This window comes from Kibdelosporangium aridum (genome assembly GCF_900176515.1).
Classification (GTDB): Bacteria; Actinomycetota; Actinomycetes; order Mycobacteriales; family Pseudonocardiaceae; genus Kibdelosporangium; species Kibdelosporangium aridum.
This window is the reverse complement of record NZ_FWXV01000002.1, coordinates 1-461,373: the sequence shown is the minus strand read 5'-3', so window position 1 is coordinate 461,373 and position 461,373 is coordinate 1. Positions and strand designations below refer to the sequence as shown.

Genomic DNA, 461,373 nt, shown 5'->3' with positions numbered 1-461,373 from the left:
TGGCGTACGGCGAACGCGGTGATGGGCGTCGGTAGAGGACCATCAAGCTGGCAGACCTGGAAACCGGCGGCCGTCAGAACCGCGACCACGTCACGGAAGAAAGCCGCCGACCCGTTACGCGCGTCCCGGCCGACGACGACAAGGCCGCCTGCATGTCCCTTGTGGACAAGCCATGATGCGACCCCATAGGTCGTACGGACGACCACGGACCGGTTCATCCCGTTGATGCCCGCACGGACCGGACCGCGTAGGCCGGCTGTGCCGAACGTCAACGGGCCGGCCATCCGGTCTTCCAGTTCCACCAATGCTTCCGGCGCCCCGCCCATTGCCCGAGCAAGCACTTGCTGAAGCTCGGTGCGCGCGTCTGGGTCGACGTCGTCGGCGATCCAGCGGAAGGTCTTGTCCCGCAGCGTCGACGACAGGCTCACGCCCGGACCACCAGTTCGCGCAACAACTTGCCCATCTCGGTCGCCGCCTGGCGGCCCGCTTCGAGCACCTCGAGGTGGTTCAGCGGCTGCCCGGTCAGCCCGGCCGCCAGGTTGGTCACCATCGACAGGCCGAACACCTCCATCCCGGCCGCGCGCGCCGCGATCGCCTCGAGCACGGTCGACATGCCGACCAGGTCCGCCCCGATCGTCCGCAGCATCCGGATCTCCGCCGGCGTCTCGAAGTGCGGCCCCGGCAGCCCCGCGTAGACGCCTTCCTGCAGTGACGCGTCGATCCCGCGGGCCACGTCCCGCAGCCGCGACGAGTACAGGTCCGTCAGGTCGACGAACTCCGCGCCGACCAGCGGTGACGTGGCCGTCAGGTTCAGGTGGTCGCTGATCAGCACCGGCTGACCGACCCAGTAGCCCTCACGGATCCCGCCAGCCGCGTTGGTCAGCACGATCGTCCGGCACCCGGCCGCCGCCGCGGTGCGCACGCCGTGCACGACCTGGTGGACGGGGTGACCCTCGTAGCGGTGTGTGCGGCCGAGCATGAGCAGTACACGCTTGTCGCCGACCTCGACCGACCGGATGCTCCCGCCGTGCCCGGCCACCACCGGGGCGAGGAAACCGGGCAGTTCGGCCACCGGCACCTCGATCCCGTCCTGGCCGATCTCGTCGGCCGCGGGCTTCCAGCCGGAGCCGAGCACCACGGCGATGTCGTGCGTTTCCGAGCCGGTGCGCTCGGCCAACGCCGCGGCAGCCGACTGGGCGAGGATCTGTGGTTCTTGCTGTGTACCGGTCACGGGCCGGAGCCTACGTCAACTGGCAAACGCTCCTTTGTCGACTGGCGGACCACGAGGAACACCAGGAACCCGATGGGCGCGAACAGGATCGTCACCACGAGTATCGGCGCCATCACCAGTGGGTGGAGCCGCGAGCGGGCTTCGAGGTACATCCATCGCCCGACGAACAGGTCGAACGCGATGATGTGCGCCCACACCAACGTCGCGGCGCCACCGTCGGCCATCGCGTCCTGCAGCCCGGTCAGCGTCGGCCCGGTCACCAACGGCAGCACATCGCCCAGCCGCGGGATCGCGATCACCAGGTAGAGCACGGCAATCGGTGCGATGATCAGCGGCGAGCCGACGATCCGGCGGGTCCACGTCCACCCCGGCGCCAGGATCATCAACGCCCAGAACGGTGCGGCCAGGTAGAAGCTGAGCTGGAACAAGAACGACATCAGACCAGTGCCTTTCCCTTGGAGCGGACCGCCGAGGCCCAGGCGCCCGCGGAGCCGACCACCAGAACACCCAGCACACCCAGGGTGAGGCTGTCCGGGGCGATCAAAGACTGCCCACGCAACGCCTGCCAGAGCACCAGACCCAGCAGGCCGGCGTAGAAGATCCCGCCGATCAGCACCAGTCGCGTGCGGATCTGCTCGGCTTCGAACCGCCTGCGCAGGAACAACACCAGCAACGGAAGGACCTGCATGGCATGGATTCCGACGAAGTGCGGGATCCGCAGGTCGCCGCCGACCGTGCTCCAGCCGGTGATCGGCATGCCCGGTCCGCCGTCGGCGACGCCGACCGAGTGGCCGCCGATCATCGCCGGGTCGATGTCGTTGCGCAGCAGTTCCAGCTGCTCAGGGGTGGGCGGCGGCATGAAGAACGCCACGGCCATCCCGGCGAGCGCGATCACCATGCCGAGCCGGATCGCCCACATCATCGGCGCGTCGACCACTCGCTGGCGCAGCAACACGATCGCGACGACCACGTTGGACACCCACAGCACGATGATCGCGTAGGCCATCACGTCGAACAGCAGCGAGTCCAGACCAGGGGTGTTGTTGAAGTGGCTTGGCACGCCACGGATGGTCTGGCCGACGATGACCACCATCTCGACGGCCAGCATCACCGATGTGACAAGGCCCATCCACCAGGCGACCCGCTTTCCCTTCTGCAGCAGGGAAATCATCCAGGCCAGGGTGACCGCGTAGATCGCGATCGACACGGAGAACTTGAACGGCTTCTGCCAGATCGGGTCACCGATCAGGATGCGGTCGTCGAACACGAGCCCGCCGATCGACAGCACGAGCGTCGCCACGTTCAGCGCCGCAAGCAGGAGTAATGGCCGGTGCCACGTCCGGATTTCTTCTCTCAGCAACATCTCTGGTCCCCTCAGACGGATGTGGATAGTGAAACTATCCGCTATCGATAAGTACACTATCCATCCTGAAGGTGTTCTAAGCAAGCCCTTGGAGTCACGGATGCGGATGGCCGAGCTGAGCAGGCGGACCGGGGTACCGGTACCGACGATCAAGTACTACCTGCGTGAGGGCCTGCTGCTGCCCGGCGAACGGACCAGCCCCAACCAGGCCATCTACGACGAGACGCACATCCGCAGGCTGCGCATGATCAGGGCGTTGACCGAGGTCGGCGGCCTGTCGATCGCCAAGGTCAGGGACGTGCTGGACGCGGTCGACTCACCGGAGATCCCGTTCGAGGTGCTCGGCGCGGTGCAGCACAGCATCGAACCACCCAGCGGCGGCACGGGCAGCGAGTACTGGGAGACCGCCCGCGAGCGCGTCGCGAAACTGCTGCTCGACCGGGGCTGGCGGGCAAACGTCGACAGCCCGCCGGCGAAGACGCTGATCGCCGCACTGGCCTCGCTCTACGAACTCGGCCGCGAAGACCTCGCCGGCCTGCTCGAGCGGTACGCCCCGGTGGCCGAGAAGATCGCCGAGGTCGACGTGGCCGCTGTCACCAGGGACCGGGGCATTGAGGACACCATCGAAGGCGTGGTGATCGGGACGGTCCTCGGCGACGCGATGCTCGGCGCACTGCGCAGGCTCGCCCACCAGCACGCCACCGCCAGGGCGTTAGGCGTGCCGGAAAGCTACGACTACGAAAAAGGGTTACGGGGTGAGCACGAATGACGGCGCGATCTGGTCGAACAGCGCGCCCTTGCCGGTGTCTTCCTCCACCGTCGGCACCGTCAGGCTGACCACCCAGAGATCCGTGTCGGTCATCGGCAGCAGGTTGCTGTAGGTCGTGCGCCGCAGCGACCCGGCGTCCACGGTGTTGTACTTCCAGTACTGGCCGCTCTCCAGCTTGTTGCCGGACGACAGGATCAGCGGGTCGCTGGCCACGAAGGCGTCTTTCGGCCAGGTGCCCTGCACGGCGTCCTTGAACTGGTTGATCTTACGGGTGGGGTAGAAATCCGGGAACCGTTCGACGGTCAGCTCGTACTTCCCGTCCGGCGAGACGTAGTGCACGCGCGTGCTGACCGGCAGGTTCTTCGGCTGCCGTTCCTCGACGAACATCTCCCAGCCCGGCGGGACCTTGATGGAGAACGTGCCGCCCGTGGCGCCCCGCAGTGTCGCCGCGTCGCCGGTGCGGACCACGAAGGCGCCGGCGGGCGTTGACGGCGGCGGTTGCACGACAGGCTGCTCGATCAGCGTCGGTTTGGTTGGCAGCAAAGGCTTTCCACCCGCGTACCTGGCAGCGGCGAATCCGCCGCCCGCCGCGGCGAAGAACAGCACGACGGCGGCGGCGTAGACGAGCGGGCGCGGCACGCCCCGCCGGACCCGGACCGGCGGCGGCTCTTCGTCCAGCAACGGGTACGACGAAGAAGAAGGCGTGAACGGCAGCGGACCGGGGTCGTCGGCCAGCGACGGCCCGGTGGAGCCGGCCTCCGGTTCCGGTTGGGCCACGGCGTCCGTGACCGGCTCGGGTTCCGGTTGTTTCGGCGACGGGATGAAGCTCTTCTCGGCCTCGGTGATGTCCTCGAGCGTGAACGGCGACGTGCCCGGCTCGGGCAGCAGGCCGTACATCCGCCTGCGCACCTCCGCCAACGTCATCCGGCTGGTCGGGTCCTTGACCATCAGGCCGCTGACGATCTTGGCCATCGGGCCGGTCTCGGTGGGCTGTGGCACGTCACCGTTGACGACCTCGAGCAACGTGGCGATGACGTCACCTTCGGGGTCGTACGGCGCGTGGCCCTCGATGGTCGCGAACAGTGTCGCGCCGAGGCTCCACAGGTCGGCGTTGTTGGTCACCTCGCCGCCGGACGCCACTTCAGGGGCGATGTACGCGGGCGAGCCGAGCGTGATCCCCGTCTTGGTCAGCGTGTTCTCGGAGATGTTGCGGGCGATGCCGAAGTCGGCGAGTTTGATCCGGCCGTCCGTGGCGATCAGGACGTTCGCCGGTTTGACGTCACGGTGTGTGATCCCCGCCTGGTGGGCAGCCTGCAACGCGGCAGCGACGGCGTCAGCAATCGCCGCGGCCTGGGTTGTGTCCAGTGGACCGTGCGTGCGAAGCAGATGCGCGAGACTGCTGCCCGGCACAAGCTCCATCACCACATAGGGGTCGCCGTTCTCATGCGCGATGTCATGCAGCGTGACAACGTTCGGATGCGACAGCACGCCGATCGCGCGCGCCTCTCGTAACGTCCGTTCGCGCACTTCATCGGCCTGCCCCTGCGGCATACCCGGCGGTAGCCTGACCTCTTTGACCGCCACCGGCCGGTGCAGGAACTCGTCATAGGCACGCCAAACCGTGCCCATCGAGCCATGTCCGATCACGCTGACCAGGCGGTAGCGGCCCGCGATGACTCGCGTCGCCGTCTCTGCCTCGGTCTCGGACACCACGTCCCCCATTGTGCCCAAACCGTTCCTATCGACTGAGTGGGAGTAGGTACTGGTGCTCAGCCGGACGCCCCGAACGGTCTTGGGAGTCCTGGTCGCCCGCTTTCGGTCCACCTCCGGGCTGCACGGATCGGGTCCGTGGTCCGTGTTGGTGGGGTCGGGCTTCCTCATGTCCTCGGATGCCCGATGGGGCCTGGGCGGTCCGATGCCCGCGGCGATCGCTCTGGTCGTCGCGGGGCGGTGCCGTCCGTCGCCTGATCGGGTGCCCAAGGGCGCGTCTGCCGATCGCCACTGCAGCGGCCTCATGGCGAGTCGTTGTGCGGCGGGCCGTGCACAGTGGCTTCTGCCAGTGCTGCGCGCCCCATGTGCTGGTGTAAGCCGGGTCGACCGCGATCACGGTCAAACCGTATCGTGCCGCCATCCCAACAAGGCGGTTCCGCAGCCTGCGGGTCGGAAACTGCGAAATCAGGCGGCGAAACCGAGTGTTGCGGCCGTGCTTCTCCCGGGTTTTCTCCCGGTCGAAGTTCAAGTCCTCGATTGCGACAGCCGGTTCACCGGTACTGGTGGCCCAGTGCAGCAGACGGGTCAGTGCATGCCGGATCTGTGCGTCGCGGTGATCCGCCGTACCGGACAACTCATAGTCGAACCGGCGGGGTTGACCCACTGGGTTGCCGTGCCGATCCAGCCGCCACGCGGCCAAATGATCTTCGTTGGCGTCAACACCGACCGCGCCATCTGCGATTGCCACTCGCAGCGGCGTGCTTACGGTCGGCGGGCGGTGCCACGCGGCGGTGATGTACCAGCGCCCCCGAACCACGTCCTCGTGGATGCGGTAGGCGACAGCTTGGTTCGTTTCGACCCGGTTGTGCCACTCAAGTTCGCGATACGAGAACGTCACCGGGGCACCGAGCACGTACCGGCCATGCCGTGCGTTGGCCAGACCGACCAAGGGCGTCGGCAGCTTGAGGCTGACCTCGCCGTCTGGAGTGATGCGGATGGTCTCGTTACCGAACCGTTTGCCGGACTCGCCATCGGCTTGCAGAAACCGGCGCGCGGACTTCCACCGACGCCGCCACTCCGGTTCGGTGAGCCCGGCAGCATCGAGATTGTGCCGAGTGGTCAGCAGGCTTCTGCCCCCGCGCACCACATCCACAATGCCCGCGTCACGCTTCGGGTAAAGAGCGGCCACACGGTCCTGAAGCACGTGCAGGCGCCGTGTCTTGGCAAACCACTCCCGTCTCGACCGATAACCACCAGGCGTGTTCTTTGTGCCCTGCTGGCCCACTGGAAGCGACAAGCGACGGGTGATCATCCTGATCCCCGCTTCCAGCCTCTGGATGTGTGCGAACTGCGCGCGGTGTGCTGACGCCCATTGATCATGTGTGGACTTGGTGATGCTGCCCGCCCATCGCGACGACGAGTGTTCGGTCAAACCGCGCTTCCGCGTGGCCCATTGGTCGCTGTCGTGTTCCAAGCCCGCTGCGCAACGAACCTTCAAATCGCTGGCTGCGAGTGATCCCAGGTGATCACCTACCAGCCGAAGCACTGCCTCGTCCTGCGCGGTGAGCTGCTTCAACCGAGTGCGGACAGCGACGGCAGCCGGTCCAGGAGCCACCCATGGAGGCGTGATCACGCGCTTCGCTCCACTCGCTGCCACAGTGTGTGATCGTATCGAACACATGAACGACAAGCTGTTAGTGGCGCGCCACCCCTATCCATGCCCCTGAGATGGTCCGAGTCACAGTTCGGCCTCAGATCGCTTTACTAGCATCGCAAGGTATGAGCAAGGCGCACGAGCAGGAGCTCGTCCTCGCCGCGCAGTTCCCCACGCCCCAGCGCGAGCAGTGGCAGGAGCTGATCGCGGGTGTGCTGCGCAAGTCCGGACGGGTGCCTGCGGACTTCGACGGCGACGCTGCCGAGAAGATCGCGACGAAGACCTATGACGACATCCTTGTCCAACCGCTGTATACACGCACAGACGTCGCACCTGCAGCAGGCATGCCGGGATTGCCGCCGTTCGTCCGCGGCAGCCGCCCGGAGGGAGCCGTCGCGACCGGGTGGGACGTGCGGCAACGGCACGTCTTCGCCGATCCCGCGGCGGCCAGGAAGGCGGTTCTGGCCGACCTTGAGCACGGCGTGACGTCGTTGTGGCTGGTTGTCGGGGACGCGGGCCTGCCCATCGCGGCTCTGCCGGATGTGCTCGACGAGATCTACCTCGACTTGGCGCCGGTCGTCCTCGACGCGGGCGCAGACTTCCTGGCGGCGGCGGATGCCCTGCTCGAAGTGCATTCCGACAAGGCGATCCCGGCCAGCGAGGTGCGTGGCAACCTCGGTGCCGACCCGCTCGGTCTGCGCGCCAGGACCGGCTCCGCACAGGACTTCGACGGCGCGATCCAGTTGGCAGTACGGGTGTCCGGTGATTTCCCAGAGCTGCGCACTTTGGTGGCCGACGCGCTGCCGTATCACCAGGCGGGTGGGTCGGACGCGCAGGAACTCGGGCTGTCCATCGCGACCGGAGTGGCGTACCTGCGTGCGTTGACCGACGCGGGCCTGACCGTCGAGCAGGCGGCCAATCAGGTGGAGTTCCGGTACTCGGCGACTGCCGACCAGTTCAGCACCATCGCGAAGTTCCGGGCCGCGCGGCGCCTGTGGGCGCGCGTGCTCGAGGTTTCCGGCGCGCCGGCCGTTCCGCAGCGCCAGCATGCGGTCACCTCGCCGGTGATGATGACCCGTCGCGACCCCTGGGTGAACATGCTCCGGACCACCTTGGCGTGCTTCGGCGCCGGTGTCGGTGGTGCGGACGCCGTGACGGTTCTTCCCTTTGACGCGGCGATCGGTTTGCCCGACGACTTCGCCCGGCGGATCGCTCGCAACACCCACGCCGTCCTGCTCGAAGAGTCCAAAGTGGCCGGTGTGATCGACCCGGCCGGTGGCTCGTACTACGTCGAGCGGCTGACCGACGACCTGGCGAACGCCGGATGGGCGTTCTTCCAGTCGATCGAGGCCGCGGGCGGGCTGGTGGCCGCGCTGGAGTCCGGGCTGGTCGAACAACGGCTCGGCGAGACGTGGGCGAAGCGCTCGAAGAACCTGGCGCGCCGCAAGGATCCGCTCACCGGCATCAGCGAATTCCCGAACCTCACCGAGAAACTCCCGGTGCGCGAGCCGGCTCCGGCAGGCCCGTCGGGCGGGTTGCCGCAGGTCCGGTTGGCGGAGGCGTACGAAGAACTGCGCGACCTCTCCGACGCGCAGCCACGACGCCCGAAGGTCTTCCTCGCCACGCTCGGCCCGGTTGCCGCGCACACCGTACGCGGCAGCTTCGCGGCCAACCTGTTCCAAGCGGGCGGGATCGAAACGCCGAACGCGGGCGCGACGACCACCGCTACCGAGGTCGCGGACGCTTTCGCCGCGAGCGGCGCGCAGATCGCGTGCATCTGCGGCTCGGACAAGCTCTACGAGGAGCGCGCGGCGGACGTGGTGCAGGCGTTGCGTGCCGCGGGAGCGGTCAAGATCCTCCTCGCGGGCAAGGGCGACTACGACGGCGTCGACGGCTACGTCCACATTGGCTGTGACGTGCTCGCCGTGCTGCGGGATACCCTGAAGACGTTGGGAGTGGGAGCATGACGATCCCCGATTTCACGAACGTCTCGCTGGGCGAGCCGTCCGGCGCCGGTGTCGCCGAGTGGCAGGCCGCGCTGGCCGAAGCCACTGGCAAGGGCGCGGACGCGCTGGTGTGGGAGACCCCGGAAGGCATCGGGATCAAGCCCGTCTACACCGGCGAGGACCTCGAAGGTCTCGACTTCCTGGACACCTATCCGGGGATCGCGCCGTTCCTGCGTGGCCCGTATCCGGCGATGTACGTGACCCAGCCGTGGACCATCCGCCAGTACGCGGGGTTCTCGACCGCCGAGGAGTCCAACGCCTTCTACCGCCGCAATCTCGCTGCAGGTCAGAAGGGCCTTTCGGTCGCGTTCGACCTGGCGACGCACCGCGGTTACGACTCCGACCACCCGCGCGTGACCGGTGACGTCGGCATGGCCGGTGTCGCAATCGACTCGATCTACGACATGCGGCAGCTGTTCGAGGGCATCCCGCTCGACCAGATGAGCGTGTCGATGACCATGAACGGCGCCGTGCTGCCGGTGCTGGCGTTGTACGTCGTCGCAGCGGAAGAACAAGGTGTGGCGCCAGAACAGCTGGCGGGGACCATCCAGAACGACATCCTCAAGGAGTTCATGGTCCGCAACACCTACATCTACCCGCCCGCGAACTCGATGCGGATCATCTCCGACATCTTCGCGTACACCTCGCAGCACATGCCGAAGTACAACTCGATCTCGATCTCCGGCTACCACATGCAGGAGGCGGGCGCGACGGCCGATCTGGAGCTGGCGTACACGCTGGCCGACGGCACCGAGTACATCCGCGCGGGGCTGGCGGCCGGCCTGGACATCGACAAGTTCGCGCCGCGGCTGTCGTTCTTCTGGGCGATCGGGATGAACTTCTTCATGGAGGTCGCCAAGCTGCGCGCGGCCCGGCTGCTGTGGTCCAAACTGGTCGCCCAGTTCGAGCCGAAGTCGCCGAAGTCGTTGTCCCTGCGGACACACAGCCAGACTTCCGGCTGGTCACTGACTGCTCAGGACGTCTACAACAACGTCGTGCGCACGTGCGTCGAGGCGATGGCCGCGACCCAAGGCCATACGCAGTCCTTGCACACCAACGCTTTGGACGAGGCGCTCGCGCTGCCGACCGACTTCTCCGCCCGGATCGCCCGCAACACACAGCTTGTGCTGCAACAGGAATCCGGGACCACGCGGGTCATCGACCCCTGGGGAGGCAGTGCGTTCGTCGAACGCCTGACCTACGAGCTGGCCCGCAAGGCTTGGGGGCACATCGCCGAGGTCGAAGCCGCGGGCGGGATGGCCAAGGCGATCGACGCCGGCATCCCGAAGCTGCGCATCGAGGAGGCCGCGGCCCGCACGCAGGCCCGGATCGACTCCGGCCGTCAGCCGGTGATCGGCGTGAACAAGTACCGGCTGGACACCGAAGAGCAGATCGACGTGCTCAAAGTGGACAATGCCGGTGTGCGGGCGCAGCAGCTGGCCAAACTGGAGCGGCTGCGCGCCGAACGTGACTCCGGCGCCGTCGAGGATGCGTTGCGGCGCTTGGAATCCGCGGCTGCGGGCAACGGCAACCTGCTGGAAGTCGCGATCGACGCGGCCCGTGCGAAGGCGACGGTCGGTGAGATCTCCGGTGCGCTGGAGAAGGTCTGGGGCCGTCACTCGGGCCAGATCCGTACGATTTCCGGGGTCTACCGCGAGGAGGTCGGAACCGGCGTGTCCAACGTAGACTCCGCGCGCCAGGTCGTCGACGAGTTCGCTGAGGCCGAAGGGCGCAGGCCGCGAATCCTGGTCGCCAAGATGGGCCAGGACGGCCACGACCGCGGCCAGAAGGTGATCGCGACCGCCTTCGCCGACCTTGGCTTCGACGTCGACGTCGGCCCGCTGTTCCAGACCCCGGCCGAGGTCGCCCGCCAGGCGATCGAGGCGGACGTGCACGTCGTCGGCGTGTCGTCGCTGGCCGCCGGGCACCTCACCCTGGTGCCCGCGTTGCGCAAGGAACTGGCCGAACACGGCAGGCCGGACATCATGGTCGTGGTCGGTGGCGTGATCCCGCCGCAGGACTTCGACGCCCTCTACGAGGCGGGTGCCGCGGCGATCTTCCCGCCGGGGACCGTGATCGCTGACGCCGTTGTCGATCTGCTCGGCAAGCTGCGGGTACAACTCGGGCATGACTGACTTCGTCCGCGGCGTGCTGGCCGGCGAGCGGGCCGTCCTGTCCAGGGCGATCACGCTCGTCGAGTCGACGCGCGCCGACCACCGGCAGCAGGCACAGGAGATGCTGGTCGAGTTGCTGCCGCACGCGGGCGGCGCGCACCGGGTCGGCATCACCGGCGTGCCGGGAGTCGGCAAGTCGACGTTCATCGACATGCTCGGCACCCGGTTGACCGAGGCAGGGCATCGGGTCGCGGTGCTGGCGGTCGACCCGTCGTCCAGCCGGACCGGCGGCAGCATCCTCGGTGACAAGACACGGATGGCCCGGCTCGCGGTCGACCCGAACGCGTTCATCCGGCCGTCGCCGACGTCCGGCACGCTCGGCGGTGTCGCGCGGGCAACCCGCGAGACGATCGTGCTGATGGAAGCGGCGGGCTACGACATCGTGCTCGTCGAGACCGTCGGCGTCGGGCAGTCCGAGATCACCGTGGCCGGGATGGTCGACTGCTTCCTGTTCCTGACGTTGGCCAGGACCGGTGACCAGCTGCAGGGCATCAAGAAGGGCGTGCTGGAGCTCGCTGACGTCGTAGCTGTCAACAAGGCCGACGGGGACCACGAGAAGGAAGCGCGCCGAGCGGCTCGTGAACTGTCCGGCGCCATGCGGCTGTTGCGCAGCGGTGACGAGCTGTGGACGCCGCCCGTGCTGACCTGCAGCGGCCTGACCGGTGCCGGGCTCGACGAGCTGTGGAACGAGGTCAACCGGCACCACCAGACCCTGGACCAGGCCGGTGAACTGGCCGCCAAACGCCGTCAGCAGCAGGTCGACTGGACCTGGGCGATGGTCCGCGACACGCTGATGACCCGATTGCGTGACCACGCCGAAGTCCGCTCGATCGCTCTTGAGCTGGAACGGGACGTCCGCGACGGGCGGCTGACCCCGACGCTGGCCGCCGAGCGGATCCTCAAAGCGTTCGGCGTGCGATAACCTCGAAACATGATGCGAGCTGTGGTCGCGTGTGTGCTCGTTGTGCTGTTTTCCCTGCCCGTAGGGGTAGCAACGGCTGCACCCGCGCAACTGGCTCCGTATGCCCAGCAGACCGCTACCGCGCCGCCTGGGCCGTCCATCGCTCCGCAGCCGACCGCGGAAGAGGCGGCCAGTTCGCGGCAGCGCCTGGTGATCGGCATCGCCGCTGTTCTGCTGCTGGGCATCGTGATCGTCGGCCACCGGGCCAGGCGCAAGCGCGCCAAGAAGAAAGCCTGATGATCTCGCTTCGGTCTGACTGAAATCCGGTCAACCGTTTGGCGCAGCGGCGCTACCGGCGACCGGTTTGATCATCTGGTTCCCCACTCGCGCTCGAGCACGATGGTGCAGGATGGTGGCCGAGTGACACTTATGTTGCGCCGACCGTGCACGATGTTCACTCAAGAACCTGAAGCTCGACCCCGGTACCACTGGTTCATTGGTTTGTTCCGTGGTGCTGCCGCGGAGGTGCGGCATGACTGTTCTGGACTCGCACGCCCAGGAGGGCGATCCTGACGTGCTACTGACCGACTCCGGCGTCAGTATGCCCACTGTGGAGGACATGGGCGCCGGTCGCGGCCCGTCCTGGTTGGACGGTTGGCTGGCAGGCAGCATCGGCGACATCGTCGCCTGGTACCGCCACATCCACGCGCACCCGGAGTTGTCCAGGCAGGAGTTCCAGACCACACAACTGCTCGCCACCATGCTGGCGTCAGCGGGACTGCAGCCGATCATCGGTCCAACTGGAACGGGGTTGATCTGCGACGTCGGCACCGGCGACCGGTGTGTCGCGCTGCGCGCCGACATCGACGCTTTGCCGCTGCAGGAGGCAACTGGACTGCCGTTCTCGTCCAGGGTGGACGGCGTAGCGCATTCGTGCGGACACGATGCGCACACGACCATCCTGTTGGCCGCGGGCCTCGCGCTGGCGTCCGCGCCCGAGTTGCCCGGCCGCGTCCGGCTGATTTTCCAGCCAGCCGAGGAGGTCATGCCCGGCGGTGCGCTCGACATGATCGAAGCGGGTGCGCTGAAGGGCGTCGAGCGGATCTTCGGGCTGCACTGCGACCCGCGTGTCGAGGTCGGCCGGGTCGGTACCCGCGTGGGGGCGATCACCTCCGCGACGGACCTGCTCGAGCTGAGGCTGACCTCCCCGGGCGGCCACACTTCCCGTCCCCACTTGACTGCCGACCTGGTGCACGCCCTGGGCACGGTCATCACAGGCCTGCCCGCGCTGCTGTCCCGGCGTGTCGACCCCCGTTCCGGCACCGTCCTGGTGTGGGGCGCCGTGCACGCCGGCGAGGCGCCCAACGCCGTGCCTGAGGAAGGCCTGCTGCGGGGCACTTTGCGTACCGGCGACCACGAGGTCTGGGAGGATTTGGAGCCGCTGGTCGCAGGGCTCGTGCAGTCCCTGGTGACGCCGCTGGGCGTCGGTTACGAGCTGCACCACCGCCGTGGCGTGCCGCCGGTCGTCAACGACAGCGAAAGCACGGCCATCCTGCGCGCGGGCATCGAGTCGGCCCTGGGCGGCGACGCCCTCGCGGGCACCAAGCAGTCGTCCGGCGGCGAGGACTTCGGCTGGTACCTCGAGCACGTGCCAGGCTCCTTCGCGCGCCTTGGAGTGTGGCCTGGGGATGGTGTGATGAGAGACCTCCACCAGCCGACATTCCAGCTGGATGAGCGGGCTTTGTTGACCGGCGTCCGAGTGATGGTGCACACGGCGTTGACGTCACTGGCGGCCTAGTTATCCACAGGCGGTTTTCGTCGGTCTAGCGAATCGGTCATGCCTCCCGAGAAAGTGGAAGCATGACCGATTTGCTCATCCGGGCCACAGCAGCCCTGCACAACGCCGGACCTGACGCAGTCCTCACCCACCACACCGCGCTGGCTCTCTATGGCTGCCAGGCGGCCGATCAGCACGTCGTGCACATCCTTGTCCCCAACCGACGCCGAGTCCGCTCCCGTCCTGGAGTCGACGTGCACCACGGCAGGTTCGCCCGCGGTGACGTGGAGAACCTCTACGGGCTTCGAGTTCTCGCGCTCGATCACGCGCTCGCGCAAGTGCTGTGCCGGGAGTCGTCCGCGGTCGCGCTCGCGTGCTTCGAGCAGGCCGTCGAGAGATACCCGCCGGACCACCGCGGGCTCTTCGCCGAACGCATCGGCAGATGTATCCGGGCCCGCCCCGATCCCCGGGGCCAGCGAAAGGCCCTGTTGCTGCTCAGATCGTGCTACCGCCTTGTCGGCTAGGGACCGATCCCTTGGCAGGGCCTGATCCGCAGGTCGGCCACGTAGTCAGCGGGCGCGCCCGCGGCCTCGGCCGCGTCGGCGACCACACCCAGGTATCTCGCGGAAGGGAGACCGCCCTCGTAGGCATCCAGAACGTAGAGCCAGGCGACGACCGAGCCTTCCAACGTCTGCACCCGCAGCCGGATCTTCCGGTACAGGCCCAGCGCGCCCTCCCAGCGGTCCAGCCGGGATTCGTCGCGGGGGCTGACGTCGTAGAGCACGCAGAACACCTGCGACTCGGGGTCCTCGACGATGGTGGCGAGTGCGCCCTCCCAGCCGAGGTCCTCGCCTCCGAAGGTCAAGCGCCAGCCCACGAGCCACCCGGTACCCGCCATCGGCGAGTAGGGCGCTCGCTCGAGCATCTGGCTGGGATCCATGTTGGACCCGTACGCGGCATAGAGCGGCACGACGGACAGCGTAGCGACCCGACACATCCCGCGACGGGATGCGCCTCGGGGAGTCGCCTGATCAAGGTAGGCCGCATGCCCAGCACTGAAGCGAAAGGAGGAACCTCACCCATGCTCAGGTCGACCGCTTTACAACCGACGGCCTGGCACGTTGTGGCTGGCCAAACCTAGCGACGCGCGGTGACGAGCCACGCGCGTGAGTCGAACCACACGCCGTCACTGGTGGTGTGCGCGGCCATGGTGGAATGCAGCCGGTCGAACGCCTGCTTGGTCTCCTCGGAGTCGAGTCGCGTGAGCAGATCGCTCGCCATCTCCAGCACCTGTACGGCCTCGACGGCAGCGTCGGGATCGGCGCCGTAGTAGACAGGTTCGCGCACTTCGGTGACGTTCACCTCGGTGAACCCGGCGGCGGTCAGAACGCCGTCCACAGTGGCTGGGTCTGCGAATGAGAACGCGCCGGTAGCCGGTGGCAGGGCATCGCTTCCGAACGCCCGGTGTATCTCGGCCGCCCACTCCTGTTGGCCGCTGTCCTGCCAGACCAGCTGGACGAGGCGTGCGCCTGGCCGCAACGCGCGGCCGATGTTGGCGAACGCCTCGACCGGGTCACTGAAGAACATCGTGCCGAACCGGCTGACTCCGAGCGTGAAGTGCGCCGGTGGGAATGGATGGACCTGCGCGTCCGCCTGCTCGAAGCGCACGTTGTGGAGGTTCTCGGCTTCGGCGAGCTGCCGGGCACGCGTCACCATCGCTGGGGAGACGTCAACGCCCAGCGCGCTGCCCCGGGTCGCGTGCCTGGCGGCCTCGCGGGTGGTCTGACCGGTGCCGCAACCGATGTCGAGGATGGTGTCGCCGGGGTGCACGTCGGTGGCCTCGACCAGGTGCCGGTAATAGCGGCTGAGCTCGGCGTCGTAGTCGAACATGCTGTTCGAAGGCGTTCCCATGCAGCCATCATCGGCCAGGAATCTCCCGCTGCGAGGCCTGAAGGAGATCAAGCGTACGGTTTAGGCTGCCGGCGGACAGCGGCTCGGGGACACCGTGGTTCCACGTCGCGGCTGGTACGGGCACGTACACGATCAGCGAGTCCACCGGCGATCGGCTTTACTGCCGGTGGGCTTTGGCTCAGCCAGACCACCGATCAAGGAACAGGGAGCAGGAAGTCCGTTGACCAGGATCGTGATCATGGGTGGCGGCGTCGGCGGATACGAGGCTGCGCTGGTCGCGGCCCAGCACGGCGCGGACGTGACGATTGTCGAGCGCGACGGCCTTGGCGGCGCGTGCGTGCTGTACGACTGCGTCCCGTCGAAGACGTTCATCGCGTCGGCCGGAGCCCGGTCGGCCTTCCGCAACGCCGATGAGCTGGGTATTCGCACCAACGGCTCGGACGCGGCGGTCGAGGTGCCTGTCGTGCACGGTCGGGTGCGCGGGTTGGCGCTGGCGCAGTCGGCGGATATCCGTGCGCGGTTGCAGCGCGAGGGTGTGCGGTTGATCGCGGGTTCGGCGCGGTTCGTGGACGAGCAGCCTGGCATGGCGGCGCACCTGATCGGCGTGACGCCGCACAACGGCGAGCCCGAGGTGCTCCCGGCGGACGTGACACTGATCGCAACGGGCGCGACCCCGCGCGTGCTGCCCGGTGCGGTGCCTGACGGTGAGCGGATCCTGGACTGGCGTCAGCTCTACGACTTGACCGAACTGCCCGAGCACTTGGTCGTGGTCGGCTCGGGTGTCACGGGCGCGGAGTTCGCTTCGGCGTACACCGAGATGGGCGTGAAGGTCAGCGTCGTCTCCAGCCGTGACCGCGTGCTGCCGCACGAAGACGCGGACGCCGCGGCTGTGCTTGAGGACGCCTTCGCTGAGCGCGGGACAACGCTGTACAAGCACGCGCGTGCCGAGAAGGTTGAGCGGGTGACCGATGGTGTCGTGGTGCACCTGCAGGACGGTCGCAAGATTGAAGCCAGTCATGCGCTGATGACGGTCGGTTCGACCCCGAACACCTCCGACATCGGCTTGGAAAAGGTCGGCATCGAACCAGGCCCTGGCGGTTTCATCTCCGTCGACCGCGTGTCGCGCACTGGCGTGCCAGGCGTGTACGCCGCAGGTGACTGCACCGGCGTGCTGATGCTGGCGTCGGTCGCGGGCATGCAGGGCCGGATCGCGATGTGGCACGCGCTGGGTGAAGGCGTCGCCCCGATCAGGCTGAAGACCGTCGCGGCGAACGTGTTCACACATCCGGAGATCGCCACGGTCGGCATCAGCCAGCAGTCGATCGACGCGGGCGAAGTGCCCGCCCGCACGATCATGCTGCCGCTCGCCACCAACGCACGAGCCAAGATGGAAGGCCTGCGCCGCGGCTTCGTGAAACTGTTCTGTCGTCCGGCCACCGGTGTGGTCATCGGCGGCGTGGTGGTCGCACCCTCGGCGAGCGAACTCATCCTGCCGATCGCGATCGCAGTGCAGAACCAGCTCACCGTCGAGCACCTCGCGCTGACGTTCTCGGTCTATCCCTCACTGTCCGGTTCGATCACTGAAGCGGGCAGGCGCCTGATGCGCCACGACGACCTGGACTAGAACGAGTAGCGGCAGAACGCCGCGTGCCTCTGATCACCTTCGCCGTGCGGCGCCGCGCCGCACGGCGAAGCTGTATTCGCCCCTCACTGCCCGGCCCCATTACCGAGGTGGGCATGGCCGGGATCGAGCGAACCCTCGCGCTGCGCCGCACTGGAAGGTCCGCGACCGGGTCCACCTTCGAGTTCGTGACTCTGCCGGAGACCCCGGTTGGGTTGCTCGCAGCGACGTCTGTGACGGGCAGCCCACCCACTGCCCCGCGCCATCACCTCTGCACCGAAACCCGCCCTGGACGCCAACCGGCTTCCTTGACTCGATCCGCGCACCGTCAAGCAGCCTCCCAAGGAGGCCCGCGCCGGGACATGGCTCTGGAAGGTGCTTGGCGAATCCCTTGAACTCGAGGATGCCGCACCGCAGGCGACGTAACCGTGTCGAATGTGGGTGCCGCTGTGGCGACGGAGTTCGGCGGCATCGCGTTCTCCAGCCACGCCCGGGTGCCGCTTCACTGCCAGGGAGCCAGTTGTGTTCGCTTGCCGTGGCAGGGCTTCTGCCTGGGCATTTTCGCTGGTTGCCCGGCTTGTGTTGGGGAGCGGGAAAAAAACTTCGAAACTCGGGGCAACCTGGAGATCGACTTGGGCGTGCTTGGTGCGAAGGCATGAACCCGCCTGAACTGATGAAAGGTCTCCGATGCGTATTCGCTCCACTGTGGCCGGTCTGGCTCTCGGCGCAGGTGTCTTGTTCCTCGGCGCGCCGATTGCCATGGCGGACAACGCCCAGCCGGCCCCGCCGACGTCGACTCAGGTCACTGAGCGGCCGTCGCCCGCCCCGCCGACCACCACTCGGACGACCGCCCCGCCGACCAGCCGGCCTGCGACTTTGCCGCCAGCGCCGTCTGAGCGGCCTGCCGTCGTCAAGCCTGTTGGCGCACCGGAAACCGGTGGCGGCATGGACGAGTCGTCGAGCCCGGCCGGTGCGCTGGCCATCGGCGGAATCGCACTGGTCGTCCTCGCGGCCGGTGGGTCGGTGATCTACCGCCGCACGCGCAAGCAGGGCTGATCGCGGATGCGCAAATGGCTTGGTGGCGCGGTTCTCGTCCTTGTCCTCGCCGGGTGTAGCGGTCAGGGGGAGGAGCCGGCGGCAGGCGGCAGTCAAGCTCCACTGTCCACAGTGGAGAACCAGGCTGCCCCGCCGCCGGCCAAGGGCGTGACGTCGCTGCCGGCCTCGACACCGACCGAGATCTCCATTCCGAAGATCGGCGCGCGCTCGTCGCTGGTCCCGCTCGGCCTGAACCCCGACCAGACCATCCAGGTCCCGCCGGTCGATCAGCCGATGCAAGCGGGCTGGTACGGCAAGGCGCCGACACCGGGTGAGGTCGGCCCCGCGATCATCCTCGGTCACGTCGACGGGAACAAGAAACCCGGGATCTTCTTCCGTCTCAAGGAGATGGCCGTCGGTGACGAGGTGTCCGTGTCCAGGCAGGACGGGACGACCGCGCTGTTCAAGGTCACTCACGTCGAGCAGATCGCGAAGAAGGAGTTCCCGACCGACAAGGTCTACGGCGACACCCAAGGCGCGGAACTGCGGCTGATCACCTGCGGTGGCACGTTCGACCACGCAGCCCACAGCTACAAGGACAACATCATCGTCTATGCGACCTTGGTGCCTCCTATGTCCTAAGTAGAGGGTGTGCGGTGATTTGGTGTGGGGCCCCACACCAAATCACGCTTGCTCGGCTACGAAAGCGTGGGCGGGCCCTGGTCGACTCGCCTGCGGATCGCGTCGGCGTTGTCGAGTAACTCGCCGAACGGCATGCGCTCGTCCCACCACGTCACGCCCGCTTCGGCCAACTGCTGAACAACCGGCCAAGCACCGTCCGGGCTCGAACCGCCGACCACGAAGTCGAACGGTTCGTCCTCCAGCCCTGCCTCGGCGCGCGCCGCTTGTAAGAACTTGCCCGCTGCGGTGACTTCGTCCAGTGGTGGCGGCTCCGCCTGCCATGCTCCGCTCATCATCGGAATGGCGCCATCCCACCGTGCCGCGCGTCGCATCGGCGGCAGGTTCGGCCAACGCCCGCCGACCCAGATCGGCACGCGTGGCCGTTGCACGGGTGTCGGCCGGAACGTCACATCCCGCACTGTCAGGTGCTTTCCTTCGTACGTCGTGCGTTCTCCTGACCACAAGCGATCCAGGACGGCTAATCCCTCGTCGAGGCGCTCGGCGAGCACTCGCTGGGACGTTGGTTCGCCGAAGGCGCCGTACTCGTTGTCAACCGGCTCGCCAAGTCCGACTCCCAGGACCATCCGGCCGCCGGTGAGCCGATCCAACGTGGTCACCTCGCGCGCCAGCTTTTGCGGGCGGCGGCGGGCGACCGGTGTGATCATCGTGCCGAGCCTGATCCGGCTGGTGACCATGGCCGCGGCGGTGAGCAGGATCCAGGGATCGGCGATCTCCCGGACCGGGCGTTTCTCATGCACCATGTGGTCCCACACGAACAACGCGTCCCATCCCGCGTGCTCGACCGCCTGGGCGAGGACGGCCACGGCCTCCGGGTCGGCGAAGTCGCCGAAGTTGGGGACGCTCACAGAGAATCGCATGCCTCACACCATGCACCCGACCACCGACAAAAATGTCAGACTGGCCGCATGACTGCCCGTACGCTGCTGATACTCCGCCACGCCAGCGCCGCGAACGAGCCAGGCATGGCCGACGTCGAGCGTCCGCTGACGCCGATCGGCCGCAAGGAGGCCACTCACGCCGGTCGTGAACTCGCGGCTCGGCGACCGGAACACGTGCTGTGCTCGCCGGCGTTGCGGACGCGGCAGACCTGGCAGCAGGTGAGCGCGGAGCTGCCGAGCCAGCCGAAGGTGGACTTCGAGCCGAGCCTCTACCTCGCGACGGTGGACACGTTGCGCGAGGTGATCTGGCAGACCGCCGACGACATCGGCACGTTGCTGCTGATCGGGCACAACCCGGCGGTGCACGAACTGGCCTGGATGCTGCTCGAAGAGCAAGCGCCGCAACACTTTCCGCCGGCCAGCTTGGCCGAGGTGACGTTCGACGGGGCCTGGACCCAGCTGTAGAACGACGCGCGAACCTCGCCGAGGTTGCTGAGAAATTCCCTTCAATTCTTTTGCCCGCTCCACGCAACTGGCCTGCCGTCGGCACGTCTTCATGAGTGCGAAAAGCAAACAGGGGCGAAGAAATTCGAGGGGAATCATCCAATGCGTAAGAACACGATTTTCGGTGCGACCGCACTCGGCATCACGGCCCTTTTCCTGACCGGGGGAATCGCGAACGCGGGTCAAAACCCGAAGATCTCGCTCAGCAAGAGCAAGGTCGTCGCGGGCGAGGAGATCAAGGTGAGCGGCTCCTGCCACATGGACATTTGGCTGAAGACGCCGCTGCACTCGGACGCGCTTGAAGCAGGCAGCGTGGTCAGCCGGGCGAGCCAGGACGTGCCTGACGTCAGCGGTGTCGCCAAGGTCAAGAAGAACGTCAAGCCCGGTACCTACACCGTGAGCTTCAAATGCGGTGACCTCGCGGCCGCTGCCAAGCTGACTGTGGTGTCCGCCGAGACGAAGACGCCGAAGCCGACAACCAGCACGCCGAAGCCCGCTCCGGCCAAGGAGGCTCAGGTCGCGGTGAAGCCGAAGGGTGCCGCGGACACCGGTGAGGGTGGTGTTGTCCAGGCTGCGCCGGTTCAGAATGAGTCGGGTCTGGGTGCGGGTGTGTATGTGTTGGGTGGTGTTGGTCTGTTGGCGGCTGGTGGTGCGGGTGCTTTCTTCTTGCGTCGTCGTTCGCGTGTCTGACATTTGAAGCTTGGGTGGCTTTGCCCTGGGGAGGGGGCAAGGCCACCTTTTTCTATGTCCGGCAAAGGGTTGCTTATGAAGTCCTGAAACTTTTCTGCGAACGTGGTGCAACCACCCGGCACTCGGCACGTCTTTATGGGTGAGAAAACGAAATCGACTCAATAATCTGGGGGAACCCGAAATGCGTAAGAACATTCTTTTCGGCGCGCTTGGTCTCGGTATCGCCGGTCTTTTCATGGCCGGTCCGATCGCGAACGCCGGTCAGCCCAACACCCTCACGCTGGACAAGAGCTCATACGTCGCGGGCGAAGAGGTCACGTTCGGCGGCAAGTGCCACATGAGTCCGTGGGTGAAGGACTACGTGAAGTCGCCGGTGCTCGCCGAGGGGCACATCGGCATCGACGGAACGCGGGAGGCGCCGCTCTTGACCGGCAAGGGCAAGATCAAGAAGGACGCGAAGCCCGGCACCTACACCGTCAGCTACGACTGCGGCCCGGAGAACGTCCGGGCGAAGCTGACCATCGTGTCGTCCGCCAAGCCCAAGCCGACAACCAGCAAGTCCACGCCGACGAAGGCCAAGGATGACGGTCAGGTCGCGGTGAAGCCGAAGGGCGCCGCGGACACTGGTGAGGGTGGTGTTGCCCAGGCTGCGCCGGTTCAGAATGAGTCCGGTCTGGGTGCGGGTGTGTATGCGTTGGGTGGTGGTGGTTTGCTGGCGGCTGGTGGTGCGGGTGCTTTCTTCTTGCGTCGCCGTTCGCGCGCCTGAAGATCGTTGAAGCGTAGGTGGCTTTGCCCTGGGAAGGGGCAAGGCCACCTTTTTGTATGTCCGGCAAAGGTTGCTCCGGAAGTTCTGAAATTTTCGCGAGAAACCGGTGCAACCATCCGGCACTCGGCACGTCTTTATGAGTGAGAAAAGGGAACAGAACTTCACCACTGGGGGAACCCGAAATGCGTAAGAAGACTTTCTTTGGCTCCGTTGCTCTGGGAATCGCGGGCTTGGTGCTGGCGGCGCCGCTGGCCAATGCCTCGGGCATCAAAGGATCGCTCGGTTTTGACAAGAACCCGGTGAAGCCCGGTGACTTCGTCGGCATGATCGGCGACTGCAACGCACCCGGATTCACCACGGAGAAGGTGCAGTCCCCGGTTCTCGAGCCTTTCGAGGTGTACCTCAAGGACGACGGTGTCGGCGGAATGACGCTCAACGGCTACGGCGAGGTCAAGAAGAACGCCAAACCGGGCACCTACCCGGTCTCCTACCAGTGCGGCACGGTCCGTGTGACCGCGAACCTCACTGTCATCGCAGGTGACAAGGCTCCGACGGCCACCGAGAAGCCGAAGCCCAAGCCCGCAACGCCGAAGACCGGTACGCCGAAGCCCGCTCCGGCCAAGGAGGCTCAGGTCGAGGTGAAGCCGAAGGGCGCGGCGGACACCGGCGAAGGCGGCGACGTGGTCGTCAACGCCGCGCCAGACGCGCAGGAATCGAATGTGGGGTGCGTACGCGTTGGGTGGAGCCGGTCTGCTGGCGGCTGGTGGCGCGGGTGCTTTCTTCTTGCGTCGTCGTTCGCGCGCCTGAAGATCCTGAAAGCGTAGGTGGCTTTGCCCTGGGGAGGGGCAAAGCCACCTTTTGTATGTCCGGCTCCGGAAGTCCTGAGATTTTCGCAAGAAATCAGTGCAACCGCTCGGTCTCCGGCACGTCTTACAGGGGGAAGGATCGGGGGACACGAAATGCGGAAATGGCTTGGTAGCGCGGTCGTCGCGTTGGCGTTGGTGCTGGGGGCATGTTCGGGGGAGCATGAAGCAACGCCGCCGCCGGTGAATTCTGTTCCGTCTCAGGGGACGCAGACAGACCAGGCGGTGACCGCGCTGCCGGCCTCGGTGCCGACCCAGATCTCGATTCCGAAGATCGGTGCGCAGTCCTCGTTGATCGCGCTCGGCTTGAACCCGGATCAGACGGTCGAAGTCCCGCCGGTGACGCAGCCGATGCAAGCGGGCTGGTACGACAAGGCGCCGACACCAGGGGAGCTTGGTCCCGCGATCATCCTCGGCCACGTCGACGGCAACCACAAACCGGGAATCTTCTACCGTCTCAAGGAAATGGCGGCAGGCGACGAGATCCTCGTGACCCGAACCGACGGAACGAAAGCGAAATTCCTCGTCGACCGCGTCAAGCAGGTGTCCAAGAGCGAGTTCCCGACCGACGAGGTCTACGGCGACACAACGAAACCGGAACTGCGGCTGATCACCTGCGGCGGAGTGTTCGACAAAGACGCCCGCAGCTACAAGGACAACATCATCGTGTTCGCCAGCCTGGTCCCCAGCACGACCTGAGCTGCCCCGGCGAACGTCCACACCACACAAACAGCCCCAAGACAGCCCCCGCCCATCCCAAGGGGGTGGGGACGCCCCGAGCGTCAATTTTACCGGGGGGATGGGAGCTGGGGTGGGGGATCAAGGGAGATGTCGGTGCGAACGGTCCGTTCGCACCGACATCACCTTTTCGGGCTACTTGCGGCGGGTCAGTCTGTCACCCAGTCGAAGGTCTTGGTGACGGCCTTCTTCCACTCCGCGTACAGGGATTCGCGCTTGGCTTCGTCCAAAGCGGGTTCCCATTGCTTGTCCTGTGCCCAGTTGTTGCGGATGTCGTCTTCTCCGGACCAGAAGCCGACCGCCAGGCCTGCGGCGTACGCGGCGCCCAGTGCGGTTGTCTCGGCGACCACCGGGCGGATCACCGGTACGTTCAGGATGTCCGCCTGGAACTGCATCAACAGTTCGTTGGCGACCATGCCGCCGTCGACCTTCAACGCTGTCAACGGTACGCCGGAGTCGGCGTTCATCGCGTCGATGACTTCGCGGGACTGGAATGCCGTTGCTTCAAGCACCGCGCGGGCCAAGTGTCCTTTGTTGACGAACCGGGTCAGGCCGACGATCGCGCCGCGGGCGTCGGAACGCCAGTACGGCGCGAACAATCCCGAGAACGCGGGCACGAAGTAGCAGCCGCCGTTGTCCTCGACCTGCCGGGCGTGTTCCTCGATCTCCGCCGCAGTGGTGATCATGCCTAGGTTGTCGCGGATCCACTGCACCAGGGAACCCGTTACGGCGATGGAGCCTTCGAGTGCGTAGACCGTGTCGTTTGATCCGATCTTGTAGCAGACCGTTGTCAACAGGCCGTTCTCGCTCATCACCTTTTCGGTTCCGGTGTTGAGCAGGACGAAGTTTCCTGTGCCGTAGGTGTTCTTGGCTTCACCCGGGGACAGGCAGGCCTGACCGAACGTCGCCGCCTGCTGGTCACCGAGGATTCCCGCGATCGGCACGCCCGCCAGCGCGCCCTTCTCCCGGACGTGGCCGTAGACCTCCGAAGAGGACTTGATCTCCGGCAGCATCGACAGCGGAATGCCCATCTCCGAGGCGATTTCCGCGTCCCACTGCAGTGTGTCCAGGTCCATCAGCATTGTGCGGGACGCGTTTGTCGGGTCCGTCACATGCACGCCGCCCTCGGGGCCGCCGGTCATGTTCCACAGCACCCACGTGTCCATGTTGCCGAACAGCAGTTCGCCGTTCTCCGCCCGCGAGCGTGCACCGTCCACATTGTCCAGAATCCAGCGGATCTTCGGGCCGGAGAAGTACGTCGCCAGCGGCAGGCCCGTCTTGGCGCGGTAACGCTCCTGGCCGTCGCCCAGCGCCCCCAGCTCGTTGACGATCTTGTCGGTGCGGGTGTCCTGCCAGACAATCGCGTTGTAGACCGGCTTCCCGGTCTTCTTGTCCCACACCACGGCGGTTTCGCGCTGGTTGGTGATCCCCACCGCCGCTATGTCCGAGACGTGCAGATCCGCCTTGGCGACCGCTCCGGCCGCCACTTCGCGGGTGTTGCGCCAGACCTCCTCCGGGTCGTGTTCGACCCACCCGGCCTTGGGGAAGATCTGCTCGTGTTCCTTCTGGTCGACCGAAACCACCCGGCCGTCATGACTGAAGATCATGCACCGGGTGGACGTTGTGCCCTGGTCGATCGCGGCCACGTACTGGGCCATGGTGAGCGTTCCTTTCCTAGACAGGCAGTACGAGGTACAGCAGACCTGCGAGCAGCGCGCCGATCAGCGGACCGACGACCGGCACCCACGAGTATCCCCAGTCTGCGCTGGCCTTGCCGCGAATCGGCAGCAGCGCGTACGCGATCCGTGGGCCCAGGTCACGCGCCGGGTTGATGGCGTAGCCAGTCGGGCCACCGAGCGACGTACCGATCACCAGCACGACGAACGCGACACCCGCGTATCCCAGCGCGGAGTTGCCGAACTGTGGCACGCCGTCGGCGCCGACCTTGATCGCCGGGCTCAGCAGGATCCAGCCGACGAGCACGAACGTGCCGATCACCTCGGTGATCGTGTTCCACAGTGGATTGCGCACGGTCGGCGCCGTGCAGAAGATCCCCCGGGTGTTCTCCGGCTCGGGATGGCTGTCGAACTGCAGTTTGTACGTCGCCCAGCACAGTGCCGCACCGATGATCGCGCCGACCATCTGCGCGAGGACGTAGATCGGGACGTCCGCCCACGACACCTTGTCGGTGATCGCGAGTCCCAGCGTGACCGCCGGGTTGAGGTGCGCCCCGCTCGGCGCGGCGATGCTCGCGCCGGTGAACACGGCGAACGCCCAGCCGATGTTCACGAAGAGGAATCCGGTGCCGCTACCGAGCGTGTCTCTCAAAACGGTGTTGGCCACCACGCCGTTGCCAAGCAGGATCAGTACGGCGGTACCCAGCATCTCCCAGACGAATATCTCGCCCGCGCCCATCGCCACCTCCAACGTTCGGCCACACGGACCTGGGCAGAGAAGCGAAGCCCCCAATGGCAACGCTGCCATACCCTCAGTGAGCAGCGACGTTAGTGCGCGCTAACACCGATGTCCATGATCCGAACGACGCAATCCTTCTCACGTGTCCGCACGGCGCGATCCTCCGCGGTTGGCGGTAGCGTGAGGGACGAGCAGTGCAATCGAGTCGGGCATGCAGTTGATTCGGCAGGGAGGCGTTACGTGGCCAGCCGGAAGCCAAGGCAGCCAGTCCGCACCATCGACCCGGTGACCGTCCCAGGCCGCCTGGGACCGGCCGAACGCGAGGATTCCTGGCGCAGGCTTGGTGAGGAAACGTTCGACCTGGTCGTGATCGGTGGCGGTGTGGTCGGCGCGGGTACCGCGCTGGACGCCGCGACACGTGGCCTGCGAGTGGCCCTTGTGGAGGCACGCGACCTGGCGTCGGGCACGTCGAGCCGGTCGTCGAAGTTGTTCCACGGCGGCTTGCGCTATCTGGAACAGCTCGAGTTCGGACTGGTCCGCGAGGCGCTGCGGGAACGGGAGCTGATGCTCACCAGGATCGCTCCGCACCTGGTGAAACCCGTCTCGTTCCTGTACCCGTTGACGCGCCGCGTCTGGGAGCGGCCGTACACCGCGGCCGGACTGTTCCTTTACGACACGATGGGTGGCGCGCGATCCGTTCCCGGTCAGAAACACCTGACCAGGGCAGGGGCACTACGCATGGTGCCCGCGTTGAAGCGCGACGCCCTCATCGGCGGCATCCGTTACTTCGACGCGCAGTCCGACGATGCGCGTCACACCATGACCGTGGCGAGGACAGCGGCCCACTATGGCGCCGTTGTGCGGACGTCCACGCAGGTCATCGGCATGGTCCGGGAAGCCGATCGGATTTCCGGCGTCCGCGTCCGTGACGTCGAGGACGGCCGCGAGACCGAGATCAAGGCCAACGCGGTGATCAACGCGACCGGTGTGTGGACCGACGAGCTGCAGCGCCTGTCCGGCAGCCGCGGCCGGTTCCGTGTACGGGCCAGCAAAGGTGTGCACATCGTGGTGCCGCGTGACCGGATCGTGTCGGAGTCCGGGCTGATCCTGCGCACAGAGAAATCAGTGCTGTTCGTGATCCCCTGGGGAAGTCACTGGATCGTGGGAACCACCGACACGGACTGGAACCTCGACCTGGCCCACCCGGCGGCGACCAAAGCCGACATCGACTACATCCTCGAGCACGTCAACACGGTGCTCGCGACGCCGTTGACGCAGGACGACATCGAAGGCGTCTACGCGGGACTGCGGCCGTTGCTGGCCGGGGAAAGCGAAGAGACCTCGAAGCTCTCCCGCGAACACGCCGTTGCCCGGGTCGCCCCGGGTTTCGTGGCGATCGCGGGTGGCAAGTACACGACCTACCGCGTGATGGCCGCGGACGCGGTGGACGCGGCCGCGGTCGATCTGCCTGGCCGGATTCAACCGTCCATTACGGACAAAGTGCCGCTGCTCGGCGCCGACGGCTACCACGCGCTGGTCAACCAGGCCGATCAGCTGGCCGCGAAGGCAGGCGTGCACCCCTATCGTGTGCGGCATCTGCTCAACCGGTACGGCTCGATGATCCACCAGCTGCTGGCGTTGGCGGAGAACCGGCCGGAGTTGCTCAAGCCGCTGACCGCCGCCCCGGACTACCTGCAGGTCGAGGTGGTGTACGCGACCAGCCACGAAGGCGCGCTGCACCTGGAGGACGTGCTGGCCCGGCGGACACGGATCTCCATCGAGTACGCCCACCGAGGCGTGGACGCGGCCGAGCAAGTGGCCGCGTTGATGGCCGAGATCCTCGGCTGGGACGAGGCGGCCATGAAGCGCGAGGTCGAGCTGTACACCGCGCGTGTGCAAGCCGAGCGCGACTCGCAAACCCAGCCGAATGACGAGGCAGCGGACGCGTTGCGGTCCAAGGCGCCCGAGGCCCGTGCGCAGATCACCGAGCCGGTCAGCTGAGGCCTCTGACGCTTTCGTTGTACAGCTCGGTCAGGTGCTGCAGGAGTCGTTTGTGGTCGGCGGGTGAGATGGTGGTCCACGCCTCCCCGCCGCCGGATTCCTTGCGCACCTGGAGGTAGCGCCCGGCTTCGGTGTCGAAGAAGCTGATCACCCGGGAGGTGCGGATCCGGCGGCCCCACTTGTCCCTGGCCGCGGCGCCGAACTGGCCTTGCTGGATCACGTCGCCGATCATCTCACGCAACGTCTCCGCGTCCTGCTGGCGCAAACCGTTGCGGCGCAACGCGGCCTCGAACTCCCTCGGTGCCTTCGCCTCCTGTGCCGCGTTCTCGAAATCCTTGGTGGGCAACGTGACTGAGTATCCCGGTCCGGCCTTTTCCTGCGGCAGCACGGACAACGCGTGCCTGGGCAACCCGTATCCGTCCGCGCGGCGGAAGATCAACCGGTCGCTTTCCTGAATCGCCAGCACACCTGCTTCGCCATCGGCTGCCGCGAGCAGACGGACACTTCGCCCCAGCCACAACCTCCCATCCACCTCGCGTTGTGGCCGGGAGATGAGGCGCAGCAGGCCGGCCAGCTGTGGGTCGAGGCTGATCCGCCTGCCCAGGCCCTTGGCTTCCAGCGACCGCCAGGCGCGGTCGACCAGTTGCGCCCGTTCTGTATTGGTCTGGCCTGGTGAGGGCACTTTCAGGATGAGTGGCATGTCGCCGAGGTCGAGGTGCTCCCACAGCACGTCGAACTCCAGCGGCGTCAGGGTGATCGGCTCGCCAAGGCCGCTCGCGTCAAGTCCGGTGTCGAACATCGTCATGGACGATACGGCCCGTTTCCGATCACGGGTGGGGGAACCTCGGCGTCGGCGCCTTCGACACGCTCAGTTATCTTGCCCACTTCACTCCAGTCACGCCTGCGTTTGGGAGGTTCGACTGCGTCATCGGCCCACCGAGAGGGATTCAACGGCTCACCGAGCCGTCTGGCCGTGGATCGTTCGGTGCCGCTGCCGGTTGTTGCAGCCGCTGGTGCGACTGGCGCGATCGGATGCGCGTCATAGGGAACGGGCGCACGGGCCGGTGTCCGCCGAATGGACGAACCGCGTTGCGGCGGAAGGGCAGCGGCCGTCGAACCACTGCTGTTGCCTAAGGACTCACCGCCGAATGGACGGGCTCGGACCTCAGGTTCATCCGTTACCAGGCCAAGGAATTCAGCAGAAGCAAGGGAAACCGTCTGTGCTGGGGCGGCCGCGACTGGCCCTGCCATGGCTGCGACAGACTCGGGCAACGACCCGATGGCGCCACGCTGACTGTCGTACTTGCCGATCGGAACTCCGGATGTGTCAACGATTTCGTCGAAACGGCTCAGGCCGCCAGTTGTCGCCGTGGTGTCGTTCTGATACGTCTGCATGACTTCGTGTGCCGTCCGTGCGGCTTCTGAAGTCGCTCGTTCGACCGGCTCATGATCGGTCTGCGCCGCCAGCAGCTGCGTGGCCGCCACGGCCGCCGGATCTGGCTGCAGAGAAAGGGTTTCACCAGGCTTCGGCATGGCCGCCCTGGCCTTGCTGATGTGATCGGCTTGCTGTTCCACGCTGGACTTCATGCTGCTGGCGTTCGCGCCGACCCGGCCGGCCCACGCTGCGACATCGCCGAGCTGCGCGAAGGCCGATGTGGCGGACGAACCCTGCCATTCGCCCTGCGCGTCGGCGATGACCTTGGTCAGATCCTGGTGGATCGTCGCGAACATCGAAGCCATGTCCGTCCACCGCTGCGCGGGCACCGCCGACGCGGAAGCCCCGGGACCACTGTGCAGCTGGGCGTACAACTCGGCATGGCTGAACCCACGCCACCGAGTGATGTCCTCGTACGTCATTGCCCGCTCCGCATTGTCGCGTCCTTGTCGTGCTCCGTCTGCTGATACTGCCCGGCGGACACGGAAAGCTTGGCGACGAGCGAGTCCAACGCCGCCCGGTAAACCTGAAGAGCTTGCAGCGCACTGGATTGCTCATCCAGGGCGCGCGCGTTGAACCGTTCGGCCGCGTACGCGCTGACCGAATCGCCCGCCCACGCAGTCACCCGCAGTTCGCCCTTCGCGAGCTCGATCTGCCGGTCCACCTTGGCCAACGCGTCCGCGAAGGCGGTGTGTAATCGGGGCAGGACCTGGGGGTCGAACTGGAATCCGTTCTCGGCCACGCCGTCACCCTCCCTGTCGACTCGCGAAGACCAACGTGCCCGTCTGCCAAGCGGTTCACGACGTTGGCGAAACCGCAACCCAATGGAGTAACCGAGTCCCGTCCAGCATGGTCTCGCCGACCAGCTTGAACCCGCACTTCTCCGCGACACGAAGGGAAGCGGTGTTGTCGGCGTCGTGCTGATACCCGATCTTCGCAAGACCGAGAGCACCGAACCCGAACCGGACAGCGGCGCCCAGAGCAGTGCTGGCCACCCCCCGACCTCGATGATCGGGATGAGTCCAGCACGCGGCCTGCGGATCACCCGAATCGAGCTCCCGCAGATCGACCTCACCCAGTAACGCCCCAGTCGTCGGCTCAGCGACAGCCCAGGAACACCGCACATCCCGCGCCCACTCATCGGCCCGACGCGCGACATAGGCACCGGCGTCCGCCAAATCCCCGATGCGGTAGTCCGACACCCACCGCTTCATCTCGGGATCCTCGAACGCACGAACGATCGCAGGCCGGTCGTCGAGCAGATCATCCGCCCGCAACGCACGCAGGTAGTACCCGCCTGCGTTGATCTCGATGGGCTCCATATCAAGAACGTTAGCGCGCCCCACCGACAATCCTGGTCGGCAGAACTCCCCACGCCGTCGGCCGCGCCTTGGGGCCGGTCTGGCGTAGCGATTGGGCAACAAAAGGCGGGATCGTCGGACCAGGCAGATAGGTTCACCAGGTGCGGCTGCCCTGGAGGAGCGCCCCTCGTGCGGCGTTGAGCAGTCCTGTGACCGTCATTGTGGGGGTGGTGACAGGGCTTGTCCTGGCGTTCGTGGCAGCGGCGACCGTCTTCTACACGTCGGCGTCGGGTTCCGCGGCGACTCAATACGCGGTCGACCACCGTTGCCGGACGGAAAACGGCGTCCAGCTGACGGTGTCCAACGCTGATGTGGTCGCTGACGACGCGAAGATCCGTCAGATCGCCCAGCGATATGGCGGCGAGGCGGCCAGGACCAGGACATACGTCACCCGCGGACCGCTCGACCCGGTGCGGTTGATCAGCCGCGACCGTGCGTTCGACCACGTTGAGGTGCTCAAAGGCGGCTCACGGGACGGGGTATGGCTGCCACACAACGTCGCCGACCAGTTCAAGCTGAACCCTGGCGACACGATCCAGCTCGCCGGCAGGCCTGTGCCAGTCGGTGCCGTGTATCGCAAAGTGGCCGACCCGGCGCCGGAGTTCTGGTGCGGTGACCGGAGCCTGGTGGCGCCGTCACCGCACGCAGGTGCCAACGGTCCGCCTCAGCCGCTGTTGGTGTCGTCGACGTTGTTGGACGAGCTGGTCCAGATGGGCGGACTCGTCCCGGCCGGCACGCGCGTGGACGTGTACACGACCAGGCCGTTGCAGACTCGCACGCAGATGGACGAGTGGGCCGCCGCGACCGCGCGGATGACGCCGGAACTCACCGCCGCGTTGACCGGCAAGCCCGCGATCAAGGATTACGCCGCGTTGAGCGCGAAGACCGCCGAGCGGACGCAGGAAACAGTCGGCCGCGCGGTGTTGCCGTTGACGCTGGTCAGCGTCATCGCCGGATTGCTCGGTGTGGTCGGCCTTGCGGCGCAATGGGTGCAACGCCGGGGCGCCGAAGTTCGTCTGTTGTGGACACGAGGAGTCAGTCCACAAGCGATCGGCGGCAAAGCCGTGCTGGAAATGGGTGGCCCGCTACTGGCAGGCGCGACGCTGGGCTGGGCCACTGCGTGGGTGACGAGTCCGCTGCTCGCGCCGGCCACCCAACTCGACCCCTGGGCGCCTGGCCGCGCGGCGCTGCTAGCCGCTGGAACATGGCTCGTCGCACTCCTGGTGCTCGGGACCGTGACAACGCTCAGAGTCGTTGAGCGCAAACCCGAAGCGGCCTTCCTGAAGAAGGTCCCGTGGGAGGTGCTCGCCGGCGGCGCCGCGGTGGTGATCTGGCTGACCGGCGCCGAACACGCCGTCGAAGTGGATGCCGGCGAGCTGTTGCCTCAGGTCAGCCTCGCCGCGCTGGCGTTCCCGCTGCTGACCATCGTGTTCCTGGTCGGCGTCGTCGCCAGGCTGGCCGGGTTTCTTTCCAGGGAAAGCCATCGGCTACGAGGGTGGCGTAACCCGACCGTCCTCTGGGCACTCAGAAGAACTGCGGCCCAACGGAAAGTAGTGGTCGCGCTGCTTGGTGTCGCCGGGTTGGCGATCGGCGTGATCGCGGCCGGTGTCGGTGTCGCGAGCACCGCCCGAGAGTCCCTTGAGGACAAGAGCTGGATGCGGGTCGGCAGTGACCACGCCATCAGCCTGGTGGGCACTTCGTCGCCGACCTTCGACGTGCCCGCGGAGCTGCACGCCACCAGAATCGCCTTCACCCAGCTGTACATCGAAGGCAACATCGGCGCGCGCATCCTCTTGGTCGATCCCAAGACGTTCGCCGACGGCGGCCGGTGGCGTGACCGGTGGGCGGACACCAGCCTGAGCGATCTGATGGCAGCGCTGGAAAAGCCGCAGCCTGACGGCACGATCCCGGTGATCGTGGCCGGGCAGTACCCGCTGAACGAGTTCATCAGTCCAGCCGAATACTTCAAGAACATGCGCACGGTCGCCACGGTCCCGAGTTTCCCGGCGATGGGGCAGTTCGAGGGAATGCTGATCACGTCATGGCAATGGCTGGCGCAGAGCGAGCGCCGAGGGTTCGTGCAGCAGATCCTCACCACCGAGAACCCTGAACGCGCGGTGCAGGTGCTCAACGCGGCAGGTGAGACGACCGGTCCGGTGCTTGAGGCGAAAACCGCGACCGAGCATTTGCCCTTCCTTGTCGTAGCTTGGATCTTCGCGTTTTTCGTAGTGCTTGGGTTCGCGCTCGCTGCCGTCGCGGTCGTCACCCTGCTTGTATCCGTCGAGACCAGACGAAGGTCCACGGCCGTCGCACACGCGTTGCTCGCGAGAATGGGCCTACGATCAAGAGCTTTGCTGGCAACACATTTGGTCGAGTTGGCCATCCTCGCGGGCACAGCCACCGCGGTCGGTGTCGGTGGCGGTTGGTTTGTCCTCGAAATGGTCACGCAACGGCTCGACCCATATCCCGCGCTCGCGCCGGTTCCGCAACCGGCGAGCCTGCAAGGAGTCGGCCTGATGACGTCGACAGTGGCCATTGTGGGAGTCGTGCTGGTCGCCGGATACGCCGTGCGCGCCGCGAAACGCGCCAAAGTGAGGGAGTTGCTCCGTGCCTGACGTGGTGTACTCCGTGCGCGATGTCGTGCACCGCTACCGCACGCCATCCGGCGAGGTCACAGCGGTCAACCAGGCGACGTTCGACATCCCAGCCGACGGGTTGACCGTACTGGCAGGGCCTTCCGGATCCGGAAAGTCCACATTGCTCAGACTGCTGGGCATGCTCGAACGCCCGACTGTCGGCGAACTGACCTTGCACGGCAACGACACCACGAAGCTGACCGAGCGCTCCCGCCGGGCGCTCAGGCGCAAGGTGCACCTGATCTTCCAGGATCCGGTCGACAACCTGTTCGGCTACCTGACTGTCCGGCAGAACCTGAAAGCCGCGGCGGAGCTGGCCGCGGCGAAGGACCCGGACATCGGCATGCTTGACCGCCTGGGCCTGCCAGGCACGGCGGACTGGGCGATCAGCGCGCTTTCCGGTGGCCAGCAGCAACGCCTCGCGTTCCTGACCGCCTTGGCGGCCAACGCGAAGGTCGTACTGGCTGACGAGCCGACGTCCCAATTGGACGCCAAGTCCGCCCGCCTGGTCATCGAGACCATGCAGGACTTGGTGAATCTCGGGGTGACAGTGGTGGCCGCGTCACACGACGACGCCGTGCTGGACGTGGCCGCACGGGTCTACCGGTTGGGGGACAGATGACCACACTGCTGAGTGTTTCCGGTGTGTCCCGCAGGTTCAGCACCGACGTGCTGACCGACGTCGGCCTGGAACTCAAGGCAGGCGAACTGGTCACGATGGTCGGCCGGTCCGGCTCGGGCAAGAGCGCTTTGCTGGCGCTGCTGGCCGGGTTCGATCAGCCGGATACCGGCTCCATCGACATCACGGGCCTGCCGGCCGCGTCATCGCCGCCGTGGTCCACGATGGCCGTGCTGCCACAGAGTTTCGGCCTGCTCGACGAGCTGACGCTGGAGGAAAACGTCGCCTCGCCGATGCTGTTCAGCGGTGGCGAGGCCGGCGAAGCCATGGCCACCGCCGCCGAACTGCTGACCAGGCTGGGCATCGGCGAGCTCACCCGGCGTTATCCCGCCGAGGTTTCCATCGGCCAGCGGCAACGGGTGGCGCTGGCGCGTGCGGTCGCCGGGAAGCCGAAGGTCCTGCTGGCCGACGAACCCACCGCACACCTCGACCACGCCACGATCGAACTCGCCGTCCAACTCCTCCTGGACTTCGTCCACGACGGCAGCGCCTGCCTCGTCGCGACGCACGACCCGGCGCTCACCGCGCGGGCACACCGCCGGCTGCAGCTGGTCGACGGACGGCTGACTGAAGATCAGTAATGCCCGCGGTGCCGCCGGTGCTGGTTCTTCCAGTGCTCACGCTGACGCCGCTGGGCCCGCCGTTCGTAGTGCCAGTCGGCGCCCCAGATCCGGGCTCCGGCGACCATCGCGAAGAACGGCAGGATGAAGATGAACGGCGTGCGGACGGCGAAGACGAACAACAACGCCGTCGCCACCCAGATCACCGGGATCATCGCGGCGTAGGCCCGTAACGCCGGGCGCGAACTGGCCCACCGCTGCAGCGGAGGCCCCGCTGGTGCGACGACCGGCTCCGGCGACTTGACCACGGGGACGAAGCTCGGTTTCGGCTCGGGCAGGTCCTTGAACAGCTCAAGGAGATCCCCGCGGGTCTTGGAAGCCGCGACACGTGCCGTGCGCTCGCCGTACTCGTCGATGTCGAGGCGCCCGGCACTCATGTGGTCACCCAACGCCTGCAGGGCTTCCTCCCGCTCGGCGTCTCCCACACGGATCTCCGGATCGTTCACACCACAATCGTACGGCCGCGAAGCTGAGAAAACCGATGACATCGGTCCTGTCTTGGCCACCCGCGCGCCTTCCGATCTCGGCAACGAACAACATCGTCACCCAGTTCCAATTCCAACCAGTTCGCGCTCCGGCACTGACAATGCCGGTCATCCATGTTATGGCCCCGACCAGATCGCGCCTGTTCAGGAGGCGATCGCCAGCACCACCACGATCAGGAACGCCGGGATCAGCGCCCACCACTCGCCGAGGATCGCGGTCACCGTGACGATCGCGGCGACTGAGAAGATCACGAACCCGATGATGATCGCCTTGGCGTTGCTGCTTTTGTCCTTCTCGATCAGCGGGCTGGCCTGCGCGGGCACCGGCACCGCGGTGGGCTTGGGCGTGGTCAGCGCCCGCATCGGGTTCGGCTCGGGCAAGTCCTCGAAGATCTCCGCCAGCTCGGCTCTTGTCTTGGCGGCGTTCGCGAGAGCGACGCGCTGGTCGTACTCCGAGACGTCGAGGCGGCCTTGCGTCATGTGCTCGGCCAACGCCCGGACGGCTTCCTCTCGTTCCGAGGTGCCGATCCGGACGTTGCCGTCACTCGGTGCCATGAAGCAATTGTAGAAACGTCAGTCCTTGATTTCACACAGGACGCTACCTTGCGTGACCGTTTCGCCGCTCGCGACAGCGAGGCCTGTGACAGTGCCGGCCTTGTGCGCGTTGACCGGGTTCTCCATCTTCATCGCTTCGAGAACCACGATGAGGTCACCGGCCTGGACCTGCTGGCCGTCCTCGACCGCGATCTTGACGATGGTGCCCTGCATCGGCGCGGCCACAGCGTCGCCGGAGACCGCCGCCGCGCCCTTCGTGCCACCGCGCTTACGGGGCTTGGCCTTGGCAGCAGCGCCTCCGCCGCCGGCGGGGGAAAGTGCCAGGTCACCGGGCAGTGAAACCTCGAGCCTGCGGCCGCCGACCTCGACCACGACGGTCTGCCGCGGTTCCTCTTCACCGATTTCACCCGGTGCGCTGAACGGTTCGATCTTGTTGTCGAACTCCGTCTCGATCCACCGGGTGTGCACCGTGAAGTCCTCGGCGAACGCGGGATCCCGCACGATCGCCTTGTGGAACGGCAGAACCGTGGCCATTCCCTCGACGACCATCTCGTCGAGCGCGCGGCGGGCGCGGCGCAGCGCCTCCTCGCGGGTCTCGCCGGTCACGATCAGCTTGGCCAGCAGCGAGTCGAACTGCCCGCCGATCACGGTCCCGGACTCGACGCCCGCGTCGACCCGGACACCGGGCCCGTCCGGCGCGATGAAGGTCGTGACCGTGCCGGGTGCGGGCAGGAAGTTGCGGCCGGCGTCCTCGCCGTTGATCCGGAACTCGAACGAGTGCCCGCGCGGCTCGGGGTCCTCGGAGAACCGCAGCTCCTGGCCGTCGGCGATGCGGAACTGCTCGCGGACCAGGTCGATGCCGGTGGTCTCCTCGCTGACCGGGTGCTCGACCTGCAGTCGGGTGTTGACCTCGAGGAACGAGATGGTGCCGTCCTGGCCGACCAGGAACTCGACCGTGCCCGCGCCGGAGTACCCGGCCTCCTTGCAGATGTCACGGGCCGCGGTGTGGATGGTCTTGCGCTGGTCCTCGTTGAGGAAAGGCGCGGGAGCCTCCTCCACCAGCTTCTGGTGGCGGCGCTGCAGCGAGCAGTCACGAGTGCCGACCACGATCACGTTGCCGTGCTGGTCGGCGAGCACCTGGGCTTCGACGTGCCGCGGCTTGTCCAGGTAGCGCTCGACGAAGCATTCGCCACGGCCGAACGCGGTGACTGCCTCGCGTACCGCCGAGTCGAACAGCTCGGGGATTTCCTCCATCGTGCGGGCCACTTTCAGGCCACGGCCGCCGCCACCGAACGCTGCCTTGATCGCGACCGGCAGGCCGTGTTCCTCGGCGAACGCGATGACCTCGGCAGGCCCGGCGACCGGGTCCTTGGTACCGGGTACGAGCGGCGCGCCCGCACGCGTGGCGATGTGCCGCGCGGTGACCTTGTCTCCCAGGTCACGGATGGCTTGCGGGGACGGCCCGATCCAGATCAGACCGGCGTCCAGGACGGCCTGCGCGAACTCGGCGTTCTCCGAAAGGAAGCCGTAGCCCGGGTGGACGGAGTCCGCGCCTGCGCGCTTGGCCACGTCCAGCACCTTCTCGAAGGAGAGGTACGACTCGCCCGGCGTGGAGCCACCGAGCGCGAACGCCTCGTCGGCCAGCCGGACGAAAGGTGCGTCTCGATCCGGGTCCGCGTACACGGCCACACTCGCCAGCCCGGCGTCCTTGCACGCCCTGATCACCCGTACGGCGATCTCTCCACGGTTGGCGATCAGTACCTTGTGCAGCGAAGCCAGATCACTCGCCCTGCCGATGCTCGACCCTGCGAGCAGGTCTTCAGAAGCCGACTCTGGCACGCCCCTGCCTCCTTGTGCGGAAATCCTGGTGCTCTTCGTCGCAGTTTAAGGCCAGCGGAGCCCGCCCAACTGCGAGCAAGGCCACGCTTCGACCCCTACTCTTTGAGGGGTGGGGTACGGGCGTTCAGTGACGGTCACCGCGTTGCTGTCCTTACTGGTGGCTGCCGGAGCTGTGGGCACGTCGGCCTATTTGCGCATGAAAAGCGATGAGGCAGCGATCGCGGCGACACCGACGTCCACGCCGTCACCTGCGCCGAGCTCGGAGTGGTGCAGGCACGAGCCGTGTTCGGTGGTCGACACGGCGACGCTGGGCAGCACCAAGATCGAGTTGATCGTCGACTCGGGTGGCCAGGGTGCGCGGTTGAAGGTCGGTGACGACCGGGTGTTCGAGTCGAGGTTGCCTGGTCGCGGCGCGACGCTGGGCCCGGACTCGCTCGACTGCGTGGCGTCGACGCTGTCGGCGTGCCTGGTCAAGGGCGACCTGGACACCGGCATGGTCGGCGAGGTGGTGGTCGGGCGGTCCGGCAAGTGGAACCTGATGACGCCGACGTACTTCTCCAGCGCCGACTACCTCAAGCTGACCCACATCCTCGGCGACCTCGCGCCCGAGGTGGTCACCGTGCAACGCGGCTTCTTCGCGCAGGTGTTCACGCTGGAAGGCGTCGATCTGGGGTGTACCGCGAACACCAGGCAGGACCGGCTGCCGGGCTGGCCGACGGAAGTCAAGCCCAGCCCGGCCCAGCTGCAACGGCCCTGCCCCAACTAGACAGTCCCAACTAGACGGTTCCAACTAGACGGCGACGGGGTCCTTCCGCTCGCCGTCGTCCAGCAGGTTCTCCTGCCGGGCGACCAGGACGGGCACGGTGATCTGACCGGCGACGTTGGTCGCCGTGCGCGCCATGTCCAGGATCGGGTCGATCGCGATCACGATGGCCAGGCCGGTCGCGGTCACCTCGGGCGGCAGGTTGATCGCACTCAGCGTGAGCGTGAGCATGGTAAACCAGCCGGTCGTGCCCGCGGTCGCCAGCGACCCGAACACGGCTACCGCGACGATGCCGATGTACTGCGCCACGCTCAGTTCGATCCCGGCCATGTTGGCGATGAAGACCGACGCCAACGCGGGGTAGAGCGCAGCGCAGCCGTCCATCTTGGTCGTCGTGCCCAGCGGCACCGCGAACCCGGCGTATCCGGGATCCACACCGAGGTCCACCGCGCTCTGCCTGCTCAACGGCAGTGTCGCGCCGGAGGAGCGGGACACGAACGCGAACTGCAGCGCGTTCCACGACCTGGCGAAGAACTGCCGCGGGTCGATCTTGCCGACGAACTTCAGCAGCAGCGGGTAGACCACGAACATGATCAGCGCCGCACCCAGGTAGACGGTCCAGACCAGGGAGAACAGCGGTGCGATGAACTGGTTTCCGTAGGTGGCGAACGCCTTGCCGATCAGGCCGAGCACGCCGATCGGGGCGAGCAGGATGATCCAGCCGAGCACCTTCTGGATCACGTCGAACACGGCCTGGTTGAACGTGGCGAACGGCTTGGCCCGGTCACCCAGCGCGTACGTGGCCGCGGCCACGATCAGCGCGAGGAAGACGACCTGCAGCACCTTGCCTTCGGTGAACGCTTCGAGGAAGTTGGCGGGCACCAGGCCCTGGATGAACGTCCACCAGTTGCCTGTCGCGCGGTCCTCGACCCTGGCGATGTTCGCCTCGGCCGGCGCGACCTGCACGCCGCTGCCCGGCTGGACGATCAGGCCGATCACGATGCCGAGCAGGACCGCGATCAGCGACGTGATCCCGAACCACAGCAGGGTTTTGCCGCCTAAGCGGGTCGCCGTTCGTGGTCCGCCGAGGCTGCGCAGGCTGTTGACACCGACGATGATCGCCGTGAACACCAACGGGATCACGGTGAACTGCAACAGGTTGGTGAAGACGGTCGAGATGGTGGTGAGCGTCTCCGACAGCCACTTGGCGCCGGAATCCTTGGCGATGAAACCGAGTACGGCGCCTGCGACGAGGGCACCGAGCGTGACGAAGCCGAAGACTTTGGGTTTGGTGTACGTACGGACAAAAGACATGGGTCACTCCGCGCGATGGGTCGTGGACAGGGCCTTTCAGAGCTGTCCGGTGCGACACATCGAGCTGGCGAGCCGGCCTTGGTCGAGGTAGCGACGTTGCGTCAGGAGCAGGGCACAACGCACTGTGACGGCCCCTTCCGGGTAGGCAACAGTGGTCTAGAACAGTTGGCTGACCGTCACATCTTCCGCAAAGTCCCAGGTTGTGACCAGGGTTACCAGAATGTGGTCACGCTGACGCCGACCTCGGCGAGCAGGCGGCGGGTCAGCGGCAGGCTGATCCCGATCACACTTCCGTGGTTGCCGTCGATCCCGTCGACGAACCAGGCACCCTTGCCGTCAATGGTGAACCCACCCGCGACGTTAAGCGGTTCACCGCTTGCGATGTACGCGTCGATCTCGGCTTCGGAAGGCTTGGCGAACCGGACCACGGTGCCTTCCCAGTCGCTGGCTTTCTTCGTGACCGCACCGTTTTCGACCAGGATCACCGCGTGCCCGGTCAGCAGCTCGCCGCTGTTGCCCGCCATCGCCGCCCAGCGTTGCTTGGCGCGTTCCGGTGTGCCTGGTTTGCCGAGGATCTCGCCGTTGATCGACAACATCGAGTCGCACGCCACGATCACGGCGTTCGGATCGGCCGTCGTCGCTGTGACGATTTCATTGGCAACGGCTTGTGCCTTGGCGCGAGCGAGCGCCGTCACGAGCTCCTGATGGCTCGCGCCGGGCAGGCTCGCGGTCACGGCGTCCTCGTCCACACCGGACACATGGACGAGCGGGTCGATTCCGGCCTGGCGCAGGACACCGAGCCGGGCGGGCGATGCGGAAGCGAGAATGAAACGCACACCGAAGGGTAACTAGTGTGCCGCGACCAGTTCCTTGCGCATCCGTGCCGCCGTGAACGCGGCGCCGAGCAGGACGAGCGCGGGCAGCAGCATCGTGATCCGGGCGGCTTCGAGCAGTTCTGTGGACGCGATCTGCATCAGCAGGCCCGCGGCCGCGCTGCCGAGTACGTTGCCGACCTGACGGGACATGTTGTAGATGCCCGCGCCCGCCCCGATCAGCGACGGCGCCAGGCCGGAGATGGTGGTACTGCTGAGCGGGCTGAAGATCGTCCCGATGCCGACTCCGCACAGCAACAACCCGGGCACCAGTGCCCAGGAATTCAGGCCAGGCTGGGCGATCACCGCGACACTGCCGATTCCGGCGGCGTAGGCGAGGAGCCCGACGATGATGATGTACTTGCCCTCGATCCGGTCGGACAGGCGGCCCGCGAAGGGTGCGAGGATCGCCGACACCACGGACATCGGGCCCATGAACAGTCCCGTTTCCAACGGGGTCATGCCCAGCACGGACTGCAGGTAGATCATCAGCGGGATGAACATGGCGGCCATCGCGAACCCGATCAGCACACCGGTGAGGCTGCCGAACGAGAAGGTCCGATTTTTGAACAGCCGCAACGGGAGCAACGGCTCGTTGGGGTTCTTGTGCTGCCACCACAGGAAGATCGCGATGAGCACGCCGCCGGTCGCCAGGACTGCGGCGATCGTCGTCCGGTCGTACAGCTCGCCGTTCTGGATCCCGAACACCACAGCGAAGAGCCCCAGCGAACTCAGCACGATCCCCGGGACGTCAAAGCGATGGCTGTGCCTCGGCTGCCAGTTCGGGACCAGCCAGAGCACCAGCGCGATGGCGATGATCCCGACGGGCACGTTGACGATGAAGATCCATTCCCAGCCCAGCGTTTCGGTGATCAACCCGCCGAGCACCGGCCCGGCGATCGTGGCCAGCCCGGCGACCGACCCCCACGCACCCATCGCCGCACCCCGATTGGTGGGAAACAGGTAGCTGATGAACGCCATGGACTGCGGGGTCAACGCCGCGGCACCCAGCCCCTGCACGGCCCTTGCCGCGATCAGATCTGGGGCGTCCTGAGCCAGACCGCACCACAGTGACGCCGCCGTGAAGATCACCAGGCCTGCCAGGTAGAGCCTGCGTGGCCCGAACCGGTCGCCGAGCCGGCCGGTGAGCAGCAGTGGAACCGCGAACGTCAGCAGGTAGACGCTGTTGACCCAGAACACCTCGTTCAAGGTGGCGGGCAAGCCGGTCATCAGGCTCGGCACCGCCACCTGAACGATCGTCGAGTCCAACAGGATCATGAAGAACCCGAAGCACAACGCGAACAACGCAGCCCAGCTCTTCTCCATTGCGTCAACCTAGGCAGGCGGGCGCAAGCTGGGCGCAACTTCAGCCGTCCAACCTCCCCGGCGTGATGTCCTGCTGGACACGGGACGCCGCAGGCGCCTCGGGCGTTTCCACCGTGGAGGAACCAGCGAAGATGCCTGCGATCGGCACCTGAACGGACGTTTCGGCCAGGTGCACGGTCAACCCGGGCAGCTGCGCGGGCGTCAGGACCATGCTGCGGTCCGATCCCGCGATCACGAGTGCCAGACGATGCCCCTTCGGGATCACGTAGTCCGCCGTGGACAGCCGGAAGGTCATCTTGTACTTGTTCCCGGGCGTCAGCGGCTGTTCGGCGCTGATCGACTGGTAGTTGGCCAGATCGGCCCACCCGCGCGCGATGATCGTGGCGTCCACAGTGGACGTGGTTGCCTCGGTCTCGCGGTAGCAGGCGTCGTCGCCCGGCCGGTCCTCGCCCCAACACGTTTCGTTGGTCAGCGTGCGAATTCCTTCGCCGGTGCGGCTACGGATGGTCGCCGGGCCGTAGTCGACCAGGAACGCGGAAAGGTGCGCGGTCGGCGTTGAAGGCGTTGCACTGACTGTGATCCGAGGAATGCCCGCGATCCGCACGTCGTGCGTGAGCTCGCCTGTGCTGTAGAGGACACGTTCGCCGGATGTGGCGTTCGGCGAGCTGATGGCCGACTCCGGCGTGGTCGTCCCGGGATCCGTGAAGGACTCGGCGGCCGACGAGCCGGGGAAGAAGTTCAACTTGCCCACTCCCGCAGTTGAACCAGCGACAGGGTGCAGACGCACCCGTGCGGCCGGCGCGGGCCAGATCGGGTATTCGGTCCACTGGTTCACGCCGCTCTCCACCGAGACCTGTGGCTCGTACTCGATGCCGTTGCGGACGTTGAGCAGCCAGCGGTCGAACCAGCGGTGCAGCGTCCGGACCCATTCCGGCCTGCGGAAGTCGAACGGGTCGACGTGGCCGGTCTGCGACAGCCAGAGCTTGCGGGGAGTGGAACGAGGCAGGGCGTCGAGCCACTGTCCCCAGTTGATCGGCTTGACGTTCAGGTCGGCGCGTCCGTTGATGGAGAACACCGCGGCCTTGACCTTGCTGGCGTTGCGCACGTAATCCCGTTGCTGCCACATGGCGGTGTAGTCGCCGTTGGCTGGCGCGCCGGTTGTCATCTCGGTACGAACGGCCTCGCACCCAGCCTTGGCGTTGGCGTTCTCGAAACCGGAAGCGAGGTTCGTCGGCGTGCCCCAGCCACGGAAGGACACCCCGTCGGACCGGAACCAGTCGTACCACGAGCTGATCGCCTCGATCGGCACGATCGTGCGCAGCCCGTCGACGCCGGTCGAGGCGACGCCTTGGGCGACGCTGCCGTCCCAGGACTTGCCGATCATCGCGGCGGCACCGGTCGACCACGAGGCCTTGACGGTCGAGCCACCCTCGACCGCCGAGTATCCGGTGGCGCGGCCGTTGAGCCAGTCGATCACGGCCTTGCCCGAGGCGACTTCCGAGCGCCCGCCGGTGTCCATGCACCCGGTCGACCGGCTGGAGCCGCTGAAGTCGACCAGGGCGACCGCGTAGCCGCGAGGGACGAAGTAGTTGTCGTAGAACAGCGGGAACTTCACCGGTACACCGGCGGCGTCGTACGACTTGCGCTCGGCTTCGTTGCCGCGTCCGTTGGTCGCGTAGTACGGACTGGCGTCGATGATCACCGGCACTTTGCCACGGGTGGCGGGTCTGATGATGTCGGCCGCCACCCGGTCACCGACACCGTTGTTGTCAAGGTCCAGACCGATGTCCACCCAGACCGTCTCCCGGATCGCGTCCTGGAAGGAGTGAATGGGTTGTGTGACACCGTTCTTCACTGAGTAAGACGGCTGTGCTGCCTGGGCGGGCACGACCACCGCACCAGACAGCAGCCCGACTAAGCCACCGATCAACACCCCACGAATCGACATACCGGTGACGCTAAGCCGTGCACCCTGACCTGCGTCAGCGCCGAAAGTGCCAATTCAGCGCACCTGGTCGAGCCTGCCGGGGACGATGTCCTGCTGGACCACCGAAGCGTCCGGCGCCGTGCTCGCCGAGGTCAGTGGCAGCGTGCCGGCGACGGGCAGCAGGATCGAGGTCTCGGCCAGGTTCACGGTGACGCGTGGCAACTGCGACGGGCTCGTGGTCATGGAACTGTCGGTGCCTGCGATCACAAGGGCCAGCCGGTGACCGCGTGGCACAACGTAGTCGGTCGCGGAAAGCCGGAACGTCATCGTGTACTTGGTGCCCGGCGTCAGCGTCCGCGGCGTGCTCAGCGACTGGTAGTTGGCCAGGTCGGCCCAGCCGCGCGCGATGATCGTGGCGTCCACCGTAGACGTTGTGGCCTGGGTGTCGCGGTAGCAGGCGTCGTCGCCTGGCCGGTCCTCGCCCCAGCACGATTCCGTTGTCAGCGTGCGAATTCCTTCACCGGACGTGCTGCGGATCGTCGCCGGGCCGTAATCGACAAGGAACGCCGACAGGTGCGCGGTCGGCGTGGACGGTGTCACGGCAACGGTCAGCCGGGAGATCCCGGCAAGCCGAACGTCGGAGCCGAACGGGCCCATGCTGTACAGCACGCGACGCGCCGAAGTGGCGTTCGGTGAGGCGATGTAGGACGAAGGCGTACCGGAACCGTTGTCCGTGAAGGAAGAAGTCGACGTGCCCGGTGTCGGCCGCAACGTGCCGACACCGGCAACGGACCCGGCGACGGGGTAGAGCCGCTGGGACTGCAGTCCCGAAGGCGGCCACGTCGGTGAGTCGGACCACTGGTCCACGCCGCGCTCGACCGACACCTGCGGCTCGTTCTCGATGCCGTTCTGGATGTTCAGCAACCAGCGGTCGAACCAGCGATGCAGGGTACGGACCCATTCCGCCCGGCGGAAGTCGAACGGGTCGATGTGCCCGGTCTGCGACAGCCACAGCTTGCGCGGCGTCGAAGCGGGCAGCGCGTCGAGCCACTGTCCCCAGTTGATCGGCTTCACGTTCAGGTCCGCGCGACCGTTGACCGAGAAGACCGCCGCCTTGACCTGACTGGCGTTGCGGACGAAATCGCGTTGCGACCACATCGGCGTGAAATCACCGTTGGCCGGAGCGCCATTGGTCATCTCGGTACGCACAGCGCCGCAACGGGATCGTGCGTTGCTGTTCTCGAAACCGGAAGCGAGACTCGTCGGCGTACCGAAACCACGCAGCGAGACGCCATCCGAGCGGAACCAGTCGTACCACGAGCTGATCGCGGAGATCGGCACGATCGTGCGCAGGCCGTCAACGCCCGTCGCGGCAACCCCATGCGTGATGCTGCCGTCCCAGGACTTGCCGATCATCGCGGCGGCGCCGGTCGACCACGACGCCGTTTTGACCGAACCGCCGGACGCGGCTGAATATCCAGTCGCGCGGCCGTTGAGCCAGTCGATCACGGCTTTGCCGGACGCGATCTCCGAGCGTCCACCGGTGTCCATGCACCCGGTCGACCGGTTGGAACCGCTGAAGTCGACCAAGGCGACGGCGTAACCCCTTGGTACGAAGTAGTTGTCGTAGAACAGCGGGAACTTCACCGGCACACCGGCGGAGTCGTACGACTTGCGCTCGCTTTCGTTGCCGCGCCCGTTGGTCGAGTAGTACGGGCTGGCGTCGATGATCACCGGCACACGCTCGGCCGTGGCTGGCCGGACGATGTCGGCGGCGACCCGGTCACCGACACCGTTGTTGTCCAGGTCCAAGCCGATGTCGACCCAGGTCGTCTCGCGGACGGCGTCGGCGTGGATCGGTTGCGTGACACCGTCTTGCACCACGAACGCCGGTTCCGCCGCCGAAGCGGGAACCACGACCAGCCCGGACAGCAACCCGACCAGTCCACCGGTCAGCCAGCCACGAATCGCCATGCCAGAGACGCTAAAACGCTGGTCGGCGGGATTATCAGGGCCGAAGGTGGCAATGGGTTCCCAGTTAACAGGACCTGCGGCACTGCGTGGGGCTGATCCCGTAGAAGCGTTTGAAGGCTGCGCTGAACCCGAAAGCGTCGGCGTAACCGACCTGATGTGCCACCGCACCAACGGTCGCATTCGACTCGGCGAGCAGTTCGGCAGCCAAGGACATCCGCCAGTCGGTCAGGTACGTCAACGGCGGCTTGCCCATGAGCTTGACGAACCGGTTCGCCAGCGTGGAGCGTGACACACCCGCTTCACCCGCCAACGAGGAGAGCGTCCACGGTTTGCCCGGCGCCGCGTGCATCGCGCGCAGGACGGGTCCGAGCGTCGCGTCGTCCCACCCACGCGGCACCTGTTGCTGGTCGAACCACGCTCGGAGCGTGCACACGAGCAGCCATTCGAAGAGCCGGTTCTGCACGACCTGACTGCCTGGGGCGTAGATGGACGTCAGGTCGTCACACCCGTCCAGCACCAACACCGGCGGGAGAAGATCCAACAATCCGTCCGACACGCAATAGGTCCCGACAAGCAGGACCGCGCTGTTCGACTCCGCCTCGAACGGCCCGCGCACAACGGCGATGTCGCCGAGGTGCACAGGCTTGGTGTTGAGGCGCACGTGGCCTCGGAGGGGCGCGATGAGCGTGAGTTCGCCGGTGAACCGCAGCGTTCCAGTCAATTCCTGACGACCGGTGCTCGTCGACCGGACACCCCTCAGCAGCTCGTCAACCGGATCCATGCTTTCACTTTACGGACGAATGGACATGTCCCGTGTACTCCGCGACATGTCCTGCGCGCGGCGATGGCTGTTTGCTCATCGGCATGACGATTTTGGTTTTGGGGGCGACCGGCAAGACAGGAAGCCGCCTGGTGCAGACGTTGCGGGCCGGGGGCTCGGCGGTTCGGCCGGCGTCCCGGTCGGGCGAGGTGCGTTTCGACTGGTCCGCTCCGGACACATGGGGTCCCGCCGTGGACGGGGTTCGCGCGGTGTATCTCTTGGCGCCACAGGATCCCGCTTCGGCTGAGATTTTTGTCAAGCAGGCGGTACAGGCCGGTGTCAGCCGTTTCGTGGCCTTGTCGGGGCGGGAGATCGACCAGTTCCCCTCGCAATACTTCCAAGGCATGCGGGCTGCCGAGCAGGCGGTGCGGGACTCGGGTGCGGAGTGGACGATCATCCGCCCGAACAACTTCAGCCAGAACTTCTCGGCACCGGAAATCTGGGGCGGACCACTGATGTCCGGCGAGCTGGCGTTGCCGATGGACGCGACACCCGAGCCGTTCATCGACACCCAGGACATCGCAGACGTCGCCGCGGTTGTGCTGACTTCGGACGGGCATCACGGGCAGGTGTACGACTTGTCCGGGCCGCGGGCGATCAGCTTCGCTTCAGCCGTGGCCACGATCGCTGCGGTGACTGGGAGATCTATGCGTTTCGTGGAGTGTTCGCCGTCGGAGTATCGGGCTTCGCTTTTGGAGGTTGGGGCCTCCGAGGGCGACGCCGAGGAGCTGAACGCGTTGTACGCCGGGATGAGGTCCGGGCTTTACACCGTTCCGGCTGATGGGGTTCAGCGAGTGCTGGGACGCGAGCCCATCGACTTCGAGACCTTCGCCGCGCGTGCGGCCGAAGCAGGCGCGTGGAGCGCCTGACCAGCGGGAACACCGGAATTGTCGGACCCCTGCGGTAACGTGAAAACAAGGGATCCCCTTGGGGGAATTGCTGTTGGGGACGAGGCTGCCCGGCGGGTCACCCGGTCTTCGGCAGCGTCGTTCCCGGCGCGGCTGGATTCCGCTAGTACACCGTGCGGATCAGCCGCGCGCTCATCGCGCTGGTGCCGTCGCGGCTGACCAGCGGTGGGCTCGTCGAGCTCCTGCGCGCGGCGGACGAGGACCGAACTGTCGCACGATGTCCTAACAACGGCGGCGCTTGTGCAGCACACCGCGGGGGCAGCGGACCGGGGCGCCGATCACCGCCATCGCCGGTACTGAACGAGGCACAGATCAAGTAAGGGCCAACCTGAACCAGCCACCGGCCGCGACCGTACCCAGGATGTGCTAGCTGGCCCCGGTCCAGAGCCATCCAGAACTGTCGTACCCCTGCGGTAACGTGAAAATCAGGGGTCCCCCTGCGGGAATTGTTGTTGCGATGGCGCGCGGCCTGCCGCTCTGTCGGCAATGCCAGCACCGAACACCAGCGGCAGCAACTTCGCCTTGAGGGGCCGGGAACCCGGAACTGTCGTACCCCCGGAGTAACGTGAAATCCGGGGGTCCCCCTGGGCGAATTGCTGGTGCGGATCAGCGCGGGAAGCCGGAGGCGCGCCAAGCTCCGGGGCCCGGCCGCAAAGGAGCCCGCAGCACGTGCGCCGGATTGCTCCAAGCCGACCGCGGTTCCGACGGCTTCTCGTCAGAGCCGCCCGCGCGCCCTGGCAGCGAAGCGACCACGGCTGTCAGGGCCGCGAGTTCGATGTCATCCGGCGTACCGCGCACGATCCGCAGCAGAGGCCGTTCTCCGTCGCTCATAGTGGAATGTTCCCATGCTTCTTGGCCGGCAAGGTCTCTCGTTTGTCTTGCAACATCCGCAATGACCGCGCCACATACCCACGCGTGTACGAAGGCGGGATCACGGAGTCCACATACCCACGCTCAGCTGCCGCATACGGGTTGAGCAATGTGTCCTCGTACTCCTGCACGAGTTCCGCGCGCAACGCCTCGACGTCCTTACCGTCATCGGCTGCCTTGGCGAGTGTCTTGCGGTGCACGATGTTCGCGGCGCCCTGGGCACCCATGACCGCGATCTGTGCGGTGGGCCAGGCGAGGTTCATGTCCGCGCCGAGGTGCTTGGAGCCCATAACGTCGTACGCGCCACCGAACGCCTTACGCGTGATGACCGTGACCTTGGGGACGGTTGCCTCGGCGTACGCGTAGATCAGTTTGGCGCCGCGGCGGATGATGCCGTTCCATTCCTGGTCGGTGCCGGGCAGGAAGCCGGGTACGTCCACGAAGGTCAGTACCGGCACGTTGAAGGCGTCGCACGTCCGCACGAACCGGGCCGCTTTTTCCGAGGCGTCGATGTCCAGGCAGCCGGCGAACTGGGTCGGCTGGTTGGCCACCACACCCACCGCGCGGCCTTCCACCCGGCCGAAGCCGACCAGGATGTTCGGCGCGAAAAGCTCGTGCACCTCAAGGAATTCGCCGTCGTCGAGCACGCGGGTGATCACTTCGTGCATGTCGTACGGCTGGTTCGGCGAGTCCGGGATCAGCGTGTCCAGCTCACGATCCGTATCCAGCAACGCATCCGCGATCGAACCGTCGCCGGTGTCCTCGCTGGGGAAGACCGGCGGGTCGGACAGGTTGTTCGACGGCAGGTACGACAGCAGTTCCTTCACGTAGGAGATCGCGTCGTCCTCGTCGGACGCCAGGTAGTGCGCGTTGCCGGACTTGGTGTTGTGCGTCCGCGCACCACCGAGCTCCTCGAACGTCACCTCTTCACCGGTCACGGTCTTCACCACGTCCGGGCCGGTGATGAACATCTGCGAGGTCTTGTCGACCATCACGACGAAGTCCGTCAGCGCGGGCGAATACACGTGCCCGCCCGCGTTCGCGCCCATGATCAGCGAGATCTGCGGGATCACGCCGGACGCGCGCGTGTTGCGCATGAAGATCTCGCCGTACAGGCCGAGTGAGACGACGCCTTCCTGGATGCGCGCGCCGCCGCCCTCGTTGATGCCGATGATCGGACGGCCGGTCTTGATCGCCAGGTCCATCACCTTGACGATCTTCTCGCCGTAGACCTCGCCGAGCGCACCGCCGAACACGGTCACGTCCTGGCTGAACACGCACACCGAGCGGCCGTCGATGGTGCCGTAACCGGTCACCACGCCGTCGCCGTACGGGCGATTCTTCTCCAAGCCGAAGTTCGTCGACCGGTGCCGGGCGAGCTCGTCCAGTTCGACGAACGAGCCGGGATCCAGCAGCTGGTCGATCCGCTCACGAGCGGTCTTCTTGCCCTTGGCGTGCTGCTTTTCCACAGCACGGGCCGAGCCGGCGTGCACGGCCTCGTCGTTGCGGCGGTAGAGATCCGCCAGCTTTCCCGCCGTGGTGTGGATGTCGGCGGACGTGTCTGCACCGGGTGGCGGCCCGAGGGGTTGTGACGCACTGCTCATGGCTTGGCAGCCTAGCCACGCGCGCGCCGAAGCGGTTTCACGACGTAGCTCACGTCACCCCCTAATGTTTTAGGGGTGGACGCAGAGCAGCTCGCGCAGCGGTTGACGCAGCCAAACGGCCCATACGCGGGCGTAACGGTTGTCGAAAGCACCAAGTCGACGAACGCCGACCTGGAGCGTGGGCGGCCACCGGACCGCACAGTGCTCATCGCCAGGGAACAAACCGCTGGTGAGGGCCGTCGCACGCGGTCGTGGAGCTCCCCGCCAGGCGGGTTGTACGTCAGCATCTACTACGCACCTGGCGTGCCGGCGCATCGGTGGCCGTGGCTGACGTTGTTGGCAGGCGTCGCGCTGGTCAACGTGGCTCGCTCGACGGGCGTCGAGGCAGTTCTGAAATGGCCGAACGACCTCCTGCTCGGGCCTGGCCGCAAGAAAGGCGCCGGTGTGCTGGCCACGACCACTGACAAAGGCGTCGTGCTCGGCATCGGTTTGAACGTTCAGCCGGTGCAGGCCGAACTCGGGCCCGGCGGGCTGGCGCCGACGTCGCTGGCTGAGGAAGGCGCGAACGAACTCGACCTGACCGAGCTGGCCACCCGGTTGCTGCTGGAACTGGACAAGTGGGAGGCGCCGTGGCGCGCCGCTGACGGCGACCCGTTCGTCAGCGGCCTGCATGAGGAGTACCGCAGCCACTGCGAGACCCTCGGCCAGAAGGTCAGGGTCGAGTTGATCAACGGTTCGTTCGAAGGCACCGCCCGCTATCTGGAAACGGACGGAACGCTCGTCGTCAGGGACGTCGAAGGACACGATCGGTCGGTTCCGGCGGGTGACGTGGTGCACTTGCGTACCGCCACTTAGGGCGACATCCGCCATCCTTGACGATGGATGGTCCCGGCGCGGGTACGGTATGCCCGTCATCGTCGGGTACGGGAGGACACCGTGGCCTATCCAGACGACCTGCTCAGTGCCAACGAGCGTGTCGTGATCCACAAGCACCCGCACTGGAAGATGCTGCTGGTGCCGTACATAGTGCTGCTCGTCACCCTCGGTGCGGGGGTCTGGCTGGCGATCCTCGCGCAGGACCTGTCGTGGAGCACGCTCGCGTTCATCCTGATCGGCGCCGTGGCGTTGATCTTGATCGTGTGGCTGTTCCTCGCTCCGTTCGTCCGGTGGCGGACCACGCACTTCATCGTCACCACCGATCGGGTGATGGCACGGGAAGGCGTGATCAAGCGGACCGGGATCGACATCCCGCTGTCGCGGATCAGCAGTGTGCGGTTCGAGCACGGCCTGATCGACCGGGTCGTCGGCTGCGGAACACTGATCATCGAGTCCTCCAGCGAGGAGCCGCTCGAGTTCGACGACATCCCGCAGGTGGAGAAGGTGCACTCGTTGCTGTACCGGGAGATCAACGACAACCCGGACGACGACTTCGTCCAGCCGACGCAGCAACAGCAGCAGCCACCGGCACAAGGGCGCTGACTTGGCCGCCGCCGGACTGCCGGACAAGGTCGCATCGCGCGCCGATCTCCCAGGCGAGGTGACGATCTGGGAGGTCGGCCCGCGCGACGGGCTGCAGAACGAGAAGTCCGTTGTGGACCTCGACGTCAAGCTGGAGTTCATCGACCGGCTCGCCGACGCGGGTCTGCGCACGATCGAGGCGACGAGTTTCGTGCACCCGAAATGGGTGCCACAACTGGCCGACGCGGCGGACCTGCTGGCCGGACTGTCCAAACGCGACGGTGTGCGCTATCCGGTGCTCGTGCCGAACGAGCGCGGCCTTGATCGCGCGCTGGAGTCCGGCGTCACGAACATCGCGATCTTCGCAAGCGCCACGGAGACCTTCGCGCAGAAGAACCTGAACCGCACGCTGGACAGCCAGTTCGAGATGTTCGACCCGGTGGTCAGCCGGGCTAGGGCGGCGGGCCTCGAGGTCCGCGGCTACGTGTCGATGGTCTTCGGCGACCCGTGGGAAGGCCCGGTACCCGTCGACCAGGTGGTCACGGTCGGCCGTCGCCTGCTCGACATGGGCTGCTCGCAGCTGTCCCTCGGCGACACCATCGGCGTCGCGACACCAGGCCAGGTCGAAGCGATCATCAGCGCCTTCGGTTCGCCGGAGGCACTTGCCGTGCATTTCCATGACACGTACGGACAAGCGCTCGCCAACACCCTCGCGGCGCTCCAGTGTGGAGTGTCCACGGTGGATGCGTCGGCCGGTGGCCTCGGGGGTTGCCCGTACGCCGAATCGGCCACCGGCAACCTCGCGACCGAGGACCTGGTCTGGATGCTCGACGGCCTGGGCCTCTCGCACGGCGTCGACCTGAACAAACTCGCCGACACGAGCGCGTGGATGGCGACCCGGCTGGGCAGGCCAAGCCCGTCCCGGGTTGTCCAGGCGCTGCGGGGCTGACACCCTTCGTCGGCATGCGTGTCGTCGAGCTGAGCGAGAAGACCTGGCCCGCGCAGGAACGGCTCTTCGGTCCACGAGGCGCCGCCGAGGGGTGCTGGTGCATGTACTTCCGGCTGCCGAACGCCGATTTCATGCGGGGCAAAGGCGAGCCCAACCGGCGCGCGGCCCGCAAGCTCGCTCGATCGAGCGAACCTGTCGGGCTGCTCGCGATGGAGGGCGACGACGCGATCGGCTGGGTGGCGGTCGCGCCGCGGTCGGTGTACCGGCGCCTGGACCGTTCCAAAGTCGCCGCGCCACCGGATCCCGACGAGGACCTCACAGGCGTTTGGTCCGTAACGTGCTTTTTCATCCATCGGACCGCACGACGCAAAGGTGTCGGGGCTGAGCTGCTGCAAGCGGCGATCAAGTACGCCACCAAGAAGGGCGCCAAGGTCATCGAGGCCTATCCGGTCGACACCAAAGGAGGCAAGGCCAGTTCCGGCGAGCTGTACCACGGCACCCTCTCGATGTTCCTGGACGCGGGGTTCATGCTGGTAGAGCACCGTGGCGTGCGGCGTGCGCTGGTCCGCAAACCCGTCGGATGACTGACGGAACCAGATCGCGGCGCGGCGCGTCCAACGCGTGACCGGGCATGTAAGCCGAGGCGCAACCGGAGGTGGCCGTGGCTTCCGATCATCGGGCGCAGGTTGAGGAGCTGCTGGCCGACTACCGGCGCAGCCGCGAACAGCTCGCGTCCATGCAGCAGACCCTTGAGGCCATCAACGAGTCCGTCACCAGCTCGGACGGAACGGTCGTGGCGACGGTCGGCGGTCGCGGCACGCTGACCGACCTGACCTTCTCCGACGACGCCTACATCCGGCACCGGCCGTCTGACCTGGCGAAACTCGTGCTCCGGACAGTTGCTGCGGCGGTGACCAAGGCCTCCGAGACCGCCAACCGGACCGTCAGCCCGTTGCTTCCCGTGCAGACCGATCCCGCTGCGTTGCTGGCCGGACGCGCCGATCTCACCGAAGCCGAGCTGACGCCCAAGCCCAAAAAACCGCGGCCGTCCGTTGACGACGACAGCTACGAGAACGTGAGCTGGCTGGACAACCCGAGGAGGACGGTGTGAAGGACGGCTTTCTCACCGACTACGAGCGGCTGAGCCGGCACGCTGGCGAGTTCGGCGGTCTCGCCGACCGGGTCGCGTCCATCGCGGGTGAGCTGAACCGGACGCTCGACTCGCTCGGTCAGCCATGGGGGACAGACGAAGTGGGCCAGAGCTTCTCGAAGATCTACTCCGCGCCGTCCAGCGACACGCGCGCGGGCCTTGGCGCGGCGCCCGGTCAGCTGCGCGACATGGGCGACCGGCTCAAGGCGATGGCGCAGGCCTACCGTGACGTCGAGAAGTCCGCCGCCGACGGCTTTGGCAAGGCCTGACATGGGCATCGAGCTGCCCGCGGAACTCGCCGACGTCGCGGCGCGAACCGGCGTGAAATGGCCGGTCGCCGACGAGGACAAGATGCGCGAAGTCGCGCAGGCGTGGCGGGACACCGGCCAGAAGATCACCACGCTGATCAGCGAAGCCGACACCACCGCACGCGCCGCGCTGAACACGACCGAAGGCGCGAGCGCGGACTCGGCGCGGCGGCACTGGGGTACGTTCGTCCAGCCGGACACCGGTCACCTGACCAGGATCGCCAAGGGGTGTACGGCCAACGCGGACAAACTGGACCACGCCGCCAACCAGATCGGCCAGGCCAAGCTCGCGATCGTCCGTGAACTGACGCCGTTGGCCAAGAACATCAACGTCGCCCAGCACGCCGCGCAAGCCGGTGACCACACCGCCTTGCTGGGCCTGGACACCGCGATCAAAGGCGTCGCGGCCAACATCGCCAACGTCCAGTCCACTTTGGTCACCGCGGTCCAGCCGGCCAGCGGAGTGGTGGTGGACGCGGTCGAGCCGATCGTGCACACCAACCCCGGCGGCCACGGCCAGAACCTGCTCGCGCCGGTGACGAACCTGGTGGACAGCGCCGTTCACGGCGGCAGCCATGGGCCTGGCCTGGTTCCGGCCGTTGCCGATGCGGTGCCTGGTGTGGTGAACCCGGTTGTCGATGCGGTTCCTGGTGTGGGAAGTTCGGGTGGGCAGCACGGGCCGGGCGTGGTTCCGCCGGTCGCGGATGTCGTGCCCGGTGTTGTCAACCCGGTTGTCGATGCGGTTCCTGGTGTTGGGAATTCGGGTGGGCAGCACGGGCCAGGTGTGATTCCGCCCGTCGCGGATGTCGTGCCCGGCGTGGTCAACCCGATCGTCGACGCGGTTCCGGGCGTGGGGAACCCAGGCCACCAACCCGGCGTGCTCCCGCCGTCGGCCGTGATCCCGCCTGGCCATTCCGGCGACTACGGTCCTGGCGGTTCCGCAGGTTCCGCAGGTTCCGGCGCTCCTGGCGGTCCGGCGCACCCGGCTCCGCCCATTCAGCCACCAGGCGGGTACGGACCCGACATCCGGATACCGGACCCCGCGACAGGCCCGATACCGATGATCGGCCGCGACGCACCCACGCCCCCGGCAGGCATTCCGGCAAGGCCTGATCATGGCGTGCACCTTGCTGGCGCGTCCGCTCTTCTCGACGCCCCCGCACCACAACAGGCGCCGGCTCAAGGGTCACCCGCGATCCCCGCACAGCCATTGGCGAACCAGCCGCCAGCCGCTCCCGCATCTCCGTTCGCAGGCGGCACAGCGCCTCCGCCACCTCAAGCCCCACCAGTCGCACCTGTGCCGCCGCCGCAGGCAGGTTCCGGCCAGCCCGCCACGCAGGCACCGCCGCAGCCCCAGCAACAGCAGGCCGCGCGTGGGGCGGTTCCGTTCGCTGTCACGGCCGAGCCCGCTCGGCATGCACCACAGCACGCCGTGATGGCCGCGCCCGTGCCGCAGGGCGCGCAGAACGAAGACCAGGACCAGGAATCCGTGATCGCGCTCTGGCTGGTCCGGATGTTCCCGATTGGACACATGCCGGTCGCGACCGGCCGCCCGGCACGCCAACTCCCGCCGCCACCGGTCGAATTCGACTACGCCGCGGGCATGCGTTTCGAGCCGGACGACCATCCTCAGGCCGAGCTGATCGACGACGCGGAAGCATTAGCGTGGGCTGTCGAGGGCGGTGACGCGGTCACCTCTGGGCCGCCCGCACCGGCCGATGAGATCACGAGCGGCCACGATCCCCTTGCCGGGCAAAACGAACGTGACTGGGCGCGTCGGTTCGTCGTGCGCGCGGGCCACGGACGGGACACTTTGGACACTGAGTACGCCTGGCCGCCCAGTGAACTCTTCCCCGAAGGCGCCACCGCGCCGGGCGAGCCCGAAGTCCTCGAACCGGGCACGGTCATCGACCGGTTCGGCACGCCCGACGGCCGAGTTTTCGCCGCTGCGGACACCTCGTTCGCGCAACGCTCGTTGCCGCCTTCGCACGTCTACGCCGAGTACCGCCGCTACCGCGTACTCAAGCCGCTTCCCGTGTGGCGCGGGATTTCCGCCGCATGGTTCGGCCAGACCGGCGGAGGCGTGCGTTATCGGACCACTCATCCGGCGCTCGACCTGATCGCGCTGGGCTACCTCGCCGAGGAATCAGCACTAGGAGACAGTCAATGAAGGCTGAGTCGATCGTCGGCTGGCTCGGCGCCGTCGGCATCCCCGAAGAGCTCGTGTCGGTCGGCACCGAAGCCGACAACGCCTGGTGCCTGATCCGGTCCGACGAACCCGACGAGCACGGCGCGGTCAGCTGGGAAGTCTTCTGGCGGGAGCAGGGCAACCGCTACGACTGGGCCCGGTTCACCAACGAACAGGTCGCGTGCCACTACCTGTTCGGCAGGCTGACCTGGGCCCAAGTCGCGCGCGGCGCCGTCGGGGTGATCAAAGCCGACTAGAACGGCGGCACGTCCGAGGTCGAAGCGTTGCCGAGCGTCGACTTCTCCAGGCTGATCTGCCAGTCCGACTTCTGGTCGAAGGTCTGGTCGAACTTCTCGTAGCCGCAGTCGCGGGTGAACCCCTTGCGGCCGTCGTCCCAGTCCTCGCCGGTCTTGAAGTACACCTGGTACGTGCCGGAGATGCCGGTCAGCGTCGCCTCGGACGAGGCGTGGACGTAGATCATCGCCTGTGGTTTGGCCGGATCTCCGCTTGTCACAACGGAAATCGCCACATCGCTCGCGGCGGCGTTCTTGATCTTCAATCGGCCACGGCCCCGCGGCCCGACCTTGAGGAGCACTTTTCCGTTGGCAGCACGGCGAGTCTGCTGTGCGGGCGGCGCGGGCGCGGGTGCCGGGATGAAGCTGCCGAACTGGTACCCGGCCGTGGTCAGTGCCTTGAAATCGGCTTCCCTTGACCGGACGGACGCGTTCACATTCTCTTTGGCCGCAGGCAGATGTGGTTGCACGGTCCCGCAACGGTCGGCCTTCGGCGCAGTCGTGACGTCCGCGCTCTGGACGGAAGACAACATGGTGCTCAAGGCGGTGCGCATCGACTGATGCGAGCGCGCGAGTGCGGTCGGTGGAAGGAGTTTGGCCAGTTTGCTGTCTTCAGTCGCGATGGCCACAGCGAACGCGTCGCGCGCTGTGTCCAAGGCTTCGACACTGCCTGCGGCTTGGATCGCGGCCATCGCAGCGGCCAAGGCTTGGTCGGCGGCCGTCAACGCAGCCTGATATTCCTGCTGTGTCAACGGAACCGGCGTTGACGTGGTCGTCGTCGGCGGTGGTGGTGGTGGTGCGGTTACCGAGGAAGGCGCCTCCGCACTGCAGGACACGAGGAGGACACCGGTCGTCAGAACCGTCAGTGCTCGGATCGCGGTGCTCACTACCGGAATGCTCCGCCAAAGCCGTGGGACCAGTCCCGGCCCATTTGCCTTGACGTCCGCGCGGTTGCCCGGTGGCGGCGTGACCGTGGAGTCGGCACGCCGCCAGCCAAGCGTTGTCGCTCAGCGAGCGAGTTTCTCCAGCGCCGCGTCATGCAGGTGGCCGTTGGTGGACAGCGCCGAGCCGCCAAGGAACGTGTCCACGCCCTTGAGGTCGCTGAACCGGCCGCCCGCTTCCTTCACGATGACCCCGATCCCGGCCACGTCCCACGGGTTCACGATCGCCTCGGCGGCGATGTCGATCACGCCCTCGGCGACCAGGCAGTGCTGCCAGAAGTCGCCGAACGCCCGGCTCTCCCAGCACGCGTCGACAAGCCGCAGGTACGCCTCCCGTGAATGGTGCTCCACCCACGAGCCGAGGTCCGTCGTGGACACATACGCGTCCGACAAGGAGTTGACGCCGGAGACTGACAGCTTCCTGCCATCTTCGGCGTAGGCGCCCTCGTTCGCCTCGGCGAACCAGCGCTTGCCCAAAGCGGGTGCGCTGACCACACCGAGGACTGGCTGACCGTCGATCACCAACGAGATCAACGTCGCCCAGGCGGGTACTCCGCGCAGGAAGTTCTTCGTACCGTCGATCGGGTCGATCAGCCAGGTCCGGCCGGTGCCGACCTGACCGCCGCGCTCCTCTCCGGCGATCTCGTCGTCCGGGTAACGCTCCGCGATCAGCGCACGGATGGCGTCCTCCGTGGCCGTGTCGGCGTCGGTCACCGGGGTCCGGTCGGGTTTGCGAGTGACCTTCAGGTCTTGCGCGCGAAAGCGCGCCGAGGTGATCTCGTCCGCCGCGTCGGCGAGACGCAACGCGAAGTCAAGGCTGGATGACACGTTCCTGATGTTGCCAGGCCTACAGTGGTAACCGTGAGTGTGGTGCTGCTGGCCGAGGACGACTCGGCGATCGCAGACCCGTTGTCGCGCGCTCTGCAGCGTGAGGGCTACGCCGTGGAGGTCGTCACCGACGGGCTGAGTGCGTTGGAATTCGCCGACGCGGGTCGTGCGGACCTGCTGGTGCTGGACCTTGGGCTGCCCGGGATGGACGGGCTCGAGGTCTGCAGGCGGCTGCGCTCGTCAGGGCGTGGGCTGCCTGTGCTGATGCTGACCGCGCGGGCCGACGAGGTGGACTTCGTCGTCGGCTTGGACGCGGGCGCGGACGACTACGTCGCCAAGCCGTTCCGGCTCGCCGAACTGCTGGCCCGCATCCGCGCGCTGATGCGTCGCCAGGCACCCGGCGCGGTCGAGGTCAACGGCGTGAAGATGGACCTGGCGGCTCGTGTGGTCACTGTGGACGATCAGGAGATCACGCTGGCCAACAAGGAGTTCGAGCTGCTGCGCGTGCTCATCCAGCGTGCCGGGCAGGTCGTCACCCGTGAGGAGATCCTCGCCGAGGTGTGGGACGACGCGCCCGAGCGCAAGACGAGCAAGACCTTGGACATGCACATGTCCTGGTTGCGTCGCAAGCTCGGCGACATCGGCCCGCGCGGGGCCACCGAGCGCCGGATCGCCACGGTCCGTGGTGTCGGCTTCCGGTTCAACGCCGACTAAGGACACACATGCGCAGGCGGATCCTGCTGGCGATCCTGCTGGCGGTCGCGGTGACCACGCTCGCCCTCGGCGTCCCGCTCGGGCTGACCGCGCTGCGCCTGGTGGAGACCCTGACCAGGGAGGAGCTGAAGACCAGCATCCAGCAGATCGCCCTGCAACTGGACGACGACCTGGCCAACAGCAGGCCGCCGGACCTGACCGACCTGCAGTCGGCGATCCCGCAGAACCGCAGGCTGATCGTCACGCTGCCTGGCCACCCCGACCAGGTGGTCGGCCCGGACCCGGGCGCGGACGTGCTGGCCGAGCAGATCGAGATCCTGCGCAAGGGCACGGTCACCATCCAGCTGCCCGCCGGTCCGACCAGGGCCCGGCAGACCCAGGTCGCCGGGCTGGTCCTGCTGGTCATCGTGATCACCATCGCGATCGCCAGCGGCGTGGCCATCGTGACCGCCAGACGCCTGGCGCAGCCGCTCGGCCACGTCGCCAACCGCGCGGGACGGCTCGGCGCGGGCGACTTCAGACCCGATCCGCGTCGCTACGGCGTCGCGGAACTCGACCGGGTCGCCGAGGCACTGGACACCTCGGCTGGTGCGCTGGCCGAGTTGGTGCAGCGGGAACGTGACTTGGTCGGTGACGTCTCGCACCAGCTGCGCAGCAGGCTGACCGCGCTGCAGCTCCGGCTGGAGGCGCTGCAACTCACCAGCGACTCCGAGAACGCCGCCGACGCGGCTGCTGCGTTGGAACAGGCGGAACGGCTGGGCGACGTCCTCGACGAGTTGCTGGCCGCGGCCCGCGAAGCCCGCGCGACCGACGCGGAACCGCTTGACCTCGCCGGAGCGTTGCCAGAGATCGCCAACGAATGGCGAGAACCGTTGCGCAACAAGGGCCGTGCCCTTCGTGTCCGGGTGGACGGGCGGCCGTTGGCCAAAGCGACGACGGCCAGGCTGCGTGAGGCCATCGGCGTGCTGCTGGACAACGCCCTACGGCACGGCGCGGGACCCGTCTCGGTGTCTGTTCGTGCCAGCGACGCGACCGTGGCCATCGAGGTGTCCGACGGCGGCAGCGGTGTCCCTGACGAACTCGTCGCGCACATCTTCGACCGTGGCGTGTCGGGCGTCGGCTCGACCGGCGTGGGACTCGCGCTCGCCCGTGCGCTCGTCGAGTCCGACGGCGGACGGCTGGAGCTGTCCGTGCCGCGTCCGGCGACGTTCACGATCTTCTTGCCAGTACCCAGAGTGGACGACGTGCGCGGCGTGCGATGGCCAGCCGAACGGTCCCCGCGCTAGGAGTGGCCTAGTTCCTCGTCCACCGGGTCGGCGCGCACGATCCGCGGGCGCGCGTTCGCCTCAGGGAAAACCCAGCGGCGGAACCCCCAGAACCGGAAGAACGTCGCCAGCAGCATGCCGATCACCGACCCGGACATGAAGTCGGCGACCTCCTGCACCCACCGCTCGACGTGCGGCACCTCGAGGTCGAGCACATACCGCGAGACATACGGCGGCACCAGGTTGATCGCCACACCGCCGCCGCTGATCAGGAAGAACAACGCGGCCTCGTGGTGGCGTTCACGACCACCGCGAGTCCGGAACGACCATTCCCGGTTGAGGATGTACGACACGATCGTGGCGATGATGACCGCGATCGCCTTGGCCGTGATCGGCTTGCTCTCCAGGACGGTCAGCTTGAGGAAGAACCAGATGCCGTTGTCGATGACGAAGGTGGTGCCACCGACGATCGCGAACTTGAGCAGTTCGCGGTGCTTGATGAGCACTGAACGCAACGGCTCGGGAACCTGAGCCAGCACGCTCTCGACGATCGACACTTACGCGAGTCTACGGAGCAGCCTAAGCGGCAAGGTCTTCCTGGTCGGACACGGCGTGCAGACGACGGCCGGTGCGCGTGGTCCTGGTGCGCGCGTTCGCCTCCGGGAAGACCCATTTCTTAAAGGCCCACCAGCGGAAAGCCATCGCGATCAGCGTGCCGAGGATCATGCCGCTGAAGAAGTCGGCGACCTCCTGGGTGACGAGGCTCACATTCGGCACCATCAGGTCGAAGACGTACCGGCTGATGAACAGCGGCGTCGAGTTCAACGCCACCCCGATCCCACTGATCAGGAAGAACAACGCAGCCTCATGGTGGCGCTCACGCCCGCCGCGAGTGTGGAACGACCACTCCCGGTTGAGGATGTACGACAGGATCGTCGCGATGATCACCGCAACGGACAGGGCGGTGACCGGGTGCGCGTTCAAGATCGTAAGCTTGAGCGTGTAGTTCACCACGTTGGTGGCGATGAAGCAGATTCCGCCCACAACAGCGAATCTCAGCAGCTCGCGGTGCTTGAGCATGATCTTGCGCACCGGGTCAGGGAGACGCCTGAGGAGGCTCTGCACAAAGGCCATGGCGGCAGAGCCTACTGATCCACAAATGGCCCCTTGACAGCAGTGCCCAAGCAGTGTGCGCCCTGCCACCCCAAGATCAGGAGCATTGCCACATAGCGGACATCGCCGGGACGAAGCGAACGGCCCCGCATGGAGTGGGTGTCCACAATGGTCGCTCAAGCCGCGCGCCACGACGGCGCTGGCAGGGCCGTCCCCGCCGCCCCTCACCTGCGCGAAACCGAAAACTGTCGTACCCCCGGAGTAACGTGAAAATCAGGGGGTCCCCCGGGGGAATTCATGGTGCGGTGGAGGCTGCCGTGAGACCGGGTCAAGGTGGGCAGCGGCCCGTGAGCACGGCCAGCAGCCGCTCGACCGGTCCCAAGCTCGAGCAGTAATCCCGAGACGGTGGCGTCTCCGACCGTGGCTGCGTCGTCGTGGTCGATGGCTTGGTCGTCGTCGGGTCCGTCGTCTTACTCGACGTCTCCTTGGGCGGAGTAGTCGTGACCTTTGGCGGCGTTGTCGTTGTCACCGATGGCTTGGTCGTCGACCGCGGCGGGGTCGTGGTCTTCGGTGGCGTAGTCGTCGTCGTTGGCTTCGGGTCCGGTGGCACCGGCCAGCTCCACCACGGCAACTTCACCGTGGCACTCGCGCTCGCCGTGCCGATCGACGCCGTCACCAGGACCTTGCTGTACTGCCAATACGGCGGGTGTTCTCGATCCTCGCCGCCGCCAGGCCGCTCCTTCAACCGCACGCGCAAGTAGAAGCTGTCGCCCGGCTTCAACGGCTCAGACGTCACACAGCTTGTGGTAGCACCGTTCGACGTGCATGTCGCGGCGGGCCAGGCTGTGAGCATCTCCGCCGGCTGGTCGAATGTGACCGTCGCTTGCTTCGTGCTCTCGCCGGTGTTCTTGGCCACCGCTTGGATGCCTGCCATGCGGTGGCGTCCCGGCAGCGGAATCGACAGCCAGTCCTGGAAGGCGTAGAGCGAAACGCCGTCCTTGCGCACCGGCGGCTGGACTTCGACCCGCACCGAGATCGACACGCTGACCGAACTGCCCGCGCTGATCGTGCCGGTGATCGTGCCGCCTTGGCTGTCTTCCGCGGCGACGATCCGGAACAGCAGCGTCACGGATTCCCCTGGCTGCAGGCCACGCCCGTTCGTGCACGTCACGGTCCCGGTTCCACCCGGGCACGACACCGAGCCGGCTTGCATCGCGCCATTCAGGCGCAGCAGGCCGGATCCGGCCATCCGGGACGTGCCGACGGCGCTTACGCCTGGCGGCAGGTTCAGCGACGCGACAACGGGCTCCGACACCGTGCCGCCGCTGTTGGTCACCGTGAGCGGCAAGTCGGTCGGCCCGCTGCCGGGCACGAGCGTGACCGGAGGCGGTGACGGCGCCGTCAGGTTCGGCGGCGCAGGCTGCGGCGGGGCGGGCGACGGCGGCGATGGCGCAGGCGCTGGCGAAGAAGGCGGCGCCGTGCTGGGCGGTGTCGTCGGCGTGCTCTGCGGCGGCGGAGGTGGTGGCGGAGGGGGAGGTGGCGGCGGCGGTGGTGGGTTCGGCGGGATTTGCTGCGACGTTGGCGGTGGCGGCGGCTGCTGCTGTGCCGCCGGGATCTCCTTCGTCTCAGCGGCCGTCAGCGCGAGCACGACCGCGGCGGCCACGGCCGCGACCGAAGCACCCACGCCCACAAACTGCCGTGGCAACGAAGACGCGGCGCCACCAGCGCCCGCTGCCGTACCTGCTGCGGCGCCCGCGACGACGGCTGCGGTGGCTTTGCTGCCTGTCGCAGCCAGGTATCCGAGCGCTCCGATGCCGAGTACGAGCGGCGCGATGACGACGCGCATGCCGCTGTTGACGTCGGCCAGTTCCATGGCCAGCGCACGACAACGCTCGCATTCGTCCAGGTGTGCCTCGACTTGGGCGGTTTCCCGCCTGGAAAGCCCGCCACGGGTCCACGCGCCCAGCCGCTCGGCGGTCGCCTTGCAGCGGTCGTTCGTCGACTCAGCCAAGTGCACCTGCAGGTACGCCTGCCGTAGGCCTTCTCGTGCACGGTAGGCCAACGCGCTCACACCGTTGGGCGTGAGACCGAGGATCGGCGCGACCTCTGCGGGCGACTGGCCTTCGACCTCGGTGTGCCACAGCACGGCCTGCCATCGCTCGGGCAGCCGTGCGAAAGCGCGCGCCGCGAGGGAACGTTCGAGGCCCGCGACGGCTGTGTCAGAGAACGGGACTGCTGTGTCCGCGCCTGCGACCGTGGTGACGTCGTCGGACAACTCGACGCGCTTGTCCCGGCGGGTCTTGTCGTAGGCGGTGTGCCGCAGGGCGGTCAGCAGATACGCACGAAAGGCTGAATCTGGACCGCGACCGGCCCGCAGGGTGTCGAGGACCTTCGCAAACGCTTCCGACACCAGGTCGTCGGCTTCGGCTTGGGAACGGGTCAGCTGCCGGGCGAGGTTGTACGCGGCTCCGACATGGCGCTCGTAGAGCGATCCGTATGCCGACACTGTGCCTTTGCGTACCGACTCGATCAGTTCGGCGTCGCTCGGGCCGTGCACCTCAGCGGGAACTGTGGACACTGGCCTCCCTCGTCGCTGCCCGTGATGCAGGTAAGTGTGCAGGACCCACATCACGGAGTCATCTCCCCGGTCAGGCCGGTTGTTAGCGCAGCGTGAGCGGGTAACCCATTCGCATGACAATTCGGCTGGAATCGCGTCACACCTGAGGCCCAGCGACGTTTCAGATCAGGATCTTCCATACCGGCGGAGAGGAACTGGTAACTGTGGCGGTTCGCGAAGCGGGTTCACGGTCACCCCATGGCGCGGAGGCCGCCCTGCGGTCCCTGCGCGCCAGGTGGCGGCGGGCCAGCATCGCCGCCGGCTGGCGCTACCCGAGCGACTGGGCGCTGCCCGAGGTCGACGCGGTCTGCGCGTCCGCGCTGGTCAAAGCCGATTTGGCGGACCCGTTGGCGGATCTCGGCCGGGCGCGTGCGGTGTCAGGGGCGGGGCTGGACGAGACCCTGACGGACGTGGCGGCGCTGCACGCGGTGCTCACCGATCCGCGTCTGGTCGCGGCCAATCCGGACGCCATACCGTCCCGTTTGCTCCGCTTGACGGCCCTGGCCTGGGCGGATGTTTCCACGCAGGAGATCGCCCGCAGCGAGATCCGGGAGAGCCTGACCGGCCTGTCCACCGCCGCGTACCTGCGGACCAGGCTCGGCGAGATCTACCGGCGGGCCGGCAGGGATGGCAGGCCGGTCGGCCACGTGTTGCTCACTGTGAGTATCGACCTGTCCGCGGTGGTCGGCTGGTCCCGGCTGATGGCCATGGTGCTGGCCGCGGATGTGCTCCGGCAGGTCTTCGACGGCGGCGAGAGCCTGGCGCTGCTCGGGCCTTCGGTGGCCGTCGTACTCACCGAGCGGGAGCCTGAACTGGCCAAACGCAGTGCGGACGCCCAGCTGATGCTCGCCGAGCGACTCTCGGTGGACCCGCAGTTGCACACCCTCGGCCCGATCGAAGTGCGCCTGCACCGGCTGCCGCCGACCCACGAGGAGGCATGCGACCTCGTCGACGCCCTCGGCCGTATCTGACAAAACCCCAGGTCAGCCATTGTGAGTGGTTCGTCCGGTGAGAACCGGCCAAAACTCTCGCGAAGCAGCAGGCGGGGGCTCCGGCCACGTTCGTGTGGTCTTCGTGATTTGCTGTTTGGGTGAGCGACGTGGACGAGCGCCGTGGGGGTGCGCCCGTGCGGGCGGCAGGTCGGATCACGGCAGCGGTGGAATGGTTCGTCGGGTCATGGCGCGCGATGTGGATCGTGCTGGCCGTACCCGCCGCTTTCCTGATCACCGGCATTGTCGTGTGGCTCGCCCATGGGCGGATGGGTGTCGATTCTGCTGTGTACAGAGCGGGCGGCATCGCTTTGCTCACCGGCGAACCGCTGTACGACAAGATGACGTTGCTGGCCGAGCCGTGGTGGGCGCAGTTGCCGTTCACCTACGCGCCGTCCGCGGCGTTGTTCTTCGTCCCGCTGGCGTTGGTCCCCGTCACGGTCGGGTGGGGTCTGCTCAGCTTCGTCTCCGTGCTGTCGATGAGCCTGGTCATCCGGATCACGCTGGACAAGCTGCCGAAACTGCCGAGCTGGCTGGAGCCGCGTAAGGCGACGGTCTGGTTCTCCATCCTGATGCTGGGTATGGAACCGGTCTGGCGGACGCTGTTCCTCGGTCAGATCAACTTGATCCTGTTGCTCATCGTCGTGCTCGACGTGCTCGTGATCAGCACGTCGGCGAACCCGAAGGTCGCCAGGTGGGGCGGGATCCTGGTGGGCATTGCCTTCGCGATCAAACTGACCCCGTTGATCTTCGTCGCGCACTTGGTGCTGATCGGCCGGTACGCCTCGGCCCTTCGCGCGTTCGCCACGTTCCTCGCCCTGCAGGCGCTGATGTTCGCGATCTCGGCCAGCGACACGGTGAAGTACTGGACCGTCACGATCGTCGGTGACCCCGGCCGGATCGGCCCGGTCTACTGGAACGGCAACCAGTCGCTGACCGGCCTGGTCAACCGGATCACGCTGCTCGACCCGAGCTCGACCAAGATCGCGATTGTGATCGGCGCGGTGCTCGCGATCCCGGCGATGCTGCTTGTCCGCCGTTTCCACCGGCACGGCCGCGCGGTGACCGCCCTGCTGGTCAGCGCGTTCTTCGGGCTGCTGTTCAGCCCGATCACGTGGACGCACCACTACGTATGGGTGGTGCCGCTGTTGATCATGCTGATCGCCCGGATGCCCGACCCGCTGCCGCAAGGGACCTGGCGGATCGCGCGGGCCGCGGTCGCGCCGCTGACAGTCTTCGCGGTCTTCGTCAGCTGCGTGCTGCTGTGGATGCGCGGCGGGCACGGCAAGGAACTGCTGTGGCACTGGTGGGAGTTCATTCCGGGCAGCGCGTACATGATCGTGCCGGTCGGGGCGGGTATCGCGATCGCGATCCGGGTCCTGCGCAGACGGATGCGTGCCAGATCGCAGCCTGCTGATCCGGAGCAGCCGAAGGTCGCGGCCGGTCAGACGACGTGAACGAGCAGCGCTCGCGGCTGATCGACGCCGCGTTCTACCTGGGGTTCGGGCTCGATGCCGCGTACACGGCGGCGTTCTCGGAGTTCTACGGCTTCCGGGTGTGGGGCAACTTCGCGGTCGTCGGCTACGCGTTCGCGTTCCTGCACATCGTGATCCTCTTGCTCACACGCCGCCAGGGTTCCCGCTGGATCCCGGTCGGCTACGTGGTCGTGCTGGGCATGCTCGTGCCGATGCTTGTGCTGGTGTTCAAGCGGATGACCGGCCGGGACTGGGGTTCGCCCGCGCATTCGATGACCGCGCAGCCCGAGGTCTGGGTGATCGAGCGGGCCGGGCGGCTGCTGCTGTCCACCGGCTCACCTTATGTCGATTTGTCGACATTGAACCGGCCGCCGGTGGTCGACGACTACACGCCATACAGCCCGGCCATGGCGTTGCTCGGGCTGCCCAACGCGCTCTTCGGCCGCAACGTGCTGACCGACGCCCGGATCGTCGCGTTCGTGGTCACGCTGGTGATCTTCCTGGTGATCCTGCGGACGTTGGACTGGCCGTCGCTCTCGATCAGGCCCGTGCAGCTCATCACTTTGACGACGTTTACCACCCTGCCCGCCGCGGTTGCGGGCAACGACATGCCTGTCGTCGCGTTGCTCATCCTCGGGGCTGTCCTGGCTATGAGATCGCGCCCGGAGTGGGCAGGGTTGGTGCTGGCCATCGCGGCCAGCATGAAGCTCACCGCGTTGCCCGCGGCCGCTGTTGTGGCTGTCGCACTGGCGTTCTCGTGGCGCTTTCTTGCGGCGTTCATCGGCGGAATGGTCGTGTTCACCGGTCTGTCGGCAGCGGTGAACTGGGACATGTTCGTGGACAACGTGGTCCGTTTCCCGGGGAACATGGCGGCCGTCCGTTCCCCGGCGCAAAGCCCGCTGCCAGGACATTTGCTGGAACAGACCGGTCCGTTCGGGCACACCGCGGTCCTGATCCTGATGGGCATGGCCGCGCTCGGGATGCTGTGGTGGCTGTTGGCGCGTCCGCCGCGCACGATCGCGGAGATCCTGCTGCGCACGGGCGTCGGGCTGGGCATCGCGATGCTGCTGATGCCCGCGACCAGATGGGGATATTTGATCTACCCGATCGCCCTGCTGGGGGCCGCGTTGTACTCCTGGCGACCGGCTCGCAAACTGGCGCAGGTAGGCTGACCTGCTCGTGGACCCAGTTACCGGCTTTCCCGTCGTCGGAATGGTGGGCGGCGGCCAGCTCAGCCGGATGACCCAGCAAGCCGCGATCGCACTCGGCCAGTCGTTGCATGTGCTCGCCGTCTCACCGACGGATCCGGCGGCGCTCGTGACCCCGAACGTCACGATCGGCCACCACACCGACCTGGAAGCGTTGCGCGCCTTCGCTTCCTCGTGCGACGTGATGACGTTCGACCACGAGCACGTGCCGAACGAGCACCTGCGCACGCTGGTCGCCGAAGGCTTCGCGGTCCATCCGGGACCGGAAGCGCTGATTCACGCGCAGGACAAGCTCGTGATGCGCAACCGGCTGGCCGAGATGGACGTGCCGATCCCGGCCTACGCCGAAGTCAAGACGGTCTCCGACGTCACCCAGTTCGGCGAGAAACACGGCTGGCCGGTCGTGCTGAAGGCCGCGCGCGGCGGCTACGACGGCAAGGGCGTCTGGATGGTCCCGTCCTCCGGCGAAGCCCTTGTCACCGAGCTGCTGGAAGCGGGAACACCGCTGCTCGTCGAGGAACGCGTGGACATGACCCGCGAGCTCGCGGCCGTGGTCGCCCGTTCGCCGTTCGGCCAAGGCGCGGCATGGCCGACGGTAGAAACCGTGCAGTCCAACGGAATCTGCGTCGAGGTCCTCGCGCCCGCGCCCTCGCTGTCCGAGGACTTGGCTCAGGAAGCGCAGGAACTCGCGCTGCGGATCGCGTCTACCCTTGGTGTGGTCGGTGTTCTGGCGGTGGAGCTGTTCGAGACGTCGTCGGGCCTGGTCGTGAACGAACTCGCGATGCGCCCGCACAACTCAGGCCACTGGACGATCGAAGGCTCGGGGACATCCCAGTTCGAGCAGCACCTGCGCGCGGTGCTGGACTACCCGCTCGGCTCAACCGATCCCGTGGCACCGGTTGTGGTGATGGCGAATGTCCTAGGTGCACGGTCCACACCGGACATGGGCCCGGACGAGCGCGTGCACCACCTGTTCGCGCGTTACCGCGATGTGCACGTGCACTACTACGGAAAAGCAGAGCGCCCAGGCCGCAAGATCGGCCACGTGACCGTGCTGGGCGAGGACCTGGCCGAGGTCCGGCGCCGCGCCCGGTTCGCCGCGGACTGGCTGGCCACCGGTGCCTGGCCGGACGGCTATGACGTTCATGGAGGGAAGTAGCAGTGGCGGAAGTCGGCGTGATCATGGGCAGCGACTCGGACTGGCCAGTGATGTCAGCGGCCGCCGCAGCCTTGGCCGAGTTCGACGTGCCCTACGAGGTCGGCGTCTACTCCGCGCACCGCACGCCCGGCCGGATGCTTTCGTACGCACAGCAAGCAGCATCCCGCGGCCTCAAGGTGATCATCGCGGGCGCGGGCGGCGCGGCCCACCTGCCCGGCATGGTCGCGTCGGCGACGGTGTTGCCGGTGATCGGCGTGCCCGTGCCGCTGAAGTACTTGGACGGCATGGACTCCCTGCTGTCGATCGTGCAGATGCCCGCAGGTGTGCCCGTCGCGACGGTGTCGATCGGTGGCGCCCGCAACGCGGGACTGCTGGCCGTGCGAATGCTGGCCGCGACCAACCCGGCACTGCGGACGAAGATGGCCGAATTCCAAGCGAGCCTCGAGGCAATGGTCCTCGAAAAAGACGAAAACCTCCGCAAAACCGCCGCGCAGGGTTAATCATGCACATCTCCCGTTGACGGTAACGCCCGCAAGATCCATGGGACATCTCGGGCACACCGTTCAACGGGAGAACGTGATGAACAGGTCGAGCAAACAAGCCGCGCTTGGTACTTAAGTCTTGTGAGTGGTTATCGGATCAGGAACCCGACAACCACTCATGCACTCGATCCAGCGGCTCGAGTCGCGCGACGCGTGATGCCGGAAGCCCGGCATCACGCGACCGGAATGCTCAGCCCTTGAGCAGGGAGCGGGCCATCACCTGGCGCTGGATCTGGTTGGTGCCCTCGTAGATCTGGGTGATCTTGGCGTCACGCATCATTCGCTCGACCGGGAAGTCACGCGTGTAGCCCGCGCCACCGAACAGCTGCACGGCATCCGTCGTCACGGCCATGGCGACGTCGGAGGCGAAGCACTTTGCCGCCGCGGCAACGAATCCGGTGTCGGTGTCGCCGCGTTCTGCTTTCGCTGCGGCCACGTACACCATGTGGCGGGCGGCTTCGATCTTCATCGCCATGTCCGCCAGCATGAACTGGACGCCCTGGAAGTCGGCGATCGCCTTGCCGAACTGCTTGCGTTCCTTGACATACGCGATCGCCGCGTCGAGCGAGCCCTGTGCGATGCCGACGGCCTGCGCGCCGATGGTCGGGCGCGTGTGGTCCAGGGTGCGCAACGCGGTCTTCAGGCCTGTGCCCGGTTCGCCGATGATCCGGTCGCCGGGGATGACGCAGTTCTCGAAGTAGATCTCCCGGGTCGGCGAGCCCTTGATGCCGTGCTTGCGTTCCTTCGGCCCCACCGAGAAACCGGGGTCGTCGACGTGCACGACGAATGCCGAGATGCCCTGGGACGGCTTCGGTGCGTCCGGGTTGGTGACCGCCATCACCGTGTACCAGGCCGACTCGCCGCCGTTGGTGATCCAGCACTTGGTGCCGTTGAGCACCCAGGTGTCACCGTTCTGACGGGCGCGGGTCTTCATCGACGCGGTGTCCGAACCGGCTTCGCGCTCGGACAGCGCGTAGGAGATCATCGCCTGCCCCGACGCGATCGTCGGCAGGACCTGCTTCTTCAGCTCCTCCGAACCGGCCAGGATGATCGGCATCGAGCCCAGCTTGTTCACCGCCGGGATCAGCGACGAGGACGCGCACACCCGGGCGACCTCTTCGATCACGATGCACGTGGCGACCGCGTCGGCGCCTTGGCCGTCGTACTCCTCGCCGATGTGCGGTGCGTTGAAGCCGGAACGGATGAGCGCGTCACGGGCTTCGACCGGGAACCGCTCGTTCTCATCACAGTCGGCCGCGTACGGCGCTATCTCCTTCTCCGAGAGCGCGCGGACAGCCTCGCGCACAGCTTCGTGCTCCTCCGACAGCTGGTATACGCCCGCGTTCACCGTGCTCCGCCTTCCAACCGGTCAGTAACTTCTCGTCTGATGTTAGCCCTCGTTCACTACGTCGAGCTTGTGTCGTGGCCCGCACTTGCAGTTAGCTTCGACGGATGAGCGCTACGTGGCCTCCGCACCTCGGCAAGAAGCTCGACTACCCGGAGGTCGCGGTCGGCGCGATCGTCGCGGGCTCCGCACGCCGCTTCGGCGACCGGGTGGCCTTCCGCCACCACGGCGAAGAACTCACCTACGCGCAGCTCTGGCGTGAGGCGTGCCAGTTCGCGAACGGCCTGGTCAGCCGGGGTGTCAAGCCCGGTGACCGGGTGGCGCTGCGGATGTCCAACTGCTTGCCGTTCCCGGTGGCGTACTACGGCCTGCTGCTGGCCGGGGCCACGTTCGTGCCGGTCAACCCGCTGATGCCGGAGCCCGTGGTGGCCGCTCAGCTCCAGGACGCCGGGGCCGCGCTGACCGTTCAGGCCAGTGACGTGGCCGAGATCCGGGCGGACCAGCCGGACACCCCGCCGGACGTGCAGATCGACATCTACCAGGACCTGGCGCATCTGGCGTACACCGGTGGCACGACCGGGCGATCGAAGGGCGTACGGCTGCCGCATCGCAACGTCGTGGTCAACAGCCTGCAGTTCGCCTGCTGGCAGTCCGGCTCAGTGCCCGCGCTGGACGGCGAAGGCGGCCTGATCATCGACCAGATCAGCGACCCGGCGGAGTACCGCAACCGGGTCGGCACGGGCCAGGCGATCAACCTCACGCCGTGGTTCCACGCGATGGGCACCATCGGCGGCCTGAACGTCCTGATCCTCGGCGGGGTCACGGCGACGTTGCACGACCGGTTCGACCCGGTCGCCTATCTCGCCGACGCCGAGAAGTACAAGATCAACTACATGGGTGGCGCTCCGGCGCTGTTCGCGGGTCTGTTGGCGTGTCCGGACATCAAGACGCGTGATCTGTCCGCGGTCAGCTCCATCGGCTCGGGTGCCGCGCCGATGCCGCATGAGATGACCATCGCCCTGCAGCGGATCATGCCCGACGCCGTGATTGTCGAAGGTTATGGGCTTACCGAAGTCACCATGGGCGCCGCGGCGGCTCCGCCGTGGGTCTCCGGCGTCCGCAAGGTGGGCACGGTTGGTGTGCCGGTGTTCGACACGGAGATCAAACTCGTGCCGGTCGAGGGCGGTTCGGAGGCCGTGCCGGTCGGTGAGCCCGGCGAGGTCTGCATCCGTGGCCCGCAGGTGATGCTCGGGTATCACAACCGGCCAGAGGAGACCGCGGAAGTCCTGGTGGACGGCTGGCTGCACACCGGCGACATCGGCGTGTTCGACGAGGACGGCTACTTGTCCATTGTGGATCGCAAGAAGGACATGCTGATCTACAAGGGCTACAACGTCTATCCCCGCGAACTCGAGGAGCTGCTCATCGCCCACCCCGCGGTGGCCATGGCCGCTGTGGTGGGACGCAAGGACGCCGAAGTCGGGGAGCTCCCGGTGGCCTTCATCGTGCCCGCGAAGCCGGACGTGCAAGCCGAGCAGGTGATGGCCGACATCAACGAGCAAGTCGTGCCGTACAAACGACTTCGCGAGGTCGTCGTCACCGACCAGATCCCGATCTCCCCGGCAGGCAAGATCCTGAAACGGGAGCTGCGCGCACGCCTGACCTGATCAGGCCTTGTCGAGCAGATGCCGGGACGGGAACTCCCTGGTCTTGCGCTCCAGGCAATAGCCGAGGAGTCCGTCCTCGGTACAGCGGGTGGCGAGCACGATGTCCCGGATCTCGTCTTCGTGCAAGGTGAAGCCGAGCGCGGCTTCGAACTGATCGTTGCCGCACGACGAACATTCCAGGATGTACCGGGCTTCGGCTTCGTCAGGATCCGGGTGCCACCAGTCCTCGCTGTCCAGCAGATAGGTCAGCCGTGCGCACGAAGTGCACGTGCGGTGTGCGTTCGTGCCGGACTCGTCGAACTCGATGACGAAGACCCGGCCGCCGCACCCGGCACAGACTGACTCGGTGATGTGGTCGATCGGGTAGCCGTCCGCGGTGGCGTGGAAGTACTCCGTGATGTCGGTGTGTGTTTCGCCGTACCACTGATCGCCTGTTCGGGTGAGCGCCATACGCAGAGCCTAGGCAACCTCACTGCGGAGTTGTTCCGTCTTGGGGATATGAAGACGGTGCTGATTGTGGGAGCGGTGGGGGTGCTGGTTGCCGGCTGCGGTGCGCAGCAGCAGGCTGGGCCGAGCAGCACCACCAGCGGCGATGAGCTCAAGGGACGCGTTTTCGTGTCCCAGACGGTGACCGAGAAGGGCAAGCCGCGGCCTCTCGCCGACGGCACGCACATCCAGTTCGAGATCACCGACCAGGGTGAACTGCAGGTGCGGGCCGGGTGCAACCACATGTTCGGCCGCGTGGACACCAGCAACGCCCGGCTCGCCATCACCGGCCAAGGCCTTGGTCAGACCGAGATGGGCTGCGACAAGGTGCGCCTTGACCAGGACCAATGGCTGGCGGGCATCATCTCCAGCACTCCCGCGTGGGAGCTCACCGGCGAAACGCTGAAGCTGAAGACCGCCGACACCGAGATCGTGTTGGCTGCCAAGCAGGCCACGCCCTTGGAAGGGCCGACGTGGGTGACGACCACGTATGTCGAGAACGACCTGGCGAGGCCGTCGCAGACCCCGGCATGGCTGACTTTCAACAGTGGCAAGGTCCTGATCACCACCGAGTGCAACACCGTGGAAGGCAGCTATCAGGCCACCACCGAGACGATCACGTTCCAGGCCCTGAAGTCCACGGGTGGTTCCTGCCCGCAGGCCGACGCGATCACGCCAGTACTGGACGGACAGCTCAACTACAAGATCAACGACGAGTCGCTGAGCCTGACTCATCCGTCCGGAAAAGGCATGCAACTGCGGGTTGGCCGGGTTGACGGCAGCCTGGCAGGCAAACAGTTCGTGTCCGACGACGGCAAGACGACGCTGAAGTTCGACAACGGCAAGCTGACCGCGACCGCAGGCTGCAACGACATGACTGGTTCGGTGGTCGCGGACAACGGCAAGTTCGTTGTGCAAACCCTTCTCAAGACAAGGAAAGGCTGCGAGCCGGCGGTGATGGAGCAGGAGGATCAGCTGGCCGAGTTCCTCAAGAGCGTTCCGGACTTCGGGTTCTCCAACGCTGGGCTGTTCCTGAAGTCCGGCCAGACCACGATGACGTTCAAGGAGCAGTGAGCAGGGTGGCCCGCTCCGACTCCAAGTGGGCGTCCACTTTGCTCGGATTGGACACCTGGACAAGGGAACCCTTGCCCGCCAACACCGACAGCAGTCCGGAGACGACACCGTCGGGCAACACCCACTCCATTGTGGACAGCACGCGCCCGGTGACGGCCTTGGCGCGGGCGGCTTGCACAACCTCGGCGACGGTCAGCGAACCCAGCGCCGGGGTGGTGTCCGGCACCTCCTGCAACGGAAAGAAGTCGTCGCCGAACATCCGGGATTCCGAGATGTAGTCCAGTGCCCCGTCCGGCGGTGAGCCGCGCAGGCCCATCCCCATGGGGTCCAGCGACACCACGGCCCATGCGCCGGCGGGCTTGGCGGCGTCCACAGTGGTCAGTGCGACCTCGCCGCCGGATGTGACCACGTTGGCGCCGCACCACCAGGCCCCGAGCAGGACGCCCGCGGTCTGCCAGTGCGCAGGCAGGTCGACCGCGACCGGGGTACCGGGTTCGACGTCGAACTCCTCGGTCAGCCAGTTCGCGGTCTTCGCCGCCCAGTTGGCCAGTGTGGCAACGGAAAGCTCGACCCTGGTGCCTGCCGCGTCGTCGTAGTGCGTGATCAACGGATGGGATCGGTCACCGGCGAGCAGTGGCCGGAACAACGCTTCTGTCACTGACATCAGTCGACGCACCTCACGCCGTCTATTGTGGCCGGTTGCTGTACTGCCCCATTCAACATCAGCGGCCGTTGCGCGGCGAACCGCGGGGGCGCCTGCCTGCCGAGCAGCTGGTTGACGTACTCCCGGACCTTCAGCAGGTCCACGGTGATGATGCTCTGCCCACGCTCGTTGCGCGCGCCGACGGCGACGACCGGAATCGTCACGAACTCGACCCCGCCGGACGACATCGACCCGAGGTGCCTGGCCAGCTGCACGATGTCCAGACCAGGGGAGACCACGACCGACTTGGACGCGGCGTCGGTCAACGCCGCCAGCTTGGACTGGTCGGTCAGGGTGCCCGCGCTCAGCAGTTGCTGCATCACGGCACCGAGAAACGCTTGCTGCCGAACGATTCTGTCGAGGTCGCCACGGGGCAGCCCGTCGCGCTGGCGCACGAAGGCCAGCGCCGAACCGCCGGAGATCTTCTGCACGCCCTTGCGGAAACTCGCGCCCGAGTTGGGGTCGCTAGTCGCCTGGTTCAGGCACACGCGTACGCCCCCGATGGCCTCGGTGAGCAGGTAGAAGCCGTACAGGTTCACTTCGGCGTAGTGGTCGACGCGTACCCCGGTCAGGTCCTGGACGACTTGCGTCAGTGCCGAGCGGCCGGCCGTGTCGGAGAGCCGCTCGACCTCCGCCCGGTCGGTTTTCCCTTCGTTGCGCAGCTTCTGCGCGGTCCGGGACTTGATCACACCGTACGCGGAGTTGATCTTGTCGTCCTGGTAGCCGGGGATCGTGACGTACGTGTCGCGCGGGATCGAGATCGCGTAGCCCTTGGAGCCGTCCTTCGGGATGCGCAGCAGGATGATCGTGTCCGTGTTCAGCCCGTCGGCCGCCTCGGTGCGCAGCTGCCGCAACACCCGCTCCGGCAACGGGTTTCCCTTGGTGTCCGTCCGGGTGTCGCTGCCGACGACCAGATAGTCGTCCGCGCCGTCGTCCTGCGGCGGTGCGGTTTTCTCCACCTCGTCGGTGAACACGTCCGACGTGGGCACGTTCTCCCGCACCGTTTGCACCGTGTCACGTGCCAGTCCTGCCGACGCGAGCGCGGCCGCGGAAGCCAACGCCACAAGAACCCGGCCGGTCATCCACGCGACGCGCTTCAGGCGTCCCCCCGATTTCCGATCCGGCTCGTGCGAAATTGTTTCGTCACTCACCGAAGCTTTCTCCTCCCGCCCCTCCAACACCTACGAGGGTAACCTTCGCGCCGCCTAATTGACGCAGGTCACCCCATCGGCGTTGATAGGTGGCGCCGAAGGAGGGAGCGAAGCGGAACTCGACGGCTGCGACGGAGTGGTCGGACTTCCTTGTGCCACAGGGCCTGTCTGGCCGGACAGCGCCCGGCCCATCGCGGTCGGGAAATCGTCACCGAGAACCGCGCGCACCTGGCCGGTCTTCAACGAGGAGTCCGCGGTCAGCTTGAACTGGCCACCCAGTTCGACGTTGACACGTTCCGCGTTCGCTTGCTCACCCGGCCGGTGGAACAGGGTCGACGTGCGTTGCCTGGCCGGCGCGTCACCGACCGCACCGCGCAGGAAACCCTTGCCAGCGAGGATGTTCTGCACGGCCGTGGCGAGACCCGTCTCACTCGATGCGTTGCGTACATCGACCGTGACCTTTGTGTCCGAATTGGGCGGAACGGTCGTCGATGAGGGCGGGGGCTTGGGCTGGGTCGAGGAAGACGGCGGAGCGGTCCGCTCATCTCTGGTCAGGCTCGTGACGAATTCGTTGACCTGCTTGGGGTCGACCCGGATCACGTCGGCGCCGCCGATCTTGGCGCCGCCGAGCGTCGGGATCGTGTGGAAGTCGATCGCCCCGCTGGACAGGCCCTGCATCTGCTGGGCGAACGTGGTGACGTCCCAGCCGGTGCTGAGCACGACGGACTTCTTGATCGCCTCGACCAAGGCGTTCAGCTTGGTCAGGTCGGTCAGCACACCGGTGGACAACACCTTGTGCGCCAGCGCGCCGATGAAGACCTGCTGGCGCACGATCCGGTCCAGATCCCCGTTGGGCAGTTCGTAACGCTGCCGAACAAATGACAGCGCGGCCGCGCCCTCGATGGTCTGCTTGCCCGCGGGCAACCGGGCGCCCGAGCGCCATTCGTCCACCGGGTTGTTCAGGCAGACCTCGACACCGCCGATCGCCTTGGTGATCTCGTAGAAACTGCCCAGGTTGACCTCGGCGTACCGGTCGATGGTGACCGCTTTGCCGATCAGTCCCTCGATCGTGGCGATGAGGTTCTTGCGGCCTTCCTGCTTGGCCTTCTCCTGCGCCTGCTTGCCGGTCAGGGACTTCTCGTTCTTCATCACGTCGTTGTACTTGTAGACGAAGGCCGAGTTGAGCTTGTGCTTGCCGAACCCGCCCGCCACTTCCACCCACGTGTCACGGGGGAACGAGATGGCCACCGCGCGGCGGCCGTCGACCGGGATGTGCACGAGGATCATCGTGTCGGTGTTCTTCTCACCGTCGTTGACGCCGGCGTGCAGCAGGTCCCTGACCTCTTTCGGCAGCGGGTTGCCGTGGGCGTCCTCCCGGCTGTCCAAGCCGACCAGCAGGATGTCCACCGCGCCGTCGAGCGGCTTCACGCCTGCCTGCTTGACCTCGGGCGCGATCACGTCGGTGGTGACGACACCCTCGTTCACGTCGTTGAACTTCGCGTACACGATCCCGGACGCGCTGAGCACAGCGACAGACACCAGTGCCACTGTGCACCGGGACAGATACAGCGCAAGACGCGCGCCGCTCCCCAAGCGTCCCTCCCGTGTTCGAATCCCCGTCTGACCTACATTACTGGTATACGACTCAGTTTGTTGCCGGCTCTGGTCCTACGGGTAATACGCTCAGGGGTGCCCGACGGTTGAGCCGGCGTGACAAACTTGCCGCCGACATCAAGCTCACTGGAGGGCGACGAATGCGGGTTCTGGTCACCGGTGGTGCGGGTTTCATCGGCTCGCACTACGTCCGGCAAGTGCTCACCGGCGCATATGCCGAGCTCGCCGACGCCGAAGTAGTGGTGCTGGACAAGCTGACGTACGCCGGTAACGAGGCCAATCTCGCACCGGTCGCCGATTCACCGCGGCTGCGTTTCGTGCGCGGGGACATCTGTGACGCCGGTCTGGTGAGCGAGCTCATGCAGGGCACGGATTTGGTGGTGCACTTCGCCGCCGAATCACATGTGGACCGGTCCATCGCCGCGGGCGCCGACTTCGTGCTGACCAACGTCCTTGGCACGCAATACGTGCTGCAGGCCGCCCTGGACGCGTCTGTGAGCAAGGTCGTACACGTCTCGACCGACGAGGTGTATGGCTCGATCGATGATGGTTCGTGGCCGGAGGATCACCCTCTGTTGCCGAATTCTCCTTACTCCGCGTCAAAAGCGTCCTCCGACCTGATCGCGCGGTCGTTCCATCGGACGTACGGCTTGCCGGTGTGCATCACGCGGTGTTCGAACAATTACGGGCCGTACCAGTTCCCTGAGAAAGTCATCCCGTTGTTCGTCACCAATCTGCTCGACGGCCAGAAGGTGCCGCTTTACGGCGATGGGATGAATGTCCGTGACTGGCTGCACGTGGACGATCACTGCCATGGCATTCAGCTCGTGGCATCCAAGGGCAGGCCGGGCGAGATCTACAACATCGGCGGCGGCACCGAGTTGACGAACCTCAGGCTGACCGAGTTGCTGCTGGACGCGGTCGGCGCGGACTTCTCGATGGTGCGCCCGGTCGAGGACCGCAAGGGCCACGACCGCCGCTACTCGGTGGACATCACCAAGATCAGCACGGAACTGGGCTACCAACCCCGGGTGTCCTTCGAACAGGGCCTGCGTAGCACGGTCGAGTGGTACCGCGACAACCGTTCGTGGTGGGAACCCCTGAAGAAGCGCGTCGCACTGGCCACGACCCGATGACAGCGATCGCGCTGCTGGTCCCCGGCGGGAACGGGCAGCTGGGGCAAGAGCTCGCGGCCAAGGCGCCGGCTGGCTCGGTGGTGCACAACCCGGGATCGAAAGAACTCGACGTCACCCAAGCGGGTTCGGTGGTGCAGGCGGTCGACGCCCTGCTCGCCGAAGCGGGCGACCGTCCCCCGATCGTGATCAACGCGGCGGCGTACACGGCGGTCGACGCGGCGGAAACCGACCGGAACACAGCGTTTTCGGTCAACGCGGACGGACCCCGGCTGCTGGCGGCGGTCTGCGCGTCCCGTCAGGTCCCGATGATCCAGGTGTCGACGGACTACGTGTTCTCCGGCGACAAGACCGAACCGTACGAAGTGGACGACGAGGTCGGCCCGAAATCCGTCTACGGCCTGACAAAGCTGGCCGGGGAATCCTCAGTACTGCGTTCGGGCGCGGACGCATGGGTGGTCCGCACGGCGTGGGTCTACGGTGCGTTCGGCAGCTCGAACTTCGTGAAGTCGATTGTCCGCCTGGAAGGCGAGCGGGACAACTTGTCCGTTGTGGACGATCAGTACGGCTCGCCGACGTGGGCGTCAGACCTGGCGGAGGGTTTGCTGGAACTCGCCTCGAAGGTGGTTACAGGCAACGGCCCGGCACAGCGCGTCCTGCACTGCGCGGGCGGTGGGAAGACGACGTGGTGCGGTTTCGCCCGCGCGATCTTCGAGGAGCTTGGCGCCGACCCGGATCGCGTGAAACCGTGCACGAGCGAGGAATACCCGCGACCGGCCAAGCGTCCGGCGAATTCGGTGCTGTCGCAGGCATCGTGGGTGAACGCGGGTCTAACGCCCCTCAGGTCCTGGCGGGAAGCCCTCACCGAAGCCTTCCAGACCAACCTCGTCAGCCGGTAGCCCTTCTTCGGAGGACGGGAGCTCGATCTCGTCGAGAGTGCCGACGATCCAGCCACCGACAAGCTCATCGGCGGCGTCCGTGCCGACCACTGCGCGGACCAAATGATCGTCGGTTTGCTCCTCCTCGAGGTCGGACCCGTCGCGAGTGTTGTTCGAGTCTGGCCCAGAATCGAGCGGCGACTCGTCTAGCAGGACATCGACACGGCTCGGCAGGCTGTCGATGATGTCTTGAGCATTCTCGTCCAGCGCAACGCAACCTCTGAGGTCGACATACTCAAGGTGCGGCAAATCGGTGAGCACGCTTATGTCTACTAAGGACACACAGTCCTTGAGGATGATCTTGCGCAGGTCAGTCAGCCCTTGCAGGTCATGAAGAGTGACAACCACAGAGCCGGTGACATCGACGACTTGCAGTGCATTGCATCCGACGATGGGGCTGAAGTCGTCTGCAGGCCAGTCTCGTATCCACAATGTGCGCAAAGCTGGCAGGCTCAGCTGCGAGAGTTGACCCGCTATTGAGCTAATTTGGAGCTGGTCCAAGTGCGGCAGATTGTTCAGAGCTTGCAAGTTGGACAGCTTGCATTCGGACTCCAATCGCAGGACCACCAAGTTTGGGAAGGCGACGAGAGCCTGACAGTCAAACGGGTCCTGCCATGCGTCGGTCAGCAGAATGAGATCGAGTGAAGTCAGCGTGGGGCAGTCAGGAAACTGAACGAACTCTTCAGTGAGCTGGAGCGTGGTACTGATATCAGTGATCCCCTCAACGGACACCATCGAGATGAAACCGGCCACATCGGTCTCGCCGACTTCGATGCTGTGCAGGCGCGCATTGGACAGCTGAGGGATTTGCCCCTCGAACTCGTCGGTGGGCAGATGCAGCGCAAACCGATAGTCGCTCGGCACCTGTCCGGTGAACTGGATCCGGGTGCGATCGGTCAAGTCGACGCTCATCGGTTCGTTCAGCGGGGTCAGCACTCGGCTGGCGTATTCGATGGGCGGGAAGTTGGACCATGTGTCCACCAGGACTTCCGCCATTTCCGTGCGGAGATCGATGCGAAGGTCGGCGAGTACACGCAGGGCTTCGGGGGTGCGGATATGACCGAGAGCGACAATGCACCACTCCAGCTCAGCGAAGTCGTCGACGAGAGAAACATTCGGGTCGTTCAGGTATTGCGCAAGCAGGGCCGTCGATGTGTCGCCGCCCGTGGCGAGCGCCAACGCATCGTTGAAGCTCCTCGGTGGGATCAGCTGGATGTAGTACTGGCTCAGCCGGTCCACAAACTCTGGCTCGACTCGCAAGCAGGCGTCCACGCACCTGGTCACCAGCTCGTACAACTCGGGGTCGGTGCTTTCGGCCCTGTCGAGGAGTTCACCGATCAAGGCGTCCGCGTCCCTCTGCCGAGACAGGCCTGCGACAAGGGTGATCACTTCGCTGAACGCCGGATCGCCTGCTTTCTCAAGCAGTGCACCGACATCACCTTGGTCGTTCATCCAGCGGGCGGCCAGGTACTCCTCGAATGTCCGGTGGACGAAGTCGATCAGATCCACCGCTGGTTCCCGCAGGATGGAACGCTCGACAAGGTCTTGCAACGCTTCTTCCGCGGTGAGGGTGACGTTTCGCAGGGACCGCAGGGCGCGTTCGACGTGCCGGAGCGCCTTGTCCCGGGAGATCTCCGACTGCCCGTTCCGGATCAGCCACTGCGCCAGATCCTCAAGCAAGGCAATGCGTTCGGTCGAACCGAGCGGAGATGTGGCTATGTGGCGCTCGGAATCACGCCGCCCGGTGAGCATCTCCAAAGCCGCCTGATACAGCTCAACCCTGCGGCGAGGCAGGCTGCTGACACCCTTGCGCGCGTAGGCAAGCGCGCACAACACGGCACACAGCAACGGTGTCCGTGCGAGGTCACGCAGTGCCGGGGTGGCGAGGATGTGCTCGGCCAGCAGCTCACCCTTGATCTGGTGGTCGGCTCGATCCGTGTCCGTCGGCAGGTTGCGTCCGGTTGACGCGTGCCAGTGCTTGATGAACGCCGTGATCTGCGCCGGGCCCATCGGGATCAACTCGGCGAGTTCGACGTCTGACAGCCTGAAGCTGTTGTCCCGCAAGGCAGCCGGGCGTCCGCTGAGGATGAAGATGTTGTCGGGGTAGGCCGAGAACAGGTCGTCCAGCCATTCCTGGACGATCCGGCGCCGTCCCGCGGGTAGCTCGTCGAGGCCGTCGATCAGCACGATCCCGTGGCCGTCACGCAGTACGTTCGAGCACCAGTTCGGTGGCTTACGGCTGGCCAGCGTCGCGGCGACCTCGGTGGGGAAGTCCTCGACGTCCGGCATCGGGCCGTTGATGTAGCGGCGGAGCCTGATCAGGAACGGAACGGCTTCCTGGCCCCAGTGCTCCAGTTGCGACGGCAGTTGGCCCCTGGCCGTCGTGACGGCCACCCATTGCAACAGTGTTGTCTTTCCAGAACCTGCTTCACCGATCAGCAGCAGGCGCTTCGAGCTGGCCAGTACATCCGCCACATCGGTGTGGTGCCCGGCCGACAGCGAGACATAGGCCGTGGTCAGCGAGTAGCGCTCGATCGTCCTGGCCAGGTCGATTCCCAGGATCTGCAACGTGTCCAGCCGATGACCGATCGCGCGCAGGTAGTCCGTCCGGTAGGTCGCGTCGGAGATCTGCTCACCAGCGTGGACCTGCCGCTGCGGCATGGTGCTCAGTCCGCGTTCGAGCCGCTCGCGCAGTTCCGTCGCCCGGTCGGTCAACCCAGCCAACGCATCAGGACGCAGCTCGGGAAGTGCCAAATAGGCCTCGACCAGGAAGCCCGCCACATCAGAGGCGAAGTCGTCTCGCTGGGACAGCACGGCTTTGATCGTCCCGATGTCCACAATGGCTGGTGGGGTACGGGTCAACCGCGCCAGCCCTCGCACGGTGGCTGTCGACGGCTGGACGTTCGGCCAGCGCTGCTCCAGGCGATCCACCAGGATGTCCTGGAGGTCGTCCAGCAGGCGTTGCGCCCGTCGGCGGGCGAGCCGATCTGTGATGCCGCTGGTGAAGTCGTCGGTGGGCCAGCCACGCAGGCGTAGCCACGCCGCCATCATGTGCTCGGCGACCATCTCGATCGTCACCGGCTCGGTCGGGGCGACGACATCCAGCAGCCGCAGCGTGAACTGGGCGGCGTTGTGTGCCGCCTTCTCTTGCCAACCGGCGGCGTCCGATGCTGACTTGCCGGACAACAGGTCGCTGATTCCGCGGACGACGCCGACTGCCACGTTCTGCCGGGCGGCGGCTGCCTTGAGAAACCCGAGTCCTTCCTGTTCCGTGGCCACGACTTGGCTGTAGTGCTGCTGGATCAGCTGCGCGCTGGGTGCGGACGCGTCCGCCACCACCTTGCCACCAGCGGCGATCGGCTCGACGACGACCGCGAACTCGACTTCCGGCCGCAGTTCGTGCCGGAGCTGCCTGGCCGCCTGAATGAGTTCGTGTGACGACGAACCGACCTGGCCACGCGGCAGGAACGCGTCCGAAGTCTCTTTGCCGTACTCATATCCGACCACTTCGGTGGCGAAAACGACGTCACCGAGACCGACATCCTTGATCCCGCCCGCGACACCGACGAACAGCGCGACCGACGGTTTGAAGAACTCGAGTGCGCGCTCGGTCGAATGCCCGGCTTCCTCGTTGCCCCGGCCGATTTCGACGAGTGCGACGGTCCAATCATCGTATTCGCCGACGAGATAACGGGTTCCCTGCGGGTGGGCTTGCCAGCCCGTGTTGGCCAGCCGGGCGGCGACCGCGGTGAATTCGACTTCCAGTGCGGTGATGATCACCGCGCGGCGGTTCATTGGTTCGGGACGGTCGGCGTGCGCAGCCGCCCCCAGTCCTCGCTGTCCTTCTTGACTATCTCGCCGAGTCGCTCGAAGAACGTGTCCACCTCCGCTCGTTCCGGCTGGCCGGTACCGAGGCTGCTTTGGTAGTACGCCATGTCACGGGAGAGTTCTTCCAGGTCACGGACGGTTCGTGTGCGCAGGATCCACAACTCGCGGTGCCCGAAGAACGCGTCGGCCGCAGCGAGAACCGTGATCAACGAACCGAGCGCGAGCGCGATGTTGGCCAGCAACGACTCCGCGCCGGCGAAATTGCGCAGGCCAAGCAGGACACTGATCGTCGCCGACAACGTCACGGTGGACATCTGCAGCGCGAAAGCCTTGCGTTTGTCGCGCTTACGGCGTTTCCTGAACCGCCGCAACAGACTGTCTACTTCGGACTTGATGAAGTCGAACCTGCCCGAGTCCCCGCCGGAGTCCATCCGGCGAATTTAGCACCGGCCTACGAGGTCGCGCGGCGATACGCGGCAACCGTTGTCTCCGCGCAACGTCGCCACGTGAACTCGGCGGCGTGGGTGCGGCGGGCGGTCAAGGTGGCGGGAGTCGGCGGTTCCTGCAATGCCGCGCTCAACGCGACCCGCATGGCCTCCAAGTCGCCAAAGGGAACCAGGGTGGCGTGCCCGCCCGCGACCTCACGCAGCGCGGGCACGTCCGAGCAGATCACCGGGACGTCACAGGCCATCGCTTCCAGCACCGGCAACCCGAAGCCCTCGTCACGGGACGGCAAGACCAGGGCTGACGCCCCGGCGACCACGTTGCGGAGATCCACATCGGACAGATAGCCGACCGGGCGTACCCGGTCGGATACCGCTGTGTGCCCGGGACCGGCGAGGACCAGGGGCGGCAGGTCGGGCGCCGACTCGTGCGCCTTCAACAGCCAGTCGAGGCGCTTGCGGGGCCCGGCCGCGCCCACGAAAAGCAGGTACTCCTCCGGCAGCCCAAGGCGTTTGCGGACGTGCTCGCCCGGCGGACGTGCGGCGAACCAGGCTGGGTCCACGCCAAGCGGCGTGACCGCGATCCGCTCGACCGGGAGTCCAAGGCGTTCCGCGACAACGTCGGCAACGGCCTGGCTTGGCGTGCAGACCATCGCCGCGCGTTGGGCCGAACGCCGTACGAGCTCAGGCAATTCACGGTCGCTCGGCGGCAGTTCGTCGGGCGCGTCAAGGAATGCGAGATCATGGATGGTGAGAACGCCCGCGGCCCGCAACGAGGGCGGCAAGACGAAGTTGGTGCCGTGCACGACGTCCGTGAAACCGGCGAAAACCTCGATCGGCGGCAACGGTGCACGCAGCCAGCACTTCCGCAACAGCCGCGCTGACACGGGCATTCCACGTGCGCGGGAACCGTGTGGCAGGACCCGGCGGAGCCGTCGCCAGCCACGCAGTGTGAAGGCGACGGCGCGCATATCGACTTCGGGCATGGACGCGAGTTCTTCCGCCAGGGCAGAGGTGTACCTGCCCACTCCGGTCCGGGTCCCCAGCAGCGGGGTCCCGTCCAACAGCACTCGCAACCTGCCCTTTGCCAACGCGCGCTACCTCCCTTGTCCCAACACGCGGCGCAGCCGGCCCCCGGCTCGCCTGGCGAGCTCACGCGGCCCGCCCGCGTTGAGATACTCCTTCATCAGCGCCACGTCGCGGCGCACTGCGGCGACCGCCCCGAGTGGCTTGGTGCCGACCATCGGTCCCGCACCAGGTAGACGGTCCGCGGCCGGTCGTGGGTTCCGGCAGAATTCCACCAACGGCGCCAACGCAGTCTCCCACGTGAACCGCTCGCGGACGAGTTCGATGCGTTCGCGGCAAGCCTGCGCGAATTCCTTGTCGTACAACACCTTTTCCAACGCCGCGGCCAGCGCGTCCGGATCCTCGGCCGGGACGACCACGCCGAGCCGCTCACGTTCCACCAGGTCCGCGAAGGAGTCGCCCGCGCTGGTCACGATCGGCAGGCCGGACCACAGGTAGTCCAACACCCTGGTGCGGAACGCGAACGTCGTTTCGACGTGCTCGTAGTGCGTCGTCACACCGCAGTCGGCGTCCAGCAGCCAGTTCTGCCGCTCGTCGAACGGCACCCAGGTCTCGTTGAAGACGACGTTGCCGCCCAGGTTCAGCCGCCTGGCCAGTGCACGGGCCCGGTTGGCCATGTCCATCTCGCCGACGTCCGGGTTCGGGTGCTTCATGCCGAGGAACAACAACTTCACGTCCGGGTGCGTGCCCCGCATGCGGTCGATCGCGTGCAGCAGCGTCAGCGGGTCGAACCAGTTGTAGATCCCACCCGCCCAGATGATCACCTTGTCGTCCTGGCCGATCGAGTCGACCAGATCGCGCGGTCCCGGACCGGTGCGCTGCGGCGGCTTCGCCGACAGGCCGAACGGTGCGATCGCGAGCAGCGAGCGCACCGAAGGATCGCTGTCGTACAGCGTCGGCGACAGACGGCCGATCGCACCGAGATGACCGAGCCAGAAGTGCCGCTGGCGTTCCGAGGCGCAGAGGAAGAAGTCCCCCCGCAGCAACTGGTTGCTCAGCACCTCGGTGACCACCTCGACCACGTGCGCGCGGCGCGCGTCGGTCAGGTCCTTGCCTTGCTCGAGCTGTTCCAGGTGCATCGGATCGTAGATATCACACACGACGATCTTGGGGCTGGTCTTCAGCTGAGGAACCTGCTCGAGCACATGTCCTTGCAGGATCACGATGTGTGCCCAGTCGACCTCCGGCCCCATGTCCGCAGGCCGCACGTACCGCACGTCGAACGGCGCCTGCGGCGGGTTCGAGTGCTCGTTCATCGTGATCAGCCGCACGTCGTGCTCCCCGGCAAGCACGTCGGCCATGTTCCACGCACGGATCGCGGGCCCGGCCATCCGCTCGGTGATCGAGTCGGACGTGACCACGAGGATGTTGCGCCGCAGGGCATACAGGTCTTCCAGATCGAGAGTCGCGACCAGTTTCTGGTGCGCCTCCAGGTATGACACCTCCGGACAGGCGGGCTCAAGGGCGTTGCGCATCAGCGGCAACAAATCGCCGTCGGAGCGCACCCGGGCGGCCTGCTCGATCGCGCGGGATTCCTTGAGGGACGGCAACATCTCCACGAACCGGTCGATCGCGAGCATCGCCGCGACCGAGACGCGCGGGATCTCGATCGGGTCGGTCAGATCGGGGCCGGTCGCCGGCCTGTTGGTGATCTCCAGCTGAGTCGGGTCGATCCCGCCGCGTGCGGTCGCCCGCCGGATCGACAGCGCGAGCGCGGCCGGGAGGACCCTGCCGAGCGCCTTGTCCGACACGTTCTTGTACAGCGACGCGAGCGCGTTGCGCTCCAGCAGGTACATCTCCCGCGAGTTGTCCAAAGTGGTCATCGACCGGTGGTGCTTGTGGTACGCGATCGACGTGGGTTCGTAGCGCACGCGCCAGCCGCGCAGGTTCAGCCGCCAGCCGAGGTCGACGTCCTCGTAGAACATGAAGAACCGCTCGTCGAACCCGCCGAGCTGCTTGAACGTCGCCGCGCGCACGAAAAGTGCTGACCCTGTGCCGAACAGGACGTCACGCGCTGTGTCGAACTGGCCTTCGTCAGATTCACCCTGATGGGTTTTGTAGCCCATGCCGAACCAGGTCAGGCCGCCGTCGACGAAGTCGATCCGCTTGCCTTCCCAGTCGAGCACCTTGCTGGCCACGGCGGCGATCGTCGGCTCGGCGAGCAGCACTTTCACCGCGGCGCTGACCCAGTCGCGGTGCGGCCGGGCGTCGTTGTTGAGGAACGCCACAACGCTGCCCTTGGCGTGCTGAACCCCCAGGTTGCAGCCGCCCGCGAAGCCGAGGTTGGTCTTCGACTCGATCACCTCGGCGTCCGGCGCGTGCGTCTTGATGCGCTCGGCGCTGCCGTCACCCGAGGCGTTGTCCACGCAGATGACCTGCAGCCGGTCCGCCGGATACGCCAGGTCATCGCGCAGCGAACGCAGGCACGTGATCGTGTCCTCCGCGCCGCGGTAGTTGACCACGACCACCGACACGACCGGTAGCAGCGAGTCGTCGGGCACGACACCTCCTGGAGATCTGACGTACCCCATAAGACTGCCTCATCGAGCGAAGCGGCCGTTCAGTGGTTAGCCTGCGGCGGTGTTGGCCCGTGTGATCACCGCTGTACTGCTGGTAATCCCGCCCGGTCCGGCCGCTGCCGTGCAGCCGCCGACCTGCGCGGGCGGGTTCGCGCCGAACCCGAGCGTCGAAGAGGTCGCGGCCAATGGCCAGCCGGCCGGCTATACGTTCGAACCGACCTGGTCGGTCCCGCCGGGCACGCCGGCCCCGGAGCAACCGAAGCTCTTCGTGGAGAAAAGTGTCCCTGCGTTCGACCAGTTGAACGCCGCGATCTCGACACCACCCGGTCGAGTGAGCACCGCCTATGAAACGATCCCGACGGTCATCCCGAACGGCAAATATCACCTGGTTGTCCGGGCCGGAACGCACGACATCTCGCAGAACCAGCCGATCGGGCTGCGGTTCTACGACAAGGACGGCAGGCAGGTCGCCGAGCGGTCGGTCCAGGCGGATCACGACATTGACACGGACAACAAGCTCGGCCGGTTCGACCTCGGGCCGACTGCCGCGCCCGCGGACACCGCGATGATCAGGTTCTTCGCCGCCACGAACGCGAACTGGATCAAGTGGGACTGCGTCTACCTGACGGTGGCTCCGCCGGACTCGCGCTGAGGGCGAATGCTGCCGCGTCTACCCGACCGTCGCTCCGCCGGACTCGCGCTGATGCCACATGTCACTGCGCCTGCCCGCCCCTCGCACAGCCAGACTCGCGCTGAGCCCTCTCATCACCTCACCAAGAACTCTCAGCCTCAGCCCCACCTGGAAATTCGCAGCCTCCGGCACGTCACGCTTGACCGGGATCAGCGCCGTGATCACGGCGAACCTGGCCAGCTCACGGGCAGCGATCCACAGCGGCGCGTTTCGTAGCAGCGTCAGCAGCCGGTTGCGTTCGTTCCACCGGTGGAAATCGACAGATCCCGGCTTGGCGGTGGCGCCGTGCAGGTGGACGACCTCAGCCTCGGGTACGGCCACGATCTTCCAACCGTGCCTGCGTAGACGCCAAGAGGTGTCGGTGTCCTCGTAGTAGCAGAAGAACTCGCTTGGCACGCCGCCGACTTGCCTGAGTGCTTCGACGCGGGTCAGAGCGGCGCCGCCGCAGAAGCCGAAGATCGGACCTTCGGTCACGTCGATGCCGTGGCCGTCACGGGTCAGCCCGACTCCGATGGACTGTGTTTCTCCTTTGCCCGTGAGCAGCTTCGCGCTGGCCGCACCGACACGGGGATCTTCGAGGGCGTCTTCCAAAGCGCCGAGCCAGCCGGGTTTGGGCATCGCGTCGTCGTTCAGCCATGCCATGTACGGCGTTTCGCACACATCGAGCGCGGCCTGGATACCGCCCGCATAGCCTGTGTTGACCGGCAGTCTGAGCACTTCCGGGGTGCTGTGGTGGGACCGGGCCAGCTCGCCGGAGCCGTCGTCGGACGCGTTGTCGACCACGAGGATCCGATGTGGACGCTCCTGCTTGGCCACTGCGTCCAAGCAGGACTCGAGGTGTGCGCGCCCCCGCCACGTCACCACGACCACCGTCGTCCGCACAGTTGTCCGCACGGGCTGCAACAGTACCCGCGAGGAAATACCCTGGACCGGTGCCCGAACTGGTAGTGCTCACCGAGCAGTTGTTGGCCCCGGTACCGGGCGGAACCGGGCGGTACACCCGGGAACTGCTGCCCGCCATGGTGAAGCACGCACCTGCGGGCTGGACGGTCGTTGGCGTCACCGCCAAACACCGCAACCCTGCCGCTGCCATGGTTTCCGGCGTCGACGGCCCACGGATGATGCCCCTCCCACGTCGTGCTTTGACGCTCGCGTGGGAGCACGGCGTGAGGTTATGGCCCGGTGGCGACGCCGTGCACGCGCCAACCCCGTTGGCGCCGCCCGTTGCACGCCGTGGCTGCAGTCTCGTTGTGACCGTGCACGACACGGTTCCGTTCACGCATCCCGAGACCTTGACGCGCCGAGGCGCTGCCTGGCATCAGGCGATGATCCGGCGTGCGACGCAACAGGCAACCGCGATCGTCGTGCCAACCGCGGCCGTAGCCGCAGAACTCAGCCAGTACGCGCCCGGGCCCGCTCGGGTGCACGTCATCGGGCACGGCGTGCCGGACGTGATCGCGAACCTGCCCGCACCGGACGAGGTCGAGCGCATTGTGGAACGCCTGCGGCTGCCGGAGGAATACGTCCTCGCGGTCGGCACGATCGAGCCACGCAAAGGCCTGGACGTCCTGGTCGAGGCCATGGCACGGCCGTCGGCACCGGACTTGCCGCTGGTGATCGCCGGTCCGCAGGGCTGGGGCGATGTCGACCTGGCCGTGGTCGCCGCCGACTGTGGACTCCCCCCAGGGCGTTTGCACTTGCTCGGCAAGCTGTCCGACAGCCAGCTCGCGGTCGTCCTGCATCGGGCGACAGTGCTGGCGGCGCCCAGCATGGCCGAAGGGTTCGGGCTTCCGGTGCTTGAGGCGATGGCCGTCGGCGTGCCCGTGGTCCACTCGGACGCTCCGGCGCTGGTCGAAGTGGCTGGCGGCACGGGTGTCCTGGCCAGGCGCAACGACCCGGCGGCACTGGCCAACGCACTGCACAGCGTGGTCGCGTTCCCTGACCACACGGCGACGTTGGTACAGGCAGCGAAGGCCCGAGCAGCCAAGTTCACCTGGGACCGAGCCGCGGAATCCCTGTGGAAACTGCACGTCGAGCTGTCGCACGCAACACATGCGGGGCTCAGGTGAGTTGGTGGGTTTGGGCTATGCGACCTGGCGCGTGGTCGTACTCTGCATGAGTGGCCCGCCCTGAACCCAGCGTGTTGATCGACGCCACCGCCGTCCCCGCGGACCGCGGTGGCGTCGGTCGCTACGTCGACTCGTTGGTGTCCGCTTTGGACGCCGACGGAGCCCGGATCTCGGTGGTCTGCCAGCAGCGGGACGTGGAGCTCTACGCGAAGCTGGCGCCGAACTCGCGGATCGTGCCGACCGGGGAGACGATCGAGACCCGCACAGCGCGCCTGGCATGGGAACAGACAACGTTGCCAGGCTTAGTCCGGCGGTTGCGCGTGGACGTGCTGCACTCGCCGCACTACACGACACCGCTCGCGAACCCTGCGGCCTCCGTGGTCACCCTGCACGACGCGACGTTCTTCACCGACGCGATGCTGCACTCGTCGGTCAAGGCGCGGTTCTTCCGCGGCTGGACGCGCGTGGCCCTCAATCGTGCGTCGTTGTGCGTGGTGCCCAGCGACGCGACCGCGGCCGAGTTGGTCCGTGTCGCCCGGGCGAACCCGCGCTCGCTGGAAGTCGTGCGGCACGGCGTGGACGTGGACCGGTTCCACCAGCCCACACCCGAGGAGATCGAAACCGCACGGGCCACCATCGGCTTGTCGAAAATGCCTTATGTCGCGTTCCTGGGGGCATTGGAGCCGCGTAAGAACGTCCCGGCGCTGATCCGGGGCTTCGCCAAGGCCTGCGAAGGACGCGCTGACCCGCCCGCGCTGGTCCTGGCCGGTCAGCCGGGCTGGGACGGCCAGGTCGAGCGGGCGTTGGACGCCCTGCCGCACCGGCTGCGCGTGATCAGGGCGGGCTACCTGCCGTTCTCCCAGCTCGCCGGGTTCCTCGGCGGCGCTGAGCTGGTCGCGTATCCGAGCCTGGGCGAAGGCTTCGGCCTGCCGGTGCTGGAGGCGATGGCCTGCGGAGCCTGCGTGCTGACGACAAGTCGACTTTCCCTGCCCGAGGTAGGCGGAGACGCGGTGGCGTACTGCGGCGTAGGAGCGGGCGACATAGGTGCCGCGTTGGCCGAGCTACTGGACGACCCAGCACGCCGAGCCATGCTGGCCTCAGCGGCGCAAAGACGCTCGAAGGAATTCTCGTGGTCCCTGTGCGCCGCGCAGCACAGAGCGGTCTACAGCAGGGCGATGGCCATCCACCGCCGAGGTCTGTGACAGAATCCACGGCCGTGACCGAACCGAGACGTTATGGCGACGAGCTGGCTGTGGTCACCGTCACCTACTCACCAGGCGAGACGCTCACGCGGTTCCTCGACACGTTGGCCACCGCCACCGAGCGACCGATCCAGGTCGTCATGGCGGACAACGGATCGACCGACGGTGCCCCGGAGAAAGCGGCTTCGCGCGAAGGCGTACGCCTGCTGTCGACCGGTGAGAACCTCGGTTATGGCGCCGCGGCGAACCGAGGCGTGGCCGAGTTCGGCGACGAATACGGCTGGGTCATCGTGGCCAACCCGGACATCGAGTGGGGCCCGGGCTCCATCGACGAGCTGCTGAAGGCCACGTCACGCTGGCCACGCGGTGGTGCATTCGGACCGTTGATCCGCGAACCCAACGGCGAGGTCTACCCGTCCGCGCGGCTGCTGCCTTCGCTGGGCAAGGGCGTCGGACACGCGGTCGTCGGCCGCGTGTGGAAGGACAACCCGTGGACGAAGGCCTACCGCCAGTCCGACACGTCAGTGCGTGAGCGCACGGCCGGGTGGCTCTCCGGCTCGTGCCTGCTGTTGCGCCGCGAGGCCTTCGACTCGGTGGACGGCTTCGACCCCAGGTATTTCATGTACTTCGAGGACGTCGACCTGGGCGACCGGATCGGCAAGGCCGGATGGCAGAACGTCTACGTGCCCTCGGCCGAAGTCACCCACATCGGCGGCCACGCGACGTCCAAGGCGTCGGCGAAAATGCTTGCCGTGCATCACCAGAGCGCCTACCGGTATTTGGCCGACCGGCACCAGGGCCCCGAGTGGAAGCCGGTGCTCGCCGCGATCAAGGCAGGCCTGAACATCCGCCTGAAGCTGGAAACCCGCGGCACCTCAACCTGACACGCGTGTCCACCGTTCCGGCACAGCGTATCCACCACTCCGGCACCATGAAATTCCCCTAGCAGTGCGGGAAACGTGCAACTCACGGTGCCGGAAAGGGCATTTCACCGTGCTGGAAAGGTGGACACGGCGTTAGAGGGTGCCGTCCAACCTCTGTGACAGTGAAGGCCGCGGGCTCGGCTTCTTCTGCACCGTCGGCACGATGCCCTCGGGCTGGGGATCTTGCTCCTGCTCGGGCGGCGCGGCCTGGCGCGGTGGCGCCGGAGGCTGCTGCTGACCCGACGGGTATGGCTGAGGTTTGCGGGGCGACGGCTGGCTTTGCGTTGGCTGCGGGTCAGACAACGGGTGCCCGACCACCATCGTCGTCTCGCTGTCTGGTCGCTGCTCGTCCAGCGACGACACGACAACCCGAGGGATCTGCAGCGTGTTCGCCGCGTCCATCGGGGAGATCGCGTCTTCCGGTGTCACTACGAAGGCACCGCGCGCGCGGGCGCGGGCCAGAGCGGCATCGGCTCGCTCCCGGGGATCCATGCTCCGGCCTCTCCCGCGTCGCCTCGAGCCGGCACTCCCACCGGCTGTCCCGTCGCCACCAGAGTATCTCTAGAGAGGGTTGGCGTCAGGGAAGAACTGAAATCCGTATGTTGATCTTAGACGTAAGCCGTCCGTCCGGTGTCACGCAGGATCTCGGTGAGCCGTTTGATGTCCTGTGCCCGATCCCGGTGACAAACGAGGACCGCGTCGGGCGTGTCGACCACGATCAAGTCCCGTACGCCGAGCGTCGCGACCAGCCGTCCGCCTGCCGGGACCGCGACGACGTCCGAGCTGTCCACAGCCACGACATCGCCTGCTCCTGGCGTGGTCACGACGCGTGCGCCGTCCTGGTCGGCTGCCAGCAGTTCGCCCAGCGTCTCGAAGTCGCCGATGTCACTCCAGCCGAAATCGCCGGGCACGGTCGAGACAAGTCCCTCCGCCGCGGCGGGCTCCATCACCGCGTACTCCACCGCGACCTTGGGGATCGTGGCCCACAACTCGTCGACCACGACCGCGCGCTCATCGGTGTCCCACGCCTTCGCGATCTTGCTGACCGGCTCGAACACGTCCGGCCTGCGCCGCTCCAGCTCGCCGAGGAACACGTCGGTCCGCCAGACGAACATGCTGGCGTTCCACAAGTACCGGCCGGAGTTCACGTACTCGGTCGCGGTCGCCAGGTCCGGCTTCTCCTTGAACTCCAGCACCTGCTGCTGCACGCCGAGCTCAGCGGTCGCGCTGCACTGCAGGTAGCCGTAGCCGGTCTCCGGGCGGGTCGGGGCGATGCCGATGGTCATCAGCTTGCCCTCGGCGGCACCCCGCGCGGCTTCACGCACGGTCGCGGCGAAGGCTGCCGGTTCCTTGATCAGGTGGTCGGCGGCGAACGACGCCATCACCGCACCGGGGCTGCGCTGCTGGATCACGGCGGCGGCCAGCGCGATCGCCGCACATGAGTCCCGCGCCAGCGGCTCGACCAGGATGTTGCGCTCCGGCAGTTCCGGGAGCTGCCTGGCCACCGCCGCGGCGTGCGCGACGCCGGTCACGACGTGCACGTGATCAGCGGACGACAGCGGCACAAGCCGGTCGTACGTCGCCTGCAGCAATGAACGCTCAGTACCGGTCAACGGGTGCAGGAACTTGGGGTTGGTGGCCCTGGAGAGCGGCCACAACCTGGTCCCACTGCCGCCCGCGGGCACAACCACATGGAGGTCCACGCGGCCACCCTAACGGGGCGCCGATACTCCAAAAGAACCACCGTACGCTCTAGCCCATGTCCGTCCGCGTCTGGCGGCCCGGGTACGCGCTTGACCTGGGTTCCGTCCTTGCTCCGTTGCGTCGGGGCAGCGGTGACCCCACGTACGGGCAGACGTCAGGTGGTGCGGTGTTCCGCGCGTCCAGCACGCCTGACGGACCGGGCACATTGGCCATAAGGCGCGTAGGTGACGAGGTGCATGCGGAAGCCTGGGGAGAGGGTGCCGAGTGGCTTCTGGACGGTCTTCCCGCGCTGTTAGGCGACTTGGACGACGACACGGACTTCCAAGCGCACCATGACCTCGTCGCTGAAGCGCGCCGACGAATGCCTGGTCTACGGCTCGGGAGTACGCGACGCGTATGGGACGTCCTGTTCGCCGCGATCCTGGAGCAGAAGGTCACCGGCAAGGAGGCGTGGCGCACTTGGCGTGAACTATGCCGTCGGTACGGCAGCGTCGCGCCCGGGCCGATGCAGTTGCGCGTGCCGCCGACGCCGCAGGCGCTGATGGCGATCACCGACTGGGAGTGGCACAAGGCCGGTTTGGACGGTGCCCGGCGCCGCACGTTGATCGCGGCCGCGCAAGTCGCTGGGCGCCTTGAGAAAGCGGCCGAGTTGAAGGGTGCCGAAGGACGCGCGCTGCTCAGGAAAGTGCCCGGGATCGGCGTGTGGACCGCCGCCGAGGTCGCCCAACGGGCGTGGGGCGACCCGGACGCGGTGAGTTTCGGCGACTACCACATTGCCGGCAACGTCGGATATGCCTTGACAGGCAAGCCTTTGGACGACGCCGGCATGTACGAGATCCTCGCACCCTATGCGCCGCAACGACAACGAGCCGTGCGCTACATCGAAACGGCCGGAATCACCAAGCCCCGGCGCGGTCCCCGTTTCTCGCCGCGTGACTACCGCGCGATGTAGCGAGGTTGATCATCGGCAGCAGGTCGGCGTTCGGCACCTCACCGATCGGCCACCAGCGCAGGTCGTCGGACTCGGCACTGCGCACCGGCTGCGCGCCCGCCGGGGCGTGCACCGCGAACCGCACGTCGAAATGCCTTGTCGGAACGCCAAGAGAGCACGTGATCGGGTGCACCTCGAGGTGCACGGGCACCGGATCGATGGTCAGCCCGTCGATCCCGGACTCCTCGGTGGCCTCCCGCAGCGCGGCGCCCGCCAGGGTCTGGTCCGACGGCTCGCAGTGGCCGCCGAGCTGCAACCACTTGCCCACCCGGGGATGCAGGGTGAGCAGGACGTTGTCGCCGTCGAGGACCACGGCTGACGCGGTGATGTGCCCGGCCGCGCACGAGCGATCGCAGGAATCCTCCCGTGCGGCAAGGAAACCCAGGTAAGCCTGGCGCAACGACTCCTGGTCGCGGTCATCCGGCGCCCAGTCGGCGAGCACGGTCAAAGCATCAGCGTGTACACCCACAGCCGAGAACCTTAATTCACGTGACGCCGCCCATATCGTGGACGTCGTGACATTGGTGAAGAAAGGCTCCCGATACCTGGACGTCGACGGGGTGACGTACCGCTGGCGGCTGCGCGGCCGCCCGACCTACAGCCAGGCGAATGCCTGGTGGCCGTTGACGTTCGCGGTCGAACTGGCCGACGACCCCGGCACGACGCTGGTCGTGACGACAAACCAGGCGCACCCGAGCAACTGGATGGGCGTGCCGTCCCGGCCGGTCCTGCCCGGTCACGTCGCCCGCGCGGTCAGGACCGCGCTTGCCGAGGGCTGGCAACCCGCCAACCCCGGCAAACCGTTCATGCTCGACCAGTCCGCGGGCTTCACAGCTCCATGAACGCGTCGGCGGGATCGCGCGGCGGGCGGGGAGCGAGTGGGCCGTCGGTCGGATAGCCGACCGCGACCGCCCCTAGCGGCTCCCATTCTGATGGCAGCCCAAGGACTTCACGGACCACGGGCGCGCAGAAGATCGTCGACGAGACCCAGCACGACCCGATGCCCTCGGCCGCCAACGCGACCAAGAGGCCCTGCACGGCGGCGCCACCGGCGATGGTGAACATCGTCCGCTCCGCCTCGGACCGCTGTGGATCCGGATATGTGTGCGCGCCTTCGCGTACCAGGAAAGGAAGAACGATTTCCTTGGCCCCGTAGAGCAGATCGCCGCGCCGGACGCGGCGGTCGATCCGGTCCTCGGACCACCCGTCATTGGCCAGATCAGCGCGCCACTGCGCCCGCATCGCGTCAAGGAGTTCCTTGCGGCGCTCCTTGACGTGCACGAACCGGACGGGGCGTGTGTGGTGCGGCGCGGGCGCGGTCAGCGCGATGCCCACAGCCTTACGGATCGCGTCCTCAGGAATCGGTTCGTCGGTGTAGAAGCGCACCGACCGGCGCATCAGCACCGCCTCGGACCGACCCTGTGCCAAAGACTCTTCCGTACCAAGGCGGAAAAGGTCCTGATCCGTCGGGCGGATCAGATCGGCGGCAGTCGACCCGTCATCGGTGACGGCCAGACCGCGGACAACGGCGACCGGCAGGCCACCGGTCTTGCCTTTGACCAGATCGGCCGCGGCCGCGATCTCGTCGGCCACCGCGATCTCGGTGACCACGAGTTCGTTGCCCTGCCGGTCGATCTGGCCCGCGTACTTGTGCAGAACAGTCACGCCGGACGACCCGATGGCCGTATCGGTCTGGCCGATACGCCACGCACGCCCCATGGTGTCGGTGATCACGACAGCCACATTGACCCCGAGGCGTTCGCGAATACCGTTGCGCAGAGCCAAAGCCGAGTCATCCGGGTTCTCCGGCAGCAACGCGAGCTCGTCACCGGCCACATTGGACGAATCGATGCCGGACGCGGCCTGCACGATGCCGAGCTTGTTCTCGGTGATGACCGTGCGGTTGATCCGCGCGACAACCCGGACGGCCTCGGCTTCCACCAACCGCCGCCGTTCGGCGTCGCGCGCGTCGGGATCGGCCGGAACGGTGACCAGCCGACCCTCGACTTTGGACACGACCTTGCTCGTCACCACGAGCACATCGCCGTCCTGCAACCAAGGCGCGGCATCAGCGATGGCGCCGGCCAAGTCATCCCCGGGCCGGAACTCCGGCAACCCGGTCACGGCCTTGACGGTGACATCGCCGCCGCTCGCGTGATCACTCATGCGTCCAGCCCTGCCATCTCCAGCGCCGCGCGGACCATTTCCGCAGTCGCGTCCACATCGCTCATCAACAGCGGAACAGCACGAACCGCGACTCCGGGAACATCAGCAGCCTCGCCGGTGTGCACGAGCCACGCGTCGAGCACACCGTTGTCGGAGCACTGCCGGGACCCGTAGTACTGGCCGACGGCCTGCGAGCTGGTTTCCACACCGATGGCGGTCAGGCAGGCGTCGGCCATGCCCCGCAGGGGTTTTCCACCGATGATCGGCGACACCCCGACAACCATCGCGTCGGTCTTGCGAACCGCGTCCCGCAACCCGGGCACAGACAGCACGGTTCCCACGCTGACCACAGGGTTCGACGGCGCGAACAGCACGACGTCCGCCTCGCTGATCGCGTCAAGCACGCCAGGGCCGGGCTCGGCCTCCTCGGCGCCAACCGGAACGATCGACTGAGCGGCCAGTTTGGCCTGGTAGCGCACCCACCACTCCTGGAAGTGGATGGCTTTGCGCTCGCCTTCGGGAGTGTCGACGACCACATGCGTCTCCACCCGGTCGTCGGTCATCGGAAGCAAACGAACGCCTGGCTGCCACCGGTCACACAGCGCCTCAGTCACAGCGGAGAGCGGATATCCCGCGCGCAGCATGCGTGTACGCACCAAGTGCGTCGCGATGTCCTTGTCCCCGAGCCCGAACCAGTCCGGGTCGGCGCCGTAGGCCGCCAACTGCTCCTTGACGACCCACGTCTCGCCCTTCTGGCCCCAGCCGCGGTCGGTGTCGATCCCGCCGCCGAGGGTGTACATGCACGTATCCAGGTCGGGACAGATCCGCAGGCCGTGCATCCACACATCGTCACCGGTGTTCACCACCGCGGTGATCTCATGTTCCGACTCGCCCGGCCCCACGGCGGGCAGCCCGAGCAGCGTCTTGACGCCAAGCAGGAATCGAGCTCCGCCGACCCCGCCAACAACCACGACGACCTTCACGGATTCGATCCTTGCACGGACCGCCGGCCCCGCGCCGAACGCCCTGGTCGACAGCCAAAGCAACGTGGTCGACGAGGCAGAAACCGCGGAGGTGCGGGTTCAGTACTGCGTGGTCGGCAGGGCCACGATCTGCCGGAGGTTCACGTGGGCCGGGCGGCTTGTCGCGTACGCCACCACGTCCGCCAGTTCCTCGGCGGCGAGGATGCCCGCCTGGGCGATCCAGTTGTCCAGGAACTCGCCGGCCTCACCGGTGATGCCGGCTCGCAGCTCACTCTCCACCAGCCCGGGCTCTATGTTCGTGACCCGGACGCCCTTGGGCCCGAGTTCGGCCCGCAAGGACTTCGACAGGTACGTCACAGCGGCCTTGGTGGCCCCGTAGACCGCGTAGTCCTTGAAGTACTCGTGCGCGCCAATGGACGAGATGTTCACCAGGTCGGCATGTCCCTCGGCCGCCAGGTCCGGCGTGAACGCACGCGTCACCCGCAGCAGACCGGTCACGTTGGTGTCGATCATTTTCCGCCAGTCGTCGAAAGATGCCGTGACGATGTCTTCGGGAATCATCACGCCGGCGTTGTTCACCAGGATGTCGACCGGCCCGAAAGCCGAGTGCACCGACGACACAGCCGCCTCGACCGAGGAATCCGACGTGATGTCCGTCGTCACGGCAAGCGCTTGCCCGCCGTTGGCCTCGATCTTCGAAGCGACCTCGCCGATCCGGTCGGCACGACGGGCCAGCAGCGCCACCCGGGCGCCGTTGGCGGCCAACGCATGGGCGATCGCGGCGCCGATCCCGCTCGCCGCACCAGTCACAACGGCGGTCCGTCCCGCCAAGTTCTCGTATGTCATGGCAACGACATTGCCGCCGGGCAACGCCGCGTACGAGGCCCGCGTTTAACTGGTTCTGGCAGGGCCACCCTTAGCCGCCGTGAGCGATGCACACTGGATTACGTGAGCAACGAGCTGGGTGAGTTCCTCCGGACCCGACGCGCACGCATCTCGCCCGAAGAGGTCGGCCTGCCGCGCACCGGTCGCAGGCGTGTGCCCGGGTTGAGACGGGACGAACTCGCGCGGCTCGCCGGTGTCAGCGTCGAGTACTACACCCGGCTTGAACAGGGCCGTAGTCCCAATGTGTCCGAGGCCGTGCTGGGAGCCATCGGCAAGGCCTTGTCCCTGAACGAAACCGAGCGGGAACACTTGCGTATCCTGGTGCGCCCCACGCGGCGCGCGCGCCCGTCGCCGCGCGGGGCCCATCCCAAGCCGCGACTCCGCCCGGCCGTCCAGCTTGTGCTCGACCAGATGGACCGGATGCCCGCGTTCGTGTTCGGGCCGGCGCTCGACGTGCTTGCCTGGAACCGGCTCGGCGACGCGTTGTGCGGGTTCTCCGGCGTCGACCGGCCGAACTTGTGCCGGTCGATCTTCCTTGACCCCAAGGCCAGGGATTTCTATCCACAGTGGTCTTGTGCGGCCGAGGACACCGTGGCCGTGCTGCGCTGGATGGCCGGGCGCAATCCCGATGAGCCCGGTCTCGCGCCGCTGATCGGCGAGTTGTCCATCCACAGCCAGGAATTCCGGGAGTTGTGGGCCAAGCACAACGTCAAGGAGAAGACGTTCGGCAGCAAGCTGATGAACCACTCGCTGGTCGGCGAGCTTGAGCTGGCGTACGAGAGCTTCCCGCTGCCCGGTGAACCCGACATGGTCCTCGTCACGTACGTGGCGCAGCCGGGTTCACCGAGCGCGGAGAAGCTCGGGCTGATAGCCAGTTGGTCACAGCCAGAACATGAACGTGTTGCGACCGACCGCGGCGGCATAACTCGATCCGCCGACAGCGTCGAAGATTGACGACACCAGGTCGTAGAACGCCTGGCCCACGCCAGGCAGGCCGATCAGCGCCGCGAACAGGATCAGCGGCGCCCACTGTGCCGCCTTGTGCCCGAAGACCTGTGTCTTGTACGACAGGTACGGCTGGATCGCGCCCCAGCCGTCCAGTCCGGGGATGGGCAGGATGTTCAGCAGGAACGCGAAGATCTGCAGGAAGGCCAAAAAGGACAGTCCGGCGGACAGTGGCGTCAACTCGCCAGGCATGAACAGGGCCACTGAAAGGGTCAGCAAAATACCAAGGAACAGGTTGGTCAGCGGCCCGGCCAGTGAGACCCATGACTCCACGCGCTTGGTGCGCAACGCGTGGTGGTTGATCCACACCGCGCCGCCGGGCAACGGGATTCCGCCGATCAGCAGGAAGACCAGCGGCAGCACGATGCTCAGCAGCGGATCGGTGTACCTGCGGATGTCCAGCGTCAGGTAGCCCTTCCAGCGCACCTCGCGGTCACCGCCGCGATATGCGACGAACGCGTGCCCGAACTCGTGCAGGCAGAGCGACACTGCCCACCCACCGAGAACGAGCAGCACCACACCGGCGGTGTAGGCGAATTCACTCTCCAGAATGGTCAGCACACCGCCACCGATGGTGGCCGCGAGCAGGGCGAGGAACAGTGGGCTGGGACGAGTGTCTTGTCTCCGCACGACTCCAGTGTGTCACCCGGGGAGATCCACCTGCTGTCCGCTGCCTGTCGATCGACTTCACCCGATCGGGCAAAGAACCGGACTTTCCTCGGCAAATACCGTCACCCACGTGGGTACTTCGCTTGACCGGCCGGGACTACACGGGTGTAATCACAGAGATGTCATTCGCCGAATGGGAGGGCGGGTGGCGTCCGCCAACCGGGGAGTGGAAGGCGGGGAGGTGGACGGACATGATGGCCGACGAAGGGGACCGAGTCGTGGAGTGGGGGGACGCGCCGACTGAGGATCTGGGCGTCCTGGTACATCTCTTCGACGCGGCGGAGGACGAGCAGGAGTGGCAGGAGCGCGCCTTGTGCGCGCAGACCGACCCCGAGGCGTTCTTCCCAGAGAAGGGCGGATCGACCAGGGAAGCCAAGCGGATCTGCCAGGGCTGCGAGGTGCGTTCGGAGTGCCTCGAGTACGCGCTCGGGCACGACGAGCGGTTCGGCATCTGGGGCGGGCTGTCCGAACGGGAGCGCCGCAAGTTGAAGAAACGCGCGATCTAGGTCGGAGCACGGCCTGCGGCGAATTCGCGCCAGGCTGGCCGTACGGTGTCTGCTCGCGAGGATGAGTAGAGGCCGACGGAGGTAGCCGGTGCGCCCACAGTTCAGGACTGTGCCCGTGTTCGCGGTCCTGGTCTGCCACGACGGCGAGGAATGGCTCCGGCTGGCGCTTTCCGCGTTGCGTCGCAGCACACCGAGGCCACGGCACGTGGTGGCGGTCGATACGGGCTCGGCCGACGGCACCGCGAAATTGCTCGCGGCCAGTGAAGACGTGGTCGACGGCGTGCTCAAGCTGGACCGTTCGGCGAGTTTTGGTGACGCTGTTGCGGCCGCTGTGCGGTACGGGGTCGAGCGCTGGGGCGACCCTGGCAGCTGGTTGTGGCTGTTGCACGACGACTGCGCGCCGGAACCGCATTGTCTTGGCATATTGCTGACAGCTGCGGACCTGTCACCGTCAGCGGGTGTGCTGGGACCAGTCGCGCACGCGTGGGATGAACCACGGCTGGTCGTCGGTGCCGGTTTGTCCACCGATGCCTCCGGGCATCGGCAAACCGGCATCGGCACTGGCGAATGGGTGCGGGCCAATCAGATCGAGCAGAGCAGTGAAGTGCTCGCGGTTTCGTCCGCCGGTCTGCTGGTCCGCCGTGAGCTGTGGGAACAGCTGGGTGGTTTCGATTCCGAGGTGCCAGGTGTGTTCGACGACATCGATTTCGGATGGCGTGCGAACAGATCCGGTGCGGTCGCGTTGTGTGTTCCGGCCGCGCGAATCAGGCACGCCGGTGCGGGCCGGGTGGACAGTGTCCGGGCACGGTCGAACGGCGTCCGCACATTTCTGGTGAACACCGGGTTCTTCTCGTTTCTTGTCGGCGTGCCGAGGCTCACGGTGTTGTGCCTGTTGCGTGCGCTGGGATTTCTGCTGCTGCGCCGCATTTCCCGGGCACACGCGGAAATCGCCGCGGTGGGCAGGGTGCTCGGCGGCCGGATGGGACTGCTGCGGGCCCGGCGTGAACGACGCGGACTCGGCCAGACCGGCAGCGTGCGTGGGCTGTTCACCAGCCGATTCACCCGGCTGCGCAACATGTTCCGGGCGGCGGTCACCCACCTGGTGCGCAAACGCCTGGAGGCCGACGTCGCGCTCGGTCAAGCGCCGGAGACCGTCTGGGTCCCTCCCGAAGAGACACAACGGCCAATCGGGCCTGACGCGTTGCCGGCGGGCGCGATGGGCCGTGCAGGGCGACGTAAGGCGGCCGGACTGCGCCGTCCACCGAGCGCGGTCACCGTGTCCGTGCCTGCTGCCACGGGCCCTAAGGGCAGGCGCCCCAGTCCGCGACCGCGGCCGTCACCTGTGCCACGGGACGGAAGCGGGGTGCAGGAACCGGAAGTGCTGCTGGTCGAAGTCGACCGTGGCCGCGTGCTCAAACAGATCCTGCTGGCGCCGCCGTTGCTGCTGGTGCTGGGTTTGGTCGCGGTTGGACTCGCGGTCAACTGGAACAGGCTGAGCCTGTCGCTGACCGGCGGCCGGTTGCTGCCGATCTCGGACGTGTGGACGGAATACCTCTCCGCGTGGCACGCCGTTTCCGGTGGCACGGCCTCACCCGCGCCGACAGCCCTTGCGGTGCTGGGAATTCTCGGCGGCCAAGTCGGACTGCTGCTCATCGGTGACATGCCCTTGGCTGGCCTGAGCGCTTACATCGCGGCTCGAAAAATGGGTGTACGGCGCGAAGTCCGGGCCGTCATCGCAGGTCTGTACGCGTTGCTGCCGCCCGCGGTCGCCGCGGTGTCGCAAGGCAGGCTGGACGCGGTCGTCGTGCACATCCTGCTGCCCGTGGTGGTTTCCGGGATCGTCTCAGTGCTGACCGGTGCCACGCGGTCCTGGTTGTCCGTCGCGGCCGGATCGTCGCTGGGACTGGCCGTGATCGGCGCGTTCTCCCCGTTGGTGCACTTGGTGATCCTGCTGTGCGCACTGGCCGGGTTCGTTCTGGTCGGCGGGCAACGCGGGGACGGCAGGCGCCGTGGCGCGGCGCTGTTCGCGATTGTGTTGCTGCCACTGGCTTTGCTGCTGCCGTGGCCCGCTGTGCTGATTCAGAACCCGGCGATCGTGCTGCACGGTGTCGGCGGCTGGGTGCCGTACACGAACGACTTCGGCTCGGTCGTGCTGGCACTGGTTCTCGCCGTGGTCGCGGTCGTCGGCCTCGCCGCCCAACCTGGCCGGGGATCGTTGCCAGGCTTGGGTTTGCTCGTTCTCGGACTGGGTGCGGTCGCGGTCGTCCGGTTCATGCCGATGGCGCCGGTGAGTGGTGGTGCGCCGCAACAAGGGTGGTTGGGCACGCCGCTGATCGTCGTCGGCTGGGGTCTGTTGTGGGCGCTCGCCGGGGCCAGGCTGAACCTGCGCCCGGCGATGGCGCTCGGAGCCGCCGCGCTGGTCGTGTTGGCAGGCGGTGCTTTCCTGCTCGGCCGCGACGGGCCGCTGACCACGGGAGACACCGTCCGGCTGGGTACGACGCCCGCGCGTGAACTCGCCGAGACCGGGCGTGGCGTGCTGGTGCTGTCCCGCGGTGATCAGCCCGCACGGCAGTCGGCAGGCCGGATGCCGCAGTTCGGGGACGACGATCTCGTTCCGGTCGCCTCGGCGCGGGCGCGGATTCTGCGCTGGGACAACGACTTCCGCTCGGACGTGCCGGACGTGGCCCGCTCGGCGGTCGCCTCGGCGGCGGCCGCGGGCGTGCTGTTCGTGGTCATGCCTGACCAGACGTCAGGCACACGACTGCAGGCCGCGGCGGGTGATCTGGTCGCCGGTACAACGTCCACTTCGGACGGACGGCCGGTGTTCCGGCTGCAGCCAGCGGCGGGCCGGGCCGTGCTGCTGGCCCCGGAACTGGCCAAACAGGCGGTGACCGGAGGAATCCCGCCGACCACACTGGGCGCGGGCGGAATCGTGCCGGTCGAAGCGGGACCACCGGAAGTCGCCGTCCGCGTGTCCGACGGATCCGACGGCCGGCTGCTGGTCATCGCCGCGGCCGAAGAACCCGGCTGGCGCGCGGAAGTCAACGGGCGTCAAGTGCCTGTGGTGCGGGCATGGGGCAACCTTGTCGGCGTCGCCGTGCCCGCGCGAGCTTCGGACGTACGCGTGGAGTATTCGTCGAGCCTGCGGGCATTCCTGCTGCTGATCCAGGGTGCCGCGCTGCTGTTCACCCTGCTGACCGCGATCCCGGGCCGACGGGTTCAGCCGCCGCCCTCGATGGCGTCCGGGTCGACGCTGAGGTAGTTCGCGACCTGTTCGACGAGCACGTCGTGCACGAGGTCGGCGAGCTCCGCGCTGTCCTTCGCGCGCGCCTCCAACGGGCGCCGGTACAGCACGATCCGCGCGCTGGTCGGGTTGCCACGCCTGTCCATGCCAGCAGGCACAAGACGAGCCAACGGGATACCGCCGTCCGACAGCACACCGTCCTGCGGCGGGGCCCCGGGCGGCTCGATTTCCGGAACGTCGTCGACCGCCACATCGAGCTTGGTCAGCTCGGTCCGCCAGCGCGCTTCGATCGGCTCCAAGGCGTCCAGCACAAGCGCGTCGAACTTCTCCGCCCGAGTGCTTGCGGCGGGCAGCGTCGACGGGTAAAGCGGTCCGCGCATGCCACGACCATGCCGATCCCGTCCGCGACGTGACGAGCGACGACGGGGCGTGACCACGTTCCGAACACCTCCAAGGCATACCTCTAGGACAAACAGGGTACTGGGGGCGTGTCGTCGGTGTGCCTGGCTGCCCGCCGAGGAGAAACGCGCTATCGTCCACGATCGTGCGGAATGTGCGGCGTTGTTCGCGGACCGGGTGTGTGAATCCGGCCGTCGCGACGCTGACCTACGCCTACGCGGACTCCACCGCGGTAGTCGGCCCGCTCGCCACGTACTCCGAACCGCATAGCTATGACCTATGCGAAGAGCACGCGATGCGGCTGACCGCCCCCAGGGGCTGGGACGTGGTCAGGTACGACGGCGAATTCGCCGCACCTGAGCCATCTCACGACGACCTGACCGCGCTGGCCGAGGCCGTGCGCGAGGCGGGCCGCCCGGACCGGCCGGTGCCGTCGGCCGACCAGGACACCCCCAACGGCAGGCGCGGGCACCTGCGGGTGCTGCCCGATCCCGTCGCCGAGTAAGTTGCCGCCGACCTGCTTGCAGGGTCGGTCATCGGCACCGCATAGGCTCCCTGGCAGGACGATCCGACCCCGGGAGAGCTTGTGCGTGACCTGTCCGCCATCTTCAAGGCATACGACATCCGCGGCTTGGTGGGCGAGCAGCTCGACGCCGACGTGGTCCGTGAGATCGGCGCCGCGTTCGCGCGGCTGGTCGGCGGCCCGGCCGTCGTCATCGGTCACGATATGCGTGACTCGTCGCCAGGCCTGTCCAGCGCGTTCGCCGAGGGTGTCACGCGTGAGGGCGTCGACGTCGTCAGCATCGGCCTGGCGAGCACCGACATGCTGTACTTCGCCTCCGGCGACCTGAACCTGCCTGGCGCGATGTTCACCGCGAGCCACAACCCCGCCGCGTACAACGGGATCAAGGTCTGCCGGGCGGGCGCCGCGCCGATCGGCCAGGACAGCGGGCTGGCCGACATCCAGCGCGACGTCGAGCAGGGCATGCCCGAGTCGGGTGCGACGCCGGGCGCGGTCGAGCAGCGCGACATGCTTGACGCGTACGCCGCTTACCTGCGCAGGCTTGTGGACCTGTCGAGCAGCCGTCCGCTGAAGATCGTGGTGGACGCGGGCAACGGCATGGGCGGCTACACCGTGCCCAAGGTCTTCGAGGGCCTGCCGATCGAGATCGTCCCGATGTACTTCGAGCTGGACGGCTCGTTCCCCAACCACGAGGCCAACCCGCTGGACCCGAAGAACATCGTCGACCTGCAGGCCAAGGTCCGCGAGGTGGGCGCGGACGCCGGGCTGGCGTTCGACGGCGACGCCGACCGCTGCTTCGTGGTCGACCAGAACGGCGACCCGGTCTCGCCGAGCGCGATCACCGCACTGGTGGCGGCCCGCGAGCTGGCCAAGGAGCCGGGCTCGACGATCATCTACAACCTGATCACCTCCAAGGCGGTGCCGGAGATCGTCACCGAGCACGGCGGCAAGCCGGTCCGCACCCGCGTCGGGCACTCGTTCATCAAGCAGGAGATGGCCAAGACCGACGCGATCTTCGGCGGCGAGCACTCCGCGCACTACTACTTCCGTGACTTCTGGCGTGCCGACACCGGCATGCTGGCCGCGCTGCACGTCCTGGCCGCACTCGGCGAGCAGGACGGCCCGCTGTCCACGCTGACGGCCGAATATGCCCGCTATGCCGCCTCCGGTGAGATCAACTCCACGGTCGACGACCAGAAGGCCCGGCTCGCCGCGGTCAAGGAGACCTATTCCGGCCGGGACGGCGTCACGATCGACGAGTTGGACGGTCTGACTGTGGAGCTGCCTTCCGGCGCGTGGTTCAACCTGCGGCCCTCGAACACCGAACCGCTGCTGCGGCTCAACATCGAGGCGCCGGATGAGGCGGCCGTGGCCGCGCTGCGTGACGAGGTGCTCACCATCGTTCGCGGTTAGGCCACACTGGAGAGTGGGAGAAGGAGGAATCGTGGCCGTTCAGCTCGATCCGCAGTTGCTCGACATCCTTGCCTGCCCGTCCGACGATCACGCGGCGCTGCGCCCCGGCACCCCGGACGACCCGGAGGCCGACGCGCTCACGTGCACTTCGTGCGGTCGCCAGTACCCGGTGACCGACGGCATCCCCGTGCTGCTGCTCGACGAGGCGACGCAACCGGCGGATCCGCAACCCGCGGAGTGAGTCCGGTGGCTGACGACACCTTGCTGGACGACCCCGCCCGGCTTTCCGAGGTGGACACCGACGGCGTGCTGCGCGCCGCCGCGCGGGCCGGTGCCCAGGTCCGGTCGGTGGTCGAGATGGCGGAGGAACTGGGCGTCGAGCGGGCTCTCGCCGACGTGCGTCCTCGCGCGCTGCTGATCGTGACCAGGCCGGGGCACGCGGGCGCCATCGCGGATCTGCTGGTGGCGCTGCTCGGTCCGGCATGCCCGGTGCCTGTGGTCGTCGTTGACGAGGTGCCCGGCTGGGTCGGGCCCCTGGACGTGGTGATTACGCACACAGAAGATCCGGGGGACCGCGTCCTCGCCGAGTCCATCGGCCGTGCGACGCGCTACGGCGCCACCGTCGTGGTCACGGCGCCACCTGACGGTCCGGTCGCCGCCGCGGGCGCGGGCAGGGCGTTCCTGCTGCCGCCACGCGTGCCCGTTCCGCCCGGGTTCGCCTTCCCCAGGGCGTTCGCGGCGGGCCTGTTGACCTTGCGGACCATGGGCTTGCTGCGCGCCGACATCGACAACCTCGCCGACGAGCTCGACAAGGAGGCCGAGAAGGACCACCCAGCTCACGAGTCGTTTGTCAACCCAGCGAAATCCCTGGCACTGCGCTTGTTCGACCGGGTCCCGCTACTGTGGGGACTGGACCCGGCGGCGACTGCGGTGGCTTCGCACGCACGTCACGTGCTGGCCGCGCATGCCGGGTTTGTCTGTGATGTCGGCTCCTACGCCGACGCGCAGACCCGGTTCGCGTTGCACCGGGCGGTCGTACGATCGACGTCCGGTCAAGGTATCTTCGACGATCCGGACGACTTCGCCGGCGACCCGACAGCGATGCTGCGGGTTCAGTTGCTGGCGATCAGCTCCGGACCGGCGGCGGACGCGGCCCGGCACATGGCCGCGGACACGTTGCCGGGTGCGGACGTACTGGTACCCGCCGAAGAGGTCGGCGCGGACGAGCCGGTCAGGGCTGCCGTGCTCGCGCTGCGCTTCGAGCTCGCGGCGCTGTATCTCGGCCTCGCGGCCGGGACGATCGGCGGATCGGGCCGGTACGCCTCCGCTGGCGTCTGACTAGGGAGAGTTTGAGAGTGGAGTTGCTGCGCAACGCTGTGCGGCCCTATGCATGGGGGTCGCGCACGACCATTGCCGAGCTGCTGGGGCGGCCCGTGCCGGCGCCACACCCGGAGGCGGAGCTGTGGATGGGCGCGCACCCCGGCGACCCGTCGCGCATCGACGACGACCGTTCTCTGCTCGAACTCGTGGAAACAGATCCAATTGGCCAGCTCGGCTCCGACTGCGCGGACCGTTGGGGCAACCGGCTGCCGTTCCTGCTGAAGATCCTCGCCGCCGAAGAGGCGCTGAGCATGCAGGCGCACCCATCGGCCGAGCAGGCCCGTGAAGGCTACGAACGCGAGGAAGCCGCCGGCATCCCGCGTGACGCGAAGAACCGCAACTACCCGGACCCGACCGCGAAGCCTGAGCTGATCTGCGCGCTGACGGAGTTCCACGCGCTCGCGGGCTTCCGCGACCCGCACGAGACCGTGCGGCTGCTGCGCACGCTGGAGACGCCCGGGCTGGCGCCGTACACCTCGTTGCTGGAGGGCCAGCCGGACTCCGACGGCCTGCGCGCGCTGTTCACGACGTGGATCACGCTCCCGCAGACCTCGCTGGACGTGCTGCTGCCGGAACTGCTGGACGTCTGCGTGCTGCACGTGAAGGAACACGGCGAGTTCGACCTCGAGTGCCGCACGATCCTCGAACTCGGCGAAGCGCACGAGGGCGACGCGGGCGTGCTGGCCGCGTTGCTGCTCAACCGGATCGTGCTGCAGCCAGGCGAGGCGATCTACCTGCCCGCCGGGAACCTGCACACGTACCTGCACGGCACCGGCGTGGAAATCCTGGCGAACTCGGACAACATCCTGCGCGGCGGGCTGACGCCCAAGCACGTCGACGTGCCGGAGTTGTTGCGGGTACTGGACTTCAGCTGCGGCGAGATGCCCGTGTTGCGTGGTTCGCAGGTGATGCCGCGGATGTGGGCCTACCCGACTCCCGCACCGGAGTTCGAGCTGTCCCGCCTTGAGTGGGCGCACGACGAGCGCGACCCGGTCGACCTGGTGTGCGCCGGACCGCAGATCCTGATCTGCACGGCCGGTGCCGTCCGGCTATTGGAATCCGACGGTAACAAGGTCGAACTCGGCCGGGGCCAGTCCGCGTGGCTGCCTGCCTGCAACCCGGACGTCCAGGTCATCCCGGTCGAAGGGGCACCGGCCCAGGTTTTCCGGGCGACCGCAGGTTCGTGATCCCCGTGGTTTAGGGTGCGTCCGGACAATCCGGACGGTTCCTGGGAGGGCACGTGGCTGCAGGGGGCGGCACCAAGGCGATCATCGCCGCGTTGCTGGCGAACGCGGGCATCGCGATCGCGAAGTTCGTCGGGTTCTTGATCACGGGTTCCTCCTCGATGCTGGCGGAGTCCGTGCACTCGGTGGCTGACACGTCCAACCAGGGCCTGTTGCTGCTCGGGCAGAAGACCGCGCGCCGTGCGGCCAACATCGACCACCCGTTCGGCTACGGCCGTGACCGGTACTTCTACTCGTTCATCGTCGCGCTGATGCTCTTCACGCTGGGCTCGGCGTTCGCGCTCTACGAAGGCATCCACAAGATCCAGCACCCCGAGGCGCTGACCTCGCCGTTGGTCGCGGTGGTCATCCTGGTGGTCGCGATCATCCTGGAGACCTTCAGCTTCCGCACCGCGATCGTGGAGTCCCGGCTGATCAAGGGCGACGCGACCTGGTGGCAGTTCATCCGCCAGTCGCGCACCCCGGAACTGCCGGTGGTCCTGCTCGAGGACGCCGGTGCGTTGTTCGGTCTGGTCTTCGCGCTGATCGGCGTCGGACTGGCGACCTTGACCGGCGACCCGGTCTGGGACGCCGTGGGCACGCTGATGATCGGCGTCCTGCTCGGCGTGATCGCCATCATCCTGATCATCGAGATGAAGAGCCTGCTGATCGGTGAGGGCGCGACCCCGCGGGAGCTGGACACGATCGTCGACGAGATCGCGGCTGGCCGGATCGAGCGCGTGATCCACGTGAAGACCCAGTACATGGGCCCGGACGAGCTGCTCGTGGCCGCGAAGGTGGTTTTGACGCCCGGTCTTTCGGTCGAGGAGGTCGCGCAGGCGATCGACGACGCCGAGCACCGGATCCGCGCCAAGGTCCCCGCTGCCCGGCTGATCTACCTGGAACCGGACCTGTACCGCAGCGCCAAGGCAGCCACCTGACACCGGGGCACGTGGCGTTGGCCGGAACCGGACAGACTGCCGGCTCGGACTACCTCGTGCGCCGGATCGTGATCGCTGCCGCGTAACCTCTGTTGACGCACTAGTCGGGGTGTGTGAGGAGGCAACGTTGCCAGGTACTGGCTTGTGGCGGACGAAAACCGTCGAACAGTCCATCGCGGACACGGATGAACCGGATACCAAACTCCGCAGGAACCTCACCGCGTGGGACCTCACGGTCTTCGGTGTCGCGGTCGTCATCGGTGCGGGCATCTTTACGTTGACCGCGCGGACAGCTGGTGACCTGGCTGGCCCGTCGGTCGCGTTGGCGTTCGTGCTCGCGGCGATCGCGTGCGCGTTGGCGGCGTTGTGTTACGCGGAGTTCGCATCCACTGTCCCGGTGGCTGGGAGTGCGTACACGTTTTCGTACGCCACTTTCGGTGAGTTCATCGCTTGGATCATCGGGTGGGACCTTGTGCTTGAGTTCGCGGTCGGTGCGGCCGCGGTCGGTAAGGGGTGGTCCGCCTATCTCCAGGTTGTGCTCGGGTACATCTTCGGCTCGGATGTGAAGACCACCGCCGAGGTCTTCGGGCTGACCGTCGACTGGGGCGCCTTGCTGCTGGTCGTCGTGCTCGCGTGGCTGCTGACCATGGGAACCAAGCTGTCCAGCAGGGTCAGCCTGGTGATCACGAGCATCAAGGTCGCGATCGTGCTGTTCGTCATCTTCTTCGGCTTGTCGTTCGTCAAGAGCGAGAACTACACGCCGTTCATCCCCGACCCGGCGACTTCGGGGTCAACCGGCTCGACAGGTGTGGACCAGTCGCTGTTCTCCGCGCTGGCCGGCGGGGAGTCCAGCGCGTATGGGATCTTCGGGTTGCTCGCGGCGGCATCATTGGTGTTCTTCGCGTTCATCGGGTTTGACGTGGTCGCCACGACCGCCGAGGAGACCCGGCACCCACAGCGGGCAGTGCCGCGCGGAATCCTTGGTTCGCTCGCCATCGTCACAGTGCTGTACGTCGGTGTCTCGCTGGTTGTCGTCGGCATGCTGCCGTATCAGGAACTGTCCACAGGGGAGGATGGCGCTTCGAAGACGCTGGCGACCGCTTTCTCTGCCAACGGCGTCGACTGGGCGGCCAACGTGATCTCCATCGGTGCCTTGGCCGGTCTCACCACAGTGGTCATGGTGCTCCTGCTCGGCCAGATCCGGGTGCTGTTCGCGATGTCCCGTGACGGCTTGCTGCCTCGCGGTCTGGCCAAGACCGGCCCGCACGGGACCCCGGCCAGGGCGACACTGCTCGTGACGATCATGGTTGGTGTGGCGGCGACCTTCTTCGAGGCAGGGCAGCTCGAGGAAATGGTGAACGTCGGCACTTTGTTCGCGTTCATCCTGGTCTCCGCCGGTGTGATGGTGCTGCGCAAGACCCGGCCGGACCTGCCGCGTGGGTTCCGGGTTCCCTGGGTGCCGGTGATTCCCATCCTCGCGATCCTCGCCTGTCTGTGGCTGATGCTGAACCTCACCATCCTCACCTGGCTGCGGTTCGCCGGGTGGATGGTCCTCGGTGTGATCGTGTACTTCGTGTACAGCCGCAGGAACTCCTTGCTGGGCAAGCGAATGAAGGACGATGCCGACAACAGCGTGTCTTGATGTCGGTTCGACGTGGACCAAAGGCGCGCTCGTCGGTGACGACGGCGCGCTTTTGGCCACGGCACAACACGCGACGACCCCGCCGGAAGTGCTCGACGGGGTCAAGGCAGTCCTCAAGGAACTAGGCGGCGCCGATCAGGTGCTTGCGTGTTCCTCGGCCGGCGGCGGGCTGCGGCTCGCCGTGGTCGGTCATGAACGTCTGATCAGCGCGGAGGCCGGGCATCGGGTCGCGTTGTCCGCCGGTGCCAAGGTCGTGCACGTCTCGGCGGGCGAGTTGGACGGCGCGGGGATCCGGGCGCTCAGGGACGCCGAGCCGGACGTTGTGCTGTTGGTCGGCGGAACTGACGGCGGTGACGCGAAAGTGTTGCTGCACAACGCTGCCGCGTTGGCGCGTAACCGGATCCGGCCGCCGATCGTGCTCGCGGGCAACCAGCACGCCCGGCTGGAAGCGCTCGAAACCCTGGCCGGTCGAACGGTCGTGCCGACCGCGAACGTCCTGCCGGATGTGGGTGAGCTCGAGCCGGGTCCGGCGCGTGCGGCGATCCGGCAGGTCTTCCTGAACCACGTGATCGGCGGCAAACGCCTGTCCCGTGGGACGAAATTCCGTGAACTGGTCAAGGCGGTCACGCCGGACGCCGTGCTCAACGGCGTGTCCCAGCTCGCGAGTGAGGACGCCGTGCTTGTCGTGGACGTCGGAGGCGCGACGACCGACGTCTGCTCCGCAGTGTCCACACAGGATGAAGAGGAACGCGCGGTAGGGCTGCCGCAGGACCGGCGGACGGTCGAAGGCGATATCGGGATGCGGTGGTCCGCGCCGGGAATCGTCGCCGAAGCGCTCGCGGAACGGCTGCCCGCCGACGGCCTGGCCGAGTTCGCCGAACGTCGCGCGAGCAACGTCGGCTTCGTGCCGGACACCCCTGAAGAGTCCGAAGTAGACCTCAGGCTGGCTGGTCTTGCCGCGATCATCGCGATCCGCAGGCACCTCCGGCTCGTCGAAGGCAGGCTCGGGCCGCGTGGCGCGGGTCTGCTTGTGTTGTCCGGCGGCGTATTCCGGCACGCCGAGGACATCGGTGCGGTTGTGGACGCACTGCGGGCGGATCCGGTACTGCGGCCCGCCATCAAAGCGGCGCGAATCGTCGTCGACCGGGACTACGTGCTCGCACCCGCCGGTTTGCTCGCGGAGAACGGCCAGGTCGAGACCGCACGGCGGCTGTTGACCACGATTCATTGAGGTCGGTAGCTTCGTGCGCTGTGACCGAATTGTACGGCGAGACGGTATTCGGGGCGGATCACGACCTTGAGGCGATGCGCCTGGACGCGCTGTCCCGGATGTTCGACCCGGCAACACGCGCCCGGCTGGTCCAGATCGCCCGGCCCGGCATGCGCTGCCTGGACGTCGGCGCCGGACTCGGCCGGATCTCCGGCTGGCTGGCCGAGGTGTGCGCGCAGGTCATCGCGGTCGACCGGGACACGAGGCTGCTCGCCGACCTGCACAAGGTGTTCCCGACCGTCCAGGTCGTCGAGGCCGACATCACCGAGGACCTGGCGCTCGGCACGTTCGACATCGTGCACAGCCGCCTCGTCCTGATGCACCTGCGCGACCGCGTCGATGTCTTCCACCGCCTCGCTGACCTGGTGTCGCCTGGCGGCTGGCTGGTACTGGGCGAGGCCGTCGAAGCGCCCGCGCTGATCAGCCCGCCGCAGAGCCCGTTCCGCCAGCTGATGGAAAAGCATTGGCGCAGTTTGGAAACAGCCATCGGTACGGACGGGCAGTGGGGCTACCGATACCCGGATCTGTTGCGGGAAGCCGGGTTCGTGGACATCGGCGTGGAGATGTACCAGCCACCGATCACTCCATCGTCCGCCGCGGGCCAGTTCTTCCAGCTCGGCTTCCACCATCTGCGCGACCGCATCCTCGCCGACGGCCTCGTCGACGAGGCGACCTTCGACGAAGCCGTGAAAGCCATGCGGGAACCGGGTTTCAGCGACCTCGGTATGGGCCTGCTCACCGCGTGGGCGCGCAAACCTACATGAGTCCGGCAGCGATCGCGACGGCTTCGTCCCATTCTGGGTCGGCGTAGTAGTCGCTGTGCCGCCGGACACCCGGTGACCAGCGCAGACCTGGGACGGGCTGGAGCTGCGGGTCGGGCAGCCAGTGATCACTGCCGAGCACCAGCGCGCCCGACTCGGTCGTCCTGGCCGGGGTGAGTGGTCCGCTGCTGCCGTCCGGGCGGAACCCCATACCGATCATCTTCGAGTCGTAGACCTGACGCCGCCACGTCGTCACGGCTCCGCCCAACGGATCCGTGCCCCGGCACAACGCCCGCCAACGGCCGTCGAGTTCGCCGTGCAGTTCGGCCAATGACCGATGCGGCACGACACTCGGGAAAGCACGTGGATACGCCCACTGCAGAGGAGAGCCAGCGGTCACGAGCCCGACGCGTTCACGGTCCTCGGGCGGCAGCGTCTCCATCAACCGGGACACCGCGACGACCGCGATCAGGCTGCCGTGGCTGTGCCCGGTGATCACGACCCGGGTGCTGCGGTCCTGCAAGTGCTCCGCGGCCCGTTCGGTCAACTCGGGGATGACCTTGAGCGCGTAGCAAGGGGGCACAACGGGATGTGACTCCCGGGGCCAGAAACACGCCAAGTCGGCCAGGATGCCCAGCGTCCGCGACAGGTCCGGGCGCCGGATCGCTTGGTACACCGCGCGCATCAACGCCGCGGCGAGGAAACCCAGCGCGAAAACGCCGACCGCGGAGAACGGTTCCATCCATTCCGGCAGACCGACCCCACGCAGCCGCATCCAGATCGAGACGCCCGCGCCCAAACCGAGTGCGGCCCCGCATGCGAGCAACAAGTGATGCAAGTGGTTGCGTTGAAAACGGGCATTCCGCCAGGCTCGTGTGGCTGTCGCTTGTTCCGCGGGTGGGGAGTCCGCGTGCAGCAGGCTGGATTCCGGCGGCTGGGCGCCACGCCTGTTCCTGCGCCACCTGTGCACAGCGGTGATCGAGCCCAGCAACAGGCCGATCACGAGCGCGAACGCCGCCGCGGCGCCCCATAGCAACGTGACCGGTTCGTAGCCCGCGGGAAGCTCCAACCCGTTGCTGCCCAACAGTTCCCGTACGGTGATCGCGACGCCTGCGCCGAAGCCGCCGCCCAGCAAAGCTGCGATCACCAGGACGATCGGTGACATCCAGCCGCCGGCCCAAGGTCGCAGTTCACGCGGCTGCTCCGCCCAGAACTCACGGCGTGCCAGCAAAGCGGCGGGGATCAGGACGAGCCCGAACAACACGCACACGACCACGAGCACGCCGGTCGTGCCTTCAATGGTGATGTCAGTGCCGGCGAGCCCATTCGGCAGCGGTTCCTGCGCCACAGCCGTGCTGATCACGAGCAGCACGCTGATGAACAGCAATACCCGTCGCGTGACACGTCCCAACGCGAGTCGCAGCCAACGGCCAGCCCTATGCGGAGTCGCGCCCGTTGGATCGTCCAACAGCAGCACGCCCAACGCGGCGAGCACCAACAACGTCAGGCCGGCCACCCATTGGCCCGTCACGACGGGCGAAGCGGTGAACGGTCCGCCAGACGGAAGCAACGCCAGCACGGCCAACCCCGCCACGGTGTGCAGCGCACGCAACGTCGGAGTGTCGGGGTCTGCGACGAGACTTGCGCCGGGCATACGACGAGGCCGGTTGCCGGGCACAGGACTGGGCAGCGGCGGCGCGTTCACTGACCACGTCACCGATGACACGCGGGCGAGCAACAGCACAACGAGCAACGCGGGCAGTAACCCGACGACGGGACGGAACCCGCGTAGTTCTGGTAGCCAATCCGGCACGGCTCCGCTCATGCACGCCGCGCCAGGAGCGAGGCATTGCGCGGCCACCAGATCCAGGCTCACCACGGCCACTTGCGTGACGAACAGCACAGTCAGCAGCAACGCGGCCAGCCGCAGCAGCGCCCGGCCGACCAGGCCCAACGCGGCTGCGGGCCGGTTGTCGTGGGGCACCGGCGGAAGCATCCAGTGCGCCAGGTTGGCTAGCGTGAAGGGAAACATCAGAGCCCAGGTGGACTTGCTCAGGCCACCGGAGGTCATGCCGCTCCACAGGTAGCCCTCGACGACACGCGGCACCGAACGGTCACTCGTTCGTAGCAATGGGCCAGGACTTGGGCGGCGCAGCCGGTCTGCCGGGCGCACGATCCGGCCGATGCCGTCACCGGCGACATCGACCGCGGCAACGGCTCCCACCAGGGATTCCGCGGTCGTGCCCATGATGCCGTGCACGCGTAGTTCGACGACGCGTGTATCGGACCCGGGCATCAGCAAGGTGACTCCGTTGAGTGTCGAGGCTCCGCGAACAGGGCGGCGGTAGTGTTCGGCGTAACGAGTTTGGAGGGAATTGGGCGATGACCGCTGAAGACACGCGGAACGTGACCGGTGCTCGGTACGCAGGCAAGATCGGCGACGTCGACTTCGCGGTGGCTGACCTGTCTCTGGCCGAGTTCGGCCGCAAGGAGATCCGGCTGGCCGAGCACGAGATGCCGGGGCTGATGGCGCTGCGGCGGGAGTACTCGGAGGTCTACCCGCTGCGCGGCGCCCGGGTCTCCGGCTCGTTGCACATGACGGTGCAGACCGCGGTGCTGATCGAGACCCTGGTCTCGCTGGGCGCGGAGGTCCGCTGGGCGTCGTGCAACATCTTCTCCACCCAGGACCACGCGGCCGCCGCGGTCGTGGTGGGGCCGCACGGCACCCCGGAGGAGCCGAAGGGCGTGCCGGTGTACGCCTGGAAGGGCGAGACGCTGCCGGAGTACTGGTGGTGCACCGAGCAGATGCTGACCTGGCCGGACGGCAAGTTGCCGAACATGCTGCTGGACGACGGTGGCGACGCGACGCTGCTGGTGCACAAGGGTAAGGCGTACGAGGAAGCCGGTGTGGTTCCCAACGCCGAGGATGACGACCCCGAGGAGTGGAAGGTCATCCTGGACACCCTGCGGGCGTCGCTGTCGGCCGACCCGACCAAGTGGACCCAGATCGCGGGCGAGATCAAGGGCGTCACCGAGGAGACCACCACCGGCGTGCTGCGGCTCTACCAGCTCGCGGCCCAGGGCCAGTTGCTGTTCCCGGCGATCAACGTCAACGACTCGGTGACCAAGTCGAAGTTCGACAACCGCTACGGCATCCGGCACTCGCTGATCGACGGCATCAACCGCGGCACGGACGTGCTGATCGGCGGCAAGGTCGCGGTCGTCTGCGGCTACGGCGACGTGGGCAAGGGCGCGGCGGAGTCGATGCGCGGCCAGGGCGCGCGGGTGATCGTGACCGAGATCGACCCGATCTGCGCGTTGCAGGCCGCGATGGACGGCTACGCGGTGCGCAAGCTGGAGTCGGTGATCGGTGAGGCGGACATCGTCATCACCACCACGGGCAACAAGGACGTGGTGACCGCCGAGCACATGTCGCAGATGAAGCACCAGGCGATCCTGGGCAACATCGGGCACTTCGACAACGAGCTGGACATGGCGGGCCTGGCCCGCTACCCGGGGATCCGCCGGATCAACATCAAGCCGCAGGTCGACGAGTGGGTGTTCCCGTCCGGCCGGTCGATCATCGTGCTGTCCGAGGGCAGGCTGCTCAACCTGGGCAACGCCACCGGGCACCCGTCGTTCGTGATGTCGAACTCCTTCTCCAACCAGGTGATCGCCCAGATCGAGCTGTTCACCAAGAACGAGGAGTACGACAAAGAGGTCTACCGGCTGCCGAAGAAGCTCGACGAGTACGTCGCCAAGATCCACCTCGAGGCGCTCGGCGGCGAGCTGACCAAGCTCACCAAGGAGCAGGCCGAGTACATCGACGTCGACGTCGAAGGCCCCTTCAAGTCCGACCACTACCGCTACTGAGCACCTCGTGGGTGTTTCGGCCGGTGCTGACCGGCCGAAACACCCACGACGGCGTTCTAGGCCCACTCGATCAGGACTTCCGCGAGGCCCGCGGGCAGATTGGTGAAGTAACCACTGGTCACGCGGCCGAGCCCGCACACAAGCCCTTCGGTGCCGACCGGTTCGGCGCCCGCCCGTGACCGGAACTGACGGGTCACGCGCGCGGGCATCGCCTTGCGGTGGAACGCGTGCTGCACCAGGTAGGTCCCCACACCGCGCAGGAACGTCCGCTCAAGCCCCGGTGACGGCCCGCCGGAGCCGTCGGTGATGGTGAAGCAGAAGACGTGCGTCTCGCCTTCGGCCAGCCTGCGGTCGAACAGGAACTCCATCGCCATCACACCGGACGCGGCCATCCGGCGGACCCGGCCGAGCCGGCAGCCCTCCGCCGTGGTGATCTCCGCCCGGTCGATCAGGCAGCCCTCGTCGCCGCCGTGCGTGGCGAAGTACCGGTCCGGGCCGGAACGCGCGGCCGTCACCACGAACCGGGTCGTCTGGGAACGCTGCTCCTGATGCGGCCCCAGTTGCACGAAGTCGTGCACCGCGTCGATGCGCAGGTCGGCGTTCGTGCGTGTCTCCGGCGCCGCGTCGAATTCCGCCAGCAGCGCGGGCGCGTCCTCCCAGACCTTGCTGACCTCGATGAACCTCGGCACGACCTCGTCGACCTTGCCCGACCGTTGCCGAGGCCCGATCAGCACGACCAGCGAGTCCGACGGCAGCCGCAACACGGTTTCCAGCGCACGTACCGTGTCGATGGACCGGGGGACTTCCGGATGACGAAGGCCGCGCTGCCAATAGCTGAGCGTCGACTGGCCGATCTTCACGCCAAGCCGCTCCAGGTGCGCGGTGATCCTGGTCAGCGACAGTCCCCGGTACTCGATCGCCTCCCGCAGCGCACGGTGGAAGGGTCCGTAACGCAGCGCGTCGCCGAGGCGTTCAGGCAAAGGCCCGTTGTCCAACCCTTCTCCAATCGTGCGGGCGTTCACGACCTGTGAATGAACCGTGAACGTTCACAGTAGTTCCTGATGGGAACGAGAGGTAGGTGCGAACGATCCCCTTGTCCACCAAGTGGGGTTGCCCTCCGGGATCGTTTGATCGCACTGTGTTCACCAAAGCCGTGCCGGCGTGTCGATCGGCCTCCCTGCACCGGTCGACCACGCCCGGCCCGGCACGTTGAGGGCGAGAAGGGAACCCAAGCCCATGTCGGCGCTCAGGCTCACGCGGCAGCCGAAGACCCGCTCGCTAGGTCGAGCGTCGGCGTTGCCCGCGACCGCGATCCTAAGCGTCGGTCTCGCCCTCGGCACGGCCCAGCCGGCCGTCGCCGAACCGGCGCCGATGGCCAAGGTGACCGCCAGGGGTGAACGTGAGATGAGCGCCGACCAGGCGCCCGCGACACGGGAACTGCTGCTGCTTTTGGCAGCAATGGGCGGTATGGCCATCGGCGCCGGAGGCCTCACGCTGACGCGCCGAAGGCAATCGTAGATTCGGCGGATTTCACGGGAGTTGCGCGCCAGTCCGACTGTCCTATCCGGATCTTCACACGGCTGGAATCGGCAACGCCGTCCGGGCGATGCCCCAAGGAGGCATTTCCTGGTCTGCACATCCTTCAGGTGGAGGCACCCCGGAAGCGCGGTATTACCAGTTCGCCGTCAACCCATAAGTGAGCGGCCGGTGGCTCTCACAAAGCCACCGGCCACCAAGTGTTTTACTGCTCGGTCCAGCGCATGGCCCAGGTGCCGTTGCCGAGACCGACGACCATGCCGTTGTCGTTGACGGCGTCGGCGACGTAGCCGCTGGTGTCCGAAGGCCCAGTGGTCGGCAGAGTCGTCAGAGTGCCGTCCGGTGCCCACTTCGCTGCCAGGCCACGGTCTTGAGCGTCGTCCGTGCTGCCGACGACGGTGCCGTCCGCGCTGATGGCGTTGCCTTCGCTGTCCAATGTGGTCAAGCTTGGCAGGACCGTGACGGATCCGTCTTCGGCCCAGCGCAGTGCGGACCGTTGGGTGTAGGGCTGTCCAGGCGCCTGGACCGTGGCTGTGCCGCTGATCTGACCGGCGTCGTTGATGCCCGTCGCCTTGATGGTGTAGACCGCGCCGGGTGGATAGGCCAGATCGGTCACCGTTCCGTCCGGGTTCCACCGCACGGCCCGAACTCCCACGTTCGGGTTGAAGACCTCGCCGACAACCGCGCCCGCCGCGTTGATCCCGTACGCGGCACTGCTCGCGTCGTCCATTGACATCGGCAGGATTTGGGCTGTCCCGTCGATGTTCCAGCGGACCGCCACCTGGCCACGTCCGCTGCGGTCCTCGCAATCCCCGACAACGACACCACTGTCGTTGACTGCCCTCGCCGTGCAGTACTCGCGCACGCTCGGCAGGAGCGTGGCGGTGCCGTCAGGCGCCCACCGGGCGGCCTTGATTCCCTTTTCCCCGACGACAATTCCGGTGTCGGAGATCGCCCTGGCGATGGCGCTGCGGTCGATTTCCGTCGCCGAGCCGTCCGGTGCCCAGCGGACGGCGAGCCGGTAGTTCTGGATGTTCATCCAGCCGACCGCCACACCACTGTTGTTCACGCCGTACGCGCCGCTGTTGGTGGCGGTCGGCAGCGTCCCCAGTTTGGTGAGAACGGGCTCGGCGGCGGCAGGCGTGGCCGCTGCCAGCACCACGCCTGCCGCGCAGGCGGCGGTGAGCAGTCTTCTCCCTGCGTGCAAAGGGTTTCTCCTGTCCCCAGCGATGGATTCCCCAGTCCGGGGACAAGATTAACCCGGCGGTCTTCGAAGACCGTGCCGCTCAGCGGGTTTCAGCGGTGGCTGAAAGGCCTAGCGGTAGCCAGTCCAGCGCACTGCTTTCCCGGCTGACCGCCCGACGACCACCCCGTTGTCGCTGATCGCCTCGGCCATGGTGCTTTCGTCGGGATCCGGCGGGTTGATCGGGTGCAGCTCGCTGAACGTCCCGTTCACGCTCCACCGTGCGCCGAGTTGACGACGGTCGTCCGTGACCACGTTGCCGACGACAGTGCCGTCCTCGTTGATGCCCGCGCCACTGGCGAGTGGCGTTGTCGAGCCGGGTGCGGCGCCAAGGTTGGTCATGGTCCCGTATTCCGTCCAACGGACCGCGTACTGCTTGTTGCCGTGCGGCGGCAGGCCGTCGGAGATGTTGACTTGGCCGGCCACCTCGCCCTTGTCGTTGATTCCGAAGGCCTGGCCCGGCAGTCCGCCAAGGCGGCTGACTGTCCCATAGCGGTCCCACTTCACCGGGTAGCGCAAGAAATTGTCTACTTCGGACCATCCGACCGCGGTGCCGTTCGCGTTGACGTCCGTGACGCGTGCCCGGACATCACCAGGCAACGGTGCCAGGCGAATGACCTGGCCGTCCGGTGCCCAGAGGTACGTGTTCTCGGTCCAGCTACATGTCCCGACAACGCCTCCTGTGTCGTGGGCGGCGCGAGCCCAACAGGTGACCTCGTCCGCGGGGAGGGGCAGTTCGGTGATCGTGCCGTCCGGCGCCCACCGCACCGGTCGGTCGCCGCTCCCGCCCACCACCGTGCCGGATGTGGTGATTCCGGTGGCAAAGCCCGTTGTCTGGCCGGGCGGCAGGCCGAGTGCGGTCACGTCGCCATTCGGCGCCCACCGAACGGGACGTCTATCGGTGTGCCCGCTCTTGTACGACGCGCCGACGGCCACCCCACTGGCGTTGATGTCCTCGACTTCGGCGATCGGATCGCCGGGCAACGGAACGAGCAGGCCCACGATCCGGCCTGTCTGAGCCGATGCGGGCGCGACTGCGATCGCTGCGAGCGCGACTGCTCCGATGATGAGCAGCCGTCTTTTGCCGTTCATGACTACCTCCCCAGATGAACATGAGACGTGCTGTGAGGTACACGCACCTACTCGACGTAGGGTTGCCGCGTGGGTCGACTTGTGGTCATCGAAGGTCTCGACGGGTCAGGCAAACGCACCTTGGGCGCCGCACTCGTCGAAGCGTTCCAGCGGCGTGGCGCCAAAGTCGCGCAGCACGCGTTCCCGCGCTACGGCGAAAGCGTGCATGCCGACCTGGTGAGCGACGCGCTGCACGGACGTCTGGGCGACGTCGCCGACTCGGTGCACGGCATGGCTGTCCTCTTCGCACTCGACCGTCACGGCGCGCGTGAGCAGCTGCTGCGAGACCTCGAGAACTACGACATCGTGCTCGTCGACCGGTACATCGCCTCGAACGCCGCCTACCAGGCCGCACGGCTGCACCAGGACGAGCACGGCGAGATCGTCGAGTGGATCCGTCAGCTCGAAGTGGACCGGCTCGGCCTGCCCGTACCGGACCGCCAGCTGCTCCTGCGGGTTCCGGTCGACCTGGCCGCGACCCGTGCCGCGACCCGCGACCGGGTCAGGGACACGTACGAAAAGGACGGCGGGCTGCAGACCCGCTGCGCCGCCCTCTACGACGGGCTGGCCCGGATCGGCTGGCTGGCGCCGTGGCTGGTGCTCGACGGCCGCACCGACCAGGACTTCGACCAGCTCAGCAAGGCACTCGTGGCCGACGCGTAACGCTGCTGCCCGCTGGTGCGGATACGACACCATCCATCTGTGCATCGGCTTGGTCGCGCCGGTCATTTACGCCACGCAACACGCCCGACGCCGCCCCGACCACGGCGGCAAGCAGGCATTGAGCGGTGTCGGCTGCGTGGGGCGGGGTGGAAATGATTGGCTTTGGCGACCAAGCCCGTCCGAGCGGAGCGAGGACATTGAATGGAGTGAACGGGTGATACAGCGGCAAGATCAGCGGGTTGCGCACGGTCCCGGCGGGGAAAGTGCGACGATGGGGGGCATGAAGGCACGCGTGCTGGTTGTGGACGACGACCCGGCCCTCGCCGAGATGCTGACGATCGTGCTCCGCGGTGAAGGGTTCGACACCGCGGTCGTGGCCGACGGCTCCCGCGCGCTCCCCGCGCTGCGCGAGCTCAAGCCCGACCTGGTGCTGCTCGACCTGATGCTGCCCGGCATGAACGGCATCGACGTCTGCAAGGCGATCAGAGCCGAGTCGGGAGTCCCGATCGTCATGCTGACCGCCAAGAGCGACACCGTCGACATCGTGCTGGGCCTCGAGTCCGGCGCGGACGACTACGTGGTCAAACCGTTCAAGCCCAAGGAGCTGGTGGCCAGGGTGCGGGCGCGGATGCGCCGCACCGAGTCCGAGCCCGCCGAGGTGCTGGCGATCGGCGATCTGACCATCGACGTACCCGGCCACGAGGTCACCCGCGAGGGCAAGGCGATCCAGCTGACTCCGCTGGAGTTCGACCTGCTGGTCGCGCTGGCCCGCAAACCGCGCCAGGTGTTCACCCGCGAGGTCCTGCTCGAGCAGGTGTGGGGCTACCGGCACGCGGCGGACACCAGGCTGGTGAACGTGCACGTCCAGCGGCTGCGCTCGAAGGTCGAGAAGGACCCGGAGCACCCCGAGGTCGTGCTGACGGTCAGGGGCGTGGGGTACAAGGCGGGGCCTCCGTGATACTGGGCCCATGAGGCGTTTTTTCGCGCGGTCCAGCCGGTTGGTGATCCGGCAGCTGGGCCGCGCGGTGGCGTTCGGCCGCGAGCGGGCCGTCGCGTTCAGTGAGCTGTGGCGGCGTTCGCTGCAGGTCAGGGTCGTGGTGAGCACGCTCGCGCTGTCGTCGGCGGTGGTGTTCGTGCTGGGCATGGTCCTGCAGAACCAGATCACCGACCGGCTGCTGTCGTCGAAGCAGGAAGCCGCGATCGCCGAGACGCATGCCGCGGTGGCCACCGCCAACCGCGAGCTGCTCGGCGTGAACGTGCTGTCCGACGGCTTCCGCGAGCGTCTCAGCGGCGCGGTCAACAAGCTGTCCAGTTCGTCGGCGGACGAGGAGGGCACCGAGACGGTCGCGGGCGCGTTCGACCCGATCATCGCCTACGACGGCAGGGGCGTCCCGGACAGCATCCAAGCCGGCTCGAACTACTCCGACGTGCCGGAGTCGCTGCGCGCGTTCGTGCAGAACGGCCAGCTGGCGCGCCAGATCGCCACGGTCGACCGCGGCGGCGCGCGCACCACGTTCCTGTTCGTCGGGGCGCCGGTGACCAGCGCGAACCGGCCGTTGCAGCTCTACCTGCTGTTCCCGTTGACCGCCGAGCAGAACACCATCAGCGTCGTGCAGAGCACGCTGGTCGTCGGCGGGCTCGTGCTGCTGGTGCTGCTGGCGGGCGTCGCCAACCTGGTGACCAGGCAGGTCGTCCGGCCGGTCCGGCGAGCGGCCGAGGCCGCGGAACGGTTCGCCACAGGTGAGCTGGACGAACGCATGGCCGTGGTCGGCGAGGACGACGTGGCCAAGCTCGCCGAGTCGTACAACCAGATGGCCGAGAGCATCAAGTACCAGATCCGGCAGCTTGAGGAGTTCGGCCAGCTGCAACGCCGGTTCACCTCGGACGTCTCGCATGAGCTGCGTACCCCGTTGACGACCGTGCGGATGGCCGCGGACGTGCTGCACGCCTCGCGCGCCCAGTTCCCCGCCGGGCTGGCCCGGTCGACCGAGCTGCTGGTGGACGAGCTGGACCGGTTCGAATCGCTGCTCGGCGACCTGCTGGAGATCTCCCGGCTGGACGCGGGCGTCGAGGAACTCGTCGCCGAGGTCACCGACGTCCGCGCGATCGCCAAGCGGGCGCTGGACTCGGTGCGGGTGGTCGCGGAGAACGCGGGCAGCCGGATCGAACTCGAACTGCCCGCCGCGGCCGCGACCGCCGAGGTCGACGCGCGCCGGATCGAACGGATCCTGCGCAACCTGCTGGCCAACGCGGTGGACCACGGCGAAGGCCACCCGGTCCGGCTCAGGCTGGCGTTCAACGACTCCACGCTCGCCGTGACCGTCCGGGACTACGGCGTCGGCCTGCGGCCCGGCGAGGCCGACCTGGTGTTCAACCGGTTCTGGCGCGCCGACCCGTCCCGTAACCGCCACACCGGCGGCACCGGCCTCGGCCTGGCGATCAGTGTCGAGGACGCGCGGCTGCACGGCGGCCGCCTTGAAGCGTGGGGCGAGCCGGGGCTTGGCGCGAACTTCCGTTTGTTGTTGCCCCGTCAGCAAGACGTCGAGCTGGGCGAGAGCCCGCTGCCGTTGCGGCCGGACGACGACGTACCCGCCGAACCACTGGAGGAGGTCCGGTGATCCACCGGCTGATCGTGGCTTTGGGCTGTGTGCTGCTGGTCGCGTCCTGCGCCAACATTCCCGAGCAGACCAACGCCTACGTCATCCAGAGTTCCGCGTCGCAGCCACAGCAGAAGGTCCAGCTGCCCGACCGCGACGCCGATCCGATCATGGTCGTGCGCCGGTTCATCGAGGCGAGCGGCGACACCGCGGTGGCCGAGGCGTATCTGACCGAAGAGGCGAAACGCCTGTGGCGCCCGGACAACCAGCCGGCCATCGTCGAGGACGACTTCAGCACGGTGCCCAAGACGCAGGGCATGGAGTCCGATCCGGACACCGCCAGCGTCGAGGTGAAGTCGACGACCAAGGGAAGGCTGGACTCGCGCAAGTCGTTCCACGTCCAGGTCGGCCAGCAGAGCGGGATCGTCAAGCTGGTGCGCCAGGACGGCCAGTGGCGCATCAGCGAGACGCCGAACAACGGCCTGATCATCCCGATCTCGGCGTTCAACAACTACTACCGGCCGGTGAAGCTCTACTTCTACGACGCGTCAAGGGAAGTCCCGGTCCCCGACCAGCGCTACCTGCCCGGCACCCCGCGGCCGTCGCCGAGCGACATCGTCAGCCTGCTCCTGCAAGGCCCTGCGACGGTGCTGCAGGGCGCGGTCCGCAGCGCCTTACCTTCGTCAGCGGTGCAACGCACGAACGTGACATCGTCGTCGCGCGATGGCGCGACCGTCGTGAACCTCGGCATGCTCGGCAATCTGACCATTGAGGACAAACGCGCGATCGCCACACAGATCGTGCTGTCCCTGCAGGACGTCCCGACGACAACGGTCCGGTTGCAGGTCGAAGGCATGCCCCTGGTGCCCGACCAGCCGGACTGGAAGGTCAGCGACATCCAGCCCGACAGCGACCGCACGACGCCACGAGCCCAGCTGACCGGGATGATGGTGGTCGGAAACCGGGTGAAGGACCTGCGCGACGGCAAGCCGATCACCAACCCGGCAGGAACCGGCGAGTACCGCGTGGAAAGCGCGGCCCAATCAGTCGACGGCTCACAGTTGGCGGTCGTCGAACGCCTCAACAGCGGCCAGCTGCAACTGCGGGTCGGCGGGCTCAACGAAGGCCTGCGCCAGATCGAGCAGCGGACCGCGACCGAGATGACCCGGCCGACCTGGCAATACCCGGTGGCGTCGAACGAAATCGGCAACGAGGTCTGGGTCGTCGCGGACGGCACGATCATCCGAGCCGTGCGCAACCGCGAGGGAACCTGGCTGCCGCTGCCGGTCAACCAGGCCGAGATCGACAGGTACGGCAAGATCACCGAACTGCGCCTGTCCCGCGACGGCGTCCGTGTCGCGGTCGTGGCCGACGGCAAACTCCTCGTCGGCGCCGTCGTGCGGTCCACGGGCTCCACGGACGTCGCGATCTCCGCGCCGAAGCAGCTGCTGCCGTCGATCACGAACGTCGTCGGTGTCGACTGGCTCGACCCGAGCAGGCTCGTCGTCGCCACGAACACGCCGACCGGCCCGGTCTGGCAGGTCCCGGTCGACGGGATCCAGGCGCAGCGCTACAACCTCGCGAACCTGACTTTGCCGCTCTCGTCGATCACGGCAGCGCCCAGCCGCCAGATCGTCGTGACGGACGCCGTGGGGATGTGGACGGCGTCGGACATCGGCCAGGTCTGGCTCCCGCACCCGCAAAGCCAGGCCCAAGGCCCGACCGCGCGCCCGTTCTATCCCGGCTGACCAGCCAAGCGCCGGAAACTGTCGGTGGGGTGTGGGATCTTCTGATCCGTGCTTCGGGCGTTGCTGGAACTGCTGGTGCCGTCGTGCTGCGCGGGGTGCGGCGAACCCGGCGACGCCCTCTGCGCCCGATGCAAGATCAGCATGACTGGCCTCAAACCTGTGCGCCGCGCGCATGAGACGCCTCCGATATATGCGCTGGCGGAATACGAAGGCGCGGCAAGAAGGGCAGTGATCGCGTACAAGGAGCGCGGCCGCAGAGAACTCGCGGCCCACTTCGGAAGCGTGCTCACCGAAGCGCTGACCGATCTGCCGAAGGCCGCGCTGGTCCCGGCGCCGTCGAGACCAGCCGCGATCCGCAAACGCGGCTACGACCACATGCGCCTGGTCGCCGACCACACGGCCGCCACCGTCCGCCCGGTGTTGAAGCTCGACCGGAGGGCCAAGGACTCCGTGGGGCTCGATCCCGACGAGCGGGTGCTGAACCTCGCGGGCCGGCTGATTTCCGAGCCGATCGCCGGTGCGGTGATCTTGATCGATGATGTTGTCACCACCGGAGCCACTGCTACGGCCTGTTGCAGGGCGCTCACCAGGGCGGGAGCCGACGTCGCCGCCGTTGTGGCGCTGACTGCTACCTAGATCGGCTGCATACCCCCACATGGATGAATCCTGGCAGGGAACCAAGATCGGCTTCCGGCCGTTGAAACGGTATGGAACGCCGGGATGAACAGCCGGTGGGCCCGTTGGAGGGACAGCGGGACCCATCCGAGCCAGCCCGGACAGCGACTGTGCTGGGCCGATCGCTCCTCCACAAGGGTGAAGACCGCCCTCGTCGTGTGGACTCTCCGCCAACACTCCGGTATCACGACGGGCCTTTTGCTGTGCTCAGCGTCACTCTCCGTCGCGGCGCGAGTTCGCCCGCCATGGGGACTGTTGCTGAACCGCAACCCGGGCTAACGTGCAGCGCTATCAGCCCCGGCATGAGGGAGGAGGCGATCAGCCCATGACCCTGGCGCCGGCGGGGAGTTGAGCCTCACAGAGGCAACGGCTCAGCTCGGCAGGACCCCGGACGCCATGTTTTCGCCGATCAAATGGCTCGCAGAAAACAGCGAGGAGGTCGTGTATGGACATCGTCGTTAAGGGGCGCAACGTCGAAGTGCCCGATCATTACCGGGTACACGTTTCGGACAAGCTCGCCCGGCTGGAGCGGTACGACAAGAAGGTCATCCGCTTCGATGTTGAGTTGTTCCATGAGCCCAACCGCAGGCAGATGAAGAACTGCCAGCGAGTGGAGATCACCGCCAAGGTCCGCGGACCCGTCGTCCGCTCCGAGGCCTGCGCGGGCGACTTCTACGCCGCGCTCGACTCCGCGGTGAACAAGCTCGAGAACCGGCTGCGCAGACTGCATGACCGCAGGCGCGTGCACCACGGGCGACGTAGCCCGGCCTCAGTGGCGGAGGCGACTGCCTCGCCAGCGATCGGCTCCGTTGACGCTGCGCCGGAACTGCGCGCGCGCAACATGACCAACAGCCAGCGTGCCGCGCAGACCGCGCTGCTGGAAGCGCCGGAGTACGAGGGTGTCGTACCCGAGCAGCGTTGGGACGACGGTCTGGAAGAACCCAGGCCAGGTCGCATCGTGCGGGAAAAGGAGCACCCCGCGACTCCGATGAGCGTTGACCAGGCCCTTTACCAGATGGAACTGGTCGGGCACGACTTCTACCTCTTCTTCGACGCCGACGCAGGCCGGCCGAGCGTGGTCTACCGCCGCAAGGGCTTCGACTACGGCGTCATCAGAATGTCCTAGGACCTCACAGATAAGGGAGGACGCCCCGGTTGCCAGCGGCTTCCGGGGCGTTCTTGTATGTGTGGGGGAGCGAAGACGAATAACACCGCCTCGGGAACCCCTCGGCTTCCGAGGCGTTGTTCTATGAGGAGCACGGTCAGGACGCATGGCCGTGCATCGCGTCATGCGCGTTCCCTACGATGGGGGAGAGATGCCCCCGTCGGCGGGCGCACAGTCGATCACGTTATGAGGTCAAGGCAACATGGTGCTGGGTCGGATACTTCGTGCGGGCGAGGGTAAGACGCTCAAGCGCTTGCGCAACATCAAAGACCACATCAACGCCCTCGAAGAGGACGTCGTCGACCTCACTGATGACGAACTGCGCGCCAAAACCGCCGAGTTCAAGAGCCGGTTCCAAGAGGGCGAGGACCTCGACGACCTGCTGCCCGAGGCGTTCGCGGTGGTAAGGGAGGCCGCCAAGCGGGTGCTCAACCAGCGGCACTACGACGTCCAGATCATGGGTGGCGCCGCACTGCACCTCGGCATGGTCGCCGAGATGAAGACCGGTGAGGGCAAGACGCTGACCTGTGTGCTGCCCGCGTACCTCAACGCGATCGCCGGTCGCGGCGTGCACGTCGTCACCGTCAACGACTACCTGGTCGAACGTGACGCGGAGTGGATGGGCCGGGTGCACCGGTTCCTGGGGCTCACGGTGGGCACCATCCTGTCGGAGAAGGCGCCCGAGCAGCGCCGCGAGGCCTACCAGGCCGACATCACCTACGGCACGAACAACGAGTTCGGCTTCGACTACCTGCGCGACAACATGGCGCTGAGCATCGACGACTGCGTGCAGCGCGAGCACTACTACGCCATCGTCGACGAGGTCGACTCGATCCTGATCGACGAGGCCCGGACGCCGTTGATCATCTCCGGCCCGGCCGACCAGTCGTCGCGCTGGTACCAGGAGTTCGCTCGCTTGGCGCCGCTGATGCGCCGCGACATCCACTACGAGGTCGACGAGCGCAAGCGCACGGTCGGCGTGACCGAGGCCGGCGTCGCGCTGGTCGAGGACCAGCTGGGCATGGAGAACCTGTACGAGTCGGCGAACACGCCGCTGGTCGGGTACCTGAACAACGCGCTGAAGGCCAAGGAGCTGTTCAAGCGCGACAAGGACTACATCGTCCGCAACGGCGAGGTCCTGATCGTCGACGAGTTCACCGGCCGTGTGCTGGCCGGCCGCCGCTACAACGAGGGCATGCACCAGGCGATCGAGGCCAAGGAGAAGGTCGAGATCAAGGCCGAGAGCCAGACCTTCGCCACGATCACCCTGCAGAACTACTTCCGGCTCTACGAGAAGCTCGCCGGCATGACCGGTACCGCCCAGACCGAGGCGGCCGAGCTGCACCAGACCTACAAGCTGCCGGTGGTGCCGATCCCGCCGAACAAGCCGAACGTCCGCAAGGACCACCCGGACCTGATCTACAAGACCGAGCAGGCCAAGTTCGAGGCGGTCGCCGAGGACATCGCCGAGCGGCACGAGAAGGGCCAGCCGGTGCTGGTCGGCACCACGAGCGTCGAGCGCTCCGAGTACCTGTCGAAGCTGTTGCTCAAGATGGGCATCCCGCACGAGGTCCTGAACGCCAAGAACCACAAGCGCGAGGCCGCGATCATCGCCCAGGCCGGTCAGAAGGGCGCGGTCACGATCGCGACCAACATGGCCGGTCGTGGTACCGACATCGTCCTCGGTGGTGGCGAGATCCACGTCGAGCACGACGAGGAAGTGCCGGAGGAGGAGCGCGAAGGCGACCTCGCCGGTGACCCGGCGCACGTCCAGGCGCACCGCATCGCGACCGAGCGTGCCGAGGAGAAGGCGCGTGCGACGGCCGAGCGCAACACCAAGCCGATCGCCACGGACGCTCAGGAAGAGGCCCTGGGCAACCTCGGCAGGACGCTGCGCGAGATCTTGAACGCGACCGACGCCGTGGCCGAGCAGAAGGCGCTGGCGGCTCGCGCCGGTGGCTCGGGCAAGGTCGAGGAGATCTACTTCAAGCGCCGCGACACCGCGTTCGACCAGCTGGTGTTGAAGGTCCGTGACGGCGTCGACCGCGTCCTGCGCAAGCACGCCGACGTGCCAACCGAAGGCATCGCCGACAAGGCCGCCGACGAGGCGCTGACCGTGGTGAAGAAGCAGACCGAGCGTTCCTCCAAGCGCGACCGCGGTGTCGATGAGGAGCAGCGCGAGGCCAAGCTGGAGCAGGCCGTGGGCGCGGCCGTGTACGACGTCGTGCATACCGCGCTGTACGACAAGCAGTTCCAGGCCGTGCGCGGCAGCCTGTTCGACCAGAAGGTCTACGACGCGACCTACGCGGAGGCGTACGAGACCGCGAGCGCGTCACACAACGAGATCGCGGAACTCGGCGGTCTGTACGTGCTCGGCACGGAGCGGCACGAGTCCCGTCGTATCGACAACCAGCTGCGTGGTCGGTCCGGCCGTCAGGGTGACCCGGGTGAGTCGCGGTTCTACCTGTCGCTCGGCGACGAGCTCATGCGGCGCTTCAACGCCGTGATGGTCGAGCGCGTGATGACGACGCTGCGCGTGCCGGACGACATGCCGATCGAGGCCAAGATGGTCACGCGCGCGATCAAGAGCGCGCAGACCCAGGTCGAGCAGCAGAACTTCGAGATCCGCAAGAACGTCCTGAAGTACGACGACGTGATGAACGAGCAGCGCAAGGTGATCTACGCCGAGCGCCGCAAGATCCTCGAAGGCGACGACGTGCGTCCCGAGGTCGAGCGGATGATGCGGGACGTCATCTCCGACTACATCGACCAGGAGACGTCCGAGGGCTACGCCGAGGACTGGGACCACAAGCGGTTGTGGAGCGCGTTCAAGCAGCTCTACCCGATCAAGGTGACCTGGGAAGAGCTCGCCGAGGACGACGAGATGGACCTGGACGCCGAGCACCTCAAGGAGGCGATCGGCGAGGACATCATGCGCGCGTACCACGAGCGCGAGGCCAGCATCGACGAACTGGCCGGCCCTGGTGCCATGCGCAACATCGAGCGGACGATCCTGCTGCAGGTGCTCGACCGCAAGTGGCGTGAGCACCTCTACGAGATGGACTACCTGAAGGAAGGCATCGGCCTGCGTGCGATGGCGCAGCGCGACCCGCTGATCGAGTACCAGCGGGAGGGCTACGACATGTTCCAGTCGATGCTCGACGGCCTGAAGGAAGAGACGGTCCAGCACCTGTTCTCGGTCCGTATCGAGGTCGAGACGCCGCCGCAGCAGCAGGTGCAACCCGCTGAGGTTCCCGCCGCCTTCGCCCGTGCCGCGGAAGCAGCCGCACAGGCCCAGGCGGACGGCAACGGCCGTCACCGCATACAGGACCCGGCCCCGCAGCCACCGCAGCCGCAGGTCCCGCCCGCCCTGCGCGGCGGAATGACCCAGCCGCAGCAGCTGAACTACAGCGGACCGGCTGAGGACGGCGGCGTCGAGTCCCACACCGAGGGCGCCGACGGCGCCGGCGGCGGCTCGCAGTCCGGCACCCGCCGTGAGCGCCGGGCGGCCGCACGCGCCAACGCCAAGAAGGGCCGCAAGGGCCCTCGCCGCTAATCCGTTCGATCCTGATGGGGCGGTCCTGACCAGGGCCGCCCCATCGGCATGTGCAGGGCCGTGGACGCCAGCCGCGTCAGCGCGTTGAGCAGGTCCTGAGCGGAGGCCGGGATGGCGCGCTTGGCTGGAAGTGAGACTGCGACCTCGCGGTACAGGGGTGGGGCCAGCGGAAGCACGACGATGTCGGGTCGACGGTGGGCGGCGAGGGAAAGGCCAGGGAGGATGGCCACGCCTTGGCCGGCCGCCACCATCGCCTGCATCAGCACGTAGTCGTCGGTCACCTGATGGTGCAGCACGGGCCGGAACGACTCGCGTGCGCAGTGACGGACGAACCGTTCCTGGCAGACAGGGCATCCGGCGATGACCGTGGTCGAGCCGAAATCCTGCACGGCTATGGCTTCCTGCGACGCCAGAGCACGCGCACGGGGCACCGCGACCAGGACAGGATCACGTCCGAGGATCGTCGCGCCCCGCGGTGGTTCGTCGTGGAACGTGATCGCTACATCGACCGACCCGTCTGCCAGCGCCGCAAGGGCCTCGGGTGGTTCTGCCTGTCGCACATCGACCTGGGTGCCGGTGAGCGAGGTGATGGCGTCGACAAGCAGGGTGGCGCACGCGGTCGGGAACGCAGCCACCCGAAGCCTTGGTGCGTGGCCACGTGCCAGATCAGGCAGACAGTCCCTGGCGGAGGTCAGAGAGGCGGTGATCTCGGCGGCGTGACGGCCGAGAACCTCTCCGGCCGCGGTGAGCCGGACTCCGCGCCCATGCCGTTCGACCAGGACACACCCGGCCGACCGTTCGAGCCGCTTCACGTGTTGGCTGATCGCCGGATGCGTCCAGCCGAGTTCCCGTGCCGCGGCGGACATCGACCCGGTGCGCTCGATGAGGTGGAGTACGACAAGGCTCCGTGGATCGAGGTCGAGCAGCGGCCGCATGTCATGAATAGTGACAGGTGCCGTCACCAATTCGCTCTTTTTCTTACAGATCCAGCTGGCCACTGTAGGAGGCATGGAACTGATCGGAGTCATCGGCGGCATGAGCTGGGAGTCGACGGCGGAGTACCTGCGCCTGCTGAACGAAGGCGTGCGGACACGGCTCGGCGGGCTGCATTCGGCCCGGCTGCGAGTGGCCACAGTGGACTTCGCGCCGATCGCCCGAATGCAAGCAGACGGCGATTGGTCCAGCGCAGCACAAGTGCTCGCACAGGAGGCCAAATCGCTGGAAGCCTCGGGAGCACGGTTCGTCCTGATCGCAACGAACACGATGCACAAGGTCTACGACTCGGTCGCCGCCGCCGTCACAATCCCGGTACTGCACCTCGGCGACGTCACTGCCGACGCGGTCAACGCCGCCGGTGTGACCCGAGTGGGTTTGCTGGCGACGAAGTACACGATGGAGGAATCCTTCTACCGCGACCGGCTCGCGATGCATGGCATCAAAGCACTCGTCCCAGACGAGACGGACCGGCGCGTGGTGCAACGGATCATCTACGACGAGCTGTGCGTCGGAAAGGTCGAGTCCTCATCCCGAGATCGACTGCTTGACGTTGCCCGATCGCTTGTCGCCGACGGAGCCGAGGGCATCGTGCTGGGCTGCACGGAGCTGGAACTCAGCATCAGCCAGGAGCACCTCGACGTCCCGGTCTTCCCGACCACCACCCTGCACTGCGAGGCCGCACTCGACATCGCCCTCGGAGGGCAGGAGGCCGCGCCGAGGACTCTGTCGCCGATTAGAACCGCAGGTCAAAGGCTCCGGGGAACCACCCCGCCGAGGCCGCAGACCTAGCGCAGGATGCGGAAGTACACGCAACACCACCTCCCGTCGCGAAGCTCGAAGCGACAAGCCAGCGCATGAGCCCGTCTCTCCCGAACTCCGTGATGAGCCGTCTCCACAAGCCCGCAAGCCTCGACAACCTCCACAGCCGGTTGGCTGCAATGGATCGAGGACAGCTGGTAGCGGATTCCCACCGGCGGTGTTGTCCGTAGCCGGGTGACGGTCGCCTGATAGACGGACTCAGCCACCAGTGCTGTCAGGTGCCCAAGTGGTCTGCGGCCGTCCAGCACTTCGAGGATCTTGGTCACCATCGGCGTGAACTGGGCGTTGTCCGGGGCGGCCTGCGGTTGTACGACTGGCGGCGCGGGCGTCGGGCGTGGGGCTGGTTTGAGGATCTGGCCGCGGATCGGCTCGTAGGTGTGCAGCGGTCGGAGGGTCGGTGCGGTCAAAGGTGTTGTCTCCCCCTGTCGGATCTTCTCGCCCAACAGAGCCGCCGGACCGTCCAACCCGGACAAGGTTCGCTCATCCGGATGACACCACTGCCGCGTCTGTAATCAGTCTTTTGGAGCAGTGAACGTCACCGGGTGCGTTTTATTTTCACTTGCCCGGTTAATTGTCAGCAATTGCTGCGCGTGGTTACGCTCGGTTCGTCATCGCTTCGAAAGGGGAGAGCAGATGCGCAGGAAATTGGCTGCTTTAGTTGCCTCTGTCATTTCCGTCGGAACCATCATGATCGGCTTGCCGGCGTCCGCACGGGATCTGCCGCCGCCGTACTGTGATGCCTACAGATACAGCATCCTCGCCGGTCAGGGCATATCCGTGTTCTGCGACTATTTGCCGTACCCACCCTATCTATATCGGGTGGTCGCGCACTGCGCCGCGGGTTCTTCTTTCTGGTACGAACTGGGCTATTGGGTTGAGCCTGGTTTTGGTCCGTCCAGTGCGGAATGTCAGGGCGGTTTGCTCAGTGTCGCTCGCGTTGTCGGTTATCACGTAGACGAACGCTAATATATTAATATGTCGCCGGGTCGCGGCGGAGGTGTTCGAAACACAGCACTGCCGCCGCGCTCGCCACGTTCAGTGATTCCACGCCACCGCGCATCGGGATCGACACCCACGAAGTCACGTGCGAGGCCACTTCCTCGCTGACTCCGGCCGTTTCGCTGCCCAGGACGAACGCGACCCGGGACGGCAGATCGGCGGAGAACAGCGACGCCGGCGCGTCCGCGGCCAAACCGAAGATCGGGTATCCCGCCGAACGCAGCTCCGACGCGGCCTCGGCAGCCGTGCCGCAGCGCAGCACGGGCGCGTGGAAAGCAACTCCAGCGGAGGCCTTCACGACCAACGGATCGATAGACGCGACCCCGCGCCGCGGCACGACGATCCCGCCCATCCCGGCGGCGGTCGCGGTGCGCAGGATCATGCCCACGTTCGCGGGCGTCGTAATCCCGTCAAGCAACAGCACGCCGCGCGGCGGCCGTGGCCCGGACAACGCGTCCGAAAGCAGCTTCATCCGCGGCGCGACGACGTCAGCCAGCACGCCTTGGTCCTGCTTGCCGTTGCCGGCCAGGACCTTGACACGGTGCGCCGACGCGCGTTGCACCTCGACGCCCCGCTCGGCGGCGGCGTCGAGGATCTCGCGCGCGGCTGGGCCGCGCGCGGTGTCGGCAAGGACGACCTTGTCCACTTGCAGCGTCGCGTCGCCGAGCGCCTCCAGCACCGGCTTGCGGCCGTACACAGTGACGAATCTGTCCTTGGGTGAAGCCATGCGGGCAGAATCCCATGGCGTACACATGTGCGACGATCAGGGCATGCCGGATCGCCTGTCTGCGGTGGACGCGTCGTTCATCTACCTGGAGGACCAGGCGACGCCGATGCACGTCGGCGGGGTCGCCGTGTTCCGTCGGCCGCGTGGCGGGTTCGACTACGACGAGCTGGTCAGGATCATCGAGCAGCGGCTGGACCTGATCCCGCGCTACCGCCAGCGGGTGGTGTCCGTGCCGGGTCACCTGGCCAGGCCGGTGTGGGTGGACGACGCCGACTTCGACCTGACGTATCACGTGCGGCGTTCGGCGCTGCCGCGTCCGGGCAACGACGACCAATTGCACGACCTGGTCGCACGGCTGATGTCCCGGCCGTTGGACCCGACCAGGCCGTTGTGGGAGACCTACCTGGTCGAAGGCCTCGTGAAGGGCCGGTTCGCGATCGTCACCAAGACCCATCTCGCCCTGGTCGACGGGATCGGCACGATCGACATCGGCCAGCTCATCCTGGACACGTCCCCCCAGGTCGGCCACAACAGCGACGGCGCGTGGATCCCGCAGCGCCCGCCGACGTCGACAAAACTCCTGCTCGACGCGCTCGCCGATGCCGTGCAGAGCCCGCGCGAGCTGGTCGAGAACGCCCGTGCGGCCGCAGGTGACCTGTTCTCCAGCACGCTCGTCCAGCGGATCGCCGATACGGCAGGCGGCCTGGTCACGGCGATCGGTACGGCGAGTACGGCGCCGAGCGGCCCGTTGAACGTACGAATCTCGCCGCAGCGACGGTTCGCCGTAGCGCGGACCAGCCTTGAGGACTTCCGTGCGATCCGCAACGAACACAACTGCACGGTCAACGACGCGGTCTTGGCGACGCTCGCGGGCGCGTTGCGGACGTGGCTTCTCTCGCGCGGTCAGTCGGTCACGTCGTCGACCACGCTGCGCGCGTTAGTTCCCTTAGCCGTGCGGGAAGACGAGTCTGACGAGACCGTGCCGGGGATGCTCGGAAATACGGTCACGGCCAAGCTGGTTGACCTGCCTGTGGGCGAGCCGAATGCGGTTGTGCGGTTGCACCACGTCAGCCACGCCATGCGGATCCACAACGACTCGGCGACCAAGGTCGCGGCTGGGGCGTTGCGGCGGATGAGCGGGTTCGCCCCGCCGACGTTGCACTCGCTCGGCGCACGGGCCGCGGGCTCGTTCTCCCGCAAGATCTTCAACGTGGTGATCACCAACGTGCCGGGCCCGCAGGAGTCGCTGTACGCGGGCAACGCCAAGATGATGGAGATGTTCCCGGTCGTCCCGCTGGTGCGCAACCAGGCGCTGGCGATCGGGGTCACCTCGTACGACGGTGGCGTCTACTTCGGACTCAACGGGGACCGGGGCGCCATGTCCGATGTGGACAACCTGGCCAGGATGGTCGAGGAGTCCTTGGAAGAACTGCTTTCTACGGTAAGGGTGTGAAGTCGTGCGGGTCTACCTTCCTGCCACGGTCACGATGCTGCACGAACTCAACACGGCAGGTGAGTTCAAGCCGTTGAACGGCACCGCGTTCGCGCTGACCCCCGCGTTGCGCGAGTCGTACACCGAGGGCTCCGCCGAGGACCTCGAGTACGTCGCGATGGCCGACGCGGCCCGCGCGTCGCTGCGGTTGTTGAACGCCGACCCGGAGGCGATGCGCCGCCGGGTGGTGATCGCGGCCGACGCGGACGGCGTGACCCTGCGACCCGACCTGGACCACTCGGTGGTCCGGGTGTCCGGCCCGATCCTGCTCAAGGACATCAAGGCCATCCACCTGGACGCATCCGACGCGGAGGACGCCGTGGCCAAGGCCGTCGCGGTGATTGACGCTGCGGACATGGGCGATGAGGACGCAGAATTCGTGTTGGGTGACGCCGAGGACCACGAACTGGCCTGGTACGCCACCCAGGAGCTGCCGTTCTTGCTGGAGCTGATGTAGAGGAGCGCTCGATGGACGCCGTCTCGGCCGTGCCACAAGCCCGCAACGAGCCGATCAGGCCATACGCCCCCGGTACACCGGAACGCGAGTCACTCCAGGCCGCCATCGCGGCCTTGGAAGGCGAACAGACCGAGCTCACCATGACCGTCGGCGGCGAGGAGCGGATGGCAGGCGGCGACCGGGTGGACGTCGTCCAGCCGCACGACCGCGCACACGTCCTCGGTCAGACCGCGCAGGCCACGCACGAGGACGTCCGCGCAGCCGTCGCGGCAGCCAAAGCCGCCGCGCCCGCGTGGCGTGACCTGCCTTTCGAGGAGCGCGCGGCGGTCCTGCTGCGTGCCGCGGACCTGCTTTCCGGGCCGTGGCGCGACAAGCTGAACGCGGCGACCATCCTCGGTCAGTCGAAGTCGGTGCAGCAGGCCGAGATCGACAGTGCCTGCGAGCTGATCGACTTCTGGCGGTTCAACGTCTCGTTCGCCCGCCGGATCCTCGCCGAACAGCCGGAATCCAGCCCAGGGATGTGGAACCGGTTCGACCACCGGCCGCTCGACGGGTTTGTTGTGGCGATCACGCCGTTCAACTTCACCGCGATCGCCGGAAACCTGCCGACAGCGCCCGCGTTGATGGGCAACACGGTGGTGTGGAAGCCGTCGCCGACGCAGTCCTTGGCCGCGCACCACACCATGCGCTTGCTCGAAGCCGCCGGTCTGCCGCCCGGCGTGATCAACCTGGTGACCGGCGACGGGCCCGCGGTCAGCGAGGTCGCGTTGACCGACCCGGACTTCGCCGGACTGCATTTCACGGGATCCACCAGGACTTTCAAGTACCTGTGGCGCACGATCGGCGAGAACCTGGACACGTACCGCGCGTACCCACGGATCGTCGGGGAGACAGGCGGCAAGGATTTCGTTGTGGCGCATGGCTCCGCGGATCCTTCGGCGTTGGTGACCGGCTTGGTGCGCGGGGCTTTCGAGTACCAGGGCCAGAAGTGCTCGGCGGCGTCACGCGCCTACGTGGCGCGGTCGCTGTGGGAGGGCGGTGTTCGTGATCGCCTTGTGGACGTGACGAAATCCTTGTCCTACGGCGATGTCACGGACTTCTCGCACTTCGGCGGCGCGGTGATCGACTCGCGCGCGTTCGCCAAACACTCGGAGTTGTTCTCCCGGGTGCGGGCGGAGGGCAAACTGGAGGTGCTGGCCGGCGGAGCGGCCGACGACAGTGTGGGATTCTTCGTGCAGCCAACGATCTTCGTCGGCGACGACCCCACCGACGACGTGTTCCGGACCGAATACTTCGGCCCGATCCTCGCGGTGCACGTGTACGACGACGCGGACTTCCCGAAGATCCTCGAAGCCGTGGACTCCGCTTCTCCGTACGGTTTGACAGGCGCGGTGTTCGCGACAGACCGGCACGCGGTGGAGGAAGCCCAGCGGGCGCTGAGGTTCACGGCCGGAAACTTCTACGTCAACGACAAGCCGACCGGTGCAGTCGTTGGGCAGCAACCGTTCGGCGGCAGCCGGGCATCGGGCACGAACGACAAGGCAGGCTCGATCTTCAACCTGCAGCGCTGGATCAGCCCGCGCTCGATCAAGGAGACCTTCGTCCCGCCAACCGACCACACGTACCCGCACATGGGCTGACCTGCACGGACCCAGAACTGTCGGACCCCCTTGGTAACGTGAAGATCAGGGGGTCCCCCTGGGGAATTCTTGGTGCGATGGCGCGTGTCTGGGCGCCATCGCGGGGCTGCGCGAACCCGAGAACGTCGGGTTCGAGGCTGCGCGGCAATCTCAAGCCCGCTAGCACGCGAAGGTCGGGTGCGGGCCTGCGCGCGCACTTCAAATCCGCCACCGTGCGACAGTCGGGTGCGGGCCTGCGGCCAATCTCGAACCTGCCAGCACGGTCGGGTGCAAGGCTGCGCACGAACCTCAAGCCCTGCAGCACGCACGTCACGGTTAGCTGCGGGCCTGCGTGCGAACTTCAAGTCCGCCAGCACGTCACGGTTGAGTGCAAGGCTGCGTACGAACCTCAAGCCCTGCAGGACGCACGTCACGGTTAGCTGCGGGCCTGCGTGCGGAACTTCAAGTCCGCCAGCACGTCACGGTTGAGTGCAAGGCTGCGTGCCAACCTCAAGCCCGCAACCGTCGACCACTCCGGAACTGTCGTACCCCACTGATAGCGTGAAAATCAGGGGGACCCCCTGGGGAATTCATGGTGCGATGCCGCATGTCCGGACACCGCCGCTGAGCTGAGCTGCGCGAACCCGAAACTGTCGGACCCCTGGAGTAACGTGAAATTCGGGGGTCCCCCTCGGGAATTGCTGGTGCGGTGAACGCTGCCTGTATGAGGCGCAGCCTGAATGAGGCGCAGCCGGATGAAGCGCGCCCGGATGAAGCGCCGCCCCAGGGCCACCGCGCCCAAGGTCGCGTTCGGGCACAAAAGTGCCCCCACAGTGGCCCTGTGGAGCGTCAGATGCTCCGAAACCCACTGTGGGGGCAGAAATCCTCAGCTCAGTTGGCGATCTGGTCGGCGGGCGGTGCCTTGACGTCGACCGGTTGGCCCCAGTCCTTGTAGGTGGCCTCCATGGTCACCTTCATGTTGTTCGGGCCGGGGATCAGGCTGGTGATCTTCACCGGCAGGTCGTCGGAGTTGATCCACCAGTCCATGTCGAACGACTTCACACCGATCGAGCCGAGCGTCTTGGCCGATTCCTTGGCCTCGGGCGTCGGCGCGTTCTGAGCCAGCTTGGCGGTGTCGATGGTGATGGCGTAGTGCGTCACCTGTTCGCCGTCCAGCTGCTCCTTCGTGGTCTTGTTGATCGTGCCTGCCGACTTGATCCGGTCGATCTGCATGCCGATGTCGAAGCTGTCGTCGATGTTCTCGAGCATCGGCGTCATCTGCTTGGACAGCGGGTCGTCACCGCCCGGCGTGATCTTGGTCCACGGCTTGCCGGGGGTGCCCGCTGCCGCGCCGCCCATACCTGGCGGCATCTTCATGTAGATCACCTTGTCCACCAGGATGATCTCCATCTTCATGCTGCCGATGTCCATCGTCATCCGCATGGCGGAGTTGTCGCCGTCGGCGTTGAACGCGCCTTCGCCCTTGAAGGACTGGCCCGCGACACCGGTGGTGAACGTCATCTTGGCGCTCTTCTTGGCGTCGCTCTTGTTGTTGATCGCGTTCGCCAGTTCGGAGGCGCTGCCGAGGTTTTTCGTCTCGCCTTCGACGGTGGGCGCGGAGGAGGTTCCGCCTGCGGCCAGTGGTATGCCTGTTTCCTTGCTGGCACAGCCGACCACGGTCAGTGCGAGCGCCACGCTCGCGGCCACAATCCCGGTCTTGCGCATACTTCTGTCCTAACCCCAGCTAGTGCGTACGGATCAAACACGCTAGCAGCAGCCGTCGGGAAAAGTGGGCGAAGGGCGCTATTCGCCGACTTGCTCGCGGGGTGATTCGTCGATACCAGCGCGTGACGAAAGAAGACGCCGTAGTGATTCCAGCCTGCCTTGGCTGGCGCTCCCATCAGCGACAACGGTGTCCAGCATGCAACCGGCATCCTCCGGCGGGCCCAAATGCCCGCAACCGGACGGACATTCTTCAGCGGCTTCGACGAATTCCGGAAAAGCGGCAACGATGTCGTCAGGCTCGATGTGCGCGAGGCCGAACGAGCGGATTCCGGGCGTATCGATCACCCAGCCGCCGTCGGGCAACGGAAGCGCGACCGCGGTGACCGACGTGTGCCTGCCTTTGCCGACCGCGCTGACCACGCCGGTTTCCCGGTCGGCGTCCGGCACGAGCTTGTTCACCAGCGTCGACTTGCCGACGCCGGAGTGCCCGATCAGCGCGGTCACCTGGTCGTGCAGCTGGTCGGCGATCGCTTCTGGCTCCTCGTCCTGCCTGGTCACCAGGACCGGGAGGGCCAGCTCGGCGTAGGCCGCGATGATCTCGTCCGGGCTCGCCAGGTCCGATTTGGTCAAGCACAGCACGGGTTCGAGGCCGCCCGCGTACGCCGCGACGAGCGCGCGGTCGATGAAACCCGTCCTGGGCGGCGGATCCGCCAACGCGACCACGATCAACAACTGTGACGCGTTCGCGACGACGACACGTTCGAACGGATCCGTGTCGTCCGCTGTGCGTCGCAGCACCGAAGTGCGGTCCGCGACGCGCACGATGCGCGCGAGCGTGTCCGGCTTGCCGCTCGTGTCACCGACCAAGTCGACGTTGTCGCCGATGACGACCGGCGTGCGGCCCAGTTCCCGTGCGCGCATCGCGACCACGATCTGCTTGGGGTCACCGCCGAGCGCGCACGTCCACCGCCCGCGGTCCTTGCCGACGACCATCGCCGTGACCGCGTCGGCGTGCTCAGGACGTCTTTTCGTCCGGGGCCTCGTGCCACGACCTGGGCGGACGCGCACGTCCGACTCGTCGAGCCTGCTCCAGTCGCGGCGCCGGTCCCGCGGGCTCACGTCACTGGCCTCCGCCGAGCATCTGGGCCCACAATCCGGGGAAGTCCGGGATGGTCTTGTTCGTCGTGGCGATGTCGTCCACCTCGACTCCCGTGACGACCAGGCCGAGGATCGCGCCCGCGGTGGCCATCCGGTGATCGGCGAAGGCCTTCCAGCCACCGCCGTGCAACGCCCGTGGCCGGATGACCAGCCCGTCTTCGGTTTCTTCGACGTCTCCGCCGAGGCCGTTGAGGTCTTCGGCCAACGCGGCCAACCGATCCGTTTCGTGGCCACGCAGATGCGCGATCCCCCGCAGCACGGACTTGCCGTCCGCCAACGCGGCCAGCGCTGCGATGGTCGGCGTCAGCTCGCCGACCTCATGCAAGTCGGCGTCCACACCGGACAGTCGGTCAGGGCCGGTCACGGTGAGCCCGTTGGCGTCCAGCTCGACATCGCACCCCATTTGCTCAAGGATGCCGCGGATGTCGTCGCCGGGCTGAGTGGTCTGCGACGGCCAGCCGGTGATCGTCACGCGCCCGCCGGTGACCGCCGCGGCGGCCAGGAACGGCGTGGCGTTGGACAGATCAGGCTCGACGACCCATTCCCTGCCCCGGATCGAGCCGGGCTGCACGTGCCAGGTGTTCGTCTCGGAGTCGTTCACGTCCACGCCTGCGGCCCGCAGCATCTGCACGGTCATCTCGATGTGCGGCATGGACGGAACCGGCTTGCCGTCGTGCTGGACCGTCAAACCCTTGTCGTATCTGGGACCGGAGAGCAACAGCCCGGACACGAACTGCGACGAAGCCGACGCGTCGATAGTGACCTCGCCGCCAGGCAGCGAGCCTTTTCCGTGGAGCGTGAACGGAAGCCGGTCGCCGGTGATGTCCGCACCGAGGCCGCGCAACGCGTCCAGGATCGTACCCATCGGACGGTCACGCGCTTGCTCGTCGCCGTCGAACCGGATCTCGCCCTGCCCGATGGCAGCGGCCGGGGGCAGGAACCGCATGACGGTGCCCGCCAGCCCGCAGTCGACGTCAGCCGGGCCGCGCAGCGCGGCGGGCGTGACCAGCCAGTCTTCGCCTTCGTCGGTGATCTGCGCGCCGAGCGTGCGCAGGGCGGCGGCCATCAGGTTGGTATCACGGCTGCGCAGCGGGGTACGGATAGAAGATGGGCCGTCGGCCAGCACGGCCAGGATGAGGGCCCGGTTGGTGATCGACTTGGACCCGGGAATGGACACGGTGGCACGGACCGGCGTGGCCGAGACAGGGGCGACCCAAGGCTGCGTCATGGGTCGATGATCCCCCATGCACTCGCCAGGCCAGCGCGCACGTGTCACGATTCGCTTGGAGGTGTTGTCGAATTGTGCGGTAGGTACGCGTCCACCAAGAATCCCGCCACGCTCGCGGCGGAGTTCGACGCCGTTGACGCGACGGAGGACGCGATCAAAGGCCCGGACTACAACGTGGCGCCCACCCGGAACGTGGTCGCGGTGGTGCAACGGCATCCGCGTGACGAGGACGGCGAGCCCGACATGTCCACCACGGAGCGCACGCTGCGGGTGATGAAGTGGGGCCTGGTCCCGGCGTGGGCGAAAGACCCGAAGGGCGGCGCGAAGATGATCAACGCCCGCTCGGAGAGCGCGGCGGAGAAACCGGCGTTCCGCACCTCGTGGACGAAGCGAAGGTGCTTGATGCCCGCCGACGGCTGGTTCGAATGGCAGCGCGACGGCAAGGTGAAGCAGCCGTACTTCACGACCCGGAAAGACGGAGCTTCGCTGGCCATGGCCGGCCTGTGGACGGTCTGGCGCGACAAGGAGAAGCCCGACAGTGAGCCGTTGGTGACCTGTTCTGTGCTGACCATGCCCGCGGTGGACCAGTTGGCGCAGATCCACGACCGAATGCCGGTGCTGATGCCACCGGACCGCTGGAACGCCTGGCTCGACCCGGACAACATGGACCCGTCGGGCCTGATCACGCCGCCGTCGGAGGACTTCCTCGCGGCGTTGGAGCTGCGCCCGGTGTCGCCCGCGGTGAACAGCGTCAAGAACAACGGGCCGGAACTGCTGGCCCCAGCGACGGAACAGGACGAACCCGCCCTGTTCGACCCAGGCCGATGACCACCGCCGAAATCCAGACGCCGCGCGGCCTGGCCCGCGCGGAACTGCACTGCGCCGTCGAAGGCCGAGCGGCCCTGCTGCTCGGCCACGGCGCAGGCGGTGGAATCGGCGCACCCGACCTGGTCGCCGCGACCCGCGGGGCAACGGCTGCCGGAGTGCACGTGGCGCTGATCGAGCAGCCGTACCGGGTCGCCGGGCGGCGTGCCCCGGCTCCTGCCGGACAATTGGACGAGGCATGGCTCGCCGTCGTCGACGACTTGGCCGAGCGGTGGTTCGTGGACTTGCCCCTCGTTTTCGGCGGCCGGTCGTCGGGTGCGCGGGTTGCTTGCCGTACGGCTTCGGAAGGGGAGGCCGTGGCGGTGCTGTGCCTGGCGTTCCCGCTGCACCCGCCGGGAAAGCCCGAGAAGACCCGGCAGCCCGAGTTGGACGCGGTCGACGTGCCGGTCCTGGTGGTTCAGGGCGACAAGGACACTTTCGGGCGCCCCGAGCCCGCGCATCACCGCGAGGTCGTTTTGCTCGCCGGTGACCACAGCTTGAAGGCGGACGTGAAGGGCGTGTGCCAGACAGTTCAGGAGTGGCTTTCGCGGGTTCTGCGCCCCCTGGACTGATCTGCGATCCCCGCGGGTTGTGCTCATTTTGCCTGGGTGTGTCTCCGTGATGCTTTGTTCCGGGCTCTTGAACACCAGAAGAGCCATCCTGCGCTGTTGCACCGGCGAGCTGCCGCACCGAAGAGCCACCTCGAAAGAGCCACCCGTGCTGCCGCCCAAGAGTCACCTTCACACCAGGAAAAGCCCCAACTGAGACCCACCAAGCGACGTTTTCCTGCACCCAAGCGACTTTTGACGACCCCCAACCCTCACTCCCAGAAAAGGACATCCCCCACCACTCCCGGGGGGACGACCCCTGGCCAGTCTATCGGGGATATGGGCAGGTCAAAGGGGTTACTGGGTGGTTGTGGACAACCAGATTTGCGAACGGGCCGTTCGCGCGGAACCTCAGCCGGGACGCCTCAAGTGCGGAACCTCAGCGGGGGCGCCTCAAGCGGGGCACTTCAGCGGGGGCGCCTCAAGCGGGGAACCTCAGCTGGGACGCCTCAAGCGCGGAGCCTCAGCGGGGAACCTCAGCCGGGGCCGCCTCAAGCGCGGAACCTCAGCGGGGGCACCTCAAGCGGGGCACCTCAGCGGGGGCACCTCAAGCGCGGAACCTCAAGCGGAGCACACCTCAAGCCGCGATCTCCGCGACCACGGCCCCCGTCAACCGAACCAAGTCCTGAGGCGCCAACTCGACCTCCAACCCGCGACGCCCAGCGGAGCAGAACAAAGTCTCAAACCCCAGAGCCGAGCTGTCCAAAACGGTCGGCAAGCGCTTGCGCTGACCGAGTGGCGAGATCCCGCCGGCGACGTACCCGGTGGCGCGCTCGGCCGCGGCGACCTCCGCCATCCGGGCCTTCTTCCCGCCGACCGCCGCGGCCAGCGCCTTCAGGTCCAGCTGGGCCGTCACGGGCACGATTCCTACCGTCAACGAGCCGTCCACATCGGCCAACAGCGTCTTGAAAACCCTGGTGGGCTCCAGTCCCAGTGCCTCGGCCGCCTCGAGCCCGTACGAGGCCGCACGGGGGTCGTGCGCGTACGAGTGCAGGGTGTGCGGCACCTTCTGTTTCGCCAACAGCGCTGTTCCCGGGGTTCCCTTGCCCGCCATGTGGGGCAGCTTACGGTCGGGAATGGCGCGGCCTTGCACCGTGTTGACCAGGACGTGCTGACCGAGATCGCCCCGCAGAAGGCGCCAAGCCGGCTGATCACACGCCGCGTATCCTCGATGAAGTCGCGAGCGTCGACTGGGATCCGTACCGGTCGGTGGGAAGGGAGCGCGGTGCCAGGCACCGAAACCCAGGTGAACCAGGAGCCGGAGAGTGCGCAGGAGCGTGCTGCCCGGTTCGAGCGTGATGCCATGCCGTTGCTTGACCAGCTGTACTCGGCCGCGTTGCGGATGACCCGCAACCCGAGCGATGCCGAGGACCTGGTGCAGGAGACGTACTTGAAGGCCTTCGCCGCCTTCGAGTCGTTCTCGGCTGGGACCAACCTCAAGGCTTGGCTGTACCGCATCCTCACCAACACGTACATCAACGGCTACCGCAAGCGGCAGCGGCAGCCGATCCAGCAGCCGACGGACGAGATCACCGATTGGCAGCTGGCCCAGGCCGAGAGCCACACGTCGAGCGGCTTGCGCTCGGCCGAGGTCGAGGCCATGGACAACTTGCCGGATGACGACGTCAAGCAGGCCTTGCAGCGGCTGCCCGAGGAGTTCAGGCTCGCTGTCTACCTCGCCGACGTCGAGGGATTCGCTTACAAGGAGATCGCCGAGATCATGGGGACCCCGATCGGGACCGTGATGTCGCGCCTGCACCGCGGACGCCGTCAGCTCCGCGACATGCTGGCCGACGTCGCCAAGGAGCGGGGCTTCGTGCGGGCGGAGGTGTCGGGATCGTGAGTTGCGGCGACCACCACGAGACGGACTGCTCCGAGGTGCTGGCCGAGGTGTGGCTGTTCCTCGACAACGAGTGCGACAAGGGCCGCAAGGAGCTGCTGCGCCAGCACCTTGACGAGTGCAGCCCGTGCCTCGCCGAGTACGGCATCGACGAGCACCTCAAGGAGCTGCTGGCCAAGAAGTGCGGTGGGGATCACGCACCGGAGGCGCTCAAGGAACGGCTGCGGGCCACGATCCGCAAGACCGTGGTCGAACAGGGCGGTGTCTCGCTCGAGGTCACCAAAGCCCAGGTAGAGATCCGCAAGACGCAGTGAGAACGGCCCCAGGGATGATCACCCTGGGGCCGTTTCGCGCTCAGCTGTTCGGGCGCTTGCCGTGGTTGGCGCCGCCCTTTTTGCGGTCGCGACGCTTGCGTGCGCGCTTCGACATGCGAATCTCCTACTGCATGGTTGCTTTGTAAGCCCATTGTGACAGGTGTGCGGGAGGCACTCGGACCGTGGTTGGATTGGGCAGAGGTTTCCTGGGGTAGGAGGCGCAATGGCCGAGAAGATTGAAGCCGAGATCGTCGCGAACGTCCTCAAGGTCGTCGCACACGAGGGCCAGTCCCTCGCGCAGGGCGACACCGTCGTACTGCTCGAGTCCATGAAGATGGAGATTCCCGTGGTCACTGAGGCCGCGGGCACGCTCACCAAGATCGCTGTGAAGGAGGGCGACGTCGTTCAGGAACACGATCTGATCGCCGTCGTCGAATAACACTTTGTCCACACTCGCTGACCTGCTGGCCGAGCACACCGGACTGCCCGGTGGTGCCGTCGACCACCTGCAGAAGATCGTCGCCGAATGGCAGTTGCTCTCCGACCTGTCGTTCGCTGACTTCCTGCTGTGGGTGCCGTACGTCGAAGACCATGAGAACAACGCCGCCGACCGGCTCGGCGGCGATTTTCTCTGTGTCGCGCACGCGCGCCCGACCACGGCGCCGACCGCGCACCCTGAGGACATCGTGGGCACCTTCATCAAGGTGGTCGATCACCCTCAGCTACGCAGGGCAGTGGTGGAACGGCGGGTCTGCCGCGAGGAAGACCCGCATTGGTACCTCGGCGTCCCAGTGCGCCGCGAGACGATCCCGGTGGTCTACGACGGCGACGTGATCGGCGTGCTGTCGCGTGAGACGAACCTGGCCGTGCCGCGCGTGCCGTCGCCGCTGGAGATCGCGTATCTCGGCAGTGCCGGCGACCTGTGCCAGATGGTCGCGGACGGTACGTTCCCGAGCGTCGAGCCGACCGCCGACGTGCACACCAGCCCGCGCGTCGGTGACGGCCTGATCCGGTTGGACGCCAACGGAACCGTCATCTTCGCGAGCCCGAACGCGCTTTCGGCGTATCACCGGATGGGGCACGCGGCCGATCTGGTCGGTGTCCGGCTGGCGCCGCTGACCCGCTCGCTGATCGCGGATCCGTTCGACGCCACCGAAATCGCGCAACGGATGCTTGCCGCGATCGACGGTCAGCCGAGCATGCGTACCGAAGTCGAGTCGCGACGCGGTGCTGTGGTGTTGTTCCGCGCGCTTCCGTTGCGTCCCATGGACACCCCGGCTGGTGCGTTGGTGCTCGTGCGTGACGTGACCGAAGTGAAACGGCGTGACCGCGCGCTGTTGTCCAAGGACGCCACGATCCGCGAGATCCATCACCGGGTGAAGAACAACCTGCAGACCGTGGCCGCGTTGCTGCGCCTGCAATCCCGCCGGACCAACAGCCCGGAGGCCAAGGCCGCGCTCGCCGAGTCCGTGCGCCGGGTCGCGGCGATCGCGATGGTCCACGAGACACTGTCCATGTCGGTCGACGAACGGGTTGACCTGGACACCCTGCTGGACAAGGTGATTCCGGTGGTCGGGGACGTCGCGGTGGCCGAGTCGCACGTGAAAGTCCGGCGCAGCGGGCAGTTCGGCGTCGTGTCCGCGGAGTTGGCGACACCGCTCGTGATGGTCGTCGCGGAGCTGGCCCAGAATGCGGTGGAGCACGCATATCCGGGCGGTCAGGGCGGCGAAGTGACCATTTCGGCCAACCGTTCCGCGCGCTGGCTGGACGTCGTCATCTCCGACGACGGCAAGGGTTTGCCCCGCGGGTTCTCATTGGAGCGCACCGACGGGCTGGGTCTGCAGATCGTCCGAACCCTTGTGGAATCGGAACTTCGCGGATCGTTGTCGCTTCGGAGGCGAGAACCTCGTGGTACGGAAGCAGTCCTGCGAGTTCCGTTGTCGCACAGGCGCTGATGCGAACTCGTGCGGAAAACTTGAAGGCCCGGTACCGAGAGCATCGGTACCGGGCCTTCAAGCGCTTTGATCGCGCGGATAGCCAGAGCCTCAGGCGTTGCTGCGCGCCCGGGTCCGAGCGTTGCGCCGCTTGAGAGCGCGTCGCTCGTCCTCACTCATTCCGCCCCATACGCCTGCGTCCTGGCCACTTTCGAGGGCCCAGGACAGGCACGAGGAGGTCACGGGGCAGCGGGTGCAAACGGCCTTCGCCTCGGCGATCTGCAGCAGCGCAGGACCGCTGTTCCCAACGGGGAAGAACAGCTCGGGGTCCTCGTCGCGGCAGAGCGCTTCGTGGCGCCAGTCCATTTTTCCTAGCTCCTTGCCAGGCGCGCTTCGGCGCGCCAGTCGTCGTCATATCGGTCGTTCGGGGTGCTTGTGAATGCTTTCACGAACCAGCCGGATGTCAAGAGGTGTTCTGTGGCCGGTGAGTGAACTCACCCAAAAGATCGACGGCAGCAGGTATCCACCGGACCTAGTGTGACCTCGCATCACACGCCCGATATCTCAAGTACCCAATCGGTCAGAGGGCAACCACAAGTGCCCTCGGAACCGACGTGAACTCGACGTTCGTCCGCTCGCCGACCAGGTCACCGTCGACTTGGAGGCGCACTGGCTCCTCGGCGGTCACCCGGATCAACCCAACGTCGTCGCGGCGCAGAACCTTCCCGCCGCGCTGATTTCCCCGTTTGGACACGGCCTGGCGAAGTGCGCGCAGCACCGTCGGCAGACGCAGCGTGCTCAGCGAATACAGCCCGAGGCCGCCGTCGAACGTGCACTCCGAGTTCAGGTGGACGGGACGATTGCCCAGGTAGGTCCATGGATCGGTGTTGGAGACGAACGCCAGCCTGCCGCCTTGGTGCGGCTGCTCGCCGGGGATTTCGATCTGCAGCTGCGGCTGGCCGTGCGAAGGCTTCATGTAGCAGGCCAGAGCCGCCCTGGCGTAGAGGTACGGGCTGGTTTGCTTGCCGCGTTTGCGGTCCACCCATGCGACAACGTCGGCGTCCCAGCCGACTCCAGCGTTAAATGTGAAAAACCGGCTGCCGTCGTGCCACGAGACACGGCCCAGGCCGACCGTCCGGCTCCGGCCGCTCTCGATCGCGGTCAGCAGCACGCCGGTCGCCTCGACCGGATCGCGCGGCAGTCCCAAGGCGCGCGCGAACACGTTCGCCGATCCACCTGGCACCACACCCAGCATCGGGGCTGGCGAGCCCGCGGTGAGCAGGCCGTTGACGACCTCGTTCACCGTGCCGTCACCGCCATGGGCGACGACCAGGTCCACACCTTCCTCGGCGGCCTTGCGCGCGGCCTTCATCGCGTGACCGCGGTAGTCGGTCTCGATGACGTCCAGCTTGACCTCGCTGGCCAGGGCGTGCGCGAGCACGTCCCGCCCGGCGGCCGTCGTCGCCGTCGCCTGTGGGTTGACTACCAGCACTGCACGCATGACCGCAGCGTAAAACAGTGCGTAGGCGTCTCCGCCCAGCACGTGGCTCGATGGAGGGGCGTGGGGTAACCCACCCGCGTCATCTGGTGACTGCCAGTGATCGTGCTCCCTTCGTCCTGACACGGTCTCGCTGTCGTGACGAGTGCACCCGGACGACCAATCCGCTCGACGACGACCTGGTAAGGATCATCGCTCGAAACCTGGCCCGATGGGACCGGCCGACTGGGTGGCATACGATCGGTTACCACGTACCGAACGTCACAATCCCCCAGCTACCAGGAAGTTTCGTGACCAGTGACACAGCCGTGCCTGGCACGGTCAAAGCGGCCGGCCTGCTGGTCGGTATCGAGGGACTGGCCGGCATCGCGTTCGCGGCCGTCCTGCTGATCAGCGGCAGCTCGCGGCCGGGGCTGAACATCTACGGCGAGGCCGGCTACTTCGTGGTGATCTTCGGCGGGGTGCTGGCGTGCGGCATCGGCCTGCTGCTCGGCAAGCGCTGGGCGCGCGGCCCGTCGACCGCGATCCAGATCCTGCTGCTCGGCGTGTCCTATTACGCGGCGGTGCCGTCGGGCCAGCCGCTGTACGGCGTTCCGGCCGCGTTGTTGTGCATCGCGGTACTCGTGCTGCTTTTCCGTGGCCCGTCACGCATATGGGCCGACGGAGACGGCGTTTCGGACAACGGGAACAAATAGACAACCCGACTTTCGACGGGTTACGCGGACTCACTCGAACGGCCGACCCTAGGTAGGTCCCTGATTCCACCCTGCAAGCGGCGGTGTTCCGCCGCGGAATCGAGTGATCTCCATGAAGTTCGCGCGTCTTGGTATGGCCCTGGCGGGAGTGACCCTCTCCGTCATGGGCATCGCCGCCCCGATGGCTTCAGCGGCACCTGTCGCGGAGCCCACCGATGTCACACCGATGATCATCGGTGGCGGCAACGCCTCCAACGCCCCGTGGGCGGCGCGGTTGTTCCGCAACGGCCAGCAGAACTGCACGGCCACCGTCATCGCCCCGAACTACGTCCTGACTGCGCAGCACTGTGTGGCGGGCAGCGGCACGTACACGTTCCGGATCGGCAGCCTCGACCAGACCAGCGGTGGCCAGATGCGCACGGCCGCCCAGATCACCCAGCACCCGTCGGCCGACCTGGCCATCGCCCGGCTCTCGCAGCCCTACCAGGGCACCTACTCGCCGCTGGGCACCACGTCGAACGTCGCGGTGAACCAGACCGTCCAGGTCTACGGCTGGGGTGCCACGTGCACCAACCAGCCCGAGATCAACTGCCAGTCCCGGTACCTGAAGGTCGCCAACGTCCGGGTCACCTCGGTGTCCTGCAGTGACTACCGCGGCGGCATCGCCGTGTGCGCCAGCCGGATCAACGGCATCACCGCGGGCGGTGACTCCGGTGGCCCGATGATGTCCGGTGGCCGCCAGGTCGGCGTCGCGTCCACCAGTGACCGCTCGACCCGTACCGCCTACACCAACATCACGCGGTACCGCAGCTGGATCCAGTCCATCGCCGGCGTGTAACCGCCGTCGAGTCGAAGCGGGCCCGGGACCCCTGCCCCGGGCCCGCTTTCTTGTTCCGCAACGGGCAGTCAACCCGAACGGGGACTCGTCTGTCCGGTTCGGATAGTCCATTGTGGAGCGCATGTGTGAGGCGGTCGCTGCTACGCCGAACTGTCAGCGACTGCTGGCCGGCGGCAAGCACATGCTGTTCGGCGTGAGCCTGTTCAACAGCTTCTTCTCCCAGACGCGGCTGCGTGAGCTGGCGTCGTGGGCTTTGGTGCGCTTCGACTCCGTGCACTTCCTCGTCGCCGACCGGCCGAGCACGCACACGCTCGTCGCTCTCGGTTACTCGCCGGAGCGCGCTGCTGCCAAGGTGTCGCAAGAGGCCAGGATGGTCCGCAACCGGGTGCGGCGCGCGCTGATCGACGCGGGCGCGTCCGAACCGGACACCCATCTGCTGGGCTGGTGCGATCTTGACCAGAACCCCGGTTACTTGAAGCTACGAGACCTTGTACGGACCGCGTTCGACAGCGACGAGCGGTTCAGGGCATCGTGTCTCGCGGTGTCGCGCGCTTATCTGACGCACCGCGGCGAATCGCCGACCGTCCAGCAGGTGATCATGGCCAGCGAGTACTTCCTGAACGAGCTGCCGATCGGGATGGACACCCCGTCGATCCTCGGCGTCAGCGAGTCGCTGTGCGCGTACCACCGCGTGCTCGCGTTCGCCGACGTGCTGCGGACCGGTCCTGGTTGGCTGGCACCGTCAGCCAACCAGGGTTACTTGATGGTCCGGCCTAGCGGTTGAGCGCGGCCCGGATCGGTTCGAGTGCCGTGATCGCTTCGTCCAGCGATTCGGCCTCGTCCCACAGGTCACGCCACTCCGACTCGTCGGAGAGGATCCGGGCGATCGCCCGCAGCGCCAGTTCGACGAACTCGTCGGGCAGGTCGATGCTGCCGCCGTCGATCAGGAAGTCCGGGCCGTACGCCGAATCCACTTCGGGCCCGTCCGGCTGCTGCGACGCGACGATCGCGGCGGCCGCGATCGCCGCGTTGGCCTCGGGGGCCTCGAGGTAGTCCTCGTTGTCGGCGGCGGCTTCCAGCGCCTCACGGATCAGATCCGGTCTGTCGGCCGGCGCCGCGTCGTTCAAGTCCCCGGCGAAATCCGCCGCGTCGTCGTTGTCGAAAGCACCCGTGCCCCAGGCACCCATCGGCTTGCTCCTCGCGTAACTAGATCGTGCGCGGGCAAACCGTACTCCGGGGCCTCAGACGTCCAGCGGCGGCACGTTCAATCGCCCGATCCGGGGTTCGCCGCGCTCGTAGTCCAGTACGGCGGTACCGGCCGGGTCGAGTCCGAAGTGGACACCGTGGGTGGCGGGCAGGTCGAGCCAGCGCGCGATCAGCACGCGGCTGAAATGTCCATGTCCGACAAGGATCACGTCGCCGCACGGGAGCAGTTCCCTGACCCGGGCGAGCACCGCGTCGGCGCGGTCACTGACCTGTTTGGCCTCCTCGCCGCCGGGCGACGGGTGCGTCCAGACAGTCCAACCGGGTACCTCTTCGCGGATCTTGGCGGTGGTCTGGCCCTCGTAGTCGCCGTAGTCCCATTCGGCGAGCTCTTCGAGCTTCTCGTCGACGGTGAAGCCCGCGAGTTCCGCGGTGCGTACCGCGCGCAGGCGTGGACTGGTGAGCACACGGTAAGGCGGGACGGCGCTGCCACGCAGCGCGCTCATCACCAGCCCGGCGCGCCGCGCCTGCTGTTCACCGTTCGCGGTCAGCGGGATGTCGGTGACACTGGTGTGCTGGCCGCTGGCGGACCACTCGGTCTCACCATGGCGGAGGATGTACACCGCATAGCCTTTTTCGACTGCCACCCGCCGATCGTAGGAGCGTAGCCGGTCATGCGCTGGGAGTTCGCGGTGTGAGCTGCGTCGTACCCCTTACAAAACGGTTGTCCTGTAAGAGCTTGCGCGCTCGGCGGCGACGGCGTCTGGACAACGCCGTGAGAAACGTCCATACCAGCTGCAACACCATGTTCGAGGGTTCCCTGTGCGGCCGGCCTTGAACCTTATGCATGAGGGTTGACTGGTATAGACCAATTGAGGTTTAGTGGTCTGAGTCACGTGACGCCGATATTCCTTACCCTGCCTAAGGAGTTGACCGTGTTGTTACGCCGCCTCTTGGCGGCCTTGGCCGCGTCCGCGGCCATCGGCGCCATGGTTGTTGTCTCGCCATCAGCAACGGCCGCACCCGCGTGTGTATCGGCGTGGAGTGCGTCGCAGGTCTACACGGGAGGCATGACGGCCTCCCACAACGGCCGCAACTGGTCCGCGAAATGGTGGACCCAGAACGAAACCCCGGGTTCCGCCGCCGTGTGGGCCGACCAAGGGGTCTGCGGTGGCTCGACGCCGCCGCCGGGATCGAGTTGCAACTACCCGAACTGGGTAGCCGGGCAGTTCTACGCGGCCGGCGCGATCGTGAAATACACGGACGGCCGGTACTACATCGCGGAGCACGACAACCCGGGCTACGACCCGGTGATCAGCACTTGGTACTGGGAGCCCTACACCTGCGGTGGCACGAACCCGCCGCCGGACCCCTCGGGCTTCGTGGTCACCGAGGCGCAGTTCAACCAGATGTTCCCCAACCGCAACTCGTTCTACACGTACAGCGGTCTCGTCGCGGCATTGTCGGCGTACCCCGGCTTCGCCAAGACCGGCAGCGATGTCGTTCGAAAGCAAGAAGCGGCGGCGTTCCTGGCGAACGTGCACCACGAGACGGGTGGACTGGTCCACATCGTCGAGCAGAACCAGGCCAACTACCCGCACTACTGCGACGCGTCCCAGCCCTACGGCTGCCCGGCGGGACAAGCCGCGTACTACGGCCGCGGCCCGATCCAGCTGAGCTGGAACTTCAACTACAACGCGGCAGGCATAGCGCTCGGGCTGCCCCTGCTGACGAACCCGTGGCTGGTGCAGAACGACGCGGCAGTCGCATGGAAGACCGGCCTCTGGTACTGGAACACCCAGAACGGCCCAGGCACGATGACGCCGCACAACGCCATGGTGAACGGTGCTGGGTTCGGCGAGACGATCCGCAGCATCAACGGTTCGCTGGAATGCAACGGGCGAAACCCAGCGCAGGTCCAGAGCCGCGTGAACAACTACACCCGCTTCGTCGGAATCCTCGGCGTGCCCGCGGGCAACAACCTGTACTGCTGAGTCGCAGAACGGTGCCCGCCCCTCGCGGGCACCGTTCGCTTGACCAGGGGCGGCGCCCACCGAGGGGGTGGACGCCGCCCCCTTTTCTGCAAGATGGCCGGTATGACCTTGACCGCCGTGGAGATCAAAACGGAGCGCCTCCTGCTGCGCCCGGGACAAGAAGCCGACCGTGAGGGCATCATCGAGATCTTCACGGATCCCGAAGTCCGGAGACACCTCGGCGGCCCAAGGCCCCGAAGCGAAGTCGAGCAGCTGCTCGACCATCTCGGCACAGTGGTCATCCCCGGCAGCTTCGTGATCGCCGACAATTCGACCGCTGAGTTCGTCGGAACGATGATGCTCGGCCGACGGTCCAACGACGTGCCCGGCCACGTCATCGAAGGCGGCTCAGAGCTGGAACTGACGTACGTTCTGCGACGGAAGGACTGGGGCAAGGGGTTCGCGTTCGAAGCGGCGACGGCGTTGTTGCGGACGGCCGCCGCCGAACTGCCCGACCAGCCCGTGGTCGTCGTGACCCAATCGGCCAATGAGCGGTCCCTGAAGCTCGCGAACCGCCTCGGCTTCACGCAGGCCGACACGTTCGAGCAGTTCGGCGCCCAGCAGACCCTCGGCGTGGCCCAGCTGCACGAGTTCAAATAGCGAACGGCGCCAACCGGACCGGTTGACGCCGTCTTGAAACAGCCGCTGTGAAAAGCTGCTCAGCCCTGCTTGGTCTCCCAGAAGATCTTGTCAATCTGTGCACCAAGCGGCTTCTACCTGGCATTACTCGGCTACTTGATCAGTTGAGGCCGTCTCTGGGCCGTCGTGGGCCGTCCGCCGCTTGTACAGGCCGTCGATCACGCTCTTGGTCCGTTCTGCGCTGCTGGGCATCAGGTGGGTGTAGATCTTGAGCGTGAACGACGGGTCAGCATGGCCCAGCCACTCGGCCACGGCCTTGATCGACTCGCCCTGGTCGAGCAGGACCGAGGCGAAGAAGTGCCGCAGCTCGTGCATGCCGTTCTCGTAACGGCCGTACGGCATGCCGACCGCCTTGAGCGACTTCTTCCAGTAGTTCCGGTTGAAGTCGTTTGCGGCCACCTCGATACCGGTCATGGACGTGACGATCAGCTTGATCGTCTCTGGCTTGCCGTCCGGGGTGTCCCACGGCAGCGTGATCTCTTTTGGCGGGAACTGCCGGATGTGCTCCGACAGCGCGAGCTTCACCGGCTCCGAGAGCGGTACGTCCCGGGTCTTGTCGTGCTTGGGCAGCGCGAAGACGTGCTTGTACCTGACGGTCTTCACCTGGCGCCGAATGTGGACGATTCCGCGAAGGAAGTCGATGTCATCGACCGCCAGGCCCAAACACTCGCCCTGTCGCATCCCGATACCGGCTGCCATGTCGACGAGAACGCCGAATCTCGGCGGCAGATTAGCCTGCACCTCCCACACGCGTGCCTCAGGCCACGGCACGACCTTCTTCTGGGTCGCCTTGGGTTTCTTTATCGACTTTCCACGACAGGGATGCTTCGCGATCAAGCCGTCATCGATCGCGGCCGTGAACATCGCCGACACGTTGCCGAAGAGAGTGTGCCGATACCGGTCTGAGAGGTTGTCTTCCCGCAGCATCCGGTCCCAGGTCCGGATTGCCGAAGGCTTCACAGCGCCAAGCTCCGACTTGCCGAAGTAGGGCAGTACCCGTTTTCGGAACCGCATTTCCATGTTCTCCCGAGACAGCTCGTCGACATCCAGATCGGCGAGCCAACTCTTGGCGAAGCTGGCGACGGTGATCTTTCCAGCCTTCGGGTCCACGTAGGTCCCACGCAGCATGTCTACCTCTTGCTGCGACTTGAAATCCTTCGCGGCCTTGAGCTGACCATCTGGGAACGACCTCGATTTCTCCTCGCCGTCCGGATCGAGCCAACGGACCTTGTACCGCATGCCCTTGCCGTGTTGGCTGGTCTGTTGACGGATCTTTTTCTTGGGATTCTTCGGGTCGGGGATGTACTTGAACCAGCGGTCTTGGACGTGTGCCATGGCAGTCTTCTCCTGTGGTGTGAATTGCCGAAGTGGTTAGGCCGCGTCGTCCTGGTCGAGGTCCTCGAACCAAGCGCGTACCTTGGCCGGGTCGTAGCGAAGGTGTTTGCCGACCTTCCGGGCAGGTGGGCCGTAGTTCTTGGTCCGCCAACCCCGAATCGTGTGCACGGGAATACCGAGGAACGCGGAGACCTCTTCGATTCCCCACAAGCTCTCGAACTCAGCTGCGCTCATGCTGCCTGCCCGATTGCCGAAAGATCTGCCGCGAGTAAGGCGGAGTCGTATTCCGCCCGCCATCGGATGCGTTCGGCTATGGCATGCATCAGCAGGTGGTCGCGTGGCGGTGCGTTCTGGTCGCTGGGATCGACCTTGCGCCAGATCAATCGGGACGTGTCCGTGACTGGTTTGACGATGCCGACGGCTGAGAGCATGTCGGCGACGAAGGCCTTCCGGTCTTCCTTGTGGTCGGCGAGGGTCTTGCCGGACCACTTGCGGGACACGAGGACTCGTCGGCCGGGCAGGCCGAGCGTGGTCCGTCGGTGTGCCTTTCCCTTGCAGTGCCCGGGAACCGTCTTGCTGTTGGCGCCCTTGGGATTGATGCCGTACAGCAACCAGACGGCACACTTCGGCGAGCATGGCGTCACGGCGAGTTCGGCGTGGAGCCGGTCGTGGTGTGCCGCTTGGCGTTCGCTGGTGGCTTCGACGACTTCACCGACCGACTTGGTGAGGTACTTGGTCAAGTAACCGATGTGGCGACCAGCATCTTCGGTGCCACCGAGCAGGCCCTTGGAATGCACTTGGGCTCCGTAGCGGACGACATGTGCAGGCTCGTCGACCTCTTGAACCGTCTCATCCCACGCACGCAGCGGAATCCGAGTCACGGGGTCGACAAAGGCCTTCAGTTGGCTGTCCCAGATGGGCAGTGGTTCGCCGTCCTGATAGACGCGTTCGTCATGGTTCGGCCACCACACCTGGTGGTAGGTCGCGGCTGTGACGAGTTTCAGCAGCTCATGCGGTATGGATCCACGGATTGCCGCATGCAGGTGTGGAGCGCCGCGTTTCTGTGGTTCGACGGTGGCGAAGTACTGGACGTCCCAGCCGACGACTCGTCGTAGGTTCTGCCACCACCGGTCCACGAGGGATGAGAAGTGCACTGCGTCGCGTGCGGCACGGCGGTAGTCGTAGGTGTTCGGGTTGACAGGTGTGCCGTCCTCGCGCACTCGCCCGTAGGTGTCGAGGGTGAGGGTGACGAACATGGACGGCCGGTACTTGCCCGCGAACTCGCGTCCGACCGTGCGCTTGTCGATCTTCCGTCGAGGCAGGTCCGGTGCATCCTGTCGCCGCTTGGTGGACCGCTTGACCGGCTTCTTGGCCGGGGCATCCGGTGAGGGCAGTCGGCCACGCATGCCGAGTTGCCGAAGTTCATCGTCGGTCTTGGCGATCTCTTCGCGGAGTTCGTCCGCTTCGTCTAACTCGCCGTCAGCGACTGCCCGCTTGTATTCGGTGAACAGGTCTGCCCGCAGCTCTAGCAACGCTGTCTGGTCGGCTGTTGGCTCGTCGGGCGTGAAGTCGGGTTCGTCGACCAGGTGCCAGCCTTCCCGACACTGCGTGATCCTCAGCGCCCGCGCTTTCCTCGCACACGGCCCACACGTCGACTCCACAGTGGAGCCACACGGCACAGCGACGTATTGCAGTTCCCCGGTTTCCGGGTCGCCGACCTCCATCGTGAACGGCCGGATGCACACGCCGTATTGCTCGGCCGTTGCCTTCACGACGTCGGCCGCGAGTGGGATGCGCATGCGTTCGGCTCGTGTCTCGGTCACGCCGCCACCTCCCCGGTCAGGGAGGCCCATGCCCGCAACCGTGCCCAGGACAGTTCGATCCGGCAGCCGTAGCCGAGGCCGGGAACGTCGGGCCCGTTGATCAGGCCGCCGAAGACTTTGACCGTGGTGTTGTCGGTGAAGTCACCGCGGACTTCGAGGTGAAGTTGCTCGTCATCGGGCCAATGTGGCCGCCACACGGTTGCGGTGACGTTGTCCAACGTGTCCGCCCATGCGAGGAGTTCCTCCGCCAACTCAGGCAGCGATCGGCCCGGCAGCTGCACTGTGGCACTCGGCTCAGACCGCAGCGCCCGGACGGTCACTTGCACTGGTTCGTTGAGTTCGAACCCGCCGAGGTGCTCGGCCACAGCGGTCAGTACGTCAGTGGTGTTCATGCCGCCTCACCACCCCGAAACGGCAGCACCTCAAACGACCAGCCGTTGACATACGCCCGCAGGTCCCACAAGTCGTCATCGGTCGCGTAGAACGCCCTTGCCCGCGCCGGTTCGCGTTTGCCGTCCTCCTTGGCCCAAGCCACACCGGGAGTCAGCTCGGAGATCTCATGAGCCTCCGCACCGCGCTCCCGCACCCCGTCGCCGAGCACCATGTCCACCTGCGTCGGCTCATCTAGCCGCATCGCGATCCGCGTGGTGAACAGGTTGCGGAACGGCACGATCTCCTTGCGCGGGTCCTGGACCAAGGCGAGTGTGGCGAACCCGGGCGCACGGCCTTGCGAGGTGATGGTCTGGATAGCTGCCTGCGCGCGCTCTTTGAGTTTCTTGTCGGTTTGGTAGGCGATCACGTCCGCCAGCTCGTCCACGATCAGCAACGTGAACGGCTCACCGCTCTCCCGCGTCCACAACCGGCGCAAGCCCCGGTAATTCCCTGCCCGCTGTCGCACGTCGTTGGCGATCTCTTCCAACAAGTTCACTGCGTCCAGGCCGTTGTCGTAGACGACCTTGTGGAACACCTCCGGACATTGCCCGAGCTCCATCCCGCCCTTTGGGTCGATCCCGTACAGCCGAACCATGCCCGTTTTGATCAACGGTGCCAGCGCCCACACCACCGACCACAACAATGAACCCTTACCGGCGCCTTGGACGCCGACGGCGAGGATTTGGTTACCCAGCAAGCGAATTCGCCACGGCTTACCCGTCTCAGTCCGACCAACGGTGATCCGCCTCAAGTCCGCTGTCGCGTTCATGGCGGGAAGCGGAACCGGGCGTGCGAGCGGATCGGAGTGGATCAGGTCCAGCTCGATCCGGCCCGGCTTGATCACCCGCACTCGGCACGAGTTCGCATGGAACGAATGCGCCAGCCCGGACGCACGTTCCGCCCACTGCTCCGGAGCCTGGCCTTTGATCATCTTGACGCGGACTCTGTCGCGCCAGCCTTCCGACCGCACCCGCTTGAGCTTCGGCCGGTACTCCCGCCCCTTGGACGTTCCGGTCAGGTTCGACAGACGCGTGACTGTGCGCCAGTCCCAGGCGTAGATCGTCAGCCGTCGCGTCTCGGTTCGCAACCAGCGGCACCAGCGCGTGTAGGAATCGGCGGACCGCCACCACCAGACGAACAAGCCCATGATCAGCACCGAGGCAACGGCGCCAGTCCAGTAGTGGCCTGCCCACCAATCCAGCCACAGAGCCGCCACTACGAGCGTCATTAAGACGGGGTAGTACCAGCAGAGCCGAATCACCCTGGCCGCCAACCAGATCAGCAGCCACGACAAGGCGATCGGAGAAACTACGAGCTTGACCCAGCCGGGCAGCATCGTCCACCACGGCAGCCGAGGCCGAGCGACTTCGAGGGGTGCTGGGTCGACCCAGCGTGAGCTCTCGCGCATCACCAACCACCCCGCTCGATCACAAGAGTGGTGATGTCGCCGAACGTCAACGCCAGCGCGCCGAGGCACGTCGAGCACTCGGTGTCGCCGGGCAGTAGCCGGGCGAACTTCTTGCATTTCTCACACCGCGTTCGGGTGACCCCACTTGCGGACACCACCGGTGTGGGTTCTACGCTGTCCACTGTCTACTCCAGGTGGGTAGGCAGCACAGAAGCGGAACAGGTTGGTAGCCAAGGGTCCGCTTCTGTGCCTACGGGAATCGTTGTCCTGTAACAGGTCGTGCGCCATCGCCACACGACCCGCGTGCGCCAAGTGTCTAAAGTGGATTGAGTGCCTATGAGTCCATAGGCGGCCTCAGACCCCGCAACTGCTTGGCAAACGCGTCCAGCGTCCGGGCCTGGTCGCCCAACTCGTCATGCAGCTCGGCGATTCCTTCGAGCACGGCCGCCTGACACCGCAACAAGAAAGCGTCTTCGCGAACCACGGCCGCGTTGCCCCTGTCGAAGTCGGCAAGGGCGTCGGCGAACACGGTGAAGTTCTCCGCCCGCGTCCGCAACGCCTGCACGATCTCACGAGGAGACGCGTCCGGCCCTGGACCTTGCCACGCAGCGTCCATCACTCCGCGCTCCCATCGAGCACGTCAGCCAGCCGCGTCGCTTCCCGAGACAGCTCACGGCAGAACCGGGAGAACGCCAAGGCGCCATTCGGGAACGGTGGCAGCTGAATGGCGAGATTGACCGGGTCCAGGTACAGGATCAGTGCGGGCAGTTCAGGCGTAACGAGCACCATCCCTGCCGTTGCGTTCTTGCCCGGCGAGCACGTGACGTTGAACCCCACCGCTCACCCCTCCTCAGGCCGACTAGTCGCTGTTTCCAGGGCAATCCGGCTGGACACGATCGCGTCCAGAAGTCGATCGATTGCAGCCCGGTCGACCAGCAGCGCGACCGGAAAGGCGTTGCCGAGACGGATCTCCACCCGATCGGCGAACGGCAGAGCGCGAGAACGAATCGGCAAGTTCCCCGACACGTGAACGCTCACCAAGTCGCGCATGTCCGTCTCCTGCGGATTCACGCGGCCGACTTCTGCTCAGAACGGGCGGTTTTGGCACCACCAGGCGCTTTCATGCCTTTCGCGCGGAAGCTGTGCGCGATCCGGCCCTTGTTGTTGGCATACGGCGTGATCGTCAGACCTTCGAACTCGACCGGCGCGTACGGAAAGCCCTGGATCTTGGGCGGGGGAACCGGTTGCTGCGGAGCGGCCACCTTCACCTTGAACTCGGCGCCGAACCGTGCGGCCTCTTCGTTCGCGTCCAGCGCCCGCACGATCCACACCAGCTCGTTGGTCTCACGGTCTCGTTCCTGCCGCTTCGGCGCCGCAGGGTCGGACTGAAACTCAATCGACGGCTCAACACCCAGCACAAACGCGCCGAAGGGGAACACTTCACCGAACTCGGCGGCGAACCTGGTCGGAATGATCGGCATCTTGTCTGTCTCCCTTTCCAGTCTTCATGACCTCGGGATACAGATTCGTCCAAAAAGGAGGACGCGAGCACCACACGATGGGACTTCTTGGGACGTCCTGTGCTAGCTTGAAGACGTCCCACACGTCCCCGGGGGAGGGGTAATGCCGAACGACCGGCTACGAGACGCCTTGCTGCGCAACGGTTTGACGCCCACACAACTCGCCGCCGCAATCGACGTCGATCCTAAGACCGTCGAGCGCTGGATCACCAGAGGCCGCACGCCCTACCAGCGCCACCGGCACGCCATCGCCGCGATGGTCCGCGAGACCGAGAGCTACCTGTGGCCCGACGCCGTCGCACCAGAACGCGCCACCGAGATCGCCGAATCCGAGGTAGTCAAGGTCTACCCACACCGCAACTCCATCCCCGCGGACTTGTGGGACCGCCTCCTGAACGACGCCCATGAACACGTCGAAGTCCTGTCTCTGGCCGCGCTGTTCTTGGTCGAGCGCCCCTCCTTCGCGAAGCAACTGGCCACCAAGGCCAAGTCCGGCGCCAAGATCCGGTTGTTGTTCGGCGACCCGACCGCAGCCGAGGCAACCAAGCGCAGCCAAGAGGAACAACTGGACAAGGACACAGTCGCCGCTCGTATCCGCAACGCCTTGGCGTTCGTCCGACCGCTGCTCAAGGTCCCGGGTGTAGAGATCCGGCTACATGGGACGACCCTGTACAACTCAGTCTTTCGCTTCGACGACGAGATGATCGTCAACACCCACGTCTACGGCTTCCCCGGCGCACACGCACCCGCGCTCCACCTGCGCCGACTCTCAGCAGGCGACCTGTTCGAGACGTACTCGGAAAGCCTCGAATCCGTCTGGCGCGACGCCACGCCCTACACGGGGTAGACAGTGGCTATGGCTCGCATCGATCACTACCACGACCCCGACGCACCCACCGCCAACAGCATCCGGGTGGCCGTGAGCGCGTTCGTCCTGGACGACGCCAACCAGCTGCTGATGATCCGCCGCACCGACAACGACCTCTACGCCATCCCCGGAGGAGGCCTCGACCCCGGCGAGACCGTCACGCAGGCAGCTGTCCGCGAAGTCCAGGAGGAGACCGGGATAGACATCGAGGTCACTGGGCTGATCGGCATCTACTCCAACCCCGATCACGTCATCGCCTACGACGACGGCGAAGTTCGTCAGGAGTTCTCTATCTGCTTCCGCGCCCGCCCCATCGGCGGCTCACTCCGTACCAGCAGCGAAAGCAAAGAAGCCGCCTGGATCGACCAGTCGAAGCTGGCGGAACTCACCATCCACCCGTCCATCCGGCTCCGCATTCAGCACGGCTTCGACAACCGCACCGAGCCTTACTACACCTAGAGGGCTACTCGAACTCAATCCCCGCCGCCCGCAACCGCTCCTCAGTCCGCTCCACCGCCGCCCGCAACTCCGGCTCCGCCTGCCTGATGAAGAACGCCACCAGGTCATCCGGCCCGTACCGCTCCTGAATCTCCTTCACCCGCTCATCAAACGACACCACCTCCCCATCCGGCGACGTCGTCATATCCGCCCACCACAACGCATCCCGCAACGGCGTCTCCTCATCCACCCACTCCGCCAACTCCGCCGACAACCCACGCAACTCGGCCTCGCGCCACGCACATGAGTGATGGGCGACCAACGCACACAGCCGCTCGGGGGCGTCCAGCCTCCGCAGGTAACGAGCACCGTCTAGCGGATGAAACCCAGTGTTTGCAAGGTCAGGTGCATAGCCGACGTCATGCAACATACCGGCCGCAACCAAAAGGTCACTGATTTCCGGTTGCAAAAGTGGCCTCGCTAGGCGGGCACGCTTAGCAACCCCTCGTACATGCGCCCAACGGCGGGGAAGCGGCTTTTCGAGGTGATGACGTGCAATTTCGGTACCCCAGTTCCCAATTCTATTCACGCGCGCTACCCCGCAGACTTTAGACGGGCTATTACATATCTCTGTAAGCGTTATCTGATCTATTTGCGTTGGCCACTGCGAACATCAGTATCCTTGCGAGCAGGGCCAGGCATCGTTCTATGTCTTCCGTATCTACGGAGCCTGCGTGTTGGAGTCTGCCGTGAACCAGATCATTCCGAATCTTTCGAAGATTAGCAAATTTGTTGAATTCCGACTCGGTTAGCGGGACGCCATCAACCGCAATCTGGCGACGAAATCGTGCGAGAAGCGGAGGCATGTTGACTTGTTCAAGAATTTGGTTCAGTCGTTCCCGTTGTTGCCTGCTCAAGTCGTCTGGAAATGCGCGCCTAATCGATTTTAGCTCACGGCTGGTGAAGAATCGTTGGATGCTAGTCTTGCCCGCGTAGAATTCTACGGCGTCCCATATTGCTGTGATTCGATTGATAGGATCGATCTCGCGCCCGGCGCGAGCACATGCCGAGATTGCATGACGCAGATTCTCTAGGAGGTGATACCCGGGCGAAGGTTTCAAAAGGCCTAGTTTCGTGTCCTCTAGTGCGATGTCTGGAGCAAATCGTCTTGACGTTGTATCTCGTAGCCAAACACCTCCTGTGAGAATCCCGCGCACGAGCGTGAGGCTATCACGACGAATTTTGCTCAACGTCGTTCCTCGGAACCAGTCGGGATTCGTACCGTCGGGAAGAGTAGCAAGTGAATATCGGGTCCTCACCGCCAGCCATTCAAGCATCGACTCAACTTCAATTATTGCTTGCTGTTCAGCCTCGTGCATGTGCACTGCTGAGGTATACACAACAGCGTAGACGCCTACTTCTGCATAGCGCTGTACTATCGCGCTCTTGCCAAGTAGGGTCTCGGCTCTCCCGCGTATAGCACCTCCGTGTATGGAGACTTGTCCTATCTGGAGTGTGGTCATAGGTGCCTGGATCCCGCGAAGGGGGATAACTACTTCGTACACCTCAAGCGGCTTTTTGGTGGCAGTAATAGAAATTTCATTTTCGCGAAGACCGGCGTCTCGTGCGGTTGCATAAACCAACTCTGTCGGCACATTGCGTCCACGGTATGCGTATCCACCAAGTTGTACTTCCTCGAATGAGGCGACACCTGTACACCGGACAAAAAGGTTATTCTCAACAACTTCGACACTTAATATGTCGCCGCCAAACACGGGCTGGGCATTTTCTCCGTGACCACGTGAGACATGGACTCCTGCTCGCCAATCTATATTCAGTATAAACGGATACGCTGGCGATAGCCGGATCTCCGCACTCGGAACTTGATTCATTCTTCTGTGGAAACTACTGTCTACAACTGCGGACGTGACGTCTACGTCTCCTATCTTAAATACAACGCCTGTCAGTCTGTTGCTTGTTGCTGCGTCGCCAAAGGGGTTTGCATATTTAGGAAAATGACTCAACGGTCGTTCTCCACACCTTGAATGTCCTGATCGGTTTGTCGGCTTGAAAAAATCGGCAGAGGAAGGCTCTTTGCGGCAAGTTCACTAAGCGCGTCCCGCCAGAAGTGTGCCAAACACCATGCTGTTGCGATACTGACGTTGCCTCCCTTTGTTATTTGAGTCACTATCTCGAATAGTGCCGAAACGGCGTGTGGAAACTGCTGGAGAAAAGGAGCGTTTGTCAGATCCTTGGCGTCTATGTCGCCGGTAACCCCGTTCTGTCGTGCAATAAGCGCCACAGCTCGGGCCGCGTGGACCAAAGCAGCTTCCACGTGCCCGGAGTGAAAAGACTGGTCAATCAGGCGGACATAGAACAACCAGGGGTGTGGCTCGTGAGGTTTCCGATGAGAATCTTTGGCTGGTTCCAACGAAACGTGGAATAGGTTAACTACAACTTGCGCAAGATCGTTTAATGTGCTGAACGCCCCTGACGACCACCAGGACTCTTGTCGTCCAGATGGGAGGTTAACGCTAAAGTTTGACGGAGCTTGCAAAAGTAGCCGAGTCTGTTCAGTAAAGAGCTTCATAGCAGCAGCCTGGGCCACGAGAAATTGATAGGCATGCTCGTCCGGCGTTGGGTTCGTATTGAATACGTCGGCATCGTCTGTTCTAATCGGAAACTGTCGGATAGTGATGTTTTCGTCGCGTGATCGCATTTCCTGTTCCCTAACCATTAGCTGGTCAGTTAGTGCGACGGCGAGGCTCATGAATTTGTTATTAAGTTTTTCGTTGTCCGCACGCATTTCGTTAGCTAGAGCCTGTGACCATCTGCGCTCCACTTCGGGAGGTAGCCTTGAAATCTCTTCGAGTAGCATCTGTATGTCGATCGGCTCGACTGCAACAGGCTGCTGCTGTCGGTCATTTCCTGCGCGGCTGTTTGAAGCGTTGGGACGCTTTTTTTCGGTTGACTCGGAATTATTCTGCTGTTCTGCTTGTGGGGTCGCTGTTGGACCTGGGCGAGTTGTATTTCGGGGCCTCCCCTTTAGGCGTTCGAACTGCTTTGCTGCACGCACGGCGTTCATCACTGGATTTATACTTGCCAGCGGAAGTTGTGTGAGACTTATATTTCCAGTTTCCCTGAAGTTTTGGACGTCTGTATCCTTCACAATGGCCGCTACTCCATAAACGCACTCGGCTTGCAGTGTCCACAGTAGTTTCCCGGCATGTTCTAGCTTCTCTTGCATGCTGATAAGCTCTAGACGCGCGAGTTTCGCGAGTTTATCAAGGGCGTCGTGAATAAAAGTGACTGAATGGGTGGGGCTCGGAAGAGAATTATTGCTTACAACGTCCGATGTCAAGGTTACCTGGAATTCGACTGGGAAGATTCTTGGCGCAACCTGAAAGTCGATAACTTGACTGTATTGGTCGTCTGCGAGTGAGAATAGGATTGATGGCAAACTGCCCGGCGTGGTCAATTCTGAGACTTGCGCTTGTATGGCATCAAAACTTTGCCATTCTGGCTCGTTGAACTCGTTGGCCCATTCTTGGGCCGTGCGTCCAATTTGCTTCATGGCTAGATTAGCTCTAGCTATATCGGCACCGTTTATAGTGTTTGATGACTTGTTTGCAGTATCGGCTGCAGAGTTAAGGATGGTGGAAAATTCATTGGCTGCCTTAACTACTGCGTCCCAAGTCCATGCGTTCGTGTACCTATAGAGCAAGCGTGAAGCTTGCGTAAAGTCTTGAAACTCCTTTTTGCTGAGTTGGCGTATAGTTGTAAATTCGGCGTCGAGATTATTTTTCTCGTCTTTTGATGCTTGGCGTACAAGGGTTCGTCCAGATGGTTCAGTGTCGTGTTGGGTCAATACATTAACCTTCCTTGGTGAACGGTCAAATCAAAGCATTTTATCGAACAATCTGGCTCGATACACTCGACACGCCAAGGCCGACCTCGGTAGGCCGCTGCTGAGGCGTTGATCTTCGAACTTCACCGTCTCGATCTGCTGTTGGTTTGGTGTGGACACGGCCGCGGCCGATGGGACCGGTCGGCCATCCGGCCGTCGCGGTAGCGCTTGACGCACGTGTGCACCGACTGGCGCTAAACCCGATACCCGGGCGGCAATGTTCGACTGATCAAACCCAGGACCAGCGGTGTCAAGCATCAGGTGAAGCCAACGTGTCAAGTGTCAGTCGAACCACGACAGCTGCCGAGTGCATGAGCTGCCGAATTTGGCTCTAGAGGATCAAGGCGCGCCGCCGCTGGCGGCCCGCGTCACGCTCGCGACGCGGGAGCCGTCCATTGCGACACGACCGGGTTCCCGCTCCGCTACACCCGGTCGGTCGCCCGGACAGGCCCGCGCCGCCGCGTGAGTGGGGGAGCCAACGGCGGCGCGCAGGAGCAAGAGCACCAACAGACAGCCGCGGAAGTTGGACCGCGACCTACCAAGAGGTCCCTCGTGAGTGATCGTTTAACACCGGCCCGCCGTCATCAAGGGCGCCTACGGCGTGGCTGCGCCATGGTCGCAAGCGCCCACCCTTGACACCGTCGATCCGGTGCTAACGGGCGGCAGGGGTGAGGGAAAGGGGTCGAGCAGCGACCGACTGACTCACCGAGGAGGCATCCGATGGACACACAGTTGGTGCTCTGGACGCGGTACGAACTCAGCCAGATGTACGGGCCGACGGGTTCAAGATCAGGCCGTCTCCAGGCCGTCAAACGTCCCTCAACAACGAGAAACGACGCTCACCGACGACAAGCATTGTCGCTGGTGAGCGCCGTTTCAGGTCAACTGACCTCAGCCCTGCTTGGTCTCCCAGAAGATCTTGTCAATCTCGGCGATCAGGTCGAGCAGTTCCTGGCCCTTGGCCGGGTCCATGGTGCCCTTGGTGCCCGCTGCGCCCGCGGCCTTCGTCGCGCGGTTGAACAGGTCGTGCAGCTGCGGGTACTTCTCGAAGTGCGGGGCCTTGAAGTAGTCGGTCCACAGCACCCACAGGTGGTGCTTGACCAGTTCGCTGCGCTGCTCCTTGATCACGACAGCACGCGCGCGGAACTCGGGGTCTTCGTTGGCCTGGTACTTCTCCTGGATCGCCTTGACCGACTCGGCCTCGATCCGGGCCTGGGCGGGGTCGTAGACGCCGCACGGCAGGTCGCAGTGAGCGCTTGCCTCCAGCCGCGGGCGCACGAGCGCCCTGAGCGACGGCAGTCGCATGGATGCCTCCCTGGCAGTATGCGTCTGGACAGACGCACTGTGAACTTACGGATGCTCCGACAATGTGGACCTTACTCGCGCGCGCAGCACCCGGCAGTCGGAGGTGATCGGTGGCTCATCCCTTGGGCTGGTGGCCGATACGCTTCGTCACCGTCCGCGGGCCGTCCATGGCGCCGACGCTCAAGGACGGCGACGTCGTTCTCATTCGCCGGACCAGCCGGGCGAAGCCCGGCGACGTCGTGCTCGTCCGGTGGCCGAGCCGGCCGCGCCAGTTGTCGATCAAACGGGTCGAGAAACCCGGTTATTTCGTCGTCGGTGACAACCCGTTCGCGTCCACTGATTCCCGTGAGCTCGGGTTGGCCGAGGTGCTCGGGGTGATGGTCTACAAGCTGCGGTAGTGCTCCAGGCAGGCTTCATACGTCGGCAACAGGCCGGCCGTCTGTGCTTCCGCGAGCGTCGGGGCCTTCGCGTCCTTCTCCGACAGGATTGGCTCGATGTTCGCAGGCCATGGCAGGTTCAGCGCTGGGTCGAGCGGTGTGATGCCGTGTTCGCGACCTGGGTTGTAGCCCGTCGAGCAGAGGTACGACATCGCGGTGTCGTCCTCCAATGCCACGAAGCCGTGCCCGATCCCCTCAGGTACATACAGTGCCCGGTACGACTTCGCGTCGAGGAACGCCGAGTCCCACTGCCCGAACGTCGGTGAGCCGACCCTGATGTCGACCACCACGTCGAGCATCGAGCCCCTCGGGCAGTAGACGTACTTCGCCTGTCCCGGCGGTGTGTCGGCGAAGTGGATGCCGCGGATCACCCCACGTCGGGACACGCTGTGGTTGGTCTGCCCGACGCGCAACGCGTGGCCGACCGCCTTCTCGAACATGTCGCCCTGGAACGGCGCCGAGAACAATCCTCTGTTGTCTTCGAAGGACTGGGGACTGAACTCGAAGACCCCGGCGATCGACAGCTCGCGTACCTGCATGGCGCTCAGTCTAAGTAGCCAACTTGACCGATCGTGAGGCGCTCCGCCTGCGATCTTGTGTACAAACCGGACGGACGTCTTGCGAATATGCGGCCTGACATGCGGAAATCATGGTGAAAACTGTGATCCCCACCGCAGACACTCCTGCGGGCAGGTGCCACACTGTTCCAACCGCAGCGTCCGCGGTTGCCCCATCCAACCAGCGGATGGGTGCGGCCGGGCGGTCGACGCCGCTCGACACTCGGTGCCACCGCGCCGTTTCCAGCGTCGTTTGTCGTACGAACAGCTGACTTTGAGGACGCCTCCTGTGACTGCTATGGATGAAGACTTGGCCAAGCCGGTGACCGACGAGGAGATCTTCCGCGCGCACGAAGGCGGAAAGCTCGATATCGGCGTGCCGCGGCCGATCTCCGATCCGCGCACGCTGGCCATCGCCTACACCCCCGGTGTGGCGAAGGTCAGCCGCGCGATCGCCGAGGACCCGACGGTCGCCCGCACGCACACCTGGACGCACCGCTTGGTCGCGGTGGTCAGCGACGGCACCGCGGTGCTGGGCCTCGGCGACATCGGTGCGGCGGCGTCACTTCCGGTGATGGAAGGCAAGTCCGCGCTGTTCAAGACGTTCGGCGGGCTGAACTCGATTCCGCTGGTGATCAACACGACCGACGTCGACGAGATCGTCGAGACGCTCGTGCGGCTGCGCCCGTCGTTCGGCGCGGTCAACCTCGAGGACATCTCGGCGCCGCGGTGCTTCGAGCTCGAGGCCAAGTTGATCGAAGCCCTTGACTGCCCGGTGATGCACGACGACCAGCACGGCACCGCCGTCGTGGTGCTCGCCGCTTTGCGTGGCGCCGCAACGGTTACCGGCCGCGCGTTGAAGGATTTGCGCGTGGTCATCGCGGGTGCGGGTTCGTCCGGCATCGCGTGCACGAAGATCCTGATCGCCGCGGGCGTCGGCGAGGTGACGCTGCTGGACTCGCGCGGCATCATCCACCCCGGCCGCGACGGCCTGAACCCCTACAAGGCCGAGATGGCCGAAGTCACCAACGCCAGCGGGCTGCGCGGCGGGATCGCGGAAGCCTTGCGTGGCGCGGATGTCTTCATCGGGCTGTCCTCCTCGCAGGTGCCCGAGGAGCTCATCGCCACGATGGCGCCGGGCGCCAGCGTTTTCGCACTGTCCAATCCGGACCCGGAGATCCACCCGGAGATCGCGCGCAAGCACGCCGCCGTGGTGGCCACCGGCCGCAGCGACTTCCCGAACCAGATCAACAACGTCTCGGCTTTCCCGGGGATCTTCCGCGGCGCGCTCGACGCGGGTGCCACCCGGATCACCGAGAACATGAAGCTGGCCGCCGCCGAGGCGATCCACGCGGTCGCGCTCGACGAACTGGACGCCGACCACATCATGCCCAGCGCGCTTGACCCACGGGTGGCGCCCGAGGTGGCGCAGGCTGTCGCGCATGCCGCTGTGCGGGACGGTGTGGCGCCCAGCCAGGCCTGATCAAAGGCAGGGATTGATTGTTTAGGACAGGACGGTAGCCTGATCGGCGCGGCGGGAGGTACGTATCCAGGATGGCGCTCGGCCCGCCCGAGTTGAGGCGCGGGAAGGGTGGCACCGTGGCCGAACTGGTCGAGCCTGCGGGGTCGGCACGTGAATCGGCGTTGTCTGATTCATTGTCTGCCGAAGCGGGCTGGGTCCGTTGTTCGGACGGGTTGGTGGTGCAGGCGAACCTGGGTGCGGCCGTGCTCGCAGGCGTGCATGCCCCGGAGGAGCTGATCGGCCAATCACTGGCCGGTCTGCTCGCCGAGGACCAGTTCGGCCAGCGAGTACTGCGCCCGGACGGGACATCTGTCGAGGTCACGGCGTTACGGCTGGAGCCGGACGCGGCCGGGACCACGGTCGTGTTCGCGCCCGCGGTCCACAACGGCCTGTTCAGCGTCGAGGAGCTCGTCGAGGTCCAGCGCGTCTCCGGTCTCGGCAGTTTCGTGCACATCGTCGCCGAGGGCCGCACGTACTACAGCGAGCCGCTCTACGAGCTGCTCGGCGTGGGCCACGGTCATGAGGACACCGAGGCCGCACTGCTGTTCAAGACCCACCCGGAGGACCTGCCCGCGGTCATCGAGTTCCGTGAGCGGCTGATCGAGTCGAACGACGGCAAACCGATCGAGCTCGAGCTGCGGGAACGCGACTCCGACCGGGTCTTCCTCGTCCGCGCCCAGCCGGTGTTCAACGAGCACGGCGCGGTGTACCTGGTCCGCGGCATCGTGCAGGACATCTCGAAACTGCGTGAGCCGGACCGCCAGCGCAGCCTGGACCGCAGGCTGTTCGAGGACGCACAGCGGGTGGCCCTGCTGGGCACATGGGCGTGGAACACCACCACGGGCGAGTGCGTCTGGTCGACGATGCTGTACGAGCTGTTCGGCGTCGAACCGCGCCCGGTGATGACGTACGACGACTACCTGGAGTTCGTCCATCCGGATGACAGGGCCTGGGTGGACCGGACGTGGCGGCAGCTGGCCGAGACCGGCGAGGCCGTGGTCTGCGAGTACCGGGTGCTCCGGCCGGACGGCTCGATCCGCGTGTTCCGCTGCCGTGGCGCCTCGTTCGCGGGCCGCAAGGACGGCCCGGTGATGGTCGGGACCGCGCAGGACGTGACCGAGCAGCGGTCGACCGAGAGCCGCATGCAGCGCTCCAGCCAGCGGTTCACCGACCTCGTGGCGATCACGCCGGTCGGTATCGGCCTCTTCGACGCCGGTGAACGACTGGTCGACGCCAACGACGCGCTGTGCAGGCTGCTCGGCATGGACCTGGAGCGCCTGCGCGGGACGACCGCGGAGAAACTGACCCACCCCGAGCACGACCCGAAGGCCCGGCTGGCGGCTGGGCAGCGCGTGATGGTCACCGCTGCGGGCGATCCGGTCTACTGCGAGCTCAACGTGGTGTCGTCGGTCGCCGACGACGGCCGCCGGTTCTGGCTCGTGGTCTTCCAGGACGTCACCGAACGGCTGCGCGCCGCCGAGTTGCTGCGGCACCAGGCCACGCACGACGACCTCACCGGGCTGCCGGGCCGCGTCGCGGTGAAGGACCTGTTGGCCGATCTGCTGAGCGCACCGTGCGCCAAGGACGTCGCGTTGTTGTTCTGCGACGTGGACAACTTCAAGCGAGTAAACGATTCCCTCGGCCACGACGCCGGTGACGAGCTGCTGATCGCACTGGCCCGGCGCCTTGAGGACGGGTTGCCGGAAGGCTGCACGGCCGCGCGGATGTCAGGTGACGAGTACGTCGTGATCTGCCCTGACCAGAACAAAGTCGGCGGCGTCGACGCGCTGGCGACGAAGGTCGCGCACCTGTTCCGGACCGCGGTTCCCGTTCGTGGCCAGCTTTTGCGCGTTTCGGCATCGGTCGGTGCGGCTGTGCCGACCGGACCGGACACGACCGCGGCGGACCTGCTCCGGTTCGCCGACGCGGCCATGTTCGAGGCGAAAAGGCGTGGCGCCGGCCGGGTTTCGCTCGCCAACGCGGCGCTGATGGCTTCGGCCGACAGCCAGATGTACCTGGAAGGCCAGCTGCGTGAGGCGCTGGGCAACGACGGCCTTGTGCTGCACTACCAACCGGTTGTCGGCGTCGACGGCACAATCCTGACCGCCGAGGCGCTGGTCCGCTGGCCGCACCCGGACCGGGGTTTACTTTCCCCGGCCCAGTTCCTGCCGGTCGCCGAACAGGGCGACTTGTTGCGCGATCTGGACCGGTGGGTGTTGCGGACCGCGTTGCGGGAGGCCAAAACCTGGCCGGAGCTGGGTGGGCGGCAGGTCTCCGTCGCGATCAACCTGGCCGGTCTTGTGCCCGGCGACCCCGAGTTCGTCGACGTCGTCGCGACCGCGATCGCGGGATCCGGTGTGGAGTGGGAACGAGTCGTGCTCGAACTGGTGGAGACCAGCTTCGTGGACCTGCCGTCCCGCAGCCGCACAGCCATGGCCGACCTGGTCTCCCGTGGCGTCCGGTTCGCCGTGGACGATTTCGGCACCGGATATTCCTCATTGGCGCGGCTGAAAGACCTGCCCGCGCAGATCATCAAGGTCGACCGGAGATTCGTCGCCGGCATCGGCACGGATCCGTCGGACTTCGCCGTCGCGCGGGCGGTGGTGGACCTGGCAAGGGCAATGGGCCGCAGCTGCGTCGCAGAGGGCGTCGAGACGGCGACGCAGTTCAGCATGCTCCGGGACATTGGCGTCGAGGCTTATCAGGGTTGGCTGTTGTCGCGGGCCGTGCCCGCCGACGAGTTCCGGGCGCTGCTGGATCTGGGTCCTTTACACGTACCGTCGTGATCTGTCTAGATGTCCGACGTGATCTGTCCGGGTTGGAACCGGGGGATCGCGGTGTTCGTTGCCGATTTCGGAAGGCGCGCGGGGGCGGCGTTGCTTCGCAAGGGCGGGTGACGGCTTCGCAAGGGGCGTGGGTGGCGGCGCTGGTCCGGAAGCGCGGGTGAGGGCTTCGGAGGGCGCGCGGGGGCGGCGCCGGTTCGGAAGGGCGGGTGCGGCTCGGAAGACACGCGGGTCACGGCTTGGAGGGGCGAGGAGCACGGCTTGGAAGGCGCGCAGGTGACTTGGAAGGTGCGCGCGTGACAGCTTCGGAAGGACGGGTGACGGCTCGGCAGGCACGCGGGTGACGGCTTCGCAACGGACGCGGGTGACGGCCTCGCAGGGCACGCGGGCGTCGCAAGGGCGCGGGTGACGGCGCCGCGATGATCCGGATTTAACGGCCGCGTGCTGCTCGGATGCTGGAATTCCGTGCCGTTGTCGGTGCCTCGGGATAGGGTCGATCAGACTTGAGGCGGCCGGCAGGTGGCCGCCGCGACGAACGGGGCCCCGGTGATCGAGTTCCGGGACGTGACGAAGCAGTACCCCGACGGGACGATCGCCGTCGACAAGCTGAACCTGACGGTCGAGGCCGGCACCATAACGGTGTTCGTCGGGCCGTCGGGCTGTGGCAAGACCACGTCGTTGCGCATGGTCAACCGGATGATCGAGGCCACATCCGGCACCATCCTGATCGACGGCAAGGACATCAGGGACTCCGAACCGGCGTCGCTGCGCCGCGGCATCGGGTACGTGATCCAGCAGGCCGGGCTCTTTCCGCACCGGACGGTGCTGGACAACATCGCGACCGTGCCGCTGCTGTCCGGTTGGGACAAACGCAAGGCCAGGGCGCGGGCCGCCGAGCTGCTGGAGACCGTCGGGCTGCCCGCGGAGATGGGCAAGCGCTACCCCGTGCAGCTGTCCGGTGGGCAGCAGCAGCGTGTCGGTGTCGCGCGGGCACTGGCCGCGGACCCGCCGATCCTGCTGATGGACGAGCCGTTCAGCGCGGTCGACCCGGTCGTCCGGGAGGACCTGCAGAACGAGCTGCTGCGCCTGCAGGGCGAGCTGGACAAGACCATCGTGTTCGTCACCCACGACATCGACGAGGCCGTGCGGATCGGCGAGAAGGTGGCGGTGTTCCGAAAGGGCGGTGTGCTGGCGCAGTACGGCACGCCCGCGGACGTGTTGCGGTATCCCGCTGACGAGTTCGTGGCGAGCTTCGTCGGCCGTGACCGCGGCTACCGTGGACTGTCCTTCCTGGAATCGGAAGGCATCAGCGTCGATCAGGTATCGACTGCGAAGCTCAATGAGCCGTACGGCGAAACGAGTTCCGACTGGGTGCTGGTGCTGGACCCGGACGAGCGCCCGTGTGGCTGGTTGCGTCCGGGGACCACCGTGGACGGTCCACTGACGCACGATTCGTTGGTAGCGGGCGGATCCCTGTACACGACGGGCACTCCGTTGCGTGGCGCGCTCGACGCGGCATTGTCGTCTCCGGCCAGTCGTGGCGTGGTCGTCGGCCAGGACGGCAAGTACGTCGGCGTGATCACCGCGCGGCAGGTGCTGGACTTGATCGAGGGCCACCCCGAAGCCGTGAGCAAGCCATGAACTGGTTGTCCCGCAACATCGACGCCGTTCTCGAGCTGACCGGGTACCACCTCGTCATCGCGCTGATGCCGGTGCTGCTCGGCTTGGTCATCTCGATCCCGTTGGGCTGGGTGGCCAACCGGTGGCCGGTGGCGCGCGCGATCCTCGTGCCGGTCGCGGGGATCATGTACACGATCCCGTCGCTGGTGCTTTTCCTTATCCTGCCGCCATTGCTGGGCACGAGAGTGCTGGACGAGATCAACGTGATCGTCGCGTTGACGATCTACACCATCGCCCTGCTCGTCCGTTCGGTCGCCGACGCGCTCGCGGCGGTTCCGCCGCACGTGATCGCCGCGGCCAACGCGATGGGATACCGGCCGGTGCGCCGGTTCTTCGGTGTGGAACTGCCGCTCGCGGTGCCGGTGCTGATCGCCGGGCTGCGTGTGGCGACGGTGTCGAACATCAGCTTGACCAGCGTCGCGGCGATCCTGGGTGTGCCGCAGCTCGGTGCGTTGTTCACCGACGGGTTCGCGGTCGAGAACTATGACGAGATTGTCGTGGCGATCGTGCTGATCTTCCTGCTCGCGATGATCTTCGACGGCCTGTTGCTGCTGATCGGGCGGTTGCTGACGCCGTGGGCCAGGGCCGGGCAAGCGGTGGAGGCGGCGAAGTGAACAGTTTCGGCAACGCCTTCAGCTGGCTGTTCGAGCCCGAGCAGTGGTCAGGACCGAGCGGGATCCCCACGCGTGTGCTCGAGCACCTCGGGTACACCGCCCTGGCCGTGTTGCTCGGGTTGGTGATCGCCCTGCCGATCGGGATGGCGATCGGCCACAGCGGCAAAGGCGGGTTCCTGGTCGGCGCGGTCAACGCGCTGCGGGCGATCCCGGAGCTCGGTCTGCTGATCCTGCTGGTGCTGCTGATGGGCATCGGCCTGCTGCCGGTGACGCTGGCCTTGGTGATCCTGGCGATTCCGCCGATCCTGGCTGGAACGTACTCCGGGATCAGGAACGTGGACCGGTCCGTTGTGGACGCCGCACGCGGGATGGGCATGAAGGAAGGCCGCATCCTGTTCAGCGTCGAGCTGCCCAACGCCTTGCCGTTGATCCTCGGCGGCATCCGTGCGGCAACGCTGCAGGTGCTCGCGACCGCGACCATCGCGGCTTACGTGTCGCTCGGTGGCCTTGGCCGGTTCGTGATCGACGGTCTGTACCTGCGCGACTTCGCCCAAACCCTCGGCGGCACGTACGTGATCGCCGTCGTCGCACTAGCACTCGAAGGGCTGCTGATTCTCGTCCAGCGGCTCGTTGTGTCCCGCGGCCTGCGCCGCAACCCGACCCGCCGCCGTGACCGCAAAGTCCGGCCGGTGGAAGTGGCAATTGAAACCGCATGAGGAGAGAACAACGATGAAGCGCACACTCGCCGGGCTGGCGACCGTCATCGCGGCGGCGCTCGCGCTCACTGCATGCGGCGGCTCATCCGACCCGCTGGCAGGCAACAACGCGACCGGCAACCCGGCACCGACCGACACGATCATCGTGGGCTCGGCCAACTTCGCCGAGAGCAGGCTGCTGGCGGAGATCTACGCACAGGCCCTGACGGCCAAGGGCGTGAAGGTGGACAAGAAGCTGGGAATCGGCAGCCGCGAGACGTACTTCCCCGGCATCCAGGACGGCTCGATCGACCTGGTCCCCGAGTACACCGGGGTCCTGCTGCAGTACCTGGACAAGAAGGCGACGGCGACCAGCTCGGACGAGGTCTACACCGAGCTGAAGAAGGTCCTCCCACAGACGTTGACCGTCCTGGACAAGGCAGCGGCCGAGGACAAGGACGCGGTCGTGATCACGAAGGAAACGGCGGCGAAGTACAACGCCAAGTCCATCGCCGACCTCGTGCCGCACGCGGGCGAGATCACTTTCGGCGGCCCGCCGGAGTTCCAGCAGCGCCCGGACGGCATCCCGGGCCTGAAGGAGCGCTACGGCCTGAACTTCAAGGGCTACAAGTCGTTGGAGCCGGGCCCGATCACGACCAAGGCCCTGCTGGACGGCGACATCCAGGCCGCGGACATCTTCACGACGGACGCCTCCATTGAGGCGAACGGGTTCGTGGTTCTCGACGACCCGAAGAACAACTTCGCGGCCCAGAACGTCATCCCGGTGATCAACGCCAAGAAGGCCAGCGACGTCGTGAAGGACACGCTGAACAAGATCTCGGCCAAGCTGGACACCAAGACCCTGCTCGACCTGAACACCAAGCTCGCCGCGCCGGACAAGCCGGACGCGTCGAAGGTCGCCCAGGACTGGCTGGCCTCAGCGGGAATCTAACGGCGCAGAACCGAAAGGGCTTGCCGGGCAGTGGTTACCCACCGCCCGGCAAGCCCTTGTCAATGCCCGGCATCCCGAGCGCCGCGGAACTGTCGTACCCCTGCGGTAACGTGAAAATTAGGGGTTCCCCCGAGGGAATTGCCGGTGCGATGAAGGCTGGCCGGGGATGGCTGGTTCAGGACTTGAAGTCGCCTGCGTGGTCCTGCGCCCATTCGCGGAACGTCTTCGCCGGGCGGCCGGTCACTTCCTCCACAGTGGACGTGATCGGCTCCGGATGGGCGAGCATCCCGGCCCATGCCCCCAATGCCTCATTGGCCACGGTGTCCGGCCATCCCGCGGCCAGCATCTCCGCCTTGGCGTCTTCCGGTGACTGCTCCTCGAACCGCAAGTCCCGGCCGATGACCTCGCCGATGATCCGGACCTGGACGATCTGCGAGACCATCGCAGGCCCGGACAACAGGTGCCTGGCGCCGATGTGATCATCCGATTCCAACGCCCGGACACCGACCGCGGCCATGTCGTACTCGTGGATCAACGGCCGCCTCATGTCGCCAAAAGGCGCTCGGACAACGCCGGACTGCTTGATCTCGTCCGCCCACTGCAGGGCGTTGCCGGCGAAACCCGTTGGTTGCAGGAAAGTCCACTCCAGGCCGGACTTCTCGATCAGCGTCTCGACTCGCGTCGCCCAGTCAGGATCACCCGCCGCCGACAGGTACACGATCCGCCGGGCTGACGAAGCGGCGATCGCGTCGATGATCGGTTCGATGCCATTGGTGTGGAAGAACGGCCACACGAAGAAAACCGAGGACACGCCGTCGAGAGCCGCGCGCACACTGTCCACATTGGTGATGTCCCCGCCGGTGCTGCGGGAGAAGCGCCGGACAGGGGCCGAGAGCTGGGACACGACCTGGCCGCCGACCTTCCCGGTCGCCCCGGTCACAAGAATCGTCATGCCTTCACCGTGCAACTTCAACCTAGGTTCAGGTCAACGCCGCCGACCCGGGTTGTCATCTCGTGCGCCACTTTCTGCACCTCGGCGGCCAGATCGGGCCACGTCTCGCCGCACTCCGGTGAGCATTCGTGCCGGAAGGTCGCGCTGATCGCGGCGATCGGCCTGCCGCCGTGGTCGAAGATCGGCGCGGCGACCGAGGCGAACCCGGCGGTGACGTACCCGTCCTCGACGGCCCAGCCTCGGCGGCGCTCGGCCGTGAGCAGCCGTCGCAACGAAGGCAAGTCGCGAGGCCCGCGGTCGGTCCGCGACACAAAGCTGTCCTTCGCCGGGAACAACGCCCTGACCTGCGCAGGAGGCAGGTGCGCGAGCATCGCCCGGCCCGACGCGGGCAGCTGGGCTGGCAACCGGACCCCAACCGAGGTCACCAGCGACTGCGGATGAGACGGCTGCTCGCGGACCACGTACAGCGTCTCGGCGCCGTGCAGGACGCCGAGATGGCCGGTATGCCCGACCCGGTCGGCGAACCGGCGCAGCAACGGCCGGGCCAGTCGCTCAAGCGGGTCCTGACGCAGATAGGCCGAGCCGACCTCGAAAGCCGTCACGCCAAGCCCGTAGCGGCGCTCCTCCGGCAGGTGGGTGACGAACCCGGCCTCGGCCAGTTCGGCGAGCAGGTGATACGTGGTCGAACGCGGTAATCCCAGCTCACGGGCCACGGTCGCGGCCGACACCGGGCCAGGACGCCCGGCGATCAGGCGCAGCACGGCAAGGCCGCGACGCAACGCGGGCACGTCCGAACTCGTCACCACACATGTCACGCTAACCCGGCTCAACAAAACCGGTCGGCCGAGCATTGGAGGCGCGTGAACTTCGAAGAGTTCGTCAGCGCCCGGCTGGACGCGTTGCTGCGGTACGCCATGGCGTTGAGCTGCGACCCGCACCTGGCACAGGACGTTGTCCAGGAGGCGCTGCTGCGCGCCCAAGTGCGGTGGTCACGCATCAGCGCGCTGGATCATCCGGCTGCCTACGTGAAGCGGATGGTGACCAACGAGTATCTGTCGTGGCGCAGACGCAGAGCAAGGCGAAGCGTCGCCATGACCCAGTTGGAGATCGTCAGCGAGACAGCCGACCCGATCAGCCAGTACGACCTACGCGACGCCATGCTCGCGCGCATCGCGCAACTGCCACGCAAACAGCGGGCCGCCGTGGTCCTGCGCTACTACGAAGGCTGCGGCGACCAGGAGATCGCCGAAATCCTGGGATGCGGCGTGACCACGGTCCGAAGTCACATCTCCCGCGCGATCAGCACGCTGCGGGTCGCCCACACGGAGCCAGTCGCATGAACGAGACCGAAGAACTGATCAAGGCGGCGCTGGCCAAACACGTCGAGCGCACCCCGCACCCCGGCCCGATCCTGACCGCGCTGAGCAGGCGCAGGCGCCGCGTCCGGCCCACCCTGATCGCGATCATCGCCGCAACGGCCGTCGCCGCGGGCATCGCGATCCCCATCGCCATCCAAAGGCCGGAAGCCTCGGCCCCGCCCGCCACCCAACAGCCGATGCCGGAGGAAGTCAGGGGCATCAAGATGCGCTACACGCTCAAGCCCTTGTCCGGGTACACCGAGAGGAACCGCACGGCCGTCACCGACGGCAGCCATCAGCTGAGGGTCTGGATGAAGGAGAACTGTTCGTCCGGCAAGCACGGCCCAGAGTGCGCATCGAGCATGAGCGTGGCCATGTACACCGCGAAGCACCCTCACTTCGCCGAAATCACCGCGCCGAAGGGAGAACGCGTCGCCGTCAACGGGACCGAGGCCTGGTTGAACGTCGATGCCGGGCAGAAGATGGCCAAGCTGAGCTGGCGGCCGGCCGAGCCGGACACCGTGCTGCTGCTGTCGTTGTTCGACCCGGCGGGGGACACCCGGCAACGAATTCTCGACCTGGCCCGCACGGTCAGCCCGGACAACACCGCGGTCGTCCAGCCGCCGTTGACGTTCCGCTGGCTGCCCGCCGAATTCACCAGGACTTCGGTGTCGGTCTCAGGCAGTTCGCCGTCGACCGCTGACGCCTGGATCGACGCGGAAACAACCGACCCGCGGGGCGGCGAGGTGACGGCCAAGATCGTGGCCGAGGCCATCGACGACCCCAGGAGCCACAACATCGCGGTCACCCTTCCGGATGGGCGCAAAGTGCAGGTCATGGCGTCCGGCAACTCGCCGATCCCGGTGGAGCAACTGCGGAAGATCGGCGACAACCTGGCCACCGAGCCCGCTCCGGACAAATCCTGGATCGGCCGATGAATGTCTGGGATACCAGACACCATCGGGCCGTCCCGGGTCGTGCGGAGGTGATCCACGCGGTGTGATGGCCCAATGGCAGAACCGGTAGCCCTGGGTCTCACCCCGATCAGCCGCGCCGACGTGGTCGCGGTCGCTCGTGATGGCGTAGGTGTTCGTCTGACCGACGAGGCCCTGCGCGCCGTTGCCCAGTCGCGCGAGCACATCGAACGACTGGCGTCACGGCCTGAACCGACCTACGGCGTGTCCACCGGCTTCGGCGCGCTCGCGGTCCGCCACATCCCGCCGGTACGGCGGACCGCGCTGCAGCACGCTGTCGTGCGTTCGCACGCGGCGGGCGCGGGGCCGGAGGTGGAGGCGGAAGTCGTCCGTGGCCTGATGTTGCTGCGGCTGCGCACGCTCGCGATGGGCCACAGTGGCGTCAAAACGTCCACCGTGGAGGCCCTCGCCGGAATGATCAACGCCGGGATCGTTCCGGTCGTCCACGAATACGGCTCGCTCGGGTGTTCCGGCGACCTCGCGCCGCTGTCCTCGATCGCGCTCGCGCTGACCGGCGAAGGCGATGTCCGGGTGGACGGCGTGCTGCGGCCGGCGGCGGACGCGTTGATCGAAGCCGGGATCACGCCGGTCAGCCTGGCCGAAAAAGAGGGCCTCGCGCTGATCAACGGTACCGACGGCATGCTCGGGATGCTGGTGATGGCCATCGCCGACCTGCGCAAACTGATGAAGATCGCCGACCTGACCGCCGCGATGAGCATCGAGGCCCTGCTCGGCACCGACCGCGTCTTCCAGGCCGAACTGCACGCCCTGCGCCCACATCCCGGCCAGGGGGAGTCCGCGCGCAGGATGGCCGAGATCCTCGCTGACTCCGAGATCGTCGCCAGCCACCGCGGCCCGGACTGCACGCGCGTGCAAGACGCGTACTCGCTGCGCTGCTCGCCGCAGGTGCACGGTGCCGCGCTGGACACCCTCACGCACGCTGAGCTCGTCGCGGACCGGGAGCTGGCGTCCGCAGTGGACAATCCGGTCGTCCTGGCCGACGGCCGCGTCGAGTCCAACGGGAACTTCCATGGCGCGCCGATCGCCTACGTACTGGACTTCCTGGCGATTCCGGTGGCTGACGTGGCCAGCATGGCCGAGCGGCGCACCGACCGGATGCTCGACGTGTCCCGTTCGCACGGGTTGCCCGCGTTCCTCGCCGACGACCCGGGTGTCGACTCCGGACACATGATCGCCCACTACACCCAGGCCGCTGTGGTCGCCGAGCTCAAGCGGCTGGCCGTGCCCGCATCGGTCGACTCGATCCCGACCAGCGCCATGCAAGAGGACCACGTCTCAATGGGCTGGGCGGCCGCCCGCAAGCTGCGCAAAGCGGTCGACGGCCTGACCACGGTCCTCGCGATCGAATTGCTCACCGCCGCACGCGCGCTTGACCTGCGTGCCCCGCTCAAGCCATCGACGGCGACCGCGGCCGCCGTCGCCGCCTTGCGTACTCGTGTTCCCGGGCCAGGGCCAGACCGGCACCTCGCGCCCGAAATCGCCGCTGCCGAAGAACTGATCCGCTCTGGAGGCATCAAGTGACCATTCGGGCTGCCACCGGCACCACCCTGACCGCGAAGAGCTGGGCCACCGAGGCCCCGCTTCGCATGCTGCACAACAACCTCGACCCGGCCGTCGCCGAGCGCCCCGAGGATCTCGTGGTCTACGGCGGCACCGGCAAAGCCGCGCGCGACTGGCCGAGCTTCCACGCCATCACCCGCGAGCTGACCGAGCTCAACCAGGACGAGACGCTGCTCGTGCAGTCCGGCCGTCCGGTCGGCGTGCTGCGGACCCACGAGTGGGCGCCGCGCGTGCTGATCGCCAACTCCAACCTCGTGCCGGACTGGGCGAGCTGGCCGGAGTTCCGCAGGCTGGAGGCCGCCGGTCTGACCATGTACGGCCAGATGACCGCGGGTTCGTGGATCTACATCGGAACCCAGGGCATCCTGCAGGGCACGTACGAGACGTTCGCGGCGATCGCCAACAAGAAGTTCGGCGGGTCGCTGCGCGGCACCCTGACCGTGACCGCGGGCCTGGGCGGGATGGGTGGCGCCCAGCCGTTGGCCGTGACCATGAACGACGGTGTCGCGCTGGTCATCGAGGTCGACCCGCACCGCGCCCAGCGTCGCCTTGAGACCCGGTACCTGGACGAGCTTGCGTCCGATTTGGACCGTGCGATCACGCGGGTCGAGACGGCCAAGCGGGAAGGACGGGCACTTTCCGTCGGTGTAGTAGGAAATGCCGCCGAGGTCCTGCCCGAGCTGCTGCGCCGGGGCGTCGACGTGGACATCGTCACCGACCAGACCTCCGCGCACGACCCGTTGATGTACCTGCCCAAGGGCGTGGCCCTCGAGGACTGGTCGGACTACGCGGCCAAGAAGCCGGACGAGTTCACCGACCGCGCCCGTGACTCGATGGCCGAGCACGTCGACGCCATGCTTGGCTTCCTCGACAAGGGCGCCGAGGTGTTCGACTACGGCAACTCCCTGCGTGGCGAGGCCAAACTCGGTGGCTGCGAACGGGCTTTCGACTTCCCCGGCTTCGTGCCCGCCTACATCCGGCCGCTGTTCTGCGAGGGCAAAGGCCCGTTCCGGTGGGCGGCGCTGTCCGGCGACCCGAAGGACATCGCAGCCACTGACCAGGCGATCCTGGAGTTGTTCCCGGAGAACGAGTCACTGGCCAGGTGGATCAAGATGGCCGGGGAACGTGTTGAGTTCCAAGGCCTTCCGGCCCGGATCTGCTGGCTGGGCTACGGCGAACGGCACCTCGCCGGACTTCGCTTCAACGAAATGGTGGCCAGCGGCGAGTTGTCCGCGCCGGTCGTCATCGGCCGTGACCACCTTGACTGCGGTTCAGTGGCTTCGCCGTACCGCGAGACCGAGGCGATGGCTGACGGTTCGGACGCGATCGCCGACTGGCCGCTGCTCAACGCCATGGTCAACACCGCGTCCGGCGCGACGTGGGTGTCCATTCACCACGGTGGCGGCGTCGGCATCGGCCGGTCCATCCACGCCGGACAGGTGACTGTCGCAGATGGAACGGACCTGTCCGCCCAGAAGATCGAGCGGGTGCTGACCAACGATCCGGGTATGGGCGTACTACGCCATGTGGACGCTGGATACGACCGTGCGGGCGAAATCGCTCAGTCACGGGGTGTGCATATCCCGATGACCCGGGCATGATCTTGCTATGAGCGCAGTGCCGACCACCACGGCGACCGAGCTGCTGGCCGCGATCAAGGACGTCGGAACCGACCCGGCGCGCGGCGGATACTCCCGGCACGGCTTCGACACCGCGGAGCTGGAACTGCGTGAGTGGTTCACCGCGGAGGCGGGCAAACGCGGCCTGGACGTCGAGGTCGACCGGAACGGCAACATCTGGGCCTGGTGGGGCGCACCAGGCCCAGACGCCCTGGTCACCGGCAGCCACCTGGATTCTGTGCCCGGCGGTGGCGCCTTCGACGGGCCGCTCGGCGTGGTGTCCAGCCTGGCCGCGGTGGACTTGTTGCGAGCCAAAGGCTTCAAGCCGAGCCGTCCGCTCGCGCTGATGGTGTTCGCCGAGGAAGAGGGCGGCCGGTTCGGCGTGCCGTGCCTCGGATCCCGGCTGCTCACCGGCGCGACCACCGCCGAGGCGGCGTTGAAGCTGAAGGACAGCGCGGGGGACACGTTCGCCGACGCCGTGAAAGCCGCCGGGCTTGACCCGGATCGGATCGGCAAGGACGAGGAAGCGCTGTCGCGGATCGGGCGCTTTGTCGAGTTGCACGTCGAGCAGGGCCGTGGGCTGATCGACATGGACGCGCCGATCGGCGTGGCCACGTCCATTCTGGCGCACGGCCGCTGGCGGTTCCGGTTCACCGGCGAGGGCAACCACGCCGGTGCCACGCCGATGGGCGCGCGGCGCGATCCGATGCTCCCGGCGTCACAGTTGATCCTTTCCGCACGTTGGGCGGCGTCCAGTGTGGACGGAGCGCGCGCAACCGTCGGCCGTCTGGTGCCCACGCCAGGCGGCACGAACGTGATCGCCTCGTCGGTTGACGTCTGGCTTGACGCGCGTGCTCCTAACGACGGCCGAACACGTTCGGTCGTTGAGCGCATCACTGCGGCGTCCAAACAGGCGGCACGGGATGAAGGTTGCGAGCTGACCGTGACCGAAGAGTCCTATGGAGACACTGTGCACTTCGACGCCGCGCTGCGGGAAGAGGTTGTCGCGGCGCTCGGCAAGGCGCCCGCGCTGCCGACCGGCGCCGGGCACGACGCCGGGATTCTGGCCGCGCACGTGCCGACCGCGATGCTGTTCGTGCGTAACCCGACTGGTGTCAGCCACGCGCCCGAGGAACATGCCGAACCCGACGACTGCGAGGCCGGTGTCGAGGCGCTCGCGAAGGTTCTCGAGAAGCTAGCTGCCGAATGAGATATTGGTGTGAACACGCCTGGCTGGACTCGTCAGGCGTGCGTTCCAGCGTTCTTGTCGAAGAAACGGACGGCCGGATTACCGCCGTCACGCCCGATTCGCCGCGCCCGCCCGATGCGCATCGGTTGACCGGCCTGGTGCTGCCGGGTTTTGCCAACGCGCATTCCCATGCGTTCCACCGCGCTCTGCGTGGCCGCACGCACGCCGATGGCGGCACGTTCTGGACGTGGCGCACGGGAATGTATGCGCTGGCAGGAAAGCTGAACCCGGACAGCTATCTGAAGCTCGCGACCGCGGTATACGCCGAGATGGCGTTGGCCGGGGTGACGTGCGTCGGCGAGTTCCATTACGTGCACCACGCGCCCGGCGGAGCTCGCTATTCCGACCCCAATGCGATGTCCGAGGCGATGCATGAGGCGGCCTCGGCGGCCGGAATTCGGGTGACCCTGCTGGATACGTGTTATCTGGCAGGCGGAATCGACCAGCCGCTTTCTCCGGAGCAATTCCGCTTCTCCGATGGCTCGGTGGATGCCTGGGCTGCACGCGTTTCCTCGCTGCGGTCCGATTCGACTTTGCTTGCGGGTGCGGCGATTCATTCGGTCCGTGCGGTACCGAGATCCGTGTTGCCTGCTTTGGTCTCCGCGTGGCCCTCTGGCCCGCTTCACGTGCACTTGTCCGAGCAGCCGGCCGAGAACGAAGCCTGTCTCGCCGCCTATGGGCTGAGTCCTACCGAACTGCTGGCCGAGGCCGGTGCGCTTTCGCCTCGTACCACAGCGGTCCATGCAACTCACTTGTCCACTAAGGACATATTGCTGCTCGGTGGGTCGGGGACGGGAGCGTGCTTCTGCCCGACCACGGAAGCCGATCTGGCCGACGGGATCGGACCGGCGCGTGAACTCGTCGACGCGGGTTCGACTTTGTCGCTGGGCAGCGATCAGCACGCGGTGATCGACCCGTTGCTGGAAGCCCGTGCCTTGGAACACGGCGAACGGCTGCGCACGGGTCAGCGCGGCCGGTTCACCCCCGCGGAGTTGTTCTCGGCTCTGACGGCGCACGCCAGCCTGGGCTGGGAGCCCGGATTCGCTGACCTGGTGGCGATTTCGTTGGACACCCCACGCACCGCGGGTTGCTTGCCTGAGCAGGCGATGCTCGTGGCCACTGGGGCAGATGTGCACACGGTCATCGCCAGTGGCAAGGTGATAGCCGAAGACGGACACCATCGCGTCGGCGACGTCGGGCGGCTGCTGGCCGAGGCGATTGAGGAGTTGTGGCGATGAGTTTGCTGCTCACCGGAATCGGCGAGCTGACCACGAACGACGACGAACTGGGCACGGTGACTGATGCGGCATTGGTGATCGACGGGGCCTCGGTGGTCTGGGCAGGGCCGGCGGCCTCGGCACCTCCGGCCGACTCCGCGGTGGATCTCGAAGGCCGTGCGGTACTGCCTGGCTGGGTCGACAGCCACACCCACCTGGTCTTCGCAGGCGACCGGACAACAGAGTTCGCCGCCCGAATGGCCGGACAACCCTACCGCGCAGGCGGAATCGCAGTCACAGTCGGGGCAACCCGCGCCGCGTCGGACGACGAACTGACCGCTGTCGTGCGGCGTCACGTCGCCGAAGCCGTATCCCAAGGCACGACCTATATCGAGACGAAGACCGGCTACGGCCTCGACGTGCCCAACGAGCTGCGCTCAGCGGTCCTGGCCTCCGCGGAGGTCGACGAAGTCACGTTCCTCGGCGCGCACCTCGTGCCACAAGGCTGGGACGCGGATTCCTATGTGGACCTTGTCTGCGGCGACATGCTGGACGCCGTGGCACCACACGTGCGCTGGATAGACGTCTTCTGCGAAACCGGAGCCTTCGACGGCCAACAATCCCGCGCAGTGCTGACAGCGGGAGCAAAACACGGGCTAGGCCTTCGCGTGCACGGCAACCAACTCGACTACGGCCCAGGCGTGCGTATCGCCGTCGAGCTGAACGCCGCATCCGTCGACCACTGCACATACCTGACGAAGTCCGACATCGACGACCTGGCCAGCTCGGAAACAGTGGCAACCCTGCTGCCCGCCTGCGACCTGTCAACCCGCCAACCCCTGCCCGACGCCCAATCCCTGCTGAACGCGGGTGCGACAGTTGCCTTGGCGTCGAATTGCAACCCAGGCTCCTCGTACACCACGTCGATGGCGTTTTGCGTTGCGACAGCGGTACTCCAGATGCGGATGAGCGTCTCCGAGGCCGTCCGCGCAGCCACCTGGGGCGGCGCCAGAGCCCTACGCCGCGAGAACGAGATCGGCATCCTGCGCCCGGGAAGCCGCGCGGACATCCACGTCCTTGACGCCCCTTCGATCACGCACCTGGCCTACCGCCCAGGCGTACCGCTGACGTATGCCGTGTGGCGCAAAGGAGAACGCGCCCGCTAATACGCCGTGTCCACCATTCCAGCACCCCGAGATGCACGTTCCAGCACCCCGAAATGCACTTTGCTGCGCCCCGAGATGCACGTTCAGTTATCCACAGACGGGAGTTGTCCACAGCCGGGCATCGCCCGGTCTAGCCAGTGTGATACCTGACCGTCCACCGTGGCCGTATGCATACGAACAATGGCCTACACGGGGCGTACCGCATGGGCCCATTGGTCGAGAAACTCGGCCGATACGAAGTCCGAGCGGAACTCAATGAAGGGCACCTGATCCACTTCGCCAAGGAGGTGCTGGTCGAGCGTTGCCGCGCGGCTGACTTCCTTACTCGCGCCGCCGCAGCGATCCTTCTGGCCGGTCCGGACGCGGTTCTCACCGGCCACACCGCAGCGCGTCTCTATGGTTGCGATGCGGCTGACGATGCACCTATACACGTCTTGCTTCCCTACAGATGTCGGTTGCGCTCCCGCGAAGGCGTGGTGGTCCACCACAGTGGATCGGTGCCTGAACAGGTCGAGGCGCTACACGGACTGCCAGTCCTGGCCCTGGAACATTCGTTGGCTGAGATGCTGTGCCGGGCGCGCCCGGCTGGTGCCTTCGCGTGTCTGGAGCAGGCGCTTGCGATGCAGGCGGACGACTCTCGGGAGAGCTTCAGAGGCCTTGTGGCGGAATGTGTTCTGGCCAGGGCCGACAAACGCGGATATCGGCGTGCGGCAACGCTTCTGGAGCTTGCGACCGGCTTGACCGAGTCCCCGGCGGAGAGCTGGTTGATGGTGAGGCTGGTCGACGCAGGCATTCCTGAGCCAGTACCTCAGTTCGTCATCGTCGGTGTGGATGGGCGTGAGCGGTACAGACTCGACTTCGCATGGCCGGAACTGCGCGTCGCGTTGGAGTACGACGGGTATGCGGCGCACGAAGGGCGTGAAGGTCAAGACCTGGAGCGAGAACAGGACCTGGTTCGGCGTGGCTGGATCGTGGTTCGTGCGACGGCGGTGGACTTGAAGGAGCCGACCAGAACTCATCGCGGAGCTTCGGCAGGCCTTCCTCCGTCGAAAGGTCGTGGTCTAAGGGATCACAGGGTGCTGGAATGTGCATTTCATTGTGTCGGTGTGGTGGACACGGGGTGTTGGAATGGTGGACACGCGTAAGGGCGCGCCCGCTGAGTGTGAGGGGCCTCAAGCGGGCGCGCGTTTTCAGAGGGTCTAGCTGACTTCGTAGGTCAAGTCCGAGTAGAAGGCGGTCAACGGGCTTGCCCACGAGGTGCCGTTGGCGACGTTGCAGCCGGTGTTGCTGCGGCTGTGCAGGGCTGTGGCCCAGCGGTTTCCGCTTGGGGCCAGCCAGTACCAGCCGCCGCCGCTGTCGCCACCGCAGGCGTCGTAACCGTCGATGCGGACCATGCCGCGGGTGCCGGCGTCACTGGTGTTGGTGACGGTGGCGCATGGGTTGCCGGCGCGAGCCGGGTTGGTGTAGCTGGCCGACAGGCATGCCACGTCGTTGACCAGGAAGAAGGACTTGCCCTTCACCGGGGCTGTCGCCGAGCCCGGTCCGATGTAGATCTTTCCACTGTTCACGCCGTCGTAGAAGGCGTTTGTGGACACGATCCGGGTCACGTCGGAAACGCCGGCGTCGATCCGCCCGCTCACCGAGCCCACCGTGCGGATGGTGGCCGTACCGTTGGACCAGACCTCGCCGATGCCGGTGCTGCAGTGGCCTGCGGTAAGGGTGATCCGCTGGTTGTTGGCGTTGCGCGCGGTGAAGCCGAGCGAGCACCAGTGCTGGCCCGTTCCGTTGCGCAGGATCAGGCCTGCGGCGAGGAAGTCGTCGCAGTTCGCACGGTCGGTGCAGGCGTCGGCCTGTACAGCGGTGTTCGGGCTGTTCACCACGGACACACCGGCCTGGCTCAGCTCTGCTCGCCGGGCGGCAGCAGGGACAGCGGCCACGACCTGGTTGGTCTTCACGTCGATGCCGACGTTGCCCGCGGCCGCCTTGGCGAGCGCGGACGTACCGTTGCGCAGCGCCTCAGCCTCGGCGTTGAGCTGGTCGAGGCTGCGGGCCACCAACGGCGTGTCGACCTTCACGCCCTTGCTCGCGCCGATCGCGGCAAGGGACTTCCCGGCCGACGCGGAGGTGACAGCGAGGTGGTAGCTGGCCGTGTACGGGTCGAACCAGCCGCCGCCGAAGCTCTTCCACTGCTTGCTGATCTCGGCCTTGAGGTCCTCACCGGCCGTCTGGGCCTGCGCCGCGGCACGCGCTTTCGCCGGCGTCAGGTCCGGGTGGGACGTCAGGTAGGCCTGGGTGATCGTCGCGACGGCATCGGTGCCCGTGTCATACGCGCCGGTCACCTTGGCCGGTGCCGCGGTCGCGGGCGCGGCGAGTACGCCGAGAATGGAAATCCCGGCCACCGCCAGAACGGCGTTTTTTCGAAACATAAATCCTCCCCTTGGGAAAAAGGCATGACAACAACGCCGACACACATGTCGGAATTCGTTGGTTTTCGAACTGGTCATCCCTGCGTCATGGACGCGGATCGGGACGGTACGTGGATTGCTCGGCGAGTGTCAACGCGGTTGAGTCCACAATGCAGTCCACTGCAATTGTCATCGCTTTTCAATAACGACATGTATTTCCAGCTCGCCCAATTGGGCAACGCCATGGCATCGCGTGGTGCCACGAGTGATGCCATCGACTTCAACGCGCTGACCTGGGAAAACGCGACTTGGTGTCACTATGGGGTTGCGGTGGTGCCATGATGGTGCCATAGTTAGCGCCATGGACCTCACCCCGTACGTCGAGAACCTCCGGGCCGAGCTGGCCGTCGCCGCCGAAGCCGGTGGCACGGACGCAAGGGCGCTGGCCGAGCGGCTCACCGCACCGCTCGAGTCGGCTGCAAGGTTGACCCTGATGAGTGCCCTTTCAGCCGCTGCGGAGGAGATCACCCGCGATCTGGCTCCCGGTTCGGTCGAGGTCCGGCTGCGCGGGATGGACCCCGCATTCGTGGTGGTGCCACCGGCGACGCCAGGCCCGGCCGAACCGGAGCCCGCGCCCGCCATGGCGCCGCTGGTGGACGAGGCGGCCACCGCACGGATCAACTTCCGGCTCCCTGAGCAGCTCAAACAGCGAGTCGAACAGGCTGCCAACCGCGACGGGGTGTCGATCAACACCTGGCTCGTGCGAGCCGTCGCGGCCATGGTCGACGCCGATGGTGCCACCAGGAAACGAGGCGGAACGTGGACAGGCCAGAGCTTCTCCGGCTGGGTCCGCTGACCTTGAGAACGTCATCCCATCAATTGAAAGGAAATGCTGTCATGACTGTTTTCCAGACCCCGGAACCGATCTACGCCACGCTGGAGATCGCGGCCGGCGACGCTCGGGTCTTCGCCAGCGGCCGCGCCGACACCGTGGTCCAGGTCCGGCCGCGGGATGAATCCAGCGGCAAAGATCGGGCCGCGGCCGAGAAAACGAAAGTCGAGTATTCCGACGGAAGGTTGCTGGTGATCACCCCGAAATGGCCGCTGATCGGCAAGGGCGGCTACGTCGACATCACGATCGAACTGCCCGAGGGCAGCAGGCTCACTGCCGAGAGCCAGTACGCCGAACTGCGCGGTGAAGGCACGCTCGGCGAGGTGCGCTACAAGACGGACTACGGCAGCGCCCAGTTCGAACAGACCGGCGCGCTGAACGTGGACAGCGGGTACGGCACGCTGGTGATCGGCCAGGTGACTGGGCACGCCGAACTGCGCACGGGATCTGGTGAAGTCAAGCTCGGCCGCGTGGACGGCACCGCCAACGTCCGCAACGGCAACGGCGGCATCAGGATCGGCGAGGTCTCCGGTGACCTGGAAGTGACCGGGGGCAACGGCTCGGTCGAGATCGAGTCGGCGGCCGCGGCCTTGACCGTGACGAACTCGCACGGTGACATCCGCGTCGGCGAGGTCGTGCGCGGCACTGTTTCGCTGAGCACCACCCACGGCGGCGTGGAATTCGGTATCCGCCAGGGCTCCGCGGCTTGGCTGGAGCTCAACGCGAAGCACGGTGCGGTCCGCAACAACCTTGAGACGACCGACGGTCCCGCGCAGGACCAGGAAACCGTGCAGGTTCGTGTCCACACTGGATTTGGCAACATCACTGTTCACCGCGCTGCCTGATTTCTTTTCCTCAAGCGCCGCTTGAGCCGTTCGCCGCTCGCGTGCGCCATTTCCACCAATTCATGCCAGGGCACAGCCATGCCCTGATAACCCTGTGAGGAACCATGAAGCTCGCGATCAGCGCGACCAACCTGAGGAAGTCCTATGGCGACAAGGTGGTACTGGACGGCATCGATCTCAACGTCGCCGAAGGCACCATCTTCTCGCTGCTCGGCCCGAACGGCGCCGGCAAGACCACCACCGTGCAGATCCTCTCGACGTTGTTGGCGCCGGACAGTGGCAAAGCCGTTGTGGCAGGCCATGATCTGTCGGTCAACCCGAGCGGTGTACGCGGGTCGATCGGCGTCACCGGTCAGTTCTCCGCGGTGGACACCATGCTCACCGGCGAGGAGAACCTCTGGTTGATGGCCGACCTGCACCACCTGCCCAAAGCGGAAGGCCGCAGGCGTGCCGCGGAACTGTTGGAGCAGTTCGATCTTGTCGACGCGGCACGCAAGACGCCGATGACGTACTCCGGCGGAATGCGCCGGAGGTTGGACTTGGCGATGACCCTGGTCGGCAACCCGAGGATCATCTTCCTCGATGAGCCGACGACCGGACTGGACCCGCGCAGCAGGCGGACGATGTGGGACATCATCCGCCAACTGGTCAAGGACGGCGTGACGATTTTCCTTACCACGCAATACCTTGAGGAAGCGGATCAGCTCGCCGACCGCATCGCGGTGCTCAACGGCGGGAAACTGGTAGCCGAAGGCACGGCGGACCAGTTGAAGCGCCTCATTCCGGGCGGTCACGTCCGGCTGCAGTTCGCGGACATCCCACGCCTCGCCCACGCCGCGCACATCCTCGGCGGCGTCCGCGATGACGATTCGCTGACGTTGGACGTGCCGTCCGACGGCGGCGTGCAGTCCCTTCGGTCCGTTTTGGACAGACTGGATGCTGGCCTGGTCGAGGTCGACAGCCTGTCGGTGCACCTGCCGGACCTCGACGACGTCTTCTTCGCCCTGACCGCAAAGGAAAATGTCCGATGAGCACTGTGGCCCTCGCGATGCGTGACTCGGGCGCGATGCTGCGCCGCGACTTCACCCACTCCAAGCGCAACCTGATGATGACCATCAGCGGCATCGCCACACCGGTGTTCATGATGGTGCTGTTCGCCGGGGTGTTCGGCGGCGCGATCGGACCGCAAGGAATCGACTACATCGACTTCCTGGCGCCGGGGATCATCATCATGTCGGCAGGAACCAGTTCGGCGGCCACCGCCGTGAAGGTCTGCCAGGACATGGCGGAAGGCATCATCGACCGCTTCAGGACAATGGACATCGCCCGATCAGCAGTCCTCACCGGACAGGTCGTCGGCAGCGTGATCCGCACCGTGTTCAGTGCGGTGCTGGTCGTCGCGGTCGCACTGCTGCTGGGCTTCAGCCCGACGGCGTCGTTCGGCGAGTGGCTCGCGGTACTGGGGATCTACGTCATGCTGACGTTCGCCCTCACGTGGCTGGCTGTCGCGTTCGGACTGAAGGCGGCCACTCCGGCAGGCGCCAACAGTCTGACGCTGATCGTGCAGTTCCTGCCGTTCATCAGCAGCGCGTTCGTCAGCCCTGAGACGATGTCCGTTCCGGTCCGCTGGTTCGCCGAGAACCAACCGTTCAACCCGGCGATCGAGACCATCCGCGCGTTGCTCACCGGCGGTCCGATCGGCAACAACGCATGGCTGGCAGTCATCTGGGCTGTCGTGATCAGTGCCGTCGGCTACTTCTGGGCACGCAAGCAGTACAACCGCCCGAAGACCAAGTGAGAATCAGGGGGTAGGAGCACCTCACTGTCTATAACGGACAGTGAGGTGCTCGTTTCTGTGTCAGAGCGAGCCGTTGCGCCACGGCCCGGTGATCGCGAAGGTGATCCCAGGCGTCTGGATGTTGGCGAACAACCACTTGCCGCGAATGGTGTCGAACGTGGATCCGCACCATTCCCTGGTCGAGTAGTCACCCGGCGCGATCGCCGGCTTGCCGGGCACGCCGTCCGGGATGACGACGTTGTTGGCCGCGAAGGGGAAGATCTCGCCGTTGCGGGTCAGGCCGTGCATGAACTGCACACCACTGCCGTCCTCGCACAACACGATCCCACCGCGCGGGCTGACCGCGATGTTGTCCGGATTGGACAGAACATCCTGCCCCGGCGAGGCGAACAGCACGCGCAACCGGCCACTGCGCGGATGGAACTCGAAGACCTGGCCGAGTCCGGTCGGGCCGCCGCTGGTGGACACGATGTAGATGCGGCCGTTGCCGTACCAGGCCCCTTCGAGCCGGGAGAACGTCGCCCCACCCTTGGCGATGCCCTGATCGGTCGGCCGTGGCACGTCAGGCCCTGGGTCAGGCTCGTCGATCCGCACCCAGCTGGTCTCGTGGTAGACCGTCCCGGCCGGATCGGCTTTGGTGTTGTACGTGGCGTCGCCGATCTTGAGCATCTCCAGCACACCACCGGCTCGCAGGTTCCCGCGAACTTTGGGACGGAACCGGAACAGGCCCGCGGTGCCGTCGTCCTCGGTCTCGTAGACGTAGCCGGTTTCCGGATCGATGGCGACCGCCTCGTGCTCGAACCGGCCCATCGCCTTGAGCGGCCTCGGGTCGCCCTTGCCGGTCGCGGGCACTTCGAAGATGTAGCCGTGCTGCCGCCCGGTGGCCGGGTTGACGTCCAGCGTCTCCTCGCAGGTCAACCACGTGCCCCAAGGCGTCGGTCCGCCCGCGCAGTTGCGGACGGTGCCCGACAGGCTGGCGTAGCTGTGTTCGAACTTGCCGTCATCGGGGTCGAACACGACCGTGCTCGTACCGCCGCCTGCGTTGGGATCGTAAGCGGGGTCAGTGAATTTGCCGTTGAACCCGCCGACTTCATGGTTGCGCACGAGGTTCACGCGGCCCCTGCGCCCGGCGCGGAACGCCGCCATTCCGTCGTGCAATGACGGCGTTGGGATCCCGTCGTCCATCGGGTCACCGGTCCAGCCGTAGCTGATGTACTCGAACCCGCGGGGCAGAAGCAGTAGTGGAAGTCCAGTGGTGTGGTCACGAACCGGGGCCAACGGGCCGTAGTCCGGGCTGTGCGGGCGTCGGGTGTCCCGCTCCGGGGCGGCCATCGCTGATCTCGTCGCCAACGCGTCCAATGCGGTGGCTCCGGCCAGAACAGCAGCCCCGCCAAGTAAAGCGCGCCGACCAACTTCAGAGCGTGGTGGGTTTGTGTGCTCGGTCACAGCGCGAGACTCTTCCCGCAAACCATGGCCGTCAAGCAACACCAGGCCAACGGTTCAATGAATGTGCCCGATAACTATGTTTCCCTACTCGTCGATGTCCTCGTCGTCGCGGGCGAGGAACGTCGCGAGGCGCTCGACGGCCTCTTCATAGTCGGGGTTGGCGTCGACGAAGGCGCGGAGTTTCTCGGCGAGCCAGCCGAGGGTGACTTCCTCGTCGCCGCGGCGTTGTTCGAGCTCTTCGATTCCCCGGTCAGTGAAGTACATAGGTTCTCCATGAAACGGCTCCCGGGGCGCGTGCCCCGGGAGCCATCTTTGTCCAACTGTCAGTCCGCGAACGCCTTCTCGATCAGCTCGCGCTGCTCGACCTCGTGCACCTTCGACGAACCCACCGACGGGGCCGACATCGGGCGACGGGACACGCGCATCATGTTGCCCATGCGCTCAGGGAACTTCTCGCGCACGAACAGGCCGTAGAACGGCCACGAGCCCTGGTTGGCCGGCTCCTCCTGCACCCAGCGCACGTCGTGTGCGTTCGGGTAGCGGTCGAAGATCTGGCCCAGCTTCTTCACCGGCACCGGGTAGAGCTGCTCGACACGCACGATCGCGGTGTCGGTCACGCCGCGCTTCTCCCGCTCGGCCGCCAGCTCGTAGTAGAGCTTGCCGGACACGAACAGGATCTTCCGCACGCCCTGCGGGTCGGGCTGCGCCGGGTCGTCGAGCACCGACATGAACCGGCCGGAGGTGAAGTCCTCCACCGCGCTCACCGCGGCCTTGTTGCGCAGCATCGACTTCGGCGTGAAGACGATCAACGGACGGGTCACGCCGTCCAGTGCGTGCCTGCGCAGCAGGTGGAAGTAGTTCGCCGGGGTCGACGGGATCGCCACGGTCATCGAACCTTCCGCGCACAGCTGCAGCCAGCGCTCGATCCGGCCGGAGGTGTGGTCCGGGCCCTGGCCCTCGTGGCCGTGCGGCAGCAGCAGCACGACGTCCGACAGCTGGCCCCACTTGGCCTCGCTGGAGGCGATGAACTCGTCGATCACCGACTGGGCGCCGTTGACGAAGTCACCGAACTGGGCTTCCCACAACACCAGCGCGTCGCCGTTGGCCACCGAGTAGCCGTATTCGAAGCCGACCGCCGCGTACTCCGACAGCGCCGAGTCGTACACCAGGAACCGGCCCTGGTCCTCGCTCAGGTTCTGCAGCGGCGTGTACTCCTGGCCGGTCTTGCGGTCCACGACCACCGCGTGCCGCTGCACGAACGTGCCACGCCGGGAGTCCTGGCCCGCGAGGCGGACCATCTTGCCCTCGAGGTTCAGCGACCCGAACGCCAGCAACTCGCCGAACGCCCAGTCGATGTCGCCTTCGCGGGCCATCTTGGCGCGCCGCTCCAGCACCGGCTTGACCCTCGGGTGCGGGGTGAAGCCCTCCGGCAGGTTGATGTGCGCGTCCGCGATCGTCTCGATCACCTCACGCGCGACCGCGGTCGGAACGCGGGCGGGCACCTGCTGCTCCTCCTCGACCGACGGGCTCGGCATCGGTGGGTGCTTCTCGAGCTCGCGCACCTCGTTGAAGACGTGCTCGAGCTGCGAGGAGAAGTCGCGCAATGCCTTCTCGGCCTCGTCGACCGAGATGTCGCCGCGGCCGATCAGGGCCTCGGTGTACGTCTTACGCACGCTGCGCTTGGTGTCGATGATGTCGTACATCGCCGGCTGCGTCATCGACGGGTCGTCGCCCTCGTTGTGGCCGCGGCGGCGGTAGCACAGCATGTCGATCACGACGTCCTTGTGGAACGCCTGGCGGTAGTCCATCGCCAGCCTGGCCACCCAGTGGCAGGCCTCCGGGTCGTCGCCGTTCACGTGGAACACCGGCGCCTGGATCATCTTGGCCACGTCGGTCGCGTACTGGCTGGAGCGCGAGTGCTCCGGCGCGGTGGTGAAACCGACCTGGTTGTTGATGATCACGTGCACCGTGCCGCCGGTGCGGTAACCCCGCAGCAGCGCCAGGTTCAGCGTCTCGGCGACCACACCCTGTCCGGCGAACGCGGCGTCACCGTGCAGGGCGACCGGCAGGACGGAGAAGCCGCCCGCGTCGCCACCCTTGTTGAGGATGTCCTGCTTGGCCCGCACGATGCCCTCGAGCACCGGGTCGACCGTCTCCAGGTGCGACGGGTTCGCGGTCAGCGACACCTTGGTCTCGCCGTCGCCGAACATCCGGAAGTACTTGCCCTCGGCACCGAGGTGGTACTTCACGTCACCGGAGCCGTGTGCCTGGCCCGGGTCGAGGTTGCCCTCGAACTCACGGAAGATCTGCGAGATCGGCTTGCCGACGATGTTGGCGAGCACGTTCAGCCGGCCGCGGTGCGGCATGCCGATGACGACCTCGTCCAGCTCGTACTCGGCAGCCTTGTCCAGCACCGTGTCCAGCAGCGGGATGACGCTCTCGCCGCCCTCGAGCGAGAACCGCTTCTGGCCGACGTACTTGGTCTGCAGGAACGTCTCGAACGCCTCGGCGGCGTTGAGCTTGGACAGGATGTACTTCTGCACGGCCGCGTCGGGCTTCTCGTGCGGGATCTCGACGCGCTCCTGGATCCAGGTGCGCTCGGCCGGGTCGAGGATGTGCGTGTACTCGATGCCGACGGTCCGGCAGTACGAGTCACGCAGCACGCTCAGCACGTCCCGCAGTTTCATCCGCTCCTGGCCGGCGAAGCCGCCGACGGCGAACTCGCGGTCCAGGTCCCACAGGGTCAGGCCATGCGACAGGATGTCCAGGTCGTCGTGGCGGCGCTGGCGGTAGTTCAGCGGGTCCGTGTCGGCCATCAGGTGGCCACGGTTGCGGAACGCGTCGATCAGCTCGATGACCCGGGCGGCCTTGTCGAGCGTGCCCTCCGGGATGTCCTGCACCCAGCGGATCGGCTCGTACGGGATGCGCAGCGAAGTGAAGACGTCGTCGTAGAACTGGTCCTCACCCAGCAGCAGCTGGTGGATCCGGCGGAGGAACTCGCCGGACTCGGCACCCTGGATGATCCGGTGGTCGTAGGTGGACGTCAGCGTCATGATCTTGCTGATGCCCATCTCGACCAGGGCCTTCTCGCTGGTGCCCTGGTACTGCGCGGGGTACTCCATCGCGCCGACACCGATGATCGCGCCCTGGCCCGCGGTCAGCCGCGGCACCGAGTGGTTGGTGCCGATGGTGCCCGGGTTGGTCAGCGAGATCGTCGTGCCCGCGAAGTCCTCGGTGGTCAGGTGACCGCCGCGGGCCTTGCGGATCAGGTCCTCGTAGGCCTGCCAGAACTGCGCGAAGGTCATTTCCTCGCAACGCTTGATGGACGCGACCACCAGGTTGCGTGCGCCGTCCTTGCCCGGCAGGTCGATCGCCAGGCCGAGGTTGACGTGCTCCGGCGTGACCAGCTGCGGCTTGCCGTCGACGTTGGCGTAGTGCCGGTTCATGTTCGGGTAGTCCTTCAGCGCACGCACGAGGGCGTACCCGATCAGGTGCGTGAAGGAGATCTTGCCGCCACGGGTCCGGCGCAACCGGTTGTTGATCACGACCCGGTTGTCGAACAGCAGCTTGGCCGGAACGGCGCGTACGCTCGTGGCAGTGGGGACCGTCAGCGACTGTTCCATGTTCTTGGCGATCGCGGCGGCAGCACCGCGGATCGGCTTGCTGGTGTCACCCTCGCCCTTGGGCTCGGCCTTGGCAGCGGCGGGCTTCGCGGCCGGCTTCGTGGCTGCCGGCTTCGGTGCCTGCGTCGTCGGCTTCGGGGGTGCCGGCGACGGGGCAGTGGCTTTCGGGGCCGCGGCCTTGGGGGCGGCGGGCGCCTGGCCGTTGGTGTCGGGAGCAGGCGGCTCGATCTTGGTGACCGTCTTGGTCTGCCCGGTGGCGCTGCTGCTGGCCACGCCCTGAGTCCGCTGCTGTGTGGGCTTGTAGTCGGCGAAGAAGTCGTGCCACGCGGGGTCTACCGAAGTGGGATCCGCGAGGAACTGCTCGTACATCTCTTCGACGAGCCACTCATTCGGGCCGAACTGTGACGCAGGGCTGCTGCTGGACACGGCTGGCACTCGCCTCTATCCATCTCGTTCTCGATATTGAACACACTCGCCAACCAGGCTAGTACCCCGCTCGGGCTGTGTGTGACCCGATTGAACCTTGTGCGCATGCCGATGATGGGGTATTGCTCACTGAATCGATCAATGAATCGATTCTCTCAGGAGATTTGACGAGCCGCCAGTCGTCCGTCGAACAACGACCCAGCTGGTCTAGACCGTTCCGGCAGCCGGAACAGCCATCACCAGAGCGAACCAACCGGCACACAAGGACACCCGCGTGTCCCACCGGCGAGGGCATCGCGCGTGTCCACCGGCTCCGGCATGGTGAGTTGAACGCGAGCGGCGCACAGCGACAACCAGCCGGGCTGGGACCGAGTCGAGCAGTTTGACTCACCGTGCCGGAAAGGTGGACACGCGCCAACTCACGGACGCCGAGGGATCTCCTGGTCCCGCAAAGTGCATCTCACCGTGCCGGAAGGCGCATCTCATGGTGCCGGAGTGGTGGACACACCGTGCGGGAAAGGTGGACACGGGGTGACTGGCTAGTCCACCAGCATTCCTTCTGGGGTTTCGGTTGTTCCGAACTGCCAGAGGCGGGCGTAGAGGCCGTTGGCGTTCAGGAGTTCGGCGTGGGTGCCCTGCTCGGCGATGCGGCCGCCGTCGAGCACCACGATGCGGTCGGCGCGTGCGGCGGTGGCGAGGCGGTGGGCGACCACGAACGTTGTGCGGGATTGCGTCAGCTGTTCGCTGGCGGTCAGCACCTGCGTCTCGGTTGAGGGGTCGAGGGCTGCCGTTGCCTCGTCGAGCAGGAGGACGTCAGGCTGCGCGAGTTCGGCGCGGGCAAGGGCGACTAGCTGGCGTTGGCCCGCGGACAGGCCTTGGCCGCGTTCGCCGACCTGTTGACGGAAGCCGTCGTGCAGGGACGCCACCATCGGCAGTGCGCCCACTGAACGAGCGGCGTCCTCGATCTCCGTGCGGGAGGCGTCGGGTCGGGCGTATGCGATGTTGTGCGCGACGTCGCCGGTGAACAGGTGCGCTTCCTGCGGGACGACGCCAAGGCGCTGGCGGAACGAGGTCAGGTCGTAGTCACGCACGTCCACGCCGTCCACCAGCACCGAGCCAGACGTGACGTCGTAGAACCGGGCGACCAGTTTGACCAGCGTGGATTTGCCCGCGCCGGTCGCGCCGACGAGAGCGATCGTTTCGCCTGGTGCGACGCGTAACGTCACGTGGTCCAGAGCGGGTTCTTCGACACCGGGATAGTGGAACGACACGTCCCGCAGTTCGACCTCACCGCGAAGCCGGGTGGGCGCTGGCACTGGATCCTTGGTCGGACGCAACGAACTCGGCGTACGCAGCAGATCGCCGATCCGGCGCAGGCCGACACGGGCCTGCTGGTAGCCGTCGAACACGCCGCTGAGCTGCTGCACGGGAGCGAAGAACAGCCCAAGGTACAGCAGGAACGCCAGCAGCACACCAGGACTCAGCGAACCCTCGGCGACCCGCGTCGCGCCGACAACGAGCACGGCGGCCCTGGCCACACCGGAAAGCATGTCCACGAAAGGGAAGTACGTCGCGATGTACCGCTGCGCCCGTGCGCGGGAACGGCGGTACGCGTCACTGCGCTCGGCGAAAGCCTGAGCTGACACGCCTTCACGCGTGTACGCCTGAGCCACTCGCAGACCGGAGACGTTCTCCTGCATGTCCGCGTTCACGGCGCTGACCCGCTCGCGTGCCTCCGCGTAGGCCACAGAGGACAGCCGCTGGAAGATCACCGTCGCGACGATCACGATCGGCAGCACGGCCAAGGCCACCAGCGCCAGCGACGCGTCGGTCACCAGCAACGCGACCGTCACCGCGATCACGGTCAGCAGGCTCGCCACCGCGGTCACCAGCCCGGTCTGCAGGAACGTCGACAGCGCGTCGACGTCCGTGGTCATCCGGGTCATGATCCGGCCGGCCATCTCGCGCTCGTAGTAGTCCAACCCGAGCCGCTGCAGGTGCGCGTAACTCCGCACTCGCAACAAGAACAGCAACCGCTCGCCGACTCGCGCGGCCCACACCGTGCTCGCCGCGTTGGACAGCCAGCCGAGGCCGACCAACAGGACGCCGAGCCCAGTCGCGATCCAGAGCCCGTTTGGCGATCCGGTAACGACACCGTCGTCGATGCCGACCCGGACCAACGAAGGCAGCGCCATCGACAGCACGGCGTCCGCAATCACGAGCCCGCCTACCAGCACCAATGCCCAGCGGACCGGCCGCAGCAGCCGGCGCAACGAGAACTCGGGGTCTTCTCTGGTGGGGTCTTCGCCTGGCAGGTCCGGTTTTTCCGTCGCCGGAGGCAAGGCCTCGATCTGCGCCAACAGTTCCGGCGTCGCGGGCACCGCGGCGGCCGCGCCACCCGGGCCGCCACGTGCTCCCGCCATCCGCACGGCCGACGGTGTGGCCGTCGCGTGCTCGGTTTCCGGTGCGTCGTCCGGCCAGAGAGCTGTGGTCACGCCGTCCGAGCCGAGTTCGTCCGGCGGGCAGCAGCACTCGTCTTCGATCGCGTCGCTTTGGCTGGCAAGCAGATTGCGGTACAGCTCGCAGCGCGCGGTCAGCTCGTCGTGTGTGCCGACGTCTACTACTTTGCCGCCGTCGAGCACGGCGATCCGGTCGGCCAGCTGCAGGCTCGATCGGCGATGGGCGACCAGCAAGGTGGTCCGAGTCGCGGTGATTTCCCGCAGTGTGTCGTGGATTGCCGCCTCGGTCGCGGTGTCCACTGCGGACGTCGCGTCGTCGAGCACCAGCACACGCGGATCCGTCAGCAACGCTCGAGCCAACGCGACGCGCTGCCGTTGCCCACCCGACAATGTCAGGCCGCGTTCGCCGACGATCGTGTTGTAGCCCTCTGGCAGCTCCATGATGAATTCGTGCGCCTGCGCGGCCTTCGCAGCGGCGATCACTTCGTCTTCGCTCGCGTCGGGACGGCCGTACGCGATGTTTGCCCGGAGTGTGTCGGAAAAGAGGAATGCCTCCTCGAACACCACACCGACCGCGTGCCGCAACGACTGCAGCTTGAGCTCGCGGATGTCCACGCCGTCGACTTTGATCGCGCCTTCGTGCACGTCGTAGAACCGCGGCAGCAGCATGGAAATCGTCGATTTGCCCGATCCCGCCGTGCCGACGAGCGCCAACGTCTCGCCCGGCGCCACGTGCAACGACAAGCCGTCGAGGACCGGTTCGCTGCGCGTGTACCCGAACCGGACATCGTCAAGCGACACATCCAACGGGCCTTGGGGAACCTCGCGTGCGTCCGGCGCCTCCTTGACTTCCGGCTGCGAGTCGATCAGGTCGTACACGCGCTCGACGCCAGCCCTGGCCAGCTGCGCGTTCACGACCAAGCTCGACAAAAGCCGTGCCGGGCCGACCAAGTTGGCGACATAGCTGGTGAACGCGAGGAACGTACCCAGCGTCACCTGGCCGTTCAACGCCATCCAGCCGCCGAGCGCGAGCACGCCGACCTGGCCCATCGCGGGCAACGCGACCAATGTGGCTGACGGCCTGGACGTCAGCCCCGCGGCCCGCATCCGCTCAGCGAACAGCTTGCGCGCGGCCGTTTCCAGCCGCGAGACCTCCCGCACCTCCTGTCCGAAGCCCTTCACGACCCGCACGCCAGTGACGGTTTCCTCGACGTGCTGCGCCAGATCCGCGGCTTTCTGCTGCGCCGACCACGTCGCAGGGAAAAGCTTGCGGCGGATCCGGATGCTGACAAGCACGACCAGCGGCGCCACGACGAAAGCCACCACGGTCAGCAGCGGCGACAGCCAGATCATCGCGCCGATCGCGATGACCCCGAAGAAAAGGGTGCCGATCGACAGCGGCACCATCGACAGCAGGCCTTGCACCAGCTGGAGGTCGGTGATGGACCGGGACACGACCTGGCCGGTGCGCAACGCGTCCTGCTTGGCGCCGTCAAGCCGTTGCACCGATTGGAAAACTTGTTGCCGCAGGTCGTGCTGGACATCGAGGGCGAGCCTGCCGCCCAGGTAGCGGCGGATGAACGCGGAGCCGAACGTCAACAGCTCCAACGCGATCAGCACCGCGACGATCACGGCCAGACCGTTCGTGTGCCCGGCCACTGCGCCGTCGACGGCGATCTTGACCAAGATCGGGCCGACTGCCTGGAACCCGACTCCGATCAAGGAGGCGAGCACGGACAACAGCACGAGGCGACGGTGCTGCCAGCACGCACGGGTCAGCCGTCGGATCCAGCCAGGCGAGGTATCGGGCACTCAACCAGATTATGCGGACCCACTGACAAAACTGTGTTTTAGCAGGTCAGGTGATGTCTCGACGCCGCGCTACGAGCCAGCCCGCGAGGCCGAGCGCCACCGCGTAGGCCACGAAGATCAGCCCGCTGCCCCACCAAGGCGGTGCGTACGTCATCCCGAGGACTTCACGGATCTCGTCGCTGGCCCGCTCGAACCTTCGTGACGTGGGCAGCCCGGCGATGAACAACTCGAAGGACAAGTGCAGCGTCATGTTGCTGCCCGCGGTGTTCAGCAGGTACGGCGGGATTTCCGGGGCGTCGTTGGTCCTGAGCACCACGTTGATGATCGGCTCGACGACCAGGACGTAGACGAGCAGACCGACCACGGTGCCGACCTGGTTGCCGATCAACGCGCCGACGCCGACACCCAGCAGTGTCCACATGACCATCGCGACGACACCGGCCGCGGCCAGCGTGAACCATTCGGCGCCATCGGGGAAGTTGTTGCCCAGCAGCGCTCCGAGCGTCGCGGCGAGCATGCACACGACCCCGTAGATCGCGCCGATGGTGGAGTACGTGAACAGTTTCGCGGCCAGCACGGCACCGCGTGTCGGTCCGGTGAGGAAGCTCGTGGTGATCGTCTTGTGCCGGATCTCGCCGGTCACCGCGGTCGCGCCGAGGATCAGGCCGAACACCGACGCGAGGTTGATGCCCTGTGCGAACGCGGGCAGCGCGAACGCGGCGTTCTCGCCGGTGCCCCTGCCGAAGATGCCGAGGTTGCCCAGCAGCGCGCCGCCCCACGTGAACATCAGGCTGATCGCCGCGGCCGGGATGAGCAGCGCCCACCACAGTTTGACGGTGAAGATCTTGCGGTACTCGGCGGTGATCAAGCGGTTCATCGCTGGCCACCGTCCTGGGGTCGCTGCCATTGCTGTTGTTGTTCCCAGCCTGGCGGTGGCGGTGGTTGCAGGTACCGGGCGCCGGCGAACTGGCCGCTGGTGAGCTGGAAGAAGATCCGTTCGAGGTCGGCGTGCTGCGACTGCATGCCGTAGATCGCCACCCCGGCCGCGAGCGCGACGTCACCGACCTGCTCTGGCTCGACTCCGGTCACCGCGAGCATCCCTTCCGGCAGGTGCTCGATGCTCGTGTGCCCGGCCTCCTGCAACGCCGTGATCAGCCGCTGCGGATCGGACGGTCGCACGGTCACCCTGCCCTGCTGGGATTTGCGCAGCTGCTCAAGCGGGCCGTAATACATAGCCTGGCCACGGCTGAGGATCACGACCTGCTCCACGGTCTGCTCGATCTCGGCGAGCTGGTGGCTGGAGACCAGGACGGTACGGCCAGTGCGGGCGAAGTTCTGCATGAACGTGCGCAGCCACACGATGCCCTCGGGGTCGAGGCCGTTGGCGGGTTCGTCGAGCACAAGAACCTGCGGATCACCCAGCAGCGCGGTCGCCAGCGCGAGCCTCTGCCGCATGCCCATGGAGAATCCGCCCGCGCCGCGGTCAGCCGCCTCAGCCAGCCCGACGAGGTGCAGGACTTCCTCGACGCGCTGATCGGGCGCCCCGATCGCGGCCGCGTAGACAAGCAGGTGGTTACGTGCGGTCCGGTTCGGGTGGAAACTCTGCGCCTCGAGCACGGCGCCGACGACCCGTCCGGGGTTGCCGAGGTTGTGGAACGGCTGCCCGTTGATCGTGGCGTGTCCGGCTGTCGGCGTGACGAGACCGAGCAACATTCGCAGCGTGGTGGTCTTGCCGGCGCCGTTCGGCCCGAGGAACCCGGTCACCGAGCCGGGCTCGACCGTGAAGCTGAGGTTCTGGACGGCGACAACTGGGCCGAACGTCTTGGTCAGGTTCTGGACTACGACCCGCCCGCTTCCGTCGTGCACGCGTGTCCTCCCACTCGACTGGTGGGCGACATCCTGCCGCATGCGACGTGATCAGGCGCGCGGGACCGGCGGGATCTCCATGGTCTGCTCGGCAAGGGTCTCGGGGTGCCGGGATTTGCGCAGCGCGCGGCGCACCGAGTTGCGTAGCGGACGGCGGCGCTCGCGGTGCGGATGCCCTTCGCCGATCAGGTGCTCGTGCGCCATCCGCCAGACCTGGCAAGGCCACTTCTTGCCGCGCCAGCCGCGCGGGCAGGCGTTGCACCGGCGGTCAGGGCCTGGCTGGTGCACGGTGAGCAACAGCCGCCAGCCGTCGGCGAGCCTGCTGATCTCCGAGCGGGCCAAGGGAAGCAGGGTGCCCGGGTCGCCTTGTTCGGCGACTTGGTCGAGCAGGTCCAGCCGGCGCAGCACGGCGGCCCGCAGCACGTCGTCCAGCGGATGGCTCATTCGCTCGTCCGTCCTGCCGCTTGGTCAAGGGCTTGCCGGAGTCTCCGGGTCTGCTGAGCGGACAGCACGGCTGACGCGCCGGGCGGCGGTACCAGCACAACCCTGCCGCGGTCCACGATCACCGTCAGCGCCCGGTCCCGGCCGAACGGGTCGCGGCACTGGACGTCCCATCGCGGCTCAGCCACGAAAGCCTCGACTTCTCACCCACATTCCATCGACACGTCACGAGCCAGACTGAAGCCCGCGACCGGATGGGGATGCCGGTTCTTGCAATCGACGTGCGTTGGTACACCAGCAGGCCAGAGGATGGCCGCAAAGAGAAACAAGACAAGAAGAGGGACAAACAAGAAGGGCCAAGGCTGGTCCAAGCGCTAAGCACCAGTGCTGGAAGGTGCGGAGCACGCACCGTGGGGGCTGGGGGCTCGGCCCCAGAAATTACGACGAACGCCTGCCCGGCGAAGGTTGCGCAGCAACCGAGCGGGGAGGCGGGAGACTAAAGGACGATCCGCTCAACCAGCCTGGGGGTCACCGGGAGCGGATCGTCAGGTACAGCTTAGGCAATATTCTCGTTGCGCGCTGCATCGGGGTCGTCGGAACTTTTTGACACACCCTCGTTACCAGTGGTTAATAGGCAATATGCCCTGGTAAACGTGACCGAAGTCTCAAACGATCTTGGTCAACGGGGTGTGCTCAAGATCGTGCGCGACCGCCACGGGGCCGTTCGTCAGCGAGCCGCCGTGCATGTTCAGGCCCAGTGCGAGCGACTGGTCGTCGCGCAGCGCGGTGTGCCATCCCTTGTCGGCGAGGGCGACGGCGTACGGCAGCGTGACGTTCGTCAGCGCGTAGGTCGAGGTCCGCGGCACGGCGCCCGGCATGTTCGCCACGCAGTAGAAGACCGACTGGTGGACCTGGTAGGTCGGGTCGGCGTGGGTGGTCGGCCGGGAGTCGGCGAAGCAGCCGCCCTGGTCGATGGAGATGTCCACCAGCACCGAGCCCGGCTTCATCCGCTCGACCAGTTCGTTGCTGACCAGCTTCGGGGCCTTCGCGCCCGGCACGAGCACCGCGCCGATCACCAGGTCGGCCTCGAGCACGGCCTGCTCAAGGGTGAGGCGGTTGGACGTGACCGTGCGGATGCGGCCGTTGAAGTCCACGTCGATCTGACGCAGCCGGTCCACGTTCGTGTCCAGGATTTCCACGTCAGCGCCCATGCCCTGGGCGATCCGGGCGGCGTTGACGCCCGCGACGCCGCCACCGATCACGACAACCCGCGCGGGATGCACGCCGGGCACGCCACCGGGCAGCACACCACGCCCACCGGAGGGACGCATCAGGGAGTACGCGCCGACCTGCGGAGCAAGGCGGCCGGCGACCTCGGACATCGGGGCGAGCAGCGGGAGGGTGCCGTTCGGGGTCTGCACGGTCTCGTACGCGATGGCCGTCGTGCCCGCGGCGAGCAGCGCGTCGGTCAGCGGCTTGTCTGCAGCGAGGTGCAAATAGGTGAAGAGGACCTGGTCCTTGCGCAGGTACTGGTACTCCGAGGCGATCGGCTCCTTGACCTTCATGACCATCTCGCCCTCGGTCCACACCTCTTCGGCGGTGCCCAGGATCTTCGCGCCCGCGGCGAGGAACTCCTCATCCGGGATGGCCGAGCCGGCGCCCGCGTCGGCCTCGACGTACACGTCGTGCCCTCGTGAAGTGAGTTCGTGGGCGCCTGCGGGGGTGAGGGCTACCCGATACTCGTGGTTCTTGACTTCGCGTGGGACTGCGATCTTCACGGCGTGCTCCTCCATCCGGGTGTCTAATCCCACGATGCGGCACACATTCCGCGGTGTCATCGTGTCGAGAGCACTAGTCCAACCGCAGGAGTTTGTTTCGAGAGCACAGTCGCTAGGCCCAACGGGTTGTGGCGAGCTGGACGGTCACCGCGAGCCGGATGTCCGGATCGTCCAAGTTCAGGCCGGTCAGCTCGATCAGGCGGGTCATCCGGTACCGAAGCGTGTTGGCGTGGATCCGCAGGGCCCGAGCAGCGGCTTTCGGATCGCCGGGGTGCCGTAGCCATTCGTACAACGTGTCGACGTACACGGACCCGGACTGCTCGTCGTGGGCTCGCAAGATCGCCAGCGGCCCCAGGTCCGCGGCGCCCGTCGACCCCGCCGCGGCAGCAACCCTATGCAAGGCGACAACTGGCCACGCGTCGTCGTACGTCGCCACGGGACCGTCAACCAACCGGGCTCGTAGGAGGCTGAGCGCTTCCTCGGCCTGCGCCCGTGACTCGGTGAGCGTGGTGATCTCCGCGGGTGAACCCACCCCCACGAGTGCCCCGGACTCGGTCCGCAGGGCCTCGCTCAGCCCTGGCCACCCCGCTTGGTCCGGCACGATCGCGTACAAGATCCCGTGCAGCTCGGTGACCGCGGGCTGACGTCCCACTCCGGCGGTGATCCGTTCCCACAGCGCGAGCCGCAGGCCCTCGGCGTCCAGGGCGTCCGTGGTCGCCACGTCGATCGCGACGACCCGGTGCGGTTCCTCGTCGAGGTCCAGCTCGGCCGCGGCCAGCCGGACGCTTCCCTTGCCCTGCAAGACGGTTCGCACGAGCTCGGCGGACCGGCGGCGTTCCGCGTCGGCCAGCGCCCGGCGTCGCAGCAGGTGCAGGGCCACGACGGGAGCCGTGTCCGCGAACGCGGCAGCTCGCTCGTCGGACACCGGGCCAGGCACGACCGCCCACATCGAACCGAGCAGCTCACCGCCCATCCGGATCGGCACGATCAGCCGCGGCAGCGTCCCATCCCGTTGAGCGGGAACGAAAATCGTCGTACGACCCCGGCTGAGGTCGCGGAACACGCCGCGCGAGCGGAACCGGGCCAGCACGTCGTCGGGGACACGGCGGCCCATGATCGTCGACACGCGGGCGGGGTCGGTCCGGTCCTGGCGAGCCGAGTACGCCAGCACGCGGGAGTTGGCGTCTTCGATGGTCACGGGTGCGTCCACGACCGCGGCGGCCGCGTCCGCGAGCCGGAACAGGTCGCCGAGGCCCTGGTTGCCTGGTTCGGTGGCGTGCTCGTCGTCCGCAGCGGCGTCAAGAACGGTGCGCAGCAGCCAGACCAATTGGGCCCACGCGGTCGCGTTGTGCACTTCGACGACGGCCGTTCCAGTGTCCCGCGCAGCCGTGAGGACGCCCGCTGAGCTCGCAAGCGGCGGCTTCAGCAATACGGCCGCAGCGCCGTGGGCTCCGCAGTATTCGACGAGCTCAGCGGCCTTGCCCGCGGTGTTCACCGTGACGCCGAGGACGAGGTCGCCGTCGGCCACGTGGGTGCGTCTGCCGAGCTCAGCGATCACCACGTCGGTGACGCCCCGGTCGCCCGGCAACACGGTGCGCAGGAGGGTCGGGCCGACCCGGTCGACCACCCCTTGCACCGTGATCATCGGTTCCTCCCGTCTTTGGGCTCCAGTGTGGGCCTTTTGCCGGGAAAGTTGCTCCTCGCGACACGCAACCTTTAACAGTGTTGCGTCGTCTTTCGGTCAGAGGGTTTAGTAACGCACACCCTGGGGTACTGCGTAAGCGGTTCACAGCACAGGGTGACCGTCTGGGGCTCGCACACCCGGCCTGCCGGGTATTCGAGCGGTGGTGTGGTCGTCATCGGGGGCGGCCACACCACCGCACCTAAGCGCCTTACACCTCTTCAGGTGAATTCCGGAGTACCTCATCGAGTGAGATCTCGTCGCGGCTCGAGCAGAGCGCCCACCGGTGGCCGAACGGGTCGCGCACGATGCCGTAGCGCTCGCCCCAGAACATCTCCTGGACGGGCATCTCGACCGTGGCCCCGGCGAAGATCGCCCGCCGGGCGAGGTCGTCGACGTCCTCGACTTCGAGCAGCAGCATCACCGGGGAGTCGCCGATGGTCTGCGGGCTCAACGCGCCCAGCTGTGGTGTCTCCTCGCTCAGCACGAGCCTGCCGCCGCCGATCGCCAGGTCGACGAACAGCAGTGTGCCGTCGGGCAGGCGGTTGACGAACACCTCCACCGCGCCGAACGCCCGGCGGTAGAACTCGATCGCGGCGGGGACGTCCCGGACGAACACGTGCGGCGTCAGGCTGATCGCACGGCTGGGCTTCATGCCGACCTCCGCCTGCCGAGCAGGCCGGCGTCCGAGGCGACGGCCACGAGACGGGAAAGCAGTTCGGCTTCGCGGGCGGCCGCGGTCCGGCCGAGGTCGGTCAGCTCGTAGTACCGACGGCGCGCGTCGTGGGGATCCGGGCTCTCACTGGCCACTTCGACGACCAGGTCGTCGGCGACGAGCCGTTGCAGCGTGCGGTAGAGCGTGCCGGGGCCGAGCCGGACTGTTCCGTCGGAGATCTCCTCCACGAAGCGCATGACCGCGTAGCCGTGCGCCGCGCCGCCGGCCAGCGCCAGCAGCACCTGGAACCCGGCCGGGGTCAGCGGTGGGGTGTTGCGGTCCGCCATGTCCGGAGTATACAGTCCATCTTCGTTGTATCCATGTTGGTTATATCCAGGAGTGATAGACGTGATCCGTGGTGTCAACCAAGTGGTGCTCTATGTCGAAGACCAGCAACGCGCCAAGCAGTTCTGGACCGAGAAGATGGGTTTCGCGCTCGCCGAGGATTCGCCGTACGGTGAGGACGGGCGGTGGATCGCGGTCGCGTCACCCGACGGCAACATGCGAATGGTGTTGTCCCCGCGCGAACCGGGCGCCCAAGCGCCTGAAGCGCCGGAAAACCTGCCGAATTCGAACATCATGTTCTACAGCGACGACGTCCAGCGCACGTACGGGGAATTGACCGCCAAGGGCGTCAAATTCCTGGCCGCGCCAAGCAAAATGTTCTTCGGCTGGTGGTCGATGTTCGAGGACGGCGAGGGCAACCGCTACGCGTTGGGCGAACAATGGGGTACGAATAATCCGTTGTAGCGCACGGAAAACCGCGAGATCATATCGGGGTGTCCAAGCAGCAGCTGCATGTCGTCAAGACGGTCACCGCGCAAGAGCCGGTGACCGTTCTGCCGACGCGCGTTTCACTCAACTCGGGTGACACCTCGTTCGATGTCTTGGACGCGTTGTTCATCAGCCTTTACACCACAGGTGAGCACACGGCGTCCCATAGCGCGAGGATCGATCCCGTCAAGGAGGAAGCGACTTTCCTGCCTTCCGGGGCCTCGGTCTTGCGGGAAGCCCGGAGCGACAACCGCAAATCAGTGCTCGCCAGCGGCGAAGGCTGGATGTTGTTGTCCCACCGTTGGGATGACAGCGTTACCGTGAGCGTCACCGCTGTTTCCGATGAGCTCGCCGAAAAGGTGCTCGCCGAAGCGATCGACGGTGTGAAAGCGGAGCCGACGGACGACATGGAAGTCGTCACGATGGGGTTCTGGTACATGGGAGAGCGCGGCCCGCACCGTCGTACCCGCGACATCGCGGCGCCGAACTGGCCGGACATCCGCCGCAACTACCCGCAGAACGTCGGTACGGCGTTCGACAAGCTGATGGCGACCAAATTGGACGAACTCAACGGCCGGTTGCTGCTGTTGCACGGTCCGCCGGGCACGGGCAAGACCACCGCGCTGCGCGCGATCGCGCAGTCGTGGCGGGAGTGGTGTGAGGTCGACTGTGTCCTTGACCCCGAGCGGTTGTTCGACAGCCCGTCGTATCTGCTGCAGGTCGCGCTGGAGGGCAACGAGGACGACGACAAGCCGTGGCGGCTGTTGTTGCTGGAGGACTGCGACGAGTTGATCCGCGGCGAGGCGAAGGCGTCGACCGGGCAGGCGTTGTCCCGGTTGCTCAACCTCACCGATGGTCTGCTCGGCCAGGGCTGCCAGACGCTCATTGGGATCACCACCAACGAGAACCTGGCGCGGCTGCACCCAGCGGTCACCCGGCCTGGCCGGTGCCTCGCCCAGATCGAGGTCGGTGCCCTGTCGCAGGCCGAGGCGAATGCCTGGCTGGACGGCAAAGCGACCGCCCCCGGTCACGGCGCGACCCTCGCGGAGCTCTACGCGCTGGTGGCGGGGGCCGCCCCGGTGACGGCCGAGGCAGCGGACGAGCACGTCGGTCTCTACCTCTGAAACCGTCCGAACAGGACAGTCGGCACGCTCAGCGCGGCGACCGCCTGCATGCCCTTGGCGTTCGGGTGCATCTGCGCGGCGGGTGAAGAGGGGAACAAACCCTCGACCCACTTGCGGTCAGCGGGCTGGCATGCATCGTGCCCATACGAGTACGGATACGGGTTGACGAAGGAAGCCTTGTGCTTCGCGGCCTGTGCGCCGAGCTCTGCGTTGAGCTTGCGTGACGTCCGGTCGAAGTACGGCACGTCACCCGCGGCGAACGGGACCTGTGGAAAGCAGGTCCCGCTCGCGGGCAGGATCCGCAAGTAGCTCACCACCACGACGTGTGCGCGGGGTGAACGCTTGCGGATCCCGTCAAGCACGGCGGAGATCTTCGGGCCGACCGCGGCGATCCTGGCCGCCAACTGGTCCGTGCCGGCGGTGTAGTGCCGTTCGCACGGGTTGCCCTTCTGGTCGTTCGACGCCAGACGGCCACAGGTGGAGACGATCTCGCCGAAACCGATGTCGTTCCCGCCGATCATCAGCGTGACGAGTTCGGTGTCGGCCTTCAACGCGTTCAGCTGCGGCGGGTTCGTCCCGCCGGAGACCTGCTGTGGCCTGGTCATGTCGACCGTCCTGGCACCACCGCAGCTGACGTCGGTGAAGTTCGGGATGCGCAGCCACTTGGCGATCAGCGAGGGATAGTTGTGGTCCGACCGGGCACACCCTGCCGGTTGCCCGACTTGTTGCGGGATCCCGGGACCGGACGCGTATGAGTCACCCAATGCCACATACGAGCGGTACAAGCCGTGCCGTGGCTGCGCTGACGCCGGCGCCACGAGCAGTCCGAGCAGCGTCACCACCAGCAGGAAGACTCGCATGCCCCACAACTTAACAAGACAACACCTGTCGCAGCACGTTCTTCAGCGTGGCTTCGTCGGCCTTCGACGTGGTCCGCCATGCCACGATCCCGTCCGGCCGGAGCAGGCTCGCGCCTTCGCGGCCGACGCCGAACCGGTCGTACTGGTCGCCCAGTGATCGGTACTGGACACCGGCGTCGATCTCGTCCCAGCCGCCGTCCGGACCCGCGAGCAACACCCAGCCGGCGCCCCAGACGTCCAGTGTGGACTCACCGGACGGCAGAACCACGTGCGGTGCGTGGAAACCCGGTTCACCGGAGAACTGGAACGGGTTCATCACCAGCGAACCGTCGTTCGGCTCCGCGATCACCGCGCTGGACGTGTGCCGCATGCCCATGATCGCCTCGAACCAGCCGACCGGCTCCGGGATGTCCGGGCCTGCCAGGTGTGGCGCCATCCGCTGGACGTAGTTGAACAACGATTCGTCCACCACCAGTTGAGCGGCGAGTTTGCGTTCCGGCTCGTAGGTGTCCAACAGGCCACTGCCCGCTTGGCCGTGCACGACCGCTGCGAGCTTCCACGCGATGTCGAAGCCGTCGCACACAGCTGCGTTCCCGCCGAGCCCGCCGGTCGGCGGCGTGACTTTGGCGGCGTCACCGACCAGGAACACGCGGCCGTCGCGCCAGCGGTCGGCGATCCGCGCCGCCATCTCCCACGGGCCTTTCCAGACGATCTCGGGCTCGAGATCCGGGATGTCCAGGCCGATCCGCATCAGCTCGGTGATCCTGGCGTCGGGGTAGTCGGCGTACGACTCGCCGTTCTCCGGGTGGTACTCGATCGAGAACAGGTGCCTGCCCCGGACGCTCGTGTTGACGTACGCACCGGTGAAAGCGGGGTTCTGCAAGTAGTAGAGACCCTGGATGTCCTCCGGCAGCACCTCGGTCAGGTCGGCGTCGAACACGACACCGATGTGGTTGGCCAGCCCACCGAAACCGGATCGGGGGATGCCCAGTCTTTCCCTTACCGGGCTGCGATTTCCGTCGGCCGCGACCAGATAGGAGGCGCGGACCTCTTGTGCACGACCGGAAACGAGATCGAGCAGCTGCGCGGTGACCCCGTCAGCGTCCTGGTCGAACGACACCAGCTCGGTCGAGAACCGGACGTCGGCGCCGTGTTTCCTGGCCTGTGCCAACAGGATCGGCTCGGTCTGGTCCTGGCTCGCCGATCCCCAGCCCGCGGGCGCGAGCTGCTCGATCTCCTTGTGGAAGTCGCCGAAGTTCTCCACGATGGAGTGGATCACCCGGCCCCGCACGCTCTCCACGACCTTGATCGTGAAGTCCGACGACCAGTCGGCGATCGCGAGCACCTCGTCCGCGACGCCACCGATCCGCAGGAACTCCATGGTCCGCGGATGCTGCCCGGACGCACGCGGATGGATCGACGTGCTCTCGTGCCGCTCCACTACCAGTACATCCACCCCGCGCGTCGCGAGGAACATCGCTGTCGACAGGCCACCTAGTCCGGCTCCAACCACGATTACATCAGTCATGAGAGCATCTTAGAAACTAAGAGAGTTGGATGGCAAGACTTATTTTCCGTGAAGGTTCCAGTGGGTGGACGCTATGGTGGAGGGCGTTCAGCCGTAGCTAGCTTCTGCAGGCATGGCAAGCGAGGGCTGGTCGGTGTCGGCGGACCTGGAGGCTGGCTTGCGCGCGGCGAAGGCGAACACGTGACCGGTGGCTGGCGAGAGGGGAATCCAGCGGGGCGTCGCCGCTGGGTCCGTCTTCCACAGCCACTCGTGCTCGAGTCCGGCTTCTCGTTGCCGGATGTGCGGATCGCCTATGAGACTTGGGGATCGCCTTCGTCGCCCGCTGTTTTGATCCTGCATGCCCTGACGGGCGACAGTCATGTGGCCGGGCCGGGTGAGCCGGGGTGGTGGGACGGCCTCGTGGGCCCCGGCAAGGCCGTGGACACGAACCAGTACTTCGTTGTGGTCCCGAATGTGCTCGGCGGGTGCCAGGGGAGTACCGGGCCTTCGTCCTTGGCTCCGGACGGGAAGGTTTGGGGCAGCAGGTTTCCGTCGTTGACCGTGCGGGACCAGGTTGCCGCCGAGGCGCTTTTCGCTGACGCTCTGGGGATTTCTTCGTGGGCCGCGGTGCTTGGCGGGTCCATGGGCGGGATGCGGGCGCTTGAGTGGGCCGTGATGTTTCCCTCGCGGGTGGCCACTTTGTTGTTGCTCGCGTGTCCCGCGGCCGCTTCCGCTGACCAGATTGCTTGGGCCGCGCCGCAGTTGCGTGCGATCCGGGCAGATCCCGGCTGGCAGGGCGGCGACTACCACGGCTCGGCAGGCCCTGTCGCGGGCCTCGGAATCGCGCGGCAGATCGCACACATCACGTATCGCAGCGAGCCGGAACTAGCGGCACGTTTCGGCCGTTCGCCACAGGGCGACGGCCGATTCGCTGTCGAGTCCTACTTGGACCACCACGCGGCCAAACTGGTCCGGCGGTTCGACGCAGGCAGTTATGTGGTGCTCACGGAGGCGATGAATTCACACGACGTCGGCAGGGGTCGTGGCGGGATTTCGGCGGCTTTGAACCGGGTTCAGGCAAGGACCGTTGTCGCTGGGATCGACAGTGATCGGTTGTACCCGTTGTCTCAGCAGGCCGAGTTGGCTCGCGGTATTCCCGGCGCCGGTGAGGTGCGCGTGGTCAATTCGCCTTACGGACATGACGCTTTCCTGATCGAAACCGGTCAGGTGTCAGCCTTGGTGAAGGAACTGCTGACCTCCTGACCGCTCTCGACAACGCCAACCCCAATCCCAGCGCCGGGACTCAGGACAGGGCCTCGGTGATCCAGCCGGCGACCGGCAAATCCCGGCTCGTACATTCCGCGGCCAGCTTTATCGTCCAGCGCAGTGCCTGCATCATCACCATGGCCATTTCGGCCGGTGCCGCATTGGCCAGTGCGATTTCGATCTGGTCCTTCGCTGCCTCGGTGTCGCCGTGCACCTCGGCCAGCAGGGTCCGCACCGCGGTACGCACTGGTGGGTCTGCTTCGTCGATCGGGACTTCTTTGCCGTCGTCGTCGTAGACCTGCATCTTCACTGGCGCTGTCCCGCCTGAGCCCAGGGTTGCCACCATCGCGCTGCATTCGCGGAACAGCATCAGCATCAGGTCGGTGGCTTCTTCGCGGCCCCGGTCTTCGGCGAAGGCAGTCATTCGTTCGACTGCCGCCGTGTCCTCACCGGCGTGCATCGACGCCAGCGCTTGGCTGGCTGCGGCGATGATGCCTTGCGGTTGCTCGGAGTTCGGGTCCACTAGGACATCTTCCAACAGCCGGGCTGCCGCATGACAAGACCGGGCATGTGATCCGTCACCCGGTTGGATGATCTACGATTGCCGGTAACTTCAGGCCCCGTTCACTGACGGGGCCGAGCGTTCAGGGAGCACACTCTCCAAATCCCCCGGAACTCCGGCGAAATCACCTTGTCCGCGGGTCACGCCCAGTGCGTGCCACCATGCCGCGTCCTGTGACGTCGGCACGTCGACCACACTCACGGTCGCGCCCGTCTTGCGGAGGTTCTTCACCATGTCGCGAGTGACCTTCGTCAACAATGAGTCCGGTTTGCGCAGATCTGGCCGGTTCGTCACCAACGACCCGGCGAGGATCACCGACTGGATCGCCTCGTCCTCGACGAGTGCGAACTCGGTCTGGCTGCCGGTGAACTCGTGCAGTCCGGTCACAACACCGTTGTCGTGCAGCGCCTGCAGGTTCGACTGAGCTTCACCGCGGTTGGCGATGACCGCGCGGGTGTCCAGCGCGATTTCCAGCCGGGACGGCGGCAGCCCGCTCCTGGCGATCAACCGGTTGATCACCGCGGCCAGGTTGCCGTCGGACGACTGCATCTGCGTGAGGCGGAACCGCAGCATCACGTCGCCTGTGCCGTGTTCGGCGGCGTCCGCCGCCGCACGCATGGCTGCCCACGGTCCGATCGTCAGCGACATGCCCGTGCTCTCGGCCATGTCACGGCAGCGGTAGTGGCCGATCACGCCCTCAGTGGGGTGGTTCCAGCGCAGCAGCACTTCCAGCGCGACCACGCGTCCGTCAGCCAAGTCGACGACTGGTTGGTACTCACAGTCCAGTTCGCCCATTTCCCACGCGCCGGGCATGGCCGCGGTCAGTGCGAAGAGTTCCTTCTGTTCGGCGTCCTCGAGGACGTTGTGCGCTTCCCACTGGCGCTTGCCGACTGCCTTGGCGCGCCGCATCGTGGAATTCGCCGCCCGCAACAGGTCCAGCCTGCCGTGCGCCCGGCCGGTGTGCTTCGCCACGCCGATGCTCACACAGACCGCGACGCCGGTGTCGCCGATGAACGTCGGTTCGGCGAGGCGTTCGTTGATCTGGTCGATCAGGACCTGGTAGTGCGGCACGCCCGGGCTGTTCTCGATCAGGATCGCGAACTCGTCGCCGCCGACGCGGCCGATCACCGCGTTGTAGTCCGCGACGATCCCGCGCAGTTCGTTCGCGACCACCTGCAGCATCCGGTCACCGGCCAGGTGACCGAGACCGTTGTTGATCACCGAGAACGAGTCGATGCCGACGTGCAGCAGCGTGATCGACGTGTCCGGGCGCGCACCTTCCAGCACGGCGTCCAATTTGGACTGGAAGTGCTGGCGGTTGGCCACGCCGGTGAGCATGTCCCGCACGGACTGCTGCCCCAGCTGGTTCTGCAACGCCTGCAGCTCGCTGAGGTTCTCCACCATCGTGACGTGGTACGCGGGCACGCCGTTGACGTCCCGCAGTAACGAGATCACCAGGTAGACCCACGCGATGGTGCCGTCGTGGCGGACCATGCGCCTGCGTTCCCTGATCCGCGGCATGATGCCCTCGGTCACCTCGCGGTACGAGATCACCACGTCGTCGGCGTCTTCCTCCGGGAACAGCTCGCGGACGTTACGACCGGCCAGCTCGGACTCCGGGCACTCCAGGATGTGCGCCAGCGCGGAGTTGGTCTGCACGAAGTTGCCGGCCATGTCGGTCAGCGCCATACCGATCGCCGAGGCGTGGAAGACCTCTTCGAACCGCTCGGTCGCGGCGCGTTCGCGCCGTTCGGCTTCCCGCTTGGACTTCAGCAGCGCTTGCTTGATGTGCTCCTGCTGGTCCAGCGTGCGGTGCCGGATCGCGTTCGAGTAGCCCGTGGCCAGGTTGGACAGCAGGCCGACGACCTTCTCGGCCAGCCTGCGGTCGGTGCGGTTCTCCGAGTCCAGCAGCAGCGCGCCCGCCAGGATCTCCACCGTCACCTGCAGGCTCTCCGGGCCGGTGAAGTCGTTGTGCACCAACGAGGTGCCGACGGCGATCGCTGACGACGGGTCGAACAGCTCGGCGTTGAGGGCGTCCGCGAGGGTGTGCACCTGCTCGAGCAGGAACTGTTCCATCTCCTCGGCCGTCATCGGCACGTAGGCAGTCCTGCCGATCACATGCGCCCATGCCTTGGCGACCTCGGCGCGCCTGCGGGCACGCTCGGGGTCAAGCGGCACCGGTGGGGTCACCGGCCGTTGTCCTGCGGTGTCACGACGCACCTCTTGTGGTCGGGGCAACGGGTAATCCTGGGACTCTCAGTGGGTCTTGTACAGATATCGGACTGGGGCAGTCGCGGGGTTACCGCCGTCCGGGCAATCGGCACCATCGGGACGTGACAATCGAAGGATCCACGACTGCTGCACACCTCTCGGTCCGTTCTGGTGATGGCCAGGCTACTCAGCGGAGTACTCATCCGGTAGACGGGCGCACCCTCCCGGCCCATTCAGGCGAGTTGGCGCCAGCGAATGGTTGCTCACCGTAGCGTGTGTTACGCCGATCGAATGAAGCGAGGTCGGGACTCGCGACTCGTTTGGCTAAGAATCTGTTCGTTCCGCAGTCGGCCGAGTGACTCTTGACTAGCGCTTGACACCCACCCCGGCCCAGATGCCGTCCTGCTCGGGGTGCACCCCGGGCGGCGGCGTGATGTCCGGCCGCCAGTTCGACGCGGCCACCAGGCCGGGCGAGACCATCTCGAAGTCGCCGAACAGGTCGATGATCTCGCTACGGGTCCGCAGGCAGGCCGTGTTGTGCGCTTTGGCCTGCACCGCCTCGATGATCTCCTTGGCGTGCACTTTCTCGAAGTCGGCGGTGAAGTGGCTGATCGCCAGCGCGCTGCCGGGCACGACCGCGTCGCGGTAGCGGTCGAACGCGCTGTAGACGTCTATCTCCGCGGGGACGTGGTGCACGCTCGCGACCGCGAGCAGGCCGACCGGTGCGCTGAAATCGATCAACTTGAGCGTCTCGGGGTGCTTCAGGACATCGTCCGGACGAGTGAAGTCGGCCTCCACGATCGCGGCTTTTTCCACCTCGTCGAGCAACAGCCTGCTGTGCGCGATCGCGACTTCCTCGATGTCCACGTAGACCACCCGGCATTCCGGGTCGGCTTTCTGCGCGATCTCGTGCACGTTGCCGACCGTCGGGATACCGGAGCCGAGATCGAGGAACTGCCGGATCCCCGATTCGATCATGAAAAGCACGGCCCGGCGCATGAACGCCCGATTGCTCCACGCGATCTGCCGCGCGTTCGGCTGGATCTTCACCAGCTGGTCGAACACCTCGCGGTCACTGGCCAAATTGTGGCCGCCGCCCAATGCGTAGTCGTAGATCCGCGCGGGAGAAGGGCGCGCCGGATCGAGGTTCTCTGGAATCCAACCGCCGTCGCCGGTCATCGAGAAACCCTGTTCGTCTGTTTGGGTAAAGCGGCGAAAGCCTACCCCTTGTGCCCGGTCAACGCAGCGATGGCCATGTTGCGGAGCAATGCCGCCATTTGCCCGCGATCAAGGTGACGGCTGTGCGGAGTGGAGTTGATCAGGCCGAACACCGCGTGTGCCGCCGCTCGCGCGGACGGTTCGTCGACGCCGTCGACAACGTCCTGGATGGCCTGGACCCAGACTTCGACGTAGCGGCGCTGCAACGCGCGCACCCGGCGGCGGTCCGGATCGGTCAGGTTGCCGAGGTTGCGTTCCTGGACGGTGATCAGCGCCGGGTTGTCCAGTGCGAAGTCCACTTGGAAGCGAACGAGTTCGGCCAGCAGTTCGGCCGGGTCGCGGTGGCGCTGCGCGCGAGCCTGCCCGCCGTCGAGCAACACCTCGCTGATGGACGTCAGCATCTCCCCGAGCATCGCGTCCTTGCTGCGGAAATGCCGGTACAGCGCGGGGCCGGAGATGCCGACCGCGGCACCGATGTCGTCGATGCCGACACCGTGGAACCCGTGTCGTGCGAACAATTCCGCCGCTGCGGCCAGGATCTGGTCCCTGCGGCTCAGCGGTGCGGGCGTGGACACCTGTTGTGACAACACGAGAGCCATGCTAGCCCGGTGACGTTAGCGAGTACTAACACCTGACGGATACATACGGTCGGGTTAACAATTCACCAGATTCTTCCTTAACGGGCCTACCTGCGCTGATGATGAGAAGTCCCATCCCTGCCAACGAGGGACTCTTTCGCGGAGGGCTCAATGAGGCGACCGTTCCGTGTCCTGTTATGCCTCGCGGCTACCGCCGTGGGCTTGACTGTCCTGTCGGTGCCTGCCAACGCGGCAGCTGAGAACTATGTGGCACTGGGTGATTCGTACTCATCCGGTGTCGGTACCGGCGGTTCGTACAGCGGTGGCGGCTGCAAGCGCAGCTCCAACGCCTACCCGCAACTGTGGGCGAACAGCCACTCGCCTGCTTCCTTCACGTTCGCCGCGTGCTCCGGCGCGACCACGTCGGACGTGCTGAACAACCAGGTCGGCTCCCTGTCGGCGAGCACGTCACTGGTGACCATCTCGATCGGCGGCAACGACGCCGGCTTCGTCGACGTGATCACCACGTGCACGCTTGGCAGTGACTCGACGTGTGTCAACCGGGTGGAGCAAGGCAAGACGTTCGCCCGCAACACACTGCCGGCCAGATTGGACAACACGTACAACACGATCAAGCAGCGGGCGCCGTCCGCGCGGGTGATCGTGCTCGGCTATCCGAGGTTCTACAAGGTGCCGGGAACCTGCAACGTCGGGATGTCGGACACCAAGCGCTCGGCGATCAACAGCGGTGCGGACGTGCTGGCCCAGGTGACCGCGCAGCGCGCGGCCGCGGCGGGCTTCACGTTCGTCGACATCCGCAACGCGTGGACGGGGCATGAGATCTGTTCGAGCGACTGGTGGCTCAACAGCCTCACGTGGCCGGTCGACGAGTCCTACCACCCCAACCGCAACGGTCAGTCCCGCGGCTACCTGCCCGCGCTCAACGCGGTCACCGGCTGACCGGGGACAGTGTGATGAAGGGCCTCGCCACGGCGGGGCCCTTCCGCTGGACGGGCGCGTTAGTCAGCGCTAACATTGGGCCAGGAGTTAACGCTGACTAACAGGGAGCGAGATGGACGCGCCCGTGCTGCGCAGCCAGGCGGACCCGTCGGATCCGGCCTACCAGCGCTACGTCAAAGAGCACACCGAGCTCGTCGATGACCTGCGGGAACGTCTCGCCAAGGCACGCGAGGGCGGCCCGGAGAAGGCCCGCAAGCGGCACGTCGAGCGCGGCAAACTCCTGCCCCGCGACCGGGTGGACTCGCTGCTCGACCCCGGCTCGCCGTTCCTCGAACTGTCCCCCTTGGCCGCCAACGGGATGTATTCCGACGAGGCGCCCGCCGCCGGGATCATCACCGGCGTCGGCCGGGTGTCCGGCCGCGAGTGCGTCATCGTCGCCAACGACGCCACGGTCAAGGGCGGCACGTACTACCCGGTGACCGTGAAGAAGCACTTGCGCGCGCAAGAAGTCGCGCTGCACAACAACCTTCCGTGTGTGTACCTGGTCGACTCGGGTGGCGCGTTCCTGCCCAAGCAGGACGACGTCTTCCCGGACCGGGAGCACTTCGGCCGGATCTTCTACAACCAGGCGACCATGTCGGCACGGGGCATCCCGCAGATCGCCGCCGTGCTGGGGTCGTGCACCGCCGGTGGCGCGTACGTCCCGGCGATGAGCGACGAAGCGGTGATCGTGCGCAACCAGGGCACGATCTTCCTGGGCGGGCCGCCGTTGGTGAAGGCCGCGACCGGCGAGGTCGTCACGGCCGAGGAACTCGGCGGCGGTGACGTGCACTCCAGGGTCTCCGGTGTGACCGACCACTTGGCCGAGGACGACGCGCACGCGCTGCGGATCGTCCGGTCGATCGTGTCCACAGTAGGCCCGCGGGTTCCCAAGCCGTGGGACGTCGCGCCGGTCGAAGAGCCCGTCGTGGATCCGTCCGAGTTGTACGGTGTCGTGCCGACCGATTCCCGGACTCCTTATGACGTCAGAGAAGTCATCGCGCGCGTAGTCGACGGCAGCCGGTTCCGTGAGTTCAAACGTGAGTACGGCACGACATTGGTCACCGGGTTCGCGCGGATCCACGGCCACCCGGTCGGGATCATCGCCAACAACGGTGTCCTGTTCGGTGAGTCGGCGTTGAAGGGCGCGCACTTCATCGAACTGTGCGACAAGCGCCGGATCCCCTTGGTGTTCCTGCAGAACATCACCGGGTTCATGGTCGGCAAGGACTACGAGGCCGGCGGGATCGCCAAGCACGGCGCCAAGATGGTCACCGCGGTGGCGTGCGCGCGGGTGCCGAAGTTCACCGTGGTGATCGGCGGATCCTTCGGCGCGGGCAACTACTCGATGTGTGGCCGCGCGTATTCGCCGCGGTTCCTGTGGATGTGGCCCAACGCCCGGATCTCCGTGATGGGCGGTGAGCAGGCCGCGTCGGTGCTCGCGACGGTCCGCCGTGACCAGATCGAGGCAGGCGGCGGCGAATGGTCCGCCGCGGACGAGGAAGCGTTCAAGGACCCGATCCGCCAGCAGTACGAGGACCAGGGCAACCCGTACTACTCGACCGCGCGGCTGTGGGACGACGGCGTGATCGACCCCGCCGACACCAGGACCGTGCTCGGCCTGGCGCTGTCGGTGGCCGCGAACGCGGAACTCGAAGAAGTCGGCTACGGCGTTTTCCGGATGTGATGCGATGTTCCAGCGAGTCCTGATCGCCAACCGCGGCGAGATCGCCGTCCGGATCACCCGGACCCTCGCGCGGATGGGCGTGCGTTCGATCGCCGTCTACAGCGACGCGGACGCCGACGCGCGGCACGTGCTCGAAGCCGACACGGCTGTCCGGATCGGACCGGCGGCGGCGCGCGACAGCTACCTGTCGATCCCGCGGATCATCGAGGCCGCGTTGTCGACCGGCGCCGAGGCGATCCACCCCGGTTACGGCTTCCTGGCGGAGAATGTCGACTTCGCGCGGGCGTGTGCGGACGCCGGGCTGGTGTTCGTCGGCCCGCCGGTCGCCGCGATCGAGGCCATGGGCGACAAGATCCGGGCCAAGCAGACCGTGATGGCCGCGGGAGTCCCGGTCGTCCCTGGGCGGACCGAGCCGGGGATGACCGACGCGGATCTCATCGACGCGGCCGCGGAGATCGGTTTTCCGGTCTTGCTGAAGCCTTCCGCCGGTGGTGGCGGAAAGGGCATGCGCCTGGTCACGTCGGATTCCGAGCTGGCGGCGGCGATTGAGTCCGCACGCCGGGAAGCCCGTGGGTCTTTCGGCGACGACACGCTGCTGATCGAGCGTTTCGTGCAGCGGCCACGGCACATCGAGATCCAGGTGCTCGCGGATGCCCACGGCAACGTGATCCACCTGGGTGAGCGCGAATGCAGTCTGCAACGCAGGCACCAGAAGATCATCGAAGAGGCGCCCTCGCCTTTGCTCACGCCGGAAATGCGTGAGCGGATGGGTTCTTCCGCAGTCGATGCCGCTCGTGCCGTTGGTTATACGGGCGCGGGCACTGTGGAGTGCATTGTTTCCGCGGACCGGCCGGACGAGTTCTTCTTCATGGAGATGAACACCCGGCTGCAGGTGGAACACCCGGTGACCGAATTGGTGACCGGCCTTGACCTGGTCGAGTGGCAGCTTCGCGTGGCCGCGGGTGAACCGCTTGCGATGTCGTCCGTTTCGCTGAACGGGCACGCAGTCGAGGCGCGGGTTTACGCCGAGGATCCATCGCGTGATTTCCTGCCGACCGGCGGAACCGTGCTCGACGTTGTCGAGCCAGCCGATGTCCGCGTCGACTCCGGTTTGCGTGTCGGTGGCGTTGTCGGCTCGGACTACGACCCGATGCTCGCCAAGGTCATTGCCTGGGCGCCGACGCGTTCCGAAGCCTTGGGACGGTTGTCCTCGGCTTTGGCGGAAACGGCTGTGCTCGGCGTGGGCACGAACGTCGCCTATCTCCGGGAGTTGCTCGCTGACCCCGATGTCGTGGCCGGTCGGCTGGACACGCAGCTGGTTTCCCGGCGGGCGGCCTTTGTCCAGTCCACTCCGGACCACGTGTTCGCGGCGGCGGCGTTGGACGAACTGCTGGCGTTGCAGCCTTCCGGTCCGGTCGTCGACCCGTGGGACGTTCCTTCCGGCTGGCGAGTCGGCGGTGCCGCCGGATTCTCTGTCCGGCTCGATTCCGGCGACCGCCAGGTGACGGTCTGCGCCCGTGACTCTTCGGTTTCCGTTGACGGTGGTGCTTTCGTTCCGGCATCGGCCGCTGTCGACGGTTCGGTTTTGCGACTGACTTTCGACGGCCGGACGTACCGGTATCGCCGGGCGAAGTCAGGTTCGGTGTTGTGGCTGGCGTCCGACGGCTTCACGTGGGCCGTCGACGAGCATTCGCTGCTGGAGGAATCGGCGGTCTCCGGTGCCGAGGGCGGACCGGTCACCAGCCCGATGCCCGGAACTGTGCTCGTGGTCAAGGCCGCGGTCGGTGACCGAGTCGCCGCGGGAACGCCGTTGCTGGTCGTGGAAGCGATGAAGATGGAGCACACGATCGCGGCGCCGGTCGACGGCGTGCTCACCGAGCTGCATGTGCAAGCGGGCCAACAGGTCGCGCTGAACCAACCCCTCGCCCTGGTGACCCCAGAGGAGCAGACATGATCGACTTCCGGCTCGAGGAAGAGCACGAAGCCCTGAGAAAGACGGTGCAGGAGTTCGCCAGGGAGGAGATCGCGCCGGTCATCGGGGACTACTACGAGCGGTGCGAGTTCCCGTACGAGATCGTCGCGAAGATGGGCCAGATGGGGTTGTTCGGCCTGCCTTTCCCGGAATCCGTCGGGGGAATGGGCGGCGACTACTTCACCTTGTGCCTGGCCCTGGAAGAGCTGGCCAGGGTCGACTCCTCGGTCGCGATCACGCTGGAAGCGGGCGTTTCCCTCGGCGCGATGCCGATCTACCGCTTCGGCACTCCCGCGCAACAGCAAGAATGGCTGCCGTCTTTGGTGACCGGTGCGGCGCTGGGCGCTTTCGGGCTGACCGAGCCAGGCGGAGGTTCGGACGCGGGCGCGACCCGAACGACCGCCCGCCGTGACGGCGACACGTGGGTGATCAACGGAACCAAGGCATTCATCACCAACTCGGGCACGGACATCACGCGCCTGGTGACCGTGACCGCGGTGACCGGTGAGCGTGATGGCCGCAAGCAGATCTCGGCGATCATCGTGCCTTCCGGCACCCCCGGGTTCACGGTGTCGAAGAAGTACTCCAAGGTCGGCTGGAGCGCGTCGGACACCCGAGAGCTCTCTTTCGCCGATTGCGTTGTGCCCGCGTCGAACTTGCTTGGTGACGAAGGCCGCGGCTACGCCCAATTCCTGTCCACCTTGGACGAAGGCCGCGTCGCCATCTCAGCGCTTTCCGTTGGCCTCGCTCAAGGTTGCGTGGACGAGTGCGTCCGGTATGTCGGTGAACGCGAGGCCTTCGGCCACAAGATCGGGGAATACCAGGCGATCCAGTTCAAGATCGCCGACATGGAAGCCCGCACGCACGTCGCGCGGCTGGCCTACTATGACGCCGCGTCAAGGATGCTGCGCAACCAGCCCTTCAAGCGCCAAGCGGCGATCGCCAAACTGATCTCCTCGGAAGCCGCGATGGACAACGCCCGCGACGCCACCCAGATCTTCGGCGGCTACGGCTTCATGAACGAGTTCCCGGTCGGCCGCTTCTACCGCGACGCCAAGATCCTCGAAATCGGCGAAGGCACCAGCGAAGTCCAGCGCATGCTGATCGCCCGCGACCTCGGCCTCAGCCGCCCCTGGCAATAACAACCACCCCATCGTGTAGAGCCGGTGCGAACGGACCGTTCGCACCGGCTCCCCACTTGATTCCACAGCTCAACCCCTTATCCCCGGTAGACTGGCCAGGGGCCGTCCCCCCGGGAGTGGTGGGGGATGTCCTGGCGTGGGGGCCAGGGGCTTGGGGTTGTTCGGCTACCAGTCGGGGCGCAGGGGCATTCCTGAGTAGCCGTTGCTGTCGGTTTTCACGCCCAGCACTTGGTGTAGCTGGATCCAGTTGCGGACGAACCCGAGCCGCGATCCGGCCAAGTACAGCCGCCAGACCCGAGCCGTGTGCGGGCCGACTTCCTCGACGGCCTCCGTCCAGTGCTCTTCCAGATTCGCGCACCAGCCCGCCAAGGTCCGGGAGTAGTGCTCCCGCAGGTTCTCCTCGTGCCGCACTTCGAAGCCCGTGTCGTGCATCTGCGACAGGATCCGGCCTGGGCCAAGCAGTTCGCCGTCCGGGAACACGTACCGGTTGATGAAACTCCGCGTCTGCGCGTCGCGTAGGTTGTCCGGGCGGGTGATGCAGTGGTTCAGGATTCTGCCGCCCGTGCGGAGTTTGCTGTACAGCAGCTCGAAGTACGATGCCAGGTTCGCTTCGCCGATGTGTTCGGTCAGGCCGATCGAGCTGATCGCGTCGAAGTCCGTCTCCTGCACCGCCCGGTAGTCCAGGTGCCGGACTTCCGCCAGGTCGGTGAGGCCTTCCTGGGCGATGCGCTTCTGGGCCCATTCGGCCTGGTTCGCCGACAGGGTCACGCCGAGTGCCTGCACGCCGTAGTGCTTCGCCGCGTGGATCACCATGCCGCCCCACCCGCAGCCGACGTCCAGCAGGCGCATTCCGGGCCGCAGCGCCAGTTTCCGGGCGACCAGGTCGTGCTTGGCGAACTGGGCTTCTTCCAAGGTGGCGTTCTCGTGCTCGTAGACCGCGCACGTGTACGCCATCGACGGGCCGAGGACCCATTCGTAGAACTTGTTGGATACGTCGTAGTGGTGGGAAATCGCCTCCGCGTCCCGCATCATCGAGTGGCGTTCGCCCGCCAGTCGCTTTTCCTGCGCAGGCGGACGTGTCGGCCAGAGCAATCGAGCGCTTGCCAGCTTCGCCGCGAGTTTCACGCGCAGCGACGCCGGGATCTCCCGCAGTCTGATCTCCGGGATGGAGCTCAGCGCCGTGTACATGTCGCCGACGATCTCCAGCGCCCCGGTCACGTACGCCCGGACAAGGCCGAGGCTGTTGGGTGAGCTGGCGATGTGCGACAGGGCGAGCGGCGACCGCACGTCCACACGCACATCCGCGTCGGGCGTGCCCGCCCGGCTGCCGTCGTAGGCGACGAACTCGACCGGCACGTCTGGGCCGGTCACCTCATAGATGGCTTCCGCGATTCGCATCTAACTACCCCGCACGCACTTGTCGTAGAGGTCGGGCAACCGACCGTCCGGATCGAACTGGAGCTTCAGGGCGCGATACCGCTCCCCGTCGTACAACCGCCAGAAGTCCTCGCGCGAGTAGAAGGACTCCGAGTACAGCGACTTGTGCCCGCCGAGGGCGGTCACCTTCTCCTCGATCAGGCGGTTGTGATGCCCTGGCCGTTGGCCGGGACGCATCGGGACCGTCGCCCAGAACCCGACGTTCACGTACATCGTGCCGGGATCCATCGGGTACAGCGGCCATGTTTGTTTGTCCCGCAGTTTGATCGGGCACAACCAGATTGGGCTGATGCCGATGTCGCGGTGGAAGAACTCGAGGAACTCGCCGAGCCTGCTCAGCGGGATCTCCACGTCCTGGATCACCGGCTCACGATCGGGCGCGCCCTTGATCTGCCGGGCCCGCTTGGTCACGCCGTACTTGCGGTCGAGCGCGACGATTTTGCGGTAGACGTCCGAGCGCAGGTACTGCTTCGGCCAGAGCTTGCGTACCCAGGGGACCTGTGCGCCGAACGCGCGGGAGCACCAGAACCAGTCGGTGTCCCAGCGCCAGATGTAGTCCCGGGTGGTCAGCAGGTCGGCCGTGCGCTCCCGGATGGACTTGTAGAAGATCTCCTGCCCGGTGTAGTCACTCGGCCGATAAGTCGGTTTGTCGACAAAACGGCCGACGGTCAGGTACTGCTCACCGGGCGCGAACACCGTGCCGTCCAGGAAATCGGCGTCGGTGTACTCGGCGATCACCGCTGGGTCGTCGAACCGGATGTGCCGCAGTTCGACGTACGGCGCCACCGGTTCGAGCTCGATCTTCAGCCGGAGCGCGTACCCGAACGTGCCGTAGGAGTTGGGGAACCCGCGGAACAGTTCGTCGTCACGGTCCAGCCGGACGATCCGGCCGTCTCCGGTGAGGATCTCCATCTCCAGCACGGATTCGTGCGGCAGGCCATTGCGGAACGACGTGGACTCGATGCCCAGCCCGGCCACCGCACCGCCGAGCGTGATGGTCTTCAACTGGGGGACGACCAACGGCATCAAGCCGTACGGCAGCGTGGCGTCCACTAGGTCTTCGTAGGTGGTCATTCCGCCGACGTCGGCTGTCCGTGCCTCGGCGTCGACGGTCAGCACACCGGCGAACTGACTGACATCCAGTGTCCGGGTTGCCGGATCGCGGAACCGGAACAGGTTCGACGTGGACTTGGCCAGCCGGACCGGGGTCCCCTGCGGCAATGCCGCGTACTGGTCACGTAATGTCGCCGCAGCCCGCTCGTGGCCCACCAGGGCCTGTTGGTTGCCCATACCAAGCGATGCTAAGCCCGCTCGCGCCGGCCAGCATTGTGATTTTCGGACACTACTTCGCCGACTGGTACTCCTCGAAGAGGTCCGGCAAGTACGCCAGTAGCAGGTCCAGCGTAGTGAACAACCCGGCAATGGGGTCCAAACGGGCGGCCGCGTAGGCGACTTCGCAGCCTTTACGGGCGGGGACCGGGTTGCGCACATCGGTGAACCAGTCGAGGAACGGCACGCGCTGACGTGCCAGCTCCGGATGGATCAGTCCGCCGTAGACAGCCAGCAGGTCGAGCACGGCAGGCCGGTTGCGCAGCGTCCACCGGTAGAACTCGGAGTACATGAAGAATCGGCGTTCCACCGCGGACGGCTTGAGGCCGTGCGTTTTCTCGGCGACTCGCACACCGTGGTCGGTCGCTGCCTGTTCGGCTTCGCTCCACGCTTTGTCGTGAACATTGCGCACAGTCAGTTCACCCGCGCGCAAGCGCGTCAGATAATTCGCCCATTTGCGCGATCCAGGGTTGCCGAATTCGTCGTCGGACCGGCCGAGTGCGATCGCGATACCCCGCTCGATGCCTTCGACGATCCCAGCGTCCACGTAGGACACCCATGTGCCCGGCGCGCCCAGTTGGCGGTCACGGAAGAACGTGATCACGCCTTCGATGTTGCGCCACCGGTCGGTCGCCCCGAGCTCGGCGGCCGGCCCGCTCTGCATCAGCCGGACGAACTCCAGCCGGTCGGGCATGCTCATCAGGTTGATCTCGGCGAGTGTGCAGTCCAGTGCGGCCGCGCACTCGGCGGGCGTGCGCCCGGCAGCGGCCGCGTTCGTCGGGACGAGGAGTCCGGCAAGCAGAGAAAGGACAACGATCCACCCTGATCGCTTCATGTCTGTGAACTTAGAACTTCCCGAGGTGGCTCAGCAACAGCTCGGACGTTGCCGCCGCGGCTTCCTCGGGCACGTTGTGGCCCACGCCGTCCAGAACTTCCAGCCGGTAAGGCCCAGTCACCCAGTTGTGTGTCCGCGACACGCCATAGGGTGCGACGAAGGGGTCCTTGGTACTGGCGATGAACAACGTCGGCACAGCCACCTTCTGCTCGTAGCCAGTGAAGTCGTTGGCCCGGTACCAGTTCAAGGCCGCCGTCAACGCGCCCGGCTGAGAGAGGCGCTCGTAGTAGATCGCGCATTTGCGGGCAGGCACACCAGGCAGGGTGAGTGGCCCGCTCGCGAGGATCTCGTTCTCCGGGATGGGCGCGGGCCTGCGGAAGCCGTCCATGTAGACCGACGCTTGCCGCTGAGCGGGATCCACTCGCAGTGCTTCGGCGAACGCCCCAAGATGAGGCACGGAGACCGCGGTCAGCGTCCGGACGCGATGCGCGTACCTCGCCGCCGCGATCCACGCGACCGCCGCGCCCCAGTCATGCCCGACCAGGTCGAACCTGTGCCAGCCCAACGCGTCCGCGATGGCCACCACGTCGTCGGCACCGTAGTCCAGTCCATAGTTCTCGATCTCGAGCGGGCGCACGCCAGGCGAGTACCCGCGCTGATCGGGAGCGATGGCGCGGTATCCGGCCTTCGCCAAGGCGAGCAGCTGATCCTCCCACTCGATGCCGAGCTCGGGAAAACCGTGCAGCAGAAGGACTTTCCGCCCCCGTCGGGGCCCGGCGGCCACCGCGTCGAACGTGCCGGCGCAGGTGGGGATCTTCAGCGCGCTGATCCGCGGCGTCGCTTCGGCTGTGCCCGTGAAGCCGATTGACGCGACCCCAGCCGCAGCCAGGGCGAGGAAGTTCCGACGAGTATGTGGCATGGCCGTAGCCTGTCGGCTGCCAAGCGGGCGAACCATGAAGTCCGCACCCGAAACCGGGGTAGGGCTAGCCCGACAGTTCAGCCGGGGCGGCGAGGCGCAGGCAGGCCTTGGCGCGCTGCCAGCGGGCCTTGAGCTGGCTGTCGTCGGGGTACGCCCACGACCCGACGAGCAGGCCGCGGACGGTGTCCATGGCGGTGTACGCGTAATGCCGGAACTGGCTGGTGTCGGCCTGCGGGCCGAACAGGCGCCTGCCGAACTGGACGATGACCTCGCTGATCTCCGGCTCCACCTCGGCGACCAGGGCACGCAGCTCAGGGTCCGTGCGTGCCGCGAGCAGCAGTTCCGTGCTCGCGGCGAAGATCGGGCCCTGGTGGATCTCCCAGAGCAGGTCGAGGGTGTCGCCGATCGGGTCGGTCGACATCGCCAGTTCGTCCATTCGCGCGAACGCGTGCTCGGCGCGGCGGTGGGCGATGTCCCGGACCGCGGCCGTGACCAAGTCGGCTTTGGTCGGGAAGTGGTGCACCTGGGCACCGCGGGTCACGCCGGCGCGTTCGGCCACGCGGGTGGTCGTCGTGCCCGAGTATCCGTATTCGACGAGGCAATCTATCGTCGCGTCGAGCAGCCGCGCACGCATGGCCGCGCTGCGTTCTTCCTGCGTGCGGCCGGTTTTTGAGGTCCTGGTCGCCGGCATGGGACAACAATACCTGCAAGTGTGTATGTTAGTTGCACTGTCCCTCGATCCGGAGGTGCGGCGTGGCTCGTTCGCTGCAGGACAAGGTCGTAGTGGTCACGGGTGGTGCGCGCGGAATCGGCGCCGCCATGGTCAAGGCACTGGTCAGAGAGGGCGCCAAGGTCGTCATCGGCGATCTCGACCTGGCTACCGCCGAGGCGACGGCCAAACAGCTCGGCGCGATGGCGCTGCACGTGGACGTGACCGATCCCGCGGGCTTCACCAAGTTCCTCGACGAGGCCGAGAGCCGCCAGGGGCCGATCGACGTGCTGATCAACAACGCCGGGATCATGCCGCTCGGCCGGTTCGAGGACGAGGACGACGTCTCGACCATGCACCAGCTGGAGATCAACCTCCACGGCGTCATCCACGGCACCCGTGAGGCCGTCAAACGCATGCGGCCCCGTGCGACCGGCCACATCGTCAACGTGGCGTCGGCGGCGGGGAAGGCCGGTTTTCCCGGTGCGGCAACGTATTGCGCGACCAAGCACGGTGTCGTCGGTCTGACTGAAGCGGTACGCCTCGAACTGCGTGGCTCGGGCATCGAGATGACCTTGGTGATGCCCGCGATCGTGGCCACTGAACTCACCGCGGGCGTCAAGAACAACGGCATGGTCAAGACCGCCACCCCCGAGCAGGTCGCCAACGCGACCGTCGATGCCCTGAAGAACCCCAAGTTCGAGGTGTTCGTACCCAAGTCGGTCGGCACGTTCAACCGGATCGGCCGGTTGCTGCCGCGCGCCGCGGGTGAATGGATGGTCCGGAAGCTGAAAGGGGACCGGCTGCTGGCCGATGTCGACACGGCGGACCGAGTGGCATACGAATCACGTGCCGCGGCGAGCGCGCCGGCGGCCGACGAGGCCTACGGGATGAAGAAATGATCTCCGACGCGTTGGTGGCCAGGCTGTGTGACCGGGTCGCAGCCTCCACATCGGACACTTTCAGCACCGTGAACGTGTTCACCGGCGGCACATTGGCGAAGGTGCCGCGGTCCTCACCGGAAGACGTCGCCGAAGCGGTCGAGGCGGCGCGGAAAGCCCAGCAGGTGTGGGCAGGCGTCGCCGTCGCCGACCGGATCCCGGTCTTCGAACGGTTCCACGCCCTGCTGCTCAAGCACACCGAGGAGATACTGGACATCCTGCAGGCGGAAACCGGCAAGTCCCGCAAGGACGGGTTCCTGGAAGTCTCCGCTCCGCTCGTGACCGTCGGGCACTACGCCCGTAAGGCGCCGAAACTCCTTGCGCCGCAACGGCGGCAGGGCATGCTCCCCGGCTTGGTCAAGACACGGGAGCTGCGGGTGCCCAAAGGCGTCGTCGGCACCATCACGCCGTGGAACTACCCGTTCGCCTTGGCGTTCATGGACATCATCCCCGCGTTGATCGCCGGGAACGGAGTGGTCCTCAAGCCGGACACGCAGACCGCGCTCTGCACGCTGTTCGGCGTCGACCTGCTTTACCAGGCCGGTCTGCCGCAAGGCCTGCTGCAAGTGGTGATCGGTGACGGCCCGGTGGTCGGAACGGCCCTTGTGGACACTGCTGACTACATCGGTTTCACCGGTTCGACGCGAACCGGGCGGGAGATCGCGGCCCGTGCCGGACAGCGTCTCGTCGGGTACTCGCTGGAGCTAGGCGGCAAGAATCCCTTGTTGGTACTGGCGGACGCCAACGTGCACCAGGCCGCCGTCGGCGCCGTGCAGACGTGCTTCTCCAACTCGGGCCAGCTGTGCATGTCGCCCGAGCGCTTGTTTGTGCACACCGCGGTCTACGACGACTTCGTCCAGCGGTTCCTCAATGAAGTCAAGCGGATGAACCTGGCAGCGGCCTACGACTACAGCGCGGACATGGGATCGCTGACCTCCCAGCGGCAACTGGAGACCGTGATCAAGCACGTCGAGGACGCGCGGGCCAAGGGCGCCACCGTGCTGACGGGAGGCAAGGCCAGGCCGGAGCTGGGGCCGTTCTTCTACGAGCCGACCGTGCTCACCGATGTCACGCCGGAAATGCTCTGCTACGACAACGAAACCTTCGGCCCGGTCGTGTCGATCTACCGCGTTGCCGACGACACCGAGGCCGTCGAGCGTGCGAACGCCACGTCCTACGGCCTCAATGCCAGTGTCTTCAGCAAGTCCATCGCGCACGGTGAACACGTCGCCGCGCAGCTCAAAGCCGGGACTGTGCACATCAACGACGGGCACGTCGTCGGGCTCGGCAGCGCGGACGCCCCGATGGGCGGGATGAAGGACTCGGGCGTCGGGCGGCGTAACGGCGCCGAGGGCCTGTTGAAGTACACCGAGTCGCAGAACATATCGGTTCAGCGCGTTCCGTTGACCACACCACCGCGGTGGCTGCCGTTCGGCTGGTACGTCAAGAGCATGCAGGGACTTCTTCGTCTCATTCGCCGGAGCAACATCCGCTAGCTGCGAAAATAGCCAGAAGTCATAATTGCAGCATGATCGATGTTCCGGCGGCTGCGTCGAACGTGCTGGACAAGGTGTTCCGCGGTGGTGTCGCGGACCTGCGGCCCACCCCGCGCACCCTCGTGGACCACGGCCCCAACCGGTGGGTCTACCGGATGGCGGGTGACGGCACCGGCGACCCGGTCCTGCTTGTGCCGCCGTTGGCCGCGCCCGCGCTGTGTTTCGATCTGCGGCGTGGCTGCAGCCTGGCCGAGCACCTCGTGCGACAGGGCCGGTCAACGTACTTTGTGGACTACGGAACGGTCAGCTTCTCCGACCGTGGCTTGGGAATCGAGCACTGGATCGACGAGGTGCTGCCCAGGGCGATCCGTTCGGTCAGCCGGGACGCGGGTGGGCGGCCGGTGCACATCGTGGCCTGGTGCCTTGGCGGCATCCTGTCGTTGCTCACCGCCGCTGACCAGTCCGAGCTGCCGATCGCGTCGCTCACCACGGTCGCCAGCCCGATCGACTTCACCGCGATCCCGCTGGTGGCACCGGCCCGGCCGTTGATCGAGCTGACCGGTGGCTGGCTGCTGACCGCGCCCTACCGCTTGCTCGGTGGCGCGCCGCGGCAGATCGTCAGGTGGGCCTTCCAACTGACCTCAGTGGACAAGTACGTGACCAAACCCCTTGCCGTGCTAGCTCATCTGGACGACAAGGAGTTCCTCGCGCAGATCGAGGCGGTCGACCGGTTCATGGAGAACATGATCGCGTATCCCGGCCGGACGTTCGGCCAGCTGTACCACCGGTTCTTCCGTGGCAACGACCTGCACGACGGAATCGTCGACTTCGAAGGCCGGTTGATCTCCCTTGCCAAGATCGAAGTTCCGGTTCTGGTGATCGCCGGCGCGACCGACGGCATCGCACCGGAACCAGCGGTGCGCCGGTTGACGCGGTTGCTGGACAACTCGCCCGAGGTGCGGTTCGAAGTCTGTCCGGGCGGTCACCTCGGCGTGCTGACCGGTCGTGGCGCGCGGGACACCACGTGGCGAGTGATCGACTCCTTCCTGAATGATCACCTTGCTCGATGAAACATGTTTCAGTGATGGATTTGCGTGCGCCATTTGACGGATTGAATAAGGACTGAAACGCGTTCTACATTCTGCGTATGGGCGGAGTGACACGACGAAGTGTTCTTGCCGGCGCCGGGCTCGCAGCCCTGGCCGCTCCCGGACGAGCGTCGGCTGCCGTTGCCGACGAATACGACGTGGTCGTTGTGGGGTCTGGCGCGGCCGGGATGACCGCGGCGCTCACGGCCGCGAAGCGCGGCCTGCGGACCGTGGTGATCGAGAAAGCGCCGACGTTCGGCGGTTCCACGGCCCGGTCGGGCGCGGGGATCTGGCTGCCGAACAACCGCGTGATCCTCGCTGCCGGGGTGCCTGACACGCCGCAGAAGGCCGCGTCCTATCTCTCCGCTGTGGTCGGCGCGAGCGTTCCCCTTGCCCGGCAACAGGCTTTCCTGCAGTACGGCCCGCCCATGCTGGACTTCGTGATGGCCAGCAGCCCGCTGCGGTTCCGGTGGATGGAGGGCTACAGCGACTACTACCCGGAACTGCCCGGCGGCATGCCGAACGGCCGGTCGATCGAGCCCGACATGCTGGACGGCAACGTCCTCGGCGCGGAACTGGCCCAGTTGAACCCGCCGTACATCCAGACACCGCCTGGCATGGTGATCTTCGGCGCCGACTACAAGTGGGTGACGCTGGCCGCGGTCAACGCCAAGGGCTTCGCGGTCGCCGCCGAGTGTGTCGCTCGCGGGACGGCCGCCGCGGCCGCGGGAAAGAAGCCGCTGACCATGGGCCAAGCGCTTGCTGGGGGATTGCGGGCCGGTCTGCTCCAAGCGGGCGTTCCGGTACTGCTGAACACACCAATGGAGGACCTGCACGTCGAAAACGGCGCCGTTCGCGGCGTTGTCACGCCACAAGGGCTGATCCGGGCAACGAAGGCGGTGATCATCGGGTCCGGCGGGTTCGAGCACAACCCGGCGATGCGAGCCCAGTACCAGCCACAACCGGCTCAGTGGTCGGTCGGCGCGAAGGAGAACACCGGCGACGGGATCAGGGCAGGGCAACGGCTCGGTGCCGCGCTCGACCTGATGGACGACGCTTGGTGGGGCCCGGCGATTCCCTTGCCGGACCAGCCTTACTTCTGCCTGGTGGAGAGGACGTTGCCGGGCGGGCTGATGGTCGACGCGACCGGGAAGCGGTTCGTCAACGAGGCCGCGCCTTATGGAGACGTCGTGCATGTGATGTACGACAAGGGAGTCGTCCCGGCGTGGCTGATCGTCGACCAGAACTACCGCAACCGCTACCTGTTCAAGGACGTCGCCCCGGTACTGCCGTTCCCGCAGGCCTGGTTCGACTCGGGTGCGGTCGTGAAAGCGCCGACGATCGACGCGCTGGCGACTGCGATCGGTGTCCCGGCAGCGACCCTGCGGTCAACGGTCTCGCGGTTCAACGGCTTCGCCCTGGCCGGCAAGGACAGGGATTTCCGGCGCGGTGACAGTGCGTACGACCACTACTACACAGATCCAGGGGTGTTCCCGTCGTCCAGCCTCGCCTCGCTGTGGCTGCCGCCGTACTACGCCTTCAAGGTCGTCCCGGGTGATCTCGGCACCAAGGGCGGCATGAAGACCGATGCCAGGGCCCGTGTCCTGCGCGGTGACGGCTCGGTGGTCGAAGGGCTCTACGCGGCCGGGAACGCCAGCGCAGCGGTGATGGGTCGCAGCTACGCCGGTGCCGGATCGACCATCGGCCCGGCCATGACCTTCGGATACATCGCAGCGAGGGACATCACCTGATCCAGTCTCGCGTTCGAGCGTTACCTACTCTAGAGTAGCTAAGACTCGGACGCGAGGAGTTGGTGACATGGTGGACCGGCACAAGCGGGATGCGATGGGGATCGCGCTCGCCGTGCTCAACCGGATCGCTGGTGCGCGGCTCGTGCAGCGCTTCGGCCTGAACAAGCCCATTGAGCGCGGCGTTTTCCACGCGACCCGCACCGGCTTCCGCACGCTCGGTGCCGCCACGCGGTCGTTCAAGGCCGTGACGAGCGCCGGAAAACCCGCACGGCTGCCGTCCGCGCCAGAGCGTGGCCTGTTCGACCTGACGCCCGACGAAGATCAACAGATGATCCGGGACACGGTCGCGGAGTTCGCCGACGAGCAGCTGCGACCAGCGGCCGCGGCAGCCGACACCGCGTGCAAACCACCGGCCGACCTGGTCGGCACCGCCGCTGACCTGGGTATCACCATGCTCGGCGTGCCCGAGGAACTCGGTGGTGCGGGTACCGAACGGTCCACTGTGACCGGTGCCTTGATCGCCGAGGCGTTGGCACACGGTGACATGGGCTTGGCGGTCGCCTGCCTGGCGCCTTCGGCCGTGAGCAACGCGTTGGTGCTCTGGGGTGACGCGGACCAGCAAGCGACCTACCTGCCTGCCTTTGTCGGGGAGAACGTCCCGGCTGCGGCGTTGGCGGTGTTGGAGCCCCGGCCGTTGTTCGACCCGTTCGCGTTGGAGACAAAAGCGCGCCGCACACCTGACGGATACCGGCTGGACGGCGTGAAATCCCTGGTCCCGCGGGCCGCGGAGGCGGAGTTGTTCGTCATCGCGGCCGAGCTGGACGGCTCACCGGCGCTGTTCCTGCTCGAGTCGTCGGACGTGGTGATCGAGGCCGAGCCCGCCATGGGGCTGCGTGCCGCGGCGATGGGCCGTGTGGTCCTGGACAACGTCACCGTGCCGCGTTCCGCCCTGCTGGGCTCTCGCGAGAACTACGCCGACTGCATAAGGCTTTCGCGTATCGGTTGGTGTGCGTTGGCAGTCGGGACCGCGCAGGCGGTGCTGGACTACGTGATCCCGTACGTGAATGAGCGAGTCGCGTTCGGCGAACCGGTGAGCCACAGGCAAGGCGTGGCGTTCAAGGTCGCCGACATCGGCATCGAGGTCGACGGCATGCGCCTGGTGACCTACCGCGCCGCGTCGCGTGCCGAGCAGGGCCTGCCGTTCGCCCGTGAAGTCGCGCTCGCCCGGAAGCTCTGTGTTGACAAGGGAATGGCGATCGGCAGCGACGGTGTGCAGCTGCTCGGCGGGCACGGGTTCGTCAAGGAGCATCCGGTGGAGCGGTGGTATCGCGATTTGCGAGCCGTCGGCCTGATGGAAGGGGCGGTGCTGCTGTGATCAACCTGGAGATCCCCAAGAAGTTCGGGGCGCTGCTGAACCAGGCGCACCAGGCGGCCGCCGAGATCTTCCGGCCGAACTCCCGCAAGTACGACCTGGCCGAGCACACGTACCCCAAGGAGCTGGACATTTTCGCGGCCCTGCTGGACGGCGTGAACGCCTCCGGCGAAGGCGGCGGTGGCGCGTCCGGCGTGCGGCGGACCGAGAAGGGCACCGGCATCCGCAACGGCGCCAACATGTCCACAGTGCTCGGCACGATCGAGCTGTGCTGGGGCGACCTCGGGTTCCTGCTTTCCATGCCACGCCAAGGCCTTGGCAACGCGGCGATCGCGTCGGTTGCCAATGAGGAGCAGTTGGCCCGGTTCGGCAAACTGTGGGCCTCGATGGCGATCACCGAGCCCGACACCGGTTCGGACTCCGCGGCGATCAAGACCACGGCCGTGAAAGACGGCGACGACTACATCATCAACGGCGAGAAGATCTTCGTCACCGCGGGCGAACGCTCGGACGCGGTGGTCGTCTGGGCCACCCTGGACAAGTCGCTGGGACGGGCCGCGATCAAGTCGTTCGTGGTGGAGAAGGGCACGCCAGGCATGGAAGTGGTCCGCCTGGAGAACAAGCTCGGCATCCGCGCCTCGGACACCGCGGTCATCCGGTTCACCGACTGCCGTGTGCCCGCGGCGAACCTGCTCGGCGACCCGAACATCAACAAGGGCTTCGCGGGCGTCATGCAGACGTTCGACAACACCCGTCCGCTGGTCGCCGCGATGGCGATCGGCCTGGCGTGGGCCGCTCTGGAGGAGACCGAGAAGCTGCTGGGCGAGGCCGGGGTCGAAGTCGACTACGACAAGCCCGCCAACAACCAGCACGCCGCCGCGGCCGCCTACCTCGCCCTGGAATCCGATTGGGAGGCCGCCAAGCTGCTCACGTTGCGCGCGGCCTGGATGGCTGACAACGCCAAGCCGAACTCACTGGAGGCCTCGCAGGCCAAGGCCAAAGCGGGTCGCGTGGCCACCGAGATCACGCTCAAGTGCGTGGAACTGTGCGGCAGCATCGGCTACTCCGAGCACAACCTGCTGGAGAAGTGGGCACGGGACGCCAAGATCCTCGACATCTTCGAAGGCACCCAGCAGATCCAGCAGCTGATCGTGGCCCGCCGCCTGCTCGGCAAGACTTCTGGCCAGCTGAAGTGAGGGTGCGCGGCATGCCGCGCACCCGGTCTCACTTCACCCGATAGGCCCGGATGATCGTCTGGGCGACGGTGTTGCCGCTGGTGTCCGAGGCGTTGGCACGCAAGGACACGAACCCGGACGAGGGGTTCTTGACGATCGTCCACCAGGATTCGCCGACCCTGAGCAAGGGCAGTGGCTGCCAGGTCTTGCCGTCGTCGAAGGATGCTTCGACCTTGCGTGGCTCGGCCTTGCCTTGCGTTCCGGGCTGCCGGTCAACCCGTACCGGAACGCTGAACAAGGCGCCAGCCGGTGCATGGTTCGCCATGTCCAGTTTGGGATCGAAGCCGATCGCCAGCAACGGCAACGGGATCGTCGTCGTGCTGTGTTCTGAGTGGAAGGTCCACTCGGCGCTGACCTTCGCGGACGTCAGGGTTCGCGTCACCTCGGACGTCAGCCGGTAGTCCGCTGCCCCTGCCGGGACGGCGAACGTCCCGTGCCCTGGGATTGCGCTGCGGCCGATTTCCTTCCCGCCGGAGGACAATACGGTGTCACCGGTGTCCTCCGGCAAGGGAAATCCGGAGTGTCCGGCGGAGTCGGAGAACAGTGGCAAGGTGGCCTCGATCGTGTCCCCGGTCCGGGAGACCAACGCGGGCGAAGGGCCGTATTGGGTCGCCGGGCCCGTGATTCCCGGACCGAAGACGGCCTTGTTCCAGTCCGCAGTGGCCTTCTCGCCCGCTCGCAACGTCCGCACGCCGAACAGCTGTGTCCTCGGCCCGGCGGCCGGCGTAAGGCTGGTCTGCCAGGTCATTGGTGAGTAGTACTCGGTGCGTGCCAGCGGTAACGGGACCTGCCGGGTCTCCATCCAGCCTTCGAGCACTCGCGATCCGTCGATTGCCTGTGCCGTGAGGCTTCCCACGCCGTCGCCGCGATAGACCGTCTGCACGGTGGCGACGTCCCGGCTGCGTGCTTGGTAGTCCAGGTTGACGGGAATGGTGCCGTAACTGGGGAAAGCGAGTTCATAGGCGTATGGGCTGGTTGGCAGGCCGGTCAACGTCACCGACGCCGAACCGAGCTTGGCCAAGCGTGCTCCCTCCGGTCGTACCGTCGCGGCGACCGGGATCGCGGACTGCGGACGAATGGGAACGATCGGACCTTCGGCGAAATGGAACAACGCGGCAACCGCACCGGCTTCGGCGAGCGCCGTCACCTTGTCGTCGTAGTCCTCGCCCGCGGTGGTGAACACCGCGAGTTTGCCTTTGAGATCATGGGCAGCGATCTCTTCCGGCGTCGCACGTCCGACGTCCACAGCGGACAGCGAGCGAGTGCCGACCGGCAGCGGCGACGTGTTCGACACCCATTCCACTGGGATCTCGAAGGATTCAGGCTGCTCGACGGTGAGCCTGACTGCGGGCCGCTCAAGCTTCAGCCGGTCGAAGTACGTGAAATGCGGATGGTTTCCGGCAACAGGGACGGCATAGTCCTCTTCGGACGCAAGGCTGAAGTAACCCACGCTGCGTCCATGGATGTCCACGGACAATCCGGCGGTCCCGGAGACCAGCCGGGCGTCCGGCTCATCGGTGCGTACGCTGACTTTCTTGCCTCTGCGGGCATCCAACGTGACGACTGTGTTGCCACGCAGGTCGATCGTCGGCTCGGCCAGTGAGGTGCTCGACGGCAGGTAATGACCCGGTATCGGCGTTGTCACCGAACCGATCAAGGCATACCGGCCAGCGGGCAACCGCACGGTGCTGTTGTTCATCATCATGTCGGGGTTGTCGATGCCGGTCTCCAGCGAGACCAAGCTGGCTTTGCCCGCCCCGCCTTGGGTTTCTTTGCCGTCCCGGTCGATGAACTTGGTCGTCAGGTCGTAGCTCTCCGGCTCCTTGTACGCGCCGACCGGCGTCTGGACCGTCACATCGCTGCCTTGTGCGACCAGTCTGCCGCCGTAGACGCCGACCGGGGCCTTGGCGTGGTCGAACATGACTGTCACACTCGCCTCACCACCTGCGGGCACAGTGATTTCACCCGTGCTCAAGACGAACGCCGGTACGTCCGTGGTGAGCTTCAGCGAAACAGGCGTGGCACCAGTGTTGTTGTATGTGATCTGCTTGCTGGCGACCGGCTGGGTGTACGGCCACTTCACGAAGCCGAGGCTCAGGCTGCCCGCGCTGGGGATGACCTTCTGCTGGACGGCCTTGGTGATGTCCAGACGGCCCGCGCCTTGTTGGTAGATCGTGGCGTCGATGGGTTGGGCGCTGCCCATCAGCGCGGCCTTGATCTGCTGTCCCGTCCAATCCGGATGTTGGGCGGCCAGAATCGCGGCAGCACCCGCGACATGCGGCGAAGCCATCGAGGTTCCGCTGATCCGCGCGTGGTGCTCGCCGACTGCGTTGTTCGCCAACGTGCCCTCGGCTCGCGCCGCCACGATGTCCTCGCCAGGCGCCGAGATGTCCGGTTTGACGGCGTAGTCGTTGAGTCGTGGGCCGGTTTGGCTGAACTCGCTGTACGTGTCCTGTTTGCTCACGCTGGCCACGGCCAGCGCCGCGTCCGCGGCGGCGGGCGACGAAACCTTCAAACCGGGCCCGTGATTGCCCGCCGCGACAACGAACAGAATGCCCTTCTCGGCCGAGATCCGGTTGAGGGCCGTCTCGACTGGATCGGTCCCGTCACTGGGATCGCCACCGAGGCTCATGTTGACGACCTCGGCGCCACTGTCCGCGGCCCACTGCATGCCTTCGAGGATGGCGTCGAACGGGCAGCCGCCCGTCCCGCAGACCTTCCCGATCAGCAGATCTGCCCCTTTGGCGACCCCGGTGTACCTGCCGCCCCGTCCGGCCACAGTGGACACGACGTGCGTGCCGTGCCCGATCACATCGGTGCTGCCTTCGCCGGTGAAGTCCTTCTCGCCCTTGACGATTCCGGCGAGATCGGGGTGCTTCGCGTCGTATCCGGTGTCGAGCACCGCGACCCGGGTACCGGCGCCCGTGTGTCCGGCCTGCCACGCGGCCGGTGCCCCGACCTGCGGGACACTCACGTCAAGTGCCGGAAACAGCTTGCCGTTGAGCCAGATCTTGCCCGACTTCGCGAGCGCGTCCGTGGCTTGGCTTTTTGGTGTGGTCACAGCGGACATCCGTGCCAGCGGCACGTTGCGCGTCACCGTGCCGAGCGCTTGCGGTCGCGGAGACTCGACCAGCAACGGGATGTCCGAGGTGTGTGCGTCGTCGTATCCGAGTTCGATCAGACGGGTCACGTCGAACAGCGCACGATCCAGTTTGCCCGACTGGATCTCGGGAATCACGCTCGACGGGATGACGGTGACGCCGGCCGCGCTCACAGATTTGACGAAACCGACGCGTTCGCCCATCCGTTTGGCCGGTTCGATCCGGGCGTCCCAGGTGTTGCCCTTCTTGGTCACCGTCACCTTGTCGCCGGTGATCAGGGTGACAGTTCTAGGTACCTCCGGCCGCCCGGATGGTTCGGCGCCCGCCGGTAGGACGGACACGCCGCTGGCCAGGACGGCGAAGACCGCCGCCTGGCTCAGTATGCGTTTGTGCACGAATCGCCCCTTGTCGCATCGTCAGGAAATACCCCAGCACTGACGATGACCTCCAGAGGACCGAAAGGTTGCCTCGGGACTAAAGGACTGCCTTTTCGAGCTCGGCCAAGGAGTCTTCCAGGTGGCCGAGCAGCCGCTGCAGGTGCGGGACGTTGCGGCGGCAGCCGGTCAGCCCGAACTGGAGGTTGTCGGCGTAGCTGGTGATCGTGATGTTCAAGGCCTGGCCGTCGTACGGGATCGACAGCGGGTACATGCCCTGCAGCCTGGCCCCGTTCCAGTACAGCGGCCTCGGCGACCCGGGCACGTTCGAGATGATCAGGTTGAACGGTGGCGGTGTCATCCGGACGAACCCGGGCAGCGGCGCGAAAGCCAGCGGCGCCATGGTCAGCCCGGACAGCGCCAGGATCTGCAGTGGGCTGAGTTCGGCCAGCGACCGCTTGGCGATCTGCGCGGAGTCCTGGATCTGGGTGAACCGCTCGGCCGGATCCTCAAGGTGCGTCCCGAGGTTGACCAGGATCGCGCCGACCGAGTTGCCGCTGGCCTCGCTCCTCTTTTGCTTGGCACGCAACGAAACCGGGACCATCGCGATCAGCGGGCGGTCCGGCAGCGCGCCGAGCTCCAGCAAGTAGCGGCGCAGCGCGCCGGAGCACATGGCGAGCACGACGTCGTTGAGGGTCGCGCCGGTCGCGCGGCGGATGGCTTTGATCCGGTCGATCGACCACTGCTGTGCGGCGAACCGGCGCGCGCCGGTGATCTGCACGTTGAAGATCGAGCGAGGCGCCTGGAACGGCAGGACACTGGCCTGTTCGCGCAGTGCGACGTTGGCGCTCTTCACCAGTGCGGGCAGCACGCCCGCGATGTCCTGGGTCGCCGCGCGCAGGCTTTCCAGCAGTTCCAACGGTCCGCCGCCGCTGCCGGCCTTCACCGGCTTGTCCATCGGCGGCATCGCCCATACCGGCGGCATGTCCCGGACATCGGGATCGGTTGACAGGGCCCGGGTGGCCAGGATCAACGAGGACACACCGTCCATCAGGGCGTGGTGCACCTTCGAGTACGTCGCGAACCTGTTCCCTTCCAGGCCTTCGATCAGCGAGAACTCCCACAGTGGACGATGCCGGTCCAGCAACGACCCGTGCAGCCGGGACGTCAGTTCCAGCAGTTCACGCACGCGGCCCGGGCGCGGCAAAGCCGTCAGGCGGACGTGGTACTCCATGTCGAGCTGGTTGTCCGTCGCCCACGCCCACTGGCCGAGGCTGCTGACCGGGCGCCGTGGCCTGCGACGGAACAGCGGTTGCACGTTCTCCTCGTCGGCGACCAGCGAGTGGTAGATCTTGCTCAGGTAGTCCGGCCCGGCGTCCTCGGGCAGCGTGTACAGCTGCAGCCCGCCGACGTGCATCGGATGCTCCCGTGATTCACCGATCAGGAACATCGAGTCGGTGACGGGCATGAACGGTATCCGGGCCATGGGCGCCTCCTGTCCCCGGTGCGACCTGCCGAGATTACCGCTGCGGACGGTAGCCAGGAAGATCGGTTAGCTTGAGATCTTGAGACAAAAGTCGTACCGTCGTCTCAATGGAGGAGGTGCGTCATGCTCGGACCGGAGTCGGAGACCTGGCACCACGTCCTGGACTGGCGGCTGTTACTGGAATCCGGTCGCGCGTTGCTGCTTCAAGTCGCACACCCGACAGTGGGTGCCGGTGTCGTCCAGTACTCGGATTTCCGGAAACGCCCGTGGCAACGCCTACAGCGCACAGTGGATTCATTGATGCTGATCAGCTACGGCGGCGAGCGCACGGCCGCGGAAAGCGCGCGGCTCAGGGAACTCCACAAGGACATGAAGGGGATTGACCACCACGGTCACCGCTATCACGCGCTCAACCCGGAAGCGTATTGGTGGGTGCACGCGACTCTCTTCGAAGGCGCGGTGCATGCCCACGCCAATTTCGCGACTCCACTGTCCAGAGAGCAACAGGAGCGGATGTATCAGGAATGGCGGGAAGTGGGTGAGCTGCTCGGCCTCAAACCGCACCACATGCCCGATGACCTGGCCGGGTTCTTCGGCTACTTCAACGGCATGGTGGCCGACCGGCTTGAGGACAACGAGGCAGTCCGGCAAGTTCTCGCCGCACTGGCCGATCGCCGATCACAAGCCCCGCCTGGCTGGCCGGAAATCGCGTGGCGTGTGTTCGGTCCGGTCTCCGCCGATCTCGTCACGGCCGTCACGATCGGGACGCTTCCTGAACCGTTCCGGAATCGACTGGGTCTACAGTGGACGACGGTGGACCGCGTGAAGCTGGCCGCGGCGCGGCGGGCCGTGAAAATTGGAATGCCGTTGCTGCCGGACAAAGTCCGCTATCACCCGATGGCTTTGGCGGCCAAGCGGGCCGCGGCCGTAAAATCGCAAGATGTTCCTGGCCGAAGTCCTAGTGTCCGCTGAGCCCGAAGACGACAGCACGCGCCGGATCCTCGATGCGGCGCTGGAGGCGTACGAGGAGTTCGGGCTGCGCCGCACGACCATGGACGACGTGGCCAGAAAGGCCGGGATCGGCCGCGCCACGCTCTACCGGCGGTTCCCGCAGAAGGATGACCTGGTCGAGGCGGTCGGGCTGCGTGAGGTGCGGCGGTTCATCGCGGCGGCGGACGTCGAGATCAGCAAGGCGGCCAACGCCGAGGAACGTATGGTCGAAGGGTTTGTCGCGGTCGTGCGGGGCCTGCGGGAACACCGGCTGCTCAACAGGTTGCTGTCCAGCGAGCCGGAGGCGGTGTTGCCTGGCTTGACGTTGCACGGCGGGCCGGTGATCGCGCTGGCGCGTGGCTACCTCAAGGACAAGATCGAGGAGGACCAGCGCGCCGGGCACATCCGCGATTTCGACGCCGAGCCGCTCGCCGAGATGCTGGCGCGCCTGATCCACTCCATGGTGCTCACACCCGAAGGCGTCATCCCGACGCGAGAGGAGCGTCAGATGCGTGCGTTCGCGCGGACCTACCTGGTGCCGTGGCTCAAGGTGTGAAGACCACGAGCGACCGCGCCCCGGTGCCGGTCTTCATCCGCTCGAAGGCGTCGGCCACGCCGTCGAGGCCGATCCGGTGCGAGACAAGGGGTTCCAGATCCAGCCGGCCGAGCTGGATCTGCGTGGCCAGCAACGGGATGTCCCGGTCGGGATCGCCGGACCCGTACACCGAGACCCCGATGGACCTGGCGAAGTGGTAGAGCTCCAGCGCGTTGAAGCTGACCGTGTCGTCCCGCCTGCCCACCCCGACGATCGTCACCTTCCCGCCGCGACGCGTTGTCTGCCAAGCGGTTCGGATCGTCTTCGAGTTGCCGACGCACTCCAACGCATGATCGGCACCGCGTCCACCGGTCAGCCCGCGGATTTCCTTGGCCAGCTTGTCGTGCGCGAGGATGAAATGCGTCGCGCCCGCGTCACGGGCGAGTTTTTCCTTGTCCGGTACGACATCCACGGCGATGATCGGGCCAGCGCCGGCGAGCCGCGCCCCGATGATCGCGGACAACCCCACGCCGCCAAGTCCCATCACCAGCACGGACTCGCCGGACCGGACCGAAGCGGTATTCCGTACGGCACCGATGCCTGTCACTACGGCACACCCAAGCAACGCGGCGACGTCAAGCGGAACGCCGTCGGCAAGCGGGACGACGCCGTTTTCGTTGAGCACGACCTCTTCGGAGAACGCGCCGACACCCAAGGTCACGTGCACCGAGCCGCGCTCCGGGCTGACCACGCCTTCGACGGCCGTGCACAGCCAAGGCTGCGAGTTCAAGCAGAACCAGCAGTGCCTGCACGCGGGCGCCCAGTTGACGACCACACGGTCGCCTTCCGAAACGCGCGTGACCTCCGAGCCGACTTCGGTGATCGTTCCGGCGGCCTCGTGCCCGAGGACCAGCGGGAACTGGGGCGAGAAGGTCCCGTTGATCATCGAAAGGTCGGAGTGGCACACGCCTGCGGCCGCGACCCGCACGCGAACATCGCGCGGGCCAAGGGCGGGCAGTTCGATCTCACGGACCTCGATGGCGGCATCGGGTCCGGCGACTACGGCTGCGTTCACCATGCGGGCCATTCTCCATGGCAAGCTTCACAATTATCCGTACGGTGTTAGGTATACGATACGTTACTGGCGAGTAGGAGGTGGTCGACGGTGAGCACGGGACCGCTCGCGGGCGTGCGCGTGGTCGAGCTGGCCGGCATCGGGCCTGCCCCGTTCTGTGCGATGCACCTGGCTGACCTGGGCGCCGACGTGATCCGCGTCGACCGGCGGAATGCCGTCCCGGTGACCGGACCACCGGAGCGCGACCTGCTCAACCGGAACAAGCGCTCGGTCATGGTCGACCTGAAGAACGAGGCGGGCGCCGAGGTCGTGCTGCGCCTGGCCGAGCAGGCCGACGTGCTGATCGAGGGGTTCCGGCCAGGTGTCGCCGAGCGCCTTGGCATCGGGCCCGAGCAGTGCTGGGAACGCAACCCTAAGCTCGTCTACGGCCGGATGACCGGCTGGGGCCAGGAAGGCCCGCTGGCGCACTCCGCCGGCCACGACATCGCCTACATCGGCATCACCGGCGTCCTGCACGCGATCGGCCGCAAGGACGGACCGCCGCAGGTGCCGATGAACCTGGTCGGTGACTTCGGCGGCGGCTCGCTCTACCTGGCCGTCGGCATCCTCGCCGCCCTCAGGCACGCCGAGCAGACCGGCAAAGGCCAGGTCGTTGACGCCGCGATCGTTGACGGCGCGGCGCACCTGGCGACCATGATCTTCGGCCTGGTCTCCGCAGGTGTCTGGCGGCCGGAGCGTGGCGTGAACCTGCTCGACACCGGCGCCCCCTTCTACGACGTGTACGAGACCTCGGACGGCGAGTACATGGCCGTCGGCCCACTGGAGTCGCAGTTCTACAAGGAGTTCGTGCGGCTGCTCGGCCTTGAGGGCGAGGATCTGCCCAAGCAGTTGGAGATCCCGCGCTGGCCGGAACTGCGCAAGCGGTTCGCCGAGGTGTTCGCGACCAAGACCCGTCGCGAATGGACAGACATCTTCGAGGGCACGGACGCCTGCGTGGCACCGGTTCTCTCGCTGTCCGAAGCAGCGCGACACCCGCACATCGCCGCACGCGGCACGTTGGTCGAGCGCGACGGATTCGTCCAGCCCGCGCCCGCACCAAGGTTCTCCGGCACAACGGCGGAACTACGCACCCCACCGGCGATCCCCGGGCAGCACACCCGCGACGCGTTGGCCGACTGGGGCTTCGACGACATTGACGAACTGCTGGCATCCGGCGCTGTACAGGAACGGAACGATCGATGAAGATCAGCACACAGGTGATGTACGCGGGTAACCCGAAGGACCTGATCGATCAGATCGTCAGCCTGGAAAGCGCGGGGCTGGACCAGGTCTGGGTGGCCGAGGCGTACGGCTTCGACGCGCCGACGCTGATGGGATACCTGGCCGCGAAGACCGAGCGGGTGCAGATCGGCTCGGCGATCCTGCCGATCTACTCCCGTACCCCGGCACTGATCGCGCAGACGGCCGCAGGTCTCGACGCGGTTTCCGGCGGGCGCGCGATCCTCGGACTCGGCGCGTCCGGCCCGCAGGTGATCGAGGGCTGGCACGGTGTGCCGTACGACAAGCCGCTCGGCCGCACCCGCGAGATCGTCGACATCTGCCGCCGGATCTGGCGCCGCGAAGTGATCACCAACGAGGGCAGCTACCCGATCCCGCTGCCCGAAGGCCAGGGCACCGGGCTGGGCAAGCCGTTGAAGATCCTGACCCACCCGGTCCGCCCGGACATCCCGATCTACATCGCGTCGCTCGGCGACAAGAACGTCCGGCTGACCGCCGAGATCGCGGACGGCTGGCTGCCCACCCTGTTCATCCCGGAGAAGGCAGAGTCGGTCTGGGGCTCCGCACTGGCGGCCGGAAAAGCCAAGCGTTCCCCGGACCTGGGCGACCTGGAAATCGTCGCAGGCGGAATGCTCGCGATCGGCGACGACGTAGAACCCCTGCGAGACGCCTCACGCCCGTACATCGCCCTGTACGTCGGCGGCATGGGCGCGCGCGGCCGTAACTTCTACAACGACCTGGCCCGCCGCTACGGCTACGAAGCCGAGGCGGAGAAGATCCAGGACCTGTACCTGTCCGGCAAGAAGGCCGAGGCCGCGGCGGCCGTGCCCGCCGAGTTCGCGGAGCTGATGAACCTGGTCGGCCCCGCCGGGTATGTCAAGGAGCGCCTGCAGGCCTTCAAGGAAGCCGGGGTGACCTCGCTGACCGTGACCCCGATCGGCGAGAACCCAGCCAAACTCGTCGAGCAGGTCAAGGAGTGGCTGGCCTAGTCTGGAGTTCGTGAACACGGTCATTACGGGCGGATACGTCGCGACAGTCGACGAGCAGGGCACGGAACACGCCGACGGCTATGTGGCCGTTGTGGACGGCCGAATCGCGGCGGTGGGTTCCGGTGCCGTGCCGGAGGAGTTCGCGGGCCTTGAGCGGGTTGACGCGTCCGGATGCCTTGTCACGCCTGGCTTGGTGAACACCCATCACCACCTTTACCAGTGGGCGACGCGTGGTTATGCCCAGCAGGAGGATCTGTTCGGCTGGCTTGTCGCGTTGTATCCGGTCTGGGCCGGGATCGACGCGGACATCGTGTCCGCGACTGCCAAGGCTGGCCTGGGCATGTTGGCGCTCAGCGGGTGTACGACTGCCGCCGATCATCATTACGTGTTCCCGCGTGATGGTGGGGATGTGTTCGGTGCGTTGATCGATGCTGGGCGGCATATCGGGATCAGGTTGCACGCGGTGCGCGGGTCGATGGATCGGGGCGAGTCCGAGGGCGGGCTGCCGCCTGACTCCATTGTGGAGAGTTTGGACGACGCGCTTGAACAGACCGAACGGGCGATCAACGAGTACCACGATCCTGCGCCGGAGGCCAAGATCCAGGTCGCGGTCGGACCGTGTTCGCCGTTCTCGGCAAGTCTTGACCTGATGCGTGGTGCTGCGGCGGTCGCGCGAAGGCATGGCGTTCGGTTGCACACGCACCTCGCGGAGACCGCAGACGAGGAAGAGCAGTGCTTGCGGGAGTTCGGGCTGACTCCGGTGGATTACGCCCGGAACCTCGAGTGGTTGGGCGAGGATGTCTGGTTGGCGCACGGGGTGCACCTCAAGGAACCCGAGATCGCACTGATGGCCGAGACCGGCACGGGAATCGCGCACTGCCCGAGCTCGAATGCCCGAGTGGGCGCCGGAATGGCCCCGATCAGTGCCCTTGTGGACGCCGGTGCGCCGGTTGGACTAGGTGTGGACGGCGTCGCGTCCAATGAGTCCGGTGGGCTCGCGGAGGAGCTAAGGCAGGCGTTGCTGACGGCAAGGCAGCGTGGCGGGCCAAAGGCGTTGACCGCGCGGCAGGCGTTGCGGATCGGCACGATGGGCGGTGCGCGGTGCCTCGGGCGTGACGAACACATTGGCTCGATCGAGCAAGGCAAGCTCGCGGATCTGGCAGTGTGGCGTTTGGACACTTTGAAGCACGCGGGGATCGTGGATCCCGTTGCCGCGCTGGTCTTCGGGCGGGTGCCACCGTTGGAGTTGTTGCTCGTCGGCGGCGAACCTGTGGTCGAGCGCGACCACCTGCTCACCGCCGACGAGCCTTCCCTGACCCGGGAACTGGCTCGGGCTAGCGCGAGGCTGGCAGATTCCTAGTCGTGATGTTCTGGCCGGACAGTTGGACGACCGGCGAAGCGCCGCCCAGGTCAGCCGTCCGGTACGTCGCCGTCAAGGTCAAGGTTTCCCCTGGCCACAGGGTGACGTAGTTGTCCGACCAGTCCTGCGGCAGGACTTCGGCGCCGCCGTTGCCCTTGCGCACGCTGGCCCGCACGAAGAAGGCCATCTGGGAGGCGGTGATGGTCACCGTCGTCCTGGTGTTCGCGCCCTCCACTGTGGACGTCGCCGAGGCGTTGACCGAACCGGCAGGCAGCGAGTTCAGGCCCTTCAGGTCCGCATAGCCTGACTGAGGTGTGTGGTACCACGTCGAACTGCCGTAGTTCAACGTGTCCGCCTTGGTGGACAGCCAGTACACATTGCGGTCGATGACCTTGCCCGACGAGTCCTTCAACAGCAGGCGCGCGAAATAGGTTGTGGAAAGGCCACTGGGCTGCGGCAGGTTACCGGCCTTGACTGTGGCGTTCGCGGTCGAATTGACCGGCCGCGTCTCGTTGGCCTTTTGTGTCCCGTCCGCATTGAACAGTGTCACTTGGACGCTGAGTCCGGACACGTTCTGCAGACCGGTATTCACGACCGACAGAGACCTGTCGTCATACGAGTACTGCACGTGCAGCGGGCGAAGTGCTGTCTTGGCGCCGAAGTACGAACCGGCCGTGGCCAGGTTGTAGTTGTACAAGTGCCAGAACAGCTTCGGCCACGGGTCGTTGAGCATCCAGTAGATCACACCTGTGGACGGGTTGCTGCTGTCCGAGAAGTTGTCGGCGAACGCCTCGAACTGGGCGCGGTTGGTCTCGTAGTTCGCCAGCTGTGCCTTGCGAACCAGTTCGTCCACAGTGGCTGGTTTGCCGTACCGGTTGTCCAGGGCCGTTCCCCAGAAGGACAGCTTGCCGAACGTGCCACTGGGCGACAGGTGGTACTGGGTGGCGTTGTAGTTGGTCAGCGAGTTGATCTGGGACTGTGTCAGGAACTTGCGCAGCTCGTCCATCTCCGGGATGGTCGGGCCTGGGCCGATCTCCGACGCGAAGCCCGCCGCGCCGCCCCTTTGCTTGTTGTACCAGTAAACCGGCGGCTCCCACCAATACGGGCCTTCCATCTTCATCCCGGAGTTGCCCAGCTGCGGCGAGCTCTTGTTGGACGCCGAGGCGATGATCGGCAGGTTCCAGTCGGCGCGCGCGAGCGCGTCCAGGTAGATCTTCTCCTGCGCGGCCGGGGTGGCCAGATCACTGGCGATCAGGAACCCGAGCACGCTCGGGTGGTTTCGGATCCGCTTGCCTTCGCTCTCCGCGGACTCCCCGGCGACCCGGTTCTTCTCCGCGTTGAACGAACCGTAGTTCTCCCAGGCGGAACAGCATTCCCAGCCGGTCAGCACCATGATGCCCAGCCGGTCGGTCATCTCGTAGAACTCGTCGTTCTCCGGTTTGCCCTCCAGCCGGATGGTGTTCAGGTTCATCGACTTGACCAGGTTCAGCTGGTCCTCGATGTTGCGCAGATTGGTACGCAGGAACAGGTCCGACGCCCAGCCACCACCACGCACCAGGAACGGCTTGCCGTTGATGACGAACTGACGGCCGCCGCCGTTGACCCGCGTCGAACTGATCTCCCGGACGCCAAAGGCCGTACTGGCGCTGTCGGACACGGCGCCGCCGACAGACGCGGACACGGTGGCGCTGTACATCGGCTGGTCGCCCATGGTGAACGGCCACCACACCCGCGGGTTGGTCAGCCGCAGGCCAGGCGTGTTGCCCGGGGTGAAGGTGACCGTCTTGGTCTCACCCGCGGCCAGCGAGACCGGCTGCGTGAAGTTGACGTTGTCGATCGTCCCGGTGACCTGGGTACTGACGGCCTGCCCGGAGTCGTTGCGGGCGTTGACCTTCACCGTGAGGTCGGCGGTGGTCAGGTTGGGCAACGGCAAATCGGTGGAAACGCGCAAATCGCGCAGCGAGACCGGACCGCTGTTGGCGAGTTGCACGTCGCGGAACAGACCCTGGTTGCGGTCCGGCGGCAGCTGGGTCCAGTCCACGAAATGGATCAGCAGATCCTTCGACGGATCGGACGGCATCGCCTTGATCGCGATCGCGTTGGTGCCATTGCGGATCAACGACGTCACGTTGTATTCCCGCGTCGGATAAGCACCGATCACGGTGTCCGTCCCGGCGACTCTGGTGCCGTTCACCCAGATCTCGGCACGGGAAATGATCCCGCCCTTGAGCTTGAGGAACGTGTTGGTACCCGCGGGCTGCGACGCGGTGAAACTCTTGCGGTACCACCAGGGGACGCTGAAGTCGCTGCGGTTGACGCTCTTCAGGTTCTCACCGAAGTTCACGTCGGCATACCGGTTGTTGGCGATCAGCCCGGCCAGCACGGTCGATCGCGCAGGCACCGCAAGCCACGAAGAGTCGTTGAAGGTGGGATTGGAGTAGGTGGCACCATCCCCGGTGGCGCTGCGGCTGGTCTGCAGCCGCCAGTCGGGGATGGTGGTGACCTGGCCCGCGGCCACGGTCAGGCTCGGGGCGCTACTCGCTGGCGTCCCCGGGAGCAGGGAAAACATCAAGGTAGTGGCGGCGAGGACCGCCAAGCCGGCACGGCGACGTCTCATCGGACGCTCCTGAGCTACGCGGCGGCGACATGGACAGGGCGTCCCCCACTCTTACCCGCGACGGCCAGTTTGGCAAGCGACCTTACAAAAGTCCTCCGCTCAGAGCAGGTCGTGGACGCGGATGGGCAGGCTACGGACCCGTTTGCCCGTTGCGTGGAACACCGCGTTGGCAATGGCAGGCCCCACTCCACAAGCACCGAGCTCACCGATACCGCGCGCACCGGAAGGACTGGCGATCCGGTCGTCCTCCTCGACGAACGACACATCGATGTCCCCGATGTCCGCATTCACCGGAACCACGTACCCGGCGAGGTTGCGGGACAGGAACCGGCCGAGGTTGGGCTCCATCACCGATCGTTCGAGCAGTGCTTGCCCGTAGCCCCAGATGATTCCGCCGGTCATCTGGCTGTGCGCGGCCATCTGGTTGATGATCCGCCCGGCGCTGTAGACACCGACGATCCTGGGAACCCGCACCAGACCAAGATCCGCATCGACCCGGACCTCGGCGAACACCGCGCCGAAGGACTTGATCGAGTAGTCGTCGCCGCGCTGGTCCGGCGCCCAGCTGCCTTCCGACTCCACGAACTCAAGACCTGCCGCGTCCACCAAGTCAGCCAATGAATCCCCAGGCTGCGCCTGCAACTTCTCCATCACCGACGAGGCCGCGTTCTGCACCGCGGCCGACAGGCTTCCGCTGGACAACGAGCCGAACGTGCCGGTGTGCGGGGGATAGGAGCTGTCGCCGTGCTGGACTTCGACATCCGAAGGGGCACAGCCGAGGGTCTCCGCGGCGATGATCTGGACCATCGCGGGCAAGCCGCTGCCGATCTCCTGCATGTCGGTCTCCACGACCACGTGTCCATCCGAGTCGACTCGGACACGTGCCGCGGAAGGGGCCTGGTAGGCACCGAACGTTGCCACGGCCATGCCCCAGCCGATCCGCCAATTGCCCTCTCGCATCCCCGGTTCGCGATCGGCCCAGCCGAACCGCTCAGCGCCCTCGGTCAGGCACTGCACCAGTTTCCGTGACGAGAAGGGCTTGCCCGTCAACGGATCCACCGACGCTTCGTTGCGCAGCCGCAACTCGACCGGATCGATACCGAGTTCGACGGCCAGTTCGTCCATCGCGGACTCAAGCGGGAACAGGCCGGGACCTTCGGCCGGGGCACGCATCGGCGTTGGCTGCGGCTTGTCCAGCGCTTCGACCTTCAGGTCGGTCTCGATGTTCGGGCTGTCGTAGAGCCATGTCGTCGCACCCGTGGTGGATTCGACGAACGCATCCACTCGCGCGGCAGCGTTCACGCTCAGGTGGCGGATCGCGGTCAGCTTGCCGTCAGCTGTCGCGCCCAATGTGACCGTCTGCGAAGTGATGGGCTGATGTCCGGCCAAGGAGAACATCTGCGCGCGTGTCATCACCAGTTTCACGGCACGTCCGCTCACCTTGGCAGCGGCCGCCGCCAGGATCAGGTGTGGCCAGACGTATCCCTTGGCGCCAAAACCGCCGCCCACATAGGCACAAACGACGCGCACGTGTTCCCGTGGAATCTGGAACAGCCCAGCCAACGCTGTCTGAGCCAGCTGAGAGGACTGCGCCGACGTGTGGACGGTCAGCTGATCGCCCTCCCACCACGCGATCGTGGCCGACGGTTCGATGGGGCTGTGATGCCGGTCGGCGGTCGTGTACGTGCCGTGCACAGTCTTGTCCGCACTCGCCAGTCCCGCGTCGACGTCACCCTTCTTGTCCGTCGGCGCCTTGAACAGTCCCGCCCCGGGCGCGATCTGCTCGGTCCGCCCGAAGATCGGTGGCGGGGAAGTGTCCGAATAGGTCACCGACGTCAGCGCGGCGGCGTGCTGTGCTTGCTCCAGTGTCTCGGCGAGCACCACGGCGACCGGCTGGCCGTCGTAGTGGATTTCGGTTGTCTGCAACGGGATCATGCTGTGACCGAGCGGAGGACTCGGCAGTGGCGTCAATGTGCCGACGTTCGTGTGGTCGATGACCGCCACCACGCCGGGCGCATCAGGCTTGTCGATCGCGACAACTTGTCCATTGGGGACAGTTGACGTGACGAGGGCGGCGTAGAGCACGTCAGGGATCCGGGTGTCGGCGGCGTACGTCGCGGTCCCGGTCAGCTTGGCGGGACCGTCCGGCCGCAGCAGCGATGTCATCGTGCTTCCTCCAGAGCTCGGACTGCGGCACGCTGCGCGAGCGTCACTTTGTAGCCGTTGTCAGCCAACGGACGTGCGTCCGTGAACGAAAGCGCGACAGCCTCGGTCAACGCGTCCCGATCACTCAACGAAACGCCCGTCAACGCGGCCTCGGCAGCGGTCAACCGCCACGGCCGATGTGCCACGCCACCCAAGGCGATCCGAGCTGAAGTGATCGTGTCACCGTCGAGCGAGACCACGGCGGCCACGGACACGATCGCGAACTCGTACGAAACCCGTTCGCGCACCTTCAGATAGTGCGAGTGAGGGGCAGGACGCGGGATCTCCACCGCGATGATCAGCTCGTCGGACGCCAACTCGGTGTGAACTTCCGGGGTATCCCCGGGAAGCCGGTGGAACTCGGTCGCGGAAATGCGCCGTTCCCCAGCGGGGCCTTGCACGACAACGACGGCGTCCAGTGCGGCCAAGGCCACAGCGAAATCAGACGGATGCGTCGCCACACAGGACTCGCTCCACCCGAAGATCGCCTGACCGCTGGTGTCCCCGCGGAAAGCCGAACAACCGCTGCCAGGAGAACGCTTGTTGCACGCAACCGGCGTGTCCGACCGGAAGTACGGGCATCGCGTGCGTTGCTGCAGGTTACCGCCAACCGTCGCCATGTTGCGCAGTTGAGCGGACGCCGCACGGAGTAAGGAGTCGCGAAGGACCGGGTAGTCCGATTCGACAACGGGATGTGCGGCGACGTCACTCATCCTGGCCAACGCCCCGATGCGAAGAACGCCATCCGCAGCGATCTCGGTCAGCGGCAATCGGCTGATGTCAACCAGTCGCCCCGGTGATTCGATGCCTTCCTTGAGCCAGTTCACCATCTCGGTGCCACCCGCGATCAGCTGCGTCCCCGGCGTGGTCAAGGCCTCCAGAGCGGACGGGATGTCAGCGGCCCGATGGTACGAGAATGTCCTCATTGGACGCTCGCTTCCGTGACCGCCGCGACGATCTGCGGATACGCCGCGCAACGGCAGATGTTGCCGCTCATCCACTCCTTGATCTCCTCGGGCGAACCGGTGTGCCCTTCAGCGATACAGGCGACCGCGGACATCACTTGCCCAGGCGTGCAGAAGCCGCATTGGAACGCGTCATGGGCGTGGAAGGCGCGTTGCACGGGATGCATCTCGCCGTCCGGCGCCAAGCCCTCGATGGTGGTGATCTCGGTGTTCTCCGCCGCGACGGCCAACATCATGCAGGACAGCATGCGGCGTCCGTCGACAAGGACAGTGCACGCGCCGCATTCGCCGCGGTCACAACCCTTTTTGGTGCCGGTGAGGCCGAGCCGTTCACGCAGTGCGTCGACGAGGGTCGTCCGTGGGTCAACGGGGAGCCGGTAGGTCTCCCCGTTGACCGTGAGTTCGTGGTGGGATGTCACCCACCCGAGACTATTCGTAGAGCGAGTCGATCGCTTCCGAATACCGCTGCGTGATCACCCGGCGCTTGAGTTTCAGCGTCGGTGTGACCTCACCGGATTCCGGTGTCCACGACTGTGACAGCACCCGGTACTTCTTGATCTTCTCCGGCTGGGCGAGCACGGAGTTGGCCTGCTGCACCAGGTTCTCGATCTCCTCGAGCACGGCTGGCTGCTCGGCCAGGTTCTCCGTGGGAATTCCTCGTGCCTGGGCCCACAACGGCGCAGTTTCGTCGTCGAGCACTATGAGCGCGGTGACGAACGGGCGCATGTCTCCGATCGCGACGGCCTGGCTGATCAACGGGTGCGCCCGCAGCAGGCCTTCGACCTTGGCAGGCGCGATGTTCTTCCCGCCGGAGGTGATGATCAGCTCTTTCTTGCGGTCGGTGATGTAGACGAACCCGTCATCGTCGATCCGGCCGACGTCACCGGTGGCGTACCAGCCGTCCGCGTCGACTTCCGGCTTGATCGAGCCGTCTTCTTGCAGGTAGCCCATGAACACGATCGGGCCGCGGACGAGCAGCTCGTCGTCCTCACCGAGCTTGACCTCGACACCGGGGATCGGGCGGCCGACCGAGCCGACCCGGTATGCCTCAGGGACATTCTGGGTCGCCGCGCCGGTCGTCTCGCTCAGTCCCCACACCTCGAGGACCTGGATGCCAATACTGGCAAGGAAGTCCAGCACCGTGACCGGGATGGGCGCGGCCCCGCTGTTGCCGCCCCGGTGTGCCTTGTCCAGCCCGAGCATGGTCCTGATCGGCAGCAACGCCTTCTCGTCGAGTGCCTGCTTCTTGGCCAGCAGCTCCTCGGGTACCGGCTTGCCTTCGCTGCCCAGCCGCCACACTTCCAGCGCCACGTCGCGCGCCATCTGCACGCCCGCACGCTGTTCCTCAGGCATCGCGGCCAATCCGCCCTGCAACGCGGCGGCCATCTTCTCCCACACGCGCGGCACGCCGAAAATGCCGAACGGCCGGACACCGTGCAAAGCCGGGACGAGTTGCGTGTGGTCGGGGACCGCGGTCACGTGCGCGGCCTTGTACGTCGCCAGGTACATGCCGAGCATGCGTTCGGCGATGTGTGCCAACGGCAGATACGCCACGGACTTGCCGTGCATGGGCAACGGATGCGCGATATCCACCGAAGCGGCCTGGAACAGCACGTTGTGGTGGCTGATCACCACGCCCTTCGGGTCGCCGGTCGTGCCGGACGTGTAGATCATGCAGACAGGCTGCTCCGGCACGATCGCGTCGGTCAGTTGTTCGAACGCAGCCCGGTCCGCCGCGTGCTTGACCGCGCCTTTCTCGTAGACCTCGCGGTACGACACGTACCGGTCGTCGCCGGCGGGGATCGTGGACTCGTCGATGACCACGACCTTGCGCAGGTTCGGCAGTTCGGGCAGCGCGGCCGACCACCGGTCGATCTGCTGCGCGCCTTCGATGACGACCACAGGCGCCGCACTGTGCCTGGCGACGAACACGATCTGCTCGGTGGAGAGCGTGTCGTACGTGGTGCATGGGATGGCGCCGAGGTGCAGCGCGCCGAGGTCGCTGGTCCAGTGCTCCGGCCGACGGGACGACATGATCAGCATGCGGTCGCCCTTGGCCAGCCCGAGCTCGGCGAGCCCATGCGCCAATGCGGCGGCATGGTCACGTAGCTCCGCCCAAGTCAGCGTGGTGACCTCGCCGGGACTCCACCCCTTGCTCAGCGCGGGCTTGTCACCGAACTCGCCGGCATTGCGCCGCAACAAGGTCGCGACCGTATGGCCCTCGATAGCCCGCTCAACGTCGTCGGCTGTACCCACCGTCGCTCCTTTGCGTCTGCCCTGGGTCTGCAACCTAGAACAAAGGGACGGCCAACTCCAGACTCGTCAGTAACTCCACCTGCTCCTGGCGACGATCTCCTCCGGACTGAGGACGGACAGCAGTTCGATTTCGTTCTTTCGGACACTTGTGATGGCGTCGACGAGTTCCGGTCCGAACGTGGTGATCAACGCCAGGTCGGCGGTGAAGGCCTCGACCGCGGCGGCCAGGTGGTTCGGCAGCGGAACGGAGTCCTCCAGCGCCGCCGGGTCCACGTCGACCGGTTCTGGCAACATTGCGCCTTCGGTGATCCCGGCGTTGCCGGCGACCAGGACTCCGGCGAGCGCCAAGTACGGGTTGGCCGAGCCGTCGAAGCACTTGATCTCGAGGTTCGGCGATCCGGCCGTGATGAACCGCAGCGCGGCCTCCCGGTTCTCCAGGCCCCAAGCCTGGAACGCGCCTGCCCAGTGCGACGGGATGAGCCGCTGGTAGCTGGGTACGGAAGGTGCGCCAATCGCCAGCAACGCGGGCAACCTCGACAGGATCCCCCCGATGAAGGACGTGGCTTCGGCGGTCAGCCCGAACGTGCCGTCCCCGCCGCCCATCAGGTTCTCGCCTTCACGCCACAGGCTCAGGTGCACGTGGCAGCCGTTGCCGACGCCGCCTGCCACGACTTTCGGCGCGAACGAGGCGCGCAGGCCGTGGTTGATGGTGACCGCGCGGATCGTCTCGCGGACGAGGACGAGGTGATCGGCGGCCGTCACGGGGTCCTGGTGCGCGACCGAGATCTCGAACTGGCCGGCCGCGTACTCCGGGTGGATCTGCTCGACGTGGACCCCTTGTGTGGCCAGCGCGCCCAGCACGTCGTGCAGGTAGCCGCCCAGCTCGGTCAACCTGGTCATGCCGTACGCCGGGCCGGAGCACGCCGGGACGAACTCGTCGCCTTCGCCCTTCGAGACACACCACTCGATCTCGAACGCGGCCCGCGCGCTCAAGCCCTGCTCGGCGAGCTGGCCGACCACGCGCACCAGCAGGCCGCGAGAATCACCCGGATGGACGTTGCCCTCCTGGTCGTACCGCACGCCGGGCGCCCACGCCCAGCCCGGCTGCGCCGCGAGCACCGTCAGCTTGCTGACGTCTGGCTTGAGCCGCAGGTCACCGACGGGACCGCCGGTGATGGAGTCGTCGAAGACGAACCGGTCGAAGCTCGGCGAGTTGCCGACGCCGTTGGCCACCGCGTTCGCCAGCATGCTGACCGGCACGGCCTTCACCCTGGTCACACCGGCGTTGTCGACGAAGGTGACGGCTACCGCGAGCACTCCTCGCGCGGTCAGGTTCGCGGAGTCCATCGGATCCCCTAACTCTCTAGTCTTGGTGTCAATGATCTCCTCGGTGAGCGGAGTGCGCGATGGCGGATTGGGCAAACCTTCAGCTGGTCGACCACCACTGCCACGGCCTCGTGCAGCGCGACCTCGATCAAGGCGAATTCGAGACTTTGCTGACCGAGGCGTCCACTTTGGGCGTCAGTGCGTTCGATTCCCGGGTCGGCCTGGCCATTCGCCGGTGGTGCGCGCCCGTTCTCGACCTGCCTGAGCACGCCCCGGCCGCCGACTACGTCGCCCGCCGGGGCGAATTGGGGTTCGCTGAGGTCGATGCCCGGTTCATGGCCGCTGCCGGACTGTCCGGCCTGTGTGTCGACACCGGTTACGTGCCCGAGCCGATCTCCTCGCCCGCGGATCTCGCGTCGTTGACCGGCGCAGCCGCGCACGAGATCGTCCGGCTGGAACAGGTGGCTGAAGAGCTGTACGGCCAGATCGACGCGATCGGCTTCGCGCACGCCTTCCAGTCCGCTTTGGAGCAACGGACCGAGCACGCCGTCGGGATGAAATCCATTGCCGCGTACCGGGTCGGGCTGGACCTTGATCCGGCTCGGCCGAGCGCGGACTCGGTGGCCGATGCTGTCTGGCGCTGGTTCTCCGGTGAGCGGCGGCTCGCCGACCCGGTGCTGCAACGGTTCCTGATCTGGTGTGCGGTCGACCGTGGCCTGCCGATCCAGTTCCACGTCGGCCTCGGAGACTCCGATGTGGACATGAAGTCCGGTAACCCCTTGCTGCTGATGCCTTTGCTGCGGGCCATCGAGCCCACTGGTGTCCCGGTCATGTTGCTGCACAACTATCCGTTCCATCGTGAAGCCGGGTACCTGGCGCAGGTGTTCAGCAACGTGTACGTGGATGTCGGCCTGGCGACGCACAATCTGGGCGACCGGTCGCGGGTGCTGATCGAGGAGACCCTGGAACTGGCACCTTTCGGGAAGTTCCTGTTCTCGTCGGACGCCTTTGGCTTGGCTGAGTTGTACTACTTGTCCGCACAGTTGTTCCGCCGAGGCATGGCATCGGTCCTTGACGCCGGCGTGTCCGAGGGATCGTGGAGCGCGGCCGACGCGGACCGGCTGGCTCTCCTCGCCGCTTCCGGCAACGCGACCCGGGTGTACCGGCTAGGCTGAAATCCATGTATACCGCCGAATTCTTCGCAGATCCGCACCCGGCATACGGGCGTATGCGCGAGGAAGCCGCGGTGCACGAAGTGCGGGACCCGAAAGGCCTGACGTATTGGCTGATCACCAGGTTCGCCGAGGGCAAAGCGGCGTTGGCGGATCCTCGGCTCGCCAAGGACCCGCGGCAGGCGTGGGACGCGTTGCGCGATGCCGGGATCGTCAGCGGTTCGCCCGCGGAAGCCACGTTCGACCTGCACACCACCGATCCGCCGGAGCACACTCGGCTCAGGGACGCGGTGGGCAAGGCGTTCACTCCAGGACGAGTCGAGGCGCTGCGTCCGCGCGTCCAGCAGATCGCCGATGATCTGGTGTCCGGTTTCGGTACTTCCGTCGATCTGATCGGTGACTACGCGTATCCGCTGTCGTTGACGGTGATCGCGGAGTTGCTGGGGATCCCCATTGCGGACCGCGAACAATTCCGGGTGTGGACCACTGCTGCGATGACCCCGCCGTACGTCACGCCGACCGGGCTGTCGCGTGCGGAAGGCGGGCGTCTGCTCCGGCAGTACGTCACGGACTTCGTCGCGGCCAAAGACGACGCCGACGACTTGGTCAGTGCACTGCTGCGGACATCGCTGACTCGGTCGGAAGTCGTCGCGTTGTCCCAGCAGTTGCTTTTCGCGGGACACGAACCGACGATGAACCTCATCGGCAACGGCATGGCTGCGTTGTTGCGCAACCCTTCTCAACTCGAGCTGGTTCGATCGGATCCGTCGCTGCTGCCGAGCACGATCGAGGAACTGATCCGGTTCGACGGCCCCACCGCGCGGGCGTCACCCCGCTATGCCACTGTGGACATCGAGATCGCGGGTACGGTGATTCCCGCTGGGAGCATCGTGATCGTCGGCATCGCCTCGGCCAACCGTGATCCACGCAGGTTCGCCGAGCCGGACGTCCTCGATGTCACCCGCCAGGCCAGTCATCTGGCCTTCGGGCACGGGATACACCGCTGCCTTGGTGTTCCGCTTGCCCGGCTGGTGGCCGGGATCGGCATCGGGACGTTGGTACTCAGGTTGTCTCTTGAGCTTGTTGGGCAGCTGGAGTGGCATCCGTTCCCGGTTTTCCGTGGCCTGAAGGCATTGCCGGTTTCGGCCACACCGCGTAGATGACCGCGGCGATCGCGAAGCCGACCAGGAACGTGATGTCGCCGATCCACGGCACAGCTTCGGGAACCGGTCCGACGTACCGGGACTGGTTGGCGAACAGTCCGATGGAGACGATCATGCCGGCGAGCATCGCGACCGGCCCGGCCCAGTTGCGGTAGGACGTGTCGCTGAGGGGGAGCTGCTGCTGGCCACGCCTGATGTGCATGTCCACCAGCGTGACACCGAGCCACGGCCCGACCCAGTACGCGATCACCAGGAGGAAACTCTCGTACGCGTGTCCCGCGTCGGAAAGTCCCAGCCAGGCAAGGATGAACCCGACGACACCGAACCCGGCGGCGACAACAGCACGGCGCCACGCCAACGGCAGCTTCACGCCGAGCGTCAGGAAGGCCAGCGCGGCGGAGTACACATTGAGCACGTTCGCCGCGACAGCACCGAGTGCGATGCACAGCAGCGTCAAAGCCGCGAGCCAGCCAGGCAGGTGGCTCGTGAACACGGTCGTCGGATTGTTTGAAGTGGACCCTCCGATGGTGACCGACGCGGCGCCGACGAGCATCAGCACGGTCGTTGCCAGGAACAATCCTGAGCCCGCCGACCAGCCGACCGCACGACGTGACGTGTTCGCTGGGAGGTATCGCGTGTAGTCGGCGGCGTAAGGATTCCAGCCTGCCGTGTAACCGAAGGCCGCGCTCGCCGCGAGCAAGAACCCACCCAGGTTGCCGCCTGTTGACTGGGTCGGCTGGGCCTTGGCGAAGATGACCACCGCGGTGATCGTGAAAACCACTGCGAGCACTGGGAACGCGTACCGCTCGAATGCCTGGACCAGGTTGTGCCCGAAGAACGCGATCAGGATCTGCAGGCCGACGACCAGGATCAGGCACAGCAGGACGGGCAGCCCGGTCAACGAGTTCAGCGCGAACGCCCCACTGACACTGTTGACCGCGAACCACCCGGCGCCCGCCATCACCGACATCAGCGTGGCGGGAAGGACGTTCCCCCAGTACCCGAACGCGGCCCGGCCAAGAACCATCTGCGGTACGCCGTGCACCGGGCCACGAGCGGACAGGACACCGTGCGCGATCGCGCCGAGGAGGTTGCCGAGGGTGAGCGCGGCTGCGGCCTGCCAGAAGCTCAGCCCGAACGCGGACACCGCGAGCACGCCGAGGAAGATCGTGGCGAACTCCAGGTTCGGCGATGTCCACGTCCAGAACAGCTGACGCGGGCGACCGTGCTTGTCGGCCGGTGCGACCGGTTCGATCCCACCGGGCTCGACTTTGACCAGCTTCTCGCCGTACGTCATGTGACGGTGATGGCGTCGAGCTTCTCCTTGAGGTAATCGGCAGCGATCACCTCGGGATACTCGGTCTTGCCGATCGGCGGGCCGAGTGAGGTGATCCGGGCGTCGTGATCGGTCTCGTAGAAGAAGATCAGCGAGACCAGGTCCTCGTCCGGCGCGCTGGCGTGCGGTGGAAGGACACGGTGCCGCGTCGAGCGCCACCGGTCGCCGGTCCACCGGGCCATCAGGTCACCGATGTTGATGGTGAGCGCATCGGGGTGGTAGGGCGCGTTCTCCCACCGACCGTCCTTTGTGAACACCTGCAATCCGCCGACCCCGGCTTCCCTGTCGAGCACGGTGACCGTGCCGAAGTCGGTGTGCGGGCCGATCCGGAACTGCCCGTCGTCCGGCTGACCGACCACGGTCATCGGCGGATACCAGTTGATGTTGAAGGTGTACGTCGGATGCCGGGTGTGCGCGACGAAGTGGTTCTCCGGAAGCCGGAGCGCGACCGCGAAGATGGTCAGCAACTCGTCGGAGAGCCTGCGCATCCTGGCCATGTACTCGACCGCGGTGGCTTCGAGGAACGGCACCTCGGCAGGCCACACGTTGGGCGCGAACCAGAAGTCGTCGATCTCCGGGACCCCGACGGCGGCGTCGGCGCCGACCGAATAGGACTCCTTGAGATCGGGGGGAGTCTCGGTGCCTTCGGCGTACGCGTTCGCCTCGACACCCGGCGGCAACCAGCCGCGCCCACCGACCGACACCGCGTACCGCTGCTTGGTCTCACCCGGCAGGCCGAAGAACCTGCGGGCTTGCCTGCGGGTGTCGTCTCTCAGTGATTTCGTCACGCCGTGCCCGGTGACCAGGAGAAATCCGGAGTCCTGCAGGGCGCGGTCGATCTGGTCGGCGACCTTCAGCCGGTCTTTGAGCGAGCCGTGGAACCACGGTTCAAGGTCGACAAGCGGGACAGTCATGAGCGTTCCTCCCCGATATCCTCGAACCACAAGTCGGGGTGTTCCTTGATGAACTCGGTCATCAGCTCGACGCAGTCCGGGTCGTCCACAATGGTCACCTGGACACCGTGCTCGGCAAGCCAGTCATGCCCGCCGGAGAACGTGGTCGCCTCGCCGATGACAACCCGGCTGATGTTGAACTGGCGAACCAAACCACTGCAGTACCAGCAGGGGGATAACGTGGTCACCATGATCGTGTCCCGGTAATGCGGTCTGCGACCCGCGTTGCGGAACGCCGCGGTCTCGGCGTGCATCGACGGGTCGTCATCCTGCACTCGCCGGTTGTGGCCGCTACCCAGCAGTTCGCCGTCCGGGCCGTAGAGGGCCGCGCCAATGGGGATCCCGCCGGCCGCCTTGCCACGCAGCGCCTCCTGCCGCGCCACGGCCAGCATCTGTTTCGCCTCGATCAACTCGCGGCTCGCGTGCATGGTCACACTGTCGTGCCTCAGCAGCGGACTGGCAAGAGGTTGACCCGTCCGCCGGGCACCCGGTAAAGATGTCGATCTTCGTGACTCTGCGTGTTCACGGCCAGCGTGAGCCGCAAGTCGATCTCGCAGGTCTGGCGTCCGCACGGCGGCCAGCGCCCCAACGGCCGCCCCACCAGGCCGTCCCGCGCAGATCAGGCCTCGAGGACCGCGGTCTGGGCGTCGACCACGGGCGGCAGGGTCGACCACGGGAAGTTGATCCACTTGTCGGTGTAGCGCCAGACGTAGTCGCATTTGACCGTTGAGTGCGGCTTTTCGTACACGACCGCGCACCGGACCTCGGCCACGTGGTCCTCGCAGAAGTCGCGGACCAGCTTGAGCGTCGCCCCGGTGTCGGCGACGTCGTCGGCGACCAGGACCTTGGCCCCGGCCAGGTCGACCACGTTGGGCACCGGCGGCAGCATCACCGGCAGGTCGAGGCGTTCGTTCACGCCCGTGTAGAACTCGACGTTCATCACGTGCAGGTTCTTGACGTTCAGCGCGTAACCCAGCGCTCCCGCCGCGAACAGGCCGCCGCGGGCGATGGACAGGATCAGGTCGGGGCGGTAGCCCTCGGCCGCGATCCGCTCGGCCAGCTCGCGCGTCGCTGTGCCGAAAAGCTCCCATGTGAGTATTTCGCGCTGCTCCGTCATGGTCGCTGAGCCTAGCTTGCTGACAGATCGTGCCTGGTCAAAGGGTAGTACTCGGCAGAAAATACCGACCGGTCTTTTTCTTCTTGCAAACCGGTCGGTTGGTTTTGTATGGTGAGCGCGCCAAGCGAGCACGGACGGAGAAGCTGATGGAGATCGGCGTTCTAGGACCACTGACAGTCAAGGCAGGCTCGGGCCAGGTGATGCCGACAGCCGCGAAGCCCCGCAAGGTGCTCGCGATGCTCGCCATCCACGCCGACAAGGTCGTGCCGATCGCCGAGCTGAACGAGGAGCTGTGGGGCGCTGCCATTCCGCGCAGTGCCAGCACGACGCTGCAGACGTACATCCTCAACCTGCGCACCATGATCGCGTCGGCCACCACCACGACGAGCGCGCAGGCCAAGCAGATCCTGGCGACAAGGCCGGGCGGGTACGCGTTGAACACCACGTCGGTGGACGTGCGGGAGTTCGAGCGCCTCACCGAGGCGGGGCATCGAGCTCATCAAGTGCGGGAGTACGAGCTCGCTGCGGACAATTTCCGGCAGGCGCTCGCGCTGTGGCGCGGACCGGCGCTTGTGGACGTCCATCTTGGACCGTTGCTGGAAGCGGAGGTTCAGCGCCTCACCGAAGCACGGTTGTGCGCGCTCGACAGGAGGATCGACGCCGACCTAAGGCTTGGTCGCCACCACGAACTGGTCGGTGAGCTGACCGGCCTTGTCGCCAAACACCGCACCCATGAAGGACTGCACGCACACCTGATGGTCGCGTTGTACCGCAGCGGACGCCGGGCGCAGGCGATGACCGTCTACCGGAAGATGCGGACGTCACTGATCGACGAGCTCGGGCTCGAGCCATCGCCGGGGCTGCGCAGGCTCCAGCAGGCGATCCTCAAGTCCGACGCCGGGTTGGGGGAGTCCCGGCTCGAACGTGTCGGGTGAGGTCACGACCCTTCCGGTTCGAACTTGCCGAGCCTGCGTGGCGGGACGAGCGACGGCAGCACGTACCGCCACATGTTGGCGACCCGCTCCGGCAGGTCCTTGCGGTCGGTCAGCACCTGCGAGGACATCTGCAGGCCGCTGAACGCGCCGACGACGAAGGTCGCGACATCGGCGGTGTCGACGTCCTTGCGGATGTCGCCGCGCTGCTGGGATTGGTCGAGCTGCTCACGGATCACAGTGATCCACTGCAGATACGGCTCCGGGCTCGGATCGGCGAACGTGCCCTGCTCGATCACCAACCGGATGCTTGCTCGGACGCGGACGTTCTCCTGGAGGTTGCGAGCCATGCTGTGGGTCAGGTCGATCACGGACTGCAGGCCGGGTTTGTCGCCGTCGTGCTGTGGCTGCCAGACGGCGAACTGCTCGTCGATGAGCGCGTGCGCGAGCTCTTCCTTCGACGCGAAGTGGAAGTACAGCGCGCCTTTGGTGACACCGGCCTCGGCGAGGATGTCGGTCAGGCTCGCGCCGACGAAGCCGCGCAGGTCGAACACCTTCGCGGCGGCGTCGAGAATCGTCGTCCGCGTCCGCTCCGCGCGCTCCTGCTTCGGCACTCGCCTGCCCCTTTCCCTGGTCTGCTCGCTTGCCGAGTCTACGTCCGACTATCGGGCTAAACAAACCGGGAAGTAGGTATTTTCTGACGAGCTAGAAAGAGCGCGGCCGATCCGGCCGCGCTCTTTCGTCGATCAGGCCGGGGTAAAAGGGATCACGATCTTCGACTGGCCGTCGTTGACCCGCAACGACGTGGCCACGTTGCCGATCGCGTTCCAGACTTCCAACCTGACGCAACCGTTGCTGAACGACTGCGGACTTCCACTCGAGGCTCGTTGACCAGCGCCTTGAGTGTAGGTCTCCCAGCCGTTGACCGGATCTGTAGCGAAGTAGTTGTACGTCTCGGTCCGGGTGTACGTCGAACCTGTTGGTGCGTACGAGATCCGTGCCTGGACTCCGGCGCCCACGCCTGTGCCGGCGTCAACACCAAGGCTGAACTGTGTCGTCTTGGACGAGTCGTAGGTACCGGTGAACCCGCACGCGGTGTACGTCACTGGGTTGTGCGGTGTGCCGTCCCAGTTCGCGCCGCCAGCCGAGGAAATCACCGCACTCGTGCCGCTTGTGCCTGCTGTGGTTGACAACGCGTTCGTGTTGACGAAGAACGTGCTGCTTCCCCCACCGGGCGGCGGGTCGGTCGGCGGAGGCGTGCCCGGACCGCTTCCACCTTGCCACGTAATGGCGCCGGTGGTTGCCGTTCGTCCGGGCTGGACGGTCAAGGAAACGCCGGTGGAGAAGTTGACCGTTATTTGAGCCGTACTCCGGTTGGATGCGACGTAAGTTCGAGCGCCATTCTTGGTGAACACCGCGTACAGCGGGGTGTTCGCGGTGACGCTGGTGTCCACTTGGCCCAGCGCGGCGAGGTTTCGCAGCCAGTGGAACGTGTGCGCCCGGCTCTCGCCTTCCTCCGGTGAGTAGCTTGTGGACCGCCATGCCTGCAGCGCCGCGTCCGGTTGGGACAGTGCCTGGAATTCCCAGATGATGTCTCGCCAGACAGTGGGCGCGGACGGCTTGACGGTCCGCATCTCCTGCAGGTTGCTGGTGATGTAACCCGGGTTGTAGCCCAGGTACAGCGAACCGCCGGTGATCGGCAGCATGTTGATGCCGTGGATCATCTCCGGCTCGGCGGAGAACCACGTCGCGTACGCGCCGCCGTTGCCCCACACCATTCCCACGGTGTTGTGCGGGAAAGCGGCCGGGAAGTTCGAGTTCGTGTTGTCGTGCCAGTACTCCGCGATCGCCGCGGCCTGGGTGACGTACTGGAAGATACCGGCGTCACGGATGGTCCTGTTGCCCGTGGCCTGACCGAACTGGATGAGCGCCGCGTCGAAGTTCATGCCCTCGGACGAGGACTCCTGGTTGTTGCCCGCGAAGAAGTTCGCGTGCCCGGACGCCCAGTCGTGCCCGGCGAAGATGTCGAAGTCCCGCAGGAACGGAAAACGCCGGTCGTTGCGGTCGTAGTTGTTGGCGTCACGGATGAGTACGTCGACCATGCCACCGTACTGGCTCGGCGAAGCCCATGTGGGATCGTACTTCGCCAGCGTCGCGGCGGCCGCGATGTAGTAGCCGTAGTGGAAGTGGTGGTCGTTGAGCTCCTGATCGGACCCGTACGACGCCGGGTAACCGATCAACGTGCCCCAGCTCGAGTTGTATCCGAAGACGCGCGCGGTCTTGCCTGGCGTGGCCGTGAACCAATCGGTCAGCCGGGACTTGATCGCGGACAGCATTTTGTCGCGGACGGCGGTGTTGCCGACGAGATCAGCGATTTCCGCCAGGCGTGCCGCGCGGCCGAGGCCTTTTCCGGTCCAGTACGTGTCATTTCCGAAGCCCGCGAACGGATCGCCCGCACCGGCTGCGTTCAGCTCATTGTTCAACGTGGTCAGATCGGCGCCCGTCATCCCAACCGCCGGTAGTTCCGGCAGAACACCGCGGTAGACCATGTTCGTCTGGAACGACGTTATGTTGGTCAAAACGCGCATCGAACCGCGCGGTGAGATGTACGTGTTCGCGATCGGTGTGCCACCCGCGAGGTTCTTCCACAGGTGGGGATACAGCGCGGCGACGGTGCTGGTCGTGCTGCCTTCCCTGGCCTGCGTGGTGAAGGCGTAGGTGGTGGTGAGCCTGCTCGTGGCCTCGTCGAACGTCCACGAGACGTTAGTTCCGGTGATGAACGAATAGGCGTACGGCGCGAACGCGTTGAGCAGGTTCGTACGCTCCGTGTTGCTCGATTGCGGAGTCGTTGGCAGCACTGCGATCGAGAAGTAGCCGCGCCCGGCCAGCGTGGAGCTGATCGTGGCGCCGGATACCGTCCAAGTGGCACCGGTCGGCGCGAACAGGGCGTAGTCGTGGCCGTTGATCGTCACGCCAAGGGTTTTGCCACTGTTGGACCAGACGGTCGGCGCGGACTGGAAGGCCAGCTGGGCGTCTGCGCCAGTGGCCTCCGCGTAGACGAAGGGAACCCCGTGGCCGATAGTGGTTTTGAGCGACCGTCCGGCGTTGGCCCACGATGCCTTGACTATCCAGTCGGACCAGCCATCCACCAATGCGGTCGCGGACAGGCCGGCGACGCCGATCGTGAAGTCGGTGGAGTGTTCGAAGTGGTACTCACCGACGCTGGTCGCCGACCCGGTGATCGTTGGCGTGGTCGGGTAATCGACGCCGAGCCCGCCGGTGGTCGCCTTCAGTGACAGCGGATGCGCCGACAGGTTGTCAGATCCAGCGCAATCGTTGCGCTTCCACAGCAGCGACGACCACCAATCGTTGGTCGGCACACCGCCCGCCGGAGCGTTGCCGGTGACGAAGGTCCGCGCGTTGCTGCCGATCGACCCGCATCCGGTCGGCCCGGCGCCAGGCAAGGTGTCGAGGTAACCGCCCGCGCCGACGGAAGTCGCATTGGCGGTGTTGTTGTGGCTGGTGAACAGGACAAAGCTGATAGCCAGTGCGAAGACCGTGACGGTCGCGGTCAGCGCCTGCCTCATTGCAGGGGGCATCGACTCTCCTGACGGAAGAGTTGCAGGGGTGCGGGAGAGCGCTCTCACGCACCTGTCATAGGACCCTGTTCAACGGCCACGTGTCAAGAGACAGCCCGACCCCGCCCCGTGTCCACCACACCAACCCGCCGTGTCCACCACACCAGCACCCCGAGTCCACCACTCCGGCACATCGAGTTGACCGTTCCGGCACATTGAGATGGCCGCAAACCGTTCTATGTCTGGTCAGCGTGCGATTTCGGGGTGCCGGAACGGGTATTTCATGGTGTTGGAAAGGTGGACACGCGGGTTAGCGGCTCGCTGTCAGTTCGTCGAAGGACGGGAAGTCTTCGGCGAGGCGGTTGCCCGTGAAGTTTCCGACCCAGCCGTCGTCGTCGTGGAAGAAGCGGATCGCCACGTAGTCCGGCCGCGTACCCATGTCGAACCAGTGCGTGGTGTTCGCGGGCACGCTCAACAGGTCGCCCGCCTCGCACAGAACCCCGTAAACCTTGCCGTTCACGTGCAGGTAGAACACGCCAGACCCACGCGCGAAGAACCTGTCCTCGTCGTCATCGTGAGTGTGCTCGGCCAGGAACTTCTGGCGTGCCTCCGCCGCCATGGAAGTCCACTCTGGAGTATCGGCGGGCGTCATGTGCAGGGCGTCCACGTACACGTAGCCCTCGGTCTCGACCACCTTGGCGACGTACGACTCGTAGGCCGCGAGAACCTCGTCGGAGGAGGGCTCCGCTGGCAAACCAGTGATCACGGGCCAGCGGTCGAAGCGAACTCCGAGCTGCTTGAGCTCGCCCTTGATCTCCTCCGCGTCCTCGGTGCGGACGAGCACCTGGGATGCGTCTGTGTCGGGCCATACCGTCAGCAGCGTCATGTCTCGATTATGAACCTCAGCAGCCATTCCAGGCACTCTGTGCGATGCCTGGCTTGATACAGGTCACTGCCCCAGACGTACAGGCCGTGCCGGGCGACGATCAAGGCGGGCGTATCGGCCCGATAACCCGACTCGAACGCGTCACCGAGGACCGTCATGTCCTGGCTGTTCTGGACGACCGGGATGCTCACCCAGTCGTCGGCCTTGCGCCCGAAGCCCTTCAACATTTCCAGGTTGCGCAGGTGCACTGCGTTCGGCCAGCGTTCGGCCGCCAGTACGGGTGCCAGAGCGTGGACATGCACCACGGCACCGGCGCCGGAGACCGAAGCGATCCGGCCGTGCAGACCGGCCTCCGCCGACGGAGTCGGCTGGTTCGGGCGGACCGGCGCGCCGGACGCGTCGATCTCCGCCACGTCCGACGCGGTCATTTCGCCTTTGTCCAGGCCGCTGGCTGTCACCGCGAGTCTGAGCGGATCCCTGCTCAGGACGACCGACAGGTTTCCCGACGTCCCGCGCATCCAGCCCATCGCGGCGTATCGGGCGCATTCCGCGGCCAGCAACGCACCGGCTTCGTGCAGTCTCACGGCAGGTCCACCGAGACTTCCGCGAAGGATTTCACGGCCAGGTGCGTGCCGAAGTCGGCGTCGGCGAAGGGCTCACCGGGCCGGGCGAGGCCGACGGTCTGCCAGCCGTCCGCCACGGCCGCGTCCAGTTCCGCCGGCACGTCGGAGAAGAACACGATCTCGGCCGAAGGCGCACCCAACGCCGAAGCGATCGCACGGTAGGACGGAGCCTCCCGCTTCGGGCCCGCGTTCACGGTGTCGAAGTGCGACGAGAACAGGGAAGTGATGTCACCCTCGGACGTACGGGAGAACGCCGCGACCTGACCGGCGACCGAACCGGACGAGAACACCGCGAGGTCCAGGCCTTTGTCGTGCCACGCGCGCAAGGCCGGGACGACGTCCGGGAACAACTCGGTGACCAGATCTCCTTCGGCGTAGCCACGTTGCCAGATCAGGCCCTGCAAAGTCTTCAGCGGCGCGATCTTCTGGTCCGCGTCCATCCAGCCGTGCAGCACCGCCACGATCTCGTCGACACCCGCGGAGTCAGGCAGACCGCCGAGAGACCGGATCTGGGCAACAGCATCGACGACAACGGGATCGGACGCGTGATCAGTGATCCATGGGCCGAGGCGGGGCCGCGCGTAGTCGTACAGCACGACGTGCACCTGGCTGGTCGGGGTCAAGGTGCCCTCGATGTCGACCACGACCCATCGGGCAGTCAGTGCGGTCACTGGTTCGGCTCTCCTTCGGCGTAGTACTCGGCAATCCGGTGCGGTTCGAACGGGCCGCGGTCGGTGACGATCGACGTGACGAACCGCGGTGGTGTCACGTCGAAAGCGGGGTAGAGGCCGCGCACCTTGTCACTCGCGGTGCGCATGCCGAGGGTGTGCAGGACGTCCTCGCCTGGGCGGTATTCCAGTGGGACGTCGTCGGCTGTCCGTGCGTCCTGGTCGGGCGCTTGCACCAGGGCGTAGAACGGCACGTTGAAGGCTGCCGCGGCCACCGCCAGCCCGAGCGTGCCGACCTTGTTGATCACGTGCCCGGCCATGGTGACCCGGTCAGCCGCGGTGACGAGGGCGTCGACCTCGCCGGACTGCAGTACCGCCGCGCCCATCCCGTCGGAGATCAACGTCGTGTCCACGCCCATCTCGGCGAGCGTTTCCGCGGTCAGCCGGGCGCCTTGCAGGTACGGCCGGGTCTCGGTGCAGAAGAACCGCAACCGCTTTCCGCTGCGCTGTGCCGCGTCGACCAGTTCGACCAAGTACAAATCCGCCCAGCAGTGCGTCAGCACGCCGCCTTCGGAAGGCAGCAGCGCTGCGGCCGCTGTGCCCAGGGTGCGGCTGCGGCTTCGGTACAACTCGTCGCCGGCCTTGGCCCCCGCCACCGCGGCTGAGACCAGCGACTCGCCGGAACCGGACACTGAGGACAGCACCGCGTGCACTGCTTTGCGCAAGTGGTTGTTCGTCGACCGCGCCCGGATCAACCGTGTTCCGGCTTGTTCCATGTAGGCGTACGCGGCGTGCGGGCGTAAGCCCGCCGCTTCGCGGGCGGCGAGCACCATTCCGTACAGCGCGGCGAAGTACGGGCCCGAGGACTGGGTGACCATGTCCTCAATGGCCTTGACGACTTCGCTGGAAGTACGGCACAGCACCCACTCCCGCGAGAACGGGAAGTTACGGCGGTCCAGGATCAGCACGCCATCGTCGGTGAGTCTGACGCTGTCCGCCAACGTCGGTGTCATCAGCTGTATCCCGTGAACGGCGGGTGCTCGCCCGTGAGGAAGTACGCGCCGACTTCGCGGGCTTTGTAGACGACCGGGTCGTGCAAGGTCAAAGTCCTTGCGTTGCGCCAGAAGCGGTCGTAGCCGAACTTGGTCGCGGTGGCGCGGGCGCCCATGAACTCGAAGATCTTCGACGTGGTCTCGTTGACCACGCGCGTGGCGAAGACCTTGGCGGACGAGACGGTCACCGCCGTACTGGCCCGCTGCTCGGCGGTCAGGTCGCTCCCGGCGGCGGCGGACTGCCGCAACGACTCTGAAGCCCGATCGGCCAATGTGCCCGCGGCTTCCAGAGAAGCGACGAGTTCGCCATATCCGGCAAGGATGTACGGATCAGCTGACGCCGCCTCCACACCGGACAGCAACCACGGCCTGGCCTGGCCGCGCGTGTACTCGGCGGCTTCGGCCAGCGCGCCCGCCGCGATGCCCACGTAGATCTGGGTCAGCGCGAGCTGGAAACCCAATGCCGCAAGGGAAAGCCGGATTGAGTCGGCGGGCTGTGCGCCGAGCACATCCTGGGCGTCGACGGCGACGTTCTCGAAGACGATGCCGCCGCTGGCGGTCAGCCGCTGGCCGGTGTTGTCCCAGTCGGACGGATACGAGATCCCGTCGGCCTTGGCGTCCACTGTGAACGTGATCTTCTCGTCGGTGTCCACTCGGGTCGCCGAGACGACCAGCCGGTCGGCCACCGATGCGCCGGTCGCGAAAGTCTTGCGGCCGTTGACGATGAAGCCGTCCGAAGTGGGCGTCAGCTCCAGCGCGGCGTCGAGCGGGTTGCTCACGCCCGACCAGAACCAGTCCCTGTCGGCCCGCATCCGCGCCGCGGCTGACGGGTTGTCGAACAGCTCGGCGCGCCAAAGGTGCAGGTAGTGGTACCCGATCAGATGCCCGATCGACGCGTCGGCCGCGGAGATGATCCTGGTCACCGCGTCGGCTGCCTCCTCGGCGGCCAGCAGGCCGGAGGAACGCAGCAGGTCGACCTCCGCGGTCGGTGGCCGGTTCGCCCGGTCCCGTTCGGCCGCGTCCGCCTTCAGCCGCGCGGCCACCTCCTCGGCCAAGCCGATCCAGTCCGTCATGGCCGAAACGGTACTGGGCATCTGCGCCTATGCCGTGCCCTGTCCACCTCGCGAAACCTGCGCGAAAAGAAAACTTGCGTGTCGCGCATCTTTCTGGCAGTCTCGGGTGGTGTCAGGGCTGAGAGAAAGCAAGAAGCGGGCCACACGCGAGGCGCTCAGCTGGGAGGCGTTGCGCCTCGCGGTCGAGCGTGGCATCGAGAACGTGCTGGTCGAGGACATCGCGACGGCCGCGGGCGTGTCGCCGCGGACCTTCAACAACTACTTCTCGAGCAAGTACGAGGCGATCGTCTGGCGTGAGCTGGACCGGATGGTGCGGATCGGGGACATCCTGCGGGAACGTCCGCGGGACGAACCGTTCTGGGAGTCGATCGAGCATGCCGTGCTTGCGATCTACGGCAATGACGACGAGACAACGCCGCCCGACAAGGCATGGACCGAGGGCGTACGGGAGCTGGTGAGCTCGCCGTTGCTGACGGCCGAGTACCTCAAAGCCGACGCGGCGATGACGCGCGCGCTGGCCGAGGCGATCGCTGAGCGCCTCGGCACGGACGTGGAGCAGGACATGTATCCACGCGTGATCGCAGGTGCGGTCGGCGCGGCATGCAGCACCGCGCAGCAACAGTGGATGAACGCCGATCCCTTGGTGCCGTTGGGCCCGCTGATCCGGCAGGCGCTGGGTTACCTGAAACGAGGAGGAGAACCATGATCGCGATCGCTGGGGGCGGGCCGAACGGCCTGATGCTCGGCTGCGAGCTGGCGCTGGCCGGGGTACGTCCGGTCGTGCTGGAGAGACTGCCCGAACGAAGCCAGGAACCCAAGGCCAACGGCATGGTCGGCCAAGTGGTCCGGCTGCTGCACCGCCGCGGCTTGCTGCCGCGCCTGGGCAGCGAGACTCCATTCCGGACACCGGGCTTCATGTTCGGCATGCTGCCGCTGGATCTGAGCGCACTCGACGACAACCCGTTGACGATTCTGCCTGTGCCGCAACGGCGGCTTGAGCAGGTGCTGGAGGAGCGGGCGCTCGAGCTCGGGGTGGAGATCCGGCGCGGACACGAGGTCGTCGCGTTCACTTCGGACGAGTCCGGAGTGGACATCGAGGTCCGTGGCCCGCAAGGGGAGTACCGGCTGAGTGCGGACTTCCTTGTCGGCGCGGACGGTGGCCACAGCACGGTCCGCAAGCTCGCCGGGATCGACTTCCCCGGTGTGTCCACGGAGAAAGGTGTGGTCCGGGTGGCGCATGTGACGCTGCCCGAACTCGTCGACGGACAACTCGACGTGCCCGGCTTCGGCCGGATTCCGCCAGGCGTGCACACCCGCACCGAGCACGGCGTGTTCTTCCACATCGAGCTGGAGCAGGGCAAACCGATGGTGGTGACCGTTGAATGGGATCCAGCGGACGACACTGCGATGACCATCGACGAACTGCGGCAGAGCGTTCACCGGGTGCTCGGCGCGGACGTGCCGATCGGGGAGCCGAGCGGGGACGGCCCGCACCTGCTGCGCCGGACATCCGGCGGCAATACCCGGATAGCTGAGAAGTACCGCGACGGCCGGGTGTTCCTGATCGGCGACGCGGCACACGTGCATTCCGCGATGGGCGGCCCTGGCCTGAACCTCGGCCTGCAGGACGCGGCCAACCTCGCTTGGAAACTGGCCGCGCACGTCAACGGCTGGGCGCCGGACGGATTGCTTGATACCTATGAAGCCGAACGGCGTCCAGCCGCCGAACGGGTTGTCCTGCACACCCAGGCGCAGTCCGCGCTGACTGGTCCTGGGCCGGAGGTCACCGCGTTGCGTGCGTTCTTCACCGAGCTGATGGCCAAGGTGGACGTTGCCGCGCACATCGCGGAAACCATGGCGGGGTCGGACATTCGCTATCCGACGGGGACGAACCACTCGCTGGCCGGAAGGTTCGTACCGGATGCGGTGCCCATCGAGCAGTTGCGGGACGCGCGGCCGGTACTGGTGGATTTCGCCCGAAACCCCGCACTCAAGGACATTGCGGCGGAGTGGAACGACCGCGTCGACGTAGTCGAAGTTGAATCGCCGTATGCGCATGCGGACGTGCTCCTCGTCCGGTCGGACGGCTATGTCGTGTGGGCGGGCGACGGTGTCCTGAGTGGACTGCGTGAGGAATTGGCTACGTGGTTCGGTGTTCCGCAAATGCTGACCACCGCTTCGTAGCGCACACGCTCGAATGCGGACCGTGGTCGAGTAGCAGGGTCGTTACGGTATCGAGATCGGGTACGCGTCATGTTTCACCGTGCTACGCCGAACAGGCCAATGTGGACTACGTGGAATAGGCCAGTTGTCTGATTGTCTATACCGCTTCGCGGGGATGTGCTCTGGTGGCAGTTCTTTGCCACGATCCCCATGAAGGGTTTGGCTGTGACATCACGATCTCCACTTCCCCGATTCACGTGGGGCAGATGCGCTGGGTTGGCGGTGCTCGCGTTCAGCACCGCCACGCTCGGCCTTGCGGTGCCCGCGGCAGCGCTCGCCGCGCAACCACCCGCACCGGAACAGCCGGTGCCCGCCAACGAGAAGACGCTTGACTCCCGGGACCGCGCCTTGGTCGCCGAGGCGGAGAAGGCGGGCAAGCAGTCCGTCACAGTCCTCGTCGCCGCCGAGAAGGGGCGTGCCGACGCGGCCGCCAACGAGCTGCGGTCGATCGGTGCGAACGTCAAGTCCGTCGAGAAGGACGTCGATTACCTCAAGGTGACGTTGCCACCGGGCAAGGCACGCCAGGCCGCCAAGCTCGACGCCGTGCGCGCGATCGACGTGGACGGCCTGATCGCCAGGGACGAGCCGGGCACCGGCACCGACGGGATGACCAACCCCATCCCGCAGCCCGCGCCGGGGCCGAACACCCCACGGGACAACCCGTACCTGCCGACCGGCGACACCAAGGCCGCCCAGTTCGGCCAGGTGTTCCCGTTCTGGGACGGCAAGGGCGTGCTCGTCGCGGTCCTGGACAGCGGTGTCGACCTCGACCACCCGGCACTGGCCAAGACCAGCTCGGGCGAGCGCAAGATCGTCGACTGGTACAACGCCAACTCCCCGGACTCCGGTGACAGCACCTGGGTCGCGATGTCCCAGCAGACCTTCACCGGCACGTTCACCGCGGCGGGCCGCACCTGGACCGCACCCGCGACGGGCGGCCCGTACAGCATCGGTGTGTTCAACGAGAACGCCGGTGTGAACGACTTCGCCAACGCGGCCAGCGAGATCGGCGGTGACGTCAACCGTGACGGTGACAAGGCGGACCGCTTCGGCGTGCTGCAGGACGTCGCGACCAAGCAGGTCCGCGTCGACCTCAACGGCAACGGCAACTTCACCGACGACACCGCGCTGATCGACTACAAGGTCAAGCAGGACGTCGGCCACTTCGGCACCGACAACCCGGCCACCCCGGGTGTCCGCGAGTCGGTTCCGTTCGTCGTGCAGACGGACAAGTCGGTCTACGGCACCGAGGACACCCCGTTCGTCGGCCTCGGCATCGCCGCTGCCGCGCACGGCTCGCACGTCGCCGGTATCACCTCCGGCAACGCGATCCTGGACGGCAAGATGGCCGGTGCCGCGCCTGGCGCGAAGCTGATGGCCATCAAGGCCTGCCTGTCGACGCCGTCGTGCACCGACAGCGGTCTGACCGACGGTGTGCTTTACGCGGCCCGCAACGGCGCCGACGTCGTGAACATCTCCATCGGTGGCCTGCCGCCGCTCAACGACGGCAACAGTGCCCGCGCGCAGATCTACAACCGGGTCATCGCGCAGTTCAACATCCAGCTGTTCATCTCCTCTGGCAACAGCGGTTCCGGGGCCAACACCGTCGGCGACCCGTCGGTGGCCACGGACGCGGTGAGCGTCGGCTCGTACGTCACCCGCGAGACCTGGCTGCGTAACTACGGTTCGGAGACGGCCAAGAAGGAAGGCCTGCACCCGTACTCGTCGCGCGGCCCGCGTGAGGACGGCGGTTTCAAGCCGAACATCATCGCGCCCGGCTCGGCGATCTCGTCGATCCCGTTGTGGCAGGCCGCTCAGCCGCTGCCCGGCACGTTCACCCTGCCGAACGGCTACGCGCACTTCAACGGCACGTCGATGGCCGCCCCGCAGGCGACCGGTGCCGCAGCGCTGCTGGTGAGCGCCTACAAGGCGACGCACGGCGGCAAGCGCCCGAGCATGGTCGCGCTGCGCAACGCGATCTACTCGTCAGCTCGCTTCATCGACGGCGTTGGCGCGTACGAACAGGGCAACGGCCTGTTCGACGTGTTCGGCGCGTTCTTCCACCTCGCGGCCAACCCGAACCCGGACGCCGTGAGCAGCTCGGTCGAGGTGAACACGGTCCTGGAGGGCTTCCTGCCAAAGCCGGGCGTCGGTGTCGGCATCCACGACCGTGAGGGCGTGGTGCAGGGCAAGCAGTACACCCGCACCTACACCTTCACCCGGACATCCGGCAGCGACCGCACGGTTCCGTACCGTCTCAAGTGGATCGGCAACGACGGCACGTTCTCCTCGCCGGACAAGGTGAACCTGCCGCTGAACAAGCCGGTCACGTTCGACGTGAAGGTCAACCCGCGCAACACAGGCGTGCACTCGGCGGTGTTGGAGCTGGACAACCCGTTCACCTCCGGCACGGACACGCAGTTGCTGAACACCGTGTTCGTGGCGCAGCAGTTCGACGCGGGCAACAAGTTCACCGTCTCGCACAGCGGCAAGATCGACCGCAACCAGACCAAGAACTTCTGGGTCAACGTGCCGCAGGGCACCACCGGCCTGAAGATCGACCTGGCTGGCGGCGGCGAGGCGGCGGGTGCCGGTCAGGTCCGGTTCATCCGGGTCGACCCGCGCGGCATCCCGATCGACGTGACGTCGACGACCAACTGCTACAACCCGAACGCCGGCGCGGGTTGCTCGACCGGTTCGCCGACGACCCGTACGGTCAACAACCCGATGCCGGGTGTCTGGGAGTTCTATGTGGAGGCTCGGCGGACGTCGGACACCGCCTCGGCTCCGTTCTCGGTCACCGCGACCGCGATCACCACGAAGATCAGCCCGAACCCGGACGTCGTCGAGTCGCTGCAGGCCGGCGTTCCGTTGGCCCGCAACTACACGGTGACCAACTCCGCCGCGGCGTTCAACGGCCGCCTCGTCGGCGGCCCGCTGAGCAGCGCGCTGCAGGAGCGTCCGAACATCGCGCACCTGGCTCAGCAGCAGCGGCAGATCAACGTGCTGCCTGGCTCGACCTCGCTGCGGGTGGCGATCGGCAACACCAGTGACATTGGCGCGGACCTCGACCTGTTCCTGTTCAACTGCACCACCGGCACCTGTGTGCTGACGGCGCAGAGCGCGGACGCGGACTCCGAGGAATCGGTCAGCGTCCCCAACCCGGCGGCTGGTGTGTGGATCTCGTTGGTGGACGGCTTCGCGGTTCCCGCGGGAACCACGGACTTCGACTACCAGGACGTGTTCTCCTCGCCGCAGCTGGGCACGTTGGCCATCAACGATACTGACGCCCAGCGGCTCACCGGGGCCACGTGGAACGCGTCCGGCACGGTGACCGCCGCATCGGTGCCGCCCGCGGGACGCAAGCTGCGTGGCGAGCTGACCGTCCGGACCAGTGACGGCGGAATCGTCGGCAACGGCACGATTCAGATCAACGCGGTCACGTAGTAACAATTGACAACACTCAGGGGCGGCCGGTCGTTCGACTGGCCGCCCCTGAGTATTAGAAAATGACGTCGTTACACAAGTAGAAAGCTTCGCCGCTGTCCGGGAGTTGCCGCTGCCAGATCGTGTAGATCAAATGCCTGCCGGACTTGCCGCTCGGCAGCCGGGTGGCGATCTGGTACACACCGTTGGAAATCGGCGGGTTGGTCACCTGGTTGAACTGCTCGAGATCCGACCAGCGCAGCGGCGTCAACGGGTCGTAGCCGTTGCGCGTGACGTACGTCGTCCACACCCCCAGGTGGGCGGCGGTCGCCTTGACCTGGAACGTGAAGTTCGCGCCCGAGGTCAACCGGGTGGCAGGCCAGTCGTTGCGGGCCAGGTTGAGACCGGTGTACTTGGCCCGGCCCGCGCCGCAGAGCTGGCCGTCCGGGATGAACGCGCGGTGGTTGCCCGCGACGTTGGGCAGGTTGACCTCGTGCCAGTCGTAGAAGGCCTGCGTGCCACCGGCGGCGACAGCGGCCCGGCACGCGGCTGATGTCGGGTTCTCCGGGTTCTCGTTGAACCTGCACTGGTACGTGCGGCTTGGCGGGTTCATCGTCGAGCCGTGCGCGCTCGCCGAGGAGATCGGCAGGACGGCGGACAACAGGATGGGGATCGCTCCGAGCAGGGCGACCAGGGCACTTCTGCGGCGCTTGGTCATCAGGCGTCTCCTTGACAGCGTTGTCATACGTGCCATGAAGTCGTCGCGCCCGACCCATGATTCTGCAGTGTGAATTGGTCTAGTCCAGCATGGCAAGGGCCGTTCGGGCTAAAAAGATTGCGCGCAGGGGCCCCTAACAGCCGGGAACAAACCCACGATTTGACCCACACAAGGGGGAATTACCGCCCGGCGACAGGAGAAGTGTCATGCGGCTGAGATCTGTCCTGATATCGATCATCACGTTACTGGGAATCATTGTTTCGGTCCCACAGGCCACTGCGGCCATCGGCGACGACTGGGCATTCGCCTACAACAACCACTTGGCCCCGCTCGCCGGATTCACACCGATGGATCCGGCCCGTCAATGGAGCAAGAACGGCGGTGCGAGCGCCGAAGTGCGTTCGCCCGGTGTCGGTCAGTACGAGGTGCTGTTCCCGAAGACGGTGGTCAAGCGCGGCACCGTGCACGTCACCGCCGAACGGCAAACGCCAGGATGGTGCCAGGTCCAAGGATGGCAGAACGGCAACAACGGCCTGCACGTGTTCATCCTGTGCTTCAAGCACGGCGGCGCACTCGACAACAGCCGGTTCGCCGTGATGGCAACGGAAAGCAGCCCGGTCCCAACGATTCCGGCCATCCCGGTACACGCGTACGTCTTCGCCGACGCGGTTGGGACAGTGCTCGCCAACTTCAACTCGTCCGGCTTCACCAACTCGGTCAGCCACGGCGGCCCAGGTTCCGGGATCTACAAGGTGTCCTTGCCGATGAAGGGCTTCAATGAGCCGAACGGCAACTTCCAGGTGACCGCGGTGGGGTCGAAACCCGCGCGTTGCAAGATCGCCGAATGGGTGCCGTCGGCCAACGGGCAGACGGTGATCGTCGCGTGCTTCGACGGCGCCAGCATGCCGTTCGACACCGCGTGGACTCTCAGTTACAACAGGGAACTGCCGCTCATTGGCGAGTCCGGCCCGCCGAAGCGGTACGGATACATCTGGGCGACCCCCGCATTGCCGCCGATGACCAGCTTCAACTCGGCAGGCGCGGCCAACACCGTCTCCTTCGGCGGCGGGCAGTACCTGGTGACGTTCAAGACGATCGGCATGCATGAAGATCACATGCAGGTGACCGCGTTCGGCAAGGGGCCGGCTTACTGCGTGCTGGGCGACGTGTGGTTCAACAGCTTCTTCGGCGACGCCACGATCCGCAACGTGGAGTGCTACGACCAGCTCGGCGCGCTGATCAAGCACGAGCCGTTCGTCGCGTACACGTCACGGCACTAGCTCTTGACCATCCTGGCGGCTGAGTCTTTACTGTTCGGAAAGTTTCCTATTTAATTCGCCGCCAGGATGGAGCCAAGCCATGCTCAGACGTGGGTCGGTTGCCGTGGTCACGTTGTGTTGCTTAGCGGGGACCGCGACTCCGGCGACCGCGGTCCCCGCCGGATTTGTCCGCGTGGACCAGGTCGGATACGCGACGAGCGAAGCGAAGATCGGATACCTGCTCGGCACCGAGGCGGTGTCCGGCGCATCGTTCACCGTGGTCGACGCCGCGGGCCGAACGGTGTACTCCGGCAAGGTCGGTGACAGCCTGGGCGGCTGGAACGACACGTACACCGCCGTGCACCAGGTTGATTTCTCCAAGATCTCCCGGCCGGGTACGTACCGGGTGAAGTTCTCCGGCAAGATCGCCGCCGAATCGCCAAGCTTCAAAGTGGACCGTGCGGCCGCGCTGTTCCAGCCGTTGGTGCGCGCCACAACTGAGTTCTTCCAGGCGCAGCGCGACGGCAGGAACGTCATCCCTGGACGGCTCGACCGCAAGCAGGCACACCTGACTGACGCCAAGGCGACCGTCTACGCCGAGCCGAAGTTCAAAGGCGAAGGCGGCGACGAGCCCGCCGAGCCGCTCAAGCCGATCGGCGGGCCGGTCGACGTCGAAGGCGGCTGGTTCGACGCGGGCGACTTCGTGAAGTTCACGTCGAACACCGCGTATTCCTTGGCAGAGCTGGGTTACGTCCAGCGCGAAGGCGGAAACCCGCAGCTGCACGCCGAGTTCGAACACGGCCTCGACTGGTTGGACAAGGCGTGGGACGCCCGGACCAAGACGCTGTACGCGCAGGTCGGAATCGGTACCGGCAGCGCGGAGTTCGGTTTCGTCGGCGACCACGACGTGTGGCGCCTGCCGGAAGCGGACGACAAGCTGAACGTCAAGCCAGGTGACCTGGAGTACTTCATCAAGTACCGCCCGGTGTTCCCGGCCGGGCCCGCCGGGTCCGCCGTCAGCCCGAACCTCGCCGGCCGTGTCGCGGCGGCGTTCGCCCTGGGTGCCCAGCTCGAGCGCGATCCACGGCAGGCAAGGCGTTATCTGGAAGAGGCAGCCTCGATTTTCGCTGCTGCCAAGACAACGGACGTCGGTGAGCTCGTGACCGCGTTCCCGCACGCTTACTACCCGGAGTCGTCATGGCTGGACGACATGGAGCTCGGCGCGACACAGCTCGCGTTGGCGGCTCGCAAACTTGGTGATCACAGGTACTTCGGCTGGGCGCGGCAGGCGACCCACTGGGCCGGTCAGTACATCGCCAGCACTGACAAGGACACGCTGAACCTGTACGACACCAGTGCTTTGGCGCACGCTGAGCTCATCGGGTTGTTGCGGCGCGGTGTGCACGGCGCCGAGGTGACTGAGCGGCAATTGATCGACGACCTCAAGCGGCAACTGAACCAAGGCGTCCAGGGAGCAGCCGCGAGTCCATTCCGGACTGCCGTGGACATCACCAACTTCGACGCGGCAAGCAAGAGCTTTGGCTTCGCCGCGACCGCTCGGCTCTACCGCGCGGTGACCGGTGACCGGACTTACGACGCTTTCGGTGTGCAGCAACGGAATTTCGCACTGGGTTCGAACGCGTGGGGTATCTCGCTCGTTGTCGGTGCCGGCTCGAACTCCCCGAAGTGTCCGCACCACCAGGCGGCGAACCTCGCGGGCGACCCGAACGGCGGCAAGCGGGTGCTGTACGGCGCGGTGATCAACGGCCCGAACGGCGCGTCGAACTTCGAGCACATCGGTGACATGCCGCCGGGCGCGATCCCGTGCTCGAACTCCTACCAGGCCTTCGACGGCAAGGGTTCCCGGTTCTTCGACGACCTGAGGTCATGGCCGAGCTCGGAACCGGCGATCGACTTCACGTCGACGGCACTGCTGGCCTTCGGCTTGTCCAGCTGAACCCGGCTCGTGAGTGGCCGGTCAGCAACCGGCCACTCACGAGCTCGCGTTCGGTGTTCTGGTCTTGGTTCTGCTGTTCTTGGGTTTCTTGGTCTTGCTCGTGTTCTGCGGGTCGCCCGGTTCCTCCTCGGCGACTTCGGTCTCCTCCGCGGGCGGCGGAGCCGATGACGTCGGTCCTGGCGTCTTCGCGACCGTGTCGCGTTGCTCCGACGGCCGCGGCTGTTCTTTTTGCTGGTTCACGGGTTGTTGTTGCGGCACCTGGGATCCACCGGCGACCGATGAGTCGACTGTCTGGTCGCGATCGGGCTGGATACGGATCGGAGTGTCGCGAGCGCCGTCAGTTGTCGGCGCGGCAACGAACAACGCGATCGCACCGGCAGTCAGGCCCGCGCCGATGATGGCCGCGGCTTTGGGGAGAAAACGCCGTTGTGGCCGAGGAAGCGGAGTCGTCGGGCGTTCGGCCCGCAGTAGCTGCACGCATTCGCTCGCAGTGGGGCGTTGATCCGGGTCGTTGCGGGTCATCAGATCGAGCGCTTCGGCGAGCGGCTCCGGGATGTCCTCAGGGATCTTCGGCCGCCGGTTGAGCCGCGCCAGGACGGTCTCGGCATCGAGCCCGGGATATTCGATCTCACCGGTGAGGCACTCGAGCAGGATCAGGCCAAGACCGTAGACGTCGGCAGGCGGACCGACCTCGGTGCCAAGCACCTGTTCGGGTGAAAGATAGGCCGCGGTTCCCACCAAGCGGTCCGAAGCTGTGATACCGGTGCGGGCGAGCAGCTTGGCCAATCCGAAGTCAGCCAGGTGCGGGAAGCCGTCGGCATCGAGCAATACGTTGCCAGGCTTGATATCCCGGTGCACGACGTTCTTGGCGTGCACGTACGCCAAGCCTTCGGCGACCCCGATACCGATCTTGCGCACCTCGTCGACGGGCATCGGCCCTTCGTCGATCCGGCGGCCGAGCTGCGGGCCTTTGATGAGCTCAAGAACGAGGTACGGTTCGCCGTTGGCGACACCGGAGTCGAACACCTTGACCAGTCGCGGGTGGTCGAATCCGGCGAGGAGCTTGGCTTCGTCCTCGAACCGCAAGCGACCGACGGGATCGGCGTGTGGCTGGAAAATCTTGATCGCCACCTCGCGATCCAACCGCTGATCCCACGCTTTGAGCACGCGCGCGGTGCCACCGCGGCCGAGTTGCGAGATCAGCCGGTATCGATCGGCCAGCACGGGCGCGGCGCGTCCGCCGGATTCCTCGTACATCTGAGCCACACTAGTGACCATGGATCTCAAATCCATAGCGGACCAGCTCTACGCGCTGCGGCCAACCGAATTCATGGCCGCACGCTCGGAGTTCGTGCGCGCGGCGAAAGAAGAAGGCGACAAGCAGGCGGCCACGGCGATCGGCAAGTTGCGCAAGCCGTCGACGGCCGCGTGGGCGTTGAACCTGCTGGCGCGCAGAGAACCGGCCGAACTCAAACGTCTCGCGAACCTGGGTGCGTCATTGCGTGACGCACACGGCAGATTCGACGGCGAAACACTGCGTGAACTGTCCAAACAACGACACCAGCTGGTGCGTGCGATGGTCGCGCAGGTCAGGTCCTTGGCGTCAGCCGAAGGCCAGAAGCTCAGCGAGACGGTCGTCCGGGACATCGAGTCCGTGTTCGCGGCGGCGCTGGCGGATCCAGCGGTGACTGAAGTGTTGCAAGCCGGAACACTTTCGGCCACAAACGACCTGTCGTCGCCAGAAGCCTGGCCAGAACCACCCGAACCGGTAGTTGACGAAGTCGCCCTACGGCGTGAACAACGTGCGGAGCGTCGCCGTCAGGAACTAGGCCGAGCCCGAGCGGAAGCACAACACACCGCGGAAGTCCGCGACCGGGCGCAGTCGGCTTTGGCGCACGCCGAGCAGAAAGCCGAACGCGCTGCACGGCAGGTCGCGGAGTTGACTGCGGAGTTGGAACGGGCCCGCGAGGCTGAACAGGAGACTGCGCGCGAGGTTCGTGAGGCCCGAGCGGTGTTCCGGACAGCGGAGAAGGCAGCCGAACGTGCCCGCCGTCAGCTGGAATCCCTGGAGTAGCGCTACTGCACGATGCGCTGGAGCGCGGACACGGCCCCGGCCCGGTGTTCGTTCCACAGGCGGACGACCTCATCCGCGTCACCTGCGCGAATAGCCGCGATGATGGCCTTGTGCTCGGTGTGCACGCGGGCTCGGCTGTCCGCGGAGCTGTAGTACAGGGCGCGATACGCGTCCGTCGCGTCCCACATGACCCGCACCAGGCGAGTCAACCGGGGCATACCCGACGCCTCAAGCACCGTGAAGTGGAACTGCCGGTTCGCCGCCGCCATGCCCACGATGTCGTCGGCCGCGGCCGCGCGCATGATGTCTTCTTCGGCCTGCTCAAGGCGTTCGATGTCCTCAGCGGACATCAGCGGTACGGCCCGCAGCGTCGCCTCGGTTTCCAGCAGCTCGCGGATCCGGTACACCTCAAGCAGATCGTCCAGCGACAAGTCCGCGACCTGGTAGCCGCGATGCGGCCGGTAGATGACCTGGCCCTCGCCTTCCAATGTCCGCAAGGCCTCGCGCAGCGGCACGCGGCTGACACCCAGTTTCTCGGCGAGTGCGTCCTGACGGACGGCGGATCCGGGTGGCATCTCGCCGGTCAGGATGGCCCGCCGGAGTTCGGCGAGCACGAATTCCTGCGTGGTAAGCGGGCGTTTCATCGAGGGTTGCTCCGGTACTCGGCAGGGGTACGGCTGAGGCTGATGGGGTTGGCGATGTGGGACAACCCGTCGATCGAGACGACCGGTGACAGGCCAACGGCGTCAGCCAGGGACACCGCCTCGGCCACGTTGTTGATAGGTCCACAAGGGACACCCGTGTCATTCAGCACGGTGAACCAGTGCGAAGCGTCCTGTGTGGACAAGCGGGCATTGATGGCGGAAGTCAGCGCGTCCTGGTTGGCCACGCGCAGCGAGTTCGTGGCGAACCGGGGGTCGGTCTCAAGGGACAACGCCGAACACAAGGCAGCGAACTGTTTGTCATTGCCGACGGCAAGCACGATCGGTCGATCCCGTGCCTCGAACACCGCGTAAGGCGCGACGCTCGGATGCGCGTTGCCCATCGCGGTTGGCACGGCCCCTGCCATCACGTACCCCGCGGACTGGTTGACCAGCGCGGACAGCAGTGACGACAGCAGCGAGACTTCGACGAGCTGCCCTTCGCCGGAGATCGAGACGTGCCGCAAAGCCGCCAGGATGCCAACCATCGCGTGCAAACCGGTGATCACGTCCACCAACGCGACTCCGGCTTTGGTAGGGGAAGCAGGCGTTCCGGTCACGCTCATCAACCCGCCGACGGCCTGAACCAGCAGGTCATAGCCGGGCAGCGAGGACGAAGGCCCGAAACCGGTGATCGAGCAGTAGACCAATCGGGGGTTCACCGCCGACAGCGACGCGTAGTCCAGGCCGTAGCGGGCCATCGTGCCTGGCCGGAAGTTCTCGACCACGACATCCGCCGACGAAGCCAGCTCCAAGGCGGCGGGATCGGCCAAGTCCAGCGAGACCAGCCGCTTGTTCCGGTTGAGGCCCATGAAGTACGTGGAGACGCCGTCGACGTGCGGCGGCCCCCAGGCCCGGGTGTCGTCGCCGGTTCCCGGCCGTTCCACCTTGATGACCGTCGCACCCAGGTCGGCGAGCAGCATCGTGGCGTACGGCCCGGCCAGCACACGGCTGAAGTCGGCGATCGTCACGCCTTCGAGAGCTTGCACGGTGTGAACACTATCATTGGAGAATTGATATTGGATCCAATTTTGGGTTAGCCTGCCAGTCATGACCCGTCTTGCCCCGCTGGACCTCGTCGACGCCGACGGCCTGCTCTCCGACGAGGAGCGCGCGATCCGCGACACGGTCCGCAAGTTCTGCACCGACCGGATCCGTCCGCACCTCGCGGAATGGTTCGAGCAGGGCGACCTGCCCGCGCGCGACCTGGCGCGGGAGATGGGCGACCTAGGCCTGCTCGGCATGCACCTGAAGGGCTACGGCGCTGCGGGCACGAACGCGGTCTCCTACGGCCTGGCCTGCCACGAGCTCGAAGCCGCTGACTCCGGCGTACGCAGCCTGGTCTCGGTGCAGGGCTCGCTGGCGATGTACGCGATCTACGCGTACGGCAGCGAAGAGCAGAAGAACGAGTGGCTGCCCCGGATGGTCACCGGCGAGGCGATCGGCTGCTTCGGGCTGACCGAGGCGGACTTCGGCTCCAACCCCGGCGGCATGCGCGCCAACGCCAAGAAGGACGGGTCCGACTGGGTGCTCAACGGCACCAAGATGTGGATAACCAACGGCTCGATCGCCGACGTCGCGGTCGTCTGGGCGCGCACCGACGAGGGCATTCGCGGCTTCGTGGTCCCGACGACGGCCAAAGGCTTCCGGGCCAACACCGTGCACGGCAAGCTCTCCCTGCGCGCCTCGATCACCAGCGAGCTCGTGCTTGAGGACGTCCGGCTGCCCGCGGACGCGGTCCTGCCGTTGAGCAAGGGCTTGTCCAGCCCGCTCGGCTGCCTGACCGAGGCCCGGTTCGGCATCATCTTCGGGTCGATCGGCGCGGGCCGGGACTGCCTGGAGACCGCGATCGCGTACGCCGCCGACCGTGAGGTCTTCGACAAGCCGCTCTCGGCGTACCAGCTGACGCAGGCCAAGCTCGCCGAAATGGCCGTCGAGCTGGGCAAAGGCATGCTGCTCGCGATCCAGATCGGCAGGCTGAAGGACGCGGGCACCCTCAAGGCCGAGCAGATCAGCGTGGGCAAGCTGAACAACGTCCGAGCGGCGCTGCAGATCGCCAGGGAAGCCCGCACGATTCTCGGGGCAAATGGGATCACCCTGGAGTATCCGGTCATGCGACATGCGAACAACCTGGAATCAGTGCTTACCTACGAGGGTACGAGTGAGGTGCACTTGCTCGTGATCGGTCAGGCTCTCACGGGTCAGGCCGCATTCCGCTGACTAGGAGGGCTTTGGACATGGGGGCGTTGTGGCACCCGTTCTCGGACATGGGTGCGGTCACCCAGAACGGCGAGTTCGTCGTCGCCCGTGGCGAGGGCGTGTACGTGTGGGACACCGAAGGCCGTAGGTATCTCGACGCGACCGCAGGGTTGTGGTTCGCCAATGTGGGACACGGCCGTCAGGAGCTGGCTGACGTCGCGGCCAAGCAGATGCGCGACATCGCCGCGTACTACACGTTCGGTGACGTGGCAACGCCGGCGACGGTGGAACTCGCCGAACGCCTGTCGTCGATCGCTCCGATGAAGGACACGAAGGTCTTCTTCACCAGCGGCGGGTCGGACTCGATCGACACGGCACTGAAGCTGGCCCGCCGGTACTGGCACGAGCAGGGCAAGCCAGGGAAGAACATCGTGATCGGCCGTGAGCGCGCCTACCACGGTACGCACGTCGGCGGCACGGCGTTGGCAGGCATCCCAGGCAACCGGGAGGGCTACGGCTCGCTGATGCCCGACGCCGCAACGGTCACGTGGGACTCGGCTGACGCCTTGCGCGCGGAGATCTCCCGGATCGGTGCCGACAAGATCGCGGCGTTCTTCTGCGAGCCCGTGATCGGCGCCGGTGGCGTCTACCCGCCGCCGGACGGATACCTGGCCGAAGTCCGGAAAGTGTGCCGGGACAACGACATTCTCTTTGTCGCCGACGAGGTGATCACGGGTTACGGCCGGATCGGCGGAGCCTGGTTCGCCAGCACGCGGTTCGACCTCGACCCGGACATGATCACCACGGCCAAGGGCCTGACGTCCGGTTACCTGCCCATGGGTGCCGTGCTGATCGCTGGGCACATCGCCGAACCGTTCTTCAAGCCGGGTGTGTGGTGGCGGCACGGTTACACGTACTCGGGCCACGCCACCAGTGCCGCGGTTGCACTGGCCAATTTGGACATCGTGGAACGGGAGGACCTGCTGTCCTCGGCCGCCCGCCTTGAGTCCACTCTGGACAAGGAGGTCAGCACGCTTGCCGTGCACCCCGCTGTCGCCGAGGTGCGCAGTGGCTTTGGCGCCGTCGCCGCAGTGCAGATGGCCGACGCCGCGGACGTCTTTCCCATGATTCGCTTGCTGCGTAAGCACGGCGTGTCCGGACGGGCGGTCGGTGCGGGCGGTCTGCAGATCTCGCCCGCGTTGACGATGACGGACTCCGAGGTCAGCGAGATGGTCGCCGGGTTCGACGAAGCCCTCCGCGAGCTCCAGGGCTGATCAACCCTCGTGAGTGTTTGGCCAGTTGAGCCAAACACTCACGAGCGGTTCCTATCGCACTGTCAGGGAATACTCGGTGCTGCCGGTCTTACCGGACGAGTCCGTGCCGGTGATGGTGATCTTGTACGTGCCTGCCTGGAACGGCGCGATGATGCTGATCTGCGACGAACCGCCCGGGCTGACGGTCTGCGGGTTGAAGAACGGCTTGAACTGAACGCCGGTCGCGTCCAGCGTGATCGTGCCTGTCCCGCCGGTCGCCGAGACGATCGCGGTCAGGAAGCCGCCTGGCCGTGCCGTGCCCGACCCCGGTGACACGTTCAGTTTCACGTCCCCGGCGGGCGGGCCGCCGACCGTCAGTGTGAAGTCGGCTGTCTTGGTTTCGCTCGTTCCCTTGCCGGACACCGTGATCCGATGCGGGCCGGACGGGGTGGACGCCGAGGTCTCGATGGTCAGCTTGGCGTTCTGGCCGGACTGGATCTCGCTCGGCTGGAACGTCGCCTTCACGCCTGCCGGAAGACCTGACGCGGTCAGGCTCACGGCTTCGGTTCCCTGTTCGCCTGCTTTGGTCGTGACCGTTGTGGAGAAGGACTTGCCAGCGTCAACCTGTCCCTGAGACGGGGACAGCGCCAGGGTGAACGAGCCAGGGTTCTGCCCGCCACCGATGAACCCGGTGTACAGCAACTTGTTCGGCGAACCGTTGCCCGGATTGCCCACTGTGTTGCCTGCGTTCTCCACGAGAGCATCGCGAACCTGTTGTGGCGTCGCGGACTGGTTGGCGGTCAGGTAGAGCGCCGCCGCGCCCGCGACATGAGGGCTCGCCATGGACGTCCCGGACATCGTGGCCGAGCCGCTGTTGATGCCGGTGGACACGATGTTGCCGCCGGGCGCGAAAATGTCGAGGCAGGAGCCGTAGTTGGAGAAACTGCTCCGGCCGTCGTCGCGTTCGGTCGACCCCACGGTGATCACCTCGGGAACCCGGGCCGGTGAGGTGTTGCACGCGTCGGCGCTGCTGTTCCCGGCCGCGACAGCGACCGTGATACCAGCTTGTACCAACGCTTTCGCTTGCGCGTCGCCCACGCCGACGTTGTCCATGCCGAGGCTCATGTTCACCACGGCAGGCTTCCTCGCGTTCTGCGCGATCCATTCCATGGCACTCACCGCCGCGGAATCCGGTGCCGTGCCGCCACATCCAAGCGCCCTGACCGCGACAATCTTGGCCTTTTGGCCAGGCCGTAGGTTTTACCGGCGATCGTGCCCGCCACGTGTGAGCCGTGGCCGTGGCAGTCTTGTGCTTCGCTGTCGTTGTCCACGAAGTCGTAGCCGTAACTCGCTCGGCCTTCCCACTCCGGATTGGACGGTGCGATGCCGGTGTCGATCACGTACGCCGTCACGGCCTCGCCCGAATTGGCGTAGTTGTACTTGCTGTCGAGCGGCAGGGCTTTCTGGTCCACTCGGTCCTGGCCCCAGGATGGCGGGTTGTTCTGCGTGTCCGCGATCCTGGCCGTGCCGTCCTGGTAGACCGCCTGGACCCTCGGGTCCGCCGCCAGCCTCCGGGCTTGGGCCTCGGACATGTTCCGAACAGTGAACCCAGAATAAGAAACTCTGTATTCAGCGTGCAGAGTGCCGCCATAGCGAACACTGAGTGCGGACGCCGAAGCGCCCGGCTTGGTCTGCACGACGTAGCTGCCGGCAATGTGCTGCTTCGCTTGGATGACAACGCCTTCGGGTTGAGCGAAGGCGGGTGTCGCGGCGAAAAGGAGAGCAGCGGTGACTCCAAGAACCAATCTCATCACAAGCTCCCTCAGAACGTGATCGACCAGCCGGTCAGCACACCCGCGTCGAACGTGTAGACGTCGCGCATCCGCAACTGCCAAGTCCCGTTGGCGTTCTCACCAGCGGCATTCACCGTGTACGTCTGGTGAATTCCGCCAGGTTCACCGATGCCACCGGCAGTGTGCAGCGGATAGACGGCACCCGAAGGGCCGATCAGGTCAACCACCAAGTCGGCCGTGTACGTGTGATCGATGTCCACCCGGACCGGGAGGCTCGAAGAAGCCCGGCCGTCACACCCGGCGTTCTCGATCGAACTGGTCACAGCCGCTCCAGCGTCCGGAATGGACACATCGGTGTCATTGGTCCTCACATCACACGCAGGAGGCCCGCCGCCCCCGATGAACTGGGTGTTGAGCAGCTTGTTCGGCGACCCGGAGCCCACGTTCTTCAACACGCCGGAGGCGGCGTTGTTCACCAGCGCGTCACGAACCTGGGCAGGTGTGTAAGCCGGGTGCTGGGTCAAAACCAGTGCGGCCGCACCGGCGACGTGCGGTGTCGCCATGGAAGTCCCGGACATCTGAGTCGTCCCGCCGCCGTTGCGCGTCGAAGTGATCGACGAGCCGGGGCCGAAAATGTCCACGCAAGTCCCGATGTTCGAGAACGATGACCGATTGTCGTTGCTGTCCGAAGACGCGACCGTGATCGCCTCAGGCGTACGTGCCGGAGAAGTGTTGCACGCGTTGGCGCCGTTGTTGTTGCCCGCCGCCACCGCGTTCACGAAACCGGCCTGGACCGCACGGCGAACCGCGTCGTCCACTGAGGACTGGGAACCGCCGCCGAGGCTCATGTTCAGGATTCCCGGCTTCGTGCCGTTGCGGGCCACCCAGTCGATACCGCTGATGATCTGCGACCATTGCCCGGTGCCTTGGCAGTTCAGCACTCGCACCGAAACAATGCTGACGTTCTTGGCCACGCCGTAGGTCGCACTGCCGACCGTTCCGGCGACGTGGGTGCCGTGGCCCTGGCAGTCCGAGGCGTCCGAGTCGTTGTCGATGAAGTCGTACCCGCTTTTCGCCCGGCCGCCGAACTCCGGGTGCGCGAAGTACACGCCGGTGTCGACCACATATACCGTGGCGCCCTCGCCTTTGTTGGCATACGTGTACTTGGTGTCCAACGGCAGGTTTTGCTGGTCGATTCGATCCAGTCCCCAGGTCGCATTGTTCTGGGTGTCCGATATCCGGGCAATGCCGTCGGGCGCCACGGAATCGACGCGCGGATCGGCGGCCAAAGCACGCGCTTCGGCCGCGGTCAACCTCGCCGAGAAACCACCGAGCGCGGTGTACTGGCGATCCGCGCGGTACTCGGTAAGAAGTGAACTGACTGAAGCGCCCGGCTTCAGCATGACGATGTAACCACTGGCGGCCGGTGCCGCGGCGACAGCGGGTGCGCCGCCGAACAACACAGCCAAGCCCACGGCGAGTATTGCCCCTCGCATAGGTGCTCCGTTTCGGTTGCAGGGATGTCCCAGCACCATCCGGCGGCGTGCACCGGGGAACAACCGAGGTACCGATCCGTAGGGGTACGTATCTTTTGCCCGTGATCGGCCCGAAAGACGGTTCCGTATCCGGCTGAATGCTCCCTACCCTGCGTAAATGACCTCACCAGTGTTGGTGGGACGCGGCGAGGAACTGGCCATGCTCACCGCTGCCGTCACGAACGCGCCGTCGGTGGTGTTCGTCGAGGGTGAGGAAGGCGTGGGCAAGACCCGCCTGGTCGCCGAACTGGCAGGGGTGGTGGGGCACTGCCAGCCGCTGCGTGATCCCTTCCCGTACGGCGTGATCTTCGAATGTCTTGGGGCGTCGGCGGACAAGCTGACCGGCCGTCTTGGCGCGATCACGGGCGCGCTCCGGCCGTATCTCCCTGAGCTGGCCGACCGTCTGCCGCCCGAGCCGCTCGGCGATCCCGCGGCCGAGCGGCACCGGCTGTTTCGCGCGGTCCGCGACCTGATCACCGCCACGGGCAGGCTAACCCTGGTCATCGAGGACATTCACTGGGCCGACGAAGGCACCCGCCAGCTGCTGCGGTTCATCCTGACCGACCAGCCGCCCGAACTATCGCTTGTTCTCACCTACCGGCGAGAAGACCTCCCAGGCGGAACCACCCTCGGCCGAGCGTTCCGGCCCAAGCGCAGCACCCACATCGTGCTCAAACCACTGGATCCGGACAGCGTCCGCAGCCTCGCCGAAGCGATTCTGCGCAGGCCTGTCTCGCACGAGTTCGCGACGACCTTGCACAAGCGCACGGCCGGAATTCCGCTCGTGGTCGAAGAGACCATGCGCGCGCTGAGAAATCCGGACGCACGCCTGTTGGACACGGTCGAAGTCCCTGCGTCGCTGCGGGAAGCCATGATCGAGCGGCTTGACGGCCTGCCCACGATCGCGCGCGGTATCGCCGAAGCCGCAGCTGTTCTGGGCGTACCCGCGGGAATCGAGGCATTGAGCGCGATCGCTGTCGAGACGCAGGCACGTACCCAGCAAGCGATCACGAAACTGCTCGAAGCCGGTGTCCTGATCGAACCGATCCAGAACAAGTACGGCTACCGGCATGCCCTCGCACGCCGCACGGTGTACGACTCACTGCCCGGCCCGCGTCGCCAAGAATTGCACCTGCGCTCGGTGCGTGTCCTTTCCAGACTCCAACCACGGCCGCTCGTCCAACTCGCGGAGCACTGCAAGCGCGCGGGACTGCTGCAGGACTGGTTGCGTTACGGCGAGCAAGCCGCTGACACCGCGATGGACGCGGGCGACGCGTCCACGGCGATCGAGCTGCGCTGCGCCTTGGTCTCCGAACCCGAAGTGCCCGCCGCGGATGTCGACCGGCTGGCCACGAAGCTGTGCCAGGACGCCTTGGCTGGCCTGCACCAGCATGAAGTGACCGCGCAGTTCGAGCGCCTGCTGGCCGATCCGCGGCTGTCCGACGAGGTTCGCGGCGAGGTACAGCTTGGCCTTGGGCTTGTCCTCGTCCGCGGTTATGACGAGATCGACCGGGGGCGGACCGAGATCGAGCTGGCGTTGCCTGCCCTGGCGCATCGTCCGGAACGCGCGTTGCGGGGAATGGCAGTGCTCGCAATGCCATACCTTGGCACGGCACCGCTTGCCGAGCACCTGGTGTGGCTGCGGAAGGTCGAAGAATGCCTCCCGGACGCGCCGTCGGTGCGGATCGCGCTGCTGGCCAACGTCCTAGGCGCCAGGATCCACATCGAAGGCGTCATCGACGAGCTCACTCCACCGCAGGCCGATGACCCGGAAAGCACCCGGCAACTCGCGCGGCTGTACAACAACATCGCCGACTCGTATTCGTGGGTCGGCCACTACCGTTGGGCCGCAAGGTACTTGCGTACCGGCTTGGACCTGGCGACCCGATCGGGCGCGCCCTACATCGTGGGAACCGCGGAAGCCACCAGGATCAGGCTGGACTGGCTCGCCGGCCGTTGGTCCGGTTTGGACGAACGAGCCCGCCAGCTCGCCGAGGTCTACGAACACCTGCAGCCGGTGACAGCCGAGCTCTACCTGGTGCGCGGCTGGTTGGCCACGGCCCAAGGCGACTGGGACACCGCGGTCGGCTGCTTCCGGCAAACCGGCCTTGACGCACCGGAAAGCGCGATCGCGCCGGTCGTCATCGCGGCCTTCGGCGGGATGGTCTCGTTGCTGCTGGCCCGTGACGATCCCGAAGGCACCGCGTGCCAAGCGGACATCGGCCTGAAGGTTCTGCGCCGCAAAGGAGTCTGGTCCTGGGCCGGCGAGATCGCCGGTCAAGCCGTTGAGGCGTACCTGAAAGCCGGTCGCGACGAGGACGCCCACGCGCTGTCTCGTGAACTGGCAACGGCATTGATCTCGCTGGACGCACCCTTGGCGCGGGCCGCGCTGACCGTGTGCCGTGCCCACCTCGGCTTCGAGACCTTCGAAGCCGCCCGGCGCCACTACGACAGCCTTGGCCAGCCGTATCGCGCGGCACAACTGGCTGAACGTGGTGCCACGACACCGGAAGCCCTCAACGAACTCGCCGCGCAGTACGAACTGCTCGGCGCGACCACGGACGCCGCCCGCTGCCGGCACCTCATCCGCACCACCGGCGGCCCCGTCCCCTCACGCCGGGGCCGCCGTGGCTACGGCAACGAGCTGTCCCCCAGGGAACTCGACGTCGCCCGGCTGCTGGCGGCCGGGCAAACCAACCGCGAGATCGCCTCGGCGCTGTTCCTCTCCCGCCGGACCGTCGAGCAGCATGTCGCCAACATCCTGCGCAAAATGGGCGTCAGCTCGCGGCAGGATCTGATTTCTTGACCGTCGCCGACAACGGCCACAGCAGCCAGATCCCGGCGACGACCGACAACGTCGGGATCGTGTCCCGCCACAAGGCCGCGGTGTGCTCCGGCGTGCTCACGACGAAGATGAGCAATGCCATCACGCCGCACGCGATCGCGTACGCCAGCATGAATTTCCCCCACTCGCGCCATTCGTAGCGGACGCGCGCCGATCCCGATTTCGGCGGCTTCACCGGCGGCGGACCGCTGATCCGCCCAGCGCATCATGCTGTGTCCGAACGCGACACTGACGCCGAGGTACACCGCGGCCAGCCCATGGACGGTCCCCGCCGACCCCACCAGGCCCGCGCCGAGCACGACCCAGAACCCGATCTCGCACGCCAGGATCAACGTCACGATGAGCATGCGCCAAGCCTGCGTGATCGCAGTGGGAGAAGACGTCACGCATGAGTACAGGTGCCTGTCATCCCTTAGTACGACCCGGCGCGTTCGGAACCTGTGCTGTGATTGTCGACGTGATTATGACCGGAGAATTCCAACGTTACGGACAGCGTCCCTGGTGGAACGTGTTCGTGGCTGGGGTCTTCTTCGCCGTCGCACTCGTGCTTTACGCCTTGGACCTGTACGCGCTCAGGACCGACAACCAGCTTCCTCTGTGGATTCTGGTCATCCAGTCCGCGGTGTTGTGTGTCACGCAGATGTTCCGCCGCAAGGCGCCGCTGCCCGCGTTGGTGATCGCGTCCTGCATCCTGCTCTACGACATCACCTACGACCTGCCTCTTCCGGTGATGTTGGTCTTCATCGACCTGCTGTTCAGCGCGACGTTGAGCGCCAGCAAACGCGCGGCCTGGGTGATCCTGGGCGTCATGACCGTCCTCGCACTGGGCATCTCCGTGACGGACGGCATCGTGTCGGAGAACTGGCGGCGCGCGTTCTTCAACATGGTGAACCTGTTCACGCTGCTGATCGTCCCGGTCTGGTGGTCGTTCAACATCCGCCAGCACGACGAGCTCCTGCACGCCGAACGGCAGCAGTCCCGGCAGATGCGTCAGATCGCCGAGCTGGACCGGCGGACCGCGGTCAACGCTGAGCGCTCGAGGATGGCCCGCGACCTGCATGACGTGGTCGCCGGGCATCTCTCGGCGATCGCGATCCAGTCCGAGGCCCTGTTGTCGATGATCGACGACGAGAACGAGCGGAAACTCGTCCGGAAGGTGCTGGAGTCCGTGCGGGAGAACAGCCTCCAGTCGTTGGCCGAGATGCGCTCGATGATCGACCTGCTGCGCGCGGAAGGCGGCGCGCCGGACCCACGCACCGCGCCTGCCCGTCTGGCCGAATTGGACAAGCTGCTGGACTCCGCCAAAGCAGGCGGGCTTTCGCTGCAAGTGCGCAAGTCGTTCGACGAGCTGCCCGTCGCGGTAGACCTGGCGGCGTACCGGATCATCCAGGAAGCGCTGACGAACGCCCTGAAGCACGCGGGCGGCGGCGACGCGCGGGTCGAGGTGCAGGCCGTGGACGATCAGCTGGTCATCGAAGTCACCAACGAAATGACCGGACCGCCGGGCAAAGGCACCGGGACGGGGCTGGTGAACATGCGGGAACGCGCACACGCGGTCGGCGGGGATTTCCAGGCAGGTCCCTGGCGCGGCGGCTGGCGGGTGCGTGCGGTGTTGCCCACGGGAGGAGTGGCGAGTTGATTCGGGTATTGGTCGCGGACGACCACGCGGCGATCCGCGCCGGACTGGTGCTGATCCTGTCCCGCGCGGACGGCATCGAAGTCGTCGGCGAAGCAGGAGACGGCGCCGCGGCCGTGCGGATGGCCCGGACATTGCGGCCCGACGTGGTGCTGATGGACGTGCGCATGCCCGGCATGGACGGCATCGAGGCGACCGAGCAACTGGTCCGCGAAGACGTGTGCGACGTCCTGGTCCTGACCACATTCGACCTGGACGAGTACGTCCACGGGGCGTTGCGCGCCGGTGCGGCCGGCTTCCTGCTGAAGTCCGTTGAGGCACCACGCCTGGTCGAGGCGATCAAGCACGTCGCGGAAGGCGACGGCGTCCTCGAACCCAAGGTGACGCGGCGTCTGCTGAACGCGTTCGCGGCCAGCGCACCGAAACCGGCCCGCACCCCGCCCGGGCTCGACCAGTTGACCGAACGGGAACGGGAAGTCCTGATCTGCTTGGCGGAAGGACTGTCCAACCAGCAGATCGGCCGCAAGCTGTACATCGGTGAGACGACCGTGAAGACGCACGTGTCGCGGGTGCTGACCAAGTTGGACCTGCAGTCCAGGGTGCAGGCCGCGATCCTGGCCCAGGACGCGGGCCTGGTTCCTGACTAGCTGAAGAGTCAGCGTGCGGGAGGCCGTCGCGTGGCTCCGTGGCGTAGACCGTCGACAAGGACCGCAACGATGCGCTGGTTGTGTTCGGGCTCTCGCCCGGGGACGGGCTGGGACAGCTGAGTGATGGCGTGCAGGAGATCCTCGGCGCTGATGTCATCGCGAACCGTGCCGTCGGCCACTGCCGCGTCGAGCAGCGCCGCGAGGGCGGGGCCGAGTCGCTGCATGAAGTAGCCGGGTAGTCCCGAGAATGCCGGATCGCCCGAGTGCAGCGCCGAGGCGAGTCCGCGTTTGGTCGCGAGCAGTTCGGTGAACCGGTGGATCCACTGGGCGAGGGCTTCTGCCGGCTCGTGCGCGGCACTCAGTTCCGGGCCCGCGTCGGCGACGGCGTCGATCCCGCTTTCCACGACGGCTTTGACCAAGTCAGAGCGCTGCGGGAAGTGCCGGTACAGCGTGCCGACTCCTACTCCGGCCAGGTCGGTGATCTCCTTCGCCGGTGCGTCCACGCCGGAGGTGGCGAAGACGGTCCTCGCGGCCTCGATCAACGCGTCGACGTTGCGTCGCGCGTCGGCCCGGCGCCGGCGCGGCGTCGTGTTCGGGTGCACCACATCTCCTCCGCTTGCGTAACCGGAAAAGCTTTCCGTATAGTTCCGGAAAAGCTTTCCACTTACCGTGAGCCTACGGCATCCCAACCACCGCAGGGAGAACCCGTGCAGTACCGCACACTCGGCCGGACCGGCATCCAGGTCAGCCCCTACGCCCTGGGCACCCTGATGTTCGCCACCGCCATGGGCAACGCCCCCGAGGACTCGGCCCGCATCATCCACAAGGCGCTGGATGCCGGCATCAACTTCATCGACACTGCCGACCGCTACGGCGACTCCGAGGACGTCGTCGGCAAGGCCCTGGAAGGGCGCCGGGACAACGTCGTGCTCGCCACCAAGTTCGGCCTCCCGGCCGGGCAGGACCCCAACCACCACGGCGCCTCCCGGCGCTGGATCGTCACCGCCGTGGAGAACTCACTGCGTCGCCTGCGGACCGATTACATCGACCTCTACCAACTTCACCGCCCCGATCCCCGCACTGACATCGAGGAAACCCTCTCCGCGCTGACGGACCTGATCCAGAGTGGCAAGGTCCGCGCGATCGGCGCCTCGCAGACCCCCGCGTCCGGCATCGTCGAGGCTCAGTGGGTCGCCGAGCGGCGCGGCCTCGCACGATTCCACACCGAGCAGCCGGCGTACTCCATCCTCAACCGCGGCATCGAACGTGAGGTCCTGCCCGCCACCCAGCGCTTCGGCATGGGCGTCCTGGTCTGGGGTCCGCTCGGCCAGGGCCTGCTCACCGGCCGCGTGCGCAAGAACGAGGACAACAACCTACTGCGCGCCGGCCTGTTCCAGCATTTCAACGACGAGCGCCGGCTCGACACGGTCGAAAAGCTCATCCCCCTCGCCGCCGAGGCAGGCCTGCCCATGACCCACCTCGCGATGGCGTTCACCATCGCCCACCCCGGCGTCACCAGCGCACTGATCGGCGCCCGCACCATGGACCACCTCGACAGCCTGCTCACCGGCCTGGACGTCACCCTCACCGACGACATCCTCGACCGCATCGACGAAATCGTCCCGCCCGGCACCGACATCGGCACCCTCGACCAGGCCTACCAACCCCCAGCCCTGGAGAACCCGGACCTGCGCCGCCGCCCCCTGACCGCACGCGCCGCGGCCTGACCGATGAAACGGCTCGGCGCGACCATCGTGGCTATGCGCGGGACGACATAGCGTTCGGTAACCAGCCGCCTGATCGTGGCGATCTCCTGCGTCCAGTCCACACGGCGACACGTACCACAACGTGGACGAAGAACTCCGCCCAAAACTCACAAACCGAACACCCAGCGAAGTCGCCAAGATCACCAACCAGCCCCAAGGCAGCCCCCGCCCATCCCAAGGGGGTGGGGCGGCCCCGAGCGTCAATTCTAGTCGGGAAATGGCGTCTGGCCTGCGAGATCAGGGGACTTGTCCGTGCGAACGGTCCGTTCGTACGGTGTTCACTCGGATGCGTTACGTCCAATGGGACGGCGGTTTGGCGGGTGTTACTTGCCGACCACATGGTGAGATGATGCGTGGCCAGGCGCGGACCAGGCCTAAGGTCCGTGCTGGTCACCCGAACAGCCGACTACGGAAGGTGCCGTTGTCCGACCCCTTACCGCTTGGCGGCGATGTCACGCCGGGTGCCGCGCGTTCGCTCCCGGCCGCCCTGTGGCGCGCGATTCGCCGCGATGCGTGGACATTGACCTGCGCGATCATGGTTGTCGCGATTGTCCTGCTCGCTGTCGGCGCCGACCTCTGGGTTGCCATTGAGGGCCAGGATCTGGGCGAGAATCTCGACGCGCTCGGCCCGGACGGGCTGCCTGCCGGTGCGCTTGGTGGTGTCAGTGGCGATCACTGGTTCGGCGTCCAGCCGCTGCGAGGCGTCGACCTGTTCGCGCTCGTTGCCTACGGCGCACGCGTCAGCCTGCTGGTCGGCCTTGGTGCCACCGTCCTGGCCACGGTTCTCGGTGTGCTGATCGGGGCCAGTGCGGGATACATCGGCGGCTGGTGGGACCGGATGGTCTCGTGGGCGTCGGACGTGATGCTCGGCTTCCCGTCCCTGGTCTTCATGATCGCGCTCGGCGCCGTCGCACCCATCGAGTTCCCGCGTCAGCTGCTGCTGATCGTCGTGCTCGGGATATTCGGCTGGCCGCGGGTCGCACGCATCGTCCGCGCGCAGGTGCTCAGCTTGAGCAAGCGCAACTTCGTGTCGGCGTCCAGGGTGATGGGCGGCGGTACGTGGCATGTCTTCATCAAGCAGCTGCTGCCGAACCTGTGGGCGCCGATCATCATCGTGTCCAGCCTGACGATCCCGTCGATGATCGGCAACGAGGCCGCGCTGTCGTTCCTCGGTGCCGGTGTGCTTCCGCCGACGCCAAGCTGGGGACGCACCATTTCGGACGCCATCGACTACTTCGAGACCGATCCGATGTACCTCGTCTTCCCCGGGCTGATGCTGTTCCTGATCACGTTGGCGTTCAACGTGGTCGGCGACAGCATCCGGGATGAGTTTGACCCGAGGTCGGAGGGCCGGGGCTGATGCGCGTCTTCAAATTCGTGGCCGGCCGCTTCGCGGGCATGGTCGTCGTCCTGCTGCTCGTCTCGTTCATCACGTTCCTGGTCTTCTACGTCCTGCCGTCGGATCCGGCTCAGCTCGCGTGCGGCCGTCCGTGCTCGCCGCAGGCGCTGGAACTCGCGCGTGACTTCATGGGCTACAACGTGCCCTGGTACCAGCAGTACTTCGACTTCATCGGCGGGATCTTCACCGGCCGGACGTTCGGGTCCGGCCAGACCGCGATCCAGTGCCCGGCACCGTGTTTCGGGTACGACTTCCAGAACAACGCCGAGGTGCTCGACCAGATCCTCGACCGGGTCGAGGTGAGTGTCTCGGTCGCCATCGGTGCCGCGATCATCTGGCTGATCACCGGCGTCGGGCTCGGTGTCGTCTCGGCGCTCAAGCGTGGCACGCCACTGGACCGGATCACCATGGGCGTGGCGATGGCGGGTGTGTCGATGCCCGCGTACCTCGCCGGAATGCTCGGCATCACGATCTTCGCGTTCGGTTTGGACGTGGTGCCCAAGAACGGTTACGTGCCCATCGGCGAGGACGTCGTGCAGTGGGCGTGGCATCTCGTCACGCCGTGGCTGGTGCTGGCTTTCCTGCACGCCGCGATCTACGCGCGGCTCACGCGGGGCCAGATGCTGGAGACCCTCGGTGAGGACTTCATCCGCACGGCCCGCGCGAAAGGCCTGACCGAGCGCAAAGTCGTTGGCAAGCACGCGTTGCGCAACGTCCTTTTGCCCGTGGTCACGGTGTTCGGTGTGGACCTCGGCCTGTTGCTCGCCGGAACCGTGATCACCGAACGGATCTTCAGCATGCCGGGTGTCGGCATGCTGCTCGTCGACTCGATCAGGAGCTTGAACCTGCCGATCCTGCTTGGCGTCACGCTGTTCGCGGCGCTGGCGGTCACGGTCGTCAACTTCCTGGTCGATCTGTTTTACGGTGTGCTCGACCCACGGGCACGCCTGACATGAAGGGGAACCCATGAAACGCAGGCATTCGCTCGCCGGGATCGCAGCGGTGGCCGTGTTGCTGGCCGCCTGCGGCGCCAACGACAAGCCGGCGGGGCAGGACGGGGGCGGCACGGTCAAGCAGGGTGGAACGCTCTACTTGCTGGCCGACTCGCCGACCCAGCAGTACGACCCGGCACGCAGCTCCAGCCTGGTCGTGACCGGCCTGCAGTTCGTGCACCGGCGCTTGACGTCGTGGAAGGTCGCGCCCGGCCAGGACACGACGATCGTGCCCGACCTGGCCACCGACACCGGCAAGCCGAGCGACGGCGGCAAGACGTGGACCTTCACCCTCAAGGACAATCTGAAGTACAGCGACGGCACGCCGATCAAGTCCGAGGACGTCAAGTGGGGCCTCGAGCGGTCGTTCGCGCCCGCGTTCTCCGGCGGTCTGGCCTACCACAAGGATTTGCTGTCGCCCGGCCTGACGTACAAGGGCCCGTTCGAAGGCGGCCAGGAGCTCAGCTCGATCGAGACGCCGGACGACAAGACGATCATCTTCAAGCTCGCCCGCCCGTACGGTGACTGGAACTGGGTGGCCAGCACGCCCGCGTTCGCGCCGGTGCCCAAGGGCAAGGGTGCGGAGGCCAACTACGGCGAGAAGCCGGTCGCTTCTGGCCCGTACCAGATCGAGACGTTCGAGCGCGGCAAGCAGGCTGTGCTCGTACGCAACACCAACTTCGACCCGAAGAGCGACGAGACGCGCCCGGCGTACCCGGACCGGGTCGTCTGGCAGTTCAGCCAGCAGACCAACGTGATCTCCAAGCGGTTGATCGACGACAGCGGCGACGACAAGAACGCGTTCGGTGTCTCGTTCGCCTCGCCCGCGCAGCTCGCGCAGATCACCGGCAACGCGTCGGCCAAGTCCCGTCTGGTCACGTCGGAATCCGGTGCGCTTGCTTACCTCGCGCTGAACACGCAGCGCGGCAAGCTGACAGATGTCAACGTGCGCAAGGCTTTCCAGTACGCGGTCAACAAGTCAGCCTTCCAGGTCGCCAGCGCGGGCAACGCGCAGCTGGCGGGTGACATCGCCACCACGCTGATCACGCCCGGTCTGGCCGGTCGTGAGCAGTTCGACCTGTACCAGACCAAGCCGGAAGGTGACCCGGGCAAGGCCAAGGACATGCTGGCTGCGGCCGGCCTGCCGAACGGCCTGGATGGCCTGGTGCTGGCGACCCGTGCGGAGAACGACTGGCCGCGCAAGGCCGAGTCGATCCAGTCGGGTTTGGCCGCCGCAGGCATCAAGGTGACGATCAAGCCGCTGGACGAGGAGACCTTCACCGCCGAGGTGCAGAACAAGGACAACCCGGACTACGACCTGGTGCTCACCTCGTGGCAGCCGGACATCCCGTCGGCCAACGCCAACATCCAGCCGCTGTTCCAGTCCACTGAGATCGGTGGCGGTGGCTACAACACCGCGCGGTACAACAACCCTGAGGTCGACCGGCTGATCACCGAGGCACAGGCCACTGTGGACCAGGCTGAGGCCGGCAAGAAGTGGGCCGAGCTGGACCGCAAGATCCTGGCCGACTCCCCGGTCGTCCCGCTGATCTACACCCGCAACTCGTACCTGCACGGTACGAAGGTCGGCAACGTGAAGATCGGCCGGTTCCCGGCGTACGCGGACTACCGGCAGTTCGGAATCATTCAGTGACGGATCTGCTTGAACGTAGCCATTTGTTGATTTTGGACAGTGTCGAAGTCAGCTTCGGCTCCGTCCAAGCGGTGCGCTCGGTCTCCTACTCCATCGCGGCAGGCGAAGTCGTTGCCGTGGTGGGGGAATCGGGCTCGGGCAAGACCGTGACGGCCATGTCCCTGCTGGGGTTGCTGCCGTCCACCGCGAAGGTGTCCGGCCGTGCCCTGCTGGACGGCCGGGACCTGTACGACATGCCGCCCGCGGACCTGCGCAAGGTCCGCGGCGGTGACGTCGGCATGGTGTTCCAGGAACCGATGAGCGCGCTCAACCCGGTTTTCACCGTGGGCGACCAGCTCGTCGAGGCGATCAAGGCGCATCAGGAACTGTCCACAGCGGACGCCCGCAGCCGGGCGATCGAGTTGCTGGAACTGGTCGGCCTGCCCGAACCGGCCCGCAGGTTCCGGTCGTACCCGCACGAGCTGTCCGGTGGTCAGCTGCAGCGGATCGTGATCGCGATGGCGGTGGCCAACGAGCCGAAGTTGCTGATCGCGGACGAACCGACCACCGCACTGGACGTCACGGTCCAGGCGGAGATCCTGGAGTTGCTGCGGGACCTGCGAAGCCGGCTCCAGACAGCGATCCTGCTGATCACGCACGACATGGGCGTGGTTGCGGACCTCGCCGACCGGGTTGTGGTGATGTACGACGGCCAGGTCGTCGAACAGGGCACGGTGACCGACATCTTCACTGCGCCGAAGGAGAAGTACACCCAGGAGCTACTCGGTTCGGTGATCACGCTCGGCTCCCGGGCGACCGAGGGCGTCGAACGAGCGCTTGCTTCAGACCTGGTGGTCCGCGAGAACCACCTCGCGGTCGCCGACCACCCGGCGACGGAGTCCGTGCCGGACGTGCCCGCCGACAAGCCGGTGCTGAGCGTGGAAAACCTGTCGGTGGTCTACGGCGGCAGGTTCCGGGCGATCTCCGTGCACGCGGCCGACCGGGTCAGCCTGCACATCGAGCCTGGTGAGGTGCTCGGGCTGGTCGGTGAATCGGGCTCCGGCAAGAGCACGGTGGCCGGCGCGGTCACCGGCCTGGTCAAGGCGACCAGCGGCTGCGTGCGGGTCAATGGCGTCGACATCGCGCGCGTACGCGGCCGAGCGGCCAAGGCGTTGCGGCGCAACATAGGCGTGGTATTTCAGGACCCACTGTCGTCGCTGAACCCACGTACCCCGGTCGGCGACAGCGTGGCCGAGCCGATCCGGCTGCACAAAGCACTCAACGGGTCCGGTGTGGACAAACGGGTCGCCGAGTTGCTGGAATCAGTCCAGCTTTCCGCGTCGCTACGGACTCGATATCCCCATGAATTGTCCGGCGGGCAAAGGCAACGCGTGTGCATCGCACGGGCATTGGCCCTCAATCCGACCTTGCTGATCGCGGACGAGCCGACCAGCGCGCTGGACGTGTCGGTGCAGGCCAAGGTGCTCGACCTGTTCCGTGCCCTGCAGGAGGAACACGGCTTCGCGTGCCTGTTCATCAGCCACGACCTAGCGGTGATCGAGCAGCTAGCCGGACGCGTCGCAGTGATGCACCGCGGCCACGTGGTCGAACAGGGCCCGACAAACGGCGTGCTCGCCGAGCCGATCCACCCGTACACCCAACGCTTGCTCGCCGCAGCGCCCGTTGCCGACCCCGAAGAGCAACGTCGCCGCCGTGAGGCCTGGCGCCAGCTCGCCTAGCGCGCCGCCCGGATCTGGTCGAGCCACTGCATGCCCAGCTGACGTCCGTTGGGCAGTTGGTCGCCGCGATCCCAGCGCCACGTGGTGATCATCGCCAGCACGAGGATCCGGCACTGGCGTAGCAGGTCCTGATTGACGCCCGGGTAGTGCTCGCTGACTTCGTCGGGAGCATGGGCGAGGTCGAATTCGACTGGCCCGCGGCAGCACGTCTCAAGGTCTATGAACAGCGGCCCATTGTTCGTGGAGAGCACGTTGCCTGGGTGCGGCTCGCCGTGCAGCAGCTGCTCGGCACAACCGTGCTCGCTGATCATTTGTCTCAGGTCTCGCAACGTGTGGCCGAGAAGCATCCGGTCCGCGTCGGCGAGCTCCGGAGTGCGATCGCGGCTTGCCACGAGTTGTTGGGCCTGTTCGACTCGATCGGTGAAGTGCGGCGTGGGCACATCGAGTTTCCGCATGCCGGTATGCAGCCGATGAAGGGCATGGGCGTAGTCAGCCGCCGAGATCTCTGGAAGCGTCGCAGGTTCGTAGTAGGTCCATAGCGTGACAACGAAGCCATCACGCTCGTAGACGCATGGCTGCACTCGAGGCTCGAGAACAGCCACTGGGCTCCCGGCTTCGGTGAGCCGTTGAGCGAGCTCGATTTCCAGCTGTGCGACCTGATTCGCTACGGGTGCCACTCGGGCCAGGACGTCGCAAGGCAGCAGACGCAAAGTGAGCTTGTTCGAGTCCTGCAGGACGATCGCGTCCTCGACTGCCAGCTCAAGTGATGAGGCGATCGACATGGCTGCGTCCACCGCACGCGGAACCTCTGACGCCTGCATCGTCGCCTGGTTCCTCTCCTTGAGCGCGGCCTGGCGCACCATACCAACGCAGCGCCGCGTTGGCGCGCGACTTTTGGGGCTGGACATGACCTTCGGTTGCGCGTAGGACGACGGCATGGGCACGAGAAGAACGTTCTTGTCTGCATCCATCGCCGCGGCCGCGGTGGCGAGCGCCGGTATCCCGGCCGGTGCCGAGCAACTCGGGGACCGCGGACCCGGCAAGCCGGTCAAGCCACAACCGCCGGACGCCGAGCTCAAGCAGATCCTGCGGGAGATCGATCACCGGAGGATCGAGGCGATCGTCCGCAAGCTGGCCTCGTTCGGCACCAGGCACACGCTGTCCTCGCAGGATGATCCGGTTCGAGGCATCGGCGCGTCCCGTGACTGGATCTTCGCCGAGATGAGCAAATGGGCCAACGAGAACATGAAGGTCGAGCTGCAGTCCTACATCCAGCAGCCTGCGCCGCCCCGCATCCCCGAGGCGGTCCGGATCACCAACGTCATGGCCACCCTGCGGGGATCCACATCTCCTGACCGGATCTATGTGGTCTCCGGTCACTACGACTCACGCTGCACCGACGCGAACGACTTCACCAAAGACGCGCCAGGCGCGAACGACGACGCCTCAGGTGTCGCCGTCTCGATGGAGCTGGCGCGGATCATGTCGAAGCGGCGGCCGGAAGCGACCATCGTATTCGCGGCCGTCGCCGGTGAGGAGCAAGGCCTGCACGGCGCCAGGCACATGGCGACTCAGTACAAGGCCGCGGGGGCGGACATCCAAGCGATGTTCACCAACGACATCATCGGCAGCAGCACGGCCGACGACGGCACCCGCGACCCCCGGACGGTACGGCTGTTCGCCGAAGGCGTCCCGACCGCGGAAACCCCTGCGGAAGCGAATACCCGGCGGTCTGTCGGTGGCGAGAACGACTCGAGTTCACGCCAGCTCTCACGGTTCGTGCGAAGTGTCGCGGTGAACGACGCGACCGGAATGAACGTACGCGTGATCTACCGCAGGGACAGGTATCTGCGCGGCGGCGACCACATCCCATTCTTGGAACAGGCCTACCCCGCGGCCAGGTTCACTGAGCCGAACGAGAACTACGCGCACCAGCACCAGGATGTCCGGGTGGAGAACGGTGTGCAGTTCGGCGACCTGCCGGAGTTCTGCGATTTCCCATACATCGCAAGGGTCGCGAAGGTCAACGCGGCCACACTCTGGTCATTGGCGAACGGTCCCGGCACGCCGAAAGGCGTCCGGATCAACACATCCAGGCTGACCAACGAGACAGATCTGTTGTGGCAGCGTGGAACCGAGCCTGACCTCGCAGGTTACGAGGTCGTCTGGCGCGAGACGACAGCCAACGACTGGACGCACTACATCGACGTCGGCGACGTCACGAAAGCCGTGATCGACCTGTCCAAGGACAACGTGTTCTTCGGCGTCCGCGCCTACGACAAGGCAGGACACCGCAGCCCGGTCGCGTTCCCGACACCGCAGTCCTGAAGTGACGTGAAGGGCCGCGTCCGGACGCGGCCCTTCACGTCAATGGTCAGACCTTGACGCAGACGTAGTCAGTCGAGGCGAGGGTAGAACCGCAGATCAGAGTGCCGTCCTTGTAGTTCCTGTTCGGGTACACCTTGTACGTCTGGCGAGGCGTCGGCGAGGTCCAGCTGTTGCTGGCGATGAAGATCTTGAGGCGCTGCCTTGCATCGCCATTGCGCACCGAGAGCGTGACGTCGGCCACCCGCTTCACATCATTGGAGCCGTCGTAGATGTCGGCTGCGATGCAGAAACTGGGATTGCAGTTCGACTTGACATCGGCGTGTGCCGTTCCGGCGTTGATGGTTGCCATGGCGCCCAGTGCGGCAACCCCAGTGAGTACGGAAGCGATTTGTTTCTTCATGCCAAGAAGACTGAAGTACGCGACTCCAGCAATCCTTGTGATCGACTGCAAGCCGATCACAAGGGTGCGCTAGTTGCCGACTTCGGTGATCCGGACGACCGCGGTGCCTGCTTCGTCGGAAGCCGCAAGGTCCACCTCACCGGAGATCGCCCAGTCGTGGTCACCGGCCGGGTCGTCGATGATCTGCCGGACCAGCCACATGTCCGGCTTCTGCTCCACAATGAACAGGTGCGGTCCGCGGGCCTCGGGACCTGCCGGAAGCGAGTCGTGCTCCTCGAAGTACGGCGTGAGGGCTTCCTGCCATGCCTCGTAATCCCAGCCGTCGGCGGCGTCGAGCTGGCCAAGCTCGTAGTAGTTGCGGCGGGACGCCAGTTCCACCCGGCGGAAGAACGCGTTGCGCACCAGGACACGGAAAGCGCGGGCGTTCTGGGTGACGCCGGGCGGGATGTCGTCCTGCTGCTGGATTTCCTCGTCGTCCGGGTTGGCCAGCTTCTCCCACTCGTCGATCAGGCTGGAGTCGACCTGGCGGACCAGTTCGCCGAGCCATTCGACCAGGTCCTGCAGCTCGTCGGTCTTGGCCTCGTCCGGCACGGTCTGCTTGACGGCCTTGTACGCGTCCGCCAAATACCGCAGTACCAACCCTTCCGAGCGGGCGAGCTGGTAGAAGCTGACGTAGTCGGCGAAGTTCATCGCGCGCTCGTACATGTCGCGCACGATGGCCTTGGGTTCAAGGTGGTAGTCCGCGACCCACGGGTGGCCTTGCCGGTACATCTCGTACGCCGCGTGCAGCAGTTCGGCGAGCGGCTCGGGATGCTTGACGTCTTCCAGCAACGCCATCCGCTCGTCGTACTCGATGCCCTCGGCCTTCATCTTGTTCACGGCTTCGCCGCGCGCCTTGTGTTGCTGCGCCGACAGAATCTGCCGTGGACTTTCCAAAGTGGACTCGATGACCGAGAGAACGTCCAGCGGGTAGCTCGGCGATTGCTTGTCCAGCAAGTCGATCGCGGCGAGGGCCAGCGGGGAGAGCGGTTGGTTCAACGCGAAGTCGAACTGCAGGTCGACGGTGAGCCGGACCGTACGGCCGGTCTCGTCGGGTTCGTCCAGCTTCTCGACCACGCCCGCGGCGACCAGGGCGCGGTAGATCGCGATCGACCGGCGGATGAGCTTGCGCTGTGACGCGCGGTCCTCGTGGTTGTCCTCAAGCAGGTGCCGCATGGCTTTGAACGCGTCGCCGGGGCGGCCGATCACGTTCAGCAGCATGGAATGGCTGACCGCGAAGCTGGATGTCAACGGCTCGGGCTCGGCCGCGATCAGCCGCTCGAACGTTTGCTTGCTCCACGAGACGAAGCCCTCCGGCGGCTTCTTGCGGACGACCTTGCGGCGCTTCTTCGGGTCGTCACCCGCCTTGGCGAGCAAGCGCTCGTTCTCGACCTCGTGCTCCGGCGCCTGGACGACGACGTTGCCGACGGTGTCGTATCCCGCGCGACCGGCCCGCCCGGCGATCTGGTGGAACTCACGCGCCTTGAGGTGCCGCGTCCTCGTGCCGTCGTATTTGGACAGTCCGGTGAACAGGACGGTCCGAATAGGAACGTTGATCCCGACGCCGAGGGTGTCCGTACCGCAGATGATCTTCAGCAGTCCGGCCTGGGCGAGACGCTCGACCAGCCGCCGGTACTTCGGCAGCATGCCCGCGTGGTGCACGCCGATGCCGTGCCGGACAAGGCGGGACAGTGTCTTGCCGAAGCCGGACGTGAACCGGAACCGCCCGATCATCCGGGCGATTTGGTCTTTTTCCTCGCGCGTGGAGACATTGATGCTCATCAACGCGCTGGCGCGTTCGATCGCCGACGCCTGCGTGAAGTGCACGACATAAATCGGGGACTGGTTGGTGTACAGCAGTTCCTCGAGCGTCTCGTGCAACGGCGTCATCGCGTAGTTGTAGTAAAGCGGGACCGGCCGCTGCGCCGAGCTGACCACAGTGGTCTGTCGCCCGGTACGGCGCGTGAGGTCCTTTTCGAACCGTGTGACGTCACCGAGCGTCGCGGACATCAGGATGAACTGGGCTTTGGGCAGCTCGAGCAGCGGAACCTGCCACGCCCAGCCGCGCTCGGGCTCGGAGTAGAAGTGGAACTCGTCCATGACGACCTGGCCGACGTCGGCGTCGGCGCCGTCACGCAGCGCGATGTTGGCCAGGATCTCGGCGGTGCAGCAGATGATCGGCGCGCCCGCGTTCACACTGGAGTCGCCGGTCATCATGCCGACGTTCTCGGCCCCGAACACCTCGCACAGATCGAAGAACTTCTCCGACACGAGGGCCTTGATCGGGGCGGTGTAGTAGCTGCGCCGCTGCTCGGCCATGGCTGCGAAGTGCGCACCCACCGCGACCAGGCTCTTACCCGAGCCGGTCGGTGTCGCCAGGATCACGTTCGATCCGGAGACGACCTCGATGAGGGCCTCCTCCTGCGCGGGGTAGAGGCTCAGCCCACGGTCGGCCGCCCAGGTGGAGAACGCGTCGAAGAGGGCGTCCGGGTCAGGGCTGGCGGGTACGAGTTCGGTGAGTGTCATGACCCTTTCAAACTTAGCCGACGGCGGTCGGTTGTCCGGCGGCCGTGCGACCCTGGTGAAGTGATCGACCTCGAGCCAGTCCTGGCGCGCACGGCCAGGCTGCGCGGGATGACCGCCCACCGGATTCGGATCCGCGAGGACGGCGTGCTGACGTTCCTGCTCAGTCACGCGGATGATCAGCGGTGGACCGTGTGGATCTACTCGAACGCGTGGCGGGTCGAATCGGCGACGAAGGTCTTCGCCACCGCGCGTGCGCTCAACGGCCGACGCCTGCAGGGCGTGGACATAGTACTGCCAAGCCTCGACACCACGTTCAGGTTCTCCACGCGCGCACTGCGGGTGTTCCCAGTCACCGCGCGGGAGGAGACGCAGTCGTGGCAGCAGTGGTCGTTGCGCTCACCCGACGGCGAGGTATGGGACATCGGCCCGGGCACGACATGGGCGATCCGATGAGCCTTGAGCGCGTGTACGGCCTGGTGGGCTGGACCGTCCAGGAAGCGCGGCTGAACCTGCTGTCGGGTTCGTCGGTCACGATCGAGCTGGGTGGCTGCCTGGTGTTGGTCAACGACGCCGCGTGGCGGATCGAGGACGACGAAGAGTTCCTGGTGGCGAGCGGGGACGACCGGGACTACATCAGGGGAATGATCACCGAGCTGGACGGCAGAACGCTGACGGGCGTGGAGGTGTCGAAGTTCCTGGACCTGACGATGGACTTCGACGGGCTGCGGCTGGTCACGTTCGCGTTGCCTGCCGATGAGCACCACTGGTCGGTGCAGTTCGAGGACGACACGGTGTTCTTCGCCGGGCCGCGGGCTGGCGGGACGGGATCGTCCCACCAGCCCAGATGACCTGGGGTCAGTTCGGCTGGAAGAGGCTGAACGACGTGCCCTGGTCGTCGTGGCAGTGCGCGATCCGGCCGAAGCCGGGGATGGGGATGGTGTCGCCGGGCTTGCCGCCGAGCTCACCGATCTTGGCGAGGGTGGCGTCGAGGTCAGCCACGTGGAAGTAGACGCGGCTGGCAGGCAGCTCGGCGGACTTCGGCGCGATCGCGCCCGCGGCCCCGTTGGTGACGAGGTGGTAGTCCTGGCCCTCGAACGGCGCGGTCTGCCACCCGAGCACGGTGCCGAAGAACTTCGTGGCCTTGGCGGTGTCGTCGACAGCGAGCTCGAACCAGTTGACTTCGCCTGACATGGTGTTTTCCCTTCGAGTCGGAACCAACTGACCCGAAGGACGACCAGGTCAGCCGGAACTCGACACCGAGCCGGAAGAAATGTGGAGCAAGTGGTGCCAGGACGACTCGGGGAAGGCCAAGGTGCCGCCGGACCGGTTCTTGGTGTCACGGACAGCGACGATGCCGGGCACGAAGGCAACCTCGACGCATCCGCCGTTGGAACCGCTGCGGCTGGACTTGCGCCACTCGGCAGTTTGAAGATCCATCTTGTCTCAACTTCTGTCGTAGTCGGCTGCAACGCGGGACAGGAACTCCACCGATTCGGGTGAATCGAGTGCTGCCTCCATCAGGATATCGGTCGCTTCTTGAAACGGAGCTACATCTTCTGGCTCATCAACGAACAGCGAAGACCGCTTGTGCTCCAGGTACACGATTGAGCGAGCCTTGGCGAAATCCAGAGTTACGTAGGTGCCGTCGAGGCCGGTGTGAGCCCCTCGCGCGAAGGGAAGCACCCGCACCTCCACATGGGGCAAGTCCGCGTGGGCGATGACATGCCGCAGCTGCTCAGCCATCACCTGCGGGCCGCCGATCGGCCTGCGCAAGGCAGCCTCATCGATGATGACCACATAGTGAGGTGGGACTGGTCGGGTGAGAATCGCCCGGCGCCCCAGCCTCGCGGCGACCATGGCCTCTCTGGCCGACCCGGTGACACCCGCCGATGTGAGGATTTCGCGGATATAGGCCGGGGTCTGCAGAAGGCCAGGGATCCGCAGCATCGACATCTCGACGATCCTGGTGGCATCCGACTCAAAGGTGATCAGAGCTGGAACCTCTTTGGGGAGTTTCGCACCTGTGGTCTCCCACCACCCCGGAAGTCCTGCTTCCCTTGTCAGATTCAGCAATCGTTCTCGCTCAACTCCTGCCACTCCGTAGACCACCAGCAGTGCCGCCATGTCCTCCACTTCTATCACTCGATTGCCCAGCTCGATCCTGTTCAGCGTCGATGCCGACAGCCCTGCCCTCGCCGCTGCTTCCCTTGTGTTCAGGCCTGCCTTCGTGCGAAGGTCCTTCAGTTCCGCCGCCAGGCCCCGAATTCGCGCTGTGCCGCGCTTCTTGGTCATGACTCCAGTGCACCGGGTGGGACATCGCGGCCGCCACTACACGATCGGGGTGGTTGTTTCATGTGCTGGGACAACTTTCCCTTGTGCCACAGTGCATCCATGACTTCCGTGCTGACCCGTGAGAAAGTCCTCGATGTGCTCAACACCTGGATTGGGCAGAACCCGCCTAGCAGATTCGCGATCTGCGAAATCCGGCCTTCCGGTGCGGGCTTCGACGGCGCGCTGATCGCGTGGGGGCTCGCGTCCGCCGATCACGTCCACGTTCACTCCGACACACCGGGGATGAGCGGGCGCTTCCAATCGATGTCGTCACTGTCCTTCTTGTTCGGTGAGTCGTTCGAAGTCGTGTGGATAGACCCGGAACCGGAGGTACTTGACGAATCGGCCTGACCGGTGATCTCATCGAAGGCAGCGTCGCAGTGCACCCGGCAAAGAGACCGTCGAGGGCGCGGAGGCGTGGGACTACAAGGAACACCTTGGATTCGACGAGCCGTATCGCGGCTTTTGGTACCCAACTGATCGAAGTACATGACTGGCTGCGCGAGCAGCTGGCGCAGCTGCGCGCGGATGTCGACGCCGGCACCGCCCAGCCAAGGAAGCTGCAGGCACACTGCCTGACCTTCTGCTCGGCGCTCACCACACACCACACCGGTGAGGACAGTGGTGCGTTTCCCGAACTGGCAAGGCAGTTCCCCGCCTTGAAACCCGTTCTGGAGCAGCTCACGCAGGACCACGACATGATCACGATGCTGCTGAACCGCCTGGAACAGCTGGACTTCGCTGACAAAGCCGAAGCCCAGCGGGAACTCAACGGCATCGAAGCGATCATGGAATCCCACTTCGCCTACGAGGAACGAAAAATCGTCGACGCCCTGAACGCTCTCGACGTACCGGAGTGGGACGGGACGTTCTTGCACCGCGGCTAGCCGCCGTGTCCACCATTCCGGCACCATGAAATTCCCGTGCGTAGGCCGGAACGGTGAACTCGCGGTGCTGGAATGTGCATTTCACTGTGGCGGAAAGGTGGACACGCCGAGCTGGTCCAGCCTTGCCCGCAGGAAGCGGCGGTCAGGTTCTTCGGCGGCAAGCGAAAGCGCGCGCCGATAGGCCTCGGCCGCTTCCTCCGCACGCCCAAGCCTGCGTAACAGATCCGCCCGGGCCGAGTGCATCAGATGGAACTTCTCCAACCCCTCAATGGCATCGATCAGCTTCAGCCCGGCCTCCGGGCCGTCAGCCATCGCCACCGCGACCGCCAAGTTCAGGTTGATCACTGGTGTCGGGTACCGAGACGCCAACTCCGTATACAGTGCAACGATTTGCAGCCAGTCCGTGTCCTCGGCGCGTGCGGCCTGTGAGTGCACGGCGGCGATTGCGGCCTGCAGTTGGTATCTGCCGAGTCGGCGCATCTGCAGCGCTCGGTCGAGGATTCCGATCCCTTCCGCGATCTCAGCGTGGTCCCAGAGTGTCCGGTCTTGGTCTTCCAACAGGACAAGATCACCCGATTGTGTACGCCTCGCATCCCGTCGCGAGTCCTGCAACAGCATCAACGCCAGCAACCCGAGCGCCTCCGGCTCGCCGGGCATCAGCGAAGCGATCAACTTCCCCAGCCGGATCGCCTCGTCCGCGAGAACACGATCAGCGGCCGTGTACCCCTGCGTGTACACGAGATACACCACCGCAAGCACGGCCGAAAGGCGTTGCGGCAGTTGGTGATCGGCAGGCACAGCGAACGAGATCCCGGCGTCACGGATCTTGCGCTTCGCACGCACCAACCGCTGCGCCATTGTGGATTCCGGCACGATGAACTCACGGCCGATCTGCGCCGCGGTCAACCCAGCGACCGCCTGCAACGTCAGCGCCACACGGGCTTCCATGGCCAACGCCGGGTGGCAGCACGTGAAGATCAACGAGAGCCGCTCGTCACCGATGTTCAGCAACGTGTCTTCGCTGTGCTCCAACACCGGGGCCACGGCATGCGCCGGAGCGCGACGAGCACGCCGGATTCGGTCGATCGCGCGGTTACGGGCCACCGTCAGCAGCCACGCCATCGGGTCGTCTGGCACCGTCGACCAGCTTCGTAACGCCTGTGCGCACGCGTCCTGCAACGAGTCCTCGGCCAGCTCCATATCGCCGAGGACTCGCGTCAGCGCTGCGAGCATCCGTGTCCGATGCTCCCGGAACACCAGCTCGACGGCGTGCATCTACCGGATGTCGACTTCCAGCACCGGCCGGATCTCCACCGAGCCCAGCTTGGCCATCGGGCACAAGGACGCCAGTTCGATGGCCTCGTCCAGGTCCTTGCAGTCGAGGATGAAATACCCGCCCAGCTGCTCGTGGGTCTCGGCGAACGGCCCGTCGGTGATCAGCGTGTCGTCGTCACGCACACGCACCGTCGTTGCTGTCTCGGGCAGGTGCAGTGGATCGGCCGCCAGGAACACACCGCGGTCCTTCAGGTCCTTGACGTACGCCTCGACCTCGTCGTAGCCGTCCGGCATCTGCTCGCGGTGGCAGTTGTAGATCAACAACATGTAGCGCATTCGTCCTCCTTCTTTCAGGAGAATGACGACCGAACCGGCCCGGACTCGACATCCGGGCCGGAACGAAACTTACGCCTTGGCGATCGAGGGGAGCCAGTCCACGACCGAGCCCTCGGCGTCGTCCGCGTACAGGTCCTCGTGCTCCAGGTCGTCGAACGCCTGCTCGTCGAACGCGGCGAAGGCGAGCTTGAGCGTGTCCTCGTCCAGCAGACCGGACGCGGCCAGCTCGGTCCGCGCGCGACCCTTCAGTACGTGCAGCACCAGCGCCTCGGCGGCGTTGGTCGGCGAGCGCCACTCGTCCTCGGTCAGCCGCTCGCCCACGATCACCGTCGCGATCAGGAACCGCTTGGCGAACCAGGCCGAGTACTGGTCGGCGAACGCCTTCGGCAGCTCGTCCAGCACCAGCAGCTCTTCGTGCTGGTCGGCCGTGGTGTCGTCCTCGTCGAGCGCCTTGACGTCGTCGAACAGCTCGTCGATGACCACGACGACGGCCTCAGCGAGCGCGCCCTGCACCAGCCGGGCCTGCTCGGGCGTGACGCCGTCCTCGGTGCCGAACGCGTCCGTGCCCAGCGCCGTCACCAGCTCGGAGGCGGTGGCCAGCAGGTCGCGGCGCTCGTCGAGCTCGTCCCCGGAGAGCTCGATCAGCTCGACCTCGTCGTCCTCGAGCTCCTCAGCCTCGGCCGGCTCGTCCTCAAGGGCGGTCTCGAGGTCCTCGTCGCTGACGGTGACCTCGCAGGTCCCTACCGTCCAGTCGGCGAGCAGCTCGGTGCGCTCGAGCAGCTCGGTCAGCACCGCCCGGGCCGCCTCCTCGGCGAACGCCAGCGCCGGAGCTTCGACCAGCCACTTGATCGACGCGCCACCCGGGTGGGCGGACACTTCGTGATCGAGCGGTTCGATCTCGACACCGTCGGGTCCTTCGATGCCGGCCAGCAGGTCAAGCTGCTCGTCGAGCAGCGACACGACGCCGTGGCGGTGCAGTGCGTCCAGTTCCGGGGTGCCCGCCGGCGGGGCGACCTCGGCCTTGAGCTGGTATTCCATGACGCGGAGTTAACCACCTTACGCGGTGTCGGCTGCACGCAGCCGTCGCGGAAGGTAGCGGGCTCCCGACCCGTGGGACGCCACCTCGTCGTCCGGGTTGGAGAACGTGCACGTCCGCAGGGACAGGCAGCCGCATCCGATGCACGACTCGAGGCTGTCCCGCAGCGTCTCGAGGGCCTGGATCTGCTCGTTGATCCGGTCCTTCCAGCCCCGCGACAGCCGGTTCCAGTCCGATTTCGTCGGCGTGCGGCCCTGCGGCAGCGTGGCCAGTGCCTCGGCGATCTCCTCGAGCGTCAGGCCGACGTTGCGGGCCGCGCGGATGAAAGCCAAGCGCCGCAGCACTCCTCGTTCGTACCGGCGTTGGTCGCCGGTCGTCCTCGTCGAGGAGATCAGGCCGAGGCTGTCGTAGTAGCGCAACGCCGACGGCGCGAATCCGCTGCGCCGCGCGACCTCGCCGACCGCGAGCAGGTCCTTGGTGTGCATAGCCGCCCTTGACTTCAAGTTCACTTGAACTATCAGGATGGCAGGCAGGGGGAATCGAACGCAAGGAGAAATGTCATGCCGGTAGCCATCGTCACAGGGGCTTCCAAGGGGTTCGGCCTGGCACTGGCGCGCGAGCTGTCGGCACGGGGCTGGCAGCTCGTGGTCGACGCACGCGGGGCGGAAGCCTTGAAGGCCGCGGAATTCGGGCCGTCGGTCACCGTGATCCCTGGTGACGTGACCGATCCGGGACATCGTCTTGAACTGGTCAACTCGGTGTCCCAATTGGACCTTCTGGTCAACAACGCCAGTGCGCTCGGGCCGAGTCCGTTGCCCGCTCTTGCCGACTATCCGCTCGAGGCTTTCAGCGATCTCTACGAGGCGAACGTCGTCGCCCCGCTTGCCTTGATGCAACTCGCATTGCCATTGCTGACCAAAGTAGACGGAACCATCGTGAACGTCAGCTCGGACGCGGCCGTGGAGGCCTACGAGGGATGGGGTGGTTACGGATCAAGCAAAGCCGCCCTGGATCGCCTCAGTGCCGTGCTCGCAGTTGAGCAGCCGTCACTGCGTGTGTACGCGTTCGATCCTGGGGACATGCGGACGGAGATGCACCAGGCCGCTTTCCCGGGTGAGGACATCTCGGACCGTCCTGAGCCGTCGACGGTCGTGCCGTCGCTGCTTCGGCTGCTGGACGAGCGTCCGCCGAGTGGGCGGTACACGAAATGATGATCTCGGCTGTTGAACCGCCGGAGGCGCACGGGGTTCCGCGTGACGGGGTGCGCATGCTCGTGGCAAGCCCGTCGGGGGTGAAGCATGCGCACTTCAACGACCTCGCGCAGTTCCTGCGGCCCGGTGATCTGGTCGTGGTGAACACCTCCGGGACCATGCCAGCGGCGGTGGACGGTGAGTTGACCGTCCACTTTTCAACGTGGCTCGACGACGGCTCGTGGGTCGTCGAGTTGCGTCCGGAAGGCACCGAAGGTCATGTCGGGCAACGGGTTTCATTGCCCGAGGGATATCTGGAACTGGTCGAGCCGTACGTGCCGGGGCGGCTGTGGCGAGCCCGAGTCTCCGTGGACGTGCCGTCATTGCTGGCACGGTTCGGACGGCCGATCAAGTACTCGTACGTCCCGCAGCAATGGCCATTGGCCGACTACCAGACGGTCTTCGCGAGGGAGTCCGGAAGTGCGGAGATGCCGAGCGCCGGACGGCCGTTTTCCCCGGAGCTCGTGACTTCCCTTGTCTCGGCGGGAGTTCTCATCGCGCCGATCACCTTGCACACGGGCGTCTCGTCCATTGAGGAGGGTAAGCCGCCACTGCCCGAACGGTTCCATGTGCCCGCTTTGACCGCTCGATTGGTCTCGATGACCCGTGCCGCTGGGGGTCGGGTCATCGCCGTGGGAACGACCGTCACGCGGGCGTTGGAGTCCGCTCCGCACGGTGGCCAAGGATGGACCGACCTTGTGCTAGGTCCGTCACGTCCGGCGACGGTCGTCAACGGCCTGATCACCGGATGGCACGCGCCAGGAGCGTCCCACCTGCAGTTATTGCAGGCCGTGGCCGGACGCGAACTGGTGGACGCGGCCTACGAGGCTGCGGCGCGCGAGGGCTACTTGTGGCACGAGTTCGGCGACAGTTGCCTACTGTTGCCAGCATGAACGACGAGGAGCGGTACGAGCAGGGCATGCGGGTACGACGCGAAGTGCTGGGTGACGAGCACGTCGACCGCGCGGTCGCTCGGACAGACGATGTGACGCGGCCATTCCAGGACTACATCACCCGCAACGCCTGGGGTGATATCTGGAGCAGGCCCGGCCTGCCGCGCCGGGACCGCAGCCTGATCACCGTCGCCCTGCTCGCCGCCCTCCAGCATGAAGGCGAACTCGCCATGCACATCCGAGCCGCGCTGCGCAACGGTGTGACCAAAGAGGAGATCACCGAGGTGCTGCTCCAGGTCGGCGTGTACGCGGGCGTGCCGACAGCCAACCGCGCGATGGCCGTCGCTCAGGAAGTCCTCAACGGCTGACGCACCATCGCGAGCGCCAACCACACCAACGATCCACCGGCCACAACGTGCACGGCACTGGTCAACGGGGTGTCCGGCAGCCGTGCGGCGACAGCGAGCAGGGGAAACGCCACCATGTACGCCACGGTCGGGACCTTCGGATGGATGCTCGCCCGCAACATCGTCACTCCGAAAAGGACGGTACCGATCGCGAACACCACGGCACTTCCGAGCAGGGCTATCGTGGTCGAGCTTGGCAGGACCGGCTTGCCGAGGTGGAAGAGCACCATGTTCAGGGTGAACGCGGCACCGCCGAACAGGCCGAGCCCGATCAGGTTGAGGGTGTAGGCGACCTCGCCGGTCGTCTCCCGTTGACGCAAGTGCAGTGCCACCAGCAGCGGAAGCGCGAGCGCGGGGGTGAGGCCGATGACGAAGCTCGTCGCCGCGGTCTCCCCGGTGACCGCCTCGACCATCCCGGTCAGCACGATGCACAGACCGGCGAGGACGCCTGACCACACGGATAACATGTGAACTCCTTGGCAGATAAGGGATATCCCGGATCAAGCTAGGTGTTGCCGTGGCCCGGCCGTAAGTGCCGAGGGGCATGGTGGGGGCACATGACCTTTGGCCAAACTTTGCTCAATCCGTGTCCAAGCCGCCGTAGGCTCAGGGAATGAAGATGCCCTGGGTGTCCGGCGCGGTGTACGGCGTCGTGCTGCTGGCTGGGCTCTACTACGTCTTTGCCGGTCTAGGCGACCCGCACCCGTTGCGGGTCTTCGGTTTCGTCGCCGGGATCGCGGCCTTGTTCGTGCTCGACGCGCTGGAACGCCGTTCTGCGTGGTTCCTCATTGCCAAGCTGGCTCTGTTTTTCGTCGTCGTCGCACTGGACGAGTCGAGCCTGTCGCGGGTTCTGTTCGTGCTGGTGCCGTTCGCCGCGTACCTCACATTCGGCCGGGTTATCGGCCTAGTACTTGGCGCGCTATGTCTAGCCCTATTGCTCACGAGTTTCATCGTGTGGGTGCCAGGCTGGTATCGGGACGCGAACTACGTATCGGACGTGCTGATGTTCAGCCTCGGGCTGGTGCTGGCGATCGCCATGGCCGATGTCGCGGTCCGGGAACGCCGCAGCTCCGCCCGGCTCGCCCAGCTGTCCGCCGAGGCCGAACGTGCCCGGATGGCCCGCGACATCCACGACAGCCTCGGTCACCACCTGACCGCCGTTTCCATCCAGTTGGAAAAGGCTTCAGCCTTCGCCTCCCGTGACCCGGCCGTCGCCAAGCAAGCGCTTGCCGACGCCCGGGAATCGGTGGCACACGCCCTTGACGAGGTCCGAACGTCGGTCAGCACGCTTCCCGGGCGGACCTTGGTGAGTGCGCTGACCTCGCTGGACGTCAATTTGAAAATCGAAGGAGACGAACCAGCCCTCGATCGCGCCACGGTGATGACGTTGTTCCGCGCGGCACAAGAAGCGACCACCAACGCCCGCCGGCACGGTCAGGCAGATCGGGTGTCCGTGGCGGTCACCTTCGGCAAAGCAGACACTCGCTTGGTCGTCAGCGACAACGGCCGCGGCTTCCACACCGAAGCACCGAACACCGGCTTCGGTTTACCAGGAATGAAAGAACGCGCGGCGCTCGTCGGCGGATCGATCACAGTGGACAGTGCACCCGGTTCAGGCACCCGAGTCGCGGTGACGGTGCCGCGATGAACGTCCGAGTGCTCGTCGTCGACGACCAAAGGCTTGTCCGAGAAGGCATCGCGTCGCTACTGGACATCCAAGAAGGCATCTCGGTCATCGGCATGGCCGCCGACGGCAAGCAAGCGATCGACCAAGTCATCGCCCTGAGCCCGGACGTGGTGCTGATGGACGTCCGGATGCCCGAAATGGACGGCGTCGACGCGGTCGCCGTCCTGCGCCGCCGTGCGCCCGAGTGCAAAGTCGTGATGCTCACGACGTTCGACGACGAGGAATACGTAGTCCAGGCGTTGCGTGCGGGCGCAGCTGGTTACCTGCTGAAAGACCTACCCGCAGCCAAGCTGGCCGAGGCTGTGCGCCTTACGCATGCCGGTGTCACGCAGCTCGACGACGCTGCGGCGCAACATGTTGCGGCTGCACTGTCTTCGCACCCGGCGCCGAGTCGCGTCGATACGTTGACCGAACGGGAAACCGACGTCCTGAAACTCATCGCATCCGGGTCAACGAACCGGGAGATCGCCGCCCGCCTGTTCCTCAGCGAGGGCACGGTGAAGAACCACATCTCGCGGATCCTCGGACGGCTGGGACTACGCGATCGCACCCAAGCAGCCATCTACGCAAGAGACCACGGGTTGCTGTGATGTCCTGGATACGGGATGCCGGACCACAGCCCGATCCGGCACCCCGTGGCACTCAGGCGCTGGCGGCGGTCGCGGGGTGCAGGCGCAAGCCGACGCCGGCCCAGAGTGCGCGCCGGACTGCCTCGTAGCAGGGGCGGCAGGCCGGCACCCGGATGGGCCTGGTCACGGACTGGCTCAAGGCAACGCTCAGCCCCGGTTCAGCCGTGGACTGGCACGTGCTGTGGTGGTGGCCGGCTGGGGCGCAGACGCACAGACAAGCGGTGCTGGGGTTCATCGCGACCTCCGTTGGTGAGCGTGACTCAACACACTAATGGCACTCAGTGCCATTGCGCAACTCCCCGTGCTACTTTTTCGGTCATGACGAGCGGGGTGCCCGATCGCAGGAGACGGGTCCGCGAGGCGCTGACCGCGGCCGCGATCGACCTTTTCCTGGCCAAGGGGTATGAGGAGACGACCGTCGACGAGATCGCCGCGGCGGCTGGGGTGGGCAGGCGGACGTTCTTCCGGTACTTCCCGTCAAAGGAAGACGTGATCTTCCCGGACCATGAGGCGCGCCTGCTGCGCGTCGCCGAGGTCTTCGCCACGGCCCCGCACGACGAGCCCCCGCTGTCGGTTGCCTGCCGCGCCGTTCACGGTGTGCTCGAGGCATACCTCGACGAAGGTGTTATCGCAGTACAGCGGTACCGGTTGACCCGCGATTTCCCTCAGTTGCGCTCTCGCGAGATCGCTAGTGCGCACAGCTATCACATCGCCGTCACCCGCTACTTGGTCGACCGCGTCGGCGACGAGCCCGACGGTGCGCTGTGGGCCGAGGTGGCTGGTTCCGCTGTCGTCGCGGCGCACAACCACGTGCTGCGGCAGTACCTCAAGGCCGGTGGCAAGGGCGACGTGCTCGGCAAAGCCGACCGTGCTTTCCGCTACATCCGGGAGACCCTCGGCGTCACCGCGGCCCGTTCCGAAGAGGTGGACGACGTCGTCGTCGCGGTGATGCGCAGGGGCATGCCGCTCGCCAGCGTGATGAGCCGGATCGAGGACGCTCTCGAGCGCTGACACTCAGTGCCAAATTTGCAGGGCGTACGCGGGCTGGGGTGCTGAGTCACGTGGCAGGTGGACACGAGCGCCGTGTGCCGTCGGTTCCCAGCGCAACCGGTCCCTGCTGCCTGCCATCGTCACCCGAGCATGAGCGGCAGGGCGCATATCGATCTCCACAACCGGCCCCGACGTGTCGAACACAATCGCGTTGACCGCGTTTTTCGAAGCTGTGTAACGGATCTGCCGACCCATGGTGGTGATTCCCTTGGCACGTTCCCAAGGTCGAGTCCGGTAGATGGCGTCACCGTTGGTACGCAACCACTTGCCCAATGCGAGCAGGCGCTGTCGTTGCTCTGGCGGGATCTGGCCGCTGCCGGTGGGGCCGACGTTGATCAGCAGGTTCCCGCCGTGCGCGACGATGTCGACGAACATCCGGACGAGCTCCGTCTCGCTGAGATAGCTCGCGTCGGACTCCATCCTGTTGTAGCCGAACGACGTTCCGATCCCGCGGCACGCCTCCCACTTGCGATCCGCCGGACCGTTCGTCTCCGCGTACTCCAGGGTGACGAAATCTGAGGGCAGGCCCATGTCGAACCGGTCGTTGACAATCCCGTCGGGGACTTCCTCGTAGTACGTCTCGAACAGCGCCTCGGCGTCCTGGTTGGGCAGGTAGCCGTAGTCATTCCACAGCACGCTCGGCCGGTAGCGCGCCACAAGCTCGCGCCAATGCGCATCGGTGTACCTGGCGTACTGCTCGCCCTGCGGCAACGCTTCGAGGAGCTTTGTGTTGTCCGTGATCGGCAGGCCGCCGAAGGTCCAGTCCATTCCCTCCGAGTAGTACGTGCCGAACCGCATCCCGCGCGCACGGACCGCGTTGGCCAGTTCGCCCACCACATCCCGGTTCGACTGCCAGCCGCGTTTGTGCGGGTTCACGTGTGCGCTGGGCCACAACAGAAACCCGTCTTCGGTCTTCGTGGTCAGCACCACGTACCCGGCCCCAGCCTGGTGGAACAACTCCGCCCACGGCCGCGGGTCCCACGCCGGGATCATCTTGTCGCGGAATTGCCCGACAAAGCCGTCGTAGGGCGTGTCGCCGTACCGTTCGGCGTGATAGCGGGCGGTTTCACTGCCCGGGACCGCCATCGTGTTCTGGTACATCTCCGCGTAGGGGAGCGTCCGCCAGATCTGTTGTTGCTGCCGCAGCGGCAGATTCGGATCACTGGTGGACGCCAGGTCGCGCAGCAGGTGCACCGGTGCGAACGCCGGAATGGCCGCGGCGTTCCAGTGGATGAAGATGCCCAGCTTGACCTCGTCGAACCACGGCGGCAGCGGCCTGCGCGGGGCCGCCGCGGCGGTGCTGCCGCTGGCGGCGAGGGCGAGTGCGGGGACTGCTCCGAGCAGTGTGCGACGGCTGACCATGGCCTGATCGTCACCGGATCGGCGGTACCGCCACATCCACTGACTGGTTAACCGATCGGTGGATATCCGCTGATCCACGTGGAACCGGCATGATCATCCGCGCTTCCGGCGTGGCGTGCCGCCGACCCTCCGTGGGTTTTTGCCGCGGTCATGGCAGTATCCGGCGGTGCGTTATTACGCTGATCTCCACGTGCACTCGAAGTACAGCCGGGCGTGCAGCCGCGACTGCGACGTGCGCAACCTGGCGTGGTGGGCGCGGCGCAAGGGGATCACCGTGCTGGGGACCGGTGACTTCACCCATCCCGCGTGGGCGCAGGAGCTGCGCGAAACGCTGGTTCCCGCCGAGCCTGGCCTGTTCAAGCTGCGCGACGACGTCGACGACGAAGTGCTTCGCAAGCTGCCGGCGAGCTGCCACGGCGAGGTCCGGTTCGTCCTCGAGGTGGAGATCTCCACGATCTACAAGCGTGATGACCGCACCCGCAAGGTGCACCACCTGTGTTACGTGCCGTCGTTCGAGGCCGCCGACAAGTTCACCGCGGCGCTGGCCAAGATCGGCAACCTCGGCTCGGACGGGCGGCCGATCCTCGGCCTGGACTCGCGTGACCTGCTGGAGATCACGCTGGAGTCCGGCGAGGGCTCGTACCTGGTGCCCGCACACGTCTGGACGCCGTGGTTCGCCGTGCTGGGCTCGAAATCGGGCTTCGACGCCGTCGCGGACTGCTACGCCGACCTCGCCGACCACGTCTTCGCCGTCGAGACGGGCCTGTCCAGCGACCCGTCGATGAACTGGCGGGTGTCCGGGCTCGACAAATACCGTCTGGTCAGCAACTCCGACGCGCACTCGCCGCCGATCCTCGGCCGCAACGCCACCGTGTTCGACACCGAGCTGGACTACTTCAAGCTGCGGGACGCATTGCGTGACGGCACGGGCTATGTCGGCACCGTGGACATGTTTCCCGAGGAGGGCAAGTACTTCCTTGACGGGCACCGCAAGTGCGATGTGCGGATGGAGCCGAGCGACACCAAGAAGCTCGGTGGCACTTGCCCGACGTGCTCGAAGCCGCTCACAGTCGGTGTGCTGCACCGGATCGCCGAGCTCGCCGACCGGGAACCCGGTGTGCGGCCGGCGAACGCGGGCGAGTACTGGAGCATCGTGCCGCTGCCGGAGATCATGGGCGAGATCCTCAAGGTCGGCCCGAAGAGCAAGGCCGTCACCAACGCGGTGACCGACCTGGTCAACGCGCACGGCCCGGAACTTCCCCTGCTGATGGAAGCTCCGCTTGAGGACATCCGCAATCCCCTTGTGCACGAGGCGATCGACCGGCTGCGTCGAGGACAGGTCCGGTGCGATCCGGGCTTCGACGGCGAGTACGGCACCATCAAGATGTTCGCGCCCGGCGAGCTGGACGCGCCGACCGACCAGTCGCCTGGCCTGTTCGACGTGCCGACGGTGGAGGAGATCGTGGTGTCCCGGCGGGCTATCAAGCCCATTGTGGACATTCCGGCGCCCAAGCTCACGACGCCGTTGATGATCACACCGCCGACGTCGTCGTTGCTGGACGGCCTCGACCCGGACCAACGCGCGGCCGCGTCCGTTGTGGACGGTCAGCTGCTGATCGTCGCCGGGCCGGGCACCGGCAAGACGAGGACGTTGACCCATCGGATCGCGCATCTCGTGTTGTCCCATGACGTTTCGCCTTCATCGGTGCTGGCGATCACGTTCACCCGGCGCGCCGCCGAGGAGATGCGGGAGCGACTGGCCGCGTTGATCCCCGCCGCGGCTGAGCTGACGGTGGCCACGTTCCACCAGTTCGGCCTGATGATCCTGCGGGAACAGCACGCCGTGCTCGGGCTCGCCCCGGATTTCGGCGTCGCCGACGAGGCCACGCGGATCGCCGTGCTGCGCGAGATCGTCGGCGAGGAGCCTCGGCGAGCACTGCAGGAGATCTCCCGCGCCAAACGAGCGCTTGCCGCTGGGATGGCGGCAGCGGCGGCCGGTGAGCTGCCGATCGGCGACGAGATCGACGGTGATCTGATCGGCTTGGTCGAACGGTACGACAAAGCCTTGCACAGCAAGGACTTGGTCGACTTCGACGACCTGCTCGCGATGCCCGTGACGCTGCTGTCCCGGCAGATCGAGCTGGTCGAGCACTACCGCTCACGGTTCAACTACATCTGTGTCGACGAGTACCAGGACGTCGACGAGCTGCAGTACCGGCTGCTGCAGGAGCTGACCCCGCCCAACGGCAACCTGTGCGCGATCGGCGACCCTGACCAGGCCATTTATTCGTTCCGTGGTGCTGACGTCGGCTTTTTCCTGCGTTTCCAGCGTGACTTCCCGACCGCGCGAACCGTGCAGCTGACCCGCAACTACCGGTCGAGCCCGGTGATCGTGGCCGGTGCGCTCGCTGCGGTCAAACCGGCCACATTGGTGCCCGATCGAGAATTGCAGGCGATGCGCACGGCGCCTGGCGACCGTTCATTGATCGGCATTTATCCGGCGGCCTCGGATGAGGCCGAAGCCGAGTTTGTGGTCCAGACCATCGAGGAATTGTTGGGCGGCTCGTCATTTCACGCCCACGATTCCGGCAGGGTCGCCGGTGACGGTGTCGAAGGTGGACTGTCCTTTGACGACATCGCGGTGCTCTACCGGACGGATGCCCAGGCCAAGCCGGTGATGGAGGTGCTGGCGCGGGAAGGTCTGCCGTTCCAGAAGCGGTCGCACTCCCAGTTGGCGGGACATCCCGGTGTCCGGGAACTGATCGACCACTTCGTTGTGGACAGTCCAAACACACCTCTGTTGCTCAAGAGGGCCGCCCAGCGGGTGTCGGAGTCGGTCGACGTGCAGGACGCACTCGAGCTGCTGAACCCGTTGGCCGCACGGCTGGATCCGGCCGCCTTCCTCGCCGAACTCACACTGGGTGCCGAAGTGGACACTTGGGATCCGCGAGCCAACCGGATCTCCCTGCTGACCCTGCACGCGGCCAAAGGCCTTGAGTTCCCTGTTGTCTTCATCGTCGGCTGCGGCGAAGGACTGCTGCCGATGCGCTGGGCCGAGCAGACCGATGAGGAGCGTCGGCTGTTCTTCGTCGGTGTCAGCCGTGCACAGAAACACCTGTACCTCAGCCACCGTGGCGAACCTTCGCCGTTCCTGGCCAGTCTTGGGCCACAAGTTGCCGAAAAACTGGCAGGCCGTACGGCTAAGCGGAGCCGTCAACTCAGACTCCTATAGGTTCTAGTGCATGAGCGAACCGGCACTGCATGAAGTGGCAGCGGGCGTCTACGCGTGGGTCCAGCCCGACGGCTCGTGGTGGCTCAACAACGCGGGCGCCGTGCACAGCGGTTCTTCGGTGGTCCTCGTCGACACATGCGCGACCCGCCGCCGGACAACCTTGTTCCTGGACGCGGTCGCCGCCGCGACCAACGGCGCGTCCATCGACTTGGCTGTCAACACGCACCTGCACGGCGACCACACGTACGGAAATGCCCTGCTGCCCGCGTCGACGGTCATCGTGTCCCAGACGCATACCCGCAACGGCCTGCTCGCCGACTTCATCCTGAAGAACACGCCGCCGGTCTGGTCACCGAGCCCCGACTGGGGGATCTCGGAGATCCGTGCGGCGACTGTGACTTTCGACTCCTCGCTGACCTTGCACGCGGGCGAGGTAGAAGTGTCGCTCGAACACCCCGGCTACAGCGCGCACACGCCCGGCGATGCCATCGCATGGGTGCCGTCAGCCAAGGTGCTGTTCACCGGTGACCTGATCTTCAACCAGGTCACCCCGCTCGTGTTCATGGGCTCGGTCTCCGGCGCACTGCGGTCACTGGAGTGGCTGCGCAACTTCCCCGCGTCCTACATCGTTCCGGGCCACGGCCCGCTGCTCGAAGGCCCCGACTTCGGCGAGGTCCTCGACACCCACGCGCGCTACTACAAAATGGTCCAGGCCACTGCGGCCTCCGGTCTCGACCGCGGCTGGACCCCGCTGGACGCCGCCAAGGACTTGGACCTCGGCGAGTTCGCGACCCTGCCCGACGCCGAACGCATCGTGCTCAACCTGCACCGCGCGTACGCCGAGGCCACGAACACCGAGATGAACCTGCTCGCCGCGATCAGCGACGCGGTCACCTACAACGGCGGCCCCTTGCACTGCGCCCTATAGAACAGGGCCCTCTAGAACCTGGGCCCTATGGCACCAGGGCTCGCCAGAAGCTGGGCCCCGTAACACCTTCTGTGAACGCTGTGTCCTTTTTGTCCCATCGCGGTCGGCCAAAACGCCGTCACGGCTGCGAAGATCCGGATAGGGTCGGGGCGACAAAGGAGGGTGGGTGCGGGTACTGGTGATCGTGCTCGCACTGGTGCTGGCTGGGTGCTCGGCGCCGGTGCGGGATCTGGACAAGATGCAGAAGTGCCAGGTGGCCAAGGACGTCATGGCGACGGGCCTGCCTGTCGACGAGTTCAAGCCCGATCCGGTGCCGCCGTTGCCGGACGACAGCGTGCAGGACCCGAGGGGCAAGCAGAAAGGCGACTCCATCGAGATCGCCGCGGTCATCGATGCCGACCCTCAGGTGGTCAAGGACAGCATCGCCAAGGCCGTGAACGCGCGCGGGTGGTCGGCCAAGAGCGACGACGGATCGATGGTCAGCTACGAGAGCCCGAGCGGTCTCAAGGGTGACGTCAAGCTGGTGCTGTGTGACGACGAGGACGACTTCGTCGTGTTCACGCAGCAAGGGAAGTGAACAGATCCACGGCTGAGTCGATGTCCAGGTCCGGCCCTCGGAAGTTCCACGCCGCCGCGCACAGCACACGGGCGCCCGCGGCCAGCGTCGAGGACGGGCCTGGGTACAACTGGAGCGTGCCCTGGGTCACCGTGGCGATCCAGCCTTCACATTCCCAGTAGCGCGCCTCGCAGTCGACGATCGGCTGACGGCGGAACAAGTCCCGCAGGTCGGTGGCGACGAACGTGGGCCGCTGATCCGGCGACGTGAGCAACAACGAGCGCAGGTTCGTCGACTCGTTGAGGATCAGCACGCTGGGGATGTGGATCGCGCGCGCCGCTGCGACGAAGCGCATGGACTGGCCGATCGCGAGTGGGTACCGCGCCCTCGTGCGGTGGATGGCCTCGCGCAGCAACTCCGGGTACGACGCCGGCGCCTGAGACGGCGGTTCGTCCTCGGTATGTGCAGTACCGAGGACGAACTCGTCCGCTGACTGGGCAGGCACCAGGCCGGTCAACAGTCGCGCCGCCGCGTGCGACTGGGTCACGACCTGGGCTTGGTGGGCGTTGATGCCCAGCCCGGCCAGCGACGACGCCACCGCGGCAGCGGACCGGGTGGCGTCGGTGCTCAGGAAAGCGATGGGATAGAGATGATCAACCGTTTCTGTTGTGAAAGGGATCACCCCGGTGTTCCCGTCAAGTAATCCTTCCAGTTCGAACAGAAATCCGTCGTACATGTCGGTGATCGTGGGCATTGACTATTCGACTTCTTTGCTGAACCGGGTCACTCTTCAGGACGTTACTCGTATGGTCGGAGCATACAAGGGGCAGGTCGGGTGAATAACCTACTTTCGCATAGTGTGTTCGGACGGCCGAAGTAGGGGATTACGATCGCAAACGGCTTCGGACCAGGGGGTTTCGGCAATGCGGCTGGAGATCAGACACCTGCGCACGGTGCTTGCCGTCGCCGACGCGGGCAGCATCAGCCGCGCCGCGGCGATCCTGCAGGTCACGCAGCCTGGTCTGTCCTCGCAGCTGCAACGGATCGAGCGGGAGGTCGGCGGGCACCTCTTCCGCCGGGGCCGGGACGGCATCGTGGTCACCGAACTCGGCCAGCACTTCATCGACGAGGCCCGTGAGCTGGTCGAACGCTTCGACAGGCTGGGTGAGGCCGGTGAGCAGTTCTCCGATCGCACGCACGACACCGTGATCAGGGTCGGCGGGATCGACAACCGGCACACTCCCGCGCTGGTCACGGTCATCCGCGAGGTGCTGCCCGACCCCGACGTGTCCAGCTGGATCTCCGTGGAGGTCCGGCCGGTGATCGAGGCCCTCGGATCCAACACGCTCGATATAGCTGTGCTGCATGAGTTCCCGCGTTACCCCATCTACCTCGGCCCCGGCATCGAGCACCGGGTGCTGGTCACCGAGCCGTTCTTCATCGGCCTGCACGTGTGTCATCCGCTGGCCGGCCAGGACGAGATCGTGCTGGCTGACCTGGCGAAAGCCGACTGGGTGCTGCCGCCGGACGACGAGGCGGGCGGGCTGGCGAGCTTCCGGATGGCGTGCGGTGCCGCCGGTTTCTCGCCGCAGGTGCGCCACCGGGTGGCCAGCTCGGTCGCGGCCGGCCTGCTGATCGCGTCAGGCGAGGCCGTCGGCTGCTATTTCCCCACGTCAGAGCCGCCGCAGGATGTCGTACTGCGGCCCATCGCCGGCAATCCGCACTATCGGAGGCTGCTGGTGGCCTGGCGCGGCGACTCGCCGATCGCCGCGGTCGCCGGCGAGGTCTACGATCGCCTGCTTGCCGGATACCTGGACGTCATGCGGTCCCGTCCGGCTTACGCCACTTGGTGGCGTAACCGCGAGGGTGATCGGTCATAATCGTAGAGTTATGGCTGATTGTTGGGTACCGGCTAATGGGTCGAGTGATATTATTTTACACACCTTGACCGGGGGGTAAATCGGATGACCGGCGTTATCGATGCCAGAAACGGTGTGCCTGAATTGAGGGCAAGGGTGCGGCATCGAATAACGTGTGTCGAAGGCAGGCTCGGTTCTGGCAAGAGCTCCTTGCTCGCCGAAATGGCGCGGCAGGCGCAGGCGTCTGGATTCACTGTGCGCACTGCCGCCGCGTCGGCTGTGGAAAGTGATCTTCCTTTTGGTGTAGTCGATCAACTTTTCCCGGGCAAACTCGACGGCTTCGACCTCGACGGGGACCTCCACGGAGTGCTCCGGCACGCCACGCAGTACCTGCGGGCGCTGGCCGTGCAGCACCCGGTGTTCCTCGGCGTCGACAACGTGGACAAGGCCGACGAGGAGTCCGTGCGGTGGTTGACTTTCATCCATCACCGGCTCGCCGACCTGTCGATGAGCATGGTGCTCACGTGCGGCCCCGTTCGCTCGGGCCTGGTCAACGAGCTGGTCGGACCCCTTGAGCGGATCCGGCTCGGCGGCCTCGAGCTCGCCGGGTGCGCCCGCATGATCGGACCGGCGCCCGATGAGTACGTCGCTGCCTGCCGCGAAGCCACCGGCGGAAATCCTTACCTGCTCAGGGAATTGCTGGCGGCGCAGAAGCCGAAGACGGCCGAGGGCATCGAGGCCGCCGCGAGCACGGTCGCGATCAGCCTGGTGCCGCGGCTCGCGTGGTGCGGTGACGACGTCCTTGCCATGGCCAAAGCCGTTGCCCTGCTTGAGGGGATCACGATCCCGCTCGCCGCGGCGGTCGCCGGTCTGGACCTCGAACGTGGCATGGCCGCGGCGGCCAAGCTCGCCGAACTCGGCTTCGTGGACGAGGAACCGCTGGCGATCACGTACCCGATCGCCCGGAAAGCCTTGTTGCACAGCATGACCAGCCCGGAACGGGAAGCAGCGCACGGCCGGGCCGCGCGGTTCCTGCACAGCCGCGGGGAAAACGCCGGGGAACACCTGCTGGCCAGCGCCCCACTCGGGGAAGACTGGGCGATTGAGGCGTTGCGTGACGCCGCACGCCGCGAGCAAAGCCCGGACCGCGCCGCCCGCTATCTGCGTCGCTTGTTGCGGGAACCGTTGCATGACAGCGGGTTACGCGCCGAGGTGGTCGGACAGCTCGGCTTGCTCGAGACGCATCTCGATCCGGACGCCGCGTTCGAGTCGCTGACCAAGGCCAGCGGACACATCACCGATCCGGTCGAGGAAGCCAAACTCACCCTCACGCTGGCGTACGAGATCGCCGAACGCCAAGACCGAGGCCGGGCCGTCGCCGCGCTGGACTCCGCGGCGAGCGCGGTCACCGGCATCGACCCCGATCTGAGCCACTCGCTGCAGCTCTACGCCGCCCGGCTGATCCTTGAGGAGTCATGCGTCGACGCCGACCTGCCGCCCAGGTTCGAGCGGCTGCGCGCCGAACCGGCGATGTCGGCGAAGAACGAGCGGTTTCTCACCGCGTTGCTGGCGTTTCGTGACTGCCTGCGCGGCGAGGATCCCGGCAGGTCGGCCGCACTGGCCAAAGCCGCGCCACCCCGCCTGGTCGAAGGCGCCGTCGGCGACATCATCGACCGGGCCACGTTCACCCACATCGTGATCACGCTGATGATCGCCGACGAGCTGGACACCGCGCTGAAGCTCTGCGACGACGCGTTCGCGGTGACCGCCGGCCGGGACGTGCCCGTCGCCCTCGCGCAGGTGCACTCCCTGCGGGCGCACCTCTACCTGCGGCTTGGCCGGCTGGCCGACGCCGAGTCGGACGGCCGGACCGCGCTGGAGATCTTCGACCAGCTCAAGCTCGGCCGCCAGCGCGTGGTCACGCTCGCGCTCACGGCCCTGTGTTCGACCTGGGCGGAGATGGGAGATCCGGAGCGGGCGCTCGAGCTGTTCGCCAGCCACCGGCTGGACGGCGCGGTGCCCGAGTCCCGGCGGTTCGACCGCGTGCTCTACCACCGTGGCATCGCCCGGTCCCGGCTCGGTGATCACGGTGGAGCCCTGCTTGACCTGCTGGAATGCGGCAAGAGGTTGATCAAGCGCGGAGTCGTCAACCCGGGTGGCACGGCATGGCGCTCGCACGCGGCCGAGGAGTACCTGGCGCTCGGCCGTCCCACCGACGCCCTGCGGCTCGCCGAGGAAGAAGTCGCGCTGGCGAGGCGGTGGGGACGCCCGCGTGCGCTCGGAAACGCCCTGCGCGTGGCGGGTATTGCCGCTCAGGAACAGGGCGCTGAGCTGCTGGCGGAGTCGGTCGAGGTGCTCACCGACTCCCCGGCGCGGCTGCAGTTGGCGCGTTCCCTGCTCGCCTGGGGCGCCTTCCTGCCGCCCGCGGACCGGCGGCCGGTGTACCGGCGGGCGCACGACCTGGCCAAGGCGTGCGGCGCGATCCCGATCATGACGGTGGCCGCGAACGAGTTGCGCGCCGCAGGCGGACGGCGGTCACGGCAGGACTCGTGCAGCCTCACCGACCAAGAGATGTGCGTGGCGGCAATGGCCGTCCGCGGCCGGACCAACCGGGAGATCGCGGCGGAGCTGTACGTCACGCAGCGTGCTGTTGAACAGCACCTGACGAAGGTATACCGGAAGCTCGGGATCGCCGGGCGTGCGCAACTGGCTTGCGCGCTACCGGGACACTGGCCTGGTGGAGAGCCGTAGAGGACTTGGCTACGCGATTGCCGCGTACGCGTGGTGGGGACTGGTCCCGTTGTACTTCACGGCACTCAAACCCGCTGGGCCCCTTGAGGTTCTGGTACACCGTTGCGTGTGGACAGCGGTGTTCGGTGTGCTCATGCTCGCCGCACTGCGGCGGCTGCGCGGGCTACGAGCCGCCGTCAAGCCGAAGCTGGTGCTCGCCGCGGTGGTCATCGCGATCAACTGGTTGGTCTACGTCTACGGCGTGCACACGAACCAGGTAGTTGAAACCTCACTTGGTTACTTCCTGAATCCGTTGCTGACCGTAATCCTCGGCGTCACGCTGCTGCGGGAGCGGTTACGCGGACTCCAGTGGGTCGCCGTCGGCATCGGCGCCGCCGCGGGCGTGATCCTCACTGTCGCGTATGGACGGTTGCCGTGGATCGCGATCACCCTCGCGGTCGCGTTCGGAACCTACGGTCTGATCAAGAAGTCCGTCACGGTGCCCGCGACAGAAGGCGTCACCGTGGAAACTCTGGTGCTCGCCCCGGTCGCTTTGGTGTATACGTTGTTCTTCGCCGGTCCGGACGGCAACACGTTCGTTTCCGGGTCTGCCTGGCATACCGTCCTGCTGGTGCTGGCAGGCCCGATCACCGGTATACCGTTGCTGTTGTACGCCGGTGCGGCGCAGCGGTTGCCGCTCACCATGATGGGGCTGCTGCAGTACATCACGCCCGTTTTACAGTTCGCCCTCGGCGTCACCGTCTTCGGCGAGGACATGCCGCCGGTCCGGTTGCTCGGGTTTGGACTCGTGTGGCTGGCGCTGGCCGTGCTCACGTTCGACGGCCTCAGACAACGCCGTCAGGCCGCCGCACTCGCCGTCACGGGCCAATAGGGTTTTCTTTCACCGCAGGTCAGCGATGCTTTTTCGATCAGTTCGCCCAGTCAGCTATGCCAGTGGAGCCAATGGGTGGCAGTATGGACGCTGGCCGCGGGTCATCGCTGTGAGGACCCGGGCTGTATTTCAGGGAGATAGTGGTATGGCGCAAGGCACCGTTAAGTGGTTCAACGGCGAGAAGGGCTTCGGGTTCATCGAGCAGGACGGCGGGGGCGCCGACGTGTTCGTGCACTACTCGGAGATCCAGGGCAGCGGATTCCGGTCGTTGGACGAGGGCCAGCGTGTTGAGTTCGAGATCGGCCAGGGCCAGAAGGGCCCGCAGGCCCAGAGCGTGCGTGCGATCTGATCAGCACTGAGTAAGTCGCGTGGGGCCCGCACCCCTGATCCGGGTGCGGGCCTTCCGCCGTTGCTAGGAGAGTTTCGCGGCCACTTCGGCCGCTTTCGGGTGACGCAGGTAGTCCAAAATGGCCTTCGCCGCCGTCCATGACTCGGCCGCGCCGGCCCGGTCCTGTTCGGCCTGCTGGACGTCACCGAGATTGTTGAGGGACAAGGCTTCGAAGTAAGAACTCCCGAGTTCGCTGAACCCGGCAATAGCCTGCCGGTAGTGCTCGGCTGCCCGGCCGAGCGAACCGATCCGGCGGTAGATGAAGCCTAGGCTGTCGAGTACGGCGGCCTGCATGTGCTTGTCCCGCAACTGATCGGCGATCCGCAGTGCCTGCTCGCACAAGCCGAGCGCGGCCTGGTGATCGCCGAGGTGGGCGGTCGTCCACCCGAGACCGTTGAGGCTGCTGGCCTCGCCGAGCCGGTGGTTGCTCCACCGGAACAACGCGAGGGCTTGGCGGTGGTGCGCCATCGCCCTTTCGTAGTCGGTCTTCTCGTGGTAAGTCCACGCCAAATGCCGGTGTGCCAACGCTTCACCGGTGCGATCGCCTAGTCGTCCATACAGGTCGATCGCGTGTTCGGCGTGGTGCACGGTCTCGGAGTACTCGCACAGGTTGTGATACGCCTGTGCCAGCAGCCGATGCGCGTCTGCCTGCGCGCCCTGATTGCCTATCCGTTTGGCCGTGCGCAAAGCGATCCGCTGCGTGTTGACCCAGTCCTGCCAATGCCCGCGCAGCCGCAGGAACCCTGCCAGTGCACGGGGAAGCTGCCACGCGTGGTCGTCCCAGCCTTGCTCCGCGGCCAGCTGCACGCAAGCCATCAACGAGTGGTGTTCTTCATCGAACCACCGCAGCGTGTTGGGATAGTCGGTCAGCTCCATCGGCCGCGCGCCTTCCACCGGAGGATCGGTGACGAGCGCGGATTGATTGCTGTAGAGCTGTTTGTCACCGGACAACGCGGTGTGCAGGTAGTGGTCGAGCATGCGGCCGACAGCGTCCTGTGTGGACTCTTCCCGCGCTGCCTGCTCGGCGGCGTAGACCCGGAGCAGGTCGTGGAACCCGAACCGGCCCGGACGCAGCTCGCTCAGCAGGTGCGCGCGGACGAGCTCGGTGAGATCACGCCTGGCTTGTCCGGCGTCGGTTCCGGCGAGCGCGGCAGCGCAGTGCGCGCTGATGTCCGGACCGGGAAACATGCCCAGCAGCCGGAACATCCGGGCAGCGGTGGGCGAAAGCCGCTCGCACGACCATGAGAACACGGTTCGCAGATCAAGGGTCTCGCCGAGATCAAGCCCGTCGAGCCGGGTGTCGGTCAGCTCGTCGACCAAGCACTGCAGCGGAGTCTGGAAACCCTTGTTGACCCGTGACGCCACGATGCTCAACGCGAGCGGAAGTCCCGCGGACAACTTGGCCAGTTCGGTCGCGGCCCGTGGCTCGGCCGTGACGGCCTCCTTGCCGAGGCGCATCGACAGCAGCTCGCGACTCGTACCCACATCGAACAGCTCGAGCGTGCGACGTTGTGCGCCCTCAAGGGCAACCAGCCGGTCCAGCCGGTCCCGGCTCGTGATGATCACGGCACAGCCGGAACTCCCAGGCAGCAACGATTGCACGTGGTCGCTGTCGCGCACGTTGTCAAGGACGACAAGAATCTGCTTGTCCGCCAACAAACTGCGGAACATCGCGGCCCGTTCATCCTCTTCGGCCGGAATGGCCTGCGGCGCGACCCCCATGTCCTGCAGGAAAGCCCGCAGCACGCGACTGGCCTCCAACGGCGGCTGCGCACCAAAACCGCGCATGGCCGCGTACAACTGGCCATCAGGGAAGCGATGCTGAATCCGGTGCGCCCAATGCAGAGCCAGAGTGGTCTTGCCCACGCCTGCGGTGCCGGACAGCACGGCGATCGTCATCCGGTCGCTGTCCAGCATGTCGTCAAGAGCTTGGATGTCGTCGGCGCGATCGACGATGCGCGGGTCGTGCGCGGGCAATTGCCTTGGCGCAGGCCGTTGCATCGACCGCGGAACCGACGGCGGGATCAGTTGGGCCAGCGTGGTACCGAGTTCCGCGTCACACCGCTTGGCAAGCTCGACGGAAGCGGGGCGCAGCCCGTTCTCGATCTTGCTGAGATAACCGGTGTTGTAGTGCACCCGGGCCGACAGTTCGCGCAGCGACCAGCCGGCGGCCTGCCTGGCCTCCCGCAGTCGCTTGCCGAACGCGGACAAAGCCCCTCCTGGTGTCGACCACTCGTTGCCTACTGACGAGGCAACAGTCAACTACTCGCGAGTCGGTAGTTGCTCGGCGATAGTTGAGAGCACAAGCGTGCCAACCGGCTAGGCCTACTGGCAACGGTAGTACTACCCACGCCGGGCGTGCTCGCATGGCACGGCCCGACCTCGCCCGACGGCTGCGAGGCGGCCGGCGGCATTGCGGTGTCCCCAGCACCAGCCGCCAACTGAGGGAGGGGCCTGGTCAGTTTCACCCCCAAACTGGCCATGTCCCTCCCCACCTTCGTAGCTGTGCTCCGATTCTCCCGGCAGCGGTCCGGGAGCCCTCCCAGACTAGGTCTGCTACGGATAGGGCACGCCTCGATCTCTAAGCGCTGGCAAGGCTTTTACGCTGGTAGAAGTGTGCTCAAGCTTGAGCACAGCGGCTGCTGGATCCAGGATGCGCGGAGCCATCGAGCCTCGTTGACCATTCCCCGGGGTGGTCGGTTCAAGCCCCGCTGGTGACACTGGACCGCGGCCGCTACACCGAGCCGATGGCACCATCGTCAAATCCAGTTGTCCACAACCACCCAGAAACTCCCTTGACCAGCCATATCCCCGATAGACTGGCCAGGGGACGCCCCCCGGGAGTGGTGGGGGCTGTTCTGGGGGTGGGGGTTGGGGTTTCTCAAAGAGTTGTCGTTTCAGTGCGATTCGGTTCATGGTCCTGGCCACGTCGGCCCAGCCGAGGGGTATGTCATGTGTTGCCTGGTCAGCCGCTTGTGTTGCGTGTGGACTGCATGCTCTGACTCTCGGTAGGAAGTTGCTTGCCGTGCTTGGGTTTTGATAACCGTTGCAGGCCGTATGCGAATGTCGATTAGCGTCTGGACCCTTGTGCCGCAACGAAAGACGATGTGGGTATGGGTCACGTGTTGTATCAGGAGATGGGCGTCTCGCTCATGCCGTACGCGTTGCGGTTGACCGGTTACGACCGGCAGTGGGCTGAGGACGTTGTGCAGGAAACCCTGATCAGGGCGTGGCGCAACGCGAGCAGACTCGATCCGAGACCGCACTTGCTCCGCGCATGGATGTGCACGGTCGCGCGGCGTGTTGTCATCGACGACCGGCGGAGCAGGCAGGCGCGTCCTTATGAGGTCGAAGAGGCTCACGAGGACTATGTCAGTGTTCCGGATCCCGCTGACCAAACGGTTTCGGCCATGGTTGTGCATCGTGCGCTGGACAAGTTGCCTGAGGCGCAACGGCAGGTGATCCAGGAGACCTATTTGCGTGGCCGCACCGTCAACGAGGTCGCGGACATGCTGGGGGTTCCGCCGGGCACGGTGAAGTCCCGGATGTACCACGGTGTGCGGGCGCTGCGCCGTTCGCTCAACGACCGGACGATGTGAACAGGAACCCCCGCACCCGGTGCACTCTTGCCTCGGTGAGCGCGGCCGACACCACACTTGAGTTCCGGAACGCGTGCGCCACGGCGACCCACCAGGCGTATTCACTGTCCAAACCGGAGCCGTCGTGTGTCGCTTCCGGGCACGGCTGGCCCGATCCCCTTCTCCGGGAGTGGTTGATCGCGGCTTTCAGCTGTGCCGCTTCCACCGTCGCGTCGAGGTCCACTCCGGAAAGTCCACGCATACTGCCTATTCGTTCCGCCGCCGCTCGGACGTCCGGATCGAAGCGCGGGGCCAGCGTCCATCGCCACTCGCTCAGTTCCAGCAACTGCCTGCGCACCCGGTGGTGCGGGCAGAACCGCTTTCCCCTCGCCACGAAGACGACTTCCGGGTTGACGAACCGCAGCGACCGGTGCAACGGGCGCAACAACACGAACACCTGCCAGCGTTCGAGCGCCAGCCCCAGCCTCGGCTTGAGACGTTCGATGCCTGGCAGGGCCGCCGCCAGCGCGCCGGGGATGAACCCGAACGCCGACGCCGCGGACGCCGCAGGCGAGACCCAGTCCAGTGAATGCCAGTCGAACCAGGCCGCCATCAACGCGATGTACTCACCGAACAGGTGCAGCATCGCGAACCCGACGGACAGTTGCAGGCATCGCAACACCCGGCGCAGCCACGGGAACTCCGCGATCGCCGGGTCCTTCGCCGCCTGGCCGCAGCCGCGCGTCGATGCGGCCGTCGCGATCGTCGTGGGGATCAGATAGACGAGCACGAACGCCGAAACCGTTGGCTGGTGGGCGTACTTGCTGATGAAGTCCACCTCGTGGCTGCCAGGGAACGACGAGATCGCGAACAGCACCACCATCACGGACACGAGCCCGAAGAAGATCTTGCTGAACCGCCACACCAGTTCACATGCCCGCGCCAGCGGATAGCGCCAGTACGTCACCAGCGACAACGCCCCGCACGCGAAGCCCGCTTCCATGCAGGCTTCCAGCAGTGTGGAGAAGCTGTCGATGCCGATGAACGAGTCGAACCAGATGGCGAACGTCGGCGCCGACATGATCGCCGTGCCGACGGCATAAGCCAAAGTGATGGTCAATGCCCATGAGCGCGCGTGACCGCCATGGCGATAGAGTCGAAAAGCCTTGTAGGACAAGGCAAGGCCGCCGACGAGGGCGCCGCCGATGAAGATGACGTCAAATGTAGACGTCATGGGCGGCCTCGTGGTCGGTTGAGAACGACGAGACGATTCGCCGTACGTGGCCTGGCATGCCCGGGTCGCCGAACGACCGCTGATCGGTGATGGCGTCGAGCAGCTCGTCGGCGAGTTCCTCGGCGGCGCGTTCTTCATGGTCGTTGAAAGCAGTACGGCCGGCCACGTACCGCGCCATGTCAGGCAACAGGTTCGGGGCCAGCCGTCGCAGACTTTCCGATTTGGTCAGGGTGACCGGCTGATGACCGAGCATCAGGTGGGCGAACTCGTGCAGCAGGATCTGCAGCCGGTGGTACCAGCGCGGTGAGTCCGCGCAGATCACCAGGTAGTTGCCGTTGGCCAGCAGCGCGGAGACTCCGGTCAGCCGTGCGTCCGGCAGCGGTGCGAAGCGGACTTCCACGTGTTTGCCGAGGTGCTGGCCCATCAGCTCGCACACGCGCCGGGCGGCCTCCTGGTAGGTGGCCGTCGGCGCGAGTCTCAGCTCACCGATGACACGATTGACCAGCGCACGGCGGGTGCGTCTGTTCATCTTGACTCCTGGTCCCGCCGGATGAACCAGCCCTCGTACTTCCCGGGCTCCAGCGCATCGGCGATCGCCTGGATGGTAGCCCGTCGGGTCTGCTGGGACAGCTCCGGAACCTTGCCCGCGAGCCGAGTCACGAACTCGACCACACCAAGCTCCCGCAGTTGCACCAGGTCAGCGCGTTCGCTGTCGACCCAGCGAGCCAGCCTGTCATCAAAGAAGTACGCAGGAGGCACGTCGAAGTGTTCAGCCAATCCCAGAATGTGTTTCAACCGGGGATTGTCGCTAACACCGTTAAGCAATTCTCTGATGTAGCTCGCCGAGATCGACCCGAACCGGCCATTCGAGCTGATGGCGGCGGCTACGTCCTCTGGAGACACCGTTCCGTGCGCGGTGTCGAACAGTGTTTTCAAAGCTTCGTGACGCCAGTGCGGCGTCTCACCCTCGGCCAGTTCGCGGCGCCCGCCGACGAAGTAGGCCGGGTGCACACCCAGCGCTCCGGCCAGGTCCTCAATGGCCTGGCGAGTCGGATTGTCCTTCTGGCCCTTGCGCAGTTGTGCGATGTACGCGTGACCGATGTCCCCACCGCGGTCCCTGATCGCCGCGGCTAGTTCCACATTGCTCAGTCGCCTGCGCCTAGCTGGTGGATGGCGGCACAGGTCATCGAGGACCGCGGCGAACAGACCCTCCCCGACACGGGTCATATCCCCCTCCTCACTCATTCGCGTCGACAATGTACTCGTTCGAAACACTGAGGCAAGGGTTGAACACTGTGCGTCGCACCCCTATGCTCCGGTCGGCGTATTTCTACTCCTGTTGGGGGTGATTCACCAGATCTTCCACGTGAGTTGAAGTCGTGGTGTAGGCGCCGCCGTCAGACCAGGGTGCAGGTTCGAGCTGATAGAGAGGTTCATGTATGCGCGCACGGCATAGAGCGACCCGCCAGCGGTCCCGTGCGGTAAGTGGCCACCTTGATTCTCGGATGATCATGTTGACCGCGGCTGGCATCGCCACCGCGACGGTCGCCGCCACGCTGATGCACGGTCTCGCTGGCGCGGCCGAGACAAAAAACGAGACAAATTCAGATACCACGACGATCTTGGGGCGCAACCAGGCCCCCGCCCCTGCCAGCGCCGGAGCCCCGCAGCCGGCGATCAGGCCAGCGACAACTTGGTACTCGGACTGGTCCTCATTTGGGTCAGGATCTGCGAGCGGGACGACATGCGTACCGATGACGCTCCACCTGTGGTGCTGAGCAACCCTGTCCTCGGCCGCGAAGAAGGAGCGGAGTTCTGACATGAAGCAGCAACTAGGTGGGCGAACCAGCGCTCACGGCGGGGTGGACACCACCCCTCGCCGGTCAGGCAGGGCCGGCGCGCCGACCCGGCCGGACGAGTTCTGGGACGCCGCACCCATGCGTGCGGCGGCCGCGGAACGTCACTTCGGCCAACTACTTCGTGAGTATCGGCGGGCCAGCAATGTCGGCCAGGCGGAAGTCGCCCAATGGCTGGGGGTAAGCCAGGGGCAGATCAGCAGGATCGAGCGCGATCGAAGTCAGGTCCACGACCTCGACAAGCTCGAGCGCTGGGCGAAGGCGCTGAAGATTCCGCAGCGGCTGCTGTGGTTCCAGCTGTCCGGGTCCCGGCAGACCGAATTCGCCGGTGGCGAAGGCGGTTTCAACGCGCTGCGCACCGTCAGCAGGCCCGACGACCAGGTCGGCCTCGGCATGCGGCAGCTGTTCCGGTGGCTCGGCAACGAGGCGACCGAAGAGCCCGAAGCGCCGACGGAGAACGTCTTCCGTGCGGCGGCGGAGTCGTACCTGCGCGGCGGTTGGTACGCCTTCGACGAGGGTGAGGTCGCGCTGGGCAGCCAGCGGATGCGGATCGCGCTCAACCTCAGCAGGCGGTCCGGTGAACAAGCTCTGTCCGCGGAGATCCTTGCGGCACTGAGCTTCCAGTCGTTGTTCCACGGCACGCTCGAATCAGCGGTGCCGGTGATCCGGATGGCCGAACAGGCCGCGGAGAAGACCGGGTTGACCTTGCTGCGGGTGGAAGTCGCCTCGATGGCGGCGTCCTGCTACGCGATGATGGGCGACCGCGACACGTGCTTGCAGGTGCTGCGCAAGGCGGAGAAGTCGCTGGAGACGGTCAATTCGTCCGAGCCGACTGACCGGCTGTACCTCGCGTCCGGGTGCGCGTTGTCGTTCCGGTTCCTCGGCTGGCCGCGTGAGGCGGAAGGGTTTGCCCGCACGGCGGTCAAGTTGAGCGAGCGGTGGCCCGGAGTCCGGTTGTGCACGAGGACGTTGCTCGCATCGGCATTGGCGGACCAGCGCAAGGTCGAGGAAGCGTGCGCGACCACCTCGCAGGTGGTGCCCAGGGTGGCACCTATCCGCCCGGTTCGTGACCAGGTGTGCCTGACTTCGGTGGTGCGGCGGCTGTCGAAGTACGGCGACGACATCTCGGTTCGCACGCTCTACAGCCAGCTCGCCGGTGTCGGCGTGGCTGTCCCCCGGATCGGCTGACGCGCGTGGTTTCGCCTCCAATGCGGCTGCCAGAAGGGCCTCTGGCAGCACATTGGAGGCAAACGGTGCACACGTGGCATCAGCCCGCGGCGATCATCCGCTCGATCTCGGCGTCGAAGTCGAACCAGTTCTCCTCGGCGCCCGGCAGGACGACCTCGTAGGTGGTGTCCAGGAAGTCGGCGAGGTCCTGGGCGTGCGCCTCGAACCGGGCCTGTCCCTTCGGCGTGACGAACTCGATGATGACCATTTCCTCGTTCTCGGGGTCCGGCCACACCCGCACGTCACCGTCGCCACTGCGCACGATCAGGCCGTCGGCCAGCAGGTCACGGGACAGGATCCACTGCACTGCCCGCGCGCCCTCCGGCTCGAACAGCGCGTACACCGCGAACGGGTCGCGGGTGTCGTAGCGCAGCTCGACATCCACGGGCACGGGGTGGGCGGACACCAGGTCGAAGGTGACCGTCGTGATGATCTCGGTGTGGTCGTCGCGTGTCATCGCTGCCTCCTCCAGCTTTCAGGGCCTTGCGGCGATGAGACGCCTCCCCAGGGCCTGTCTGACGGCCATATCCGGAATGATCACTCGAACGTGTCGGTTAGTGGCCCCGGTCACCCGGATTTCTGCCCTTTCGGGCTCGCGGCGAACGTCCGGCGGTAGTCCTTCGGCCCCACTCCGACGACCTTGTTGAAGTGGTGCCTGAGCAACGCCGCGCCGCCGAAACCACACTGCTGTGCGATGTCCTCGATGCTCAGACTGGTCTCCTCGAGCAGCCGCTGCGCGTGCATGACGCGTTGCGTGGACAGCCAGCGCAGCGGGGTCGTCCCGGTCTCGGCGACGAATCGGCGGGCGAAGGTCCGCTCCGACATCTGGGCGCGTTTGGCCAGGTCGGCAACGGTGTGCTCGACCGCGAGGTGCTCGATCATCCAGGTCAGCACCGGCTCGAGGCTGTCACCGGTCTGCGGCATCGGCAGCTCGACGTACTGGCGTTGACCGCCGTCACGCTGGGGCGGGACGACCATCCGACGGGCGATCGCGGCGGCCGGTCCCGAGCCGAGTTCGCGGCGGACCAGGTGCAGACAGGCGTCGATTCCGGCGGCTGTGCCCGCGCTGGTGATGATGTCGCCGTCGTCGACGAACAGGACGTCCGGATCGAGCTTGGCATCGGGGAAACGGTCGGCGAAATCCGCCGCGTGCCGCCAGTGAGTTGTGCACAACCTGCCGTCGAGCAATCCAGTCGCGCCCAGCAGGAAGGCCCCGCTGCAGACCGTGAGCACGGTCGCGCCCCGCGCGGAGGCCTTGCGGATGGCATCGAGAACGGGCTCGGGGTACTCGTCACGGATGTTGCACGCCGGGATCGCGACCAAGTCCGCGTCGTCGAGCGCGCTCAGGTCGTACTCCGGGATCAGCGAAACACCGAGTGACGTCCGCAGGGGGACATTCGCCTGCTCGGCGCACACCCGGAACTCGAACGGCGGCACGCCGTCGTCGGTGCGGTCGACCCCGAAAACCTCGCAGAGCACGCCGAACTCGAACGGGGCGAACTCGTCCACGAGCACCGCCGCCACGGTTTTGAGCATGCCGCCATGCTACTTGGCAGGATTTTGTTGGACAACGTCAGGACTGCCACTGTTGGCGGGAAGTTGCCTAAAGAATAATTTCTGCCATGGCTGAGACAATCTTCTTCCTGATCCTGGTAACGGCTCTGATCTACGGTCTGCAGCGCAACCACGTGCGACTGCCCTACAAGCAGTTGGCAGGCAACACGGACTTCGAGGTCCGGGACACCACTCGAAGGCGCCCGATCCTGTCTCCCTAGGGTCACGCGGCACTGACACAGCTGGTAACAAGCCCGTCATCGCTGGGTAAGGGCTGCCGAAACTTGCCGTTCCTAAATTTCCAGGATGGCACTCGATCAGGCAGTACCTACCCAGCGCAGCGGTGCTACGAAGGAAACACTGGAGGACTACACCCTCCGGTTCGCGCCGCGCAGCTACCGGCGCTGGTCGCCGGCGGTTGTCGGGGCCTCCGCACTCGGCGGGATGGCCTACATGGCCGACTTCTCCATCGGTGCGGGCATCGGCCTGACGCACGGCACGTCCAACGCGCTGCTGGCGATCCTGTTCGCCGCCGCGATCATCCTGGTCACCGGCTTTCCGTTGGCGTACTACGGAGCCCGCTACAACATCGACCTCGACCTGATCACCCGTGGCTCGGGCTTCGGGTACTACGGCTCGGTGCTGACGAGTGTCATCTTCGCCAGCTTCACGTTCATCTTCTTCGCCCTCGAGGGCTCGATCATGGCGCAGGGCCTGCGCTACGGCCTCGGGATGCCGCTCTGGCTGGGGTATCTGGTCTCCACACTGGTGATCATCCCGCTGGTGATCTACGGGATGAAGGCGCTTGCCAAGCTGCAGACGTGGACCAATCCACTGTGGCTCGTGCTGATCGTCGCGCCGATCGGGTACCTGGTCATCGCCGATCCCGGTTCGGTTGAGCGGTTTCTCTCCTACAAGTCCGGTGTGGACGTCGCCGCGGTGATGCTCGGTGCCGGGGTCTGCCTGTCGCTGATGGCGCAGATCGGCGAGCAGATCGACTACCTGCGGTTCATGCCGCCGAAGACCGAGGCGAACAAGCGCTCGTGGTGGATCTCGGTGATCGCGGCCGGGCCCGGCTGGGTGTTCTTCGGGGCAGCCAAACAGATCATCGGTGTCTTCCTCGCCGTGTACATTTTGGACGCCGTTGGGGCGACGGCCGCGGTCGAGCCGATCGAGCAGTTCACCGGCGCTCTCAAGCAGATGATGCCGCTGTGGCTGGTGGTTCCGCTGGCGCTGCTGCTCGTCGTGCTCAGCCAGGTCAAGATCAACGTCACCAACGCGTACTCGGGTTCCTTGGCGTGGACCAACTCCGTCACCCGGGTCACCCGCCGATACCCGGGACGGCTGGTGTTCGTGGTGGTGAACCTTGCGTTCGCGTTGGTCCTGATGGAAGCGGACATGTTCAGCTTCCTGAACAACCTGCTGAGCTTCTACTCCAACTGCGCCATCGCGTGGGTCGTCACGGTCGCCACCGACATCATGGTGAACAAGTACTTGCTCGGCCTCTCGCCCAAGCAGCCGGAGTTCCGGCGCGGCATGCTGTACGGCTTCAATCCAGTTGGCCTGACAGCGTTCCTGGCGTCCTCAGGGATCTCCATCGCGATCTACTTCGGTGCTTTCGGCTCGGGCGTCCAGCCGTTCTCCCCAGTCGCCGCAGTGGTGATCGCCCTTGTGCTCACGCCGCTCATGGCGATCGTGACGCGCGGCCGTTACTACTTGCGCCGGACCGACGACGGAATCGACGAGCCGATGCTGGACGAGGACGGCAACCCGAGCGCAAAGCGTTACACCTGCCAGGTTTGCGAACAGAGCTATGAACGGCCGGACGTCCTGGCCAGCGCGCAGGGCGGCGTGATCTGCTCGCTGTGCCTGAGCACCGACCGGACCGGAAAACACGTATTGCCCGCGCAAGCAACATGATCGACCGGCCCCCAGTCACCTTGCCAACGCCTGTACGGTGGTAAGGACCACTGGGGGTTGTTATGTCCACGTCGAGCGCGGACGTGCTCATTTGTGGTGCCGGGCCGGCGGGTCTGGTACTGGGGAACATACTGCGGGCCGAGGGGATTCGTTGCCTGATCGTGGAACGGCAGAGCCGTGCCCACGTGGAAAGCCGTACCCGCGCGGGCTTCCTCGCCGCGAACAGCGTCCGGATCCTGAGCGAGAACGGGCTCGCGGAAGGCTTGCACACCAACGGACAGCACCATGACACGTGCGTGTTTCGCGGTGATCACGGCGAGTTCGAACTCAAGTACAGCGGGTTGGGCCGTGGCGAGATCCACACCGTGTACCCGCAGCAGGACCTGGTGCGTGACCTGATCGCGGAATTCCTCAACAGGGGCGGCGAAATCCGCTTCGCCACGGAAGTGCAGGAGATCGACCCGCACGACGCGGCTCTGCTGCTCGCCGACGGTTCCCGGTTGACCGGTCGCTTTGTGGCCGGATGTGATGGGCAGCGCGGCGTTTCCCGCCAGGCCGTTCCCGCGCAGGTGTACCACTGGGATCACGGGATTTCGTGGTTCGCGCTGTTGGCTCAGGCACCGCCGAGCATGGCCGCGGTGATGTATGCGATTCACCCCAACGGTTTCGCGGGACACATGGCCCGCACCGCCACGATCACCCGGTACTACCTGCAAGTCCCGCCGGGGTTCGATCCGGATGCGTGGTCGGACAAGGAGATCTGGGACGAGCTGCACGTCCGGATGCGGGCCGACCAGCACGGCGAACTGCGCACCGGGCCGTTCGTCGAGCGCCGGGTCGTGGACATGACATCGCACGTGATGGACCCGATCCAGCACGGCACGCTGTTCCTGGCCGGCGACGCGGCCAGCCTGATCAGCCCGTCGGCGGCGAAGGGCGCGAACCTCGCACTGATGGCCGCGGAAGTGCTCGCGAGGGCCCTGGCCACGCAGATCAACCTCGGCGACGCGCAGCCGTTGATCCGCTACAGCGCGGAAGTGCTGCCCCGGATCTGGCGTGCGCAGGAGTTCTCGCACTGGATGATCGACCTCTTGCACGGCCCTTTCGGGAACGACAGCGATTCGGTCTTCCTGCGATCGTTGCAGCGCGCGCGGCTGGAAAGTCTCCGCGACTCGCGTGCGCACCAGGACTTCTTCGCGGAGAACTACATCGGAGTCTGAGTCGCCGTGGGGGAGACGTGCCTGACGAGGAAGCAACCGAGTTCGGTGGTGAGCCGATCACCACTCCGCGGACCGTGCGGAAAGCACCGGCCCACCGTTTGCTCGGCCTGATGACGGGTGCCTGGCAGACCCAGGCTCTGGCAGTCGCAGCGTCCTTGCGGATCTTCGACCACCTGGCCGACAGTGAGTCCACTGAGGACTTGGCGGAGAAGGTCGGCGCTCATCCGGACAGTCTGCTCAGATTGTTGCGATATCTGGCCAGCTTGGGCGTTTTACGTGCGTCTGGCGGCGGTTACGCGTTGACCTCCTTGGGCGAGCTGCTCCGCACCGACGCGCAGTATTCGTTGCACCCGTTGGCGTTGCTCTACGGCGGATCGTTCTATGAGTCCTTCGGCTCGTTGGAACACGCCGTCCGGACTGGGCAGGACGCGTTCGAGCACGTGTTCGGTGCGCACCACTTCGACTACTTCGCCGCGCGCCCGGAACTCGGCTTCACCCGCGTTTCCCGAGGGTTCGCGATTTCTGAAGCCATGTACGGCTGGAACTCACGGGTGCAGGTCGTGTGCTGACCATGGCCGACCACTGGAGTTCGTGAACCGGACAGTACGGCGGCCAGTTGATCGTTGCCGTGCAACGAAGTCTCGTCGAGCCTTCCTCATAGAACTGGGGAGTTTGATCGCCATGGCTGGACAGACCACGACTACGTTGGTCGGGAACTTGACTGCGGATCCAGAGCTGACTTTCGCTCCGTCGGGTGCAGCGGTCGTGAACTTCACGGTTGCGAGCACGGCGCGCGTGTTCGACACGGCATGAGCGGACGGGTTGCTCCTGCAAAACCATTGGTGAACCGACTTGCTCCGCTGATGTACTGATGTGCCACCGTGAGTGGGCCACGTGACGGAGGTAGTAGTTGTGACGGGTTATGACGCGCTTGCCGAGGTGTACGAGTGGCTCATCTCCGATGCGAAGCTGGCTCCGGCCGAGTTCGCTGCGTCGTTCGATGACGTCCTCAGTCTCCTGCCGTCGAACGCTCACGTCCTCGATTGCTCGTGCGGAACCGGACAGTTAGCGGTTGGCCTCGCCGGTCTTGGCATCCAGGTTGTCGCAACTGATGCCAGCGAAGCGATGGTTCGTCGGACTGCGGAGTTGTCTGAGGAGTTCGGTGCATCTGTCCGGACAGTGCGGGCGGACTGGGAAGAGTTGCCCGACCATTTTGATGACGTCACCTTCGACATGGTGTTCTGCGTTGGCAACTCGCTGCATCATGCCGTGGGCGCGAGAGGCAGGGTTGCTGCTCTGGAGTCGATGTCACGGCTTCTGCGCCGTGGTGGACGCTTGGTGCTCACCTCCCGCACGTGGGAACTCGTGAGGGCCAGAGGTTCCCGACTGAACATCAGTGACCGACTCGTCCGCCGGAACGGTCGCGATGCCGTCGTGGTCTACCGCTGGGAGATTGCACCGCTTTGGGAGGAGGAGCACCACATCGAGATTGCAGTCGCGCAAGTTGATGCGGCTGGGTCGGTTCTTGTCCGCTCGGAACTGCTGTCGTGCTGGCCCTACCGATACGACGAACTCGAAGTCGAGTTGCGCCGGGTCGGACTTCGGACGGAAATGAGCACGTTCAACCCTGAGGCCGAGAACTACATGGTGGTGGCGAGCAAAGTATAGAAATCGGGCTCAACTACCCGGAAAGCCAGTTTCGATCATTCGCTCATCGGCAGAAGAGGACGTCATCGGCAGGACGTGATGTACACGCCGACATCGTTCGTTAGAAGGTGTTCACACCAAGCCGCCAAGCGACAGGATGGTCCCATCGCTGGCAACGCGGTGGTCCACTGACCTTGGCAAGTGACAAACAGCGTCGCTCGTCTGGCTCAGCGACAAACTTCTGCTGGATTGGTGTGGGATGTGCCTGTGACCTTGGGATGCCCGAGTGCGTGGGCGTAGCGCTCGGCTGCTTTTACGCTGATGCCGAACAGATCGCACAGGCGACGGACGTCTCCTCCTGTCGCGCTGGCAGCGATGACGGCTTGGGCCGCGTCGTTGGAGTTCAACGCCTGCTGGAGTGCCGCGACCCGCAGAGGCATGGGGGTCCGTGTCTCGGGCCTGCCCGTGCGAATGTGGGTGGTCGGATTGGTGAAGATCATCCGGCGTGCTTTGAGCAACCGGAACAACGACCGCAAGGCTTGCCCGACCAGCGACCGGTCGCTGCCCTGGTCAGGGAGGGCGGTCTTGACCTGGTCACGTGTGATCTCACGCAGGGACGTGTGTCCGTCGGCGGCCCACGCCTGCAGTGCGGGCAATGCGTAGCGGATGCGCAGCCGGATAGTGGGTTCGGCCCGTGGACGGCACCGCGGTGGAGTGGTGCTGCCCAGCCGCAGAACGTCAAACCACACACGGACTTCGTCACGCATCAGACCGGGCAGGGACTCGGTCTGCCGGTCGAACCATGCGAGCAATGCAGGTTTCCGGTCGCTGTCGAGAAGTCCTGCGGACTCCAACACATCCAGCACTGGTTGTACGGCCAGCGAGATTTGTTCGAGCTGCGAGACCTCGGTCGTCCTGATCACGCTTCCTGCTGTGTCCTGAATGGACAACAGGATGCGGATGCCCTTGCGGGCATCGTTGAGCCTTGTCTTGCTCCATCCGTGCGCGGAGGCGTGCTCGTGCGCGGCCAGGTCGAGCAGCCTGGCGAACTCGGGATCGGGCGGATCCTGAAATCCTCGCCGCTGACCGCGGGCGATGTCGCGGGTCAAGTCGACCAAGCTGAGTTGGCGGTGCAGGACTGGGTACTCGCGGTGGCGGCGCCGAGGTGTTGCGGGCGGCGCGGGTGTTGAGCGCCTTTGCCTGAACAGATCAGCGAAGTACAGCTGCTGTCCGTGCCGGTTGGCCTCGAGGATGCTCAAACCTGTGCCGTGAGGACGTTCTCCAACCGACTGGCGCCAGCAGAGTCGGCAGAAGCCGTCCGCGTTCACGGTGATGGTGCGGTGGCACGACAAGCAGGTTCCTGGAGCGGGGAACCTCCGTCGCAAACCGCGGCATCACTCGCACAACCACTTGTTGGTCCTGGTGACGCCCCAGCACAAGCAGTCCACGCAACTGTCGATCACCTGGGGTGCGAAGCGATGGCACCGCTGACAGAGCGCGGCCGAGTAGTAGAGCTCGGACGAACCACACTTCCGACACGGCGGTGGCGTGACCGGTCCACCCGGTGAGCACGGGTAGCAGTGCTGATGCCGAGGCGTAGCGACAGGCCGCAACTTGCACGTCGAACAAGTACGCGGAGACGTCACGCCGGCGGCAGTGATCTGTTCCTGCCGAGTCGTGGCATCACAGACGTTGACCTGGTGGCGGTGTTGTCGGCCGCGCGCTTAGGCCGGCGAGCGGCGACCTTGTCCGGCTCACGGACAAGCAGGTCGGTGGCTTGGCAGTCCAGCACGTCGCAGATGACGAGTCGTAGAACCGAGCCAGGGCGCCGGCCTTGCCGTGAACCGTGCTCCCAGCGAGCCCCAACCCCTTGCGCTGCTGGTGGAGGAATCCGTCCACGTCCAGCGGCTGCGCGGTCCACACGTGACGGCCGATGTGCCGGATGAAGGCGAAGAGCACGGAGCGTTCGTGCGCGATGTGGTTGTCGGTGGTGCCAGAAGCGGCGGCCGCCAGCGCGTACTGGTCAACGAGCTCCTGCTCGAAGTCATCGAGCTCTAGCGGCGACGGCGAACGCACGGCCGTTCCTGCGGACCGCACGACAGCCAGCCTCACCGCGACTCCTTCAGTTCGTTCACGAAGATCAGGTGTCATGAATGTCAGAGACCCTTCAGGAATCCTGAAGGAGGGTCAGTCTTCCGTTCGCGCCGTGCGAACCCAGGCCGACCTCGAAGTTCGTCTGATCAGCAGCTTTGCTCAGCAGGAGAACCCGCGGCAGTTGCTACAGCGATGGCCGCGAGTGCGTCGATCTTCGGCCAAGTGGCCGAGGTCTTCGACTTCCTTCCCTTGCCGTGGCATGGGACGTGCACATGCTGTGCAACGTCGGCGGACGGGAGCGCACGATCAGCCACTACCGTGAGCTCCTGGCCGAGGCGGGATTCACCGTGACCGCCCACCATGACCTGCCGCTGGACTTCTCCCTGCTCACCTGTGAGCTTAGGTAAGAATGGGGTATGGAGTTCTTCTGCTACCACCGGGACCGGCCCGGGTCGCTGCCGCTGCGCGAGAAGCTGATCGAAGCGCACTGGTCCTACATGGACCGGTTCGAGAGTCAGCTGATCGCGCGCGGACCGACATTCGTCGGTGAGGTCCCGACCGGCAGCGTGCACATCGTCGATCTGCCGGATCCCGTGGCGGCGAGGGCTTTCGCGTTCGAGGAGCCCAACTATCAGGCAGGAGCGTACCGGGATGTGCTGCTTCGCCGGTGGCGCAACATGTTGGGTCGCACGATGTGGGACTTCCCAGGTGGCATGCAAGGTGGCAACCGGTACCTGGTGCTCGGCTTCGGCACGGGCGAAGCAGCTGATCTCGACGTGCCGGCAGATCAGGACGGGCTGATCGCGTACGGGCCGCTGTTGTCCGACGACGGCACCAACTGGTTGGGGACGGCGATGTTGGTCCAGGCATCGGACCCCGACACGGCACGGTCTTTGCTGACGGTGCATCGGTACGCCGAAATCGAGGTCCACGACTGGGAATTCGGCGGACGACGGTAACGACAGGGAACCGATCGGCGCCCGCGACAGTCCAAGATCACGCCACGGAGAGTCGCGGATGTCGAGGGGCCGTTCGCGACTCTCTCGTGGCCTAGCGTGCTACGGAGCCGTTTCGGTCCAGGTGACCGGCAGTTCGTGCACGCCGTAGATGTTCATGTCGGTCTTCAGCCGCACCTCACTGGCGGGGATGGCGAGCTCGAGGGTCGGGAAACGGCGCAGCAGACCGGCGAAACCGGCGCGCATTTCGATGCGGGCCAATTGCTGGCCGAGGCACTGGTGCACGCCGTGGCCGAAGGACAGGTGACCACGAGCCTTGCGATGGATGTCCAGGGTGTCGGGGTTGTCGAAGCGCTTGGGGTCGTGGTTGGCGGCCAGCAACGAGACGATGACGGTCGATCCCTTGTTGATCGTCTCGCCACCGAGCTCGATGTCGTCCGCGGCGTAGCGGAAGAAGATGTCGGCGACGGACAGGTAACGCATGAGTTCCTCGACCGCGTCAGGCACCAGATCCGGGTCGGCACGAAGCTCGGCGAGCTGCTCGGGGTGCTCCAGGAGCGCGAAGGTGCCCAGTGCCAGCATGTTGGCTGTGGTCTCGTGACCGGCGAGCAGCAGCATGAAACCGATGCCGACCAGTTCCTCGATGCTGAGGTCCTCGTCGCCGGCCAGGTCGGACAGGATGTCCTCGCTCGGCTCGGCGCGCTTGCGCGTCACCAGTTCGGCCAGGTACGTGGTCAGTCCGCCGACCGCGGCCATCTTGTCCTCGAGCGTGATGTCCTTCTCCAGGAACTTGGCGGAGTTGGCCTGGAAGGTCTCCCGGTCGGCGTAGGGCACACCGAGCAGTTCACAGATCACCAGTGATGGCACCGGAAGCGCGAAATGCGTGACCAGATCGACCGGCGGGGTGAGCCGCGCCAGCTCGTCCAGCTGCCGCTCGGCGGTGTCGATGATGTGCTCTTCGAGCTGCTTCATTCGCTTGACCATGAAGGCACCGATGAGCTTGCGCCGCAGCCGGGTGTGGTCCGGCGGATCCATCGCGACGAACACGCCCGGCATCTGCGGGGACGGTTCGGTGGGGGCGGGCATCCCGGGAGTCTCGTACGGCATGTGCAGGATGCCGATGTCCTGACGGGAGCTGAACCGGGTGTCGGCAAGCAGTTGGCGGACCGCCTCGTACCCGGTGACGAGCCAACCCTGGTGACCGTCGGGAAAGACCATGGGGCTGACCGGCCGAGCGTCGCGCAGCCGGGTGATCTGACTCGGCGGATCGAAGGGGCTTGCGTCGCGGTCCATGGGCAGGCCGTGCGGGATGGGGACCGTCTGGCTCATCGGATGTCCTTTCGTGGCGGTTGCCGACCACGATCGACGAGGCACCAGACACGCGACTGACACGGCCCTGACACCGGCCATGCCAGAGACATGGCCGGTGCAGTCATCACTTACGGGTGCGGACGCGATACAGCAGGATCGCCAGCGTGAACGAGAACGCCAGCAGCCCAGCCAACCAGACAAGCGCGGTCCAGCCGCTGTCGCCGATCGGCGTTCCGGTGAGCAGCCCCCTGGTCGTCTCGATGACCGGTGTGATCGGCTGGTTGGCGCTGATCGCGCGCAGGAACGACGGCATCGTGTCGGTCGGGACGAACGCGCTGCTGAGGTACGGCAGGAACAGCATGAAGAAGCTCAACCCGCTGGCGGATTCCACGCCCTTCGCGATCGCGCCGAGCCCGGCGGCGAGCCAGGACAGAGCCAGGACATAGAGCAGCAGCAGGCTGGCGGCGAGCAGCCAGTCGACGAACGAACCGTTGGGGCGGAAGCCCATGGCGATCGCCGTGCCGATCACGATCGTGGTGGTCAGCGCGTTGCGCGCGATGCTTGCGACGACGTGGCCCGTCAGCACCGCGAAGGTGCTGATCGGCATGGATCGCAGCCGGTCGATCATGCCGTTGTTCATGTCGTCGGCGACGGACATCGCGGTCGATGCGGCGCCGTATCCGACACAAAGCAGGATTGTTCCCGGCACGACGTAGTTGATGTACGCGGTGCCGGTGTTGATCGCGCCGCCGAAGACGTACACGAACAACGCCATCATCAGCAGCGGCAACAAGATTGACAGGAACAGGGTTTCGCCGTTGCGCCGGGTGAGCCGGATGCTCCGGCCGATCATCGTCAGCGCGTCGCTCAAGGCGTTGGCGACTCCGCCGTGCCGGATCGCTGCGGTGGTCATGCGTTCGCTCCTTCACGGGGACGGTCCGCGGTGACGGCCATGAAAACGTCGTCAAGGGTCGGCCTGTGCGACGACACCCGGGCGACTGAAACGCGGAAAGCCTCCAGGTGATTCAGTACTGAGTGGACGTGCGCCGCAGTGCCGTCCGATGGCAGGTCGAGCACGCGTCGTTCGCGATTCACCTGGCCTCCCAGCAGTTCCGCGGCCCGCAGGACGCTCGTTTCGTCGTCGAAGGTCAGTTCCATGCGCTCGCCGCCGACTTGGGCCTTGAGCGAGTCGGCCGTGCCGGACATGGCCACGGCGCCCTTGTTGATCAGCACGATCCAGTCGGCCAGCCGATCGGCCTCTTCCAGGTACTGGGTCGTCAGCACGACGGTCGTGCCGGCCCGGACCAGCTCCTTGATCGCGTCCCACATCGTTGTCCGGCTGGCCGGGTCGAGGCCGGTGGTCGGCTCGTCCAGGAAGATCAGCTTCGGCTCGGCGACCAGGCTCATCGCCAGGTCCAGCCGCCTGCGCATGCCGCCGGAGTACGTCTTGACCCGGCGGTGCATCGCGTCGAGCAGGTCGAACCGCTCCAGCAGCTGGTCGGCGCGCCGCCGTGCCGCCGACCGGCCGAGATGCATCAGCTGGCCGGTCATGACCAGGTTCTCCCGGCCGGTCTGCTCGTTGTCGACCGCCGCGTGCTGGCCGGTCAGGCTGATCTCGGCGCGCACCTTCGCCGGTTCACGCACCACGTCGTGCCCCGCGACCAGCACCTTCCCGGCGTCCGGCCGGGTCAGCGTGGTGAGGATCCGCACGGTGGTGGTCTTGCCCGCGCCGTTGGGCCCGAGCAGCGCGTACACCGAGCCTTCCGGCACGTGCAGGTCGATCCCGGCTAGCACCACGTTGTCCCCGTAGGCCTTCTTGAGGCCCTCTACCTCGACGATCATTGCCCCTCCCCGCTACTGCGTATGTGATACGCGAATTAGCGTAGCATCTACGCAGTAAGGCTGCGCAAGCCCGGCTTCTCTAAACTGGCCGCGAGGAGAGGGAGCGGATGACCGACCAGACCGAGCTGCCGGAACACATCGCGCTGCTGTGGGGCGCGCGGGAAACGGCACGGCGCGGGCCGAAACCGGCACTGAAGGTCCGCGACATCACCGAGGCCGCGATCGCGATCGCGGACGCCGAAGGACTGGCGGCGGTCTCGATGGCGAAGGTTGCCGCCCACCTCGGCAACTCGACGATGGCGCTGTACCGCTACGTGAGGAGCAAGCGCGAACTGCTCATGCTGATGGGCGACGCGGCGCTGGAGCCGCCACCGGAGTTCCCGGAGAACACGGGCTGGCGCGAAGGCCTGGAGACGTGGGCGAAAGCGATCATCGCCGCGGTGGCGCAACACCCGTGGTACCACGAGATCCCGGTGAGCGCGCCGCCCTTTGGGCCGCACAACCTGCAGTGGTTCGACCGAGGGCTCGCGACGCTGGGCGAGACGGACCTGACCGAGCCGGAGAAGGCCGGTGTCGTGATGGGCCTGCTGACCTTCCTGCGCGGCGAGTACCAACTACGCGCGCAGCTGGCGGCCGGATACCGGGAAGACCCAAGCGCCTTCGGCCGCCAGTACCACAACGCGTTGACGCAGATCCTCGACCCGCGCGAGTTTCCCGCGCTGACGAAACTGGTGGCAGCAGGCGTCTTCGACGAGGACTCATTGTGGGACGAGGACGGAATAGACACCGACTTCGACTTCAGCCTGCAGCTCTACCTCGACGGAGTGGCCGCGTACGTCGAGAAACGCGCTAGTCCGCAGTAGACAGTTCGGGCAAGATGCGGTGATGACCTGGATCTTCGCCTCAGACCGCAACTTCCAGCCGTACGACTACACGGCAACGAAGAGCCAGCTGCTGCTGCGCAGCGGTGGAGTGACCCGGATCGACGTCCTGTTCAGGCTGGTCCGGGTGCAGAAGCTGTGCGGTTGGTACGCGGGCCTGCGGATCCGGCACGCGACGGAGGCGGAACGGCAGCGGATCGAGGCCGAGACGCCGAAGGTCGTTTATGACGACGAGGACGTGTTCTTCGTGGTGGAGGAGGGCACCGGGTTCGACTACGTCGTCGCGGGTGACGTCCGTTGGCACGAAGGCCCCGACCCGGGTGTCGAGGCCGGCCACTTCGCCGACCCGGACAACGTCGGCTCAGCGCTCCGGAGGTAGTCGTGAATACTTGGGTTGAGGTGGACCGGTGAGAGGGTGGGACCATGGCGGGACGTGTCACGCAGGCGCAGGTGGCGCGCATCGCCGGCGTGTCGCAGGCGATCGTCTCCTTGGTGCTCAACGGGTCCGACAGTGTCCGGGTGTCGCCGGAGACGCGCAAAAGGGTTGAGGACGCGCTGCGGTCGACTGGCTACACGGTCGACATCATGGGGCGGCGGTTGCGCGGCAAGACCAACCAGATTCTGGGGGTTTTCACCTACGAGTCCGTTTTCCCGTCCGGCGTCGCCGACTTCTACCGGCCGTTCCTGCTCGGTATCGAGCAAGAGGCTGAGGCTCAGGGATTTGACTTGCTCCTGTTCACCAGTCCCGGCCGCAAGGACGGGCGGCGGCGGGTCTACGAGGGCGAGACCAACCGGTTGCGGATCGCCGACGGGTGCGTTCTGCTTGGCAGGCACAACGATCCCGCTGAGCTCGCGCGGCTTGTCGATGAGCAGTTTCCCTTTGTCTTCATTGGCAGGCGGGATTCGCCCTCCGGGCCGGTGAGTTATGTCGGCGCCGACTATGTCGCGTCCACGCGGGACGTTTACGAGTGGATGTGGCGGATCGGGCACCGCAAGATCGCGTTGCTGAGCGTCCCGGAGGAGAACGAGCCCACTTTGGACAGGCGGGCCGGGTATCAGGCTGCCGCCCGTAAGCACAAGAAGGCACCGCTGGTCATCGTGGCGGACGATCCGGAACGGGCCCTTCGGGAGGCCCGGGAGAACCAAGCGACCGCTCTGTTGGTGGAGAGCATGGCGATGGCCGACGGCATCAAGGCTTACGTCGACGTGCCCAAGGACCTCTCCGTCGTCGTGCTCGGGGATCCGGATCCGACGCAACAGCCCAGCCACGCCGTGCCCACGTCGGACACGGATTGGTCGATGTTCCGCATCCCGCGCACGGAGATGGGCGTGCGGGCGGTCCGGATGTTGATCGAGCTGGTCAACGGCGGCAAGCCCAAGTCTGTGCTGCTGCCGTGTGAGATCCACGAGGGTTCGACCACCGCCGCGGGAAACTGACCTGTTGACACAGCCGAAGCAGGGTGTTTACCGTTCGCTAATTCGAATAATCAGCGGATGGGGCGCAGCGTGGACACGGATGTCCTGATCGTCGGAGCCGGGCTTGGTGGGGTCGCGGCCGCGTTGGCGGCGGCCGAGGGTGGGGCCAGGGTGATCCTTGTCGAAGGCGACCGGTGGATCGGTGGCCAGCTCACGGCACAGGCCGTACCGCCGGACGAACACCCATGGAGCGAGCAGTTCGGCGTCACGGCGTCCTATCGGGCATTACGAGACGGCATCCGCGGCTACTACCGCCAGCACTATCCGCTCACAGCCGCGGCCCGTAAGCACCGGAGACTCAACCCGGGCGGTGGGCTGGTCAGCCCGCTGTGCCACGAGCCGAGGGTCGCTGTGGCAGTGTTGGAAGCGATGTTGGCGCCGCACCGGGCATCCGGTCGCGTCCAGCTGTTGCAGCCGTACAGTCCGATCGGGACAGAAGTGGACAACGACCAGGTCAAGGCCGTCCACTTCACCCACGACCTGACAATCACGGCACGCTACGTCATCGACGCCACGGAAACCGGTGACCTGCTGCCACTGGCGAACGTCGAGTACGTGACAGGTTTCGAGTCGCAACAGGACACGGGTGAACCGAGCGCTCCAGCCGAGGCTCAGCCGTTGAACATGCAGGCTGCGTCGTGGTGTTTCGCAATGGAGCATGTGGACGGCAACCACGTCATCGACCGCCCGGCGACGTACGACTACTGGCGCGCCGCGCGGCCGAAGGTCTGGCCGGGTGACCTCCTTGCGTTCTGCTGGCCGGACCCGCGCACGCTCGAGGCCGCGGAGGGCTGGCTGGACCCGAACCCGGACGACGACCCGCTCTCGGTGGTCGCCGACCAGAGCAAGAACCCGGGAACCCTGGACCTGTGGCGGTTTCGCCGGATCGCCGCGCGCAACGTCTTCGAGCCGGGCACGTACGCCAGTGACATCACGCTGGTGAACTGGCCGATGATCGACTACCTGGACGGTCCGGTGTTCGAAGTGGACGATGCCGATCGGCACCGCGCGGCCATGAAAGAACTCTCGCTGTCGGCGTTGTACTGGATGCAGACGCAAGCCCCAAGGCCGGACGGCGGTACCGGTTTTCCCGGTCTCCGGATGCGTCCGGACATCCTCGGCACAACAGATGGTCTCGCGCAGGAGCCGTACATCCGGGAATCGCGCCGGATCAAAGCAGTCGAGACCATCAAGGAAACCGATGTGTCATTGGCCGTCCGTGGTGAGCACGGCGCCACGCAGTACAAGGATTCCGTGGGCGTCGGGATGTACCGGATCGATCTGCATCCGTCGACTGGCGGAGACAACTATCTGGATGTGGCTTCGACACCGTTCCAGATCCCGCTCGGCGCACTGCTCCCGATCCGGATGCGGAACCTGTTGCCCGCCAACAAGAATATCGGCACCACGCACATCACGAACGGTGCGTACCGGCTGCATCCGGTCGAGTGGAACATCGGCGAGGCCGCCGGTGCGCTCGCCGCGCGCTGTCTGCAGACCGGGGAACCTCCGCACGCGGTCCGCGAGAAGCCCGACCTGCTCAACGATCTGCAGTCCGTGCTGGTCAAGCGCGGCGTCGAGCTGGCCTGGCCGGAGATCAAAGGATACTGACCATGAGAGTCGCCTTACTGGCCCTGCTGCTGCTCGTCGCCGGCTGTTCGAGCAGTACCGGCAACGCCGAAGTGAACCTGCGAATGACCGTGTGGACCAGCGAGAAATCCCAGCTGGCCCTGTTCGACGAGATCGCGAACGAATACAGACAAGCGCACCCGAACGTCAAGTCGATCACCTTCGACGTGGTTCCGTTCGACCGATACAACACCGCACTGACAACGCAACTGGCCGGAAGCAACCCGCCTGACCTGGCGTGGATCCTCGAGCGGGACGCACCCGATTTCGTCGAGTCAAAGGCATTGGTCAACCTCAGCCCGGTACTGAAGAACGCGGAAGAACTGACGCCCGCGTCGACGAAGTTGTGGCAGAAGAACGGCGAGCTCTACGCATACCCGTTCTCCACATCACCCTTCGGGATGTTCTACAACAAGGACCTGTTCGGCCAGGCGGGCATCACCGAGACGCCCGAGCAGGCACAAGCCGCGGGTCGGTGGACCTGGGACACCGCGATGCAGATGGCCGCGAAAGTGGCCTCGTCGACCGGCAAGTCCGGGTTGGTGATCCGCGATTTCGAGTACAAGACGTGGGTCACGCTCGCTTCCGTGTGGCGTGGCTTCGGCGCCGATGCCTGGCCAGCGGACGGAAAAGCCTGTGGGTTCAGCAGCCCGGAGATGCTCACGGCGATGAGATTCCTGCACAAGGCCATTTTCACCGACAAAGCGTTGCCAGGACCGGGAACCACCGCCGATTTCTTCGCCGGTCAGTCGGGTATGACGGTCGCGCAGATCAGCCGGGCCGGGCTGCTGAAGGAAAAGCCTTTCCAGTGGGGGATCGTGCCGCTGCCCGCAGGCCCGAAAGCCAACGCGCAGGTGATCGGCCAAGCCGGGATCGGTGTGCCAGTCAAGGGAAAGCAGAAGGAGGCTGCCGCCGACTTCCTTGCTTTCTTCACCAACCCGGCGAATTCGGCCAAGCTCAGCCAGTTCTTCCCACCGGCACGGGAAAGCCTGATCAACGCGCAGAGCCTGGCCAAGGTCAGCCCGTTGTTCAGTGCCGAGCAGCTGCAGGACGTGGTGGTGAACGGGATCAAGACCGGCGAGGTGCTGCCCGCACACACCAACAGCGCGAAGATCAACAGCTTGGTGCAGTCCGCCTTGGATCCGCTGTGGAAGCCGGACGCCGACGTCCAGACTGTCCTTGACGGTGTCTGCAAAGCGATCAACCCGGTGCTCAGCCAATGACTGTCCACACCGAACTGCGTCCGGCGGCACCGCCAGAGCCGCCGGCCGCGAAACCGTTCTGGACGCCTCGGCGGCGTGACGCACTTGTCGGTTGGGCCTTCATCGCGCCGCAGGTGCTCGGGTTCTTCCTGTTCGTGCTCGGCCCGCTGATCGCGGTGATCTGGTACAGCTTCCAGAGCACCAATCTGCTCGCCGGGACAACGGAGTTCGCCGGGCTGGAGAACTACGAGCACCTGCTCGACGATCCAGTGATGCCGTCGGTCGCCCGCGCCACGGTGTTGTTCTGCGTCGGGCTGGTGGTCCTGAACCTCAGCCTGGCGTTGCTGCTCGCCGTGTTGCTGAACCAGAAACTACACGGCACGACGGTGTTCCGGACGATCTTCTTCTCGCCGGTCGTGGTCTCACTGGTCGCGTGGACGATCGCGTGGAACCTGATGTTGCAGGACAACGGCAGTATCAACGCGATGCTCCAGGCGGTCGGCATCGACGGGCCGAACTGGCTGCGTGGCGAGAACTCCGCGATGATCTCGGTGATCGTGGTCCAGGTGATCAAGAACGTCGGCCTGAACATGGTGCTGTTCCTGGCCGCGTTGCAAGGCGTGCCGCGATCTCTGCTCGAAGCCGCCGAACTGGACGGCGCCGGGCCCTGGCGCAGGTTCCGGACGATCACCCTGCCGATGATCAGTCCGACCACCTTGCTGACCGCGATCATCACGGTCAGCGGCGCGCTGCACGTGTTCGCCCAGATCCAGATCCTCACGCTCGGAGGACCCGCGGACAGCACCAACGTCCTGGTCTTCTACTTCTACCAACAAGCCTTCGGCAACCACGACTTCGGCTACGGCGCCGTGCTCGCGGTCGTGCTGTTCGTGATCATCGCGCTGTTGACCACGCTGCAGTGGCGGATGCGGAAGCGGTGGGTCTTCTATGAGGCGTAAGGCGCTGTACGCACTGCTCATCCTTCTGGCCGTGCCGTTCGTCTTCCCGACGTGGTGGATGATCACGGCGTCCTTGTTGCCTGCCAACGAAGTCCTCAGCTACCCGCCGAAGCTGTTCCCGACTGCTCCGAGATGGGAGAACTACGCGACCGCGTTCGCGGACTACCCGTTGGCGCGGCAGTACTTCAACAGCCTGTACATCGCTGTGGTCGTCACGGTCAGCACGATGATCGTGGCCTCGCTGGCAGGTTACGCGTTCGCCAGGATCAAGTTCCGCGGCGACAAGCTGTTCGTCGTCGTCCTCATCGGACTGCTGATCCCCAGCGAGGTCACCATCATCCCGTTGTTCCGGATGGTCGACGAACTGGGACTGACCAACACGCACTGGCCGTTGATCGTGATCCCGATCTTCGGTGCGCCCAGTGTGCTCGCCACGTTCGTGATGCGGCAGTTCTTCATCACGGTGCCGGACGAGCTGGAAGAGGCGGGACGGCTGGACGGCCTTGGCCGGTTCGGGCTCTACCGGCGCATCGCGCTGCCGATCGCCCGCCCGGCGCTGGCCGCCGTCGCGATCTTCACCTTCCTCAACACGTGGAACTTCTTCCTGGAACCGTTGGTGTACTTGAGCGACAAGGAGATGTTCACCTTGCCGCTCGCGCTCACCCAGTACGTCGACGTCTACGGCGGCAACATCTGGAACGTCCAGCTTGCCGCGTCCGTCACGACGGTCCTGCCTGTCCTGGCCGTTTTCGTCATCGCGCAACGGCATTTCGTCGAAGGCCTCGCGCAGACCGGGCTCAAGGGATGAGCAGCGCCTTGCCGAGGACCTCGCGGGCCTCGACGGCTCGATGGGCCTCAGCCACCTGGTCGAGCGGGTAGGTCCGGCCGATCACCGCCCGGATCGTCCCGGCCGCGGCCAGTTCGAAGACATGCTCGGCACGAGGGCGGTAGCCGCCACGCAGGTCCGAAAGCTGGTCGATCCCACGCACGGTGATGCCGCGCTCGGGCGAGACGCCTTCATCGGAGGCGCTTGCGTTGCCGTAGTTGGAGTATCGGCCGCCGTCCCGCACAGTGCTGAACGCCGCCTGGCCCAAAGAACCGCTGACACCATCGAATGCAACGTCGACCACCCCGACCTGCGTGGTCCAGTCTGGCTCGGTGTAGTCGACCGCGACATCGGCGCCAAGATCCTTCACCAGAGCCAATTTCTCAGCGCCGCGCGCCACCCCGATCACCCGTGCCCCGGCCGTGGCCAACAGTTGGACGAGAACAGTGCCCAGACCGCCTGCCGCAGGTTGGACGAGCGCAGTTTCGCCCGCTTTGACCGGGGTTACCTCAAGCAGACCGGCTGCTGTGCTGCCGTCGTGCAGCAGGGCCATCGCCTCCGGCAGGCCGAGTCCTTCCGGCACCGGGATGACCGCGCCGACGTCGGCGACGGCTTGTGTCGCGTAACCGTTCTGGACGCTGGCGACGACCTTTCGGCCCACCCACCCAGGGTCGACGCCTTCACCGACAGCGGTGACGACGCCAGCGGCCTCCATGCCCGGGATGTACGGCGGCGTGGTGGGGAAGAAGTCCTGCCACTGACCGCGGCGCAGGTAGGTGTCCAACGACTGGATCCCGGACACGGCCACGTCGATCAGCACGTGGCCGGCTTCCGGGACCAGGTCAGGGGCCTCGATGACCTTCAGGACCTCAGGGCCGCCGTATTCGGCTATCTCGATCGCTCGCATACCGCCAGTCTTGAACCTCAACAGAGGTTGAGGTCAAGGCTTGAGGTATGTGACCGCATCGAGCACCAGCGGATCGAGCGATGCTGCCTCGGTCTGTGCCTTGTCCAGCAGCTCCGCCTTCATCCGCGGGTCCCAGAACAGCCTGATGTGCTGGGCGATCGCCGCTGCCGCCTGCCGGGTCGGCTGGTGGTGGAACTGCACCGCGATCTCGTTCGCCATGCGGACTTGCGGTGATTGGGTGTGCATACGTCAGTCCACCGCCATCGGGATGTCTTCGCGAGCGGATTCCTCGGCCGCGGCGGCCGAGGTGCGCAGCCCGACCTGGACCGCCGTGACCTTGTACTCGGGGCAGTTCGTGGCCCAGTCCGAGTTCTCGGTCGTGACCACGTTGGCGCCGGTCACGGGGTGGTGGAACGTCGTGTACACCACACCGACCGGCATCCGGTCCGAGATGGTCGCCTTCAGCGTGGTCTCACCGACCCGCGAGGCCAAGGACACCATGTCGCCATCGTTGATCCCGCGTACCTCGGCGTCGTGCGGGTGGATCTCCAGCACGTCCTCCGGGTGCCAGGCCACGTTCGCGGTACGGCGGGTCTGCGCGCCGACGTTGTACTGCGACAGGATCCGGCCGGTGGTCAGGATCAACGGGAACTTGCGGGTGCTGCGCTCGTCGGTCGGCACGAACGTGGTCGGGACGAACGCTCCCTTGCCCCGCACGAACCCGTCGACGTGCATGATCGGCGTGCCGGTCGGCGCGGCGTCGTTGCACGGCCACTGCACGCTGCCCAGCTTGTCGAGCTTCTCGAACGAGACACCGGAGAAGGTCGGGGTGACCGCGGCGATCTCGTCCATGATCTCGCTGGGGTTGTTGTAGGACATCTCGTAACCCATCGCCTGCGCGATGCGGCACGGGATCTCCCACTCGTGCATGCCGGTCTTCGGCGCCATCACCGGGCGGACCCGGTTGATCCGGCGTTCGGCGTTGGTGAATGTGCCGTCCTTCTCCAGGAACGATGTACCAGGCAAGAAGACGTGCGCGAACTTGGCTGTCTCGTTGATGAACAGGTCCTGCACCACGACCAGGTCCATCGCGGCGAGGGCCGCGGTGACGTGCTTGGTGTTCGGGTCGGACTGCGCGATGTCCTCACCCTGCACGAACAGGGCCCGGAACGTGCCGTCGATGGCCGCGTCGAACATGTTCGGGATGCGCAGGCCCGGCTCGGGCAGGATCGGCCGGCCCCACAGCGTCTCGAACACCTCGCGCACGGCCTCGTCCGACACGTGCCGGTACCCCGACAACTCGTGCGGGAACGAACCCATGTCGCACGAACCCTGCACGTTGTTCTGACCACGCAACGGGTTCACGCCCACGCCGTCGCGGCCGATGTTGCCGGTAGCCATGGCGAGGTTGGCCATACCCATGACCATCGTTGAACCCTGGCTGTGCTCGGTCACGCCCAGGCCGTAGTAGATCGCGGCGTTGCCGCCGGTCGCGTACAGCCTCGCGGCAGCACGAACATCGGCAGCGGGAACGCCGGTGATCGACTCGGTGGCCTCCGGGCTGTTCTCCGGGCGGGCGATGAACTGCGCCCACTCCTCGTAGCCCTCGCACCGGGCAGCCACGAAGTCCTGGTCCACCAAGCCTTCGGTGACCACGACGTGCGCGAAAGCGTTGACCATCGCCACGTTCGTGCCCGGCTGCAGCGGCAAGTGGTACTGCGCCTCGATGTGCGGCGAGCGCACAAGGTCGATCCGGCGCGGGTCGACCACGATCAGCTTGGCACCCTCGCGGATCCGCTTCTTCATCCGCGATGCGAAAACCGGGTGGCCGTCGGTCGGGTTCGCGCCGATCACCATGATCACGTCGGCCTCGGCCACCGACTTGAAGTCCTGCGTTCCCGCGGACGTGCCGAACGTCTGCTTCAGGCCGTAACCAGTCGGCGAATGGCAGACGCGGGCGCACGTGTCGACGTTGTTGTTGCCGAACGCCGCGCGCACCATCTTCTGCACGACGTAGACCTCTTCGTTGGTGGTACGGGAAGAGGTGATCCCGCCGATCGCGCTCGCGCCGTACTTTCCTTGTATTTCAAGGAACTTCCGCGCGGTGTAGGTGATCGCGGTGTCCCAGTCCACCACCTGCCACTCGTCGGTGATCGACTCGCGGATCATCGGGTTCATCTGGCGGTCGGGGTGCGTGGCGTACCCGAAAGCGAAGCGGCCCTTGACACACGAGTGACCCTCGTTCGCGCCGCCGTCCTTGAACGGCACCATCCGCACGAGCTGGTCGCCGCGCATCTCGGCCTTGAAAGAGCAGCCGACGCCGCAGTACGCACACGTGGTGACCACGCTGCGCGTCGGCATTCCGAGCTCCACCACGGACTTCTCCTGCAGCGTGGCCGTCGGGCACGCCTGCACGCACGCGCCACACGAAACGCACTCGGAGTCCATGAAGTTCACGCCACCGGCGGAGACCTTGGACTCGAAGCCACGGCCCTCGATGGTCAGCGCGAACGTGCCTTGGATTTCGCCGCAGGCGCGGACACATCGCGAACACGCGATGCACTTGGACGCCTCGAAGTCGAAGTACGGGTTGCTGTCGTCGGTGAGCAGGTCGAGGTGGTTCTCGCCCTCGTAGCCGTAACGGACCTGCCGCAGACCGACGACGCCGGACATGTCCTGCAATTCGCAATCGCCGTTGGCGGAGCAGGTCAGGCAGTCCAGCGGGTGGTCGGAGATGTACAGCTCCATGACGCCTTGGCGGAGCTTCTCCACCTTGGGCGTCTGGGTACGCACCTTCATGCCTTCGGCGACCGGCGTGGTGCACGAGGCCGGAGTTCCTTTGCGGCCATCGATTTCAACGAGGCACAAGCGACAGGAACCAAAGGCGTCAAGGGTGTCGGTCGCGCAGAGTTTCGGGATGTCAACACCGGTCAGGGCAGCGGCCCGCATGACTGAGGTGCCTGGCGGCACTGTGACCGGCATGCCGTCGATCTCGACCGTGACGGTCGCCTCGCCCGGCTTGGCGGGTGTGCCAAGGTCGGGTTCCTTCATCAGCGTCATGACGTTGTCTCCTGATGGGATGCCCTAGGAGTTCTTACAGCGAAGTCGTCTGGAAAGTGCTTCAGCGCACTGAGCACTGGGTTCGGCGTCAGACCACCCATCGCGCACAGCGAGCCGTCTGTCATCAGCTCGCACAGGTCGTTCAGCACAGCCAGGTTCGCGTCCGTGTCCTGACCAGCGACGATCTTGTCGATGGTCTCGACGCCGCGCACCGAGCCCACCCGGCACGGGGTGCACTTGCCGCACGACTCCTCGGCGCAGAACTCCATCGCGAAGCGCGCCATCGCAGCCATGTCAACGGTGTCGTCGAACACCACCACACCCCCGTGCCCGAGCATGGCGTCCGCCGCGGCGAACGCCTCGTAGTCGAGCGGGATGTCGAGCCGGTCGGCGGGCAGGTATGCGCCGAGCGGGCCGCCGACCTGCACCGCTCGTACTGGACGCCCGGACCGGGTGCCGCCACCGTATTCGTTTATCAGTTCTGCCAAGGACATCCCGAACGCGGTCTCGTAGACACCACCGCGCGCGATGTTCCCGGCGAGCTGGAAAACCTGTGTACCAAGGGATCGGCCCATGCCGAGCGCGGCGTACGCTTCGGCGCCGTCGGCGAGGATCGAGGGCACGGAAGCCAGCGTGAGCACGTTGTTGACGACCGTCGGCTTGCCGAAAAGCCCTGTGATGGCAGGGATCGGTGGCTTCGCGCGGACCATGCCCCGTTTGCCCTCAAGGCTTTCGAGCATCGAGGTCTCTTCACCGCAGATGTACGCACCCGCGCCGACCCGGACGTACAGGTCGAATTTCAGGCCTGAGCCAAGGATGTTCTCGCCCAGCCAGCCGCGTGCGTAACCGATCTCGATGGCCTGGCGGAGGGTCTTGACCGCGTCGGGGTATTCGGACCTGAGGTAGACGTAGCCCTCGGTCGCGGCTGTCGCGTATGCCGCGATCGCCATGCCTTCGATGAGGCAGAACGGGTCGCCCTCGATCAGGATCCGGTCGGCGAACGTGCCGCTGTCGCCCTCGTCCGCGTTGCAGCACACGAACTTGAGCTCTCCGGGCGTGTTCAGGACGGTGTTCCACTTGATGCCCGCGGGGAAACCCGCGCCGCCACGGCCACGCAGCCCGGAGTCGGTGACGGCCTTGACGACCTCGGCCTTGTCCATTTCCAGCGCGTTGCGCAGGCCCGCCATGCCACCGTTGGCGAGATAGTCGTCCGCGGACAGCGGATCGGTTACGCCGACGCGCTTGTAGCACAGCCGGGTCTGGTCTTTCATCCACTTGAGCTCGTCGACCAGCCCGACTTTGAGCTCGTGGTCCGGGTTGTCGAGGATCTCGGCGACCTGGTGCGGCTCAACCGGGCCGTAGCCGACGCGGCCCTCAGGCGTGTCGATCTCCAGAAGCGGCTCAAGCCACAGCATCCCGCGCGTGCCGTTGCGGACAAGCCGGACATCCAGGCCGCGCGCCTCGGCTTGGGTCCGGACAGCCTCGGCTACCGCGTCCGCGCCCACCGAGACAGCGGCGGAGTCACGCGGCACGTAGATCGTGGTCATGCATTCCCCTCGGCACTGCGGATGAGCCTGTCCAGCCGCTGCTCATCGAGCTTCCCGTACATCCGGCCGTTGATCTGGGCGGCCGGGCCCAGCGCGCAGTTGCCGAGGCAGAAAACCTGCTCGATGGTGACGGAGCCGTCGGGAGTGGTCTGCCCGAGCTTGACGCCGAAGACCTGTTGGGCGTGCTCGGCGAGCTTCTCGGCCCCCACGGACTGACACGCCTCGGCACGGCAGATCTTCACGACGGTCCGGCCGGCGGGCTCCGGCCGGAAGTCGTGGTAGAAGGTCACCACACCGTGCACGTCAGCACGGGAAAGGTTCAGTTCACGGGCCACGATCGGCACCATGTCGTGGCTGACGTAGCCGAATTCGGCCTGTAGTCCGTGCAGGATGGGAAGCAGGGCGCCCCGGTCGCCGCGATGTGCGTCCACCACCGCCCGCACTCGCTGCTCCAGCGCATCGGGGGTCATTCTCATCTCCCAACGACATCTGCATACGGTATACAACAACCGTACCCACTGAGATCGTCCAGCGAAAGAGGCATGGTCAAAGCCGGAAAGTCAGCGGCGACGTGCTCGACGTCGGCTGCGGCACCGGTGAAAACGGACGACAGAGCAGAAGGTCGCGTACAAGTGGGTGCTCCCCGCGTGGCAGGTTAAGACCGGCCGCATCGACTGATAGACCTCGTGAGTGGTTGTCGGAGTCAGAACACCGATAGCCATTCACGAGGGAGGCGAGGATGCAGCTTCTGCTGGTTGTGGTCGGTGCGATCGCGGTGACGGCGGTCGCCCATCGACGGGGCATGCAGCCGTCCCTGGTCGTGGTCGTGCTGGCGGCTGCGGTCTCGTTCATCCCCGGGCTGCCCAGGTTCGAGCTTGAGCCGGAGCTCATCCTGAGCGTGGTCCTGCCTCCACTGCTCTATTCCGCCGCGCTGAAATTCTCGGTTCCGGCGTTCACGCGCAACCTCCGGCCGATCCTGGCGCTCGGGGTCGGCATGGTCGTTGTGTCCACTCTGGCCACTGGTGCCGTCGGGTGGTGGATCGTGCCCGGCCTAGCGCTTGTTCCAGCGCTCATCCTCGGCGCTGTCGTCGCCCCGCCGGACGCGGTCGCCGGGCTGGCGGTGGGACGTGAGCTGGGCCTGCCGAAGCGGCTGATGGCGATCCTGACGGGGGAGAGCCTCGTCAACGACGCCGCCGCGTTGACGATCTTCTCGCTCACGGTCGCCGCGGTCACCGGTGATCACACGTTGTTCGAGAACCCGGTTCTGCTGTTCGTGTACAGCGCGCTGGTGGGCAGCGTGGTCGGGTTCGTGCTCGGCCTGATCGTGCACTGGATACGGATGCGCGTTCAGGACAGTGGCCTGGAAACGGCGCTTGGTCTCGTCGTACCCTTCGCTGCTTATCTTCTGGCCGAAGAGGTGCATGCTTCCGGTGTCCTCGCGGTTGTCATGGCCGGGTTTGTGCTGGGCCACAAGAACACCGAGGCCGGGTTCGCGACGAGGTTGCAGGCCAGGCAGGTGTGGAGCACGCTTGACGTCCTGCTTGAGGCGTTTGTCTTCGCCTACATGGGATTGCAGTGCCGGTTCGTCTTCGCCGAGCTGCACCCCGAGAACTGGGTGAAGTTCGCCTTGGCGGCTGCGGCCATCCTGCTGACGGTACTCATCGTCAGGCCACTGTGGATGACGGTCGCATACGGCCGGAACTGGCTGACCAGAAAGCTGCGCAAGCGCGAGCCGTTGCCGTGGAAGTACTTCGCGGTCATCTCGTGGATGGGCATGCGTGGCGTCGTCACGCTCGCCGCCGCGGCCGGTGTGCCGGAGTCGGTGCCGGAGAGGGACACCATTCAAGCGTTGGCGTTCGTGGTCGCCGTGGGGACGTTGCTGATCCAAGGACCGACGTTGCCGTTCCTCATCCGCAAGCTCGACATCACCGATCCGGCGGAGGAGACCGAGGAGGAAGCCGCCAACCGCAAGGCGCGGGAGATCTCGATGAACGCCGTCAAGGCGACGATGATCGACCTCTACAACCAGCCGCATCCCGGCGTCAGCCCGGAGATGCTCGAGAAGCTCAAGGACCGGTACGTTGCCGCGGCTCAGGCACGCCGCGCGATGGACGACGACATGGACAGCCGGGTCCAAAGCCTGCGGGAGCTCACCGTTTCCGTCAGAAGGGCGATGCTCGCGGCGCAACGGCGAGCGCTTGCCAAGGCCCGTGATGACGGGGACCTCGACGACGAGACCGTGCGCCGCGAGCTGGATCGCCTCGACTATGAGGAGGCCGCGGCCTTCAGTTGATCGACGACGCCCACTTGGCGACCACGTCGTAGTACGAGGCGGCGTTGGGTGCGTAGTTGATCGAGTGGCCATAGCCGGACACGATGTGCGTCGTGAGCGTGGCCGATGGGCCGAAGAACGGCCGCTCCGAAGCGTGCAACGCACTGGGTGACGAGCAGTCGCTGCCCAGCGGCGGCCCGCAGAAGTGGTTGTCGTTGCCCACGATCAGCAGCACGGGCACGTTGATGCCGCGAGACGCCGGGATGACGATGTTGGTCAGTGCGACCGTGTCCACCGCCTCGGTCGCCGCGAACACATCCTTTGTGGACTCGTCGAAAGCGATCGCGCCGTCGACCTTGGGGCCGGGCGTGTGGAACGACGTGTACCTCGTGCCTGGGCCGGTGGTGAGGTAGCCGAGGTCGAGGCCACGCGAGGCGAGCTGCGGGTCGAGCGGCGCCGGGATCATCTGCGTCAACACCGGTGCCACGGTCGCGAAGTTCATCCGGTGGGTCATTCCGGTGACGAGCACGCCGTCGACGTCACGGTACGTACCCGCCTCGATCATGGCCATCGCCGAGCCGATCGAGTGACCGCCAATGATCACACGGGAGAACTGCCCGCGGATCTGCTTGATCACCTCGTGCGCCGCGCGTGCCTGCGCCGACGCGGTCACGAAGGCGCTCAACGGCTTCGAACTGTGGCCGGTGCCGAGCCGGTCGAGGGCGAGCGTCGCGTGTCCCGCCTTGTTCATCACCATGCGGTACGAACGGGACGAAGGCGAATAACCGATATCCCAATAGGAACTGTTGTACGTCCCACCGGGAATCAGCACATGGACCGTGTCGGCACCGTCCGGTGTGCACAGTTTTCCGTGCATTGTCCCCTGTGAAACGGGGAAATCAATGTTCCGGCAGGTCGCTGCCGCCTGAGCGGATACCGGTGCCAGGCCGAGCGTCACGCCGAGAACGGCGATCGTCCCGGCGAGCACTCGTTTCCGTCCATTGTGGAACAAACGCACGACGAGAACTACCTTTCGATGGTCAGTGCTGACTCTTCAGCGGGAAATGGGGATCATCGGCATCCGGTTCGGATAGGCGGCCGATGTGAACTTGACCTTGACCGGTTGATCGGGCACCGGTAACAGTCGCCAACGGGACAGCACGGTCGCCGCCGCGATCACGATCTCGGTCTGCGCGAACGTATTGCCCATGCATTGCCGGACACCGGCACCGAACGGGATGAAGGCGCCGCGTGGCACTTTTCCCGCCTGGTCAGGCGCCCAGCGGTCGGGGTCGAAACGGTGGGGCTCGGCGAAGAACCGGGAATCGAAATGCAGCATGTGCGGGCTGACGGTGACTTCCGATCCCGGCCGGATCCGCACGCCGCCGAGTGACACTTCCGAGATCGCCCTGCGCATCAGGATCCACACCGGATACATCCGCAGTACCTCGTTCATAACCTGGTGCGTGTAGATCAATTTCGGGATGTCCGCGACGGTCAACGGCCGTCCGTCAAGCACGGTGTCGATTTCGTCGAACAGCTTCCGTTCGACCGCCGGGTTCTTCGCGATTTCGTGGAACAGCCAGGCCAGCGCGAGCGCGGTGGTCTCGATGCCCGCGGTCAGCATGGTCAGCACTTCGTCGTAGACCTGCTGGTCGGACATGCCTTCCCCGGCTTCGTCCTGCGCGAGCAGCAGAGTGGACAGCAGGTCACCGTGGTCGGCACCGTCGGCCCGCCAGTCCTCGATGACCTTGAACACGACCGCCTTCATCCGGGCGATGGCCTGGTCGAACTCCCGGTTGCCCGGCATCGGCAGCTTTTCCAGGAATGACGGAGACAGTGCTCTGATCATCCCTTGTTTGATCACCACGAAAATGGACCGCCTGGCCTCTTCGATCGCCTCTTGACCCAGTTCGGTCGAGAACAGCGTCTTGCCGACGACCGTCACGGCGAGGCCTTGCATGTCCTCGTCGATCTGCCGGACGGCACTCGGCCGCCACGTTTCGACAAGGTCGTTCACCGCGCCGATCATCATCTCGGCATAACGGGCGATCCGCTCGTGGTGGAAAGCGGGCTGAATGAGCCGGCGTTGTCGCAGGTGAAAGGCTCCGCTGGACAACAGCAGCCCGTTGCCGACGTATGGCCGGAACTTGTCGAACATCGCGCCTTTGCTGAACTTGGCACCGTCGGTGACCAGCACCTGGTAGGTCAGTTCCGGACTGGTCACGAAATACGTGGGCATCGTGCCCAGATAGATCTTCACCACGTCGCCGTGTTTCGGCAGACCCGCGGTGAATCCGAATCGGTGTCGCAGCATCGCCGGGGTGTGCCCGAGCACTGGCCAACGACCTGGTGCCACCGGGACGGGCATCCATAACTCCAAGGATGAAGGGACGGTCCACAATAGGGGCCAATTGGCTGGCACCGACAGCGCCCGATCGGGTGGGAAGCGGTCACACCGATGGGTCAACTACGATTCATCGAGGCTCGGTAAGCTTTGAGTTTTCGCGAGAATGAAGAGGGTGTTCCCCGGTGACGCAGCAACAGCAGGACTGGGTCCCGCCTGGCGTCGACACGTCGGTGCCCAGCATGGCTCGCACTTATGACTTCATGCTCGGCGGTGGCCACAATTTCGCCGTCGACCGGGCAGTGGGCGACCAGATCGAGACCCTGATGCCCGGCCTGAGGCAGGCGGCTCGGGTCAACCGGGCCTTTCTCGGCCGGGTGGTTCGGTTCATGGTCGCCAACGGGGTACGGCAGTTCCTCGACATCGGTTCGGGCATTCCGACCGTCGGAAACGTGCACGAAATCGCGCAGCGGGAAGATCCGGAGTGCCGCGTGGTCTACGTCGACCGCGATCCGATCGCGGTTGCGCACAGTGAGCTGATGCTGGGGCGCAACGATCGGGCCGCGATCGTGCAGGCCGACATGCGTGACCCCGAATCGATCTTGAACAGCGACGCCGCCAGGCAGCTGCTCGACTTCGACAAGCCCATCGGCCTGCTCATGCTGCTGATGCTGCACTGGGTCGCCGACGAGGACGACCCGCACGGTCTGCTGGAGCGCTACCGTGCGCCGCTCGCGCCCGGCAGCTACTTCGCGCTCACCCACGTCACCGGCGACAACCAGGGCAAGGAGCTGGATGAGGCGACCGGCGTGATCCAGCGCAGCAAGAGCCAGGACCAGGTCAACCTGCGCTCCCACGCCGAGATCCTGTCCATGTTCGGTGAGTTCGAGCTCGTCGAGCCGGGGCTGGTCGGCTGCGCGCTGTGGCGCCCAGGCGGACCGGGCGATGTGGCGGATAATCCGGATATGAACATGCTCGTGTACGCGGGCGTAGGCCGTAAACCTGAATAACCGCCATGCCAGACCCCAGTAGACGAGAACAGCAGCCGCACGACCACGCTCGTGATCGGCTGATCTTGTCGCGCAAATGGGCCTATGTGTTGCACAGCAACGTCTTCTTCACTTTCGAGCAGAACCAGCTGGAACGCGAGCTGGCCGCCCTGCTTGACGTGCTGTGCGGTGTGGTCCACAGCGAGCCGTTCGACACGAAGCCCGCCGCAGAGGTGGGCAGCCGGCTGGTCGAACTCGGCTGCATCGGTGACGAAGCGCTGCCGACCACCATGGAGACGCTCGGCAAGGGCCTGCTGGGCCTGCCGGAGTTCCAGCCTGTGTCCAGGTTCGCCGAGCCGGTCGTGCTGACGCTCGGCGCACTGTCGAGCGGGTTCACCAAAGCCAACCGGCAGGCGACGCTGGACCAGCAGGAGAACATGAAACTCTCGCTGCTGAAAGCGGTCAGGGACGCCAAGTGGCGGCTCAGACAGAGCGAGGCGCAGTTCGACGAGGTCGCGATGTCGTCCGCGAGCGGCATCATCATCACCGACCCGGACGGCCTGCTGGTCCGTACGAACGGCGCCATCGCCGACATACTCGGCTACACGACCGAAGAACTGGCCGGGCGTACCCTGTTCAACCTCGTCCACCCGGATCAGGCCGTGGTTCTCCGTGACGACTACCGGGATCTGCTGGCAGGCAAGAAGGAACGCATCAAGCAACCCGCGCACATGCTCCGTAAGGACGGCGACATCGCACGGATCACGCTCTCGGCCTCGGTGCTGCGCAACGACAGCGGGCCGGTTCACTTCGTCACGGTCGTCGAAGACGGCACCGAACTCATGCTCCTGCAAGGAGAACTGAACCGGCAGGCACTGCACGACGTGCTCACCGGTCTGCCGAACCGCCAGTACTTCAGCACTAACGTGGAGATCGCGCTGCGGCGCGCGGATCCGACGTACGGTGTGACGCTGTTCCACCTTGACCTCGACGCGTTCGCGATGATCTGCAACGGTCTCGGTCGTCGAGTCGGCGATCAGCTGCTTGTCTCGGTGTCCCAACGACTTCGCGCGGTCGTCGCGGCCGAGAAGGCGATGGTGGCCAGGTTCGAGGGCGACGAGTTCGGCATCCTGATCGAGAACACCGAGAGCACACCGGGTGTCTCGACAATCGTCGAGGACATCAACACCGAGCTGGCCGAACCGATCTATGTGGACGGTCACGGTGTCGCGGTGTCGGCGAGCATCGGTGTGGTGCACCGGCCGTCCGGGGCGATGGACCCGGTGGAGTTGTTGCGGGCAGCGGACTTCACGCTGCGGCGCGCCAAAGCGGCCGGGCGCGGTCAGTGGGAGTTGTTCCACACCGACCAGGACGAGCGGGACCGCCGGACGTACACGCTGGCCGCGGCGATGCCCGGCGCGTGGGAGACCGGCGAGATCGAGGTGGTGTACCGGCCGGTCGCGGACCTGAAGGACGGCCGGATCGCGTACGTGGAAGCGTTGCTGCGCTGGAACCGGCCCGACATCGGCACGCTGACCCACAACCAATGCGTTGAGCTGGCCGAACACACAGGACTGATCCTGCCGCTCGGTGAATGGCTGCTGCAGACCGCGAGCAGGCAAGCCGGGTGGTGGCGGCAACGGGCCAGCCGGCCGTTGCCGTTGCTCGTCGGCCTGACCCCGAACCAGTCGGCGGACGCGGACCTCGTGTCCCGGGTGCTGCGAACCGTGGACCTGGCGGATCAGCTGACGATCGGCTTCCCGGTCAGGGCCATGCGTTCACCCGAGGTCGTCGACAACCTGAAAGTGCTGGCGGACATGGGTGTCCGGACAATGCTCGACGACTTCGGCACGGCACCGGACGAGCTGGCGTCGATCGAGGACGTGCCGGTCGACTGCGTCCGCTTCGCCCGCAGGCTCGTTGAACGGCAGGCGGAAGCGGCCGTCGACGCACCGCTCACCGCCGCGCTGACGACGCTCGTGCCGCTCGTGCACCGGTCGGGTGCGAAGGTGATTGTGGACGGCGTGCACACCGAAAGCCAGGCGCAGTGGTGGCGGATGGCGGGTGCGGACTTCGTGATCGGTGACAGGTACGGCAAGGCCGTCCCGCCGGGTGATCTAGCCGCCCGTCTCCCGTAATCGCCGGGTGAGGTAACGCCTTTCCGCGGGGCTGTTGGTCAGCGCAAGCGCTTGCGTGTAAGCCTGGGCCGCCTCAGCGTGACGGCCGAGGCGACGCAGGAACTCGGCGCGGGTCGCGTGCAACAAGTGGTAGCTGCCAAGGCTCGCGGTCAGCGGTTCGACAAGCGCCAGCCCCGCACCCGGTCCGTCGGCCATCCCGATCGCCACCGCACGGTTCAACTCGACAATCGGTGACGGTGTCAACCGCATGAGCAGGCCGTACAGCTCGGCGATCCTGAGCCAGTCGGTGTCCGAGGCACTGGGCGCGGTGACGTGGCACGCGGCGATCGCGGCCTGGATCTGATAAGGCCCACGCTGTTCGTGCTTCTCGGCGGCGTCGAGGACCTGGAGGCCTTCGGCGATCTCGGTGCGGTTCCACCGGGACCGGTCCTGCTCGTCCAACGTCACCAGATCGCCTTCGGGCGTGAGCCGCGCGTGCCGGCGGGCGTGGTGCAGCAACATCAAGGCGAGCAGGCCGAGCGCCTCCGGTCTGCCGGGCTTGGCGATCACCCTGGCCAACCGGATGGCCTCATCGGCCAGATTGCTCCTGCTCGCCGAATACCCCTCGTTGAACAGCAAGTACAAAACCGTGAGGACTGCGGGCGTACGGTCGTGCTCCGAGAATTCCCGGTCGTCCTTGGCCGTTCGTCGTGCCACGGCCAGGCGCTCGGCCATGTCCTGCTTGTCGACCAGGAAAGCCCTGGCGATCTCGGCTGTCGACAGCCCGGCGAGCGTGTGCAACGTCAGCGCGATCTGCGCTTCCAGTGACAACGCCGGGTGACAGCACGTGTACATCAGCCGGAGCTGGTCTTCTGGCGGGAGCTGTACATAGGTCACGCGTCCTCCTTCGTCTACTGATACGACGAACGAGGACGCGTGAAACCGACATCAGCAGCTCAGGTTGCTCCCGGTGGGCACACCGAGGATCTGGGTGAACTGCCGGTACTTGTTGACCCGGCTCTGGACCTGGCCGGGGTTGCCGCCGTTGCACTCGAGGCTGCCGTTGATGCTGCGGATCGTCTCACCGAAGCCGCGGCTGTTGACCATCGCGCTGTGCGGGGTCATCGTGCCGGGGCCGCGCTGCGTCATCCAGTACCAGAGGGCGGTCTTCCACGAGGTCGCGGCGTTGCGCTCGACCTGCCACGGGTCGTTCAGCAGGTTGATCCGCAGGTGGTCACCGGCGGCCTTGTAGTTGAAGTTCCAGCTCAGCTGGATCGGCCCGCGGCCGTAGTACGCGGCCTGGCCCGCGGGGCAGCCGTAGGGCTGGCTGCGGTCGCAGTAGTGCGGGTAGTTGGCCTGGTTCTGCTCTTTGATGTGCACGAGACCGCCGGTCTCGTGGTGCACGTTGGCCAGGAAGGCGGCCGCTTCCTGTTTGCGGACGGTCGTACTACCGCTCGCCGAGAACGCGGTGAACGAGTCCATCGCCTGGGTGAGCCCGGAGTAGGAGTAGAAGCTGTTGCGGCTCGGGAACATCTGGTTGAACTGCGCCTGGGTGACGATGAAAGTGGCGGCGGAGCTAGGCGCGGCAGGGACGACTATCGCGAGGGAGGCGAACACGGCAAACGCCGTGAGGGCACGCCGGAGTATCGACACTGCTGGCTCCTTAGGGTGCAGGGAAGGACGCGGAGTGTCATATGACGCCCATCACTAAACCGCGAATGGTCTATACCAGTCAACCCCTGTCGTCGGATGTTTCGCATGCCGCTGTCAACGTCATGACAGGGATATGAAATGTGCGATTGGCAGGATGTCTGTCGGGAGCTCGGTCACCCCAGTCACCGAGCTCCCACCAAGCCTCGACGTCGCCTGCAGGGCCAGGAAGTGACCTACTACCCCGACCTCTCGCCGTACCAATACACCGTGGTTGACCAGCCGATGGTCAACGTCGGATGGCTGGAGCCGGGCGAACACTTCCCCCGCGGCCCAGTGCCGAGCCACCTCGTGGACGCGCTGCTCAAACTCGGCACCAGGCCCCGCAACAAGTTGCGCGGCTTCCACTTCTGCGGTTTCTGCTCCCGCTACCGCGGTACCGGTGAGATCCACGTAGTCAGCGCATCAGGGATCCGTTACGCCGCCCCGATGCTGATCATCCACTACATTTTCGCCCACCGGTACCGACCGCCCGCCGAGTTCATCGATGCCGTGCTGATGCCGGTCAAGGCAATCGCTTAGCCCACGCGCGAACCGCCTCGAAGTGCCTGTCACGCAACCCCGACGCGGGGTCGACGTGGCACAACAAGGTCGGCGTGTCGCCGCGTTCCACCTCGAAGTCCTGCCTTCCCCGGTCGAACTGGTCGTCGAACCACGCCAGTGGCCGGCCGGCCGCGTATTCCGTGACAGCGGGCCACTTCCAGTCGCGTCGGACGGTGAACTCGATGACGGGCAGCGGCGGCAGGCCGATCACGGGACCGATGTAGTCGTTGGCCTCGTGCTGCCAGCTCGTCGCCCACACCAGCGTCAGGCCGGTTTCCTCGGCGAGCGCGCGCAGGAGCAGACCGTGCCTGGGGTTGAGCCAGACGCGCAGACTCCTGCGCATGCGAGTCTGCTTGCGAAAGGTCTCGTAGCCGGGTGGCCTGCGGTGTGGCTTGGCGGCGAACGGGTTGAGCGGACCGTCGACGTCTAAGAGCAGCAATCCTCGGGACATGGCGGAGCTCCTGTCGTGAAACGAGACCCATCCGGGAGTCGAACCCGGTATTGATGGTTTTGCAGGCCATCACACGACCGTCGTGACATGGGCCATGGAAAAACGTGGGTCGCCGGGGGCTTGAACCCCGAACCCGCTGCTTAAGAGGCAGCTGCTCTACCAATTGAGCTAACGACCCGCGGAGGATGCAGGATTTGAACCTGCGCGGCTTTCACACCGACTACCGTTTTCGAGACGGCTGCCTTCCCAGACTCGGCCAATCCTCCGTGGTGAAACGCTCCCGGCCCAGGGTTCGAACCTGGATCAACGGATCCAAAATCCGTTGTGCTGCCAATTGCACCAACCGGGAATCACTACGTACCCCTGGCAGGATTCGAACCTGCACCGTACGCGTTCTGAGCGCGCTGCCTCTTCCGTTGGGCTACAGGGGTGTGGTGCGGTCCGGGGGAGTCGAACCCCCACTGAGCAGGCCCTCAACCTGGTGCCTCTGCCAGTTGGGCTAGAACCGCATCGTGACGCGTACGGGGATCGAACCCGTGTCTTCGGTGAGAGGGACCGATGTCCGTACCGCTGGACCAACGCGCCTTTTCTGGGCAAAACAGCAGCCGATCCGGGAGTCGAACCCGGGCTTTCAGGGTGAAAACCTGACGGCCTAACCGTTAGCCGAATCGGCCATTCATGGGCAGCCTGAATAAAGAAAGCCGCCCGTGCCGGTCATTCCGGCGGGCGGCTCTCGTGTGCTGACCCAGTCAGGTCATGGCGAGAGCCGACAGCGCTCCAGTTCGAGCTTGGATGATTGACACTTCAGGTTGATGACCATGACTGTCCTTCCAAGCTCGATTCGCTGTTTGATGTTCAAAACTATGACGCATGCCGGGTATTGCCGTCAATGCCATTTTCCGGCGATCTTGATTCCCTGGTCTGGACCACGTAGGGTCCGATCGACCGTCCGAGAGGACGCGCCGCCGGTTTCACGCTTCACATCCGAGGAGACCGGTATGCGCAAGTTCAGGGCGGCCGTGTGCGCGGCCGTCGCGTTGACAATGGCCGGGACAGGCCAGACCGCGTTAGCCGTTGGCCAGAAGGAATCAGCACAGTCCGCGGCGAGCATCACGATCGACAGCGCGAACCCGGCCGGACGGCTGCGAGGAGACTTCGTCGGCCTGTCGTTCGAGATCCGTGAGCTGGGCATCGGCAACCTGGACATCAGCAAGGGCAACGTCCTGCAGATGTTCAAGACGCTTGGCCGCGACAGCAACATCCGCCTCGCGGGCAACACGCTCGACCGCGACACGCTCTGGGTGCCGCGCGGCCAGCAGCCGCCGAACCCGTTGCCGGAGTGGGTCGCGAACACGTTGACGCCCGCGGACATCGAACGCCTCAACCGGCTGCTCAAGGCCACCGGCTGGAAGGCCGAGGTCGGCATCAACGTGGGCCGCTGGGACCCGGTGCTCGGCCCGGACCAGGCCAAGGAGATGTTCAAGATCCTCGGGAACCGTCTCCTTGGGGCCGAGTGCGGCAATGAACCGGACCAGTGGGTGCTGCGCGGCTACAAGCCGACGGGTTACGCGTACGCCGACTACCGCAAGGACTGGGCGGTCTGTGCCGCTGCCGTCGGCAACAACCGCATCGCAGGTCCCGACACCGCCGGCACGTCGTCCTCATGGGCAGCGAACCTCGCCAAGGACGAGCGCGACAAGCTGTCGATGCTGACTGTGCACCAGTACCCCGCCGGTGCCACGACGACGATCCCGACGCTGCTCTCGCCGGAGCTCGCCGCCAAGCAGCTCAGGGAACTGCAGTCGAACCTCACCGCGGCCAAGGAGCAGAATCTGCCGTTCCGCGTCGACGAGGCCAACTCCACGTACAGCGGTGGCATCGACGGCGTCAGCAACAAGTACGCGTCGGCCTTGTGGAGCATGGACTACGCGCTGCAGCTGGCCCAGGGCGGCGTGTCCGGCATCAACATCCACGGTGGCCTTGGCGTGTGCAACGAGCCGATCTGGAACGGCCGGTTCCAGCGCTACACGCCGTTCTGCGCGGCGAACAAGGAAGACGAGCTCGCGCAGGTTTACAAGGCCATGCCGATCTACTACGGCCTGTGGATGGCCCGCCAGATGGGTTCGGGCAAGTTCCTGCCGCTGCAGCTCAGCACCGACCGCAACATCACCGCGTACGCCGTGAAGGGTGACGACGGTCGTACCCGCATTGCCGTGGTGCAGAAGGAAGACACGACCGCGGCGCCGGTCAAGCTCGACATCAAGGTCGGCAACCGGGTGCGCAACGCCGAGGTGCTGACCATGACCGGCACGAACCTGGCCGAGGAGGCCACGGCGGTCCAGGGGACCACTGTGGACCGTCGCGGTCACCTCAAGGCACGCCCGGACAACGTCCGCGTCCGCAACGGTTCGCTCAACCTCAACCTCAAGGCCGGCAGCGCGGTCGTGATCACCCTCGACTGCTGATCTTGATCCCCAACGCGGCCGCAAGGCTGTAAGCCAGGCTTCCGAGGTCGTCGCTGTCCACAACGGCGCCTCGGAAGCTGGTCACCCCGCCGATGCCGAGCAGCCCGCAGTCGATGAACTTGGCCTCGGCCAGTTGCGCGTTCGCGAACTGGGCACCCTGCAGATCACACGACTCGAACCGGGTCCGCCGCAGGTCGGCGTTCTGGAAGTCGGCCTCACGCAGATTGCAGCCGCGGAACACGGTCGATTTGAACGTGGCGAACCGGAAGTTCGTCAGGTCGATCCGGCATGACTCGAAAGTGGTACCCCGGAACACGCACTCGGCCCATTTCGAGCCGGTCAGCCTGCTGTTTCTCACGGTGCTGTCGACCAGGGAAGTGACGCGGGCGTTGATGTTCGCGAGATCGCAGTTGTCGAACACCGCCTCGGTGAACACGGACTTGACCATGGTCACGGCGGCGAGCCGGGTGTCGGTGAACCGGCACTGGTCGATCTCCATCGACTCGACCGTGCGACCGGTCAAGTCGAGCCCGGTGTAGTCCAGCGCGCGGTACGCGACGTCGTCCTCGAAATCATGCTCGGCCAGATTCGCGCGGTGGCTCACAGGGGGACTCATGGGGGCGACCTTATCGGCCGCCCCCATGAACCTACGGCAGCGCGTTCAGGAACGGCTCGTGGTTGTTCTGGAATTCCCAGTTGTAGTAACGATCCCAGTTGATCGACCACGTCATCAGCCCGCGGAACGCTGGCGAGGCGCCGCCGCGCAACGTGTAACCGCCGCAACTTTGGTTACGTGCCAGGCAGTTCACCGCAGCCTGCACCTGAGCCGGTGCGGTGTAACCGTTTCCGGCGCTGACCGCGGCGGGCAGGCCGAACGCGATCTGGTCCTCACGCAGGCCAGGGAAGGTGTGTCCGGTACGGGCAACCGGGAACCCGGCCTTGATCATGTCGGTCATCGCGATGTGGAAATCCGCGCCGCCCATGTTGTGGTACTGGTTGTCCAGGCCCATCACCGGACCGGAGTTGTAGTCCTGGACGTGCAGCACGGTCAGAGCGTCCCGCATCGCGTGGATCACCGGCAGGTACGAGCCGGTGCGGTTGTCGCCGCCGCCCGCGCCGCCGTAGAACTGGTAGCCGACCTGGACGAAGAACGTCTCCGGAGCCATCGTGAGCACGAACCGCGAGCCGTACTTGTTCTTCAACGTCCGCAACGCGGAGATCAGGTTGACGATCACCGGCGTCGTGGGGTTGCGGAAGTCCGTGTCGCCCGCGTTCAGGTACAGCGAGTGGCCCTCGAAGTCGATGTCCAGCCCGTCGAGGCCGTACTTGTCGATGATCGCGCTGACCGAGTTGACGAACGCGTCCCGCGCGCCGGTCGAGGTCAGCTGGACCTGGCCGTTCTGGCCGCCGATCGAGATCAGCACCTTCTTGCCCTTGGCCTGCTTGGCGCGGATCCCGGCGATGAAGTCGGCCTCGGACTCGACGCCTCCGCATTCCGCGGCCGGGCACTGCCGGAACCGGATGTCGCCGGACGTGACCGAGGTCGGCTCGCCGAACGCGAGGTTGATGATGTCCCACGTGTCCGGCACGTCGGCCATCCGCAGGTAGCCGGAGCCGTTGGCGAAGCTCGCGTGCAGATAGCCGATCAACGCGTGCTTCGGCAGGCCCACGTTCGTGCAACCCGTTGTGGTGCCGGAAACCTGCGTGGTCTTGGCTGATTCGCCCGCGGTGTTGTACGCGGCCACCGAGTAGCTGTGCGTGGAGCACGCCGCGAGCCCGGTGATCGTGGTCGATGTGCCCGTGACCGTCGCGCGGACAGTGGTTCCTTCGTACACGCGGTAACCGGTCACGGTCCCGGCTGCAGCTCCCCAGGACAGCGCGATCGAGGAGTTCGTGACCGAGCCGACGGTCGGATTTCCTGGTGTACCAGGGGCTCCCGGGTTTCCGCCGCCGGGGCCGTCCAGGCTGATGTCGTCGGCGTTGTAGGTGCCCGCGCCGTACCAGCCGTGCAGGTACAGCTCGGCTGACGTCTGGTTGGCGCCGGTCGTGAAGCTCAGCTTCAGCTCGGCGTAGTTCGTGGCGGCCGTCCACGTCGACGGTCCGCCGGTGATCCCGAGATACACGGGGTTTCCGCGGACCCATGCGGAAACGGCGTACGTCGTGTTGGGGACGACCGAGACGGTCTGCGAGCACTTGCCGATGTCCTGCCCGGTCGCGGTCGACGCGAGCGCATGACTGCCCGTGCGTACCGGGCTCGACACGACGGTGCCGCTCTGGCACGTCCAGCCGGACGTGGAACCGGCTTCGAAGCCGGGATTGCTGAGCAGATTGGCCGCACCGGCAGGCGCGGCGCCTGCCACCATGGCCGAGACGATCAGGGCGAACGCGGTGAACAGCGCGGATAATCTCCGCACGGTGGATCGCGACATTGCGGCCTCCATCGGGTGGCGAGGCAGGGTGCCACCGGACCCACATTGTGCGAACCTGATCGGCGAGTTGTCTAGACCAAATCGGCGACTAGCCTGATGTCGTGGAAGACCAGTGGAACCGGGCTGTCGAGGTACTCGGCGGCGTGCCGACCGATGCCGCCGCGGATCTGACGCAGCGTTACGGGGAACCACACCGCGCCTATCACAACGCCTTCCACATCGCCGCAGTGCTCCGTGAGGCGTGGGAGATCGCGGATGTGTCCGCGGAAGACTGGGCGATCTTGACGTTGGCGATCTGCGCACACGACGTCGTCTACGACGCCCGGCCCGGAGACGACGAGCGTGCCAGCGCGGCGTGGGCGCGCGAGAAGTTGACTGAGGCTGGGCTGGCTGAGCGGCACATCGTGAAAGTCTCGGAGCTCGTGCTCGCGACTGTGGGTCACCAGTCCGATGATCCGCTCGCACACATCCTGTTGGACGCGGATCTGTCGATTCTCGGCGCGGATCCAGTCGTGTACGACGGCTATGCGGTCGCTGTCCGGGCGGAGTACTCGGCGGTGTCCGACGAGTTGTGGCGTGCGGGACGATCGAAGGTGCTGCGTGGATTGCTCGAACGCACCGATCTTTTCCATACGCCCCAAGCTGTTGCCCGGTGGGACGCTCCCGCGCGGGAGAACTTGCGACGTGAGCTGTCCATATTACGGGATAGTTCTCCCAAATTATAGGAACTGGAGTTAGGCTGGGTGACGTGTCGACCTATACGCACGGACACCACGAAGCCGTCCTGCGGTCCCACCGGACCCGGACCGCGGCGAACTCCGCCGCGTATCTGGTGCCGCACCTCGATTCCAGCATGTCCCTTTTGGACGTCGGCTGCGGTCCGGGCACGATCACCGCGGACTTCGCCGGGCTGGTGGCGCAGGTGACAGCCATCGAGCCGAATCCGGAAGCCCTTGCCCTGGCACAGGACTTCGTGAAGCAGCCGAACGTTCGGTTCGACGTTGCCGACGTGCATGCCTTGCCGTACGAGGACGACACGTTCGACGTCGTGCACGCGCACCAGGTTCTGCAGCACGTGCATGACCCCGTTGGCGCACTGAGGGAAATGCGCCGGGTGAGCAAGGGAATTGTGGCCGCGCGGGATTCCGATTACCAGGCATTCGCGTGGTATCCAGCAGTCCCGGCATTGGACGACTGGCTGACGCTGTACAAGAAGGTCGCGTACCGGAACGGCGGTGAACCCGACGCGGGCCGACGCTTGTTCGCGTGGGCGCGCGCGGCGGGATTCACCGATGTTGCCGGCAGCGCCTCGGTCTGGTGTTATGCCACCCCTGAGGAGCGTTCATGGTGGGGTGGAATGTGGGCGGACCGCATTCTGCAGACCGCGATCGCCGACCACGCGGTGGATTACGGCTACGCCACGCGGGCCGACCTCGAACGGATTTCCGAGGGCTGGTGCGAATGGGCCGCGTCACCCGACGGGTGGTTCAGCCTCCTGCACGGCGAGATCCTCTGCCGGGGTTAGCCGACGCTCCGCAGCACTCTGGCGATGATCCCGGTCACGACCAGCCAGAACACCGCGGCCAAGCCGAAGTTGAGGATGATCGTGAACGTGGTGTTCCCGGTGTCAAACAGGTTCACGAACCACAGGCCGACCACCTCGGACCACTGCGCGACCCAGCTCACCAAGCCGTTGTTGAAATTCGCGTTGAACAGCACGAACGCAATGTGCGCGATCAGCAGCACGGCCAGTGCGGTGCCGGCCAACCTCACGAGCCCAGCGGCAGTCCGACGGCCGTTAGTCGCGTTGTAGGTACTCATGCCTGCTCCTCGCTGTGCTCACTTTTCGTTGCATGAGCAGGTTCGCTGTGTTGAACGATTCGCTCGCAAGCTCGCTCATACTTCTTGAACCTACGCGCCATTCCTGTGAAGAACCTATCGATCCTGTAATGGTTTGGTCATCCGGATCGTGAACACAGTTTGTCCGGGTTGACTGCTTAGCGCGATTGTCCCGCCGTGCGCGCCGACAACCGCGGCAACAATCGCCAAGCCCAGGCCTGTGCTTCCGGCCGCACGCGATCGTGAACTGTCGCCACGCGCGAACCTTTCGAATACTTCAGGCTGCAGCTCGGCCGGAATTCCCGGGCCGTTGTCGGCGACCGTGACCAGCACGTCATTGTCCTCAGTGGACAGCTTTGTGGTCACGGTCGTTCCCGGCGGGGTGTGGGTTCTGGCGTTGCTCAACAGGTTCGCGATCACCTGGTGCAACTGGCCGCTGTCGCCCACGACCATCACCGGGACGCCTGGGGCATCGAGAACCCAGTGGTGGTCGCGGCCCGCGACGTGCGCGTCGGCGACGGCGTCCGTGACCACCCGCGACAGGTCCACCGGCTCGCTCACGGCCGGTCGGCCGGAGTCCAAGCGTGCCAACAGAAGCAGGTCCTCCACCAGCGTGGTCATCCTGGCTGACTCGGATTCGACACGGCTCATCGCGTGGGCGATGGCGGGCGGCACTTCGTCGCCGCTGCGCCTGGCCAGCTCGGCGTAACCACGGATTGCCGCGAGGGGCGTGCGCAGCTCGTGGCTGGCGTCCGCGACGAACTTGCGGACCCGGGTCTCGCTGGCCTGACGGGCGGCCAGGGCTGCGGAGATGTGTTCGAGCATCTGGTTGAGGGCGTGTCCGACCTTGCCGACCTCGGTACGCGGATCTGTGTCGTCGGCTGGCACACGCTCGGACAACGCGACTTCGCCCTGGTCAAGCTTCATTTCCGCGACTCGGCCCGCAGTTGCGGCGACCCGGTTGAGCGGCCGCAACGTCCGACGCACGACGAACGCACCCACGGTTCCGGCCGCGACGAGCCCGGCGAGCGTGACGCCACCCATGATCCAGCCGAGGCGCATGAGCGTGGAGTTCACGCCTGCCATGGGCAGGCCGATGACCATGACGTCGCCGAGGCGGGTGCGGCTGGCCGTCATCCGGTATTGCCCCAGCTCAGGGCCGAGGCTGCACGTCTCTGGGGTCCGGTCGAGGGGCATGTCGTTGATCGTTTCGGCGGGCACGTTCACCGCGTGGGTGCCGTCGGTCGTGACCACCCGTGCCAGCACCTCGCCGCGGTAGATCAGTGCGCCGAACGTGCCGCCGTTCTGGCCCTCGACCAGCAGTGTTTCCGGGCTGGGTGGCTTGCTGTCGGTCGCTTGCGGCTCGTCGTGTCCTTTCGGGCTGTCGAGTTCGTACGCCGCGCGGTCGTGGGCCTCTCTCAGCTGCTGGTCCAGCCTCGCGACCAGGAACTCGCTCAGTGCGAACTCGGTGATCACGCCGATCATCGCCGACATCACCGCGAGCAGGCCGATGAGCTGCGCGAGCAGCCGCGCCTGCAGCGTCCAGCGCCGGTCAACCCGCTGGTTTGAGGACATAGCCGGCGCCCCGCATCGTGTGGATCATGGGCTGCCGCCCGGCGTCGATCTTCTTGCGCAAGTAGGAAATGTAGAGCTCGACCACATTGGCCTGCCCACCGAAGTCGTAGTTCCACACCCGATCGAGGATCTGGGCTTTGCTCAGTACCCGCTTCGGGTTGCGCATGAGGAAGCGCAGCAGCTCGAATTCGGTCGCGGTCAGCTCGATGTAGTCGCCGCCCCGGGTGACCTCCCGGCTGTCCTCGTCGAGCGTGAGGTCACCGACCGTGAGGGTGGTGCCGTCGTTCGCGGCTACGACCCTGGTCCGACGCAGCAGCGCCCGTAGTCGTAGAACGACCTCTTCCAGGCTGAAGGGCTTGGTCACGTAATCGTCGCCACCCGCGGTCAGCCCGGCGATCCGGTCCTCGACAGCGTCCTTGGCGGTCAGGAACAGCACCGGCAGGTTCGGCTCGTCGGCGCGGAGCCTGCGCAGCACCTCGAGGCCGTCGAGGTCCGGCAGCATGATGTCGAGCACGACCACGTCCGGCCGGAACTCCTTGGCGAGCTTGACCGCGCTCAGGCCGTCGGTGGCGCTGTTGGCCTCCCAACCTTCGAACCGCAGGGCAATCGTGATCAACTCAGCGAGCGTCAGTTCGTCGTCGACGACGAGCGCACGGATCGGATTCCCGTCGGCTCGTCGCAGGTCAGGGCCGGGTGTCATGGCTGCACACTCTCCGGTCCGCGGATAAGTCCAGGCTGTGGCGTACCTGTGGATCAGCTGTGGACTTGCCGGACCTATGACAAGTACTCGCCACCGGGCTTGGCCAGCCCGGACTCGAAGGCGAAGAGCACAAGGCCGACCCGGTCCCGGCAGTCTAGTTTGGACAACAGGCTGCCGATGTGCGATTTCACTGTGCCATCGGCCAAATGCAGCCGCTCAGCGATCTCCTTGTTGTTCGCACCGGCAGCGATCTGTTGCAGTACATCGACCTCACGACCGGTCAACGTCTTCAGCCGTGGATCGGCGGCCTTGCCAGGCAGGGAATCGAGGACGTGGCTCAGCAACCGCCGGGTGGCTGTCGGCGCGACGACCGATCCGCCGTCGGCCACGGCATGGATGGCGGAGAGCAACTCCTCCTGGCGGGCGTCCTTGAGCAGGAAGCCGGCGGCACCGGCCTTGAGTGCGGCGAAGACGTACTCGTCCAGGTCGAACGTGGTGAGGATCAGCACCCTGGCGCGATGACCCATCCGGGAAAGCTCGGCGGTGGCCTGGACGCCGTCCATGACCGGCATCCGGATATCCATCAACACGACGTCGGCATCGATCTGCCGCAAGGCCTCCACCGCGGCCGAGCCGTCGCAGGCCTCCCCGACAACCCGCAGCTCAGGGTCGGACTCGATCATCATCTGAAACCCGGTCCGGATGAGTCGCTGATCGTCGACAAGGAACACGGACAAGCTCACGCGACCACAGCTCCCCACGGCATCGAGACGTTCCACTACAAGTCTGGCGTGAAAGACCGATAACTGCTCGCACGACGCCCTGGTCTTGGGTTGACGGCCACCCTTGCGGCCTGCCGTCGGCAAGGCGGCTTCTTTAGCCGCCCTGCGGCCCGGCTTTCGCAGACGACTTCAAGCCATCAGAAAACCGCGCTTTTCACAGCATCCCCGCTCCCGATAAAAGCGCCGCGTCCTTCGAAGCGCCGACCGGGATGACCGCGTGGACCTGGTAACCGCCGTCGCGTTGCGGGCCTGCTGTCATCGTGCCGCCGTGGGCTTGGATGCGTTCGTGCATTGTGGTCAGGCCGTGTCCTTTGCCGTCTGTGGCGGCAGCGGTCCCGTTTCCGTTGTCTCTTACGGTGATCTCGGCTTTCTCCGCGTCGACCGCCACCTGCACGTCCACTGTCGCTTTTGGTCCCGCGTGGCGGAGGAAATTGGTCAGGGCTTCCTGGATGACCCGGTAGGTCGTGAAGCCGAGTGCCGGGTTGATCTCGCCGGTGACGGTCAGCGTGGCGCGATCGCCGATCCGCTCGACCAGTTCGCGGATTCCGGCCGAACCACGCTGGTCCTCCAGCAGTCCACCGCGTCTGAGCACGCTGACCATCTCGCGGATCTCGTTCAAAGCCTTACGGGATTCGTCCGCGATCACATCGAGGATCTCCGCTGCCCGGTCCGGCCGCCTGCTTACCAGCGAGCGCCCGCCCTCGGCCTGCACGGCGATCAGCGACAACGAGTGCGCCACGATGTCGTGCACTTCCCGCGCGATTTCACTCCGTTCCTCGGCCGCCTCCGCACGCGCGGCCATGAGCGCCGCCTCCTCGCGTTCGCGTACACGCAGGCCAAAGCCGTACACGGTCAGCACGATGAGCGAGTACGACAACGCGGTGGTCGCGATGTCCTTGGCGCTCGATCCATGCAGCCAGATCAACGGTGCTATGACCGCCCATACGAGCGCGGTGCCCAGGCCGATCAAGCCCAGCGTTCGGCCGGACCAGCGGCGCAGGCTGTACACCATGACCAGCACGGCCGCGGCCGACACATTCACGTGCGGTAAAAGCCATGTCTGTGCTGCGGCGGACACAGCACCCACTGCGAACGCCACCACGGGGAACGTGCGCCGGATCGCCAGCGATGCGCACAAGGGCAACGCCAGCAGGCACGCCGTGATGTTGGGGAACGAGGAATACACGCTCAAGACGGCCAGAACGGCCGCCCAGACCGTGTCCGCTATCCACGGGCGATTTACCACGATGCCACATTAGGCGCGTTGGCTGCTCTCCACATCCGACCACGGTCCAGAGGTGTGTCGGACTAAGGTCTGGGGTCGTGACCGAACCCGACTACCTCACTATGACCCGGAGTTCCTACGACACCGTCGCCACGGCCTACGCCGACCTCGTCGACGGAATGCTCGACGAGATGCCGTTCGACCGCGCGGTGCTGGGGGTGTTCGCCGAGCGCGTGCAGGGCACTGTCGCCGACATCGGCTGCGGACCTGGCCGCTTGACCAAGCATCTCGCCGGCCTCGGAGTCGACGTGTTCGGCGTCGACCTCTCGCCCGGCATGATCGACGTCGCCCGGCGCTCCTACCCCGGACTGCGGTTCGAGGTGGGCTCGATGACCGCGCTCGGCCTGCCGGACGGCCAGCTCGGCGGCGTTGTCTCGTGGTACTCGATCATCCACATGCCACCCGAGGTGCAGCCCACGATCTTCGCCGAGTTCTTCCGCGTGCTCAAGCCAGGCGGGGAACTGGTGGTCGCGTTCAAGGCGGGCGACGAGAAACGGCACCTCTCGCAGGGGTACGGTCACGACCTTTCCCTTGACGTGTACTGGATGCCCGTCGATCGGGTGGCTTCGCTTGCCAAGCAGGCCGGGTTTGTGGAGGTCGCCACGCTCGAGCGGGCGGCGGACGCCAATGAGAAGGGTCCACAGGGCTATTTCATGGCTCGCAAACCGTAGGGTTGTCCTCACCATTGATGGTCATGCTGGCCTGATGGTTCCGTGCACGCCACCAGGCCAGCCTTGGCGACATGAGAAAACTAGCGGCTTCAGTGGTTTTCGCGGCCATACTGACGGCAGCTCCGGCGACGGCGGAACCGGCACTCGACTGGGGTGAGTGCCCGCCCGATTCCGTCGACCTCGGCCAGGAATGCACGACCGTGTCCGTGCCGATGGATTACGCCGCACCGGCAGGTGACCGGATTTCCCTTGCCGTGTCGAGGATTCCGGCGGCTCGTCCGGAACTCAGGCGCGGTGTTCTGCTGCTCATTCCCGGTGGCCCCGGCAATCCAGGCCTGAATCGGCCGTGGACGCTCGGCGCGCGCCTTCCGCAAGACGTCAAGGACCGTTACGACATCATCGGCTTCGATCCGCGTGGTACTGGCCGGAGCAATCCCATCAGCTGTGAACTGTCCTATGCGGACGTGCGAAGCCTGAGCCAATGGCCTGCGCCCAACGGTGACATCAGCGAGAACGTCGCCAAGGCCAGACGATTCGCCGACGCCTGCGTAACCAAAGCGGGCCCATTGCTCAGGCACGTCAGCACGCAGAACGAAGTGCGGGACATCGATCAGATCAGGAAGGCATTGGGACAGAAGAAGATATCCTACTGGGCGCATTCGTACGGCACGTACGTCGGTGCCGTGTACGCGACACTTTTCGCGGGCAACACCGACCGGGTCCTGCTCGACAGCAATGACGAGGCTGATCCGGAAACACTCTGGCGCAAGGTGATGGCCAATCAGGCGATCGGTGTCGACGACCGTTTTCCTGACTTCGCCGAGTGGGCAAGCCGGCCAGGAAACCCGCACCGGGTGACCGATTCGCCTGCTGCCGTCCGCCCGCTGTTCCTCGACCTGGCTGCCCGGCTGGACCGCGCGCCGATCGGTGAATTCACCGGAAACACGTTGCGGGAAGCCTTGTTGCGCGGCATGAACAGCGACGCGGGCTTTCCGCTCATCGCGCAAACGATGATCGCCGCTCGCGACGGTGGCGCGCCGCCGGCCCTTCCGTTGTCGCCGGAGAGCGTCCTGCAGAACACGGCGGCCGTCGCAGCGGCCACGATCTGTAACGACGTCGCCTGGCCAAGGTCCATTGAGGTGTATCAGCGAGACGTTCTGCGCCTGCGTGCCCAGCATCCGTTGTCGGCAGGCCTGCCGGGCAATATCGTGCCGTGTGCGTTCTGGCCGTACCAGCCGGACAAGCCCGTCCGCGTCTCGTCGGACGGACCGAGCAACATCCTGATGCTGCAAAGCGCTCGTGACCCTGCGTCACCGCTGGTAGGTGCGCTCCAGTTGCGGCACGCGCTGGGGCACCGGGCGAAGATGGTGACTGTCGGGACCGGCGGACACGGCGTCTACCTGCAGCAAGGCAACGTCTGTGGCGACAACTCGGTGACCGCTTTCCTGGTTACAGGTCAGCGACCAGTGCGAGACGTCTACTGCGCACGGTGATCCCCGGTGGGATGATGCCGCGGGGCCCCACCCCTGTGGAGGTCAAAGATCACCGAACTTGACCAGAACCGCGACATCCGCGCCATCGAGTCGTCCTGAACCGGCAATCGGACCACGGTCATAGACAACTCTGGACCGTGGTCCGATGTACCGAAGCGCCCGAATTCGTAACTTCGAAAGCGTGCGAAGCGCAGCAGCGGCGAAAAGCCTGACGAAGACATACGGCACGGGCGATACGGCGGTATCGGCCCTGCGTGGCGTGACCGTGCAGTTCCCCGCGGGCACGTTCACCGCCATCATGGGACCGTCCGGGTCCGGCAAGTCAACCCTGATGCATTGCCTCGCGGGCCTGGACCGAGCCGACGACGGCGAGGTGTACGTCGGCGGTGAGGAGATCACCGCGCTGTCCGACCGCGAGCTCACGAAGGTCCGCCGGGACCGGATCGGCTTCGTGTTCCAGTCCTTCAACCTGGTCCCGACACTGACCGCGCTGCAGAACATCCTGCTGCCCCTTGACCTGGCGGGCCGCAAGGCCGACCGGGACAGACTGGGTTCCGTGGTGCAGTCGCTGGGCATCCACGACCGGTTGCACCACCGGCCCAGTGAACTGTCCGGTGGGCAGCAGCAACGGGTCGCGATCGCGCGCGCGTTGGTCACCCAGCCAGACGTGCTGTTCGCTGACGAGCCAACGGGTGCGCTCGATTCGACCACAGCCTCGACACTGTTGTCTTTTCTACGCGCGTCCTGCCGTGACCTCGGGCAGACCATTGTCATGGTCACGCATGACCCGATCGCGGCCTCGTTCGCGGATAGAGCCTTGGTGCTCAGCGACGGGCGCGTTGTCGACGAAATCGGTGACCCCACACCGGATTCGGTGCTCGGTGCGATGAGGAGTCTGGCGGCATGAGGTTCCTGGCGCTGCGCAACGCCGTAGCGGAAGTGCGCATGAACCCCCGGCGGTTGGTGGCGGTCGTCGTGGCCATCATGATCAGTGTCGGGTATCTCGTAGCATCGGCGACAGTGCTCGCGAGCGAGAGCGCCACAATGGACAGAAGCATCATCGCACGAACGGCCAATACCGACGTCGTGGTGACGTTGGCCGACAACAATTCGGCTCTGGTGCAGCCAATCCGGGGTGTTGAGGGCGTGGCGTCCGCTGATCTGAGCTACCTGTCGCATGGCCGGGTGACAGGCTCGTCGGAGTGGTTGCAGCAGCAGTCGGTGCCGGACAACCCCGCGTTGCGGTGGACCGACCTCGCAGCGGGCGCGTGGCCTGTCGGGCCGGATGAGATCGCATTGGGGACGGTCACCGCGAAGCAGTTGAACATGCGGATCGGCGACGAGATCACGATCAACGACGCGAACTCGTCGGCGACCCTGCGCGTGACCGGGCTGACGCACGAAGGAAATTCGTTGCTCTCAGGACTGGCACAGAGTTCTTTCGTAGCACCGGCGTTCTACACCGGCGGCACATCGATCCGCACGTCGTTGCAGACCGAGATCCTGGTGATCGGAACCGGGGCGGCGGATCCCGATCAGCTGGCCGAGCGGATCAGAGCGGTCGCCGGTGCGGACAAGGTCGAGACGTCGTCGGACTTCGCGCGGCGCAAGATGGCCGAGCAGACCAGCGGGGTGTACGTCTTCCAGCTGTTGCTGCTGGTGTTCGGAGCGATCGCGCTGCTCGTCGGCGGCATCATGATCGTCAACACGTTCCTCATCCTGGTCACCCAGCGGCGCAGGCAGATCGGCCTGCTGCGGGCGCTTGGCGCGAGCAATGGGCAGATCCGGCGCGGCCTGCTGCTGGAAGCCGGGCTGATCGGGGTGGTCGGATCGCTGCTGGGCGTCCTGCTCGGGGTCGGTGTGTCGGCGGTGGTCGCGTTCCAGCTCGGTGAACTGTTGACCGTTCCGGTCGGACAGGTCACCGCGATGGCTTTGGTAGGGGTGCTGCTGGCCGTTCTGTCGGTGGTGGTGCCTGCGCGGCGGGCCATCCGGATCTCTCCGTTGGAGGCGTTGCGTCCGGTTGCTGACCGGCAGACCGAGCGGCGGACATCACGGTTCCGCGCGGTGATCTCGACAGTCCTGATGCTGATCGGGCTGGCGGCCGTGTGGTTCGGGACGGGCGAGACGCCATTCGCACTGTTGTTTTCCGTAGGCGGGCTGCTTGTGTTCGCGGTCGGATTGCTTGCGGCGACTGGGACCTACCTGCCGTTCATGCTGAGAGCGTGCACCGGGTTGCTGGCCCGGTTCGGTCCGACGGCTCGGTTGGCTGGGAACAACACGATCAGAAACCCTGGGCGAGTGGCGGCGACAGGGGCGGCGCTGATCGTGGCGGTGGGCATCATCGTCACCCTTCAAGTCGGCGCGGCGAGCATGAAGGCCACCGCGAACGGCAACCTCGAAACCCGGTTCCCGGTCGACGTCACGGTCACATTGTTCGACGGTGCCCTGCCGCCAGACGCGGCCCGGGACATCGCGGCCGTGCCGGGAATCACGAACGTCCGGGAGCTTCGGTCGACGCGGGTCCAAGCCAACGGCAAGGACCTCCGTGTACTGGGCGTTCCCGGTGTCGGCGATACGGAGGTCCTCGCAGATCCCTACCTGAGACTGAAGTCCGCGGTCCTCGTCGGCAAGACCGGGTCCGTGACCCTGCCAGCCGTCGACAACTACCTGGCACCTGCGGACACACTGGTAGTCTCACCCAACGTATTGTCCACTTTGGACAAAGATGCTGATGTGGGCACGATCTGGGCCGACGCGGTGGCGGATGCGGACATCACCGCCCTGCGGTCGCAGCTTCGTGACGTCGTCGCGCCGATCACCGGCGCCGAAGTCGGCGGAGGCTTATCAGCGAAGGCCAGCTACACCGAGCTCTTGGACCGCTTGCTCATGGTGGCCACCATGTTGCTGGCTGTGGCGGTACTCATCGCACTGACAGGCGTCGGCAACACGCTGGGATTGTCCGTACTTGAGCGCACGCGGGAGTCCGCGCTCCTACGGGCACTAGGCATGCAGCGCGGAGGACTGCGGTCGATGCTGGCAATCGAGGCCGTGCTGCTGAGCGTGGCAGGTACGGTGGTCGGCATCCTGGCGGGCGTCTTCTTCGGCTGGGTGGGCACACACGCGATCAGCAAGGAACTCAACTTCAGCACAGTGTCCTTCGCCATGTCGTTACCCCAAACCCTGATCGTCGCGGCAGTGGCCGTGGTCGCCGGCATGATCGCCTCCGTCCTCCCCGGCCGACGCGCAGCACGAGCAACACCCGTCACAGCACTAGCAGCCGATTGACCCAAGCGAAGCCATGCCCCTGCCTGCAGCCGCCCTGGATGAGGTGTGCCAGGGCAGCGAAGACAGGAGCGAGCTCTGGTGGCACTAAGGATCATGAGATTGACGCGAAGAAAGCCGTGGCTCGCTTGAGGCTCTCCACGTCCTGGCGCAACCGGGCATTCTCCGCCCGCGGTCGCTGATTGTTCTTACCCACGGAAACCATGATGGACATCCATGTCCAGGAACACACAGTCTCTGATCACAAGTGGTGTCCGTGAAAGCGGGGCAAGCTCGGGTCCTGGAAAGAATTGCAGGGAGGCCACCCAGAGGGAGAGGGCTTTCAGCTCGAATTTCCCCGTTGTCTGGTGGGCGTGTGTGTCCCCTCCGGTACGGCCTGCCTGACGGAACACCCACGAAGCCCACCCCTGTGCTACCGCACCGGAAGAGCTGCCGCACCGGGGAAGCCTGTCGCGCCGGAAGTGCCACCCCTGTGCTGCCGCCGCGTTGGGAAGAAACATGCTCCTGGTCTGCCGCTGGCCGCCTTGGACGGGTTTGACCCGGCTGTCCACACTGAACTTTGCTAAATCGGTTGGGAGGGCTGGTAAATTCGGGATTGGCTACGTCTGATCGCTGCTCGCCGGAAGTGCGTCTGCGGGTGGACTTCATCGAGTGGGGAGTGGGGATGAAGGCGGTACTTGAGCCTGACGTGGCGAACAGCTGGGTCCGCGCCCGCCGGTTCGGGGTGCCTCCGTCGATGATCGAGCGTGCGACTGAGCGGCGGCTGGCTGGTGACTGGCAGGGTGCGTGCGCCGCTGCCCATGTGGACGTCCTGTTCGACCTGGATCAGGTGACCGAGCAGTTCGGCGTCGAGGTCGCGGTCAAGCTGTTGGAGGATCTCACGGTCCTGGCGCCGGACCTGGTCCGTTGGCACATGCCGAGGTTCCTTGAAGGCTTGGACACGTTGCTGACGCGCCGCAAGGTGGTCCTCGCCAGCTATGGCGACCGCGTCGGTCCGTTGCTGTATGTCCGTACCCCAGATCGGCCGAGTGGGCCGCAGCGGCTTCGGCTGGAGGTCGGTTATGTCGAGACCGCCGAGCACACGGTGAACTGGGGTACCAGTCGCTACCTCTGGGATGCCACCCAGAGTGATGATCTGCGTGTGCGCTGTGGTGGTGGGGACAGGGCGCCGTTCTTCAACGCGGATGGCTCGCGTGCCAAGCTGCCGACCAGCGACCCCGGGACCGCCGACCCGGCGGCGCGAACCGAGTGGCTGACGGTCCTGCAGGAGAATGACCAGCTGGAGGATGCCTTCGCGGCCGCCGGTCTCGCGCTGGACACGATGCAGCCGAAGAGGACCGGCTACCACTTCGGTGACGTGAGCCGGTACTTCAAGCGGTGGCCGTTCGTGTTGTCGCGGCTCGCGGACGAGGTGCGCATGCTGAGCGCGTGGGACCACCACACCCGCTACGCGTTTCGGCTCAACTTCTACAACGCGATGGTCGTTGACCTTGGCCGCGGCAGGCCGTTGGTGCACGGGGGCAACTACATGGACGCTGCCGACCTGCCTGAGTTGCCGCACGTCGTCGCGCACCGGCTACCGGATTTGGACCTGCTGCGTGCCGGGAAGATCAGGCCGGAGCAGTTGCATCCGCTGGTCAGGTCGGCATTGTTCCCCGCATTGCCCGAGCGTGAGCCTGTGCCTCGGTACGAGTTGAACCCGATCAGGGTGCGTTGTCAGGGCGTGTGGCACTTGATCGCGCCACGCGACGGGATCATTAGCGGCCCGCACACCGAGCAGGAGCACCGGCGTGAGCAGGCCCTCCAGGCCCTCGGCGGCACTGCGTCAGGTTGCTTCCGGGTACGCACGGCGTGGGCCGAGGGCGGGAAACTGCCGAAACACCTGCGGTTACTCCGCAAGGAGATCTTCGGCCGGGCCAGGCACGGGGACACGGCCGGGGTGATCGAGTTGCTGGACGCTGGAGTCGACATCCGGGTCCGTGACGCAAGCAAACGCACCCTTCTGCACCACATCCACCAGATGGACCACCGCCTTCTGCTGCAACGCCTGCTCGATGCGGGTCTTGATCTGGAGGCGGTCGACCATCACGGCCGGACACCGCTCTATGTCGCTGTGTTCGAAGACGGCTCGGCTGAGGTGATCAAGGCGCTCCTCGATGCGGGCGCCCGCGTGGACATCGCGACCTCCGACAAAGCCGAACTCGCCCGTTGGATCGCCGGCACCAAGCGGACCGACCTGGACTTCCTGCTGGACGAACTCACATGACCACGGATGGCTTTGACGCTGCCGACGAACTGACCGCGCGGATCCGCGCCGCGCGGACCGAACCTGGCGCCAGCACGCAACTGGCTGCGCTGGCCCTGGCCGTGTCGGCGAACCTGCCGGTGCTGCTGTGGGGCGAGCCCGGAATTGGCAAGTCCGCGGGCATGCAGCAGCTCGCCGACGGACTCGGTGTGCCGCTGGAGACCGTGATCGCCAGCGTGCACGAGCCGTCGGACTTCGCGGGTCTGCCGGTCGTCGGCGCGGACCCGGCGAACTCGGGCGTCACGATGGCGCCGCCGGACTGGGCGCTCAGGCTGTCCAGGAACGGCGGCGGGATGGTGTTCTTCGACGAGCTGTCGTCGGCGCCGCCAGCGGTCCAAGCGGCGTTGCTCCGGGTGGTCCTCGAACGTCAGGTCGGCAGTCTGCGGCTGCCCGAACCGGTCCGAGTGGTCGCGGCGGCCAACCCGCCGTCCAGTGCGGCAGACGGGTGGCACCTGACCCCGCCGCTGGCTAACCGGTTCGTGCACCTGGACTGGACGTACGACCCTCGCGTTGTCGCCCGAGGCATGGCAGGTACGTGGCCCGAGCTGGCGATTCCGGTGGTCGACCGGAGCCGGATCGGTACCGCCGTCGCGAAGGCGCGCGGTGCGATCTCGGGCTTCCTGACTGCACGACCGGGTCTCGTGCACCACCTCCCGCAGGACGCGGAGGCGCGCGGCCGGGCGTGGCCGTCCCCGAGGACGTGGGAAATGGCCCTGAAACTGCTGGCCGTGGGATACGCCTGCGGTGCGGAACGGGAGCCGTTGGCGACCGCTTTGGTCGGCACTGTCGGTGACGGTGCGGGCGTCGAATTCCTTTCGTACATGGAAGAACTCGACTTGCCTGACCCGGACCGGGTGCTGGCCGATCCGGCGAAGTTCGCGTTGCCGGAGCGAGGTGATCGGCAGCTGGCGTTCCTGACCGCCGTCGTGGCGGCCGTGCAAGGCAGGCTCACGCAGCAGCGGTGGGAGGCCGGCTGGGAGGTGCTCGCCAAGGCGGTGGACGCGGGCGTGCCCGATGTCGCGGCGCGGGCAGCCGGGGATCTCGCCGTGATGCGCAAACCCGAGTGGCCGGTGCCCAGCGGCATCGAGGCATTCCTTGAGCTGCTGGAAATGTCCGGCGCGCTGTGATGGTGGAGCTCGACCGGACCAAGCTCCTCGCGGCCAGGTACAAGGCCGCGACGCAACGGCCGTATCTCGCCGCGGCGATGTACGCACTGTCCATTGTGCCCAGTGTGCAGGTGCCGACAATGGGCGTGGACAAGTACTGGCGTTGCTATGTGTCGCCTGCCTTTGTGGCGCGGACACCGGTCGACCAGCTTGCCGGAGTGTGGATGCACGAGGTCGCGCACTTGCTGCGCGACCACCATGGCCGTGCGGCCAAGCTGCCGATCAACGATCATCACCGGATCAATCTCGCGCAGGACTGCGAGATCAACGATGACCTGATCGCGGACGGCATCGCCCTGCCGGAATTCCGGGTTGTGCCCAGCGATTTCGATCAGCCCAACGGCAAATTGTTCGAGCAGTATCTGCCGCACGTGCCAAGAACACCGATGAGTCACGACTGCGGGTCGGGCGCACACGGCCACGCCGTGCCGTGGGAAACCCAAGACGGCAATGGAGTCAGTCCTGTTGAGGCAGAAGCGATCCGGCGGCAGACCGCGGAGGCCATGCGGGCGCACGCTCGCGCCCAGGGAAAGCTGCCCGCGGGGTGGAAGCTGTGGGCCGACCAGCTGTTGGAGCCCGTCGTCGACTGGCGGGTCGTGCTCGCGGGCGCGGTTCGTGAAGCGGTCGCATGGGCCAGTGGCGCGATGGACTACACGTACCGCCGCCCATCTCGCCGGGCGGCGGCGATGCCCGGTGTGGTGTTACCTGGTCTGCGGCGGCCGTTGCCCAGAGTCGCGATCGTCATCGACACCTCGGGATCCATGGGCGAAGCCGAACTGAACACGGCATTGTCCGAAGTCACCGGTGTTCTGCGAGAAGTCGGCATCCGCGGGAACCGAGTCACCGTGCTCGCGTGTGACGCCGACGTCCACACCGTTGCGCGCGTGACCAAAGCGGCCGACATCGAACTGGCGGGCGGCGGTGGAACCGATATGCGCGTGGGCATTCAGGCGGCGTTGTCCGCACCGGACCGGCCACAAGTGATCATCGTGCTGACCGACGGATACACGCCGTGGCCGGAGGAAATCCCGTCGTGCCGGGTGATCGCCGGGCTTGTCGGGCAGGAGCAACGTGAACCGCCCGCGTGGATCGAGGCGGTCCACATTCGCTGATCCTCAGTCCACCGCGACCTGCATCCCCCGCAGTTCGTAGCCGGCGATGTCGTCCTTGAACGTGATCCGAGGCGCGGTGACCATTCGTACGCCGTCCACCGAGAACAGTTTGTGCAGGAAGACGTCCGTCTCCAGGATGGCGATGTGTGAGCCGGGGCACTTGTGCGCACCGTCCCCAAAGGACAGGCCGGTCGGGTTGCCGCCCGGCCCCATGGACCGCCCAGGGCACAGTGAAAGTGGCTCCTCGCCGACGGTTCCGGTGTCCAGGTTGGCGTGGTCGATCTGGATCCGGACGACGGCGCCGGACGGCACGACTTCCGATCCCACCTTGATCTCGTTGGTGGTCCGTCGTTTCAGGTGCCCGAGGACCGGTTCAAGGCGCAGCACCTCGTGCAGCATCAGCAGGCGCTCCGGCTCGGCCGAGGCCAGGTACTTCGCCCGCAGTTCGTCATCGGTGAACATGTGCCAGGCGGCCATCACGATGAATTCACGCGTGGTGACCATGCCCGCGGCCGCGAATGTCAAACATTCGCCAAGAATCTCGGCAGCTGTACAACCTTCGTCGAGCAGGTGCGAGATCAGGTCGTCCTGACGGTGCTTGCGCCGGACCTTCACCGCGGGCTGGACATCCGCGAAGTAGAGGCTCCCCCAGCCGCGCACCTGCCGGTAAGCCCAGTAAAGCCCGCTCAGGCTGGTGAAACCGGGTGAGCCGAACTTCTCCGGGAAGAAATAGTCGAGCCGGTTCTTGATCCCCGGCTTGCTCTCGGTCAGGCCGATCACCGCGGCCGCCACGTCGACGGCCAGTTGGAAGCTCAAATCGGCCAGGTGGACCGGTCCACCCTTGCGCAGCACCGCGATCTGTTGCTCCGCCGCACGTTCCATCACCGGGCGGTACGCCTCGTCGACGCGCCGGGGTGTGAAGAACTTGGCCGTCTGTTTGCGGTGCTCACGGTGTTCCGGACCGTCCCGGTAGAGCACGGGACGCCGGATCTTCTGCGGAAAGCTCTCCACGGTCTCCACGCCGAGACCTGCTTGGACGGTGTCGTGTTCGCGCAGAAACGCGCGACCCTCGGCGTACCCGTTGATTTGCCATGTCCCGTCTGGGTTGCGCTGAACGGGACACGCCTTCGGAGGCATGCCTCTGTCCACCTTGCGCGCGTTCGCAGCCACAGCTCTCCCTCTCCTGCGATGACAAGCAATCATCATTGTTCGAGTTATGGCGATTCGTAAGCCGCCGTATGTGTAAACCGATACGCTGTCCGGCCGTGACCGAACCCGCTTTCCTAGAAGCGATCCGCTCGTCCTACGACACCGTCGCCGAGGACTACGCCAAGCTTGTGACCACGCTTTTCGCCCAGGAGCCGTTGGGCCGTGCGATGTTGTCCGCGTTCGCTGAGATCGTGCACGCCGGCGGCGGCGGACTGGTCGCCGACGTCGGATGTGGACCGGGCCACGTCACCGAACACCTTGCCGCACTCGGCTTGGACGCGTTCGGCATCGACCTTTCGCCGCGGATGGTCGAGATCGCCGCGCGGACGTATCCCGAACGGCGTTTCGAGGTCGGGTCGATGACCGCGTTGGACCTGCCGGACGGGCAGCTCGCGGGCATCGTCGCGTGGTGGTCGATCTTGCACACACCCCCGGAGAGCTTGCCAGTGGTGTTCGCGGAGTTCCACCGCACCCTCGCGCCCGGCGGGCACCTGGTACTCGGCTTCCACGTCGGTGACGAGCACCTACGCCCGGAAACGTCCTATGGTCACCCGGTTTCGTACGACGCATATCTGCTGCAACCGGACCTGGTCGAGAAGCTGCTGACCGAAGCCGGGTTCGCGGTCACCGCCCGACTGCACGCCGACGGCCAGAAGTGGCCACAAGCGTGCCTGCTCGCGCACACCTACGCGGACGACTAAGTCCACAGAGGACTCAGTCTTCGCCTGCGCGCCTGAGCATGTCGGTCAGCAACTCGCTGGTGGTGTTCTTCGGCTTCATCTCGGCAACGGACAACGACGTCTCGGTGCGTTGGATGCCCTCGATCTGCCAGACGCCGTTGATCAGCAGTTCCCGTAGGTGTGTGTGGTCACGCACGCGTACTCGGACGAGCATGTCGACGTTGCCGGTCACCAGCAGGACCTCTTCCACCTCGGGCAACTCCGCGAGGGCCGACATGATCGGGCCTTGTTCGTAGCCTTGGCCCGCGGTCACGGTGAGGTAGGCGATCGTGGGGTAGCCGAGCGTGCTCCAGTTCAGGCGGATGCCGTAGCCCTCGATGACGCCCAGCCGCTGGAGTCGTGCGATGCGATCGGCGACGGCTGGCGCGGACATGCCGAGTTCACGCGCGAGGCTGCGCTGTGACGTGCGGGCATCCTGGCTGAGCAGCAGCAGGAGCTGCAGGTCAGTGGTGTCCAGCGGGACGGGGTCGGACGGTACCGAGGTGTGCTCGGCGATGGCGCCGAGTGGCTTGATCCAGTCAGTCACCCGGGTCCCCTTGTCATTCGTCAGGCGTCTAGGCATGCTGAGTATAGACATGTAAGGCTCAGTGCAGGAGTCGCCTGGCAGATGTAATAGGAGGCGGGGCGTGATCGACTTCGAGACTCGGCTGGCCGCCCGGTCCCGCAACGGGTCCCGCGCGATCAGCGGCATCCTGGCGCTGGCCAACGCCAGAGGGGTGATCAACTTCTCCGGCGGGTTCCCCGAGCCGTCGCTGTTCCCGACGCAGCTGCTCGGCGACATCGCGGCCAAGCTGATCGCCGAGGACGCGGCGGTGGCGCTGCAGTACGCGCCGAGCGAGGGCATCGAAAGCGTGCGCGACGCGATCGCCGGGTACCTCAAGCAGACCGAGGACAGGCGGCCCGCGGACAACGAGCTGATGATCACCAGCGGCGGGATCGACGCGGTCACGTTGCTCGCCAAGAGCATGCTCGACCCCGGTGACCTCGTGGTGGTCGAAGAACCGAGCTACCTCGGCGCGGTCTCCGGGTTCGCCGCGTTCAGCCCGCGGCTGCGGGGCGTGCGGATCGACGACGAAGGCCTCGACGTCGCCGAACTGGCCACTGTGGTGGCGGGCGAGGTGCCGAAGCTGATCTACACCATCCCCGACTACCAGAACCCCAGCGGCCGGTCGATGTCCGTCCGGCGCCGCCATGAGCTGATCGACCTGTGCAGGCAGCACGGCATCCTGATCGTCGAGGACGTCGCCTACCGGCAGCTCGGGTTCGCCGGCCAGCCGCGGCCGAGCCTGTGGTCGCTGGCGCCGGACGTGGTCGTGCAGATCGGCACGTTCTCCAAGACCTTCTTCCCCGGTGTCCGGCTGGGCTGGGCGGCCGGGCCGGCCCCGGTGGTCAGGGAACTCGTTGTCGCCAAACAGAACTCCGACCAGTGCGCGGGCGCACTCGGCCAGCGGATGCTCGAGGAGTACCTCCGCGCCGGGTACTTCGACGCCCACCTGCCCGTGGCGCGCGAGCTCTACCGCGAGCGCGGCACTGCCACGACCGCTGCGCTCGCCACCCACATGGCCGGTCTGGCGACGTGGACCGAACCGGAAGGCGGCTTCTTCACCTGGCTGCACGTGCCCGGCGTCGACACCTCCGAACTCGCCCGCGGCACCGATGTCGCGTTCGTCCCTGGCGCCGGTTTCTTCGCCGAACGCGCGGACACCGAGCACTTGCGCCTGTCCTTCAGCCGGATCAACGAGCCGGACATCGATCCCGGCATCGCCAGACTGGCCGCAGCCGTCCGCGCGATCAGATAGCGATCAGCTCGACAACGCCTATCTCCGGCGACGACCCGACCCGCACGGGTGGTCCCCAGAAACCGGCACCCCTGGTCACGAACAGCTGTGTGCCGCCGAAGTTCCGCAACCCGGCGAGCATCGGCTGTTCCAGCCTGGTGAAGAAGTTCACCGGGATGAACTGCCCGCCGTGGGTGTGCCCGGACAACTGCAGGTCGACTCCGTGTGTCGCGGCTTCGTGCACGTGCACAGGTTGATGTGCGAGCAGAACCACGGGACGGTCGGGATTGCGGCCGCCCAGTGCCTTGGCGAAGTCCGCAGCGTCCCCGGTCTCTTCGCCGGTTACGTCGTTGATCCCGGCGAGATCGAACCCGGGCAACCACACGCGTTCATTGCGCAGGGTCCGGATTCCCAAGCGGCTCAGTTCTTGCACCCACGCTTCGACGCCGGAAATGTACTCGTGGTTACCGGTCACGAAGTAGGTCCCGTGCTTGCTTCGCAGCCCGCGCAACGGCTCCGCCTCCGGGCCGAGCTGCTGGACGGTGCCGTCCACCAAGTCACCGACGATCGCGATCAGGTCCGGGTTCTCGGCGTTGACCACGTCCACGATCCGTTGGGTGTGCGCCCTTCCCAGCATCACACCCAGATGTACATCCGAGATGACCGCGATCCGGAACCCGGACGCCGCGGGCGGCAACCGGCGAAGCCGGACAGCCACTCGTTCCACGGCGGGTGCGGAAAACGCCGTGGCCACGCCATAAGTCGTGACACCGCTCGCCGCGATGCCTGCGGCAATAGCAATACCGCGCGCCAAGACAAGCCGTCGCTGCGGGTCGACCGGAGCTGACCGGCGGCGCCACGCGATGACCGCTCGAACCGGCTCTGCCAGGAGTAGCAACAAGGTCAGGTGAATCATCAACGCGTACCACCCGAAACCTGGCCACACCAGCCACGCCGCGACCGCTGGATCCCACACGTGCATCGCGACCAGCGCGGCTACGATCAGCGCCCACAGCACGATGATCAGAATCGTGCCGAGCCTTCGTCTGCGTACGGTTGTGTTACGCACCAATCGCCACCACAAATACAAGTGGACAACGGCAAGTGCGGCGGACTGGGGCAGAACCCACCAAGGAATCGTCATTCGGGCTGGTTCCCACTCTGCTGACCGACGTGGTACGGGCTCGTCACACCCTCGTACGCGAGGTGCATCACCATGCCGTTGCGTGCGTGTTCGAGGTTGTGGCAGTGGTCCATCCATATGCCGGGGTTGTCCGCGACAAAGGCGATCTCGAAGATCTCGCCAGGTCGGACGTCCAGTGTGTCCGTCCACCATGGACTTCCAGTCGACGGCACGCCGTTGCGGGACAGGACGAGTGCGTGATGGCCGTGCAGGTGCATCGGGTGCACCTCGTGGCTGCGGTTGATCAACGTGGTGTGGATGACCTCGTTCTCGCGCACCATCAACGTCGGTGTGTCCGGGAACTGGGTTCCGTTGATCATCGGCAGCAGGCCGAAGACGCCGTCGTGGAAGCTCAGGCCGTCGTCGAGGATCAGCTTGAACCTCCGGTCGAACCTGGTGAACCTCGGAGTTTCCGGGCTCCCGTAGGACAACGGGTCGAACGCGGGTGGATCTTCGGGGAGCGTGGGCACTGGTCCGCCCTCATTCGGTTCGAGCAGCAGACCGGCGTCCGGCGCGTTCCGGTCCACCAGCCGCACTGGGCCGTCGGGCATGGTGAACGACAGGTCGTACCGGCCGCCGTTGGCCAGTTCCAGTGTGGTGTCACGCAACTCGGTCGGGCCGTGCAAGGGTGTCCCGTCGATCGCGGTGACCCGGAACGGCGTTCCGGTCAACAGGAACTCCGTGGACGTGGTGTCGGAAGCCGGGTTGATCCCGGTGTTCGTCAGCCGGATCCGTACCGGGGTGCCTGGCTTGATCCGCTTGCGCTGCATCGTATCCGCCGTGCCGAAGGCGGATATCTCCTCGTTCCAGACGTGTGAGAGCACAGTGATGTCCTCGACTGCGGGCCTGGTTCTTGGCTCGACGATGAGCGAGCCGAACAAGCCCTTCGCGACAGCCTCGGACGACGCCTGATGCGTGTGGTACCAGAATGAACCGACCTGCTCGGCACGGAATCGATACGTGTGGCTGCCTCCGTTCGGCACGGCCTCCTGGGTGAGGCCCGCGACACCGTCCTGCGCGTTGGGGACGTCCAGACCGTGCCAGTGCAGCGTCACGCCGAGATCGGGAATCTTGTTGTACAGCTTGATCTCGACCAAATCGCCCTCCCGCACCCGGATTTCGGGGCCGGGCGATGTTCCGTTGAACGTCCAGCCGTCGATGGATCCTCCGGACGACAACGAGATCTTGCCCGGCTCGGCGGTGAGGGTGAACACCTTGTCCGGGACGATATCCCGGGGTCCGGTTAGGGCATCCACGCTGGTACGAGCGGCGTGCGAGGTCGGCGGACCGCCGCCGTGGTCGACCAGGTTGTGGTCCATCATGCTCATATGACTGGGTAGGCGGCTCGCTGACAGTCCATAGAAGACGCCGCCGGTGACCAGACCGACGATCACCAGGAAGGCGGCCACCTTCGTGAGAAGGCTGGGCCGCGTCAGGCGGCGTCGAGATTGTCGCAACCACAACAACGCGGTCATCACTGCCAATGGGCCACCATGGGTAAGCAGTTCGTCGGCGTGTGGCGGTATTGGACGGGACACGAACGCCACCCAGACCGTCAACAGCCCGCCGGCCGCGGTGGCTTGCACGGGCACAACCAGCTTCGGGTCGAGCCGGTCCACATCGGACCCGTCGATGACCCGGCTCACCCGTGGCAACGACCAGATCACGACGGCCACCAGCGGCAAGGTGACCAGTGGCAGCGAGACCAGGACGCGGTTCTCCGCAAAGTCCCAGCCGTACGTCCACAGCCAGCCGATGCTGACCAAACGTGCCAGGTATAAGCCGAAACCCACCCGAATCCAAATCCGGATCCGGCGCGCGGACCGCTGGGCTGCATCGGCTGTCAGCAGGGCCAACTGACCCGTCCGGTAACCGACGATCCAATACACCAGGAAGTGCAGCGCCGCGACGGTCGTGTCGGCGTTTTCCAGAGGTTCGAACATGACCACAATTCGTAGGACTTCGCCGCTGTCCAGCGAATCCGTCCGTGACCGTCAGTCAGCTACGGCACTTGCCGTAAGTACCTATTCGGGTGTACGGCATCGGGCGTATTGGCACGTTCACGCCGCCTTCCGCGGGTATCGTCGAGCCATGTCCGGCGAAACGCTGAGCACAGATCGGCTGCGCAAGGCCTACCTTGGCGCCGAGTACGCGGTGATCTTCTTCGGTGTTGTGATCGCCTACACGGTGTTGTTCACCGGCTCGAACCCGATTCCTGTCCTGGTCGTCCTCGCTCTGGCGGCTGTGCTGTACCTGCTGCGCTCGCCTGCTTTCGACCGCGGTTCGCTCTGGCGGCCGGGCCGTTTGTGCGCTGAACTGCCGTCAATCGCGTTTCTCTGGTTCGTGACCGCGGTCGGCTCGACGGTGGTCATCCTGTTCACGACGCCGGAGTTGTTTCTCGGGTTTCCACGCACCGAACCGGTTGTGTGGGGATTTGTGATGGTGCTTTACCCGGTGCTCAGCGTGTACCCGCAGGAACTGATTTTCCGGGCATTCATGTTCCAGCGATACCAGCCGATCTTCGGCGACGGGATCGGCATGATCACGGCCAGTGCGGCGGCATTCGGGTTCGTGCACATCGCGTTCGGCAACTGGGTGTCTGTGGTGCTGTCCGCCGCAGGCGGCTGGATATTCGCGTCCCGGTACCGCAGAAGCCGGTCGCTGTTCACGGTCTCGGTGGAGCACGCGCTCTACGGCATGCTCATGTTCACCGTCGGTCTGGGGATCTACTTCTACCACGGCGCATCGGTGAGTTGAGGCCGTGGCCGAACAGTGGTGGCGAAGACCGGTCCTGGTGGACGCGGCGCTGGCTGTGGCTGTCGCGGCCGCTGTGGCGATCGCGATCCAAGTCGCGGGCGAGCCGATCGAGCGCCAGGCGGACTTCCTTGCGTACGCCCTCGGCGGCCTGATGGGCGCGGTGTTGTTGCTACGCAGGCGATGGCCGCTCGCTGTGCTGTTCGCGACTGTCGCCATCCTGTTGACCTACTACTCGCTGGACTATCCCGGTCTTGCGCCTGCGGTTCCCCTGTCGGCGGCCTTGTTCTCCGCGGCTGTCGCAGGCCGGTTCCGTTGGGCGATCTTGGTCGCCGCCGCTGTGGTTGTCGGTGGCCTGGTGGCCAGGGTGATCGAGTTCGACATGGCCACGCTTCCGGTCGCCAGTGCGGTGATCACTGATGCCGCACTGCTCGTGTCGATCGTGTTGCTCGGGGAAACCTTGCGCAGCAGACGAGAACGCGTCGAGGCCGAGGCCGACAGACGAGTGGCTGACGAGCGGTTGCGCATCGCGCGGGAAATGCACGACGGGCTCGGTCAAACGATCGCGGCAGTGAACGTTCAGGCCGGTCTGGCCGATGACGTCCTCGACAAGAATCCAGTGCGGGCACGAGAAGCGCTGCAGGTGATCCGGCAGTCCACCAAGGAGGCGTTGCAGGAGCTCAAAACAATGCTGACAGTGCTGCGGGAGGGCAGCGAGACCCGTCAGCCGGGGATCGATCAGCTGGACGAATTGCTGGACGTGGCCCGCAAAGCAGGCCTGCGAGTCACCAGTATGACTTCTGGTGAACCAAGACCCATGTCCGCGGAGGTCGACCGCACGGTGTATCGGATCGTTCAGGAAGCGGTGACGAACACGATCAGGCACGCCAACGCGACCACAGTCACCGTGGAACTGTGTTATGCGCCGGACAGCCTGATCATCGAAGTCACGGACAACGGTACGAATACTCAGCAGGGCAACACCAGTGGGTTCGGACTGACTGGGATGGCCGAGCGGGTGTCCGCATTGGACGGTAGGCTGGCCGCTGACTTCCTGCCGGATGGCGGTTTCCGGGTGCGGGCGGAGCTCAGAACATGACTGTGCGGGTAGTGCTCGTCGACGACCAGGCCCTTGTCCGCGCGGGGCTGCGCGGCCTGCTGGACAACAGCGACGACATCACCGTGGTCGGCGAAGCAGGCAATGGCGCCGAAGCCATGCGCGTGGTCCGCTCGACCAAGCCCGACGTCGTACTGATGGACGTGCAAATGCCGGTGATGGACGGGATCGAAGCCACCAGGCTGCTCGTCGGTGACCCGGCCCTGACCGGCACCCGTGTCATCGTGTTGACCACGTTCGAGCTGGACGACTACATCGCCGAGGCGCTGCGCGCGGGCGCGAGTGGGTTCCTGATCAAGGACATCGAACCGGCCGATCTGCGCTCGGCCGTCCGCGTCGTGGCCGCAGGCGAGGCGTTGCTGTCCCCGGGCGTGACCAAGCGCTTGATCGCCCAGTTCGTCGCCCAGCGCCAAGCTCCGGCCGACCAGAGCAAACTCGCCCCACTCACGGGCCGCGAACGTGAGGTGATGGCGCTGGCCGCAGGTGGTCTGAGCAATGAGGAAATCGGCCGCAAGCTGTTCATGAGCCCATCCACCGCGCGGACACACGTCCACCGGGCGATGGCCAAGCTCGGTGCCCGCGATCGAGCGCAGTTGGTCTTCCTCGCTTACGAGACCGGTCTTGTCCGGCCGGGCCAGTGAGATCATCGGTAGATCTGCGAGATCTGCACACGGAAGTCGTTCGCTGAGGCGAGCGCGGCAACGCACGTGGACAGCGATCGCGGCGTGGCCCGTTGCCCAAGGGTCTCGGAGCATTGCGTGGGAATGGTGTCCGATCTGTTGTCCACCCGGTAGAAGGATATGTTGGGGAACCGGTCCAGCAGGGGAGGCACTTGAGATCGTTGCTGCTCGCTGACCAGTAGATTGATGGTTCCGCACTCGTTGAGGCGGGCCAACACTCGGGTGTCCAGTGGCCGGTTGCGGAAGTCGTAGCGCAGAGATGTCGGTTTGGGCGCCTTGCACCCGTCGGTGCTGATGGTCTGCAGCTCCGCGTCACTTGGCCGTTCATCGCTGTTGTACGAGGCCAGCCAGTAGTCCACGTAGTTGTCCCTGAAATCCTCAGCCAGCCGGGCATAGTTCAGATTCTGGATGGCGACGAGCGCCTCGGCCATTGGGGCAGCAGGCACATCGGACGCTGCGGTATCGATGCTGATTCCGCCAGCGTAGCCAAGGCCGATGTAACGTCGCGACAGGGCGTTGAGATCGCGGTCGTCCTCGTGATCACCTTCGTTGTCGACATGGATGAATTTGACGATCAGCACCTCGTCGTGGATCGCCTGTGCGACGATCAAGCCCTGCAGGATTTCGCGCCAGTCGCGCGTGTCCACTTTGACGAAATCGCCGAGCACGGAAAGGGCTTCCGCTGTCCCCAGAGCACGTTGGCCTTCACCGGCCGATCTGATCTGGTTCAACAGGTCGCCGTCGTGACGTGGCCGCGGGAACTTCGTCCAGTCATCCCAATCGATGGCGACGAAACAGAACGAGTCGCCATGGTCGTCGACTCGTTGCATCCGGCGATCGACGTCCGGCCAGTCGGTACGTGAGCAGTCGGGCGGCTCGTTGGCGGCGACGAGGACGACGGACGTCGTGAGAACGACGCCGCTGACGACAGCGGTTATCAGGCGCCGTCGACGAAAGGACTGCTCGTCGGGTTTGGGGTACCGGTCGGGAGTGGCCAGCCGTTCTTGCATCGATATGTGCCAGAACTGGTAGGAAGCGCCGACTCGGCGCAACAGGCCTTTGTGGTGGGCGTCCTCAAGGAAACCTATGATCCGCCACGGCAGCCGCCTGGTGACAGCCAGGTTGATCCGCGCGGCGAGAAATCCGAGCGAAGGATGGGTGGTGAGAAAGAAGAAACACAGCGTCACTGTGATGACGATGCTTGCCGTGATGAACAGCGACAGTCTGTCAGGGAACTCTGCCCATCCCACGTGTTTGCTCAGTGCCGGCAGTTGAAGATCCGATTTGGTGGGCATCGCGAGAAGTCTGGCGATGCGCTGACCAAAGTGTCCCCCGAGGGTTCCCGCGATCGCGGTCACGATAAGACAGGTGATTCCCCACAGCAGCGAGCTCACTGCCGCAGCGCGTACAGCGATCCGGCGATTGCGCCGAAGGAATTGCCTCGGATCGTGGTGGGCCGATGAGTCCGCGCGTTGGAGCAAGACGCTGTACAAGCCGACCGCGCCGGCCGTGAGGATCGCTTGTGCCGCGAGCTGTGCGGCATCCACGGAGAAGCTGACAACCCACCGGTAGCCGGTACGCTCGCTGAGGAGGATGTGGATGCTGAGCACGACCGCGAATCCAGTTGTCGCGATGCATGTCAAGGCCAGCCGGAAGTACCGTCGAAACGGCCGTTCGCCCTGGAAGCCGCCTCGCCGTTCGACGATCGTCCCGGTCAGCGCCAGTCCAAGGAGCGTGCCGAAGAAAGGCAGCGTACTGATGACGTCATCCAGGTCCTTGGTCGGTGAAGCGCTGGTCAGCCCGGCGAACACGGCCAGCTGTCCAATGAGGACCAGGATTGCCAGCACGGCGGCCACGGCGACAAGCGCGGTCCAGATGGACTGTTTGCGGCGAGCGAGGTTCCACAAGGTCAGGTCGCGCTCTTCGTAGCTGTGCAGGTAACTGGCCAGGTAGGCGAGCCATCGGGTGGCTTGGCCGGACGTCCACGGCCGCCACGGCAACCAGCGCCTGTCCTCCTCATCCGGTGGGTAGGCCGATTCGACCATCACGTCGACGAGCTGGTCTTCGACGGCGTGCCGGGTGTCGAACCACTTCGTGTCGAGCAGCTCCTCGGGATCACGGTCCCGGTACGCGGCCGTGAACAGCGACAGCATCAGCGGAGTGGTCAGCGCCGTAGCGAGTGCACCATGCGGGTCGCTTTCGATGTGCCGCACCACTTTCGCCCAAGCCGGGTTGCCGCTGAGGTGGGCTCGGACATCGGCGATCGTCACCGCTCCGATCTCGACGACGGGTGACCGGAGCAGGACCGGTGCGCCACCGGCGAGGCCGTCCTCGTACTCGGCTGACCGGCACGTGAGGACCAGCGGCCGGTCACCTTCGAGAATTTCGTTGATCTCCCTGATCGCCCGGCGGCGCAGGTGTTCGGGTATCTCGTCGAGGCCGTCGAGTACAGGCAGGATCAGCCTGTTCGCGAGCAATGCCCGCGGCACTCGCGCCGAGCCGCCGTAGTACTTGGCGGCCATGGTGTCGATGATCCAGTCGTCGAGCCCGTCGGTGACCGGGTCCCACGAGGAGAGCGAGAGGAAGATCGGGATCGGTTTGCCGTCGGTGTACTGGTGCAACAGCCCGACGGTCAGGGTGATCCCGAGGAAGGTCTTGCCAGCCCCGGGCTCGCCGAGCATCACCAGCCGTCTGTTCGGGATGTTGTTGAAAGCGTCGGCCAGTTGCTCCTCAGCCTTGTCCGGGTTGCGATCCAGCCGGCCGTCCTTGATTCTCGTGGTGGCGGCGTTCGTCGGCGGCGTGACCGTTCTTTGCTGGTAATTCCGCCAGATCAACGGGATGACTCGGGACTCGCTGTCGAACTGGCGCCGCCTGCGCTTGATCTCCGGAGTCCATTGCTCAAGCAGTTTCTGCACGAGCGCGCGCGCTTCGTCAGGGACCTGTGGTGGCTGGGTTTTGCGGAGCAAGGGCCCGAGAACAGCGGCGAAGCCGGTGATGAGCCCGACCAAACCACTCACAATACCGGCAAGCGAGTTGTTGTCGGACAGTGTGAGGTGGACGAAGCTCAGCACTGTTCCGACAATGATGAGCACGCCGAACACGATGACAGCGACAGTCAGTACCTTGCGGAACTTGCTTGACTTCACAGCGCGGCCCCAAACCTTTGTGTCGTCTGGTAGCCGCTACTCGCTCAACCCCCGCCCGCTGTTACAGCGTCACCCGTATGTCGCACTCACACCCCGGCGGCCGACAGCGCGTCGTCGGCGAATTTGCACGCGACAGGTGCCCGTGGCCCGAGATCCTTCAGTGACGCCAGGTCTCCCCGCGCCGCCCACGTGCACATTCCCGCAGCGGGAAGCGGGGCGTTCGGTGGCAGGTCCAGCAGTACGGCGTAACAAATCTCGTGTTCCTGGCCGTTGCCGAGATCCCATTCCGCGTGGCCGACGGTCGCGAGTGGACGTCCTGTCCATCCGCCCATCTCCTCGGCGAGGACCCGACGCACGGTCGTGAGCACGTCCTCGGTGGGGTGCCTGCGGCCACTGACCAGGTCGAGCCCACCGCCGAACACCCCGGTGCCGTTCGGCATCGCGCGCAGGCACACCTTCCCTTGCGCCACAACGGCGATGCTGATGATCGCCCTGTGGTCGGGCGTGAACTGGGGCAGCGCCAACTGATAGCCGTTGGCCGCCGTGACGAACTGATCTTGTGGCTGCGGCTGGTAGCCAGGCTGCGGTGGCGGCGGCAGCTGTGGCTGTGGCGCGTACCCCTGTGGCGCGTAGCCCTGTGGTGGATATCCCTGTGGCGGGTGTCCCTGTGGCGGCGCGAACGCTTGCGGTGGGGGTGCCATGCCAGGCGGTCCGAAGCCCTGCGGAGGGTATCCGGGTGGCGGCGGACCGTACCCGGGCGGACCGAAGTACTGGTTCGGTGGTCCCTGCTTCTTCTTGTTGTTGTTGGTCACGATCACGACCACGACGATGATCAGGATCAACGGGACCAATATCGTCACCATCAGTGCGCTCACTCGCTGATCATGCCGGGCGCGGCCGAAACGGCGTACGCCGGTCTGCCCTTCTGGGCATGTCGCAGGCCAAGTGGATGTTCTAGCGTCCCGGCTTGACGGCAAAGGGGCAGTTATGGCCAGGAGAATCGAGCAGCAGCCTGACGACCAGGCTCGTGCCACACCCGCCTTACCCCCGACCAGCGTCGCCGGGCTGCAGGGCGCGGGCAACGCGGCGATGTCGCGGTTCTTGTCCGTCCAGCGTGACGTGGTCAGCGATGTCGAAGAACGGATGTCCTATTCGGTCACCGACTGGGCCGTCACCGACGAGGAGGCGACGGAGTCCCTCAACGATTTGGCGGGACTGCCCGCGCCCGCGCTGGCCGCCGCGCTGGGCAGGCTCTCGCAGACCGCCAAGACCCGCCTGCTGGACAACCTTCCGGCCAACGTCCGGCAGACTTCGGCGTTCACCAAGGTCCTTGTGGCGATGGGCCCGGACGCGGTCCAGCCGTACGTCGACAGCCTGCTCAGTTACGGCGTTTTCGACTGGGCGATCACCGACGACGATGCCACCGGCGTCTTCCGGATTCTGGTCGCGCTGCAACCCGCGCAACAGGCGACACTGGCACAGAAGCTAGGTGGCACTAGCCGTGCGCGTCTTGCCGACAATCTCGTGCGTTCGTCGACGATCGGTGACGCCGAGCACGGCGCGTTGCGTGTGTTGTTCGACGCCACGCCCGATTCCGAAGTCGAGACGATGAAGCTGTGGATGAAACTGCGGTTCCGGATCGAGTTCGGCACCCAGACCTCCGGCAGCGAAGTGGCCGAGGAATGGGACGGCGCGAGCCTGCGCCGGATGTACAACGTGTTGCAGTCGTTGCCTCCTGGTGCGGTCGAGGGCAACCCAGAGTTGTTGCGGATCGACCGGTATCGCGACACCGGCCCGGCTGGTGGGTACTACGGCAGCGACCGTCGGATCGCCATGGGGTACGGCGATTTGCGTGCCCGTGATGGCGTTGTCGATCCGGTGGCCAACCCAGGTGGCAGCGGCATGAGCGTCGTTCCGGCGCCACTGCAAGGACAGAACCTGTTCGACGGTGTGGTCCGGCACGAAGTCGGACACGCCGTGGACAACAGGCTTGGTTTGTCACAGACCTACTGCATCGGTAACGCCGCCGGAGGCAACTGGCAGGCACACGGCGACGGCGGTTCCCTCGCGGCGACGTTGGTTTCGGCGAGTGGCGGCACGATCAACGGGTTGCCGCCAGAGCAGAAGACCGCTGTTGTCGATGCTTTGCAGGAAGTCATCACCGACCGCGTGCCCGAGGAAATCCAGACGCGCCTTGAGGCACTGTCGTTCTGGGCATCGCTCGACGCGGCCACGAAGACAGCGATCCTTGGTGACAACGCGGTACGTGCCCTGCAGATCTGCTTTGCCGACAAGAACCCCGGTAACCCGTGGTACCGGCCCGCGGACGACGGGGGAGTCACACTGGGCGGTCGTGTCTACCAGGAGGCGTACGCGTCCCAATGGTGGAGTTACGACCCAGCGACCAGGGCCAGGAAGGTGTCGTCCTACCAGTTCCGAGCGCCGGGTGAGTGGATCGCCGAGGCGTACAACGCGTACTACGCTCCACCGACAAAAGGCGCGATCCTCGCCGCGGCCGACCCAGCGACCAAGGCGTGGTTCGACGTGAACGTGGACCAGGCCACCGGTGGTGAGGGCGCAGCAGGGCCAGGGCCGTTGTTGCCGGACGGCAGCACCGGGCCCGGCTTCCCGTGATACGTCCACTGAGGATCGTCATACTTGTCGCTGTACTGGCCCTTTCCGCGTGTGGGAGTTCGGAAGTGAACGAGGCAGATCTGCGATCGGCGTTGCACCGCAAGCTCCGGCTGGACAAGGACCGCATGCGGGTGGAGGTCGGGCCTGCCGTGCCCGGCTTGCTCGTCTTCCACGCGTACGACCCGAAGGACTCACGTAGCAACGCGACCGGCGTCTACGACGGTGACCTGCACTTCGACTTCGACGAGAACGTCTCCCTGGTGCTCAAGGCGCTCGGGTACGGCGAACGCGAGGTCGACCCGAAGGTGGTCGCCGGTGCGATCGGCAAGCTCGAAGGCAACCCGGGGACGCCGTTCTTGACCGACTTTGCCATCGAGCAGTCCGGCAACCCCGCGGTGATGACCTTGCCGCAAGTGGTGAGCGTCGACGGCCAGCAGGTCGTCGAGTACTGGAACATGACTTCGCGCAGGCCGTTCTGGCGATCACGGGTGCTGCGCAAATCCGACGGCACCTTCGAGGTCCGTCAGGAACTGCCAGGCGGGAGATAGCCATGTCGGTGTTCCGTCCACAGTCGATAGTCTGCACCGCCTGCGGCACAACGAATGTCGAAACGGTGGCGATGAGCCTGCACGGCTCACGCGTGCCCCAGATCGTCGAGCAGATCGTCGCAGGCACGTTCCAGTGCTTCACCTGCGGCGGCTGCGGCCTGGAGTACCGCGCCGACGGGCCGCTGATCTACGTCGACTTCGTCACCAAACGCTGGATCGGCGAGTTCCCGCGCACCATGGAACGCAGCTGGGCCAGCCTGGAACAACAGCCGATGGACGTGTTCCGGCAGTCCCTGATCGACCTCGCGCCTGCCTTCCTGCGCGCCGAGGCCGACGGGTTCATCGTCCGCGCGGTCTTCGGCCTTGACGCACTGGCCGAGAAGATCCGCCTGCTCGAAGCCGGGATCGACGACCGCGCCGTGGAAGTCGCCAAGCTGGAGATCATCAGGCAGACCGGCGCGATCATGTCACCGGACCGCAGACCACGCGTGGTCGAGGCGAGCGCCGAATCAGTGACCATGGTCCTCTGGTCACCGGCCGCCGAACAGTTCTGCGTGTCCGTGCCGACCGCCGACATCATGTCGCTGGCCAGCGGCGAAGGCTGGCGGTCACTGCTCAGGGAGATGCAGATAGGCCCATATGTCGACCTAGGGCGGATCCTGATCGACGGCCGCCTCACGGCTTCGGTGTAAGCGAGTCGCGACGGCCGGGATGCCCGGCTGGATGGCTATTCACGGCTTGCTGAATTGTCCGTTGGTGAGATGAAGGCCTGCGCGGGCGGCGGCGACCACGGCGGGGGCGGGGGTTCACTGTGCATGCCGTTCGCGGTGGCGACATTGGCCGGGTTGCCGCCCGCTGAGCATGCCGTTTTGCGGTGGCGATGGCTGGGGTTGTCGCCCGTTGTGCCTGTCGATCGTGGCGGCCATGGCTGGGGTCGCTGCCCGTTGTGGATGCCGATCGCGCGGCCGCCACGGATTACCCCGCCCCGGTCGTTTATTGCCCTTCTTCCGCGGCCATCTCCCCATCAAACCATTTGAAACATAAATTCGTAAAAAATACCTCCTTGCAAGTTCTATCGTGTTGCCCTCACGGCACGGACGGCAAGAGTAGGAAACTCGAACAAATCTCGGGAATCGCGTGAACTCTGCAAACCGCACGGTGTCGTGGCGCTACTTGCGTCCCCCTTGGGTTGAGCTACAAGGGAAAACGCTCACCTTGTCGGTCACCGGAACACGCTCGGCTTGCAGTCCGGCGGCTCGGCAAACCTTAATCTCCGTCGCATTGAAGTTCGCGAACACCAAAGTGTCCGCAGCCCCGGAGACCGCCGTTCAAGCTTGCGGCAAAAACGTCGTTGGTGGCACTTGGGTTTTCTTTGCGCGGCAACGCTTTATCGATCATGTCACGGAGTCATCCCTCGTGTGTCACGAGTTGATACGTCCACAATAGACCTGCAGCCCTCGCTGTGGGTGATGTCGCACTGTTCCGTTATTGCTCTGCTTTCCCTTGCTGTCACGGGGTCTGCGCAGGTCTGGCCGACCTGTTCGTCTCGTTGACGTCTGTCCAGGTCGATCAGGATGTAAAGTCACTGTCATTGACTATCAAAACTGCTGCTCACAACGGACGGGTGACCGGCGCTTTTAAGCCACTCTCGGCCAGGTGGTTTGCCGAACCACTCGTCATCCCGGATGGTGGCCTCGTAGCAGACCGCAAACGGGGTTACCCTGTGCGACAACAGAGAAAGGAGCTCGGCGTGGCAGACAGGCCGCCGACTCGTCGGCAGATGTCCGCGGAACAGACGCGCCGGAAGCTTCTCGCTGTAGCGATGGACGAGTTTTCCCGTCGTCCCTACGCCGAGGTGACGGTCGGCGAGATCGCCAAGGCCGCGGGCGTGGCGCACGGCCTGCTTTCCCATCACTTCAACGGGAAGCCAGGCTTGTACGCCGAAACGCTGCGCGACGTCACCAGGCAGTTGGCAGAAGCGACACAGTCGGATCCGACGGCGCCGCCCGGCGAACAGATCCGCTACCGGCTGCGTGCATACGTGGACTTCATTGCACAGAACGAAGGTATTGCCCGCAATCTCATCCTCGGCGGCGCCGAGCCGGGTCCAGAGGCATGTGAAGTCCTCGATTCCGGCCGATGTGCCGCTATCCGGGACATCTGCGGGACTCTTGGTCTCGACAGCGAACACCCGGCCGTCAGCATGTCGATGACCGTCTTCGTCAAGGCCGCTAGTTCGGCGGCGGATGCCTGGCTTGACGCCGGGCAACCGTTCACGCCTGACCGGGTCGTCGACGCGTTGGTCGAGTTGCTGCGCGGTGCGCTGCATGGCGCCAAGCAGTTGGATCCGTCGCTGGACGTGTCCGAGGCACTCGCCGATCTGGACGACACGGCACCTGCGGAACCGGCGTCAGCCGGCCCCGCCTTGATTGATTCCGGTCTGGTCAACTCGCCGCTGGCGGACTCGGCCTGACTCAACGGATGGGCGGACCAGCGTCCGCCCATCCGAGAAATCTCGTCAGGTACGGATCCACCGCAGCGGTGGTGACGTCGGCGTGACCGACCACGATGGCGCCGCTGGTGCCGTCGATGGTGATCGACTCGCCGGCTGGAATGCGTTGGCCGTTCGCGTGTATCGCGGCGTCTTCGACGGTGAGGCTGGAGACTCCGACGACTGCGGGTTTGCCCATCGATCGGGCGACGATGGCCGCGTGACTGGCCGGCCCTCCGCGCGCGGTCACAACTCCCGCTGCGGCGGCAAGGCCGTGCATATCGAACGGTGATGTTTCCGGTCGCACCAGGATGACCGGGACCGGCGCGCGCACCGCGTCATCCGAAGTGGTCACGACGACACCCGTTGCGACACCGGGTGAGGCGCCGATGCCGCGCGCCAAAATATCCGTGGCGACGATGCGGGGAGTGCTGGAGTTCGCGACGTCGTTCCGGGTGACCCGGCGCACGGCTTCCGCCTCGCTGATCATGCCCTCGTCGACAAGGTCAACCGCTAGTCTGATCGCGGCACGACCCACGAATCGACCGGGTCGCACTTGGAGGAACCACAGTTCGCCGGATTCGAACGTGAACTCCACGTAGCACGCGTCCCGGTAATGCTGCTCGATCCGCCTCAGGCCATCGAGAAGTCCGTTCCACACGGCAGGCTCGCTGGCGAGTTCCGCCAACGGTGACGTGGACTGTGACCCGGATACGACGGCGTCCCCTTGCTGTCGGAAAAGGACATCTCCGTACGGGACGGGCTCGCCAGTGTTCGGGTTGCGGCTGAACGCCACTCCTGTGCCGCTGTGGTCGTCGCGGTTCCCGTACACCATCGCCTGCACGGTCACGGCTGTGCCGAGGTCGTCCGGGATGTCGTGCAGTGCTCGGTATGCCTTGGCGCGCGGCGTGTTCCACGACTCGAACACCTCGATGATCGCAGATCTCAGGAATCGAGGATCGCTGACGTTCAGCACTGTGTTCATCATGCCGGGCATGGACACCTTGCTGCCCGAGCGAACGGACACCGAATCGAAGCCGTTCATGGCGGCCGCGAGCTCATCGTCGAAGCCGTCAGGCATATGTCCTTTGTGGAGGAACTCACGGCAGGCGTCGGTGCCGATGACGAACCCCGGTGGTACGGGCAGGCCGAGGCGCAGCAGTGTCACGAGGCCAAAAGCCTTGCTACCAAGGACATCTGCTGTCTCGTCAAGTTCCGCGGAAAGCTGGTGTATCCACGTCATGGCGGTAACCTTGGGCCGTGCCTAACTCCCCGCATCAGACCAGTGCCGACCTGTTGGTGCTGCACACCCTCCGCTGCATCGGCTTCGCCGCACTCGAGCGCCTCGCCGGGACCACCGGGCTGCCCGAGTCCGAAGTGGAGTCCGAACTCATCGACCTCGCGATCGACGGGCTCGTCACCCGGGTTCCCGGTGAGTTCGGCGGCTGGAACGTCACCGACGCCGGACGCGCGGCCGACACCGAACGTGTTGCCGCGGAACTGGATGCGTCCGGCGCGCGAGCGGAGGTGACCAAAGCGTTCGAGGACTTCATGGTCCTCAACCCGGAGTTGCTCGACCTGTGCACGGCGTGGCAGATGCGGTCTGTCGACGGGGTGGCAACCATGAACGACCACGCCGACCCGGCGTACGACGCCAAGGTGCTCGGCCTGTTCACCGAATTCCATCAGCGAGCCGACGCTGTGCTGACGGTCCTTGCCTCGGCCATCACGCGATTCGAGCGTCATCGCGACCGGCTCGCCCACGCGCTCAGCTGTGCCCAGGGTGGCCAGGTGGACTACCTGACCGACCGGATGGACGCGTATCACACTGTCTGGTCTCACCTGCACGAAGACTTGCTCACCACCCTTGGCCAGGACAGATACTGTTAACATCCAGATGATGATGCCATCTTAGCGCAGATCGTGGTAAGGAGCTTGGGTTCATCAGCACTGAGGGGAACCCATGAGACTCGCGGTTGTTTTACCGACCGCTGCGCTAGTCGCAGCGACGTTGGCCAGCCCGGCAGCGGCAGGCACGGTCACGGTCACCACGCGGGATGAATTGATCGCGGCCTTGGCCAATGCGACCGCTGGGGACACGGTCTTCGTGGCAGGCGGGGCATCGATCAATCTCACCGGCTACAAGCGCATCGCCATCCCACCTGGCGTCACTCTGGCCAGTGACCGTGGCACGAACGGTGCACCGGGCGCACTGTTGTACAACACAGAACTCGATCTGGGGCAAAGCGAAACGTGGTCACAGTTCACGGTGACCGGCAGCGGTACGCGGGTCACCGGCCTGCGGCTGCGCGGCCCGGACTCCGAGATCAGGGACAACGCCTACCAATACGACAACTCGCGGGGCATTGAAGCAGTCAACGCCTCCGACCTGACTGTGGACAACAATGAACTCTCAGCCTGGTCGCACAGTGCAGTGTTCATCCGTGACACCATCGAGGCGCGGTACAGCCGCAACAACGTGCATCACAATCGCCGCACAGGCTTGGGGTACGGGATCGTGCTGGTCGACAACTCCAGTGCGGTCATCGAGTACAACACGTTCACCCAGAACCGTCACGCGATCGCGGGCAACGGCATCCGCACCCAACGCTACGACGCCAGGTACAACCTCGTCGTCGACAACGCCCGATCGCACGGCTTCGACATGCACGGCGAGAACGAGGCCCGTGGCAACGGCGCGCCTTATGCCGGGGATGTCATCCACATCAAGCACAACAGCTTCCGGTCCAAAGTAGAGCCCGCCATCAAGGTCCGAGGCATGCCTGCGACTGGCGCGTACGTCTCCGGGAACTGTTTCGCGCACACCTCATCGAGCACGGCGATCCTGCAGACGTTCTTCACGGGCAACCTCAACATCGGCTCGAACACGTACAACACCACGACCGGCAACTGCCACGGCTCACCGAAACCCGCGGCGTGGCAAGTGTCCGCGGGTGGAACGGCGGCGTGGACTCCGCTGGCGCCGTACACCTTCGAGACCTCCGAACTCGGCTTCGGTGATTTCGACGGCGACGGAAAGACCGATGTGCTCAGGGCTACCGGTGCCCGGTGGTACTACTCGCCAGGTGGCACTGGGCGTTGGGTGCCCGCCGCACTCGCCGGGACAACTCGGCAGAACCTGCGTTTCGGCGACTTCGACGGTGACGGCAAGACCGACACGTTCTCGGTGAACGGCCAGCAGTGGCAGTTCTCATCCGGTGCCGTCACATCGTGGCAGCCACTGGCAACGTCCGGCGTTCCCCTGGCGGACCTGCGGTTCGGGGACTTCGACGGTGATGGCCGGACTGACGTGTTCAAGGTGGACGGCAACAAGTGGTACTACTCGGCAGGTGGCCGCGCGTCGTGGTCACCGTTGGCCGGGGCATCCTTGCCGGTGGAATCGTTGGGGTTCGGCGACTTCGACAGCGACCGCAAGACCGATGTGTTCGCGTTGGTCGGAAACCAGTGGCAGTTCTCAGCCGGTGGTGTCAGCGCGTGGCAGCCGTTGGCCAACTCGGGTTACGCGGCTCCGTCGCTGAAGTTCGGCGATCTGGATGGCGACGGCAAGACCGACGTGTTCCGTTCGGACAGCAGTGGCTGGTATTTCTCCTCAGGCGGCCGCACTTCGTGGGCCCAGCTGCGGGCGGTCTCGTGTCCGGCGAACGACCTCGCACTCGCCGATTTCACCGGTGACGGCAAGGCGGACGTGTTCTCGGGCCGCTGCGGCGGCTGAGAATCAGGCGACGAGGCCGGTGACGAAGCCCAGCAGCTCACCGGCCTCGCCGACGCCGAACCCGACAGAACCCGATCGTACGAACCGGTCCGGTGTGGCAGCCGAGAACGCGTAGTAGGTCATTTTGTCCTTTGTGGAGACGGACATGGCGCCGCGTTGCCTGACGAAGTTGATCCGCGGATCCGAGCGGTCGGCCAGTTCGGCCCAACGATCGAGGTTCGCCCGGATCGAGCCTTCGACGACCGGCACGTCAGCGGGGAACACTCCGGTCCCCGCCGGCCGGATGATCACCACGACTTCGGCGGCATTCCCGGTGTACTCGTCGAAACCGACCTCGATGTAGCCCTTGTCCGGGCCGCCTTCGTGCTCCTCGAAGTAGCAGTACACCCGCTGGAGGTGCGGCCCGAACCGCACCTTCACCTCGAGGTGGGCATCGCTTTCGTCCACGCTGTCGATGGCGGGGATCACCTCGGTCACGATCACCGGCCAATGATTCCGGAATCAGCCTGATCAGACAAGGAAGGGTTCGGGTGAATGGGCGACCTCCACCCATTTTCAACTTATAGCAGGGTGGGGGTCTTGTGGCAAGACCCGGGGTGTGCCGCACAATCGCTGGCTCACACGGTGAAAGCGAGGAATCTCCATGCGAGTGCTGCTGTCCGCGATCGGGTCGCGCGGGGAGATCGAGCCGACGATGGCGCTGGCGCTGCGATTGCAGGAACTCGGCCACGAAGTGCGGATGGTCGCGCCGCCGGACTTCCGTGGCCTTGTCGGCGCGGCCGGGATTCCGTTCGTACCGGTCGGGCCGGAAGTGCGGCTCACCGCGAAGCGCATGACGCCTCAGGAAATGCGCAAGGCCGCGGACCAGAGCGTGATCGACCAGTTCGAGGTGATCTCGACGGCTGGCACGGGCTTCGATGCCGTCGTCGGCGCTGGAATGCTGCAGTTCGCGGCCCACTCGGCCGCGGAGAAGCTGGGTGTGCCGTACTTCTTCGGCACCTTTTGCGCATTGAGTTTTCCCTCACCGCACCACGCACCGCCAGCGTTCGGCAGTCTGGGCGAGTCGCGGGAAAGGACGGAAGACAACGAAACGCTCTGGGAGGCCGATCGGGTCCGGTTCAACGGGTTCTTGCCCGTACTGAATTCGTGCCGGGAATCCGCGGGACTGCCGGCGATATCCGATCTCCGTTCGCACATGTTCGGCGAACAGCCGATGCTGGCCGCCGACCCGGTTCTGGGGCCATGGCCAGACCCGGCGGACACCAGCGTTGACCAGACAGGCGCGTGGTTGCGGAAGGACCAGCGCCCGCTCGAGCCGGAATTGGCGAAATTCCTCGACGCGGGCGAGCCGCCGATCTATTTCGGCTTCGGCAGCATGTTCGTCAAACCCGAGTACAGCCGCTCAGCCATCGACGCGGCCAGGGCGCTCGGCCGACGCGCGATCGTGATGCGAGGCTGGGCAGACTTGTCCCTTGTGGACGAATCGGACGACGTCATCATCGTCGGTGAGGTCAACCACCAGGAGGTCTTCAAGCGCTCGGCAGCCGTCGTCCACCACGGTGGGGCGGGCACAACGACCACGGCGGCGCTGTCAGGAACTCCGCAGGTGATCATGCCGCAGATGTTCGACCAGTTCTACTGGGCGGAACAGGTTGAGCACCTCGGTATCGGCCGCGAGCAGTCACCGGACAAACTGGCCGAGGCGGTGGAGTTCGTCCTGCGGCCGGAGATGGTGGCCAGCGCCAAGGAGGTGTCCGCCGGAATCCGGACCGACGGCGCCATGACCGCGGCACAGCGGATCACTTCCCAGTGAATTCTCCCGTCCGACGCTCGTCCTCTGTTTGACGTTCCACCACAGCGACCATACTGTGGTTCGTAGAGTGGCACGCTGGCAAAATTTGTGCCAGATGACGGCACGAGAAGAACCAATGGATCTGCGACTACGCGGGTTGCGTGCCGTGGTGACGGGTGCGGGCAAGGGAATCGGTGCCGCAATCGCCGAGTCCCTTGCCGCCGAAGGAACGAACCTTGTCCTGGTGTCGCGAAGCCAGCCGCAGCTGGAAGACATCGCCAAGCGGTTGCGTGCCGATCACGGTGTCGAGGTTGATGTGCTCGCCGCCGATCTGTCGACAGAGGACGGTCGGCGAGAAGTTGTCAGCGCGGTCGATTCGCTGGACATCCTGGTCAACAACGCGGGCGCGATTCCTCCTGGCGGATTGCCGGACGTGAGCGAAGAAACCTGGCGGCGGGCATGGGATCTCAAGGTGTACGGCTACATTTTCCTCACTCAGAGCCTGTATCCGAAGATCGCCCAGTCGCGGCACGGTGCGGTCCTGAACATCATCGGCGTCGCCGCGGAGGAATTCCCGCCCAACTACATCGCGGGCGCCTCGGGCAACCGCCGGGCATGCCCATCCGTTCGGCGATCGAGGTGACGCCGACGGGCTGGAGTTGGGCGACTTCGTCCAGCACACGCAGGGTGGTCAGTGCGGTCGACATCCGATCACCTCACTATCGGCACAATGCCATCGATTGTGCTACATAGCGGACCATTAGAGTGAGATAGTCAGGCCGTCGTGCGCCGTTTCGAAGGCGGCTTGATCCACGTGCGCCAGCATGTCGGCGCACATGTGCGTCAGAACGATCCGCTCGCAGTTCAGGGAGTCCTTGTGGGTGAGCAGGGTGCGGTGGTTGAGGTGGAACGGGATTTCCTTGTCCCAGTAGTACGCCTCGGCGACGAGCAACCGCGCCCCAGCTGCAGCCTGCGGGATCGTGTCGGTCCACGCGGTGTCGCCGGTGTAGGCGATCACGGCACCGTCGACGTCGAGCCGGAGCGCGAGAGGCGGTGCGCCGCTGGCGTGATCGACCTCCCAAGCGGTCACGCCGACTCCCGCGACCTGAGTCGGCTCGCCAGGCGTCAGTTCGACGACCTCGACATCGAACTTCCTTTGAACACTGGCAGATCCGGGGTAGAACACCTCCATCGCCGCAAACAGCCGTTGCCTCAGCCCTGGCGGTCCGGCGACGACCAGTGGCTCAACGCGTCGACGGAACTGCCCGTCCAGAATCAGGAACGGCAACCCTCCAAAGTGGTCACCGTGCAGGTGTGAGACGAACACAGCGGCCAGTTCGTTCGGCTCGATCTCCAGGCGCTTCAGCGCAACAAGTGACGTCGCGCCACAGTCGAGCAGAACCGGTGGCCCAGAATCGCGCGCGATGTGCAGACAAGTCTGAAACCGGCCACCGCTGCCGAAAGCATCACCGGATCCCGCGAAGGTCACACGTACAGCCATCGCCCCACCCTGCCTCAGCCGCTTTCGTAACGCCACAGTTCAGGCACAGCTCGCAGGACGAGCAGCACTGTGAACGCGGCGAGTGCGCCGCCGATGCCGATCGCCCACTGAGCGCCGATCCAGGCACCTCCGAAACCGTGTACCACGTTGGCCAATTGTGGACCGCCCACCAGGACAACCGTCAGCGCGCCTTGAATCCGTCCGCGCAACGCCTCATCCGTGTACGCCTGTGCGATGGCGTTGCGAAACGTGCTCAACACGAAGTTGACGGCGCCACCCGCGACCAACGCAAGCACAGCGATCCAGAGGTGCGCGGCCAGACCGAGTATCACCACACAAGCACCCCAAGCCACTGCGGCAGAAGCCATGAGCGCTCCATGTCGTTTCGCCCGGCTGAACGTTCCGGACATGAGCCCAGCGAGAAGCACTCCGGTCGGGTACGCGGCGAACAACAGGCCGAGTTCTACGCCCCCGCCAGCAGAACCGCCGTATGTCTGCTCGGCCAACTCAGGAAAGAGCGCCACGGGCATTGCCAGAACCATCGCGGCCAAGTCGACCACGAGGATCGCGATCAGGATCCGTTCCCTGGCAAGGTAACGGACGCCTTCGCCGAGCTGGCGCGCGATGCCTCGATGACGGGGCCGGGGCATCGCCGGCAGCTTGCCCACGGCCCAGAGCACGACGAGCAACGCGACCGCATCGAGCAGATAGAGCGTGCCGAGACCGACGGCCGGGATCAACAACCCAGCGAGCAGCGGTCCGACGACCGCGCCGGTGTAGCGGGTCAGTGCGCTGAGACTGTTGGCCGCGACCAGCTGTTCGGTCGGCACAACTCGGGGCACTGCGGCGCCCATCGTTGTCATGGTGACGCCGAAGCTGAGGCCGTACAAGGCAACAAGTACGAGCAGCACCGGAACAGAGCCGAGCTCAGCGTTCAACCACAGGCCGACGTAAGCCAACCCGAGGCCAGCGTTACCGGCCAACAAAAGCCGGCGACAGTCCATTGTGTCGGCCAGCGCACCGGACCACAGCGCTGAAAGGATGAGGGCGCAAGTCGAGATCACCGCGGAAACGCCGACGGTCGCGGACGAACCGGTCAGCGTGAACAGCTGAGTCGGGACCGCGACAAGACTGAACGAGCCGCCGACCGCCGCAACCGCGGAAGCCGTCCACAGTCGACGGAAGGCGGGAATTCGCAAGGGCCGTCGGTCAATGACGTAGGAACTCAGCTTCACAGCATGACTACTTCGGCGACGACGACAGCGATGTTGTCGGGTGCGCCACCCTGGTAGGCCAGTGCGATCAGTTCCTCGGCCGATTCGTCCGGTGAATTCTCGCGCCGCAATGCGGCACGCTTCTGCTCGATCGACACGACCCGGGTCAGGCCGTCGGAACAGAGCAGGTAGCGGTCGCCGATCTTGGCCTCGTGCACGGACAGGTCAGGCTTGTCCCGGCCGGTTCCCGAAATGGACCGCGCCAGCATGGCGCGTTGCGGGTGCGACTCGGCTTCGTCCGGCGACAGCCGTCCCTCGTCAACCAGTGACTGCACCCAAGTGTGGTCGTGAGTGATCTGCAAGAGCTCGTCGTCCCGTAGGACATACGCCCGAGTGTCGCCGATATGGACCAGACCCAGCTGGGAATCCGACCACAGCATCGCGGTGAGCGTGGTGAACGCCTCGCTGCCTTGCAGGACGCGTTCGGCTTCACCGACCGCCGCCGCCAGAGCGTTGAGGAGCTCTCCGGCGGGCACCGCCCTTGTGTCCAACGGCTTCAACGCGGCTATCGCTGCGGCGCTGGCGTCCCCGCCGCCCTTGACCCCGTCGGCGACGGCGAGCAACCTGCCACTCGCGTACGCCACGTCCTCGTTGCTCGTGCGCACCGTTCCGATGTCGGTGCGAGCCGCGTAACGGATGCCCAGTTCGGTCATCGCGCTGCCCCTGCCTCTGAGGTAGTCGACGAGGAAGGTGGCAAGCCGGCCACGATTGGCCGTCTCCGCGAGGACCTCGGCCCAATACGCCTCGACTTCGGCTGCGGCGTCTTCCTCGTTGAGGCCGATCACGGTGCGGATACGTGCGAGGGGCATGCCGAGCCGGCGCAGCCAGGCGATGAACCTGGCCTGTTCGAGCTGACTGGGGTGGTAGAGGCGATACCCCGATTCCCGGTCGACGACCGCTGGCGGCAAGAGCCCTAGTTCGTCGTACAGGCGTAATGCCTTCGGAGAGAGGCGCACGGCCCGGGCGAACACCCCGATCGTCCAGAGTTCCACCGCTTCCCCCTTCGTCGTCCTGCCTATCGTGAGGCTTGCCCCTGGGGCAAGGTCCAGCATCCCCCGCGCATGGCGGTGTGGCGGTGCGCTGGGGGTCCCGCACCGCCACACCTGTCTGTGGGTGAAGTGTCAGCCTCAGCCGAAGAAGATCGAGGCCACGTCGTTGTCGAACTTCAACTCCGCCAAGTCGGTGACGTCACCGTCGACCACGAGCGACTTGCCCTTGCAGTCCTTTTCCGACCACAGCTTCATCGAGCCGGTCGCCGAGATCGACGAAGTCACGTTGGGCCGGGCGAGGTTCTGGCAGCCGTTGCCCGCAACACCTTGTGACGCGCCGTTGTCGCTGAAGTTGGCGTCGTCGAAGAGGATCGCGCTGCCGGCCTTCGGGCCATCCGGGTTGTTCGCCGGGGGCGGGGTCGTGGGGGCGGTCGTGGCGGGCACACCGGCCTTGCCGCCGGTCGGGGTCACACCGAACCACTTGCCGCCGACGCCCTGACCGAAGGTGTCGCCCGGCTTCTTGTCCTTGTTGAAGCGGTAGACCGGCCAACCACCGACCGTCAGCTGCAGCGAACCGTCATCGCGACGGACCGTTCCGACATCCTGCTTCTTGATCCCGGCGATGAAAACCTTGGTGCCGCGCTCGACCGTCACCGGCGGCCAGGTCACGGCGCACTCGCCATTGCACACCGACTTCGACGGGTTCGCGTCATCGTCGTCGAACCGGTACAGCGTCAGGCCCGCGCCGTTGACCACGACCGGGTTCAGCGCGCCCGCCTTGCTTGCCTTGAGGGCCACCCACTTACGGGCGACGTCCTTGGCCGCGGTGTTCGCCGTGCCGTCCGAGCCCTTGGCCCAGTCGCCCGTGTTCGCCTGTGCGTTGTTCGACTTCGCCGTGCCAGACAACAAAGACAGACCCTCCGAGCTGACGTCCTCCGCCTTTACGACAGGCGTGGTGCCGGTGTCGACTGATGGCGGGGCAGCACCGTTCTGGCCACCACACGCCGACAGAACCGCGACACCGACCGCCGTCAGGGCAGCAAAGGACACAACATGCTTACGCAACATGGGGTTTCACTCCAAAAGTGAGATGCGGTTCCGGCCTGTTTCCGACCCGCTCGGGGCAAGACACGGAACTCGGACCGAAGAGGTTCACACAATTTCGGAGTGTCCTGGGTCACACCTGGTTTCAGCAGTGCCTGCCACCGTTGATGCACGCGACTGCCTGCGCCATCAACGGTTCTGGCATCACCCCGATGGCCATCGCGTGGTCGGTGATCGGATCGCGTCCCTCCTCGGGGAAGGAGTCGATCGCGTAGCCGGCATCAGCCGGGATCGAGTAGGCGACCTCGATGTGCAGCTGTGGCACCGGGAACGTGCCGATCGGGCACGCCCCGGCGGCCGGGAAGATCAGATGGCCGCGGTGCAGCGTGCTGTCGGTGGCTTTGCCGTCCCAGCAGCTCGGGAAGTCGAACACCCTGATCACTTGCTGGCCCTCGGCGCAGCGTGGGTATTGCTTGGTCACGCGGTCGCGGGCGCCCGAACAGGTCCACTGCACGTGTTCGGTGTGTTCGCCGTCCTGGGAGACCGCCACCGGATTTCCGGTGATGGCACGCAGAAAACGTGGTGCGGCCACGACGTTGGACATCGGATTGCCGCGTAGCTGGACCAGCACGGAATCGGGCTGCACGATCCGGCCATGGTTGCCGTCGACGCCGCCACCGACCGTGTGCGCGTCGCCGCCAGGCTCGTCCGTCAGCCGCAGCACCGGCCAGTAATAGGTCGAACGATCGCCTGCCCGGCAGGTCGTTCCCGCCGCGGCCAGGCTTTGATCCGTGGAGAAGGCGTCAGTCGACACGTTTCCGACGTAGTCGTGGGTGTGGTGCGCCCCACCCGGCAACCCTGGTTGAACCACCACGTTGTCGGCGTTGCGATGAGCGTTCTCGTTGCGGCCGCACTGCGATTGCCAGGTTCCAGTGCTGGCGCCCGGTTGCGCGGCAGGCGCTTGCGCTCGAACCGGGACCTGCTGAATGTCCACGTAGTACGAATCGCTGGATCTGGCGTGCTCGCCGTGACCGGGACTTCTGTTGCAGGCGGCCAATGCTGTGACAGCGCACAGCACGGAAAAGAACACGAGTGGTCGCAACGACAATGACACGAAACGGATCCTCGCATACCACGGACGTGGGAAAAGGAGAACCGGCTTGGGATGGCAGGTGCTTGCCACGCCCGTAACGGCAAATCCGGTGAACCCCTTCGCGGCGAGACCCGTGTGGGGGTGGTCAACGAGCCGGGGAACCGGCGAATCCAGCATTGAACACAGGGGAGAACGTCATGCCCACGTACCACATCCAGTCCGAGGACATCCAGGAGAGCTCGGCCTGGCTCAAGCAGAACATGCAGACGTTGCTCGACGGGATGACCCAGGCCAAGGGCAAGATCGACACCCTGATCCAGGGCGGCTACAACACCCCGCAGGCGCAGGCGAAGTTCGGCCCGTACTTCGAGGAGTACAAGTCCAGTGTGGACGAGACGCTGCGCGGGATGGAGGGCATCAGCCAGTACCTCGAGCAGGTCGGCACCGCCTTCGAGGACACCGACAACCAGACGTCCAGCAGCCTCGGCCGCTGAGTGACCTTCCGATGATCCCCAAGGGGGCCGTGCCGTTGAAAAGCGCCGCACGGCCCCTGTTGGCCTTTGGAGCCTTTCGTGCGTTTCGTTCTGACCACTGTGGACAAGGTCGGCACGGTCGTCGACCACCTGCTCGACACGTCCGCCGACACCACCGTCGGCGAGCTGGCACAGGCGTTGGGCACGGGCCGGACGCCGACGTTGTTCGTCGCGGGCGCGCCGGTCGACCCGCAGCTGAACCTGCGTGACTCACCACTGCGCCAAGGCGTGGTCGTCGGTCTCGACCGGCCGGTGAGCGCGGTCTGGGTGGAGCCGCGCGGGGTCGCCGAGATCCGGTTCGTCGGCGGCCACGACGCCGGTGTGGTGATCCGGCTGGACATCGGTGACTACCTGATCGGCGCGGCGAGTACCTGCCGGATCCGGATCGCCGACCCAGGCGGACCACCGGCGCGGGCCAGACTGCGTGTTCTGCCAGACGGCCGATGCGAGCTCGTTGCCTTGACGGGCAGCGGCGTGCGGCTGGATCGGGTCGAGGTGACCGAACCGCGACCGTGGCCCGACGGCTCCGTGTTGGCCGTCGGTTCGTCGCTGCTGGAACTTGCGCGTCCACAGCCACCGGATGCCGCGCTGGCACCTTCGGAAGACCGGACGGGGTTGGACTACAACCGTCCGCCTCGGCTCCTGCCCGCGCCACGCGTCACCAAGTTCACGCTGCCTTCGCCGCCGCAGCCACCAGAGCGTCGTCCGCTGTCTTTCATCGCGGCCGCGGCGCCGCTGGTGCTGTCCGGTGCCATGTTCGCGATCACCCGTAACCCCTTGACCTTGCTGTTCGCGCTGCTGTCGCCGCTGATCCTGATCGCGGGCCAGTTGGGCGGGCGCAGGGAGAGCCGCTTGGCATATCGCAAGCGGGTGACCGAGTTCGAGGAGAAGAAGGCCCGGATCTCCGCGGACGCACAGGAGGCGCTGGCATTGGAGCGCGCCGCTCGCCGGACCAACTTCCCCGATCCGGCAACGGTTCTGCTGACCGCGGTCGGCCCACGCCGTCGCCTGTGGGAACGCCGTCGTGCCGACCCGGACTATTTGGACCTGCGGGCGGGCACGGCCGATCTGCCGTCCGAGGTCGTCCTCACCGATCCGGCACAGGACGAGCACCGTCGTGAGATCCGATGGACCGCGCTGGACGTACCGGTCACGGTTCCGCTGCGCGAGCACGGTGTGCTGGGTGTCGCTGGAGGTGGCGTTGCGCGGACCGTTGCCCGTTGGCTGCTTGCCCAGGCGGCAGTCCTGCACAGCCCGGAAGATCTGCAAATCTACGTTCTCGCTGGTACAGGGCAGAACTGGGAGTGGACGCGTTGGCTGCCGCACGTGGCACCACGCAACGGACAGGACACCGTCTGCACTATCGGCGTGGACGCGCAAACGCTCGCTAGACGTGTCGCCGAACTTGTAGCGATCATCTCCGCGCGGGCGGGCAAGCCTGCCGAGCGGGATGTGCTGGTGGTTCTGGACGGCGCCCGCAGGCTGCGGTCGTTGCCCGGTATCACGCAGATTCTGCGGGACGGTCCGGCGGTCGGTGTCTATGCGATCTGTGTGGACGACGAGGAACGGCTGCTGCCCGAGGAATGCCAGGCGGTCATCACTGAACAGGGCGACGGTTCGCTGCGCGTGTCTCGTACCCGCTCCGAGCCGGTAGGTCAGGTGCGGCCGGATCTCGTGTCCCGCGAGTGGTGCCGCACGGTGTCGCGGGCCCTCGCCCCGGTGCGTGACACCGGGAGCAGCGGGGACGGCGGCGGCTTGCCGGACGCGAGCAGGCTGCTCGACGTGCTGGCATTGGATCCGCCGACACCCGATGCGGTCGCCGCGCGCTGGGCGACCGGAGGTCGGACAACGGTCGCAGTGGTCGGCGAGTCGCTGGATGGCCCGTTCTCGTTGGACCTCAAGCAAGACGGCCCGCATGGCTTGGTCGCGGGCACAACCGGGTCGGGCAAGTCCGAGCTGCTCCAGACACTGGTGGCGTCGTTGGCAGTGGCCAACCGGCCGGACGCGATGACGTTCGTGCTGGTGGACTACAAGGGCGGCAGTGCTTTCAAGGACTGCGTGTCGCTGCCGCACACCGTGGGCATGGTCACCGACCTCGACACGCACCTGGTCAGCCGGGCGCTCACGTCGTTGTCCGCGGAGTTGAAGCGGCGCGAGCACATTCTGGCCGATGCGGGCGCCAAGGACATTGACGATTATGTCCTGTTGTTGGACCGAAGAACTGCTGACGGGGCCGAGCTTCCGGAGCTGCCGCCGATGCCTCGGTTGCTGATCGTGATCGACGAGTTCGCGTCCATGGTCCGTGACCTGCCGGACTTCGTCACTGGTCTGGTCAATATCGCGCAGCGTGGCCGTTCGCTCGGCATTCACCTGGTTTTGGCGACGCAACGGCCGGGCGGTGTGGTGTCGCCGGAGATCCGCGCCAACACGAACCTGCGGATCGCGTTGCGGGTGACCGACTCCAGTGAAAGTCAGGACGTGCTTAACGCGCCGGACGCGGCCGCGATCGCGAAGTCGACGCCGGGCCGCGCGTACGTGCGATTGGCGCAGTCCTCGCTCGTGCCGTTCCAAGCCGGACGGGTCGGCGGGTTCCGCCCCGGCGCCCGCACCACAGAACGGCCCGCGCCTTGGCTCATGCCCTTGACGTGGAACGACATGGCACGCCCAGCGCCGCAACGACCGGGCGGAGCGCAGCCGGACGGCGAAGTGACCGATCTGGCCGTGCTGGTGCAAGCGATCCGTGGCGCATCCTCCCGATTGGGTCTGCCGCCGCAGCACAGCCCGTGGCTGCCCGCGCTGCCCACACAGATCACAGTGGACTCGCTGCCTGCGGTACCGACGACCGGGTACTTGCCTCCCGTGCCGTACGGCATCGTTGACCTGCCCGAGCAGCAAAGGCAGGAGCCGTTGGTCCTCGATCTGGCCACTTTGGGCCACCTGCACATTGTCGGTGCGGCTCGCAGCGGCCGTTCGCAGGCGCTGCGTACCCTCGCCGGTGCGGTGGCCCGTACGCTTTCCCCGGACGACGTGCACATGTACGGAATCGACTGCGGTAACGGCGCTTTGCTTGCTTTGTCCGCGTTTCCGCACTGTGGCGCGATCGTGCAGCGCACCGAGGCAGAGCGCCTGACGCGCCTGATCACGCGGTTGAAGACGGAAATGGCCAGGCGCCAGCAGTTGCTGGCCTCGAGCGGATCCGCGAACCTCGTCGAATATCGCAAGACTCACCCGGATGCGCGCACGCCGCACATTCTGCTGCTGGTCGATCGGTGGGAGGTCTTCGACAAGACGTTCGCCGACCACGACGGCGGAGCGTTGATGGCCGGAGTGCTCGCGTTGATGAGCGAAGGTGCGAGCGTCGGTATCCATCTTGTGTTGGCAGGAGACCGTGCGTTGTTCTCCACGCGGGTCTCGTCCACGACAGAGGACAAGCTGGTGTTGCGTCTCAACGAGCGGTCGGACTACAGCGTGATCGGCGTCAACCACCGCAACCTGCCTGACGAGATCCTGCCTGGCCGGGCGCTGCGGGCCACCGATACCGCGGAGGCTCAGATCGCCCTGCTCGGCCCGGACCCGTCCGGCCAGGCCCAAGCCCGTGCATTGGCTGCGATCGCCGTCAGCTGCCCGACTGGGACCGATCGTCCGTTCCGAGTGGACGTGCTGCCGGACGAACTGAGCCTTGCGGACGCCAAACAGTTCCCTCGTCCGACAGGATCGTTGTGGACACTCGTTGGTGTCGGCGGTGACGAGCTGGCGGCTCTTGGGCCGGACCTGAGCGTCAACCCGACGTTCATCATCGGCGGTGCGGCGCGTTCTGGCCGGAGCACAGTGTTGTTGACGATGGTGTGGTCCTTGTTGGACGCAGGCACTCCTGTGGTGATCGCTGCTCCTCGTCGCTCACCGCTGCGAGAGCTGGCTGGCGCTCCGGGTGTGCTGGACGTGGCGACGGGCACGGACTTCACCACTGCCCAATTGATCACAGCCCTTGATCAGGCCTCGGGACCTGCCGTCGTGGTGATCGACGATGCGGAGTTGCTGCTCAAGTGCGACGCCGGCAGCGAACTCGGTGTGATCGCACGCAGTGGTGCCGAGCAGGGACGTGGGTTGATCATGGCAGGCACGACCGAAGGGCTGGTTGCCGGCTTCGGCGGGTGGCATGTGGACGCCCGGCGCAACCGGCAGGGAGCGTTGATCGGGCCGCAGTCGTTGGGTGACGCGGAGTTGCTGGGTGCCAAGCTGTCGCGTGGTCAACTGGGTCCGGCGCGGCCTGGCCGGATCTTGTTGCACCTTGGCGACGGCGTGATTCGCGCCGCTCAAGTACCGCTGACCGAAGCCGGAGCCTTGGCGGCTGCCTGAAGCACGAACATGCCCCCAAAGCGGCTCCAAAGGCCACTTTGGGGGCATGGGTCAGTCAGGAAAGAACCAGGGTGCCGGTGATCGTGTCGAAGAGCTCGAACAAGCCGTCCGCCTCGGCGATGTTCGGGCTTGTCCCGGTCACCACGAGCACCTGACTGGAGCTCGGCACTTTCACGACTGTGTGCATGACGGCACATCGCATGGTCAGTCCGTCCATGGTCACGTCCTGGATTCCGTGCACCCGTCCGGCTGTGCCGATGCCCTGGAGCTGGGCTGTGGTCACCCTGCTCCAGGTGTCCACACCAGACTCGGGGTCGGCCGCCATCAGTGCGCGCAGGATGTCGCCACCGCTTGGCGGAGTGACAACCGACACGACGACTGTCGCGACGAGTGGACCGTCTTCGTAGAGCTCGAATGTGCCGCCTGCGTGCAGGGCGCCCGAGCGGCGGGCATGCCGGACTGCCCGGCGCACTGATTCGGTGAACTGGCCGATGATCTGGTCGTCGATACCAGCCTGGGTGTATTGGTCCCACACCTGCCCCGCGACGGTGTTCTCGCTGGTTTCGTCCGCAATGGACAGGTCGTACCAGTGGTCTGGCAGGGTCATCTGGAATGTCGTGCTCATTGGCCATTCTCGCCTTCGGTGAGAGCGTTCACGGTCTGTTCATCGGTTTGCTGGAAGGCGTCCGCGACGGCACGGCTTGCGTCGCGTAGGCCGTCGAGGTCGCGGCCCAGCACGTATCTGCCGTCGCCCCATGCTTTCTCGAAGTCCCATGCCGCGGTCTCCAACTTCTGGTCCGCCAGTGCCTCGACCACGTCGCCCATCGACTTCACCAGGTCGCTGCCCATCAGATCCTTGGTCCGCTGCAACAGATCGGCTACTCGCCGCAGCTCGTCCGCCGGTATCTCAATCAGGCTCATGACGCATGCACGGATGGTGAACCGATCCGGTTCGAAACACGTGTCTGCCGCGATTCCTAGTCACCGCAGGGGAGGAGTGGACGTCATGACACGTCCCGCATCAGGCGAATGGGCGCCGCTCGATCTCGACGAGGACCCGGTACCCGGCGATCCGGCCGCGCTCACCCAGTTGCGTACGGCCTACCAGGACCTTGCCTCGACCACCCGCGAGGCGTTCCAGCTGCTCACGTCGGGCAGCAGCATCGAAGGCGGCCAAGGCAAAGCCATGGTGGCCTACCGGGAGTTGCTCGGCGAAGTCCCACGGCGACTGGACGTGATGGCCAACTCCTATGGCCAGGCCGCGGAGGCGTACGCGCGTTACCAGCCTGCGCTTGAAGAGGCGCAGTCGATGTCGCTGAATGCTTTGAACCAAGCGCGTCAGGCGTCGCAGGACAAGGCTGCCGCGACGGCATCCGCCGCTGTGGCGCAGGCCGCGTTGGCCGCGGCAACCGGTGACGCGGCGACTCTGGCACAAGACGACGTGACTGCGGCCGAAGGCAAGGGATCCGCCGCTCAGCAGGAACTGGATCAGGCGAAGTCGTTGCTGAACCAGGCGATCGCGATGCGGGACCAGGCGGCGGCGTCTGCTCGGGACGTGTTGGACAGCCTGGCCGACGACGCGCCACAACGGTCGATCTGGGAGAAGATCGGCGACGCGTTCCGGGACTTCTTCGAGTTCCTGATCAGCACGGTGACCGAGTGGATCGTCACGATCCTCGACGTACTGGCCACATTGGCCTCGTTCATCTTCCCGCCGCTGGGCATGGCGATCGGCCTGCTCGCGTCGGGGATCGAGATCGCCTCCGCCGCGCTGAAGGGCGACATGGCAGCGCTCGGCATCGCGCTCGCAGGTCTGGCGCTGGGGTTCATCCCTGGCGGCAAACTGATGAAGCACGCCATCAAGCTCGGCAAAGGCCTCGGTGGTTCGGTCAAGTCCGGGATCGGCAACGCGATCAGCTCGGTGGGTGGCGGAGCGGGCCGCAACATCGGTGGCAAGATTCCGCCACCGAAGGCCGTCCAACCACCGCCCGTCAACAAAGGCATCCGTGGCGCGAATGTGCCGGCCAGGGCGAACTCTCAGCCGAAGAAGGACGTCAAGGCCATCATCGATCCGATCGAGGTGGCGACCGGACGGATGGTGGCCCCGCAGACCGATCTGGAGCTGGCCGGTTCGCTGCCGTTGGTGTTCACGCGTACGCACCTGTCGTCGTACCGGATCGGCCGATGGTTCGGTCCATCTTGGTCGTCCACATTGGATCAGCGGATCGAGGTGGACGAGCAGGGCGTCTCGTTCGCGGCCGAAGACGCGACGATGCTGGACTACCCGGATCCCGGCGACGGCGTGGTTTTCCCGCACGAGGGCCCGCGGTGGCCGCTCACCCGTACCGACGACGGCGGCTACGCCATCATGGTCCCGGAAGACGAACGACTCCTCTACTTCGCGCCGAGTGACCACAGTGCACACCCGATCAGCGCCGTGTTGAGCGGCTCGGGTGACCGGATCGACTTCCGGTACGACGAAGACGGCACGATCACTGGCATCTCGCACACCGGTGGATACGAACTGACGGTAGGCACTCACGAGGGTCTGGTCACCGATCTGCGCTTGGCGGACGGCACCCTCGTGGCCGAATACCGGTACGAAGGCGACAAGCTGGTCGAGGTCGTGACGCCCGAAGGCGAACCACTGCGGTTCTCATACGACGACGCAGGACGGATCGTGCGATGGGAAGACCGCAATGGCATGTGGTACGAGTACGTCTACGACTCGCAGGACAGGTGTGTAGAGACCCGTGGAGCAGGCGGTTACCTCAGCGCCACGTTCGAGTACACGGACCTTGTCACCCGAGTGACGGACTCGTTGGGCCACACCAAGACGTTCCACATGAACGACGCGTTCCAAGTCGTGCGCGAGATCGACCCGCTCGGCGGCGTGATCGAGTGCGAGTGGGACCGTTACGACAGGCTGCTTACCCGTACGGATCAACTCGGCAACACCACGCGGTATGTCTACGACGAAGAGGGCAACCTGCTCACAGTGACCGCGCCCGACGGCACGGAAACGCTGACGGAGTACTTGAGCCCAACTCGTCCCACACGCAGGATCGAGCCGGACGGCGCCGAATGGCGTTACGACTATGACTCCCGCTGGAATCTGATCGCGGCGACTGATCCGACAGGGGCACGCACGACCTTCACGCACGACGAAGCGGGCCGTCCGATTACGGTCACGGACGCGATAGGTGCGGTGACCCAAATCGAATACAACCCCGCGGGCCTTCCCGTCCAGATCACCGACCCTCTCGGCGCCAGAAATGCTTATACCTACGACGCCTTTGGTCGTATTGCAACGGTTACCAGCCCGCTTGGGGAAGTCACAAGGTTGTCCTGGGCTGAGAATGGGGAGATCGCCAAGATCGTCGAGCCGGACGGCAGCGTGCGGCGATGGACCTTCGACGGTGAGGGAAACCTGCGGGAGAGCGTCGATGCGCAAGGCGAAGTGACACGGGCCGAGATCGGGCACTTCGACCTTCCAGTCGCCGAGATCGCGCCGCAGACGGGCCGTACCGAGTACGCGTACGACACCGAGTTGCGGCTGACCTCCGTGACGAACGCACGTGGCGAGACCTGGCGATACGAGTACGACGCCGCAGGCAACCTGGTACGCGAGATCGACTTCGGCAACCGCGAGCTCCGGTACACAGTGGACTCGGCGGGCCGAATGGTGGAGCGGACCAACGCGTCCGGCCAGACCGTGCAGATCGCGTGGGACGAAAACGGCAGGCTGGCGCAGGTCGGTGACACCACGTATTCCTACGACGCGGCAGGTCGGCTGGTCCGGGCGGTCAGTCCACACGCCGACCTCGCGATGACCTACGACGCGTTGGGCCGGGTACTCAGCGAAACGGTCAACGGCCGCACAGTCACCAACGGCTACGACCTGGCGGGACGGCGCATCCGTCGCCGCACGCCGTCCGGAGCGGAAAGCGGCTGGACGTACAACGAAGCCGGTCAGCCGACGGCTCTGCACGTAGCCGGGCGGATCATCAAGTTCGGTTACGACGTGGCTGGCAGGGAGATCGGCCGCTCGGTGGGCGGCCTGCGCGTCGCCCAGAGGTGGGACGCGGGCGGCCGGATCAGCAGCCAGATGGTGTTCAACGGCTCGCCGGGTGCCCTCCAGAGCAGGAAGTACACCTACCGCGAGGACGGCACGCTCACCTCGGTCGACGACCTGCTGCGAGGCGTGCGTCAGTACGAAGTGGATGGTCCTGGCCGCGTTACCGGCGTATTCGGCGAGAACTGGACCGAGCGCTACTCCTATGACGAGGCGGGCACGCTGGTGAACGACACCAGTGATCGTGACTACGACGCGGACGGCAGGTTGGTGCAGCGCCGTGAAGGCCAGCGGGTGTGGCGCTACAAGTGGGACGGTCTCGACCGGCTGATCGCTGTCATCACACCGGAACGTGAACATTGGCAGTACCACTACGACGGGCTGGGCAGGCGGATCGCGAAGCAGCGCGTGACCATGGACGGCGTCGAGATCATCGAGCGGATCGAGTTCGCGTGGGACGGCACCGAAATCGTTGAGGAATCGGCGAACGGCACGGTCACCGTCTGGGATTGGCAGCCGGGCGCGTACCAACCGATCAGCCAGGTCGAGCGGTCCGGTGACCAGGAGTGGACCGATGCCCGGTTCCGTGCGATCGTCACCGACCTCGTCGGTATGCCGACCGAACTGGTGGACGAGCACGGCCACATCAGGTGGACTGCGAACAACACGTTGTGGGGCAACGGGATCGATACCGTCGATGGGACGCCGTTGCGATTTCCCGGACAGTACCACGACGAGGAGACCGGTCTGTACTACAACTTCCACCGGTACTACGACCCGGCGATCGGCCGGTACGTCTCCAACGACCCGCTCGGTCTCGCGCCAGCCCTGGACCCGCATGGTTACGTGCTCAACCCGACGGCGTTGATCGACCCGCTCGGTCTCGCGCCCTGTGGCACGGACAAGTTCCGCGGCATGAAAACGGACGTCAACCTGCGCCCCGACGGAACGATCACCTCGGTCAAGGTCAAGGGCAGGCCGCCGACCAACGTACGCGGCAAGCAGGGCGACCACGGCACCCCGTTCGTGTCGATGACGCACATGGGCGAGAACGCGGTCAAGAACAAGACTCCCGCGCAGGCGATCCTGGCGCAGCGCGACTTGCTGACCCGCCTTCAGCAGTACCCAGGTTTCACCAAGCCGCCGCAGAACATGCGCGGGGAGTTCGACCGGGTCGCCGATGAGATCAACAACGACATCGACAACGTGGTGAGATCGGGCAACGTCAGCCCCAATGACGTGGCGCGGATCAACAACCGCCTGCTTGACCTGCGCAACAACTTCAACTTCACCGCGGTGGGCAACAAGACCAGCACCGGCGGGCACAACGAGGCGGGCATCGCCGGTGCGTTGCAGCAAGGCGAAACGATCCTGGGCAGTGGCAAGAACCTGCCAGCGAACCATGGTCTGCTGGACAAGCCGTGGGCCATGTTCGACGCCAAGGGGATGGGCAACAAGCTGAACACCGACGTGCTCCGCCAGCACATGATGTCGATGCAGGACGCCTATCCCAAGCTGTTCGGGCCGGGCGGTCAGTTCAGCCGCAGCGACCTCATCGACCAGCTGGAACGCACCAACCAGGTGCCCGCCAACATGATCAAGGAACTGCGCGACGACCCCGTGCCGGGCAGTCCCCAGCTCGGCGACAAGCGGCCGGGCGACGCCGAGGGCTCGATCGCCGACGGTGTGAAGCGCCGTCGCCGAGCCGACTGAACCAGGTCGGGCCGAGATCCGTGTCGGGCGGGAACCTTCGTCCCACCAGTGATCGAGGTCGTCATGTTTTCTCGGGTACTCGCCGCGTTCGTCCTGCTCCTGCTGGTCTTCGCGCCCGCGTCGGCGCTGGCCGCCCAGGACCCGGTGCCGTACTACGTGGTGCCGGGCAAGCCGGGGCAGCCCAGCGACAGGAACCTCTTCGACGTGGCCGGTACGACACTGGGCGACCCGAACCGCTGGCCGGAGATCTTCGAGCTGAACGTCGGGCGGGTGCAGCCGGACGGCAGCACTCTCGGCAACCCGGGTGAACTGCGGTCTGGCTGGACGCTGGTGCTACCCAAGGACGCCCGGTCCGGCGAGATCCGGATCGGGCCACCGCCCACGGCACGGCCACCCCAACCGAGGGTGGCCGCACCTGTTGCCGTGCCACAGGAGACAGTCTTCGGCCTGACTCCGGCGCTCGCGTTGGCAATCGGCGGCGGAGTGCTGCTTCCTGCGATCGTCATCGTCACCGTGCTACTGGTCCGCGGACGCCGTAGGCCGGTGCGTAAACCTGTTGTCGTAGAGCCGAACAGTCAACTGCCAGCGGTGCTTGACCGGGCGTTACGGCACATCGCTGCGGCAGGTAGCCCCTTGCCGCCGATGTACGCGGCTGTCGTAGGCCCCGATCGCTTGTCACTCCGGCTGACTCCGCCGCTCGCTCCGGCGCCGCATCCCTGGCGTGTCAAGGAAGACGGCGCGGTGTGGGAGGCGCCGATCTGGCAACTGGACGCGAGCACACCGGACGGTCCAACTCCGTTTCCCTTGCTGGCCAGCGTAGGCACGATCGGTGGCGAACAGACATCGGTGAACCTCGGTCGTGCTCCGGGAATCGTGGCGATAACCGGCCGACCTGAAGACGTTGACAGAGCCGCCATGGCTGTGCTGAAACAGATCGCGACGAACCCAGGCGCGGCCGGGATCGCCATAACCATCATCGGTCCGCCGCCGAGCGTGCAACTTCCACCCGGACGTGTCCACGTGGCACGGACGATCAGTGAAGTCATTGGCGCGTCTGGCATGCCTGTTCCCGATGTGACGGGAATGCTGTCCATCTGGGGTGGCCCGGGTGGAATCGCGGACTCGGTGGGCGGGCAGCTCATCGTTGTCACGAGCCCGCTTACGCCACCGGATCTGCAGTTGCTGGCCGAGTTCGCGGTGCGGTCGGGCAACTCGGGTGCTGTGCTCGTCGCCGGGGATTTTCCGGCTGCGGCATGGCGGTTCGAGGCTGGTCCGGACGGCGCTGTCGACATCGGTGTGCTCGGCCTGCGACTGGATTCCGCCGAGTTGGCGACGAGTGTGAACCAGCCGGGTGCCTGATCCGTGTCAGGCGGGACGTGCGACCCGGAAGGAAGGCCAATGTGGACGAAGACGTGGCTGAGCGGCCTGGCGCTCGCAGGCATCGCCGTACTCGCGGGGTGTGGCCAGCAGACCACCGGCGTGCCACTGGCCAGTGACGCCGCCGCGCTGGAAGAGACGCTCGGTCAGCGCAGTGACGAGGGCGGTTACTGGCCGAAGTCGGTGCAGCTGGGCCAAAACCTGACACTCGGTGCGGTCGTGCTCGACGGCCGCGGATTCACGCTCTACCGGTTCGACAAGGACTCCGACTCGCCGCCGAAGTCCACATGCGAGGGTGCGTGCGCCCGGCAGTGGCCACCGGTGCTGGCGAACGAGAAGATCACGTTTGAGAACCTGAGCCCGTCGGAGATCGGCGTGCTCGACCGCAGGGACGGCACGCAGCAGGTGACCATCGGTGGCCGTCCGGTTTACCGCTACGTCAAGGACATCGTGCCCGGCCAGACCAACGGCCAAGGGGCAGGCAGAACGTGGTTCGCCGTCGCGCCGGACGGCTCGAAAGCCGGGCAGAAAGCCAAGAGCGGCAACTGATCGCCACCCGGCATGCCGTGAGCGGCGTCACGTATCCAGTGCCATTGGCGGTGATCCGAACAGGGCACCGCATCCGTGTCAATGAGGGGAACTCCCGGGCATCGGGAGTCGTGGAGGTGTAACGGATGACTCGTCATCGGCAGGTCGCCGACGAGGCGTTGATCCGGACGTTGTTCGCAGAGCACGGCCGCGCCATGCTCGCCTACGCGACCAGGCTGACCGGCGAACGCGCGGCGGCCGAGGACGTCGTGCAGGAGGCGTTGATCAAGGCGTGGCGCAACCCGGACGTCCTGGTCAACGGCAAGGGTTCGGTGCGGGGCTGGTTGCTCACGGTCGTGCGCAACATCATCACCGACAAGGTGCGAGCCCGTAACGCCCGGCCGAAAGAGGTGGCCGAGTCGCCGACCGCCGTGCCGATCGAGCGTGATCACGCCGACAAGGTGGTCAGCTCCATGGTCGTGCTCGACGCCCTCGAGAAGTTGCCGGACGTGCACCGATCCGTGCTCGTGGAGATCTACGTGCGGGGACAGAACATCAACGAGACCGCGGAAACCCTCGGCATCCCGCCGGGCACAGTGAAGTCGCGTTCGCACTACGCGTTGCGTGCGTTACGCGACATGTTCTCCGCGCGCGAGACAGGGATGGAAGGAGTGGCCTGAGACATGTCCGAGCAACATGTGGACATCGACGCCTACGTCGCTGGTCTGCTGGCGCCGAACCAGGCCGCCGGAGTCGAGAAGCACATCGACGGCTGCGAGGTGTGCCGGATGGACAGTGTTTCGCTGCGGGAAATGCAGGAGTTCCTAGGCGAAGTGCCGCCGGAAGCGATGCTGGAGGGCTACCCGGACGACGCGGACCTGGTCCTGCAGCGGACTTTGCGTCAGGTGAGAACGGAGAAGACAGCGGCACGACGCCGCTCCCGATTTCTCACCGCGGCAGCCGCTGTCGTCGCCGCGGCGGCGTTGGTGACCGGTGGCGTCCTCGTCGGCCAGTCGACGACGAGCCAACCGCAACAGGTCGCCATCCCGACGACGACACAACCCCAGGGTGTCCGATTCGCCAATTCGACCGACAGCACAACCGGTGCGCGACTTGTCGTCCGGGTCACCCCGGCCGCGGGCTGGGCACGGGTGAACGCGGCGGTCAGTGGGATTCCCGCCGGGGAACAGTGCCGGCTGATCGTGGTCGGCAAGGACGGCACCCGTGAATCAGCAGGCAGTTGGGTGGTCCCGAACAACGAAGCCGGGGGAACGACCCTGGACGGCTCTGCATTGATCCCCGCGCAGGACATCACCTCTGTGCTGGTTGAGACCACGGACGGAAAGCGGTATGTCACCACGAACATCTAGCTTCGGGTAGCCCAACGGGGGCGCCAACAACACCCGGAAATACACATGATTCACCCCAACATCGGCTGGGGTTACGACACCATGTGACCCTATGTTAAGCACGTGACTGCCGTGCGGTACGTGTTCGCGCTGGTGTTGGTGCTGCTGCCGCTGGGAATCGGCGCTGTCATCTACACGCCGGATGACCTGCGTCTTGTCGAGTTTTCGCGGGAAGTCGATCCACAAGAGGCGGCCATCCGGGTGAACGCGCCTCGTGAGGCGGAAGTTTCGGTCCTGCTGCGCTCGACTGTGCGAGGCGTGGAGGTCACTGCGGACTACGTGATCGATGTGTTTCGTCGGGACCCGTTGATCGACGCCGTGCGGACAGGTGTGGTGGACGGGAAGGCGGTGGCCTGCTCGATCGCGGGCGCCCCGGAAACCGGCGTGTTCTCTCCTCCCACCGTCGAGTTCGGCCGGGACGACCTGCGGGCGAAGGTACTGGTCTCCGGCACACTGACGCTGTCCGATACGGACGGCTACATCGAACGCCCGTCGTCCTACCACAGCGGGCAGGTGTGGGAACGGACATTGCGGGTTCGTACCGAGGGCGTCAGCGTCGTTGAGCTGCACAGCGACGAAGGTCCAGCACTGATGGGTCCAGATCGGATCGAGTTCACCGGCCCGATCAACCGGTACATCTACGTCAGTGTCGAATCGGGCAGTACGCAGTGGACAGGCTGGTCACTGAGCCAGGGGCCTGCCCTGTGGCACATCGCTATGGGCGTGCCGTGGTTGCTGGTGTTGTTCCTTGGTTACCGCTCCAGGCACAGGGTGCGCGGACCGTTGCGCGCAGGCGCGATCGCTTACGTCTTCAGCATTCCGCCGTTGGGGGCCATGCTGTTGTGGATCCCCAGCACGGCCGGTGTCATCCTGTCGGGCATCTTCATGGTGGCTCCCGTTCTCACCTTGATCTGGTGTCGTGCCGTGCGAGGTGTGGAACCGCTTGGCAGACAGGTGCAGTGGCTGGCCTTTGGTGCTCTTGTCCTGGCAGTAGGGACGGCTGCTGCCTTGTTGCCTGCTGGGAGTGCGTTGACCTTGATCGGCGGCGGTGCGGCCGCAGGAGCCAGCCTCGCTGCGGCCGCGTGGATCGCAGGTCGTCGAAGCTGGGCGGCGATTGCGGCACTGATCGGTGTGACTCTGGTGTGTGGCGCGCCGTTGGTCGACTTCCTCGTTGAACAATCGGCGCTGCCTTACGGCGGATTCGCGCTGCTGACTCTCGGCCTGCTCGCGGCTCCGGTGGCAATCGGCCTTGCCGCGGCAATCGGCGCGCGACGCAAGGCATTGGGTTACACCATCGCGGTTGTTGTGTCCGCTGTGTTGTTCTTGCCCGCCGCGGCTTTGGTCGTGGACGCCGTCGACACTGTGGTGCGGGACTATCCGCGGCGGGTCACGCTCGCCTTCGCGACCGACGCGGCGGCGATCTTGGTCGCGGCGTTGGTGACCTTGTTGATCGTGCTGATAATCCGCTTGTCCACGGACGCGCACGCGTACGCCGACCCGATCATCCGGATGGCGATGTTCGTGATCGTGGTGATCGCCGTGATCCCCAATTCGGTTTCCACGCTCGGCCAAGTACTCGCGTTGCTGTCGTTGACGTTCACGTTGATCTGGCTGGTCCCGGCCAACCGTGCGGACCGTGCGGCCAGGCTCGCCGCGATCGGTCGGCGGACCCACGTCCGGCTGGTGCGCCTGGAGATCTGGCAGCGGCTGGTCGACCAGGTCGCCCGCGAGACGCACCGAACAGGCATCGCACGGGCAGCAGCGGGCGAGGTGCCGTTGAGCACCTTGTACGGAACATGGTCCGCGTCCGTCCAACCGGCCAGGGCCGGGATCAACCTGCACGAGGCGGCGCTGGGTTCCGGTGGCGGCTTCTCCCCGAGAGCGAACCTGCTGGCCGGCGTGGGAGCGGCCGCGGCGCTCGCTTTGCCGATCATGGCCTACGAAGCGTCCCTGATCTTCTTCAGCCCAGGAACCGACCTCAGTGGACAGTCGACGCTGGAGCTGTTGGGAGACGGTAGGTCCGTGCTGCGCTGGGTGGTCTACGGCGCATTGTTCGGGTTGTTCTACCCGGCCCTGCGCGGTGACCGTCCGATCGCCAAGGCCAGCGCGCTGTTGGTGGCGCTGTTGGTTCCGGAGTTGCTCGCGATAGTGCTCACGCCCGCCGCGTCGGCCGAACAGATCGCGTTCGCGGTAGCGATCCGTGCCGGCCAGATCACGGTGTTGTGTATCGGCCTTGGACTGTTCTGGGAGTGGCGGCTGAGTCGCTCGGCAGGTCTGCGCTGGGGCCAGCTGCGTGACTTCCGCAAGGCAGGCGCGTTGGTCACGCCGGTGACGACCCTGGTGGTGGCCGCCGCGACCACAGTGGTGACAGCGCTCGCAGGCGCTGCGGTCGCGGCTATCTTGCAAGGCCCCGCGGGCATTTCTGGTGTCGGTGAGCCGATAGGCGCGTCGACACCACGGTGATCAGAGGTCAGTACATGACCAAACCAGCGGACACATTGATGTCCTCACCTGTGATGCCAGCGGCACCGTCGCCGGCAAGGACGGCGGTCACCTCGGTGACGTCGTGCGGCCGCACCAGACGACCCAATGGTGATCCGGATCGCTCGTGAATAAGTACGTCCGTTTTGCTCAGTGTCGATGTCCACTGTGGAGTGCAATTGCCCGGCAGGCAGAAGATCACCGCATCAATGCGGAATCATGCATTTCTGTCCCGAGATCAATTGCTGTCGGTAGTCGAAGTCCGTGCTCCTATGCATCTATCGGGGGCACATTGGACACGACTGTTCGAATAGGTAAGACCGGCGGTAACAGTTGCGGTGCGGGGTAATCTTGATTGCAGCGTGAGTGGTGTTCGTGGCGGGAGATGCTGCAATGGCGTCAACAGAGAACATAGTGGCCCACGGTGACCCGCCCCGACCGGCGCCGCGAGTCTTCATCTCCTACTCCCACGAGAGCGAGCAGCACAAGTCGGATGTCCGGCAGTTCTGCGCGTTGCTGCGTGAACACGGCATCGACGCCGTACTGGACTACTTCGACAACGACCAGCGGCACGACTGGTACGCGTGGATGATCAAACACATCACGGAGTCCGACTTCACCATTGTCATCGCATCCCCGCGCTACGCGAGCGTCGCGGACGGAGCCGGTCCAGCGACTGAGAGCAGAGGAGTCCACAGTGAATCCGCATTATTGCGGGATCTTCTTTATCGCGATCGTGAGCAGTGGATCCGCAAGACGCTCCCGGTGATACTCCCCGGCGGGTCGCGTGACGATATCCCGCATTTTCTTCAGCCTTATTGCGCGGATCACTACCAGGTCAGCGAGCTGACCGAAGCCGGGATCGAGGATCTGCTCCGGGTCCTGACTGGACAACCGCGTTACGTGCCGTCGGAGCTCGGCGACGTTCCGGCGTTGCCGCCAATCGACTCCACGCTGCCCTCGGCCGCCGCCGCGCCGATGTCGAACCTGCCTCTCGACAACCGTGCTTTCACCGGCCGCGCCCAGGAAGTCGCCCGGCTCGTGGACATCGTCACGACCGCTGCGGACGGCGACGTACTCGGAGCGACAATCCTGTCGATCGACGGAATGCCCGGCGTCGGCAAGACGACATTCGCCGTGCACGTCGCTCACCACCTGGCCAGCCGGTTCCCCGACGGCCAGTTTTTCCTCGACCTGCACGGGCACACTCCCGGCAAGGCGCCCGTCGAACCGGCCGACGCCCTGCTCACTCTGCTGTTGACGATCGGCATCGCGGTCGAACAGATTCCGGCAACCCTCGACGAACGATCCCGGCTTTGGCGGGAAAAGCTCGCGGGCAAGAGGGTGCTCCTGCTGCTCGACGACGCCCTCAGGCCGGAACAGGTGCGTCCGTTGCTCCCTGGTTGCCCAGGCAGCCTTCTCCTCGTCACCAGCCGCCGCCGGATGGAAGCGCTCGAGGACGTCCAGCCACTGTCGTTGGAAGTCCTGGTTCCCGACGACGCCGTGGCGATGCTCCACCGTGTTGCCCGCGTCACCCCTGACCCCAGCGAAGCCACGGCAGCCGCCGAACTCGTGCGGCTTTGCGGATACCTGCCGCTGGCCATCGCGCTCACCGCCGGTCGATGGCGAAGCCACCCGACCTGGACGGTGCGGCACCTGGCTGAGGAACTCGCGCGTTCACGCAACCGGCCGCGCGCCATCCGGGCGGGGAACCAGACGGTGGCCGCCGCGTTCGACTTGTCCTACCGCGACCTCACTCCCGACCAACAGCGTCTGTTCCGGCGGATGAGCCAGCACCCCGGCGCGCACATCGACGTGTACGCCGCGGCTGTCCTGGATGACGCGGACGTCGAAGACACCCGTGAACGACTCGAGGCGCTGTATCTCGACCACCTTCTGGAAGAGCCCACTCCAGGCACCTATCGCTTGCACGACTTGATCAACGCGTACGCGGTCACGCTCGCGACAGGTGACTCCGTCGCGCTCCGCGAGTCGGCCATCGACCGGCTCGTTGATTACTACCTCTACGCCACCGCGACCGCGGTCGGGCAGTTGCCCACCCGGCACATCGCAAACCTGGCCGTCTCGCCGAAGCCGCCAGCACAAGCCCCTGACCTGAGCTCCGCGGAGGCGGCTGCCGCCTGGCTGGCCAACGAACGAGCCAATATCGGCGCCTGCGTCATCTATGCGTCCAATCACGGACGCGCTCAGCGGGCAGCGCAGCTCGCGACCGCGATACACCCGTATCTCAGGCAGCAGGGCCATTGGAACCATGCCCTCTGCCTGCACAAGACAGCGGTCACAGCTGCCTATGCCGCAAGCCAGTTCGCAGACGAAGCAGCGGTCCTCGCCGATGTCGGCGTGATCCACTACCTCAGGGGCGAGTACGACGAGGCGGCCAAGAGCCTCACTCGTGCGCACAACCTGTTCTCCATGTTCCACAACCGGATCGGTGAGGCGAACACACGCACTGATCTCGGCATCCTGCAGTACTTGCGCGGCGACTTCACCGACGCGGAGACCAGTCTCGTCCGCGCCCGTGCGCTCTACGTTCGGCTTGGCCATCGTCTCGGCGAAGCCAACGCGCTCAAGGACCTCGGAATCGTGCAGCGTCTGCGTGGGGACTACGCCGAAGCGGTCGGCAGCTTCACGGATGCGCTCACGCTCTACACCGAACTGGGCAACCAAGTCGGCGAAGCCACGGTGCTGGCGGATCTGGGGATGTTGCAGTACCTGAGAGGCCACTACGACGACGCGACCGCCAGCCTCACCCGCGCCCACACGCTCTACACCCAACTCGGCCATCGCCTAGGCGAGGCCAACGCCCTCATCGACCTCGGCAACGTGCAGCGCCTGCGCGGAAAGTTCGCCGACGCGACCGCCAGCCTCACCCGTGCCCATGCGCTGTATGTCCAGCTTGGCCATCGCCTAGGCGAGGCCAACGCACTCAAGGACCTCGGCATGGTCCAGCACGCGACACACGACTATTCCGAGGCTCTGAAGAGCTTCACCCGCGCACACGTACTCCTGACCGACGACAGGGAAGGGCAGGTCGAAAACTTGATCAACCTCGCCGCCCTGGCCGTCGACTGGCCGCAGGCAGGAAACCCCCGCGAACACTACGAGCAAGCACTCCATCAAGCCCAACAGATAGGCGCACGCCTGTACGAGGCCTATGCGCTGGAAGGAATCGGTCGCTGTCTACTTAGGACATCCGATGCCGCTGAGGAGGGCATCAGCAGGCTACGACAGGCATCCGTGCTCTACGAGCAGCTAGGGGTGCCCGAGGCACTGGCCGTCGAACACACCCTCGCCGAGATCAGCGGTTGAGTGCGTCCAACCGCGACACTCGTCGGGCATGCGGGCAGGGACGCCATCACTTCACTCGGCGACGACCAGTCCCACCCGGTAGGCGAGGACGACAGCCTGCACACGGTCGCGCAGGTCGAGTTTGGTCAGGATGCGGGAGACGTAGGTCTTCACGGTTTCGGTGGTGATGCAGAGTTTCTCGGCGATCTCCGCATTGGACAGGCCCGCGGCGATCTGTTCGAGCACCTCGAGTTCCCGGCGGGCCAGTGTCTGCCGGACCTGTTGCAGGGCGGGCCGGGTGGTGTCGGTGGGACGCAGGCGCTCGGCGAAGTGACCGATCAGGGTGCGGGTGACGGCCGGGGCCACCAGCGAGTCACCGGCGGCGATGGTGCGCACGCCGTTGATCAGTTCCGCCGGTGGCGCGTCCTTGAGCAGGAACCCGCTAGCGCCGGCCTTGAGCGCTTCGTAGACGTATTCGTCGACGTTGAAAGTGGTGACCACCAACACTTTCGCCGGGTTGTCCACGCCGGGGCCGGCCAGCCGGCGGGTGGCCTCGATGCCGTCGAGGATGGGCATGCGGATGTCCATCACGATGACGTCCGGACGTAGCTGTAACGCCTGTTCGACGGCCTGCCTGCCGTCCGCCGCCTCGCCGACGACCTCCATGTCCGGCTGCGCCGAGAAGATCGTCGTATAGCCGGCACGCACCAGCGCCTGGTCCTCACAAACCAGTACCCGCACCGTCATGCCTGCCTCCGCGACGGGATAAGTGCGTGCACGCGGAACCCGCCTTCGGGCCGGGCCGCGGCTACAAGTTCACCATCGAGCATGCGTACTCGTTCCCGCAGTCCGTTCAGTCCGCGCCCGCCCGACGCGACAGCGGGCGTGCCTCGGCTGGTCCCCTCGGTGGTCACCTCGATCTCGATCCGGTCATCGTGATCGTCGATCTCGACCTTGGTGAGGTGGCCGGTCGCGTACTTCATCGCGTTGGTCAACGCCTCCTGCACCACCCGGTACGCGGCCAGTTCGATGTCGACGGCATGTTCGCGCTGATCGCCACGCCTGGACAGTTCGACCGGCTGGCCGGACAAGCGGGCCTGTTCAACGAGATCACTGACCCGGCCCAGGGCCGGCGACCGGTCCGCGGTCGCGGAGTCACCGGTCGCCTCCAGCACGCCGAGCAAGTGCCTTAGTTCGGTCAGTGCCCGGCGACCCGTGTCGCTGATGGCGACGAGTCCTTCCCCGACGCGTTCCGGCGCGCCGTCGAGGAGGAACTGCGCCGCGTCCGACTGCACGACCATGGCTGTCACGTGGTGGGTCACCACGTCATGCAAGTCGCGGGCGATACGGGCCCGCTCTGCGGCAGTGGCTACCTCGACGCTCAGCCGACGGTGTTCCGTCTCCTCGGCCCGCCAGCGGCGCATCGCGGCCCCGGCCATCCACATCACCACCAGACTCAGATAGAACACGACGAAGACTTGGAGCTGGCTGGGAGATCCCAGCAGGTGCAAGACGACTGCCAGCCCGGCATAGCCCGCGGTCGCCAGGAGTGCCAGCACCCAGCGGTGCCGGGCCTGATGGGCGCCGACCGTGTAGAGCGCCACGTAGAACCCGATGCCAGCGAACGTATCCGGGTAACCGAACGACTGGTGCAGTGCGAAGGCGATGCCTATGACCGCAAGGCAGGCCACCGGCCAGCGCCGCCGGAGCGCCAGTGGTGCGGCTTGGGCCACGACCAGCACGAGCGCGAGCGTGTCCGCCGGGCGCTTCGGCAGGTCACCGAGCTGAGGCCCGACAGCCGACAGGGTTGGCACGAATGCCAGGGCCGTGAAAACCAGCGCGAACGCACTGTCCTTAGTGGACTGAGGCATGCGTTGCCACACTACGAGCATCGCGCGAGCCTACTGGTCAGGACGAGAGTTCGACGCGGCGCGGACGGCGCTGGATCTGGCCGATGCGCGCCGCGCGCCGCAGCAGGAGAACAGTGGGAATCACGCAGATCAGCAGCGCGATCAGGCTCGCTTCGGGTCCGAACGTGCCACCGGTCAGCACGGCCGGGCCCGACAGCGTGGTCTGCAGCAGGCCGTGAGGCGGCTCGCCCGAGCCGGACAGGGCGACACCGAAGATGCCGGCGTGGGTGAAGTTCCAGGCGAAATGCAGACCGATCGGCAGCCACAGCGAGCGGGTCGCGACGTAGGCGGCGGTCATCAGGAGTCCGCCCGTCAAGGCGATCGACAGCGCGCCCCACAGCGTCGCGTTGACGTTGATCGAGTGCGTCAAGCCGAACACCAGCGACGACACGACCAGGGCGATCGCCGTCCCGATACGTTCCTCCATGATGCGGAACAGGACCCCGCGGAACAGCACCTCTTCGGTGACTGCGACGCTCGCCGTCAGACCAGCGGTGCCGAGGCATCCCCAGATCGAGCCCCACGACAGGTCCTGCCAGCCGCCGAACATCGCGATCAGCAGCATCAACGTGACGAACAGACCGAATCCGAGCAACGCCCCGCGCCGCAGCTGGGTCCACATCCCCGCCTTGGCGATCTCAGGAACGTCCGTCCGCTGCTCCACGACCCGCGACAACCGGCGGTATCCAGCCACAACGGCAATGGCAGCGCCGATACCCACCGGCAGCGCAAGCAGCACGATCGGCGACACGAGCTGCATGATCCCGGCATTCGCCAACATCACAACGGCGAACACAACCAGCAACACAGGAAACCGGAACCTGCGCAGCTTTCCATTCCCCTCAACGTCCGTCGATCGAGCCATTGTCGCGGTCCTCTCTGTGGTGATCTCCTTACGAGACACAGAGATTAGGAAAACAGGCAGGCTGCGGAATCCCGCTGGGAACGACAACCCGTGTAGCTCTCACGGGGGACAAGAGCCCGCACCGGCCACCCCGCATCATCATCAAGAACGAGTCGGGCCACACGGTCATGGAGATCCCCTCCAAGGGACCTGAGTGCTGCGGCACAGTCCCTGTGCCATCTCAGACGGCCCGCCGGGGCAGTGGTGCGGGATTAGGCTGGCCCCGGTGATCCGCATCCAGCTCGGCGAATCGACGATCGACCGGACCCGGATCGCGATGAGCCAGCCCGCTCAGCGAGCTGGTGGCTGGGCTCGAGCTGGTGCACCGGGAAACGGGGGCCGTTCGGCCACTGGCATCTGACCAACTGGCTGCACCACCTGGCTGAGCTCGCCGCACCGACGTCACGGACCTAGACGCTCGGTTCAGACAAACGGCGACGTGCCGAGGGGTACACCGTTGGCGGTTCCAGCCGTCGCCCTCACCCGACCGTTATGGGTGAAGGTCTTGCCGAAGCACACTGACCACGAGTTCGCTCCGACCCCTGACGGCGGGCACCTCCAGTTGCCCAGCACATCGCCGGACGAGTTGACCACGCTCATCCTTGCTGTCACCGAGTAGACGCCGGATAGGTTGTTGCGCACGATCACTGCTCCCTGTACGTCGCCCCCAGCTATCGTCCTGATCGCGCAGACCTGCGCGACCACATCGATGATGACTATCTGGGTGCCAGCGCAACGCCACGTGCTGGGGCTGGAGGTAACCGGATTTGTGTTGCCGTACGACCGCCATTGGCCGGCCTCGTCAGCTGCGGCGGCGGAGCCGGCGGTTGCCAGACTCAGCCCAAGAACAGCAGCAATGACGGCTGTCAATCCTGCGACCACCCGTGTAACTCGCATGTCGATCCCTTCTGAACTTCTCTGTGAGCTCTCGCGGTAATCGAACAAGGAACGGCGGGTTGGCCGGAATCGTGGCCGGAATGCCCGCACAAGTCCGCACAGCGACAGGGGGCGCTCGGCGTGACAAACAGGCAGGTCGAGACGGGGAGAGCCCTGTTTGCGCTTTCCGCAAACAGGAAGCCTTTCATCCCGGTTGGCGTCCTTCTGGGATTCCGGCTTGTTGCCGCCTTCGCCAGCCGCGCCGACTTCGCGCAGGCCACCTTCACCGCCTGGGCCGGTTTCGAGCAGGTCACCTTCGCTGGCGACGTCAGTTTCGAGCAGGTCGCCTTCACAACACCTGTCCCGGAAGCCGTTTTACGCGGCGAACACCGGAGAGCTCGAAGCCTAGTGAGCGGCGTTGCCGCGCCAGGGACGTCAGCTGTTCAGCACGGTGATCCAGGTGTACGGCCGGGCGTCGTGCTTGGCGTCGAGCAGATGGACGAGGACGCGGGAGTCCGTCGTCGGATCAGGAATCGCGCCGGTATCCGGTTTTCGATGTCCATGGCGAGGAATCGAACGGTTTGGGTCACCCAGGCCGTCATCGGATGTGTTCACGGCGTTCCGCGGTTTCGCTGCTGGATGGACTACTGTTTTGGTCCGCATGGTGGTGCGGGTGGGTTTGAAGCCGCTTTGAAGCGGTGATGCCGTCCTGTTGCCCGGCTGAAACCGGGTTTCGTCAGGCTCCGACGAGATGACCGCAGCTTACTCCGAGCCGGAGTGGGCTGCGGTTTTTGGATGCTTACCGGACTCGTGGGGGAGTTGAGATCTGTGCGTTCCAGATCGATCGCTCTTTCGATCAGCATGATGCTGGTCGCGACTCTTGTTCAAGTCGTGGTGGTGCCGTCTGCCGCCGTTGCGGCGGGTGGTCCGTCCGTACCGTTGCCGGCGACGCCTTCGACCAGTGTTGTCTCGCCGTCGCTGAACCCGTACAGGCAAGATCAGGCGGCGGGGAGTCAGCTCGACGGCAACCAGCGCGAGCGGCAAGCTCTGCCTGGTAGCGGTACGACTGCCGCGACTTCGCTCGCGCCGTCCGCGAGTTGGTCTGTTGCTTCGCACACGGGCGACTTCTCTTGGACGTATCCCATGCGGGTTCCGCCGTCTCCTGGCGGATTGATGCCTCAGCTCGCGCTGTCCTACAAGTCGTCCGAAGTGGATGGCAGGACCAGTGTCACCAACAACCAGCCTTCCTGGGCCGGTGAGGGGTGGAGTCTTTCGCCCGGGTTCGTCGAGCGCACCTACGGCCCCTGTGCCGAGGATGACGATCCGGGTGGTGTGAAGCCGCCGGAGTCGATGGGTGATCTGTGCTGGCGCAGTGACAACGCTACTGCCGCTTACGGGAGCAGTGGCGGTGCACTGATCCGGGATGATGCGTCTGGCGCCTGGCGGACCAAGAGCGATGACGGTTCGCGCATTGTGCGGTTCCAGGACGACAAGGGCATTCTGAACGGCGACGACAACGGCGAGCACTGGCAGATCACCAGTCCGGACGGTACGCAGTACTGGTTCGGGTCGCAGTTGGACGCGAACTCCACGTGGACTGTTCCGGTTTTCGGTGACGACAAGAACGAGCCGTGCAACAAGGCGACCCTTGCCGAGTCGTCCTGCGTGCAGTCCTATCGGTGGCTGTTGGACAAGGTCATCGACCGCAACGGCAACGTCATCCGGTACTTCTACACGAAGGAGACCAACAAGTACGGGATGAACGAGAAGGACACCGCGGTCGAGTACGTCCGTGGTGGCACGCTCAGCCGGATCGATTACGGACTGCGCGATGACGGCACCGCTGCGAGCGGCCGGGTTCTGTTCACTGTGGCCAATCGCTGCGTTCAGAACAGCATCTGTGACGACAAGAACCCGAACAACTGGCCGGATGTGGCGTGGGAGAACAAGTGCGATGCCACGCCGTGCAAGCACCATTCGCCGTCGTTCTGGTCCACGCAACGGCTGGCCAGTGTCACCACGCAGGTGTTGCGGGGTGGAGCGTACGACGATGTCGACCGGTGGGACCTGGAGCATCACTTCCCAGATCCGGGTGACCGTGAGAAGGCCGCGCTGTGGTTGAAGAGCATCACGCACACCGGTCTGGTCGGCGACGGGTCGATCGAGCAGCCGAAGGTGACGTTTGAGGGCACCGCGTTGCCCAACCGCGTCGATACCGCCGCTGACGGGATCGCGCCGCTGTATCGCTATCGGATCACCGGGATCCGGTCTGAGTCGGGCGGTTTGACGTCGATCACGTACTCCTCGCAGTGCACGGCGGAGAACAAGCCCACCAAGCCCGAGGAGAACGACCAGTGGTGCTTCCCGGTCAAGTGGGCGCCGAAGAACTTCGCTGAACGCGAGGACTACTTCCACAAGTACGTGGTCACGAAGGTGATCACCTCCGACCGGCTGAACGTGCAGAACGACACGAAACTCAGCAGTCAGGAACAGGTGGTCAGCTACGAGTACCTTGGCGGTGCCGCCTGGCACCGCGACACCTCGGAGTTCACCAAGGAAAGCAAGAAGGGGTACAACGAGTTCCGCGGTTTCGGCCGCGTCCGCACCCGGGTCGGTGCGCCCGACAACCTCTCCGGCCGGATCACCATGTCCGAGAAACGGTTCTACCGTGGCATGGACGGCGACAAGCTGCCCAACGGCCCGGACGGCCAACCGAGATACCGGGCGGCCAAGGTCACCGACTCGGAGAACGTCGACTATCCAGACTCGGACTGGTTGCAGGGGTTCGGTTTCGAGTCAGCGAACTTCGCTTTCGAGGCGCCGACTCGACTCGATCAGCCCGACCCGCCGCGGATCACCAAGTCGATCAGCAAGCCCTACGTCAAGGGACCGACCGCGACCCGCGGGAACTTCAAGGCCTACATCGTCCGGACGGCTTCACAACAGACCTTCACCGAGCGGGATTCGGGCGAGCGGTACGTCACAGAGTCCAAAACGGACTATGACGACCGTGGTCTGCCTGTCGAGTCCGATGATCTCGGTGACCTCAAGACCGCCGCGGACGACAAGTGCACCAGGACGGTGTACGCGCCCAACGCGGGCAAGTGGATCATTAACCTGCCGGGCACTGTCGAGACCGTCTCAGTCAACTGTGACGCGACGCCAGTTTTCCCGAAGGACGCGATCTCCGCTTCCCGCAACACCTATGACGACAACGGGAACGTCAAGACCGTCGAGGTGGCGAAGGAACGCCCGGCCGCCGATCCGGACTACGTGCTGACCTCTACGACGGACTACGACAAGTATGGCCGGGCAAAGAAGGTCACCGATGCGTTGGGGCGTGCGACAACCACTGTCTTCACGCCGGAATCGGGTCCGCTCACGCAGACGACCGTCACCACACCGGAACCTCGTGTGAAGGCGGGTGGTCTGGTGACCACCACGACCATCGATCCCGCATGGGGCGTGCCGACCAAGGCCGTCGACCCGAACAACCGTACGACCACGATGGTCTACGACGCCCTTGGCCGCAAAACCCATGCGTGGCTGCCGAACCAGCCCACGGCCGAGAAGCCCAGCGTCAAATTCAGTTACCTGATCCGCAACGACGGCGCGAGTGTCGTCACCACCACCACGCTCAGTCCTAACAAGACGGAGATCACCAGCAAGACCTTGTACGACGGTCTGTTGCGACCCCGGCAGACCCAGACGCCCGCGATGGGCGGCGGCAGGCTGATCGTCGACACCCGCTACGACTCGCTGGGCAGGCAGTGGAAGACGACCCAGCCCTACTTCCAGAGCGGCACCATCGACGACACGGTCTGGCTGGCGCAGGACACTGACATCCCCGGGCACACCCGGACCTACTACGACGATGCCGGCCGTCCGTCGGCGTCTGTCTACTATGGAGGCGCGTTCGAGAAGTGGCGCACCACGACCACGTACGGCGGCGACCGGACCCACGTGACCCCGCCAGCGGGAGGCACGGCGACCACCGGGATCACCAACGCTCGCGGTGAATTGGTCGAACAACGTCGTTACCACGGCCCTAAGCCGGAAGGTTCGTACGACGCGACCTTCTACACGTACACAAAGGCCGGTCAGCTCGAGACGGTCACGGACCCCATGTCGAAGGTCTGGCGCTACACGTACGACCTGCGTGGCCGTATGGTGCAGAACGAGGATCCGGACAGCGGGATATCGATCCGTACGTTCGACGACGTCAACAAGCTGATCAAGCAGAAGGACGCGCGCGGTAAGACCGTTGCATACTCCTACGACGGCCTCGACCGCAAGACCGGCGTATATGCCGAGGAAGTCACAGGCAAGCCGCTCGCGGAGTGGACCTATGACACCGCCATCAAGGGCGTGGGGAAGATGGCGTCCTCCACCCGGTGGGTCGGTGAGAATGCCTACACTCGGAAGGTCCTGAGCTACAACCCGTTGTACCTGCCGACCGAATCGTCGGTGACAATCCCGGCGAGTGAGGGTTTGCTCGCCGGTAGTTACGAGACATTCGCGTCGTACAACGTGGACGGCTCGATGTCGAGCGAATCGTTCGACAAGGCAGGGCTGCTTCCCGAGGAGAGCGTCAGCTACAAGTACGACGATCTCGGAGCGCTGCTGGAAAGCTGGGGCGGTTACAACGGGCGCACCTTCCACTACGGTTCGGCGACCGAATACACCCGCTACGGTGAAGTCCAGCGTCTGCGGCTTGGGTCTGGTGACAAGAAGGTCTGGCAGTCCTTCTACTACGACGCCAACACTCGTCGGCTGGCACGGTCCATTGTGGACGCCGAGGTGCCGTCGCCGATGCAGTCGGACACCAGGTACACCTTCGATCCGGCAGGCACGATCACGTCCATTGCGGACGTTCCGCTCGGTCAAACGGCGGACGTGCAGTGCTTCCGGCACGACCAGTTCCGCCGATTGACACAGGCTTGGACTGCGAATGTAGGTGACTGGACGCAGGAGGAAGGGTGTAAGACCGAGCCGAGCTTCTCGGCGACGGTCAGCCCTGCGCCTTACTGGCACACGTACACGTACGACAAGTCCGGCAACCGCGAGACTGAGACCAAGCGCGCGAAAATCGGGACAACGAACCGGACGTACAACTACGACGTTCCGGGGCATGGCCACGCGTTGAAGTCGGTCAGCACCAACGGTGGTGGCGTCAACACCACCGACCTATACGAGTACAACGCCAACGGTGCCGTCCTGCGTAAGGGATCGCAGGAGTTCACGTGGGATGTCGAGAACGCGCTGACAAAGGTCGTCACGGACGGCAAGGACACCACGTTCGTCTACGACGCCGATGGAAACCGGCTAATCCGCCGCGATCCTGAAGGCACGACGCTGTACCTGCCCGGTCAGGAACTCAGGCTCAATGTCGCAGGTGGAAACCCGCAGGCCACGCGTTACTACAGCCACGGCGGGAACATCATCGCTGTCCGGCAGGACAACGGCTCGCTGAGCTGGCTCGCGGGCGATCACCAGGGCACCGGTGAGATCACCATCGACGCGGGCTCGCTGCAGGTCACCCGTCGCCGCCAGTTGCCGTTCGGTGAACCTCGCGGCGAGGAGGTGCCGTGGCCGACCCAGCTGGGATTTGTCGGCGGCACCAAGGACAAGAGCACCGGCCTGACCCATCTGGGCGCCCGGGACTACGACCCGGCGCTTGGCCGGTTCATCTCGGTCGACCCGGTGATGAACCCGGCTGACCCGCAGCAGATCAACGGATACACCTACAGCAACAACAACCCGATCACGTTCAGCGACCCGACTGGCGCGTTCTGCGACAGCTGCGACTACTACCACCACAACAAGGGCGAGGAGTCGATCTGGACTCCAGTCCCGCCCAACCAGGAGACCAAACCAGGCGCGCCGACCGGTTACCGCGAAGCGGCCGTGACGAGCAAGATCCGGAAGGCTTCGGCCAACCAGCGGGCGAAGCAGGCGGCGGCAGCGAAGGCGAAGGCGGGTTGTACCGAACTCGCCAGCAGCGGGTACGGCATGCAGCCATGCAAGACGGCCTCTGCTTGTCCGCCCGGAACCGTTCCAGGCAACGGCTACCTCATCAGTGGTTGCGTGGTTCCGCCGCATCGGGGGATCACGTCCGAGGAAGCACACCTGATCCTCGACATCTGTGGAACGACAGAGGTCCCGATCGGATCCCAGATCTGTGATGGCCTCAACGCGGTCATCTACGCGGTCGAGGGTGAATGGGTCGACGCGGGTATCTCGGTCGGCGGTATGGCGTCAGGCATCGGTACCGCGGGTACTGCGGCCAGGGCCGCCGACAACGCGGCCACCCTGGCCAAGAAGGGCTGCAGCTTTACCGCTGACACCAAGGTGTTGATGGCCGACGGGACGGCGAAGCCGATATCCGAGGTCAAGGTCGGCGACGAGGTGATGGCCGCCGATCCGCAAAGCGGCCGCGTCGAGCCCAGGCAGGTAACCGACGTGATCGTGCACCTGGACTTCGTGCAGGATCTTGTGCTTGAGAACGGTGCCAAGGTCACCACGACCGAGGACCACCCGTTCTGGAACGAGAGCGATCGCCAATGGCAGCGTGCCGACGCGATCGGCATCGGCGAGAAACTGCTGACTGCCTCGGGTCAGCGGAGCGTGTTCAGCGGGCTGCGCGGTGAGACCCGGCGCGTGGCTGCCGCTCACAACCTCTCGGTACAAGGTCTCAGCACGTTCTACGTACTGGCAGGCGACTTGCCAGTACTGGTCCACAACCGGTGTCCGAGACGGACCGAAGAGGTCTGGGACCACGCCGATCGGGGCAGTTCCGAGAACAACTTCATGTACCACTACAACGAACACAAGACACGTTCGGACGGAAGCGTTGTGTCGGAAGAGGAGTATCTGAGGGATTCGGCCGAATGGGCTGCGCGCGTGATGGCGCCAGGCGGCACGGCACGCCAGAACGTTTCGCGGCAGCCTTACTATGACGGGCAGTATGTTCGGAAGATCGTGGACCCCGTTACCGGTATGGGCGGGTTTGTCGTCGAGGGCACCAACAAGGTTGTTACGTTCTGGTACTGGAACGACTCAGCGATCCGAACTCCGCGCAGAGGTAGATGATGCTGAATTTCATGGACGCCTACACCTTGTGGCGTGAGGTACGGATCCCTCGAACCGGGCCAGGCGAAGACCTGATCATGACGCACAGCGATCTGGTACTTGCCGACTTGTATGTGACGACAGTGATCCGGTATGTGGAAGAGGGAGTCTTCAAGCTGGCGCCCACGGACGTCCTGGCACTGCTCGAGGAACTCATGCGGCGCATCGAGCAGATCGATGTCAGCGAGTCCGAGGAGCATCAAGCGGCAGCTCGTGCGCAGCACGCCTATGCCGCACTGCTGTATCTCCTCTATCAGCAGTTCCTGGAGATAGGTGCTTCACAAGAGACACCGACAGTGTCCTGAGTGGACGGGCGGCGAGCTTCGGCTCGCCGCCCGTTTGTCTTATGTCGCGAGAAACTGTGCTCAGGCCGCGGCGATCATGAGGGTCAGTGCACTGTGGTCATACCGCGAGCGGCCCGGTGAGGGCGCCGACGTAGGCCATGCCGACCTGCGAAGATGGTGCCTTCGCGGTGGCTGTGTTCGATCACGGCCGCAGGCATGCAGTTTTCCAACATTCCCAGGTCAACGGCGCTAAATCCCACCTTGAAGCCCGATTTCAGTGCTGTTGCCCAACTGAAGCCACCGTGAAGCCGGCCCTGCTCACGATGTGTCTCCGGTATCGGTGATTGAGGGGGAGGCCTTCGTGCGCCTGCGTCGTGTCGTGATCGGCGGGACGATCACTGCCTTGGTGGGGTCCATCTTGACCATAACCAGCGGAAGTATTCCGATTGGAGCGCCACCGCCGAGAGACAGAGTCGTGGAGGCGCCGGACGGCGCCACGGCCGTGCACCTGGCGAGCCTGCAGGGTTCGCCGGTGGAGATCGCCGCTGAGCGGACTCCGACTCGCACTGTGTACGCGAACCCGGGCGGCACGATGACCGCGGAGTTCTCGGCAGTGCCGGTCCGCGTCAAGCAGGGCGACTCGTGGGCGACCATTGACACCACCATAGTCCAAAAAGCCGATGGGACGGTTGGGCCGAAGGCCGCGGAGGGTGATCTGCGGCTGTCCGGCGGCGGTCAGGGATCTGATCTGGCCAGGATGAGCAAGGACGGCCGTGAGTTCGCCCTGCAATGGCCCGGCGCGCTGCCGAAGCCAGTACTCCAGGAGAACACGGCGACCTACCCGGAAGTGCTGCCGGGCGTGGATCTGGTGATGATCGCCGAGCGCGGTGGTTACCTGCAGCATCTGGTGATCAAGTCCGCCGAGGCCGCGCGCAACCCGCAGTTGGCGAAGGTCAGGCTGGGTGTGCGGGCGCCGGGCTTGACGCTGCAGTCGGACAAGGGGTCACTGAAGGCGCTCGACGACACGGGCGCCGAGGTGTTCAGCTCGCCGACGTCGGTGATGTGGGATTCCAGCGGCCCGATGCCCGGTCCGGCCACGTCGAAGTCCGCGGCGGTGGATGTGTCGTTCGTGGACGGTTCGCTGCAGATCGTGCCGGACCAGAAGTTCCTGGCCGACCCCGCCGTGGTCTACCCGGTCACGGTCGACCCGCCGTGGAGCCCGCCGGGCATCTACAACTGGGCCACCGTGCTGTCCGGCAAGGGAAGCCAGCCGTACTGGTGGACCAGTGGCGATCACCCGTGGGCGCAGATCGGACAATGCCCGGCTTCCCTGGGTGGCTGGTGCAACGGAATCGGCGAAGCACGCGCGTACTTCGAATACGACACGACCTTCCTGCATGACAAGCCGGTCGTCAGCGCGTCGTTGGACACCGCGGTTGTCTACAGCCCGAGCTGTTCGGA

Annotated in this window: 409 protein-coding genes, 8 tRNA genes and 3 pseudogenes (1 of these 420 only partly in view); 217 read left to right on the top strand and 203 right to left on the bottom strand. The window is 66.0% G+C overall.

Annotation, left to right across the window (positions count from 1 at the left end; genetic code table 11):
- The 4 genes in view from B9C43_RS11555 to B9C43_RS11540 are tightly spaced (at most 23 nt apart) and all read right to left on the bottom strand, a layout consistent with a single transcriptional unit that may run on beyond the window.
- Nucleotides 1–428 carry the 5' end (the start) of a phospho-sugar mutase gene (locus B9C43_RS11555; protein WP_084426066.1) on the bottom strand. Its footprint begins 1,204 nt before the window's first position, so 428 of the gene's 1,632 nt are visible here — the first part of the coding sequence; it begins with the start codon at nt 426–428; its stop codon lies off the left edge, out of view.
- Nucleotides 425–1,204 (bottom strand): purine-nucleoside phosphorylase, encoded by a 780-nt coding sequence (locus tag B9C43_RS11550; protein WP_033388296.1) that lies wholly within the window; start codon nt 1,202–1,204, stop codon nt 425–427. The genes B9C43_RS11555 and B9C43_RS11550 overlap by 4 nt, the downstream gene beginning before the upstream one ends.
- 23 nt (nt 1,205–1,227) lie before the next feature.
- Nucleotides 1,228–1,668, bottom strand: coding sequence for an ABA4-like family protein (locus B9C43_RS11545; protein ID WP_084426064.1), 441 nt, complete (start codon nt 1,666–1,668; stop codon nt 1,228–1,230).
- Nucleotides 1,668–2,594 carry a hypothetical protein gene (locus tag B9C43_RS11540; RefSeq protein WP_033388289.1) on the bottom strand — a complete coding sequence of 309 codons (927 nt, stop codon included), beginning with the start codon at nt 2,592–2,594 and terminating at the stop codon, nt 1,668–1,670. The genes B9C43_RS11545 and B9C43_RS11540 overlap by 1 nt, the downstream gene beginning before the upstream one ends.
- A gap of 100 nt (nt 2,595–2,694) precedes the next feature.
- Here B9C43_RS11540 and B9C43_RS11535 point away from each other — a divergent pair, with 100 nt between their 5' ends.
- On the top strand, nt 2,695–3,363 hold the full coding sequence (locus B9C43_RS11535) for a MerR family transcriptional regulator (protein WP_051896727.1): 669 nt from the start codon (nt 2,695–2,697) through the stop codon (nt 3,361–3,363).
- Here B9C43_RS11535 and B9C43_RS11530 read toward each other — a convergent pair.
- Nucleotides 3,343–5,085: a serine/threonine-protein kinase gene (locus B9C43_RS11530; RefSeq protein WP_084426062.1), complete on the bottom strand. Its 1,743-nt coding sequence runs from the start codon at nt 5,083–5,085 to the stop codon at nt 3,343–3,345. The two genes, B9C43_RS11535 and B9C43_RS11530, sit on opposite strands and share 21 nt — an antisense overlap.
- A gap of 16 nt (nt 5,086–5,101) precedes the next feature.
- Complete coding sequence (locus B9C43_RS11525; protein ID WP_200825532.1) at nt 5,102–6,730, bottom strand: IS200/IS605 family accessory protein TnpB-related protein; 1,629 nt, start codon at nt 6,728–6,730, stop codon at nt 5,102–5,104.
- A gap of 122 nt (nt 6,731–6,852) precedes the next feature.
- Here B9C43_RS11525 and B9C43_RS11520 point away from each other — a divergent pair, with 122 nt between their 5' ends.
- From B9C43_RS11520 to B9C43_RS11495, 6 genes are all read left to right on the top strand, one after another.
- Nucleotides 6,853–8,694, top strand: a complete 1,842-nt coding sequence (locus B9C43_RS11520) for a methylmalonyl-CoA mutase family protein (RefSeq protein WP_084426058.1) — start codon at nt 6,853–6,855, stop codon at nt 8,692–8,694.
- On the top strand, nt 8,691–10,868 hold the full coding sequence (gene scpA, locus B9C43_RS11515; RefSeq protein WP_084426056.1) for a methylmalonyl-CoA mutase: 2,178 nt from the start codon (nt 8,691–8,693) through the stop codon (nt 10,866–10,868). The genes B9C43_RS11520 and scpA overlap by 4 nt, the downstream gene beginning before the upstream one ends.
- Nucleotides 10,861–11,829, top strand: a complete 969-nt coding sequence (gene meaB, locus B9C43_RS11510) for a methylmalonyl Co-A mutase-associated GTPase MeaB (RefSeq protein ID WP_084426054.1) — start codon at nt 10,861–10,863, stop codon at nt 11,827–11,829. The genes scpA and meaB overlap by 8 nt, the downstream gene beginning before the upstream one ends.
- A gap of 9 nt (nt 11,830–11,838) precedes the next feature.
- The gene (locus tag B9C43_RS11505) at nt 11,839–12,105 is read left to right on the top strand and encodes a hypothetical protein (RefSeq protein ID WP_143446287.1); all 267 of its coding nucleotides are present in this window, start codon (nt 11,839–11,841) and stop codon (nt 12,103–12,105) included.
- Nucleotides 12,106–12,340: 235 nt separating this feature from the next.
- Complete coding sequence (locus tag B9C43_RS11500; RefSeq protein WP_033388292.1) at nt 12,341–13,606, top strand: M20 family metallopeptidase; 1,266 nt, start codon at nt 12,341–12,343, stop codon at nt 13,604–13,606.
- A gap of 62 nt (nt 13,607–13,668) precedes the next feature.
- Complete coding sequence (locus B9C43_RS11495; protein ID WP_084426052.1) at nt 13,669–14,109, top strand: hypothetical protein; 441 nt, start codon at nt 13,669–13,671, stop codon at nt 14,107–14,109.
- On the opposite strand, the gene B9C43_RS11490 is transcribed toward B9C43_RS11495, so the two are convergent.
- Entirely contained in the window at nt 14,106–14,555 is a 450-nt protein-coding gene (locus B9C43_RS11490; protein ID WP_033388302.1) for a gamma-glutamylcyclotransferase family protein, read from the bottom strand. The two genes, B9C43_RS11495 and B9C43_RS11490, sit on opposite strands and share 4 nt — an antisense overlap.
- A gap of 167 nt (nt 14,556–14,722) precedes the next feature.
- Nucleotides 14,723–15,496 (bottom strand): class I SAM-dependent methyltransferase, encoded by a 774-nt coding sequence (locus B9C43_RS11485; RefSeq protein WP_200825531.1) that lies wholly within the window; start codon nt 15,494–15,496, stop codon nt 14,723–14,725.
- Between the two features lie 220 nt (nt 15,497–15,716).
- Here B9C43_RS11485 and B9C43_RS11480 point away from each other — a divergent pair, with 220 nt between their 5' ends.
- From B9C43_RS11480 to B9C43_RS11465, 3 genes are all read left to right on the top strand, one after another.
- The gene (locus tag B9C43_RS11480; protein WP_084426050.1) at nt 15,717–17,120 is read left to right on the top strand and encodes an NAD(P)H-quinone dehydrogenase; all 1,404 of its coding nucleotides are present in this window, start codon (nt 15,717–15,719) and stop codon (nt 17,118–17,120) included.
- A gap of 684 nt (nt 17,121–17,804) precedes the next feature.
- Nucleotides 17,805–18,173, top strand: a complete 369-nt coding sequence (locus B9C43_RS11470) for a hypothetical protein (RefSeq protein ID WP_143446286.1) — start codon at nt 17,805–17,807, stop codon at nt 18,171–18,173.
- A gap of 6 nt (nt 18,174–18,179) precedes the next feature.
- A complete protein-coding gene (locus tag B9C43_RS11465; RefSeq protein ID WP_084426047.1) occupies nt 18,180–18,794 on the top strand; it encodes a class F sortase in 615 nt (204 codons plus the stop codon).
- 56 nt (nt 18,795–18,850) lie between these two features.
- Here the strand turns inward: B9C43_RS11465 and B9C43_RS11460 are convergent, their stop codons facing one another.
- Nucleotides 18,851–19,711, bottom strand: a complete 861-nt coding sequence (locus B9C43_RS11460) for an LLM class flavin-dependent oxidoreductase (RefSeq protein WP_084426045.1) — start codon at nt 19,709–19,711, stop codon at nt 18,851–18,853.
- 48 nt (nt 19,712–19,759) lie between these two features.
- On the opposite strand from B9C43_RS11460, the gene B9C43_RS11455 reads away from it, so the two are divergent.
- From B9C43_RS11455 to B9C43_RS11435, 5 genes are all read left to right on the top strand, one after another.
- Nucleotides 19,760–20,197: a SixA phosphatase family protein gene (locus B9C43_RS11455; RefSeq protein WP_084426043.1), complete on the top strand. Its 438-nt coding sequence runs from the start codon at nt 19,760–19,762 to the stop codon at nt 20,195–20,197.
- A gap of 141 nt (nt 20,198–20,338) precedes the next feature.
- Entirely contained in the window at nt 20,339–20,926 is a 588-nt protein-coding gene (locus B9C43_RS11450; RefSeq protein WP_084426041.1) for a hypothetical protein, read from the top strand.
- 181 nt (nt 20,927–21,107) lie between these two features.
- On the top strand, nt 21,108–21,692 hold the full coding sequence (locus B9C43_RS11445) for a hypothetical protein (protein ID WP_084426039.1): 585 nt from the start codon (nt 21,108–21,110) through the stop codon (nt 21,690–21,692).
- 182 nt (nt 21,693–21,874) lie between these two features.
- On the top strand, nt 21,875–22,516 hold the full coding sequence (locus B9C43_RS11440) for a hypothetical protein (protein WP_084426037.1): 642 nt from the start codon (nt 21,875–21,877) through the stop codon (nt 22,514–22,516).
- 135 nt (nt 22,517–22,651) lie between these two features.
- Nucleotides 22,652–23,254 carry a class F sortase gene (locus B9C43_RS11435; RefSeq protein WP_084426035.1) on the top strand — a complete coding sequence of 201 codons (603 nt, stop codon included), beginning with the start codon at nt 22,652–22,654 and terminating at the stop codon, nt 23,252–23,254.
- Nucleotides 23,255–23,442: 188 nt separating this feature from the next.
- Here B9C43_RS11435 and glpK read toward each other — a convergent pair whose 3' ends face one another.
- Nucleotides 23,443–24,951 carry a glycerol kinase GlpK gene (gene glpK, locus B9C43_RS11430; RefSeq protein WP_084426034.1) on the bottom strand — a complete coding sequence of 503 codons (1,509 nt, stop codon included), beginning with the start codon at nt 24,949–24,951 and terminating at the stop codon, nt 23,443–23,445.
- A gap of 16 nt (nt 24,952–24,967) precedes the next feature.
- Nucleotides 24,968–25,708, bottom strand: coding sequence for an MIP/aquaporin family protein (locus tag B9C43_RS11425; RefSeq protein ID WP_033388312.1), 741 nt, complete (start codon nt 25,706–25,708; stop codon nt 24,968–24,970).
- Nucleotides 25,709–25,948: 240 nt separating this feature from the next.
- Here B9C43_RS11425 and glpD point away from each other — a divergent pair, with 240 nt between their 5' ends.
- Nucleotides 25,949–27,709, top strand: coding sequence for a glycerol-3-phosphate dehydrogenase (gene glpD, locus B9C43_RS11420; protein WP_084426032.1), 1,761 nt, complete (start codon nt 25,949–25,951; stop codon nt 27,707–27,709).
- Here glpD and B9C43_RS11415 read toward each other — a convergent pair.
- From B9C43_RS11415 to B9C43_RS11400, 4 genes are read right to left on the bottom strand one after another with little or no spacing between them, the layout of a single operon-like run.
- Complete coding sequence (locus B9C43_RS11415; protein WP_327222219.1) at nt 27,702–28,508, bottom strand: ESX secretion-associated protein EspG; 807 nt, start codon at nt 28,506–28,508, stop codon at nt 27,702–27,704. The two genes, glpD and B9C43_RS11415, sit on opposite strands and share 8 nt — an antisense overlap.
- 2 nt (nt 28,509–28,510) lie before the next feature.
- On the bottom strand, nt 28,511–29,566 hold the full coding sequence (locus tag B9C43_RS11410) for a PPE domain-containing protein (protein ID WP_084426029.1): 1,056 nt from the start codon (nt 29,564–29,566) through the stop codon (nt 28,511–28,513).
- The gene (locus tag B9C43_RS56670; RefSeq protein ID WP_084426027.1) at nt 29,563–29,886 is read right to left on the bottom strand and encodes a PE domain-containing protein; all 324 of its coding nucleotides are present in this window, start codon (nt 29,884–29,886) and stop codon (nt 29,563–29,565) included. Before B9C43_RS56670 ends, B9C43_RS11410 begins: the two co-directional genes overlap by 4 nt.
- 55 nt (nt 29,887–29,941) lie before the next feature.
- Nucleotides 29,942–30,466: a GNAT family N-acetyltransferase gene (locus B9C43_RS11400; RefSeq protein WP_084426024.1), complete on the bottom strand. Its 525-nt coding sequence runs from the start codon at nt 30,464–30,466 to the stop codon at nt 29,942–29,944.
- Between the two features lie 188 nt (nt 30,467–30,654).
- Between B9C43_RS11400 and B9C43_RS11395 the strand changes: the two genes are divergently transcribed.
- Genes B9C43_RS11395 through B9C43_RS11385 form a run of 3 tightly spaced genes read left to right on the top strand, consistent with a single transcriptional unit; the run spans nt 30,655 to nt 34,401 of the window.
- The gene (locus B9C43_RS11395) at nt 30,655–33,120 is read left to right on the top strand and encodes an ABC transporter permease family protein (RefSeq protein ID WP_084426022.1); all 2,466 of its coding nucleotides are present in this window, start codon (nt 30,655–30,657) and stop codon (nt 33,118–33,120) included.
- Nucleotides 33,113–33,763 carry an ABC transporter ATP-binding protein gene (locus B9C43_RS11390; RefSeq protein WP_084426020.1) on the top strand — a complete coding sequence of 217 codons (651 nt, stop codon included), beginning with the start codon at nt 33,113–33,115 and terminating at the stop codon, nt 33,761–33,763. The genes B9C43_RS11395 and B9C43_RS11390 overlap by 8 nt, the downstream gene beginning before the upstream one ends.
- The gene (locus B9C43_RS11385) at nt 33,760–34,401 is read left to right on the top strand and encodes an ABC transporter ATP-binding protein (RefSeq protein ID WP_084426018.1); all 642 of its coding nucleotides are present in this window, start codon (nt 33,760–33,762) and stop codon (nt 34,399–34,401) included. Before B9C43_RS11390 ends, B9C43_RS11385 begins: the two co-directional genes overlap by 4 nt.
- Here B9C43_RS11385 and B9C43_RS11380 read toward each other — a convergent pair.
- The 3 genes from B9C43_RS11380 to B9C43_RS11370 form a co-directional block, all read right to left on the bottom strand.
- Entirely contained in the window at nt 34,395–34,886 is a 492-nt protein-coding gene (locus B9C43_RS11380) for a DUF1707 SHOCT-like domain-containing protein (protein WP_033388321.1), read from the bottom strand. The two genes, B9C43_RS11385 and B9C43_RS11380, sit on opposite strands and share 7 nt — an antisense overlap.
- A 183-nt stretch (nt 34,887–35,069) precedes the next feature.
- Nucleotides 35,070–35,480 carry a DUF1707 SHOCT-like domain-containing protein gene (locus tag B9C43_RS11375; protein ID WP_051896735.1) on the bottom strand — a complete coding sequence of 137 codons (411 nt, stop codon included), beginning with the start codon at nt 35,478–35,480 and terminating at the stop codon, nt 35,070–35,072.
- 18 nt (nt 35,481–35,498) lie between these two features.
- Complete coding sequence (locus B9C43_RS11370) at nt 35,499–37,277, bottom strand: acetyl/propionyl/methylcrotonyl-CoA carboxylase subunit alpha (RefSeq protein ID WP_084428036.1); 1,779 nt, start codon at nt 37,275–37,277, stop codon at nt 35,499–35,501.
- A gap of 151 nt (nt 37,278–37,428) precedes the next feature.
- Between B9C43_RS11370 and B9C43_RS11365 the strand changes: the two genes are divergently transcribed.
- Nucleotides 37,429–38,085, top strand: coding sequence for a hypothetical protein (locus B9C43_RS11365; protein ID WP_143446284.1), 657 nt, complete (start codon nt 37,429–37,431; stop codon nt 38,083–38,085).
- A gap of 24 nt (nt 38,086–38,109) precedes the next feature.
- On the opposite strand, the gene B9C43_RS11360 is transcribed toward B9C43_RS11365, so the two are convergent.
- The 6 genes from B9C43_RS11360 to B9C43_RS11335 all read right to left on the bottom strand — a co-directional run bounded on the left by B9C43_RS11360 (nt 38,110) and on the right by B9C43_RS11335 (nt 46,276).
- Entirely contained in the window at nt 38,110–39,396 is a 1,287-nt protein-coding gene (locus B9C43_RS11360) for a dicarboxylate/amino acid:cation symporter (protein ID WP_084426013.1), read from the bottom strand.
- 212 nt (nt 39,397–39,608) lie between these two features.
- Nucleotides 39,609–40,232 (bottom strand): Maf family protein, encoded by a 624-nt coding sequence (locus B9C43_RS11355; protein ID WP_084426011.1) that lies wholly within the window; start codon nt 40,230–40,232, stop codon nt 39,609–39,611.
- A 12-nt stretch (nt 40,233–40,244) separates the two neighbouring features.
- On the bottom strand, nt 40,245–41,594 hold the full coding sequence (locus B9C43_RS11350) for a DHA2 family efflux MFS transporter permease subunit (RefSeq protein WP_084426009.1): 1,350 nt from the start codon (nt 41,592–41,594) through the stop codon (nt 40,245–40,247).
- Between the two features lie 40 nt (nt 41,595–41,634).
- On the bottom strand, nt 41,635–43,542 hold the full coding sequence (locus tag B9C43_RS11345) for a Xaa-Pro dipeptidyl-peptidase (protein ID WP_143446283.1): 1,908 nt from the start codon (nt 43,540–43,542) through the stop codon (nt 41,635–41,637).
- A 54-nt stretch (nt 43,543–43,596) separates the two neighbouring features.
- Nucleotides 43,597–45,495 (bottom strand): Xaa-Pro dipeptidyl-peptidase, encoded by a 1,899-nt coding sequence (locus B9C43_RS11340; protein WP_084426007.1) that lies wholly within the window; start codon nt 45,493–45,495, stop codon nt 43,597–43,599.
- A gap of 64 nt (nt 45,496–45,559) precedes the next feature.
- Entirely contained in the window at nt 45,560–46,276 is a 717-nt protein-coding gene (locus B9C43_RS11335) for a helix-turn-helix transcriptional regulator (protein WP_084426005.1), read from the bottom strand.
- A gap of 83 nt (nt 46,277–46,359) precedes the next feature.
- Between B9C43_RS11335 and B9C43_RS11330 the strand changes: the two genes are divergently transcribed.
- Nucleotides 46,360–47,184 (top strand): NAD(P)H-binding protein, encoded by an 825-nt coding sequence (locus tag B9C43_RS11330; protein WP_084428032.1) that lies wholly within the window; start codon nt 46,360–46,362, stop codon nt 47,182–47,184.
- A gap of 645 nt (nt 47,185–47,829) precedes the next feature.
- On the opposite strand, the gene B9C43_RS11325 is transcribed toward B9C43_RS11330, so the two are convergent.
- Entirely contained in the window at nt 47,830–48,054 is a 225-nt protein-coding gene (locus B9C43_RS11325; protein WP_033388337.1) for an acyl-CoA carboxylase subunit epsilon, read from the bottom strand.
- Complete coding sequence (locus tag B9C43_RS11320) at nt 48,051–49,697, bottom strand: acyl-CoA carboxylase subunit beta (protein WP_084426003.1); 1,647 nt, start codon at nt 49,695–49,697, stop codon at nt 48,051–48,053. Before B9C43_RS11320 ends, B9C43_RS11325 begins: the two co-directional genes overlap by 4 nt.
- A 75-nt stretch (nt 49,698–49,772) precedes the next feature.
- Here B9C43_RS11320 and B9C43_RS11315 point away from each other — a divergent pair, with 75 nt between their 5' ends.
- From B9C43_RS11315 to B9C43_RS11280, 8 genes are all read left to right on the top strand, one after another.
- Complete coding sequence (locus B9C43_RS11315) at nt 49,773–50,552, top strand: biotin--[acetyl-CoA-carboxylase] ligase (protein ID WP_084426001.1); 780 nt, start codon at nt 49,773–49,775, stop codon at nt 50,550–50,552.
- 81 nt (nt 50,553–50,633) lie between these two features.
- Nucleotides 50,634–51,176: a PH domain-containing protein gene (locus tag B9C43_RS11310; RefSeq protein ID WP_033388339.1), complete on the top strand. Its 543-nt coding sequence runs from the start codon at nt 50,634–50,636 to the stop codon at nt 51,174–51,176.
- A gap of 1 nt (nt 51,177) precedes the next feature.
- Complete coding sequence (locus B9C43_RS11305; RefSeq protein WP_084425997.1) at nt 51,178–52,104, top strand: hydroxymethylglutaryl-CoA lyase; 927 nt, start codon at nt 51,178–51,180, stop codon at nt 52,102–52,104.
- A 14-nt stretch (nt 52,105–52,118) separates the two neighbouring features.
- Nucleotides 52,119–52,688 (top strand): GNAT family N-acetyltransferase, encoded by a 570-nt coding sequence (locus B9C43_RS11300; protein ID WP_084425995.1) that lies wholly within the window; start codon nt 52,119–52,121, stop codon nt 52,686–52,688.
- A 77-nt stretch (nt 52,689–52,765) separates the two neighbouring features.
- Nucleotides 52,766–53,215, top strand: a complete 450-nt coding sequence (locus B9C43_RS11295) for a YbaB/EbfC family nucleoid-associated protein (RefSeq protein WP_033388348.1) — start codon at nt 52,766–52,768, stop codon at nt 53,213–53,215.
- Nucleotides 53,212–53,523 (top strand): WXG100 family type VII secretion target, encoded by a 312-nt coding sequence (locus B9C43_RS11290; RefSeq protein WP_084425993.1) that lies wholly within the window; start codon nt 53,212–53,214, stop codon nt 53,521–53,523. The genes B9C43_RS11295 and B9C43_RS11290 overlap by 4 nt, the downstream gene beginning before the upstream one ends.
- The gene (locus tag B9C43_RS11285; protein WP_160096478.1) at nt 53,480–55,732 is read left to right on the top strand and encodes a TNT domain-containing protein; all 2,253 of its coding nucleotides are present in this window, start codon (nt 53,480–53,482) and stop codon (nt 55,730–55,732) included. Before B9C43_RS11290 ends, B9C43_RS11285 begins: the two co-directional genes overlap by 44 nt.
- On the top strand, nt 55,729–56,007 hold the full coding sequence (locus tag B9C43_RS11280) for a hypothetical protein (protein WP_033388342.1): 279 nt from the start codon (nt 55,729–55,731) through the stop codon (nt 56,005–56,007). Before B9C43_RS11285 ends, B9C43_RS11280 begins: the two co-directional genes overlap by 4 nt.
- Here B9C43_RS11280 and B9C43_RS11275 read toward each other — a convergent pair.
- Nucleotides 56,004–56,930, bottom strand: a complete 927-nt coding sequence (locus B9C43_RS11275; RefSeq protein WP_084425989.1) for a hypothetical protein — start codon at nt 56,928–56,930, stop codon at nt 56,004–56,006. The two genes, B9C43_RS11280 and B9C43_RS11275, sit on opposite strands and share 4 nt — an antisense overlap.
- Nucleotides 56,931–57,050: 120 nt before the next feature.
- Nucleotides 57,051–57,821 carry a histidinol-phosphatase gene (hisN, locus tag B9C43_RS11270; RefSeq protein ID WP_033388345.1) on the bottom strand — a complete coding sequence of 257 codons (771 nt, stop codon included), beginning with the start codon at nt 57,819–57,821 and terminating at the stop codon, nt 57,051–57,053.
- A 24-nt stretch (nt 57,822–57,845) separates the two neighbouring features.
- On the opposite strand from hisN, the gene B9C43_RS11265 reads away from it, so the two are divergent.
- Together B9C43_RS11265 and B9C43_RS11260 are read left to right on the top strand one after the other, a co-directional pair.
- On the top strand, nt 57,846–58,526 hold the full coding sequence (locus B9C43_RS11265; protein ID WP_033388349.1) for a response regulator transcription factor: 681 nt from the start codon (nt 57,846–57,848) through the stop codon (nt 58,524–58,526).
- Nucleotides 58,527–58,534: 8 nt separating this feature from the next.
- Nucleotides 58,535–59,812, top strand: a complete 1,278-nt coding sequence (locus B9C43_RS11260) for an ATP-binding protein (RefSeq protein WP_084425987.1) — start codon at nt 58,535–58,537, stop codon at nt 59,810–59,812.
- On the opposite strand, the gene B9C43_RS11255 is transcribed toward B9C43_RS11260, so the two are convergent.
- The 3 genes from B9C43_RS11255 to B9C43_RS11245 all read right to left on the bottom strand — a co-directional run bounded on the left by B9C43_RS11255 (nt 59,809) and on the right by B9C43_RS11245 (nt 63,482).
- Nucleotides 59,809–60,348: a GtrA family protein gene (locus tag B9C43_RS11255; RefSeq protein WP_084425985.1), complete on the bottom strand. Its 540-nt coding sequence runs from the start codon at nt 60,346–60,348 to the stop codon at nt 59,809–59,811. The genes B9C43_RS11260 and B9C43_RS11255 overlap by 4 nt on opposite strands.
- Before the next feature lie 22 nt (nt 60,349–60,370).
- A complete protein-coding gene (locus tag B9C43_RS11250) occupies nt 60,371–60,925 on the bottom strand; it encodes a GtrA family protein (RefSeq protein ID WP_143446281.1) in 555 nt (184 codons plus the stop codon).
- Nucleotides 60,926–61,232: 307 nt separating this feature from the next.
- Nucleotides 61,233–63,482, bottom strand: a complete 2,250-nt coding sequence (locus B9C43_RS11245) for a sigma-70 family RNA polymerase sigma factor (protein WP_084425983.1) — start codon at nt 63,480–63,482, stop codon at nt 61,233–61,235.
- 203 nt (nt 63,483–63,685) lie between these two features.
- On the opposite strand from B9C43_RS11245, the gene B9C43_RS11240 reads away from it, so the two are divergent.
- From B9C43_RS11240 to purE, 5 genes are all read left to right on the top strand, one after another.
- Nucleotides 63,686–64,492, top strand: coding sequence for a hypothetical protein (locus tag B9C43_RS11240; protein WP_033389656.1), 807 nt, complete (start codon nt 63,686–63,688; stop codon nt 64,490–64,492).
- A gap of 119 nt (nt 64,493–64,611) precedes the next feature.
- The gene (locus B9C43_RS11235) at nt 64,612–65,967 is read left to right on the top strand and encodes a glycosyltransferase 87 family protein (protein ID WP_143446280.1); all 1,356 of its coding nucleotides are present in this window, start codon (nt 64,612–64,614) and stop codon (nt 65,965–65,967) included.
- Entirely contained in the window at nt 65,964–67,157 is a 1,194-nt protein-coding gene (locus B9C43_RS11230; protein ID WP_084425980.1) for a glycosyltransferase 87 family protein, read from the top strand. Before B9C43_RS11235 ends, B9C43_RS11230 begins: the two co-directional genes overlap by 4 nt.
- A gap of 7 nt (nt 67,158–67,164) precedes the next feature.
- Nucleotides 67,165–68,352 (top strand): 5-(carboxyamino)imidazole ribonucleotide synthase, encoded by a 1,188-nt coding sequence (locus B9C43_RS11225; RefSeq protein WP_084425978.1) that lies wholly within the window; start codon nt 67,165–67,167, stop codon nt 68,350–68,352.
- A 2-nt stretch (nt 68,353–68,354) separates the two neighbouring features.
- Nucleotides 68,355–68,852, top strand: a complete 498-nt coding sequence (gene purE / locus B9C43_RS11220) for a 5-(carboxyamino)imidazole ribonucleotide mutase (RefSeq protein ID WP_268811559.1) — start codon at nt 68,355–68,357, stop codon at nt 68,850–68,852.
- A gap of 232 nt (nt 68,853–69,084) precedes the next feature.
- Here purE and B9C43_RS11215 read toward each other — a convergent pair whose 3' ends face one another.
- Nucleotides 69,085–70,242 (bottom strand): acyl-CoA dehydrogenase family protein, encoded by a 1,158-nt coding sequence (locus B9C43_RS11215; RefSeq protein WP_084425976.1) that lies wholly within the window; start codon nt 70,240–70,242, stop codon nt 69,085–69,087.
- Between the two features lie 104 nt (nt 70,243–70,346).
- Between B9C43_RS11215 and B9C43_RS11210 the strand changes: the two genes are divergently transcribed.
- A complete protein-coding gene (locus tag B9C43_RS11210; protein ID WP_084425974.1) occupies nt 70,347–71,906 on the top strand; it encodes a class I adenylate-forming enzyme family protein in 1,560 nt (519 codons plus the stop codon).
- Here B9C43_RS11210 and B9C43_RS11205 read toward each other — a convergent pair whose 3' ends face one another.
- Nucleotides 71,907–72,356: a hypothetical protein gene (locus B9C43_RS11205; protein WP_084425973.1), complete on the bottom strand. Its 450-nt coding sequence runs from the start codon at nt 72,354–72,356 to the stop codon at nt 71,907–71,909. It lies immediately after the preceding gene.
- A 48-nt stretch (nt 72,357–72,404) separates the two neighbouring features.
- Between B9C43_RS11205 and B9C43_RS11200 the strand changes: the two genes are divergently transcribed.
- Nucleotides 72,405–73,466, top strand: a complete 1,062-nt coding sequence (locus tag B9C43_RS11200; RefSeq protein ID WP_084425971.1) for an META domain-containing protein — start codon at nt 72,405–72,407, stop codon at nt 73,464–73,466.
- On the opposite strand, the gene B9C43_RS11195 is transcribed toward B9C43_RS11200, so the two are convergent.
- From B9C43_RS11195 to B9C43_RS11185, 3 genes are read right to left on the bottom strand one after another with little or no spacing between them, the layout of a single operon-like run.
- On the bottom strand, nt 73,453–74,130 hold the full coding sequence (locus B9C43_RS11195) for a TIGR03089 family protein (RefSeq protein WP_084425969.1): 678 nt from the start codon (nt 74,128–74,130) through the stop codon (nt 73,453–73,455). The two genes, B9C43_RS11200 and B9C43_RS11195, sit on opposite strands and share 14 nt — an antisense overlap.
- A complete protein-coding gene (locus B9C43_RS11190) occupies nt 74,130–75,320 on the bottom strand; it encodes an LCP family protein (RefSeq protein WP_235038562.1) in 1,191 nt (396 codons plus the stop codon). Before B9C43_RS11190 ends, B9C43_RS11195 begins: the two co-directional genes overlap by 1 nt.
- Before the next feature lie 54 nt (nt 75,321–75,374).
- Nucleotides 75,375–76,859: an LCP family protein gene (locus B9C43_RS11185; protein WP_235038561.1), complete on the bottom strand. Its 1,485-nt coding sequence runs from the start codon at nt 76,857–76,859 to the stop codon at nt 75,375–75,377.
- A 215-nt stretch (nt 76,860–77,074) separates the two neighbouring features.
- On the opposite strand from B9C43_RS11185, the gene rfbB reads away from it, so the two are divergent.
- Both rfbB and rfbD read left to right on the top strand, forming a co-directional pair.
- The gene (gene rfbB / locus B9C43_RS11180; RefSeq protein WP_084425966.1) at nt 77,075–78,070 is read left to right on the top strand and encodes a dTDP-glucose 4,6-dehydratase; all 996 of its coding nucleotides are present in this window, start codon (nt 77,075–77,077) and stop codon (nt 78,068–78,070) included.
- On the top strand, nt 78,067–78,966 hold the full coding sequence (gene rfbD, locus B9C43_RS11175; RefSeq protein WP_084425964.1) for a dTDP-4-dehydrorhamnose reductase: 900 nt from the start codon (nt 78,067–78,069) through the stop codon (nt 78,964–78,966). The genes rfbB and rfbD overlap by 4 nt, the downstream gene beginning before the upstream one ends.
- Here rfbD and B9C43_RS11170 read toward each other — a convergent pair.
- From B9C43_RS11170 to B9C43_RS11155, 4 genes are read right to left on the bottom strand one after another with little or no spacing between them, the layout of a single operon-like run.
- The gene (locus B9C43_RS11170; RefSeq protein WP_084425962.1) at nt 78,898–82,800 is read right to left on the bottom strand and encodes a phosphorylase family protein; all 3,903 of its coding nucleotides are present in this window, start codon (nt 82,798–82,800) and stop codon (nt 78,898–78,900) included. The two genes, rfbD and B9C43_RS11170, sit on opposite strands and share 69 nt — an antisense overlap.
- Entirely contained in the window at nt 82,797–83,264 is a 468-nt protein-coding gene (locus B9C43_RS11165) for an SLATT domain-containing protein (RefSeq protein ID WP_084425960.1), read from the bottom strand. The genes B9C43_RS11170 and B9C43_RS11165 overlap by 4 nt, the downstream gene beginning before the upstream one ends.
- Before the next feature lie 20 nt (nt 83,265–83,284).
- Nucleotides 83,285–84,367, bottom strand: coding sequence for a glycosyltransferase family 4 protein (locus B9C43_RS11160; protein ID WP_084425958.1), 1,083 nt, complete (start codon nt 84,365–84,367; stop codon nt 83,285–83,287).
- 6 nt (nt 84,368–84,373) lie between these two features.
- Nucleotides 84,374–86,893, bottom strand: coding sequence for a glycosyltransferase (locus B9C43_RS11155; protein ID WP_200825530.1), 2,520 nt, complete (start codon nt 86,891–86,893; stop codon nt 84,374–84,376).
- A 49-nt stretch (nt 86,894–86,942) separates the two neighbouring features.
- On the opposite strand from B9C43_RS11155, the gene B9C43_RS11150 reads away from it, so the two are divergent.
- The gene (locus B9C43_RS11150) at nt 86,943–87,533 is read left to right on the top strand and encodes a DUF7850 domain-containing protein (protein WP_084425955.1); all 591 of its coding nucleotides are present in this window, start codon (nt 86,943–86,945) and stop codon (nt 87,531–87,533) included.
- A gap of 18 nt (nt 87,534–87,551) precedes the next feature.
- Here B9C43_RS11150 and B9C43_RS11145 read toward each other — a convergent pair whose 3' ends face one another.
- Nucleotides 87,552–88,466 carry a glycosyltransferase family 2 protein gene (locus B9C43_RS11145; RefSeq protein ID WP_235038560.1) on the bottom strand — a complete coding sequence of 305 codons (915 nt, stop codon included), beginning with the start codon at nt 88,464–88,466 and terminating at the stop codon, nt 87,552–87,554.
- A gap of 38 nt (nt 88,467–88,504) precedes the next feature.
- Between B9C43_RS11145 and B9C43_RS11140 the strand changes: the two genes are divergently transcribed.
- The 3 genes from B9C43_RS11140 to B9C43_RS11130 all read left to right on the top strand — a co-directional run bounded on the left by B9C43_RS11140 (nt 88,505) and on the right by B9C43_RS11130 (nt 91,727).
- Entirely contained in the window at nt 88,505–89,641 is a 1,137-nt protein-coding gene (locus B9C43_RS11140) for a glycosyltransferase family 4 protein (protein WP_084425951.1), read from the top strand.
- Nucleotides 89,642–89,712: 71 nt separating this feature from the next.
- Nucleotides 89,713–90,843 carry a glycosyltransferase family 4 protein gene (locus tag B9C43_RS11135; RefSeq protein ID WP_033389679.1) on the top strand — a complete coding sequence of 377 codons (1,131 nt, stop codon included), beginning with the start codon at nt 89,713–89,715 and terminating at the stop codon, nt 90,841–90,843.
- A 14-nt stretch (nt 90,844–90,857) separates the two neighbouring features.
- Nucleotides 90,858–91,727 carry a glycosyltransferase family 2 protein gene (locus tag B9C43_RS11130; RefSeq protein ID WP_033389691.1) on the top strand — a complete coding sequence of 290 codons (870 nt, stop codon included), beginning with the start codon at nt 90,858–90,860 and terminating at the stop codon, nt 91,725–91,727.
- Nucleotides 91,728–91,859: 132 nt separating this feature from the next.
- Here the strand turns inward: B9C43_RS11130 and B9C43_RS11125 are convergent, their stop codons facing one another.
- Both B9C43_RS11125 and B9C43_RS11120 read right to left on the bottom strand, forming a co-directional pair.
- On the bottom strand, nt 91,860–92,258 hold the full coding sequence (locus B9C43_RS11125) for a hypothetical protein (protein WP_033389680.1): 399 nt from the start codon (nt 92,256–92,258) through the stop codon (nt 91,860–91,862).
- A gap of 116 nt (nt 92,259–92,374) precedes the next feature.
- On the bottom strand, nt 92,375–93,469 hold the full coding sequence (locus B9C43_RS11120) for a mannose-1-phosphate guanylyltransferase (RefSeq protein WP_033389681.1): 1,095 nt from the start codon (nt 93,467–93,469) through the stop codon (nt 92,375–92,377).
- A gap of 56 nt (nt 93,470–93,525) precedes the next feature.
- Here B9C43_RS11120 and B9C43_RS11115 point away from each other — a divergent pair, with 56 nt between their 5' ends.
- The gene (locus B9C43_RS11115) at nt 93,526–94,422 is read left to right on the top strand and encodes a DNA-3-methyladenine glycosylase family protein (RefSeq protein ID WP_084425949.1); all 897 of its coding nucleotides are present in this window, start codon (nt 93,526–93,528) and stop codon (nt 94,420–94,422) included.
- Here the strand turns inward: B9C43_RS11115 and B9C43_RS11110 are convergent.
- Nucleotides 94,367–94,930, bottom strand: coding sequence for an NUDIX hydrolase (locus B9C43_RS11110; RefSeq protein ID WP_051896998.1), 564 nt, complete (start codon nt 94,928–94,930; stop codon nt 94,367–94,369). The two genes, B9C43_RS11115 and B9C43_RS11110, sit on opposite strands and share 56 nt — an antisense overlap.
- A 46-nt stretch (nt 94,931–94,976) precedes the next feature.
- On the opposite strand from B9C43_RS11110, the gene B9C43_RS11105 reads away from it, so the two are divergent.
- Nucleotides 94,977–95,303, top strand: a complete 327-nt coding sequence (locus B9C43_RS11105; protein ID WP_033389693.1) for a hypothetical protein — start codon at nt 94,977–94,979, stop codon at nt 95,301–95,303.
- Here the strand turns inward: B9C43_RS11105 and B9C43_RS11100 are convergent.
- The 3 genes from B9C43_RS11100 to B9C43_RS11090 all read right to left on the bottom strand — a co-directional run bounded on the left by B9C43_RS11100 (nt 95,290) and on the right by B9C43_RS11090 (nt 98,456).
- Nucleotides 95,290–96,627, bottom strand: a complete 1,338-nt coding sequence (locus tag B9C43_RS11100; RefSeq protein WP_084425947.1) for a coenzyme F420-0:L-glutamate ligase — start codon at nt 96,625–96,627, stop codon at nt 95,290–95,292. The genes B9C43_RS11105 and B9C43_RS11100 overlap by 14 nt on opposite strands.
- On the bottom strand, nt 96,624–97,610 hold the full coding sequence (gene cofD / locus B9C43_RS11095) for a 2-phospho-L-lactate transferase (protein ID WP_084425945.1): 987 nt from the start codon (nt 97,608–97,610) through the stop codon (nt 96,624–96,626). The genes B9C43_RS11100 and cofD overlap by 4 nt, the downstream gene beginning before the upstream one ends.
- Before the next feature lie 99 nt (nt 97,611–97,709).
- Nucleotides 97,710–98,456, bottom strand: coding sequence for an SDR family oxidoreductase (locus B9C43_RS11090; RefSeq protein ID WP_084425943.1), 747 nt, complete (start codon nt 98,454–98,456; stop codon nt 97,710–97,712).
- 102 nt (nt 98,457–98,558) lie between these two features.
- Between B9C43_RS11090 and B9C43_RS11085 the strand changes: the two genes are divergently transcribed.
- The gene (locus tag B9C43_RS11085) at nt 98,559–99,449 is read left to right on the top strand and encodes a helix-turn-helix transcriptional regulator (RefSeq protein WP_143446279.1); all 891 of its coding nucleotides are present in this window, start codon (nt 98,559–98,561) and stop codon (nt 99,447–99,449) included.
- Here B9C43_RS11085 and B9C43_RS11080 read toward each other — a convergent pair.
- Nucleotides 99,375–100,130, bottom strand: coding sequence for a site-2 protease family protein (locus B9C43_RS11080; RefSeq protein WP_084425941.1), 756 nt, complete (start codon nt 100,128–100,130; stop codon nt 99,375–99,377). The genes B9C43_RS11085 and B9C43_RS11080 overlap by 75 nt on opposite strands.
- A gap of 230 nt (nt 100,131–100,360) precedes the next feature.
- On the opposite strand from B9C43_RS11080, the gene B9C43_RS11075 reads away from it, so the two are divergent.
- Both B9C43_RS11075 and B9C43_RS11070 read left to right on the top strand, forming a co-directional pair.
- Nucleotides 100,361–100,675 (top strand): WhiB family transcriptional regulator, encoded by a 315-nt coding sequence (locus B9C43_RS11075; RefSeq protein ID WP_033389696.1) that lies wholly within the window; start codon nt 100,361–100,363, stop codon nt 100,673–100,675.
- A gap of 88 nt (nt 100,676–100,763) precedes the next feature.
- Complete coding sequence (locus B9C43_RS11070) at nt 100,764–103,937, top strand: glycosyltransferase family 2 protein (RefSeq protein WP_235038559.1); 3,174 nt, start codon at nt 100,764–100,766, stop codon at nt 103,935–103,937.
- On the opposite strand, the gene B9C43_RS11065 is transcribed toward B9C43_RS11070, so the two are convergent.
- The gene (locus B9C43_RS11065; protein WP_051897001.1) at nt 103,895–104,299 is read right to left on the bottom strand and encodes a metallopeptidase family protein; all 405 of its coding nucleotides are present in this window, start codon (nt 104,297–104,299) and stop codon (nt 103,895–103,897) included. The genes B9C43_RS11070 and B9C43_RS11065 overlap by 43 nt on opposite strands.
- 164 nt (nt 104,300–104,463) lie before the next feature.
- Between B9C43_RS11065 and B9C43_RS11060 the strand changes: the two genes are divergently transcribed.
- From B9C43_RS11060 to B9C43_RS11020, 9 genes are all read left to right on the top strand, one after another.
- Nucleotides 104,464–104,823: a DUF3499 domain-containing protein gene (locus B9C43_RS11060; protein WP_200825529.1), complete on the top strand. Its 360-nt coding sequence runs from the start codon at nt 104,464–104,466 to the stop codon at nt 104,821–104,823.
- Nucleotides 104,824–104,904: 81 nt separating this feature from the next.
- Nucleotides 104,905–106,254 (top strand): phosphomannomutase/phosphoglucomutase, encoded by a 1,350-nt coding sequence (locus B9C43_RS11055; protein WP_084425937.1) that lies wholly within the window; start codon nt 104,905–104,907, stop codon nt 106,252–106,254.
- Nucleotides 106,255–106,285: 31 nt separating this feature from the next.
- Nucleotides 106,286–106,495: a Trm112 family protein gene (locus B9C43_RS11050; RefSeq protein WP_033389700.1), complete on the top strand. Its 210-nt coding sequence runs from the start codon at nt 106,286–106,288 to the stop codon at nt 106,493–106,495.
- 5 nt (nt 106,496–106,500) lie between these two features.
- A complete protein-coding gene (locus B9C43_RS11045; protein ID WP_084428016.1) occupies nt 106,501–107,592 on the top strand; it encodes a phosphoheptose isomerase family protein in 1,092 nt (363 codons plus the stop codon).
- A gap of 17 nt (nt 107,593–107,609) precedes the next feature.
- Complete coding sequence (manA, locus tag B9C43_RS11040; RefSeq protein WP_200825528.1) at nt 107,610–108,821, top strand: mannose-6-phosphate isomerase, class I; 1,212 nt, start codon at nt 107,610–107,612, stop codon at nt 108,819–108,821.
- A 53-nt stretch (nt 108,822–108,874) separates the two neighbouring features.
- The gene (locus B9C43_RS11035) at nt 108,875–109,798 is read left to right on the top strand and encodes a cation diffusion facilitator family transporter (protein WP_084425936.1); all 924 of its coding nucleotides are present in this window, start codon (nt 108,875–108,877) and stop codon (nt 109,796–109,798) included.
- Between the two features lie 127 nt (nt 109,799–109,925).
- Nucleotides 109,926–111,440: an amino acid permease gene (locus B9C43_RS11030; protein WP_033389708.1), complete on the top strand. Its 1,515-nt coding sequence runs from the start codon at nt 109,926–109,928 to the stop codon at nt 111,438–111,440.
- Nucleotides 111,418–112,671, top strand: a complete 1,254-nt coding sequence (locus B9C43_RS11025; protein ID WP_084425934.1) for a glutamate mutase L — start codon at nt 111,418–111,420, stop codon at nt 112,669–112,671. Before B9C43_RS11030 ends, B9C43_RS11025 begins: the two co-directional genes overlap by 23 nt.
- A gap of 20 nt (nt 112,672–112,691) precedes the next feature.
- Nucleotides 112,692–113,474, top strand: a complete 783-nt coding sequence (locus B9C43_RS11020) for a class I SAM-dependent methyltransferase (RefSeq protein WP_084425932.1) — start codon at nt 112,692–112,694, stop codon at nt 113,472–113,474.
- On the opposite strand, the gene B9C43_RS11015 is transcribed toward B9C43_RS11020, so the two are convergent.
- A complete protein-coding gene (locus tag B9C43_RS11015) occupies nt 113,467–115,767 on the bottom strand; it encodes a lipase family protein (protein WP_235038558.1) in 2,301 nt (766 codons plus the stop codon). The two genes, B9C43_RS11020 and B9C43_RS11015, sit on opposite strands and share 8 nt — an antisense overlap.
- An 86-nt stretch (nt 115,768–115,853) precedes the next feature.
- Between B9C43_RS11015 and ahcY the strand changes: the two genes are divergently transcribed.
- On the top strand, nt 115,854–117,344 hold the full coding sequence (ahcY, locus tag B9C43_RS11010) for an adenosylhomocysteinase (protein WP_051897003.1): 1,491 nt from the start codon (nt 115,854–115,856) through the stop codon (nt 117,342–117,344).
- Nucleotides 117,345–117,400: 56 nt separating this feature from the next.
- Here ahcY and B9C43_RS11005 read toward each other — a convergent pair whose 3' ends face one another.
- A complete protein-coding gene (locus B9C43_RS11005) occupies nt 117,401–118,366 on the bottom strand; it encodes a helix-turn-helix domain-containing protein (protein ID WP_051897004.1) in 966 nt (321 codons plus the stop codon).
- Nucleotides 118,367–118,580: 214 nt separating this feature from the next.
- On the opposite strand from B9C43_RS11005, the gene B9C43_RS11000 reads away from it, so the two are divergent.
- Nucleotides 118,581–118,862, top strand: a complete 282-nt coding sequence (locus tag B9C43_RS11000; RefSeq protein ID WP_033389705.1) for a hypothetical protein — start codon at nt 118,581–118,583, stop codon at nt 118,860–118,862.
- A gap of 223 nt (nt 118,863–119,085) precedes the next feature.
- On the opposite strand, the gene B9C43_RS10995 is transcribed toward B9C43_RS11000, so the two are convergent.
- Entirely contained in the window at nt 119,086–120,087 is a 1,002-nt protein-coding gene (locus B9C43_RS10995) for a hypothetical protein (RefSeq protein WP_143446278.1), read from the bottom strand.
- 108 nt (nt 120,088–120,195) lie between these two features.
- Nucleotides 120,196–121,215, bottom strand: a complete 1,020-nt coding sequence (locus B9C43_RS10990; RefSeq protein ID WP_084425926.1) for a hypothetical protein — start codon at nt 121,213–121,215, stop codon at nt 120,196–120,198.
- Between the two features lie 69 nt (nt 121,216–121,284).
- On the opposite strand from B9C43_RS10990, the gene B9C43_RS10985 reads away from it, so the two are divergent.
- From B9C43_RS10985 to secA, 7 genes are all read left to right on the top strand, one after another.
- Nucleotides 121,285–121,917, top strand: coding sequence for a dTMP kinase (locus B9C43_RS10985; protein ID WP_084425924.1), 633 nt, complete (start codon nt 121,285–121,287; stop codon nt 121,915–121,917).
- 280 nt (nt 121,918–122,197) lie between these two features.
- A complete protein-coding gene (mtrA, locus tag B9C43_RS10980; RefSeq protein ID WP_033392556.1) occupies nt 122,198–122,875 on the top strand; it encodes an MtrAB system response regulator MtrA in 678 nt (225 codons plus the stop codon).
- 10 nt (nt 122,876–122,885) lie between these two features.
- Nucleotides 122,886–124,535, top strand: coding sequence for an MtrAB system histidine kinase MtrB (mtrB, locus tag B9C43_RS10975; protein ID WP_051897574.1), 1,650 nt, complete (start codon nt 122,886–122,888; stop codon nt 124,533–124,535).
- A complete protein-coding gene (locus tag B9C43_RS10970) occupies nt 124,532–126,262 on the top strand; it encodes an LpqB family beta-propeller domain-containing protein (protein WP_084425922.1) in 1,731 nt (576 codons plus the stop codon). Before mtrB ends, B9C43_RS10970 begins: the two co-directional genes overlap by 4 nt.
- 48 nt (nt 126,263–126,310) lie before the next feature.
- Nucleotides 126,311–126,898, top strand: a complete 588-nt coding sequence (locus tag B9C43_RS10965; protein WP_084425920.1) for a ComF family protein — start codon at nt 126,311–126,313, stop codon at nt 126,896–126,898.
- 484 nt (nt 126,899–127,382) lie between these two features.
- Nucleotides 127,383–128,063: a ribosome hibernation-promoting factor, HPF/YfiA family gene (gene hpf, locus B9C43_RS10960; RefSeq protein WP_033392558.1), complete on the top strand. Its 681-nt coding sequence runs from the start codon at nt 127,383–127,385 to the stop codon at nt 128,061–128,063.
- 241 nt (nt 128,064–128,304) lie between these two features.
- Nucleotides 128,305–131,658 carry a preprotein translocase subunit SecA gene (gene secA, locus B9C43_RS10955; protein WP_084425918.1) on the top strand — a complete coding sequence of 1,118 codons (3,354 nt, stop codon included), beginning with the start codon at nt 128,305–128,307 and terminating at the stop codon, nt 131,656–131,658.
- On the opposite strand, the gene B9C43_RS10950 is transcribed toward secA, so the two are convergent.
- A complete protein-coding gene (locus tag B9C43_RS10950; protein ID WP_160096476.1) occupies nt 131,655–132,593 on the bottom strand; it encodes a LysR family transcriptional regulator in 939 nt (312 codons plus the stop codon). The genes secA and B9C43_RS10950 overlap by 4 nt on opposite strands.
- A gap of 73 nt (nt 132,594–132,666) precedes the next feature.
- Between B9C43_RS10950 and B9C43_RS10945 the strand changes: the two genes are divergently transcribed.
- Entirely contained in the window at nt 132,667–133,443 is a 777-nt protein-coding gene (locus B9C43_RS10945; RefSeq protein ID WP_084428010.1) for an aspartate/glutamate racemase family protein, read from the top strand.
- Here the strand turns inward: B9C43_RS10945 and B9C43_RS10940 are convergent.
- Nucleotides 133,440–133,880 carry an Rv3235 family protein gene (locus tag B9C43_RS10940; protein ID WP_143446276.1) on the bottom strand — a complete coding sequence of 147 codons (441 nt, stop codon included), beginning with the start codon at nt 133,878–133,880 and terminating at the stop codon, nt 133,440–133,442. The two genes, B9C43_RS10945 and B9C43_RS10940, sit on opposite strands and share 4 nt — an antisense overlap.
- Nucleotides 133,881–134,106: 226 nt before the next feature.
- Here B9C43_RS10940 and B9C43_RS10935 point away from each other — a divergent pair, with 226 nt between their 5' ends.
- Nucleotides 134,107–134,439 (top strand): hypothetical protein, encoded by a 333-nt coding sequence (locus tag B9C43_RS10935; RefSeq protein WP_084425917.1) that lies wholly within the window; start codon nt 134,107–134,109, stop codon nt 134,437–134,439.
- Nucleotides 134,440–134,443: 4 nt separating this feature from the next.
- Here the strand turns inward: B9C43_RS10935 and B9C43_RS10930 are convergent, their stop codons facing one another.
- Nucleotides 134,444–135,199 carry a TrmH family RNA methyltransferase gene (locus B9C43_RS10930; RefSeq protein ID WP_033392564.1) on the bottom strand — a complete coding sequence of 252 codons (756 nt, stop codon included), beginning with the start codon at nt 135,197–135,199 and terminating at the stop codon, nt 134,444–134,446.
- Between the two features lie 43 nt (nt 135,200–135,242).
- Between B9C43_RS10930 and B9C43_RS10925 the strand changes: the two genes are divergently transcribed.
- Genes B9C43_RS10925 through pruA form a run of 3 tightly spaced genes read left to right on the top strand, consistent with a single transcriptional unit; the run spans nt 135,243 to nt 138,788 of the window.
- A complete protein-coding gene (locus B9C43_RS10925; RefSeq protein ID WP_033392575.1) occupies nt 135,243–136,652 on the top strand; it encodes a WS/DGAT/MGAT family O-acyltransferase in 1,410 nt (469 codons plus the stop codon).
- A gap of 4 nt (nt 136,653–136,656) precedes the next feature.
- Nucleotides 136,657–137,148, top strand: coding sequence for a DUF6912 family protein (locus B9C43_RS10920; protein ID WP_084425913.1), 492 nt, complete (start codon nt 136,657–136,659; stop codon nt 137,146–137,148).
- An 11-nt stretch (nt 137,149–137,159) separates the two neighbouring features.
- Entirely contained in the window at nt 137,160–138,788 is a 1,629-nt protein-coding gene (gene pruA / locus B9C43_RS10915; protein WP_084425911.1) for an L-glutamate gamma-semialdehyde dehydrogenase, read from the top strand.
- 870 nt (nt 138,789–139,658) lie between these two features.
- Here pruA and B9C43_RS10910 read toward each other — a convergent pair.
- The 3 genes from B9C43_RS10910 to aroA all read right to left on the bottom strand — a co-directional run bounded on the left by B9C43_RS10910 (nt 139,659) and on the right by aroA (nt 142,878).
- Complete coding sequence (locus B9C43_RS10910) at nt 139,659–140,492, bottom strand: SCO4651 family lipoprotein (protein ID WP_084425909.1); 834 nt, start codon at nt 140,490–140,492, stop codon at nt 139,659–139,661.
- A 78-nt stretch (nt 140,493–140,570) separates the two neighbouring features.
- Nucleotides 140,571–141,611 (bottom strand): ribosome small subunit-dependent GTPase A, encoded by a 1,041-nt coding sequence (rsgA, locus tag B9C43_RS10905; RefSeq protein WP_084425907.1) that lies wholly within the window; start codon nt 141,609–141,611, stop codon nt 140,571–140,573.
- A 1-nt stretch (nt 141,612) separates the two neighbouring features.
- Nucleotides 141,613–142,878, bottom strand: coding sequence for a 3-phosphoshikimate 1-carboxyvinyltransferase (gene aroA / locus B9C43_RS10900; protein ID WP_084425905.1), 1,266 nt, complete (start codon nt 142,876–142,878; stop codon nt 141,613–141,615).
- Nucleotides 142,879–142,950: 72 nt separating this feature from the next.
- Here aroA and B9C43_RS10895 point away from each other — a divergent pair, with 72 nt between their 5' ends.
- On the top strand, nt 142,951–143,706 hold the full coding sequence (locus B9C43_RS10895; RefSeq protein ID WP_084425903.1) for an SOS response-associated peptidase: 756 nt from the start codon (nt 142,951–142,953) through the stop codon (nt 143,704–143,706).
- Nucleotides 143,703–144,314, top strand: coding sequence for an alpha/beta hydrolase family protein (locus B9C43_RS10890; RefSeq protein WP_033392572.1), 612 nt, complete (start codon nt 143,703–143,705; stop codon nt 144,312–144,314). Before B9C43_RS10895 ends, B9C43_RS10890 begins: the two co-directional genes overlap by 4 nt.
- A gap of 613 nt (nt 144,315–144,927) precedes the next feature.
- Here B9C43_RS10890 and ybaK read toward each other — a convergent pair.
- The gene (gene ybaK, locus B9C43_RS10885; protein ID WP_084428008.1) at nt 144,928–145,404 is read right to left on the bottom strand and encodes a Cys-tRNA(Pro) deacylase; all 477 of its coding nucleotides are present in this window, start codon (nt 145,402–145,404) and stop codon (nt 144,928–144,930) included.
- A 117-nt stretch (nt 145,405–145,521) separates the two neighbouring features.
- Between ybaK and B9C43_RS10880 the strand changes: the two genes are divergently transcribed.
- Nucleotides 145,522–146,193 (top strand): sigma-70 family RNA polymerase sigma factor, encoded by a 672-nt coding sequence (locus B9C43_RS10880; RefSeq protein ID WP_380142783.1) that lies wholly within the window; start codon nt 145,522–145,524, stop codon nt 146,191–146,193.
- Nucleotides 146,190–146,504: a mycothiol system anti-sigma-R factor gene (rsrA, locus tag B9C43_RS10875; protein ID WP_033381939.1), complete on the top strand. Its 315-nt coding sequence runs from the start codon at nt 146,190–146,192 to the stop codon at nt 146,502–146,504. The genes B9C43_RS10880 and rsrA overlap by 4 nt, the downstream gene beginning before the upstream one ends.
- Nucleotides 146,505–146,544: 40 nt before the next feature.
- Here rsrA and B9C43_RS60095 read toward each other — a convergent pair whose 3' ends face one another.
- The gene (locus B9C43_RS60095; protein ID WP_370591786.1) at nt 146,545–146,619 is read right to left on the bottom strand and encodes a 50S ribosomal protein bL37; all 75 of its coding nucleotides are present in this window, start codon (nt 146,617–146,619) and stop codon (nt 146,545–146,547) included.
- A gap of 108 nt (nt 146,620–146,727) precedes the next feature.
- On the opposite strand from B9C43_RS60095, the gene B9C43_RS10870 reads away from it, so the two are divergent.
- Together B9C43_RS10870 and B9C43_RS10865 are read left to right on the top strand one after the other, a co-directional pair.
- The gene (locus B9C43_RS10870; protein WP_084425902.1) at nt 146,728–146,943 is read left to right on the top strand and encodes a biotin/lipoyl-binding carrier protein; all 216 of its coding nucleotides are present in this window, start codon (nt 146,728–146,730) and stop codon (nt 146,941–146,943) included.
- 4 nt (nt 146,944–146,947) lie between these two features.
- Nucleotides 146,948–148,459, top strand: a complete 1,512-nt coding sequence (locus tag B9C43_RS10865; RefSeq protein WP_084425900.1) for a sensor histidine kinase — start codon at nt 146,948–146,950, stop codon at nt 148,457–148,459.
- Nucleotides 148,460–148,549: 90 nt separating this feature from the next.
- On the opposite strand, the gene B9C43_RS10860 is transcribed toward B9C43_RS10865, so the two are convergent.
- A complete protein-coding gene (locus B9C43_RS10860; protein ID WP_033381942.1) occupies nt 148,550–148,804 on the bottom strand; it encodes a WhiB family transcriptional regulator in 255 nt (84 codons plus the stop codon).
- 214 nt (nt 148,805–149,018) lie between these two features.
- Nucleotides 149,019–149,939 carry a diacylglycerol/lipid kinase family protein gene (locus B9C43_RS10855; protein ID WP_033381945.1) on the bottom strand — a complete coding sequence of 307 codons (921 nt, stop codon included), beginning with the start codon at nt 149,937–149,939 and terminating at the stop codon, nt 149,019–149,021.
- 287 nt (nt 149,940–150,226) lie between these two features.
- Here B9C43_RS10855 and B9C43_RS10850 point away from each other — a divergent pair, with 287 nt between their 5' ends.
- From B9C43_RS10850 to B9C43_RS10840, 3 genes are all read left to right on the top strand, one after another.
- Nucleotides 150,227–150,631, top strand: a complete 405-nt coding sequence (locus B9C43_RS10850; protein WP_084425898.1) for a hypothetical protein — start codon at nt 150,227–150,229, stop codon at nt 150,629–150,631.
- Between the two features lie 112 nt (nt 150,632–150,743).
- Complete coding sequence (locus B9C43_RS10845) at nt 150,744–151,469, top strand: S1 family peptidase (protein WP_033381947.1); 726 nt, start codon at nt 150,744–150,746, stop codon at nt 151,467–151,469.
- Between the two features lie 121 nt (nt 151,470–151,590).
- Entirely contained in the window at nt 151,591–152,253 is a 663-nt protein-coding gene (locus tag B9C43_RS10840; RefSeq protein WP_084425896.1) for a tRNA-dependent cyclodipeptide synthase, read from the top strand.
- Here B9C43_RS10840 and B9C43_RS10835 read toward each other — a convergent pair.
- On the bottom strand, nt 152,243–152,656 hold the full coding sequence (locus B9C43_RS10835; protein WP_084425893.1) for a DUF4259 domain-containing protein: 414 nt from the start codon (nt 152,654–152,656) through the stop codon (nt 152,243–152,245). The two genes, B9C43_RS10840 and B9C43_RS10835, sit on opposite strands and share 11 nt — an antisense overlap.
- Before the next feature lie 54 nt (nt 152,657–152,710).
- The gene (locus B9C43_RS10830) at nt 152,711–153,319 is read right to left on the bottom strand and encodes a histidine phosphatase family protein (protein WP_084425891.1); all 609 of its coding nucleotides are present in this window, start codon (nt 153,317–153,319) and stop codon (nt 152,711–152,713) included.
- A gap of 288 nt (nt 153,320–153,607) precedes the next feature.
- Between B9C43_RS10830 and B9C43_RS10825 the strand changes: the two genes are divergently transcribed.
- Both B9C43_RS10825 and B9C43_RS10820 read left to right on the top strand, forming a co-directional pair.
- Nucleotides 153,608–154,666: a glycoside hydrolase family 19 protein gene (locus B9C43_RS10825; protein ID WP_143446275.1), complete on the top strand. Its 1,059-nt coding sequence runs from the start codon at nt 153,608–153,610 to the stop codon at nt 154,664–154,666.
- A gap of 102 nt (nt 154,667–154,768) precedes the next feature.
- The gene (locus B9C43_RS10820; protein WP_033381951.1) at nt 154,769–155,305 is read left to right on the top strand and encodes a GNAT family N-acetyltransferase; all 537 of its coding nucleotides are present in this window, start codon (nt 154,769–154,771) and stop codon (nt 155,303–155,305) included.
- Nucleotides 155,306–155,428: 123 nt separating this feature from the next.
- Here B9C43_RS10820 and B9C43_RS10815 read toward each other — a convergent pair whose 3' ends face one another.
- From B9C43_RS10815 to B9C43_RS10775, 10 genes are all read right to left on the bottom strand, one after another.
- On the bottom strand, nt 155,429–156,679 hold the full coding sequence (locus tag B9C43_RS10815; RefSeq protein ID WP_084425889.1) for a tyrosine-type recombinase/integrase: 1,251 nt from the start codon (nt 156,677–156,679) through the stop codon (nt 155,429–155,431).
- A 36-nt stretch (nt 156,680–156,715) separates the two neighbouring features.
- Entirely contained in the window at nt 156,716–156,913 is a 198-nt protein-coding gene (locus B9C43_RS10810) for a helix-turn-helix domain-containing protein (RefSeq protein ID WP_033381953.1), read from the bottom strand.
- The gene (locus tag B9C43_RS10805; protein WP_200825527.1) at nt 156,910–158,532 is read right to left on the bottom strand and encodes a replication initiator; all 1,623 of its coding nucleotides are present in this window, start codon (nt 158,530–158,532) and stop codon (nt 156,910–156,912) included. The genes B9C43_RS10810 and B9C43_RS10805 overlap by 4 nt, the downstream gene beginning before the upstream one ends.
- Nucleotides 158,499–158,894, bottom strand: a complete 396-nt coding sequence (locus tag B9C43_RS10800) for a hypothetical protein (RefSeq protein ID WP_084425887.1) — start codon at nt 158,892–158,894, stop codon at nt 158,499–158,501. Before B9C43_RS10800 ends, B9C43_RS10805 begins: the two co-directional genes overlap by 34 nt.
- Nucleotides 158,891–160,342 (bottom strand): FtsK/SpoIIIE domain-containing protein, encoded by a 1,452-nt coding sequence (locus B9C43_RS10795; protein WP_084425885.1) that lies wholly within the window; start codon nt 160,340–160,342, stop codon nt 158,891–158,893. Before B9C43_RS10795 ends, B9C43_RS10800 begins: the two co-directional genes overlap by 4 nt.
- A complete protein-coding gene (locus tag B9C43_RS55515) occupies nt 160,342–160,524 on the bottom strand; it encodes a hypothetical protein (RefSeq protein WP_143446273.1) in 183 nt (60 codons plus the stop codon). The genes B9C43_RS10795 and B9C43_RS55515 overlap by 1 nt, the downstream gene beginning before the upstream one ends.
- Nucleotides 160,525–160,676: 152 nt before the next feature.
- The gene (locus B9C43_RS10790; RefSeq protein ID WP_084425883.1) at nt 160,677–160,958 is read right to left on the bottom strand and encodes a hypothetical protein; all 282 of its coding nucleotides are present in this window, start codon (nt 160,956–160,958) and stop codon (nt 160,677–160,679) included.
- Nucleotides 160,958–161,179, bottom strand: a complete 222-nt coding sequence (locus B9C43_RS10785; protein ID WP_084425881.1) for a hypothetical protein — start codon at nt 161,177–161,179, stop codon at nt 160,958–160,960. The genes B9C43_RS10790 and B9C43_RS10785 overlap by 1 nt, the downstream gene beginning before the upstream one ends.
- A 3-nt stretch (nt 161,180–161,182) precedes the next feature.
- Complete coding sequence (locus B9C43_RS10780) at nt 161,183–161,392, bottom strand: hypothetical protein (RefSeq protein ID WP_235038557.1); 210 nt, start codon at nt 161,390–161,392, stop codon at nt 161,183–161,185.
- 17 nt (nt 161,393–161,409) lie between these two features.
- Entirely contained in the window at nt 161,410–161,823 is a 414-nt protein-coding gene (locus tag B9C43_RS10775; protein WP_084425879.1) for a hypothetical protein, read from the bottom strand.
- A 142-nt stretch (nt 161,824–161,965) separates the two neighbouring features.
- On the opposite strand from B9C43_RS10775, the gene B9C43_RS10770 reads away from it, so the two are divergent.
- Both B9C43_RS10770 and B9C43_RS10765 read left to right on the top strand, forming a co-directional pair.
- Nucleotides 161,966–162,709, top strand: coding sequence for a DUF5919 domain-containing protein (locus B9C43_RS10770; RefSeq protein WP_084425877.1), 744 nt, complete (start codon nt 161,966–161,968; stop codon nt 162,707–162,709).
- A gap of 9 nt (nt 162,710–162,718) precedes the next feature.
- Entirely contained in the window at nt 162,719–163,189 is a 471-nt protein-coding gene (locus B9C43_RS10765) for an NUDIX hydrolase (RefSeq protein ID WP_084425875.1), read from the top strand.
- A gap of 4 nt (nt 163,190–163,193) precedes the next feature.
- Here B9C43_RS10765 and B9C43_RS10760 read toward each other — a convergent pair whose 3' ends face one another.
- The 4 genes from B9C43_RS10760 to sodN form a co-directional block, all read right to left on the bottom strand.
- Nucleotides 163,194–163,757 carry an HD domain-containing protein gene (locus tag B9C43_RS10760; RefSeq protein WP_084425873.1) on the bottom strand — a complete coding sequence of 188 codons (564 nt, stop codon included), beginning with the start codon at nt 163,755–163,757 and terminating at the stop codon, nt 163,194–163,196.
- Between the two features lie 31 nt (nt 163,758–163,788).
- Complete coding sequence (locus B9C43_RS55510) at nt 163,789–165,192, bottom strand: hypothetical protein (RefSeq protein WP_143446272.1); 1,404 nt, start codon at nt 165,190–165,192, stop codon at nt 163,789–163,791.
- Nucleotides 165,189–167,036: a hypothetical protein gene (locus B9C43_RS55505; protein ID WP_143446271.1), complete on the bottom strand. Its 1,848-nt coding sequence runs from the start codon at nt 167,034–167,036 to the stop codon at nt 165,189–165,191. The genes B9C43_RS55510 and B9C43_RS55505 overlap by 4 nt, the downstream gene beginning before the upstream one ends.
- Before the next feature lie 930 nt (nt 167,037–167,966).
- On the bottom strand, nt 167,967–168,380 hold the full coding sequence (sodN, locus tag B9C43_RS10755) for a superoxide dismutase, Ni (RefSeq protein ID WP_033381964.1): 414 nt from the start codon (nt 168,378–168,380) through the stop codon (nt 167,967–167,969).
- Nucleotides 168,381–168,490: 110 nt separating this feature from the next.
- Between sodN and B9C43_RS10750 the strand changes: the two genes are divergently transcribed.
- A complete protein-coding gene (locus B9C43_RS10750; RefSeq protein WP_033381965.1) occupies nt 168,491–168,778 on the top strand; it encodes a S26 family signal peptidase in 288 nt (95 codons plus the stop codon).
- Here the strand turns inward: B9C43_RS10750 and rfbC are convergent.
- Nucleotides 168,763–169,356: a dTDP-4-dehydrorhamnose 3,5-epimerase gene (gene rfbC, locus B9C43_RS10745; RefSeq protein WP_033381966.1), complete on the bottom strand. Its 594-nt coding sequence runs from the start codon at nt 169,354–169,356 to the stop codon at nt 168,763–168,765. The two genes, B9C43_RS10750 and rfbC, sit on opposite strands and share 16 nt — an antisense overlap.
- A gap of 316 nt (nt 169,357–169,672) precedes the next feature.
- Here rfbC and B9C43_RS10740 point away from each other — a divergent pair, with 316 nt between their 5' ends.
- The 6 genes from B9C43_RS10740 to B9C43_RS10715 all read left to right on the top strand — a co-directional run bounded on the left by B9C43_RS10740 (nt 169,673) and on the right by B9C43_RS10715 (nt 177,620).
- Nucleotides 169,673–170,857, top strand: coding sequence for an NAD(P)-dependent malic enzyme (locus tag B9C43_RS10740; RefSeq protein WP_084425872.1), 1,185 nt, complete (start codon nt 169,673–169,675; stop codon nt 170,855–170,857).
- A gap of 116 nt (nt 170,858–170,973) precedes the next feature.
- Nucleotides 170,974–173,682, top strand: coding sequence for a bifunctional diguanylate cyclase/phosphodiesterase (locus B9C43_RS10735; RefSeq protein WP_235038555.1), 2,709 nt, complete (start codon nt 170,974–170,976; stop codon nt 173,680–173,682).
- A 543-nt stretch (nt 173,683–174,225) separates the two neighbouring features.
- A complete protein-coding gene (locus B9C43_RS10730) occupies nt 174,226–175,320 on the top strand; it encodes an ABC transporter ATP-binding protein (RefSeq protein WP_084427998.1) in 1,095 nt (364 codons plus the stop codon).
- Nucleotides 175,317–175,973, top strand: coding sequence for an ABC transporter permease (locus tag B9C43_RS10725; protein WP_084425868.1), 657 nt, complete (start codon nt 175,317–175,319; stop codon nt 175,971–175,973). Before B9C43_RS10730 ends, B9C43_RS10725 begins: the two co-directional genes overlap by 4 nt.
- The gene (locus tag B9C43_RS10720; RefSeq protein WP_033381972.1) at nt 175,970–176,689 is read left to right on the top strand and encodes an ABC transporter permease; all 720 of its coding nucleotides are present in this window, start codon (nt 175,970–175,972) and stop codon (nt 176,687–176,689) included. Before B9C43_RS10725 ends, B9C43_RS10720 begins: the two co-directional genes overlap by 4 nt.
- Before the next feature lie 13 nt (nt 176,690–176,702).
- Nucleotides 176,703–177,620 carry an ABC transporter substrate-binding protein gene (locus B9C43_RS10715; RefSeq protein ID WP_033381973.1) on the top strand — a complete coding sequence of 306 codons (918 nt, stop codon included), beginning with the start codon at nt 176,703–176,705 and terminating at the stop codon, nt 177,618–177,620.
- Nucleotides 177,621–177,795: 175 nt separating this feature from the next.
- Here the strand turns inward: B9C43_RS10715 and B9C43_RS10710 are convergent, their stop codons facing one another.
- Entirely contained in the window at nt 177,796–178,572 is a 777-nt protein-coding gene (locus B9C43_RS10710) for an NAD(P)H-binding protein (RefSeq protein WP_084427996.1), read from the bottom strand.
- Between the two features lie 17 nt (nt 178,573–178,589).
- Nucleotides 178,590–179,378, bottom strand: a complete 789-nt coding sequence (locus B9C43_RS10705; RefSeq protein ID WP_143446270.1) for an IclR family transcriptional regulator — start codon at nt 179,376–179,378, stop codon at nt 178,590–178,592.
- A gap of 108 nt (nt 179,379–179,486) precedes the next feature.
- Here B9C43_RS10705 and B9C43_RS55500 point away from each other — a divergent pair, with 108 nt between their 5' ends.
- From B9C43_RS55500 to B9C43_RS10670, 8 genes are all read left to right on the top strand, one after another.
- A complete protein-coding gene (locus B9C43_RS55500) occupies nt 179,487–179,912 on the top strand; it encodes a SigE family RNA polymerase sigma factor (RefSeq protein ID WP_235038690.1) in 426 nt (141 codons plus the stop codon).
- Nucleotides 179,909–180,868 (top strand): hypothetical protein, encoded by a 960-nt coding sequence (locus B9C43_RS10700; RefSeq protein ID WP_143446269.1) that lies wholly within the window; start codon nt 179,909–179,911, stop codon nt 180,866–180,868. Before B9C43_RS55500 ends, B9C43_RS10700 begins: the two co-directional genes overlap by 4 nt.
- 72 nt (nt 180,869–180,940) lie before the next feature.
- Nucleotides 180,941–182,446, top strand: coding sequence for a histidine ammonia-lyase (hutH, locus tag B9C43_RS10695; RefSeq protein ID WP_084425864.1), 1,506 nt, complete (start codon nt 180,941–180,943; stop codon nt 182,444–182,446).
- The gene (hutU, locus tag B9C43_RS10690) at nt 182,443–184,086 is read left to right on the top strand and encodes a urocanate hydratase (protein WP_235038554.1); all 1,644 of its coding nucleotides are present in this window, start codon (nt 182,443–182,445) and stop codon (nt 184,084–184,086) included. The genes hutH and hutU overlap by 4 nt, the downstream gene beginning before the upstream one ends.
- 7 nt (nt 184,087–184,093) lie before the next feature.
- A complete protein-coding gene (locus tag B9C43_RS10685; RefSeq protein WP_033381982.1) occupies nt 184,094–185,314 on the top strand; it encodes an allantoate amidohydrolase in 1,221 nt (406 codons plus the stop codon).
- On the top strand, nt 185,311–186,591 hold the full coding sequence (locus tag B9C43_RS10680; RefSeq protein WP_084425860.1) for a formimidoylglutamate deiminase: 1,281 nt from the start codon (nt 185,311–185,313) through the stop codon (nt 186,589–186,591). Before B9C43_RS10685 ends, B9C43_RS10680 begins: the two co-directional genes overlap by 4 nt.
- Nucleotides 186,588–187,736, top strand: coding sequence for an imidazolonepropionase (hutI, locus tag B9C43_RS10675; RefSeq protein WP_084427994.1), 1,149 nt, complete (start codon nt 186,588–186,590; stop codon nt 187,734–187,736). The genes B9C43_RS10680 and hutI overlap by 4 nt, the downstream gene beginning before the upstream one ends.
- 212 nt (nt 187,737–187,948) lie before the next feature.
- Nucleotides 187,949–188,881, top strand: a complete 933-nt coding sequence (locus tag B9C43_RS10670; RefSeq protein WP_235038553.1) for a DUF559 domain-containing protein — start codon at nt 187,949–187,951, stop codon at nt 188,879–188,881.
- A 54-nt stretch (nt 188,882–188,935) separates the two neighbouring features.
- On the opposite strand, the gene B9C43_RS10665 is transcribed toward B9C43_RS10670, so the two are convergent.
- Nucleotides 188,936–190,162, bottom strand: coding sequence for a chymotrypsin family serine protease (locus B9C43_RS10665; protein ID WP_143446267.1), 1,227 nt, complete (start codon nt 190,160–190,162; stop codon nt 188,936–188,938).
- A gap of 340 nt (nt 190,163–190,502) precedes the next feature.
- Here B9C43_RS10665 and B9C43_RS10660 point away from each other — a divergent pair, with 340 nt between their 5' ends.
- The 4 genes from B9C43_RS10660 (at nt 190,503) to B9C43_RS10645 (ending at nt 193,676) form a co-directional block, all read left to right on the top strand.
- A complete protein-coding gene (locus B9C43_RS10660) occupies nt 190,503–190,997 on the top strand; it encodes a toxin-antitoxin system HicB family antitoxin (protein ID WP_084425856.1) in 495 nt (164 codons plus the stop codon).
- Between the two features lie 41 nt (nt 190,998–191,038).
- A complete protein-coding gene (locus B9C43_RS10655; RefSeq protein ID WP_084425854.1) occupies nt 191,039–191,878 on the top strand; it encodes a DUF4097 family beta strand repeat-containing protein in 840 nt (279 codons plus the stop codon).
- 104 nt (nt 191,879–191,982) lie between these two features.
- Nucleotides 191,983–192,909: an ATP-binding cassette domain-containing protein gene (locus tag B9C43_RS10650; RefSeq protein WP_084425852.1), complete on the top strand. Its 927-nt coding sequence runs from the start codon at nt 191,983–191,985 to the stop codon at nt 192,907–192,909.
- The gene (locus B9C43_RS10645; RefSeq protein ID WP_143446266.1) at nt 192,906–193,676 is read left to right on the top strand and encodes an ABC transporter permease; all 771 of its coding nucleotides are present in this window, start codon (nt 192,906–192,908) and stop codon (nt 193,674–193,676) included. Before B9C43_RS10650 ends, B9C43_RS10645 begins: the two co-directional genes overlap by 4 nt.
- A 60-nt stretch (nt 193,677–193,736) precedes the next feature.
- On the opposite strand, the gene B9C43_RS10640 is transcribed toward B9C43_RS10645, so the two are convergent.
- From B9C43_RS10640 to B9C43_RS10585, 12 genes are all read right to left on the bottom strand, one after another.
- The gene (locus B9C43_RS10640) at nt 193,737–195,008 is read right to left on the bottom strand and encodes an alkaline phosphatase PhoX (protein ID WP_084425851.1); all 1,272 of its coding nucleotides are present in this window, start codon (nt 195,006–195,008) and stop codon (nt 193,737–193,739) included.
- A 198-nt stretch (nt 195,009–195,206) separates the two neighbouring features.
- Nucleotides 195,207–195,386 carry a DUF6104 family protein gene (locus B9C43_RS10635; protein ID WP_033381991.1) on the bottom strand — a complete coding sequence of 60 codons (180 nt, stop codon included), beginning with the start codon at nt 195,384–195,386 and terminating at the stop codon, nt 195,207–195,209.
- Nucleotides 195,387–195,445: 59 nt separating this feature from the next.
- Nucleotides 195,446–199,171 carry a multifunctional oxoglutarate decarboxylase/oxoglutarate dehydrogenase thiamine pyrophosphate-binding subunit/dihydrolipoyllysine-residue succinyltransferase subunit gene (locus B9C43_RS10630; protein ID WP_033381992.1) on the bottom strand — a complete coding sequence of 1,242 codons (3,726 nt, stop codon included), beginning with the start codon at nt 199,169–199,171 and terminating at the stop codon, nt 195,446–195,448.
- 539 nt (nt 199,172–199,710) lie between these two features.
- The gene (locus B9C43_RS10625; protein WP_160096474.1) at nt 199,711–203,442 is read right to left on the bottom strand and encodes an ABC transporter ATP-binding protein; all 3,732 of its coding nucleotides are present in this window, start codon (nt 203,440–203,442) and stop codon (nt 199,711–199,713) included.
- A 46-nt stretch (nt 203,443–203,488) separates the two neighbouring features.
- Nucleotides 203,489–204,319 carry an ABC transporter permease subunit gene (locus B9C43_RS10620; RefSeq protein WP_160096472.1) on the bottom strand — a complete coding sequence of 277 codons (831 nt, stop codon included), beginning with the start codon at nt 204,317–204,319 and terminating at the stop codon, nt 203,489–203,491.
- Nucleotides 204,316–205,308, bottom strand: coding sequence for an ABC transporter ATP-binding protein (locus B9C43_RS10615; protein ID WP_084425846.1), 993 nt, complete (start codon nt 205,306–205,308; stop codon nt 204,316–204,318). Before B9C43_RS10615 ends, B9C43_RS10620 begins: the two co-directional genes overlap by 4 nt.
- Nucleotides 205,309–205,359: 51 nt before the next feature.
- A complete protein-coding gene (locus B9C43_RS10610) occupies nt 205,360–205,752 on the bottom strand; it encodes a hypothetical protein (protein WP_084425844.1) in 393 nt (130 codons plus the stop codon).
- On the bottom strand, nt 205,749–205,937 hold the full coding sequence (locus tag B9C43_RS10605) for a hypothetical protein (RefSeq protein WP_084425843.1): 189 nt from the start codon (nt 205,935–205,937) through the stop codon (nt 205,749–205,751). The genes B9C43_RS10610 and B9C43_RS10605 overlap by 4 nt, the downstream gene beginning before the upstream one ends.
- A gap of 477 nt (nt 205,938–206,414) precedes the next feature.
- A complete protein-coding gene (ald, locus tag B9C43_RS10600) occupies nt 206,415–207,527 on the bottom strand; it encodes an alanine dehydrogenase (RefSeq protein ID WP_084427988.1) in 1,113 nt (370 codons plus the stop codon).
- A 112-nt stretch (nt 207,528–207,639) separates the two neighbouring features.
- Nucleotides 207,640–209,172 (bottom strand): PucR family transcriptional regulator, encoded by a 1,533-nt coding sequence (locus B9C43_RS10595; protein ID WP_084425842.1) that lies wholly within the window; start codon nt 209,170–209,172, stop codon nt 207,640–207,642.
- Nucleotides 209,173–209,419: 247 nt separating this feature from the next.
- Nucleotides 209,420–209,863, bottom strand: a complete 444-nt coding sequence (locus B9C43_RS10590) for a VOC family protein (RefSeq protein ID WP_033382001.1) — start codon at nt 209,861–209,863, stop codon at nt 209,420–209,422.
- Nucleotides 209,860–210,210: a PadR family transcriptional regulator gene (locus B9C43_RS10585; protein ID WP_033382002.1), complete on the bottom strand. Its 351-nt coding sequence runs from the start codon at nt 210,208–210,210 to the stop codon at nt 209,860–209,862. The genes B9C43_RS10590 and B9C43_RS10585 overlap by 4 nt, the downstream gene beginning before the upstream one ends.
- Nucleotides 210,211–210,271: 61 nt before the next feature.
- On the opposite strand from B9C43_RS10585, the gene B9C43_RS10580 reads away from it, so the two are divergent.
- Together B9C43_RS10580 and B9C43_RS10575 are read left to right on the top strand one after the other, a co-directional pair.
- Complete coding sequence (locus tag B9C43_RS10580) at nt 210,272–210,673, top strand: VOC family protein (RefSeq protein WP_033382003.1); 402 nt, start codon at nt 210,272–210,274, stop codon at nt 210,671–210,673.
- 29 nt (nt 210,674–210,702) lie between these two features.
- On the top strand, nt 210,703–211,821 hold the full coding sequence (locus B9C43_RS10575; protein ID WP_235038552.1) for a DUF5925 domain-containing protein: 1,119 nt from the start codon (nt 210,703–210,705) through the stop codon (nt 211,819–211,821).
- Here the strand turns inward: B9C43_RS10575 and B9C43_RS10570 are convergent.
- Complete coding sequence (locus B9C43_RS10570) at nt 211,812–212,681, bottom strand: SGNH/GDSL hydrolase family protein (protein WP_051895159.1); 870 nt, start codon at nt 212,679–212,681, stop codon at nt 211,812–211,814. The genes B9C43_RS10575 and B9C43_RS10570 overlap by 10 nt on opposite strands.
- Nucleotides 212,682–212,691: 10 nt before the next feature.
- Entirely contained in the window at nt 212,692–214,209 is a 1,518-nt protein-coding gene (gene rdmE, locus B9C43_RS10565; protein WP_084425840.1) for an aklavinone 12-hydroxylase RdmE, read from the bottom strand.
- Nucleotides 214,210–214,389: 180 nt separating this feature from the next.
- Here rdmE and metX point away from each other — a divergent pair, with 180 nt between their 5' ends.
- Nucleotides 214,390–215,451: a homoserine O-acetyltransferase MetX gene (metX, locus tag B9C43_RS10560; protein ID WP_033382005.1), complete on the top strand. Its 1,062-nt coding sequence runs from the start codon at nt 214,390–214,392 to the stop codon at nt 215,449–215,451.
- A 40-nt stretch (nt 215,452–215,491) separates the two neighbouring features.
- Here the strand turns inward: metX and B9C43_RS10555 are convergent, their stop codons facing one another.
- The 4 genes from B9C43_RS10555 to B9C43_RS10540 form a co-directional block, all read right to left on the bottom strand.
- Nucleotides 215,492–215,977: a hypothetical protein gene (locus B9C43_RS10555; protein ID WP_033382006.1), complete on the bottom strand. Its 486-nt coding sequence runs from the start codon at nt 215,975–215,977 to the stop codon at nt 215,492–215,494.
- A 90-nt stretch (nt 215,978–216,067) separates the two neighbouring features.
- Nucleotides 216,068–218,206, bottom strand: a complete 2,139-nt coding sequence (locus B9C43_RS10550; protein ID WP_084425839.1) for an EAL domain-containing protein — start codon at nt 218,204–218,206, stop codon at nt 216,068–216,070.
- Between the two features lie 387 nt (nt 218,207–218,593).
- Nucleotides 218,594–219,406 (bottom strand): SAM-dependent methyltransferase, encoded by an 813-nt coding sequence (locus B9C43_RS10545; RefSeq protein ID WP_084425838.1) that lies wholly within the window; start codon nt 219,404–219,406, stop codon nt 218,594–218,596.
- Between the two features lie 41 nt (nt 219,407–219,447).
- A complete protein-coding gene (locus B9C43_RS10540) occupies nt 219,448–220,035 on the bottom strand; it encodes an SACE_7040 family transcriptional regulator (RefSeq protein ID WP_235038551.1) in 588 nt (195 codons plus the stop codon).
- Nucleotides 220,036–220,194: 159 nt separating this feature from the next.
- Between B9C43_RS10540 and B9C43_RS10535 the strand changes: the two genes are divergently transcribed.
- The 4 genes from B9C43_RS10535 (at nt 220,195) to B9C43_RS10520 (ending at nt 225,823) form a co-directional block, all read left to right on the top strand.
- Nucleotides 220,195–220,983 (top strand): SGNH/GDSL hydrolase family protein, encoded by a 789-nt coding sequence (locus B9C43_RS10535; protein WP_084425836.1) that lies wholly within the window; start codon nt 220,195–220,197, stop codon nt 220,981–220,983.
- Nucleotides 220,984–221,095: 112 nt separating this feature from the next.
- Nucleotides 221,096–222,709 carry a carboxyl transferase domain-containing protein gene (locus tag B9C43_RS10530; RefSeq protein WP_084425835.1) on the top strand — a complete coding sequence of 538 codons (1,614 nt, stop codon included), beginning with the start codon at nt 221,096–221,098 and terminating at the stop codon, nt 222,707–222,709.
- A gap of 4 nt (nt 222,710–222,713) precedes the next feature.
- Complete coding sequence (locus tag B9C43_RS10525) at nt 222,714–224,663, top strand: acetyl/propionyl/methylcrotonyl-CoA carboxylase subunit alpha (RefSeq protein ID WP_084425834.1); 1,950 nt, start codon at nt 222,714–222,716, stop codon at nt 224,661–224,663.
- Nucleotides 224,660–225,823: an acyl-CoA dehydrogenase family protein gene (locus B9C43_RS10520; RefSeq protein WP_084425833.1), complete on the top strand. Its 1,164-nt coding sequence runs from the start codon at nt 224,660–224,662 to the stop codon at nt 225,821–225,823. The genes B9C43_RS10525 and B9C43_RS10520 overlap by 4 nt, the downstream gene beginning before the upstream one ends.
- A gap of 165 nt (nt 225,824–225,988) precedes the next feature.
- Here the strand turns inward: B9C43_RS10520 and B9C43_RS10515 are convergent, their stop codons facing one another.
- From B9C43_RS10515 to B9C43_RS10495, 5 genes are all read right to left on the bottom strand, one after another.
- Nucleotides 225,989–227,221, bottom strand: coding sequence for an SAM-dependent methyltransferase (locus B9C43_RS10515; protein ID WP_084425832.1), 1,233 nt, complete (start codon nt 227,219–227,221; stop codon nt 225,989–225,991).
- On the bottom strand, nt 227,222–228,550 hold the full coding sequence (locus B9C43_RS10510) for an FAD-binding oxidoreductase (protein ID WP_084425831.1): 1,329 nt from the start codon (nt 228,548–228,550) through the stop codon (nt 227,222–227,224).
- Nucleotides 228,551–228,602: 52 nt separating this feature from the next.
- On the bottom strand, nt 228,603–229,424 hold the full coding sequence (locus tag B9C43_RS10505) for a hypothetical protein (RefSeq protein WP_084425830.1): 822 nt from the start codon (nt 229,422–229,424) through the stop codon (nt 228,603–228,605).
- A 10-nt stretch (nt 229,425–229,434) separates the two neighbouring features.
- Complete coding sequence (locus B9C43_RS10500; RefSeq protein WP_200825526.1) at nt 229,435–230,343, bottom strand: alpha/beta fold hydrolase; 909 nt, start codon at nt 230,341–230,343, stop codon at nt 229,435–229,437.
- A 64-nt stretch (nt 230,344–230,407) separates the two neighbouring features.
- Nucleotides 230,408–231,034: a TetR/AcrR family transcriptional regulator gene (locus tag B9C43_RS10495; protein ID WP_235038550.1), complete on the bottom strand. Its 627-nt coding sequence runs from the start codon at nt 231,032–231,034 to the stop codon at nt 230,408–230,410.
- A gap of 62 nt (nt 231,035–231,096) precedes the next feature.
- Between B9C43_RS10495 and B9C43_RS10490 the strand changes: the two genes are divergently transcribed.
- From B9C43_RS10490 to B9C43_RS10465, 6 genes are all read left to right on the top strand, one after another.
- Nucleotides 231,097–231,954: an SDR family oxidoreductase gene (locus B9C43_RS10490; RefSeq protein ID WP_033382020.1), complete on the top strand. Its 858-nt coding sequence runs from the start codon at nt 231,097–231,099 to the stop codon at nt 231,952–231,954.
- Nucleotides 231,951–233,489, top strand: coding sequence for a succinic semialdehyde dehydrogenase (locus B9C43_RS10485; protein WP_084425828.1), 1,539 nt, complete (start codon nt 231,951–231,953; stop codon nt 233,487–233,489). The genes B9C43_RS10490 and B9C43_RS10485 overlap by 4 nt, the downstream gene beginning before the upstream one ends.
- Before the next feature lie 32 nt (nt 233,490–233,521).
- Nucleotides 233,522–234,559 carry an alpha/beta fold hydrolase gene (locus tag B9C43_RS10480; protein WP_084425827.1) on the top strand — a complete coding sequence of 346 codons (1,038 nt, stop codon included), beginning with the start codon at nt 233,522–233,524 and terminating at the stop codon, nt 234,557–234,559.
- A 77-nt stretch (nt 234,560–234,636) separates the two neighbouring features.
- Nucleotides 234,637–236,328: a 3-oxosteroid 1-dehydrogenase gene (kstD, locus tag B9C43_RS10475; RefSeq protein ID WP_084425826.1), complete on the top strand. Its 1,692-nt coding sequence runs from the start codon at nt 234,637–234,639 to the stop codon at nt 236,326–236,328.
- A 94-nt stretch (nt 236,329–236,422) separates the two neighbouring features.
- Nucleotides 236,423–237,703 (top strand): acyl-CoA dehydrogenase family protein, encoded by a 1,281-nt coding sequence (locus tag B9C43_RS10470; protein WP_200825575.1) that lies wholly within the window; start codon nt 236,423–236,425, stop codon nt 237,701–237,703.
- Nucleotides 237,700–238,896 (top strand): acyl-CoA dehydrogenase family protein, encoded by a 1,197-nt coding sequence (locus tag B9C43_RS10465; RefSeq protein WP_033382028.1) that lies wholly within the window; start codon nt 237,700–237,702, stop codon nt 238,894–238,896. Before B9C43_RS10470 ends, B9C43_RS10465 begins: the two co-directional genes overlap by 4 nt.
- A 28-nt stretch (nt 238,897–238,924) precedes the next feature.
- On the opposite strand, the gene B9C43_RS10460 is transcribed toward B9C43_RS10465, so the two are convergent.
- Together B9C43_RS10460 and B9C43_RS10455 are read right to left on the bottom strand one after the other, a co-directional pair.
- Nucleotides 238,925–242,431, bottom strand: a complete 3,507-nt coding sequence (locus B9C43_RS10460; RefSeq protein ID WP_084425824.1) for a S8 family serine peptidase — start codon at nt 242,429–242,431, stop codon at nt 238,925–238,927.
- Between the two features lie 79 nt (nt 242,432–242,510).
- The gene (locus B9C43_RS10455) at nt 242,511–243,887 is read right to left on the bottom strand and encodes a WS/DGAT/MGAT family O-acyltransferase (protein WP_200825574.1); all 1,377 of its coding nucleotides are present in this window, start codon (nt 243,885–243,887) and stop codon (nt 242,511–242,513) included.
- 132 nt (nt 243,888–244,019) lie between these two features.
- On the opposite strand from B9C43_RS10455, the gene B9C43_RS10450 reads away from it, so the two are divergent.
- Nucleotides 244,020–244,868: an oxygenase MpaB family protein gene (locus B9C43_RS10450; protein ID WP_084425823.1), complete on the top strand. Its 849-nt coding sequence runs from the start codon at nt 244,020–244,022 to the stop codon at nt 244,866–244,868.
- A complete protein-coding gene (locus B9C43_RS10445) occupies nt 244,837–245,442 on the top strand; it encodes a TetR/AcrR family transcriptional regulator (protein WP_084425822.1) in 606 nt (201 codons plus the stop codon). Before B9C43_RS10450 ends, B9C43_RS10445 begins: the two co-directional genes overlap by 32 nt.
- On the opposite strand, the gene B9C43_RS10440 is transcribed toward B9C43_RS10445, so the two are convergent.
- Complete coding sequence (locus tag B9C43_RS10440) at nt 245,432–246,499, bottom strand: Zn-dependent alcohol dehydrogenase (RefSeq protein WP_200825525.1); 1,068 nt, start codon at nt 246,497–246,499, stop codon at nt 245,432–245,434. The genes B9C43_RS10445 and B9C43_RS10440 overlap by 11 nt on opposite strands.
- An 87-nt stretch (nt 246,500–246,586) precedes the next feature.
- On the opposite strand from B9C43_RS10440, the gene B9C43_RS10435 reads away from it, so the two are divergent.
- From B9C43_RS10435 to B9C43_RS10425, 3 genes are read left to right on the top strand one after another with little or no spacing between them, the layout of a single operon-like run.
- Entirely contained in the window at nt 246,587–247,738 is a 1,152-nt protein-coding gene (locus B9C43_RS10435) for a CaiB/BaiF CoA transferase family protein (RefSeq protein ID WP_200825524.1), read from the top strand.
- Nucleotides 247,735–248,763 carry an LLM class F420-dependent oxidoreductase gene (locus B9C43_RS10430; protein ID WP_033382033.1) on the top strand — a complete coding sequence of 343 codons (1,029 nt, stop codon included), beginning with the start codon at nt 247,735–247,737 and terminating at the stop codon, nt 248,761–248,763. Before B9C43_RS10435 ends, B9C43_RS10430 begins: the two co-directional genes overlap by 4 nt.
- Before the next feature lie 10 nt (nt 248,764–248,773).
- On the top strand, nt 248,774–250,123 hold the full coding sequence (locus B9C43_RS10425; RefSeq protein WP_084425819.1) for an 8-oxoguanine deaminase: 1,350 nt from the start codon (nt 248,774–248,776) through the stop codon (nt 250,121–250,123).
- Here the strand turns inward: B9C43_RS10425 and B9C43_RS10420 are convergent.
- From B9C43_RS10420 to B9C43_RS10395, 6 genes are all read right to left on the bottom strand, one after another.
- Nucleotides 250,098–252,740: a glycoside hydrolase family 2 protein gene (locus tag B9C43_RS10420; RefSeq protein WP_084425818.1), complete on the bottom strand. Its 2,643-nt coding sequence runs from the start codon at nt 252,738–252,740 to the stop codon at nt 250,098–250,100. The two genes, B9C43_RS10425 and B9C43_RS10420, sit on opposite strands and share 26 nt — an antisense overlap.
- Nucleotides 252,741–252,839: 99 nt before the next feature.
- Nucleotides 252,840–254,906, bottom strand: coding sequence for a xanthine dehydrogenase family protein molybdopterin-binding subunit (locus B9C43_RS10415; RefSeq protein ID WP_084425817.1), 2,067 nt, complete (start codon nt 254,904–254,906; stop codon nt 252,840–252,842).
- On the bottom strand, nt 254,903–255,871 hold the full coding sequence (locus B9C43_RS10410) for an FAD binding domain-containing protein (protein ID WP_084425816.1): 969 nt from the start codon (nt 255,869–255,871) through the stop codon (nt 254,903–254,905). The genes B9C43_RS10415 and B9C43_RS10410 overlap by 4 nt, the downstream gene beginning before the upstream one ends.
- A complete protein-coding gene (locus tag B9C43_RS10405) occupies nt 255,868–256,329 on the bottom strand; it encodes a (2Fe-2S)-binding protein (RefSeq protein WP_084425815.1) in 462 nt (153 codons plus the stop codon). Before B9C43_RS10405 ends, B9C43_RS10410 begins: the two co-directional genes overlap by 4 nt.
- Nucleotides 256,330–256,339: 10 nt before the next feature.
- Nucleotides 256,340–258,166 (bottom strand): AMP-dependent synthetase/ligase, encoded by a 1,827-nt coding sequence (locus B9C43_RS10400; RefSeq protein WP_084425814.1) that lies wholly within the window; start codon nt 258,164–258,166, stop codon nt 256,340–256,342.
- 66 nt (nt 258,167–258,232) lie between these two features.
- The gene (locus B9C43_RS10395; RefSeq protein ID WP_084425813.1) at nt 258,233–259,513 is read right to left on the bottom strand and encodes a glutamine synthetase family protein; all 1,281 of its coding nucleotides are present in this window, start codon (nt 259,511–259,513) and stop codon (nt 258,233–258,235) included.
- A 59-nt stretch (nt 259,514–259,572) separates the two neighbouring features.
- Here B9C43_RS10395 and B9C43_RS10390 point away from each other — a divergent pair, with 59 nt between their 5' ends.
- The gene (locus tag B9C43_RS10390; RefSeq protein ID WP_084425812.1) at nt 259,573–260,667 is read left to right on the top strand and encodes an amidohydrolase family protein; all 1,095 of its coding nucleotides are present in this window, start codon (nt 259,573–259,575) and stop codon (nt 260,665–260,667) included.
- A 5-nt stretch (nt 260,668–260,672) separates the two neighbouring features.
- A complete protein-coding gene (locus B9C43_RS10385) occupies nt 260,673–261,827 on the top strand; it encodes a cytochrome P450 family protein (protein WP_084425811.1) in 1,155 nt (384 codons plus the stop codon).
- On the opposite strand, the gene B9C43_RS10380 is transcribed toward B9C43_RS10385, so the two are convergent.
- The 4 genes from B9C43_RS10380 to B9C43_RS10365 form a co-directional block, all read right to left on the bottom strand.
- Nucleotides 261,727–263,124 carry a purine-cytosine permease family protein gene (locus tag B9C43_RS10380; protein ID WP_084425810.1) on the bottom strand — a complete coding sequence of 466 codons (1,398 nt, stop codon included), beginning with the start codon at nt 263,122–263,124 and terminating at the stop codon, nt 261,727–261,729. The genes B9C43_RS10385 and B9C43_RS10380 overlap by 101 nt on opposite strands.
- Nucleotides 263,121–264,077: an isopenicillin N synthase family dioxygenase gene (locus tag B9C43_RS10375; protein ID WP_033382047.1), complete on the bottom strand. Its 957-nt coding sequence runs from the start codon at nt 264,075–264,077 to the stop codon at nt 263,121–263,123. The genes B9C43_RS10380 and B9C43_RS10375 overlap by 4 nt, the downstream gene beginning before the upstream one ends.
- Entirely contained in the window at nt 264,074–264,544 is a 471-nt protein-coding gene (locus B9C43_RS10370) for a nucleoside deaminase (protein ID WP_033382059.1), read from the bottom strand. The genes B9C43_RS10375 and B9C43_RS10370 overlap by 4 nt, the downstream gene beginning before the upstream one ends.
- A 191-nt stretch (nt 264,545–264,735) precedes the next feature.
- Nucleotides 264,736–265,233, bottom strand: coding sequence for a phosphoribosyltransferase (locus tag B9C43_RS10365; RefSeq protein WP_033382048.1), 498 nt, complete (start codon nt 265,231–265,233; stop codon nt 264,736–264,738).
- A gap of 146 nt (nt 265,234–265,379) precedes the next feature.
- On the opposite strand from B9C43_RS10365, the gene B9C43_RS10360 reads away from it, so the two are divergent.
- On the top strand, nt 265,380–266,168 hold the full coding sequence (locus B9C43_RS10360) for an AfsR/SARP family transcriptional regulator (protein WP_033382049.1): 789 nt from the start codon (nt 265,380–265,382) through the stop codon (nt 266,166–266,168).
- 2 nt (nt 266,169–266,170) lie between these two features.
- On the opposite strand, the gene B9C43_RS10355 is transcribed toward B9C43_RS10360, so the two are convergent.
- The 7 genes from B9C43_RS10355 to B9C43_RS10325 form a co-directional block, all read right to left on the bottom strand.
- Nucleotides 266,171–266,779, bottom strand: a complete 609-nt coding sequence (locus tag B9C43_RS10355; RefSeq protein ID WP_084425809.1) for a ScbR family autoregulator-binding transcription factor — start codon at nt 266,777–266,779, stop codon at nt 266,171–266,173.
- Between the two features lie 132 nt (nt 266,780–266,911).
- Nucleotides 266,912–269,764, bottom strand: coding sequence for a glycosyl hydrolase (locus B9C43_RS10350; RefSeq protein WP_084425808.1), 2,853 nt, complete (start codon nt 269,762–269,764; stop codon nt 266,912–266,914).
- 289 nt (nt 269,765–270,053) lie between these two features.
- Nucleotides 270,054–270,629: a 1,2-dihydroxy-3-keto-5-methylthiopentene dioxygenase gene (locus B9C43_RS10345; protein ID WP_084425807.1), complete on the bottom strand. Its 576-nt coding sequence runs from the start codon at nt 270,627–270,629 to the stop codon at nt 270,054–270,056.
- Entirely contained in the window at nt 270,626–271,213 is a 588-nt protein-coding gene (mtnB, locus tag B9C43_RS10340) for a methylthioribulose 1-phosphate dehydratase (RefSeq protein ID WP_084425806.1), read from the bottom strand. The genes B9C43_RS10345 and mtnB overlap by 4 nt, the downstream gene beginning before the upstream one ends.
- The gene (gene mtnC, locus B9C43_RS10335; protein WP_084425805.1) at nt 271,210–271,923 is read right to left on the bottom strand and encodes an acireductone synthase; all 714 of its coding nucleotides are present in this window, start codon (nt 271,921–271,923) and stop codon (nt 271,210–271,212) included. Before mtnC ends, mtnB begins: the two co-directional genes overlap by 4 nt.
- The gene (locus tag B9C43_RS10330; protein ID WP_084425804.1) at nt 271,920–272,933 is read right to left on the bottom strand and encodes a s-methyl-5-thioribose-1-phosphate isomerase; all 1,014 of its coding nucleotides are present in this window, start codon (nt 272,931–272,933) and stop codon (nt 271,920–271,922) included. The genes mtnC and B9C43_RS10330 overlap by 4 nt, the downstream gene beginning before the upstream one ends.
- A complete protein-coding gene (locus B9C43_RS10325) occupies nt 272,933–274,045 on the bottom strand; it encodes an acyl-CoA dehydrogenase family protein (protein ID WP_084425803.1) in 1,113 nt (370 codons plus the stop codon). The genes B9C43_RS10330 and B9C43_RS10325 overlap by 1 nt, the downstream gene beginning before the upstream one ends.
- Before the next feature lie 109 nt (nt 274,046–274,154).
- Between B9C43_RS10325 and B9C43_RS10320 the strand changes: the two genes are divergently transcribed.
- The 3 genes from B9C43_RS10320 to B9C43_RS10310 all read left to right on the top strand — a co-directional run bounded on the left by B9C43_RS10320 (nt 274,155) and on the right by B9C43_RS10310 (nt 279,715).
- Nucleotides 274,155–274,751, top strand: coding sequence for an acyl-CoA-like ligand-binding transcription factor (locus B9C43_RS10320; RefSeq protein ID WP_033382061.1), 597 nt, complete (start codon nt 274,155–274,157; stop codon nt 274,749–274,751).
- Nucleotides 274,748–276,229 (top strand): FAD-dependent monooxygenase, encoded by a 1,482-nt coding sequence (locus tag B9C43_RS10315; protein ID WP_084425801.1) that lies wholly within the window; start codon nt 274,748–274,750, stop codon nt 276,227–276,229. The genes B9C43_RS10320 and B9C43_RS10315 overlap by 4 nt, the downstream gene beginning before the upstream one ends.
- Nucleotides 276,230–276,433: 204 nt before the next feature.
- Nucleotides 276,434–279,715 (top strand): S8 family serine peptidase, encoded by a 3,282-nt coding sequence (locus B9C43_RS10310; protein WP_235038549.1) that lies wholly within the window; start codon nt 276,434–276,436, stop codon nt 279,713–279,715.
- A 55-nt stretch (nt 279,716–279,770) separates the two neighbouring features.
- Here the strand turns inward: B9C43_RS10310 and B9C43_RS10305 are convergent, their stop codons facing one another.
- A complete protein-coding gene (locus B9C43_RS10305) occupies nt 279,771–280,412 on the bottom strand; it encodes a lytic polysaccharide monooxygenase auxiliary activity family 9 protein (RefSeq protein WP_033382056.1) in 642 nt (213 codons plus the stop codon).
- 206 nt (nt 280,413–280,618) lie between these two features.
- Between B9C43_RS10305 and B9C43_RS10300 the strand changes: the two genes are divergently transcribed.
- Both B9C43_RS10300 and B9C43_RS10295 read left to right on the top strand, forming a co-directional pair.
- Entirely contained in the window at nt 280,619–281,692 is a 1,074-nt protein-coding gene (locus tag B9C43_RS10300) for a hypothetical protein (protein WP_084425799.1), read from the top strand.
- A gap of 79 nt (nt 281,693–281,771) precedes the next feature.
- Nucleotides 281,772–283,628 (top strand): glycoside hydrolase family 9 protein, encoded by a 1,857-nt coding sequence (locus tag B9C43_RS10295; protein ID WP_084425798.1) that lies wholly within the window; start codon nt 281,772–281,774, stop codon nt 283,626–283,628.
- 36 nt (nt 283,629–283,664) lie between these two features.
- Here B9C43_RS10295 and B9C43_RS10290 read toward each other — a convergent pair whose 3' ends face one another.
- Entirely contained in the window at nt 283,665–284,885 is a 1,221-nt protein-coding gene (locus B9C43_RS10290) for a serine/threonine-protein kinase (RefSeq protein ID WP_160096470.1), read from the bottom strand.
- A 19-nt stretch (nt 284,886–284,904) separates the two neighbouring features.
- Here B9C43_RS10290 and B9C43_RS10285 point away from each other — a divergent pair, with 19 nt between their 5' ends.
- A complete protein-coding gene (locus tag B9C43_RS10285) occupies nt 284,905–285,702 on the top strand; it encodes a hypothetical protein (RefSeq protein WP_084425796.1) in 798 nt (265 codons plus the stop codon).
- 2 nt (nt 285,703–285,704) lie between these two features.
- Here the strand turns inward: B9C43_RS10285 and B9C43_RS10280 are convergent, their stop codons facing one another.
- Together B9C43_RS10280 and B9C43_RS10275 are read right to left on the bottom strand one after the other, a co-directional pair.
- Entirely contained in the window at nt 285,705–286,346 is a 642-nt protein-coding gene (locus B9C43_RS10280; RefSeq protein ID WP_033382064.1) for a GntR family transcriptional regulator, read from the bottom strand.
- Nucleotides 286,343–287,392 (bottom strand): CaiB/BaiF CoA transferase family protein, encoded by a 1,050-nt coding sequence (locus tag B9C43_RS10275; RefSeq protein WP_235038548.1) that lies wholly within the window; start codon nt 287,390–287,392, stop codon nt 286,343–286,345. Before B9C43_RS10275 ends, B9C43_RS10280 begins: the two co-directional genes overlap by 4 nt.
- 61 nt (nt 287,393–287,453) lie before the next feature.
- Here B9C43_RS10275 and B9C43_RS10270 point away from each other — a divergent pair, with 61 nt between their 5' ends.
- Both B9C43_RS10270 and B9C43_RS10265 read left to right on the top strand, forming a co-directional pair.
- Nucleotides 287,454–288,623 carry an acyl-CoA dehydrogenase family protein gene (locus B9C43_RS10270; protein WP_084425794.1) on the top strand — a complete coding sequence of 390 codons (1,170 nt, stop codon included), beginning with the start codon at nt 287,454–287,456 and terminating at the stop codon, nt 288,621–288,623.
- Between the two features lie 17 nt (nt 288,624–288,640).
- Complete coding sequence (locus B9C43_RS10265) at nt 288,641–289,876, top strand: aminotransferase family protein (RefSeq protein ID WP_084425793.1); 1,236 nt, start codon at nt 288,641–288,643, stop codon at nt 289,874–289,876.
- Nucleotides 289,877–289,927: 51 nt separating this feature from the next.
- On the opposite strand, the gene B9C43_RS10260 is transcribed toward B9C43_RS10265, so the two are convergent.
- The 3 genes from B9C43_RS10260 to B9C43_RS10255 form a co-directional block, all read right to left on the bottom strand.
- Complete coding sequence (locus tag B9C43_RS10260) at nt 289,928–291,088, bottom strand: S8 family serine peptidase (RefSeq protein ID WP_268811570.1); 1,161 nt, start codon at nt 291,086–291,088, stop codon at nt 289,928–289,930.
- Nucleotides 291,031–291,447, bottom strand: a complete 417-nt coding sequence (locus B9C43_RS59580; RefSeq protein ID WP_268811558.1) for a S8 family serine peptidase — start codon at nt 291,445–291,447, stop codon at nt 291,031–291,033. The genes B9C43_RS10260 and B9C43_RS59580 overlap by 58 nt, the downstream gene beginning before the upstream one ends.
- Nucleotides 291,448–291,677: 230 nt before the next feature.
- Nucleotides 291,678–293,144 (bottom strand): S8 family serine peptidase, encoded by a 1,467-nt coding sequence (locus B9C43_RS10255; protein WP_235038547.1) that lies wholly within the window; start codon nt 293,142–293,144, stop codon nt 291,678–291,680.
- Nucleotides 293,145–293,301: 157 nt separating this feature from the next.
- Between B9C43_RS10255 and B9C43_RS10250 the strand changes: the two genes are divergently transcribed.
- Entirely contained in the window at nt 293,302–295,989 is a 2,688-nt protein-coding gene (locus tag B9C43_RS10250; protein ID WP_084425791.1) for an ATP-binding protein, read from the top strand.
- Here B9C43_RS10250 and B9C43_RS58430 read toward each other — a convergent pair.
- A complete protein-coding gene (locus B9C43_RS58430) occupies nt 295,961–296,203 on the bottom strand; it encodes a hypothetical protein (RefSeq protein WP_235038546.1) in 243 nt (80 codons plus the stop codon). The genes B9C43_RS10250 and B9C43_RS58430 overlap by 29 nt on opposite strands.
- A gap of 339 nt (nt 296,204–296,542) precedes the next feature.
- On the opposite strand from B9C43_RS58430, the gene B9C43_RS10240 reads away from it, so the two are divergent.
- Nucleotides 296,543–297,667, top strand: a complete 1,125-nt coding sequence (locus B9C43_RS10240) for a sensor histidine kinase (protein ID WP_235038545.1) — start codon at nt 296,543–296,545, stop codon at nt 297,665–297,667.
- Nucleotides 297,664–298,311 (top strand): response regulator, encoded by a 648-nt coding sequence (locus tag B9C43_RS10235; RefSeq protein WP_033382076.1) that lies wholly within the window; start codon nt 297,664–297,666, stop codon nt 298,309–298,311. The genes B9C43_RS10240 and B9C43_RS10235 overlap by 4 nt, the downstream gene beginning before the upstream one ends.
- Nucleotides 298,312–298,319: 8 nt before the next feature.
- Here the strand turns inward: B9C43_RS10235 and B9C43_RS10230 are convergent, their stop codons facing one another.
- Nucleotides 298,320–298,913, bottom strand: coding sequence for a TetR/AcrR family transcriptional regulator (locus B9C43_RS10230; RefSeq protein ID WP_200825523.1), 594 nt, complete (start codon nt 298,911–298,913; stop codon nt 298,320–298,322).
- Nucleotides 298,914–299,018: 105 nt separating this feature from the next.
- On the opposite strand from B9C43_RS10230, the gene B9C43_RS10225 reads away from it, so the two are divergent.
- The 5 genes from B9C43_RS10225 (at nt 299,019) to B9C43_RS10205 (ending at nt 305,840) form a co-directional block, all read left to right on the top strand.
- Nucleotides 299,019–300,038, top strand: a complete 1,020-nt coding sequence (locus B9C43_RS10225; protein ID WP_084425788.1) for an aldo/keto reductase — start codon at nt 299,019–299,021, stop codon at nt 300,036–300,038.
- Nucleotides 300,039–300,498: 460 nt separating this feature from the next.
- Entirely contained in the window at nt 300,499–301,437 is a 939-nt protein-coding gene (locus B9C43_RS10220) for an ABC transporter permease (protein WP_084427982.1), read from the top strand.
- The gene (locus B9C43_RS10215; protein ID WP_033382080.1) at nt 301,437–302,432 is read left to right on the top strand and encodes an ABC transporter permease; all 996 of its coding nucleotides are present in this window, start codon (nt 301,437–301,439) and stop codon (nt 302,430–302,432) included. The genes B9C43_RS10220 and B9C43_RS10215 overlap by 1 nt, the downstream gene beginning before the upstream one ends.
- Nucleotides 302,433–302,442: 10 nt before the next feature.
- The gene (locus B9C43_RS10210) at nt 302,443–304,122 is read left to right on the top strand and encodes an ABC transporter substrate-binding protein (RefSeq protein ID WP_084425787.1); all 1,680 of its coding nucleotides are present in this window, start codon (nt 302,443–302,445) and stop codon (nt 304,120–304,122) included.
- 23 nt (nt 304,123–304,145) lie between these two features.
- The gene (locus tag B9C43_RS10205; protein ID WP_084427978.1) at nt 304,146–305,840 is read left to right on the top strand and encodes an ABC transporter ATP-binding protein; all 1,695 of its coding nucleotides are present in this window, start codon (nt 304,146–304,148) and stop codon (nt 305,838–305,840) included.
- Here the strand turns inward: B9C43_RS10205 and B9C43_RS10200 are convergent.
- Complete coding sequence (locus B9C43_RS10200; RefSeq protein ID WP_084427980.1) at nt 305,837–306,661, bottom strand: phosphotransferase; 825 nt, start codon at nt 306,659–306,661, stop codon at nt 305,837–305,839. The two genes, B9C43_RS10205 and B9C43_RS10200, sit on opposite strands and share 4 nt — an antisense overlap.
- A 115-nt stretch (nt 306,662–306,776) precedes the next feature.
- Here B9C43_RS10200 and B9C43_RS10195 point away from each other — a divergent pair, with 115 nt between their 5' ends.
- A complete protein-coding gene (locus B9C43_RS10195; protein ID WP_084425786.1) occupies nt 306,777–308,168 on the top strand; it encodes a M20/M25/M40 family metallo-hydrolase in 1,392 nt (463 codons plus the stop codon).
- Between the two features lie 46 nt (nt 308,169–308,214).
- On the opposite strand, the gene B9C43_RS10190 is transcribed toward B9C43_RS10195, so the two are convergent.
- Nucleotides 308,215–308,628, bottom strand: coding sequence for a hypothetical protein (locus B9C43_RS10190; protein WP_143446263.1), 414 nt, complete (start codon nt 308,626–308,628; stop codon nt 308,215–308,217).
- Between the two features lie 9 nt (nt 308,629–308,637).
- Nucleotides 308,638–311,133, bottom strand: a complete 2,496-nt coding sequence (locus B9C43_RS10185) for a DEAD/DEAH box helicase (protein WP_084427976.1) — start codon at nt 311,131–311,133, stop codon at nt 308,638–308,640.
- Nucleotides 311,134–311,193: 60 nt separating this feature from the next.
- On the opposite strand from B9C43_RS10185, the gene B9C43_RS10180 reads away from it, so the two are divergent.
- Nucleotides 311,194–311,586: a hypothetical protein gene (locus tag B9C43_RS10180; RefSeq protein WP_143446262.1), complete on the top strand. Its 393-nt coding sequence runs from the start codon at nt 311,194–311,196 to the stop codon at nt 311,584–311,586.
- Nucleotides 311,583–311,981: a hypothetical protein gene (locus B9C43_RS10175; RefSeq protein ID WP_160096468.1), complete on the top strand. Its 399-nt coding sequence runs from the start codon at nt 311,583–311,585 to the stop codon at nt 311,979–311,981. The genes B9C43_RS10180 and B9C43_RS10175 overlap by 4 nt, the downstream gene beginning before the upstream one ends.
- A gap of 7 nt (nt 311,982–311,988) precedes the next feature.
- On the opposite strand, the gene B9C43_RS10170 is transcribed toward B9C43_RS10175, so the two are convergent.
- From B9C43_RS10170 to B9C43_RS10160, 3 genes are read right to left on the bottom strand one after another with little or no spacing between them, the layout of a single operon-like run.
- Nucleotides 311,989–312,324, bottom strand: a complete 336-nt coding sequence (locus B9C43_RS10170) for a VOC family protein (RefSeq protein ID WP_084425782.1) — start codon at nt 312,322–312,324, stop codon at nt 311,989–311,991.
- 48 nt (nt 312,325–312,372) lie between these two features.
- The gene (locus tag B9C43_RS10165) at nt 312,373–312,570 is read right to left on the bottom strand and encodes a DUF397 domain-containing protein (RefSeq protein ID WP_084425781.1); all 198 of its coding nucleotides are present in this window, start codon (nt 312,568–312,570) and stop codon (nt 312,373–312,375) included.
- Between the two features lie 6 nt (nt 312,571–312,576).
- The gene (locus tag B9C43_RS10160) at nt 312,577–313,425 is read right to left on the bottom strand and encodes a helix-turn-helix domain-containing protein (protein WP_033382089.1); all 849 of its coding nucleotides are present in this window, start codon (nt 313,423–313,425) and stop codon (nt 312,577–312,579) included.
- A 99-nt stretch (nt 313,426–313,524) separates the two neighbouring features.
- On the opposite strand from B9C43_RS10160, the gene B9C43_RS10155 reads away from it, so the two are divergent.
- Together B9C43_RS10155 and B9C43_RS10150 are read left to right on the top strand one after the other, a co-directional pair.
- Nucleotides 313,525–313,815 carry a hypothetical protein gene (locus B9C43_RS10155; protein WP_084425780.1) on the top strand — a complete coding sequence of 97 codons (291 nt, stop codon included), beginning with the start codon at nt 313,525–313,527 and terminating at the stop codon, nt 313,813–313,815.
- A gap of 86 nt (nt 313,816–313,901) precedes the next feature.
- A complete protein-coding gene (locus tag B9C43_RS10150) occupies nt 313,902–314,351 on the top strand; it encodes a hemerythrin domain-containing protein (protein WP_235038544.1) in 450 nt (149 codons plus the stop codon).
- Between the two features lie 81 nt (nt 314,352–314,432).
- Here B9C43_RS10150 and B9C43_RS10145 read toward each other — a convergent pair whose 3' ends face one another.
- The 4 genes from B9C43_RS10145 to soxR all read right to left on the bottom strand — a co-directional run bounded on the left by B9C43_RS10145 (nt 314,433) and on the right by soxR (nt 317,483).
- Nucleotides 314,433–315,626 carry an RNA polymerase sigma factor gene (locus tag B9C43_RS10145; protein ID WP_084425779.1) on the bottom strand — a complete coding sequence of 398 codons (1,194 nt, stop codon included), beginning with the start codon at nt 315,624–315,626 and terminating at the stop codon, nt 314,433–314,435.
- Entirely contained in the window at nt 315,627–315,962 is a 336-nt protein-coding gene (locus tag B9C43_RS10140; RefSeq protein WP_033382095.1) for a YciI family protein, read from the bottom strand. It lies immediately after the preceding gene.
- A 69-nt stretch (nt 315,963–316,031) separates the two neighbouring features.
- Complete coding sequence (locus tag B9C43_RS10135; RefSeq protein WP_084425778.1) at nt 316,032–317,000, bottom strand: hypothetical protein; 969 nt, start codon at nt 316,998–317,000, stop codon at nt 316,032–316,034.
- An 18-nt stretch (nt 317,001–317,018) separates the two neighbouring features.
- A complete protein-coding gene (gene soxR / locus B9C43_RS10130; RefSeq protein WP_033382096.1) occupies nt 317,019–317,483 on the bottom strand; it encodes a redox-sensitive transcriptional activator SoxR in 465 nt (154 codons plus the stop codon).
- A 75-nt stretch (nt 317,484–317,558) separates the two neighbouring features.
- On the opposite strand from soxR, the gene B9C43_RS10125 reads away from it, so the two are divergent.
- Genes B9C43_RS10125 through pcaC form a run of 3 tightly spaced genes read left to right on the top strand, consistent with a single transcriptional unit; the run spans nt 317,559 to nt 319,509 of the window.
- Nucleotides 317,559–318,209 (top strand): SDR family NAD(P)-dependent oxidoreductase, encoded by a 651-nt coding sequence (locus B9C43_RS10125; protein ID WP_033382097.1) that lies wholly within the window; start codon nt 317,559–317,561, stop codon nt 318,207–318,209.
- On the top strand, nt 318,206–319,141 hold the full coding sequence (locus tag B9C43_RS10120; protein ID WP_084425777.1) for an S-adenosylmethionine:tRNA ribosyltransferase-isomerase: 936 nt from the start codon (nt 318,206–318,208) through the stop codon (nt 319,139–319,141). Before B9C43_RS10125 ends, B9C43_RS10120 begins: the two co-directional genes overlap by 4 nt.
- Entirely contained in the window at nt 319,138–319,509 is a 372-nt protein-coding gene (gene pcaC / locus B9C43_RS10115) for a 4-carboxymuconolactone decarboxylase (protein ID WP_084425776.1), read from the top strand. The genes B9C43_RS10120 and pcaC overlap by 4 nt, the downstream gene beginning before the upstream one ends.
- Here the strand turns inward: pcaC and B9C43_RS10110 are convergent.
- On the bottom strand, nt 319,488–320,015 hold the full coding sequence (locus B9C43_RS10110) for a hypothetical protein (protein ID WP_033382100.1): 528 nt from the start codon (nt 320,013–320,015) through the stop codon (nt 319,488–319,490). The genes pcaC and B9C43_RS10110 overlap by 22 nt on opposite strands.
- Before the next feature lie 146 nt (nt 320,016–320,161).
- Between B9C43_RS10110 and B9C43_RS10105 the strand changes: the two genes are divergently transcribed.
- The 3 genes from B9C43_RS10105 (at nt 320,162) to B9C43_RS10095 (ending at nt 322,875) form a co-directional block, all read left to right on the top strand.
- Nucleotides 320,162–321,196, top strand: a complete 1,035-nt coding sequence (locus B9C43_RS10105) for a sensor histidine kinase (RefSeq protein WP_084425775.1) — start codon at nt 320,162–320,164, stop codon at nt 321,194–321,196.
- Complete coding sequence (locus tag B9C43_RS10100; protein WP_033382102.1) at nt 321,193–321,825, top strand: response regulator; 633 nt, start codon at nt 321,193–321,195, stop codon at nt 321,823–321,825. Before B9C43_RS10105 ends, B9C43_RS10100 begins: the two co-directional genes overlap by 4 nt.
- 357 nt (nt 321,826–322,182) lie before the next feature.
- Complete coding sequence (locus B9C43_RS10095; protein WP_160096466.1) at nt 322,183–322,875, top strand: TetR family transcriptional regulator; 693 nt, start codon at nt 322,183–322,185, stop codon at nt 322,873–322,875.
- Nucleotides 322,876–322,878: 3 nt separating this feature from the next.
- Here the strand turns inward: B9C43_RS10095 and B9C43_RS10090 are convergent, their stop codons facing one another.
- A complete protein-coding gene (locus B9C43_RS10090; RefSeq protein WP_160096464.1) occupies nt 322,879–324,276 on the bottom strand; it encodes an alpha-L-fucosidase in 1,398 nt (465 codons plus the stop codon).
- Between the two features lie 166 nt (nt 324,277–324,442).
- Between B9C43_RS10090 and B9C43_RS10085 the strand changes: the two genes are divergently transcribed.
- From B9C43_RS10085 to B9C43_RS10075, 3 genes are all read left to right on the top strand, one after another.
- Nucleotides 324,443–327,508 (top strand): UvrD-helicase domain-containing protein, encoded by a 3,066-nt coding sequence (locus B9C43_RS10085; protein ID WP_084427972.1) that lies wholly within the window; start codon nt 324,443–324,445, stop codon nt 327,506–327,508.
- Nucleotides 327,509–327,518: 10 nt separating this feature from the next.
- Nucleotides 327,519–328,436, top strand: coding sequence for an MBL fold metallo-hydrolase (locus B9C43_RS10080; protein ID WP_084425772.1), 918 nt, complete (start codon nt 327,519–327,521; stop codon nt 328,434–328,436).
- A gap of 166 nt (nt 328,437–328,602) precedes the next feature.
- Entirely contained in the window at nt 328,603–329,013 is a 411-nt protein-coding gene (locus B9C43_RS10075; RefSeq protein ID WP_033381001.1) for a hypothetical protein, read from the top strand.
- On the opposite strand, the gene B9C43_RS10070 is transcribed toward B9C43_RS10075, so the two are convergent.
- Nucleotides 328,994–329,746 (bottom strand): HAD family hydrolase, encoded by a 753-nt coding sequence (locus tag B9C43_RS10070; protein WP_033381002.1) that lies wholly within the window; start codon nt 329,744–329,746, stop codon nt 328,994–328,996. The two genes, B9C43_RS10075 and B9C43_RS10070, sit on opposite strands and share 20 nt — an antisense overlap.
- 169 nt (nt 329,747–329,915) lie before the next feature.
- On the opposite strand from B9C43_RS10070, the gene B9C43_RS10065 reads away from it, so the two are divergent.
- From B9C43_RS10065 to B9C43_RS10050, 4 genes are all read left to right on the top strand, one after another.
- Complete coding sequence (locus B9C43_RS10065) at nt 329,916–330,872, top strand: LysR family transcriptional regulator (protein ID WP_143446260.1); 957 nt, start codon at nt 329,916–329,918, stop codon at nt 330,870–330,872.
- Between the two features lie 135 nt (nt 330,873–331,007).
- Complete coding sequence (locus B9C43_RS10060; protein WP_160096462.1) at nt 331,008–333,602, top strand: LuxR family transcriptional regulator; 2,595 nt, start codon at nt 331,008–331,010, stop codon at nt 333,600–333,602.
- Nucleotides 333,589–334,473 (top strand): EamA family transporter RarD, encoded by an 885-nt coding sequence (rarD, locus tag B9C43_RS10055; protein WP_235038543.1) that lies wholly within the window; start codon nt 333,589–333,591, stop codon nt 334,471–334,473. The genes B9C43_RS10060 and rarD overlap by 14 nt, the downstream gene beginning before the upstream one ends.
- 145 nt (nt 334,474–334,618) lie before the next feature.
- A complete protein-coding gene (locus tag B9C43_RS10050) occupies nt 334,619–334,822 on the top strand; it encodes a cold-shock protein (RefSeq protein WP_033381005.1) in 204 nt (67 codons plus the stop codon).
- 63 nt (nt 334,823–334,885) lie between these two features.
- Here the strand turns inward: B9C43_RS10050 and B9C43_RS10045 are convergent, their stop codons facing one another.
- Nucleotides 334,886–337,072 (bottom strand): helix-turn-helix domain-containing protein, encoded by a 2,187-nt coding sequence (locus B9C43_RS10045; protein WP_160096460.1) that lies wholly within the window; start codon nt 337,070–337,072, stop codon nt 334,886–334,888.
- A 902-nt stretch (nt 337,073–337,974) separates the two neighbouring features.
- Between B9C43_RS10045 and B9C43_RS10040 the strand changes: the two genes are divergently transcribed.
- On the top strand, nt 337,975–338,460 hold the full coding sequence (locus B9C43_RS10040; protein ID WP_033381006.1) for a sigma-70 family RNA polymerase sigma factor: 486 nt from the start codon (nt 337,975–337,977) through the stop codon (nt 338,458–338,460).
- On the opposite strand, the gene B9C43_RS10035 is transcribed toward B9C43_RS10040, so the two are convergent.
- From B9C43_RS10035 to B9C43_RS10025, 3 genes are read right to left on the bottom strand one after another with little or no spacing between them, the layout of a single operon-like run.
- Nucleotides 338,441–339,673, bottom strand: coding sequence for an MAB_1171c family putative transporter (locus B9C43_RS10035; protein ID WP_084425769.1), 1,233 nt, complete (start codon nt 339,671–339,673; stop codon nt 338,441–338,443). The two genes, B9C43_RS10040 and B9C43_RS10035, sit on opposite strands and share 20 nt — an antisense overlap.
- A complete protein-coding gene (locus tag B9C43_RS10030; protein ID WP_084425768.1) occupies nt 339,657–340,202 on the bottom strand; it encodes a hypothetical protein in 546 nt (181 codons plus the stop codon). The genes B9C43_RS10035 and B9C43_RS10030 overlap by 17 nt, the downstream gene beginning before the upstream one ends.
- On the bottom strand, nt 340,199–340,900 hold the full coding sequence (locus tag B9C43_RS10025; RefSeq protein ID WP_084425767.1) for a hypothetical protein: 702 nt from the start codon (nt 340,898–340,900) through the stop codon (nt 340,199–340,201). Before B9C43_RS10025 ends, B9C43_RS10030 begins: the two co-directional genes overlap by 4 nt.
- Before the next feature lie 593 nt (nt 340,901–341,493).
- On the opposite strand from B9C43_RS10025, the gene B9C43_RS10015 reads away from it, so the two are divergent.
- Nucleotides 341,494–342,717 carry a helix-turn-helix domain-containing protein gene (locus B9C43_RS10015; RefSeq protein ID WP_033381009.1) on the top strand — a complete coding sequence of 408 codons (1,224 nt, stop codon included), beginning with the start codon at nt 341,494–341,496 and terminating at the stop codon, nt 342,715–342,717.
- 79 nt (nt 342,718–342,796) lie between these two features.
- Here the strand turns inward: B9C43_RS10015 and B9C43_RS10010 are convergent, their stop codons facing one another.
- Together B9C43_RS10010 and B9C43_RS10005 are read right to left on the bottom strand one after the other, a co-directional pair.
- A complete protein-coding gene (locus B9C43_RS10010; RefSeq protein WP_033381010.1) occupies nt 342,797–343,213 on the bottom strand; it encodes an SsgA family sporulation/cell division regulator in 417 nt (138 codons plus the stop codon).
- A gap of 110 nt (nt 343,214–343,323) precedes the next feature.
- Nucleotides 343,324–344,292, bottom strand: coding sequence for a GlxA family transcriptional regulator (locus B9C43_RS10005; RefSeq protein ID WP_084425766.1), 969 nt, complete (start codon nt 344,290–344,292; stop codon nt 343,324–343,326).
- An 86-nt stretch (nt 344,293–344,378) separates the two neighbouring features.
- Between B9C43_RS10005 and B9C43_RS56665 the strand changes: the two genes are divergently transcribed.
- The 6 genes and pseudogenes from B9C43_RS56665 to B9C43_RS09980 all read left to right on the top strand — a co-directional run bounded on the left by B9C43_RS56665 (nt 344,379) and on the right by B9C43_RS09980 (nt 349,118).
- Nucleotides 344,379–344,531 carry a hypothetical protein gene (locus B9C43_RS56665; RefSeq protein WP_160096458.1) on the top strand — a complete coding sequence of 51 codons (153 nt, stop codon included), beginning with the start codon at nt 344,379–344,381 and terminating at the stop codon, nt 344,529–344,531.
- Nucleotides 344,532–344,616: 85 nt separating this feature from the next.
- On the top strand, nt 344,617–346,230 hold the full coding sequence (locus B9C43_RS10000) for a purine-cytosine permease family protein (protein WP_084425765.1): 1,614 nt from the start codon (nt 344,617–344,619) through the stop codon (nt 346,228–346,230).
- 62 nt (nt 346,231–346,292) lie between these two features.
- Nucleotides 346,293–347,450 (top strand): 4-hydroxybenzoate 3-monooxygenase, encoded by a 1,158-nt coding sequence (locus tag B9C43_RS09995; RefSeq protein WP_084425764.1) that lies wholly within the window; start codon nt 346,293–346,295, stop codon nt 347,448–347,450.
- Nucleotides 347,451–347,467: 17 nt separating this feature from the next.
- Nucleotides 347,468–348,019 (top strand): methyltransferase family protein, encoded by a 552-nt coding sequence (locus B9C43_RS09990; RefSeq protein WP_200825521.1) that lies wholly within the window; start codon nt 347,468–347,470, stop codon nt 348,017–348,019.
- 112 nt (nt 348,020–348,131) lie between these two features.
- Nucleotides 348,132–348,254 (top strand): annotated as a pseudogene (locus B9C43_RS09985) (single-stranded DNA-binding protein); the annotation flags it as partial.
- Between the two features lie 108 nt (nt 348,255–348,362).
- Entirely contained in the window at nt 348,363–349,118 is a 756-nt protein-coding gene (locus B9C43_RS09980) for a class I SAM-dependent methyltransferase (protein ID WP_084425763.1), read from the top strand.
- A 206-nt stretch (nt 349,119–349,324) separates the two neighbouring features.
- Here B9C43_RS09980 and B9C43_RS09975 read toward each other — a convergent pair whose 3' ends face one another.
- Entirely contained in the window at nt 349,325–350,356 is a 1,032-nt protein-coding gene (locus B9C43_RS09975) for a hypothetical protein (protein WP_143446258.1), read from the bottom strand.
- A gap of 424 nt (nt 350,357–350,780) precedes the next feature.
- A complete protein-coding gene (locus B9C43_RS09970) occupies nt 350,781–351,209 on the bottom strand; it encodes a hypothetical protein (protein WP_200825520.1) in 429 nt (142 codons plus the stop codon).
- A gap of 236 nt (nt 351,210–351,445) precedes the next feature.
- Between B9C43_RS09970 and B9C43_RS57490 the strand changes: the two genes are divergently transcribed.
- On the top strand, nt 351,446–351,598 hold the full coding sequence (locus B9C43_RS57490; protein WP_200825519.1) for a hypothetical protein: 153 nt from the start codon (nt 351,446–351,448) through the stop codon (nt 351,596–351,598).
- 9 nt (nt 351,599–351,607) lie between these two features.
- Nucleotides 351,608–352,150 carry a YciI family protein gene (locus B9C43_RS09965; protein ID WP_033381012.1) on the top strand — a complete coding sequence of 181 codons (543 nt, stop codon included), beginning with the start codon at nt 351,608–351,610 and terminating at the stop codon, nt 352,148–352,150.
- Between the two features lie 99 nt (nt 352,151–352,249).
- Here B9C43_RS09965 and B9C43_RS09960 read toward each other — a convergent pair whose 3' ends face one another.
- From B9C43_RS09960 to B9C43_RS09950, 3 genes are all read right to left on the bottom strand, one after another.
- Nucleotides 352,250–353,476: a cytochrome P450 gene (locus B9C43_RS09960; RefSeq protein WP_084425761.1), complete on the bottom strand. Its 1,227-nt coding sequence runs from the start codon at nt 353,474–353,476 to the stop codon at nt 352,250–352,252.
- 106 nt (nt 353,477–353,582) lie between these two features.
- A complete protein-coding gene (locus B9C43_RS09955; protein ID WP_084425760.1) occupies nt 353,583–354,371 on the bottom strand; it encodes an ABC transporter permease in 789 nt (262 codons plus the stop codon).
- On the bottom strand, nt 354,368–355,300 hold the full coding sequence (locus B9C43_RS09950; RefSeq protein WP_084425759.1) for an ATP-binding cassette domain-containing protein: 933 nt from the start codon (nt 355,298–355,300) through the stop codon (nt 354,368–354,370). Before B9C43_RS09950 ends, B9C43_RS09955 begins: the two co-directional genes overlap by 4 nt.
- Before the next feature lie 107 nt (nt 355,301–355,407).
- Here B9C43_RS09950 and B9C43_RS09945 point away from each other — a divergent pair, with 107 nt between their 5' ends.
- From B9C43_RS09945 to B9C43_RS09915, 7 genes are read left to right on the top strand one after another with little or no spacing between them, the layout of a single operon-like run.
- Nucleotides 355,408–356,163 carry a TetR/AcrR family transcriptional regulator gene (locus B9C43_RS09945; RefSeq protein WP_084425758.1) on the top strand — a complete coding sequence of 252 codons (756 nt, stop codon included), beginning with the start codon at nt 355,408–355,410 and terminating at the stop codon, nt 356,161–356,163.
- Nucleotides 356,164–356,185: 22 nt separating this feature from the next.
- Nucleotides 356,186–356,560: a hypothetical protein gene (locus B9C43_RS09940; RefSeq protein ID WP_084425757.1), complete on the top strand. Its 375-nt coding sequence runs from the start codon at nt 356,186–356,188 to the stop codon at nt 356,558–356,560.
- Between the two features lie 44 nt (nt 356,561–356,604).
- A complete protein-coding gene (locus B9C43_RS09935) occupies nt 356,605–357,618 on the top strand; it encodes a LacI family DNA-binding transcriptional regulator (RefSeq protein ID WP_084425756.1) in 1,014 nt (337 codons plus the stop codon).
- A gap of 57 nt (nt 357,619–357,675) precedes the next feature.
- A complete protein-coding gene (locus B9C43_RS09930) occupies nt 357,676–359,268 on the top strand; it encodes an FAD-dependent oxidoreductase (protein ID WP_084425755.1) in 1,593 nt (530 codons plus the stop codon).
- 2 nt (nt 359,269–359,270) lie between these two features.
- Complete coding sequence (locus B9C43_RS09925) at nt 359,271–360,509, top strand: ABC transporter substrate-binding protein (RefSeq protein ID WP_084425754.1); 1,239 nt, start codon at nt 359,271–359,273, stop codon at nt 360,507–360,509.
- On the top strand, nt 360,506–361,447 hold the full coding sequence (locus B9C43_RS09920) for a carbohydrate ABC transporter permease (RefSeq protein WP_084425753.1): 942 nt from the start codon (nt 360,506–360,508) through the stop codon (nt 361,445–361,447). The genes B9C43_RS09925 and B9C43_RS09920 overlap by 4 nt, the downstream gene beginning before the upstream one ends.
- A complete protein-coding gene (locus B9C43_RS09915) occupies nt 361,437–362,255 on the top strand; it encodes a carbohydrate ABC transporter permease (RefSeq protein ID WP_033381022.1) in 819 nt (272 codons plus the stop codon). The genes B9C43_RS09920 and B9C43_RS09915 overlap by 11 nt, the downstream gene beginning before the upstream one ends.
- On the opposite strand, the gene B9C43_RS09910 is transcribed toward B9C43_RS09915, so the two are convergent.
- Genes B9C43_RS09910 through B9C43_RS09890 form a run of 5 tightly spaced genes read right to left on the bottom strand, consistent with a single transcriptional unit; the run spans nt 362,245 to nt 368,257 of the window.
- Nucleotides 362,245–363,180: a zinc-binding dehydrogenase gene (locus B9C43_RS09910; protein ID WP_084425752.1), complete on the bottom strand. Its 936-nt coding sequence runs from the start codon at nt 363,178–363,180 to the stop codon at nt 362,245–362,247. The genes B9C43_RS09915 and B9C43_RS09910 overlap by 11 nt on opposite strands.
- 33 nt (nt 363,181–363,213) lie before the next feature.
- Nucleotides 363,214–363,426, bottom strand: coding sequence for a formate dehydrogenase subunit delta (locus B9C43_RS09905; RefSeq protein ID WP_084425751.1), 213 nt, complete (start codon nt 363,424–363,426; stop codon nt 363,214–363,216).
- Nucleotides 363,427–363,429: 3 nt separating this feature from the next.
- Complete coding sequence (gene fdhF, locus B9C43_RS09900) at nt 363,430–366,240, bottom strand: formate dehydrogenase subunit alpha (protein ID WP_084425750.1); 2,811 nt, start codon at nt 366,238–366,240, stop codon at nt 363,430–363,432.
- Complete coding sequence (locus tag B9C43_RS09895; protein ID WP_084425749.1) at nt 366,237–367,787, bottom strand: formate dehydrogenase beta subunit; 1,551 nt, start codon at nt 367,785–367,787, stop codon at nt 366,237–366,239. Before B9C43_RS09895 ends, fdhF begins: the two co-directional genes overlap by 4 nt.
- Nucleotides 367,784–368,257, bottom strand: coding sequence for a formate dehydrogenase subunit gamma (locus B9C43_RS09890; RefSeq protein ID WP_143446257.1), 474 nt, complete (start codon nt 368,255–368,257; stop codon nt 367,784–367,786). Before B9C43_RS09890 ends, B9C43_RS09895 begins: the two co-directional genes overlap by 4 nt.
- 269 nt (nt 368,258–368,526) lie before the next feature.
- Here B9C43_RS09890 and B9C43_RS09885 point away from each other — a divergent pair, with 269 nt between their 5' ends.
- The gene (locus tag B9C43_RS09885) at nt 368,527–370,080 is read left to right on the top strand and encodes a Na+/H+ antiporter (RefSeq protein ID WP_084425747.1); all 1,554 of its coding nucleotides are present in this window, start codon (nt 368,527–368,529) and stop codon (nt 370,078–370,080) included.
- Here the strand turns inward: B9C43_RS09885 and B9C43_RS09880 are convergent.
- Both B9C43_RS09880 and B9C43_RS09875 read right to left on the bottom strand, forming a co-directional pair.
- On the bottom strand, nt 370,073–371,077 hold the full coding sequence (locus B9C43_RS09880; RefSeq protein WP_084425746.1) for an alpha/beta fold hydrolase: 1,005 nt from the start codon (nt 371,075–371,077) through the stop codon (nt 370,073–370,075). The genes B9C43_RS09885 and B9C43_RS09880 overlap by 8 nt on opposite strands.
- A gap of 36 nt (nt 371,078–371,113) precedes the next feature.
- A complete protein-coding gene (locus B9C43_RS09875) occupies nt 371,114–372,430 on the bottom strand; it encodes a cytochrome P450 (RefSeq protein ID WP_084425745.1) in 1,317 nt (438 codons plus the stop codon).
- Between the two features lie 161 nt (nt 372,431–372,591).
- Between B9C43_RS09875 and B9C43_RS09870 the strand changes: the two genes are divergently transcribed.
- Nucleotides 372,592–373,416, top strand: a complete 825-nt coding sequence (locus B9C43_RS09870; protein ID WP_033381035.1) for an SAM-dependent methyltransferase — start codon at nt 372,592–372,594, stop codon at nt 373,414–373,416.
- 5 nt (nt 373,417–373,421) lie between these two features.
- Nucleotides 373,422–375,533, top strand: a complete 2,112-nt coding sequence (locus B9C43_RS09865; protein WP_084425744.1) for a putative bifunctional diguanylate cyclase/phosphodiesterase — start codon at nt 373,422–373,424, stop codon at nt 375,531–375,533.
- On the opposite strand, the pseudogene B9C43_RS09860 reads toward B9C43_RS09865, so the two are convergent.
- Nucleotides 375,513–376,385 (bottom strand): annotated as a pseudogene (locus B9C43_RS09860) (RNA polymerase sigma factor); the annotation flags it as partial. The gene B9C43_RS09865 and the pseudogene B9C43_RS09860 overlap by 21 nt on opposite strands.
- Before the next feature lie 75 nt (nt 376,386–376,460).
- The gene (locus tag B9C43_RS09855) at nt 376,461–377,129 is read right to left on the bottom strand and encodes a chitinase (RefSeq protein ID WP_407657099.1); all 669 of its coding nucleotides are present in this window, start codon (nt 377,127–377,129) and stop codon (nt 376,461–376,463) included.
- A 264-nt stretch (nt 377,130–377,393) separates the two neighbouring features.
- On the opposite strand from B9C43_RS09855, the gene B9C43_RS09850 reads away from it, so the two are divergent.
- Nucleotides 377,394–377,744, top strand: coding sequence for a DUF7919 family protein (locus B9C43_RS09850; protein ID WP_033381040.1), 351 nt, complete (start codon nt 377,394–377,396; stop codon nt 377,742–377,744).
- Here B9C43_RS09850 and B9C43_RS09845 read toward each other — a convergent pair.
- The 9 genes from B9C43_RS09845 to B9C43_RS09810 all read right to left on the bottom strand — a co-directional run bounded on the left by B9C43_RS09845 (nt 377,728) and on the right by B9C43_RS09810 (nt 378,890).
- A complete protein-coding gene (locus tag B9C43_RS09845) occupies nt 377,728–378,216 on the bottom strand; it encodes an HAD domain-containing protein (protein WP_033381041.1) in 489 nt (162 codons plus the stop codon). The two genes, B9C43_RS09850 and B9C43_RS09845, sit on opposite strands and share 17 nt — an antisense overlap.
- A gap of 23 nt (nt 378,217–378,239) precedes the next feature.
- Nucleotides 378,240–378,310, bottom strand: a tRNA-Cys gene (locus tag B9C43_RS56655).
- An 11-nt stretch (nt 378,311–378,321) separates the two neighbouring features.
- A tRNA-Lys gene (locus B9C43_RS09840) sits at nt 378,322–378,394 on the bottom strand.
- Between the two features lies 1 nt (nt 378,395).
- Nucleotides 378,396–378,482: transfer RNA gene (locus B9C43_RS09835), tRNA-Ser, on the bottom strand.
- An 11-nt stretch (nt 378,483–378,493) separates the two neighbouring features.
- Nucleotides 378,494–378,565: transfer RNA gene (locus B9C43_RS09830), tRNA-Gln, on the bottom strand.
- 9 nt (nt 378,566–378,574) lie between these two features.
- Nucleotides 378,575–378,647, bottom strand: a tRNA-Leu gene (locus B9C43_RS09825).
- A 1-nt stretch (nt 378,648) separates the two neighbouring features.
- Nucleotides 378,649–378,725, bottom strand: a tRNA-Leu gene (locus B9C43_RS09820).
- 4 nt (nt 378,726–378,729) lie between these two features.
- A tRNA-Glu gene (locus B9C43_RS09815) sits at nt 378,730–378,801 on the bottom strand.
- 17 nt (nt 378,802–378,818) lie between these two features.
- Nucleotides 378,819–378,890: transfer RNA gene (locus B9C43_RS09810), tRNA-Glu, on the bottom strand.
- Between the two features lie 324 nt (nt 378,891–379,214).
- On the opposite strand from B9C43_RS09810, the gene B9C43_RS09805 reads away from it, so the two are divergent.
- Complete coding sequence (locus tag B9C43_RS09805; protein ID WP_084425741.1) at nt 379,215–380,681, top strand: hypothetical protein; 1,467 nt, start codon at nt 379,215–379,217, stop codon at nt 380,679–380,681.
- On the opposite strand, the gene B9C43_RS09800 is transcribed toward B9C43_RS09805, so the two are convergent.
- Both B9C43_RS09800 and B9C43_RS09795 read right to left on the bottom strand, forming a co-directional pair.
- Nucleotides 380,665–381,297: a pentapeptide repeat-containing protein gene (locus B9C43_RS09800; RefSeq protein ID WP_160096455.1), complete on the bottom strand. Its 633-nt coding sequence runs from the start codon at nt 381,295–381,297 to the stop codon at nt 380,665–380,667. The genes B9C43_RS09805 and B9C43_RS09800 overlap by 17 nt on opposite strands.
- 31 nt (nt 381,298–381,328) lie before the next feature.
- Nucleotides 381,329–383,110, bottom strand: coding sequence for a chitinase (locus B9C43_RS09795; protein ID WP_084425740.1), 1,782 nt, complete (start codon nt 383,108–383,110; stop codon nt 381,329–381,331).
- A 101-nt stretch (nt 383,111–383,211) separates the two neighbouring features.
- On the opposite strand from B9C43_RS09795, the gene B9C43_RS09790 reads away from it, so the two are divergent.
- Together B9C43_RS09790 and B9C43_RS09785 are read left to right on the top strand one after the other, a co-directional pair.
- Nucleotides 383,212–383,835 carry an HD domain-containing protein gene (locus B9C43_RS09790; RefSeq protein WP_084425739.1) on the top strand — a complete coding sequence of 208 codons (624 nt, stop codon included), beginning with the start codon at nt 383,212–383,214 and terminating at the stop codon, nt 383,833–383,835.
- 23 nt (nt 383,836–383,858) lie between these two features.
- Nucleotides 383,859–384,635, top strand: coding sequence for a class I SAM-dependent methyltransferase (locus B9C43_RS09785; protein WP_084425738.1), 777 nt, complete (start codon nt 383,859–383,861; stop codon nt 384,633–384,635).
- Here the strand turns inward: B9C43_RS09785 and B9C43_RS09780 are convergent.
- The 5 genes from B9C43_RS09780 to B9C43_RS09760 form a co-directional block, all read right to left on the bottom strand.
- The gene (locus tag B9C43_RS09780) at nt 384,632–384,931 is read right to left on the bottom strand and encodes a hypothetical protein (protein WP_051793071.1); all 300 of its coding nucleotides are present in this window, start codon (nt 384,929–384,931) and stop codon (nt 384,632–384,634) included. The two genes, B9C43_RS09785 and B9C43_RS09780, sit on opposite strands and share 4 nt — an antisense overlap.
- 114 nt (nt 384,932–385,045) lie before the next feature.
- On the bottom strand, nt 385,046–386,524 hold the full coding sequence (locus B9C43_RS09775) for a sensor histidine kinase (RefSeq protein ID WP_084425737.1): 1,479 nt from the start codon (nt 386,522–386,524) through the stop codon (nt 385,046–385,048).
- Nucleotides 386,502–387,224 carry a response regulator transcription factor gene (locus B9C43_RS09770; RefSeq protein WP_084425736.1) on the bottom strand — a complete coding sequence of 241 codons (723 nt, stop codon included), beginning with the start codon at nt 387,222–387,224 and terminating at the stop codon, nt 386,502–386,504. Before B9C43_RS09770 ends, B9C43_RS09775 begins: the two co-directional genes overlap by 23 nt.
- 74 nt (nt 387,225–387,298) lie before the next feature.
- Complete coding sequence (locus tag B9C43_RS09765) at nt 387,299–387,967, bottom strand: response regulator (protein WP_084425735.1); 669 nt, start codon at nt 387,965–387,967, stop codon at nt 387,299–387,301.
- Nucleotides 387,968–388,160: 193 nt separating this feature from the next.
- Entirely contained in the window at nt 388,161–389,252 is a 1,092-nt protein-coding gene (locus tag B9C43_RS09760; RefSeq protein WP_143446256.1) for a sensor histidine kinase, read from the bottom strand.
- A gap of 77 nt (nt 389,253–389,329) precedes the next feature.
- On the opposite strand from B9C43_RS09760, the gene B9C43_RS09755 reads away from it, so the two are divergent.
- The 7 genes from B9C43_RS09755 to B9C43_RS09725 all read left to right on the top strand — a co-directional run bounded on the left by B9C43_RS09755 (nt 389,330) and on the right by B9C43_RS09725 (nt 399,320).
- Nucleotides 389,330–389,962: a class I SAM-dependent methyltransferase gene (locus B9C43_RS09755; protein WP_235038542.1), complete on the top strand. Its 633-nt coding sequence runs from the start codon at nt 389,330–389,332 to the stop codon at nt 389,960–389,962.
- A 71-nt stretch (nt 389,963–390,033) separates the two neighbouring features.
- Nucleotides 390,034–391,455 carry an alpha/beta hydrolase gene (locus B9C43_RS09750; RefSeq protein ID WP_084425733.1) on the top strand — a complete coding sequence of 474 codons (1,422 nt, stop codon included), beginning with the start codon at nt 390,034–390,036 and terminating at the stop codon, nt 391,453–391,455.
- 145 nt (nt 391,456–391,600) lie between these two features.
- Nucleotides 391,601–392,362 (top strand): ABC transporter ATP-binding protein, encoded by a 762-nt coding sequence (locus B9C43_RS09745; RefSeq protein WP_084425732.1) that lies wholly within the window; start codon nt 391,601–391,603, stop codon nt 392,360–392,362.
- On the top strand, nt 392,359–394,740 hold the full coding sequence (locus tag B9C43_RS09740; protein WP_084425731.1) for an ABC transporter permease: 2,382 nt from the start codon (nt 392,359–392,361) through the stop codon (nt 394,738–394,740). The genes B9C43_RS09745 and B9C43_RS09740 overlap by 4 nt, the downstream gene beginning before the upstream one ends.
- 661 nt (nt 394,741–395,401) lie before the next feature.
- On the top strand, nt 395,402–397,003 hold the full coding sequence (locus tag B9C43_RS09735) for an ankyrin repeat domain-containing protein (protein WP_143446255.1): 1,602 nt from the start codon (nt 395,402–395,404) through the stop codon (nt 397,001–397,003).
- A complete protein-coding gene (locus B9C43_RS09730) occupies nt 397,000–398,169 on the top strand; it encodes an AAA family ATPase (protein ID WP_084425729.1) in 1,170 nt (389 codons plus the stop codon). The genes B9C43_RS09735 and B9C43_RS09730 overlap by 4 nt, the downstream gene beginning before the upstream one ends.
- Nucleotides 398,169–399,320: a vWA domain-containing protein gene (locus B9C43_RS09725; RefSeq protein ID WP_084425728.1), complete on the top strand. Its 1,152-nt coding sequence runs from the start codon at nt 398,169–398,171 to the stop codon at nt 399,318–399,320. Before B9C43_RS09730 ends, B9C43_RS09725 begins: the two co-directional genes overlap by 1 nt.
- 3 nt (nt 399,321–399,323) lie before the next feature.
- On the opposite strand, the gene B9C43_RS09720 is transcribed toward B9C43_RS09725, so the two are convergent.
- Nucleotides 399,324–400,457, bottom strand: a complete 1,134-nt coding sequence (locus B9C43_RS09720) for a cytochrome P450 (RefSeq protein WP_235038540.1) — start codon at nt 400,455–400,457, stop codon at nt 399,324–399,326.
- 101 nt (nt 400,458–400,558) lie between these two features.
- Here B9C43_RS09720 and B9C43_RS09715 point away from each other — a divergent pair, with 101 nt between their 5' ends.
- Nucleotides 400,559–401,230, top strand: a complete 672-nt coding sequence (locus B9C43_RS09715; protein WP_084425727.1) for a class I SAM-dependent DNA methyltransferase — start codon at nt 400,559–400,561, stop codon at nt 401,228–401,230.
- Nucleotides 401,231–401,243: 13 nt separating this feature from the next.
- On the opposite strand, the gene B9C43_RS56650 is transcribed toward B9C43_RS09715, so the two are convergent.
- Nucleotides 401,244–401,795, bottom strand: coding sequence for an Lrp/AsnC family transcriptional regulator (locus tag B9C43_RS56650; protein ID WP_051894752.1), 552 nt, complete (start codon nt 401,793–401,795; stop codon nt 401,244–401,246).
- Nucleotides 401,796–401,895: 100 nt separating this feature from the next.
- Here B9C43_RS56650 and B9C43_RS09700 point away from each other — a divergent pair, with 100 nt between their 5' ends.
- A complete protein-coding gene (locus tag B9C43_RS09700) occupies nt 401,896–403,068 on the top strand; it encodes an aminotransferase-like domain-containing protein (RefSeq protein ID WP_160096453.1) in 1,173 nt (390 codons plus the stop codon).
- On the opposite strand, the gene B9C43_RS09695 is transcribed toward B9C43_RS09700, so the two are convergent.
- Nucleotides 403,061–404,116, bottom strand: coding sequence for a metallophosphoesterase (locus B9C43_RS09695; RefSeq protein ID WP_235038539.1), 1,056 nt, complete (start codon nt 404,114–404,116; stop codon nt 403,061–403,063). The genes B9C43_RS09700 and B9C43_RS09695 overlap by 8 nt on opposite strands.
- A gap of 71 nt (nt 404,117–404,187) precedes the next feature.
- A complete protein-coding gene (locus B9C43_RS09690) occupies nt 404,188–406,173 on the bottom strand; it encodes a multicopper oxidase family protein (RefSeq protein ID WP_084425723.1) in 1,986 nt (661 codons plus the stop codon).
- Nucleotides 406,174–406,321: 148 nt separating this feature from the next.
- On the opposite strand from B9C43_RS09690, the gene B9C43_RS09685 reads away from it, so the two are divergent.
- The 3 genes from B9C43_RS09685 to B9C43_RS09675 are packed head-to-tail and all read left to right on the top strand — an operon-like array spanning nt 406,322 to nt 408,742.
- A complete protein-coding gene (locus tag B9C43_RS09685) occupies nt 406,322–406,987 on the top strand; it encodes a CPBP family intramembrane glutamic endopeptidase (protein ID WP_084425722.1) in 666 nt (221 codons plus the stop codon).
- Between the two features lie 4 nt (nt 406,988–406,991).
- Nucleotides 406,992–408,083, top strand: coding sequence for a sensor histidine kinase (locus B9C43_RS09680; RefSeq protein WP_084425721.1), 1,092 nt, complete (start codon nt 406,992–406,994; stop codon nt 408,081–408,083).
- Nucleotides 408,080–408,742 carry a response regulator gene (locus B9C43_RS09675; RefSeq protein WP_084425720.1) on the top strand — a complete coding sequence of 221 codons (663 nt, stop codon included), beginning with the start codon at nt 408,080–408,082 and terminating at the stop codon, nt 408,740–408,742. The genes B9C43_RS09680 and B9C43_RS09675 overlap by 4 nt, the downstream gene beginning before the upstream one ends.
- A 2-nt stretch (nt 408,743–408,744) precedes the next feature.
- On the opposite strand, the gene B9C43_RS09670 is transcribed toward B9C43_RS09675, so the two are convergent.
- Together B9C43_RS09670 and B9C43_RS57485 are read right to left on the bottom strand one after the other, a co-directional pair.
- Nucleotides 408,745–411,927: an NACHT domain-containing protein gene (locus B9C43_RS09670; protein ID WP_084425719.1), complete on the bottom strand. Its 3,183-nt coding sequence runs from the start codon at nt 411,925–411,927 to the stop codon at nt 408,745–408,747.
- 86 nt (nt 411,928–412,013) lie between these two features.
- Nucleotides 412,014–412,802, bottom strand: coding sequence for an NUDIX hydrolase (locus B9C43_RS57485; protein ID WP_084425718.1), 789 nt, complete (start codon nt 412,800–412,802; stop codon nt 412,014–412,016).
- Nucleotides 412,803–412,914: 112 nt separating this feature from the next.
- On the opposite strand from B9C43_RS57485, the gene B9C43_RS09660 reads away from it, so the two are divergent.
- The 4 genes from B9C43_RS09660 to B9C43_RS09645 all read left to right on the top strand — a co-directional run bounded on the left by B9C43_RS09660 (nt 412,915) and on the right by B9C43_RS09645 (nt 417,582).
- Complete coding sequence (locus B9C43_RS09660; protein ID WP_033380077.1) at nt 412,915–414,561, top strand: hypothetical protein; 1,647 nt, start codon at nt 412,915–412,917, stop codon at nt 414,559–414,561.
- A 65-nt stretch (nt 414,562–414,626) separates the two neighbouring features.
- Nucleotides 414,627–415,109 (top strand): hypothetical protein, encoded by a 483-nt coding sequence (locus B9C43_RS09655; RefSeq protein WP_084425717.1) that lies wholly within the window; start codon nt 414,627–414,629, stop codon nt 415,107–415,109.
- A gap of 2 nt (nt 415,110–415,111) precedes the next feature.
- Nucleotides 415,112–415,801 carry a CpXC domain-containing protein gene (locus B9C43_RS09650; RefSeq protein WP_033380075.1) on the top strand — a complete coding sequence of 230 codons (690 nt, stop codon included), beginning with the start codon at nt 415,112–415,114 and terminating at the stop codon, nt 415,799–415,801.
- Between the two features lie 1,058 nt (nt 415,802–416,859).
- Nucleotides 416,860–417,582 carry a TetR/AcrR family transcriptional regulator gene (locus B9C43_RS09645; protein ID WP_084425716.1) on the top strand — a complete coding sequence of 241 codons (723 nt, stop codon included), beginning with the start codon at nt 416,860–416,862 and terminating at the stop codon, nt 417,580–417,582.
- 1 nt (nt 417,583) lies between these two features.
- Here B9C43_RS09645 and B9C43_RS09640 read toward each other — a convergent pair whose 3' ends face one another.
- Nucleotides 417,584–418,843: a PEP/pyruvate-binding domain-containing protein gene (locus B9C43_RS09640; RefSeq protein WP_084425715.1), complete on the bottom strand. Its 1,260-nt coding sequence runs from the start codon at nt 418,841–418,843 to the stop codon at nt 417,584–417,586.
- 17 nt (nt 418,844–418,860) lie between these two features.
- Here B9C43_RS09640 and B9C43_RS09635 point away from each other — a divergent pair, with 17 nt between their 5' ends.
- Both B9C43_RS09635 and B9C43_RS09630 read left to right on the top strand, forming a co-directional pair.
- Nucleotides 418,861–419,490 carry a transcriptional regulator gene (locus tag B9C43_RS09635; RefSeq protein WP_084425714.1) on the top strand — a complete coding sequence of 210 codons (630 nt, stop codon included), beginning with the start codon at nt 418,861–418,863 and terminating at the stop codon, nt 419,488–419,490.
- A gap of 73 nt (nt 419,491–419,563) precedes the next feature.
- Nucleotides 419,564–421,333 carry an FG-GAP-like repeat-containing protein gene (locus B9C43_RS09630; protein ID WP_084425713.1) on the top strand — a complete coding sequence of 590 codons (1,770 nt, stop codon included), beginning with the start codon at nt 419,564–419,566 and terminating at the stop codon, nt 421,331–421,333.
- A 3-nt stretch (nt 421,334–421,336) separates the two neighbouring features.
- Here the strand turns inward: B9C43_RS09630 and B9C43_RS09625 are convergent, their stop codons facing one another.
- Nucleotides 421,337–421,816: a hypothetical protein gene (locus B9C43_RS09625; RefSeq protein ID WP_084425712.1), complete on the bottom strand. Its 480-nt coding sequence runs from the start codon at nt 421,814–421,816 to the stop codon at nt 421,337–421,339.
- A gap of 160 nt (nt 421,817–421,976) precedes the next feature.
- On the opposite strand from B9C43_RS09625, the gene B9C43_RS09620 reads away from it, so the two are divergent.
- Complete coding sequence (locus B9C43_RS09620; RefSeq protein ID WP_084425711.1) at nt 421,977–423,146, top strand: glycosyltransferase; 1,170 nt, start codon at nt 421,977–421,979, stop codon at nt 423,144–423,146.
- Nucleotides 423,147–423,261: 115 nt separating this feature from the next.
- Nucleotides 423,262–423,768, top strand: a complete 507-nt coding sequence (locus tag B9C43_RS09615) for an SDR family NAD(P)-dependent oxidoreductase (RefSeq protein ID WP_160096451.1) — start codon at nt 423,262–423,264, stop codon at nt 423,766–423,768.
- A 117-nt stretch (nt 423,769–423,885) separates the two neighbouring features.
- Here the strand turns inward: B9C43_RS09615 and B9C43_RS09610 are convergent, their stop codons facing one another.
- The 5 genes from B9C43_RS09610 to B9C43_RS09590 form a co-directional block, all read right to left on the bottom strand.
- Nucleotides 423,886–424,626 carry an MBL fold metallo-hydrolase gene (locus B9C43_RS09610; protein ID WP_084425709.1) on the bottom strand — a complete coding sequence of 247 codons (741 nt, stop codon included), beginning with the start codon at nt 424,624–424,626 and terminating at the stop codon, nt 423,886–423,888.
- A gap of 14 nt (nt 424,627–424,640) precedes the next feature.
- Nucleotides 424,641–425,861, bottom strand: coding sequence for an MFS transporter (locus B9C43_RS09605; RefSeq protein WP_160096449.1), 1,221 nt, complete (start codon nt 425,859–425,861; stop codon nt 424,641–424,643).
- Nucleotides 425,858–426,892, bottom strand: a complete 1,035-nt coding sequence (locus B9C43_RS09600; protein WP_143446253.1) for a MerR family transcriptional regulator — start codon at nt 426,890–426,892, stop codon at nt 425,858–425,860. The genes B9C43_RS09605 and B9C43_RS09600 overlap by 4 nt, the downstream gene beginning before the upstream one ends.
- Nucleotides 426,893–427,027: 135 nt before the next feature.
- Nucleotides 427,028–427,957: a hypothetical protein gene (locus B9C43_RS09595; RefSeq protein ID WP_084425706.1), complete on the bottom strand. Its 930-nt coding sequence runs from the start codon at nt 427,955–427,957 to the stop codon at nt 427,028–427,030.
- A gap of 121 nt (nt 427,958–428,078) precedes the next feature.
- Nucleotides 428,079–429,047 (bottom strand): DUF1996 domain-containing protein, encoded by a 969-nt coding sequence (locus tag B9C43_RS09590; RefSeq protein WP_235038538.1) that lies wholly within the window; start codon nt 429,045–429,047, stop codon nt 428,079–428,081.
- 176 nt (nt 429,048–429,223) lie between these two features.
- On the opposite strand from B9C43_RS09590, the gene B9C43_RS09585 reads away from it, so the two are divergent.
- Both B9C43_RS09585 and B9C43_RS09580 read left to right on the top strand, forming a co-directional pair.
- A complete protein-coding gene (locus B9C43_RS09585; RefSeq protein ID WP_033380063.1) occupies nt 429,224–429,520 on the top strand; it encodes a WXG100 family type VII secretion target in 297 nt (98 codons plus the stop codon).
- A 78-nt stretch (nt 429,521–429,598) separates the two neighbouring features.
- A complete protein-coding gene (locus B9C43_RS09580) occupies nt 429,599–433,915 on the top strand; it encodes an FtsK/SpoIIIE domain-containing protein (RefSeq protein ID WP_084427961.1) in 4,317 nt (1,438 codons plus the stop codon).
- Between the two features lie 55 nt (nt 433,916–433,970).
- Here the strand turns inward: B9C43_RS09580 and B9C43_RS09575 are convergent, their stop codons facing one another.
- Nucleotides 433,971–434,540 carry a hypothetical protein gene (locus B9C43_RS09575; RefSeq protein WP_143446252.1) on the bottom strand — a complete coding sequence of 190 codons (570 nt, stop codon included), beginning with the start codon at nt 434,538–434,540 and terminating at the stop codon, nt 433,971–433,973.
- Nucleotides 434,537–434,836 (bottom strand): hypothetical protein, encoded by a 300-nt coding sequence (locus tag B9C43_RS09570; RefSeq protein ID WP_033380058.1) that lies wholly within the window; start codon nt 434,834–434,836, stop codon nt 434,537–434,539. Before B9C43_RS09570 ends, B9C43_RS09575 begins: the two co-directional genes overlap by 4 nt.
- Before the next feature lie 85 nt (nt 434,837–434,921).
- On the opposite strand from B9C43_RS09570, the gene B9C43_RS09565 reads away from it, so the two are divergent.
- The 6 genes from B9C43_RS09565 (at nt 434,922) to B9C43_RS09540 (ending at nt 445,480) form a co-directional block, all read left to right on the top strand.
- On the top strand, nt 434,922–439,703 hold the full coding sequence (locus B9C43_RS09565) for a DUF6531 domain-containing protein (protein ID WP_160096447.1): 4,782 nt from the start codon (nt 434,922–434,924) through the stop codon (nt 439,701–439,703).
- A gap of 63 nt (nt 439,704–439,766) precedes the next feature.
- Complete coding sequence (locus B9C43_RS09560) at nt 439,767–441,062, top strand: hypothetical protein (protein ID WP_143446251.1); 1,296 nt, start codon at nt 439,767–439,769, stop codon at nt 441,060–441,062.
- A 39-nt stretch (nt 441,063–441,101) separates the two neighbouring features.
- Entirely contained in the window at nt 441,102–441,629 is a 528-nt protein-coding gene (locus B9C43_RS09555; RefSeq protein WP_084425700.1) for a hypothetical protein, read from the top strand.
- 125 nt (nt 441,630–441,754) lie between these two features.
- Entirely contained in the window at nt 441,755–442,288 is a 534-nt protein-coding gene (locus tag B9C43_RS09550; protein ID WP_033380054.1) for a sigma-70 family RNA polymerase sigma factor, read from the top strand.
- A 3-nt stretch (nt 442,289–442,291) separates the two neighbouring features.
- Nucleotides 442,292–442,978: an anti-sigma factor family protein gene (locus B9C43_RS09545; RefSeq protein ID WP_084425699.1), complete on the top strand. Its 687-nt coding sequence runs from the start codon at nt 442,292–442,294 to the stop codon at nt 442,976–442,978.
- Between the two features lie 102 nt (nt 442,979–443,080).
- Nucleotides 443,081–445,480 (top strand): hypothetical protein, encoded by a 2,400-nt coding sequence (locus tag B9C43_RS09540; protein ID WP_084425698.1) that lies wholly within the window; start codon nt 443,081–443,083, stop codon nt 445,478–445,480.
- 7 nt (nt 445,481–445,487) lie between these two features.
- On the opposite strand, the gene B9C43_RS09535 is transcribed toward B9C43_RS09540, so the two are convergent.
- Nucleotides 445,488–445,700 carry an SDR family oxidoreductase gene (locus B9C43_RS09535; protein WP_160096444.1) on the bottom strand — a complete coding sequence of 71 codons (213 nt, stop codon included), beginning with the start codon at nt 445,698–445,700 and terminating at the stop codon, nt 445,488–445,490.
- A gap of 191 nt (nt 445,701–445,891) precedes the next feature.
- Here B9C43_RS09535 and B9C43_RS09530 point away from each other — a divergent pair, with 191 nt between their 5' ends.
- The gene (locus B9C43_RS09530; RefSeq protein WP_084425696.1) at nt 445,892–448,828 is read left to right on the top strand and encodes a toll/interleukin-1 receptor domain-containing protein; all 2,937 of its coding nucleotides are present in this window, start codon (nt 445,892–445,894) and stop codon (nt 448,826–448,828) included.
- 51 nt (nt 448,829–448,879) lie between these two features.
- Here the strand turns inward: B9C43_RS09530 and B9C43_RS09525 are convergent, their stop codons facing one another.
- The 3 genes from B9C43_RS09525 to B9C43_RS09515 are packed head-to-tail and all read right to left on the bottom strand — an operon-like array spanning nt 448,880 to nt 451,582.
- On the bottom strand, nt 448,880–449,554 hold the full coding sequence (locus B9C43_RS09525; RefSeq protein WP_084425695.1) for a response regulator: 675 nt from the start codon (nt 449,552–449,554) through the stop codon (nt 448,880–448,882).
- On the bottom strand, nt 449,551–450,678 hold the full coding sequence (locus tag B9C43_RS09520) for a sensor histidine kinase (RefSeq protein ID WP_235038537.1): 1,128 nt from the start codon (nt 450,676–450,678) through the stop codon (nt 449,551–449,553). The genes B9C43_RS09525 and B9C43_RS09520 overlap by 4 nt, the downstream gene beginning before the upstream one ends.
- Nucleotides 450,679–450,715: 37 nt before the next feature.
- On the bottom strand, nt 450,716–451,582 hold the full coding sequence (locus B9C43_RS09515; protein WP_084425693.1) for a CPBP family intramembrane glutamic endopeptidase: 867 nt from the start codon (nt 451,580–451,582) through the stop codon (nt 450,716–450,718).
- Nucleotides 451,583–451,847: 265 nt separating this feature from the next.
- On the opposite strand from B9C43_RS09515, the gene B9C43_RS59575 reads away from it, so the two are divergent.
- From B9C43_RS59575 to B9C43_RS09490, 5 genes and pseudogenes are all read left to right on the top strand, one after another.
- On the top strand, nt 451,848–451,982 hold the full coding sequence (locus B9C43_RS59575; RefSeq protein WP_268811557.1) for a hypothetical protein: 135 nt from the start codon (nt 451,848–451,850) through the stop codon (nt 451,980–451,982).
- Between the two features lie 656 nt (nt 451,983–452,638).
- Nucleotides 452,639–453,199, top strand: coding sequence for a hypothetical protein (locus B9C43_RS09505; protein ID WP_084425691.1), 561 nt, complete (start codon nt 452,639–452,641; stop codon nt 453,197–453,199).
- A 126-nt stretch (nt 453,200–453,325) separates the two neighbouring features.
- Entirely contained in the window at nt 453,326–459,589 is a 6,264-nt protein-coding gene (locus B9C43_RS09500; RefSeq protein WP_160096442.1) for an RHS repeat-associated core domain-containing protein, read from the top strand.
- Between the two features lie 11 nt (nt 459,590–459,600).
- Nucleotides 459,601–459,933 (top strand): hypothetical protein, encoded by a 333-nt coding sequence (locus tag B9C43_RS09495; protein ID WP_143446250.1) that lies wholly within the window; start codon nt 459,601–459,603, stop codon nt 459,931–459,933.
- A gap of 340 nt (nt 459,934–460,273) precedes the next feature.
- Nucleotides 460,274–461,373 (top strand): annotated as a pseudogene (locus B9C43_RS09490) (LamG domain-containing protein); the annotation flags it as partial.

What these genes read in the sequence shown, in the direction of transcription:
- B9C43_RS10835 (WP_084425893.1), bottom strand. Translation starts at nt 152,656, where the DNA reads ATGGGTGCCTGGGGCACGGGTGCTTTCGACAACGACGACGCGGCGGAT.
- B9C43_RS11260 (WP_084425987.1), top strand. Translation starts at nt 58,535, where the DNA reads ATGCGCAGGCGGATCCTGCTGGCGATCCTGCTGGCGGTCGCGGTGACC.
- B9C43_RS10795 (WP_084425885.1), bottom strand. Translation starts at nt 160,342, where the DNA reads ATGCGCGAGAGCTCACGCTGGGTCGACCCAGCACCCCTCGAAGTCGCT.
- B9C43_RS10530 (WP_084425835.1), top strand. Translation starts at nt 221,096, where the DNA reads ATGGACGCGCCCGTGCTGCGCAGCCAGGCGGACCCGTCGGATCCGGCC.
- B9C43_RS09875 (WP_084425745.1), bottom strand. Translation starts at nt 372,430, where the DNA reads ATGCCCGTCCCGGTGGCACCAGGTCGTTGGCCAGTGCTCGGGCACACC.
- B9C43_RS11485 (WP_200825531.1), bottom strand. Translation starts at nt 15,496, where the DNA reads ATGGGAACGCCTTCGAACAGCATGTTCGACTACGACGCCGAGCTCAGC.
- B9C43_RS09930 (WP_084425755.1), top strand. Translation starts at nt 357,676, where the DNA reads ATGGGGCGCAGCGTGGACACGGATGTCCTGATCGTCGGAGCCGGGCTT.
- B9C43_RS11535 (WP_051896727.1), top strand. Translation starts at nt 2,695, where the DNA reads ATGCGGATGGCCGAGCTGAGCAGGCGGACCGGGGTACCGGTACCGACG.
- B9C43_RS10700 (WP_143446269.1), top strand. Translation starts at nt 179,909, where the DNA reads ATGAACGAGACCGAAGAACTGATCAAGGCGGCGCTGGCCAAACACGTC.
- B9C43_RS10065 (WP_143446260.1), top strand. Translation starts at nt 329,916, where the DNA reads ATGCGGCTGGAGATCAGACACCTGCGCACGGTGCTTGCCGTCGCCGAC.
- B9C43_RS10000 (WP_084425765.1), top strand. Translation starts at nt 344,617, where the DNA reads ATGGCACTCGATCAGGCAGTACCTACCCAGCGCAGCGGTGCTACGAAG.
- fdhF (WP_084425750.1), bottom strand. Translation starts at nt 366,240, where the DNA reads ATGACGCTGATGAAGGAACCCGACCTTGGCACACCCGCCAAGCCGGGC.
- B9C43_RS10790 (WP_084425883.1), bottom strand. Translation starts at nt 160,958, where the DNA reads ATGGACGCTGCGTGGCAAGGTCCAGGGCCGGACGCGTCTCCTCGTGAG.
- B9C43_RS11280 (WP_033388342.1), top strand. Translation starts at nt 55,729, where the DNA reads ATGAAGGCTGAGTCGATCGTCGGCTGGCTCGGCGCCGTCGGCATCCCC.
- B9C43_RS11075 (WP_033389696.1), top strand. Translation starts at nt 100,361, where the DNA reads ATGATGGCCGACGAAGGGGACCGAGTCGTGGAGTGGGGGGACGCGCCG.
- B9C43_RS10200 (WP_084427980.1), bottom strand. Translation starts at nt 306,661, where the DNA reads ATGCAGGCGTCAGAGGTTCCGCGTGCGGTGGACGCAGCCATGTCGATC.
- B9C43_RS10450 (WP_084425823.1), top strand. Translation starts at nt 244,020, where the DNA reads ATGCTCGGACCGGAGTCGGAGACCTGGCACCACGTCCTGGACTGGCGG.
- B9C43_RS10860 (WP_033381942.1), bottom strand. Translation starts at nt 148,804, where the DNA reads ATGGACTGGCGCCACGAAGCGCTCTGCCGCGACGAGGACCCCGAGCTG.
- B9C43_RS10765 (WP_084425875.1), top strand. Translation starts at nt 162,719, where the DNA reads ATGGCTCGCATCGATCACTACCACGACCCCGACGCACCCACCGCCAAC.
- B9C43_RS10300 (WP_084425799.1), top strand. Translation starts at nt 280,619, where the DNA reads ATGCGGCTGAGATCTGTCCTGATATCGATCATCACGTTACTGGGAATC.
- B9C43_RS10535 (WP_084425836.1), top strand. Translation starts at nt 220,195, where the DNA reads ATGAGGCGACCGTTCCGTGTCCTGTTATGCCTCGCGGCTACCGCCGTG.
- B9C43_RS10545 (WP_084425838.1), bottom strand. Translation starts at nt 219,406, where the DNA reads ATGACCGGCGACGGCGGTTGGATTCCAGAGAACCTCGATCCGGCGCGC.
- B9C43_RS10815 (WP_084425889.1), bottom strand. Translation starts at nt 156,679, where the DNA reads ATGGCACACGTCCAAGACCGCTGGTTCAAGTACATCCCCGACCCGAAG.
- B9C43_RS10350 (WP_084425808.1), bottom strand. Translation starts at nt 269,764, where the DNA reads ATGCCCCCTGCAATGAGGCAGGCGCTGACCGCGACCGTCACGGTCTTC.
- B9C43_RS10780 (WP_235038557.1), bottom strand. Translation starts at nt 161,392, where the DNA reads ATGCGCGACTTGGTGAGCGTTCACGTGTCGGGGAACTTGCCGATTCGT.
- B9C43_RS09610 (WP_084425709.1), bottom strand. Translation starts at nt 424,626, where the DNA reads ATGGCTGTACGTGTGACCTTCGCGGGATCCGGTGATGCTTTCGGCAGC.
- B9C43_RS10305 (WP_033382056.1), bottom strand. Translation starts at nt 280,412, where the DNA reads ATGACCAAGCGCCGCAGAAGTGCCCTGGTCGCCCTGCTCGGAGCGATC.
- B9C43_RS11465 (WP_084426047.1), top strand. Translation starts at nt 18,180, where the DNA reads ATGCGCAAATGGCTTGGTGGCGCGGTTCTCGTCCTTGTCCTCGCCGGG.
- B9C43_RS10770 (WP_084425877.1), top strand. Translation starts at nt 161,966, where the DNA reads ATGCCGAACGACCGGCTACGAGACGCCTTGCTGCGCAACGGTTTGACG.
- B9C43_RS11000 (WP_033389705.1), top strand. Translation starts at nt 118,581, where the DNA reads ATGTCGGCGCTCAGGCTCACGCGGCAGCCGAAGACCCGCTCGCTAGGT.
- B9C43_RS10520 (WP_084425833.1), top strand. Translation starts at nt 224,660, where the DNA reads ATGATCGACTTCCGGCTCGAGGAAGAGCACGAAGCCCTGAGAAAGACG.
- B9C43_RS10515 (WP_084425832.1), bottom strand. Translation starts at nt 227,221, where the DNA reads ATGCGAATCGCGGAAGCCATCTATGAGGTGACCGGCCCAGACGTGCCG.
- B9C43_RS09550 (WP_033380054.1), top strand. Translation starts at nt 441,755, where the DNA reads ATGACTCGTCATCGGCAGGTCGCCGACGAGGCGTTGATCCGGACGTTG.
- B9C43_RS09995 (WP_084425764.1), top strand. Translation starts at nt 346,293, where the DNA reads ATGTCCACGTCGAGCGCGGACGTGCTCATTTGTGGTGCCGGGCCGGCG.
- B9C43_RS09895 (WP_084425749.1), bottom strand. Translation starts at nt 367,787, where the DNA reads ATGACCACGATCTACGTGCCGCGTGACTCCGCCGCTGTCTCGGTGGGC.
- B9C43_RS10210 (WP_084425787.1), top strand. Translation starts at nt 302,443, where the DNA reads ATGAAACGCAGGCATTCGCTCGCCGGGATCGCAGCGGTGGCCGTGTTG.
- B9C43_RS09925 (WP_084425754.1), top strand. Translation starts at nt 359,271, where the DNA reads ATGAGAGTCGCCTTACTGGCCCTGCTGCTGCTCGTCGCCGGCTGTTCG.
- B9C43_RS10090 (WP_160096464.1), bottom strand. Translation starts at nt 324,276, where the DNA reads ATGGTCAGCCGTCGCACACTGCTCGGAGCAGTCCCCGCACTCGCCCTC.
- B9C43_RS11300 (WP_084425995.1), top strand. Translation starts at nt 52,119, where the DNA reads ATGCGTGTCGTCGAGCTGAGCGAGAAGACCTGGCCCGCGCAGGAACGG.
- B9C43_RS10175 (WP_160096468.1), top strand. Translation starts at nt 311,583, where the DNA reads ATGAGCCTTGAGCGCGTGTACGGCCTGGTGGGCTGGACCGTCCAGGAA.
- B9C43_RS10570 (WP_051895159.1), bottom strand. Translation starts at nt 212,681, where the DNA reads ATGCGAGTCTTCCTGCTGGTGGTGACGCTGCTCGGACTGCTCGTGGCG.
- B9C43_RS09960 (WP_084425761.1), bottom strand. Translation starts at nt 353,476, where the DNA reads ATGAGCCAGACGGTCCCCATCCCGCACGGCCTGCCCATGGACCGCGAC.
- B9C43_RS10645 (WP_143446266.1), top strand. Translation starts at nt 192,906, where the DNA reads ATGAGCACTGTGGCCCTCGCGATGCGTGACTCGGGCGCGATGCTGCGC.
- mtrB (WP_051897574.1), top strand. Translation starts at nt 122,886, where the DNA reads ATGAGGCGTTTTTTCGCGCGGTCCAGCCGGTTGGTGATCCGGCAGCTG.
- B9C43_RS56665 (WP_160096458.1), top strand. Translation starts at nt 344,379, where the DNA reads ATGGCTGAGACAATCTTCTTCCTGATCCTGGTAACGGCTCTGATCTAC.
- glpK (WP_084426034.1), bottom strand. Translation starts at nt 24,951, where the DNA reads ATGGCCCAGTACGTGGCCGCGATCGACCAGGGCACAACGTCCACCCGG.
- B9C43_RS09560 (WP_143446251.1), top strand. Translation starts at nt 439,767, where the DNA reads ATGTTTTCTCGGGTACTCGCCGCGTTCGTCCTGCTCCTGCTGGTCTTC.
- B9C43_RS10040 (WP_033381006.1), top strand. Translation starts at nt 337,975, where the DNA reads ATGGGTCACGTGTTGTATCAGGAGATGGGCGTCTCGCTCATGCCGTAC.
- B9C43_RS10620 (WP_160096472.1), bottom strand. Translation starts at nt 204,319, where the DNA reads ATGAACCGCTTGATCACCGCCGAGTACCGCAAGATCTTCACCGTCAAA.
- B9C43_RS09725 (WP_084425728.1), top strand. Translation starts at nt 398,169, where the DNA reads ATGGTGGAGCTCGACCGGACCAAGCTCCTCGCGGCCAGGTACAAGGCC.
- B9C43_RS09780 (WP_051793071.1), bottom strand. Translation starts at nt 384,931, where the DNA reads ATGAGTACCTACAACGCGACTAACGGCCGTCGGACTGCCGCTGGGCTC.
- B9C43_RS10590 (WP_033382001.1), bottom strand. Translation starts at nt 209,863, where the DNA reads ATGAAGCCCAGCCGTGCGATCAGCCTGACGCCGCACGTGTTCGTCCGG.
- B9C43_RS11210 (WP_084425974.1), top strand. Translation starts at nt 70,347, where the DNA reads ATGAGCGCTACGTGGCCTCCGCACCTCGGCAAGAAGCTCGACTACCCG.
- B9C43_RS10415 (WP_084425817.1), bottom strand. Translation starts at nt 254,906, where the DNA reads ATGACATCGCTGCTGCGGCCGGACGGTCCCGCCAAGCTGACCGGGACC.
- B9C43_RS10870 (WP_084425902.1), top strand. Translation starts at nt 146,728, where the DNA reads ATGGCCGAGAAGATTGAAGCCGAGATCGTCGCGAACGTCCTCAAGGTC.
- hutH (WP_084425864.1), top strand. Translation starts at nt 180,941, where the DNA reads ATGGCAGAACCGGTAGCCCTGGGTCTCACCCCGATCAGCCGCGCCGAC.
- B9C43_RS09570 (WP_033380058.1), bottom strand. Translation starts at nt 434,836, where the DNA reads ATGAGCCTGATTGAGATACCGGCGGACGAGCTGCGGCGAGTAGCCGAT.
- B9C43_RS09890 (WP_143446257.1), bottom strand. Translation starts at nt 368,257, where the DNA reads ATGACCCCCGATGCGCTGGAGCAGCGAGTGCGGGCGGTGGTGGACGCA.
- B9C43_RS10805 (WP_200825527.1), bottom strand. Translation starts at nt 158,532, where the DNA reads ATGGGCCTCCCTGACCGGGGAGGTGGCGGCGTGACCGAGACACGAGCC.
- rfbC (WP_033381966.1), bottom strand. Translation starts at nt 169,356, where the DNA reads ATGCAGGTACGCGAGCTGTCGATCGCCGGGGTCTTCGAGTTCAGTCCC.
- B9C43_RS10250 (WP_084425791.1), top strand. Translation starts at nt 293,302, where the DNA reads ATGACCTCACCAGTGTTGGTGGGACGCGGCGAGGAACTGGCCATGCTC.
- B9C43_RS09775 (WP_084425737.1), bottom strand. Translation starts at nt 386,524, where the DNA reads ATGTCCTCAAACCAGCGGGTTGACCGGCGCTGGACGCTGCAGGCGCGG.
- B9C43_RS11495 (WP_084426052.1), top strand. Translation starts at nt 13,669, where the DNA reads ATGACCGATTTGCTCATCCGGGCCACAGCAGCCCTGCACAACGCCGGA.
- B9C43_RS10890 (WP_033392572.1), top strand. Translation starts at nt 143,703, where the DNA reads ATGACCACCGCCGAAATCCAGACGCCGCGCGGCCTGGCCCGCGCGGAA.
- B9C43_RS09525 (WP_084425695.1), bottom strand. Translation starts at nt 449,554, where the DNA reads ATGACGGTGCGGGTACTGGTTTGTGAGGACCAGGCGCTGGTGCGTGCC.
- B9C43_RS11450 (WP_084426041.1), top strand. Translation starts at nt 20,339, where the DNA reads ATGCGTAAGAACACGATTTTCGGTGCGACCGCACTCGGCATCACGGCC.
- B9C43_RS09735 (WP_143446255.1), top strand. Translation starts at nt 395,402, where the DNA reads ATGAAGGCGGTACTTGAGCCTGACGTGGCGAACAGCTGGGTCCGCGCC.
- kstD (WP_084425826.1), top strand. Translation starts at nt 234,637, where the DNA reads ATGGGCGGAGTGACACGACGAAGTGTTCTTGCCGGCGCCGGGCTCGCA.
- B9C43_RS10375 (WP_033382047.1), bottom strand. Translation starts at nt 264,077, where the DNA reads ATGACTGTCCCGCTTGTCGACCTTGAACCGTGGTTCCACGGCTCGCTC.
- pcaC (WP_084425776.1), top strand. Translation starts at nt 319,138, where the DNA reads ATGAACGACGAGGAGCGGTACGAGCAGGGCATGCGGGTACGACGCGAA.
- B9C43_RS10195 (WP_084425786.1), top strand. Translation starts at nt 306,777, where the DNA reads ATGGGCACGAGAAGAACGTTCTTGTCTGCATCCATCGCCGCGGCCGCG.
- B9C43_RS11410 (WP_084426029.1), bottom strand. Translation starts at nt 29,566, where the DNA reads ATGACGTACGAGGACATCACTCGGTGGCGTGGGTTCAGCCATGCCGAG.
- B9C43_RS10840 (WP_084425896.1), top strand. Translation starts at nt 151,591, where the DNA reads ATGTGTGAGGCGGTCGCTGCTACGCCGAACTGTCAGCGACTGCTGGCC.
- B9C43_RS11320 (WP_084426003.1), bottom strand. Translation starts at nt 49,697, where the DNA reads ATGAGCAGTGCGTCACAACCCCTCGGGCCGCCACCCGGTGCAGACACG.
- B9C43_RS10585 (WP_033382002.1), bottom strand. Translation starts at nt 210,210, where the DNA reads ATGGCGGACCGCAACACCCCACCGCTGACCCCGGCCGGGTTCCAGGTG.
- B9C43_RS10595 (WP_084425842.1), bottom strand. Translation starts at nt 209,172, where the DNA reads ATGATCACGGTGCAAGGGGTGGTCGACCGGGTCGGCCCGACCCTCCTG.
- B9C43_RS10845 (WP_033381947.1), top strand. Translation starts at nt 150,744, where the DNA reads ATGAAGTTCGCGCGTCTTGGTATGGCCCTGGCGGGAGTGACCCTCTCC.
- B9C43_RS09615 (WP_160096451.1), top strand. Translation starts at nt 423,262, where the DNA reads ATGGATCTGCGACTACGCGGGTTGCGTGCCGTGGTGACGGGTGCGGGC.
- B9C43_RS09845 (WP_033381041.1), bottom strand. Translation starts at nt 378,216, where the DNA reads ATGTCCCGAGGATTGCTGCTCTTAGACGTCGACGGTCCGCTCAACCCG.
- B9C43_RS10005 (WP_084425766.1), bottom strand. Translation starts at nt 344,292, where the DNA reads ATGCTCAAAACCGTGGCGGCGGTGCTCGTGGACGAGTTCGCCCCGTTC.
- B9C43_RS10990 (WP_084425926.1), bottom strand. Translation starts at nt 121,215, where the DNA reads ATGAACGGCAAAAGACGGCTGCTCATCATCGGAGCAGTCGCGCTCGCA.
- B9C43_RS11325 (WP_033388337.1), bottom strand. Translation starts at nt 48,054, where the DNA reads ATGAGCGACGGAGAACGGCCTCTGCTGCGGATCGTGCGCGGTACGCCG.
- B9C43_RS11545 (WP_084426064.1), bottom strand. Translation starts at nt 1,668, where the DNA reads ATGTCGTTCTTGTTCCAGCTCAGCTTCTACCTGGCCGCACCGTTCTGG.
- B9C43_RS09555 (WP_084425700.1), top strand. Translation starts at nt 441,102, where the DNA reads ATGTGGACGAAGACGTGGCTGAGCGGCCTGGCGCTCGCAGGCATCGCC.
- B9C43_RS09740 (WP_084425731.1), top strand. Translation starts at nt 392,359, where the DNA reads ATGAGGTTCCTGGCGCTGCGCAACGCCGTAGCGGAAGTGCGCATGAAC.
- B9C43_RS10290 (WP_160096470.1), bottom strand. Translation starts at nt 284,885, where the DNA reads ATGTACGAGGAATCCGGCGGACGCGCCGCGCCCGTGCTGGCCGATCGA.
- B9C43_RS10125 (WP_033382097.1), top strand. Translation starts at nt 317,559, where the DNA reads ATGCCGGTAGCCATCGTCACAGGGGCTTCCAAGGGGTTCGGCCTGGCA.
- B9C43_RS10710 (WP_084427996.1), bottom strand. Translation starts at nt 178,572, where the DNA reads ATGACGATTCTTGTGACCGGGGCGACCGGGAAGGTCGGCGGCCAGGTC.
- B9C43_RS10080 (WP_084425772.1), top strand. Translation starts at nt 327,519, where the DNA reads ATGAGCGAACCGGCACTGCATGAAGTGGCAGCGGGCGTCTACGCGTGG.
- B9C43_RS10820 (WP_033381951.1), top strand. Translation starts at nt 154,769, where the DNA reads ATGACCTTGACCGCCGTGGAGATCAAAACGGAGCGCCTCCTGCTGCGC.
- B9C43_RS09945 (WP_084425758.1), top strand. Translation starts at nt 355,408, where the DNA reads ATGACCGACCAGACCGAGCTGCCGGAACACATCGCGCTGCTGTGGGGC.
- scpA (WP_084426056.1), top strand. Translation starts at nt 8,691, where the DNA reads ATGACGATCCCCGATTTCACGAACGTCTCGCTGGGCGAGCCGTCCGGC.
- B9C43_RS10255 (WP_235038547.1), bottom strand. Translation starts at nt 293,144, where the DNA reads ATGCGAGGGGCAATACTCGCCGTGGGCTTGGCTGTGTTGTTCGGCGGC.
- B9C43_RS10265 (WP_084425793.1), top strand. Translation starts at nt 288,641, where the DNA reads ATGGGGGCGTTGTGGCACCCGTTCTCGGACATGGGTGCGGTCACCCAG.
- B9C43_RS09515 (WP_084425693.1), bottom strand. Translation starts at nt 451,582, where the DNA reads ATGGCTCGATCGACGGACGTTGAGGGGAATGGAAAGCTGCGCAGGTTC.
- B9C43_RS09690 (WP_084425723.1), bottom strand. Translation starts at nt 406,173, where the DNA reads ATGTTCGAACCTCTGGAAAACGCCGACACGACCGTCGCGGCGCTGCAC.
- B9C43_RS09910 (WP_084425752.1), bottom strand. Translation starts at nt 363,180, where the DNA reads ATGCGAGCGATCGAGATAGCCGAATACGGCGGCCCTGAGGTCCTGAAG.
- B9C43_RS10170 (WP_084425782.1), bottom strand. Translation starts at nt 312,324, where the DNA reads ATGTCAGGCGAAGTCAACTGGTTCGAGCTCGCTGTCGACGACACCGCC.
- B9C43_RS10715 (WP_033381973.1), top strand. Translation starts at nt 176,703, where the DNA reads ATGAAGCGCACACTCGCCGGGCTGGCGACCGTCATCGCGGCGGCGCTC.
- B9C43_RS10485 (WP_084425828.1), top strand. Translation starts at nt 231,951, where the DNA reads ATGATCTCCGACGCGTTGGTGGCCAGGCTGTGTGACCGGGTCGCAGCC.
- B9C43_RS11335 (WP_084426005.1), bottom strand. Translation starts at nt 46,276, where the DNA reads ATGGATCCGGTTGACGAGCTGCTGAGGGGTGTCCGGTCGACGAGCACC.
- B9C43_RS11455 (WP_084426043.1), top strand. Translation starts at nt 19,760, where the DNA reads ATGACTGCCCGTACGCTGCTGATACTCCGCCACGCCAGCGCCGCGAAC.
- B9C43_RS10685 (WP_033381982.1), top strand. Translation starts at nt 184,094, where the DNA reads ATGAGCGCAGTGCCGACCACCACGGCGACCGAGCTGCTGGCCGCGATC.
- B9C43_RS10660 (WP_084425856.1), top strand. Translation starts at nt 190,503, where the DNA reads ATGGACCTCACCCCGTACGTCGAGAACCTCCGGGCCGAGCTGGCCGTC.
- B9C43_RS09965 (WP_033381012.1), top strand. Translation starts at nt 351,608, where the DNA reads ATGGAGTTCTTCTGCTACCACCGGGACCGGCCCGGGTCGCTGCCGCTG.
- B9C43_RS11330 (WP_084428032.1), top strand. Translation starts at nt 46,360, where the DNA reads ATGACGATTTTGGTTTTGGGGGCGACCGGCAAGACAGGAAGCCGCCTG.
- hutI (WP_084427994.1), top strand. Translation starts at nt 186,588, where the DNA reads ATGAGTTTGCTGCTCACCGGAATCGGCGAGCTGACCACGAACGACGAC.
- B9C43_RS10165 (WP_084425781.1), bottom strand. Translation starts at nt 312,570, where the DNA reads ATGGATCTTCAAACTGCCGAGTGGCGCAAGTCCAGCCGCAGCGGTTCC.
- B9C43_RS10480 (WP_084425827.1), top strand. Translation starts at nt 233,522, where the DNA reads ATGATCGATGTTCCGGCGGCTGCGTCGAACGTGCTGGACAAGGTGTTC.
- B9C43_RS10910 (WP_084425909.1), bottom strand. Translation starts at nt 140,492, where the DNA reads ATGCGCAAGACCGGGATTGTGGCCGCGAGCGTGGCGCTCGCACTGACC.
- B9C43_RS10495 (WP_235038550.1), bottom strand. Translation starts at nt 231,034, where the DNA reads ATGCCGGCGACCAGGACCTCAAAAACCGGCCGCACGCAGGAAGAACGC.
- B9C43_RS10945 (WP_084428010.1), top strand. Translation starts at nt 132,667, where the DNA reads ATGGAACTGATCGGAGTCATCGGCGGCATGAGCTGGGAGTCGACGGCG.
- B9C43_RS55500 (WP_235038690.1), top strand. Translation starts at nt 179,487, where the DNA reads ATGGCGTTGAGCTGCGACCCGCACCTGGCACAGGACGTTGTCCAGGAG.
- B9C43_RS09920 (WP_084425753.1), top strand. Translation starts at nt 360,506, where the DNA reads ATGACTGTCCACACCGAACTGCGTCCGGCGGCACCGCCAGAGCCGCCG.
- B9C43_RS10935 (WP_084425917.1), top strand. Translation starts at nt 134,107, where the DNA reads ATGCGCAGGAAATTGGCTGCTTTAGTTGCCTCTGTCATTTCCGTCGGA.
- B9C43_RS10880 (WP_380142783.1), top strand. Translation starts at nt 145,522, where the DNA reads ATGAAGTCGCGAGCGTCGACTGGGATCCGTACCGGTCGGTGGGAAGGG.
- B9C43_RS10385 (WP_084425811.1), top strand. Translation starts at nt 260,673, where the DNA reads ATGTATACCGCCGAATTCTTCGCAGATCCGCACCCGGCATACGGGCGT.
- B9C43_RS10095 (WP_160096466.1), top strand. Translation starts at nt 322,183, where the DNA reads ATGACGAGCGGGGTGCCCGATCGCAGGAGACGGGTCCGCGAGGCGCTG.
- B9C43_RS09770 (WP_084425736.1), bottom strand. Translation starts at nt 387,224, where the DNA reads ATGACACCCGGCCCTGACCTGCGACGAGCCGACGGGAATCCGATCCGT.
- B9C43_RS10215 (WP_033382080.1), top strand. Translation starts at nt 301,437, where the DNA reads ATGCGCGTCTTCAAATTCGTGGCCGGCCGCTTCGCGGGCATGGTCGTC.
- soxR (WP_033382096.1), bottom strand. Translation starts at nt 317,483, where the DNA reads ATGCACACCAAGGACCTGCTCGCGGTCGGCGAGGTCGCGCGGCGCAGC.
- B9C43_RS09915 (WP_033381022.1), top strand. Translation starts at nt 361,437, where the DNA reads ATGAGGCGTAAGGCGCTGTACGCACTGCTCATCCTTCTGGCCGTGCCG.
- B9C43_RS10135 (WP_084425778.1), bottom strand. Translation starts at nt 317,000, where the DNA reads ATGGAATACCAGCTCAAGGCCGAGGTCGCCCCGCCGGCGGGCACCCCG.
- secA (WP_084425918.1), top strand. Translation starts at nt 128,305, where the DNA reads ATGGTGCTGGGTCGGATACTTCGTGCGGGCGAGGGTAAGACGCTCAAG.
- B9C43_RS10325 (WP_084425803.1), bottom strand. Translation starts at nt 274,045, where the DNA reads ATGACGGACTGGATCGGCTTGGCCGAGGAGGTGGCCGCGCGGCTGAAG.
- B9C43_RS10360 (WP_033382049.1), top strand. Translation starts at nt 265,380, where the DNA reads ATGGAGATCGGCGTTCTAGGACCACTGACAGTCAAGGCAGGCTCGGGC.
- B9C43_RS10810 (WP_033381953.1), bottom strand. Translation starts at nt 156,913, where the DNA reads ATGAGCGCAGCTGAGTTCGAGAGCTTGTGGGGAATCGAAGAGGTCTCC.
- B9C43_RS10145 (WP_084425779.1), bottom strand. Translation starts at nt 315,626, where the DNA reads ATGCACGCCGTCGAGCTGGTGTTCCGGGAGCATCGGACACGGATGCTC.
- B9C43_RS10650 (WP_084425852.1), top strand. Translation starts at nt 191,983, where the DNA reads ATGAAGCTCGCGATCAGCGCGACCAACCTGAGGAAGTCCTATGGCGAC.
- B9C43_RS10295 (WP_084425798.1), top strand. Translation starts at nt 281,772, where the DNA reads ATGCTCAGACGTGGGTCGGTTGCCGTGGTCACGTTGTGTTGCTTAGCG.
- B9C43_RS09520 (WP_235038537.1), bottom strand. Translation starts at nt 450,678, where the DNA reads ATGCCTCAGTCCACTAAGGACAGTGCGTTCGCGCTGGTTTTCACGGCC.
- B9C43_RS10655 (WP_084425854.1), top strand. Translation starts at nt 191,039, where the DNA reads ATGACTGTTTTCCAGACCCCGGAACCGATCTACGCCACGCTGGAGATC.
- B9C43_RS10140 (WP_033382095.1), bottom strand. Translation starts at nt 315,962, where the DNA reads ATGCGCTACATGTTGTTGATCTACAACTGCCACCGCGAGCAGATGCCG.
- B9C43_RS11530 (WP_084426062.1), bottom strand. Translation starts at nt 5,085, where the DNA reads ATGGGGGACGTGGTGTCCGAGACCGAGGCAGAGACGGCGACGCGAGTC.
- rdmE (WP_084425840.1), bottom strand. Translation starts at nt 214,209, where the DNA reads ATGACTGATGTAATCGTGGTTGGAGCCGGACTAGGTGGCCTGTCGACA.
- B9C43_RS11025 (WP_084425934.1), top strand. Translation starts at nt 111,418, where the DNA reads ATGCCGACAACAGCGTGTCTTGATGTCGGTTCGACGTGGACCAAAGGC.
- B9C43_RS10365 (WP_033382048.1), bottom strand. Translation starts at nt 265,233, where the DNA reads ATGACGGAGCAGCGCGAAATACTCACATGGGAGCTTTTCGGCACAGCG.
- B9C43_RS11415 (WP_327222219.1), bottom strand. Translation starts at nt 28,508, where the DNA reads ATGTTCGACACCGGACTTGACGCGAGCGGCCTTGGCGAGCCGATCACC.
- B9C43_RS10950 (WP_160096476.1), bottom strand. Translation starts at nt 132,593, where the DNA reads ATGCGGCCGCTGCTCGACCTCGATCCACGGAGCCTTGTCGTACTCCAC.
- B9C43_RS11090 (WP_084425943.1), bottom strand. Translation starts at nt 98,456, where the DNA reads ATGACATACGAGAACTTGGCGGGACGGACCGCCGTTGTGACTGGTGCG.
- B9C43_RS09795 (WP_084425740.1), bottom strand. Translation starts at nt 383,110, where the DNA reads ATGTCGCGATCCACCGTGCGGAGATTATCCGCGCTGTTCACCGCGTTC.
- B9C43_RS10105 (WP_084425775.1), top strand. Translation starts at nt 320,162, where the DNA reads ATGAAGATGCCCTGGGTGTCCGGCGCGGTGTACGGCGTCGTGCTGCTG.
- B9C43_RS10775 (WP_084425879.1), bottom strand. Translation starts at nt 161,823, where the DNA reads ATGCCGATCATTCCGACCAGGTTCGCCGCCGAGTTCGGTGAAGTGTTC.
- aroA (WP_084425905.1), bottom strand. Translation starts at nt 142,878, where the DNA reads ATGACGCAGCCTTGGGTCGCCCCTGTCTCGGCCACGCCGGTCCGTGCC.
- B9C43_RS11505 (WP_143446287.1), top strand. Translation starts at nt 11,839, where the DNA reads ATGATGCGAGCTGTGGTCGCGTGTGTGCTCGTTGTGCTGTTTTCCCTG.
- B9C43_RS10420 (WP_084425818.1), bottom strand. Translation starts at nt 252,740, where the DNA reads ATGAGACGTCGCCGTGCCGGCTTGGCGGTCCTCGCCGCCACTACCTTG.
- B9C43_RS09800 (WP_160096455.1), bottom strand. Translation starts at nt 381,297, where the DNA reads ATGAGTCCCCCTGTGAGCCACCGCGCGAATCTGGCCGAGCATGATTTC.
- B9C43_RS10665 (WP_143446267.1), bottom strand. Translation starts at nt 190,162, where the DNA reads ATGTTTCGAAAAAACGCCGTTCTGGCGGTGGCCGGGATTTCCATTCTC.
- B9C43_RS09720 (WP_235038540.1), bottom strand. Translation starts at nt 400,457, where the DNA reads ATGCCTCCGAAGGCGTGTCCCGTTCAGCGCAACCCAGACGGGACATGG.
- B9C43_RS10025 (WP_084425767.1), bottom strand. Translation starts at nt 340,900, where the DNA reads ATGACCCGTGTCGGGGAGGGTCTGTTCGCCGCGGTCCTCGATGACCTG.
- B9C43_RS09750 (WP_084425733.1), top strand. Translation starts at nt 390,034, where the DNA reads ATGAGAAAACTAGCGGCTTCAGTGGTTTTCGCGGCCATACTGACGGCA.
- B9C43_RS10390 (WP_084425812.1), top strand. Translation starts at nt 259,573, where the DNA reads ATGGCGGATTGGGCAAACCTTCAGCTGGTCGACCACCACTGCCACGGC.
- B9C43_RS10330 (WP_084425804.1), bottom strand. Translation starts at nt 272,933, where the DNA reads ATGACACCGACGTTGGCGGACAGCGTCAGACTCACCGACGATGGCGTG.
- B9C43_RS10010 (WP_033381010.1), bottom strand. Translation starts at nt 343,213, where the DNA reads ATGACACGCGACGACCACACCGAGATCATCACGACGGTCACCTTCGAC.
- B9C43_RS10640 (WP_084425851.1), bottom strand. Translation starts at nt 195,008, where the DNA reads ATGGCCGCCCCGGAGCGGGACACCCGACGCCCGCACAGCCCGGACTAC.
- B9C43_RS10470 (WP_200825575.1), top strand. Translation starts at nt 236,423, where the DNA reads ATGGGGATCGCGCTCGCCGTGCTCAACCGGATCGCTGGTGCGCGGCTC.
- B9C43_RS09640 (WP_084425715.1), bottom strand. Translation starts at nt 418,843, where the DNA reads ATGACGTGGATACACCAGCTTTCCGCGGAACTTGACGAGACAGCAGAT.
- B9C43_RS11400 (WP_084426024.1), bottom strand. Translation starts at nt 30,466, where the DNA reads ATGGAGCCCATCGAGATCAACGCAGGCGGGTACTACCTGCGTGCGTTG.
- B9C43_RS10410 (WP_084425816.1), bottom strand. Translation starts at nt 255,871, where the DNA reads ATGAGGACATTCTCGTACCATCGGGCCGCTGACATCCCGTCCGCTCTG.
- B9C43_RS09530 (WP_084425696.1), top strand. Translation starts at nt 445,892, where the DNA reads ATGGCGTCAACAGAGAACATAGTGGCCCACGGTGACCCGCCCCGACCG.
- rfbD (WP_084425964.1), top strand. Translation starts at nt 78,067, where the DNA reads ATGACAGCGATCGCGCTGCTGGTCCCCGGCGGGAACGGGCAGCTGGGG.
- B9C43_RS09865 (WP_084425744.1), top strand. Translation starts at nt 373,422, where the DNA reads ATGCCAGACCCCAGTAGACGAGAACAGCAGCCGCACGACCACGCTCGT.
- B9C43_RS11435 (WP_084426035.1), top strand. Translation starts at nt 22,652, where the DNA reads ATGCGGAAATGGCTTGGTAGCGCGGTCGTCGCGTTGGCGTTGGTGCTG.
- B9C43_RS09940 (WP_084425757.1), top strand. Translation starts at nt 356,186, where the DNA reads ATGACCTGGATCTTCGCCTCAGACCGCAACTTCCAGCCGTACGACTAC.
- B9C43_RS11015 (WP_235038558.1), bottom strand. Translation starts at nt 115,767, where the DNA reads ATGCCCGGGTCCGATACACGCGTCGTCGAACTACGCGTGCACGGCATC.
- B9C43_RS09620 (WP_084425711.1), top strand. Translation starts at nt 421,977, where the DNA reads ATGCGAGTGCTGCTGTCCGCGATCGGGTCGCGCGGGGAGATCGAGCCG.
- B9C43_RS11205 (WP_084425973.1), bottom strand. Translation starts at nt 72,356, where the DNA reads ATGGCGCTCACCCGAACAGGCGATCAGTGGTACGGCGAAACACACACC.
- B9C43_RS09650 (WP_033380075.1), top strand. Translation starts at nt 415,112, where the DNA reads ATGTCGGTGTTCCGTCCACAGTCGATAGTCTGCACCGCCTGCGGCACA.
- B9C43_RS10610 (WP_084425844.1), bottom strand. Translation starts at nt 205,752, where the DNA reads ATGAGCCATCCGCTGGACGACGTGCTGCGGGCCGCCGTGCTGCGCCGG.
- B9C43_RS09805 (WP_084425741.1), top strand. Translation starts at nt 379,215, where the DNA reads ATGCGCAAGTTCAGGGCGGCCGTGTGCGCGGCCGTCGCGTTGACAATG.
- hpf (WP_033392558.1), top strand. Translation starts at nt 127,383, where the DNA reads ATGGACATCGTCGTTAAGGGGCGCAACGTCGAAGTGCCCGATCATTAC.
- B9C43_RS09545 (WP_084425699.1), top strand. Translation starts at nt 442,292, where the DNA reads ATGTCCGAGCAACATGTGGACATCGACGCCTACGTCGCTGGTCTGCTG.
- B9C43_RS10120 (WP_084425777.1), top strand. Translation starts at nt 318,206, where the DNA reads ATGATGATCTCGGCTGTTGAACCGCCGGAGGCGCACGGGGTTCCGCGT.
- B9C43_RS11125 (WP_033389680.1), bottom strand. Translation starts at nt 92,258, where the DNA reads ATGGATCCCCGGGAGCGAGCCGATGCCGCTCTGGCCCGCGCCCGCGCG.
- B9C43_RS10430 (WP_033382033.1), top strand. Translation starts at nt 247,735, where the DNA reads ATGAAGATCAGCACACAGGTGATGTACGCGGGTAACCCGAAGGACCTG.
- B9C43_RS09495 (WP_143446250.1), top strand. Translation starts at nt 459,601, where the DNA reads ATGGACGCCTACACCTTGTGGCGTGAGGTACGGATCCCTCGAACCGGG.
- B9C43_RS11345 (WP_143446283.1), bottom strand. Translation starts at nt 43,542, where the DNA reads ATGTCGATTCGTGGGGTGTTGATCGGTGGCTTAGTCGGGCTGCTGTCT.
- B9C43_RS10370 (WP_033382059.1), bottom strand. Translation starts at nt 264,544, where the DNA reads ATGCACGCGAGCCGCGAGTTGATCGAGGCGAAACAGATGCTGGCCGTG.
- B9C43_RS10445 (WP_084425822.1), top strand. Translation starts at nt 244,837, where the DNA reads ATGTTCCTGGCCGAAGTCCTAGTGTCCGCTGAGCCCGAAGACGACAGC.
- B9C43_RS11445 (WP_084426039.1), top strand. Translation starts at nt 21,108, where the DNA reads ATGCGTAAGAACATTCTTTTCGGCGCGCTTGGTCTCGGTATCGCCGGT.
- B9C43_RS11470 (WP_143446286.1), top strand. Translation starts at nt 17,805, where the DNA reads ATGCGTATTCGCTCCACTGTGGCCGGTCTGGCTCTCGGCGCAGGTGTC.
- ybaK (WP_084428008.1), bottom strand. Translation starts at nt 145,404, where the DNA reads ATGGCGGGCAAGGGAACCCCGGGAACAGCGCTGTTGGCGAAACAGAAG.
- B9C43_RS11165 (WP_084425960.1), bottom strand. Translation starts at nt 83,264, where the DNA reads ATGGACTCCGGCGGGGACTCGGGCAGGTTCGACTTCATCAAGTCCGAA.
- B9C43_RS10855 (WP_033381945.1), bottom strand. Translation starts at nt 149,939, where the DNA reads ATGCGTGCAGTGCTGGTAGTCAACCCACAGGCGACGGCGACGACGGCC.
- B9C43_RS09905 (WP_084425751.1), bottom strand. Translation starts at nt 363,426, where the DNA reads ATGCACACCCAATCACCGCAAGTCCGCATGGCGAACGAGATCGCGGTG.
- B9C43_RS09950 (WP_084425759.1), bottom strand. Translation starts at nt 355,300, where the DNA reads ATGATCGTCGAGGTAGAGGGCCTCAAGAAGGCCTACGGGGACAACGTG.
- B9C43_RS10070 (WP_033381002.1), bottom strand. Translation starts at nt 329,746, where the DNA reads ATGCCCACGATCACCGACATGTACGACGGATTTCTGTTCGAACTGGAA.
- B9C43_RS10030 (WP_084425768.1), bottom strand. Translation starts at nt 340,202, where the DNA reads ATGAACAGACGCACCCGCCGTGCGCTGGTCAATCGTGTCATCGGTGAG.
- B9C43_RS09675 (WP_084425720.1), top strand. Translation starts at nt 408,080, where the DNA reads ATGACTGTGCGGGTAGTGCTCGTCGACGACCAGGCCCTTGTCCGCGCG.
- B9C43_RS10185 (WP_084427976.1), bottom strand. Translation starts at nt 311,133, where the DNA reads ATGACACTCACCGAACTCGTACCCGCCAGCCCTGACCCGGACGCCCTC.
- B9C43_RS10680 (WP_084425860.1), top strand. Translation starts at nt 185,311, where the DNA reads ATGAGATATTGGTGTGAACACGCCTGGCTGGACTCGTCAGGCGTGCGT.
- pruA (WP_084425911.1), top strand. Translation starts at nt 137,160, where the DNA reads ATGGACGCCGTCTCGGCCGTGCCACAAGCCCGCAACGAGCCGATCAGG.
- B9C43_RS11170 (WP_084425962.1), bottom strand. Translation starts at nt 82,800, where the DNA reads ATGAACCGCCGCGCGGTGATCATCACCGCACTGGAAGTCGAATTCACC.
- B9C43_RS09660 (WP_033380077.1), top strand. Translation starts at nt 412,915, where the DNA reads ATGGCCAGGAGAATCGAGCAGCAGCCTGACGACCAGGCTCGTGCCACA.
- sodN (WP_033381964.1), bottom strand. Translation starts at nt 168,380, where the DNA reads ATGCGACTGCCGTCGCTCAGGGCGCTCGTGCGCCCGCGGCTGGAGGCA.
- B9C43_RS10100 (WP_033382102.1), top strand. Translation starts at nt 321,193, where the DNA reads ATGAACGTCCGAGTGCTCGTCGTCGACGACCAAAGGCTTGTCCGAGAA.
- B9C43_RS11340 (WP_084426007.1), bottom strand. Translation starts at nt 45,495, where the DNA reads ATGGCGATTCGTGGCTGGCTGACCGGTGGACTGGTCGGGTTGCTGTCC.
- B9C43_RS09575 (WP_143446252.1), bottom strand. Translation starts at nt 434,540, where the DNA reads ATGAGCACGACATTCCAGATGACCCTGCCAGACCACTGGTACGACCTG.
- B9C43_RS10315 (WP_084425801.1), top strand. Translation starts at nt 274,748, where the DNA reads ATGATCGCGATCGCTGGGGGCGGGCCGAACGGCCTGATGCTCGGCTGC.
- B9C43_RS09745 (WP_084425732.1), top strand. Translation starts at nt 391,601, where the DNA reads ATGTACCGAAGCGCCCGAATTCGTAACTTCGAAAGCGTGCGAAGCGCA.
- B9C43_RS10270 (WP_084425794.1), top strand. Translation starts at nt 287,454, where the DNA reads ATGACCCGTCTTGCCCCGCTGGACCTCGTCGACGCCGACGGCCTGCTC.
- B9C43_RS11500 (WP_033388292.1), top strand. Translation starts at nt 12,341, where the DNA reads ATGACTGTTCTGGACTCGCACGCCCAGGAGGGCGATCCTGACGTGCTA.
- ahcY (WP_051897003.1), top strand. Translation starts at nt 115,854, where the DNA reads ATGACCGCTGAAGACACGCGGAACGTGACCGGTGCTCGGTACGCAGGC.
- B9C43_RS10035 (WP_084425769.1), bottom strand. Translation starts at nt 339,673, where the DNA reads ATGACGTCTACATTTGACGTCATCTTCATCGGCGGCGCCCTCGTCGGC.
- B9C43_RS09630 (WP_084425713.1), top strand. Translation starts at nt 419,564, where the DNA reads ATGAGACTCGCGGTTGTTTTACCGACCGCTGCGCTAGTCGCAGCGACG.
- B9C43_RS10280 (WP_033382064.1), bottom strand. Translation starts at nt 286,346, where the DNA reads ATGAAACGCCCGCTTACCACGCAGGAATTCGTGCTCGCCGAACTCCGG.
- B9C43_RS10500 (WP_200825526.1), bottom strand. Translation starts at nt 230,343, where the DNA reads ATGCCACATACTCGTCGGAACTTCCTCGCCCTGGCTGCGGCTGGGGTC.
- B9C43_RS10740 (WP_084425872.1), top strand. Translation starts at nt 169,673, where the DNA reads ATGGATGAAGACTTGGCCAAGCCGGTGACCGACGAGGAGATCTTCCGC.
- B9C43_RS11195 (WP_084425969.1), bottom strand. Translation starts at nt 74,130, where the DNA reads ATGTCAGTGACAGAAGCGTTGTTCCGGCCACTGCTCGCCGGTGACCGA.
- B9C43_RS11155 (WP_200825530.1), bottom strand. Translation starts at nt 86,893, where the DNA reads ATGGGGTACGTCAGATCTCCAGGAGGTGTCGTGCCCGACGACTCGCTG.
- B9C43_RS11540 (WP_033388289.1), bottom strand. Translation starts at nt 2,594, where the DNA reads ATGTTGCTGAGAGAAGAAATCCGGACGTGGCACCGGCCATTACTCCTG.
- B9C43_RS10050 (WP_033381005.1), top strand. Translation starts at nt 334,619, where the DNA reads ATGGCGCAAGGCACCGTTAAGTGGTTCAACGGCGAGAAGGGCTTCGGG.
- B9C43_RS11520 (WP_084426058.1), top strand. Translation starts at nt 6,853, where the DNA reads ATGAGCAAGGCGCACGAGCAGGAGCTCGTCCTCGCCGCGCAGTTCCCC.
- B9C43_RS09685 (WP_084425722.1), top strand. Translation starts at nt 406,322, where the DNA reads ATGTCCGGCGAAACGCTGAGCACAGATCGGCTGCGCAAGGCCTACCTT.
- B9C43_RS11100 (WP_084425947.1), bottom strand. Translation starts at nt 96,627, where the DNA reads ATGAGTGATCACGCGAGCGGCGGCGATGTCACCGTCAAGGCCGTGACC.
- B9C43_RS09885 (WP_084425747.1), top strand. Translation starts at nt 368,527, where the DNA reads ATGCAGCTTCTGCTGGTTGTGGTCGGTGCGATCGCGGTGACGGCGGTC.
- B9C43_RS10285 (WP_084425796.1), top strand. Translation starts at nt 284,905, where the DNA reads ATGGATCTCAAATCCATAGCGGACCAGCTCTACGCGCTGCGGCCAACC.
- B9C43_RS10525 (WP_084425834.1), top strand. Translation starts at nt 222,714, where the DNA reads ATGTTCCAGCGAGTCCTGATCGCCAACCGCGGCGAGATCGCCGTCCGG.
- B9C43_RS11360 (WP_084426013.1), bottom strand. Translation starts at nt 39,396, where the DNA reads ATGTCTTTTGTCCGTACGTACACCAAACCCAAAGTCTTCGGCTTCGTC.
- B9C43_RS11065 (WP_051897001.1), bottom strand. Translation starts at nt 104,299, where the DNA reads ATGCGCGGACCGCTTTACCCGTCGACGCTGCCCGCCGCAAGCACTCGG.
- B9C43_RS10635 (WP_033381991.1), bottom strand. Translation starts at nt 195,386, where the DNA reads ATGTACTTCACTGACCGGGGAATCGAAGAGCTCGAACAACGCCGCGGC.
- B9C43_RS11250 (WP_143446281.1), bottom strand. Translation starts at nt 60,925, where the DNA reads ATGGCCTTTGTGCAGAGCCTCCTCAGGCGTCTCCCTGACCCGGTGCGC.
- B9C43_RS09565 (WP_160096447.1), top strand. Translation starts at nt 434,922, where the DNA reads ATGACACGTCCCGCATCAGGCGAATGGGCGCCGCTCGATCTCGACGAG.
- B9C43_RS11385 (WP_084426018.1), top strand. Translation starts at nt 33,760, where the DNA reads ATGACCACACTGCTGAGTGTTTCCGGTGTGTCCCGCAGGTTCAGCACC.
- B9C43_RS09715 (WP_084425727.1), top strand. Translation starts at nt 400,559, where the DNA reads ATGTGTAAACCGATACGCTGTCCGGCCGTGACCGAACCCGCTTTCCTA.
- B9C43_RS10925 (WP_033392575.1), top strand. Translation starts at nt 135,243, where the DNA reads ATGCCGGATCGCCTGTCTGCGGTGGACGCGTCGTTCATCTACCTGGAG.
- B9C43_RS10395 (WP_084425813.1), bottom strand. Translation starts at nt 259,513, where the DNA reads ATGGACTCCGCGAACCTGACCGCGCGAGGAGTGCTCGCGGTAGCCGTC.
- B9C43_RS11200 (WP_084425971.1), top strand. Translation starts at nt 72,405, where the DNA reads ATGAAGACGGTGCTGATTGTGGGAGCGGTGGGGGTGCTGGTTGCCGGC.
- B9C43_RS11425 (WP_033388312.1), bottom strand. Translation starts at nt 25,708, where the DNA reads ATGGGCGCGGGCGAGATATTCGTCTGGGAGATGCTGGGTACCGCCGTA.
- B9C43_RS10510 (WP_084425831.1), bottom strand. Translation starts at nt 228,550, where the DNA reads ATGGGCAACCAACAGGCCCTGGTGGGCCACGAGCGGGCTGCGGCGACA.
- B9C43_RS10160 (WP_033382089.1), bottom strand. Translation starts at nt 313,425, where the DNA reads ATGACCAAGAAGCGCGGCACAGCGCGAATTCGGGGCCTGGCGGCGGAA.
- B9C43_RS10345 (WP_084425807.1), bottom strand. Translation starts at nt 270,629, where the DNA reads ATGACGCTGCTGACGGTATGGCCCGACACAGACGCATCCCAGGTGCTC.
- B9C43_RS10930 (WP_033392564.1), bottom strand. Translation starts at nt 135,199, where the DNA reads ATGGCTTCACCCAAGGACAGATTCGTCACTGTGTACGGCCGCAAGCCG.
- B9C43_RS09585 (WP_033380063.1), top strand. Translation starts at nt 429,224, where the DNA reads ATGCCCACGTACCACATCCAGTCCGAGGACATCCAGGAGAGCTCGGCC.
- B9C43_RS10440 (WP_200825525.1), bottom strand. Translation starts at nt 246,499, where the DNA reads ATGGTGAACGCAGCCGTAGTCGCCGGACCCGATGCCGCCATCGAGGTC.
- B9C43_RS11375 (WP_051896735.1), bottom strand. Translation starts at nt 35,480, where the DNA reads ATGGCACCGAGTGACGGCAACGTCCGGATCGGCACCTCGGAACGAGAG.
- B9C43_RS59580 (WP_268811558.1), bottom strand. Translation starts at nt 291,447, where the DNA reads ATGTCCGAGGCCCAAGCCCGGAGGCTGGCGGCGGACCCGAGGGTCCAG.
- B9C43_RS10380 (WP_084425810.1), bottom strand. Translation starts at nt 263,124, where the DNA reads ATGACGTACGGCGAGAAGCTGGTCAAAGTCGAGCCCGGTGGGATCGAA.
- B9C43_RS10725 (WP_084425868.1), top strand. Translation starts at nt 175,317, where the DNA reads ATGAACTGGTTGTCCCGCAACATCGACGCCGTTCTCGAGCTGACCGGG.
- B9C43_RS10800 (WP_084425887.1), bottom strand. Translation starts at nt 158,894, where the DNA reads ATGAACACCACTGACGTACTGACCGCTGTGGCCGAGCACCTCGGCGGG.
- B9C43_RS10110 (WP_033382100.1), bottom strand. Translation starts at nt 320,015, where the DNA reads ATGTTATCCGTGTGGTCAGGCGTCCTCGCCGGTCTGTGCATCGTGCTG.
- rfbB (WP_084425966.1), top strand. Translation starts at nt 77,075, where the DNA reads ATGCGGGTTCTGGTCACCGGTGGTGCGGGTTTCATCGGCTCGCACTAC.
- B9C43_RS09955 (WP_084425760.1), bottom strand. Translation starts at nt 354,371, where the DNA reads ATGACCACCGCAGCGATCCGGCACGGCGGAGTCGCCAACGCCTTGAGC.
- B9C43_RS11460 (WP_084426045.1), bottom strand. Translation starts at nt 19,711, where the DNA reads ATGCGATTCTCTGTGAGCGTCCCCAACTTCGGCGACTTCGCCGACCCG.
- mtrA (WP_033392556.1), top strand. Translation starts at nt 122,198, where the DNA reads ATGAAGGCACGCGTGCTGGTTGTGGACGACGACCCGGCCCTCGCCGAG.
- B9C43_RS11440 (WP_084426037.1), top strand. Translation starts at nt 21,875, where the DNA reads ATGCGTAAGAAGACTTTCTTTGGCTCCGTTGCTCTGGGAATCGCGGGC.
- B9C43_RS11115 (WP_084425949.1), top strand. Translation starts at nt 93,526, where the DNA reads ATGTCCGTCCGCGTCTGGCGGCCCGGGTACGCGCTTGACCTGGGTTCC.
- B9C43_RS10505 (WP_084425830.1), bottom strand. Translation starts at nt 229,424, where the DNA reads ATGAAGCGATCAGGGTGGATCGTTGTCCTTTCTCTGCTTGCCGGACTC.
- B9C43_RS09730 (WP_084425729.1), top strand. Translation starts at nt 397,000, where the DNA reads ATGACCACGGATGGCTTTGACGCTGCCGACGAACTGACCGCGCGGATC.
- B9C43_RS10015 (WP_033381009.1), top strand. Translation starts at nt 341,494, where the DNA reads ATGAAGCAGCAACTAGGTGGGCGAACCAGCGCTCACGGCGGGGTGGAC.
- B9C43_RS11350 (WP_084426009.1), bottom strand. Translation starts at nt 41,594, where the DNA reads ATGGAGAAGAGCTGGGCTGCGTTGTTCGCGTTGTGCTTCGGGTTCTTC.
- B9C43_RS09595 (WP_084425706.1), bottom strand. Translation starts at nt 427,957, where the DNA reads ATGTTGCGTAAGCATGTTGTGTCCTTTGCTGCCCTGACGGCGGTCGGT.
- meaB (WP_084426054.1), top strand. Translation starts at nt 10,861, where the DNA reads ATGACTGACTTCGTCCGCGGCGTGCTGGCCGGCGAGCGGGCCGTCCTG.
- B9C43_RS10155 (WP_084425780.1), top strand. Translation starts at nt 313,525, where the DNA reads ATGACTTCCGTGCTGACCCGTGAGAAAGTCCTCGATGTGCTCAACACC.
- B9C43_RS09935 (WP_084425756.1), top strand. Translation starts at nt 356,605, where the DNA reads ATGGCGGGACGTGTCACGCAGGCGCAGGTGGCGCGCATCGCCGGCGTG.